The sequence below is a fragment of the Myroides sp. ZB35 genome (assembly GCF_001865835.1).
In the GTDB taxonomy this organism is placed as follows: Bacteria; Bacteroidota; Bacteroidia; order Flavobacteriales; family Flavobacteriaceae; genus Flavobacterium; species Flavobacterium odoratimimum.
The window spans coordinates 1288187-1749559 of sequence record NZ_CP017769.1 but is presented as its reverse complement, the minus strand read 5'-3'; the positions used below and the strand labels follow the sequence as shown (position 1 = coordinate 1749559).

Genomic DNA, 461373 nt, shown 5'->3' with positions numbered 1-461373 from the left:
ATTTTGTCAATGCGCATTGCCCTGCGGTGTACAACGGAGAGAAATGGATGACAGGAAAAGAACAAATGATTTCTAGACTGATGAAACAAGGCATCGCAATGCATGAAGGAGAGCAATATGTACAAATAGACAAGGTGCTACTCTCTATCGGAACTCTTGCTCCTGCTGTGATTAAGAAAATAAGTAGACTCAAAACTGGAAAGCTAAAAGTACAATGGGATAATCATCTGATCAATCCGCTAACGCTCGATACAGACGTACTAACAATCATGGCGTATCACGAAGAATTAGACCAATTCACAACCATCCCTACTATCGGGCAACGCAAAGATAGATATGCTCACTTCTCTTTACCTAAGGAATGGCAAGAAGGAAGAGTCTATCTGTGGAGTATGTGGAAAGCACAAGACGGTAGCGTACATAGTACAAGTTGTTTTCATGGGATCTTAGAAGCAGAAAACAGGGAACAGAAAACAGGGAACGAGGGAACTGGATTTGAGGAAACGGGAAACGAGGGAACGGGAAACGAGGGAACGGAGAGTATGGAAACTGGGAACCGTGGAACAAGTAACAAGGGAACAGAGAATGAGAAAAATGAGAACAGAGAAACTGGGAATAGGAGAACTGAAAACGAGAGAACACTTGTACCTACAGCAGATAATATAATTGAATCTTCACCTCCTAGCTCTCTTATGGAAGAAGAGTCCACAACTAAAAAAGAACTACCACCTGGGCTCATCCGTCAAGTCAGAAAGAAAATCATAAAAGAAATAAAGCCAAGAGAATATTCTTCGAGTAATAATACGCATGAAGGGGTTATTTATGGAGCGCGGTCTGTCTTAGAAGCACTGAAGGCTGAGGAGAGATAGAGGGAGTGATAAAATGAATATTCCTACCTACTTTACTACGATCCTATAAGTTGTAATCATCTTACAGTTAAATCATCATGCCTTTTACTCTTCTCTTTTAAAAGCAAGTTGATAGACATTACCATTGGTATCCATGCCTAAAAGACCTCCTTCCTGAGAGCGTTCTATCTCGATATAAAATCGAATACCTAGACTGTCACTCGCTATATACCCAGCACCGACATCTCCTTTTAGTTTTACTTCACCAGTATAATGCAAGCCTTCGCGATCCATCCCTTCCACAAGAAAGAATGATAATTCACTTTCTTTTTCATTTGGGGTATATTCCATTTTCTCTAACTTCTGGTAATCATCAATTCCTTTAGGATCCTCTTTTACTTTTTTGCAGCCTAATAAAAGAAAAAGCCCTAGTATAGATAAAACACACTTTTTATTATTTATAATCAACGACATAACATTTTTTTCTTAGCACGAAAATAGGCATACTAATACTCTTCACCCACCACAAATAAGTAAAGCATGGCTTTTTCTTAGTAAACCATTCATACTAATGGTTAAAACGATTTGAAAATCAGTAATGTTCCACCTATCTTTGCCTAAAACCAAAATAAATAATAGATAAATAGCACTAACTAAGTGTATCCTATCCTGCTTTTATCACCTCTAATATCACATTAGAACAATGATAATAAATAGTCATAGTTACACCTCTGCCTTTATTTACTATCTGTTTTGGGTTAAAAACATAACTTATGCGTAATATACTTTTCCTATTTATTTTTATCACACAACTATCTTGGGGACAAAAAACAGAATATCAAGAAGGTGACCTTATTTTTCAAAACATAGATTGTGGTCCCTTATGTGATGCTATTAATGAAGTAACTTTTGGTTATAATGATTTAAACTTTAATCATATGGGGATGGTTATAGAACACGAGGGTAGTCTACAAGTCATAGAAGCTACTTGGCCTGAAGTATGTATTACGCCGATGGAAGACTTCCTAAACAAAACAAAAGAACCTATGTACATAGGTCGTCTAAAAGGTAAACTGACTAAACTAATTCCTGCTGCAAAGGAATTTGCTATAAAACAAGTAGGTGTTCCTTATGATGTCAATTATCTATATGCTAATGGTAAATACTACTGTTCAGAACTTATCTATGAAGCCTTTAAAGCATCTAATAAGAATAAAAGTTTTTTCTATCTATACCCAATGACGTATAAGTCAAAGTACACTAAAGAAACATTCCCTGTATGGGCAACATACTTTGAAAAATTAGGACAGACTATACCTGAAGGAGCACCTGGATGTAATCCTGCTGGAATGTCATTAGACCCTAGGCTAAACATCATAGGCCCTATCATTAGATAGTTTTACACACTGTATTGATGACATTATATAATAGGCTATAGATAGCTTCTGTCATACTGAAATCAAACAAAAAACGCTCTTTCAAAAACTTGAAAGAGCGTTTTTTTAGTTATTATTCAAAAGAAGTCATTAACTCGATTACTTCTTTTTGTACTTCATGTCCTTTATCTTTCGTGTACCACTTCTGTAGTTCTACTTTACCAGCTTCGTCTACTACACCATGAGCAGCTTTATAATCTGTCACTACTTTTTGTCCTAAAGCAGGTCTTGGTCCCCAGTGTCCTAATACTTTTAAAGTATCTTGTTCTACAATGATCATCTTTGGGATAGCTCTACCTCCATTCGTTAAGAATGCATCCATCAGTTCTAGATTCTTATCTCTCAATACTAATCTCATCTCAATATTAGGAGTTACTTCAGCCATCTTATTAAGAATAGGTACGATCTGAGCGGCATCTCCACACCAACATTCCGTTATCACTATCCAAGTGTACTTTTTCTTTAAGCTAATTAACTTATTAGCTACTTCTTCTTCTACCTTCATGGTCTTGTCTAAACGGTGAAGTCTAGCCTCATTCAGCTCTGCATAAGCTAAATAATCGTCGCTTAGCTCTAGAGAAGCTTTATCATTAGTCAGTGCATCAGTAACAAATTGTCTAAATTCAGTATAACTAAAACTTTTGTCAATGTATTTTGAATCAATGTTTATCATTTTGTGTACTTTTATTGTTTGTTATTACCAAAGATAAACCTTTTACAGTAAATAAAATGATGACAAAAGTCAGAGAGGTAATTTGTCCAAGCAAATTTAACACCTAAGTGACATGTTTAGACCGTTAATAGCTTAGGGTAACGTATTTCTTAATAGAATAGATCATTTTAGACGTGCTTAATAATTTAAATTATGATACATAAAACCAAAATCGGATTAGTGTTATCAGGTGGTGGTTATAAAGGAATAGCCCATGCAGGAGTATTACAGTTTCTAGACGAACAACATATCAAACCAGACTATCTAGCAGGTACTAGTGCAGGCTCTATTGTCTCATCCTTATACGCAAGAGGCATAGAACCTAAAGAGATATTAATGTTCTTTAAATCTGTCAATATCTTCAACTGGCAACACTTCACTCTAAAGAAAGCAGGGTTAATGGATGTAAACGCATTTGATAAATACCTAAACAAAGTATTTGGAGACTTAACCATTGGTGAATTAGACATTCCTGTATACATTAACGCTACTGATATCGTCAATGGAAAATTGCACGTATTTAACAAGAAGACAAAGGTAGTGGATGCAATCCTTGCCTCTAGTGCCTTTCCAGGTATATTCTCACCTTATCAGATAGGTAATAAAATATATAGCGATGGAGGAATTATCAATAACTTCCCTATCGAGCTCCTAAAAAGCAAATGTGACTATATCATCGGAAGTAATGTGACACCTATTCAACAAGTAAGTGCTGATAGTCTAACGTCTATACGATCTGTAACCTTCAGAGCATATGAACTGATGACAACGATCAATAATGCTAAGTTAAGCAAACTATGTGACTGGCTTATAGAGCCCAAAGAGCTTACACTCTACTCTACCTTCGAACGCAGTAAAAAGAAAATGGATGAGATTTATGACTTAGGATATCAAACAGCGAAAGAGACATTCGAAGAGAATCAACATATTTTTAAAAAAGCTATTCCATAGAAGCATATAATCTTTATATTTGCAAAACTTTAAAAATATCTTTCAATGAAGTACAAAAGAATTCTACTAAAATTAAGTGGAGAAGCCTTAATGGGAGATCAACAATATGGTATTGATCCTAAGAAATTAGCAGAGTATGCTGCTGAAGTAAAAAAAGTTCACGATTTAGGTGTTGAAATTGCGATTGTAATAGGTGGAGGAAATATTTTTAGAGGCGTTGCTGGAGCAAATGTAGGAATGGACCGAGTACAAGGTGACTACATGGGAATGCTTGCTACCATTATCAATGGTATGGCATTACAAGGAGCATTAGAAGCTGCTGGAATGTTAACTAGATTACAAACTGCCTTAAAAATAGAGGCTGTAGCAGAACCTTATATCAAGAGAAGAGCTGTTCGTCACTTAGAAAAAGGAAGAATCGTAATCTTCGGTGCTGGTACAGGTAACCCTTACTTCACTACTGATACAGCTGCTGTATTAAGAGGAGTAGAGATTAACGCTGATGTAATCTTAAAAGGAACAAGAGTGGATGGTGTATATACTGCAGATCCAGAAAAAGATCCTACAGCAGTTAAATTTGAAAAAATCTCTTTCAGCGATTGTTTGACAAAAGGACTAAATGTAATGGATACTACAGCATTTACTCTAAGTAGAGAGAATGAATTGCCTATCGTAGTATTCGATATGAATAAACAAGATAATTTATTAAAAGTTTGCCAAGGAGAAGATTCAGTAGGAACTACTGTATCCGTAAACGTTAATTAATCTATAGTTATGACAGAAGAAATCAATTTAATAATCGACGCTGCCAAAGAGTCTATGGACAATACTGTAGCTCACTTAGAAAAAACATTATTAAACATCCGTGCTGGGAAAGCATCTCCACAGATGTTAGGAGCAGTATTCGTAGACTACTACGGATCACAGACTCCACTATCTCAAGTAGCGAATGTAAATGCAGCTGATGCACGTACATTAACAGTTACCCCATGGGAGAAAAACATGTTACAACCTATCGAAAAAGCGATTATGATCGCTAATCTAGGGTTAAATCCGATGAATAACGGAGACAACATTATCATCAATATCCCTGCATTAACAGAGGAGAGACGTAAAGACTTAGCTAAACAAGCTAAATCTGAAGCAGATGATGCTAAAGTAGGTATCAGAAATGCGCGTAAAGACGCAAATAACGATATCAAAAAAGAAGAGAAAAACGGAACATCTGAAGATATCTGTAAAGATGCTGAAGAAAGAGTTCAGAAATTAACTGATGGTTACGTAAAAAAAATAGATGATATTCTTGCAGTAAAAGAAGCAGAAATCATGAAAGTTTAAAAAAATCCGCAAGTATGCGGATTTTTTTTTGTCATATACTTTCTAATTAGAGAGTTGTTATTGCGATATCCTTATTTTTATTGGAAACAAAAGTTACCACACTCATAATCAACACATTTTACTTATCTTTATAGATAACTAACACCAAAATACATTGATTATGAATACAACAATCTATTCACCAGAAGAGCTCAAAAAGATAGCACCTGTATTTGGTCAACTATCCTTTGATAATCACGAGCAAATCATGTTCTGCCATGATAAAGATTCTGGTTTAAAAGCAATCATCGGTATACACAACACTACATTAGGTCCTGCACTAGGTGGAACTAGAATGTGGAACTATGCATCAGAGTGGGAAGCACTAAATGATGTGCTGCGCCTCTCTAGAGGAATGACTTATAAATCTGCTATCTCTGGACTAGACTTAGGAGGAGGAAAAGCTGTAATCATGGGAGATTCTAAAAAGGATAAAAGCCCAGAACTCATCAAAGCTTTTGCTCAATATGTCAACTCTCTTAGTGGTAGATATATCACAGCTGAAGACGTAGGGACTACTACTGCTGATATGGATCTAATCCATACCATTACACCTCATGTGACTGGTATATCAGAAAGTCTAGGAGGATCAGGCAACCCATCACCAGTGACTGCTTATGGCGTATTTATGGGATTAAAGGCTGCAGTACATTATCAGTTCGGATCAGATAACCTAGAAGGCAAAAAAGTGCTAGTACAAGGAATAGGTAATGTCGGCGAGACATTAGTAAAACACTTAACTGCTAGTGGAGCTATAGTTACAATCACAGATATCAATGAAGAGAGAGTAGCTGAAGTTGCTAAAAAATACAATACTAAGATATTTACAGGTACAGACCTATACTCAGAAGAAGTAGATATTTATTCTCCTTGTGCCTTAGGAGCAACTATCAATGATGATACTATCGAAAAAATCAAAGCAAAAGTAATAGCAGGAGCAGCTAATAATCAATTAGCAGTAGAAGCTATACACGGCAAAAGACTACAAGAACGAGGTATCGTCTATGCTCCGGACTTTTTAATCAATGCAGGAGGAATTATTAATGTTTTTGGTGAGATTGTTCATTATGGCTTAGATGAAGCTTTAAAACGCACTGAAAACATCTATAACACCACGTTAGAAGTTCTTAATTATGCTAAAGAGCACAATATTACTTCTCAACAAGCTGCTATGAAAAAAGCGGAAGACAGAATCAACAAAAAGAAAAACGCTAAATAATCGTTTAAAAAGCAGTCTATGGTTAGGCTGCTTTTCTTTTGCTTCTCCCTTCTAACACTCGTTCATTACATAGTTCTCTACTCTTCACTACGATTAGAGCACTTCTATTCCTTATCTATAATCGACGAATTCTTTATTCTCTCATAATTATTACCTCATTATGACAATTTCTTTATTCCATAATACACAATATTTTACTATTTTTGCAAGTATTTGAAATTGTCTAAATAAGACACTGATTATTAAAATTATAAATCACGATGAAACATACGAAAATTAACGATCTACTGGCAGGCAAAGGTCTACTCCATGAAGTTAAAGCAAAAGGATGGGTAAAAACGTTTAGAAATAACCAATTTATCGCCTTGAATGATGGATCTACGATTAACAATATTCAATGTGTTGTTGATTTAGATAAGTTCCCAGCAGAGTTGTTAAAAAAGATTCACACAGGAGCTGCAATCTCAGTTAGAGGAACATTAGTAGAGAGCCAAGGGGCTGGTCAAACTGTAGAAATACAAGTTGAAAATCTTAAAGTATACGGAGAAGCAAATCCAGAAGAGTATCCGATACAACCTAAGAAACACTCTCTAGAGTTCTTACGTGAGAATGCTCACTTGAGAATCCGTACAAATGTATTTGGAGCGATTATGAGAGTGCGTAGTGTTTTATCTTATGCTGTACATAAATATTTCCAAGAAAATGGATTCTTCTATTTCAATGCACCTATCATTACAGGATCTGATGCAGAAGGAGCAGGAGAAATGTTCAGAGTAACGAACTTAGACTTAAATAATCTACCTCGTACAGAAGAAGGAAAGATAGACTTCTCACAAGATTTCTTTGGAAAGACTACTAACTTAACTGTATCTGGACAATTAGAAGCTGAAACTTATGCTATGGCATTAGGTTCAGTATATACATTCGGACCTACTTTCCGTGCTGAGAACTCAAATACATCTCGTCACTTAGCAGAGTTCTGGATGATCGAACCAGAAGTTGCGTTTAATAACTTAGACGACAATATGGACTTAGCAGAAGACTTTATCAAATATGTAATCAACTACGTATTAGATAAATGTGCTGATGACTTAGCTTTCTTAGATAAGCGTTTACAAGATGAAGAAAAAACAAAACCTCAAGCTGAACGCAGTGAAATGAGTCTATTAGAAAAACTTCGCTTCGTAGTAGATAACAACTTTAAACGTGTTAGTTATACTGAGGCTGTAGATATCTTAAGAAACTGTAAGCCTAATAAGAACAAGAAGTTTAAATATATTATCGATGGATGGGGTGCAGACTTACAAAGTGAGCACGAGCGTTACTTAGTAGAAAAACACTTTAAGTGTCCAGTAATCTTATTTGACTACCCAGCTGAAATCAAAGCATTCTACATGAGAATGAATGAAGATGGTAAAACAGTAAGAGCAATGGATATCTTATTCCCTGGTATCGGAGAGATTGTAGGAGGTTCTCAAAGAGAAGAGCGCTACGATGTTCTTTTAGAGAAAATTGAAAAAATGGGCATTGACAAAGAAGAACTTTGGTGGTACCTAGATACAAGAAAATTCGGAACAGCTCCTCACAGTGGGTTTGGACTTGGTTTTGAACGTCTTGTATTATTTGCGACAGGAATGACGAATATTAGAGACGTAATTCCTTTCCCTAGAACACCGCAGAACGCAGAGTTCTAACATCATAATACCTTTATAAAAGTGTTTACTTTATCACATATTTTCATTAAATTTGAAAAAGATTATGTTTTAAAGTAAACATTTTTTTTATTTGTAATTAATATTCAAAAGAATGCTTAAACAAAGTTTACAACTCAAATTATCTCAAAAATTATCTCCTCAACAAATCCAGTTGATGAAGTTAATACAATTACCCACTTTAGCTTTTGAACAAAGGCTGAAGGAAGAGCTAATTGAGAATCCTGCGCTAGAGACTGGTAAAGAAAATGAGTCTACAGACGTAGATGAATTTGACAATGACTTTGAAGATTATGACAATGAACGCATAGAAGCAGAAGACATCAATATAGATGAATATCTAAGTGATGATGAAACTCCTGACTATAAATTACAAGCGAATAACTACAGTAAAGATGATGATGAGTACGAAATGCCTATCATCGCACATGAATCATTTCATCAAGATCTGTTAAATCAATTAAACACCTTCATGTTAAATGATAGCGACAGAAAGATTGCAGAGTTCTTAGTGGGAAGTATCGATGATATGGGATACTTAAGACGTGAAACTCAAGATCTAGTAGATGACTTAGCATTCACTCAAGGTATCTATACTGACGAAGAGACTGTAGAAAGAATATTACTAATCGTACAAGAACTAGACCCTGCTGGTGTAGGCGCTAGAGACTTACAAGAGTGTCTTCTGTTACAGTTAAAACACAAAACACAGTCAGATGCTGTAGATCTAGCTACGGAAATTATAGCAGATCAATTCGATGCTTTTACAAAAAAACATTACGATAAACTATTACAGAGATATGGTGTTTCTAAAGAAAAACTTAGAAACGCTATCGATGAAATAGAAAAACTAAATCCAAAACCAGGAGGAGCTTATATCGGTAATGAACGCACTATAGAACATGTAGTGCCCGACTTTACAATTAAGATTAATGAAGGTGAACTTGAGCTTTTATTAAATGGAAGAAACGCACCTGAACTTCACGTCTCTAAAGATTATCAAGAGATGCTACAGTCGTATAAGGAATCTGCAAAATCTTCTAGTGCACAGAAAGATGCTGTACAATTCATCAAACAAAAGCTAGATGGTGCTAAATGGTTTATCGACGCAATAAAACAGCGTCAAGAAACATTATTTGTAACCATGCACGCTATCGTTGAATACCAAGAAGAATACTTTCTGACAGGAGATGAGACCAAACTAAAGCCAATGATCTTAAAAGACATTGCTGATTTAGTAGGACTAGATATCTCTACCGTGTCAAGGGTAGCTAACAGTAAATATGTAGATACACCTTATGGTACTAAATTAATCAAGAACTTCTTCTCTGAAGCAATGGTTAATGATCAAGGTGAGGAAGTCTCTACATTAGAAATTAAAAAGATACTACAAAATATCATCGGTGAAGAGGACAAGAAAAAACCTTATCCTGATGACAAGCTAGCAGAGTTACTTAAAGACAAAGGATACCCTATCGCTAGACGTACAGTAGCTAAATATAGAGAACAATTAGACATTCCTGTAGCGAGAATGCGTAAACGTATTTAATACTGATTATTAAATGAAAAAAACAGCGAAATTATTCTCTTATATTTTTCATCCAATAACAGTCCCTTTCTTAACGACTTTATTGTATTTTTCATTGGCTCATTTCTACTTTTCTTCAGTAGAAATGTCTATTATATTAGGGCAAGTTCTAATTACAACCTGCCTATTGCCTATATGTATTTACTTTTTGTTGAGATCTCTTAAGCTTGTCAATACTTCTGTTATGGTCAGCTCAAGAAAAGAGCGTATCATCCCTTTTATCATCAACATTGTTTTACTGTTTATGCTAAAGGATTATATTCTATATAACAATAGTGCTTATACAATACGCTTATATATTTGGGGGTTAATGAATAGTTATCTCCTACTTCTATTATTTGGGTTACTAAAACAGAAGTCAAGTGTCCATATCACTACATTAGTTACTAGTTTTATGTTTTACATTTATGTACTAGTGGAACTACAACAACCTAATATTATTGGGGTAATTCTTTTCGTCTTTTTAATCGGGATAGTTGCTTGTTCTAGATTACTACTTAGAGCACATACATCTAAAGAAATTATTCAAGGTTTTTGTATTGGGATTATACCTTCACTAGTCTATATTTTTATCAACTATAAAATATAGAACATTACTCCTACATTTAGAAGTCTTAGTTTATTAGAATCCCACTTCAATACCTCATCTTTATATACATTATTCAATCCATAATACATATAAACATTCCATGTATTAAATCCTGCTGATAGATAAACTCCATACAACCATTTATTCACATTAGGATCCCCCTTAAATGTAGCAGAGTAATCACCTGTAGTCGTTTTCGTACGATCTCCGAAAACATAACTAGCCTTAAATCCTAAATAAACACGCCAAAACTTATGACTATATGGTGTTGAGTTTCTCCAACGAAGTTCAATAGGAAAATCAATAGCATGTAATGATAAACTACTTTTCTTATAAGAACCTAAAATAATATGTTCATTCTCTGCTGTAATTCCCAGATTACCTCTTAAGTTTAGATACGAGTATCCTACTCCAGGTGCTATAGCCACTGTTCTAGATTTATTAATAGGAAAATCTCTTAAAAAACCTCCATTCATTCCTATAGATACAGAACTTGGAGAAAAGCCAGCAGGTTTATCTTGCATTAAAGTATGTGTGATACCGAAGTAAAACTGATCTTCTCTATATTTAAAATCAACTGTTTTTAAAGAATCCTGAACAGCTTCATTTATATTTTCGTTTGACTCAATGTATTCTTGTCCATGAGCCATAAAACCGCTCAACAATATAATACCTATAACTAGTAATTTTCTCATAGCTTCTTAGAATTAAAACGCGTAAGTTAATCCTACTCCTAAAGTTTGTTTAAACTGCAGCTTAGGACCTTCCATAACCTGCACACCATCCCTCATCACTTTATTCTTTACATTATCATCATAAATCATATACGTTCCTACATTAGCACGTACATAATCATTAACCTTAAGGTCTAACTTCATTTCAAACATGACATTTACATTACCAAAGTTGTTTAGATAATCACTATACAAAGTTAGTTTATGTTGATAAAACATATTTTTAAATATCTCTCTCTTCCATTCACTACTCAATAAAAAACCTATTTCTGCTTTATGATTAGATCCACGTCTAATAATATTACCTAAGTCATCTTTCTCTGCTTTAGTCACACCGAATGCTCCTTGATCTGCTAATGTCTGATCTAAAACGAATGTTGCTTTATGCGTTAATGGTGAAATATAAAACTTCATCTCTGTCTTAGGATCTATATACTCCGCTCCGACCCCGACGAATAAGTATGCAGGCGCAAACCAAGCTGATACAGGATTATCAGTGTCAGGATAATTATATCCGTTGGTAAACTGCGTTTTAAAGTTTAGCTTCGCTACATAATACCAATCAGAAATTGCAGAAGACTTATACCCAAAAGCAGAGTTTAATTCTAATACATCATCTGTCTTACGAGATTCTCTTCCAGACTGCTTATTAAGCCCATATCTCACATTTAAAGTATTCTCCCACAATAAACGCCCCTTAATATACTTACGTCCAAATTCTCCTTTTAAAAGCCCTGAAATAGAGTTATCTCCCCCAGCACTCCAATTGACAAAAGCAATCTGATTAAAGTCTAACCCTAAGCGGTTTTCTTTTTCCCAATAGCCAATTATTTCATTGTTAATAGGTAAAAGGCTTAAATTTATATTAGGATTATAATTGGTCTTTATCTTATTCATTTTAGGTTTCTTTCTCTCTACATACACTGCAGGTTTTAAGAAAGGCTCTCCTCTATCATTCTTATCGTATATAATCGTCCCTCCACTATAATCTTTATATGGAATCACTCCCATCAATGGATTATATGGGTTCTCTTCTATACGCAAAGTATCTTTCTTTACATTTTGAACATTCTTATTTTCTGGTTGTTTACTTTCTGTCGTTTCTTGTCCATACGTCTGTAAACAACTCCCTAATACAACTAAACCAAGTAAACCTTTCTTAATCTTTCCCAAAACTTAATTCTTTATTATTGCAACTATACTTTCTATATCTATTCCACATAACTGTTGTTGTTCTAACACAGTTGCATGTTCTATAAATGTATCTTTTATTCCTAATATTTCTACCGCAATATGAGGATAATACTTGGTAACAAACTGGCTTACTATACTACCAAAACCTCCTATTACAGTTCCATCTTCTAATGTCACTATCCTTTCATGCTCCTGACAGATACGATGTAATACCTCCTCATTCAATGGTTTTACAAACATAAAATGATAATGTGACCACTCAGTACTATCACAAAACTCTATTGCTCTAACTACATTATTACCAATAGTTCCTGTAGAGATAAATGCAAATTTATTTCCTTTTTTGATTTGAGAAACACTTCCTACATTAATTTTCTCAAATGGCAATTTCCAAGAATATTCAATAACACCTTTTCCTCTAGGATAACGTATTGCTATCGGATGGTTTAGACCTAATTGAGCTGTGTACAATAAATTACGCAGTTCTAACTCATTTAAAGGTGCTGCAATAATCATATTAGGAATGCAATTTAAATAAGCAATATCATACACCCCCTGATGTGTAGCACCATCCTCACCCACTAATCCTGCCCTATCTAAACAAAATATAACAGGAAGATTTTGTAAAGCTACATCATGGATAACCTGATCATATGCACGTTGTAAAAAAGTAGAATATATAGCACAGAACGGTATTAGACCTTCTGTAGCCATACCTGCAGCTAATGTTACTGCATGCTGTTCTGCTATCCCAACATCTATTGCTCTATCTGGATAAGCGTCCATCATAAACTTTAATGAACTACCTGTAGGCATCGCAGGAGTAATACCTACTATCTTCTCATTAGCCTCTGCAAGCTCGACCAAAGTCAATCCAAAAACATCTTGAAACTTAGAAGGAAACTCACTTTCTTTTTTAGGTATTAACTCTCCTGTGTCTTTATTAAACTTACCAGGAGCGTGGTATTTCACCTGATCTTCTTCTGCTTGTTTTAGCCCTTTTCCTTTTGTTGTAATAACATGTAGAAACTTAGGCCCTTTTATATTCTTTAATCTTTCGAGTTCTTTTATCAATCTAGGTAAATCATGGCCATCTATTGGTCCGTGATAATCAAAGTTTAGAGACTTAATCATATTATTTGCCCGTGGATTACTTCCATCCTTTACTGCTGTCAAATAATCTTTTAATGCGCCTACACTAGGATCTATACCTATAGCATTATCATTAAGCACCACCAGCATATTAGTATCTGTCACACCAGCATGATTCAATCCTTCAAACGCCATTCCTGACGCAATAGACGCATCACCAACAACGGCAATATGACATCTATCTTCTTCCCCTTTTAACTTAGCTGCGATAGCCATACCTAAAATAGCAGAAATAGCAGTAGAAGAATGTCCTACTCCAAAAGCATCATAAACACTCTCCTCTCTTAAAGGGAATCCACTAATACCACCTTTTTGTCTATTGGTATGGAATGCTTGTTGTCTACCTGTTAGTAGTTTATGCCCATAGGCCTGATGCCCAACATCCCAAACTAAATTATCGACAGGAGTATCAAATACATAATGTAGTGCAATCGTTAATTCTACCACTCCTAAGCTCGCTCCTAGATGCCCTTCTTTACTAGCAACTATATCAATAATAAATTCTCTCAACTCCACAGCTAATCCTTTCAATTCTTCAATTGTAAGTTTCTTTAAGTCAGCCGGAGTATTAATATGTTCAAGTAAGTTTTTAGACATTCTAAATAAAATAAAAACAAAATTACAATTTTGTTTTTACTTTTGAGTTTGCATTTATGTTAACACAAAAGAATGGATACATTTTTCAATGATGAATATTTTATGCGCATTGCTTTAAGCGAAGCAAAAGAAGCGTATGATAAGGGAGAAATTCCAGTAGGAGCAATCGTAGTTGCCAATAACCAAATTATAGCTAAAAGTCATAATTTGACAGAGCTATTACACGATGTAACTGCTCATGCAGAGATACAAGCTATCTCTTCTGCTGCTAATTACTTAAACGCTAAATATTTGAAAAACTGCACTTTATTCGTAACTTTAGAACCTTGCCAGATGTGTGCAGGAGCCCTTTATTGGAGTCAAATAACCAAAATTGTTTATGGTGCATCTGATGATAAAAGAGGATATAAAGCCATAGGAGGACAACTTCACCCTAGAACAGAAGTAGTCTCAGGTGTTCTTGAACAGGAATGCACTGCTTTAATGAAATCGTTTTTTGAAAATAAAAGAAAATAAAAAACTGCTTATAACTATGAAATTCAGAAATCTACTTATCCTCATCTGTTGTGCATTTATAGCGCTCCAGTCTTGTAAAAAGAATGGGGATTTAAATGTCAACTTATCCAACCCTAAGCTTTTTAGTGAATATATACTTGCTTTTACAGCAGGTGTTATCTCTACTAAAGATCCTATCGATATCAGTATCCCAAAAAACTGGAAAAACTGGGCTCCTAATGAGGAGTTGGACAGCGACCTATTTACAATCACTCCAGCTGTAAAAGGAAAAGTAGTCTACTTACCTACAGACGTGATCCGTTTTATCCCATCTGAGCGATTAAAACAAGATCAGAGGTATAATATTACTTTTCATTTAGACAAAGTTACAGAGACAGAAGATGCACTAAAGAACTTCTCTTTTATGGTGATGACTGTACCTCAGACATTCCATACACAGTTATTAGACCTTCAGAGCGTATCAGATACAGAATATGTACTTAATGGCGTACTGACTACAAGTGATTGGTTAACTACTGCTGATGCTAAAAAAGTATTAACAGCAGTACAAGAAAAAAAGAACTTAGATCTAAAATTTGATAGTGATGATAAAACAGAAGCTAAAGAATTTAAGTTCACAATCAATAAGATTAAGAGAACCCCTTCAGAATCATCGATTGATATCGTTATCAATGGTAAACCTGTAAATAACGCGGCTAAAAGCACTGAAGTACACACGGTACCTCAACAGAATTACTTTGATCACTTTAAAGTTGAACCTGTAGCTGATGACGCACAAGCTTTTTGGATTAACTTTTCGAACCCTCTTAAGAAGAATCAAGACTTTAATGGTTTAATAGACTTAGAGAATAACGATGCAAAACTAACTTTCTCAACAGATGGAAACGTATTAAAGGTATTTGCAGACAAACCGTTACAAGACAAAATTAATATTAGAATCAGTTCAGGTATTGAAGATAACAAAGGAAATAAAACGCTGACTACAGAAGTAGTAGAGCTAAACTTCGGTATTCCTAAACCTGATGTACAACTAATCAACAGTGGTACAATATTACCTAGCTCAGAAAACTTAAAAATAAACTTTAGAGCTACTACACTAAAAGCTGTAGATGTAAAAGTTTACAAAATATACGAAAATAATATTCTTCAATTCTTACAAGAGAATAATATAGATGGGAAATACAGCCTTAACAGAGTGGCTGATCCTATCGCAAAAACTACGATTAAACTGACAAATGCGAATCCTAAAGCATTAATGCAGTACAATACTTATGCCTTAGACTTATCTACTCTTATTAGTCCTGATCCAGGAGCGATATACAGAGTGGAGTTCTCTTTTGATCGTTCGTATTCATTATATGGGTGTGCTGAGAGTCAAGACAGCGAGACTACAGATGAGGATATAGATGAAGATATAGATGAAGAACTAAATCAAGATGATGAGTATTATGATGATGATTACTACTATTACTATAACTGGAGTGAGAAAGATGACCCATGTTCTCAATCTTACTACTACTATCACGAGAAAGCAGCTACTAATGTATTAGCTACTGACTTAGGTGTAATCATTAAAGGTGGTAATAATAATATCTATACAACAATTGTTACGAATCTGATTACAACAGATCCTGTTGCGGCAGCTACAGTAGAATTCTATACGTATAGACAACAATTAATTACTTCTGCTAAGACTGATACTAACGGTATTCTTATTGTTAACCTAGAGAAAAAGAAACCTGCCTTTGCTATTATAAAAGATGATAGAAATACAACTTATGTAAAAATAGATGAGGCAAACTCTCTATCTATGAGTAACTATGATGTAGATGGTACTACGTTACAAAAAGGTATCAATGGATATATCTATACTGAAAGAGGAGTATGGAGACCAGGAGACAACATTTACCTAGATTTCATTCTTGATGATCTAGCTAATCCTCTACCTGCTAACCACCCGATCAAACTAACTTTCTCTGATCCTTACGGGAAAGTAGTAGATCAGATAGTACAGAAAAAGAATGCTAATAATCACTATGCTTATGTCTTAAAAACAAACCCTGAATCTCTTACAGGGAATTGGCAGGCAGTTGTAAGTGTAGGAGGTGCTAAATTTTACAAGCAAATTAAAATAGAAACGATAAAACCGAATCGTTTAAAGATTAAAAACACAATCGAAGGCAAAACTGTTTACAGCAATAGTAACAGTGCTAGAGTCGACTATAACGTACAGTGGTTACAAGGAAGTGTTGCTAAAAACTTAAAAGCTGAAGTAACCCTAAAGTTACTTCCTCAAACAACAACTTTCTCTAACTATAAAACATATTCGTTTAGTAACAGCTTGAGTTCTTATGGTTCTCAAGAGATAAATGCTTTCTCAGGATCAACAGACTTTGAAGGTGACTTTTCATTTTCTGTTAATCTAAATAATATACCAGAAAACACAGGAATGCTAAAAGCAATCTTTACTTCTAAGGTATACGAGAACGGAGGTGATGTATCTACTGATGTATCTACAGCTACGATCTCTCCATACAATACCTATGTAGGGATAAAGGCACCTGATGCTAATAAATACGGATATTATCAAACAGACGAACCACTTAAATTCTCTTTTGTTACTGTGAATGCACAAGGGGCTCCGAAGCCTCATGATATCAACGTAACTGTTTATAGAAAAAAAGGATATTGGTGGTGGAGCTCTAATAACAATGGAGCATCTAGTTATAGTAGTTCAGACTACTACTCTGTGTATAAAGATGCGGTAGATTATACTACATCTTCTAACGGTACAGCTACTATGTCTCTGACTATTCCAGAACAAGACTGGGGTACTTATGAGATTGTAGCGCGTGATAAATACGGTAAACATATTGCCTCTTCTGTGGTATATGTAGACTACCCTTATTGGTCTGGTAAAACAAAACATTCACAAGGAAAAGAAGCTACGGTATTAGCCCTAGCTACAGATAAAAAAGATTATAATACAGGAGAGAAGATAAAGCTATCTTTCCCTTCTAGTGAAGGTGGTAGAGCATTAATCTCTATAGAGAATGGATCTACTGTATTAGAGACACATTGGGTGAAAACTCAAAAAGGAGAAACGACATTCGAAATCGCTACTACAGAAACGATGTCGCCTAATGTATATATCAATGTATCTGCTATACAGCCACATGCTTCTACGTTAAATAACTCTCCTATACGTATGTATGGAGTAGCTCCTATCAATGTATACAATAAGAAGACTAAGCTAGAACCTGTTCTGACTATGCCTGACAAACTAAAGCCTGAACAAGAATTCACTGTTCAAGTAAAAGAAAAGGCAGGTCAAAAAATGACTTATACTATAGCGATAGTAGAGGACGGTCTACTAGATCTAACACGTTTTAAGACTCCTAATCCATGGGATAACTTCTATAGCAAAACTGCCTTAGGTGTGCGTACTTGGGATATCTATGACAACGTTATTGGAGCTTATGGTGGTGCTATTAATCAAGTATTCAGCATAGGGGGAGATGAAGACCTTGGAGCTGGTCAAGTGAAGAAAGCAAATAGGTTTAAACCGGTTGTTATCCACTTAGGTCCATTCGTTCTTGATGGAGGCAAAACTGGAACTCATAAAGTAAAATTACCTAAGTATATAGGATCAGTTCGTACAATGGTGGTTGCTTCTAATGTAGCTACTAAAGCATACGGAAGTGTAGAAAAAACGGTCAAAGTAAACAACCCTCTGATGATATTAGGTTCTCTTCCTAGAAGAGCTGTACCAGGAGAGAAAGTGACGCTACCGATCACGGTATTCGCTATGGAAAGTCATGTGAAAAATGTAACTGTGAAAGTAAAAACAGATGACAAGTTTAAGATTCAGAATAATGCTACACAGGAAATAACATTCAGTGAACCTGACGAAAAAGTAGTATACTGTGACCTAGAAGTACAGCAAAAAACAGGTATCTCTAAGATAGAAATAGAAGCTATCTCTGGTAAAGAGAGAGCTACTTATGTAGTAGAATTAGATGTACTAAACCCTAATCCTATCACTGTAAAGACAGAAGATATTGTATTAGAACCGAATAGTACAAATAAAATCGAATGGGAGAAGTTTGGGGTGACAGGTAGTAATAAAGCTACTCTAGAGCTATCTACTTTCCCTGGTATTAATCTAACATCTAGATTAAACTTCTTGATTAAATATCCTCACGGATGTAGTGAACAGGTGACTTCTGGAGTATTCCCTCAGATCTTCTTAGAAGACTTAGTTTATGTAAGTAAGAGCAAAAAAGAAAGTCTACAGCGCAATATCAACGAAGGGTTAAAGACATTAGCTCAACGTCAGATGGCAGATGGTAGCTTTAGATACTGGAGCAGTGATTCTTATTCTGATGACTGGACTACTTCATACATCTTACACTTCTTAATCGAAGCTGAGAAAAGAGGCTATGCATTACCTATTGGAAGTAAAGCTAATGCAATCGCTTATCAACAAAAAGCTGTAAGATCATGGTCATACAGCAGTCGTTATAATAATGATATTGCACAGGCTTATAGATTATACACACTAGCACTAGCTGGTAATGCTGATTTAGCTTCTATGAACAGACTAAGAGAGACTACAGGTATTTCTGCTGATACGAAATTACGTCTTGCAGCAGCCTATGCTTTAGCAGGTCAAAAAGAAGCTGCTAATAAACTAATAGCAAGCTCACCTATTATAGAGAATAATCAATCTCAGTATTACTATTATGGTTCTTATGAGAGAAGATTAGCAATGGCATTAGAGACACTTATTCTGACTAAATCGAATAATAAGTTAATGCATGAATACGCTAACACATTGGCAAAAAGATTAGGTTCTAATACGTGGATGAGTACACAGAGTACAGCATTCGGACTGAACGTGATCTCAGCTTATGTAAAGAATAATAAATCAAAAGAAGGTATCAATGTAGACTTCACAAATAATGGAACGACTACAAATGCTACGACAAAAAACAATATGTATGAGTATGACTTTAAAACGATATCTTCTACTAATGAAGTTAGTTTAGTCAATAAGAACACATCTACTGTTTATGCTCGTGTGGCTTATAGTGGTATCCTTCCAGTAGGAAAAGAATTGACAGACGAAAGTAATATCAGTATTCGCACCTCATTTAGAGATGCAAGTCAGCAAGTAATTAACCCTACTCAACTGAGCCAAGGAACAGAGTTCTCTGCTTATATTACGATTACGAATACCACTGTTAACAGCATTGACAATGTTGCATTGACACAAATTATCCCATCTGGATGGGAGATTGTAAACCTGAGATACACAGATGCTAGTGAGGTAAGTAATCCTGTACAACACACAGATATCAGAGATGACCGTTCTAACTTCTACTTCAGTCTTAACCCAAGAGAGACAAAGACATTAAGAGTAGTGTTAAATGCATCTTACTTAGGTAAATATTATATGCCAGGAGTCTATGCAGAAGCGATGTATGACAATTCATACAGATGCCGTACAGCAGGACAATGGATAGAAGTAGTAAAATAATAAATTGACAATCATTAAATAAATACAGGGAAACAAAATTCCCTGTATTTTTATTTTATATGAAACTGAAACCTAACTTAAACTGGAAAACATGGTCTTTAAAGAGAAAAGTGATGACGATCATCGCTTTTATTCTCTTAGTACTCTATTACTTTTCGCTACCTAGCGAATTGTTTACTAAGCCCTATTCCACCGTAATAGAAAGTAATGATAATAAACTTCTCGGTGCACAGATAGCGACAGATGGGCAATGGCGTTTTCCTGAAGTAGACTCTGTACCTCATAAGTTCAAGGAGTGTATTATTACCTTTGAAGACGACTATTTTTACTACCACTGGGGAGTTAACCCAGTTTCAATGATAAAAGCCTTTAGAGCTAATCTTCAGTCTGACAAGGTAGTCAGAGGAGGAAGTACACTTACGCAGCAGACTATTCGCTTATCTAGAGATGGTAAGAAAAGAAACTATTCAGAGAAACTTATTGAAGCGATACAAGCTACTCGTCTAGAGTTTAAGTATAGTAAAGATAGAATATTAAGCCTATACGCATCACATGCCCCTTTTGGAGGTAATGTGGTAGGTATAGAAGTAGCTGCTTGGCGTTATTTTGGGACAACACCAGAACAATTATCTTGGGCAGAGAGTGCTACATTAGCAGTGTTACCAAACGCTCCAAGCTTAATATACCCAGGAAAAAACCAAGAAAGATTACTTAAAAAAAGAAATGCTTTACTTAAAAAACTACTAGACAAAGGCACTTTTGATGAGAGCACCTATCTACTAGCATTAGAAGAGCCTCTACCTCAGAAGCCTCATGAGCTACCTCAGATAGCACCTCACCTATTACAGTATGTAGCTAAGACAAATAGTCAAGAGAGAAATCATACTACGATAGACTATAATATTCAACAACGTGTCAATGATATCGTGAAGGGGTATTATTTTAATTATAGTCAAACAGAAATCTATAATATGGCTGTTATCGTCATAGATGTAGAAACACGTGATATCATCAGCTATGTAGGAAATACCCCTACTACAGTACAACATAAAAAAGACGTAGACATCATCCATGCACAGCGCAGTACAGCTAGTATCATTAAACCCTTCTTGTACGCGAGTATGCTAGATGATGCAGAGCTCCTACCCAAAACATTAGCTGCTGATATACCTGTAGTGATATCGGGCTATAAACCTGAGAACTTTAATAGCTCTTATGAAGGAGCAGTACCAGCAGACGAAGCCTTATTTAGATCACTAAATATTCCTTTTGTATTAATGCTTCAGAAATATGGTATCTATAGATTCTATAATCAATTGCAAAACTTGGGCTTTAAATCTATTTCTAAACACCCTAATCACTATGGTCTATCCCTGATATTAGGAGGAGCGGAGAGCAATCTATGGGAGATAACGAAAGCATATACAGGACTAGCTTCTACCCTTAACTATTACAATAGAACAAAAGGTCAATATAGAAGTAACGAAATACAAGATCTAAACTGGAATAAGAACGTTCAACTTGACTTTGGACAGGATAGCAAAGAGAAAGCACATCTTGGTGCAGGAGCCATTTACAATACTTTTAAGGCACTTACACAAGTTAATCGACCAGAAGGAGATGAAGCATGGAGATACTATGACTCATCGCTTAAAATAGCTTGGAAGACAGGTACAAGCTTTGGAGGTAGAGATGCATGGGCAGTCGGTGTTAATAAAAAGTATGTAGTAGGCATCTGGGTAGGGAATGCCTCAGGAGAAGGTCGTCCATCTATCAGTGGAGTGCGTATGGCTGGTCCTATACTATTTGACGTATTTAATTTATTACCACGTACGAGCTGGTTTGAACAACCGTTAAACGACATGGAAGAGATAGAAGTATGTACCCAATCAGGATACCTAGCTGGCCCATACTGTGACAAGAGAACAGAACTAGTACCTTATCGTGCTAAAAAGACGGAGCTATGCCCTTATCACAAACTTGTTCACCTAGATCAGTCAATGAGCTATCAGGTCAACAGTATGTGTGAACCCATTGACAATATCATGAATCAGCCTTGGTTCATCTTGCCTCCGACTATGGCTCACTTCTATAAGCGACATCACAGTGATTATAAGGACTTACCTCCTTATAGACCTGACTGTATAGATTATAGCACACAGAATACGACAGAGTTTATCTATCCTAAGCACAATGATCTAATCTATCTAACTAAAGACTTCTATTCTAATGTGCAGCCCTTTATAGCTAAAGCAGCGACTAGCAATCCTGCCAAAACACTATACTGGTACCTAGATGAAGAATACTTAGGCGAGACTTCATTATTTCATGAGCAAGCTATACAGGCAGATCCAGGCATACACTATTTAACCATAGTAGATGCTGATGGAAATACTAAAACGATTCAAATCACATTAGAACTCAGTAGCCCTAAATAAAATAGAGGAGCTAAACATAGCTCCTCTACTCATCACTCGCACTCAAAACAGCTTCTCTTCTTCTTTTTCTATTTTATATCTGTATGCTTATTCAGGATGATAAAAATTTCTAAATCATACGAGTAAACGACAAACACTTATAGTAAAACCTTTTATATGACTAAATTACTTTTTTAAGAGTTTAAAAAATTATACAAAGCAAATCATAAGATAGAAAACACCACAAATAAACTACTAATAATAAACACAATAGCTAGAAAGCAAACATTCTTCTACACTCACTGACAAAAATTATTATTTAAAAAACTATACCTTATAAGTATAACGCTGGTATTAAAAAAGACAAAAAGTGACTTCGCACAGTTTTACACCACTTTTTTAAGAAAAGAATATTTGATTATTAAAAGGCTAGTGTCCCATAAAAAGGTTAGAAACAAAAAAACCACTAATCTCCGACTAGTGGTTTTTTTGTTATTCTGAAAGTTCATTTCCTTTATCATCTAAGAAATGGTATTCTAGATACGTGTAAGCGTCACGTGGAATTACTTTAACCCATTTTTTAAACTCTAAGTACCACTTAGCTCTAATAGATGGAATTCCTTTAGTTAAATAAGCAGCAACGAATGGATGCGTATTTAAGATAATTTTTTTCGACTTATCTTTCGAAATAATATTTTCTAGGTCAGCCTTTATTTTGTCAATAACAAGAATAGGAGCTTCGATTTCACCGTGTTCATTCGGATCTTCTTCTCTTGTTTCAATATTAACTTCAGGTCTAACACGTTGTCTAGTGATTTGAATTAATCCAAATTTACTAGGAGGCAAGATCTTGTGTTTTGCTTTATCATCACTCATTTCTTCTTTTAAGAAGTCGTATAGTGTCTTTCTATTCTCTGGGTTCCCCATGTCAATAAAATCCACTACGATAATCCCACCCATATCTCTTAATCTAAGCTGTCTAGCTATCTCAGCTGCAGCGATAAGGTTAACTTCAAGGGCAGTGTCTTCTTGAGACTGAGCTTTGTTTGAGCGATTTCCACTGTTTACATCTATGACGTGTAACGCCTCTGTATGTTCTATGATTAAATAAGCTCCCTTACTCATAGAAACAGTTCTACCAAAAGAAGTCTTGATCTGACGTTCGATATTATACTTTTCGAAAATCGGAACTTCTAATGATTGATAGTGCTTCACAATAGAAACTTTCGAAGGAGCTATCTCTTGCAAATAGTCTTTCGTTTGGTAATACATATCCTCATCATCAGTCATGATACCCGTGAAAGTATCATTAAACACATCCCTAAGAATAGATGATGCTTTATTAACCTCTCCTAATACTTTAGAAGGATGATGAGCTACGCTTAATTTTTTGCACATATTGTTCCAGCGAGTCATTAGGTTCTGCAGATCTTTTTCGATCTCAGCTACCTTCATTCCCTCTGCCACAGTACGTACTATTACTCCAAATCCCTTTGGTTTGATTGTTTGAAGAAGTTTCTTTAGACGTTCTTTTTCTTCTTTAGATTCTATCTTTTGAGAAATAGAGATTCTATTAGAGAAAGGAACTAAGACTACATAACGTCCTGCTATAGAAAGTTCAGAACTAATACGAGGTCCTTTAGTAGAAATAGGTTCTTTAACAATCTGAACTAATAAAGACTGATTAGCACTTAATACATCACTAACCACTCCATCTTTATCAATTTCTTCCTCAAAAGGAAAGTTCTTTAAGGAGTAATCTTTTAATTTACCTCCGCTTACAAGTTTAGTGAACTTCAGTAAAGTTCGAAGATTAGGACCTAGATCATGGTAATGCAAGAAAGCATCCTTCTCAAAGCCTACGTGAACGAATGCAGCATTAAGTCCTGCTACAGGTTTTCTAATCTTAGCGATAAAGATATCGCCAACTTGAAAACCATCATCTTCACTCTCTTCTCTCTCCCTGTGTAGTTCAATTAGTTTTCCATCTTTTAATAAGGCAAAATCTACTGTATCAGAATTCGACCTAACAATTAGCTCTTTATTCACACTGTACATTTTTATCCATACTCATCCATTACGATGTCTAAAAGACCAAATGAGTTTGTATAGATGGATTAAACATTAATACAGATATTTCTATCTGGAAAACTTACCTTTTGCAAGGCAAGTTTTTTCAGTATCTTTTTTCTACTAAAAGAAAAAAGTAGTTTTAAACTACTTTTTCTTTTTGTGACGGTTAGCTCTCGCTCTTTTTTTACGTTTGTGCGTCGCTACCTTATGTCTTTTTCTTTTTTTACCACTTGGCATAATGTGTGTAATTTAGAGATTAATAAATTATTTTACTTTTACTTCTGTGTTTGACTTTACGCCTTCTACAAACACCTTAGCTGGTTTGAATGCTGGGATATTGTGTGCAGGGATTCTGATAGTTGTGTTTTTAGAGATATTTCTTCCTGTTTTCTCAGCTCTAGTTTTAATAATAAAACTACCGAAACCTCTTAAATAAACATTTTCACCAGCTTCTAAAGATCCTTTTACTTCTTCCATAAAAGATTCTACTGTTGCCTGTACTTCACCTTTTTCAAGCCCTAATTTTTCTGAAATTTTAGCTACAATGTCTGCTTTCGTCATTTTAGATATAAATTATTTTGTTGTTGTCTGATATTTTTAGAGTGTGCAAATATATTAATTTATATCCCAATAATTCAACCTTAATTGATTAAAATTTAAATATATAAAGTTTTAAGTTTGCGTTCAATACTTTTTACAATGATTTTTTCTAATAAACTCATTACTTGGTACTTAGAAAACAAACGTTTTTTACCTTGGAGAGAAACTAAAAACCCTTACGCCATTTGGTTATCAGAAATAATACTGCAACAAACGCGAGTAGCGCAAGGTTTACCCTATTTTGAAGCCTTTTTAACCACTTATCCTACTGTAAAAGATCTAGCAGATGCACCCGAAGATGATGTAATGCGCTTATGGCAAGGACTTGGCTACTACAGTAGAGCTAGAAACCTTCATGCAACAGCAAAAAAGGTAGCCTATGAACTAAATGGAGTATTTCCTCCTAATTATAAAGAACTACTTACATTAAAAGGTGTAGGAGAATATACTGCTGCTGCCATAGCCTCTATCGCTTATGATGAAGTAGTACCTGTAGTAGACGGCAATGTATTCAGAGTATTATCACGTGTGTACGGTATCACTTCTGATATCTCTACCAATACTACTAAAAAAGAATTTCAAGCACTAGCGGCTACTCTAATTCCTCAGCATGATCCTGCGACCTTTAATCAAGCGATCATGGACTTCGGTGCGATACAATGCACCCCGAAGAGTCCTGACTGTCCATCATGCCCTTTTATTAAAGAGTGTGTAGCCTATCAGACTAATCAGGTGGCTGTACTCCCTATCAAACTAAGCAAGGTAAAGGTAAAAAAACGCTATTTAGACTTCATCATCTTCATTGATAAAGATGGTAATACACATATAGAACAACGCACAGCTAAAGATATCTGGCAACAACTATACCAATTTCCAGTATTTGACAGTTTCACTCATCATATAGAAGACATAGACTCTGCACTGAGAGAGCGATACGACACCTTATATATAAAGGAGATAAAAGAACTGACGACTGACGCTATCACACACCAGCTATCACATCAGAAGTTACACATCAAGTTCTGGTGCGTACAAATAGAAGCAACACCTTCTGTACAAACGAGTTGGGAGGATTTAAATAAATTTGGTTTTCCGATTGTAATTCATAACTTTATTACATCCTTAGATTTAAAAACACTAATATCCTAACACTATGAACGGTACCCTTAACAAAGTTACATTAATAGGTCACTTAGGTGATAACGTCAAGATGCATTACTTCGAAAATGGTAATTGTATAGGTCGTTTTCCGATTGCGACTAACGAAGTTTATGTCAATAAAACATCCGGAGAAAAATATACTTCTACAGAATGGCATAATCTAGTCGTCAAAAACAAAGCTGCTGAAGTGTGTGAGAAATATCTATCTAAGGGAGATCGCATCTATGTAGAAGGGAGAATACGCACCCGTCAATGGCAAGGAGAAGATGGCATGAATAGACAGACAGTAGAGATTATGGTAACAGAGTTTATGTTCTTAGATACCAAAAAAGAAAATGACTACAGACAAAAAACATCTTTTGAAGAAGAAAAAAAAGAGGCTGTAGACAATTTTAATATCCCTAAAGAGACTAATAATGACAATTTGCCGTTTTAAGTAGGTTACTACTTTGTAAACCTTAATCGAAATAAGAAAGATGAAATTCCAATATATAAGCACTTTACTATTATCTGTAGCCTTCTTCGCTGCCTGCAAAGAGGATACTACTCCTAAGCCAAATGCTTTCTTAGCTCTAGACTATCCTAATCAGGAATATAAGACTTATCAAAACGAAAACGGTTTTGAGTTTAGTCAAAATCAATGGTCTACTATTAAAGAGGCTAAAAAGAATTCACTAGAAATACATTATCCACAGATGAAGGCTACCATCTTCATCAACTATAAGCCTGTAGAAAACAACTTAAATCTACTGCTAAAAGACGCACAGAAGCTTACTTATGAGCACTTCGTGAAGGCTGATGAGATTATAGAACAACCTTATATCAACTCTGATGACAGAGTATATGGTATGCTATATGATGTACAGGGAAATGCTGCTACGAATGTACAGTTCTACGCTACAGATAGTATAAAAAACTTTATCGTAGCCTCTCTATACTTCTATGCTAAACCAAACTATGACTCTATCTTACCCGCTACAGAATATGTAAAGAAAGATATGAGAACACTACTAGAGACACTTAAATGGACTAGTAAACAGGATGCAAACACACCTATTATAAAATAGAATACATCTCGATTTTTATATTCCGATGGAGCTAGTCTGTATAGATTAGTTCCATTTTGTTTTTATAGGAGTCTTCTGCGTCATGCGAACTATATTTCTACATCATCAGTACATCATGACTCCGTTAAATCATCCAAAATAACGGACTCACTACGGACTCATAACGGACTCACAACGGACTCACTCGCATTAAAACCAATAAAAAAAGCGAGTATGTATCAACACACTCGCTTTAGATCAAATATTTAAACAGATGAGGAATGCCCCTACTCTTATATTGTTCTTATTATTTAGTAGCACTAACGCTCTCTACCTTATAAATCCCATTAGCGATCTTCTCTACAGTACCTACTAATGACTCTACACTCTGCTTAGATTCATCAAAGTCTATCTCTGCAGTCTTAGTATCAAAGTCCACTTTAGCTAACTTCACTCCGTCTAGCCCTGCTAACTTACCTTCTATAAGCTTGGCGCATCCTATCTCACACGTCATTCCATCGATCTTAAATGTAGTGTGCTCCACATTACCAGCTACTTCTGTAGATGCAGTAGATACTGACGCATCAGCCGTCTTCTCTTCATTCTTACACGATACTACTAATATAGCTCCTAACATCATGAAGCCTATTGACTTTACTATTTTCATCTTTGTGGTATTTTAAAATTACATTCTTGATGGTACAAAAATAAAAAAAGCAACCGATAAATCAGTTGCTTTTTCAATTCTATTATTTAGATAATCAATTATTTAAAATCCTCGTCAGTAACTCCTTCGTTGATTTTAACATCTGTAACGATATTAACAATCTCTATTCCTACATTTAATACTTGTTTAAAAGGTATTTTTACCCCTTTCACTTCTTTATAATCCTCATACTTAGTAGTCATATTCATTACTTGGCCACCTTGCTCTTGAGTCATTACAGCACCTACTTTAAGTCCAGTAGTCAAGTCATAATAGTAAACAGACTTACCAACTTTAACACCTACAGCATCTTTACCATTAAAAGACTCTACACCAGTAACAATAGCACTTTTATTAGCTTTCATTTTTAACTCAGGAAAAATTGTTGCTTCACTTTGTACTTCAGCTAATTTATCACCTGTAAGTTCCAGTTTTTGGCCTTGTTGCATTACATAACCAGCTTTTGGAGTCACTACTTGCTTAGATAAAGTATTCCCCATCATCTTCTGCTCTACTAAGATATATCCCTCTTTCATTTTAGATATAGATTCTAGTTTCATCCCTTGTACTTCAGCAGTACTAGTTATGGCAACAGATTTGATCTCTGCTACTTTCTTCTCTCCACCGATAGCGTTCAAATATTTATCTACTACAGAATTAACAGTTACTCCAGCAGGTACTGCTTTACTAAAGCCTGGCTTACTAGCTTCATCAGCCTCTTTAGTATAGTACTTAATAGGATAGCCTAATTTCTCTAATCCTGATAATACGTCGCTACCTTTACCTACGATAACGATACGCATATTATCCTTAAGGAAATACTTCTGAGCAGCTTTCTGTACATCTGCTATCGTTACAGCATTGATATTCTTAATGTAGTTCTCATAAAAATCTACTGGAAGCTTATACAGCTCTTTATTAAGAGCATATCTAGCTACAGTAGCAGGTTTCTGGATTTCCATCACGAAGTCCCCTACATATTTAGCTTTCGCTAACTTCAGTTCATCTTCTTTAACAGGAGTCGTACGGATAAGGTCTATCTCTTTTATAAACTCTGTTACAGCGCTATCTGTAACCACGTTACGCACTGCAGCTGTGGCTCTAAATTTACCAGGATACTTACGAGATGGACTTATAGAAGAGTACGCTCCATACGTCCAACCATGTGCTTCACGCAAGTTTAAGAAAAGACGACCTTCTCCTCCTCCTCCAAGAATTTGGTTAGCCAAAATAACAGCAAAATAATCTTTGTCAGTCATTTTTAATTCCACCTCATTCACTAGCGCTATTTCTGACTGAACAGCGTTAGGCATATCTACGAAGTTAATCTCTGTAGCGCCAACGTTCCCTTTATAAACAACATCTTTATACTGTGTATTCGATTTATTCCAAGCCTCAAAAAGCCCCTTAATAGACTTCTCTGTCTTTTTATAATCAATATCTCCTACCACTACTAAGTATGCGTTCTCAGGAGAGTAATACTTCTTAAAGTATGCTTGAACATCAGCAAAAGTTACATTACTTAATGTCTTCTCCGTTTCGAATTCTCCTACTGGAGTATTCTTCCCGTATAGCACAGCGTCTTCTACTCTACGAGCAATATTAGTCACACTGTTCTCACCAGCCTTTACTCCTTCAATAGCTTTTGCCTTTGCCTTGTCGAATTCTTCTTGTGTCAGCACAGAGTTGATTACTCCATCAGCTAGTAAGTTTAGAATAGTCTCATTGTGTTTAGACAACCCATTCGCTGAAGCACCACCTGTATGGAAATTAATTCTAGCTCCTAAGAAGTCTATTTCTTCTAAGAACTGATCTTTATTCATCTTCTTCGTCTCATTCCCCAACATTTCAGATAAGATAGAAGCTACTCCTGCTTTCTCCCCATCATAGATTAACGGATTATCAATACTCAATGTATAAGATACTCGAGGTAACTTCGTATTCTGAACAACCATCACCTTCATCCCATTCTTTAATACAAAAGAGGTAGGCTGTCCTACATGTACTACTGGCGCAGGCCCCGCTACAGGCTGTTTTCTATCTTGAGCTTGTACTTCTAAAGCTGCCAAAGCAAACACTACACTTGCAGCATAAATATATATTTTTTTCATTTCTAGTCTACAGTTAAAATTAGTTATTAGCTTTCTTTGTAGGGATATAATCCAAAATTAACCTTTGATTTTTATTCAGGTATTTTTTAGCTACATCGCGAATCTCTTCTCTAGTGATACTTCTATAGATATCTATATTCGTATTAATTAGATTAACATCACCGTACAATAGGTAATAAGAAGCAAGATTCTCAGCTAATCCTTCTACATTAGAGTTAGAATCAACATATTGCTTTTCGAAAACGTTCTGAAGTTTCTGGAAGTCACGCTCTGAAATCAACTCAGTCTGTAATTTCTCGATTTCTTCATCAATCTCTTTAATTAAATCAGCCGAAGCAAAACCTTGCATCGGAATACCGTAAATAAAGTAGATTCCATAATCTTCTTGACTTAAGTTAAATGAAGCCATTTCTAAAGCCATCTTCTTTTGGTCAACTACTTTTTTATACAATCTAGAACTTTTCCCTCCTGATAAAATAGACGAGATCATATCTAACACACGAGCATCACGAGTCTTCATAGATGGTGTACGATATGCTTCTACTAACATTGGAAGTTGAATATTCGGATCTTGAAACTCAGCGTGAATTTCTTTTGTTATAGGAGCTTCCTCAAATTTGTTTTTTACAACAGGACTTCCTTTAGCAATAGGTCCAAAATATTGTTTAATCCACGTTTTTGCTTGATCTTTCTCAAAATCACCAGCTACAACTAAAACAGCGTTATTTGGTAAATAAAACTTCTTGTTAAAAGCTAAGAACTCATCTAAAGTAGCAGCATCTAAATGTTCCATAGATCCAATAGGTGCCCAGCGATAAGGGTGCTTAACGAATAGATTTTTCTTCACCTCTGAGAATAATTGACCATAAGGCTGATTATCTACACGTAGTCTCTTTTCTTCTTTTACTACTTCATTCTGAGTAGTTACACCTATCTGATTAATGATAGGGTGCATCAGACGCTCAGACTCCATCCAAAGTCCAAGCTCTAAATTATTAGAAGGGAATACTTCATAATAATAAGTACGGTCATCAGAAGTATTAGCATTATTATTCCCCCCATTAGCAGTTACTATCTTAAACCACTCACCGCGCTCGATATTCTTCGTTCCTTCAAACAATAAGTGTTCAAAAAAGTGAGCAAATCCTGTTCTATCAGGGTTTTCATCTTTAGCCCCTACGTGATACATCACTGATGTCACTACTACAGGAGCCGATTTGTCTTGATGTAAGATAACGTGTAATCCGTTATCTAAAGTGTACTGCTCGAATTCCACTTTTTGAGCTAAGGCAGATATTCCGAAGAATAATGAGCCTAAAACCAATAAAGATTTTTTCATTCTACAATATTTTGAAATTAGGTTATAACCTAATAAGTAGCCATATTTTAAATTATGTTACACTATTTCTAAAATATTTTTATATTTTATTAAATAAACAGTCCAATACACCACCAAATTGACATTCATCGACAGTACTAAATAAACTTCATCAAACAGATAACACCGCCATCAAAGGCATAGATCTACTACTAATGATCTATCACACCTCGCCTTAAGCAAACTTTATAAGATAATGAAGTATAACAGAACTAACTCATTTACACCAAAATAGAAATAAAAAATATTCTAAATGGGAGGTGTAAAACTTTTGTAAATAAGAAATTAAATGTATATTTGCACCCTTAATAAACATTTTAATTTTTTGTTATGTACGCAATCGTAGAGATAGCAGGGCAACAATTCAAAGTTAGCAAAGACCAAAAAGTGTATGTACACCGTTTAGCAACTGAAGAAGGATCAAAAGTTACTTTTGACAAAGTTCTTTTAGTTGATGACAACAACAACATCACTCTAGGCGCCCCAGCTATAGAAGGTGCTTCTGTGGAAGCTAAAGTTTTACAACACCTACAAGGTGACAAAGTAATCGTTTTCAAAAAGAAAAGAAGAAAAGGTTACAAAAAGAAAAACGGACACAGACAAGCTTTAACTCAAATTGTTATTGAGGGAATCAATGCAGGAGGAGCTAAAAAGAAAGCAACTAAAAAAGAAACTGCTGAAGCAGCTGAGTAATTAACAAACTAAATTTAAAACGTCATGGCACACAAAAAAGGTGTAGGTAGTTCTAAGAATGGTAGAGAATCAGAATCGAAACGTTTAGGCGTTAAGATTTATGGTGGTCAAGCAGCTATCGCTGGAAATATCATCGTTAGACAAAGAGGTTCTAAGCACAATGCTGGTGAAAACGTTTACATGGGGAAAGATCATACTTTACATGCAAAAGTTGACGGTGTTGTTAAATTCCAAAAGAAAAAAGACAACAAGTCTTACGTTTCTATTTTACCATTTGAAGCTTAAGAATCAAACTTATTTATTTGTTTAAGACAAATAAATAGAAAACATAGAGAAGGCGCTATAATTAATTATAGCGCCTTTTTTTGTGCACTATAGTCTCGCATCTCACCTCCTTACTTTCTTTGCTCTTCAAAAAAACTAATAAAGCTCTTTAGATTATCTATTTTATTTAGATTCATTACAATAAACACCATCCACTAAAACAACATAACAAACTATAAATCAGTACTTAATATTAATTATTTAGACAAAATAAAAATAACTATTGTAGAATTAGATATTTTATTTACATTTGTTCTAAATAATTAAACAATCTAACTTATTAAAAATGAAGATTAAAAAAGTACTTTCGTTATTTGCAATCACTGCATTTTTGTTGACGAGTTGTTCTAGTGATGATAACGAAATCATCAGACCAGAACAAAAAGATCAAGTAGAGGTTGGTACATCATTACCTATCACTGGTTATTATGTATTCCCACATACACCAACAATGCCATTGCCATTTAAATTTGAATCAGATAAGATTACTATATTCTTTGCTGATAATGATCAGGCAACAAATGAAGTTTATAATGTAGTAAAAGTTTATAAAAACACTGCTAATGTTATCAAAGCTGTAACTACTCCTAAAGATGGTAAAGGATATAAAACATTCTTCTTTAGAGAACAAACAGAAAATGGTGTACAAATCCATATGGATTACACTTTTGATACTGAAAGTGAAGCAGTAAATACTGCATATCCAACTGATAAGAAAACTACAACTAGAAATGTTACAATTAAAGCTGACAATCCTCATGGAAGTATGAAGTTTGGTTGGTTACAATTAAACAAAGAGCAAGAGAAAGTACAGAACATGGATAAACTAAAAGGAGTTTATGGTTCTGAAGTTATCTTAGACAAAGACAACAAACCACAAGCTCAGTATGTATTCAAACTAAATGATAAAGATGAGGCTTTCCTTTTTAGAGCAAATATGGGGAATGGTTTCGGTGATTCAGCGTCATTTACACTTAAAAAAGTAGCTACAGACGAAACTAAAGGACAAATAATCTATGAAGTAACTGGTTCTACTGGTTATTATTCAGGAAGAACTGGACAATTCCTTACTGTATACGTAAAAGATATTACTACAGATGGTTCTAAAGCAACTTTTGCCATTGCTACTAAAGACGGAGGTAATTCTGTAGCTGGTAGTAAAGGTGATATCGTAGGTAAGACTATAGAAGAAGCTAAAGAAATCAAAGCTCCTGAAGCTGATAAAGTTTGGGAAAAAGATATGATGAAATACGCACATCTTTGGATACCTACTACAAGAGAGTAATTTAATTTCACTGATATTTTAAGCTAAAAAAAGAGGTAATAGTTAAATACTATTACCTCTTTTTGATTGTATTATAAAAGATATGATTTTATCTATCGTTTCCCTTGATCATATTATACAACTCTAAAGCTTTACCATCAGTCAGCATAGAGATAAAGTGACATATATTCATTAAGCGCACATACACACTATCATTCTCTATTCTATACTTATCTGGTAATAGAGACATAATCAATAGATCATACTGGCTCTCCTCTCCGTAATAGACGTTATTTACAGCTGATGTAAACGCTTCTAACAGAGCATTGATTACCTTATACCCTACTATCTCTTTCTCTATCACTTCACGGCTCTGGTATACTTTATTAATACTCACAGAAAGAATATCTTTCATCTGAGCGATATAACTACACTTCTCCGTTAAGGCATAAGGATACTCACCTGCTAATATCTTATCTTCATTCTCTAAGAACACTCTACACACATCCTGTATCAAGCTACCAATAGCTAAAGCCCTTAAATAACTTACTCTATCCTCCTTAGAAGCTAACTGAGCATAAGTCTGGGGGTTAATACTGTTCTGAACAATCTTGATTAAAAACTCTAGAGCGTGCTCTTCTGGTATCCATCCGAGATTAATACCGTCTTCGAAGTCTGTTATAGTATAACATATATCGTCTGCTGCTTCAACCAAGAAAGCCAATGGATGTCTAAAATATGCTGCTTCAGTACGATCGTCTTTAGATATAAGACCTAGTTCATTCGCTACATCAATAAATGCCTCTTTATCCTCTTGAAAGAAGCCATATTTCTTATCTGAGATATCTCTAGTCAATTTCTTAGGCAAACTCTCTTTAGGATACTTCATAAAGGCTCCAAGAGTAGCATAAGAGATTCTCAAACCACCTGCCATACCAGGACGACTCTTCGTCAGTATAGCAAAACCATTTGCATTACCTTCAAAGTCAATCAAGTCTTGCCATTCCTTATCTGTTACCTGATCTCTATACTTAGCTCCTAGTCCTCGTTTAAAGAAGTCCCCTATCGCACGTTCACCAGAGTGCCCAAATGGAGGATTACCAATATCGTGTGCTAATGAAGCCGCTGCTACTATAGCCCCGAAGTCATTTACTGTATATCCGTATTCTTCTGCTAAATAAGTATATTTATTTAAAAGACTAGAACCTACTATTCTACCTAAAGAACGTCCTACCACAGACACTTCTAAACTATGTGTCAATCTAGTGTGAACAAAGTTCGTCTTAGACAGAGGGATTACTTGTGTTTTATCTTGTAAACTTCTAAATGGTGATGAAAAGATGATTCTATCATAGTCCACCTCAAACCCTATACGAGTCTCTAGTTCATCTAATCTATTTCTAACAAAAGTGTCACCATACTTCTTTAGTGATAGTAACTTTTCCCATTTCATCATAAGCAAATGTTCAACTAGTTATTTTGATCAGCCTCTAATAATAATTGGCTATTTATAATATTATCTTTTACTGTTTTGAATACATGATTCTTTGTCTCTGCATAAGAAACGTCATATATTCTCGTTAATGTTCTATACTCTTCTGGATATTCCTTTAGCAACTTATCGTAATAGAAGTCAAGAGCCTCTTTATTCGGAGCTGTATATTCTAACTGTAACTCAAAGCGTCTAACTAAAGCTTCATCGATCATGTGTATCTGATTCGTAGCTGCCATAAGAATAGACTTCTGTGGTAGATTATCTATCAACTGTAAGATAGCATTCACTACACGTTTCATCTCACTGTTATCCTTATTGTCATAATCTCTAATCTGGCCTAATGAGTCAAACTCATCAAAGAATAGGACAGAACTCTCGTATTGAATTTCTTTAAATAAACTCTCAATATTCTTAGCCGTTTCTCCTAGCTTGGAAGAAACAATAGTAGCAAGATTAACAATGATAAGTTTCTTATCTAAATGTTTAGCAATAGCCTTAGCTGTCATGGTCTTACCACATCCTGTCTTACCATAAAGTAATATCTTATTACTAACAGGGAGATTATACTTCATCAGTATATCACGGTATTTATACTCTTTTAGAAATTGAGTAATCTCAGCTTTTACGTTGTCATTAAACATGACATCATCTAAAGAAATTTTAGTGCGATCTATATAATATAAAGAACTCATATTAAACAATAAATTTGTTGTGTGTTAAACCACAAATATACTGCTTATATTCCTCGATTAACTCCTCCAGAAAAGAGAAAAAAAGAACATTTTAGTATATTTACAACTAATCCCCTAAATAAAACCATTCCGCCTTGATTAGAAATAATGAGCGCGAATAGTAATCTGATAAAGCGTCATTCCGCCTTCTTTATTTCTATAGAAATCAAAGTGATTAGATCTCGTCTGCTTACCTTTAACTTCCTTTATATTTACACTAAACGCAGGAAACTCAGCACTTCTCCATTTGCCTTCGTCATCTAAATATAATTGTCTGTCTTGCTCAGATGTGATTTCTGTATCATCAGTTATCACTCCATCTTCTATATAATAATCTATGTGATAACGACTGCTATCTCCGTTTCTTATTAAGTCAAATGCTTGAGTTATTAGTTCCCTCTTATCTTCTAACAATTCCTTTTTATCGATAACTATATAATCACCTATATTATCATTATCTATTTCTAAGTTCACTTTCAGATTATCTGATAGATACTTCTCCCATTTACTTCCTTCTGTACTTGGTAAGAATACCTGTTCTGTGAAATACTGTAAATACTTCTCTAATTGAACGAAGTTATAATACTTACCATTCATCCCCTTTAAGCTAACATAATAACTATCTTCTAAAGGTTCATCAGTAATTTTTAAGCTAAACATATCCAAATCAATATGAGGTTCAAGCATATCTTCAATTAATACCTCCCCTTTAGTATTTAAAAGATAGGTATCTCCTCCTAGAAGTACATTATGTCTATCACCATTCCTCCCTATATTATCTTTTACAGCACCTTTTAGAGCATATAGCATACCATTATGTACTTTGGTTAATCCCGAATATATAGGTTCTATGACCACTTGTCCTTTATCATTATATAGACCAACTAACTCTCTGTCTTTATCTGTAAAACGAATGTAATTCTCACTAGAATAATCAGGAGCGACTACGTCATAATAATATACATGATCTATTCTTATATCTTCTCCATTATCTTGTTTGATTAGATAATATATATCTAATCCTATATCTTTCTCATCTATTATAGTGCGGATACGATTACTATTTTTTACAACTTTAGGTTTAGAAGGGTAGTTGTTCTCCTGATAATAATTCTGATACACAAAAACACCAATCCCCAATAATAACAATCCTCCTACAATAGAGAATATCTTTCTCATAGCTTATTTCTTTAACAGTAAATATAACGATTATCTTACAGAACATGAACAAAAAAAGGAGTGACTATTCATCACTCCTTACCTATTCTTATCTATAGTTCTGGTATAACTCCGTCTCTATAATCTTATTCTTCACCTGCTAAGAAGAACTTCATTGACTTCATTGGGTAGTCTTCTCTACTCATATTACTAGGGTTAGCAATAGCTTTCTTAATGCTAATCACATCACCTACTTTGAAGTTTGCTTCTGTATATTGGTAATCTAATAAATAAGGCCCACAGAAATAATTTCCTTTAGCATCTTTCTCTATCGCTCCTTTAAAAATACCTTTTTTAGTTTCTTTAGACATAGTATATAACTGTTAATGGTACAAAGATACAACAAAAAAGGTAGCTCAGAGAACTACCTTTTAATATCAATAAAGTATGTTCTTTAAGAACCACACATTTCACAATCTTCATCATTATTAGCAGCCATTCTAGCACGCTGTAACATCGCTTGATAGTCTTCTACAGACACCTGCTCTACTTCTTCTATAGCATTTGGATTAGCTTTCTTCTCATTATTTAAAGTAAACTTGATCGCATCTACAGCAGACTTCGTACGCAAGTAATACATTCCTGTCTTTAACCCTGACTTCCAAGCATAGAAATGCATAGAGGTTAACTTAGCATAGTTCGCTCCTTCCATAAACAAGTTTAGAGATTGAGACTGATCAATAAAATATCCACGTTGACGAGACATATCAATGATATCTTTCATACTAAGTTCCCATACCGTTTTATACAACTCTCTAATATCAGCAGGTATAAAGTCAATATGTTGAATAGAACCATTCGCACGCATGATCTCTTGTTTTAAATCTTCATTCCAAAGACCTAACTCTACAAGGTCTTTCAATAAATGTTTATTTACAACAATAAACTCTCCTGATAACACACGTCTAGTATAAATATTCGATGTATAAGGTTCGAATGCCTCATTATTTCCTAAGATTTGAGAAGTAGATGCAGTAGGCATAGGAGCTAATAATAAAGAGTTTCTCACTCCATTAGCCATTACTTCTTTTCTCAAAGAAGCCCAATCCCATCTTCCACTTAATTCTTCATCTTTCACACCCCACATATTGTATTGGAACTCTCCTTTAGAAATAGGTGATCCCTCAAACGTAGAATATGCTCCTTCCTCTTTAGCCATCTCCATAGAGGCAGTTAAAGCTGCGAAGTATATCGTTTCGAATATCTCTTGGTTTAATTGCTTTGCTTCTGGACTAGTGAACGGCATTCTCATCATGATAAATGCATCTGCTAATCCTTGTACTCCTAACCCTACAGGTCTATGACGCATATTAGAATTATACGCCTCTTCTACAGGATAGTAGTTTCTATCGATAACACGGTTTAAGTTACGTGTAATACGCTTCGTTACATCAAATAAAAACTGATGATTAAATTGACCATCTTCTACGAACATTGGCAATGAGATAGATGCCAAATTACATACCGCTACTTCATCAGGAGAAGTGTACTCCATAATCTCAGTACATAAATTAGATGATCTAATCACACCTAGATTCTTCTGATTTGACTTCGCATTAGCCGCATCTTTATAAAGCATATAAGGTGTTCCTGTCTCTATCTGAGCCTCTAGAACAGCTTCCCATAACTCACGTGCCTTGATTGTACGTCTACCTTTACCTTCATTCTCATACTTCAGATAAAGTTGCTCAAACTCCTCTCCATATACATCACAAAGACCAGGGCACTCATTAGGACACATTAGAGTCCATTTCTCATCAGCCTCTACACGTTGCATGAATAAGTCATTGATCCATAAAGCAAGGAACAAATCACGTGCACGCATTTCTTCTTTACCGTGGTTTTTTCTCAATTCGATAAAGTCAAATACATCTGCATGCCATGGCTCTAAGTAAATAGCAAAACTACCTTTGCGCTTACCACCACCTTGATCTACATATCTAGCCGTATCATTATACACACGTAGCATAGGCACGATACCATTAGAAGTACCATTCGTCCCTCTGATATAAGATCCTGTCGCACGTACATTGTGAATAGATAGACCTATACCTCCAGCCGATTGAGAAATCTTAGCAGTTTGTTTTAAGGTATCATATATTCCCTCAATACTATCATCTTTCATTGTTAATAAGAAACAAGATGACATCTGAGGCTTAGGTGTTCCAGAATTAAATAACGTTGGCGTAGCATGTGTAAAATACTTCTTAGACATCAATTCGTATGTTTCTATAACAGAATCAATATCATCTAAGTGTATCCCTACCGCTACACGCATAAGCATATGTTGAGGACGCTCTACTATCTTACCATTAAGCTTTAATAAATAAGAACGCTCTAGTGTCTTAAACCCAAAGTAATCATAGTTAAAATCACGTTGATAAATAATAGTTGAATCTAATCTCTCACTGTGCTTTTTAATCACCTCATACACATCGTCAGCGATAAGTGGAGCTTCCTGTCCTGTACGAGGGTTGACATATCTATATAAATCTTCTACTGTTTCTGAGAAGACTTTTTTAGTATTCTTATGTAAATTAGATACTGCTATTCTAGCTGCTAACAGCGCATAGTCAGGATGCGTCACAGTCATAGAAGCCGCAGTCTCTGCTGCCAGATTATCTAATTCAGAAGTAGCTACTCCATCGTATAATCCTTCGATAACTCTCATCGCTACCTTTACAGGATCTACGAACTCATTTAGCTCATAACACAGTATTCTAATTCGGTCTGTAATCTTGTCAAAACTTACAGGCTCTCTTCTTCCGTCTCTTTTTATTACGTACATCTACTCTTTTTCCTTTTTAAGTTAACAATTAAAAATCTGCGTCGAAGCTAATCTTATTACCTCCTTCTTCTTTAGAAATAACCCCAGCTTTTTGATATTCAGACACACGCTTTTCGAAGAAGTTTGTCTTACCTTGTAGAGAGATCATATCCATAAAGTCAAAAGGATTACCTACATTATATTCTTTCGCACATCCTAACTCCACTAATAATCTATCTGTCACAAACTCTAAATACTGAGTCATCAACGTAGAGTTCATACCAATCAAACTAACAGGTAAAGACTCTGTAATAAACTCTCTTTCTATATTTAAAGCATCCACTAATATTTCTCTAATGCGCTCTTTAGGAACTTTATTAATCAAGTGGTGATTATGTAAGTGTACAGCGAAGTCACAGTGTACTCCTTCATCTCTAGATATTAACTCATTTGAGAAGGTAAGTCCTGGCATAAGCCCTCTTTTCTTTAACCAGAAGATAGAACAGAACGCTCCTGAGAAGAAGATACCTTCTACAGCTGCAAAAGCAATTAAACGCTCTGCAAACGAATCAGACTCTATCCACTTCAGCGCCCATTCAGCTTTTTTCATAATAGCAGGGAATACCTCTATAGCTCTGAATAATCTATCTTTTTCTTCCTCATTCTTCACATATGTATCGATAAGCAGAGAATAAGTCTCACTGTGAATATTCTCCATCATAATCTGGAATCCATAGAAGAACTTTGCCTCAGCGTATTGTACCTCATTCACGAAGTTCTCTGCTAAGTTTTCATTCACTATACCATCAGATGCGGCGAAGAAAGCAAGAATATGTTTGATAAAATAACGTTCATCTTCATTTAGCTTATTGTTCCAATCAGATAAATCTTGATGTAAATCAATCTCTTCTGCTGTCCAAAAGCTAGCTTCCATCTTCTTATACCAATCCCAAATATCATGATGTTTGATAGGAAATATTACGAATCTATTTTTGTTTTCAGTTAAAATTGGTTCTTGAACAGCCATACTATATTGAATATAAAAGATTAAAATATCACGAGAGAATTCTCCCTCTCTTTTACAAATATGATGTTTTTTTTGCTCTATAAAAAATTAGTGTACAACCTAGTTATTCACAAACGGTACAAGTTATTAACAATAGCTAGCAATCAACAACTTACACAAATAACTAATTTACAACATCTTACAAAACAAAATATTACTACACTAAACAGTCTCACCCTACTACCATTAAGGGATAAGGGCCTAATCTACATAGTTAATTCATACATTACTTACTGTAAAATGTAAATCAAGTATTTTGTACAAAAAATCATACTATCTAAAAATATAATACAAAAAAAACGGCAACTATAAATAGTTGCCGTTTCATATATTTCAAAAGTTTCTAACTACTAAAGTTCGAAAGCTTTTTTAGGATTATTACCTAATAATAATTCAGTTGGGTTCTCTAAAGCTTCTTTAATAGCTACTAAGAAACCTACTGACTCACGTCCGTCGATGATTCTGTGGTCATAAGATAACGCCACATACATCATTGGGTGAATCTCAACTTTTCCATCTACAGCGATAGGACGCTCAATGATATTGTGCATACCTAAGATAGCAGACTGTGGAGGGTTGATAATTGGAGTAGATAACATAGATCCGAATACACCACCATTAGTAATAGTGAATGTACCACCTGTCATCTCATCTACAGTGATTTGTCCATCACGAGCTCTGATAGCTAAACGCTTGATTTCAGCCTCAACACCACGGAAAGATAATAACTCAGCATTTCTCACTACTGGCACCATTAGACCTTTAGGTCCTGATACAGCGATAGAGATATCAGCGAAGTCAAACTTGATTTGGTCTTGACCATCGATCATAGAGTTCACGTCTGGATATAATTCTAAAGCACGAGTAACCGCTTTAGTGAAGAAAGACATAAACCCTAATCCTACACCATGCTTAGCTTTGAAAGCGTCTTTATACTCAGCTCTTAATTTGTTTACGTTAGTTAAGTTAACTTCGTTGAAAGTAGTTAACATAGCAGTCGTGTTTTTAGCTTCCACTAGACGCTCAGCTACTTTACGACGTAACATAGACATTTTTTTGCGCTCTTCTCCTCTAGGTCCTCCAGTTGGTGTACCCATAGAAGCTTTTGCGTTTACTGCATCTTCTTTAGTGATTCTACCATCTTTACCAGTACCAGTTACAGTAGCTGGGTTGATGCTTTTCTCATCTAAAATTTTCTTAGCAGCTGGAGATGCACTTCCAGTAGCATAAGTAGTAGCTGCAGCTTGCACAGGTTCAGCTTTAGGAGCTTCTGCTTTAGGAGCCTCTTGAGCTGGTTTAGCTTCTGTAGAAGCACCTCCTGCAGGTTTTGCAGCACTCATATCGATTAAACAAACTACTTGCCCTACAGCAACAGCGTCACCTTCTTCTGCTTTTAAAGTGATAATACCACTTTCTTCAGCTGGTAATTCTAAAGTTGCTTTATCTGAATCTACTTCAGCAATAGCTTGGTCTTTTTCAACGTAATCTCCATCTTTTACTAACCATGTAGCGATTTCAACTTCAGTAATTGATTCACCTGGCGAAGGAACTTTCATTTCTAAGATGCTCATCTGTATATGCTTTAATTAAATATTGTTATGTAAAAATACGTTTTTTTCTATTATAAATTCTTGTCGAACACTTTTGCGATAGCTTCTGCATAACGTTTTTTAGAACGTACAGAACTTCCTGAAGCTGGTGCACTAAATGCTTGGTTACCTGCATAACGCAATGGTTTCAAGTCAAAGTTCATTAACATATGCCCATAAGCACCCATGTTACGTGGCTCTTCTTGACCCCATACGAAGTCGTCTGCATTAGTATACTTCGCTAATACCTCAGCAATTTGTTCGATTGGTAATGGGAATAATTGTTCGATACGAACAAATGCAATATCCTTTCTACCTAATTCTTCACGCTTAGCTACTAAGTCGTAGTAGAACTTACCACTACACAATACTACTGATTTTACATCTGCAGCATTTACATTAGCATCGTCTATCACGTATTGGAATTTACCATCTGTAAAGTCACTGATAGAAGATACCGCAGCTGGGTGTCTTAATAAACTCTTAGGAGACATATTGATTAATGGCTTTCTAAAGTCAGTGATCATTTGTCTTCTCATTAAGTGGAAGAAGTTCGCTGGAGTAGTTACATTCGTTACGAACATATTACTTTCAGCACATAACTGTAAGTAACGCTCTAATCTAGCAGAAGAGTGTTCAGCACCTTGATTCTCATATCCGTGAGGTAATAACATCACGATACCGTTCTGGTTGCTCCATTTATCTTCAGCAGCAGAGATATATTGATCCATCATAATCTGAGCTCCGTTAGAGAAATCCCCGAACTGTGCTTCCCAGATAGTTAATGTATTAGGATTAGTCAATGCATAACCATACTCAAAACCTAAAACAGCGTACTCAGCCAATAGAGAGTTGAATATTCTCATTTGACCGTTTTGCTCTTTTAATTGGTTTAATAAGATGATTGACTCTTCTGTATCTTCTGTTTTCACTACAGCATGTCTGTGAGAGAATGTACCACGCTCTACATCTTGACCTGACATACGCACATCGTATCCATCTGTCAATAATGTACCATACGCTAATAACTCACCCATAGCCCAATCTAAAGCATCTTTCTCGAAGAACATAGCTTTTCTATCTCCGATAAGTCTTGTCACCTTATTGATGAATTTTTTATCACCAGGCAATGCAGTAATTACTTCAGCAATTGCAGTTAATTTCTCTTTAGAAACTTTAGTGTCGTAGTCAGCTACCATTTTGTCACGACCTGCGATGTGGAATCCATCCCAGTTCTCTTCCATAAATGTTCTAACCTTAGCAAATTCTTTTTCACGAGAAGTGCTTAACTCTTGTTCTAAAGCATCTTTATATTGTTTCTCTAAAGATTTAACGAAAGCATCATCTACCACTTTATCCTCTAATAATCTAGCGTTATAGATATTACGAGAGTTAGGGTGTTTAGAGATTAACTTGTACAAGATTGGTTGAGTGAACTTTGGTTCATCTCCCTCGTTGTGTCCGTATTTACGGTATCCAACTAAGTCAATAAATACATCTGTACCAAAATGCATACGGTAATCTAAAGCGAATAAGAATGCTCTTACTGCAGCTTCAGTATCGTCAGCGTTAACGTGTAATACAGGAGATTGAGTTACTTTAGCAACATCTGTAGAATAAGTAGAAGAACGACCATCAGAATAGTTAGTTGTAAAACCAACTTGGTTGTTTAATACAATGTGAATTGTACCTTCTGTCTTATACCCTCTAAGTTTAGCCATCTGTACAATTTCATAAACAATTCCTTGTCCAGCGATTGCAGCATCTCCGTGAAGAGCGATAGGTAAAACTTTAGATGGTTCGTTTACAAAGATAGTATCTTGTTTCGCTCTAGCGATACCTTCGATAACTGCCCCTACAGTCTCTAAGTGAGAAGGGTTAGGAGTTAAGTTAACATGGATCTCTTTTCCAGAACGAGTCTTACGTGTAGATGTAAGACCTAAGTGATACTTAACGTCTCCGTCAAAACCTTCAACAGCATCATAATCTTTACCGTCAAATTCAGCAAAGATATCTTGTGCAGGTTTATGGAATACGTTAGCTAATACATTAAGACGTCCACGGTGTGCCATCCCTACTACGATCTCTTCTACTCCTTTTTCAGCAGCAGCGTCCATCATAAAGTCCATCGCTGGTATTGCAGCTTCTAGACCTTCTAGTGAGAAACGTTTTTGTCCAACGTATTTTGTGTTTAGGAAGTTCTCAAAAGAAACTGCTTCAATTAACTTGTGCAGAATTTCTTTCTTCTCTTCACTATCAAATTTTGCCTCTGTAGCCTCATAATGATTTTGAATCCATTGTACAGCAGCTTCATCAGTGATGTACTTGTACTCAATACCTAATGTAGTACAGTAAATTTTCTCTAATTGGGCAATGATTTGTCCCAATGTAGTAGTTGGTAGTTGTATTGTTTTTGCAGCCTCAAAATTAACATTCAAATCTGCTTGAGAAAGACCAAACTTCTCTAAACTCAAATCTGGATGCTCTACTTTTCTGTCTCTTAATGGGTTTGTTTTAGTCAATAAATGCCCATAAGTTCTGTAAGCGTCAATTAATTTTAATACAGCAAACTCCTTTTGAAGTTGCCCTAACTGCGCTGAACTATCTACACCAACACTATTACTTGACGTATAAGCTTGTGATAATTGCTCAACAGGCCCACCATTGTATTCATTTGCAAAGTCAAATCCCTGAAAGAAAGCTCTCCAGCTTGGCTCTACGCTATCTGGGCTTTCTAAATATTGATCATATAAATCTGCAAAAAATGCAGTGTGTGCCGCATTTAAAAAGGAATATCTATCCATAATTTCGTCTAAAGACCTTTTGTTTAAATATTATATCTACAAAAATACAACTCTTTATGACAAAACTATAAACTTTTGCTTATTTTTATCTTATAATTATTTTATAAAATTGAAATGAAAAGATTTAACATCAACTATTTACTGTTTTTTTTATCAATATCATTTTTTTTAGGTGGCTCTTTTTCCATTCTTGCACAAGATCAAGGAAATAGCTCCAAAAATTATGATTTTAATAAAAGGTGGAAATTTGGTGGAGGCCTTGGAGTTGGCTTCGGAAGTGGTTACACTGATGTGATGGTTGCTCCGAGTGCATTATACCAGGTTAACCCTTATTTTGCAGCAGGTGTAGGACTACAAGGAAGCTATATCAGCAGTAAAAACAGAAGCTACTACAACAGTAGTGTTAAAGAATACAACTCTTGGTTATACGGAGGTAGTATAATCGCACTGTCAAATCCTATACCTGAAATACAACTTTCGGCAGAATTAGAACAACTAAGAGTAAACAACACCTATAAGTATCACACAGGAGAAAAACTAGATGACAACTTCTGGAACACTGCTTTATTCTTAGGTATTGGATACAGTAACGGACCTGTTACAATCGGTGTTCGATACAATGTCCTATATAAAGAAAAAGACATGGTGTATGGAAGTGCCTATATGCCTTTCGTTAGATTTTACTTCTAACCATTATAGTATAAAACAGAAGAAGTACCCTTATGAGGTACTTCTTCTGTTTTATACTTACAGTGTACTTCGTATATACACCTTTTGATATTCTCGTTTTAGGATTAGAAAAGTCACTTGCTTTAAGTAATCCTCTATATCTACACTCTTAATAGCCTTGATATCTGCCTCAGCGATATCTATTCTATACAGTAGACTAGAGAACTTAGACACTGAAGTCTGTGTGACTATTTTATGCAACTGATTGTAAACTTCATAGACTAACTTAGAAGGGGTGTCTGCCACTATCTCTATAGAAGGATCCACAGTCATACGGAAGTCTTTCTCGACTTGCTTTACTAATTCTCCCAGTAGATTATACTCACCTACCTTCTGTTCTATATACAGTACAGCCTCTTCTATCATGACCTAGTCTGTTTATACTCTTCTATCCATTAGTTCATGACTAAATGTTCTCAATTGCTGTTTTTTATCTTCCGCAATATCCATTTGGTCTAAGATAGCTAATGCTTTAATCGTGTACTCCTCGATTAAGTTTTTAGAATCACTCGCAGACCCCGTCTCTATAAACAACTCTTTCACACGAGTTACTTTCTCCTCTGCATTCTGTTCTGTACTAGAGAAATAGTTTACTAGTTCCTCACGTTGTGATTCATTTGCATTCATTACTCCTTTTAGATATAAGAATGTCTTTTTGTTTTCTAAGATATCACCTCCCACTTGTTTACCAAATGTAGCTGCATCACCGAATGCGTCAAGATAATCATCTTGTAACTGGAACGCAACCCCTAAGTTAATACCAAAGTCATAGATATCCTCAGCATTCTTCTGGCTACTACGTGCTACGATAGCTCCCATCTTTAAGGCTGCTCCTACTAGTACTGCAGTTTTAAACTTAATCATCTGAATATACTCTGGAATACTCACATCATTTCTATTCTCGAAACAGATGTCCCATTGCTGTCCTTCACATACTTCAATAGCCGTTTTACTAAATAGTTTCGCTAAATCACGGAACGTATCGCTCTCATAGTTTTCAAAGTACTGATATGCTAATATCAACATCGCATCCCCTGACAAGATAGCCGTATTGGTATTCCACTTCTCATGTACCGTCTGATGCCCTCTTCTCAGTGGAGCATCATCCATGATATCATCATGCATTAAAGAGAAGTTGTGAAATAATTCGATAGCCGTAGCTGCGTGAATGGCTTTCTTAGGATCAATACCAAAAACATCAGCTGCCATTAAAGTCAATACTGGTCGAATTTGTTTTCCCCCTAATGATAATATATATGATATCGGTTCGTAAAGTTCCTTTGGAGTACCTGATAAAGAAATTGAATCTATAAATTCAGAAATCTGCTCTTTATACTTAACTATTGATTGCATTACTTAAATTATTTTGTGTAAAAATACGTGTTTTTTTCGAAGATAGTCATCTATATGCCTTTTTTAAACGGTTATCACTAATGCTTACGTATAAATATCATTCTGTCTACCTCCTTCTTATTTCACTATACAGGATGGCAATTGTATTCTTAATATATGTTGATTATGCTATTTAATCCTCTTATCTCCTCCTAGCAGTAGTACACCTATATACCTAACTTTAGTACAGAACGCCACGACTATATAGACTATTCCCTAGTTATCCGTCATCAGCCTTTCTTCCGTATCAGGCGCTATACGATGCTCAAAGCTAAAAGGGAGTGAGGTAACCTCAGCTCGTTTATACACCCTGATCATAAGCTTCTCTATCGGATGAGCAAATGCGATATACACCTGATCCCTCCCTTTATGAGGTATCCCTTTTTTTATATTTTTAGTTTCTCCAGTTCTAGAGATATCTCTTATGACCTTATTCTCTTCAGATATTCCATAGACTACCACATAATAATCGCTGTTATAAGGCAAATCTAGCGTCACTTCATTCTCATCTGCTTTCAGTAACTTTACTTCACCTATCTCTGTCTTTATTAATGGCTCCTTACCACTAATCTCATACGTATTGTGCTTTAGCATATCTATCGTACCATTATAGACAATAGAACGTATAGGCCTTTCTACGAGATACCCGAATACATTCACAGACTCATCATACACTTCCCATACTTTCAGTTCTAGTTGGGTTATTCTTTCTTTATCTAGATCTGTCAGTACATTATCTCTTTGGCGTTCTTCACTACTAATACGTTTTGTAGTTACATAGATTCCTGCCGCCTCACCAGAAGTACCATCGACATAATTAATTTTATGAGGAATCAATACTGGTAACAATTCAGGATTATCAAAAAAATAGCGCCTATCAGGCACACCTAGTACTTGATTTAAATCTATCATTTGTTTCTTAAATCTAGTAATCACACCTAATATACTATCTGTAATCACCTCCACCTCTTGTCCTGCGTAGAGTGCACTTAATCTAGCTTTCTTCTCTTCTGTAGTTAACTCTATTAACTCCCAACCAAAATTAGTCTCATCCATAGCCTCAATACTCTCCATCATCACCTCCTCTATAGAGGTATCAATAACCACCTGCTCTTCATCATCCTTACAGCTACTAAACAGCAGTACTAATGAGATCATGTTTATTAATAAAACTCTATACATATCTATATCCTATTCAATAATTTAGTAGCACCTCTACATTTATTTATATAACCCTAAAATACAACACTTTATTATATTTAATTAATATTTAAACAAATTAATCACTCCCTAATTAACAAAAAGCAATATCATTTTTATTCTATCTTATCTATTTAAGTGCAATTCTAAACTTTGGAGCTCTGTCATTTACAACCTGACATGACACTAAAAGACTTAGTTATTAATAACTAAGTCTTTTTAATTAAGCTTATTTTTCAAGTTTCAACCCTAACCCTAATCGAACCCTAATTTCTAAAATTCATCAGTAAAAAATAACTAATCAAGTTGTAAATACTTAACTCGCAAACTATAAATCTCCATAATAGTCTATTATGGTGATAATGCCTACTTATGGATGTATTGCCCTACTATGACTAGCACATATAATCACAACTCACTAATACTCAAAACACAACATATATTAACTCCCATACCCTTCGGATAGTGTTCGGTAATATGCAGTATTTACTAGGGGTAAAAGGTTATTTACCGAACTATATTCATCTCACACCCGAATCATCTCATACTAACCAACCAAACACCTCCTACTATATTATTTACCTTCCTATAGCGATGGTCATTTTAGTGTCCCTATTATCACAAATATTCCTTTCGCCCTACTCCAATCTCAAATGCCTTGTTACTATCGCAATCGTAGTTTGATAGCATAGTGATCGCATAAAAAACAGCCTTAATTATGTGACCACTATGCGATAAGTATCCGATAACTATGCGAACAGTGCCCAAAAATCAAACGCGACGCAGTACTAACAAAGGTTTCAGTAGTAGATAGCATTGCAGTACCTCTAAAGATGAGTATATCTTCTAAGCGAGACAATATTGTTCGTAAATATGATCGTTATAACCTATTCTTCACTTTGTTTAGAAACTTTTTTATATCAAAAAGTTTTCTCTAGAAAAGAACATTACACACTCATATACAATATTTTACAAAGTTTAAAAAACTAATACATACGTTAAAGTTTCCCTAATTAGCATGGAAACGAATTTATTATTAACGTTTCCAAACTATATTTGCCCTACAAATAATTAAGAACATGGAAACCCAAATATTAGAAAAAGCAACCCAAATGTTTCTTAGTCAAGGTTTTAAAACAGTGACTATGGATGATATCGCAGCAGAATTAAGTATCTCTAAAAAAACAATCTACCAACACTATGCTTCTAAACCAGAATTAATAGAAAAAGCACTAGCGAGTATAAATGCTAAGTTTCTAAACACAATAGAGCAGACGCTAAAAGAGGGTAAAGAAGCTATCCCAGAAATACTAGCTGCACATGATGACATCAATGAGACCTTCTTAATAGACTCTTCTGCTTGCTTCTATCAGCTGACGAAGTATTATCCTAAACTAGCGCAAAAGCAAAAGGTATTTCATGAGAAAAAATATGTACGCCTTATAGAACAGAACCTTGAAAAAGGGATCAAAGAAGGAGTATATCGCTCTGAGATAGACATAGACTATGTAGCTAGATTTCACATCGCATCCTTAGTGGCGATAGAAGACCTAGACTACTTCCCTGACTCGGGCTATAGTCATCTAGAGATACATGCACTACACCTAGAGTATCACATACGCAGTATCGCTACGGATAAAGGATTAAAAATATACAAAGAATTAACCCAGAAGAATAGATAATGAACAGCTTTAAAATAACGCTTATTACACTATTAGCGACTTTTATTGTAAATGCACAGGAGCCTTTAAGTCTTAAAGATGCACTGCACTATGCCTTACAGCACAAAGCTGAGGCTAAGCAAGCTAGCCTGGATATCGAGAACAGTCAGTATCAGATAGAAGAAGTCAGAGCGAATGCACTACCTCGTATAGATATAGAAGCGAACTTACTGAACAATGTGAAGATACAGGAGATGCCTCTAACGATGGGTGGACAGACACAGATGATTCCCTTTAATCTAAAGTGGAACTCTAGTATCACTGCTACAGCGTCACAAGTACTGTTTAACCAAGCTGTCTTCATGGGGCTTAAAGCGGCACGCACTGCTAAAGAATTTTACATTATCAATAAGGAGCTTACAGATGAGCAAATTATAGAGAAAGTAGCGAGTACATACTATCAGGTATATCAGACGAAAGCTATGCTGAAGACGATAGAGACTACGATAGAGAGTACTACGAAAATAAAAGATATTATAGAGAACCTACACAGCAATGGACTGGCTACACAGATAGACTTAGACCGTACTAAGGTGAGCCTTAGTAATATCAAAGCTACTAGACAGAAGATCGTCAATGCGATAGACTTACAAGAGAATGCACTAAAGTTCTTTATGGGAATGGATGTAAACACGCCTATCTCGATGCCAGACACGACTTTCACAGTAGATGACAGTGGTATACTAGCAGAGAATAGAATAGATGACAGAACAGAAATACACCTATTAGAGAAACAAAAAGACCTACTAGAGTACAAGAGAAAGTCTATCGTTGCGGACTATTATCCATCGTTAGCAGCCTTCGGAAACTTCGCTTATCAAGGGCTTGGAGACAAACTACCATGGGGAGGTTCTACAGCAGATAAAGTGTATTGGATGAATACCTCAGCAGTAGGATTACAACTAAAGATACCTGTGTTTAGTGGGTTCGCTACACGCTCTAAGGTGAGACAAGTAGAAATCGAACAAAAGAAAGTGGATGTACAAATACACGATGTGAAAGAGGCACTATCACTAGACTTTAGCAATGCGCAGAAGTCCCTAGAGAATGCTCTAATCACCATAGATATTCAGAAAGATAATGTAGGTTTAGCCAAAAGTATACTGTCTAATATTCAGAATAACTATAAGCACGGTCTGGCTTCACTAACAGACTTACTCAATGCTGAGAATGCCTATACGGAGGCAGAGAATAACTATACTACATCTATGCTAGACTATAAACTAGCACAGATCCAATTAATAAAAGCTCAAGGAGAGTTAAAGACATTATTAGATTAATCGTACAAAAAATCTAACATCACTATCATCATGAAAAAAATTATTATCGCCTTAGTACTAGTCGTTTTAGGAGGAGGTCTTGTCTATATATTATCAAGTAATAAAGCTAAGAATGACCGCGAAACAGCTATCGTGGCTGAGCGCAGTGCAGAGGTAACGGTGAGAGCAGAACAAGCTAAACTGCAGGTATTCGATGCTTCCTATAAAGCCAATGGAAACTTCATGCCAGAACAAGAAGTTACAATTTCCGCAGAAACACCTGGACGTATCCATAAACTATTAGTAGATGAAGGGTCTCGTGTACAGAAAGGTCAAGTATTAGCACTGGTAAATAGCGATCAGATCAATGTACAGATACAGAATGCCGAAGCAGCCTTAGCTACTGCTAAAGCTGACGCTACTCGATTTGAGAGTGCTTATAAGACTGGAGGAGTAACTCAACAACAGTTGGATCAAGTGCGTCTTATGCTAAAAAATGCAGAGGCTAACCTGAAGTCTGCTCGTATCACGGCAAGTGATGCTAATATTAAGGCTCCTATCAGTGGTATCATTAATAAGAAACACGTAGAGTTAGGATCTTTCGTAGCGCCAGGTGCTCCACTATTTGATCTAGTGAATGTAGCACAGCTTAAGTTAAGAGTGAATGTAGATGAGAGCCATGTGGCTAATCTAAAAGAAGGAGATATCATCCCGGTAAAAGCAAGTGTATTGCCTAATGACACCTTCCAAGGTAAAGTGACATTCATCGCTCCTAAAGCAGATGCTGCGCTTAACTATCCTGTAGATTTATTAATTGCTAACAACCAAGAAAACAAATTAAGAGCAGGTATGTATGGCTCAGCGCTATTCGATGGAGAGAAAGATGCTGGTACTCCTATCCTATTAGTACCACGTAATGCATTCGTAGGTAGTGTTAGTTCTAATCAGGTGTACACTATCGTACAAGGCAAAGCAGTATCTAAGAAAGTAATAGCAGGTCGCAACTTCGGAGACTTCGTAGAAGTACTAGAAGGTCTTAAAGAAGGTGAGACTGTTATCACATCAGGACAAATCAACCTAACAGAAGGTGCGCCTGTATCAATCATTAAATAACATCCTCTAAAATCAAAGGATCGACTTATGAAAATAGCCGAAATATCAATAAAACGTCCTAGTATCATTATCGTAATGTTCATCACATTACTACTAGGTGGTTTATTTAGTTATAAAAATCTGAGTTACGAATTAATTCCTAAGTTTGAAGTAAACGTAATTACAGTAGCCACAGTCTATCCAGGAGCTTCACCTGCTGAGATAGAAAACACAGTAACCAAAAAAATAGAAGATGCTGTAGCCTCGCTAGAGAACGTAAAGAAAGTAGAAGCCATGTCATTCGAGAGTTTGTCTACCGTGATGATATACTTAAACTCTACTGCTGACGTAGATCTATCTCTTAACGATGCGCAGCGCAAGATCAACGCTATCCTAAAGGACTTACCTAAGGACGTAGATCCTCCTTCTCTACAGAAGTACTCACTGAGTGACTTACCTATCCTTACACTAAGTATCACGAGTGACTTAACAGAGAAAGAGCTATATGACTTATTAGACAAAAAGATACAACCTATCTTCTCTCGTGTGAATGGAGTCGCTAAGGTAGAGCTTATCGGAGGTGAAGAAAGACAGATACAAGTATTACTAGATCCTAAAAAGCTAGAAGCCTATGGTCTGAGCGTACCTATGGTACAGCAGATCATCTTAGGGTCTAACCTAGACTTCCCTACAGGTAACGTAAAGTCGAATGACAAACAAACCATCATCCGCCTAGAAGGGAAATACAAGGATGTAGAGGAAATGAGAAAGCTAGTCATCGCTTCTCAGGGGGGTATAGATATTCGCTTAGGTGATGTAGCTGATGTACAGGACGGTATTAAAGAGATCGAAAAGATCGCCCGTCTAAATCAGCAATCTACTATCTTAATGCAAGTCATCAAACAGTCTGATGCCAATGCGGTGACTGTATCAGAGCTAACACATGAGACTATCACAGAAGTAGAACGCAACTACAGTGACCATAACGTTCAAATCAAAGTAGCCAATGACTCTTCAGAGTTCACTCTAGAGGCAGCGAATGCTGTAATGTTTGACTTATTCTTAGCGATAGTCTTAGTGGCATTCGTGATGTTGTTCTTCTTACACAGTTTGAGAAACGCAATCATCGTGATGGTGGCTATCCCACTATCTTTGATTGCAACATTTATTGGGATATACTTATTGGGGTACACGCTAAACTTACTGAGTTTACTAGCTCTATCCTTAGTAGTAGGTATACTAGTAGATGATGCCATCGTAGTGATAGAGAATATCCACCGACACATGGAGATGGGTAAAAACAAAGTACGCGCATCGTATGATGGAGCTAAAGAGATTGGGTTCACTGTTACTGCTATTACTTTAGTAATCGTAGTTGTATTCTTACCGATCGCGATGTCATCAGGTCTAGTACCGAATATCATTAAACAGTTCTGTGTGACTGTAATTATAGCTACTATGCTATCCTTATTAGTATCATTCACTATTGTACCTTGGTTATTCTCTAGATATGGACGTATAGAAGTGATTAAGCCCTCTACCTTCTTTGGTAAGATTATACATGGATTCGAAAAGGGGTTAAACTCATTCACACATGGGATTTCTAATTTACTAGTATGGTCGTTAAACTCTACTCGTAATACAATCATTGTTATTGTAATCGTAGCGATATCCTTCTTTGCATCGATCGCCTTATTACCGATGGGGTATATCGGAGCAGAGTTCTTCCCTAAGACGGATAAAGGAGAATTCTTAGTACAATTAGAACTAGATAAAGATGCGTCGTTACAACAGACAAATAAAGTGACTCAAAAGGTAGAAGACTTCTTAAGCACTAAACCTGAAATAGTAGATATGATCACTACCGTAGGTCAATCTTCTGAAGGATATGGTGGAGCACAAGCTACTAAATACAAGTCTGAGATACACGTAATCCTAACAGATAAGAAAGAGCGTAAAGAGAACTCATTCGTATATGCTGCACAGCTAAAGAATGAGCTAGCACCACTCATCGCTGAGGCAAAAGTAAAGACTGTACCCGTAGGACTAATCGGAGCTGAAGAAGCACCTCTAGCCTTAACAGTAACAGGATCTACCTTAGACGATGCGATGGACTTCGCCATACAAGCGAAAGAACTATTAGATAAAATACCGGGTACGATGGAGACAAAGCTGACTACGGAAACGGGTAGCCCTGAGATCAATGTACAGGTAAACCGTGATAAGATGGCTGCACTAGGTCTAGATATGTACACAGTAGGGATGACCATGCAAACAGCGTTCAACGGGAATACAGATGGTAAGTTTAGAGCTGGAGAATATGAGTACGACATCAATATCAGATTTCAGGAATATGCTAGAACGACGATAGATGATGTAAAAGAGATCAGCTTTAAGAATAATGTAGGGCAAGATATAAAGCTAGCTCAGTTCGCAGATATTAAGTATAGTTCTGGTCCCTCTATCCTAGAGCGTAGAGATAAGAGTCCGTCTGTGACTATTAAATCTCAAACGATAGGACGCGCTCCTGGTGCGATAGCAGAAGAGTGGGTACCACAGTTCGAACAGTTAACCATAAAACCTGGTGTTAAATACTTATGGACTGGAACGATGGAGGATCAAGAAGAAGGATTTGGTACACTAGGAGTAGCTTTATTAGCTGCTATTATATTAGTGTACTTAGTAATGGTAGCGCTATATGATAGTTTCTCTAAGCCATTCATCGTAATCTTCTCTGTACCGCTGTCATTCATTGGAGCATTATTAGCATTAGCGATAGCAAATATATCACTGAATATATTCACGATACTGGGTATCATTATGCTAATCGGTCTGGTGTGTAAGAATGCTATCTTACTAGTAGACTTTGCTAATCACAGAGTAGATGCTGGAGATAGTGTACACGATGCATTAATTGCCGCTAACCATGCGCGTCTACGCCCAATCTTAATGACGACTATCGCGATGGTGATCGGGATGGTGCCTATCGCATTAGCAAATGGTGCAGGTGCTGAGATGAATAACGGGCTAGCAGTAGTGATCATCGGAGGGCTACTATCCTCTCTACTACTGACCTTAGTCATCGTGCCTATCATCTACTCTATCTTCGACAAGATAGGAAGCCGATTCTCTAAAAAAGAAAAAGTAGATTATAATGAGCTAATGACTGCTGACTATGACTACAATGAAGGCTTTATCGATGAGTTCACAGCTAAACATATAGATAAAAAATAATAGAACATTCATAACAACAAGCAGAAACCTCTGGGAGATATCATATTCTCTCAGAGGTTTTGATTTTATAGCACTTATGTATAGCTGTTTTATAGATAGATAATAATCAAACTCTCTCATACGTTTATTAATCTATATTAACTTCTATCTACAATCTAATCACTAATTTTAGAAAATAATTAAAACTGTAGATTCATCGTGGATACTTCATATATACAAGTCTATTCTCTAAGCGATATAACGCATCGCTATAAGAATGTTCTAACGGACAAAAGATTAGCTATACTAGATATAGGCCCTAAGCACAAGCAGTATTTCGTTATTGATAAACCTTATCAGTTTACCACCTTTGGGTTAATCTTAGTGACAGGGGGTAGATGTGAGATTACGATTAATCTAGAACCTACTATCATTAAAAAGGATGACTTACTAGTAGTGCTACCTAATCAATTCTTTGAGATCAAAAGACTAACAGAAGACTTCTCTGTAAAGACGGTATTCATTGACCCAGACCTATTCTTAGAAGCGGGGTTTCACGTCAAATCTCATAGTTTGGTTTCTTTCTTATCTTCTGAATACCCTAAGATTATCACCTTGACTAGAGAGGTGTTTAGAGAGTTTAAAAACAATATCAAAAGGCTGACACAACTGTCTTATAACACAGATAATATCTATGCTAAACAACTCATCATACACCACTTCTCTATACTGATGTATGAACTAGGCAACTTCTACAGCAAAACTGTATTACAAAAAAGTAATACTAAACTGATGAGGAGAGAAGAGTTGGCAAAAAAATTCATTTACCTTGTTTCAACTCATTTCAAGAAAGAGAGAAGTGTACAGTTCTATGCAGAATCCATGTATATCAGTAGAAAGCACCTTACAAAAATCATAGTAGAGGTGTTCCAAAAAACGCCAAAACAAATCATATCTGAAACCATAATCTTAGAGGCTAAGGTACTCCTTAGAAATCCTAAATCATCTATCACAGATATCATTAATGAGTTGAACTTTACAGATTTATCCGTGTTTAGTAAGTTTTTTAAAACGCATGCAGGAGTATCTCCTACTGATTTTAAAAATAATCTATAAAGTTTATTTAGAAGCCTTTGGTATAAAAACGTCTTTTAGACAATTATTGCCGTTTAATTATCTATTATAAAACAAGTAATAATAACGATATTTGATGCATAAAATCTAAAGATAGCAAGAGTTAAGAAGATTTAACTCACTTGAAATAAAGACGCATAACAATATGATAAAAACAACTACTCACAAAACTATATACGCAAATATCACAGCGATCGGTGGGTATGTACCTGAGCAAAAAAGAACGAATGAGGACTTAGCTAAGGTAACAGACACGTCTGATGAATGGATTACAAAAAGAACAGGAATAAAAGAGAGAAGAATACTTGAGAAAGGACTAGCTACTTCTGATATGGCTGTAAGAGCCATAGAAAATCTAATCACTACCTATAACAAAAAACTAACAGATATAGACGCTATCATAGTAGCTACGTCTACACCTGATATGCCTATGCCTGCTACAGCAAATATTGTATGCGAAAAATTAGGGATAGAGAATGTATGGGGATTCGATGTCAATGCTGCCTGTTCGGGATTTTTATATGCATTAGACCTAGGAGCTTCTCTAGTAGAAAGCCAACGTTATAAAAACGTAGTAGTCATCGGGGCAGATAAGATCAGTGCGTACGTCAATATTCATGATCGCTCTACGAATATACTATTCGGTGATGGTGCAGGTGCAGTATGGTTAGAGCCTTCTACAGAGATAGGTGTTATGGATGCACTAATGCAGAGTAATGGCCAAGGAAAAGCATTCTTAAATATAGAGGGTGGTGGTTCATTATATCCTAATACTGATCTAGAAGAGGATGATGACAAAAAATATATCAAACAAGATGGTAAAGTAGTCTTCAAACAGGCTATACAGTCTATGAGTGATGCTTGTCTAAATGTTCTAGAAAGAAACAACCTTACAGTAGAAGATGTCAACTGGCTGGTACCTCATCAGGCAAACAAAAGAATCATCGATGCTGTAGGGAAGCAAATAGAAATACAAGAAGAGAAGACATTAGTCAATATCGCTAACTACGGTAATACTATTGCGGCAACTATCCCATTGTGTATTTGGGAAAATACAGATAAGATTAAAAAAGGAGACTTAGTGCTTCTAACAGCATTTGGAGCAGGGTTCTCATGGGGAGCTAGCTTATTGCGTTGGTCAATATAATCACCTTTGTAAATACATAAAAAGTCCTTCGAATAACACCATATTCGAAGGACTTTTTTTATATCTCTTATTTCGGTATAAACTCTCTTCTTAATGAAAGTTTGTTCATCTATTTCTTAGATATACTTAGCTGGGTATTCTATCCCTTTCGCATCTAAATAAGCTAAAAGCTCATTATGCTTATTCTCTATATTAGAGATACATTCACAAGAAATAGGACAAATAGCTGCTGGAGATATTTCTAAAATCTTAGCGATTTCATACAACACCTCATTCTTTAGCTTTGTTTTTCCACTCTCTATATCAGAATATGCCTTTTGCGAAATTCCTAATCTTTCAGCGACATACTCTTGTGAATAGCCTGAATTCTTTCTTATACTCTTGATTCTTTCAATATCCATAGCATTACTTTTAAAGACTGACTTCCCGTAAAACACTAATTTTACACTAATCTATGTAACAAAAGTACCACTTTTCTGCATATAAAGTAAAACATATCAAAAATATACTTAATTTTGTAGAACAAATTTTCATAAACAACAAGCCAGTCTAGCTCAAAATGATTAAAACTTCGATTTGAAATTCATTAATCATATAATCTAGCCTAAGAAAACTGCTTCCCCAAGCAGTTTTCTTTGTTTATAGACCTATCAATTCGTACAACTGTACAACTTTTTTTACTTCTACTGAACATTACTGACCTTTGGTGTTCAAAAAATGTTCATTTTCAGAAAAAAGCTGTTCGATAATGAACAGTACCTTATTTCAACACAAACTCAAATAACTAAATAACAACACCTTACAATATATTTAATTTATTGGCACACAAATAGAATTATACTTTACAAACAAGTAAACTATAAAACTCAATGAAAGCATTATTTATCTCAACTGCTTTATTCTTAACTGCATTAAGTGTAAATGCACAAAACACATTAAAAGGGTCTGTACAGAATACAGAAAAAGCTCCTGTGGACTTTGCAGAAATATACTTACTAGACACAAAAGGTAACTTAGTACAATCTGCCTTCACAAACGAACAAGGGACTTTCGAGATACACGATATAGAAAATAATACATACGCATTCCAAATCCACAGTTTCGGAGTAAAAGCCTATGACAAAAATATAGAAGTAAACCAATCTTTAGATTTAGGAACTATCACGATACAACAAGATACTAAACTAGACGAGATCGTAGTAGAGTCAACTAAGAAAGTATTCGAGCGCAAAGTAGACCGCACTGTATTTAATATCGAGAACTCTGTACACGCTACGAATAACGATGCTGTAGATTTATTAAAACTAACTCCTAGTCTTAAAGTAGATAACGAGAATATCTCTATCGTAGGTAAAAGTAATGTACGTGTAATGATTAATGATAAACTAGTACAGCTAACTGGTGAACAACTACTACAATACCTAAAAAGCATTCCGTCTGACAATATCAAAAAAATAGAAGTAATCACTACACCTCCTGCTAAATATGATGCTGAAGGAAATAGTGGATTAATCAATATAGTCTTAAAAGAAGCTCTTCCTGATGCGTGGAATAACCAAATCAGTGCAGGTTATAAACAATCGACTAAGAACTTATTCAGAATTAGTGATGTGTTTAGTTATAATAAAAATAAAGTATCGCTAAAAGCAGGAATTACTGGCAGCAAGGGAGGGTTTAATGTTGTAGAGAACTCAACAGTCTACTATCCAACTGAAACTTGGAATGGAAAAAGTACGCGCTACAACAATAATGACTACTTATCAGGTAACTTCCAGATAGATTATCAGATCACTGATAAAACATCAATAGGAGCTCAATACAATGGAGGAATGGGAGATCCTAAGTTTGATGATGGTGGTCTTATTACTGTTAATAACCTTGTTAATAACCCTGTGAAATACGTCAAAACTAACGCTAAAAATGACGGAGTTAATAACACTCACTCTGCTAATATAAATCTAGTACATAAGATTGATACTCTAGGAACTAAGTATTCAATAGACGTTGACTACTTCAACTATGTGAACAACAAAGAGAGACTTTTCAACACAAATACAACAACTGTTGATAACTCTGTTAACAATATGTTCATAGCAAACTCTACGGGTAATCAAAAAATAGAAAACTTCAGCGCTAAGATAGACTTCGAACAACCCTTAAAATGGGCTAAATTATCTTATGGAGCTAAGGCAAGTTTTGTTGTAACAAATAACAAAACAAACTTCTTTAATCTATCATCTGGTACACCAATAGAAGACTTGAAACAAAAAGACAACTTTGAATACAAAGAAAATACACAAGCTTTATACATTAATGCTAGTAAAGAATTTAATGATAAATGGACTGCTCAAGTAGGATTGAGATTGGAAACAACGCAGACTACTGGAACATCTGTGGTATATGACATCAAGAATAAAAAGAACTATGCGAAACTATTTCCTACTGTCTATATAGCTTATAAGGTAAATGATGATAATACAGTATCGATCAACTACAACAGACGTATCTCTAGACCTGCGTTCTGGGAGTTGAATCCTTTTAAATGGTATATCACGGAGTACAGTGTAGCTGAAGGAAACCCTAAACTACAACCAGCCTTTACAGACAAAGTAGAGTTTAATTATAACTATAAAGGTAAACTAGACTTTAGTATGTCTTATTCGAATACGAAAGACGAATACTCTCAGTATCCAATAGTAGATATAGCAACTAATAAAACACTTTATCTACGAGATAATATATTAGATTATACAAGATATAACGCTGGAGTGAGTTATACATTTAATACGTTCCCTTGGTTACAATCTCAAAATGGTTTCTATGCATTCTATGCTGAATCTAAGCTTAGTAAAGATGTAAAATTAGACATAAACAATGGAGGTGGTTATTACTTCACATCGAATAATACAGCTTATCTAAACTCATCTAAGACATGGACTGCTCAAGTAGACTTCTGGTACCAACCAAGTTTAAAAGTAGGTATCTGGGAAGTAACTGAGGTCTATGCATTAAACTTAGGAATGAAATATGCCATGCTTGACAAAAAGTTAAACCTATCAATCTATGCTAATGACATCTTTAAAACTGGTTCGCAGACAGCTTCTACCAATACAAACAATGTAAATCAAAAATACTATAACTACTACGACCAACGTTATTTCAATTTAGGTGTAAGTTACTCATTTGGAAATAGTAAGATCAAAGTAAGAGATCACCAAGGTGGTAACGCTGAAGAAAGAAACAGAAAATAATATAATACAACCTACTACAACTAACTAACGATGAAAAACTTATTCACATTACTTTTAACTATTCTATGTAGTCAATTCATACTAGCACAGTCTTCTATCAAGGGGACTGTGGTAGATCAAACGAATACCCCTGTAGATTATGCGGAGATACAACTATTTCGACCTAATGATACTTTTGTAAAACAGAGTTTCTCTGACGAAACAGGTCTATTCAGTATGGAGGATATTGCCAAAGGAGATTATGTACTTAAGATATTCCACTTAGGTCAATTAGTAAGTGAACAACAATTAGCAGTTCAGAGTGATGTCGATCTAAAAAATATCTCCGTAAAAAATGATCAACAACTAGATGAGATCGTTCTACATGCTGAAAAAAGATTAGTAGAACGAAAAGTAGATAGACTGGTGTACAATACAGCAAATAGTATCGCTTCTCAAGGAATGGACGCTTTAGAAGCACTAGCTACTACGCCAATGGTCAAAGTACAAAACGACAAAATCAGTATCAGTGGTAAAAACAATGTCCGTATCATGGTAGATGATAGAATGCTAGAACTACAAGGGGATGCACTAACAAATTATCTGCGTACACTGCGCTCTGATGATATCGAAAAAATAGAAGTAATAACAACTCCTTCTGCTAAATATGAAGCGAGTGGTAATGCAGGTATCATCAATATCATCTTAAAAAAGAATAAACGCATGGGAGTATATGGAACAGTGAGTTCTAACTATTCATATAACAACTATAATTCTGGTGGTGGTAATGGTAGCTTAAACTATCAAAATAAGAAATGGAGTGTAATGCTTAAAGGTAATATCAATAATAGTAACAATTCTAACACCAATGACAACACTTATCAAGATGACAAGAGATACTTAGGGAATAACTCTTTAAATGAATCTTCTTATAAAAATAGAGGTGCTAGTATTACTACTAACTATCAGCTGACAGACAATGCTGTTATAGGTGGTTCATACAATTATACTAAATTCTCTGGGGATCCTAGAGCATTTACAGCTTCTACTTATAAAAGTTATCCTTTTACAGCAACTGACTCTATTATTAATTCAGTAAACCGATCTTATACTAAAAACAACTATCATACAGCTAATCTATTCTTTGATCAGAAACTAGATACATTAGGGAGTAAAATAGCTATAGGTGCTAATTATTTCTCTAATTCACCAGACCAATCATTTGATATCAAAGAATTTGATAATAGCTCTGTACTTAGAAGATATAATACCTATACTAATACGCTTAAGTATAGTGTATATAGTCTAAATGCGGATTTAACTTATCACTTGCCTTGGGCAGAAGTAGAGTTTGGAGCAAAGTATACTACTTATGACAATAAAGCTCAAGTAACTTATTTTAATATCAAGAATGGCAATGCTACATTAGATCCTCTAAAGAGTAATCGATTTAACTACACTGAAGATAACTACGCTGCATACCTAAGTTTTACTAAACAGCTAACAGAGAAGTGGAGTGTAAAAGGTGGAATGCGCTATGAGCAAACAGAGGCAAAAGGTCATCAACTAGATAATAACGAGAAGTTCACGAAGTCTTATGGTAAGTGGTTCCCTACAGCGTATGTATCATTCACGCCTAATGAGACACACTCATTTAGTTTTAACTACTCTAAGCGTATTAATAGACCATACTCTAATGTCTTAAATCCGTTTAAGTATTATTCTAATAGCTATACATATCATCAAGGTAATCCAGAACTTAATCCTTCTTATACAAACAACTACGAACTAAGTTATGTATATAATGGGGCACTATCTGTGAATCTTAATTACTATCATATGACTGATCAGTTTGATTACATGAATAAATACATAGACGGTGTATTCATGAGTTCGACATACAATATGCTTAACAGTGACAACTATGGTGTGGATGTATCTTATAACAATGCGATAACAGCCTGGTGGGAAACAAATTCAGGATTAGAATACATAATATCTTCTCCATATTACAGAAATGAAGCAGCAACACAAGTAGGACTAAAAGGAAACTTATTTGATTACTATTCACAGAACACATTCTCTGTAAATAACGCAAAGACCTTAAAACTATTACTTAACTGGTATCACCAAATACCACATAAGGAAGATAATACAAGATACAGCTCATATAGCTCACTCTCATTTGGGGCTAAGCTAGCTTTATTAGACAAAAAACTGAATGTTAATATGACCATGCAGGACATCTTCAATACTGGTAAGAGCAATGGTACTTCTTATTACAAGGATAATGTACAGTCTTTCAAGAACTCTTGGAACTCTCGTAGATTCAGTATAAGTGCATCCTATACATTCGGTAACTCTAAGAACAAGAAAGCAATACAAGAAGCAAATTTCGAAGATAAAAACAGAAGTAATTAAATGAATTGAGTTAGTTAGAACAATTATTACTTAGAGGGGCTGTTTCATTATAGAATGAGACAGCCCCTTGTCTTACATAAAATCTCAAAAATAAATCAGTTATAGTTCAGCATTTCTACCTACTATCTCATTATTCGTTTTAAGTTGTTTTAGGTTATCTAATGTAATAAAGGCTATCTGAGTCAGTGCTTCATCTGTAAAGAAAGCCTGATGAGCAGTTACTAATACATTTGGGAACGAAGTCAATAATTGTAAACGTTCGTCCTCTAATATTGTACCTGATAAGTCTCTAAAAAACACCTTCTCTTCTTGCTCGTATACATCTATTCCCAAAGCTCCTATTTTCTTTGCTCTTAACCCTTGTATAATAGCGTGCGTATCGATCAGTTTACCTCTACTCGTATTAATCAGCATTACTCCATCTTTCATTTTACTAATCGTATCTTCATTAATCAGATGCATCGTATCTGGTGTAAGTGGACAGTGTAGCGAAATAATATCAGACTTCGTAAATAGTTCTTCCAACTCTACATAACGAATCCCTTCAGCTTCTAATTGTTCATTTTTATAAATATCATAAGCTAGCACTTCAGTACCTAAAGCTTTCATCATGCGACAAAAAACCGCGCCTATATTACCCGTACCTATAATTCCGACTGTCTTTTTATAGATATTCGTTCCTAACAATCCATTTAAAGAGAAGTTTTGTTCTCTAACGCGATTATACGCCTTGTGAATCTTTCTATTAATAGTAAATAGCATAGCTAGTGTATGCTCTGCTACTGCTTCTGGAGAATACGCAGGTACACGACAAACTCGTATATTATGTTGATGAGCAGCATCCAAATCTACGTTATTAAACCCTGCGCAACGAAGAGCAATATACTTAACATCCTTTTTAGCTAGATTACTAATCACCTCAGCGTCTACTTTATCATTTACGAATACACATACTACATCAGTACCTTCTGTAATCACATTCACTGTTTGTTCATCCAAACCTGTTTCAAAGTATTCTAATTCAAAGCCAAATTGTTTATTCTCCTTATCAAAGAATGTCACATCATAAGGTTGCGTAGAAAAAAAAGCAATCTTCATATCTTACTATTTTTAATATTATTATTTCTGTCTCTATGAGGCAAGGTGTTTGCCTTGTTTCACTTATTAAAGTTACTGATAAAAAACCATTAAACCACGTAATGCGACTTCTTTTCCCCAATAAACGTAGGGTTAAAAGCAATCCTTTGAATAACACTTTTATATATCTTCATTTATCTTCAAAATCTTATGAAGTAAACTAAGAAAAAAAGGACACTACAAAAACATAAAACTAAACAAATCAACTCATTACAAAAACAACTATTTATTCTAGTCTATAAATCCTCCTAACCCACTCCAATTAATAATATTTTCCCCTAAATACGTAGCACTTACAATAATTTTTCATTATTTTGTGAACTTTCTTGAACGTAAATAAACAAGCCTTTTTCACGAATAAAATGATTGCAAAAATTCAACTTAAATTAAATAATGACGTATTGCTTACAGTCATCAAAATGGTTAAGCATACAGATGACTATATTGTAGAGAATGTCACAGACGCATTACTAATAAGCATCAAAGAAGATTTAATCAATAAGTTAGAAGATAAAGCAAAGACCATACAGAAACAAGTTTCTATTCTTGATCATAATAAAAAGCATTCATTAGTATTGAAATACCATGAAGCGTATTCTATGTATAAGCTTTTAGAGGCTGTTCACGAAAAAGAATTATTCAATGATAACCTACATATCAAAAAGATAAAAAGACTTATCTCAGAGCTACATAATAAACTAGACATCTTCGCTAAAGAAGAAGATATCACTATCATAGATGAAGACTTAGTAGAAGATAACCCAATAGAGGTTACAGAGACTAAGCCTGAGAGAATCTTAGTATTAGAAGGTGTAGAAGACGCTCATACAGTAGATCCTAATCAAGTAGAGATCCCTATTCTATTTGATATGACAGATGCTTTTAGTGATCATGAAGAAGAAATAAATATGCCTAACGAGGAATTATCTCATGAAGTAGTATCTACTATGCCTAATACCTTAGAAGAGTTATTCACGCCTTCTGTAGAGGAAGAAATAATCCCTGATAACGAACTCCCTTTAGATCATAATTCTTATCTAGAGAAAGAAATGGATGTGACAGAAGAAACAATAGGTTCTACAGAGGAATCTAATACAACATCTGAAACATTCCCTACTCAAGAAACGATCTACAGTACAGAGGAAGACTTATTCATGACGAGTATACCAGAAAGTCAACCTAAATTAGATTGGGAGAGAATTACTACAGAAGACCCTTCACCATCTTCAGAGAAAAAGAATACAGTAGAACAAGTAACCTTTAGTGACCCTAAATACAACGAGTTATTTAATATTGCTAAAACTGGTATAAATGTAGATGAACAAGATCTTATCAATCACGAACCTATCATCTCGTCACAGCCAGAACAAGAAATGAATACCCTGCTTACTGAAGAAGAGGACATTCCATATAGTCAAGATGTTATGCAAATAGAAATATTTGATGTAGAAATGATCGAGGTTGAACCTAGTGAACAAAAAGAAAAGAAAGAGAAGAAAAAAGAAAAGAAAATAGTCAAAGCTGAACAAGACGGACAGATTAGCCTATTCTAACGATACAGCCACTCTCAAAAAGAGTGGCTTTTTTTGTATAAAAAAAGCAAGACCTCATATTCTGAAGTCTTGCTGTAAATATCTAAAGTCAATAAGCACGTTTAGTTTAATGCCTTATCTACTTCTTGTATAAAATTAGTATTGTGATTGCGTTGATCAAATCTGTTGGCATAATCATAAGCCGTATCCTTAAAGTAAGTATACAAATCAGATAGCTTATACACACCTGACTCTTGATAGTAAGGTAATAGTGGAGATAAACTTAATGTCACTTCTCCTTCCCCTTTCATCAACGGAGCCATTGCCTTAGCAAAATTATAGATATGTATATCTTCTGCTCCTAACTGCCACTCACAGATACGAGAGAAGAAGCTCCACATCTCAGGGTGCTTTGTCTTTGCCATATACGACACTAACTCTCCCATAGAGTATCCTACAGAACTATCGTATTGATCATGTGCGTGATATTCTTCTAATGCTTTATCGAAGTAGATAGAAGCTCTATCATCACCCGCATCGTACAACTTATTAGCGAAACTACAGAAAGTCTGGAATGGCATTGAATAACACGTCAACTTCTTATTGATCAAGTCTTGCGCCTTTACTAATGATTCATCTATATGACCTAGATCCAATAAAGTCTCTACTTTAGTATCTAACTCACAAGCAGGACAGTTCGCCATATCGTCTAAGATCTCTTCATCTGCCAAGCGAATATACTCTTGTGCTAACTTATAATCTCTTAGATGCAATGCATATCCAGTCATTACATTATAATATGCTCTATCACTATATCCGTTCTTTGTAAGACGTCTTCTTAGGTCATCCCCTATTTCTTTAATTTGCTCTAAAGAAATAGAAGCATTGCGGTAAGCAGAACAAAACATCCACTTATACTCCCATAAGAACTCTGACTCGTCAAAATAATCTTCGTTAGAATCACTTGCATTAAGTATCCAGGCAAAAGCAGGAAAACTCTCCTCACACTTAGAGGTATTTCTCTCTTTTTGAATTAAAGTCAATCTTAAATCAAACCCCCAGTCTAAATCATTGTGCTTATCTGCAAGGGCAATAGCCTCTTTTAATGCCTTTACTTTATCACTAAAACTAGGTAACTCTTCTACCTTTAATAAGATCTTCTGTATTTCTAAATTATAATTCATAATTATACTTTTATTCCATTCATCATTTTTAACTCTTTGTACTCCTTAGAACAAAAATCTGAGCCATTGCGCGAGTCAAACTGTAGTCCTAATCTAGTCGCTATATTGTCATAATACTCGTATAACTGTGTCAAATCATACTTGCCGTTAGGCTCATAATATGACAACCTTGGGGAAAGGTCTAACGCTATCACGCCTCCTTGAGCACATATTAAAGCTGCATGTCTACTCAACATAAACTGCAAGTCATCTTCTGCATCTATCTCCCAATCAGCAATACGCTCAAAAGTAGACCACATCACACTATCTTTTAGTAAATACATAGCATACATCAGACGTGTCATACTGTATAGCATAGAACTGTTTACTTCCCTTAATGTTTCAAAAGAAGCCTTTGCTTTTTCTAAATAAATAGACGCTCTTACATCCTCAACCTTCGCCATACAATAAGCCATCGCACAATAGGTCTCAAAAGGCAAAGCAAAATCACTTAACTTTTTTAACTCCACCTGCTCCATTAGCACAATAGCCTCATCAAACCTTCCCATTAAAACCAAATTCTCTATGCGATAATCATACTCCATTATCTCTATATTCTCATCGTCATAAGGTTCTTGCATCGCTAGTTTAATGTATTCTTCGCCTTTCGCATAATCACCTATATTCTGCACATACTCCGCCATAGTGAAGTAATATCCTCTTTTGCTGATATGGTTGCGCTCTAATCTTGCATACAGATCATCCGCTACTGCTAGAATCTGTTCTGTAGACAGTGAAGCATTACTATATGCAGAGCACAACATCCACTCATATTCTAACAAGAACTCTGACTCGTGAAAACGCTCAGGGTATCGATCACAGACATCTAGAATCCAAGCAAAAGCCAATACACTTTCTGTACATCCAGAAGTAGCGCGTTCTTCGTGTATTAAACTATAACGCAACTCTACGCCCCAGTCTAAATCATTGTGCTTATCTGCAATCTGAATACCTTGACGAATGAAACTTAAACACAGTTCTTGATCATCTAGGTTTTCATCAATAGCCAATAACAGCTTTTGTATTTCTAACCGATACATACTTAAAATTTAGGTAAGAAATTAGACATTCCTAAGATCATAAACTGATATAGAGCATCGTTGAAGGTATCCATTTCTCTTTTATTAATAGTATACCCTCCTAGCATAAGAGCCTGTACATAAAGCACATTAATTAAAGCTTCAAACAACTCATCATCATCGATAAGCATTACTTTCTCTACTAACTCACTCTGTTGATTAAAACACAGTGTCGGCATTACTTCCTCTTTCTTTTTAAAATGCTGTAACGTACTTGCAAAAGGATTAGACGTCTGAGACAGACTCTGAATGTTTTTAGAAGTCAGAGCATCCTCATTAGCGATATATATTGCTGTCGTATCTTTTGGTTCAAATCTCTTCACCTCTGCTCTACAGAAATGTCTCTTTAATATCTTATTCGCTTTATCTATAAAGTTCTCTATACGTTGACTATCTTCTATTGCATCTTCGAATTCTTCTAGAATATCATTAGGTGCGATACGTTCTAACTTTAACTCTGCATGAGAGCGTTTAAGCTTTTCTATTAGATCCGTTTCATAGCTATACGCTGCATTAATCACTAACTTATTCTGAGAACCTGCTATACGACGTATTTGTCTATAATCATCTAGAGAAGGTGTATAGTATATATTCTTATAAGTCTCTTTAATCTCTCCGAAAGCCATCATTCCCTGATTTGTCTCAAAAGGAAGGTAATCTTCGAACATAGTCATAATCTCGTTATCAGATGCCGCCAATGCCTTAATAAACATATGGTGAATACTAATAATCTTCTCTAGAATCTCAGGATTAGTAATAGAAAGAGTCTTTAAGTAATCTTTAAAACACTCACTTAACTCCTTTTTAGACTCTTGTAAGACCGCATTATTCATTAATGACTCTCTAGAAGCTGTAGGTTGTAACGCATTCGAATTAAAAATACAACGCACAAAAGAAGTCCACTCAGGCAACAGATTAGTAGCCTGGTCACATAGATACATCTTTTTCAGAAATATTTTATGTTCTTTAGTAGCTGTAGTATTCACCTTATTCGGGATAATATAAGCTACTCCTTGTATCTCACCTGCTTCAGAATATAGTCTAAACACGTCTAAAAACTTCGTTTTAAACACTTCCTTACCATACTCTAATAACTGTTCTTTTGAACTTTCATTATCTAACCAAACAGGATTACCATCTAAGCATTGTTCTACTTCTCCTTTTTCGATTAGGTTCACTTCTATAGGCAATGCGCTACCATAAAACAGCACATTCTGTTTCACCTCATCACGCTTAAACAGACTACGCCAAGCTTTCTTTGCATCTAAGATTACCTTAGTACCCACTTCATCTAATAGAGGGATCATTTCTACTTCATACGTACCGTCAGCTCTACCTGTCCATCTTACAGACTCGTCTTTATATAGCGAACGCGATTCTACGACAATAGCTTCACTCACTACTAAACATGATAACAACCCAATACCGAACTTACCAATTAAGTCTTTATCAGCTAGTTCTCCACGTTTAGAGCTTTGCCCGATAACAGATAAGAACTGATGCACATCATCTTGTGTAAGCCCTACTCCATTATCCTGAAAGATTAAACGATCTCCTTCAAAGGTGATATTGATCTTTCCCTTAAAGCTTTCATCGATGCCTTTTCGGACTGTCACCGCATCCATACCATTCTGTAGAAGTTCTCTGACGAATACTGTTGGAGAGCTATATATATGCTCTGACAACAGTTCTATCATTCCCTTCATATTCACTTGAAACTGAAATTGTTTCTGATTTTCCATTATCTTCTTCTTTTACGAGGACCTCCTACTATCTTCTGTGCATCTTCATTGCCATTCTCTGCAGCCTGTTGATACCATTCCATAGCAGAGTCATCACTCTGAGGAACCCCCTCTCCTTTTAAATAACAGTTAGCTAACTCGTATTGTGCCATATCAAAACCTGCTTCAGCAGCCTGAATCAAATAACTCACACCATATTCAGGATCTTTCTCTGCACCATCCCCTTTCACTAACATTAACCCTACATAACTAGCAGCATCCATATTACCTCTATCAGCTACTTGCTTTAAGTAATGGAATGCTTCTACTAGATCTCTCTCAGTACCATTACCATAGAAATAACATAATCCTAGACGGAAAATAGCAGAATCATACTGTCTATCAGCAGCCAATTTATAATAGTGGAATGCCTTAACCTCATCTACCTCTACTCCTAATCCGAATTGGTAACAAATACCAAGTCCTTCAGAAATATAGTTTCTCTCTTCTGCTGCGATATAGTATTCAAAGGCTTTATCATACTCCTTCTCTTCACCATACCCATATAGATAATAATCCCCTAATGACAACATCCCTAGAGGAGAACCACTCTCTACTGATTTTTCAAACCATTCTTTACCTAGTTCTACATTTGTTTCTGCTAAATATCCATAAGAGTAATAAACTCCTACTTTATACTGTGCATAGTTAAACCCTGCCTCTGCACCAACTATCATATATTCAAAAGCCTTTTCATAATCAGGCTCTCCACCGTTAATACCTTCTTCATAGAACAGAGCGATATCAACATTAGCATCTACAAAACCTAACTCTAATGCTTTAGAAAATAACTCAAATGATTTCTCTTGGTTCTCCTCACCTCCAGTACCATATCTATAACAGCGAGCTAAGTGATACACACCCTCAGCCATATCTTGTTCTGCAGCTAACTCGAAGTGAGCTCTTGCTTTAGCATAATCAGGTTCTCCTACACTACCTTCTTCATAGATAAACCCAAGACGAATAGCCGCATAAGTATACCCTTCATTCAGCGCATCTTCATATAAGCGAGCTGCCTCAGCGACATCCTGCTCTATACCTTCTCCTCTCTCTAATAGCATTGCTAACTCTACCTTACAGTAATTAGAGTTAAAGTATTCTATCCCTCTTTGGTAGTAGCTAACTGCTTTCTCTAGATTAGGTTCTCCAGCATACCCAAAACGGTGATAACGACCCGCTAATTCTAATCCTGATAAGTTATTTCGCTCAGCTGCTAACTCGAATAGATATAACGCCTTTTCATAATCTGCCTCTTCTTCAAAATCAGCATTCTGATACGCTAGTCCTAATCGATAAGGAGCATAATCATTACCTGCTGCCATAGCTTGCTCTAACATTGCTTTTCCTCCTTCTACATCGCGCTCTACCTCTTCGAAGTCTAATAAAACAAAACCTTTTTCAGACATTGCTCTATCGTATTTATACTCAACTCCTCTATCTAAGAACTCCATCCCTTTAGCAATATCTTTAAAATCTTCATTATACAAGTAGATAATAGCTAGCTCTAGTGTAGCCTCACTAGAATAGTAAGCAATAGCTTTCTTGAACATTTCAATACCCGCTTCTTGCTTAGCTTCTAGTCCTTCTGTTCTAGGATAGAAGTAAGAATACCCTAGTACATATCCTGCATGTGTGATACCATAGTCATAAGCATCTGCTAGTAACTCTCTACCTTGCTCTTCTGTATAACCTAATTCTTCAAAACGACCATTACAAGCCATCATTCCTAACAAGTACTTACAGTAAGCACTATTATTCGCAATACCATCTTTTAAAGCAGCTTCAGCACTAACGTTATCATCTTCTCTTAGATAATAATCAGCTAAGATATAAAGCCCTCTTTTCTTCACATTGATTAGTTCAGAGAACTTCTCTACCACAGCTTTACCTTCTTCTCCTGAAGTACATCCTCTAAACTCAATGTTTAACAAAAACAGATTAGCGATATTTGCTCTCTCTCCATCTACAGCCATTTTTAGAATTGTTACTGCTCCCTCTTCATCTTTCTCATACCCTTGTGTACCATAATACATAGCATATCCTACATAACATTTACACAAGTCATCTCCTAATTCCACACCTTTCTTTAGATAGCCTACAGCTCTTTCTTCATCTCTAAATCCGTATCTAGAGTTAATGAATAATTCATATTGATATGCATAAGCATGTTTATATCCTCTATCTATAAATATGTCATTCAATGCCTTCACATCTGTAAACCAGTCTGCATAATCCTCATCACTAAGACTCATACTACTATGAAGACAGTTAGAGTCCTCATTCAGCTGATCATACAGCTTCTCCAGCACCTCATTATTCTTACCTATTTGTTCAGCCAGCATACAGATTGCATGCGCTTTATACCACTCATGTGGATTGCTGTAATCATTCTTATTTAAAAACTCTTCAGCATGTGCTGTAATAGACACACTGTCATTTGCAAATTCTCTAACGTAATTTAAATATTCCATAGTAAACTGTTTCATAACTACCTTGTAAACAAGCTGATTTTTTTAGTTCTTTTTCATTTTATAGCAAATGTAGGAAAATGGCAATTAATACATGAAATAGTAAATTCCTAAATCACACACATACCACCCTCAAACAGTTAATTAAAATACTACCAATATTTCAAAAAAACATGCTTTTTACTTAAAAATAACAGAAAAAAAAGAAAAAAAGACTCTTTTAGAAAAACACTCACAAATAGTAGAAGAAGTTAGTTATAAAGTACACATACTGTAATTTAAAAACAGCTTACACTCACCCTATCAAAACATTAGCACCGTAATTAAGTCAATAAATAAGTAAAAAAATCAAATAAAGAATAGGCAAAAACCGTTCGACTAACTTTCGAACTAACAATTTCCTTCTAAAGAGGAAGGCAAATAAATTATAATTTTAAATAACTATTATTTACTCTTGACGAAGAAACAAGAGAGGCTAACAAACCTAGCACAATAATAGATACGAGTACAACGAAGATATTTACCCAGTTAAAAGCAACTGGATAAGCAAGTCCTTCTCGGATAGAAATAAACCCAAAAGCAACTTGTAACGAAACAACAATACCACCTAACACCAATCCTATCACACTCCCTAACACACAGATAATTAATCCTTGGAATAAAAATATCTTGCGCAGGTCGCTCACAGGTACACCTATTTGGTTCAGCGTTTTAATATTAGGCTGTTTTTCAAGAATGATCATAATCATAGACCCTACTAATGTAAACAGAGCCATAATCACCACCAATACGAATATCAGATAAACAACTAGATTCTCCATATTCAACATACGGTACAATCCATCGTTTAGCTGTGTTTTATTTTTTACGATATACTCTTCACCGAGTACCTCCTTAATCTTCTGAATAGCTTTACCTTCAGATACTCCTTCAGCAATAGCCAGCTCTAGATTAGTCACCTCAGTAGTAGGTATATTCAGTAGTGCACGTGCATTATCTATATCGACGAACACATACTTATTATCTAGATCATCATTACCTAGTACATATACTCCTGTAGGATTTAAATGTCTTTTAATAAAAGCATCCTCAGGATTTTCGATAGTTCCTTTACCAGGTTTTAACGCCAATGCTTCAAAGGCATTCTCTGTATCGAACAGTCCCATAGATAATAAGTGAGACATACCCACTCCCACTACTGCATCATCCGTATCAGGTTCTAGCCAACTACCATACTCTACCTTTTCGTCAAAGTCCGTCACATTAACGAAGTCTGAGTCAATCCCTTTAATCATAGAGACTGCCTGCTTATCCTTAAACGAAAACAACAAGCGATCCTCTACTACCTTAGCTACACCCTTAAAATAACCTGACTCTTCTAAATCCAGAATCTGTCTGTCTTCGACTACAAAGCTTTTACCCTTTGGGGTAAAAACTTTTAAATCTGGATCTAAATCATCAACGAAAGAAAGACTATACGCTTTTAACCCACTGAATACCGATAACACGATAAACATAGCCATAGCACTCACCACAATACCTACAGAAGATATTGTCGTAATAACATTAATTGCCTTGCTTTTACTTTTACTAAAGGCATAACGTTTCGCTATGTATAGGGAAAACTTCAATCTATTTTTTCTTTCTCTTTTCTAATAAGTCAGGATTAGCGATAGGGTTTTCATCACCCGTAAGCGCTTTGTCGATTTGATCGATATACTCTAAGCTATCATCCACGTAGAACAGTAAGTCTGGCACCTTTCTCATTTGGTGTTTTACTCGCTGTGCTAATTCGTGTTTAATTAACGGAGCATTAGATTTTATCCCTTTAAGTAGCTCTTCACCTTTATCGATAGGGAAGATACTTAAGTACACTCTCGCTACTGATAAATCACTTGTTATATTCACTTTAGAAACCGAAATAACTAAGTTAGTTATCCCGTTCTTACGCACCTCACCTTGCAAGATATCCACGATATCTTTTTGCAATAAGGCTCCCATCTTCTTTTGTCTATTAGTTTCCATGATGCAAAAATACAATTTTTTGAATAGCAAACTTTTTTATCTTTGTTTATATAACCCAAAACACTAAGAAATGCGAAAAATAGAACACATCGGAATAGCTGTAAAAGACTTAGAAGCGTCTAATGCCTTATTCGAAAAACTATTCGGTGCTCCAGCTTATAAGGAAGAAGCTGTAGAAAGCGAAGGAGTAAAAACTTCTTTCTTTATGAATGGCCCTAATAAGATAGAGCTATTAGAAGCAACTAACCCTGATAGCCCTATCGCCAAATTCTTAGAAAAAAAAGGAGAAGGCATCCATCATATCGCTTTTGATGTAGAAGATATAGAAGCTGAGATGAAAAGATTAGCAGCAGAAGGATTCACATTATTAAACGAAATTCCTAAAAAAGGAGCTGATAATAAATTAGTTGCCTTTTTACACCCAAAAACAACCAATGGGGTGCTTATAGAATTATGTCAAGAAATTAAATAATTTCTTTTAAAACTCTTGCATGAACCAATAAAAAACCATAATATTGCACCCGTTAAACACGTTTTAACTGGTCCTATAACTCAGCTGGTTAGAGTAGCTGACTCATAATCAGCAAGTCCCTGGTTCGAGCCCAGGTGGGACCACCACGAAATTTTTCGCTCAAAATGAGCGGTCCTATAACTCAGCTGGTTAGAGTAACTGACTCATAATCAGTAAGTCCCTGGTTCGAGCCCAGGTGGGACCACTAAAATTTCAGAGAAGCATCTATTGTAAAATAGGTGCTTTTTTTTTGCCCTTTTTTCACCTTTTTTTTCATCAGTACAACAAAAGTACAACAATTTGTTTTACCCTATAAAGATAGTAAAGTTTTCATTTTCTTGCAGTTAGTTATATTTTTAGTACTTTTATTACTAACCAACAACAAGACACTATGAATACTATTATTGAAACTCCGTTTTTTTTCTTTCACCAGAAGCTTGAAAAGCTAAAATCTGTAACTCTTTCCAAGAAGTTCACTTACATAATTGCCGCATTATTACCAATAATATCCCTAGTAACATCTACTTTTCAATTACCATATTTTTATAGTATATCTAAATGGTATATCCTTTTGCCTTTAACAGCATTGATTTGCTCTATATTATTATTAAGTGCTGCAATTAATTTTCACAAAGGGCAGAACATATTTTTAATCAGTCATCTAAGTTTGATATATAAAGAATCTTTTAAATCATTTAAAAATTCTAAAGAGTATCTACTAATATCTCCTTCTAAAAAAACAATTACAATTAATATCACTACTCCTTCTAAAAAGAAACAGGAGCAAAAGAAAGACAATGTATTTGTTTTTAGCACAGCACATCAGGCTATCATTAAAGAAACTTTGTATGAATTAAAGAAAGAAGTTATTAATGATGACACAACAATGGAAGATTTTAAAAGAGTTATAGAATCTTGTATTAGTAAAAAAACAGATAATCCTGATTCTTCTATTAAGTTAGAACTTCAGTCTCAACATTGTGCCATGTTCTTAGAAGCTTTCTTTATACCATTTGTACATTTATTTACTTTACACAAAACCACACTAAAAGAAAGTTGTCGCTACTTTAAATATGCAACTGTAGAAGATTATTCAGCTATAAACTATGATTCAATAAATAAAAAGGGCAGAAAGTTAATTACAAATGCTCATAAAGAAACTTATGCTAAAATCTTAGAAAATGTAAAAAGTCAGTTATCTAAAAAACTGTCCTAAGACTAAAATTAAATGTCAGTTAACTGACAAACAACCATTTCAAGTAGCTTCATTGCAATAGTTTAGCGTCATAATTCAAAAAACATTTATTATGACAACGCTAAAAATCATTCAAGAGCTTAACGAGATCAAGCTAATGATTACTAAAGGTAATCAGTTTCAAAAAGAAATCTTTACTATTAAAGATTTGATGGCTTATACTGGCTTTTCAGACAGTACTATTCATAAGTTAACTTCTAAAAACTTAATCCCTCATCACAAACCTACCAATGGCACCTTATTCTTTGACCGCCTTGAGATAGTTGAGTGGATTAAACAATATAGAGTCTTTACCGACCAAGAAGTTCTATCACAATTTTCAAAACAGTTAAAAAAATAAAAGCATTGATAGCCCTACTATCAATGCTTAAATAACTATTTCTATAACAAAAGAAAACAGTAGTAAATATAACTACTTCTTTCTGAAAATTTTTTGATATGAATACAACTGCAACAGAATATATTCGAATAGGAACAGAGTACTATGCGATAAGAAAGAAGAACGTCAACGGTAAAGAAATCATTGTTGAACGTAAACTGTGGAGAAAGTCTGAAATCATCACTGACTTTGGAAAGGATATCATCAAAGAGTTACCTAAATTCTTTGGTTATAAATGTGAACCTAATCACATTCATTACACTCATTTTATAGGAGATTACTTTAATTCCTACTCTCCTATTCTATATAACATTGACACTACTTCTGAACTTTCATTAAATTCACTTAAAGAACAGATACCTATTACTTATTATTTTCTACAACACATCTTTGGAAATCAATATCTACTTGCAATAGATTATTTTAAAATTCTATTATTCTATCCAGAACAAATATTGCCAATTATAGTGCTTGTATCTAGGAATCGTGAAACAGGAAAAACCACATTTTTAAATTGGATAAAAGAAATCTTTGATAAAAATGCTGTTTTTGTAAAGGCAAATGCATTTACAGAAAAATTCAATAGTGAGATGGATAGTAAACTTCTCTTATTAATAGAAGAAGTAAAATCTGAGAACAAAGATATTGTTGAAGCAATCAAATACATTTCAACGGCTATGTATCAATCAATTGAATACAAAGGCCAAGAAAAAGTTGAGCAGAAGTCTTTTCTTAAGATTATCATGACAAGTAATCACGAGCATAATTTTCTAAAGATAGATAAAGAAGAAACAAGGTTTTGGGTTATTAAAGTCCCTCCGATAAGAAAGAGATCTACTGAATTTTTCACCAAACTCATTCAGGAGATTCCTATTTTCTTAAACTATCTCTATAGAGTTCCTTTCACGACTGAAAAGAAAACCCGAATGTGGTTTACTCCAGAGACTCTACACACAGAAGCCTTACATAAACTAAAACACGATGTAGATCTTCAAAACAAAAACCTGGTGCTTGACATACTTGATATTATTTTCAATGAATTTGATATGGATCAAATAGACACCACTCCTTCTGATATTAATGCTCTTCTGAATTATTATAACAGAGGTCATAATATCACAATGAGAGAGATACAAACAATACTTGAAAACATAGCTTTAGTTAGATCAACTAACTCAAATAATTATGAACGAGTCAAGATAGAGGATAGTACTTTAAAACGGACTATTCACAAGGGTAAATATTACAGGATTTCAAAAGAAACACTTTTAAATCAGATGACAGATGAAATAAATAACTAATAAACTATTTACCAATAACTTAAGTATTAATAAATCATAAACTGATTGTCATCTACGATTCATCTGCGCTCATCTAAAGAAAGTAATTCACTATTAGTACAATTATGATCAGATGATCAGATGACAACTAAATGACATACAGATATTACTTTAAACACTATAAATCAATAACATACAATTAAACAACCCAAATTATGAATACTCAAGAAGCAAAAAACATATCGATTATTTCTATTTTAGATAGCCTTGGTATAAAACCAACTAAAATCAATGATAAACAAGCCTGGTACCATTCTCCTTTTAGAGCAGAAAACACCCCTTCGTTTAGTGTTAGTGTAACTAAAAATGTATTCTATGACTTTGGTGATAGTACATATAAAGGAAATGTAATTGACTTTGTAATGCTATATTACAAATGTGATATAAAAGAAGCTCTAAAAATCTTAGCAAACAATTCTTTTTCTGTTCACCAGCAACTTTTTAATCCACAGGTTAATCAAGATGAGAAAGATTATGAGATTACAGCCATTAAACCTCTGAGAAATAAATACCTTATATATTACATCAAGCAAAGAGGCTTATGCATTAAAACAACTCAAAGGTATTGTAAGGAAATACATTATATCCTTAAAGATAAAGCTTATTATGCAATAGGCTTTCAAAATGAACTTGATGGAGTAGAACTCAGAAACAAATATGTTCAAATGTGCTTTGGCTCCAAGTATCCTACCTATATAAATAATGATTCATCTACCGTATTTTTATTTGAAGCCTTTATCGACTTTTTATCCTTTATAACTCTTAAACCTAATTTAGAACATAGGTTTGATTACATCATTTTAAACTCCGTTAACACTTTAGAAAGTACCCTTATTCAATCCTCGAACAAGTTTTTATATAAAACCTTAGACGATTCAGAAACATTTGAATCTAAATATAAAACCATAGTTGCTTGTTTTGACAATGATACTGCTGGAGATAAAGCAACTGAGAAATTAATTGCAGCATTTCCATTAATTACAAAAGATGCAAGAGCTAAATATAAAGATTACAAGGATGTCAATGATTATTTACTGAGTATTAACCGCGATAAACTGACGTGAGAATCATCGAGATGTGTCTTTGTCCTTACAAATTGAAAATTTGAACCGGAACAAAGACCACTCGTTTTTCTCCCGAAGGTCGCAAAATTGCTAAGACAATGAAAAGAGAACACAAGATAGAATTTAGAGTTACCCTTACTGAATCTCTGCTTATAAAAAACAAAGCAAAGAAAATTGGTTGTAGCGTTTCTGAATATTTACGAAGTACTGCCCTGGGATATTCTGTAAGTTATAAACTAACTCAAGATGAAATTGAAACTTACAAACTACTAAACAAATTTGCTGATAACTTTAGAAGAATAGGTAACCTTTTTAAACTTGGAGATACCACTAAGGTAAAAGAATCCACCATTGAAACAGCAAACTTAATTAGAGCTCACCTTGAAAAACTAAAGTAATATGATAGCTAAAGCAAAAACATGTATTGGAGGAGCAGCACTTTTTAATTATGTAATTAATCCAAACAAAGGTTATGAACTTGCTAGAAACAATCTTTCGGGGGAAACTCCGAAAGATATGTATCAAACCATGCAGATTCTACAAAATCAAAACACTCGCTGTAAAAACAATACAATCTCCGTTGTTATATCTCCTACTATTGAAGATAGTAGAAAAATGACAGACCAAGATTTAGAAAATCTCGTAAAAGATTTTTTAGTTGGTTTAAAATTAAATCCCAAAGACGCGCAATACATCGCTTACTTACATACTGAAAAAGAGCACAAACACATTCACATTTTGATTAACCGTATTGATGAGAATGGAAAAGCACTAAAAGATAACTATATCGGATTTCAAGCACAGAGTATCGCTCACGAAATAGCCCTAAAATACAATTGGACTTCAATAAGACAAGAAAATATAAATAGAAAAGAGCTTTTAAAAACTAATCAGAAACAGACAGCTGAAATAATAAAAAAGGCTCATTATTTTGTTTTAAAAGAGCGTCCTAAAAACTTAGATCAGTACATCAATATGATGCTAGCACATCAAATAGAAGTAAAACCAACTGTAAACAAACAAGGTAATATTCAAGGCTATAGATTTATTCATTTACCAACCAACACGAACCTAAAAGCAAGTGAGGTTGATCGGAATTTAAAACTGAATGAACTCTTTGAAAATAACATACCAAAACCAAATAATGATTTATTTCATACTGTACTATATAAAGACCAAGACAAACAAATCTGTTTTGAAAATTGGAATACAAATACAGTAAGTCTATTTAGTTTTTTAAACGCTTATGGAAATTACTATGAGGATTATATGCCTGATATAACTAAAAAGAAAAAACGAAAACAAACACAAACATTAAATCTTTAACTATGGCAAAGAAACAACCTACACTCACAGAACTCACTGAGTTACTATTTCAGCAGGTAGTTCACTTGCAAGAAAAACTCAAGCAAAATATTACTCTGCAAACTCAGCTTTCAAACAGGATAAATAATATTGAAGTAAAAGTAAATGTGTCTGAATTACACAAAATTGAGTCAAATAATAGACAAAGATTACAAGATGATTTCACTGCATTTCAGTCCACACTTTATGATACTAAAGAAGACCTTTTAAAAATATATAGGGCTATTAGTCATAAGAAGATGTTCTACATCATAGCCCTTAATATTTTTCTTTTACTCACAAGTGGTTTATCAATTTACGTTGCGATTAAAAAATCAATTCATTACTCTGATTATAATCAGTTAATAGAAAATAATAAGAAATCGAATCTTGAATTAATGTATCTGAATCAGTTCTTTAAAGAGAATCCAAAGAACTTTGAGGTATATAAAAAGTGGAAAATCTCTTCTGAAAATAACACAAAAAAGCCTTTATAGTACATTGATTTTTAGTTTTATTTTTTATTAATAATTACACAAAGTTAGGCAATGCCTCGCGGTTCGCTAGCAAGAAAACCCCCATAAATGCTTGACTAAAGTCTTCGCTTTATTGCGCCCGTTTCTTGCGCTTGCTAAGCCATTACCAACTGTGGCTCCATAATTAATTTAAAAATTTAATATTATGGAAACTACAGTTTTAAACAAAGATTGGCTTATCGCTTCAGAAGTAGAATTAATTTACAAATCAAAAGTAAAGGCTTCAAAGAGACCTCAAATTACATCTTCTTATAGTGCATATCAAATAGCATTAAAGGCTTGGGATGGTAATAAGATTGAATTATTAGAACAGTTTAAAGTTCTTATGCTTTCTAACAACAATAAAGTACTTGGAGTATTAGAAGCTTCAACGGGAGGAATAACCGCAACAATAGTAGATTTAAGAATTATTTTCTCAGCTTTACTAAAGGCTAATGCTACAGCTTTTATAATTATTCACAATCATCCATCTGGAAAGTTAGATCCAAGTGATGCTGATAGACAAATTACAAGAAAAATAAAAGAAGCAAGTAAGATACTTGATATTACTCTTTTAGATCACTTAATTATAACCGAAGAGAGTTACTACTCCTTTGCAGACGAAGGCACCTTATAGGTGTCTTTGTTTTTTTATATATTCTTAATTACTCTAGTTTTCACTTTTGTATTTGACTCAAATGAATTTTACTTAGAAGCTAAAAATCCCCTTTATCAAATAACCATCAAATAAAAAAACAACTGATTTTAAGTAGTTTAACTTTTAAAACTAGGTTTGTATCAAATAACCATCAAATAAAAACTGTACCTCAAACCGAACAAGATACCTGCAAGATAAAGCAAATATAAAGAGGTATATAACCTTAGTGTATTACAAAAAAAGTTAAAAGAGCAAACAGTATATATATTTCTTTTTTAGGCCATTTAATTACACAATTTAAAAAAACGCCAAAAGTTCACTACTTTCATACAAATCAGTTTGATTACAAAAAGTAGCACTTTTATGTAAGCAAAAAATATTGATTACAATTTTTGAAGACTAACTACTTTGATTACAAAAAACAGCACTTTTATGTAAGCAAAAAATATTGATTACAATTTTTGAAGACTAACTACTTTGATTACAAAAAATAGCACTTTTATGTAAGCAAAAAATATTGATTACAATTTTTGAAGACTAACTACTTTGATTACAAAAAACAGCACTTTTATGTAAGCAAAAAATATTGATTACAATTTTTGAAGACTAACTACTTTGATTACAAAAAACAGCACTTTTATGTAAGCAAAAAATATTGATTACAATTTTTGAAGGCTAACTAGTTTGATTACAAAAAACAGTACTTTTATGTAAACAAAAAATATTGATTACAATTTTTATACTCTAACTAATTTCATTAAAGGTTCAAAAGAATACATCGCAGCTCTACGCCCTGATGATTCTTCTCTTAAAACTAAATAGCCATTATCAACTAATTTTTTAATCATTAGTACTGCTGTTGCATTCGGGATCTTTGTTGTACTAACAAATTTATTATTTCTAAATACTGGATAAGTAAATATAAAATCAAGTATCTCTATATTCCATTTTGAAGATAGTAACTCAGAGAATTCAGTTTTTGTAGTTTCGTACAAACTCTTTATACTCTCAGCTATTTCTAAATTTTTAATCGCTTGATTTTCTACTGCTTTTAAGAAAAAAAGAATCCATTCATTCCAATCCTTTGTTTTGGAAACATTACGCATTTGTTCTATATATTCATCTTTATTTTCTTCAAAATATCCACTAATATAAAAATGAGGTTCTGAAAGAATTTTTTCTCTCCATAAGTTCAGCGTAATTAACATTCTTCCAATTCTTCCATTTCCATCTTTAAAAGGATGCAATGCTTCAAACTCCAAATGCATAATAGCAGTTTTAATTAACGGAGGAAAATCACTATTTTCTAGAAACTTAAAAAGCTGCTCTAATCCATCAACTAGATTTTCAGGCCTAATAGGAATAAACTGAATTTCTCTTTTTAACCTATCTGCCAAATAATTTTGTTCTTTCTTAAATTCACCAGGAGATTTATTTGCTCCTCTACCTAAATATAACAACTGTTGATGCATTTGCTTAAGAAAGCTTAATGAAAAATCATAGCCACTTTCAAGTGCACTTTGAGCATTTTTCAAAGCACGTTGGTATAAGATAGTTTCTATTACATCGGTTTTAGCAGTAGTGATATCCTCACCTTCATGATCAGCCTCATATTGAAGTATCTCATCCATTGTGCTAATTGTACCTTCAATTCTAGAAGATATTACCGCCTCCTGATTTCTTAAAGGAGCTAATAAAATTTCAGTGTTATGTAGGTTTTTTAACATTTGATCAAAACGTGCCAATGCATCAGTAGCCCTCACTAATTCTTGAATAAAAAGAGTATAATCAATACTCTTTGGAGGAAAAACACCATAATGATAATCTACCGCTTTCTCTAAATTATAATCCATACATTTTTATTTTGATTACAAAAATACAAATAAAAACAAAAACAAAGATGTTTGATTACATAAATATAGATATTATTGTAATCAAAATATTTTTTATTAAATTATAATGTAAAACAGAAACAGATAAATCTCTATTAAAAATCAAATAAGCTTCCCTCTTTACAAAACACGTTTTATCAGTCCCCACAAACATAGTTAAAACAAATTCTCAAATGCCTGATCAAGCTCTTCTCTATTAAAATCCTCTACATAAGCTTCAGTAGTTTTAATAGATTGGTGCCCAAAGGCCTGTTTAAGCATATATAAGTTCACCCCTTTTTTTAATGATAGAGTAGCGAAAGTATGACGAGCTGTATAAAAGGTAATCTTTGTTTTAATCCCACATTCCTTTGCAATGATATTTAACTGCTTATTATAATAATCCCTAACACTACTTTTTCGTGCTCTTAGTTCTTCTTTAGTATATAGGCTTAGATCTTTATCCAGGATTGAAAAGATGTAATCTGTATCAAATGGCCTATAGATTCTGAAATAGTTTAAGATAGTATCCAAGTCTTTATTCTCTGGTATCTTTACATTAATAGCCACGCCTGTTTTATTTCGGATATAACTAAAACGATTAGAATTTATATCATCCCATTTTAATTCAGCGATATCAGTAAAGTTCATTCCTCGACAAAAGAAACTAAATAAATAAGTATACAACACCTTAGCTCCTTCAGTATTTTCTGAAAAGTCATAATCAAGTAGCAGCTGTAACTCTTCTTTTGTAAGCGCTTTTTTTATCTTGGTAGATTTCAACTTAGAAATCACATAGTCTCTAAATGGATAATTCTCCAAAGATGCTATTTTTGATTTAATAGCAGAATTATAAATAGCACGTATATTACGCATATATATACCTATTCCTCCATTTGTACAGCCTCTTGATCTTAAGTCTGCTTCAAAGGCTACTAAAAAAGAATAATCAATTTGTGAAAACTCATATTTGATCACCCCAGGCTTAAAACGTTTTAAAGCCTTTAATGAATCATTATATGAACTTGCTGAACTAACTTGACCTGCTTCTTTGAATTGCTCAATCCTATTTTGAAAAAAAGCAACAAATTTTACAATCTCAACCTTCTCTGGTCGAAGTAGAGAATCAAATACTTCAAGTGTAAATTCTTTTTCTTGTTCAATCATCAAATCCAATACTTTTGACGCATCTTGTTTGAGCGTACTTAATATTCTATTGGCTTGTAAAAAATTCGGGAACTTAGAGGTAAACTCCCCCACTTTTGCATTCCAAAATTTAGGTGCAGTACTGTAAGGTGTTTTATAGAATTTAGACCTCCTATTAATAGTAACTCTAAGATTAATTGGGTAAGTTCCATCACTTAATTTTGTCTTTTTTAATACAATTTTTAAACTCGTTTTCATCATAAATAATTTTAAAGTACAACATACGTACAACAAATCGGTACTTATCGTGCAAATAGATGAAACAAAAATATTTTAAAAATTTTACAACTAACTAAAAATCAGTTAGTTTGAAACAAAATGCAATTAAATACAACATTCATTTCTCCGGCTCATAATCAGCAAGTCCCTGGTTCGAGCCCAGGTGGGACCACAAAATAACCCCTCATTACCTTGGTAGTGAGGGGTTTATTTTTTTATGTCTATTCCTATCAACATATAGATATCATGTTTTACAGGTGTACCATTCACCCTAGTCGGAAGCCATGTAGCTAGAGACTGCACCATCTTGGTCAATTCCTGAGTACTGAGCTCTATCTCTTCCACTAAATTGGTAAGTATAATATTGCTCAACTCTCCTGACTCATCTATAGATATATCTAGTCTTAATGCATACTCTCTTCCTGCTACATAATACTTAGTCTTCATAAACGCCTCTCTAAAGAGCTGCTTAAAACTATCCGTACCACACTCTGCCATTGCATGGCTTATATATCCATACCCACTCTCATCCGCTAATTCACGCCATCTCATAGGCACCTCTGTCTTGCGCATTATAATCGGTAAAGTGAATCGACTGCGTACTTTATTATTATTCTGTATAGCAGGCTTCCACCTATTCACAGTACTCATCGTGCGCGCAGCCTCTGCCCCTAAGCCATAGCCAGGATCACGTACAACCATAATATCAGAGAAACTCCCATCTGCCTCTACCACAAACTGAAGAATACACTGAAATGCCCTCTGCCTATCTAGACCTTCTATCGCCTCCTGTGATATCATAAAACGATTTGTAAACTCATATTCAAAACTGCCCATACCCCTTACAGGTGAAGCTCTCACCTGTACAGCTACATAAACATAGTTCGGATCCTGTTGCGGATTATTAGGCACAGTATTAGACTTAGACACTTCCGGGATTATGACCTCTGTTGTTGTATTCTTTTGAGCATACCCCATACAACTAAGACATAAGACACTTATTATCCATATTATATTCCTCATAAGCAATATTTTTTATACAGAGAATTACAAATAGCATAAAACTCTTCACTAATCTACTTAAATACTTCTAAAATACCACATTGACATTAACATTTTACTCCTCTACAATTATATACCTACTAGGTATAAAACATTATGTTTCTACCCTATCCCTAAACAATACTCTCTACCTATTTAATTACGACTATCTATAGAAAAGCTCATCTTCAGTCCTAACTCATTAATTACTTTCAACAAAGTACCTATCTTCACATCTACAGTGTCACTTTCTATTCTCTTAACTTGTGCTTTAGACACTCCTGCTAGACGAGCAAGTTCTTTCTTGGTCAAGCCTTTTGCTTTGCGCAACTCACTTACCTTCATTCCAAGCCTCCCTATTTCTACTCGTACCTCAAAAAGATCGCGCTCTTTAGTACCCTTTTTACCTATATGCTCATCTATGATTTGATCTAATGGAAATGTTTTCATCTAGTTCAGAAATTAAATTTATATACTTTTATTACTCTATTTTTTAAGCTCAGCCAATACTGCCACTTTACCTAATACTGTATCTCCCCATTCCACATCATCTATATCCACTATGATGGTATTAAATCCATACTTCTCTCCTTCTCGTTGTACACCTGGAGAATCATCTACATGAATATCTATCTCAAACTCAGAAGGTAGCTTAGACACACTTTTGCTCTTACTTCCTAATATTTTTTCATGTAGCTGTTGATTGATGATATAGTCTATAGATATTCCATAGCACCAAAACATCAATCTTATTTTAAAGGCGCTCCTATAAGATGTAGTATAGACATAAATCTTATGTCCATTATTTCTCAGCTCTTTAAACAACGCTATAGTACCTAATCTTACCCTTTCCACACCGAGTATCTTTGCCCATATAGGTTCTACTTCTAAGGGGAACCTCATATTCGATATCATAGTATCGTCTAGATCAAATGATATTATCATTGGTTTTCTTTCTACATATTAATATTCTACCCATAACACATTATCGCAGTCGAATGACTAAAAGTCACCTCATAATACTTAACTACACCACTAGATACTACCTTCAGATATAGCTTCTTAAATACCATATTTTCAGCATGCATCCTACCAATGTTTAAGAACATCGGATCTCTGAAGTTATCATTATAATCCTTGAGTATAAACTCATCAAACTCTTTAATAGTAAGTGGTTGTATACTTTGTATAGCAGGTGATATAAGTACCTCTTTCACTATCGTAAATTCATAAACATCTATCTTATCACCTTGCTGACGTTTAAAGCTCCATACCTCAGCAGAATCCATCACTTAAAACTCTCCAAGCCCTTTCTCATTGATATCTATCACCATCGGTTGTTTTATAATAGACTTCGCTTGTACACTTACTACAGAAAGAATGAATATCAAAAAAAATATAAATCTTCTCATACTATATTAATTAGTAAGCAATTTAAGAAATTCTCTATTACAGCAATCTTTTAATTACTACATACCAAAAAATTAAAGCTTATAAACCAACACACCACTTTTGAATTCGATTATTATCAATACAATAAGAATGTTTCTCTTGCACTTTCTAGGGGTTTGCTAGGAGATTCCTTGGACTTTCCTTGCCCAAAAGGCGTTTTTGTCGAAGAAAGGTGCAAGAAACCCTCAAGCAATCCCCTAGCAAGTCTGAACAAAACTATTTTTAATACATCCATAAATATGGATAAGAAATAAAGTTACTACATGATTCTTTTTAAATACGGCATCCCTTATCTACACTAGAAAACTTATTTTCTATTTAAGTTTTGTTCGGGGATGGTTCGGGTCATGTTCGGTAATCCTTCGGTAAAAGGGGTGCTTTCCCGAACAAAATCAAAACAAACCAATGATTTAGAATTATAAAAAAAGCATCTGTAAGACTACAGATGCTCTTCAACAAAACACATTTACACTAACCTAATATATCATTAGACAACCCTATATCTACAGGTCATACTTACTCTTTCCATTGATCATACGAGAGACTATTCCGTTCTCTGAACTCAGCTCAGCGAATAGTACTCCGATAAAATGGATAACTAAATATGTCACGAAGTAATATATAGAGCCAAAATGAATACTCTTTATTTCATTATTATAAGCTGTCTCGATATCTAATGCTAAGACGACTCCAGATACTACAGAGATAACCACACAGACATAGAACACTAAGTATATAACTGCTCTAATACGTGTATTAAGTGTAATTCCTCTCTTAAACGGATCTAAGAACGGTACTCTACCCATCATCCCTAGTATGATTCTCACGAATACTAATCCCATCAAGGTATAACCCAAGTAGACATGCCACTCCCACATAGGAGCACGTAACCGCTTAGCGAGTACGATGGCTTTCTCTTTAGTCATATTAACCTCCTGAGAAGTGCTGTACTCCATAATGATCTCACTCATGCCTTCTTTATTCAGCCAAGTATAACGCAGCAGTATAGTGATAAGCATACCTAGCATCACGAATGCTATACTCCAATGCAAAACCCGAAATGCCAAGCTATAGCACTCTCCTCTCATTCTCATTTTAATATTTTTAATAAAATTAAATTACCAAATATGTTAATTTAAAATAATTATAATAATCAAATATAGAAATAACAATCAATAACTTCTAAACAAAAGTGAACATAATTTGAAAAAAGTAAAAAAATAAGTTTTCTATACAATATCAAATAATCCAAAACGTTATATAATCAGCTAATAGAATGCAGAAAAAATGGATTAACTCTATTATGTCTATTTTTTAAAGTATGTTTGTTAGTCTGCAATAATTTTTTGAAATAAAATATTAATATTTATCTTAAATTTGCAGAGTGAAAAACAAATTGTTATTGAATCAAAAATAAATTGGAATGAAAAAGATATTACTCTTGTTTGTAATACTAATGTCAATTAGTACTTCTTATGGTCAACGAAAATCTAAAAAACAGGAAGAACCTGTGAAGAAGATTGAGTACCTAGACATTGTTCAAATTCTATCAAATAAAGATGAGCTTAAATTAACTCAAAAACAGGTAGGAGCCTTGACAATCAAAAATGAATACATTAAGCGTGACTTACAGAATCTGAATTCTAAAACAAAGATGCAGGAGGTAGAAAAGAACATGCACCAACGTCAATTATTCGCTGGTTATGACAACTTCGTAAATAGAACACTGAATGAAGACCAATTAGAAAGTTGGAATGTAATTAAAAAAGAAATAGCTGCTAGTGAAGAAGAGAGCACGGATCTAAAAACGGAGATGGCTGCACTAGACTCAGCTTATAAAGCAGAACTAAAAGAAGTATACAGAAAGTACAGCAAAGATCGTAAACTGTACTACGCGAGTAGAAATGTAGTGAGAAAACAATACGATGCAGATAAACTTCGTATCTACAAAAAATACAACCAAGCTGTAGAAGAAGAAGGTGAAGAGGGAGATAAAGTATTAACATTAGAAGAAATCGCGAACTTATATAAAGAATACGACGATTACTACAATGAACCGACACAAGCGAATCCATTAGAATACTTAGATGTAAAAGAAGAATATTCTAATGAGACAGAAGAAATAACATCAGAAGAAGAAGGAGAGTATTAATCTCCTTCTTTTTTTTGTATTATTTAAATACATTAAAGTACTTTAACAGCCAAAATGTCCGAATACTACCAAAATACAAGTATATTAAGCGCAAAGCTTTCAGTTTTTTTAAGTTACTTTGCATAAAAAATAAATTATGTCTTATATCAGCAAAGTTATTAGTGGAAAATGCCCTAACTGTGGTAAAGAGCACATATTCCATGACAAAGGAAATCCGATTACATTTAAGATGCCGAAAATGACGAAAGAGTGTGGATCTTGTGGATATAACTTCCATAGAGAAACAGGATTTTATTTTGGGGCTATGTATATGAGTTATGCACTTACAGTTGCTGAAATGGTAACGGTGATGGTGCTTCGTCTTATCATCAATCACTTATTTGATTTGAATATCACGATGTTACACGCCTTTATTGCAATTGTCTTTGTAATCTTTATTCTGTGGACATTTAACTATCGCTTATCTCGAATCATGTGGTTAAATTTATTTTATAAAAAAGATGAGCAATAGTCTAGGTTTATTAAAATAAAAGTTATTATATTTGCGCCACCTAACAGAGAAACGGGTGTAGTTCAAGGGTAGAATAGCGGTCTCCAAAACCGTTGATGGGGGTTCGAATCCCTCCACCCGTGCAGCGTAAAAAAAGCTCCTTAATATTTACATTAAGGAGCTTTTTATTTTTATATCATTCTCTTATTTTACACATACTTTTTAAGGAACTCTTTCGGAGAGATACCAGTTCTCTTTTTAAACACCTTAGAGAAGTAAGAATAATCATCGTATCCTAGCATCATAGCGATCTCACTAAAGCTTTTGCCTGTATAGATAAGCATACGCTTAGCCTCTAAGACGATTCTGTCTATAATGATATCGGTAGTAGTCTTATCTAATAACGTCTTGCACACGCGATTTAAATGCTTTTGTGTCATATTCATCCATTCTGCATATACCGCAGCCGACTTCTCCGTGCGAAAGTTCTTTTCTAATAGGTTCTCGAAGTGATGTAGATGTTGATTATACTGCAAGTTTGGTACAGCACTAAAGGAGTTCCCTTCTAGTAGCTGTCTATTGCATTCTATATAGAAGAGTGAAGCTAGATTCACGAGAGAGAAGTTCTTCTTCCAGTTGGGCTGGCTTACCTCATCCGTCATTCTCTTCATTAGATTCTCCACTAATACGCTACTCTCTTCATTTAGTAAAAAACCGTTCGGGTAATACGCTGATCTAAATACAGGATACTCGCGTATCGTCTCTCGGACAAAGAATAAATCAAAATACTCTTGAGTGTGAAAAAAGATATAACCATCTATATCCTCTGATAAGATCCAACTATGCGTCTGCCCAGGTGCTAGCATGAATACCATACCAGGCTGTATCTCATAGCTCTGAAAGTCTATCTCGTGGGTACCACTCCCCTTGGTAAAAATCATACAAACATAGAAATCATGTCGATGTGGTTTTTCCACATGATCGTGATTTGTGATAAGGTGTTGTGGTATCGTATTGGCATAAAAATCAGCTCCTTTAACCTCCTCAGTCAAATCTCGCATTTGTAAAATAGTAATATCTTTCATCAATCTAATATATGGTCAAACAAAAATAGTATTTTTAGTTTACACTAAATAATTCTTATGCTAATGGCTTATGTCCTAGCTACTGTTCTACACTATCTATTTAAAAGACAAATAGTCTCTATAATACGCTAGTACACACTTGATCAAGAACTAAGCGTGAATATTATCCAAAAAGTCTACTGTACAACAAACAAAGTTTTGAGTAAACTTTACTATCTTTAGCACTCGTTAAAATAAATAATTGTTATGAAATATATTCTACCTATTCTTATGGTATTAGGGCTAGCCTCATGTGGAGGTGGCGAAACTAAAAAAACAGATCTTGAGACTATCGATAAACAATCTGCAAGAGAAGTAACGATCAAGTCTGTAGTAGCAGGAGATAGTATCCTACATATCACAAGTCAAAAAATATGGGCGAATAGTCAACTAGTAACACAAAAAACGGACACAATCAAAACAGCAAAAGAAGTAAGCGCATGGGGAGATACTAAACCTACTTCTCTAGTAAAAGTGCCGATTTATGTAACTGTAGAATAATAATATCATGAATAGAAAAAGTAGTAAAGCAGTGAGTCTAGTACTTATCACAGCAGCATTAGCTTCATGCTCTAAGACTCCTGATAAACAAGAAGAACAAGAACAAGCACAGAAAGTATATATGAGAGCAGATAGCTCTGCACCGTATACAGATGTGACTCAACAATATAACCAACAACGCCATCACAGTGGAGGTGGTATGGGGAGTGCGCTACTATGGTACATGGCCTTCAGACCACTAATGGGTGGAGGTATGGGATATGCTAGTAATGGACTCTCTCACCAAGCTAATGTAGGTACGAATACATCTAAATCTAATGCTGTAAAGACACATAAGTCTGCTAGAGGAGGTTTTGGTAATACTTCTAAATCATCTACTGTTAGTTCATAATCTATGAGAATAAAATACCTAACAGCTGATGCAAATTGGCAAAAAAGATTAGAAGACAACGGTTTTGGATTTCACACGGATGAGAATAATGTCCCTTATTGGATAGAGCACTACTATTACAGTATAGAGCCAGCATTCGCTGATGAGATATACAATGCCACTACTGAGCTATGGCAGATGTGCTTAGAGGCAGTAGATCACGTGATCACGCATAATCTATTTGATCAATTTCAGATTCCGATCTTCTTTCACGATCATATAAAGCAGTCATGGGAGAGCGATGCTCCAAGTATCTATGGTCGTTTTGACTTTGTCTTCGATGAGAAAAAACAACAACTGAAAGTATTAGAGTTTAATGCAGATACTCCTACTTCTCTGTATGAAACAGGAGTGACACAGTGGCAATGGATGCAACATTACTTCGGTGAACGCAAAGACCAGTTTAACTCTGTACACGATCAATTAATCGCTTCATGGCGTGATCTAAAGCCTTATCTTAAAGGGGACACACTACACTTCAGTTGTATGCGTGAGACCTTAGAGGATCTAACGAATATAGAATACCTAAGAGACACTGCTATACAAGCTGGTATCAACACAAAGCTAATCTTCATAGATGATATCGGATGGAATGGGGTTAACTTTACAGACCTAGAAGAAGAGACGATAACTGATATATTTAAGCTATATCCGTGGGAATGGTTGGTATATGAGCCATTTGCGCTACATATACCGAATGACGAAGCACAAGCGAACTGGATAGAACCGTCATGGAAGATGATCTTATCTAATAAGGCTATCATGGCTGTACTGTGGAAGCTGTATCCTAACCATCCACTACTACTAGAGACCTACTTCGATACACCTAATGGGATGCGTGACTATGTAAAGAAACCTTTACTCTCAAGAGAAGGCGCTAATGTAACGCTATACCAGCATGGAGCTATCGTAGAAGCTACTCCTGGAGATTATGGAGAAGAAGGCTATATCTGTCAAGAGTTAGCTCACTTACACCAAGAGTCAACAGGATATTCTATTATCGGAAGCTGGATCATAGGTCAAGAATCATGTGGGATTACATTCCGAGAAAGTAATAATCGAATCACAACAGACAAAAGCAGATTTATACCTCATATCATAGAAGAACCATAAGGATAAATCTTTATAATATTATATCTTGCTACCGTATATGGATAAGTTCTATATACGGTAGCTAACTTTTAACACCAGACAGATGACTCCTGAATTTATATACGACAAACAATACAGTAACACTGTATTTAACTATAACGATATCTCATTTAAAGAATTTGAGAATTGTAAGTTTGAAAACTGTGATCTGAGCGCTTGTTCATTCTTAGCTACTCTTTTTATAGACTGTGATTTTATCAACTGCAATTTTAAAGATGCAGAGGTGAACTATGTAGGACTGCGCAATGTCAACTTTACAGCTTGTAACTTTACGCGTGTAAACTTCGCCATGATAGACCAGACTATATTCGAATTTACCTTTACAGACTGCAATTTAGAATTAACTCAGTTCTATGGATTAAAGCTTAAAAAGCAACTGTTTTCTAACTGTAGTCTAATCAGTGCTGATTTCTCTGATACAGATCTGAGTATGGCACTATTTGACAACTGTAACTTACACCGTGCAGTATTTCACAAGGCCAATGCAGAGAAAGCGGACTTCTATACGAGTTATAACTATGATATCGACCCACAGTTCACTAAGATTAAAAAAGCGATATTCTCTATGGATGGATTAGCTGGTTTACTAACAAAGCATCAATTAGTCTTAAAGTAATTCATAATAATTACAAAAACATAAAGATAAATTAGTACTTTTAAGTATTAATTTATCTTTATTAAAAAATGAAATTATCAAAACGTGTCAAAATCCTTTTAATAGTTGGTGTCAGTCTACTAGGGCTATATCAGATAGGAAGGTATGCATTAAATCGTTTTATATATAAGCACTTACCAGAGATCATCGCAGAGAAGAATGATACTCCTTATGATCTAGCGTATGAGGACATCAGCTATTATCCTGCATTAAGAAGACTAACTGTCTCTGGAATCACAGTCACTCCTAAAGATACTACTACTCACCCTAGTCTTACTTATATCAGTGCAAGACTAGATAAAATAGTGATTCAAGGGGTAGCTATCAAAGAATTACTACAAAACAAGAATCTACGTGCAAACAAAATCAAACTAAGTCATCCTAGTATAGTGATGATTAAAGGAGATAGTGTCGTAAAGAAGCAAGCTAAAATAAACGTAAAAAATGATATAGATATAGAATCTATTATCGTAGAGCATGCTCATGTCTTAATAAAAGACAGAAAGAGTAATACAAGACTAAATGAGGTCTATAACTTCAATGCAACAATCAGAGGAGTACATTTCGGTGAAGAAGTCGTAGAGAAGGCAATACCTTTTAGTTATGACTCTTATGTGATGACTACAGACTCTATCTATAGTAAGTTGAATGAGTGGCATAAGTTCACCATCGGTAAGATTATCATAGAACCAACAGCGCTAGAGATGCACCAGCTATCTGTAAAGCCCTTCTCAGAGACTGTCGAGTCAAAAGAATTAACTAAGAACTTATTGTCTGTAGATATCCCACAGCTAAAGCTGACTGGGACAGACTGGGGGTATAAAAATGAGCAAGACTTCTACCTTGACATTGCTTCTATAGAGACGGACTCTACAGCGATCACTATCAAAAACAACAAACTCAAACAAGATATCAAAGTAGCAGAAAAACAACCTGCTAAAAAAACTAAAAAGCAGAAAAAGCAAGAGGTGGCAGTGGTATATGATACATTGCCTGCACTAGTCCCATTTGCTTTGAAGATAGGCGACATTAAGATTAACAAATTATCATTAGATGCATTAGACACTTGGAATACGTCTAAGACTAATATAGTCTTAACGGATATCAACAATAAGGTAGGAGAACAACTAAAAGTAGCTAAAATAGCGATAGACTCTCCTGTTATCACCTATACTCCTAATGATGTAAAGAGTAAACCTAAGACTACTGCTAAGTTATTGTCGGATTATATCACATTAGATTCATTAGTGCTGCGCAAGGCGGCTTTCCAAATACACGATAGAAAGACAAATAGCAACAGCTTAAAGGTGAATAATATCAATGCTGTGATAGCAGATATACGCATTGATAAAAACACTGGTGGAAATAAGATTCCTTTTACTTATGGCAAGACTACGCTATCCTCTGGAGCGATTACATACGATACGAAGAAATATTATGATATAAGTGTAGACTCTCTATCTATCGATAATAAAGAGCTAAAACTGGCTAACTTCAATATGAAGCCAAAGTACTCTAGAAAGAAGACTGTAAGCATGTTTAGATATGCAGATGATATCTTCACATTACAAGCAAAAGAGATAGCTTTAAAAAATTATAACTACGACTTCGATGCCAAGGGAACTCTACTGTTTAAAACAGAACAGATTAACATCAATCAACTTGATGCTAATATCTTTAGAGATAAGGCTCCTACATTCAATATGAGTATCAAACCCATGTTTAGTAAAAAGCTAAGAGATCTAAAATTCGGACTAGAAGTAAATAATGTAGCAATACGCAACTCTAAACTAGTCTATGAAGAGACTGACCCTAAAGCAGTAGCTCCTGGTAAGATTATGTTCCACAACTTCAATGCGACTATTAAGAATATATATAGTGGATATGGTGTGACTAAAGTACCTACTACTACGATAGCTGTCAATGCGAGGTTTATGAATGCAGCTCCACTACGTGTAGACTGGTCTTTCAATGTACTTAACAGAAGAGATAACTTCAATATACAAGGTAAGATTACGAACTTCCCAGCTAATTCTATGCGCCCGTTCTTACAGCCGTATGTCAAGGCTAATACAGAAGGTAGTATCAGTCTAGTCACTTTTAACTTCTCTGGTAATAATACTTCTGCTACAGGAACCTATGGTATGCAATATGAGGATCTAAAGGTAACTATCTATAAGAAAGATGGGCAACAAAAGAAAAAGTTCTTATCTGCTGTGGGGAATATGTTTATCCGAAAGAACACTAAGGATGAAGTCAAAACAGTTAATATTAAAAAAGTAGATAGAGTCCAAGAGAAGTCTTTTTTCAATTATCTTTGGTTATGCATAATGCAAGGTTTAAAACAAACCGTCTTATAGTACAACACCACAAAACAAAAAGATATGAAAACAGCATTCATTACAGGAGCAACATCAGGTATAGGAAAAGCAACAGCGCAAGCATTAGCTACTAATCACAGACTAATCTTGTGTGGGAGAAATAAAGAGAACTTAGCGGCCATAGAGCGTGAATTAGCAGAGCAGACAGAAGTGCTAACACTAACCTTCGATGTAAGTGATAAAGAAGCTACCTTTAAGGCAATAGCCTCTCTTCCGACTGCATGGCAAGATATAGATGTGCTAATCAATAACGCTGGGAATGCTCATGGATTAGCTACTTTCCAAGAAGCTTCTCTAGAGGACTTAGAAGCTATGATAGATATCAATGTAAAGGGAATAATCTATGTGACCAAAGCTATTGTTCCTCTTATGATCAAAAGACAATATGGACATATCGTCAATCTATCTTCTATCGCAGGGAAAGAGTCATACCAAAACGGTACAATCTACTGCGCTTCTAAGGCTGCTGTAGAGGCATTCTCTAAAGGACTGAGATATGATTTATTATCTGATGGAATTAAGGTAACTAATGTAGCTCCTGGGGCAGTAGAAACAGACTTCTCACTAATCCGATTTAAAGGAGATAGCGATAGAGCAGCAAAGGTATATGAAGGGTATACTCCATTAGTAGCAGAAGATATAGCGAATGCTATAGCTTATATCGTCAACCAACCTGAACATGTGCAAATAGCTGATATTACAGTATTTCCGAAGGCTCAAGCTGGTGCAACAACCATTCATAAAAAATTGTAAAAATTAACCTATTAATCATCCCAAAACTAATACATTTGCAGAGGAATTACAGTACGTTAATCTTCTATTAGAATGAAACAAATCTTAGCAATAAGTCTCTTATTAGGACTGAGTTGCACATCTAGTTGGGCTTATAAAAGTACCTACTCACACATCAATGTACAGTTAGAGGAAAGTGTAAAACTAGACACCGTCTATCTCGACTTAAAAAATGACCCAGACTTTAAGTTTCAAAACAACTTAAGATGGTATCAAGATAAGAAGTTAGAGTTGTTTGGAATCAAAACCAATAAGAATGAAATCTTCATTGAGCCTCTTTTCTATCAGATAGAATCTTTTATAGAAGGAATATCTATTGTGTCTATGGACAACTTCCAAGGCGCAATAAATGATAAAGGAGAAGTGATTATTCCTTTTGCTTATGAAGAACTACAGACGAGTAGTGAGTACAAAATAGCCTTCTTAGAAGGTGGCAAGTGGGGATTCTTCAACACAGAAGGTAAAAAGATTATCTCTGCTCAATATGATTATGTAGGAAGCTACTCTGATGGATTAGCATTAGCTTCTAAAGATCAATTGTTTGGTTATATCGATCACAAAGGAAGAGTAGTCATCCCTTTTCAATATGACTACGCTAGTAACTTCGAAGATGGACAAGCACAAGTAGAACTAAAGTTTGAATCATTTACGATTGATAAAAAAGGAACTAAGGTATCTTATTAAAATAAAAAACGGTAAGCTGTACAAGGCTTACCGTTTCTGTATACTAGAATTTCATAGCAAAAAAGCGTATTCTAAGTATTTGTAATAATTGATTCATACTATTGAAACTACCCCCCACGATAATCAAAACAGTACTTAGTCATCTGAAAACTCCAACTAACCAATTTATATATTAAAGTCCATTAAACTTCACTCCTAACATAAACCATCTACCAGGCATAGGTACTGCACCTGCCTCTATATAAGTAGTATCAAATATATTCTGAGCATCTAGATAGATACTATATTTCTTTAGATTATAGTTGATTCTTATATCTGTAATCCAGTAATTCTTATAACTAATACGCTCGTTAAAACGATTAGCTAGTGTAGCACTAAGCTTATTATAAGTATAATTAATAGTTCCTACTAACTGATGTCTTAAACTCTCTATCGCATACTTAGAGATCTTATCTTCTCCTTTATTCTCCACTTTTGGAGATAAATAAGTATATGATAATCCTAAGTCCCAATAAGACTTTTCTGATCCTAGTTTATACTTTAAAGCTGTATTAAATCCTTTAGTCTTATTCTTAGAAGCATTATATGGCTGATATGGCACTGTCGTATCTACTCTTATCCAATCAATAAAGTCATCAATATCTCTGTAAAAAGCAAAAGCCTCTGCTCTAAATCCTTTATTGACATACTTCCCTCCTAATTCTATCTGATACGCTTTCTCAGGTAATAAATATGGATTACCTATATTACCTGGTCGTTGATCTAAATACAAATCTGTAAAAGAAGGTATTCTACTTGCTGTACCAGCATTAAACATCGCTTTCCAATGTTCATTAAAGGTATAACTAGCGTCTATCCCTGGGAAAACTTCCCATCCATACTTCGTATTATAATTAACATAAGCCCCTAGATTTACATCTAATCGATCAAAGAACTCACGCTGTATCTCAGCGTACAATCCGTAGTTACTCTTACTGTGATCCCCAATATTAGTTGAGTTAATCTCTTCATACCTCATCTCTCCTCCAAAAGATATCTTACCAAAATCTGCTAAGTACTCTCCTCTAATATTACTAGTAATCGCATGTGAGTAATGACGGCTACGTGCCTTACTTAACTCATGTCTGAAGTAACGATAATCATCAAAGTTATATCTGTAAGCTACACTGGGCATTAATGTAAAACGGTCAGTTAAATAATGACGTGAACTCAGATTTAGCATTGATGTAGATACTACTTCTTTTGACTCTTTATCTCCAGGAGCTGCGTAGAATCCATTTGCTCCAAAAGAACTTCTAGCATGACCTGCAAGTACCATAATAGCATTATTCTCATTAGGGGTATAGTTCCCTTGATAGAAGATTTTATTGTTATTAAAAGCAGTGTTATAACGAGTACCATTACCTGAGTCATGGCTACCGAATAACATATGATTATCTTTTTTGCGTACAAGTGTACCTCCTAATTGAATACCTCGGTTATTAAATAACTCTCCATGATCGCCTTCTTTATCTTTCTTTAAGCTACTTCCGATATACGTATTAGCAAAAAGACCATCTTTTTTAGGGTTCTTCGTTACGATATTCACTACTCCTGTCAGGCTGTTCACACCATATAGACGAGCAGAAGGTCCGCGTACTATTTCTATACGTTCAATCGCTTCTAAAGGAATTGGTACATTAAGGCTATTATGGCCTGTCTGTGGATCCGAAATCTTCTGTCCGTTTAATAACAATACATTCTGCTCAAAGCTACCTCCGTCAATACTAAAGTCTGATTGAGTTCCAAATGGCCCTCTCTGACGAATATCAACACCAGTAGCATAAGTCAACAACTCATTAATAGACGACACAGGTAATTGTTTTATCTGTTCTTGATTAATAAATGTAATATTTCTATTCTTCAACGAACTTGGCAATTGTAATCGTTGATTATAGATTACTATTTCTTCTATTTTATCTTCAAGGGTATTTTCTGTCTTAGTTTGTCCTTGTGATTGCACTGTAAAAAGAGTACTTAACAAGGCTAAAATGACATAATTATTCTTCATTTCAGGTAGTTTATTTGTGCAAAACTATTCTTATTCCTCTCTTCTATACTAGTCCACTTTTAAAATAACAACTAGTCCGGCCTACAGTACTCCAAAACGAGGTTTATAGAACATTTTAAGAATAAACAATAAATTATTCACTATATTATATTAAATTCGCAGTATAATATATAAAAACATGAAACATTTAATCTTCAGTTTTTTGAGTATACTTGTCCTTACTTCTTGTAAAAAGGCAAATACTATGGCAGAAACTTTGATTCTCAATGATACCATCAAGGTAGACCCTATGGAGGATCAAATAAAGGTACACGTAGATAGTGCATCTATAGTTAGTCTTCCAAAGGATATCCAAAAGTTCTATGTAGAGAACCTATACCAAATCGGTTGGGGAAGAACAAGTAACCGAGAACAACTTCTAAAAGTACTTGACGAAGCATATTTAGATGGAATCAATAACTCAAAGTACAATACTGAAAAAGTTCATCAATTTCACAAAGATTATCAAAGGCTATCAAACCTAGATAAAATACAAGCAGATTTTCTGTTCACTAAAGCATTTTTTAATGCGAGTAAAGACTTGTATAATGGTGTACAAAATCCTAGAAGATTATACAATGACTGGGATATGTTTCCAAAAGAACTAAATACAGCTGCTACAATGCAACTCGCTTTAAGTAGAGGAACAATACAGACGACCTTTGATAGTTTAAGATCACCTCATAAAATATATGTCAATCTAAAAAATAAACTATCAAACCTATATCAACTGAATCAAGATACAATCAAAGCTGTGACAGCTAAGTATAAGTTAAATGATACAGTACCTGAGCTAGTGAATATTAAAAAACATTTAAACTTCTTGAGTTATTACCCTGATAGCCTATCAAAGGACTTTATCAATAACGAAGGAGTCGTAACTGCTTTAAAACAAGTTCAAAAAAATAGTAAACTAGTCGAGAACGGTGTTGCTGATAAGAAAACAATAGAGGCCATCCTAAAAGAAGAAGCTACTGTAAAAGAAAAGCTAGTAGTCAATCTAGAACGTTGGAGATGGTTCCCAAGAGATTTAGGTGATAACTATATCTTAATCAATATAGCTGATTATAGTTTAGTTGCGGTGAAGTCTGGTGATACTGTAAAACAACACAAGGTAATCGTAGGTACGACAGGTCGTAAAACGCCTATACTGAGCTCAGTTCTAAAGACAATTGTGATCAATCCAACATGGACAGTTCCTCCTACCATTCTAAAGAATGACTTAACACCTAAAGCTAGTGCTAACTTAAGTTACTTCTCTAATGCTAGATTTACAATCTACGATAAGAGCACAGGCAAAGTAGTAGCTCCAGAAAACTGGGATTCTAGCAAAGCTTCTTCTTATAGATATGTACAGAAAGCCGGTGTAGGTAACACATTAGGTCGTATTAAATTTATGTTTGATAACAATCACGCAGTGTACTTACATGACACTCCTAATAAAGCTAACTTTAATAGAGCTCAGAGAAGTTTAAGTTCTGGATGTATACGTGTAGAAGATCCTTTTGACTTAGCACAGTTTGTATTTGATATTCAACAGAACGAGATTACTCAAGAAGAGATAAAAAAGATTCTTGATTCTCAAAACACTAAAAATATCACAACTAGTAAAGAAGCTGTACACATCCATCAATTATACTGGACTATCCAAGTAGCTAACGATGGTAAGATAACTCAGTTTAGAGATGTCTATAAATTCGACAATGACTTATATACTAAGCTACAATAATAAAAAAACACCCATTAAGAATAAAATCTTAATGGGTGTTTTTCTTTATATAAAAGGTCTTACTAAACAAATTTTGACTTTAACTCATACTGATTACTTGGATAATAAATAAACAATAGAGATTTGTCTTTAATCATTTCTATTAAATCATCATTTACTTCTACAGGCACAGCTGGGCAACCATAACTACGTCCCAACTTCCCTTGAGCGCGTACTAAATCAGGTGAAGCATAATCCGCTCCATGGATTACAATCGCTCTTTCTCTAGCTTTATCATTAATCCCTGCTTCCAATCCATCTAATCTAAGAGAGAATCCATTTCTTCCGTTATACGTCTCTCCTGTAGTATAAAATCCTAAGCTACTCATATGTGAGTTCACACGATTAGAAAACGTAGTTGCGTATTCTTCTCCTGTCTTCTTGCCATGTGCTACAAGTGATTGTAACAGAACAGCATTCTCTTTCATATCTATCACCCATAGACGAGGCTTAGCTGACGATAAACTAAAGTCAACGATAGTCAACTTCTCATTCTTAATCTTACCTGTTTCTAGCATTTTATAATACCCTTTCAGTGCAGCAGTATATACTGCTCTAGCAGGAGCATTATAATGATTTAATTCTAAACTAGAATACAAACTCTTAGCCGTACTTTCAAAACTATATTCTTCAGAATCCACTGTGTTATCTACAGTTTTTTCAATCACATTTGTATATTCATTCGACGTTGGTAAAGTATTACTTCCTACTACATTCCCAAAAAATGCCATTGAGGCAAATAACCAATAAAAATTCTTTTGTTTCATATAACCTTCTCATTTATAGTCTTTAATTCTAATTTTAGAAACGTAAATTTAAAAAAAATATTATACGACCAAAGGAATTTTTAATAATAAAAGTATTTAATGCCATTATTTCAAGAATCAAACATTGCCTTTTTTGAATAAGTATGCGTAAATTTGTATAACACAACTAATAATATTTAAAGTTTCACTATTATGAATAAGAAAGTAATATTAATGATTCTAGATGGCTGGGGACAGACTCAAGATCCTAAAGTATCAGCTATCGAGCACGCAAATACGCCATTTATAGACAGTCTATATACTAAATATCCTAATACATTTGTACTTACTGATGGACTAAATGTAGGTCTTCCAAAAGGGCAAATGGGTAACTCTGAAGTAGGACACATGAATCTTGGGGCAGGTAGAATCGTCTATCAAGACCTTGTAAAAATAAATATGGCAGTAGAAGATAACACTATTGCTAAAGAGCCTGCATTACAAGCAGCATTCGAATACGCAAAGACAAACAATAAAAAAGTACACTTCTTAGGACTGCTATCTGATGGTGGAGTACACTCTCATGAGCAACATTTATATGGTCTAGTAGATGCAGCATCAGCTGCAGGAGTATCAGATATCTGTATTCACGCTTTTACAGATGGACGAGATGTAGATCCTAAATCGGGTGCAAATCACGTACAACAACTACAAGACAGACTGAGCTTATCTACTGCTAAACTAGCTTCTGTAATCGGAAGATACTATGCAATGGATAGAGACCAGCGTTGGGAAAGAGTAGCAAAGGCTTACCATCTGTTAGTAAACGGTACAGGTATTCACTCTACTGATGCAGTAAAAAGCATTGAAGCAAGTTATTTAAATAATGTGACTGACGAGTTTATTGAGCCTATTGTAATGGTTGATGAAAACAATCAGCCTGTAGGAAAGATTGAAAATGACGATGTAGTGATCTTCTTTAACTTTAGAACGGATAGAGGAAGAGAACTAACACGTGTATTATCTCAAGAAGATCATTCAGATCATGACATGAAGAAACTTGACTTGTACTTTGTAACGCTTACGAACTACGATGATACTTATAAGAATGTACATGTTGTCTATGACAAAGAGAACTTACACAACACATTGGGTGAAGTACTAGAAAAACATGGCAAGAAACAAATACGTATTGCAGAGACAGAAAAATATCCACACGTGACTTTCTTCTTCTCTGGAGGTAGAGAACTTCCATTCGATGGAGAACAGCGTATCTTATGTCCTTCTCCCAAAGTAGCTACTTATGACCTTAAGCCTGAGATGAGTGCTTATGACCTTAAAGACGCACTTATTCCTGAATTGAAAAAAGGAGAAGCTGACTTCGTATGTCTAAACTTTGCTAACGGAGATATGGTAGGACACACAGGTGTAATGGAAGCAGCAATCAAAGCATGCGAAGCAGTAGACCAATGTGTAAAAGAAGTAATCACAACTGCTCTTGATAATGGATACACTACGATAGTGTTAGCAGATCATGGTAACTGTGAGGTAATGATTAACCCTGATGGTACTCCCAACACAGCACATACTACTAATCCTGTACCGATCATTATCGTAGACAATGATATCAAAGAGGTAAAGGATGGAGTACTGGGAGACTTAGCTCCTACTATTCTTAAACTAATAGGCATACCTCAACCAGAAGAAATGACTAGACACTCTCTAGTATAATATACAAAAAAAGCCACTCGATGAGTGGCTTTTCTATTTTATATCATAGACATTTACTTTCCTGTAAGCATCTTTTTCTTCATTTTACTAAAAAACTCAGGAGTAACCCCTAAATAAGAAGCTATCTGCTTCTGTGGTAGACAATACTTAATCTCAGGGAAACGCTCTAAAAAGCGCGTATAACGCTCTTCTGCAGGTAGTGATAAGTTGTCCATCAGTCGTTGTTGTGTAGCCACTAGTGATCTCTCTATAAGAACTCTGAAATAACGTTCTATCTTAGGTACTCTATCAAACAAAGCTAACTGATGATCTCTACTCAAAGTCATTACTATCGCATCTTCTACTACTTCTAAATAAGAGTTACCAGGTTTTTGAGATAAATAACTATACATATCAGCTATCCACCATCCTGATGCTGCAAAGCTAACAGTATGTTCTACTGCTTGATCATCTAGACAATAGTTTCGTACGATACCCGAAACGACAAAAGTAGAATTAATACATACTTCTCCTGCACTTAACAGCTTTGTTTTAGCAGGGTAACGAGTTACAGTAAATGACTCTAATATAATCTGTTGTTCCTCTTTAGTCAGAGAAACATGTTTAGCAAAACTCTGTAATAATATATCCACGATAATGAACTTTTATAAAGTATAAAAATAAGAAATAATGCTCATGATAACTAAAAAAAGCCTTATTTCTAAGGCTTTTTTTAACTATTATAACTTACGCTAATGCTTCTTTAATTCTTTTGAATGCTTCGATCAACTGATCTTCACTAGTCGCATACGACATACGTATACAATCAGGATTCCCGAATGCCACTCCTGTTACAGTAGCTACGTGTGCTTTCTCTAACAGATACATAGATAGATCATCCGCATTATTAATCTTTACACCTTGAAGTGTCTTTCCAAAGAAAGAAGATATGTCTGGGAATACATAGAATGCTCCTTCAGGTACATTAATCTTAACTCCAGGAATCTCTTTTAATAACCCTACTACTAGATCTCTTCTATTCTTAAATGCCGCAACCATATCTTTTAATACACTAGGATCAGCCTCTACAGCAGTAATAGTAGCACGCTGTGCAATACTATTAGCACCAGACGTTACTTGTCCTTGCATCTTAGTACATGCCTTAGCAATAAACTCAGGAGCACCAATATATCCGATACGATATCCTGTCATCGCAAATGCCTTAGCAATACCATTTACAGTAATTGTACGGTCAATTAAATTACCAATAGTTCCGATACTGCAGTAATTACTTGTAAAATTGATATGCTCATATATCTCATCTGATAGGATAAAGATATTTGGATATTTCTCTAATACTTTAGCTATAGCTTCGAATTCCTCTTTGCTATATACAGAACCACTAGGATTACATGGTGAGCAGAACCATATCATCTTCGTCTTAGGAGTGATAGCGGCCTCTAATTGCTCAGGAGTAATTTTAAAATCACTCTCTATACTAGTAGGCACTTCTACAGGAGTACCCTCAGCCATCTTCACGATCTCAGCATAACTCACCCAGTATGGAGCAGGAATTACTACCTCATCACCAGGGTTGATCATGACATGAGCTACATTGTATAATGATTGTTTAGCACCAGTAGATACAACGATCTGACTCGGTGAATAATTTAAATTATTATCTCTCTTAAACTTATTGCTTATTGCCTCTCTTAGTTCTTTATATCCTTCTACAGGTGGATACTTACTATAGTTATCTTTTACAGCCTGAATAGCAGCTTCTTTGATAAACTCAGGAGCATTAAAATCTGGCTCACCTAGACTCAAACTAATTACGTCTACGCCTTGTTCTTTTAACTCTCTTGCTTTCGCAGCCATTGCTAAGGTCTGTGAAGTAGTCAAATTGTTTATTCTATTAGATAGAAGTTGGTTGCTCATCTTGTTGTGATTTTAATGAAACTTAATCCCAAAGGTAATTATTATATCTCTATTAATCTGTGTTATCTTTTATTTATTCACGATAAAAAGCCTACTTTTGTCAAAATTTACGACATGGAAGAAATCTTAAAATATTTCCCTAATTTAACTCCTGAACAGATTGCTCAATTTGAGAAATTGGAAGAAGTATATACGGATTGGAATGCTAAAATTAACGTTATTTCACGTAAGGATATACATGAGCTATATACGAAGCATGTATTACATTCATTAGGTATCGCTAAGGTTATGGAGTTCCTTCCTGGAGCTAATATACTAGATGTAGGTACTGGTGGAGGTTTCCCTGGTATTCCTTTAGCTATATTATATCCAGAAACTAACTTTTACCTAATCGACATTATCGCGAAGAAGATACGCGTAGTTAATGAAGTAGTAAAAGCGTTAGACTTAAAGAACGTTAAAGCAGAACAAAAACGTGCCGAAACTATAGACGAGAAGTTTGACTTCATCGTAAGTAGAGCTGTTACGAATATGCCTGACTTCGTAGAGTGGATTAGACACAAAACGAAGAAAGAAAACAAGCATGAGTTTGACAATGGTATATTATACCTAAAAGGAGGTGACTTAACAGAAGAGCTTAAGGACTTCCCTAAAGCTGTTCAGTTTGACCTGACTAATATCTTCTCAGATGAATTCTTTGAAACGAAAAAAGTGGTGTACTTACCCTTAAAATATAAAGGATAAAAAGAAAGGGCTGTCTTATAGACGGCCCTTCTTCTTTTATTTACTGTGCTTAACGAATAATAAGCAAGTATTCGTATTTCTGTGTAGTAAATGATTCGCCACACTACCTAAGAATATCTCTTTAAATCCTGTAGTACCCTTCACTCCCAGTATCAGCATATCCGCCTTTTTACTGCGCGCATAAGCGATCAAGGATGCTGATATATTGCGCTCTCCAGCAGGCACTATATCAATATCAGAATAAGTAGCGTACTTCTTATTCCATTTCTCTTGTTTTTCTTTGATATCATCCTTCGTTACTTTCTCTAATTCTCTATTCGTCATCGTAGGATAGAACCCCATATAAGACTTAGAGATATGTACTGCAGAATGCTCTATCTTTTGCCCCTTCGAATTATTCTTAAAACGATCTGCCCACATCATAATATCACTCGTATATCGAGAGAAGTCTATCGCATCAATTACTGTTGTGATTGGTACTTTAAACGTATCTGGTACTAATAATAATGCTGAAGGGAATATACGTACCAGCTTATCAGCCAGCGCACCAGTACCCTCTAGTTCCTGTTTATTACCTAATACCATCAGGTCATACGAAGATTTCTTAGCTATATTCATAAAAGCAATCTCTGTATAACTCTCTACCGATACCAAGATTTCGAAATCATAACTCACTCCTGCTTCTGTGAAATACTGAGTAAGCTTATTCTTTATCTTCTCCTTAATAACAACAATGCTCTCTGGTTTAAGTAATTCCTTAGGTAACTCACCTACTTTAAGGTTGTGCACATACGTTACCTTATTTATATCTAAAATCTGGTCTAGCACTTGCATATATTGCAACAGATATTGATCCATTGTAGACAAGTCTAAACCAACTATTATATCTAATTTTTTATTTTTATCCATCCTTATTTGCTTTGTGGTTCATCTAATAGTTCTGCTATAATCTCTTTATAGCTCTTTTCTTCTTTTGACTTAGCCTTCTTAGACGATTTAGCTAACTCTTCTTTTAACCCTTTTTGTAAACTATAACACATCACCAGTAATATCACTGCAAAAGGCAGTCCTGTAATAATAACCGCAGTCTGTAGCGCATCCAGTCCTCCTCCCCATAATAATACGATAGCAATAATCCCTTGTGCAAAAGACCAAAAGACTCTCTGCCACACAGGAGACTCTCCATTACTACCTGAGGTAATATTATCTACAACTAATGAACCTGAATCAGAAGAGGTAATAAAGAAAGAGAAAATCAGAATAATCGCCACAATAGAAAGGAACTTAGTAAAAGGGAAGTTCTCTAAGAAGACAAATAATGCTGTAGACACATCAGCTTTAACTGCTGCTATCATCGTCACATCACCTGATAAAATAGTGTGCAATGCACTACCTCCGAAGACATTCATCCATAATAAGGTAATCAACCCTGGTACAATCAATACCCCTAATACAAACTCTTTCACGGTACGTCCTTTAGAGATACGAGCAATAAAACTTCCTACAAAAGGAGACCATGCAATCCACCAAGCCCAATAGAATATAGTCCAGACATTCTGCCAGCCAGAACCTAAGTAAGTATCATTCCATGTACTTATATCAATAAAATTAGCTAAGTACGCTCCTGTATTCTCAACATACCCTTTCATGATAAATAGAGTCGGCCCAAGAATAAAGATTAGCAACATAAAACTGGCTGCGATATACATATTGGCATTACTAAGTATCTTAACTCCTTTATCTAATCCTGAAAAAACAGAAATAGTAGCGATACCAATCACAAACAGAATAATCCCTGCTTGCATCATAGGACTTATCTCCCAACCATATAAATACTCTAAACCAGCTGTAATCTGTATTACCCCTAATCCTAAAGATGTAGATAATCCAAACACTGTAGCTAAAGCCGATAATATATCGATTATGTGTCCCCACCAGCCATGTATTTTCTCTCCCCAGAATGGGTAAAAAAGAGATCTAAAGGTCATAGGTAACTTTCTATTAAATCCAAAAAAGGCTAAAGCTAATCCAACCATCGCATAAATACCCCAAGCGTGTAATCCCCAGTGCAAACTCGTAAATTGCATAGCTTGTACAGCAGCTTCTATGTCTGTATCTACTGGTCTAGGCGTATTAAAGAAATGAGATACAGGCTCAGCAATACTAAAGAACATAATACCGATCCCCATACCTGTACTAAACAGCATGGCAAACCAAGATGCCTTAGTAAACTCTGGTTCTGCATCATCCCCTCCTAACCGTATCTTACCGAACTTACTAAAAGCAAGGTAGATAGCAAATATTAAAATAACATTCACTGTCACGACAAAGAACCAACCAAAGTTAGAAGTTACCGCTAATTGGGCAGCAGGAAACCAAACCCCTACCTTTTCAGGAAAAAGGACACAGGTTAAGATTAAAGCTACTATTAATAATATTGAAGTGATAAAAACAGGTGGATTAATCACCAAGTTTTTGTTATCAAGTAATTTTTTAAACATGAGTTATACTATTTAAATTAATAATTATAACCCAGTACTTTAAAGATAAAAAAGGATCATTTTTCAGTAATCGAAAAATAATAAAAGCAAAAAGATAATAGTTTTTACTCAGTCGTTTTATAAGTGTTATTGGTAAATAGTGTTCTCTTAAAAACGATCCTAATAAAAAGGGACTTTTTTCTGTATTCGAAAAAAGATAAAAGCAAAATAGATAGTGTATTCTTACTTAGTAGTATATCCTGAATGACTCTTATCATGTCATTCTTCATCGGTTATACATTCCCAATAAAAAGCACTGAATTGTATTCTAGTGTAAATTAAAAAAGGCGGTCAACTCTTTTGCAACCGCCTTTTTATTATAATTTGATTATCCTAAGAAAGGATATTTATAATCAGTTGCAGGAACGAAAGTTTCTTTAATCGTTCTTGGTGATACCCAACGAAGTAGGTTAAGGATAGAACCCGCTTTATCATTAGTACCAGAAGCTCTAGCCCCACCGAATGGTTGTTGTCCTACTACAGCACCTGTTGGTTTATCATTGATATAGAAGTTACCAGCACAGTTTACTAATGCTTCTGTAGCCTCTACGATAGCATAACGACATCCAGAGAAGATAGCTCCTGTTAATGCATAGATAGAAGTCTCATCCACTAATTTTAATGTTTCAGACCATTTAGCATCTTCGTATACATAGATAGTTAATACAGGACCGAATAGTTCTGTTTCCATCGTTGCATACTTAGGATTAGTAGTTAAGATAACTGTTGGTTCGATAAAGTAACCAATAGATTTATCATATTTACCTCCTAAGATAACTTCTGCGTCAGCATCAGCTTTTGCTTGATCGATAGCTTTCGCTAATTTGTCAAATGAAGCTTCTGTAATCACAGACGAAACATAGTTACTTGGATCTTCTGGAGAACCCATTTTAATAGTAGCTAAATCAGCAGTCATATATTCTTTCACTTGATTCCATAATGAAGCTGGAACATAAGCTCTAGATGCTGCAGAACATTTTTGTCCTTGGTATTCAAAAGCACCTCTTGTAAGAGCTACTGCTACCTCTTTAGGACAAGCTGATGGATGAGCTACAACGAAGTCTTTACCACCTGTCTCTCCTACGATACGTGGGTAAGTTTTGTATTTATCGATGTTTTGACCGATTTGAGCCCACATACTGTTAAATACTCCTGTAGATCCTGTGAAGTGGATACCAGCGAAGTCAGGACTTGCTAATAACGTATCAGTGATCATTCCAGAGTTACCATATACTACGTTGATAACACCATCAGGTAAACCTGCAGCTTTAAACACCTCTACGATTACTCTAGCAGAGTAGATTTGAGTTGCAGCTGGTTTCCATACCACTACATTCCCCATCATAGCAGGAGCAGAAGGTAAGTTACCAGAGATAGCTGTAAAGTTAAAAGGAGTGATCGCATAGATAAATCCTTCTAATGGACGGTGCTCTAATCTGTTCCATACTCCATCTACAGAAGCTGGTTGTTCAGAATAGATCTGAGTCATATACTCTACGTTGAAACGTAAGAAGTCAATAAACTCACATGCAGAGTCAATCTCAGCTTGGTGTAATGTTTTTGCTTGAGCGATCATCGTAGCAGCATTGATCTTAGCACGGTAAGGACCAGCTAATAATTCAGCAGCTTTTAAGAAGATAGATGCTCTGTGTTCCCATGGCATTGCAGCCCATTTTTTTCTAGCTTCTAAAGCAGTAGCAATAGCTTTCTCTACTAACGCTTTATCAGCTTCGTGGTAAACACCTAATTTATGTTTGTGATCAAATGGAGGGAACAAATCTTTTGTATTTCCTGTTCTGATTTCTTCTCCACCAATGTATAATGGAATATCAACTGTTGTGTTGTATTGCTCTTTGAACGAGTTCAAAGTCAATTCTCTTTCTTTTGTTCCTGGTGCATAAGACTTAACTGGCTCATTGAACGCAGTTGGAACTTGATAGAATCCTTTTGACATATTACGCGTATTATTTATGTAGTTTCTAAATGAATAAGTACAAATATAACGAAAAAAATTGAAACCACTTTTCTCTAAAACAGTAAAAACATCTCCTTAACGATTTCAAAACATTGACTATCAATAGTCTTTTTACCTCACTACATTCTTCTAACTATCTGTTATACTTTACACTGAATACAAACCTAAGTGCGATTAATAATTAGTTTTTACAATCACGCCAGAAGTAAATCAAAATATTTTTATGTAAATGAATCACACCCCATTAATATTCTTTAGAAAAAATAAAAAGCAAGTACAAAATCTATTTCAATTCAGCATGTATTGATCCACCACAGATAGTTTTGTACTGATTTGCTAGGGGATTGCTTGAGGGTTTCTTGCACCTTTCTTCGAGAAAAACACCTTCTAGGCAAGGAAAGCCCAAGAAAACTCCTAGGAATCCCCTAAGAAGTGCAAGCAGAAGGTTATTATCTCATTCATAAATAGTAATCAAAATCAACACTCTCTTATCAGTTTAAAAATTTCAACAGCTACTTATGCTTTAGCCCATATATGCATATTGATATCGCGTTAAAATAATACCATTAGACACTTATAGAGTAAGATATTAAAACAACTAAATACCTCCTCTATCCTATTCACCATTTCTCACTATTACCTTACCACCTTTAACTTATAAAAAAACCACCTTTATGTAATTGCATAAAGGTGGTTGAAGCATTTTATTTTTAGTATACTAGCCACTCTATAAGAGTGCGTTCTTTATTATTTCTAATTCAATACGAAAGGGGCTACTAGCTTAAAGTTTGGGATTTCTACATTAAAATAAGTTTGGTTCGCTAGATTAAGTACCTCATAGAATCCCTGCATAGCTCCCATAGATGAATTTAAGACACATCCACTACTATATGTATATTTGGTACCAGGCTCTATGATAGGTTGCTCACCTACTACACCCTCTCCTTTTACTATCTGTACACTATTCAGCGCATCATATATCTCCCATAGTCGTCCTTTCACCTGGATATAATCAGTAGAGTTATTTTCAATTGTTATTTTATATGAAAAAGCATAGCATATCTTTTTTGATTTAAAAAAATTGCCTTCATATTCAGTATTTACAGATATTTTTATTCCCTTCGTCGTTTGTGAAATCATCTTTTCCATCTTAATAATTTACTATAAAAAACACATTGAATTCTTCGTTTTATCACAGTGTCTAATACACTATGTTCTCTGCACTTGCCTCACCTATACCAATTACTCTATCGTGTAAATCATTATTACCACGATAATAAACTAAAACTTGGTAGCGATTCGTTGTCATTGCATAGTTCCCATCTGGTGCAATGCTTGGATCAACAACACCATTTCGAACTGCTGTATAACTAAAATTAGTAAAACCTTGTTTCACTAAAATGATTTGTTCATAATATCCCTTCTCTTCGTTATACGTCATTTTGTTAGCAGGTACTAAGGCATAATCATTAAATAATCCTGTCACATAATAATCTATTCCTTTCTGTACATCCTCCTCTGGACGATAACTGAAATATACCCAACTATACTCCGCTTCTATATTCGGGTTTCTCCCATTGATATTTCTAGGATAGAAACTTCCATTAATATCAGGAAAATAGGTATATCCTTTACTTTTTCGGCTCTCGTTTGTATACAGATACGTGTTATAAATACCATTATCCGTAGTTACAGAACCGATCATATTATTCACTTGCTTAATATCACTATTGTCAAAGTTTAAGAACTGATTCCCTGCCCAGAATTGAGTCTCATTCTCGTACTTATAGATAAGGTCATTACCCATCGTGTACTGAGGCTTAATATTCGTCAGATAAGAGTCCCATCTCCCATTCTGAAAGATCGCTATCTTTATATTCTGAACTGGATTCTGGTATAACGCATCTCCTAATAACACACTAAACTCTACATTCTGTTTCGTCTCTATGACATCCAGGTTTCTAGTACGCTTAATCTGAATCGGTACATTGACCAAGCTCTCATATAAGACGAACTTCCTTCTAATTACTACTTCGTCGTCTTCATTATAAATTTCCAATACATAATTACCACTCTTCAATATTCTATAACGTTGAGCAGGAAGCGTCAATCGATAGTTCGTATAATTCTGCAAAGTATTAAACGAGTTTTCATACGTCATAATACGCTGTCTATCTAATCCATCTATATACTCGATCTGTTTTAATTTCGATGGAGTCCAGTCATAGTTATAAGCCTTAACTCGATAGAAATAATTACTATCATCTCCATATAAGTCATCAAAAGCAAGCGTAAACTGATCCCCTATTTGAAAGAACGGCGTTACAGCTCTATTATTACTCATAAACCCTACTGACTTAATATAATCAGCAGTATAGTTCTGTGGAGATTGTGCCAATACGCACCCTACCCAAAGAAAAAAAAGAATAATAGACCAAACCTTATTTCGCATAATGACCATTTTAAACTAAACCGTTACTTCGTGCAAAAAAGATACAATATTTTCGTTTAAAAATATCATACTTTTCAATTTAAAGTCAGCAATATCAAATCTTTCTTGTTCATACTGTAAATGATCAGGTATGGCTACCACAGTCATCCCTGCATTTTTACCAGCTGTAGCTCCTGTGAACGAGTCCTCTACTACTAGACACTCTCTAGGCTCACTCCCTAGGTTATGAGCTGCTCTTAAATACACATCTGGTGCAGGCTTACCGTGTTCTACATGATCTACAGAAACTATGGTTTGGAAGTAATCACGAATACCTAATCTCTTTAAAACAGTATTAATCAAAGATTCTGGAGAATTAGTAGCAAGACCTATCTTCACTTTTCTCTCTTTTAGAAAATTCAATGTCTGAATTACCCCTTCTTTTATTTCTCCTTCTGTACTAATTAATTCATCGACTCTATCAATCACCATTTGCTCCACCTCCTCAATACTCTTTCCTTCCCATGGAAACAGGCTATACCACAGCTCGGTCACTGCTCTAGTCGTTTTGCCTTGTGTTTGGATCGCAATCTCTTCATCCCAAGTAGCCCCCATAGAAGTAAACACCTCTTGTTCTGCTTGTTGCCAAAAGCCCTCTGAGTCTATTAAAACTCCATCCATATCAAAAAGTACAGTAGTAATCAATGTATTCTTCATAATCTTTCTAAATAAATACGAAGATACACAATAGGATATAGATAGGGTAGCCCTTATAAGGATACTTTAACTAATTCTCTAATCGAGCAATTAAATATTATGATTACTCTACTTAAAACAAACTGGGATAATCTCACCCTCTGCTAGACAGTATTTAGTTACTTCCTCTGAAGTAAGTTTATGAATAAAGTCTTCTTCTACTACAGTGAAGCCGATAGCTCTTAACTTATCAAAATAATCACGTCCGTATACACGTACATGATCGTATTGACCAAAGATAAGTGTGCGCTCTTTAGGATCTGTTATAGTATCATCCTGAAAAGTAGTTTCTCTAGACATATCTTGTGGGATTTGGAAGATTCCCATACCTCCAGGCTTAAGAATGCGATACAGTTCCTGCATGGCTTTCGTATCATCTGGAATATGTTCTAAGACATGATTACACAAAATCATATCAAAACTATTATCCTCAAAAGGTAAGTTACAAATATCCGCCTTCACATCTGCCAAAGGAGATTCTAGATCGGTAGTTATATAATCTAAATTAGGTTGTTTTTTAAAGCGTTTATAAAACGCCTGCTCAGGTGCGAAGTGCAATACTTTTTTAGGAGTACTAAAGAAGTCGGTCTCGCGCTGAAGATAAAGCCATAATAGGCGGTGTCTCTCTAGTGAAAGTGTACTAGGAGAAAGGACATTATTGCGTTGCTTCGCATATCCATAAGGCAAGAAAGTCTTGAAACTTTTACCATCAATAGGATCTGTATACACATCCCCTTTTAGGTACCATGCCATCATAGGTCGAACAACGTAACTCAACCGAATTAATATCGGTCGAGGCACAATGTTCAATATTGTTTTGAATAACTTCTTCATTAATAGAAATGAGTAATTACAGAACTAATGGTTTAGCTCTAAACTCATCTTCTTCATTGCTAGTGATACCTAATGCTTGATAGATATATTGGTAAGTAGATAACAATTCTGGTTTACCATTTACTAATGCTACATCGTGTTCGAAGTGAGCAGAAGGTTTTCCGTCACGAGTCACGATAGTCCATCCGTCATTCAGTTGTTTGATATTACGAGTACCTAAGTTAATCATAGGCTCGATAGCTACCACCATACCTTCTACGAACTTCTTACCTTTACCAGGCTTACCGTAGTTAGGCATTTCTGGAGATTCGTGCATCTTACGTCCTAGTCCATGACCTACTAGCTCACGTACTACCGTATACCCTTCTTTCTCACAGTAGCGTTGGATAGCACTACCTACATCTTCTACTCTATTTCCTAATTTGAATTCTCTAATACCTACGTAAAGAGATTCTTTTGTAATCTGTAATAACTTTTTAGTAGCTGGATCTACATCACCTATCTCGAATGTATAAGCGTGATCTCCATAAAATCCATTCATCACTGTTCCACAGTCCACAGATACAATATCTCCTTCTTCTAAAGGACGATCTGTAGGTAATCCGTGTACAATCTGATCATTCACACTTGTCAACAAGGTAGAAGGACAACCATAAAGGCCTTTAAATCCTGGTACTGCTCCGTGATCTCTAATAAATTCTTCAGCTTTTGCATCAAGCTCTAAAGTCGTTACTCCTGGTTTTAGCTCTGTAGCTATCATACCTAATGTTTTAGAAACAAGCAATGCGCTTTGTCTCATCAACTCGATTTCTTCAAGAGTTTTTGGAATTATCATACCTTAAAATTTTATATCCTACAAAATTACACTATTACAGTTAATGAAAAAAATGATTAGCCACACTTTTTACTTGCCTTATAAAGACTAATGCTTTACTTTTAAGGAAACATTTGTCTAAATACACAAAATTACACACAAAATGAATTACACAACAGCACAAGAAGCAGCTAAGCTGATCAAGTCAGGTGACAGAGTTTATGTACACGCAGTAGCTTGTACACCTAATCACATCATTGATGCTATTGTAGAAAGATCGTCCGAATTAAGAAATGTAGAGTTCTGTCACATACATACTTTAGGCAAAGCCCCTTATGCTGATCCAAAATATAGAGAAAGTTTCTTTGTGAATTCTTTCTTTACTGGTGGTAACGTTAGACACACTATACGAGAAGGTAATGGTACTTATACTCCCGTATTCCTAAGTGAGCTACCGATGCTGTTTGACAGTGGTCTTGTTCCCTTAGACGTGGCATTAATACAAGTTTCTCCTCCTGATGAGAACGGCTTTTGTACGTTAGGAACTTCTGTAGTTGCTGCACAAGCGGCTATTCGCACTGCCAAGATAGTTATAGCACAGGTCAATAAATTCATGCCTCGCACTTTTGGAGATGCGCTAGTACACATCTCTAAGATTAATACATTAGTACAGCATGATACACCACTTCTGACAGAATACAGTTCTGACTTTAGTGAGGTAGAAGATAAAATAGGACAATACATTGCTTCTATGATAGAAGATGGTAGTACCTTACAGATGGGGATTGGTTCTATACCTGATGCCGTTCTTCAAAAACTGAAAGGGCATAAGAACCTAGGATTACACACAGAAATGTTTGCAGATGGTGTTGTTGATTTAATTGAAGCAGGAGCCTTAAACTGTTCTCAACAAACTACTTCTAATGGCAAAGCTATCTCTACTTTCTTTATCGGAACGGAGAGGCTATATAACTATGTAGACAACAATCCATTCTTTGAACTTAGAGAATGTTCATATACGAACGATCCATTCGTGATCCGTCAGAATCCTAAGATGATAGCGATTAACTCTGCTGTAGAAATAGATGTTACAGGACAAATATGTGCAGATTCTATCGGAGCGAATATCTACTCTGGTGTAGGCGGACAAGTTGACTTTATGAGAGGTGCTACGCTAAGTAAAGGAGGAAAAGCTATCATAGCACTTTCTGCTACTACTAAAAAAGGAGGAAACAAAATAGTTCCATTCCTTAAACAAGGAGCAGGAGTGGTAACATCTCGTGCACATGCTCAATACATCGTTACAGAATATGGAGTAGCTGACCTAAGAGGTAAATCTATTATAGATAGAGTACACGCTCTTGCTAATATTGCTCATCCAGATTTTAGAGAAGATATTTTAAGAGAATACTTTGACAATACTAGAAACAAATAACTGACATTTATAGATGTACGCTATTCTTAACCTACATTAAGCAGTGGAAATCAGCCTATAACGTATCTTTGTAGTATTAAAATCATAAAGCTATGAACACAAAAATTATATACACAGCAGATAGTAGAGGATATGCTAACCACGGATGGCTAAAATCTCATCATACCTTTAGCTTTGCTAACTATCGAAACAACGAAAGAATACACTTCGGTGTGTTACGTGTACTTAACGATGATCACGTAGCTGCAGGTATGGGATTCGGTACGCATCCTCATGATAATATGGAGATTATATCTATTCCTTTATCAGGAAGTCTTTCACACAAAGATAGTATGGGTAATGGTACAATTATAAATGAAGGTGAAATACAAGTCATGAGTGCAGGGACAGGAGTTCAACACAGTGAGTTTAACCCTGATGAGCATAAAGAGAGTAAGTTCCTACAGATATGGATATTCCCTGATAAACTAAATGTAAAACCACGTTATGATCAACTAAAATTAAACAAAGAAGATCGCGTGAATCAATGGGATCAAATCCTTTCTCCTCATCCTGACGATAAAGGAGTATGGATTCATCAGAACGCATGGTTTCACATGGCTGATTTAGATCAAAATAAAGAGCTGTCTTATGAATTAAAAGATAAGTCTAATGGTATCTTCTTATTTGTTCTAGAAGGAGATATTACTTTAGGTGAAGATACGCTACATAGAAGAGATGCTATTGGTTTTGATGGAGAAGATACTTTCACGATCAAAGCAAATGAAAAAAGTCAAATATTAGTCATGGAGATACCTATGGAACTCCCTAGTTATCTTCAATAAATACCAATAAAAAAGCTCGCTATCATCTAGCGAGCTTTTTAAATATCTATATTAACCGTTTTTAAGGTTTCTTACTTCCTCATCCGTTAAATGTCTCCATTTACCTCTTGGTAGATTCCATTTTGTCAACTGACCATACATCACACGGTCAAGTTTAATAACATTATATCCTAAAGATTCGAATATAGCACGTACTAACTTCACATTAGATGCTTTTAGCTTAATACCGATCTCTGTCTTAGGCTGATCATCTACATAAGATACTTCTTCTACGAATACACGACGCTCATCGATATAAACTCCTTTTTTAATCTTTTCTAGATCTTCATATTTAAGGTTCTTATCTAATGATACATGATATAATTTAGAAGAACGTGAATCAGTAGAGTTTAACTTCTGTAATAAGTTCGTATCATTCGTGAATAACATTAGACCAATAGTAGTCTTATCCATACGACCGACAGGAGCTAAAGGATATTTAGAGGCTCCTTTTAATAAGCTTAATACATTCTCAGCTGATACGATTGGCTCATTAATAGTAGCAAATCCTTTCGGTTTATTTAATAATACGTAAGTCAATTTTTCTGGAGTCAATACTGTTCCATCAAAATTAACGATATCCGTTTTCTTTACTTTATAACCTAACTCAGTAACTACTACTCCATTTACAGTCACATTTCCAGACACGATATAGATATCTGCCTCACGACGTGAACACACTCCAGAGTTACCAATATATTTATTCAGACGTACTTCATCTGTTTCTTTAGGTGTATTTTTTACTCTTGGTTTACTATCAAATTTCTTTGCAGTATTAGCACCATACGTTTTATTTCCTTCTTTATTATTGTCAAATGATCTTTTCTTGCTATCATTTCCCCCATAAGTCTTTTTAGCTCCATCCTTAGAACCAAAAGACTTCTTTCCCGCTGCATTTCTATTTCCTGAGCGATTCGATTTATTATTTCCTGAATTCGACCTACCGTTATTCATATCTAAAGATTTTTGCAAAGATAGTTTTATTCTATGCATTTATTAATATAACTCTAAAAGTTTACACAACTTTTAATACTATAAAGTTTCTTCTAGCAGTACTTTGCCACTAATTACCACATCTGGGTCTATTAGCATAATCGAGAATACTCCTAATAAAATCAACAGTTTTAAACTAATATGTAAACTGTGATACTGTTCTATTTCCTTTGATGTCCATAATCTGTATAAGAACATGATTAATACAATAATACTTAGATAGAAGTAATATACCATGTACCCAAGGTTCTCTTTATTGACTAAAAAATAGATCGGTATCAGTGTCAATACTGTCACGACTGTGATTACCTCTTTCGCTACTCTATCTCCAAATCGAACAGGAATAGTCTGATAATCATTAGCGAAGTCTCCTTTAATATTCTCCATATCTTTTATCAACTCCCTGATCAGAATAACTAAATACAGAAAAGCTGCATGTATGAAGATAGAAGGATAATAAAACCTGAAATGCATCAAGATACTAAAGAAAGGTAATATCGCTAATAAAGAAGCAGTAAGGTTACCTATAATAGGATACTTCTTAAGCTTATGAGAATAAAACCACAACAGAAATATATAAGCAGAAAAGAATGCTGACACATGCCAAGACACAGGAAATACAATCCCCACAGCCAAAAAATTCAGCGCAAAATAGACACGTAATTTTGTAGCTTGACTCACTAGTCGATCTAACATAGACTTAATCGGCCTATTGATTAAATCTTTTTCTGCATCATAAAAATTATTAATGATATACCCTCCTGCGATAGCTAAGGAAGATCCAAAGATAATTAGAAAGAGTTTCCAATCTAAAATCACGTCTAACGCCCTAAGTTCAGGTGCGAATATAAAGATAGACGCTAAGTACTGTGCTAGTACTATAATAAAAATATTATAACCTCTCACAACAGAGAACAAGCTGAATATTTTAGCTAAGAGTAGTTTATTTTTCCTAGATAACATTATCTCTTGTTTCAATTTTATATCGCTACTGCGAAAGGTTATAATATCTATTTTTTCATATCTGAATTAGAATTGATATACAACTTCTAATTTATAATCTTTTAAAGACTCTTTTGCCTTTTCGATATCAGCAGTAAATCCTAAGATATAACCACCTCCACCAGAGCCACATAATTTTAAATAGTAATCGTTAGTCTCGATTCCTTTTTGCCATACACTGTGGAATTGCTCTGGAATCATTGGCTTAAAGTGATTAAACACTACATTAGACAATAACTTCGTATTACTAAATAGTGATTTCACGTCTCCTTTTAAGAAGTTCTCTACACAAGCATCAGTATATTTCACGAACTGATCTTTCAACATCTGACGGAAACCTTGATCTTTTAGGTTCTCCATAAAGATCGTAATCATCGGTGCAGTCTCTCCTACGATACCCGAATCTATTAAGAACACAGCTCCTTTTCCATCTACGCTTTGAGAAGGAATACCTGCTGGTTCGATATTATCTTTTGAATTGATTAGGATAGGCAGGCTTAGATAACTGTTTAGTGGATCTAACCCTGAACTCGTTCCGTGGAAGAATGCTTCCATTTTTCCGAAGATTCCTTTTAACACTAAAAGCTTATCCTTAGTCAAGTTCTCTAGAACAGTAACTTTATCATAAGCATACTGATCATAAATAGCAGCTACTAATGCCCCACTACTTCCTACTCCGTATCCTTGTGGAATACTAGAATCAAAGTACAATCCTTGCTCTATCTCAGCGTTTAAACGCTCTAGATCAAACTGTACTAAAGTAGGTTCTTGCTCTTGCAAATCATGTAGATATGCTGCAAAGTTTTTTAAACTCTGATTAGACTTTAAAGATACTCCTTCTAGATTCTCTTCCATCTTTAATGCTCCCTTATAGAAATTATAAGGAATAGACAATCCTTTAGAGTCTTTAATAATCCCATATTCCCCAAAAAGAAGAATTTTTGAATAAAATAATGGTCCTTTCATAGCTGTTATTGTAAATTCACGTTGCAAAAATACACATAATATTCTCACACCGTCTTTTTTACTACTTTATTTTTATAAATATCTGTTTTTAAAGCCATAAACACAATGTCTACACCCATTTTGGCAACACTGTCCTTTCATTAAATGATACAATTCTGTGAACACAAAATACTCATTTTCCATGTAATAATGCACTCCTTCTTCCATCTCACTTCTGCGCTTAGGAAAAGGCTTCCCTTTTGAAGAAATAACCATTTCATCAAACTTAGACAAGCAATTATTACATAAACATTTATGAAAAGAGCCTGCTAAAAAGACACGTGTATCATTAGATATATTCACCTGAGTACAGTCACATTGTTTGATATCATCTGTATTACAAATTATCTCTGTCTTACAATGCGTACACACTCTATTATTTCCCATACTTCTATTACTTCATTGTTGCAAAATTATAGAACTGCATTTTTCCAGTACCTTCTATTTCTACATTATGTTCCACACGTTGACCATTTGCTCTCTCTAGTGTCATCTTGATTTGATTCTGACCTAACTGTAATGGTATTCTAGCATAGTTAACCTGTGCAGGTAATGTCTGCCAGTTACGCGTATCCGCTTTTTCAGAGAATAGATTAAACAACTGTATTCCTAAGCCGATAGCTTCTAATGCTGCATTCGGATCTCCATTTTTACCATTAGACTTCGCGACAGCTTTTACAGAATATTCAGCAGCTTTCTTCACTGCTACTCTAGTCAATATTTGCCCTAATTCTTTACCTGCGCGTTCTTTTAGTGTTAGTACGGCAAGCGCGTCTATATCTTCTGCTTTTTCGAATCTAGTATTTGAAGCTCCATTAGCCTGAATCTGAGCACTTGTATAAGGTGGTGGTTGTACGATATACTTAGGATAAGCGATATTCACACTGTGTATATCATTTAGGTTAGTCTTACCTGCAATACCAAAATCTAATGGAATCACAAAACCTAACGCATTTGTAAACACTAGACTACCACTGTCTCCTTTAGCTAATGTAAAGAACATATTCTCAGCCTCCTTAATAGGTGCACGTCCATTTTCCCAAAAGATAACTAATTCTCCTCCTGGAGCTTTAGCTTCTCTTGTGTACTTTAGATTAAACTGCTTCTCGAACTTTGTTAAGTCCCCTCCGAAGCCATTTGCATCAGCCATACGCATCACATCGTACTGCAGATTCTTAGGCATTGCTACACCATAATATGTACCATCCTTAGAACTCTGGTATACTTCTACGGCATTTCTATATGCAATAAAAGCATCGTTATAATTACCACTATACTCATAGATCAGTCCTTGCAGATTCAGAGAGAAAGCATCCTTAGAATAACGTGTTGCTTTATCCTTATACTTATCACCCTGAGAGTAGTTCTGTAAAGAAATACGTCTAGCCTCTACTATCGCATCATCTATTCTTCCCAGATGCATATAGTTAAGTGCTTTGTAGTAATGAAGCATAAAGATCTCAAACTCTTCTCCTTTATAATTTTGAGACATTGAGTTAAGGAATAATCCTACAGCGATATCCCCTGTAGTTGACAATCCGTCTTCTACTAGTAAATCTGCTTGGTTAAAATATTTATTACTAGACTCATAGTCTCCTTTTAGGTGTGCTATCCTCCCTTTCTCCATATAAAACAGCAATAGATTTCGAGGCTTTTGTAATAAAGCATTTTTATCTAATGCCTTTTCAGCTAGATCATATTCTGAGGCACCTACCTTCTGATAATAGTCTGTTATACGATCGTGATAGGTAGCACATCCAAACACGAAAAACATCACTGCAAAGAACAATGATGTTTTTATAACAGAATATATGGCTCTACTTGAAACCATCTATTTTACTTTAAATTAGTTTTTTACGTACTTAGCGATTTTCTTTTCACCAATCCAAACCACTTCACTTGTTTGAATATTTGTCAACTCTAAGTTAACTTGGTAATAAACCACTTTTTTCTTTTTGTGAGAATCTACGATAGAATTGATAGAACCTTGTAACATAAAGTCAGCTCCTTGTTCTAAACCGAATTGTTTCATAGATGATGCTGATGCATTCGTTTGTTGATCTGCACGTTCACCACGTAATTCCTCACGTTTTTTACCACCTTGAACTAAACGTACTCTTTGAGAACGAATAAATGCTTGTTCCACATCTTTTACGAACGTCTCAGCTTCAATATGCTCATGACTCTTATTATAAACCATACCTACAATAACCACAGGCTTCTCTCCTTTATTCTCTTCACGGAAGTTAAAGATCCATGGCTCTTCTAATATCTGCTGAGTCATTTGGTCAGCTACTTCTCTAGAGTCAGAGTTATTCCATCTTCCACTAATGTCGATAGTTTCTTCTGTACTTACTCTAGTTACTTGACGTCCACATGATGTAATAGCCAGTCCTGAAACAGCTAATATTGCAGCTAATGCTATACGTTTAATTTGCATAATCCTATTATTTGTTTTTCTTTATGTTTTTTTCCTAATTCTTAAATAGAGAACCACCAGTTACCAGTTCTAAAACCAATATTAGGTCTCCATGTATTCCAGTTATTCCATCCAGAGTAATATCTATTATAGTTACCATAATACCCATTGTCATAGCTATAGTAACTTCTACCATATTTAGCACGAGCCATGCGTTCTTCATGTCTCCATTGCTTTTTCTGAGCTTTGCGCTCCATCTTAGCCTCGTACCAATCGTACGCTTTATAAGTATCCTGTACAGTAGTACTTAAAGTCGCAGTCAGAGAATCTTTCTGTGCCATATACTTTACCATACTTACTCTATAATTCGGGTTTTGATCTGGTGCTAACTCTTGTGCATAAGTTGCTTGACTAAATAGTAAGCTACCTAGTGCTAAACCAAAAATTGTCATTAACTTTCTCATATCTTCAATATTTATATTAGTATATGCAATTAGCATACCGTAGTATAAAGTTACAAAAAATTATTTAATTATTTCTGAACCGAATCCAACTTTATCATCTATATACTGTTCATTCTGACAGAACTGCGCCAATTCTTGTCTTATAAATGTCTGTACAAAGTCTTTGTCCCCTTCTGGGTATAGAACGTGTACATTTGCCCCAGCATCAAGTGTAAAGCACACATTGATTGATGTTTTTTCTCTAAATGCCCAAATTTTCTCGATGATCTGAAGCGTATTTGGCTTCATTAAGATAAAATAAGGCATAGAAGTCATCATCATTGCATGCAGAGTCAATGCTTCGCTTTCTACTAACGCTACAAACTCCGTTAAATTACCTTCTATTAATATTTTTTTCAATCGAGCTAGGTTCTCATGAGCTTGTTCAAAGCGTTGCGCTGCATAAGGATGATTGTGCATCAGATCATGTCCCACTGTGCTAGACACTTTTTTCTCTCCTTTATCCACTAACAAGATAGTATCACAATACCCCTTAAAGATAGGGTGTACGTCAAAAGGAAAATTCACTCCATATAAATCTGTACTTCCAGGTATATCGTGTTGTTCTCCCCATACTACTACACTACCTGCTATACTTCTACATGCACTACCTGATCCAAGACGAGCTAAGAAAGAAGCTTTCTGATCAAAATAGTCTTCCGTCATATCCACATTCAACTTTCTTTCTAATGACATAATATTCACTGCCATCGCTGCCATACCAGACGCAGAAGAAGCTATCCCTGAGCTATGAGGGAACGTATTTTTAGTATCTATCGTGAAGTGATAATACTCGATATAAGGACAGTATTTTAGAATTCTCTCAAAAAACTTCTGAATCTTCGGCTTAAACTCTTCTTTAGGCTGTCCTTCAAACAAAAGATCAAAACTGATCCCTCTATCCGCTTTCGCGCTATAGCTTAATGTCGTTTCTGTCTTACAATTGTTTAAAGTAAAACTCAAAGACGGGTTAGCAGGAATCTGATTCTCCTTTTTACCCCAATATTTAACTAAAGCGATATTACTAGGAGAGCTCCATGAGAATGTCCCCTCCTTTACTTGATTAACATCTATATCTTGGCTAAAAATAAAGTCTTCTATATTCATTGTTCATCGATTTCTAAACAACAAAAATAACATCTTTTATTAATAGCCCCTCTATTCTTTAAGAAACTTCTCATTTTTTAGAACAACACTAAAATAAAAGAGCTAATGATTTACACCTATATCATTAGCTCTTTACTTATACTTAACTTCCTTTATCTATAAATCAAATTCATAATCAAAATGACCACAACGGCTATCCAATGAAACAAGATCGTATACCAGAACTTCTTCTTGCTAGGGTTCGCCATTTCACGAATAGCCTGAATCACTCTATCTTTTATAATCTCACGGATATTTAACTTCGGATCGTTAAAAGGGATATCATCTACCTTCAGCTTTTTAAACCCATAAATCAACAATTTCTTCACCCATTTATTCTCACTCTGATTTTTAATATTATTGATAATCTGCATTTGTATTAAAGAGAAATCAAACCCTTTTTGCATCCAGTTTTGTTTATCAGACGCAGATGTATCACTAATAACTTTATCTAATGCTCTATCTATTAATGGATACAACAGACTTTCTCCTTTATCAGTCAATAACCTATTTGCAACCTTTTTAACAGCATGAGAACTAGCCATAGAAAAAACAAAGTAATTACTAATCGCTATAACAGTTAATAACACACTCTGGATAGGTGCAATCATAAAGACCACGAATATAGCCATTATACCTGCCGAACCACCCAAATTACCAGGTTGGTTATAAGGCCCATACATAAATAACAAAAGACCGATAGTAAAAGAAAACACTGCGCTTAATGATCCTACCGCATATACCTTAAAGAAACTACTCCCACCTATAAAAGATAGTTTAGCTGCATACTTTACTTTATCTAACATCGTAAAAATATCGTTATCTTAAAAATGAAATAATCAAGATAACTATCCAATGGTAAGCGACTATCATCCAAAAGAATTGCTTATCAGGTGTCGCAAAATCTTTAATCACTTCGATCACTCTATTCTTTATCTCTGAACGAACATTAAACTTCGGATCACCGAATGGAATATCATCTAACTTCAATTTAGAAAATCCTAATACAAGTAAATACCTCAACCATTTATTCGTAGTCTCTTGTTTAACAGTATTAATCGTTTGCAGCTTCAGCACTGAATAATCAACTCCTCTTTGTAGCATATTCTGTCTCTCTGTCTCTCCTATTTTTCCCATCGTCTTATCCATCACCTTATCCATAATAGGGTCTAATAGCACCTCCGCTTTATCATCTAAAATACGTCTAGCCACCTTTCTGAAAGCGTACTGTGTCGAAAAAGAAAACACAAAATAAATACTAATCAAGGTGATTAATAGTAACACTGATAGATAAGGATAGTCAATAATAAATGTTCTAAATGAACTATGACTAACTTCACCTAATTTGTTTGTATAACTGCCATTAGATAGCAAGACTATACCTATAATCAAACTCAACACCGCACTAAATACTCCAAACACAGCGATCTTTAAAAAACTAAACGCTCCATAACCAGAGATTTTTAGCCCATACTTTACATTATCTATCATATAATAGTTAATTAATTTACAAACAATAAAAATAAATAATTTTGTTAAATTAACGATTTAAAATTTTATTTTTAAACAATATAACCCTACAATAAATGCTCAAGTAATAATTAATCAGAAATAAAGATTATATCCTCCGAAAAACTTATTATCAAACAGTAAACACCTCATATTCTAAATTTGGAATACTCGTCTCTAGACTATTACCTCAAGTCTTTTACTTAAAAAGCTACTCTAAATAAACAACATATCAACTCCTCAATCACATAGAGTCATCACACTATAGTACTTTAATTTATTATCATACTCTCTATCACTATTCAAAGAGCATAAAAAAACTCCTCAGCAATTATGCTTAGGAGTTTTTCTAATTTTTATCTTCATATAAAATACATAACATTTTATAAAATATAATTAATTTTAAATACTCCAATAAATAAAGTCAATCACTAAATCAACGATATATACATTGAAGGTTTTAAAAATATCAAATCATAATGACGATTATCAATTGTACTTACAGTCATATATACTTCATCATGCTCCACATTAACAGCAACAATCATACTAATTATACCAAAATTACTTTCTAAGTTATCAAATTTAGAATTAGGACATAATCTAGATAATGCCTTACTCCAACTTTCAATAATTAGAATACATTTTCTATCTATCCCTTCATCTTTTTCTAAATCATAGAAACCATCGAAGCTTAATTCTATCTTTTTTTCATCTATAGCATAAACAAACTTACTTACAACTTCATCATCAAAAGTATATAGTAATTTATTATTTCTAATTAAATTCATATTCTTCTTAATTACTTAATCCTAATGCATGTATCAGCACTTCCTAAATTTACTGGTTACATCATTCATCAAATCTCCTAATACACCAGCCTGCACTAAGAACTGACTTCCTTTATCTAATAAAATTAATCATTATTCACTCAAAATAATAACATTATTCAAACACTATAAAAAAAGAAACCTCCTAAACAGTATTATTCAGGAGGTTGTATTGTATATGATAGGTTCTCATTAAAAAATTATCAATAATTACTTATAGGCACACTCTTAAATAGAATTTAAGAACGAGACTATTTTATATGCTATTTCCTTTCCATATTCAATTTCTACATCTTCGATATTTAGAATATACCATTCTTGATTCTGAGCATGTACAGAATAAACATTTATAAATATCTCTATTTCTCTTTGTTCCTCCACATTTCAATTAGATATACTTTCTTTCATTAATAGAAGCCTCTCACTCCATCTATCAAATTTATAATACTTTCCAGAAGTATTAATTTCAACATTTAATAAATTACAATGATCGCTAAAAGTCAAATCATGTAGTTCAGCATTGACAAATGAAACATTTTTCATCTCATTTTTCTTGGGAGTACCAAACTCTTTGTTATCTGATTTTAAAGGAAAACCTCCTCTAAACCATATGTCATTTAATTGACCTTCAAAATCACATTCCTCAAATGAAGAAGCATTAAAATCAAGACTTTTTATACGAGAGTTTTTAAAAAAAACATCCACAAACTCTGGTCGTATAAAAATTGCTTTTGTAAAATTGCATTGAATAAACTCACATTCTAAAAATTTAGTCCCATCATAACCTACAACTGCACCGTTAAATTTACAATTATTAAAGACACATTCTTTAAAAATATTCCCATGATCTGAAAAGCTAGAAAAGTCAACTTTTTCAAAGTAACATCTTTCAAACAAAGATTTTTCAACCCAACAATCGTTAAACATTGAGAAACTAAAATCAGCATCACAAACTTTTAACTTACAAATAGTTTTAGTTTTTAAATCTAATCCTCTTAAATCAAGTTTTCCTTCAACAAATTCAATAGAATTAATAATTGAAGACAACTCTCCTCCTTTTAACAACAACCGTTCTATTTCTTTCATAACAAACTGTAAGTATTTATGCTTAATTCTATTCTATTAGCAACAAAAAATTACTTGTATACACCCTAACTAAACTCCAACCGTTTCTTATTCCAAATTAATCAATAGTATCATCTACAGCCAACAATATATTTTATATAATATCATTCTGTTATAATCAGCTTACAATTAACTCCAATTCTCTCAGCTTCATTAAAAAACTCTTGTGCTAAGTCCATATCATCTACTTCTATAATTACCTTCTCTCCATCTAAAAGAGAATCAACATTGCCTTTAGCCTCTGACAATGACTTTCCAAGCATACTCATTTGAATTTTGCTTAAAGAAACTTTAGCTATACCTCTTTATTAAAAAAGAATTCCATACCCTGCCTTCGGATATAACAGGTAGTAAGAATCCTTCTTTCACTAATTCTTTTAGTTTTTCATTCAGTTTATCAACATCAATATCAACATGATAATAACTATCAATAAAATCCTTTAATTTTTTTGAAGTAAATTGATAGGTCAAATCATCAATATAGTGTGTAAAATTAAAGTCACATTCTATATTTCCTTTCTGGATGAAACACCCTCCCCCATGGTAATGGTATTCATATCCATCAATGTTACCATGTTTATAATTTTTAGTGCCATTTGAATTAATATTAATCTTATAAATCTCCTGATATATATCTTCTTCAACCAAATTCAAACTACTTCTTATCACTTTTTCAAATTCATGAATAAATCTAACATATTCATTCAAATATTTCTTTATATCATTCATAATTGATCTATTTTAAAAACATAATTAATGCTGAAATACTTCCTGACACCACCCACCAGCAATCATTACTACTTTTGTTTAACTATCACTAAGTATACCTTCAGTAACCACACCATTAACATCTGTCCCAGCTGATAATTTACCAACTATTAACACTATTTAAAGACTATAAAAAAACTCCAAAAGCATATCTTTAGGAGGTTAGGGTATTATGTCTTCCTATCAATAGTGTCTAATAAAACTATTGATTCTTTTTAATTCTTTCTTGCTCTTCTAAACATTTCAAACTTTGTAACTCACCTATTTTATGCTTAGCACGAAATACTGTTCTTAACGAATCTATATAGTTGACTAAATCATCACTATAATAAAAATCAAAAGTCTTTCTAAATGTCATATGCCCAATTAAATTGGGATTATCCATAGCTGTATATGGATAATATGTTTTCTCTACCCATTTACTTATTAAGTTTTCATAATTTTTATTTTCATACGATTGATGATTATCAGAATAAAAATCAACTACTAAACAATATTCATGATAAAGTTCTGATGCAGAAATATCTACTAAAAAATCTTCTATAACTACGCCTTTTTCTTTTCTAATTTTATCTAAAGATTTCCTATACAGATCAATAAAAGCATATTCTCTATGAATCAAAAGTAACTTTTCTATATTTTGTTCTTCTTTACTATCTTTCTCTGGTTTAAGAGATGTACAATTAACACTTAGTATTAATAGCATTACATATATAATCATTCTATTCATAATTAGTAAAATTTATTAGTTGAATCTAAGTTGTATATAATATTATTCTGTTATAATCAGCTTACAATTAACTCCAATTCTCTCAGCTTCATTAAAAAACTCTTGTGCTAAGTCCATATCATCTACTTCTATAATTACCTTTTCTCCATCTAAAAGAGAATCAACATTACCTTTAGCCTCTGACAATGACTTTCCAAGCATACTCATTTGAATTTTGCTTAAAGAAACTTTCTCTAATCCCTCTCTCCAACTACCTAAAACAATTTTGGGCATAATATTTCCTACTTTAATTATCATTGCAGAAATACGAATAACTTAAGTAATTCTAACGTTAACATCATTATATTAAACAACTATACTCATAAATCTTTATTTAAGGTACATAGCATTTTTTCCTTTCTGTTACAGAGGTCTAATTTCTTCTAATTCATTTGGATTAATCTTATAAATCTCCTGATATATATCCTCTTCTTTAAGGCTTAATTTATCTCTAAGCATTTCTTCAAAATCATGAATAAACCGAACATATTCTCTCAGATATTTCTTTATATCATTCATAACTAATTTATTGTATGTAGTCTCTTATCACTTTATCCATTCTTTATCCCCACTAACACTTTAACGATCGCCTCATTCTCAAGAACTCTATTCATTAATAACAAACTTTAGCTATACCTCTTTATTAAAAAGGAATTCCATACTCTACCTCCAAATATAACAGGTAGTAAAAATCCTTCTTTCACTAATTCTTTTAGTTTTTCATTCAGTTTATCATCATCAATATCAACATGATAATAACTATCAATAAAATCTTTAAGCGCAAATGACGTAAAATTATAGGTTAAATCATCAATATAGTGTACGAAGTCAAAGTCACATCTTACATCTCCCTTTTGAATAAAACATCCAGCTCCATGATAATGGTATTCATATCCATCAATGTTACCATGTTTATAATTTTTAGTACCATTTGAGTTAATATTAATCTTATAAATCTCCTGATATATATCCTCTTCTTTAAGGCTTAATTTATCTCTAAGCGTTTCTTCAAAATCATGAATAAACCGAACATACTCACTCAGATATTTCTTTATATCATTCATAATTAATTTATTATACATAACCTTTTATCTTTCTTGCCTAATGCTAAGCATTACTTCTCGTTGAATAATTATTACATTATCACTAATCAGTAGTTCACTTCACTACAGTATCGTCATGCTCACTAAATATTTTATCTACATTCTCTTTACTGTTCAAATCCCAATACCACCATTTATTAGGATTATTTCTCTCTAATAAAAAACGTCTTTGGTAAGCGACTTTAAACAACTCTAGAAAAAGAATAAAAACATTTACTAATTCATAATCTGGCAAATTAATTATATTCCTGAGGCTATACTCTTTTACATCTTTGCGAAGCATCACACATGGAGTACAAGTCTCTTTAAGCCCACTATTTTTAATCACAGCATCCACATCTGTAATTAAAGGTTTAGATTGTTGTATTAAAAAAACGAGGCTCTCTAAAAAAAGCCTCTTACTATCTTCTTTATTAAAGAGCTCTGTAACGACTTCTATCCCAATTATAGATTGTCCATACCTATTTACTATTACTTCCTTCTCTTTATTCATTATTTCTTCTAGCTTTTATTACTATACAACGTCGATTAATATCTCCTCCTTTCTCCGAAAACATCTATCTTTCTAAGAATTCTATCAGTTGCAATTTTTGCTCCTACAAAAAAGGATTCTTAACCTTACTAATCAACGGAAGTATTGTACACCTAGTTGAAAGTAAACTGTTTTTGTATTTAAAATTACTTGTACAGCGTAATAAAGTTAACTATTATTCTCTCAACTCTCTATCACTATTCAAACACCATAAAAAAACTCCTAAGCAATTATGCTTAGGAGTTAAATTTCACATCCCTAAATAAAAACCACACCACCTCCCTAGCCTTAATCACAACTTGACAGGATACTGCTCCCATAGTGATCGCATTAAAAACAGCCTTAATTATGTGAGCACTATCCCATAACTATGCGACCAGTATGCGATAAATCAAAAATAAACCAACGAAAAAGGCAGTAAAACCGAGGTTTTACTGCCTTCTCTGATATTTTTTATTTTTCTTTAAAACGATCGTTTCTATTTTCGATATTGTGCTATTGCCTTCTGTATTGCAGGCCTAAACTGTACGCTGATATAATCTTCACTAGTAGGGGCACTAAACATAAACATTGGATTCTCAGGAAATCCCTCTGTCGTTCTAAATAAGACGAAATAACTCTTACCTGCTTTACCCGCATTCATCCATTCGTCAAATTTATAATAATCAGCTACAGAGCGTCTCTCTCTCACCACGATCAGCACATCGTTTATCTCATTCCACTTGAGTTGCTTCTCTTTGAGTAGGCTTTTATACGTCACTCCTTCTACGTCTATACTTACTTTGATAAAAAAACATTTATAGACAAAAACGACGAATAGAAATAACATAACAGCACTAAGAGACTTGGCTAATCCATTGCCAACTTGTAGAAAGAAAATAGACATCCCTAAAAAAGGAAGTAAACAAAATACGAATAGCAATATCTTACTCGTCAAATTATAATAACTAAACCTCATCTTATTTATGTTCTATTTTAGTTGTTATTGCTAATGCAGCAAGGTATCCGTTCGTCCATGCATTCTGAAAATTAAACCCTCCTGTGATGGCATCTATATTTAAAATCTCCCCTGCAAAGTACAAATTATTGTGCAATTTACTTTCCATGGTTTTAAAGTTAACCTCTTTTAGGTCTACCCCTCCAGCAGTAACAAACTCGTCTTTAAACGTGCTTTTACCATTGACTTGATATTCTCCTTGAGTCAATTCCCCACATAGTATATCTAACTGCTTATTAGTCACATCTGCCCATTTGGTATCTTCTGCTATTCCTGATATCACGACCATGCGTTCCCATAGTCTATTAGGCAAATCTAATTCTATACGCTTAATCACATTCTTTTTTGCATGATCTTTACGGATGCGTTGCAATTCTTCTTTTAGAGACTCGAAGCTGTGCTGTGGCATCCAATTTACTGTGATATGAAACTGATATTTCTTGTCTGCTAATATTCTAGCACCCCAAGCAGAAAGACGCAATATACCAGGTCCACTCATCCCCCAGTGGGTAATTAATAAAGGCCCTGATGCTTCTAACTTAGTCCCCTTAACACTTACCTCAGCAGGTGTAGCTACTCCCATCAAATCTTTGATGCGTTTATCATTGATATTAAATGTAAATAATGAAGGTACTGGCTCTACTATCTTATGTCCTAATTCGGCTACTGTATTCCACATCTTAGGATTACTCCCCGTAGTCATGATTAGATAAGTCGCTTCGTAGTTACCTGTTGTGGTATCTAGCTTCCAACTGTTCTCTTTCTTAAAGATGCCCTGTACACTACTACTCGTGATGACTTCTATCTTCAGCTTCTGTACTGCCTTCATAAAACAGTCTATAATAGTCTGAGAAGAGTCTGTATCAGGGAACATTCTACCATCCTCTTCTATCTTTAATGTCACGCCATGTCTATCAAACCACTCAATAGTATCACCTGAACAAAACTGATGAAAAGGCCCTAATAGCTCTTTTGCACCACGAGGGTAGAACTGCGTTAATTCTTTCGGATCAAAACAAGCATGAGTCACATTACATCTTCCTCCTCCTGATATTCTTACTTTAGAAAGCACTTCTTTTCCTCTCTCGATAATCGCTATTTTTAGTCCTTTATTTTGTTCTGCAAGATTAATTGCAGTAAAAAAACCTGCTGCTCCACCTCCGACTAATATGACATCATAATTCATTGAAAAACCTATTTTAACGTTTAAGACTCTCTTCTAGAGTTTTTTTATTGAGTGTAAAAAATTATCTTTACGCCAACAAAGATACTTACTTACGATCGCACCACTATCATTGTTAAATTAAGAATATGAAAAAATTACCTTTCTTAGCTTTAATTGTCTTGTTCTCTATGTGTAAATCTGCTTCTCACGTAGCCACGAAACCGCCTAAAGAACTGACAGTAGATGAGCGTATCGAAAAAATCAAAGAGGAAGATAGACTTCCTGAAGAAGATGATGTAATGGATCTACCTGATTATGCTCAGGTGAGAGATGACTTTAGATCCGTTACTGACAAAACGAAAGCAAACTACCTTAGAGGAATGAATGCTTCTGCTGATAACTACTCTGTAGTCATCTTAACTAAAGGCTTTAAAGGAGAAAATATCTCTATCAAAGGAAATAGCAAGACCTACTACTACGCCATGACCATGAGTGATCTACGCTCTGGTATAGCGAAGTCTATCCGTGTAGACAACACGCAAAATATAGTATTAAAAGACAGTTATACAGGAGGCTCACTGACGATAGAAAGTGACCATGCTAAAATGTTTAAATTCATCTATGTGATGAAAAACAACGCAAATAAGGAAACTCCTTTTAAAGTGACATTTAGCAATACGCTACGTCCTGTTCGATAATCTTCAATAATGGAAAAAAGAGACCTTGTCCTTAGAATGATACAACAAACGGCTCAATTACTTAGAGCCGTTTTTAATTCGCTTCCTATCGATGACTTCGAGACCGAACAGCAAGTACAAGACTTCACCTCGTCTCTTAAGGAGAACTTACATCTAGATCTAGACAAATTTATCCTGCTTACAGATGAAGAAGTTCTGACTTACTTATTAACCATAGAGGGAATGGATATCGAAAATATAGAATCACTGGCTGACATCCTAAGACTACTAGCTCTCAAAACTCAAGATTCTTTAAACGAAAAAAGTGCTCTCCTAAATAGCAAAGCACTTCTGTTATTTCAATATGTATCAGATACATCTAAGACCTACGACTGGGGAAGAGAGAATAAAATTATCACCCTAAAAAGTCGTCTAACTTAGTTCTTAGAAGCTCTCTTTTCTTTAGCTCCGATCACTAAGGCAAACAACAATACTACTACTGCCGAAATAAGCAGAAATAGCCCTATCCCAAAGTTTTGCATTGCTATTAGACTTGTACCTATAGATATCATTAATAATCCTACTATTAATAACCCTTTACTTCTCTTCATTTATTTTTATTTTATTTAATATCCAATTACAATTGCACCTCCCAAAGCTTCACCACTCGATTCTAAATGGAAGTCAACATTATCTTTTGTTTTACCTACTCGTACCTTCACATCATTCATCCCAACAAAACTTGCAACTATTGTTAGTCGTTTATTATTATACTTTTCAGGAATAACTAATTCATATTCTCCTGCTAGATTACTCTGCGTACCTATATAAGTCCCTTTTATTATAATACTTACACCTGGTAATTCTAATCCACCCTCATAAGCCTTTCCTTTAATCACTCTTGTATTCTCATTCTTAGTTTCATTCTGAACTAACGTTGGTAAAGGAGTACTTGTCTTAGTATCTTGACATACAGATTCCACCTTAGGTTTCTCTTGAGCTACAGCTGTACTTATAGTTGTTAGTGCTAACAAATTTACCATTGTAGCCACCATACCATTCAGTCCAAAAGACTTTCTGATTTTCTCTTCTTCTAAGTCTGTACCTATATACTGACGTGGAATACGTCCGCATATTTTTCCCTCTTTCTTAATATAATTGATGATATCTCGCTTACTTGCTTTAGAGAAGTCAACGACTACCTTATCACATACAGCACAGTGTCTCCCTTTATCTTGAGGAGCCATTTTATCCCAATCTTCATGACAGGGTTCTGGTATTTCGATTCTGTATTTCATAGTTACTAATATAGCGAATGATAACACAAACATAAATAATAAAAAACGCATAGTGGTATCTATGCGTTTTTTATTATTTAAAACTATTAGCTATTTTCTTCCAGCCTTCTTCTACCGACTTAGAGAATACTTTCTTTGTCTTATCTGCCTTTTCTACCACAGGTTTATCTACTTTGCCCTCGCTAGGTATAAATGCTCCTTTGGCTAGAATATTCTCTTCACCATTAAACAACATGACTTTTAAATCATATTCTCCTTTCTCTCCATCATTACAGCTCGTCACATAAGACACGATTACTTCAGTCACTCCATCATTATCTAAATCAGTAACAACTGTCCCCATAGGTACATATCCTATATATGGTGCAGGGCTTCCTTCACCGCAGGGTACGACATCATACATCTTCATCGTCATCACATAGCCATTATCATCGTCTTTATTCGTGAACATATACATATAGATTTCACCTTTCGTTCCAGAAGAATACTGACCAAACCCTTTCTGAGACAAGTCTCTATAAGGGAAATACCCCGTAGTCGTTAGGATCAATATTTTCTCTCCTTCTTTATCTTTCCAACTAATAGATTCCATTACAGTTCCTCTAAAGTCAAAGGTCTTCGGAATATCGTTATACAATAGCGTCTTTGCCTTAACAGGAGACTCCTTGTCGTATATCTGCATCTTCCATTTAGGTTGTAAGGTACGCTCTAAGTTTCTTGTATTTTGTCCCATCACAACAGAAGAGATAAACAAAAAACTACAGCACAAAAAAAGTAATCTTGTCATTATATACATTATTAGAGTTTGATTTTTTCTTTATCCCATGATACCACTACAACACCTTTAGAATAATGTTGTGCAATCACATCAGCTTCTGTCAAGTGCAGATCGCCTATACTATAATCAAACTCCATTGTATCAAATTTTATTGTTCTAATAGGCCATTCTTTATGGTGTATCTGATATCGAAACAGCTCCTCATGTACATATACATACAGACAATAACGCTCTGTCAACCACAAATCTAATGTAGTCTTATCCTTAACTTTCTCCCCTTTTTGATATTCAAGTTTTAAAAAGAAGCGTTTCTTTTCATTCAAAGACAAATAAGCATTTTTCTCACGAATTATATCTGACTTCTCATAAGGCAACCCAGATATCGTACGAGATACAAATGCAGATAGGCTCTTTCCTACTTCTATATTGATAAAATAAACTCCAGGTTTTCCGTCTATCACAACATAAGTACGCACGTTGATCTCATCAAAATCAGATACCACACCCACTGCAGGTAGACGACGTGGACGAATATTCTCCATCGTGAACGGCACGATAGACACATAGTACTTCCCGTCTAGGCTATCCAGTTCTAAATCTTCTGGTACTAAGGGTCTCAGTACCTCTAGAGGCACTTCAAAATGTAAAAAGATAGCTCTATTCCACTCTTGATAGAACTTCCATGGTCCTTCAGGCAATGCCCAAGGGCGATGGGACACTGAACTTAACACATCATCTATTTGGCTCATATTGTATTTTTTTACTAAGCAATTTACATAAATAAACACAACCTTCTTACTATTTAAAGACAATTAATCTCAATCAAATATCCTCAAACCGTCAAAAGCTGAATAGAAGCTACCTTATCACTATATTCATTAATTCACTTCAGCTGTCCACTCAATCCCACTGATATCTATCAGTCGAAGAACAACACTCTGTTTAGGATGCTCAACACTTGGCTCAAAAGTAAGATCAGCCTTCGCTCCTAAAGGAATAATCAAACTGTGTTTGCCAGGAGCTATTTTAGCTACATAGCGATTACTGATTTGTTCTTTACTCAGTTTAGAGAGTGCTTCACCATCCCACTTCTGAATAACCTCTCCTTCTATTGTCTCTAATTGTACACCTATAAGGAATGATCCATATACATCTGCACCTTCTACACGATATACTTCAAACTTCAACTGTCCTTCTCTCCAAGTCACATCTGCCAACTCTAGCTTAGGCTTAACAGACTTATTGTGTAGAGTACCGAACACTCCTCCGTGGAAAACTTGATTCGTATATAACGTCAATAATAACACTGCAAAAGATCCTACGAATACTACAGGCTTAAGATTCTTAATAGGTAGTTCTCCTGAGCCTAAGAAACCAAACCACTTCTTAGTCGTAAATGCCTTGCCTTTCTTTGCAAAATAATAGTCTAGAGAACCGTATCCTCCTCCTGTCAAGAATAACATAAACCCTGTAGCTACACCTAGCACTCCTATCTGCCATTCGTCTAGACATGTAGTCCCTATCCAGCCAGAACCTAGTAAGATTCCCATCGCCAAAAAGAATACCCCTACAGACATCAGCCTAGTGAATAGACCTAACATAATAAACAATCCTACAATAGCCTCTACTATTGTAAAAATAACCATCGCCCACCATAGCATATCAGGATTACTCACTAGATATTCTATAAGCGGTTTTATACCTAAAGCATTTGGCAAAAAATGATTAAACTTCGCACCAATATATCCTGCTTCTTCTTCTATTAATTTGTTCTCTAATATTAACCTACGCCAAAAAGCAGAGAAATAAGTCCATCCAACTACTAAGCGAATTCCAAGTGTAAAAAATCCAGCCGTTGTATACGACTGCTTATTAAAAATTTGCATGATTTTAAATTAAAATAGTGTAATCAATTTGTTTTAACTCATTAAAATACAAACCCATATATCGTTATTCCTTCGTTCATTCTAGAGAATAACAAGGCTTAGGTACGTATATAAATCCTTACGCTATAGCTAATTTAAACTGCTGATATAATATATATTTAGGAGGGTCGGTTCCTGCTATATTAAGAATATAGTCTAATTGTACTCCCTTACTGTGGTGAAATAAAGCCAAGTCTACTCCCGTTGTATAAGCCAACGAACTCAACGATATTCCTTTTACTTTTTGTTTTAACTGCTTTGAAGAAACAGTTACAGATGAAGTCTCTACATCACAAGAAATCTGATTAACGCCTAATGCTTTATTTGCATTCAAGGAACGTTCTACCTGAAGTCCTGATACCTCAAAAAAAGCCTTCTTAGCAGAACACCCAACTGTAGTAAACATCAAGAGTGCTATCCATAGATAACACTGTATTTGTACCGCTACTTTCTTTTTTAAGGTTAACATTTAATATATACTCTCATCATTAAAGGCTCAAAAATAGCCCTTTAAGTTTAATTTTAACAATTACAATTGACAAAGTATTGTTAAACTAAACTTGTTAGATGTACAAGAAAGTTCTCTTCATCTACTCCTTCAACCTTAAAACGAGCTACTGTACCAGGACACATCTTCTCTCTAGACAATACAGACAGGCACTGATGATAATCTGCTAAGCCATAAAAAGAGCTTCCTAGATAGACCATAACACCTTGTGGATAAAAACAGACTATCTCTCCTTCTACCTGATCACCTAACTCCTTTTTAAATACAGCCCAATGCTCTTCATAAGGTACTTTACTCTGTGACCATTGATCGAGAAACTCCTCATGACTTATTTCATTTAGAAATTCTTTATCCTCTTCTTCTAACAACGCTTCAGGCAAAAAGAACTCTTGATCTCTTATCTCAATATAACTATTCGTCCAACAGCCATTATGATTAGTCACACTGCGCAGATAATAGCCCTCTTCAGACACCTCATAATAACTGATACAGCCTTCCACTCCCTCGAGTTCTAAATGGTCATAACTATAATATGCATTCATATTTATTATTATTAATGAGGTATAAACTCATAAGGCATACACAATACCCTTTCTAATCTTCGTATCAACTCTTCTTCTGTATCTGCATACGTAATATGATGTTCTAACATATTGTTCAAGTCCACATTGGTTGTTCCTTTAGAAACAGGGTGTTTAAGCTTAACCAACGATACTTTAAACTGATTATCTATCCAGATCACCTCTATAAACAGTTTATCATTACTAGCGAAGTATAGTAGTTCATTGGGTTGATAACTCTTCTTTCCTCTTATCAATTTATGAACGACAACATACCAATACCCATACTGAACAAACTGTAGCAAATCCTGATCTGTCTGATTCAATATCTTTTGTACAACTTCTTTCACACTTCCCAGATCATGACTTTGACAAAGGATTTCATACTTCCTAAACTCCCCTTCATAATCCCAACTACCGAGCACACGATTATACTCCATATATTCTACTTCATACCCTACCTTATCATTACTATACATCACATATATACCTCTACCATCCTTTATATTCTCAGCCGTAAATAATAAAGTATCTTCTAGATACCCCTCTCCTATTGGATTATTAATGCCTACAGACCAATGTTCAGACACTGCCAATGCCCATGACCACTGCGTGGACTTTTCTATTTTCTCTATAATTTCTTTCTGACGCTTATAAAGTTGAGCCAAGTACTTACTATCACTTCCTTTCTTCTCATCTCCTTCTATATACGATAACCAACCTTTTAAGAGATCAATAAATACCAACTTCCCTTCTGCTGTTAGATCATCTTCATATAGAACGACTTCACGATTCAGCATTCCATATTCATCAAAATTACTTGAAGAAACAAGACGCTTATTCTCAACAAAACTCAACAAGGTCACAATCCCTTCTTCGGGAACTTCCTTGTGATTTGCTAAGTACTCGTTTATATTGAATATGTCTCTTCTCATATTATTCTTTTTATTATGCTAAGCGATACTATCTCTTACCATTCTTATACGGTGTCAAAAGTACGAAAGACTATAATAATACTTTCTACCTATGACGATATTGCCTACTTATGCCTACTAATAAACACTTATGGTCACATAAAATGGGACACTATACAATAAAAAAAGAGGCTATCCTACAACAGATAACCTCTCCAGATTGTCATTCTCTCCAACTTGCTCATAAAGATTCAGACTTTCTTTACTTAAAACCTACATTAAGCATTAGTAAAACCTTATGGTCAACATCTCTATTTAATTAAATCAGTACTCAAAACATAGCACTTATGCTTCTTCTTTAATTAATGATAGTCTCTTTGCGATATCAACCTAAGCACCACTAATGAATCCAATAGATTTTGTTTTAAAAATACTATATTATGAAAGGATAAATATAAAGCATTAAAATCAAAAATAGTAGTTAAACTTCTAAAAAAGAATCATATTCTCAAAGTTTACTATTACTTCATATCCTTTAGAACTAAAATACTCCAAAGGGTCATTTTTAGAAGCGACCATCACAAAATCTCCTCCCCAGCCTCCTAGACTTTTGATTGATCCGTCGAAGTCCGCAAATAAACTTTGCTTCACAGTAGCGACTCCTAACACCTCACTCATAATCTGCTCATGCTCTTCCATTAGAGCACAGAACGCCTCTAATGTAGAGCTAACAGACATCGCCTTACTGATCTCTGATATACGCTCTACCTGATGGTGAATACCATGACGTTTCGCTTTAAAATTAGCAATAGCCTCTTTACTGCTCTTCTTCTGATTTAGATATACGAAATATAAATACTCTTTAAAAGACGGGTTAAAAGACACCTGCTCTACCTGCGGATGGTTTACATCCGTCAGGGTATAAAAGATTCCTTGATCATAACGCGCACAGGCAATATCATATCCACTACCACCGAATGATTCCTGTAATAGTTGATATGGATTAATATTAAACCACTGCGCTACATTATTAATCCAAGTAGAAGAAGTCCCTAATCCCCATAAGCGAGGAAAAGTTAACTCAGATACCACCTCATACCCTAGAGAATGTTCTAGGATAGAAGGATTCTGTCTATGTGCAGCACGCAGTACATCTACTAGCGTTTTATAATACTCTGATTGATGTTCGATTTCATGCGTACCTAGTACATCTTGAAGAGGCACTACCTCACTCATCCAGATACTACCGTCCACATCATAGCTCGTCCAATGAATACAGTCACCTTCCTTCTCCTTTACCTTCAGTGATTGTCCATACTTAGTAGGCAAGGCAAAAGCCTTAGCCCCTTCTAGCACGACATACTCTCCTGAGATAAGCAGTTTTCCGTTACTATAATATTCTTTCACCATTATTTGCGAAGGCTTTCTAGCAGTTCTACTACTGCACTATGGGATACTACATTCTTTTCGAAATGAGCTACTACTTTTACTCTTTCTGCATCTGTTGCCTTGAACTGGTTTAGGATATTCATTAAGTGCATCTTCATGTGTCCTTGTTGAATACCTGTCGTTGTCAATGATTTTACAGCAGCGAAGTTCTGTGCTAATCCAGCTACAGCTATGATTTGCATTAACTCAGTAGCAGAAGGACTCTGAAGCATCTTTAAAGCTACCTTTACCATAGGGTGTAATGAAGTTAATCCTCCTACAGTTCCAAGTGCTAGTGGCAAATCAATCCAGAATTTAAAGATACCATTCTCTATACTAGCATGAGATAAACTACTATACTGACCACTGCGAGCAGCATAAGCATGTACTCCTGCCTCGATAGCTCTGAAGTCATTCCCTGTAGCGAGTACCACAGCATCTACCCCATTCATCACTCCCTTATTATGTGTTACTGCTCTAAAAGGCTCTACCTCTGCGATACGCACAGCTTGTACAAATTTCTCTGCAAATAACTGCGGTTCTTTAATATCCTTCCCTTTCAAGTCTTCGATCGGACAGCTAACTTCAGCTCTTACCACACAGTTAGGTACATAGTTAGACAGAATGCTCATCACTACATCTACTGCTTTCTCCTCTTCTGTAAACGCTGTACAGTTCATCGCCTCCGCTTTTAGCGTTTTAGCGATTTGCTCTAGACAAGAGTTAATGAAGTTTGCCCCCATACTATCTTTTGTCTCGAATGTCACATGCAGCTGATAATAATTATCCACATCAGCAGTCTTATCTCTTAGCTCGATCGCTGAGATACCTCCACCGCGTTTCTGCATATTCTGTGTGATAGAGTTCGTATCTTCATAGAACTTGCTATCTATATCTTTAATAAACTGAACTAGTTTACTCTTATCTCCTTTGTATATAAAGTGTACTTGTCCTATCTTCTCTGTCCCTAGTATAGTAGTCTTAAATCCGCCTCGTTCTGACCAGAACTTAGCAGCCTTAGAAGCTGCAGCTACTACAGAACTCTCTTCTATCACCATCGGAATAGTGTACCATCTATCGTTAATTCTAAAGTTAGGAGCTACACCAAAAGGCAAATAGAAATTCGTAATCGTATTCTCTATAAACTCATCGTGAAGCTTCTGTAATTCCTCATCTGAATTCCAATATTGTTCTATCAATTCTACTGTATCAGCAGAATTAGAAAAATAGGTTTGTGCTATCCAATTGATTTTGTCTTGTTTACTCAACTTAGAGAATCCATTAATATTACCTTCCATCTTTATTTTTGTTTATGCCACAAAGATAACTCATTCTTACAAGGTTAAAAAAACTAAAAAAACAGCTATTAGTACTTTTTGTTTATGATATTATGATTTTTATTACCAAAATAGCTTCAACAGAATTAGACTTTTTTTGGTTTATTCGAAAAATAAATTGGTGTAAATCATATTTTTTCATTAAAATTGGAAGTTTTTTCGATTAAATAGATAATGAAACACCTTAACCTAACCCTACTATTTTGTATCATAGCTACCCAAATTGGGTTGGCTCAGAAACAAATTGCACAAGAAGAAATTTGGAACGGCACATTTAGAACGAAAGTAATGCAATCCGTTAATTCGATGGAAAAATCGAATCAATACTCACGCATTGAGCGCGTTGCTAAAGACCACCAAGAAATAAATCTTTATAACTTCGAAACACTAGAAAAAGCAAAAACAATCTTTTCTACTAGTGCGTTTAAAGATATTAAATCGATAGATACTTATATCTTCGATCATAAAGAAGAACAATTATTAATAGGAACGAACACCACTCCTATTTATCGTCGTTCTGCTTTAACTGATTTTTATTTGTTCAACCCAACTAAAAATTCACTAGTTAAAATAGCAGATCACAAAATATCTGAACCAACATTCTCTAATGATGGTTCTAAAATAGCTTATGCGTATCAGAATAACTTATATATCTATGATATCGCTTCTCAAAAGACACAACAGATAACACATGATGGTAAGAAAAATCATATCATCAATGGTATCTCTGATTGGGTATACGAAGAAGAGTTTGGTATTGTACGCATGTTTGATTGGAATAAAAATGGAGATAAGATAGCTTATATCAAATTTGATGAGACTGACGTTCCAGAATATTCAATGGATGTATATGGAACAGGACTTTATCCTACTCAAGATAAGTTTAAATATCCTAAAGCAGGAGAAAAGAACTCTCTAGTATCTATCCATATCTACGATGTGAAGTCTAACCAGACAAGTAAAGTAGACTTAAGCGAGTTCAACGATTTCTATATCCCTAGAATCAAATGGACAAATGACAATCAATACTTAAGTGCTCAAATCATCAATAGACATCAGAATGACTTAAAAGTATTCTTCATCGATGGAAATACATTAAGCAAAAAACTGATTCTAAATGAGACAGATAAGGCTTATGTAGATGTAGCTACGCTTAGCTTCTTAGACAACAACGATTTCGTATGGCTAAGTGAGAGAGATGGTCATAACCACTTATACTACTATAACAAAGAAGGTAAATTAGTAAACCAAATCACTAAAGGGAATTGGGAAGTAACGGATTACTACGGTATCGATACTAAATCTAAGAAACTTTATTTCCAGTCTGTAGAAGAAGGTTCTATCTATAGAGGAGTGTATTCTATAGACCTTAATGGAAAAAATAAAAAGAAACTATCTGAGAAACTAGGAACGAATAGAGCGATATTCAGCCCTAACTTCGAACAGTTTATCAATGTGTACTCTTCTAGTACAGTAGCTCCTACTTACACTTTACAACAGTCTAAAACAGGTAAAGTGGTAAAAGAAATTCTAAACAATAAAGAATTAGAGAGCAAATTAGTAGACTATAACTTACCTACTAAAGAATTCATACAGATTCCTACAGTTAACGGATTACAGCTTAACGCTTGGGTGATGAAACCTAAAGACTTTGATCCTGCTAAGAAATATCCTGTGTTTATGTATCAGTACAGTGGGCCTGGATCACAACAAGTAGCTGATAAATGGCTAGACTCTAACGACTATTGGCATGCTATGCTTACTCAGAAAGGGTATATCGTAGTGACTGTAGATGGTAGAGGAACAGGATTCAGAGGAGCTGAGTTTAAAAAAATGACACAAAACCAATTGGGTAGATATGAAGTAGATGACCAGATCATCGCTGCTAAATACCTAGGTCAACAATCTTATGTAGATGCTAGCAGAATAGGTATCTGGGGATGGAGCTACGGAGGGTTTATGTCTTCTAATGCTATCCTACAAGGAAACGACGTATTCAAACTAGCTATCGCTGTAGCACCAGTGATTAACTGGAGATACTATGACAGTATCTATACTGAGCGCTATATGACTACTCCACAGGAGAACCAAGCTGGATATGATGATAACTCACCTATCACACATGCTTCTAAACTAAAAGGTCGTTACCTACTAGTACACGGTACTGCTGACGACAACGTACACGTACAGAATGCTATGACTATGATAGAAGCGTTAGTACAAGAGAACAAAGACTTTGACTGGCTAATCTATCCAGATAAGAATCACGGTATCTCAGGAGGAAATACAAGATTACAATTATATACAAAGATGACTAATTTCATCTTAAACAATTTATAAGCCAAAATAACCTTACACCTAAAACCAACCAAAGTACTATATCACCAATAAGTACGAACTAAAACAAACTAATATTTACTTAAATGTCAGCAGAAACAGCTACAAACTCAAACCTGTTTAAATCTAATGTGCTTGGGCACCCAGCAGGGTTATTCGTTCTTTTCTTTACAGAGATGTGGGAGCGATTCTCTTTCTACGGAATGAGAGTATTGTTAATTCAATTCTTAACAGCTAAAGTTATCTTTGGCGATGCATTCTCAGGGTGGGGATGGTCAGCAGAACAAGCAGGTGCACTATACGGTACTTATGCCATGCTATTATACTTAACACCTATCTTGGGTGGAGTTATTGCAGATAAATATATCGGTTCTAGATGGGCTGTAATTATCGGAGCTATCATCATGACTTTAGGTCACGCATCGATGGCTGCAGAAGGAATTTCTAAACTATGGTTCTTCGTAGGACTTGCATGTCTTGTGATCGGTACAGGTTTCTTTAAACCAAATATGCCTTCTATCTTAGGAGAAATGTACAAATCATTACCAGACAAAAAAGATGCTGCGTATACCATCTTCTATATGGGTGTAAACTCAGGTGCTTTCTTCGGAATGATGCTATGTGGATACTTAGCAGAGACTAAAGGATGGCACTACGGATTCGGATTAGCAGGTATCTTCATGCTATTAGGTACAATCCAATTCTGGTTAGCTAAACCATTAATGGGAGACTTAGGTGAGCTTAAAAAAGTAGACACTACAGTAGAGAAAACACCAGAGCAAATCAAAGAAGATCAAGATACTAAAAACCCTTACACACTAGTAGATTATATCTTAATCGCTATCGTATCTGTAATCGGTTTATTATATGCTTTCAATGATCCATTATCTAAAAACGGAGTACTAGATCTATTTGCATTCTTAGATACAGAAGCATTAAGAGGACAGAACATCATGGCTATCCTAGCCCTTATCACGTTCTTATACTTAGTGATCTCACGTATCTTACGTTATGGAAAAGTGATTAGAGACAGAATGTTCGCTGTAATCTTATTAGCGTTCTTCTTAATGTTCTTCTTCATGAGTTTCGAACAAGGGGCTACATCGTTAGTACTTGTAGCGAGAGACTATGTAGACAGATCGTTAGAAGGAACTGCATTAATGGCTTTCAACATTATCAATACATGTCTTACAGTGATTCCATTGTTAATCATCTCATGGGTACTTATATTATTAGCAAAAGCTACTTGGTCAAAAATCGCGATGTCTAATATTATTTTATTCATCTGTTTTGCTGGTATCTGGGCTATGGCTATCTATATGTTGAACGCAGAGTTTAATAAAGAAGTATCTGAGATCACTGTATCTTGGTTCTCTATCTTGAACTCATTCTTCATTATTTCGTTAGCATCTACAGTGTCTAAACTGTGGGATTCTAAGTATAATCCATCGGCTGCATTTAAGTACGGTATCGGATTAATCTTCGTAGCTATCGGATTCTTAATCTTAGGTTTAGGATCTATGGGAGCTACTGACGGAGTAAAAATGTCGATTATATTCCTAATATTAACGTACTTATTCCATACCTTAGGGGAATTATTTATCTCACCTGTAGGACTGTCTTATGTTTCTAAACTAGTACCTGGCAAGATGCTTGCATTCATGTTCGGTATGTGGTATTTAGCCTTAGCTATTGCTCAGAAATTTGCAGCCATCTTAGGGGGACAAATCGAAAATATTAAAGAAGAGTACTCACTTAGTCACTTCTTCTTCCTATTCACATTAATACCTTTTGCAGCAGCAATCATGGTAATGCTAGTGAACCCATTATTGAAAAAACTAATGCACGGTGTTCGATAAGAACACAGTGCATTGCACAATAATAAATAACTAAAAAAAATGAGTCAACAACAGACATTAGAAGAGATTCAGAATTTCTCAGGTAAATACCCTAAGCAAATCTGGAGCTTATTCTTCTCAGAGATGTGGGAGCGTTTTAGCTTCTATGGAATGAGAGGAATGTTGGTTTTCTTTATGATCGACCAACTACACTTTGAAGAAGCACAAGCTAACTTACAGTATGGAGCTACACAAGCATTCGTTTACGCATTCACATTCTTAGGAGGTATTTTCGCTGATAAAATCTTAGGTTTCCGTAAATCTCTTTTCTGGGGAGGCTCGATGATGATCTTAGGTAGTATTATTCTAGCTATAGATCCACACGCTTACTTTTTCGTAGGTATTGCATTTACTGTAATTGGTACAGGTTTCTTTAAACCGAATATCTCTACTATGGTAGGATATTTATACAAAAAAGGGGACGAACGTACTGATGCTGGTTTCTCATTATTCTATGCAGGGATTAACTTAGGAGCACTTATCGGAGGATACTTATGTATCGCTATCGGTAAAGGACACTTATTCCAAGACTCTATCGCTGTAGAGAACCGTTGGAGTGTAGCTTTTGGTTTAGCTGCTTTCGTGATGTTAGTGAGTTTAATCAACTTCATCTTTACAAAACGTCATTTAGGACCTATCGGACTACAGCCTATGCAAGTAGCTAAAGATGGTAGTGAGACTAAAATGCCTTTATGGAAAGAAGTAGGGACATACATCCTTACGTTTGCGATGGTACCTGTTATCGTATTCATGATTGATAACACAGACTATACTGCATACTTTATGTACACAGTAGGACCATTAGCATTAATCTACTTATTCTATGAAATGACGAAGCTGACTAGTGCGGAGCGTAAAAAGATTATCGCTGCCCTAGTATTTATCTTCTTCTCTATTCTATTCTTCGGTATCTATGAGCAAGCAGGAGGATCATTAAGCATCTTCGCAGCGAAGAACTTAAACTCTGATTTACTAGGTATGCACTTAGATCCTAACGGAGTGAATAACTCAGGAGGAGCTTTCTTCATCATCTTCATCGCACCTATCTTAGGTCTATTATGGATCTGGATGGCTAAGAAGAAAATAGAGCCAAATACAGTAATGAAGTTCGGTTTAGGATTTATCCTATTAGGAGCTGGATACTATGCATTATTTGCTACACGTCTATTCGCTGACGCAGCAGGTATGACATCATTAGACTTCTTTACTTTTGCCTTATTGATTATTACTTTAGGGGAGCTGTGTTTATCACCGATTGGTCTATCAATCATGACTAAACTTTCTACAGCTAATCTACAAGGGATGATGATGGGTATGTGGTTCTTAGCTAGTGCTTACGGACAGTATGTAGCAGGTATCTTAGGAGCTGCTATGTCTAAGAGTCGTTCTGAAATAGCTACTGGTAACCATCCTAACTATGATGCTCTATTAGCGTATACTGATGGGTATAAAGATTTAGGATTATATGCAGTAATCGCAGGGGTAGTGTTAATCGCACTTTCTCCACTTATGAAAAAACTTATGCAAGAAGTTAGATAGTTCACTATCTATTCTAATCTAATATACAAAAGCGTCTTAGGCAACTAAGGCGCTTTTTTTATGCAATACTTTCAATAAACAAATAAAAACAATAAAACGAACCAGCTTTCCTTCCTTAGTTTTTAAGATTTAATTAATAATATTTACAATATCTGATCTATACACAACGTTCTAACAAGAACTAAAACTTAGATATGTATAAATCAACCTATTACTTATTTATTATTCTATTCTTATGTGTTATTGGATATGCCCAAGATACCAATTACGGCATCACTTATCTAAAGACAACAACTTCTGATGCTCATATCATCTCAGCAGAAGACAAACTATACATTAGCCCTAAAGAAGATAAAAGTCTATACATTAATGGCAAATACAAATTCACTAAAGAGCCTCCCAGAGAGCCAAATGAAATAGTGATTTACGATAAACAAGAATTTGAAGAGTTCTTCTACTTTGACTTTAAGAAGAACCTGCTCTATTCAAGAATAAAGCCTTGGGAAGCGCGATACTTTATCAAGGAAGATATTCCTCAAATGGATTGGCAACTACACGATGAGACCAAAACCAATGCAGAACAAATCGCACTTCACAAGGCTACATTAAGCTTTAGAGGGAGAAACTATACGGCATGGTACTCTACTGACTATCCTGTACAAGTAGGCCCTTGGAAGTTCAATAACTTACCTGGTTTAGTATTTGAGCTCTATGATGATGAACACAGATACCATTGGAGCATACAGAATATAGAAGTCAACAAATTCAAGATATTACCTTTTAGATATGACGTTAGTCGTGCCAACGAGTCTATCCAATCATTTCAAGAGAAATACTACAAAGAGCTTGATAGACTAGTCAATGGCCCTCATCGCAATCCTTTTGGCAATATACCTGGCGTAGAGATACTCGAGGTCATGACAGATCCTAATCAATTTGAACGTTTAAAAAACAGTGAACTCGAACGCAAATATGAGTGGGAAGAATAACATAACTTTTATATTACTTGTTCTGTTTACTTTAACTACGCAAGCACAGCATATCTCTACACGACTACTAGATAGTCAGGGTGTAGAGATAATCCGTGCAACAGTATTTCTACAAGATCAAAACAATAAAACCTTAGCGTATACCTCCTCTAACAATGAAGGACTAGTAGAGTTTAAGAATGTAGTGAACCACCCTACTGCCTCTCAACTTACGATACAAAAAATAGGAATAGAGAAAACGACTATTGCCCTAGATGCTACTAAGAACAACTATGGCCTAGACACATCCCTATACCTACTCTCTTCTGCGGAAGTACTCAACGAGATCACCATTAAGGCTACTTCACCCATCACAGTGAAGAAGGATACTGTAGTCTATAATGTCAAACAGTTCTCTAAAGGAGATGAACGCGTCATCGAAGACCTACTCAAGAACCTACCAGGGCTAGAGATTAGTACTGATGGGAAGATCAGTGTCAATAATCAAGAAGTAGAAAAGGTCATGGTAGATGGCACAGACCTCTTCGATAGAGGATACAGAGTGCTGACTAAGAATATGCCTGTCAATCCGGTAGAAGAAGTAGAACTATTACAAAATTATTCTGAGAACAAACACCTGACAGATCTAAACCCTGCTAAGAAAATAGCACTTAACCTTAAACTCAGTGAAAAGGCTAAGCGTGTATGGTTTGGCAATGTCGAGGCGGGAGCTGGTGTACGTGATAAAGAGGTACATGGTGTAAGATCAAACATCATGAACTTTGGCAAAAAGACGAAGTTCTACTCTATCTTACAGTCTAACAATATTAGCTATGATGCTACGGGCGACCTTAGCTCGTTTCTAAATAGTAATAAAGGGGAAATAGCAACTCCTACTGCCCTATCTAATCCTATCAATATTGACAATATCTCACTAAGCCTCAGAAACCATCGATATAAGGATAACAATAACCAGTTTGCTTCTATCAACACGGCTGTGACTCTATCTCCTAAAGTAGAAGTGAAGATATCAGGACTGTTTAATAAAGAGACTCTACTAGGCAAAAGGTCTATGGATCAGACTCTATATACTCCAGATCATTCCTATCACAATATAGAAATGATGAACAATAAGAACAGAAGTAACTTCTCGTTTCTAAAAGGAGATATGGTCTACGATATCAATAAAACCTCTACACTGAAATATGATCTAAAAGGCAATATCTCAAATAGTAAAATCAATAGTGATGTACGCTACAACGATATTTCGAATAATCAAGCTCTAGATAATCAGAACAAAAGAGTAGAACAGAACTTAGAGTACACCACTAAACTATCTGATAGAGAAGCTTTAGTGCTTAGCTATAAGAATATCTATGAGCAGAACACTCAGGATTATATCAATACACCTAATATCTATATACAGGATGCGACAGCCCCATTCTGTCAACTCGTTCAGAATAAAATGAACTATCACACTATACAGGCTAGTTATAAAGGAATGATGAAAGGTAACCACCTACTTCACATCACGCTAGGGAATACGAACACGAACACACATCTCTACAGTCTAAACAACTTAGCAGATGATGACACCTATACTAACAAGAATAACTCAACCTTAAAAGTAAACGAACTCTATGCAAAAGCATTGACGAAGATGACATGGGGTACGTGGAGTATGGGGACAAGTATCTCGGCTTCCTTATTTGACAATAGACTGAAATCAATAACTACGAATAACAGCCTTCAGAAGTTAGTCATAAGCCCACACTTCTCTATCGAGAAAAGAATTAATGACAAGAACAAAATAGACATCTATTATAAATACGGTTATACCAATATCAATGCTGCCAAAACCTATGATGGGTATATACAGACATCGTATAGAAGCTTCTTAAGAGGAGCTACGAACCTTGATCCTTTCACAAATAATGCAGTAGGTCTAACCTATACATTAGGGAACTACCATGATAGGTCATTCTCTACGGTGACGATATCGTATAATAAGTACAACGACTTTTATACACAGAATAACTATATCTATCCTAATCATACGAAGAGCCATATATCTACTATAAAGAACAATGAGAGCTACTTCATACTAGCCTCTACAGAATATTACTTCCAAAAGCTAAAACACAACCTAAAACTGAGTCTAAACACCAATCAAGCTGACTTCTATAACACACTAAATGATTCTGACACGAGACGGGTCAGAAGTACATCACTTACCTATGGAATAGAACTGAAGTCTAACCTTAGATCAAGGCTTAACTATGCCATAAGTACGAATTGGTTTACTACATATATGAACATCATTAGCACTGAGCGCTTTATAGACACAGAAACTAAACTGACTGCTAAATATAAACTGAAAGATACCTTCTTCTTAAACCTTATCAGTGAGTTATATTCTTTCGATAAGGTGGCACCTACACGTAAGTATTATACCTTTTTAGACTTTAATATTGCGTATATCCCTAATAAGTCGAAGTGGAACGCTCGTCTAGAGTTAACGAACCTCTTTAATACTAAGACGTATGCAAACTACGCCTTAACAGACTACAGCAGTACCTCTACGACCTATAAGCTATTAGGAAGACAACTACTACTCAGTGTAAATTATTCTTTTTAAACCAAAATTTGCACTAGACATATCAACGAAAAGTAATTATACAAAATAGGTCTGAATTAGCGAGACAAGCATACTATAGTATGGTTTTAGAGCTAATGAAAGAGCTATGAAGTAGAATGGCTTTGTAGTATTTGACTAATGTAGATTTTGGTTTAATATAATAAAAGCGCCTTAGTTGCCTAAAGCGCTTTTTCATTTCACTATATCAAAGAACGAATGAGAATAATCTCAGGACAAACTTATCACATCCTCCTACGTTGATTTTAAATACTGATTATTTTGACTCTTGATGACTACTATTGCCCTTATATGGTAGTAGAAAGTGGGACACTGTGCTAACTGTATACAGTTCCTTTACATTCCATATTTAACAGAGATACACTGTATTCTACCCCTAACCTATAACCTAAGACATGGACATAAATACAGCTCAAAACCACAGCCAAACAAAACACAAAAAAACATTGGCTAACTAAAATTTACCCTTTAACTTACACTCCTCAATTAAACTACCCTAACAATTATGTCTGAGAATAATAAATCATTCGTTCAAACACTACTGTCATTCAAAAAGAATTTCTGGATAGCCAGCTTTATGGAGTTGATGGAACGCTGGGCATGGTATGGGATATACACCCTATTAGGGTTATATCTAGTAGGTTCTACTGATACAGGAGGACTGGGCTTTGACCACGTACAGAAAGGAAATATCATGGGGAATATAGTAGGTATATTATACTTCCTACCGCTCCTATTCGGTGTGATAGCAGATCGTATAGGATATAAACTATCTCTAATGATCTCCTTCATCATCATGATCACTGGATACTATCTACTAGGAGAAGTAAGTAGCTACTGGAGTGTATACCTAGTATTCCTACTAGTAGCAGTAGGTGCAGCCTTCTTTAAGCCTGTAGCCTCAGCTATCATCGCTAGAGATACAGATAAGTCTACGGGTACACTAGGTTTCGGTATATTCTACATGATGGTTAATATCGGAGGGTTTATCGGACCTGCGATGTCATCAGGCTTACGTACTACATATGGATGGAGAATCATCTTTATCCAAGCTGCTATCGTGATCGCGATCAACCTAGTAATCCTATTACTATTCTATAAGGATCCTAAAGTAGAGAAGCCTAAAGATTCTATCGGTAAAGCGATTAAAGATTCTGTATTAGGGATCTTCGAAGCGCTAAAAGATGTACGTCTAGGAATACTATTATTATTAATGATTGGGTTCTGGACGATGTTTAACCAACTGTTCAACACACTGCCTAACTTCATCGAAGACTGGGTGAACTCATCATCTATCAGTGATTGGCTAAACGAAAACATTCCGTTCTTAGGTACTCTTATGACTCAAGATGGACAGGTAAAACCTGAGTGGTTCACTAATGTTGACTCATTCATGATTATCATTTGTCAGGTGACGATCTCATTCTTCGTGACGAAGATGCGCCATATCAACGCAGTAATCAGAGGTGCTATAATCGCGAGTATAGGAGTAGGACTTACGTTCTATACGCACAATCCACTGTTTACTATATTAGGTACGATGATCTTCTCTATCGGAGAGATGATGTCTAGTCCTACTGTATCATCATTCATCGCGTTAATTACTCCTAAAGGAAAAGACGGATTATATCAAGGGACTTACTTCTTACCTGTGGCAGCTAGTTACTTCGTGACAAGTTTTATCTCAGGAAGTCTATACCAATCATGGTCAGATAAACTATCACTACTAAAACGTGAGATGGCTACTAGAAGCATCGAAATGCCGGAAGTGGTAACACATGAACAATTTATAGAACAAGGATCAAAGACTCTAAATATGTCCCTATCTGCCTTCGAAAAACAGTTTAACCTTAAAGCGGACAGCGTAGATTGGTCACAAGTGGCTACCTCTTTTAAAGAATACGCTATCAATAAAGGTATTGACATTAGCCAAGTACACTTCCCATTCTCTAAGAATGAATACTTCGCTTTAGCAGAACAGAAGTTAAGCATGTCTCACTGGGAGATGGTAGATATGCTATGGAGCACTTATAATCCAAACAAGATATGGTATGTGGTATTCGGTATCGGGATGTTCTCTGTGGTCACACTAGTCATCTACGACAGACTAGTCATCAGACCTCTAGAACAGAAAAAAGCAAATCAATAAATACTCATATAAACGCCTTAGTAATCTAAGGCGTTTTTTTATGTTTATACATTATCTAGTTCTCTATACTAGCGTGTGCTAAAGAGGCTCCATATCAACTTCTATAAACACAACTAACAACAAATCGTCTACTAATGCCCTCATTTGGAGTTAATGACTCCATAATCTCTTATTGCCCTATTCTGAACGTTCAATAAAACATTAACAACCTCATATTCAACCACTATCATTAAACAAAATGAAGTAACTTCGGAAATCATTCGGTAATAACTAATAACTACAAGGGATAAAAGGTACTTTACCGAATGATACTCTATCTCTACCCGAATAATCTATATAGAAGTATATCATCATGATCTCAATATAGTTATATGCTGACGAAGTTAGGATCAACTCTTCATTACAGATTAGTATGCTAAATTTAGCATAACCGCAAATTACTTTATTTTACAACAATTACTATTTTATATAAAAACACTTAATCTGATTATACTTTATTCTATCATATCGCAATATGAACCAATAGAATTAAGAATAGTGAATAAAAACGAACTATAAATACTAATCTCTCACTAAAAACTATTTATATTTTTTAGTAAAACAATTAATCTTAAGTTTATTTTACTATTTTTAGCCTTTATGACATGAGATTATGTCTTAAACACAATCTTATAACTAACCACAAACTAGACTTTTAAAATTACATTATGGAAAACTCTACTACTGACCGGCCGAACTTCTTCGACAGTAAAGTTCTGGGACATCCTTCAGGATTATTCGTTCTCTTCTTTACAGAGATGTGGGAGCGATTCTCATTCTACGGAATGCGCGTATTATTGATTCAATTCTTAACCATGTCTGTCATAGGCCTCAACCCTGGATGGGAAATGAGTGTAGTAGATGCAGGAGCTATATTCGCTACTTATGCCATGTTATTATACATTACCCCTATCTTCGGAGGTATCCTAGCAGATAAATATCTAGGTTATAGATGGGCTGTAGTAATTGGTTCACTAATTATGACGCTAGGGCATGCCTCTATGACTTTTGAGACAGAGTTCTTTATGTATCTAGGATTAGTACTATTAGTAGTAGGTACAGGATTCTTTAAACCAAATATGACTTCTATCCTATCAGAGATGTATAAATCATTCCCTGAGAAAAAAGATGGAGCTTATACAATCTTCTACATGGGAGTTAATGCAGGAGCATTCTTTGGTATGATGCTATGTGGATATATCGGAGAGCGTATCGGATGGCACTATGGATTTGGTTTAGCAGGTATCTTCATGTTACTAGGTACACTACAATTTTGGTTTGCTAAACCTATCTTCGGAGCTATAGGTGATGTTCCTAATACATCTACAGAAATAAAAGAAGACACACCTGTAGATACGAAAGACTTAACACCTGCTCAACAGGATGAACTGAAACGCAATCCATTTACTACATTAGACTACATACTTATAGCTATTACTACTATCATTGGATTCTTATATGCATTTAGTGATGTATTCTATATCGTAGGTAAGATTAGATTATTCCCTGCTGAAATATTCGGTATGGATGGTCAGGCAGTAGTTGTTGTCACAGGACTATTAATATTGATGTGGTTAATTATATCACGAATAATGAGATATGCTAAAGTAGTTAGAGATCGTATGATAGCGGTTATCATCTTTGCTTTCTTTACGATATTCTTCTGGATGTCGTTTGAACAAGGAGCTACATCGCTAATCATCTTCGCACGTGATAATACACAGAGAATTCTATCTGGAGACAAAGCATTATTATTTAATATCTTCAACTCATTACTGACGATAGTGCCCTTACTAATTATCTCTTGGGTACTTATTTTATTAGCAAAACAGACAATTAAGAAAGCGTTACTATCTAACATTATATTAGCGATTACTTTTGTGGGAGTATGGGCATCAGCTATCTGGATGCTTAACAGAGACTGGTCATTACATGCATACGAAGTTACTTATGATGCAATCCAAGTTCAAAAAGTAGACAGAGAAGGTAAGCCTATTCTAGATAAGCACAATGAGCCTATCTATGACTATAAAGCGATACATGCTGCTAACCAACCTAAAGAAGGAGATAATGTGGTCAAACATACTGCTGTAGTATCACAGTTAGCAACATTAACGAAAGGGGATAAAGTAGAAATCTTTCAAGAGTTAGGTAACTTTAATATCCTTGATAGTAAACAAAAAGAACATCTAACTAAACAGTTTACTGAAGCAAATAAAGAAACTGAAATAGTACAAGCAGAGATAACAGAAATAAAAGATAATCAAGTAGAGATAACAGCTTCGTGGTTCTCTATCCTTAATTCATTCTTTATTATTGCATTAGCGTCTCTAGTATCTAAGTTATGGGATTCTAGATTTAACCCTCCTGCATCTATTAAGTATGGACTAGGATTAATTATTATGGCTATCGGATTCGGAGTATTAGCATATGGATCACATGGAATTACAGAAGGTACGAGAGTATCTATGATGTGGTTAGTTTTTGCTTACTTCTTCCATACATTAGGAGAATTATTCTCATCACCTGTAGGATTATCGTATGTTTCTAAATTAGTTCCTGCAAGAATGATTGCACTAATGTTCGGAATGTGGTATCTTGCAATCGCAATTGGAAACAATTTAGCTGCCACATTAGGTGGACAAATAGAAACTATTACAGAACAATACTCATTATCAGTATTCTTCTTAATCTTCACTATAGTGCCTATTGTAGCGGGATTGTTAGTTATTGCTCTTAACCCAGTGTTGAAGAAATTAATGCACGGGGTCAAATAATAACAATATTAAAAGAAATATGAAAAAACTGTTTTTATTACTTACCATTACTTTCTTAGGATTAACAGCTAATGCTCAAGAAATAAAATGGATGTCGTTTAACGAAGCTATCGCAGCACAAAAGAAAGAAGCTAAACCTATCTTTATGGATGCTTTTACTGACTGGTGTGGACCTTGTAAAATGCTGGACAAAAATACTTTTAGTGATGCTAAAGTAATCGAGTATATCAACAAGAATTACTATGCTGTGAAATTTGATGCAGAAGGTAATGAAGAAATAAACTACAAAGGAACAAAGTACACAAACCCTGGATACAACAGTGAAAGAAAAGGTAGAAATGCTACACATGACTTCACGATGTTCTTAAGAATACCTGGATACCCTTCTATGGTTATCTTCGGTACAAAAGGTGATGTGACTAAAGTAATCGTTGGGTACCAAACCCCTCAACAACTATTACAACAGATTTAAGATCATTATAATAAAGAAGACCAATATCCCTTTTCATACATATCATGGAAAGGGATATTCTTTTTTACACATATATCAATACACTTTCTCTTAAACCAAAAAGGGACTGAATTATGAAAGATCACTAATTTAGGTAACCTCACTTCTAGCATTCGCTCAAAGTTAATATTAGGTTGCCCAGAGAATAATACAACAGAAGCATCTAATACTCCATTATACGCTATCCTATCAGTATCTATAATTAGCAATTTGTCTTGAGTATTCGGTACGATCCCCTCTAATGGATGGTACATGACTTTATCTAAACCATACTCTTGTACATATTTATCTAAATCACGTAGATATCTCTGGTCAGTACTATCAATAAGATTCATTAATACATGTACAGTATCATAGTCTCTAATCCATATTGATCTATTATTCTTATTAGACATGAATGGAACCACAATTTCAGTATCCAAAGTATCTTCTTTACTCGATCCTAAAGTAGCACCTAGCTGTAAAGCACTACATAGTAATACCCCTACTACTATATATCTCAATTTCTTCTGATAATAAGTAAGTAATACTCCTCCTATAAGAATCAAGATTAAAGACATTTGTGTAAAGCCTATCTGTACATTCTGATAAGAGAAATAATCCAAACGATACACTAGTTCTATTAAGCGGTACATTAGATCCGTTAACACATTAAGGCAAAAACCAACTGCTATAGATATACTTTCAATCCACATCACAATCAAATAGACCATCCCTAAAATAATAAGTACTGTTATTAACGGTATGACAATTAGATTAGCTAATAAAAACAGAAAAGAAAACTGCTGAAAATAATATAACTGAATAGGTATCAAACCAATCTGTACACTTATGGAGATATAAATAATTCCTTGAATATACTGGATTATTTTATGCTTAGAATAATGCTTCTTAAATAGAGGGTGAATATAGACTATACTAATAACAGCTAAATAACTTAACTGAAAACCGAGATCATATACCCAATAAGGATATATACATAGACTACAGAATAAGGCTAAACCGATACTGTGCTCTAAATTCTGATTTCTTCTTAGGAGTTGACTAACAAGGTAAATCGTAAACATGAGGACCGCTCTAAATACTGAAGCTGAGAAACCTGATAAAAAGACAAAGAACCACAGCAATACAAGTATCACAATACTCCTTATCTTCTTAGGTAAAAAGAATAAACTTCGGGCAAGAACTAAGTAGATAAGTCCTACATGCAATCCTGAAATAGCTAATACATGCATAACACCTACTTCCTTAAACTGATTAATAATAGTAGAGTCTATATATGACTTTTCCCCTACTAACAGAGCCATTAATAGACCTTTAGTATTCTCGTTAAGAACAATAAAGTCGCTATATATCTTGTCTATTAAATACCTCCTTATCTTTAAAATTTCATATCGCCAATGTACTCCATGTCCTACTACAAAGTAATCTCCTACAAAACTTTGAATAAAGATTCCCTTACCTTGCATATACTTTCGATAATCAAACTGGCCAAAGTTCTTCGGTTGTTGTATACTCCCTACCCTGCCATAATAACTAATGACATCTCCTACTACAAGTGAATCTTGACGCTCATTAAAATAAAGAGCAACCTTATTACTGCACACTGTATCACCTACTCTAATCAATTCTCCTATAAATCGTTTGTTCGTTTTATTACTAAGAGTCTCTGTTATTTTTATATCTATTCTACTATTTTTAGGCTTATTTAGATATGTCTCTATTTTTAGTAACTCAGAATCATATTGATTCTTAACCAAACCTTTTAACCCAACACCTAAAAAGAAAAAGAGACTGACAAATAATACAATATCCTTACTCCCCGTAAACCAAGACGGAAAATGTACATATCTATTCATTAATGACATTGTCAATACAAATAGAAGAATACATAAAGTGGCTATCACCCAAAAAGTACTTATAGGTAAGTCTAAGTATATTCCCAAAAAAAGGAATAGAGAATAAAATAAAAAAGAGAATTTAATAGGCTTCATACTTACAATAAGTATCAAAACCCTTTCCAAAATAACTGATTCTTTGATTAGTATCAGCAATTCTAAAAATATAGTGAATACCATAAAAAAAGCCCTATCCTGATGGATAGAGCTTAATATTATTTTTTGAATTCTTGTAATCTTAATTCATACTTTCTAGAACAACACGGTTAATCTGTGCGAAAGTTCTACTATAGTAATTTTCTTTTGTTGAAGACACAATTACTCCTTTACTAGTTGAAGAATGAATGAACTTAATTTCGTCATCTAATACTTCAGTGATTATTCCTACATGACTAATTCTATTGCCACGAGTTTTAAAGAAGATCAGATCACCTGTCTGTGCTTCTGCTTTTCTCACACGTTCACCTACTTGAGCCATTTCACTTGAGGTACGTGGCAGATTCACACTAGTATCTCCGAAAGCAGTCATCACTAGACCAGAGCAGTCCATACCTTTTCTACTCATTCCACCATATCTATAACGCACACCTTCATAATCAAAAGCGGTATTCAACACTTGACTAGTCAAATTATCGAAGTACTCCCCCTTTGCTTCTTTTGCCTCCTCCATAAAGTCACCTAATAAAGCGTCTAATTCTGCTTGTATTTTATCATCTACATTTTTACTCTCAGCGATAACGGCTGTAGGTTTCTTTTTAACAGGGCTACTATAAACAGCTTTACTTGTTGTCTTCGCTTCTATTGTATGGAAACCAGAAAGGCCCAAAACACTGATTAATAATAATGTAAACTTTTTCATATTGGTTATTTTGTGGTGGTTAACTAACTTCTTTTTGTCATATGATTTTTTATTATTTCATCCGCAACATAATCACTCGCTCCTTGACCGCCTAAATTACGAATTAATTCTTTATATTTTAACAATATTTCATTTCTTTTTTCACCTTGTATGATTTTTGCGAATTCTTGCTCTATTCTCACAGCATTACAATCCCCTTGAATCAACTCTACAACCACATCGTCATCCATAATTAGGTTTACGAGAGAAATATACTTTAATTTTATAATTCGTTTAGCTATTTCATAAGATACTTGATTCCCTTTATATAAAACAACCTGTGGCACACTAAACAATGCTGTTTCTAACGTTGCTGTACCTGAAGTCACTAATGCGGCATGGGCAATATTCAATAAAGCATACGTTTCATTAAATACAAACGAAATATTTTGATCTTTTATAAAAGTCTCATAGAATGAAGCTTCTTGTCCTGGAGCACCAGCTATTACAAATTGATATTGTGGGTAATGATGTATTACAGAAAGCATTTCATTTAATAATCTACTGATCTCCTGCTTTCTACTACCAGGTAATAACGCAATCACTGGTCTATCATCTAAATTGTGCTTTTTTCTAAAGTCCTCATGCTCCTGTGCACGGTAATTTGCAATAGCATCAATTAATGGGTGTCCTACAAAGGTTACAGGGTAATTATGTTTCTTCTCATAAAAATCCTTTTCGAAAGGCAGAATTACATACATAAAATCAAAATCTCTTTTGATATCATTGATTCGATTCTCCTTCCAAGCCCATATTTGAGGTGAGATATAATAATGTGTTTCTATACCTATTTTCTTTGCCCATTTAGCTATTCGCATATTAAAGCCGGGGTAATCAATAAACACTAATACATCTGGATTAAAAGATGCGATATCTTTTTTACAGAACTTAATATTGCGCAATATTGTTCCTAGATTTTGTACCACTTCAACAAATCCCATAAAAGCAAGATCTTTATAATGCTTCACGAGCTTACCGCCTACCTGTTGCATTAAATCTCCTCCCCAAAAGCGTATCTCTGCCTCAGGGTCTTTCTTGTATATAGATCGCATAAGATTAGATCCATGTAGATCCCCTGATGCCTCTCCTGCTATTATATAATACTTCATCTACACTAACTGTGTTATTATGGTTAAAATAATTACGGCTAAAATACAACCTCTAGCCATAAAATCTAATCTGCGATTAATAAAAAACGTAAACAATAGCAAATTAAGTAAGCTCCCTATCGCTGTTATTCTTCCTACCAACCCTATGTTATTAATGAAACTAAAATCACTAAACAACTCATAGTTAGTAAACAACAACAAATAAAGCTCTATACCAACTACAGTAGCCACTACGCCTCCAACAAAACCGATTAGAATATGAACAATTCTATCTTTCATCTACAGATCCCATCTATTAATACGTTCTAATACTTGATGTGCTGTTAAGTCAAATTGCACTGGTACGATAGAGATATAGTCATTTCGCAATGCCCATTCATCTGTATCTTCTCCTTTATCCTGGTTAACGAATTCTCCTACTAACCAGTAGTACTCTTTTCCATGAGGGCTAACTCGTTTATCGAAGTTCTCCACCCATGTAGCCTTAGCTTGTCTACACACTTTTATTCCTTTAATATCTTCAGTAGCTAACTTTGGGAAGTTTACATTCAACACCACGTCTTTTGGAATCCCATGTTTAAGTGCCTCTGTTGTAATCTTTTTTATAAAAGGTTTTATTTGTTCAAAATCTGCACTCCAACTAAAATCTAATAAAGAGAAACCTATTGCAGGTATACCACTCATCCCTGCTTCTAGTGCAGCACTCATCGTTCCTGAATAAATAACATTGATAGAAGAGTTAGAACCGTGATTTACACCAGACACACACAGATCAGGTGTTCTTTCTAGTATTTGTCCTAGCGCTATCTTTACACAGTCAACTGGTGTACCTGAACAAGCGTATTCTAATTCTATCTCTGGGTCGATATTTACTTTTTCTAACGTAAGCGTATTATTGATCGTTACAGCATGCCCCATTCCAGATTGAGCACTATCTGGGGCAACTACCACTACTTCTCCTATCTCTTTCATCACACTTATCAAGGCTCTCATTCCTGGTGCTGTGATACCATCATCATTTGTAACAAGTATTAAAGGTCTTTGCATCATATATTTATTTTAATTACATTCGCTAATGTAAGGATTATATGTTATTTTGTTTGTGAAATTACTTAGTTTTAACCGAAAATACGTGATAGACATATAGACGAAAAGTAATTATACAAAATAGGTCAGAATTAGTGATACAAGCATACACTAGTATGGTTTTAGAGCTAATGAAGGAGCTATAAAGTAGAATTACTTTGCAGTATTTGACTGATGCGGATTTTGGGTTTAAGCATATAACAACTACGGATTTTTATACGATTATGTGTTTTAACAAATAATTATCGACCTTATCGTATAAATATTTACTTTTTTAACTACTTTAGTTCAAAACTAATTAATGAATACTTTTAAGCTATTTATGAAAAGAAATTATAAGGTTATACTTCTACTTATCGGAGTGTCTGCTCTTCTGTGGAGTTTTATGCCTAAACAGCAAAAAGATACGCCTGAAAAAGATCAGCTTCTTTTAGAATTAGTAACGTATATATTAGAAAACACACATTATAATCCAGCAAAGATTGATGATAAATTCTCTGCTACTGTATATAAAGAATATCTAAAAGCATTGGATCCAATGAAGAGATATTTCTTACAATCGGATATTGATGAGTTTTCTAAATATGAGTACTTAATCGACGACATGATTCAGTTAAAGGAACTTTCTTTCTTTGACCTGACTTATGAGCGTATTACTCAACGTATGAATGAAGCTAAAGGTATTTATACGGAAGTTCTTGAACAACCATTCGAATTCGAATCAGACGATGTATTAAATGCTGACTATGACAATATCGGCTACGCTAAAGATGCGGAAGAATTAAAAGAGCGTTGGAAAAAACTACTAAAACTTAATGTCTTATCTACCATTACTGACAATCTTAAAATACAAGAAGGTAAAGTAGAGGAAGAAGAAGAGTTTGACGAGTTCGGAGAGCCTATCATTAAAGAAGAAAAGAAAACAGATAAAAAAGCAAAAGACAAAAAGCCTGTTGAAAAGAAATCTTTTGAACAGCTTGAAAAAGAGGCTCGTGAAAGTGCTTTAAAATCGTATGATGAAGTTTTCGAATTCATTAAAGACCTTGAAAGAAAAGACTGGTTTGCTATCTACTTAAATTCTATTGTAGAGCGTTTTGACCCGCATACTTTCTATTTTGCTCCTGAAGACAAGGAGAAGTTCGATGCTAGCATGAGTGGTAGCTTCGAAGGGATTGGTGCTGTTTTACGCAAAAAATCAGAAGGTGTAGAGATTAATGAACTTGTACCAGGTGGACCTGCTTGGAGAGGTAAAGAAATCGAAACTGGAGATATTATCCTTAAAGTTGGTCAGACTAAAGATGAAGAGCCTATCGACATCGTAGGTATGCGTCTAGACAACGTTGTAAAACTGATCAAAGGGAAAAAGAACACTACAGTATTCTTAACGATTAAGAAAATAGACGGAACGATTAAGGTTATCCCTGTAATGCGTGAAGTTATCGAAATGGAAGAAACTTACGCTAAGTCAAGTGTTATCCAAGATGGTGATAAGAAATATGGGGTTATTCATTTACCTAAATTCTACATTGACTTTGAGAACAAAGACAGTCGTAACGCATTTACAGACGTTGAAAAAGAAATTAAAGAACTAAAACAACAGAACATAGACGGTATCATTATGGACCTTAGAAACAATGGTGGAGGTTCATTAGAGACAGTTATCAAAATGGTTGGGTTATTCTCTAAAGAAGGTCCTGTAGTACAGGTGAAATCTTCTAGAGGAAAACAAAAAGTACTAGATGATAAAGATACCCCTATCGTATGGGAAGGTCCATTAGTTGTATTAGTGAATAACTTCTCTGCTTCTGCTTCTGAAATCTTTGCAGCAGCTATCCAAGATTATAAGCGTGGAGTTATCATCGGTAGTAAACACACGTATGGTAAAGGAACTGTACAAAACTTAATAACACTTAATGACCTATTAAGAAAACAACCTTATGGCGATTTAGGTGCTTTAAAAGTAACACTACAGAAGTTCTACCGTATCAATGGTGGTTCTACTCAACGCGAAGGAGTACTGAGTGATATCGTATTGCCAGACAGATATTCTTATATCGACATGGGAGAAAGAGATATGGATAACGCAATGCCATGGGACAAGATAGAAAGAGCTACTTATACTCCGTATAACAATGATTTCTCTGCTGTTATCAAGTCAAGTAAAGAACGTATTGCCCTTAATGAGCAATTCAAATTGATTGACGAGAACGCGCAATGGATCAATGAAAGAAAAGATGAAAAAGAAGTTCCATTAAGCCTTGAGAAATATCGTGCAAAACAAAAAGAAGTAGAAGAGAAAGCTAAGAAATTCAAAGCTATTTCTAAGTATAAAAACGAATTGAAATTTACTTCTTTACCTAGCGAATTAGCTAGAATCAAGAACGATACAATACTTGAAAGCAAAAGAGATAGATGGCATGAGATGCTAAATGGCGATGTCTATATCGAAGAAGGTGTGAAAATCTTAAAAGACTTAGACACAAAGAAAATATATAAAGTAAGTGGTGATAAAAACAACGTAAGTTCTAAATTATAGAATGTCTCACACTAGCAAATCATATACACAGATTGCGCTCCAAAAATTCAAACAAGATTTTTGGGGCGTTTTGTGTTTTTGGATTATTGTAAGTATTGCTATCGTAGCAGCCTTTGCTTACTTCATTATCCCTGACAACTCTAAGAACGCTAACGCAGGAGACCTTGCCCTTCGTTCTCAGAGCCCAGGTTTTACAGTATCTACTATCACTATTCTTACAGACACGAATCGCACTTGGAGTGAGCTTTGGTTTGGAAGAGAAGAAGCTACTAGATTTATCCCTATTAGTGAATATCACATTACTAACGATACCCTATTCTATAAGGGGTATAGTAACCAACCACAACTAGAAGAAACTAAAAGCATAGCGCTGAGTTCTTTAAACAACGCTAAAGAATCCGAGATTATCAAACAAAAGAAATATTGGCTAGGTACAGATAACCAAGGAAGAGACTACCTAAGTAGACTAGTTATTGGCGCACGTGTATCTTTATCTATAGGCTTTGTAGCTGTACTAATCTCTCTAGTGATAGGGATCACATTAGGCGCTATAGCAGGTTACTTTGGAGGAAAGATAGATGCCTTTATTCTTTGGTTGATTAATGTGTTTTGGTCTATACCTACCCTACTGCTAGTGATTGCTATTACTTTAGCCTTAGGCAAAGGTTTTTGGCAAGTATTCATCGCTGTTGGACTAACGATGTGGGTAGAAGTAGCTCGTGTAGTTAGAGGACAAGTAATCAGTGTAAAAGAACAACAATACGTAACTGCTGCCCATGCTTTAGGCTATTCTAACTACAGAATCATTACTAAGCACATCTTGCCAAACTGTATGGCTCCAGTCATCGTAATTTCAGCTGCTAACTTTGCTTCTGCCATCCTAGTAGAGAGTGGACTAAGTTTCTTAGGATTAGGAACACAAGTACCTACACCTAGTTGGGGTGCCATGATTAAAGAAAACTATAACTATATCTTATTAGGCAAACCTTATTTAGCCTTATTACCAGGCTTTGCTATGTTTGTACTAGTGATAAGCTTTATGCTGATAGGCAATGCCTTAAGAGATGCCCTTGATGTTAGAAAATAACATCACATCCTTATTTTTCCCATATTATCCTGGAATAAGTGATAGACATATTAACGAAAAGAAAGTATACAAAATAGGTCTGAATTAGAGATAAAAGCATACTATAGTATGGTTTTAGAGCTAATGAAAGAGATATGAAGTAGAATTGCTTTGCAGTATTTGACTAATGCTTAATCTGGGTTTAACTAACGCTGATTCTAGGATTATACACAATGTCAAAGAACATACTATAAGTCATTACTTACAGTGTATCCAATCTAAATCAGATACAGCACAAAAGTAAATAACCTTATTTATGTTCTTTTCAATATTGCTTATAACGCCCTATTATGACGATAATGAGTGTATATGGTAGCAGAAAGTGGGACACTGTATACCCTATCTAGAAGATTAAACCCAAAATACGCGATAGACATATAAACGAAAAGTTATTATACAAAATAGGTCTGAATTAGTGACACAAGCATACATTAGTATGATTTTAGAACTAATAAAGGAGCTATGAAGTAGAATTGCTTTGCAGTATTTGACTAATGCGGATTTGGAATTAAAAGCACTTTAAGGCACGAGTAACTCTCGTATATCTGCCTTATTTCCATTATAGATATTTAAGTCCACCTTACCATCTATTCCATTGATAACACCTTTCTCTGTAAATTGCCAGAAATGCCAGTCAGGCTTTATTTCTTCAACAAAGAAATTGTAATTAGCGATCCATAACACATGATCAGGAAACCATTCCTTAAGATGATGTGTATAGTAATTCTCTCCCGAGTACAAGATCGGTTTTACTTTGTAATGCGCTTCCACTAGCTTGATCCAGTTCTGCAGTCCTTTTCTAAGGTTCTCCATAGACTGCTCTTTAGGCATATCCTCTATATCTAATACAGGAGGAAAGTCTCCTTCAGATATTTTCACTAGTTTGATAAAGTTTTCTGCTTGCTCTGTCGAATTTTCATCAGGACGATAATAGTGATATGCCCCTCTAATAAAGTGATTTGCTCTAGCACCTTTCCAGTTTAGATGAAAAGCCTTGTCCTTGCCATCTTTACCCATAGTCGCTCTAATAAACACAAAGTCAAGAGAAGCTTTACCAGCTACAGAATCCACCACCTTCCAATCGATCACCCCTTGATAATGGGACACATCGAAGCCGACTAGCATACTATCATGTCTATTCAACACCTCTACAGTACGCACATCATAGATAGACTTGCCTTCTGACTTGTCATCAGAGCTAAAGAAATAGCGTATTCCCTCTCTAAAATGTAACCCAAACCAAATACCTATTCCCACTAATACCACGATGATGACCACCCACTTCACAGTAGTCCATGTAGATGATTTAGTACTCTTCTTTCTAGAAGGTTTTCGTTTTGTTGGAGGTTTTCTCTTTGGTCTAGCCCCCACAGCAGACATAGGATTTGAATTAGTTTTATTAGAAGCCATCTCTCTTTAGAAAAAAGCAAAATTAATCCTTTTATTGATATTGAATACTTCTAGAAGCTATAACTTTTACACAGACTCAGCACCTTGTTTTAATTTGAGTACAGGCACAGGTAGTTCTATATTATTCGCCTTAAATTTCTTGTCTATCTCAAAGCGGATCTCACTACCGATGCGATCGTTATCAAAAGCGTTATCTATAAAATAATACAAGATAAAACGGATAGAAGATTCTCCGAACTCATCTATAAACACTATAGGTTTAGGTGTTTTTAGCACCTCATCATTATCCTCTACACATGATAATAGCACCGATTTGACTAACTCTACATCCGTCCCTATAAACGCACCTACATTAATCCTGGCACGTATCACAGGATCCTCATGCGTCCAGTTATTCATAATATCGTCTATCAGTTTTCTATTCGGAATCACGATATCTTTTCTATTACGTGTCTCAGCGATAGTACATCTAAGGTTAATGACCTTCACACGAGCCACCTCACCTCTGATCTCTACCACATCACCAACGTTCAATGTCTTGTCAAACAAGATGTAAATACCTGCTATCAAATCTCTAAAGATATCTTGTAGTGCAAATCCTAAACCAACAAATAGAGCGGCTGAAGTAGTCAAAAACATACTGATATTTATCCCTACTACATTCAGGATAAAGAAAATCATAATCAGGTAAATAAAGTAATTAATAAAATTAAAAACACTCCCTAGCCTAGCCGCTACATCAGGAGTAGCCATACGTATAAATGCTTTTTTCAACAGCCTCACCCCTACATTAGTAATCATAAGCGTGAATGCGATGAATAATAAGGTACCTATCGTAATACTGATAGACTTACTCGTATATAACTCAAACTCTAATACAGTTGCCAGCAAATTTTTTAATTCCATTCCTTTTTCCTTGATTAATCCTTAGACATTATAATTTAGACTCCACTTCACACAAAAGTCACACCATTCGTCTAAATTCAATATTTAAAGAATGAAATTTACAAAAAAAGATGATACATAATTTCTAATCAATGATAATATCAAGAAACATATTCTCTAAAAGCTAAAACGAATACGAGTAGGTCTATACAAAATAATTGTGTAAACTCTCACACTACCTATATAGTGTTTGATTATTGTATTGCCACAAAAAAATTAATTAAGCCACAACTTTACACCAATAAAAAAGCCTCTTCGTTTGAAGAGGCTTTTCTGTGCGGGTAAAAGGACTCGAACCTTCACACCTTGCGGCACCAGATCCTAAGTCTGGCGTGTCTACCAATTTCACCATACCCGCGAATCAGTGGAACATCCTGTTCCTTTAAGACGTGGCAAATATAATAGATTTTTTTGCTTAAAAACAAATCTTAAATAATAAAAAAATCATTTATTTTTAAAACTCTTATACAGAGACTTTTAAAAATAAATGATTCCTAAAATAATTCCATAAAAAAAGCCTCTTCAAATGAAGAGGCTTTTTGTGCGGGTAAAAGGACTCGAACCTTCACACCTTGCGGCACCAGATCCTAAGTCTGGCGTGTCTACCAATTTCACCATACCCGCGAAATCTAGCGGAACATCATGTTCCTTTAAGACGTTGCAAATATACAACAGGTTTTTTTATCTGCAAGAAAAAAATTGTATTTTTTTATTCTTAGCTTTGTGAGTAACAAAATCAATGTATCCTTTTATATTATGAAAGATTCAAAACAATTTGTTCAAGAAAACAAGCAACGTCTTTTAGATGAGCTAATTGAACTATTAAAAAAGCCGTCTATCAGTGCTGATAGCGCTTATTCTCAAGATGTAATCAACACTGCTGAAGCAGTAAAAGAAAGTTTAGAAAAAGCAGGATGTGATATAGTAGAATTATGCGAAACACCTGGTTATCCTATCGTTTATGGTGAGAAAATCATCGATCCAGCTCTTCCTACAGTATTAGTTTATGGACACTATGATGTGCAACCTGCTGATCCTATTGAGTTATGGACTTCTCCTCCATTCGAACCTGTAATCAAAACAACAGATCTACACCCAGAAGGAGCAATCTTCGCTCGTGGAGCTTGTGACGATAAAGGGCAAATGTATATGCACGTAAAAGCGTTCGAATACATGATTGCAAACGATGCATTACCATGTAACGTGAAGTTCATGATCGAAGGAGAAGAAGAAGTTGGTTCTGTAAGTTTAGGATGGTTCGTAAAAAGAAACCAAGAGAAACTTAAAAATGACGTTATCTTAATCTCTGATACAGGAATGATCTCTAATGAGCAACCTTCTATCACGACAGGATTAAGAGGATTGAGCTATGTAGAAGTAGAAGTAACTGGACCTAACAGAGACTTACACTCAGGATTATACGGAGGAGCTGTAGCGAACCCTATTAACGTATTGACGAAGATGATTGCTTCTCTTCACGATGAGAACAACCATATCACAGTACCAGGATTCTATGATAAAGTAGAAGAATTATCTCGTGAAGAAAGAGACGAAATGGCTAAACGTCCATTCTCTTTAGAAGACTACAAACAAAAACTTGATATTGACGATGTATACGGAGAAGCAGGTTATACGACGAATGAGCGTAACTCTATCCGTCCTACATTAGATGTGAATGGTATTTGGGGAGGTTATACAGGCGAAGGTGCTAAAACAGTTATCGCTAGTAAAGCTTTTGCTAAAATCTCTATGCGTCTTGTACCAAACCAAGACTGGGAAGAAATCACGGAACTATTCAAAAAACACTTCGAAAGCATCGCTCCTGCAGGAGTACGCGTAGAAGTAAAACCTCATCACGGAGGACAAGGATATGTGACTCCTATCGACTCTATTGGATACCAAGCTGCTTCTAAAGCATACACAGATACATTCGGAGTAACACCTATTCCAGTACGTTCAGGAGGAAGTATTCCTATCGTAGCGTTATTCGAAGAAGAATTAGGTTCTAAATCAGTAATGATGGGATTCGGATTAGACACTGATGCGATCCACTCTCCTAACGAACACTTCGGAGTATTCAACTACCTAAAAGGTATTGAGACTATTCCATTGTTCTACAAATACTATACTGAAATGATGAAGTAATCCATCATTAACTATAATACTAGAGCGAGTAAGAAATTACTCGCTTTTTTTATGCCTTTTTTCTTCCCCTTCATTCTACTAGTAGAGAAACAATAGAGTCACAATCGCATACTGATCGCATTAAAAACACCCTAAAATATGCGACCTCTATGTAATCACTATCCGATAACTATGCGATAAGGGCATAAAAAATACAATAACGAGTACCCTAACAACGTCTTCTGTGTTCCATTAGTTTATGTTATATTAATGTCTTTTTAGGGGAATTATATAAAACTACTAGGCGATACACCGAACTTCTTTTTAAACATCATAGAGAAGTGTGCATAGTTCTTATAGCCAACTGATCTAGCTACTTCCTCTATACTATAGGTCCCCTTAGAGAAAGACGTTAATAAACGATATGCCTCATTCATTCTCATCTCTAATACATACTCGTGAATAGTCATCCCAAAGCACTGCTTAAACCCTGCTTGCAGCTTCGTACGATTCATTCCTATGCGCATCGCTAATTCTTCTATGGTATGTTTTAGATGACTCTCTTGCTCTAAGAGCGTCTTTAGGTCATATAATCTACTTATATCTTGAGCATGTATGCGCTGAGCGTGTTTTTGGTTTACATCAGATTGCACCTGATTTAACTGTAATGCCAGAAGTAACATTACTTTACCCTCGATAAACAAATCTTTTACCATACCCGTATAAGGACACTTATTGATTTCATAAATGAGCTGTTTCATCTCAGTAGTAATTGTGAAACTATCGTCTCCTAATACGGCGATTTCACTGAGAGACATATTTTTTAAGAATTGATAACTCTCCTTAGACTCCTCTTTCAAGTTGTGGATTAACCAATTTTCTCCTATTTCGATCTCACAGCTTATAGCACTATCACATACAGGATCATATAGATAACCATCTAGTACAGGCAGATAAAATAAGGTACACTTCCCTACTTCTGTATAGATAGAAGACTTCTGTTGATATCGTGCCTTGTACTCCGTATATCCCTTATCCAGCTCATAATGGAGCTGTATATAAGGCTGTTCCTTATACACATACGTCTTACTCGCAGTCTGTTGAGTACTTTGATAAAAGTGTAGATCCAAGTCTTCTGTACACAATTGTCTATGCAGCTGTACATACCCTTCTCCACTTCTATAGTCATCAAATCCTAATCCTACTCTCATACACGATCTTATTATTGCAAAAAACGAACATCATACTGCAAAAACCAGATGTATACCTCTTTAGCTTTGCTTAGTTGTTTTTACTAATTCTAAATAACAAAGATAATACTTCTAAAATAGACTCAAATGAATAAAATAAACTTAGCTCAAGAATCAGATTCTTTAAAAGACTTTTGGCAACTAAAGAACTTAGGAAATATCAATGATCACACCATCAATTTAATTAAGCTACAAGGAGAGTTTGAATGGCATTCACATGACCATGAAGACAAACTATTTATGGTAGTAGATGGAATCCTAGAACTTCACTTTAGAGATAAAGTCATCACTCTTCATCCTAACGAATGCATTATTGTCCCAAAGGGAGTAGAAAATAAACCTGTGGGAAAAGAAGAAGTTACTCTGATGCTTTTTGAACCTAATAGAATGTAGTAGATAGCGAGTTGTTGTCGCGGATTTTTATAGTCCGTGGCACGCTATCTACTCGTTTTCTCTTGTATCCACATCCCAAAGAATTTACTACTCTGTACACTGTGATGTCTTAGTACTTCACTTATAAAATTGGCTCTACGCGTCTCTTTTAAATTGCTAAACATCGTATTGACAGTCCTATAAAATAAGTCTCCATAATACTTACTATCATAATTCGCCTTGATAAGCTTCACACCATATTCTTGCTTCTCTTTCCATAAAGATTCTGTTGTATAAAGCTCTACTGCTCTATCTACGAATTCTTCTACATCATCTGTGATAAAACCGTTCCATTCATATTCCCCACGCATTGCCTCTCCACCTACAGACGAAGACACAGAAGGTGTACCCACTCTCATAGCATCAATAAACTTCCCTTTAATACCTGCTCCAAATGGTATAGGAGCTAACATTACTCTAGCATCACTAATGACCTCTAGGGCATCATCTGCTCTACCGTGTACTAAGAACTTCTCGCGCTCATTGTGTAGTTGTATCACTTTAGGAGAAGGGTAAGCTCCATAAATATGCATTCTTGTCTGTGGTAACTTCTTGCGCAACAGCGGCCATATTACCGTCTTTAGCTTCAAAACAGTTTGCCAATTCGGCTCGTGAATAAAGTTCCCTATAAACACAAAGTCCTCTCTCTCCTCATATCGTTTCCAATTACCAATATCCTCTGATGTAACCTCTTCTTCCATAAAAGGGATAAACAACAGCGCATTCGGTAATATATGAAACTTCTCTACCAATAACTTATACTCATATTCTGAAATAATCAAAGTCAAATCACATCTCAGTATACTAGCCAGTTCACGTTTAGTACGTTCACTGTATAAATATTCTTCTATATCCTCTCCTCCTTTTTTCTGCATCTCCTGACGACCAAATCGAAGGAAGTGTAAGTCTTCCGTATCTAATATCGTCATCGCATCAGGACATTGTTCTGTCACACGCCATCCGAACTGCTCCTCTATCATAAAGCGGTCATACATCACTACATCAGGCATCAGATCAGCTAATACCTCATCTGTACGCGCATCATTTAACCACAGCTCTACTTCAGTCACCCCATAACAAGACAAATCATCACTCACCTCAGACTTTTTCGCTGTACTCCCGAAGTAGATCTGCATCCCCCAATCTTTAAAACATTGCAGCAGCTGAAGCATGCGCTTCCCCGCTGCAGAGGATTTAGACTCTGGCCATACAGGTCCTATAACTAATATTTTCTTTCCGGATAAATTGTGTTTCATAAACTATTGCTTAAGCCTTTCTATCTGTGTATGTATTGTAAGAAGATAATCTTTCTTTAAATCCTCTGATAAGAACGATTTATTGATAAGCTCCACTGCTTTTTTATTCCATTCTTCTATTCTAGAAAACACATTGTTTACCTGTTTTTTATTCAACTTCAATACTTCTGCAAAGCGTTCAAAGTATGCTCTATTTTGATTCTTCTTTTTACCTCCTAAGTTTAAAGCAAAGTCATCCTTATCTTTAGGCAGAACTATTTTAACATTTAGTAAATCATACGCAGGTGATAATCCCCACACATTATCTATACATAACATAGAAAAATTCTTTAAGTGCATATCATTGTTCCCTATAATAAAATTAAAAACAGCCAACTCAAAGAAACGCAGTTTATCTAATGCTGTATAAGATGACAACTCTCCTATCTCCTTACCCACTTGCTCCATTGTACCAAGATACTTATCTTCTAATTCTAGAATCTGCAAGAAATCTATCATGTGCATTTTTTTGCTATTTGTAGTTCTGTCAACTCTTTTTGTTATATAACACAACTCTCCTGATGCCATGCTAATTAAGCTAGAAGGCACTACGTTGATATCAAACAACTCTGCCAAACGCATAGACAGATGTTCATTCTCAGGCATCTGTATATAGTTTTCGTTCTGTGGTTTTAATATGTAGAGTCCCTCTAATGCATCCAAAATAGTCATTCTTCCTGACTGTCCATCACCTATGTTTTTTTCTACAACACCCATTGATAATTTTGGTTGTACACCAGGAACGGTCACAGATCGCTCTACAACATTTTTAGCTAATTGTGCTATTTCACTCATCTCGTAAGACAAAACAGGAGCTACTACAGTTCCAAAAAAGTGTTTAGCACAGGTATCGTGATATTCTTGTTGAGTTTCATCACTAAGTACTTCATAACAATATAAACATCTACTCATCTTCTTCATTTATTATAGGATGTACACTTACGGCACCAATACAATTTTGACAACATGCTAATAAAAGCCCCATACGATCATTACTCTGTATTTTCCAACTTTCAGTAGCAATGTTTAATAGCCATCCTTCAGGTATTAACCCATCAAAAAAAGGAAATAATCGATTACTTCTATAAACTTGTTTACGAACAGGCATCTGAAAGGTGATGAACTGCTGCCCATACTTCTCTATATACTCTGCTAGATATTCGAATACATATTCTCCCTGATCAGTCTCCGTTAATACTCCTGCATTAACAGAATCATACTTAACTAATGCCCTTCTCATAATTCCTTAGTATTTATAGGCCCTAGAGTATGTCCAAACATGATAAGTACTTCATTTACCTTAGCTAAGCTTAAATTATCTTTCCCTTGCTCTATCTTTCTAATAACAGTCAATGCAACTCCAGCCTTATCAGCTAACTGCTCTTGTGTTAAACCAACCCTTTTGCGGTGTTCTTTAACAAACTCTCCTAATGATGTGCTCATATACTCCAGAATTAAATACAATGAAAATCTTAACTCATATTATATGCAATAACATATAATTATACACAAATATACAAAACTATATGCAATTACATATAATATACCTCTAAAACATCATTTTATATGCAATAACATATAATATAGATAAAAGCAACTCTCTTATAGTGATAGGATAATCCAATAATACAGTATGTTACTATCTAATAATTGCTATTTTTGCATAAAACGAAAAGGAATTATGCTTGGATTAAAACTATTAACAGACCCTCGATGGGCAGATATCGCTGAGTCTAACTTAGAAGAGATATTAACAGATCACTGCTGGTGTGAACAAAAAGCGGCTACGAATGCCATCACACTGATTACGTATAACTCAGAGCACGAAGACTTAGTGACTGCGATGACGGAGATTGCTATCGAAGAGATGCAACACTTCCAGATGGTACACAACATCATTAAAGAACGTGGATACACACTAGGCAGAGAACGCAAAGATGACTATGTAGGTCAACTGTACAAATTCTCTAAGAAAGACGGTAGCCGTAATGAGTGCTTCATTGATAAACTATTATTCGCTGCGATGATAGAAGCGAGAAGTTGTGAACGTTTTAGAACACTATCTCAAAACATCAAAGATGAAGAACTAGCGAAGTTCTATCATGAACTGATGGTATCAGAGGCAAATCACTATACTACATTCTTAAAGTTCGCTAAGAAATACACAGAGAAAGTAGATGTAGACAAACGTTGGAAAGAATGGCTTGAGTTCGAAGGAGAACTAATCCAATCTTACGGAAACAAAGAACACATACACGGATAATAGTAAAGAGCTTCAGCTAATAAACTGAGGCTCTTTACTTTTACAATATCTAGAACCCCATTTTCAACTTTGGATATACACTATCATTCCCACTAAGGCGTATTTTGATATTCAGATTAAAGCCTTTTATTACAGGTATCCTATCCTCATTAAAGGGGATACCGTATCCCAGTCCTATATCCATCAGATTCAATAATGATATCCCTACTTGTGGCTGTACATGTTTGGTAGAGGCTTTTGCCCCGTAGAACAATAGTCCATTACTCTTTGTAACATCCACATACGGCAACCAATGCCATTCCTTGTGATAAGGAGTAGCCAATACACCACCACCTATGAAGAGCCATCTCTCATTAGAACTCAATACATCATACTCCACTCCTAGCTGAATCATGCTATGTGTCCCTTGATTATATCCTACATTAAATATAGGCTTATAATCAGAATAACTACGCTGCCCCCAGCCTACTACAGTCATAAGGCAAACTCCTAAAACAATACTTAATTTACTCAGCATAAGAATTCTATATTTTTAGAAAACATCAAATCAATTATACACTAATATAACGACTAAAATAGTATATTCCCTTTTGCACTAAATATTTTGAAATACAAAAAGAAAATTAATAATGACTAACGTTCTAAAAAGAACTCAAATATGAAAAGAACTATTTTCTTTTTATGAAAACACAGCATATATGCAAAGATAAAGAAAGCCTGAGTTATCCCCAGGCTCTTCTTTATTTATCCTCACACAGCCTACACTACACTTAAGAAAGCACTTGTACTGCTATACTTTTTAGCTTCATCTACTATGATTAGCCACACTGAGTTATTCTTAGCCCACTCAGCAGGGATATTAGCAGAGATAGTCCCTGCCTTACGATTAGCCTGATTCTCTATCACGTAAAACTGGTTAGCATCTTGATTATACACCACGAAGACCATATCATCTTTCTCCTTTGCCAATCCTATTCCCACATCAGACTTCCAATTCACAGTAAGTTTAGCATTCTCTATCTTCACATCGCTTACGATAGGCACAGGCAATACCCCTTTAGTGATCACTACCTTAGCGTAGTCTATTGCTAAGTCACCATCTTTCTCTATTACCGTTTCTAATAACTGATAAGACATCGCTAAGTTGGTTCTAGACTTAGCCCCTTGATACTCTCCGAAGTACTTCCCTGTCAATTGATTCAACGGAGATAAGAACTCTGCTACTAGTTTAAACTTTGCACGTTGTTTTAACTGTCCTTCCGTTGCAGGTTTACCACTCTTTTTTGGCAAGCTTCGGATAATGTTTTTACCTCTCCAGTTTACCCCTACTACAGTACCTACTTTTCCTTGTACTCCTCCTAAAATTCCTTTTTTAATTTCTGCCATGATTTCTAATTTTTTAAAATGGTTATTAATTATGATATCAGATTATTACTCAGTAGCTACTCTATCGCTTAATCTTCTGATACAAATCTATTTCATATCAAAAACTTTATTTTAAATCATGACTTTTTTAACCACACATGACCTATTCTAGTCACTTATGGTCGCATATAGTGGGACACTATACGCCACTTCTTACATCAGATCTACACCTAAACTAGTAGATACAGAAAAGCCTTACTAGTATAAAACAGTAAGGCTCTTCTTCCCTTTAAAAAAAATGTAAACAATTCTTCTTTCTATAACGTTACTCTCTTAGAATTTCTTAACAGCTTCTGTTGTAGTAAAATATCCATTAAATAATAACTTCATCTCCTTATCGCCGAAGGCTTTAAAATCAAATACCCCTTGACTCTCAACACCTTTCTTTCCAGCACCAACCCCATTATTTGGTATTACTAATCCTTTCGTTTTTAATGTAATATCAGTCAATCGATTTGCATTCACTTCATATGATTGGGCATCTTCCCCTTCTAACATCAAAAACACACTTCTTACGATCCATTCACTTGAATCACTTAAAGAAACACGTTGACCGAAATCAGTAATTTGATTCTTACTATTCACCTTAATCGTCGGGTTTGGAATCCAAACTGTAATACTCATGTTATTAGCAGCTTCTCCATTTATATTCCAAACATTGATTTCTACAGCATTCATCGTTTTTCCATTTAAGAGATACACTCTGTCTTTAACCCCAGATTTATACTTATACTGGCTTACGTCAAAGGTTAACTCATGAATCTCATAATTTTTACCCCCTATCCAGAAGTAACTCGTGTCAGCTAACACCTCTACAGTGACCTTATTACTCTCCTTATAGCCTTCGCCCCCACGTGCTACGAAAGTGTATACACCTATCTCTGTCGGAGTATATTCAGTTCCCTCTATCTCTGTTCCGCTCTCTACATGGTATATTTTAGCAGCTACGGTCTCTTTAGAATCATTTAATACGTCGAATACGATTTTGTTTCCTACGATTACCTTGCTCTCCTTTACCGATAGATTTATGTTTACATAAGCTTTCACTTTAATATCTACAGCCTTGCTAGAAGTATACCCCGCATTCTTCGCTACTACTTTAAAATCTCCTGGTTTCATAAACTCATATAGTGCATTCACCTGTGTCTCATTGATGAAGATTCTAGCACCTTTCACTTCTTCCCCTTTTTGGCTTTCTACCTTTATAGATACCTTATCACCTACATAGTAATTCTTCTGTTCAATTTTTACGACTAACTCACCCAATTTTTCATCATCTACCACAGCATTATCATCGCTACTACAGGAGGCTAATAATGATAGACCTAGAAATAAAAATAAAATTCTCTTCATAACTTTTTTAAATAAATAATCTTAATTACAAATTAACAAAATTCACTTTTTATTAACTAAAACAAATCAAATATGATACATACCAATTGCGTATTTTTTAAACAAACCTCTCTAATTGATAGAATTTTAACGAAAAGAAAAACTCTAGCAGAGAACAAATAATAACACTCATCACATATATCAGAACAATTAATTATACTATTCAAATATTTTACATACTACTTCTAACCGACAAGCAGTCAAATTCTTCTTTAAGAAAACATTTTAACTACTATTAATCAACTAATTAACAACTAAAAAAACTCTTTAAACCCTATTTTCAATCATTGTACTTATTATCATTACTTTCATTAGAAAATGATGAAGATAATTCCTATCTTCATCTAACGATAGAGCCAATAATTACTTACTTTTGTTATAATAAAACATTACTAATTCACCGATTATGAAGTTTATCCCTCTAGCAGAGATAAAGCACTTATTACCAGAGGACTGTTGGTATAAGCATGAGAATCTAGACTTGCCGATCTTATATTACGAAGGGCACCAGCAGTGGGAAGACCCGCTAAACCTAGATACCATCTCTGCCCAACATTATACTGATGATCTTATCCCGTTTATTCTTATAAATGGCAATCTTACTGTACCCCAAATTTTCAATGCTAATACAGAGATTTCTACAGGACTAGTGGTACTAGGTAGCCTTACTACTAATAATATAGCAGTAGGAGGACAAGGTATCTATGTCAAAAGAAATCTAAAGGTAGCAGAGGTATTCTGGGGAGATTATAATCATGGAGAACTTATCGTAGGAGGTACCATACGCGCTAGACTGTTTATCAATACAGACTATGGTGTAGACGACTATCGCTTCAGTATGAAAGATCGCATAGAGATAGACTTCTTGCTAAACCATGACTTAGAACGAGACGTAGCAGAGCCTACAGTCCTATTCCATTTGATCAAACCAGAATTCTTATATAAACGAGAAGAACTAGATGACACCATATATTCTTGGGCAAATTGGTTGCGTACTGATGCTATTTTACAATCATTCGCTCAGAACCAATCCATTCTACTAGAAACGCCTAATCCTGCCTATGCAGATGAGAAGTACCCATTTGCTTTTGCGAATAAGGAGGTGAACCTAGACAACCTAATGAAGCTAGCAGGTGGTAGCATCTTTAATCAAGATCATATCCCTACTGGAGAAGAGATCGTCATAGACTATGCAGAAGAAGATATGTATAAGCGTATCTCATTTACGAATGGGAACTCGTACACTACATCTGTGTACTTCCAGTACCAAGACTTATACGCAATGCTAGTTACCATAGAGAAGAAAAAGTCTCTACTTCCATTCTCTAAAGACTACACCTTACAGACCTTCTATAGATACCCTACAGAGCTAGATCAGACTTGGCAACCGATGGTGAATACCAGTATAGCCGAATCACTGACCATCGAATGGGAGAAACTATTAGTAGAATACAGTGATATGATCGGTATCTATAATAAGAAACAGAAGATCATCACCGTAGCCAACTTTAACGATATCATGAAGCGCCCTGTCGTACAGCGACTAGGTCAGCGATACTATGAGAAGGAAGACTCTACGATATACTACTGTGGACAGCAGTGGAGATTCAGACTAGAGGACAGAGCTGCAGGTCATGCTCCACGTATCACCATACAGAACTACCTCGGCAAAGGCAAAAATGGAGAGAACCAATACGAGTACTTCCACTATGAGCTAGAGCAAGACCCTGACCCAAAAGGCAAGCCGTACATACAGCTGTATTACCAACGTGAGATCAGCCCAGATGCAGATGTATTCTTCTTAGAAGTATCTACCCGCAGACGTATGCTAAAAGCGATTAACTACTTCGTCTATCTACAGAAGTACATCGAACGCGTATGGATAAAAGAAGAGGTCATCCTCACTGATGAAGAAATAAAACTACGCGAAGCTAAAGAGAAAGGTAACACCTATCTTAAAAGCATCCTAGGACACCGATAACAAAAAACGAGACCAGTGGTCTCGTTTTTTTGTTGTTATTCTTTTATACTAAAATCTTATTACCTACTGCTAGGTTATCTATCATATTCTTGTTTTCAACTTCTACAGCCACAGGAGTATAAATATCCACATCTACTTCAGGTGTTTCAATAGATATAATTAAAGAGTATCGCATACTATCGTCATATCTTTTTTTCTTTTTAAGGTTTTTCCACCATCCTGAAGCCTTTGGAAAAACAGTTAATTTATTACATCGAGCTATATCAGCAGCATTACCTTCTATAAAATTACTGTGAATAGACCCTTTAAAATTCGAGTCATAATACCATCGACCATCACTATACCAATACAACTTCTTGAACACACTTATGCTTGCCCTCCTTTTTTGGTAGTCCCCTTCATTTTACTCAGTCTATCTCCTTTTTTAGCTTGTTGTTCTAATTGGGAGATTGTCTTTAGATAAGCGGTCTCTACCCCGCTTAGTGTTTTTGCCTTATACTTTTTATATTCGGCAGTTGCTTTCTCTTTCGCTGTAGCACTTGATATCTTACCTGCATTATCCAATATTTTACGTCCTGTAGAACTCAAGATATTATCTAACTCACGGATGTAGTCTTCCATACGCATCTCGCGTTCTTCGATAGCATTTAACTCTGCCAAATCAAAATATGCTGCAACTAAGTTATTAAGCACTTTTAATTCCTTTTCTTCTAAAAAGTTTTTCGCCACTAGCGCTTCTGCCTGTATAGGCTCATCTCCTTTAAAGGTGGTTAACCCTGCATAAGGCTTATCACTATCTACACGCATATAGATTACCTCACTGGCTGTATGTCCATGAGCTGCATAGTGTAATTTGTTTTGCACAATCTTAAAGAAAGTAATACTATCCTTGCTATTAGGATCGTAGTCCATAGCAGTCGCATATAGATCCAACACCTGACGATACATCACTTTTTCACTTGAGCGAATATCGCGTATGCGATCTAACAGCTCCTTCCAGTAGTTGCTACCCCCTAAGCCTTTAAGACGATCATCGTCCATAGTGAATCCTTTAACAATATACTCCCTTAATCGGGTAGTAGCCCACTGGCGAAAGCGAGTTGCTACCTTAGAATTAATTCTATAGCCTAATGCTATAATCATCTCCAGATTATAATAGTCTATCTCACGTGATACCTCACGACTACCTTCTATTTGAACTGTTCGGATTTTCCGAACAGTTGCCTCTGGCAGTAATTCTTCATCTGCGTATATATTTTTAATATGCTCACTTACAGTTGACTTAGCAGCTTGATAGAGCTCTACCAATTGTTTCTGTGTTAACCATACCGTTTCATTCTCCAGTTGAACATTAATCTTTGTCTGTCCATCTTCTGTTGTATACAATACTATCTCACTCATACTTCTATCTTTTTATGACGCTAGTGATAGAATTTCTAAACACACTTATCTTCTCATTGTCTAGCGTAATAGCTACATAATCTATATTCTCTTTCTTGTCAAAGATGTCTATAATGTGCTCATCTTCTAACACAGTGTTATTCTTCATTTCCTTAAAAAATCTCACTGATAAAACGATAGCACAAGGTTCCTAATACAAAATTCTTAAAATCCCATCCACCAAACCAAGCACTTCATTAACGATCTTCCATATCTTATTTTGCAATTCGGTTCTTTGCGCTGTACTTATCATCTTACACCTATTAATTTAATTATCAATTATATTATTCACTTAATACTTGAAATTCTATAAGTGAACTTTATTAGAACGAAGTTACTTAATTATACGCAAACCTTCCTCTATCTTATTCCATAATTCAGTCCTCTTTTACAAAGAAACCTTCTTTTACTATAAGCAAAGTATATAGGCTCTCATAACTAAATTCATTGTGGTAGACGCAAAATATTGTGTCTCTACATACCTATAGGATGAAATAATAAATGCCGTAGGCACACACTCCTAATTCTTAATTTTAAATTCCTAATTATAATGTGAGACCTTTCCTATCGTCAAGGTGACATACGGTATGGATAAAGAAAGGTGTCAATACATTGCGGTAGACGCAAAATATTGCAAGGCGTATCAATGTGGAATAAACAATATCTGTCTATGGCATGTGTGCATACATTATGTGACACGGATGATAATCCGTCTCTACTTTGATATACAAGACGTACATTATTCCTCATTATTCAGTATCATTTGTCAATTGTTCATCACGTATAGCTTCACGGTCTATGGCATGTGGGCATACCTTATGTGACACGGATGATAATCCGTCTCTACTTTGATATACAAGACGTACATTATTCCTCATTATTCATTGTCAATTGTTCATCACATATAGCTTCACGGTCTATGACATGTGGGCATACATAATGTGACACGGATGATAATCCGTCTCTACTTTGATATACAAGACGTACATTATTCCTAATTATTCATTGTCAATTATTCATCACGTATAGCTTCACGGTCTATGACATGTGGGCATACATTATGTGACACGGATGATAATCCGTCTCTACCTTTATATACAAGACGTACATTATTCCTCATTATTCATTGTCATTTGTTCATCATGTATAGTTTCAGGGTCTAACGCATGTGGACATACATTATGTGACACGGATGATAATCCGTCTCTACCTTTATATACAAGACGTACATTATTCCTCATTAAAACTAATTTCCTTTCATCACGTATAGCTTCACGGTGTATTGCATGGGGATTTTCTTACCTTTTAGAGAGGCAGGTTCCCAGGCGTTCATGGTTACTTTATCGATTAGTTGGATAAGGTGGACTTCCATTACCTTGTCGAAGTCACTACGCACCACTTCTATATAAGACGCAGTACCGTCAGGCTCTATCATAAAGTCAAAGATAACTGAACGGTCATAGTCCACAGCATTAGTAGGAAATTTCTCCTTAAAGGCTTTGGTCAGATTGCGAGATAGCTGCTCGATACTGATGCGAGAGCGCACAGGAGTAGCCTCCTTACTATAGCTCTTGGTAGTCTGATCGCGGTTAGGAGGAGTATTATCCTTCTTCACTTGAGCAGTGATATCAGCAGTAGTAAGTAGTGCAAGTACAGTAGACACTAGTAGTATTTTCTTTTTCATAAACAATTTGTTACGTGCGATTTAGCACTGTATTTTTATTTCTTTTTACCAATACCTAATTAACTGTGATATCCCCTATTTATTATATCGCAATTGAACATTCTCAGTATGTCCTTATTAAATTAACAAGACAAACACATATTTATATTCGCGATATAGCCTATCTTTAGCTTTACATACATAATCAAACACAACTATGAACAAGCTTATCCTACTTATCGCTACACTATTCTGTACAATATCTTATAGCCAGAAAGTCAGTGACACACCTCTATCAGAGATCACGGCTACTTATCTAGAGGTAACCGTATCTGGAACTCCTCTATCAAGTAAGCACTATGCCAACATAGACTATGGACAAAAGGCGAATAATAAGCAACTCAAGAATGACGATGGTACACCTATGATTTTTAATTCTGTTATAGATGTGATGAACTATCTAGACAGTAAAGAATATGAGTTGATTCATATCAACAGTAATGTTGTTGATGGATTTACGAGAACCAACTACTTTTTTAGAAAGAAGAAGTCCTCTGCTTGTACATGTACCTCATCTACTCCTATGATGCCTGCATTGGGATAGCCTAATCCTACCTAATTCTCATCTCCTCTATCTCTAGGTGGAGCGATGCGCTATACCTATAAATAAACCGATATGGAGATAATGACTCTAAAATCCCTTTTTGCCTCAGTATGTCTGACTGAAACTAAAACAACACACTGATAATCAAACCACAGCAAGACTTCATTTTTATCTCGTTCGGAAACTATTCGGAGAGTAGCAGTGATTACTTGGATTAGAAGGTGTTTTACCGAACTATAGTAAATCTCTATCCGAACCATCTCCTTACTTCATCAATAGTTGATCTGAACCATCTACACCTCATCACACAAAAAAATAGCGATATAGGCTCTCTTCTACATCGCTATAGCCGTCTCTTAGTACCTACTGATCGCCTCTAGCACCTCTTGTTCATCTAGATTCGTATACTCACAGAACTCCGTGTAGCTGACATAAGCTTCCTTAGGTTTGCGGTAGACTGTCTTGATCTTTCGCAGCAGTCTTAGGGACGTCGAATAACTCTTACCCGTGATAAGCATAACATCTTTTGGGTAAATACAAAATCTCGTTGGTTTTCTTCTCATAACATTTTACTTTTTTGATGGGTTTATAATTAGGGCACAAGATAGCATAAGCGGTCAAAAAGAGCAGATGAGTCCAGCTCTAGTCCATTTATTGAACCACGTAACGAAACAAGAACAATGTTTCGAATACAAATGCACTTCTCTCGCTTTTGACAATATTTGAATAGTTACATTAATCCGTTTTTGAACGGTATTTATCCTTTTATTTCTTCTAGTAAAACAAGCCTTATAACTGATTAAATAAGGTATTGTAACCATTTATAAACTACCTAAAACCAAAACCCCTTGTAATCGAAACTTTGTTTATAAAGTATATTTTTAAATGGATTCTCTTTTTTAAATTTGATACTATTCTAAAGCTATTTATCAACTTAAAAAAGACAATATGAAAAACATCAATTACATCAAGCATCTCAACTTTTGGTTCGAATTACTAAAGGATAATCCTGCTGTAAAACCAACCCATGTTAGCTTATACATCGCCTTATTCCAGCAGTGGAACCTCAACCATTTTACAGAAACATTTATTATCAACCGTCCTGAACTAATGAGCTTGAGCAAAATAGGGAGCAAGACTACGTACAGTAAGTGCCTCCAAGAGATGGTGGACTGGGGATGGATAGTCTATACACCGTCTACGTCTAGCTATAGCAACTCTGTGATGAAGATCATCTATACTCTGGATATCATAGAGCGACACAAGAAAATAAAGAAGGCTAAGTCTGACACGTCTAGTCCAAAAAATGGTATAGTGCACCAGTCCACTACTTGTCCCGAAAGTGGGGCACTAGAGGAGGTCAGCACTTGTCCCGAAAGTGGGACAAGTCGTGGACTAGTAGTGGGACACATATATAAAACTATAAACAATAAACAAAAACATATAAATATAAATAATTCAACAATTTCAAAATATGATGAAGCGCTATAAAACTAATTTAGAAGACACATACGATTTGGTTGAGAGAACGAAGCAGTATGATTTTAATACCTGCTTATCTTATATCCTCGAAAGAGGAAAAAAGTTATATGGGGAAGAGTTTATCATTAATCCGTTTCACAAAGATGCACTGTACAAAGTGCTTATCTATGCCATAGAAGATCACGCTACACTAGAGAGATTAGATTTATCGCTAGATAAAGGATTGCTCATCATGGGGGCTCCTAGTAGTGGCAAGACTGCTGTGATGCAGTTGGTCAAACCTTTTTTCTCTAGAAAGAAACAGTATGATATCAAGACGTGTCGCTCACTCGCTCATGATTTTATGCAGAGAGGATTCGAGACGACTACGCGATACGAAAACATCAATGCGAAACCATTCTGTCTAGATAACCTTGGCAAAGAACAAGTGGCAAAACACTACGGGTACGCCTGTGAGGTAGTTACGAATATCATCGAGAGTCACTATGAGCAACGCTTTGATCAGACGTACCCTCGCATACATATCACTACCTCACTCTCTCCTACTGAGATAGAGGATAGATATGGACAACACTTTCGCAAGATGCTACAACAGCTCTTCAATGTTATCGTGATAAAGTGATGGGAAATAGGGAATGGATATTTGGGAACAGGGAACCGACAAACAGGGAACAGACAAACAGGGAACAGACAAACAGGGAACAGACAAACAGGGAACAGACAAACAGGAAACAGACAAACAGGGAACAGACAAACAGGGAACAGACAAACAGGAAACAGACAAACAGGAAACAGACAAACAGGAAACAGACAAACAGGGAACAGACAAACAGGAAACAGACAAACAGGAAACAGACAAACAGGGAACAGGGGAACTGATAAACTGGGAACACCCCATGGGTAGGTAAAAACAATACATTATGTCAACTACAATGTGTTGATATCAGCATTCCTTATCTATACAGGTTGCCTTCATGACGATAGTACAATTCATTTGTGGAGTTAGAGAGATAGTAAGTTTAAGTTGAATTCGTTAAGAAACAAAAAAGCCAAAAGGAGGTATCCTTTTGGCTTTTCAAATGTTCAAATAATTAATCTTATCACTTACACTTACTATATGAACATTAGATAACAAACTTACGATAATCAAACGAGTCTAAACTAATAGTACCTCTATCTTTCAGACAATGAAAGATTCTTTTTCACAGCAATAATAATTTTAAAAATGCTAATATAGACATATATTCAAATATATTTTAACATTTTAAACAAAAAATAATTATTTATTTAACATTATAAAATAATTAATTCAGTATGAGGTATTTATGTTTATAATCTGTGATACGTTGTGTGGCTATATATTGTCGGCTGTATGTAATACAGCCCTACGATGGGGTTGAATGGATGTGGTATGCTTACTGTGGTAGTAATTTCACTAAAAAAAGAAAGCGTGATATACTAAGTATATCACGCTCTTATCTATTATTAATACATTTATTTTTTCAGTACTAATGTTTCTTTCTTGCTTTCTTTATAATCTTTAAACTTCAAGTCATATTCTATATAAGGATCATATACTCCTTCTAGTTTAAAGCCGTACTTTCTAGAAGCCCCATAACGAGTATCTTCTATATCATTATTCTCAAATATTACTTTACCGTCTTTACTAAATACACGTACTCGTGTAATCTGAAACCAATTAGGATTATCATAAACAAAACCAGCATTAATACTATTATCTTTAATCTCTAGTGTAGCATGACCATGTGCTGCTCCATCTACATAATTTAGTCCTCTTACTGTAGTAGAAACTGTTATTTTATCAAAAGGAGCTATTACATTTAGCTTTGAGCTTGAATTTATACTTGGATCTTTTTTACTAGAAGCAGTGATAGTCACAGTTCCTTTTTTATTAGCAAAGGTAGTCACTACTCCTTTCTCATCTACGGTAGCAATAGAAGGATTACTAGAAGTAAACACTAACATACCTTCTTCTATTCTATTTGGAATAGTTAATACTTCTAATTCGAAAGTGGTACCATATATAATATCATATTCTTTCGGTAACATAGCAATATCTGTAATATCTGGTTCTATAACCTCAACCTCAATAGTTTGCTCTTTTCCATTAGGAGACTTCACACTTATTAAAACACCACTTCCTAATGCTAATGGCTCTGCTAGTCCTGTTGAACTAATCTTAACAATCTTCTCATTAGAACTACTCCATATTAATCCAGTAAGCTCTGCGTCTTGAGGATAGGCAACTGCTTTTAGTTGTTCTTTTTTATTCAATATTAATACTCCATCTAACCCTACAATTTGCAAATCGCTTATCTCAGCTGGTTTAACAACAACCTTAATAGTAGCTTTGACTTGTTTATTAGTTGCAGCCGCTGTAATGTTCACTTCCCCTTTAGCAAAACCTGTTACTACTCCATCTTTTATTTTAGCAAAGTCATTATTATCCAATGTCCAAGTCAGCTCATCTTTCGCCACATTCTCTAAGGTTAATAATTCGTTTAGATCAATAGTATTTCCTCTGTGAACTTCTACTTTCTCTTGCTTGAAAACGACCTTAACATCTGCGACTATCAGCTTTAGGGTAGCTTTCTTATCACTGTTCTTTACAGACGCAGTAAGTGTAGTCTCTCCTTTAGCTGTTGCTTTAATCGTAGTACCTGATAAGTTGACAATCTTATCATTATATCCAGTCCATTGAATAGTCTTAGTATCTGCATTCTCTAATATTAATTCATCTAATAAATTAAAACTTTCGTTGACTAAAAGTTGTTTCTCTTTTGTTTTGAATTCTATTTTACTTGGCTTAGTTGGTGTACCTCCGTTATCATCACTAGAAGAGCAATTAAACAGAAATAAAGAACAAGCTACAAATAGTATACTCTTTAATTTCATAATAATAGTGGTGTTTATATTAACTGTAAATTAACATAAAAAACTCAAGACTAAAAAAACATTTTTTAGACATTCATTTAATAAACCACACATTAATCTCCTCCGCCTCCGCAACCTCCACAGCTACTACCACATGAGCTACCTGAGTCGCTACTATAGGTGTTATGAGAGCTACTACTAGAGCTACTAGAGTCTGTACCCCAACTATTGCTAGAATCAAATACATTATTGTGCTTACTATTCGATAATATAACTGTGGTAGTTAGAGCTGCTCCTAGAGCCGCCATACCTCCCTCTACATAAGACCACTGCCAATTGTTCTCTTTTGCTTTCTTAGGGATAATTCTTGACTGATAATAGGCTAAAATACCTTTTTCGATTAAGCTAGATGATACTGCACTTATAGTAGAGATGGTAGTGATAATCATCACGATAGTCAGTATAGAAATAAGAAACACAGGCTTATCTCTACTAATACCAATAACTATACGCATAAAGGCTAAAAAAGACATTCCGCCTAATGTAACAAGTAGTTGAATAATCAATTGGTTAATTTTATTTGAGTTACGGATATAACTAAACAGTGCATCTATAACAATCTTGTTATTCATAAAGACGGGTTTAGTCTTCAGCATATTCACTAAATCCTCATAATCTCTTATATCTGTTTCTTCTATACCTTTTAGTACAGCAGCCTGTTCACGGTTTTTCACAATACGACTCTGTATCAATCTAATTCTGCCTTTAGGTTCTAGCTTTAAATTCTTCTGTTCTATCAATTCGTGAAATGTTCCTATCACACCTTCACTAACTCCTCTATTCTTTAGATACATCACTTCATACGGATGTAAATTAAAGATAAATGACTCGTAACTACTATCTGTAATAATCTCTTGAATCCTAGTCTTACAATGGCGAACCATAAATATATATAACCCAATAAAGATGATTATACAGAATGGTAAGAATACTTCACTACTAATCTCTCGATAAATAGCACGCAAGGGATAAAATAAAATAATAGAGAGTGCTATAACAAGTACTACTGATATCCCTAATAGTCCATTATCACTTAGCTTAGATTTCTTTAATCGAAGGCTGTCATACATCGTACGATACTCCCATATCTCTTTAGGTTGTTCTCCGAATGCTTTAGTATAGAGAGTGGTAGTCTGTTCTTTTGCTTCCCTGAATTTGTCTATCTCAGTACGGTTATGTGTAGAAGGGATATGCTGTATATCCTTTCCTAACAGCTTACAGAAGCGATTATAGCTCTGTGTGAAGATAAGGTGCTGATGCCATACGATATCGACAATATCTGATGGGGAGACCATCTGATTAGAAGTGGCAGCGAGATACATAAACTTCTTGTATTCTAGTATAGCTGATTCAGTAAAGTGCTTAGTCCATAAGTTCTCTTTCGCTAAGCGCAATACGAACCCGTACTCATCTGTCCATTTATCTAGTTGGAACGCTTCTATCTTTGCCCAAAGTTCTTTATTCATTCTCTTTTCGAGTTTAAGTAATATAGAGTTGGGGGCTTCTATATGTGTTATCAGAACTAAATGTAAGAAGAAAAAGTTAAACCCCTTTCTCTAATCACAACAATCTAACTCATATTCTAATAACCTTTGTTAAAAAACAGATAGACTAGCAAAAGAAAAGTGTTACTTTGCAGCTAGTAAAAAACAGACTCATTATGGCTAATAAACCACGTATAGCATTGTTTATCGGAATAATATGTATCTCTATATTCCCTGTGATTGTGAAGTTAAACTTGACTCCGAGTCTGGTATCTGCCTTCTATCGTATGGCTATAGCTGCAGTATTCGTAGTGCCTTATGCTATCTTTACGAAACAGATCAAGCTATACGATGCTAAAACAATGATCTTGATTGTGCTATGTGGAATATTCTTCGGGTCTGATATCGCTGTATGGAACTATGCGATACAAGGGTCTTCTGCGACACAGGCTACATTACTGACTAACCTCGCTCCTGTATGGGTAGGTATAGGTAGTTATTTATTCTTAAGTACTAAGCCTACGTCTAACTTCTGGATAGGAACAGTATTCGCTATTCTAGGGATGGTGGTTCTTATCGGATTAGAAGTGTTCATGGATTTCTCTTTTGACCTGCCTTTTGCCTTCGGGATATTGTCAGGGATATTGTATGCATGCTATATCTTGATGAGTAAAAAGGTGCTATCTACTGTAGGAGTTATCCCATTTATGACATATAGTTTACTGGTCTCATCTGTGTTCTTAGCGATAGTGAATCTAATAGCAGGTTCGCCTTTTACGGGATGGTCTACAGAGGGATGGGTGACACTAGTGATACAAGGTATTATCTGTCAATTGTTAGCTTGGTTATTAATCAGCTACTCTACTCAGCATATGCGAGCTACTCGTGTATCGCTAAGTCTTCTTAGTCAAGCACTGCTAGCGGCTATACTAGCTTGGGTATTCTTAGATGAGCAAATCACGATACAGATGATGATAGGAGGTGCTGTTATCTTATTAGGTATCGGAATTACTTTTATAGAAAAACCGTTATTAGGAAGTAAAAAATAAAAGACAGTCTATATTTAGAACGCTTATTTTTGTATATTTCAACTAGTTAACTATTAAAAAAAATATTATGAAAGTTGATTTATACACTAAAGCTATACTTACAGTAATAGCTGCATGCCTAGTAGTGATAGTATTTAAAGATATTTCTATCATCACTCCTGCACAAGCGAATACTCCTGCTAACTTCACTCCTAGCGCTAATACAAGCTATGGATTAATGCCTCTAAATGCAGATGGTAGTATGAATGTACGTGTCAATAACTTCGACGAGTACGCAAATGATGTAAATGTCCGTTTTAACGATGAGCTAAAAGTGCGTATCACTAATTCTGAAATCAAGACTCAAGTATCAAGTGCATGGAGAGAAACATTCAAAGTAAAAATAGAACAATAGTACTAAGTTCAAATACTTAGTAGTAGACGCAATGTGTTGCTATATACGTTTAGCGTGTCACCTTGACGGTAGGAAAGATCTCATACAAGAATTCTTATAGTATGGGATGCTTCCTTCGTCAGTATAACATTGCTTTTGGATAAATAATTGACCACTATCTTAGAACCACACTGAGGCGTTGTTCCAAATAATCTTTATCCCTAAACCTATAAAGATGATAGAGACTACTACTTTCATAAAAGTAGAAACTAAAAAGCCGATTAGTGAGCCTGTAGCTGCTCTTAATGCTCTTCCTTTTTCTTTGCTATTATAGATCAACTCTCCTACTAAAGCTCCGACAAATGGCCCTATGATAAACCCTAATGGAATAGGTGCAAATATCCCGACTACTAGTCCGATATTGGTTCCCCATACGCCGTACTTACTCCCTCCAAATTTCTTAGTGCCTTGTGCAGGAATGATATAATCTAAAATGGAAATCGCTATCATCACCACAAAGCTAACCCACAGAATAGGATGATCCATCTCTACTCCCTTAGTCAAATATAGACATAGAATGCCTACCCAACTCAAAGGTAATCCTGGGAGCGCAGGTAGCACACTTCCGATAAGTCCTCCTGCTAATAATAAGATACTGATTAATAATAGTACATATTCCATCTGTATTTTTTGTATTTTTGAGAATTAAAGATACAATAATCCAAGCTATGAAAAAATTACTCTTTTCAATTTTCTTATCGATAGTATTACTAGGTTGTCAGAATAAAGCGAATTATCAACTAGACGAAGAGGCTTTATTAAAAGAGGAATTAGAGAAGATAGACTGGAGTAAGGTAGATACTTATCCGTCTGTAGAATCATGTGATTCTCTAACAGATAACCAAGCTAAAAAGGATTGTTTCTTTTCATATGTTACCCAAAATCTACAGTTAAGATTAAATGCAGATACTATTCAAGGCAACTTCGATCAACTAGACACACTCAAAATACTGGTGACTGTACAAGCAAATTCTAAAATAGACTTTCAGCTATACGAGATTCCTGATAGCCTAAAAGGATTGACTAAAACAATAGATGATATCTTACACAAACAAAGTCAAGATTTCACTACAGTACATCCTGCTCTAAAAAGAGGTGTTCCTGTGAAGAGTCAATTCGTGGTTCCTGTTGTCTTGAGTAAGCAGTAATATGTACTGTATCTCTGCTGTTGTTATCTATTTTTTTACTTTAAATGTCAATACAAAGTAACTTCCGATACTGATCGGCAACACAATATTCAGTAACCATATCAAGGTAGCAACTAAAGCAACAACCCACTGATTAACATCTAAAGCAGTGAAGATAAACATGGCAATACTCCCTTTAACAGCAAACTCTAAAAACTGAAAGTTAGGCAATGAAGAGGCCATCAGATAAATAGCAGATACTGCACATAAGAGTTCAAAATAAGGTATATCTACACCAAATAGATAGTACAAAATCACATACTGATGGGTAAACGATGCATAGCGAAGTAGGGCTAAGAATAGATTCTTGCGGTGTTTATTCTTTGGTATCTCATTTAATAAATTGAGAATAGTCTGTATAGAATAGCCTTTTATAGCGAAGTTTCTGATAGAGAATAACAACGTAAATACAACTGCTATCACAGCGTATACAATGTACAGATACGTATTGGGGATAATCTCATGGAACTGATTCAGAATAGTCAACCCAATCAACCCAAAAACAATAGCGTAGATCACCTGCACCCCGTTACACACCATATTCAAGAATATAACACGAGGGGCATCTTTCTTCTCAAAATAAAGTGCCTTACCAGCGTACTCTCCTATTCCATTTGGGGTAAATATTCCAAGTGTCAAAGCACTCAATACTTGCTTAGCCGCTTGTCCTACTGAGACTGGTTTGATTAACGAAGATAGACTCTGCCACTTCAGAATCTCTACAAAGCGGTTAGAGAATGTCAAGAACATCAACGCAGCAATAGCAAGGTAATTCTTAGGATCACTCACTACTTCTCCTAAAATATGGAAGTCCAGTGTCTCATCATTTGACAGCTGATTATAGATGTAATAAAAAGCAGCGCTTACTACTAATATTTTAATTAGAAGTACGAGATATTGCTTAGTTTTGTCAGATAGTATCTTCATTGCTACAAAGTAAACGATATTTTTAGTGTGATAGTGTATCTAGTGCAAAAAAGTGACTACAGCTCTTATACAAAAGCTATGTTGCTAAGGTTTATAGCAAAACTGAACAGTTTTTTGGAGTAGTGTGGATTTCGTATCATCTTTGCATAGATATTAAAAACAAGAATAGATTGACAGTAGATAGAATCATATTAGGTATAGACCCTGGAACAACGATCATGGGATTCGGCGTAATCAAGGTGGTGAATAAAAAGATGGAATTCCTTCAACTGAATGAATTGCTATTAGCTAAGTATGAGGATAGATATACTCGTCTAAGATTGATATTTGATAGAACTATTGAATTAATTGAAACTTTTCACCCTGATGAGATTGCTATCGAAGCTCCGTTCTTAGGTAAGAACCCTCAATCTATGCTAAAGCTAGGACGTGCTCAAGGGGTAGCAATGGCTGCAGCACTGTCTCGCGATATCCCTGTGACAGAGTATGAACCTAAAAAAATAAAGATGGCAATCACAGGTAGTGGTAATGCAAGTAAAGAACAAGTGGCAAAGATGCTACAACAACTATTACCTGGACTAAAAGAACTACCTAATAATCTAGATAGTACGGATGGACTAGCAGCGGCTGTCTGTCACTTCTTTAACAGTGGGCGAACATTGGCTACTAAAAGTTATAGTGGCTGGGATGCATTCGTAAAACAAAACCAAGATAGAGTAAAGAAATAATGGCAGGTATCTATATACATATTCCGTTCTGTAAACAAGCGTGTCACTACTGTGACTTTCACTTCTCTACTTCATTAAAGAAGAAAGAGGAAATGCTAGCAGGTCTAAAACATGAGATGGCACTGCGCCAAACTGAACTAGATGGTGAAATCATTGAGACAATATATTTCGGTGGTGGTACGCCTAGTATTTTGGAGGTAGATGAGATTAATGACCTAATACAGACAGTCTATAATTTATTTGAGGTTAATGAGAATCCTGAAATCACATTAGAGGCGAATCCTGATGATCTAGATAAAGCGACCTTATACAAATTAGCAGAATCTAGAGTGAACCGATTAAGTATCGGTATTCAGTCTTTCTATGAAGATGATCTGAAGATGATGAATAGGGCTCATAATTCTACTGAAGCTATCGAATGTCTAGAGATAGCTACAAGTCTCTTTGACAATATCTCAATAGACCTAATATACGGTATTCCGAATATGAGCAATGAACGATGGTTATCTAATGTACAGCGTATCTTAGACCTTGGTATTCCACATATATCGTGCTATGCGCTAACTGTAGAGGAGCGTACAGCCTTAAATAAGCTAATCAAAAAAGGGGTTATCCCTAGTCCTGAAGAAGAAGTAGCTCATCAACATTTTATGCTGTTAATAGAGACTCTAAAATCGAATGGGTATATCCACTATGAACTGTCTAACTTCGCTAAACCGGGGTATTATTCTAAGAATAACTCAGCGTATTGGTTAGGTAAAAAATACTTGGGTATTGGTCCTTCAGCACATAGCTTTGACGGAGTACACAGAAGTTGGAATATAGCGAATAACAGCCTTTATATCAAAGATATTTCAGAAGATAAACTACCTAGAGAAATAGAAGAGCTCAACCTGACGGATCGATATAATGAGTATATCATGACAGGACTGAGAACGATATGGGGAGTAGATCTGACTCGTGTAGAAAGAGAGTTCGGTAAGACTTATCACGATTATCTAGTCAAACTTAGCACTCCTTTCTTAGAAGAGCAACTCATGCATAAAGAAGGTGATATCCTTACAATCACAAATAAGGGAAAATTCTTAAGTGATGGTATTGCATCTGATTTATTTTATTTAGATTTGAAATAAAACAATGAAAGCAACGATAACCTATTCAGATACAGACTATCAAATCGACTTCTCTAAGCCGATAGATATCTCTATCCCGCTTATCAATACTGACGATAACCCTATCGCATGGTATCTAGATAAGCCTGAGATATCTCCTGTAGTCGTAGAAGACTGGGTAGGAAAAGTAAGTGATGGGAAGTCTTCGACTAACTTTAATAATATTGCCTTCAACCCTCATGGGCATGGGACTCATACAGAATGTCTAGGACATATCACGTATGACTTCTACAATGTCAATGAGAGCTTAAAAGAATATTTCTTCTTTGCTCAACTTGTGACTATCTCTCCAGAAGTACAACAAGATGGAGACTGTGTAATCACATTAGCACAGGTAAAAAAGGTATGGACTGCTAATCATCAAAAAGCGATTATCATACGTACTACGCCTAATGAGCTAAACAAAAAACATAGAAAATACTCTCATACTAATCCTCCTTACTTATGTGCTGAGGCTGCTACCTTCTTAAGAGAACAAGGTATAGATCATCTACTTATAGATCTGCCAAGTGTAGACAGAGAAGAAGATGGCGGGCAACTACTCGCTCATAAGGCGTTCTGGAATGTAACAGATACTCGCCATCTGAACGATGATGCAAGACTAGAAGCTACCATTTCAGAAATGATATATGTGGATGATGAGGTAAAGGATGGGTTCTATTTTCTGAATATACAACTAGCTTCTTTTGTCAATGATGCTAGTCCTAGTAAACCTGTATTATATAAAATCATATAAACTATGGAACTAGATGAATTATACGACTATTGTTCTTCTAGACCTTACGCTACAAGTGGTTTTCCATTTGACGAAAACTTAATGACATTCCAAGTTGGTGGAAAGATATTTGCTATGATTGCCATGCACTTTTGGGAACAGGGTGATCGTAATATTATCCTCAAATGTGAACCTCAACTTGCAACTGAATTAAGGGAGGAATATGAAGATATTACTTATGGATATACCATGAACAAGAAACACTGGAATACGGTATATCTCAGAGGTAGATTTACACCTGATCAAATCAAAGAATGGATAGACCACTCTTATGATTTAGTCTACGATACTCTATCTCGCAAAGAACTTATACAACTCGGTAAAACACCACTATAACTATGGATGTACATATACTCTATGACTACTGCCTAAACAAAAAAGGGACAGTAGAGGACTTCCCTTTTGATGAAGAAACCCTGACATTCAAGGTGGGAGGTAAAATATACTTACTCCTAAACCTAACGAAATGGGAACAAGGGAACTGTTTTATCAATCTGAAGTGTGATCCTGAACGTGCAGAAGAATTACGTGCTGATTATAGTGAAATCACACCTGGGTACCACATGAGCAAAAAACACTGGAACAGTGTACACTTAGGAGGTTCTGTACAGTGGCCTCTATTAAAAGAATTAATAGATCATTCGTATGATTTAGTATTCAACAGCTTAACTAAAAAGGTACGTGAAGAGATTAACCTATAGTATTACTCTTCTACAAACAATAAAATAAATAAAACAATGAAGGTATTTATAGAAACAGATAGACTACTGATTCGTCAATACAAAGAAAGTGATCTAGCTGACTTTATAGCTATGAATCAGAATGATCAAGTAATGGAATTCTTCTTAGACAAGAAAACAGCTGAGGAATCTACACAGGCATATAACAATATGAAGAGTAAAATAGATACTCAAGGATATGCATTCTTCGCTGTAGAGGAAAAGAGCAGTGGAAGCTTTATTGGGTTTGTCGGGTTATTAGATATTACCTTTGATGTGGACTTCGCTCCAGGAGTAGAGATAGGATGGCGTATGCTACCACAGTTCTGGGGTAAAGGTTATGCTACAGAGGCTGCTAAAGCGTGTCTAGCCTTTGGTAAAGAAACTTTAGGGTTAGATAAGATCTATTCATTCACTACGACACAGAATAAGCGTTCGTATAATGTAATGGAGAAAATAGGAATGTCTTATGTAAAGAACTTTAATCACCCATTAGTTCCTAAAGACCATCCTCTAGTAGAGCATGTCTTATATGAGATCAACTTATAGAAATCTCAGCAAGGTAATCTTCTATTAAATGACTCTGTAGTAAGTCCATAAATTCGTATAAAAATAAAGGACTTACTACAGAGATATTATTACACCAATAAAAAATCAATAGGTTTACATTCTTCAGAGATATAGTTCTATACCAACAGATCGTTTACTCTTTATTTTTCTCTAATAACTTATTTAAATCTGCAGGAGTCATAATAAAGTCACTCTGCTTAATAACGAAAGGGATTGTTACTTGAGATTTGACATGCTTTCCTTCTTTTACCTCAGGATTCCAAGTTCCTACACTCATCGCAATCGTCTTCATTCTTTCCTTGACATTGCTATTATCTACACCAAGAACGATGACTTCATTCACCTCTCCTGTATCAGTCAATAACAAACTAAGAACAAACTTAAATTCTGCTCCATTAAATACAATCTTACCACTCTCCTTAAAGAATGCCCTTAAGAAGTCTTCTTTAAAATCTCCTTGATACGTAGCTATCGTATCTTGAGGTGTTGTAACAACTTCTGTTGTGTGTTTATTCTTTGACTTTTTATTTTTTCTCTGAGCTACACTATACTGAGTACCTAATACAAACAAGGTAAAAACAAACACTAGTCTTAAGATTCTATGTATCATTCTGTTTTCTTTTTTAGCAAGTTCAAGATAAACAAAAAAAGAGAGCGATATGCCCTCTTCTTTGATTTCGTTATACTTCTAATATGGATACATTATTGGTAAATGTAAAGTTCATTTTACTACGAATCGGTTTGCCATCATACATAGCTGGGAACCATTTGGTCATCTTTCCTACTATATTCATAAACTCCTCTGACACGTTCTGTTGATGTCTATCATTATCAACTCCTTTAACTTGAGGACTTGTCATTGTGCCATCCTTCTCGATAGTCACCGTAATTGTGTATTTCAGTCTATCCCCAACAAAATTAGCTTCTCCATTGGGCCCTCTTTTCTTATTATACTCTTTCCAAAAAGCGTCTATACCACCTGGATAAGTTGCCATCTGATATAAGCTATCCTCTTTCTTTGCATAATATACTGGCTTACTATTACCCGATTTAACATCTGATAAATTAATATAAAAAGGTACTGAATATCGTGATGCTATTGCTGTTTTACCCTCTATAGCAGGCTTCCACTTCTTTAGAGACTTCACTGTACGGACAACCTCCTCTGATATAGATGAGTCTGTAATACCCGGCACAGTAATATTATCTACTTGTCCTGACTCTGTTACTGTAAAGTTAATAGTAAAACTAAGCTCTGTCTCTTCTGTCTCTATCTCTTGGTTATTCTTGTAAAAGGCTTTTACAAAATCATTCATAAAATGACCTGGATACTTAGCGTGCTTTTTATCTGTCAGAACAGATACTTCATTCGATAGGTTATTTGCTACCACTTTATGCATCCCTCCTCCAAACCAAAATAAGGTAGTAGATACAAATATTAGTATTACTTTAGTTGTCGTTGTATTGAACATTATAATGTGCTTTTTATTAACAGCTAACTAAGATATCTCTTATAACTATAACAAAAAAGCCCCTACATCACATTGACACTAAATTTCATTAACATCTGCTAATAATATAATTGGTAACGTATACTGTGAAGTAATCTTCTCTCCTTTATAAGAAGCTGGAATCCACATATCTGCTGTTATCGTATAAATAATCTCTTTTAGCCTATCGTTCTCTTCTGATGTAAAGTTACTGCGCAACACACTGACACCATTAATAGAGCCGTCTTTCTCAATAGTTAATTCAAAAACAAGGCTAATATTATTACTCACCTTCTTATCAGGAAATGCTTGATAGAAGTGCTTAGAAAAGTTTATAGATAATTGCTCAGCACTCACACGAGAAGAAGCAGGTTTAAACTGCTTATTATGCGTAAATTCAACAGTATCTGTATTGGACCTAGCACATATCAAAGCAGACTTAGGGATATGCTCATGAATAACTACTCTATCTTGTGCAAACGAGTCCATAACTAAGGTAACGATATAAATAGTGAAGAGGTACTTAAAATAATTAGTTCTCATTTTTTGTTTTAAAAATACAAATTATTCAAGTGCTAGTATAAAAAAACCTGTCTTTTAACGACAGGTTGGATATAAATTTATTCTAATTACGAAGAAAGTACAAAAGGTAATACCTCCTTATTCAGATCATATTCATCTTCTAATAACTCTTTCAGTTTATCACTCTGAAGCATCTGTATAAAAAGAGCACCCTGAGCACGAAGCAATCTTTCTTCTTTATCAATACCAAGGTTTAACTTATAAATACCCCTTATTGAATCTATAAAGTAATTATACACATCATACTGTTCATTTCTAAGATTCTTCATAATGGCATTGAAAGCAAAAGCTTCTACAAAGGGCATACGTATAGCTTCAGTATTTTTAATACTATTTAGCCCTACACATATCCTCGCCGTGTACTCTCCCTTTGGGGTAATATTCTCTATACTAAAGAACTTAACTGCAACATTAAGTACTTCATCCATAGAGATCGTATCTTTTTTACTATTCTTTTTAATTACTTGAGCGTTATACTTCTTTACTAACGGACTAAAAATAGTATCCGACACCATCATAGATAGAACGCTATCTTGTGACAAAGTAATCTCTTTATTCGAAGCAAATGTATTCTTCTCTAAAGGCTCTGAAAAATTCACTACAAGGTAGTTCCAAAACAAACGATGCTTATTAATATACTCTGCTCCCTTCACAGTAGAGTCTACTTCTTTTATAGTTTTATGAAGACGTATCTCGCCTGACGAAAGCTCAACTTTCTCAAGTGCAAGAAAGTTACTGTAATCCTCTAATATCTCTTGTCCCATACTTGTTAGTACACCTCCTAATAAAGTCACTACGCAAGTAACATATAGCTTAAATGATAATAATACTGTTGTTATTGGTCTCATGGTGTTGCTCTTTTAAAAGTTATTGGTAAAGTAAACACTGTGCTTACTACTTCTCCATTCTTCTGTGCAGGAAGCCATTTTGGCATCGTCCTTAAGGTCTTTACGATCTCTTCTCCTACTCCTAGCGGATCTCTTAAAACCACTATATTCTCTAACGTCCCATCCGTTTCTACTGTAAACTGTATTACTACTTTAGCTTCACTCTCTTCTGAATAGGGATATGGATCTGTAAAATTTAGAAGAAAGTCATTAATAAACTTATTCATTCCTCCTGGATATTGAGCTCGCGTATCTGTCGCTTGGAACGGTCTACTACTTGTATCTGACGTCACTTTCTGATTAGTTGACTTGGCTTGAATAGCAAGTGTACCCACTAATAAAAAAAGAATACAAGACAAACTGATCCCTACTCTATTTCTCCATGGACTATTGTTTTTTGTAATCATGATGAATCGCTTCTTTGTCAAGTTAAAGTTGAAAGAGCTCGTTACTTGTAACTCATGCTGTTTATAAGTCTGAGCTAATAATAACTGTAAATATGCTCCTGCTTCTTCTTGAGAAGAAACGCTCGAGTCATCAGCTAAAAACTCATGATTTAAGGCAATACACGTCTTATAATAATAGAATATTGGGTGAAACCAAAAGAACACTTTTAACATCTCTATTAATAGAATATCTAAGCTATGTCGCTGCTGTACGTGTACTATCTCATGTTGCAATATTTTATTGTCTTCTGACACTTCTTCTGTTATAGGAAAGTACACCGTATTTCCAAACGAGAAGGCATTTGTGATTTGACTAGATAAAACTATAGCTACATCATTGAACTCTATACTTGTTCCTTCTTGTTTTAACCTTCTAATTTTGATAGTTTCGACTACTAACTTAGATAGTGAGAATAATATACCTATCAGATATAACACCCCTATTCCATAAGACCAATCTATAGTAGAATTAACCTTCACCTCCTGTTTAGGAGTTTCCATAATGACGTCGTTTAACTCTTCTAAAGTTTGATTCCATGATACCATCTCCACATCTGTAGAAACAGTAATAAATGGTAAGAACAGTCCTATAAGCAATGTCCCTAGTAGGTAATATCTCTTAAAGTGATGTGCTTTACTATTCTCTAATACCAGCTTATATATCACTATTGAAGCAATGAGAATAAGTGTGATTTTGGATAGGTATAATAACATAGCTATTTCGTTTTTAACTGTTCATCTACTATTTTTTTTAATTCTTCTAATTCATGTTTACTCATCTTACTTTTTCTAGTAAAAAAAGAAGCAAAACGCAAAGCAGAGTTATCAAAGAAGTTCTCTACCATGACGTTAAGATGTTTTTCAAAGTAATCGTCCTTCGCTATTAAAGGGTAGTACTCTCTAGAGTTACCATAAAGTTTATAATCAATAAACCCTTTGTCAACTAATCTTTTTAATAACGTTGCCACTGTTGTTTGAGCAGGTTTAGGCTCTGGATACTTTTCCATAATATCCTTTGTAAATGCCTTCTCCATATCCCAAATATATTCCATTAGTTGTTCTTCTGTTTGTGGTAGTTTTATCATTCTCGTACTGTTGTAATATGTTCTAATATTCCTTTTTTATAATGCTTTACTTGTATTAATCTCCCTTTTATATCATAGATAAACCAAGATCCTGTATAGTAATAATGCAAACCTTTATTAGTTTTGACCAATACCGTTTTACCGATTGCTTCTACCTTATGATTAGGGTGATAAAAAGTAGTGTGAGCTATAGAATCTCGTATCACTTCTTTTTTATACAGCTTTCCATCTCGCTTATACCTCCAGGTTCCTTTCTGAAAACCCTCATTGTCGTATTTTCCACGTTGTACTTCCTGCTTTCCCTCGACTGTACTTTTAAACACCCAACGTCCTACCTTCTCTCCTTCAACCTTCTGATTAATCTTACAAGAACTGAAAGATACAATTATTACAAGACTAAGAATGAATACACTATACTTCATAACACTGATATTTGTAGATGTTGTTCTACAAATATAGAACACTTGCTTAGAAAAACAAATATTCACATCATTATTTTAAAAATAAGTACATAAAAGATCTATTTCTTATTAGTGTTTATTTCTAAACTAATGATCGTTTTCATTTGATTTGCTAGGGGATTGCTTGAGGGTTCCTTGCACCTTTCTTCGACAAAAGTACCTTCTGGGCAAGAAAACCCCTAGGAATCTCCTAGGAATCCCCAAGAAAGTGCAAGCTGAGCGTACATATCTATTAGATAGATGCTAATGGTATCACGCTAAAAGAACACGATTAAGTTCTAATACACAAAGTCTTTTTAATCGAACTAGAGGTATAAATAAAAAATGAACCATCATAAGATGGTTCATTTCATTGTATATCAACATTTTTTAAAAAAAAGAATATCCCAAAATAAATGACATATTGCCATAAGATGAATCCCAGTATGAATAATCTTTCAATACATCTCTTTTTGTACTAACTCTATACTCTACACTAAATCTATCATACTTATAACCAATACCGAATACTGCATTATTAGCAGATTTAACATCCAGGCTTTTATATGCTTCTGTGTTAGCCTTACTAAACTTAATACTTGTACTAGAAGCAAAATTAAACTGATAAGAAGCATTAATAAATATTCTTGACTTATCATTAATAAAGAAATAATATCTAACTCCAAAAGGTAGTTCAAAAGAATTATAATTCATTTTAATCTCTACTTCACCCTTTTCCTTAAAATTCACATTCTTAAAGGTAGGTTCTACTATTAAGCTCCATTTTTTATTATTAAATGGAAGCGTATACTCTAATTCTACACCGACTCCAAAACCAACTTTACTTCCTAAATTATGACTTTCATTACTAACACTATTATCAAAATCAAAAGTAGAAATAGATACCTGTGGACGCAGACTTAAATGAAGATTATTGCCGTCTTTCTTTTTCTCAAACAATTGTCTTTCATCTCCTTCACAATTATTATATTCCTGAAAGTACTTCGTTAATGGTTTAATTTTATACTCTAAATATTTAATTCTCTTCTTTAAGTCAGTATTACAACTAACGTCCATCCATAACTGACGTTTATAACTATCATTAGTAGCAATATTTCCATTTTCTTTACTCACCTTACTATTTTCCTTAATATACTTCTTATATACTAATGGAATAATCTCTTTATCCTCTTTTTGATAAAAGAATTTACTCTGATTATTATAGTATGTATACAATTTTGCCTTACCATCTACTAATAATTTTAAGAAGACCATTTCTTCCTTGTAGATTGGTAAAGAATCACTAGTCATATTTTGAAGTTTATCACTTGAAATATCAACGTTAACTTTATGTCTTTCATATTTACTCTTATTGAGAATAGAGAACTCTTTAGCATCCGCTAAAAGAATGTTCTCACTTCTAGCATTCTCATCTGCTTTATATAGAAAACTAGTAGGATTATTCATCCAATCAATATTTTTGATCAATCCCTCTACCCGATTACCATTATTATCAACATAATAACCTGGCTCAAAATTAATCTGAGCAAACCCTACTAAAGAAGTAGCTAAAAACAGAAAAACAAATAGTTTACGCATAATTCACACACTTAATAGATTGTTAAACAAATCTAAAAGTAATCAAAAGAAAATAATTACTTATTAACATTTTCAAACAAAAACACAAACTTATTTATATTGTCAAATAATAACAGTAGTAATTTCCATAAGATTAGTAAGTTTACTCATTGTTTCTATTCATAAATTAAAAAAGTCGAGAGGATATCATATTAACTATAAGTGTAATCAAACAAAAGTATATCTTTAAGACTTACTAAACACTTACAAATTATGATTAGAAATATTACTTTTTTCACTTATTTATTAGTTGCAATAAGCATAAGTAGTTGCTCCTCAGACAATACAACTGAAAACAACAAAACAATCACTGTATTAGAATCTTACAAAAAAATTACAACAGAAAACAACAATATTTTAATCTCCGAAATAACTTTTGAATACAATAAAAATGGTAATGTAATAAAACATTATACTGTAGATTATTTTAAGAAGAAAGGATATGAAAAGTTATTCTATCTAAATAAGTCAGAAACAAACTATACTTATAATACCTCTAACAAGCTTCTTCACTTAATAGAAAAAGATTCATTAGGAAAAATCAAAGAAGATGATGCTTTAGTATACAATGACAAAGGAATCTTAACTAAAGTACTTTCGAATAAGTATAGCAACTCTAACTATGAATACAAAACGAACAGTAATAATCAAATTTACTATGTATATCCTATAGCTTCAGAAAATAAAAGTAATATAGAATACTTATATGATACAAAAGGCAATGTAACCAGTGTCAAATTAGAGGGTTCTACTCTACCAAGAGAAGAATTTACATATGATGAAGCATATAATCCCTTTAAGGATATGCCTTTAAACTTATCAGTATTAGAATATCGTACTGCATTTTCTCCTATTAGATATAACTATACCCCTTCTAACAATATAAAGACATATAAAGGTGTTTTCTATCCCATAGAGACCAAGGAATATCAATATAATAAAGATAATTATCCAACATATACTAAGAAAATAAATCACAATGAATATATAACTGAAGAGTTTTTTAACTATAAAGCACTTACAGTAGAAAAATAATATGAAATAAAAGAGTTTAAATTTTCTAATGCCAATCATTTATAAACATAATAAAACGATAGATAAATATCATTAAATGCTACCTCATTACTATATAGAACAACTAAATAAAATATTAGGAAACTGTATATCTACTAGTATCTCAGATATACAGTGGGGTATAGAGAAAAATGATTATAACGCTTGTACTTTTACTCTAAATGATAAGAAATTTATATATAGAGAAGCTAAAGTAACACCTAAAAAGGTAGGTTATTTCGTAGCCATTTGGCAACGTGATTATGAAGGGAAGACTATTCCTTATCATATTAAAGATGATTTTGACTATTTTATTATATCTACTCAACAAGGGTACTTTCTATACCCCAAAGAAGAATTAGCTAAACTTAATATCATCTCTACCGAACAAAAAGAAGGCAAAAGAGGAATGCGTGTCTATCCTAATCTAGAGGCTGAAATGAATAAGCAAGCTTTAAAGACTTATCAATCTCACTTGCCTTTTTGGAATAATTTTTAAAGATTCTATAATAAAATACCATTAACAGAATAAATACTTTCCATTAAGCTTTTTTTATATATTTGTAATCAGACTGGTTATCATTGTGATACGAAAAAGGGAATTAGGTGCAAATCCTAAACAGACCCGCTGCTGTAAGCTCATAAATAATAACGAATCTAGTTATCCACTGTCGCATAGATGGGAAGGATATTCGTTATGAGTAAGTCAGAATACCTGCCATTCTAAAATAAGTTTTGATGTTTTCGGGGGATGAAACATAAGGCGTTCTATGATATAGTCATTGGCAACAATGATTTTGACGCATTTATATCTACTCCAAATGTCAAAATCAACTAGCCAAAAACTAATATGACAAAAACAAAATTACTAGTACTAACCACTGTGTTATGTATGGCGAATACTGCTATATATGCGCAGACACCTAAAGACAGTATCACTGCTCTAAATGAGATCGTGATACAAAAAGAAGTCTTTCGAGATCTTATACCTGTACAGACACTAGACGGAGCTAAACTTCAACGCCTTAATAGTTATAGCGTAGCTGATGCTCTACGATACTTCGCAGGAGTGAAGATCAAAGATTATGGTGGTATGGGAGGGCTAAAGACTGTAGACGTTCGTAATATGGGTACTCATCACGTAGGGGTATTTTATAACGGGGTACAAGTAGGCAATGCGCAGAATGGAATCGTAGACTTAGGTAAGTTCTCTTTAGATAATATTGAGACTGTAAAACTATATAATGGTCAGCGCAGTGCCATCTTCCAATCTGCTAAAGAGTTTGCGTCTGCTTCTACTGTATATCTACAAACTAAAAAACCTATCTTCCAAGAAGGAAAAGACGTAAATATATCAGCTAAATACAAGGCGGGTTCTATCCAATTAGTCAATCCTTCTGTGCGTACAGACATCAAAGTAAATAACAATATTAGCACCTCTATCAGTGCTGAATATATCTATTCTAATGGTGATTATAAATTCAGACAAAAACGCCATAATATAGATGGTTCTGTAGCTTATGATACTATTGGTCATAGACAGAATAGTGATATAGAAGCCTATCGAATAGAGAATACATGGTTTGGCAAAACAGATAAAGATACTTGGCAAGCTAATTTATATTACTATCAGTCAGATAGAGGACTACCTGGTGCTGTTATTAAGAAAAGTGATGTTACTCTTGAAACAGAGAATATCAATGAACGTCAACAAGACAAAAACTTCATGGCACAAGGAGAATGGACTAGATTTGTTTCAGACAGATATCAATTCCAACTCAAAGGAAAATATGCTTATGATGAAATGCATTACTTATCGCGTAAGACGGTAGGTTTCGAAGGAGAAGAGGTAACTTATAATCCACAGTTTGACAATACTTATTTTCAACAAGAATATTATCTATCTGCAGCACACCTGTACAAGCTTACTGATATATGGGATGTATCTTTATCTACAGATTTACAATACAATAAGTTAAACGCAACACGTAAGGGTCAAGGAACTCCGTTCTCTTATCCAGAACGCTATACATTCTTGACTTCACTTGCTACTTCTGTAAATCTAGGTAAAGTAAAGGCTCAGGCTAATATACTAGGAACATTTACAAAAGAGAAAGTACGTTATAACTTTGAGGCACCTGATCGTCAGTTTTGGGCACCTTCTGTGTTCCTAAGCTATAAACCATGGGATAATGAGAACTTAGTCATTCATTCATTTTATAAGTATATTTATAGACTACCTACATTTAATGACCTTTATTATACCCAATTAGGTACAGCTAACTTAAAGCCTGAAGCATCTAGACAGGTTAACTTAGGTTTTACTTATAACAAACAGTTTCAACAGTCTCTTTTTGAAGAAGTACATCTGTCTGTTGAATCTTATTATGCTAATATTACAGATAAGATTATCGCTACTCCTACTTCTAGTATGATGAGATGGATGATGACTAACCTAGGAAAAGTAGAAAACTACGGAATAGAAACTAACTTAGGTACTACTCTAAAAATCATGGAGGACTTAAAGTTAGGAGTAAATCTAACTTATGAATATACGGTTGCCAAAGACAAAAGCAAGACACTATATGGGACGCCTTCTTATTACGGAGATCAGATACCTTATGCTCCTTGGCATTCAGGGTCATCTATTGTTAGTCTAGATTATAAAGATTGGGGGCTTAACTATAGCTTTATTTATGTAGGAGAACGCTATAATGGAAACAAAAACAATATCAAGCGAAATGAAATACAGCCTTGGTATACGCATGATATCTCCTTACTTAAAAGCTTTAAATGGCGACAATACCACTTTAAAGCAAGCATAGAGGCAAACAATATTGCTAATCAATATTATGAAGTTGTGAGTAACTTCCCAATGCCTGGACGTAACTTCCGTTTCACTTTAAGTTTTGACCTATGAAATTAAATAAAATAATATTCCTTGCTTTAGCATTACTAACATTAGTAAGTTGTCGCAAAGATGAGATGATATTCTTATCCGATAGTTCACAAGTATCTATTCCTGTTTCCACTAATAAATTCAGTGGTTTTTACCTGCTTAATGAAGGTAATATGGGAATGAACAGAGCGTCTATAGACTTATTTGAATATCACAACGGAACGTATACTAGAGATATCTTCTCAGAAAGAAATCCAAACATTACTAAAGAACTAGGTGATGTAGGTAATGATATCAAGATATATGGTACTAAAGCTTATGCTACTATTAACGTATCAAACTTCATAGAAGTATTTGATGTAGAAACAGGCAAACATATTAAGCAAATACATGTACCTAACTGTCGTTATTTAGCTTTTAAAGATGGTAAGGCGTACGTTAGCTCTTATGCAGGAAAAGTAGAGATTAATCCAAATGCAGAACGTGGTTTTGTAGCGGAGATAGATACCTTATCCTTAGAAGTAACTAGACGAGTAACGGTAGGTTATCAACCTGAAGAAATGGTCATTAAAGGAAATAAACTATATGTGGCTAACTCTGGAGGATACCGTGTTCCTAATTATGATACTACAGTATCAGTGATAGACATTCCTTCATTTACAGAAACCAAAAAGATAGATGTAGCCATCAACTTACATCGTATGCAAATTGATAAAGCTGGAGACATCTATGTTTCTTCACGAGGTGATTATTACAGTATAGAGCCTAACTTATACGTAATAGACTCTAACACTGATCAAGTGAAACAGAAGCTTGACATCCCTGTATCTAATATGACTATGGACGATGACAAGCTATACTACTACGCTACTTCTTATAAACATAACACAGGAGGTAATAATGTGTCGTATGGTATTCTTAATACATTGACTAAACAGGTTATTACTGATAACATCATCACTGATGGCACAGAAAAACAAATACAGATACCTTATGGAATAGCAGTCAATCCTGAAACCAAAGAAATCTTCATGACGGACGCACAGGATTATATAGGTACAGGATTTGTTTATTGTTTTTCTCCTGAAGGAAAACTTAAATGGAAGACAACTGGAGGTAATATACCAGCTCATATAGCATTCATTAAAAAATAAACCAATAACTAAATATGAAAACAAAAAGATTAAAACTAAGCCTAATAGCTACTCTATGCTTATCAGCTATTACTTTTTATAGCTGTTCGAGTGATGATAACACTCAAGAAGAAGAATTTGTTGACTCTATATCATATAACTATAGTGACGTAACTAAGGTATTAGACTTTCTTCCTGCTCCAGGTCAATTTGTAAATGACTTACCTAAATATGAAGTAGGTGATACTCAAGAAATAATGAATCAGAAAGCATTGAAAGCTATTTCTGGCGACAAACTATCTATGGTATCACTTGGAGGTTTTGGAGGATATATTGTAATGGGGTTTGACCATACCATACCTAATAAGGATGGCAGAAGAGACTTTGTTGTATTAGGTAATGCTTTTAAGAACAGTTCAGAGCCAGGTATTATCATGGTTGCTTTTGATAAAAATAAAAATGGTAAACCTGATGAAGATGAATGGTATGAAATAGCTGGTAGTGAATATAAGAACCCTAACACTATTCCACATTATGAAATAACATTTCACAAACCTTCTCCTGAGTTAGATGCTAAAAAAGGAGATTTTGACAAATACATTTACTTTGAAACTAATCAAGGTCAAAAAGGTTATAAACCTAAAAACCAATTCCATGACCAAAGTTACTATCCTCTTTGGATAACCGATAAAAAGATTACATTCAAAGGATCTAGACTACCAAATAATGCTTCTGACACTAGTGGAAAAGGTACTTACTGGGTTTTACCAGAATATGAATATGGTTACGTAGACAACCAAGTTAATAGCCATATAGATGCAGCCATCGATATTAATTGGGCTGTTGATAAAAAAGGTAGCAAAGTAAAGCTTCCTGGAGTAGATTTCATTAAAGTATACACTGCTATGGATCAAGAGGCTGGTTGGTTAGGCGAAACTTCTACAGAAGTAGCAGGAGTAATTGACTTACATAAAGCCAAACTAAACGTTCCTACTAGATAAAATAATTAACCATTACAAATTATGAAAAAACACTTTACTAAGTTAAGTTCTATACTATTTTTAGGACTAACTTTACTAACAGCATCTACATTTACGAGCTGTTCTAATGATGATAATGCTCCTTATGTAATACCTACGTTTAATGGAACAGTTGAATCTGTAACTTTCGATGAAGTTACCATAGATCCACAACTGAACATTGCTAATGCTGTCTACAGATGGAAAGACAACGCTTCAGGAACTATTCTATCCAATGAACAGGTATTAAAGTACACATACAATACACCTGGAACTAGAGATCTAGTTTTAATAGTAGAACAAGGAAATTCTCATCGTTATTATACCTATAAAGTTGATGTAGCTAAAAGTTATAATTATAACTATGTTACACTTGACCTTTCTACTTTCAATCTAGCTGATGGTCAAGCTACTACAGGAGGTAAAATCTGGAAAGACACTTATACAGAAGATGCTGAACTAAAAAGTGATATTTTCAATTTTAAACATATTGCATATACTGACTATAACACATGGATGGGGTTCACTGTGTCTAATAGTACAGATAATAGCAATCAATACAAAGGTGATGGTTGGTTAGATAATCAGTGGGGAACAATGCCTCAAGGAGGAAGCGCAGGTAAAGGCTCTCCTTTTTTGGTATCTTTTGCTGATCACAAACCCCACCCAACTCTTCTAGATCCAAATAAACCATTTGCTATTGATAGATTCTCATCTGTGATAACTATCGAAGATAACAACAATTCATACAGAGCTATAAGTGCTAACTTCGCAATAAGTCCTTGGCCATACTATGGAATTTTAGAAGGGGATGATTATGCTAATAAATTTAAAAAAGGAGACTACTTCGCTATTCATATTTATGGAGTTAGTAAAGATAAAAAACTTACTACTGCTAAACCTGTGACTCATTATTTCGTTGATTTTAGAGAAGGTATAAATGAAATAAATAAAAATTGGAATAAAGTAGACCTATCTTCATTAGGAGAAGTTAAGTACTTAGTATTTTTCTTAGAAACTACTGATGTAGGACAGTGGGGAGCTAATACGGCATTATATTTTACTATGGACAACCTAACAGTCGATAAAATAGACAAATAATTAACTAAAGAACAACTACTAGAATAGTTCTTTAAATCTTTAAATAAAAAACTATGAAAAAACATTTCTTAAGGTTAAGCACCTCTTTAATATTAGGGCTTACACTTCTTACTGCTACTACATTTACTAGTTGCTCTAGTGATGATAATAGCATACCATTAAGAGAAAGAGAATCATTAAATCTTTCTTCAGTTCCTTTAACGCTAGATACAAAAGATGGCAAAATATGGAGAGAAACATTTGAAAACACACCTCTAGTTGTTTCTCCTTATACATTCAGTCATAAAGTAAATGATTTTAGTGGTGTTAAATATTGGAATGGCTTTACTGTATCCAACAGTACAGATAAAGAGGATCATAATGACAACTTTCCTACTTACATGTATGGTACAATGGCTGATAACACTACACCATTCTTAGTTGCTAACACTTCAGGAGTTCCATCAGACCTAAAGAAAGGGGATATTATAGATACTGATAAAGCATTAACAGTAGTTACTCTTAAAGAGAGCTACTCTGTAGAATCAATAGAATTAGCATTAAGCCCATACACATATCACTCAACTCAAAGAGGAGATGCTTTTGCAAAGAAGTTTGTAAAAGGAGATTTCTTTAAAGTACTTGTTTATGGACTAGATAGTAATAAAGCTATTGCTACAGAACCAATAGAACACTTCCTGATTGATTATAGAAAAGAAGTTGACAAAGTAAATATGGACTGGCAAAAAGTAAATTTAGAAAAACTAACTAATATAAAATACCTGGTGTTTTATATAGATTCATCTGATAAAGGAGAATGGGGAGTTAACACACCTGCATACTTTACAGCTAAAAATCTTACAGTTTATAAAACCAATTAAACATCATTAAAAGGACTATGTACAATAGTCCTTTTTTATACCTTGTTCTATCCTTTAGATTAACACACCTAATAATGAACATCCAGATAATACAGTCACTAACTATGACTACAGATATAGAACAATTACTTACAGAATACAATAGAGCTATACAAGCAGATTTAAGGCCATTAGACAACTCCATCAGCATAAGTCCTAACTCAAGTACAGATAACGTCTCTAATGAAGCGTTACTATATATAGCTAAAGTGAATGGTACACTAGCAGGCTGTATCGCCATGCACAGACTTACTGATACGACATGTGAGATTACTAATCTATATATACGCCCACAGCATCAAGGGCTTGGTCTAGGAAATAAACTATGCCAGCAGATCATACAACATATAGAGGATCAACGTTAAAAGTTGGGGAGGAAAGTGTAAAATAATATCTTTGTGCTATGATGGATAGCCAAGAAATACTAAAACTAATCTTACCTACTTACTTAGTAGAACACTTCAATATTACTAAAGTAGAAGAATTAGAGACCAAACTACATATCTACTTTGAAGAGAAGAATGATTACGGAAATCAATGTGCTGAAAGACAGCTTATTTCTAAAGGTTTCCATAGTATGATTACTATTGAAGACTTCCCGTTACGAGGTAAATCAGTTAAACTACACGTACAACGTCGTCGTTGGACAGATAAACAAACAGGAGAAATTATATCACGTGATTGGAATATCATCGCAGAAGGAACACGAATGACTACAGAGTTTTCGGAGTTCTTAAAAAAAATTGGCCGATACTAAAGTACTTAGCTGTAAGGCTATTGGTGAATTATTTGGAGTTAAAGGTGAAAAGTTTCAACGCCAATACAAACATAAAACTAGTGGTTTCAAACAATGGAATCAACAAGAACATGCACAAGACTGGCTACTCTATCCAGAAAATATAACTGAACAACTGTCCATAGATGAAGTATGTTTATCTATGGGAGAATTGTACACTATACTGACTTCTAAAGCAGGTAAAGGTCAGAAAAAGACCATTGTAGCGATAGTTAAAGGAACAAAATCAGATACTGTAATAAAGCATCTATCTAAACTACCTAAAAAACTTAGAGATAAAGTTACCGAGATTACTTTAGATATGGCAGGGGCTATGAAACAGATAGCTAAGAAGTGCTTCCCTAAAGCTGTGCAAGTAATTGATCGTTTTCATGTACAAAAGCTTGTAAGTGAAGCTGTACAAGATATTAGAATAAAATATAGATGGGCTGAGCTTGACGCTGAGAACACTGCTGTTTTAAAGGCTAAGGAAGAAGGCATTATATATAATCCTGAAATACTTAGTAATGGAGATACTAAGAAGCAACTTTTAGTTCGCTCACGTTCTCTACTTTATAAAAACCAAATTAATTGGACATCTGACCAACAAGAAAGAGCTAAGATACTATTTGAATTATACCCAGAGATTAAACAAGCCTATCTACTTGCTAATAACCTTAGACAGATATATAATCTACAAATAGATAAAGAAATAGCTATGACTAAGCTTGCTCATTGGTTTAATGATATTGAAAAAGCTTCACTCAAACACTTTAGTACTGTTTTAAAGACGTTTAATGTACACTATAACGAAATCATCAATTACTTTATTAATAGAAGTACAAATGCTTCTGCGGAATCATTTAATGCCAAAATTAAATACTTCCGTATGATGTATAGAGGTGTTAGAGATAAGAAGTTTTTCCTTTTTAGATTAACTAGACTTTTTGCCTAGTCCCCAACTTTTGTCACTGATCCCATATAGAATCACTAAACTACAAGAGAATTTATGTAACTACTAGTAAAGCGCAACAGGGCCAGAACGCTATCTATAGAGAATATGGTTTTACCAAGTGTACACCTTATGTAACAGTGCCACATCCTAACGCCATCTATATGGATTATATATTTGTCAAAGATGATTATATCCAGAATAACCTTTTAAAGGTAGCCTTAAGAATTTTTAAATATCGTAATAGAGACCAATACAGATAAGGATATAATAACAAAAAAGCTCTCCCGCACTAGGAAAGCTTTTCATTGGTCTAACTACTAAACCTTTAGTGCTTTCGCACTTAACAACACAACTATTTTTAGCTCCTCTAATGTTAAACATTTAGAGGCCAAAAAAAACCTCCCAACTTCATGAGAGGCTCTTTTTTATTGGCGGTCTGGACGGGACTCGAACCCGCGACCCCATGCGTGACAGGCATGTATTCTAACCAACTGAACTACCAAACCAATATTCAATATTTTCTACGTGTTATTATCAAAAGTCAACAGTTGATTAAAAAAAGCTCTCCCGCACTAGGAAAGCTTTTCATTGGTCTAACTACTAAACCTTTAGTGCTTTCGCACTTAACAACACAACTAATCTTTAGCTCCCTAAAAAACTTTAGAGGGCAAAAAAAGCCGTCCCACGTTGTGAGAGGCTCCTTTTAACTGGCGGTCTGGACGGGACTCGAACCCGCGACCCCATGCGTGACAGGCATGTATTCTAACCAACTGAACTACCAAACCAGTGTTTTTTGTATTAAAGCTTAATTCTTTAACGGCGACAAAGGTAACTCTTTTTTTAAAACTTCCAAACTTTTTTTAAAGTTTTTATTTTTTAACGAAGAGTGGATAAAAAAGCATCTCTATATTTCAAGAGATGCTAGTCTCCCCTTTTGCGGTCTGGACGGGACTCGAACCCGCGACCCCATGCGTGACAGGCATGTATTCTAACCAACTGAACTACCAAACCTTCGTCGTTATTGCTTTAATGCGATGCAAATATACAACCATTTTCTACAGTACCAAATGTACTTTTAAAAAAATTCAAACTTTTCTCCTTATTAAATTTGATAAAACTGAGTATCAACAATATAAAACACAAACTTTTTTTCATTTTTTTTACTCCATATTCTCTGCTCTTTTCATAAACAACAAAAATCATACTAATTCCACGTACTATTTAGCATCAGCACCTCTTATAATCTCCTGTTTTTCTCTAAAAAAGTATTGTGATTATTTAAAAAAACAAGCCATCAAATCAAAAAACACAACAATCACCAACGATTTACAAACCAGAAAATACAATATCTCCTATCTGACAACTCGCTTTTCTACTCTTAAAACAAAAAACTGAGTAATCCTCTCCTCCATAAAAGAGCCATTCCTAACATTATTACTCTCTTATTAATACAATATGTCAAAGAACCTATGAACTATAATTCACTGACAAAACTACACGATCATACATTCTTTATCTTACATACTGCTTATTATAATCACTTCTGCATTATTTTGCCCTATTATGGTCGCAACTATTGTGACACTATACTCACTTCTCTAGAATAAAGTCAAAAAAAAAGACCCTCATTACTGAGAGTCTTCCTTAATACTATATATATCGAGGATTATAATAATCCTTCAATGAAATCTACATAAGTTTTCTTAGGTGCAACACCTACTTGACGTTGTACTACTTCACCATCTTTGAATACTAATACAGTAGGGATATTTCTAATACCGAATTTAGCAGCGAATTCTTGATTTGCATCAACATCTACTTTACCTACTACAGCTTTTCCTTCGTATTCTGAGCTGATCTCTTCGATTACTGGCCCTAACATTTTACAAGGTCCACACCATACTGCCCAAAAGTCAACCACTACGGGTTTGTCTGATTTTAATACTACTTCCTCGAAAGTAGCATCTGTTATTTCTAATGCCATTATTCTTTGCTTTTTATATTATACCAACAAACTTAATAAAATTATTATAGTAATCGACCTACATACAATTTTTTTTATCTATAAAACCATTATCAAATAATATTGCTTTTACTAGTTTAATTTAAAATCTACTTGTAAGGCTTCCAGTTCTTCTAGTAATTCTGCTGTGATATTCACTCTACTATTGCGACTGGTAAACTCTAATCTATTCACTACTCTAAACTCTGGTACATCCACCGCTATAGGCTCATCCATATCAAAGCTTTCACTAGCACCATCCTCTTCATCTCCTTCATTCATTCTTAGCTGTGGCACTGCTACAGGAGTAGCTTCTTTCTCTATTCGTTCTACCTCTAGTACCTCGAAGTTTACAAAGCTATCCCCTTGATATCTACTAAAAGCATCTTTGATTAACTCCGCTTGCCTAGAAGCCACATCTTTTACGTTCATCACTACAGTAAGTTTCTTAGCATAAGTAGGGATTACTTCATGTAATAACTTCATTTCCAAAAACTGAATACGAGGCTCGCTCTTCTCTCCTGTATCTTTATTTACCCAACCATCCTTAACTAATATCTTAATGTATACAAATGTATTGTTTAATAAGAAATGTCTAAACTTCAAGAACTCCTCATTGAACATTCTGAACTCAAAGCTCTCGTCATAACCTTCTATAGTAAACATAGCCCAATCTTTCCCTTTAGCAGAAGTACGGAACTGTACATCACTAATCATTCCTCCGAACATCAAATTGCGCCCTGTGAAAGGATTTAAGTCTGTCAACTCCTCTACCTTCACATTACAGAAATATCTCATCTCAAACTTAAAGTCATCTAAGGGATGTCCTGAGATATAAATCCCTACTACCTCTTTCTCCTTCGCCAACTTCTCCATCGTACTCCATTCCTCACAGATAGGTAATAAAGGCTCAGGTATTTGTACTTCACTACTCTCCCCAAATAGACTAAACTGAGAAGAATTATCGTTCTCCTGAGACTTAGCCCCATAGCGTATAGCTTTCTCTAAGAACACGATATTATCACTTGGGTCTGTGTGGAAGTACTGTGCTCTATGTGTGTTTTTAAAACAGTCAAAACCTCCTGCTAAAGCAAGATTCTCAAAAGCTTTCTTATTAGCAGATCTAAGGTCTATTCTCTTCGATAGATCGAATACTGAGGTGTATAACCCATCTTTTCTATTCTCTACGATAGTATTTACAGCCCCTTGTCCTACTCCTTTAATTGCTCCCATACCGAAGCGAATCTCATAGTTATCATTTACTGTAAACTTGTAGAATGACTCATTCACATCAGGTCCTAATACTTGTAGTCCCATGCGCTTACACTCTTCCATGAAGAAGGTAACCGACTTGATATCATTCATATTATTAGACAGTACAGCCGCCATATACTCCGCAGGATAGTGTGCCTTCAGATACGCTGTCTGATACGCTATCCATGCATAGCAGGTCGAGTGAGACTTGTTAAACGCATAAGAAGCAAAGGCTTCCCAGTCTTTCCATATCTTCTCTAGTGTAGTAGCATCATGTCCTTTAGCAGAAGCCTGCTCTACGAACTTTGGCTTCATCTTATCTAGTACATCCTTCTGTTTCTTACCCATCGCCTTACGCAGTACATCAGCCTCACCTTTAGTGAATCCAGCCAACTTCTGCGACAGAAGCATCACCTGCTCTTGATATACCGTAATACCGTACGTCTCCTGTAAGTATTCTTCACATGCATCTAAATCATATACGATAGGCTCTTCCCCATTCTTACGACGAATAAACGAAGGGATATACTCTAGTGGCCCTGGACGATACAGTGCATTCATCGCTATCAGATCGGCAAATACAGTAGGCTTCAGTTCACGCATATACTTCTGCATACCTGCAGACTCGTACTGAAACACCCCGATAGTCTCACCTCTCTGGAACAGCTCGTAGGTCTTCACATCATCGATAGGTATCTTATCTGGGTCTATATCTATACCTGTACGATACTTCACTAGTTTAATCGTGTCCTTAATAAGGGTTAATGTTTTTAACCCTAAGAAGTCCATCTTTAGTAGACCTGCACTCTCTGCTACCGAGTTGTCGAACTGCGTTACATATAAGTCTGAGTCTTTAGCTAGAGTTACTGGAACGAACTTCGTAATATCATCAGGAGTAATAATTACCCCACAGGCATGAATACCCGTATTACGCATTGACCCTTCTAGTATCTTAGCTTGCTGTATAGTTTCTGCAGCTAATGATCCCTCTTGAGCTAAGGCTATTAATTCTTTTACTTTATCAAATTCTTCTGATCGAAGCACTCCTTTTATAGCGTTCTCATCCTCTGTTAAGAATCGATTCAGATTCCACTTAGATGGCATCATACCTGGGATAAGCTTCGCGATTCTATCTGCCTCGAATAACGGTAAGTCTAACACCCTAGCCGTATCTCTAATCGCAGACTTAGTCGCCATCTTACCATACGTGATAATCTGTGCTACCTGATTAGCTCCATATTTATTGATTACATAATCCATTACACGACCACGACCTTCATCATCGAAGTCAATATCGATATCGGGCATCGATACACGGTCAGGGTTAAGGAAACGCTCAAAAAGCAAATCATACTCGATAGGATCTAGATTCGTAATTCCTAGACAGTATGCCACAGCCGAACCCGCAGCCGAACCACGACCAGGACCTACAGACACTCCCATCTCTCTCGCTGCTGCGATAAAGTCTTGTACAATCAAGAAATAACCAGGATACCCAGTTCTCTCGATAGTCGCTAGTTCGAAGTCTAGTCGCTCTCGGATCTCCTCTGTCACCTCAGGATATCTCGCCTCTGCCCCTTTATAAGTAAGGTGTCTTAAGAAGTTATTCTCTCCGCGTTTACCACTTCCATCTCCTTCTAAATCTCGCGCATCTTGAAATTCCTCTGGTATATCGAACTTAGGTAGTAATACATCGCGGTGCAGCACGAATGGCTCCACCTTATCCACTACCTCTTGTATATTATAGATAGCATCGGGCAAGTCTGAGAACAGCTCCTTCATCTCCTCAGTAGACTTAAAGTAGTACTCCTGATTAGGAAGACCATATCTATAGCCTCTACCTCTACCGATAGGAGTAGACTGCTTCTCACCATCCTTCACACACAATAGAATGTCGTGTGCATTCGCATCTTTTTTATCTAAATAATAAGCATTATTAGTCGCTATCAGTTTCACATCGTGTTTACGTGCTAGCTCTATCAATGCCTTGTTCACGCGATTCTCATCCTCTTGATTATGTCGCATCAACTCTACGTATAGATCCTCGCCGAACTGCTCTTTCCACCATAGTAGGGCTTCTTCAGCTTGGCGTTCACCTACGTTTAATATCTTACCAGGTACCTCCCCATATAAGTTACCCGTCAGTACCATCACATCTTCTTTATACTGCTCTACCACCTGCTTATCGATACGAGGTACATAGTAGAACCCGTCTGTATAAGCGATAGAAGCCATCTTCGCTAGATTGTGATACCCATTTTTATTTTTAGCAAGTAATACTACTTGATATCCATTGTCTTTTTTAGTCTTATCCGTATGATTCTCACAGATAAAGAACTCACATCCCACGATAGGTGTCAGTGTCTGTAATGGTTCCTCTCCATTCTCAGCGCGCTCTTTATTCTTAGCCTCTATCCCCTTATTATGGTTATTCACAGCCATCACGAAGTGGAATGCTCCCATCATATTACCGTGATCCGTCATCGCTACAGCAGACATATCACAGTCACCAGCCTTCTTCACTAGATTATTAATCGCTATCGTAGACTGTAAGATAGAGAACTGTGTATGCACGTGTAAGTGTGCGAAGTTCGCCTGATCTAATAATTCTTTCTCGTGATCAGACACTTCTTCAGATGCTCCTCCTTCTAGTTTTGCCAGTCGCTTGCGAATCTCTTCAGACGCCTTCTTTAAGTTAATATGTTTAAGACCAATCAGCTGAAATGGCTGAGGGTTAGCCTCGCGGTAACGCACGATATACTCCTCATCCTGCTGTAACTCTTGAGTAGAGAATGTTCCATGCTTGATTAACTCTAAGAAACATCGAGTAGTCGCCTCCACGTCAGCAGTAGCATTATGTGCCTCAGCGAACTTCTCACCAAATAAGAATGTATGCAGCTCTGTCAATGTAGGAAGCTTATATCTACCTCCTCTACCTCCAGGTAGCTTTAGCATCTCAGCCGTCACCTCTGTACACGTATCCAGTACAGGTAGCTCTGACATAATACTATTCACCCCCTTACGATAAAACTCACATCCCATAATATTCACGTCAAACCCAGCATTCTGACCGACGATAAACTTAGTCTTAGACAGTGCAATATTAAACTTCTCCAATGCTTCCATTAGAGAAATACCATCTTGCTCTGCTAATTCTGTTGAGATACCATGTATGCGCTCTGCATCATAAGGAATATTAAATCCTTCTGGCTTAATCAGATAATCTTGATGCTCTATCAGCTTACCATACTCATCGTGTAACTGCCAAGCGATCTGTATACATCGAGGCCAGTTATCAGTATCGGTAATGGGCGCCTGCCAACTTTTAGGAAGCCCTGTGGTTTCGGTATCAAAAATTAAATACATACTTGATTATAAGAGTTTTAACCTTAAATAAGGTAGAATAGTGTAAAAAACAAAGTTACAAAACTTTCACGAAGTGATGCTGTGATGTCGTTCTTTTGTGTTTTTGTGATGTCGTGATGTTGTATTTATGTTGTTCTGTACATTGTCATAGACTTGAATACATAAAGTATATAAAAAAGACCACTCATAAAGAGCAGTCTTATATATCTCACAATGCCGAAGGCAAAAATTCGTAATTCGTAATTAATAATTCGTAATTATTTACCTACGCTCACAGACATTTTATACACCACACCATCTTGGAAAGACTTCATATCCCTAAGTGTATTCTTATAGTACTCTTTCTGTTTCGTAGTTAATTTATAAAACCCTGGCATAGTATCTTTCTTCATATTCGCAAAGAACTCTGCAGTGACCATTCCAGGCACTTGACTATCCTTATCCGCAAACGTAAATTCACCAGTATTAGTGATATTATTCGCTGTTTTATAGATAGCGATAGGCACTTTAGTTACTTTATCATAAACGATATACTGTGCGAAAGCTGTCTTTAGGTCAGACACATCTACTGGCACTACATCCCCAAAAGCAAATGTTCTTTCTTCAGGTACGTCCGAGAAAGCATAAGGAACTCTTAAGGTAAACATCGTTGTATCCGTTTCTGCCTTTAGATACAGTATATTCTCATTAGCCACTCTTAAGTCAGTATACTGAGGTCTCCATGTTTCGAATTTCACTCCAGTTGTAAATTCTTCATTATTAACCATCGCAATAATACTCGGATCAGCAGTCTTCGTCTCATTCTCACATGCGATGAATCCTAACCCTAATACCATCAAAACTATCCCTATAACCTTTTTCATATTTTTAACTATCTTCTTTAATAACAGCAAATACAAAAATATAGTATTTTAACCACACAAAAAAGCTTTATTTTAATATAATATTAACTTTTGTATTCTCTCCGTAATTTACTAAAAGTAATTGCCTTTAAAGTTAGTTTACCCACCTAATTTCATTAATACTTCACTATAATATCCCTTCTTCATAACTATATTTATCTGCCCTCTTATGACACTAATGCCTCAATATTCCCTTTTTGCACAATAATGAAGACACACTCCTACCCTAACCACCTCACCATCAAACAACAAGGATAATTCTATACTAATTCCTTCGGATACCATTCGGAAATAACCAGTATTTACTTAGGGTAAAGAAAGGTTTACCGAAGCGTTCTAATTCTCTACCCGAATGATCTACAGACTAGCTCAGTTTAGAATAGTAGAAGAGAATTGATTTAATTACGTCATAGAACACACAGTGTGTCAGATAGATAGAAAATAAAAAAAATCAATATATTAACGAATCACTTCAAAATAAATATTATCTTTGCACCTCAATTTTGAACCGAGGTCGGGTACCTCAACTAATTAAATTAATTATGTCTGTAAAAATTAGATTACAAAGACACGGTAAAAAAGGAAAACCTTTTTACTGGGTAGTAGCTGCTGATGCACGCGCTAAAAGAGATGGTAAATTCTTAGAGAAAATCGGAACTTACAATCCTAATACTAACCCTGCAACTGTAGAATTAGATGTTGATGCTGCTGTTAAATGGTTATTCAACGGTGCTCAACCTACAGATACTGCTAGAACATTACTTTCTTACAAAGGAGCAATGTTAAAACACCACTTACAAGGTGGAGTTAAAAAAGGAGCTTTAACTCAAGAGCAAGCTGACGCGAAATTCGCTGCTTGGTTAGAAGAAAAAGCTGCTAAAATCAACGCTAAGAAAGAAGGATTATCTTCTTCTAAAGCTGCTGACAAAGCTGCTAGATTAGCTGCTGAGAAAGAAGTAAACGCTAAGCGTGCTGCTGCTGCTCAAGCTAAAGCTGCTGAAGCACAAGCTGCTCCTGCAGAAGAAACTGCTGAAGCAACTGAAGAAAGCAACGAAGAAACTCAAGCATAATTTACTAGCGATATGCGTAAAAAGGATTGTTTCTATTTAGGCAAAATCGCAAAGAAATTTAGCTTTAAAGGGGAGGTGCTTATTTATTTAGACACCGATGAACCTGAGTTATACGAAAACTTGGAATCAGTGTTCGTCGACTTCGACGGACAACTGGTTCCTTTTTTTATGGAACAAGCTTCATTACATAAAAGCGATTTTTTAAGAGTTAAATTCGAGGAGTCTAACTCTGAAGAAGATGCCGACCGATTAGTCGGATCAGAGATATACCTACCACTGACGATGCTTCCTAAACTAGAAGGAAACAAATTCTACTACCACGAAATCACTGGTTTCGATGTAATAGATACTAACGAAGGTGAAATAGGTCAACTAAAAAGAGTAAACGATAGTAATTATCAACCTCTATTCGAGATAGACTTTAACGGAACCGAAATATTAGTTCCGATGATAGATGAACTTATCCATAAAGTAGATCGTGAGAATAAGAAGTTATATCTTAATGTACCTGTTGGGTTATTAGATATTTATTTAGGTAGATAATACATCATACAATACAACCTCGAGACACTTGTTTCGAGGTTTTTTGTTTTTATATTTGTCGATTATGGTAGCACTACATGACTTAGGTAATCGCATCTGCATCATTGGACTTAGCTCCTCTGGAAAGTCTACTCTAGCACAAGCTTTAGGGAAGAAACTGAATCTAAATATCCTGCATTTAGATCAGATAGCACATATCCCTAATACAGACTGGACACCTCGTGACAAAGCGCTTATGACAGCTGATCATCAGGCATTCTTAACGGATCATACAGACTGGGTGATAGAAGGCAACTATAGCTTCTTAATGCCTGAGCGATTTAAAGAGGCTACCTGTATTATCTGGTTAGACTTCTCTCCTATCGGAGCACTGTATAGATATATAAAGCGCAGTATCACGCATAGAGATACTCGCCCTGGCAACTTAGATGGTGCCAAGAGTCAATTCAGTATGAAAATGGTCAAGTATATCTTATTCGAAGCTCCTAAGAAAAGCCCTAAGTATGTAGATCTGATTAATAATAGTTCCGCTACCTTCATCCATATCAGAAGTTTTAAAGAACTGATGAAGTGGTATAGAATGTGGGGATTGTAAATAATCTATTCTGATAGTTGTTAAATTGATTTAAAATTCATTTATACCCTTTATAATACCTATAACTTACTTTCCACATTATCTCTTTATTCTTTCCAAGGTTCTTTCAAGCCTCTACCTCCCCTTTTGGTTATTCCTTGACTATAAATTACGCTTAATCATTTTAAAAAATATATTCTAATTTTTTATCAACAGCACAAATAAAAGACCTCAAAACATAATTAATAATCTGTATATAAGTTAAATAAAAGAATTATATTAGATTCATAAAAACCACAATTATGAAAAAGTATCTATTTTTATTATTGATTATGACCTCTTCTTTTGCTCAGAATACCTCTGAAGTAGAAGTGATGAGATACAGTTATAAAACGAGTATTGCCAATGGGTCTAAAAAGCTTGTCCGTGATGGTAATGCTATACTTGATATAAAAGATAAAGAATCTAGATTTACAGATCTGATGAACTATAGTTTTGTAACCTCTCAAAAAACAGACAACCCTGAGAAGGGAAATCAAGCTACCTTTAAATGGACTGTATATGCTGATGGAACTAATACTTCGTTCTATGATAAGATAGGATTAGACCTGAGCTATTATGAGGAAGATAAGAATAGTATAAAGTGGACTATACTTCCTGAGGTTAAAGACTGGAATAACTATAAGGTACAAGAAGCAACTGCTACTTATGGTGGTAGAGCATGGACAGTGCTATTCATCCAAGATATACCTGTACAGAGTGGACCTTATAAATTCATTAATCTACCAGGCTTCGTAGTGAAGGCTTGGGATAGTGAGAATCACTTTGTTTTTGAACTACTTGACAGTCAGAAAGTATCTACTTCATGGGATATTGTCACTGATGATAAGTATGCAAAATATTCGAAAGACCAGACAAATAAAGCACGTAAAGTAGCGGCTAGTAAAACGTATGCACAACTATTAGAAGAAAAAGGTACTGTCCTGGACAAAGTTACTGCTGAATATTTCAATAGAAAAGTAGGTGACAGTGAGAACCCTATTGAACGTGATTTTTAACTTAAATCTTTTATTCTACCTTACACTTCTGTACAGCTATACATTAGGTCGCTAAACGTCCTTTTTGTACTTTTGCAAAAAGACTAAGCAAGATGTTTCAATTTAAACAGTTTACGATACAGCAGGATAAATGTGCGATGAAGGTAGGTACGGATGGAGTACTATTAGGAGCATGGACACCGATAGACAATAATCCTTACAATGTGTTAGACATAGGATCAGGCACAGGACTATTAGCCTTAATGATGGCGCAGCGTACAGGTGCAGAGCAGATAGATGGAGTAGAAATAGACGAAAACGCACATGAGCAAGCTGTAGAGAACTTTGAGAACAGCCCTTGGGGTGATAGACTATTCTGTTACCATGCCGATTTAGAGACCTTCGCTAATGAGATGGAAGAAGAATATGATCTAATTATCTCTAATCCTCCCTTCTATAGTGAAGATTATCACACGAATGATAAGCAGAGAGATACTGCTCGTTTTCAGGATGCGATGCCTTTTGATTTATTAATTGAGGCGGTAGAATATTTCTTGTCTGAGAAAGGTGTCTTTAGTGTAATTATTCCAGCCAAAGAAGAAGAGACACTGATGAGATTAGCAGCCGAGTTTGGTATCTATCCATTCAAGGTAACTCGCGTTCGAGGGAACGAACAAGCTGAAATCAAACGTAGCTTAATTGCTTTTTCACGTCAATTAGTGGAGAAAATCCCCTTAGATGAGCTAACTATCGAAGTAGAGAGACATCAGTACACTCCAGCATTTGAGGCACTTGTGAGAGATTTTTATTTAAAATTATAAAAAAAGTTACTTTTATTTTGTTTATTCCAAAATAAATTAATGATATTTGTACCAACGAAAACAAAGAAGAAAAAATGAATACAGTTTATACAATGATGATGACAATGATGATGTGGAGAAATCCGCAGGGCTTGTTATTTGCATAAACTTAAATTCTAAATAACATATATAAAGCCCTTGCAATAGCGAGGGCTTTATTTTTACACCAAACCAAACAGTATATAATTAGATAAATATAAATACCATGATTTTCAATACTAACACAATGATGATGGCAATGATGATGATGAACATGATGATGTTCACGACGCCCTATTGCCTAAAGTCAACGAGTTAGTTATAATCTAAACAAAGAGATTAAAATACTTGAAGTCCTTTTGGCAATGCCGAAAGGACTTTTTTTATGCCCTTTACTCAGCAGGGTTAAGTACTGAGAAAACAAAAAAAGTAACTAAAACATTAAAAAAATATAACCATGAGCAATCTAAATTTTTCAACACAAGCATTACACGCAGGACACAATGTACAATCTACAGCAGGAACAAGAGCAGTGCCTATCTATCAGACATCATCGTATGTATTCGAAAATGCTGATCATGCAGCAGGAGCTTTTAACCTGTCTATCCCAGCGTATATCTATACAAGATTAAACAACCCTACTAACGATATCTTAGAACAACGCTTAGCTGCACTTGAGGGAGGTATCGGAGCAGTAGTAACAGCATCAGGAGCATCTGCTATCTCTACAACGTTCTTAACATTATTAAAAGCAGGAGACCATATCGTATCATCTAATAGCTTATACGGAGGGACTTACAACTTATTTAATGTTACTCTTCCAAGGTTCGGTATCAACACCACTTTCGTAGATCCATCTGATGTAGAGAACTTCAGAATAAATATTCAAGAGAACACAAAAGCAATATTCGTAGAGAGTTTAGGTAATCCTAAGTTAGACATCATTAACCTAAAAGCAGTAGCGAAGATTGCACAGGAGTTTAAGATACCTTTCATCGTAGATAACACTGTTGCCTCTCCTGCTCTACTTAACCCTATCGAATATGGAGCTAATATCGTAGTACACTCGCTGACTAAGTATATCACAGGTAACGGGACTTCTCTAGGTGGAGCGATTATCGATGCAGGGACATTTGATTGGTCAAGTGGTAGATTCCCAGAGTTCACAGAACCATCACCAGGATACCACGGACTAATATATCACCAAGCATTAGGTAATGCCGCTTTCATTGCCAAAATCAGAGTAGAAGGATTAAGAGATTTAGGTGCAGCACTTAGCCCATTCAATGCTTTTCAAATCATCCAAGGATTAGAAACATTACCTATCCGTATCCAAAAGCACAGTGAGAATGCTCTTGCATTAGCAGAGTGGTTAGAGAAACAAGATGCTGTAGCATGGGTAAACTATCCAGGACTAAAATCAAGCCCTTACCACGACTTAGCAAAAGAGTACTTACCTAAAGGACAAAGTGGAGTGGTAACATTCGGATTGAAAAAAGGATTTGAAGCAGCGAAGACAGTAGCGAACGAGACAAAACTATTCTCACTACTTGCCAATATCGGAGATACTAAGTCCTTAATCATCCACCCTGCTTCTACTACACATCAACAATTAAGTGTGGCTGAACAGAAAGCAACTGGGGTAGCACCTGACTTAATCAGACTGTCAGTAGGAATAGAAAACATTGAAGATTTAAAAGCCGATTTAGCTAACGTATTTAAAACATTATAAGATGAGTACCCAAACAGATATACTAAAACATATTCCGATAGACCCACACACAGGAGCCATCGCCGTACCGATCTATCAGACTACGACATTCGCTCAAGAAGCACCAGGGGTAAACAAAGGATTTGACTACACACGTACCAACAATCCTACTCGTCAAGCCCTTGAAGAATTAGTTGCCTCTTTAGAGAACGGCGCAAAGGGGTTTGCCTTTGGAAGTGGACTTGCTGCAATAGATGCTGTATTTAAAACACTGAGTCAAGGAGATGAAGTAATCGCAGTAGCTAATATATACGGTGGCACCTATAGGCTATTGAATGAGGTGTATGCAAAGTTTGGAATCAAGACTCATTATGTAGATACAACAGTAGCCGCTAATGTAGAGAAAGCAATCAATGACAAAACAAAATTGATATGGATAGAAAGTCCTACTAACCCTACACTGCGTATATCAGATATACAAGTTATCACGAGTATCGCTAAACAACACAAAGTTTGGGTATGTGTAGATAACACCTTCGCTACCCCAATAGCACAAAAGCCGCTAGACTTAGGAGCTGATATCGTGGTACACAGTGCTACGAAGTATATAGCAGGACATTCTGATGTAGTAGCAGGATTAGTAATAACCAAAACAGAAGAAATAGGAAAGGTCATTAAGTTTCACCAAAACTCAACAGGAGCTATACTAAGTCCCTTCGATAGCTTCTTAACCATCAGAGGCATTGAAACACTCTTGTTGAGATATAAAGGTTACTCTGAGAATGCTATCCAGATTGCAGAATACCTCAGCACGCATCCAAAGATAGACAAGATATATTATCCTGGATTAAAAAGTCATGAAGGACATGAGCTTGCTAAGAAGCAACAAAAGTATTTTGGAGGAGTCATCAGCTTTGATCTAAAAGAGAATACGAGAGAAGCTGCCTTACAAGTCATACAGAGTTTAAAACTCTTTACCCTAACAGAAGGTTTAGGAGGTATAAAGAGCTTGAGCAATTATCCCTTTGAAATGTCTCATGGCTCAGTACCTAAAGAGACTAAAATACAAGCTGGGATAACAGAAAGTCTAATACGACTATCTATAGGATTAGAAGAAACAGAAGATTTAATAGAAGATATCAAACAAGCATTAGCACAATAAATAACAATAGAATACCATGAGTCGCTTACAAGAAATAACAATCACTAATCACACACTACCAAACGGAAGTACACATACTTTTCACTTCACCTATCAGGTGGTGGGACAACCTTTACACAGTGCTCCTATCGTATTGGTTAACCATGCTTTGACAGGGAATAGTCAAGTAGCTGGAGACAACGGCTGGTGGAATAGTTTAGTGGGTTATGACAAAGTAATAGACCTCAACAAATACACCGTTATCGCTTTTGACATTCCAGGGAATGGCTATAACCAACAAGAGACACACCTCATCCAAGATTATAAAGCACTAACGACTAAAGTTATCGCTGAAGTGTTTTGGAAAGCCTTAGACCGATTACACGTAAGTCACCTTTACGCGATCATCGGAGGAAGCTTAGGAGGAAGTATCGCATGGGAGTTAGCTTTTATAAGACCTACGGCAGTAGATCATTTAATCCCTATTGCGACAAGTTGTAAAGCATCAGATTGGTTAATAGGTAATGCCTTAGTACAAGACAGCATACTGAACAACTCATCAAAGCCGATAGAAGACGCTCGTATGCATGCTATGCTACTCTACCGCACTCCTGCATCGCTCCAGCAGAAGTTCGCCAATGGGTATAAAGAAAGTGAAAACCAATATGCGATAGAGAGTTGGCTTAAGTATCACGGGCAGACTTTAGAAGGTCGATTTAAGCTACAAGCTTACAAGCTAATGAATCACCTGCTAAAAACAATAGGTCAAGAACAGACACAAGATAGTCTAAAGGCTTTTGCTCAACTAACAAGTGCACAGATACACTGTATAGCAGTAGATACAGATTATATGTTCACAAACAAAGAACAAGAACAGACAGTCGCTTTATTAAAGGACTGTTGCAAACACATTACATACCAAGAGATTCAATCAATACACGGCCACGATGCCTTCTTAATTGAATACGAACAATTAAACAATTTATTAAAACCATTATTCTAAAATCAGCACATCATGAAAATAGTAAAGTTTGGAGGAAAGTCTCTTGCATCAGGGCAAGCTTTTGACAACGTAATCAATATCATTAAGAAAAAGGTAAACGAAGGACCTATTACCATAGTAGTTTCTGCTATCGGAGATACAACAGATACCTTAGAGAATATATTAGACTTAGCAAAGACTAAACAAGATTATACAACTGCTTTTGAAGCGTTCAAAAACAGAGCATATCACAATGAAGCAGATATACATACAGAAATAGAAGTATTGAGCAAATTATACGAAGGAGTTTCTTTAATTGAAGACTACGGGTTAAAAATTAAAGACCAAGTATTAGCACAAGGAGAATTAATATCAAGTAAGATATTAGCTGCTCAGTTAAATGCCAAAGGGATAAAAGCTATTGCTGTAGATAGCCGTCAATTCTTTATCACAGATAACAACTTCGGTAGTGCACAAGCATTAGATGAAGTATCGAAAAAGAAGACACAAGCTTACTTTGCTACCTTAGACAAAGGGACTATTGCAGTAGTAACAGGATTTATCGGTGCAACTGAAAAAGGGGAAACGACTACACTAGGTCGCAATGGTAGTAACTACTCAGCAGCTCTATTAGCTAATTTTATCCAAGCAGATGAATTGCAAAACTATACTCACGTAGACGGTATCTATACTGCTAATCCTGATTGGGTAAAGAACGCTCAAAAGATAGAAGAACTTCACTTCGATGAAGCAAATGAGTTAGCCAACTTCGGAGCTTCTATCTTACATGCTAAAACGATATTACCTCTAGTAGAAAACAATATACCTCTGCGTATCTTGAATACATTAAACCCAGATAACAAAGGAACATTAATCTCAAACAAGACTACTGCTAAAGGAATCAAATCTCTTTCTGTACAGTCTAATGTTGCCTTAATACAGTTTGAAGGACGTGGGTTATTAGGTATCGTAGGAGTTGATGCTCGTGTATTTACAGCATTAGCAAATGAAGGAATTAGTGTAGGTGTTATTTCTCAAGGTTCTTCAGAACGTGGATTAGGTTTTATCGTAGAAGAGAAAGATGCTGATAAAGCAGCAGAAGCTCTAAATAGAGAGTTCTCTAATGATTTCTATACTCGTGATGTGAACAGCATCTCTATCATTCGAGATATAGCAGTGATCTCTATCATCGGTCAAAACCTAAGCACATTTGACAAGCCTTATGCTGCATTGGTGAAGAATAAGATCGTTCCTATTCTATTCAACAATACGGTAACAGGAAAGAACGTAAGCTTAGTTGTTCGTAAAGAAGAAGCGAAGAAAGCATTAAATGTCATCCACGGACAGATATTCGGTATCGCGAAGAAGATAAACATCGCTGTATTTGGACACGGATTAGTAGGAGGAACTTTAATCGACCAGATCTTACACTCAGCTCAATCTATAGAAGGCAAAAAGAATATAGCTCTTAACATCTTCGCTATTGGTAACTCTAAAAAAGTATTGCTAAACGATGGAGGTATTAACTGTAACTGGAGAGAAGATCTAAAAGAAAAAAGTGTTGCTTATAATATCCAAGAAGTAATCGACTATGCGAATGCTAACCACTTAGAGAACTTAATAGCGATAGATAATACAGCTTCGGGCGAGTTTATCAAGAATTATATTCCGTTAGTAGAGAATGGTTTTGACCTTATCTCATCAAATAAGATAGCAAACACCATCTCTTATAGCTTCTACAAAGAGCTTCGTCAAACATTAAAGGCAAACCACAAAGAATATCTATACGAGACAAACGTAGGTGCAGGTTTACCATTGATTGATACGATTAAACTACTTCATTTATCAGGAGAAAATATCACAAAGATAAAAGGAGTGTTCTCAGGAAGTCTAAGCTACATCTTCAACAACTACTCTATCCAAGATAGACCATTCAGTGAAGTACTGAAAGAAGCGATAGAGAAAGGATATACAGAGCCAGATCCTCGTGAAGACTTATCAGGTAATGATGTTGGACGTAAGTTATTAATACTAGCTCGTGAGTTAGACCTACAGAATGAGTTCGAAGAGATTAATATCCAAAACTTAATTCCAACAGACTTACAAGCTGTGGATACACCAACGTTCTTAAACAGTTTAGAGAAGCTAAACCCTTATTTCGATAAGATAAAACAAGGCTTAGCACCAGATACAGTACTTCGCTATGTTGGAGAACTATCAGGTGACTTACAAGAAGACAAAGGAGTATTAGAAACGAAGCTAATCAAAGTACCTACTAGCTCAGCATTAGGACAGTTAAAAGGTTCAGACAGTATATTCGAAATATATACAGAGAGCTATGGTGACAACCCTATCATTATCCAAGGAGCTGGAGCTGGAGCATCTGTTACGGCACGCGGAGTGTTTGGAGATATCTTAAGATTAGCTGATAAATAAATTGGTTAACGGTGGACAGTTGACAGTGAACAGTTCTTGCCTTCGGCATTGTGTACACATAGTATATCAATGTAGAGACGGATTATCATCCGTGTCACCCAAGGTTCATCAAGTTTATTAAATCTATAAACAGAGTCGTTGTTGTGGATTTAGGGAACAGTAAACATTTTTTTGCCTTCGGCATTGAGTACACATAGTATACCAATGTAGAGGCGGATTATTATCCGTGTCACCCTAGGCTCTTCAAGTTTACTAAATCTGTAAACAAGGAAGTCATTGTCTTGAATTGATATTGTGGATTTGGTGGACAGTGAACAGTTCTTGCCTTCGGCATTGCGTACACATAGTATATAAATGTAGAGACGGATTATTATCCGTGTCACCCAAGGTTCATCAAGTCTATTAAATCTGCAAACAGAGTCGTTGTTGCGAATTTGGTGCGCAGTTTACTGTTTTTGCCTTCGACATTGTGTACACATAGTATATCAAGGTAGAGACGGATTATTATCCGTGTCACCCAACGTTCATCAAGTTTATTAAATCTGTGAACTGTAAACCAAAAACTGTGAACCGCTATAGTGTCCCACTTTATGCTACCATTTAATACTATAATAATCATATTAGATCATAATAGTCAAGTATGTAAAAAGACTTTATACAAGCGATTACTTTTGATTTGTATTTGATATATAACTATTACCCAAAAACTAAAGACTAACACCGTTAACTGTCCACTGTGAACCGTAAACTAAATAAAGATGAATACAAGAAACAATGAAGAAGGCTGTTGTTTTGAGACACAAGCCATAAGAACACAGACAGAGCGCTCCCAATACAATGAGCACTCTACACCACTATACCTAACCTCTAGCTTTGTCTTTGACGATGCAGAGAATATGCGTGCTGTATTTGCAGAAGAAATACAACAATACTCTTACTCTCGCTTTACTAACCCTAACCAAACAGAGCTGGTTGAGAAGATACGTATATTCGAAAAAGCAGAAGCAGGTTTTGCCTTTGCTACAGGTATGGCGGCTGTGTACTGTAGCTTGTTCCCATTATTAAAAACAGGTGACCACATTGTTTCTTGTTCTAATATTTTTGGTTCTACGAGAGGGTTATTCAGTAATACCTTTCCAGAGTGGGGAGTTGAGACGAGTTACTTTGACCTCAATCAAGTATATGATGTAGAGCGTTTAATCAAACCTAACACTAAGATACTATTTGCAGAGAGCCCGACTAACCCAGGAGTAGATGTATTAGACTTAGCTTACTTAGGAGAGATAGCAAAGAAGCACAACCTTATTTTTATCGTTGACAATACCTTCGCTACACCCTATCTACAGAACCCTATCACCTTAGGAGCTCATATCGTAGTACACTCTGCTACGAAGTTAATTGACGGGCAAGGTAGAGCATGTGGAGGAGTGACCGTAGGATATAAAGAATACATCCATAAGATATATCTGTTTGCCCGTACCATAGGCGCTAGTATCTCACCTTTTAATGCTTGGGTATTATCTAAGAGCTTAGAGACATTAGCCATACGAGTAGATAGACATTGTGAGAATGCCTTGACCATAGCCGAGTATTTAGAAAAACATCCAGCAGTGGAGTTTATCAAATACCCTTTCTTGCCAAGTCATCCACAATACGAAATTGCTAAAAAACAAATGAAACAAGGGGGCAACATCATTGCCTTTGGGATTAAAGGAGGACTGGATGCTGGTAGAACATTCTTAGATGCTTTACAGTTATGTAGTCGCACTGCTAATCTAGGAGATAGTAGAACTATCGTTACCCACCCTGCTTCTACCACACATAGTAAGGTTCCTGCAGAAGAAAAAATAGCCACAGGTATTACAGACAACCTGATACGTCTATCTGTCGGTTTAGAGAATACAAAAGATATTATCCGTGACTTAGAACAAGCTTTAACTGCTGCACAGTAAAACAAGTTCAAGACACTTCAAAAACATTGATTAAAAGAGAAAATTATGTCAACAACACTTATACATACTGATATCAGAAGCCTATTAAAACAAAGAACATTAGTACTCGATGGAGCAATGGGTACAATGCTTCAGGCTTACCGATTCTCAGAAGAAGACTTTAGAGGAGAGCGCTTTGCTGATTTTGCTCATCCTTTAAAAGGAAATAATGACTTGTTGTCTATCACTCAACCTGACGCTGTAAAAGAAGTACACAGACAATATCTTTTGGCAGGAGCTGATATTTTATCTACGAATACCTTCTCGGGTACTACCATTGCTATGGCAGATTATCACCTTGAAGATATAGTATACGAACTAAACTACCAATCGGCTAAGATAGCGCGAGAAGTAGCAGACGAAGTAGAGGCCTTAGACCCTAATAAACCTCGTTATGTAGCAGGAGCTATTGGTCCGACGAATAAGACAGCGAGTTTATCTCCTGATGTAAATAATCCAGAATACCGTGCCATTACTTTTGAAGAACTACGCATAGCGTATAAACAACAAGCAGAAGCATTATTAGACGGTGGATGTGACTTACTATTAGTCGAGACTATATTCGACACACTTAATGCTAAAGCAGCTTTATTCGCTATAGACGAGATACAAGCAGAACGAGGTATCGATATTCCGATTATGATTTCAGGTACGATAACTGATGCTTCGGGGCGTACCTTGTCAGGGCAGACTGTTGAGGCTTTTCTGATTTCTATAGCACATATCCCTTTGTTGAGTATAGGGTTTAACTGTGCTTTAGGAGCAGAACAATTAGAACCGTATGTAAAACAACTAAGTCAACACGCAGCAGTGAATATCTCTGCTCACCCGAATGCTGGTTTACCAAATGCCTTTGGAGAATATGACCAAACACCAACAGAGATGAAAGAACTAATCGATAGCTTCTTGAGTCAAAACTTGGTACAGATTATCGGAGGTTGTTGTGGTACTACACCAGAGCATATTAAGTTAATTGCTCAGGCAGTAGCAGAACACAGTAAAGATAGACAACCAAAGCAATTCAACCTAAAGCCCGTACTTGCCTTATCTGGATTAGAACCACTATATGTAACTGCCGAGGCTAACTTTATCAACATAGGAGAGCGTACCAATGTTACAGGTTCTCGTAAGTTCCTGCGTTTGATTAAAGAAGAGAAATTCGACGAAGCCTTAGCTGTTGCAAGAGAACAAGTAGAGGGTGGTGCTCAGGTTATAGACATTAATATGGATGAAGGGCTGTTAGACGGTGTACACTGTATGACTAACTTCCTTAATCTTATAGCCTCTGAACCAGATATTGCGAAAGTTCCTATTATGATTGATAGCTCTAAATGGGAGATTATCGAAGCAGGACTACGCGTAGTACAAGGTAAAGCGATTGTGAACTCTATCAGCCTAAAAGAGGGAGAAGAGTTATTTATCGAACACGCTAAATTAATCAAACGCTATGGAGCTGCCTCTGTAGTAATGGCATTCGACGAAAAAGGACAGGCAGATTCCTTAGAAAGACGTATAGAGATCTGTCAACGTTCTTATGATATATTAGTCAACCAGGTGAACTTCGCACCTCAGGACATCATCTTTGACCCTAACATATTTCCTGTTGCGACAGGAATGGAAGAGCACAACAACAATGCTTTGGACTTCTTTAATGCCACCAAATGGATTAGAGAGAACCTTCCTTACGCCAATGTAAGTGGTGGTGTAAGTAATGTTTCTTTCTCGTTTAGAGGGAATAATAAAGTACGTGAAGCGATGCATGCAGCCTTCTTATACCATGCAATACAGCACGGTATGAATATGGGTATAGTGAATCCTGAGATGTTAGAAGTGTACGATGAGGTAGACAAGGATCTAATGGAACACGTAGAAGACGTGTTGCTAAATAGACGTGATGATGCGACTGAACGCCTATTAGACTTTGCTGAAAGTATTAAAAATGAAAGTGCTATTCAATCAACCGAAATCAAAGTAGAAGAATGGCGTTCAGGTAGTATCCAAGACCGACTAACACATGCATTAGTAAAAGGAATAGAGACTTATGTCATAGAAGATACAGAAGAAGCTCGTCTAAGCGTACCTCAACCTATCCAAGTCATTGAACAATACCTAATGAATGGAATGAATGTAGTCGGTGACCTATTCGGAGCAGGTAAGATGTTCTTACCACAAGTAGTAAAGTCTGCACGTGTGATGAAGAAGGCTGTAGCCTATCTACTTCCGTTTATTGAAGAAAGTAAAAAACAGAATGCAGAAGCCTCTGTAGGTAATGCTGGTAAGATACTTATGGCTACTGTGAGAGGAGATGTACACGACATCGGTAAGAATATTGTAGCTGTGGTATTGGCTTGTAATAACTATGAGATTATAGACCTTGGGGTAATGGTTCCACCTGAGAAGATTATTGAAACAGCTATTAAAGAACAAGTGGATATCATTGGGCTAAGTGGTTTAATCACACCTTCTTTAGACGAGATGGTACACTTAGCTAAAGAATTAGACAAGGTCAATAGCAATATTCCAATCATGATTGGTGGAGCAACTACTTCACGTGTTCATACAGCCGTGAAGATAGCACCAGAGTACAAGAATTGTGTTGTACATGTACACGATGCCTCACGTTCAGTTACCATTGCTAATCAGTTATTACAAAAAGAAATTGAAGCAACATTTAAAGATAACATCAGAGAAGAATATGATCAGCTAAGACGCGATTACTTAGGTAGAGCAAGAGACAAAAGCTATATCACAATAGAACAAGCAAGAGCTAACAAAGTCAAGATAGAATGGGATGCTAAAGACATTGTTAAACCCAACTTTATCGGTACGAAAACCGTAACAGTAGAGTTAGACGAATTATTGCCATTTATAGATTGGGCACCGTTCTTCCGTTCTTGGCAGTTGTATGGTAAGTTCCCTCAGATATTAACAGATGAGGTAGTCGGGCAGACAGCTACACAAGTATATGATGATGCCTTGATTATGTTAGACAAGATTATTAATGAACGTTGGTTCGAAGCACGAGGTGTCTTAGGTATTTTCCCTGCAAATCAAGTTAATGATGATGATATCGAAGTGTACAATGAACAAGGAGAAACATTAGATAAGTTATTAACACTGCGTCAACAATCATTAAAGAATATCAAGGCTCCGAATATTGCCTTAGCGGACTTTGTTGCTCCAAAAGAAAGTGGATTAGAAGACTACATTGGTTTATTCGCAGTCTCAACAGGTTTTGGAGTAGATGAAATAGCAAAAGAATACGAAGACGACCTTGATGACTATAACGCTATTATGGTGAAGGCATTAGCAGATCGTTTAGTAGAAGCCTTTGCAGAATATCTACACCATCGTGTCCGCAAAGAAATATGGGGATATGCTTCTGCAGAACGCCTTAGTAATGAAGAACTGATAAAAGAAGCGTATCAAGGTATCAGACCTGCACCAGGATATCCTGCTTGTCCTGATCATTTAGAAAAAGGTACAATATGGAAACTCCTACAAGTCGAAGAACGAATAGGTGTTAGTCTAACAGAAAGTTATGCGATGTTCCCTGCTGCTGCAGTATCTGGTTACTACTTCGCCCACCCACAGAGTAGATACTTTGGGTTAGGTAAGATAGAACAAGATCAATTAGAAGATTATGCCAATAGAAGAAATATATCAATAGAAGAAGCTGAACGTTGGTTATCTCCCAACTTAGCACAAAATAATAAATTAACGACGAACGAATCATGAAAGTAACAGAACATATCCAAAAAGCAAACGGTAAAACACAATTCTCTTTTGAGATATTACCTCCCTTAAAAGGACAAAATATTCAAGGAATATTTGACTCTATCGAACCGCTAATGGAGTTTGATCCTCCTTTCATAGACGTAACGTATCATCGAGAAGAATATGAGTACAAAGAAGCTGGCAACGGACTGTGGGAAAAAAGAACAGTTAGAAAAAGGCCAGGAACTGTCGGCATTTGTTCGGCTATCCAAAATAGATTCAAGTTGGACGCCATACCGCACATCTTATGTGGAGGATTCACCAAAGAAGACACCGAAAACTTCCTCATAGACCTTGATTTCTTAGGTATTGATAATGTTGTAGCCCTTAGAGGTGATGCTGTGAAGAACGAAACTTACTTTAAGCCTGAACCTAAAGGAAATAAGTATGCCTCTGATTTAGTTACCCAAATAAGTGAACTTAACCAAGGTATCTATTTAGACCCAGAGCTTGAGAATACCAGTAAGACTGACTTCTGTGTTGGAGTAGCAGGTTACCCTGAGAAACACATGGAAGCACCTAACTTTGACACAGATCTTAAATACCTAAAGCAGAAGATAGACAACGGAGCAGAATACATCGTTACGCAAATGTTTTTTGACAACAGTAAGTTCTTCGCCTTCGTAGATAAATGTAGATCTATAGGTATTGATGTGCCGATTATCCCAGGACTAAAGCCTTTAGCTACCTTAAGCCAACTCAACCTATTACCTCAACGTTTTAAAGTTGACTTACCAGATGATTTGGTTGCTGAGGTACTCAAAGCAAAAGACAATACTGCCATCCGCGAGATCGGTATCGAATGGTGCGCACAGCAGTCAAGAGAGTTGATAGAAGCAGGAACCCCAATAGTACATTACTACTCTATGGGTAAATCTGACAATATCAAGAACATCATTAAGCTTGCAACAGTTTAGAGAACAGGGAGCGGTTGACCATTTGTAGACCGCAAACTAATAAGCTCGTTATTTATAATTTTTTGGTTGTGATAAACCTCTTGTCTTAAGGCAAGAGGTTTTATGTTTTTATACAAATCATAACTCCACAAAAAACAAACCATCTATATCATGCTGAAGAATGAACTTACGTATAAAGCTCCACAAGATACATAAGGTAGAGACGCAAAATCTTGCGTGTCAAACACAGTAACCACAATAAAATTTACACATACAACTCCACAACATACATAAAGTAGAGAAGCATATCTTGCGTGTCAAACACAGTAACCACAACAAACATCTACCATCAATGTTGCACAATAAAACTTACGCATACAACTCCACAACGTACATAAAGTAGAGACGCATATCTTGCGTGTCAAACACAGTAAACACAACAAACATCTACCACCAATGCAACACAATAAAAATTACGCATACAGCTCCACAACGTACATAAAGTAGAGACGCAAAATCTTGCGTATCTTGCGTATCGCACACAGTAACCACAATACATTCAAATGTAAACAACAAAACAATATTTCAAAGAACAGCCTCTAAGTGAACTTAAAAGGTAACTGATACACTATCAATCACCCTCCAAAAGTACTTCTCTTATCTATTGTTCTTTTTAATACTGACTATTCTGACTATGAATGATATCATTTAATCACTTTTAGTAGCAGAAAGTAGGACACTGTAGCTAATAGGACAATATAAAACATCCCTAATTGTCCATCCCCAATTAAACTCCTCCCTATAATCAGTGATTTAAAACAATATTTTCAACCTCTAATAGGTTATATATTAAACCATCTATTACATTTGTTAATGTAAAACAATAACTATGAAAAAGACACTCAAACTATTAACCCTAATGTTATTCATAACATTGGCCTCTTGCTCTAAATCAGCAGAATACGGAGAAGCCTCTGCTGTTGCTTTAGAAGATATCAGCACAACAGATGCTGCTGCAGAAACCACTACTGAAGCACCACAATCCACAGATTCTACTCAAGATATCACTGTACCTGAGCGTATGATAGTCAAAGAAGGGAATATACGTTTCGAAACTTCTAATGCACAAGAAACTCGAGCTAATATCGTAGCAAGTAGCAAAAAACTCAACGGATATCTATCACAAGACACATCAAATGTCTATGGCAATCGCACTGAACATACCATTGTGATTCGCGTACCAGCAAAGAACTTCGAAACCTTGTTAGAAGGAGTTACCCAGACTGCCACTAAAGTAGATAGCAAAAATATCAATGCCCTAGATGTAACCGAAGAGTTCATCGATATAGAAGCGAGAATCAAGACGAAAAAAGAAATAGAAGAACGCTATAAAGAACTACTTAAACGCGCCAATACAATAGATGATATTCTAAGAATAGAAAGAGAACTAGGGACTCTACGTGCAGATATTGAGTCATTCGAAGGACGACTAAAGTATCTAAAGAGTAGAATATCACTAAGTACCCTTACGGTAACTTTCTATGAAAAAGGAGAATCAACAACAGGCTTTGGATATGAAGTATCATCTGCCTTTGGTTCTGGATGGAGTAATCTTTTATCATTTGTGATAGGGCTATTCTATATCTGGCCATTTATCTTAATCTCAATTGGATTAATCTTGATCATCAGACGTATCAGAAAACGCAGAAAACAGAATAAAATAAACTAACATAAAGCAAAAGTCCTACTGTGACAGTAGGGCTTTTTATATTTCTTTAATTGTATAACTACCTGCTTTATGTGACACGCAAAATCTTGCGTCTCTACAGCAACACCCTACCTATACCTAATGCCACAGGCAAAAACCGTAAACTGTGAACCATTAACCGTAAACCAAACATTCCTAATTCTAAATTCCTAATTCCTCATTAGAAATCTCTTCCTTCATCTCTAACAGATTCAAATCTCCATCGTATAGAGCATGGAATACAAAAGGCTTATTCTCTAAGATGTATTTATAGATAAACCAATCTGTTTTCGGAGTAGGTACATTCAGCAAGTCCTCATACGCTATCCACTCTAAAGTTCCCTCGTTACAGTCAGGAGGAGTGACAACATCGATATCTGCTACATACACATAGCTTAGCCAATTATACTTCACAGGAGAAGTCTCTGTAAGTATTCCGCAGAACTTCACCTTATCTACTCTTATCCCTGTCTCTTCAAATGTCTCACGGATCACCCCCTCTTCAGGAGTTTCGTAAGGTTCTATCTTACCTCCCACAGGAGTATACGTATCTTTATTGGGTTCTTTTAAACGTTTTAGAAGCATAAAGTTATTCCCATTTCTCAACACACACAGTGTTGCTATTCTTTTTATTCCTAACGGAACAGCAGTTGTACTCATCCTATTGCTCGTTTAATAATTCTTGAAAGCGTTCTACGAATTGACTAACGTGATATCCATCCATCAGTGCATGGTGTCCATGTATAGATACTGCCATGCGCTTACGACCATTCTCCTCCATTACTTTTCCAAAAGAAACCTTAGGACAACTATCTGGGAAGTCAAAGTTACGTGCATGACTCATACTCGTAAAGTCTAGCCATGGCAAAGCTGAGATATGTAATACATTCTCACTATTCGACGCAGGTAATAATGAAGTTGACTGCTGTACACTCTCTATTTCACTTTTTGCCTCTGCGAAGAAAATCTGCTTATCAGCGTAATAATTCATATACGCAAACCCAAAAGTTCCATTAGGTCTATTGATGGTAGGTGATGCGTGCACCTCATCATACAGATATACCTCGTTATCCACTATTCTATATCTAAACACCTCTACCTCATTCGCTGCTCTAAGTGCATCGTGTAGATAAGTAAGGAAGAAAGAATCCTCATTCGCTTTAGCTCTATTATACACCGTAGTACAATCTACTTGCACTGTAATACCAAAGAAAGGTTCTGTAAACTGTTTAAAAAAAGCATACTGCTCCCCTCTCTCCCATTTAGTGGTATCAATCTTAGTTCTCATTTTGTTGTGTTGTTTTATTCACAGCGAAAATATATGTAATCTTCTTGATGGTAAAAGACTTTTGTCCTGTTGATATTTAATAGATAATCATTCTTAGATACGTCTATCTTAAAACTTCAAATAAAGACGCATTATAAAACAAAAAGCACGGGTATATTCCGTGCTTAGTATACTTAAATTACTCTATCTCTTCTAATATAATCGACTTAAGGTCTGCCTTAGATCCATTAACTTCTTTTATAAACTTCCCATCAGGGCTAAATAATAAATAAGATGGAGTACTCATATTTCGGTACATAGCCATCATAGGGTGAAGGTCTCCTTCTTTATTCCAAATTATGTTTCCTTTCTTTCCTTTTAACTTATAATACTCCTGTGCTTCTTTCAGATTATCACCTGTGTGATAAGTCACATACATTACTTTATCCTTTAGCTCTTCAGCTATCAAAGCAGTCTTAGGAGCCGCCATATAACAATATCCACAGTTAACATGTGAGAAATCAAGCAATACATACTTTTCTTTAAAGAAGTCACTAAACTTAACTACCTTACTTTTCAAATCTAATGCGGTAAAGTCATAATATATATCTCCTACTTCTAATTGTTTAGAATCACATAAAGTCTTTAAAAACTTAATCTCACTTCTATCCATATTTATAGGATCCACTAAGCTATACAAAGTCTTAAACTGTTCTTCTGTAAATTGATCTACATAAAACCTAATTAAATGTCTACCATAATCAGTATTAATATGTTTCTTAAGAAACTCATACTGACGCCCAGCATTTTCTTTTCTAATAGCATCTAATTCATCTTTGTACTTAGCGTATGCTACTTGAGGCTTAGCCCCCTCTCCGATTTCCTTTTCTATAATCTCGTTAATATCATTGCGCTTCTTATCAAGATCTTTACTTAATGAATAGTTCTCATATCTCAATCCATCATACTTCGAATTTTTAGCAACTACCTCATTAGGAAAATTATCAATAGAAGCATCGATAGTCACATCTTCATTGCCTAAGAAAAAAGAAGTATATTTTATAGTCTTATCATAAAACACTGTGATAAATACAGAAGTAGGTGCTTCTTTTAGATCAACCTCTACATCTATCACACCATCCTTTAGATAGAACTCCTTTTCTTTCTCTCCTCCTGAGATACTAAGTTTAGTCTTATTATCTATCCCTGTAATCTTACCTGTTACGTGTAGTTTATCTTGCGCCATTACTCCTATAGAGAAGAATAATGCGATTAACATCATTAGTTTATTCATCATAGCTTACTATTTAATCTCTACAAGATAGGTAATTCAACTTATACAGAACAATATTATTCAAAGAATAACCTTCTCCCTCTTTATGATTTCAAATAACCTCTGCCCCCTCATGGAGATAATGACCTCATTAGCTCTTTTTGCACAGATATGCACTTTCTTATTACACATAGATAACTGTGGTTCAATACATTAATGCTTTTGCATTTATTTTTATTCGGAAGCTATTCGGTAACACCCAGTATTTACTTGGGATAAGAGGTAGCTTACCGAACTGTATTCAGGTTGTACCCGAACCATCTACTATAGATTAAGATAGAAATAAAGCATTATTTGTATAAAAATGATACTTATTTGAATTTTTTTATTCTCTTTTAGAGGTAAAAATTGGTCAATTCGAAATAATGTCTATTTTTGTTATACAACCACAAAAAACGATATTGATATATGAGACCAGATTTGTTTCAGGCACCTGATTATTACTTATTAGATGACTTGTTAAGTGATGAACACAAGTTAATTAGAGATACAGCGAGAGCATGGGTGAAGAAAGAAGTTTCTCCTATTATAGAGGACTTCGCTCAACGTGCAGAATTTCCAAAACAATTAATACCAGGGTTAGCCGAGATAGGTGGATTCGGTCCTTATATCCCTACAGAATACGGAGGAGCAGGATTAGACCAAATTTCGTATGGACTAATCATGCAGGAGATCGAGAGAGGAGATTCTGGTATTCGTTCTACCTCATCAGTACAGTCTTCACTCGTGATGTACCCTATCTGGAAGTACGGTAATGAGGAGCAACGCATGAAGTACCTACCTAAGCTAGCGACAGGAGAGTATATCGGATGCTTCGGATTGACAGAGCCAGATCACGGTTCTAACCCTGGTGGGATGCTGACTAATTTTAAAGATATGGGAGACCACTACCTACTAAATGGGGCTAAAATGTGGATTTCTAATGCTCCATTCGCAGACATCGCTGTAGTATGGGCTAAGAATGAAGAAGGGCGTATACACGGGCTGATCGTAGAGCGTGGAATGGAAGGCTTCACTACTCCAGAGACACATAATAAGTGGTCACTGAGAGCTTCGGCTACAGGGGAGTTAATATTCGATAATGTCAAAGTACCTAAAGCTAACTTATTGCCAAACAAATCAGGGTTAGGAGCACCTCTAGGCTGTCTAGATTCTGCTAGATATGGTATCGCATGGGGAGCTATTGGAGCAGCTATGGACTGCTATGACACAGCACTTCGCTACTCGAAAGAGCGCATACAGTTCGACAAACCTATCGGTGCGACTCAGTTACAACAAAAGAAATTAGCAGAGATGATCACAGAGATCACTAAAGCACAGCTATTAACCTGGAGATTAGGCGTGCTGAGAGACGAAGGAAGAGCTACTTCTGCACAGATCTCTATGGCTAAACGAAACAATGTGGCTATGGCATTAGACATCGCACGTGATGCGCGTCAGATGTTGGGAGGTATGGGTATCACTGGAGAATACTCTATCATGCGCCACATGATGAACTTAGAATCTGTAGTGACCTATGAAGGGACACATGATATCCACTTGTTAATAACAGGTATGGATGTGACAGGATTCCCTGCATTTAAGTAATAAATATCTTTATAGATAAACTTTATACAAAGAGCTTCGCCTTTCGGTGAAGCTTTTTTACTTTTGTACTAAATTTTAGAAGATATGACTATTCAAGAAATCAATGCACAGATAGCTGAAGAAAGAAATGCGTTACTTCAACACCCTCTTTATAATAAAATAAAGACTATCCCTCACTTATGTACATTTATGGAAGGGCATGTATATGCGGTATGGGATTTTATGTCATTGCTTAAAGCGTTACAACAACAATTGACTTGTACTACGACTCCTTGGTTTGCCTCAGAGTTTCCACAGACACGCTATTTGATCAACGAGATTGTACTAGCAGAAGAGTCAGACCTAGCCTATGATGGACAGCGTCTGAGCCACTTCGAGATGTACTTAGATGCGATGATAACGGCTAAAGCAGATACTACTGCTATCGAAGCACTTATCCGCACTCTTAAGTCTGGTACACCTATCTTCGAAGCGATAGCACAGACAGACTTAGATGAAGGGGTAAAAGAGTTTTTAAACTTCACATTCAAGACTATCGAAGGAGGTAAAGCACATGAGATCGCAGCAGCCTTCACATTTGGTCGCGAAGATTTGATACCAGATATGTTTACTGAGATCTTAAAAGGTTTTCAACAAAACTTCCCTGAGACAGACTTGACAAAACTAGTGTATTACTTCGAACGTCATATCGAACTAGATGGAGATGAGCATGGTCCGATGGCGATGAAGATGATCTCTGAGCTATGTGGAGATGATCAACAGAAATGGCAAGATGTCATCGCAATCTCTAAACAAGCACTTATAAAACGTTATAACTTGTGGAATTCTATCGAAAAATTTATAAAAATCAAGTAAGTTTAACGTTTACAAAACACTAATTTCTCATTAATTTACATATATTTACACAAAAGCATTAAAAACATGAAATTGAAAGGTAAAAACGCAATTATCACCGGAGGTGGAAGAGGATTAGGTAAAGCTACTGCTATTGCTTTCGCTCAAGAAGGGATAAACGTTGCTATTACTGGTAGAAACGAGAAAACATTACAAGCAACTGTTACAGAGTTAGAAGCATTAGGAGTGAAAGCTACTTATGCGGTATTCGATGTGACTGATAAAGCAAAAGTAAAAGCTGAAATAGCTAAATTAATAGAAACATTAGGAGGAGTAGATATATTAGTGAACAATGCTGGTATATCAGAATTCGGAAAATTTACAGATATGTCTGCTGAGCGTTGGGAAGAGATCTTACTTACTAACGTGATGGGAGTCTATAATGTGACTAGAGAAGTACTACCTCACTTAATAGATCAGAATGAAGGAGATATCTTCAACGTAGCTTCTACAGCTGGTCTTAACGGAAATGCAACTACGTCTGCATACTCTGCGTCTAAATTTGCAGTGATCGGGATGTCTGAATCACTAATGAAGGAAGTGCGCAAAAACAACATTAGAGTATGTACACTAACGCCAAGTACTATCGCATCAGATATGTCTATAGAATTAGGGCTTACAGATGGTAACCCTGATCATATCTTACAGCCAGAGGACTTCGCAGAGCTTATCGTAGCTACATTGAGATTACCAAGAAGAGCAATGGTTAAAACAGCATCGCTGTGGACAACTAATCCTCAATAAAATAGAAGGAGAGGTTTGACTCCTATTCTTTCTTATTACTTATTATGATTACAACCTAAACTCGCTATTTTAGCGAGTTTTTTATTGTATTATTTTTTTATTTAGCAACCGTTTTTTTATTTACTTTTGCGCCGATTTATATTCATTCTTTCGTCATGATACGAAAAATAACACGCTTCTTTTTAAAGCTAGCACTTCTCTTTTTTGGACTGAGTATTTTCTCAGTACTAGTCTTTCGTTTTGTCCCTGTACCTTATACCCCACTGATGTTTATCAGACTGTATGAACAGGTCAAAGACGGCAAACCAATGACACTACAACATAAATGGGTACCTCTAGACGACATCAATGTCAATCTACAGAAGGCAGTGATCGCTAGTGAGGATGGACACTTCTTGACGCATAATGGTTTTGATTTTAAAGCCATAGAGAAAGCAATGAAGAACAATGAAAAAGGCAAAAAGATCAAAGGCGGTAGCACCATCTCACAACAGACTGCTAAGAATGTGTTCTTATGGCCAGGGCGTAGTTATATCCGCAAAGGCTTTGAAGCGTACTTCACTGTACTGATAGAGTTCTTATGGCCTAAGGAGAGAATCCTAGAAGTCTATCTAAATAGTATAGAGATGGGTGATGGTGTCTATGGAGCACAGGCTGCGGCAAAGCATTGGTATAATAAAGATGCTAAGAGCTTAACTGCTAATCAAGCAGCAGGTATTGCGGTCATCCTACCGAGTCCGAGACGATATAAAGCCAATAACTCTGGACCATATATCGCGAAAAGAAAGAATACAATCACACGTTATGTGAACAACTTCGGTCCTCTCGATTTTAATAAGAAAGGAGCTAATAAAACAGAGAATAAAAAGAAGTAATCCTATTTTAACTATTTAAATTACAGTATTAACATAGTTTTTTTATAACTTTGTTAGGAACTAAAATAAATTCCTATGAAAAAAGTATTGTTATCATTCGCAGTAGTTGGATTATTATTCGCTACTTCATGTAAGGACACAAAAGCTGAAGAAACAACTCCAGCTGTAGAAAACACAGAAGCTACAACAGAAGAATCAGCTGCTGTATCAGAATTTGAAAAAGCTAAAACTGAAGCTGAAACAAAATTAGCTGATGCTAAGAAAGCAGTAGAAGAAGCTGTTAAAAAAGGAGACAAAAAAGCACAAGAAGAAGCTAACAAAGCTTTGGAAGCTGCACAAAAAACTTGGGATGACGCTAAAGCTAAATTCGAAGAAGTAAGCAAAAAAGCTGGTGATGCAGTAGAAAACGCTAAAGATGCTACTGAAGAGAAAGCAGAAGAAGTAAAAGAAGCTACTGAGAAAAAAGTAGAAGAAGTAAAAGAAGCTACTGAAAAGAAAGCTGATGAAGTAAAAGGTGCGATGAAAGACGCAGCTGACAAACTAAAAAAATAGTATTTATAGAATACGGAAAGGAGCTCATGACGAGCTCCTTTTTTTGTTTAGTCTTATAAGGATACTATAAATTTTATAGATATTTTTAATATCTTCATAAATATAAACAATTACGTATCAATGGTATTACCTATTTAATTTTGTACATTTACATAGTAATAAAAAATCAGAAATACTATGAAAACAAATATCGGTCTTACAGACAACGCACGTCAATTCAATGCAGAAGTACTATCTAAATTATTAGCAGATGAGTTTATCCTTTACACTAAAGCGAGAAATGCTCATTATAACGTAACAGGGGTAGACTTCCATTCTAAACACGTATACTTCGAAGAACTATATACAGAACTAGCAGTGAATGTAGATGCTGTAGCAGAACGTATTAAAACACTAGGACACTATGCTCCTTCTTCTTTAAAAGATTACTTAAAACTAACTCACTTAACAGAAGAGAGAAAAACTACAGATACAGATAGTAAGTCTTGGATTGCAGAATTATTAATAGACTATGAGGTAATCGTATCATTCATCAGACAGAATATAGATGCTATCGAAGAGTCTAATGATAAGAGTACTGCTGACTTCTTAATCGGCTTAATGGAAGCGCATGAGAAAACAGCTTGGATGCTACGTTCTCACTTAGGATAATCAGTGAAACAACATTATATCAAGGTTTGCCTTTTTTGGGCAAACCTTTTTTGTTACTTTTACCTCAAACAACAATAACCAATATGAAAAAGCTATTTATGTTGGGAGCAGTATTATCCCTACTAGTATCGTGTTCTCAGCCTAAAACAGATATAGAAAGAGCAGAGGTATTCCAAAAAGAACTCAACAAAGAGTTTAGCGACTCTAAAACATCTCCATTACCTAAAGATGCGCTAAAGAAGTTTAAAGGACTTGATTTCTTCCCTATAACAGAAGATTATGTTGTAGAAGCTAAACTAGTTCGCACACCAGACGAAAAGCCTTTTACGATGCCTACAACGACTTCGAATAAGCTGAATTATGTCAAATACGGAGAACTACACTTTACATTAGACAAAAAAGAACATAAAGTAGATGTCTTTCAGGATCTAGATATTCTAAAAAAAGAAGACTATGCTAATCATCTATTCTTACCATTTACAGATCTTACTTCTGGAGTGACTACTTATGGTGGAGGTAGATATATAGATTTAGAAATACCAGAAGGAGACCTTATCACTCTAAACTTTAATCAGGCTTATAATCCATTCTGTGTGTATAACCCTAAGTACTCATGCCCTATACCACCTGAACAAAACTTCATAGAAGTAGAAATAAATGCTGGTGTAAAAAATTATAAATACGAATAAGCAGAGTAGCAAGAAACGGATTGTGAGTGAGTAAGAGTCAATATACTTTTGGGTTTCTAAATACAATAAAATGAAACTAAAAGGTAAAATAGCGCTTATCACTGGTGGAACTAGTGGTATCGGTAAAGCAACGGCACTCTTATTTATCCAACACGGTGCGCAGGTCATCATCACAGGTAGAAATAAACATACTGTAGACAGTACAGTAGCAGAACTAGGTCATCAGACTATAGGTATCGTCTCTGACGCTGGTAATATAGTAGATCTAATGCATCTAAGTGAACAGTTACGTCAATATACTACTCGTTTAGATATCGTATTTGTCAATGCTGGCTTTGGCAAATATGCTCCACTAGAGCTAATAGACGAGACGCACTATGAAGAGATGTTCAATACTATCGTTAAGGGGACTCTATTCACTGTACAGCAGGTCTTACCTCTTATGTCTAGTGATAGCGCTATTGTGCTAAACACTTCTATTGTCACAGAAGTAGGGATGCAAAACTCTAGTGTCTATTCTGCTGCTAAGGCAGCTGTACAATCGTTCACTAAGACCTTTGCATCAGAATTAATCAGTAGAGGAATACGCGTTAATGCTGTATCTCCTGGTCCTATCCAAACGAATTACTTCGACCGATCAAACTTATCCAAAGAACAGGTCGAATCTTTCACGACTTCCTTCGCACCACAAGTGCCTATACAGCGCTTCGGTCTAGCATCTGAAGTAGCAGAAGCAGTCATGTTCTTAGCTTCTGATGTAGCATCGTTTATTGTAGGTACAGAACTAAGTGTAGATGGAGGCTTTCCAAAGATAAAAACATCATAAAGAAAAAGGCGATAAATTAAAAAGGCGAGTCAAAATATTGACTCGCCTCTATTTTATTTAAAAACTGTTGTTTCCTATTTCTGTTTCTTGATACCCATATTGTATAATGTAAATGCTTGTAAGTCTCATTCACTTGTATTGAAAAAGTTGCATCAATTTGTCCAACTTTTTAAAGTCAGTCCAAAGACTTTTTTGCACTTTTATTTCTTTAAAGTGAAAGTACTTATATAGACTTTGTAAAAAACAAGAAAAAAATTAATGAGATAATTGAACAAAATAAGAACCTTCTTTCGAAGCTATTAATTTCTTTCCTTTAAATAACTCTAATTTTATATATGGTGATTTAACTTTGTTATCAGGATTATTGGAAACTAAAACCTTTATTTGTGTAGAGTGGTGTTTTCTTTGTTTAATTTCTATTTCACTATTACCTTCTATTTCATATCTATTATTACCTCCCACACCTTCATAAGTTAATATTAAATATGTCTCTTTAGGATTTGTTGTTACTTTTAATCTGTAAGTACTAATAGGGTTCAACTCTTCGTCTTTTGAACAAGAATTAAAACTCATAACACACATTAATACTATAAATATAGCTAATAATTTTTTCATGTTTTTGTTTATAATTTCCACAAACATACATTTTAAAAGTCTAAAATATATGTCAAGATATGTCTTGTTTGTTACAAATTGAGAATTTCTATTTCACTTTTAATCTTAAGAAAGCAAAATTGGTAAAGTGAGAGCAATATAAATTATAGGTATGCATCTGATATTGTGATACTAGTGACATCTATATTTTCTAGAATCATTATTAATCTAATAGAGAAACTGAATCAATAACATACTGGACTGAACTATAACTAAACGAATAAAAATAGGTCTCTTAAAAAAACAAAAGGCGAGTCAAAATATTGACTCGCCTTTATTGGATTTAAAAACTGTTGTTTCCTATTTCAGTTTCTTGATACCCATATTGTATAATGTAAATGCTTGTAAGTCTACGTGCTCTTGTATTTGTTGAGCAATAGATTTACCAGCACCATGTCCTGCATTCGTTTCAATACGAATTAACATAGGGTTATTACCTGTATTTTTAGCTTGTAACTCAGCTGCAAACTTAAAGCTGTGCGCTGGTACTACTCTATCATCATGGTCTCCAGTAGTTACCATTGTAGCAGGGTATGCTATAGCTTTCACATTGTGTAGAGGAGAATATCCTTTTAAGTACTCGAACATCTCTTTACTATCTTCTGAAGTACCATAGTCATACGCCCATCCTGCACCTGCTGTGAATGTGTGGTAACGCAACATATCTAATACTCCTACTGCTGGTAAAGCTACTTTCATAAGATCAGGACGTTGAGTCATAGTAGCTCCTACTAATAACCCTCCATTAGATCCACCTTTAATAGCTAAGAAATCAGATGAAGTATATTTATTGTCAATTAAGTACTGACCTGCAGCGATAAAGTCATCAAATACATTTTGTTTTTGTAATTGAGTACCTGCTACGTGCCATTCTTTACCATACTCTCCACCACCTCTAAGGTTTGGTACAGCATATACACCACCATTCTCTAACCAAATAGCATTAGCAATGCTAAATGAAGGAGTCAAGCTAATATTAAACCCTCCGTAAGCATATAGCATAGTAGGATTCTTACCATCTAACTTAAGACCTTTTTTATGTGTAATGATCATCGGTACTTTAGTTCCGTCTTTAGAAGTATAGAATACTTGTTTAGACTCATATTGAGAAGAGTCAAACTTCACTTTAGGTTGCTCATATACTTTAGACGTACCATCTACTGGATTGAAAGCATAGATACTTCCTGCAGTGATATAGTTCGTGAAAGAATAGTACAATGTAGTATCTGATTTTTTACCACCAAAACCACCAACAGTTCCAACTCCTGGTAATTCTACTACTCTCACTTTCTTACCTGTATAGTCATACTGCTCTACATACGCTACAGCATCTTTTAGGTAGTTAGCGAAGATATATCCAGCTCCTGTTGAAGGTGTCAATACATTCTTCGTTTCTGCGATAAAGTCAACCCAATTCGCTTGTCCTGGGTTCTTAGCATCTACAGTTACTACTCTTGTGTTAGGTGCTTTATAATCTGTTACGATATATAATTTACCATCTTTACTATCTAATACTCCATTACTACTGTCGAAGTTATTTACTACAGTAACAATAGGGCTATTCGCTACAGTAAGATCTTTCACATAAAGCTCATTTCCATAAGTAGAATTAGCAGCTGTAATAATTAAATATTTATTATCACTAGTCACTCCACCACCTACGTAACGTCTCTTCTGATCTTTTCCGAAGATTAGAGCATCCTCTTTCTGAGCCGTACCTAATTTGTGGTAATATAATTTATGTTGATCTGTCTTCGCAGATAATTCACTACCTGTTGGTTTATCATAACTAGAGTAATAGAACCCTTCATTACCAAACCAAGAAACGCCACTAAACTTCACATCTACTAATGTATCACCTATCACTTGTTTTGTTTCTGCATCTAGAACGATAATCTTTCTCCAGTCACTTCCACCTTCAGAGATAGCGTAAGCCACTTTAGAACCATCCTCAGAAAAATCAATACTTCCTAATGATGTAGTACCATCTTTAGAGAATGTATTAGGATCTAAGAATACTTCTTCTTTACCAGCTTCATCTTTGCGGTATAAAATAGACTGATTCTGTAACCCGTCATTTTTAAAGAAATAAGTGTATTTACCTTCTTTAAATGGAGCACCGATCTTCTCGTAGTTCCATGCCTCTTCCATTTGTTTCTTTAGGTCATCTCTAAAAGGAATCTGAGCTAAATAATCAAAAGTAACTTGGTTCTCTGCTTTTACCCAAGCAGCAGTTTCTTCTGATCTATCATCTTCTAACCATCTATATGGGTCAGCTACTTCTACACCGAAGTAAGTATCTACTACCTCACCTTTTTTCGTGTCTGGGTACTTTAGTTCTACATTTGCTTCTTCCGTAGCTCCTTGCTTACAAGAAACTATGATTGTAGCAACTAGTAAAGTCATAAGTGTTTTTCTCATAAATGTTTAAGTTAGTTATTGTTTTCTTAAATAATAAGTTAGTAAATATATCCATAAATATATAAAGAGCAAGGAGGAATCCTCCTTACTCTCTATATATTAACATTATTTCCTATTATTAATGTGCGTGATCGTGGTCGTGATCATGATCTCCCTCTCCTGGGTTTACAATATTCACAGTTCTAAATTCCATAGCTTGGTTACCCGCCTTATCTAATACTTTTACTACAAAGTGGTATTCACCTCTCTTTGCCTCTTTGTCTATTAGAATCTCGTGGTGATGTATATGTGCATTTCGCTGTCCATAGATATCATCCCAGCTATTTTTATATTTAAACGATTTGCGGTGTGCGTTCTCTTCATCATCGTGATCATGGTCATGATCGTGGTCAGCATGTCGTACAGATACACTGTGTGTATGCGTATGCCCCTCAGCTGAGTGAATGTCAATATCATAAGACCCTAAGGCGATATTATCTGATACATCCATATCAAAGTGGATAGTCTCTCCTGCTTCTAAATTAGCTCCTTCTTCTGGTGCGTTTAACACGATCACAGGTTTTTGAGTATCTACATCTGAATCACTCTTCAGACATGATGTAAATAATATACTACTTAATAAAGTTACGCTTGCTATATATTTTAATTGTTTCATTTTTTTAATGTTTAAAAATCCAGATTGTGACTTTATACTTAACCTAGCACAATCTGGAGAATGAGTTAAATGTCTTTGTTCTTACCTAGTGCAAAATGAGTTAACTCTTCTGCAGGTGGTCCTCTTAACCAATAAAAAGGAAACAGACACTCTTTATAGCTGACTACTACCTCGATTACTAATTCATCGTGTACTCTCTCGACCCATAACACTAGTGTGGAGACTATGTGTTCTATAGCATGTGAGAGCTTACATATATACTGCTCACAGTAGTGAATCGTATTACTATCTACATATTCTAATTTAGCTGACTTCTGCCCAAAGTGATGATCAATGATGACATAGTGAAGAGTATTGTTCAGTATAGGTACTAAGAATAAAGTACACCATAGCGAACATACTATAGCACGTATGTTCTTATCTGTCATATCAGAATGGTACTTGTATCATCAATTGTATTGAACGTCCTAACTCAGGTATACCTAATGGTCTGTAGAAGCTCGTATGATTTAATATCTTCGTATCGAACATATTTGAAATAGACAGTGTAGTACGCGCCTTAAACTTACCAAACTGTACTGTAGAAGACACTCCAGCACCGAAGCTCTGACTACTAGGTGTCACTTCTTCTCCCTGTGCAATACGTTCTTGCTCAGCATACCACTTCCCGTTAAAGTACACTTCTGACTCTTTAAACAGATCCGTATCTCTAAAGCTATATCTAACCTCTCCGAATACATTCATCGGAGGAGTGAATGGCAATGGATAAGCTCCGTTCTGCCCATTAGACACTTGCTGATTATAGATATACTCAAGTACTGCTGATATATTTAGACGATCAAAAAAACGTTTCTCTACTTTCCATTCAAAACCGCTAATGATAGCTTCTGACTGGGTATATTCATAAATCTGCCCACTATCTGGTAGTATAGAGAACTTACCTGATGGCTTTAGGTAGATATAATTAGAAAAATAATATAAATAAGGGCTAAACGTCGTATTAAACGTAGGAGTCTTAAACTCTGCTCTAAAGTCTAATGCAATCCCCTTCTCTGGATCAAGATCAGGATTCCCTTTCTCATGTCTAAAAGCTCCGTGGTGAACACCATTAGATGCTAACTCAATAGCAGTGGGGAATCTAAAGTTCGTACCCACGGTAGCTCCAAAATTAAAGTTGTCGTTTAGCGTATACTTTGCTCCTACCATTCCATTCACACTAGTGAAGTCTCTATCTGTAGTCGTACTTCTCTGTGCATATTTATTAGCTAGCTGATCTGCATATCCCTGTTCTTTTAAATAGTCAAATAAGAATTGATCATAAAACGGCTTAACATGTACACTTGCATAGTCAAAGCGTGCTCCTCCTTCTAAAGTCAATTTATCATTCACGAAATACTCATACATCCCGAATACACCTGTACTCTGTCTATTAAACTTGGGTAATAAGAATCCGTATCCGTCAATGGTATTGTTCTGAAAATTCTGTTGTACTCCTAATGTCAACTTATGGTTGTTATCAAATAGATGTTCATACTTCACAGAAGCATCTACTGTATTTAATACAAACTGTAACTCTAGATTAGGGTTAGAACTTGGTGGTGTTTGATCATCGAAGTGAGAGTGAAACAAACTGTGCTCTTGTCTTCTATTATTTTGATAAGCGACCATAAAAGTCCACTTGTCTTGTAATGAACTATCCCATGTAGTCGTATTCACTACCTTAAAGTGATTGACGTTCTGACGTGGGTATTCTATATTGCGGTGATTCCCGTCATCTGCTACAGATGCCACATTAGGCAATCCGTGAGATCCTGGAAAGAATCCACTCTTGTCATAAACATTACTAATGCTCAGGATATTTTTAAAGTTATTATCCACATATCCTATTTGTCCATATAGCGCAAAGTTCTTAGAAGCAGTATTCTTCATTCTATTGCCATAGATAGGAATCACAGTGTTTAAATAGTTTATCTCAGACACAGGTACACGATAGTCCCCTGCATCTTGACCTGTTGCTTTAAACTTATAGAAGAACTTCTCATCTCTTCCCTTTACCTGTACAGAAGCACCATACGAATCGTTAACTGTCTTGCCAAACATAGTGGCACTGCCACTAAACGAGTGTACCTCTGGTACCTTCTCATTATTAATCTTGATCACACCTCCGATTGCATCACTCCCATACTCAATAGTACCTACACCCTTTATCACTTCTACTTCTTCAGTACTGAAGGCATCTATCTCTAATCCATGGTCTGCTCCCCACTGTTGACCTTCTTGTTTGGCTCCATTCTCAGCGACAGCTACACGGTTAAATCCAAGTCCACGAATAATAGGTTTAGAAGCTCCTGCCCCTATCTCCATAGCATTAACCCCTGGTACTGATGTCAAGGTTTTAGCAAATGAGCCTGAAAAACTCTCTACTAGTTGCTTATTACTAACTACCTCAGTATTCGCAATCGTCTTTAGCCCATGTGTCGATACAACTACTTGGTCTAGCAGTGTATTGTCCTCCTTAAGGTGCAAATCTAAATACATATCAGACTTCACTGTAAGCAAGGTATCAACAGTCTTATAACCAAGATATTCAACTAATAAACGGTGTTGACCTGCAGATACAGGTGTAGATATAAATTGTCCTTTCAGGTCAGTTCCAGACTGTAATCCCGAAAAAGTTATATTACTCCCTACTAATGCTTCTCCATATATGTCTGATACCTTACCCTTTACAACATATTGTTGTGCGTAAGTACCAATAGAAGCCACTAGTGAAAGCATAAGAATAGATATTCTCATTTAATCGCTAATAATTTAATTGTACATAAATAATCTATCCCTTTGCAAAGATTGCAAAAGACTTAAACAATAATTTATGCTGATACAGGGGGTGCCCTAAGGGAAAAGAATACCTGAGAAAGAGGTATAATAGATAGTGATACAATATCCTGAACTGATCTGGCTACATCATAAGTAATGAACTCTACAGACAATACATCTGAAGTGATAGCAGGGTTAAGTATAGTATCACAGACAAAACACTTGTCTAGCTGACTATGTGCTTCCTTAAAAGTAAGTTGATCCGATAGATCTCCTCTACTTTCATTAAAATGAGCATGTGTACTGTGTTCTTTTTCATACTCTACTGAAGAAACAATATGCTCAAAACTATGCATAAACTGAAAAACGATGGTAAACATAATGGCTACCACCAACAATATTCTTGATATGTTTTTCTTTGCTTGCATACTGCAAATATAGACAAGAATGCTAGAAATAGACAATATGAATGATAATATTTAATAATTAGTTCATATTGAGAGTCACCCTCTTTCTAATTCTTATTCGATTAATCTCTTTTATAAACAAGGTATTTATTCATTTTCCTACTCTAAAACAATACTTCTTACAATTCTAGCTTTCTCAATACATAACATATTTTAAATCAGAATCATAAACTAAAATCAAATATTCTAACAACAATAAAACAACCTCCTTCCTAAAACACTGTAATCAATATTAAACCACTTCAGTCCTTCGATAGTATAATAAGGTAACACTAGTATACTGATTCCATAGTGATCGCATACTTTTAGCCCTTTTTTATGCGAGCAGTATCCGATAACTATGCGACCACTATGCGATAAGTCCAATTAGGGTTTGTCTCGTCCTACTATAGCTGTACAGTTATTGTTTACCCCATATCTCTAACTGTGTAAATGTGTTCAGCTTAAAGCAAAAATTATTGTTTGTGTTTTGTTACCTTTGTTTTTCATAAAAAATCATTAATAATGAATAGCAGACTATTAGGTAGTATATTAATTATAGCGGGTTCTTCTATCGGTGGAGGAATGTTAGCTATGCCTATCACATCAGCAGGAGTAGGCTTTATAGGGGCTACTTTACTGTTATTTATCATTTGGTTTGCGATGTGTTATACAGCATTGTTGATGGTTCGTATTTATGATTTTAATAGTCCTAAAGATGGCTTTGATACCTTGACTAGAAAGTATGCAGGATTCACTGTGAACAGAATAGCAGGGCTAAGTCTTATGTTCCTAATCTATGGGCTAACAGCTGCATATATGTCTGGCGGAGGGACAATCCTAAAGACGAATATAGACCTTCTCCTAGACACTAATCTAGACGACCGCTTAGCTGTGCTTATCTTCTCAGCTATATTCAGTACTATTGTGATTATTGGGACGAGATGGGTAGATTGGTTTACTCGTATTCTTTTTACAGGTAAGCTTATCTTCTTAGCACTATTAGTGATCGTTATGACTCCGCTGATAGAAGGAGCAAATCTACTTCACATGCCCTTATCACAAGGTCTAGTGATTATGTCTATCCCTGCGATATTCACCTCTTTTGGTTTTCATGGAAGTATCCCTAGTATCGTTGATTATCTAGAGGGGAATAAGAAACTATTAAAAAGAGCCTTTATACTAGGAAGCTTACTACCCTTAGTGATTTATTTAGTTTGGCAGATCGTTATATTAGGAACTTTAGATCAAACTGTCTTTATGCAGATATTGCAAGAACACTCTGAGGTAAAAGGGTTATTACTTAGTATACGAGAGTTGTCGCACTCTACGTATATAGAGACTTTATTTAGTTTCTTTGCAGCAGCAGCATTAGGTACCTCTTTCTTAGGAGTAAGTATTGGATTATTAGATTACTATAAAGATTTGTTTAAAAATAAGTCAAAAAAATTAATCAAGCCTCTAGCTGCTATCTGTACATTCATACCGCCACTACTATTTGCACTCTTCTATCCAGAAGGTTTTATCTTGGCATTAGGATATGCAGCGATAGCAGGTGTTATATTAGCATTAGTTATTCCTGTGGTGCTGTATTTAAAGGCAATGAGATTTCACAAAATCAAAATTTCGTTGTTACAATATTTCATTATCAGTTTTATATTAATACTTTCTTTAGTAATAGTATTTGCACAACTATTAGTCGTTAGCAAAAGCTAAAACCTAAATGTTTTATAAACTTTCTAAAAGTTAGTTAAGAAACGTTTTGTATCATTTTAATTTAGGACTTTACGAGATTCAAAGACCTAGAAATTGCGTAAATTTGCAAGCTTAAATTATTATATGATAAACAAATACTTACTAACAACAATATTCGTTATCACACTGATAACGAACACCGTATCTTTTGCACAACAAAGTGTAGAAGTCATCTCTAATGAAGAGCAACGGGATAGCACGGCAGCAAAACAGAAATTTTTTGAACGTGTAGTTTCTTATTTTGAAGAAGCTAAGAAAGATAAATCACAGAGCAAATTTGACCTTTCATTCATAGGTGGGCCGAGCTACTCTGTAGATACTAAACTAGGACTAGGGATAGTCGCTTCTGGACTATACAGAGTAGATAAAGAGAACCTAGACTTACCCCCATCTGATCTCGCTATTTATACTAACTTTACGACAAGTGGATTCTTCGCTATCGGAGTAGAGAACACGACGATATTTCCTAATGATGATTACCGATTTCACTACGATATGGCATTTAAATATATGCCTAGTAAATACTATGGTATAGGATATGAGGCAGGTAGCCAAGGAGACTATGTGAAGTACGATGAATATCACTTAGGCTTGAAATTTGATGTATTGAGAAAAGTGTTGCCGAATACGTATGTAGGATTAGTCTTTTCTGCTCAGAATATTCAGAGTAGAAACTTCAGAGATATGGAGGTGAGACCTGATACAGACTCTAAAGATACGGCTATCGGAGGAGGATTTATCGCGTCATACGATAGTAGAGACTTTATCCCTAACCCGAGTAAAGGAATCTTTATCCAATATGAACAGACTTTTTTCCCGAAAACACTGGGAAGTAATAAGCACTTCGGAAAGATTAACTTTACAGCACGTGCATACCAGCAGGTGTGGAAAGATGGTCTAATAGCCTTCGACCTAAACGGAGAGTTTAACAATGGTGAAGTGCCATGGACAATGCTTTCTAAGCTAGGAGGAGCTAGACAGATGAGAGGGTACTACAGTGGGCAATATCGAGATAGAAAACAGATCAATACACAGGTAGAGCTAAGACAAAAAATACATAACCGACATGGTGTAGCAGTATGGGGTGGTGCAGGTAATGTGTTCGAGAATATGGACAAGTTTGACTGGAGCCACACCTTACCAACCTATGGTATAGGATATAGATGGGAGTTTAAAAATAGAGTGAACGTACGTCTTGACTATGGTTTTGGTAAAGGACAGAGTGGATTCTATTTTAATATCTATGAATCGTTTTAAGGGATAAAATGACTGAACAATTAAATAAAAAAGGATTCTTTAGTAGAATCATAAATAACCCGATTGCCTTGTTTTGGTTCTATATTGCTGTCAATATGGTTCCGAGCATTTATTTTGTCTGTACACAACCCGTGAATCTAATTGGAAAAATCGTAGTCATACTGTTTCCTTTAGGGTTGTTCATGACAATATTCTCTTCGTTTAAAAATTCGGGAGCCTGGTTACTACTATGCTTTCCATTCCTGTTTTTGCACGCTTTCCAGATCGTGTTATTCTACCTATTCGGAGAAGATGTGATAGCCGCAGATATGTTTCTAAACGTAGCAACTACGAATACTTCAGAAATAAATGAACTACTAGGTAGTCTATTGCCTTCTATCGCCTTTGTGTGTTTCTTATACATTCCACCTATCGTATTCGCTATACTTCAGTGGAAGAGAAAGAACTTCTTAGACTGGAGCTTTAGAAGACAGACTCTATTACCTGCAGTACTGTTATTAATAGCATCACTAGTATTATCATTCTTCAGTGCGAATAAGAACACAGGTACATTTGCCTTTAACCAAGATGTGTATCCTATCAATGCGTTACACAACTTAGGGTTCGCAGTGAATAAATGGGATAAGGTCAATCGATACCCTGAGACCTCTAAAGACTTTACCTTTAAAGCTACTAGAGACAGCATCTCTACTGATAAAAGACAGATATATGTACTAATCATAGGTGAGACGAGTAGAGCTGATAACTGGTCTCTGTATGGATATGATCGCGAAACCAATCCGAAGCTAAAGAATGAAAAGAACTTGGTCGTGTTTAAAGATGCGTTAACGCAATCGAATACGACACATAAGAGTGTCTCGATCATCTTATCAGAAGCAGAGGCAGAAAACTATAATTCTATCTATGTCAAAAAAGGTATTGTACACGCGTTTAAAGAAGCTGGCTTTACCACGATATCGCTGTCTAATCAGGCAGAGAACTCTTCGTTTATAGAATACTTCACTAAAGAAGCAGATATCTATAAGACGATACGTACTACTGATAGCCATACCCGTATGACGGAGAATCACTATGACGAAGAGTTGGTAGACTTAATGCAAAAACACATACAGGAGACTACTGGAGATCTATTCATCTTATTACATACCTATGGGTCACACTTTAAGTATATGGAGCGCTACCCTGAGAACTTCAGACAGTTCACTCCTGATGAGATAGGTGGTGTAAAGAAGTCTGAGAAAGAACACCTAGTCAATGCGTATGACAACTCTATCTTATACACAGATCACTTCTTATCTAAAACGATAGAAGCCCTGAAACAGACGAATGAAGAGGTAGCTATGCTATATACTTCTGATCATGGAGAGGACTTATTCGACGATGATAGAAACAGGTTCTTACACGCTTCGCCAAGCCCAACCTACTATCAGCTAAGAATACCATTTTTAATGTGGTTCTCAGATGAGTATATTGATAACAATGAAAAGAGAATCACTGCGGTACAAGAGAATAAAAATAAGCCTATCTCTACGAATGCAGTATTCCATACGATGATTAATGCAGCACATATTCGTACTTCTTATCTAGAAAAGGACTTATCGTTAGTCAATAGAGCTTTTAATGCAGAAGCTCGTATGTACTTAAATGACCACGATATCGCTGTTCCTTATACTAAAATGAACTTGAAGAAAGAAGATTTCGAAATGCTGAAAAAGAATAATATTAAAGAATAAACAACAAAACAATGATACACAAAACTAAACTAAAGATACTAGCACTAGCCATGTGTGCTATGCCGCTGCTAGCTACGGCGCAAAGTGAGAAAGTAGAGTCTATAAAACTAGGTAATATGGATCACTGGATGGTACGCGAAGTTAAAGAATCGTTTATCATCGGAGGTAATACACAATACCTATACGAAATCACTGAAACAAAAGATACACTAAAGGACAATACGCCTTATAAGAATAAAAAGTCTCCATGGGCGACCTCATCTGTACTAGCTACTGTAAGCGGTATAACGAAAGGGAGTGTAACTGTATTTCCAGAAAAAAGAGATAATGGGTACGCTGCTCGTTTAGAGACTCGTATAGAGAAAGTGAAAGTACTAGGAGTAATTAATATCAATGTACTCGCTAGTGGAACAATCTTCTTAGGGGAAATGATAGAACCTATCACAGATACTAAAAACCCTCAAAGTAAACTAGTAACAGGTATTCCTTTTACTAAAAAGCCTAAAGCACTACAGTTCGACTATAAAGTAACTACTGGTGGTCCTTCTAAACGTGTGAATGGTATGGGAAGCGGAACTGATGCTAAGCGAAATGACAAGGCCGAGATACAGATTCTACTACAAAAGAGATGGGAAGACAAAGATGGTAATGTACATGCTAAACGTATAGGTACGGGATGGGAACTGATGGATAAGTCTGTAAAAACGTGGCAAAACAAACACCGTCTAACTGTAAACTATGGCGATATCACGAAGCAGAGTTACTATGGTGCACATATGGCACTTAGAACAGGTAGCAATGCATACTACACTAGAAATAGCAAAGGTAAGATGGTGCCGATCATAGAAGAAGGTTGGGGTACTGCAGATGACGAGGTAACTCACCTAATCGTACAATTCTCTTCTAGTAATGGTGGTGCGTATATCGGTAATACGGATAGTCGTTTATGGATAGATAACGTAGGATTGGTTTATTAAAAAATATCAATACAAAAAAAAGAGGTAGTTTAATCCAGATTAAACTACCTCTTTTTTTTATCTTATTACTTCACTCTAGTACTATCGTGGCTATGAGTTTCTATTCCTCCGTTCCACAAAGTCAGAATGTCTGTAGCTACAGCAGCTCCACTACCAGCAGCTATTGCTAACTGACTCCTATGTCCTGCTAATGTTCCTGCCACATAAACTCCTTCTGTTACTAAGTGATCCTCGTTTCTCAACTGGATTCTATTCTTAGCTGCTAGTGACTTCTTATGTGGTATTACATATTCCATTAATCCTTCTACTTCAAAAGTAGGGCTAGAATTAATAGCTACTACTACAAGTGAAGCATAGTATACTTCCTTATTCGTCTTGACTTCAAATACTCCATCTCTCTTCTGTACAGAAATAACCTTCTCACCTGTGATTTGGTCAATGTGGTTGTAGTAATTTAAGTCTTCTATAGACTGTTCTAATAGGTCTTTTCCTAAAGTCCCTTGTTTTATACCATAAGCATTATAGAAGATAGCATCTTGAAGCATTGAGCTCTTCTGATGCATAATAATACCTACTTTCTTATCTGTTACAAAAGATTTCTTTACAGCACTACCAATAACTTGCGCACAAGAAACTCCTGATACACCTCCCCCTATGATTAGTACATCGAATACTTCCATAGGTCTTATTTTGTTTTATCGTTTATCATTTTAGATGTACGGTAAATCAATAAGATGCATACTGCACAAAGCAATGCTACAATACCAATTAATGCGATTAGACTATCCCCTTGGAATAGGTTATTAAAATCTAACATTGTGATATTTAATACAATCAATGCCGCAACAAATGCTATAACTATGTAACTAAAAATTTTCATTTCGAATGATAAAGAATTTGATTTTACCATCCGAAAGTACAAAAAAACCACCACTCGGACAATCCTTTAACATTACCACTATATATTTTAACAACGAGATATAAAAGTCATAAAACGTGGTTTTTCACTATTTTTATCAAGAACTCATCACTATTCTTGAATCACACATCATAGATATAAGCGCTACAATGAAATAATCTAAAAAACATTAACATGTAAAATAATAGCGTAATTAACACTATTCTACTGATCTGGTACAACTATCTTATATTATGAACTTTATATTCATCCTAAATTACTTAGTGAAAAAGGTTAATCTAAAGGGTGTTACTCTTTATTACATAAAGATTTGTAATTTTGCAGCCAATTAATTATTATATTCAGATGTTTCAAATAGGAAAAACAATCGTATCAGAAGAAGTTCTAGAAAAAGAATTCGTATGTAACCTTTCGGCTTGTAAAGGGGAATGCTGTATAGACGGAGATGCAGGAGCGCCTGTAGAAGATGATGAAGTAGAGATACTTAGAGCTGTATATGATAAAGTAAAACCTTTCTTACGTCCTGAAGGTATTAAGGCAATAGAAGAACAAGGTACATCTGTATATGGTGATGATGATGAGTATGAAACTCCTCTAATAGAAGGGGGAGAATGTGCTTATGTAATCTACGAAAATGAAATGGCACTATGTGGAATAGAGAAAGCGTATAACGAAGGTCTAATCGACTGGAAAAAGCCAATCTCATGTCACTTATATCCTATACGTATCAAAGAGTTCTCTTCTTTCTCTGCTGTGAACTATCACAAATGGCATATCTGTAGTGATGCTTGTACCCTAGGTCAAGAGTTAAGCGTACCTGTATATAAGTTCTTAAAAGCCCCTCTAATCAGAAAATATGGTGAAGACTGGTATAAAGAATTAGAACTAGTAGCAGAAGAGTGGAGTAAATCAAGACAATAGATTTATTGTATATAGAGCACTTGCTCTTTATAATCAATAATTGCATTCCCTTGTAGTAATACATCTGAGCCAATAATCCCGTGTACAGTCTTTACTTTATACTCTATTAAGGCAACATTGACATGAGTTAAATCTATAATTACTAGGTTAAAATTCTTGTTATGCCAACGGCTCATTTGTAAATGATTATGATAGGCTACTTGGGTATGCATTCCATTAGCCCCTGCTCCTGAGGCTTTTGTAGACGAATTCTCAGGAATAATATTAAAATGGTCTATATGACTAAAATCAATACAGCTATTAGATGCTCCTGTGTCTAGGATAAAGTCCCCTAGTATTCCATTGATTTTAGCTTTGACAAAAAGGTGGTTCGTTTTAGATATTTTAAACTTAATTTTCTTATATCCTCCCTTTTTTAATATATCTTTCATGTTTTCCATCAATCAAATGTAGTTTAAATTCTTTTTAAAAGGTACTTTTGTAGCATTAATCTAACATTATAGAAAAATACAATATTAGAATGATATTTACTGACACGCATACACATTTATACTCAGATGCTTTTGCAGAAGATCGTAAAGAAACAATAAATCGTGCAATATCTAGTGGAGTTACGCGTTTTTTTATACCAGCGATAGATTCAAGCTATAGCAATGCAATGTTTGAACTAGAGCAAGAGTTCCCTAATAATGTATTTCTTATGATGGGACTACATCCTACTGATGTAAAACTAGAGACGTATAAAGAAGAGTTGGCTTATGTAGAGCGTGAACTCGAACGACGTACTTATTACGCTATAGGAGAGATAGGCATTGACCTGTATTGGGATAAAAGTACTTTAGCCATACAGCAAGAAGCTTTTCAATATCAAATTCAATTGGCAAAGAAATATAAATTGCCTATTAATATACACTGTCGAGATGCTTTTGACGAAGTGTTCGAAGTACTAGAACGAGAAAAAGGAGAAGGCCTTAGAGGGATATTCCACTGCTTCACAGGTACAGAAGAACAAGCGCTAAAAGCTATTTCTTATAACCTAAAGCTAGGTATAGGTGGGGTAGCAACGTTTAAAAATGGTAAAATAGATCAGTTTTTAAACAAAATACCACTGGAGCATATCGTATTAGAAACTGATTCTCCGTACCTTGCACCTGTTCCTTTTAGAGGAAAAAGAAATGAAAGTGCATATATCGTGAATATTGCAGAAAAATTAGCCGATATTTACGCGCTGTCTCTAGAAGAGATAGCAAAACAAACTACAGCAAATTCAATAGCTGTGTTTGGAATTTAAAACACGAAAACAACATAACTTGTTTATAATAATACATTACACTAATGTCTAAGTTTGATTCTATACGCCACTACCACGATCACGAGGTACACGAAGTCTTACAACAGATTTCTAAACACCCAATGATAAAAGCGTTAATGGGATATACTTTTCCTAATAAAACGGAAGAGGAATGGATGAATGCCTTAAAGGAAGTAAAGTCTATTCAACAATTTCAAGATGATTTTGCTTACCACTCTATTCAACGAATCCTAGAGAAAAGCTCTAATGGTTTGACCACTTCGGGGTTTGACAAATTAGATCAAGACACAGCTTATCTATACGTATCTAACCATAGAGATATCCTTATGGATACTTCTCTTCTCAACGTTGCTCTTAAAGACAATAAATTAGTTATGACAGCCTCTGCTATAGGGGATAACCTAGTGCAGAAATCATTTTTACTAGCGCTAGCTAAAGTAAATAGAAACTTCTTAGTTAAACGTGGATTACCTCCTAGAGAACTATTAGAAAGTTCTAAACTAATGTCTGAATATATACAACATCTTTTATTCGAAGAGAACAGATCTGTGTGGATAGCACAGAGAGAAGGACGTACTAAAGATGGAAATGATGCAACTCATCAGGGAGTGCTGAAGATGATAGGAATGGCTTCTGATGAGGCTAACTTAATGGACTACTTCAAAAAAGTGAAGATAGTACCTGTATCTATCTCGTATGAATATGATCCTACGGATGCACTTAAGATGCCTCAGCTATTGGCTAAAGCGAATGATGAAGTATATATCAAAGATAAGAATGAAGACTTTATCAACTTATATAGTGGAATCATCGGTCAAAAGCGTGGTATTCATATCCATGTAGGAGATGTTCTAGACCAAGAATTAGATAATATTAAAAACACTGTAGATAAGACTAATAAGCAAATGCAAGCTGTAGCTACAGAAATAGATAAGTCTATTATCGCTAACTATTTCTTATGGCCTACTAACTATATTGCTTATGATATCATGCATAACAGCAATAAGTTCGCGGATAAATACACAGAAAAGGAGAGGCAATTATTTGAAAGACGTCTTGAACTACGTGTAGATAAAGAGAACAAAATAATCGTAGATGGCTTCTTAGCTATGTATGCTAATCCTGTTATTAATAAACTAAAATTGAGTGATGAACAATAGTCCTGCTATTCTTTTAATCTATACTGGTGGAACTATCGGTATGGTAAAAGACTTTAAGACAGGTGCTTTACGTGCGTTCAATTTTGATCAGTTAGTAGAGCGTATACCTGAGTTACACATGTTAGAGTGTTCGATAGAGACCTATTCATTCGAAACACCGATAGACTCTTCTGATATGAGCCCTGCCTTATGGGTGAAGATGGCAAGTGTAGTAGAAGAGAACTATGATAAGTTTGACGGATTCGTTATTCTACACGGATCGGATACGATGTCATACTCAGCATCTGCACTGAGCTTTATGCTTGAGAACTTGCGCAAACCTGTTATATTAACAGGTTCTCAGCTTCCTATTGGAGACTTGCGTACAGATGCTAAAGAAAACCTTATCACAGCTATTCAGGTAGCTGCTGTACAAGAGAACAACACTCCTGTCATTCAGGAGGTATGTTTATACTTTGAATACAAATTATATAGAGGAAATAGAACTTCTAAAGTAAGTGCTGAATTATTTAATGCGTTTACCTCTCCTAATATTGCCCATTTAGCAGAATCAGGAGTAAACCTGCGTATCAATAAACCTCTACTCAACTATACACATACTCAAGAACCATTACTTGTACACAAAGAGATGTCTAGTAATGTAATGATTCTAAAGATATTCCCTGGCATACAGCAGAATGTCTTAGAGGCTATCCTAAACATTAAAGATCTAGAAGGAATCGTACTTGAGACTTATGGCGCTGGTAATGCACCTACGGAGGCATGGTTCTTAACAACATTAGGACAGGCTATTAAAAAAGGACTTAAAGTAATCAACGTTACTCAGTGTTCTAGCGGCAGTGTACATATGGGTAAATATGAGACAAGTACAGAGCTAAAAGAAATAGGTGTTATCTCTGGTAAAGATATTACGACAGAGGCTGCCATCACTAAGCTGATGTTCTTACTCAAACAAAAAGACTTAACAGACTTTAAAACTGCTTTCGAGACTCCTATCTGTGGAGAAATGGAAGAATAACAATACTAAAAGCTCTTGGAACTACTCTAAGAGCTTTTTTCATACAACTGATTATCTGTAACACATTTTATTACAAAAATAATCACATCACTTATCCAACTTACATAATATGAAGCAAATCATAGCACTACTAGTCTTAGTATGCACAACTATCTCAATGAACGCGCAAGAACAAGAACTTAGAGAAGAAATTGTCTTACAAGGATATCCTTTCAAAATATATACGCAAATCATCAAAACAGATACAACTGAAGAAACAGACTATATCATAGTAGGTGACATATCTAGAACTGCGCTACCTGCAGAAGTTCGCGATTTAACTACGAATACAACTACCACTAATGGTATCTACAGAAAGAACGATACTGAACTACATCATATCGAATATGATCTTATAAACAATAAACTACACCATAAGGTCTATACGCCTAATGATAAAGGGATATTAATGAAGGTAAAAGAAGTAAGAGATCTAACAGAACATCCTGCTGAATTACCTCCTAAGTTTAAAGACAACAAACCTATAGCTCCTGTATTCCCTGGAGGAGATAGAGCTCTAGTAGAATGGACTTATCACAATATCATCTCAATACTGAATGAAGAAAATATACAATTAGCTTCTGATGCAAAACTGACATTAAGTGTTAACCTAGATGGTACAGCAGAACCTATCAATATGTATTTACTAGAAGTTCCTTCAACTATCGAAGAAAAAATACTTCAACAGGTTAAGAATATGCCTCTATTTATCACTAAAGTACAAGGCTATAACGTATCAGGTATGGTTATCATCCCTATAGGTGCATTTATGCAAGATTAAAAACAAAAGCTCTTAGAGAATCTCTAAGAGCTTTTGTTTTATCATATTATTTTAGTCCAGGGATACTCTCTAGCATACGTAGGTAGAACATCGCATGGCCTTCTGTTAGATTTTTGTCATATTCATTAAACAACTTATCAACAACATACATCCCTTCTTTATCAATAGAAGTCTTCATCATAAAGCCAGTTGTTAAAAACACATCTGTATAACTATATATAATAACTCTATCAGATTTAAACTTTAAAGTTGCTTTTACTTGCTTATTTACATAATTACCTTGAACACCATCTTTAAAATCATCAGTTCTCAAAACAAATTCATCATTTAAATTTTGTTTCTGATATTCTTTCCAAGCCTCATTCAAGCCTTTCGTTTCTTTAAATACATTGTAAAAATCTCCATAAGTATAAATATTATTATCAAAATTATCTACAACCTTTTTTCCTCTGTTCTTCTGCAATTTTTAATAATGTAGGACTTAATATAGTTGTATAATCACTCCATACAGAAAATTCTTCTTGATTCTTCTTTTTAAACAATGTTTTTGGTATTCTAAGATAATTAATTACATATTCTAATTTCTTTTTATATGACTCATTACTATAAATAAAACCATCCTTCCCATGAAAAAGAACGTACTTCTTCTCCTTCTCTAAATACCTAAAGTAAAAACAATAAACATTGCCATCCAATACATAAATAAGACTATCAGTATCATAATAATAGATTATATCAACGAACTTTCTATAATATGCCAATACATCATTCATTTTCAAATAATCACCATCTTTATACTCAAAAAAAACCATACTAATAATTGGAGACATGGCTGTTTCGTCAGTCAAATTACTGCTGAATCTGTAATAGGGGTGTTCTCTGTCTTTAATAGAAATATCTCCTATGTCCCAAAAAGAGACATTATTTCCTAATTTAACTTCTTCATAATCATACAAAAAAGGTATTTGAACCTCCATTCCATCCATAAAAGCAGAATAAGTGGGGTAATTACTTGATAATAATTTAGATATATCTAATGAATCTAACTGCATTTGTTCTTTATACAATGCTGCCTCTGTTTTCTTTATACTATCCCATAAAACAGCTTCTTCTACTACATTACTTTTATCTTTCTTACAACTCATTAAAAAGAAAGTACTTCCAACCAACGTTAATACTACTTTCAATAATGACAATACAATTTTATTCATCTTATAGCTTTTGAAAAACAATATTTTGTTAAAAATAATCATTATATGCTAATTGGTGATCACTAAGAGTACTTACTTAAAACAAAAAAAGCAGCTTATCACATTGGACAAACTGCTTTTAAACTAAAATCGATAACTAAATAACTAACTTTTTATACAAAAAAAGCTGTACTATTATACATTACTAGTAGTCTATGGCTACTCTCTCTGTTACTACTGATTTAATAAAATCAACTACTTTTAGATGCTCAGGGTGTTTTGCATAAATATCTAAGTCTTGAAGGTTCTTAAATGTTGTATGTAAAATCACTTCAAAGTTTTTAGGGTCTGCTTGAGGATCATTAAATGATACAGCGATAGACTCTAGTACCTCTATCTTTCCTTTTAAATCTTCTAATAGTCGTTTTATTTCTAATTTATTGGCTTCCTTATTTTCATCTTTCAGCCTCCACATCACTATATGTGTAATCATAATCTCTATTTTTTATTGAACTAACAAGTTAATCAAAACTGCTTTATATCAAGCACTATCTACTTATTTTTTCAATTTATCCTTTATGCGATTAGCCTCAGCTATAAAACCAGTTAACCCCTTAGTATCACCTGCTTCTAAATATGTCTTGAACTGAGTTAACTTCTCTAGATATGTATCTAAAATCGGCAATACATGTTCTGCATTCTGTTCAAAGATAGGCAACCACATATCTACAGAACTCTTCGCTAATCTAACTGTAGAAGCAAATCCTCCTGCAGCTAAATTAAAGATAGCTGTGTCATCTTTCTCTTTGTCTAAGACCGCTACTGCTAGCGCATAAGATATCGCATGAGATAGATGAGACACATACCCCACATGTTCATCGTGCGAGTCAGCATCCATTAAGATCATGCGCATCTCTAAGTGATAATACAGTTCAGAGATTGCATTTAATGCCTTAGGATTAGACTTCTCTGGATTACAGATGATCGCTACCCTATCTTTAAACAATCCTTTAAACGCAGCTTCAGGTCCACTAAACTCTGTACCTGCCATCGGATGTGTAGCTACGAATTGTCCTCTTCTGTTATGTCCTTCTATCTCTTTATCTAATAAAGACTTCGTAGATCCCACGTCCATTACATACTGCCCATCTCCTATTCTGTCTAACACATATGACACCAGTTTTACACTCGCGTTCACAGGTGTCGCTATAATGATAATATCTGATTTCTCTATTAAAGTATCTAGTTCTACGATCTCATCTGCGATACGTAGTTCTAATGCCTTACTAGCATTGCGCTCAGATAAATCTGAAGCCAATACCTTCGTTACAAACCCTTTTTCTTTTAGATCTAAAACAATAGATCCTCCGATTAGTCCTACACCTACTAATCCTACTATTTTTGCCATATTACGTCTATTATGATAAACAAAGCTATAAATACCTACTTTGTTTCAGCATAATTTCTTCCCTTTTTTTAAACTTTTCTAACTTTTGTTCTCGTTTGTGTTTGATCAACACCTAAACTAACTAACCTTTATAACCGATATTGAGAACAATGTTACTACAGTTATAACATAGATGTAGGACACACAAAGTCTGTATGGTCTAGTGTACTCTCCTTACTTATTGCGTTGTATCCCCCTAACACATCCACTAGATTCGTAATTCCATACTTATATAATATCGATGCAGCCATCATACTTCTATACCCTCCAGCACAGTAGATGATATATTTCTTCTCTTTTGACATCACATCTATTTTATCTTCTAATTCATTCAGAGGAAGACTCACCGAATCTTCTAAATGCTCTGATCTAAACTCATTTATCTTACGTACGTCTAACAATACTCCTTTATCCTCTAGATACAGTCTATCCATCTCTTGAGGCGTTACACGAGTAATAGTATGAATAGGCTCACCTGCATTCTTCCAAGCTTCTATTCCGCCTTCCAGGTACCCTATCGTATTATCATACCCCACACGTGATAGACGAATCATACTCTCCTCTTCTTTCCCTGGCTCCGTGATTAAAACAATAGGTGCTTTTATATCTTTTATCAACTCACCTACCCAAACAGCGAACTGACCGTTTAATCCGATATTAATACTACTAGGTACAAAGCCCTCTGAGAACGCCTGTGGCATACGTGTATCTAACAGAATCACTTCTTTCTTCTTCATCTGTTCCTTCACAGCCTCTATACTCATCGGTGTTTTACCTCTATCTAAGATTGTATCTAGCTGCTCGTACCCTGTGATATTCATCAACACATTTTTCGGGAAATACTGAGGTGGTGTTGCTAATCCTGTTAATAACTCTACTACGAACTCATCTTCTGTCATATCAGCACGTAGCGCATAGTTAGTCTTCTTCTGATTACCTAAGGTATCTACAGTTTCCTTACTCATATTCTTACCACAGGCAGACCCTGCACCATGATTAGGATACACGATTACCTCATCTGGTAGTACCATGATTTTATTGCGAAGTGATTGGAATAAATGCCTAGCCAAAATTTCTTCTGTAATCTCAGATTTGACTAATTGCACTAGGTCAGGACGACCTACATCTCCGATGAATAGTGTATCTCCACTAATAATAGCGTGCTCTTTGCCCTCTTCATCTATAATAAGATAAGTACTACTCTCCATCGTATGCCCCGGAGTATGTAATACTTTTATCTGAATATCCCCTAGCTTAAACACTTGATTATCTTCTGCTATAACAGCCTCATAACTAGGAGCTGCAGTAGGTCCGAAGACAATCTTAGCTCCTGTCTTCTCCATAATATCAAGGTGTCCACTCACAAAGTCTGCATGAAAGTGTGTTTCGAATACATACTTAATTACTGCATCATCACTTTTAGCTCTTTCTAGATAAGGCTCTACATCTCGAAGAGGGTCAAATATAGCTGCCTCACCATTACTCTCTACATAATAAGCAGCATGTGCAATACAGCCTGTATATATCTGTTCTATTTTCATATCTTACTTTTTTTTTCGAGATTAAAAGTACTATTGATCACTTAGTAAAAAAATGACAAATATCATAGATCCAAATAATTACAGATAAAAATAAAAGAACGATACCCTTTAATAAACAAAAAGCACTCCATACAGAGTGCTTTTTTATTTCTTATACGAAACCTTCTTTTAGTACCAGTTGTATTAGATTAGCGGTATCTGACACTTCGAATACATGCTTCATCTTTGCTAATCTTTTTTTGATAGCAGGATTAGAGAGAGGAATATGATTTTCTAATTCTTGTAATTTATATCCTTTAGATAACAATACTAGAATCTCTCTATTGTAATCATCATACATTACTTCCTTTCTTACTATTTCATTTAAGCAGTGCTTCACGATATCACTCTGATAACGATCGCCTGTTAATACGCGTTTAACGATATCTAATAAGTTATCAGGTGTAATCTCATGCTTGCTTACTAACCCATCAGGCCTAATGTTTTTAACGATATTGTAAATCGTTATCACTTCTGTATGACCAGTCAAGATGATGGTCTTACAGTAAGGCATTTCTTTCTTTATATAGGCTACTATATCTCCTCCATCTCTTAGTAGTGCTCCTTCCTTACTTGGTAAAGAAAAGTCAACAATAGCAAGATCAAATAAATCACCTCGTTCAACGGCAGCATCTATAGTTTCTTTAGCAGTCAAACAGTCAAATGACTTTTCAAAGACAACCTCTCCGAGTCCTAATTTATCTTTAGAGAGAGCCAATACATATCCTTCTACGATAAGAGGATGGTCATCTACTAACAGTATTCTGCACATAATAATCGAGTTTTGAGAATCATACTACAAATTTAAACATTAAACTAGTATAAAAATACTTATTTGTGATAAGTTACAACTTTTTATACACAAAATATCAACAATCTACATAAAAGTACAAAATGATAAGATTCAATATACAAAAAAAGCACCAAGTAATACACTTGATGCTTTATATATCTTTATTTTAATAGATTATACAAGCTTATTAGCCACTAGGTACTCCGCAATCTGTACTGTATTTGTTGCAGCTCCTTTTCTAAGGTTATCTGCTACGATCCACATATTCACAGTGTTTTTTTGGCTCTCATCTCTTCTGATACGCCCTACGAACACATCGTCTTTCCCCTCTGCATATAGTGGCATTGGGTATGTATTTGTATCTGTATTATCTTGTACAGTGATACCAGGAGTCTGGTGAAGAATCTGTCTAATATCTCCTAAATCAAAGTCTTTTTCAAACTCTATATTCACAGTCTCACTATGGCCTCCCACTACAGGGATACGCACAGCTGTAGCCGTTACTAATACAGTATCATCTCTAAGAATCTTCTTCGTTTCTTTGACTAACTTCATCTCCTCTTTAGTGTATCCATTATCTTCGAACACATCACAGTGAGGGATAGCGTTACGGTGAATAGGATAATTATAAGCCATATCCCCTTTTACATCCTTATACTCATTCTCTAACTGTTTTACAGCTTTCACACCTGTACCAGTAATAGACTGATACGTTGATACTACCACTCTCTTAATCCCGTATTGTTTGTGTAAAGGAGATAATGCCATCACTAACTGAATAGTAGAACAGTTAGGGTTAGCAATAATTTTATCTTCTTTAGTCAAAGAATCAGCATTAATCTCTGGTACGATTAACTTCTTCGTTGGATCCATTCTCCATGCCGACGAATTATCTATAACTGTAGTACCTACCTCAGCGAACTTCGGTGCACACTCTAGAGAAATACTTCCTCCTGCTGAAAATAAAGCAATATCCGGCTTCATCATAACAGCTTCTTCCATGGACTTTATGGTATACTTCTTACCCTTAAATTCCACTTCCTTACCTACAGACTTCTCAGAAGCCACAGGAATTAATTCTGTTACAGGAAAATTTCTCTCCGCTAATACTTTTAGCATGATTTCACCTACCATACCGGTAGCGCCTACTACTGCGATTTTCATTTTTTATAAAATTAGGATTGATAAATAGTTTTAATCAAGGATAAAAATAACACTTTATTCAATTACCAAGACAACTGTAGGTCTTTTATTTGCAATTGAATAGTAGTTTTATTTCTCCAGTTGTTCTCCTCGATAGAATAAATGATGTCTACGTGCTGCTTATCCTTCACATTCTCATACTGAGCACCTAGGTTAAAACCTATTGCACTAAACTTATATCCAGGATTTCTTCTCTGCTTAAAGCTTACTTTTAGATGTTCTCCTCTTGCTCCTGCTAATTTTGCATATCCTGTATCGAAGACCTCTTTCGTCAAGAAACAAGGACTAGGATTACCAGGGCCAAAAGGTTCAAACTGCTTTAAAATACGCAGAAATTTATCTGTAATCTCTGAGAACTGAATCTTAGCATCTATTTCGATCTCAGGTATAAGGTCAGTCTCCTGAATCGTGTTAGACACTACTTCTTCAAACTTTTGTCTAAAAGCTTCTAGATTCTCTTTCTTTATTGTCAACCCAGCAGCATACATATGCCCCCCGAACTGAATAAGATGTTCAGAGCACTTCTCAAGAGCCTGATAGATATCAAAGTTCTTAACAGAGCGCGCTGATGCAGCTAGGTAATCCCCACTATCTGTAAATACAATAGTCGGTCTATAATACGTATCGATAAGACGAGAAGCCACGATACCGATCACCCCCTTATGCCAAGATGGGCTATACACTACGGTACTCTTTGAGTTAATTAATTTTTGATCGATGATCTGTTTAAGCGCTTCTTCCGTGATTCCTTGATCTAGCGACTTGCGCTCTTCATTGATATTTACGATTTTCTCGACAGTCATATTTGCTCCTTCTTCAGTAGCTTCTGTCAATAGATCTACAGTAAAGTTACCGTGTTCTATTCTTCCAGCCGCATTGATTTTAGGGGCTAACTTAAACACAATATCTGTCATCGTATATATAGCTAAGTCATATAACTTCATCAGTGCTTTTATACCAGGACGTGGGCTTTCATTAATCACCTTTAGTCCATAGTACGCCAATACTCTATTCTCTCCTGTGATCGGCACTACATCTGCTGCGATAGCAGTAGCTACTAGATCTAGATAGTGTTCTATAGAGGCGAAAGGAAGTCCCTGAATCGTATTTAATGCCTGAATCAACTTAAATCCTACACCACATCCACATAACTCCTTATAGGGATATAGGCAGTCTACGCGTTTAGGATCTAACACGGCTACTGCATCAGGAATAATCTCTCCAGGTAAGTGATGATCACATATTATAAAATCAACACCTTTCTCTTTAGCATACTGTATGTGCTCTATAGACTTTATACCACAGTCTAGAGCTATGATTAGATGGATACCTTGCGTTATAGCATAATCTATCCCTTGATACGATATACCATATCCTTCATTATATCGATCTGGAATATACGTATCTACCTGAGCACCTAGGCTCTTTAAATAGGAATACATTAAGGCGACAGACGTAGTTCCATCCACATCGTAATCACCGAAAACCAAGATAGATTCTCGATTCTTAATCGCGTTTAGAATGCGATGGACAGCCTCTGTCATATCTGCCATCAGAAAGGGGTCGTGCAAATCTTCTAAAGAAGGTCTAAAGAATTTCTTAGCAGCTTCGAAGGTCTCTATCCCACGCTGTGCTAATAACCTCCCTACTATAGGACTTACACCTAAAACTTCTTGTAAATGAGCAACTATTTTTTCATCTGGATCTTGTTTTAAATACCAGCGCATTAATTACTCTTTATGATAATGAATATTGGTTTTAACTTCTGCAAATTCTTTAAACATATCCATTACTCCACAATACTTCTCGATCGATAAATCAACTGCTTTTTTTAGCTTCGCCTCGTCTAGATTAGCTCCATAGAAGTGATAATCTACCATCACAGTATGATAAGTAGCGGGATCTGTCTCTGTAAGTAGTCCTTCTGTTTCTATTTTAAAATCAGCAACATCTAATCTCATTTTCTTAATCAGTGATGCTACGTCTAATCCTGAACATCCTGCTAGAGCAGATAGCATTAATACTTTAGGTCTTAGACCTTTATTATCTCCTCCATTTTCAGGGCCTGCATCTATTCTAATCGTTCCTCCACTTGGATTAGTTGATTCGAATTGCATGTTTTCTATCCAACTTGTAGTTACTTTATGTGACATAATGTTCTGTTTTTATCAAATGTATCAAAAAAAAATCAATGTTCACTAGTTAATGAAGACGCAAAAAGAGAATCTAATGCCCAACCTTCCTCTCACTATCTGATATAGCCTAACTATTTCTCCTTACAACAAAATTATTCGCTAAACAGATAAATTCTATACTACACTTCACTACATACAAGACAATATGTACATAACAAGATAAAGTACAACGCTATAAACAGTCCTTTATATGCATATCCCTTTTTTTAGTCTAAAACACTTTCTTTGACTAAATATCCTCTTTTATTACCTCAAAAGAAGCTATTTTGCTTAATAGAATGTCTTTTATGGGTAATTTTTAATCAAAAAACTGACTACAAAACCGTATCAAAGCAAAAAAACATAAAAAAAGGCTCACTTTTTTACACCTCATACTGTGAACAAAATCAAATATCAACCTAACAATCAATACATTAACAAATAATCAGATTATAAAACAATCTAACGTCTATTACTACTCAAGTCACTGAATACAAGCATTACTAGCATTCTCTTCAACACTTCTTCAACATTTCCCCAAGATTGCTCTAGTTAGAAGCCTCTTTCTTGAAGAACTGTTGAAGAAATCTTGTAGCGGTATTGAAGAGGTTGCTCTTTCTTATCAGAAACTAAACTATTAGACTAAGTTCACCACAAAAAACATCACTCGTTTTTAAACAAAAAAATTGCCCATAGCAATCTGCTACGGGCAATTCTCTATACTGTAATAACCTATCTGCTAAGGCAGGTGGTTATTTATTATTTACTTTTTCCAGCTACGATCACTACAATCTCTCCTTTAGGAGGCTTCGCTTCGAAGTGCGCTAACACTTCTACCACTGTACCTCTTACAGTCTCTTCGTGTAATTTAGACAATTCTCTAGAGACAGATACTTGTCTATCTTCACCGAAGTATTCTTTAAATTCTCCTAAGGTCTTTACTAACTTATGAGGAGATACATAAAGGATCATCGTTCTCGTTTCTTCTGCTAGAATTAGATATCTCGTCTGTCTTCCTTTCTTGTCAGGTAAAAACCCTTCAAAGACAAACTTATCATTCGGCAAACCACTATTCACTAATGCAGGTACGAATGCTGTAGCCCCTGGTAGACACTCTACTTCTACACCCTGCTCTACACACGCACGTGTCAATAAAAATCCTGGATCAGAGATAGCTGGTGTACCTGCATCTGATATCAGTGCAAAGGTCTCTCCTGCTTGCATTCTCTTTACTAATCCTTCTACAGTCTTATGCTCATTATGCATGTGATGACTAAACATCGGTGTAGAGATTTCAAAATGTTTTAATAGTTTTCCACTATTACGTGTGTCTTCTGCTAAGATATAATCTACTTCTTGCAATACTTTTATTGCGCGATACGTCATATCTTCTAAATTTCCAATTGGTGTAGGTACCAAGTAAAGTTTCCCCATAATTATATAAAACGTTTTTCTACTAACGTCATAAAGCGTTCTTCGTATTCTTCTTTTCCTTCCCAGTTATTGTATTCTGGTTTTACTAAATGGTCTATTAAGCTATTTGCCTCATCAAAAGAGCTCACTGTATTTAACTGTGATAATACTCTATTAAAATCTTCTGCACTTCCGTTAAACAAATGTCTTTCGAAAGCGATACGGTCATTCAAGCCTACTACGATAGTAGAGCTATAAATATCATTAATAGACTTTGGTTTATTGATCTTTGGTTCGCGTACAGAAGTGTGCTCTACATTAAATAATGTGTTCTGTGGCACAGGAGTTTCTACAGTTGGCTCGATGTGTTGTTCTACAGGAGCGATAGGTTCTGGTTGTGTAAAGCTAGCTTCTACAACAGGTTCTTTAGGTACAAACTCTGTATTGAACTTCTGTACCTCTTGTTTATCCACATCTTCTACTCTCACAAACTCTACATCACTGAAGTCGAATCCAAAGAAAGGATCATCCGTATTTGGTTTATTCTCTGTTACTGTTTTTACTTCTTCTTCTACCTTATAGGTAGAAGTAATCGTAGTTTCCTCTATTGTTTCTTCTAGTTTAGCAGGAGCGAACTGTTCGTTTATATTTACTAATGCCTCCTCAATGCTCTCCTCTTTAACAGCTTCTACAATAGATGGTATTGGTGTTTCTATCACTTCTTCCTTTACCACAACTTCTTCTTCATAGAAAGTAGTTACTTCGATATCATCATTTTCGTCTTCTTCCTCTTCTTTTACTTCTTGCTCTACTACAGGTATTTCAGCAGTGATATGCGCTACTACCTCTTCTTCTACCACAGGATTTTCTACTTCGATATTAGCGATTACCTCACGTTCATCTAGCTGTTTTAGCATAGCCTCATGTTGATCTAAATAATGGTGAAGTTGAGCATCATCCGCTTCATTAGCACTATCATCTATATACACCTCTGTAATAAATGGTTCGTCATAGACTACAGCTTTCTGAATAATAGAAGGTTCTTCTACCACTTCAGGTGCTATTTTATTCACTTTATCCGCAAGAAGGCTATCATCTATAGTATTAATTGCCTCTTTTTCAGTTTCTGCAACGATAGGGTATTCTTCTTCCACTAGATCTATAGGCATCTGGTGACGTACTACCTCATCTACAGTATTTGAATTCGAATCATTAATCGCCATGGCTTTTAGCGCATCGTCCAATTGCTCAGGAGAAACTTCTTTGATTAATCCTGCTTCAAAATGATCTTGATAGAATTTTAAGATGGTAAGCTTCTCATATAATTCTTTAGCTTCTCTATATAAACTATCTACTTCCTTGTCTTTCAATTGTAATACACGATGAGCCAGACTTAACAACTCTCCTTCTAAGACTTTCTTCATAACTTTTATTTTGCATTAGTAAATTGACGAGCTTTTTTTGATAAATTTGCTCCATACAAAAATAACAGAAAAAACCGCTGGTTTCAGCTTGAAATTTACAAAATGTTTCTCGAAAATCCCGTTAATAACAAAGAACAATTTGGTTGGATCGAAGTTATCTGTGGTTCTATGTTCTCTGGTAAGACTGAAGAACTGATTCGCAGACTGAAAAGAGCCAAATTTGCCAAACAAAAAGTCGAAATTTTTAAACCTGCTATCGATACAAGATATCACGATGAATTCGTCGTATCTCATGATTCTAATGAGATTAGGTCTACGCCTGTACCCTCTGCAGCACATATCAGATTATTAGCTGATGGATGTGATGTGGTAGGAATAGATGAAGCCCAATTCTTCGATGAAGAAATTGTCAGAGTATGTAATGACCTTGCGAACTCGGGTATCAGAGTGATCGTAGCGGGGCTAGATATGGACTTTAAAGGAAATCCCTTTGGACCAATGCCTTACTTAATGGCTACTGCAGAGTATGTAACTAAGGTACATGCTATCTGTACTAGATCAGGAAATCTAGCTAATTATAGTTTCAGAAAGGCAGCTAGTGAGGATATCGTCATGCTAGGAGAAACACAAGAATACGAGCCGCTGAGTAGAGCAGCTTTTTTCAATGCACTGAGAGGTGTAGATATATCAAAATCAGAAAAACAAAATACAATACCACCAGAACAAATAGAATAATACTTTAACGACTACCACACCTATGAAAAAAATAGCTCAAATCTATATCGACTCTTACAAAGGTCTATCATCAGCATCGTGGATGCTAGCAATTGTAATGTTAATCAATAGATCGGGGTCCATGGTATTACCATTCTTAGGTGTATATATGACGAAAGAACTTCACTTTAGTCAAGAACAGACGGGGTATGTATTAGCTTGTTTTGGGGTAGGTTCTATTATAGGAACTACAGTAGGCGGATGGGTAACTGATAAGATAGGTAACTATAAAGTACAGTACTTGAGCTTAATAGGTAGTATTCCAGTATTTATCATGTTACCACACTTCACGTCTGTAGTCAGTCTAGCACTGATGATGTTATTACAGAGTGCAGTCAGTGAAATGTTTAGACCGGCGAACTCTGTAGCCATCACCATGTATGCTAAACCTGAGAATATCACCCGTGCCTTCTCTCTAAATAGAATGGCAGTGAACTTAGGGTTCTCTATAGGGCCTGCTATGGGAGGTATTCTAGCTGCGATATCGTATGCGCTATTATTCTACGTGAATGCTACTGCGGCGTTTCTAGCAGCTGTCGTATTCATCTACTTCTTTAGAAATAGAAAGACGAACAAAGAATTATTATTAGAACAGGAAGATATCACTGAGCTGAATGAGATAGAAGATGTCTCTAATAAATCTCCATATAAGGATAAGATGTTCTTAATATACAGTGTATTCTGTACTTTATACTCTATTGCCTTCTTACAACTATTAAGTACACTACCTATATTCTATGAGAAAGCTGTAGGGCTGGATGAAGTAGAAATAGGGCTTATCTTAGGGTACAGTGGTCTACTTATCTTCTTAACAGAGATGTTATTAGTACATGTCGCAGAAAAATTCTTTACGATCAGACAGACTATCTTCTACGGGGTTATGATTAGTGCCTTAGGATACGGAATGTTAGCTTTTGACCACAGTTATATCTCTATCTATATATCTATGACGATCTTATGTGTCTCTGAGATGCTAGCAATGCCATTTACCTCTACGGTGACAGCGATGCGTGCTGGTAGTAAGAATAAAGGTGCTTATATGGGCGTGAATGGGTTGACCTTCGCTATCGGATTTATTATTTCACCTATCCTAGGGACAAAGGTAGCTTCTACACTAGGATATGATGTCTTATGGTTAGGTACAGCTGCATTAGTAATCATAGCTGCTCTAGGGCTAAACTATTCTGTCAAAAAAATGGCAGAAGAATAAACATTATAGTTTCTTCTCCATTTTTAAGAATGTATACAGCCCACCATTAGTATAATTCTCAAATTTACCTACGCTAGCGTATCCAAGGTTTTGATAGAAGTCAACTCCTAAAGTATTAAACTTCGCTACAGCAACAGTTATTTTCTCCACAGCTTTTCGCTTGTGTAGAGCTTCTTCTGCATACTGTATAATCTCCCTTCCATATCCTTTATGAAGGTGGATTGGGTTGATACCTAATATGACTTCTGCTGTATTATGATCTACTAAGTCATAATAGAAGTAGGCTATAATATCCTTCTCTCGTGGAGTACGTACACTGAAGGTATTCTGTCCTCTTACATTCTCGTCTAAAAAATCGTGTAAGTCCTCTAAATCTGAGGTCATATTATAAAAGCTCAATATTCCTTCATACTTCCAATTATAAGCTATTTCTACTGCCTCCTCTTGTGTTAAGACTTCAAAAAATAAAACTTTCTCTTTCATTATTCAAAATATGTTAAAAAACCTTTCTTATTTAACAACTGTTCTATAAAGTAATCTAGAAACAAATATATTTGTGACCAGATGAATCTTTATAACAGACATATAGCCTGGCTACTCATTATCATTTTTGCCTTATTCGGCGCAGAGAAGATAAACTTCGCTGTGGAGCAGACTTGTGACAAAAAATTAATGTACTGTCCTACTGCTAATATGTATGTGTACACTGTGTATAAAAACACATCACACTCATCTAATCCTGATACGAAGGATACTGATACACATAAAGTAACTACAATAGCCTGCGAAACTTTCTTTATTAATCAATTAGAATTAGCAGTCTATACAAAACAAAAAGTTACTTATCACTACAGTCCCTTCTATTATAAACATGTCATCCATTCAACACCATATATACCCTTAGTAGATCCTCCTCCTATAGTATAGTGTTCTTTATTCTTATATAACGACCACATTTCTATTATATACTATACAAAGATAAGCTTAGGCACATAGATTAAAAAGATACTTTTTCTTAACAATTTAGTATAATAATCAAATATTTAACATACAGTATCCTTTCTGATATTATTTGTTTTACTACATTATCGCATTCTTCTGTATTCTACAACAAAAAAAAGAGCCAAAACACAATGTCTTAGCTCTCTCTAACTACGGTAAGGTAATATAAAAAATCTCAACAATATTTCTATTCATTGAATTAGTTTATTTCTAAGTGGAGGTATCCCGTTTTCTTAATCATACTAGATCCTCTATCATCTTTATACTCATAAGAGACAATATAGAAATAGGTACCTGTCGGCAATAGTTCATTCTTCTTTATCGTCACTCGACCATCAGAATAGCCTCTAAACACGTTACCATTACTATTATAATTTGCAGTCTCGTATACCTTGCCCCCCCATCTATTAAATATTTCGACACGGTTATTTGGATATCGTTGGATATTGTCTATTCTGAAGTAATCATTATCTCCATCACCATTCGCACTGACGAAGTTATAGATCACTACATCTCCCTTCAGCATTTTATCAGTTCTCACTGTCCCTAGTGTAAAGAAGCCGTACTTCTCTAATGACGTAGGTGTAGTCACAGTCTTATTCTCTAAGTCTACTATCCCCCCTTCATCTACCCATAACTGCTCTATGGCATCCCATCTCAAAATATGCAAATTATCAGTTGCATGCTCATAAATCTCTTTAGGGGTGGTACGCTCATCCCAAGTCAGCGTAAGCACAATATTACTCGCTGTGGTCTGTGAATGTTCTATCAGCCAATACTCTCTCGTATTAATCTTATCAACTATCCCAGAACCTGCCTTACGGACTTTGAAGAACTGCTTATCGTCTAAGCTATATTTTCCCACGAAGATATCTTTCTGATGCTTAGGAGCAGATATTATTGCTTGTCTATAGAATCCTTTATCTCCTTTAGGATAGGTGAACTCCTCATTTCCTTCTTTCTCTACTTCTCCCTCGATATGAGAGGCATCACTGACATGAAGAACCTTAGATTTATTTAAGAAGGTAAAAGCTCCTTGAAGAGAATCTACCTTAGCAATACCCTGAGTGAACTCAACTGCACCCGCAATACTCACAGATGTCTTGATATCAAAAGCTCTTTCCTTTATAGGGTTATTTAGAATCAAAGTATTAAAATGAGTTCCTGCCTGTCCTTCTATAGTTTGTTTCGCAGTTCCGATAAGAAAGGTCTTCCCCTGAGGAATATTTCCTTTATAGTCAAATATTTTACCGTTATTAACAAGGTCACGATGTAAGTAAAGTTCACCGTTATTTCTAAAATCTCCTTCTCCTTGGTTCTCCAGCGTATAATATACAGAGACCATAGAACCCGGTTTAATATAAAACATACCTTTATTCACTGCCTGACTATAAATTATAGTCGGTAGCATCACCATACACAGTAATAATCTCAAATATATCTTCATTTCTTCTATCGCTAGTATTAGTCTTTCACTACGAATATGATATTCATAATCGTACAGTCTGTAGCTGCTGCCTTTACATCATAAGTCATCACACCTTCTTTAGATATTGACTTTATCGTAAACACATCTGTATCATAACTCGTCACATAATAGTATAAGTCTGTCGGCTTCTCAAAATAAGGGATACCTGTAGTAGGAGCTCCTTCACTGACAAAGTGATTACTGTTCTGTAAAGAGAATTGCTTCTTATATTCTTCAAATAAGTTTATCGTTTGTCCTATTCTGTCTTCTGAAGTATCAAATACAATAGAAGGCATATAGAAGAACTTCACTGCCTTATAATCTTTGGTTACCATTTGTTGCCATTTCGTTCCATCATTATAATAGAACCCCACGACTACATCATTAACTGCCTTCGTATTATACACTGTCATACCTGCTACGTGAGCACTTAAAGGATTCGCTAGTGTAGTGGATGTAAGCTCTACTCTAGGTAGTAATAACCCCTTATCAGCAGACTCTACTTCTAGCATGGCATCCTTATTTATATCTGGCGATGTACCAATCTTAGTTTGTGCAAAACTTAGAGCGCTGAATAGCACAGCAAGCATTGCGAAATATAATTGCTTCATCATTTATCTTTAAGTAATTGAAAAAAAAGTGCGAGTCTCAATACAAGACTCGCACAGTGTGGTGTGAGTTGTTTGATTATTGTTTGTTTGCTTGTCTATATTGTATATAACTATTCTGTAAACTCTACAATTACATTATAGTTCCCTTCTCCAATCATGATATACTGGTTACCAGATCCGATATTAAAGTTTAAGGTACTACCACTCACTTTAATATCCGTAGTAGCTGTAGTCTTCAACATTTCTCCTTGTAATACTTGGATGCTTACTACTGCCCCTACTGTAGCACCTGCAGGAATAGCCACACCTGATGTTCTAGCGGAGTTAGCTTTAGCGATATTAGTAGTCCCTATGAACTTATATACCTTCTTATTATTAATCGTATTCCCAGTGAAGATTACTTTACTATTATGAACATCGATATGATCACCTAAGATATTCTTGATCTTATCCACATTATTCGTAATATAGTTCGTGATAAAGTCAAAGCTGATTTCTTTCTTCGCTCCGTTATCTTCAATCGTATAGAACACTTCTTCTTTATCGTCTGCTATCTTTCCGTAGTACACATTCCCCCCTTTATTAATAAACTTAGAGATTAGATCCCCTACCTTATAAGTAACATCACCCTCTTTTACCTCTTGGTTTAGAATATCACTAAAGTTATTTACGATATCACCTACTACATTTACTTCTGTACCTCCTGTAGTATCTCCGGTAATATCAGCAACAGTCTTACCTTCATTACTAGCCAAGAATGCCTTTACAGCTTCTTCATTGAAATATTTATACCCTACAGTCTTTCCATTTTTCACTACTGGTACTACTACTGTAGTCGTCTCTGTATCTGCTACTAAATCTTTAAGGTTAATAGTCTCATACTTGCCATTGTTATAAAATTGGAACTCCCAATTAGCATTCGTACTATCTCCTGTATTCTTATAAATAACATTACCATCTACCTTCGTAGAGATATTCTTGATTAACTCTTCTATAGTATAGTGCTCGCTAGTACTTCCTTCTTTTAGGACAGTCGTTTTACTATTAAAAAAGTTCGATACATTAGAAGCGATCTCTCCTACTACATCTATTGTAACTACTCCATCTGCGTCATTAGGCACATCGATCTCAGTCTTTCCTTCATTTCCTTTCTGAGCTAACCAATTCTGAATCGTCGTCTCTGAGAAGAAAAGGAATTTCTTTGTCTTATCAGTATCAGATACTGCTACTTCACGGAAGAATGTTTTAGTCTCTTCTTTTAATACTAGATCTTCAAAGTCTACATTCGCTGTCTCATACTTATTATCAACTGTGTTATAAACCACATATTTAAACTCATTCTTCACTGGATCAAACACAATAGTAGAATGCCCTTCTTTAGCAGCATCTTTATTGTCAGGATTAGTAGGTACGATATAGTTGATTACATTCTGGATGTTCTTAACGTCACCTTCTAATTTTGTCACATTATTATCTAATCCATTGATAACTGTAGTTAGTTCCGCTTTGCTCACTATTCTATTCCACTGTCCTCCATCTTCTGTTGTCCAGTAATAGAATCCTTTTAATATCTCTTTAGAAGTATCTTCATTAAGGTTATAAATCAATAAACTCTCTACTTGAGTTCCATCTATCGGTGCAAAAACATTTAAGTCTGATAAACTTACACGTGGAATCAATACCCCTCTGTGGCTAGAAAGAATTTCAAGTTCAGCTGATGTTTCAGGATCTGGTGTACCAATACCTACCTGTGCTGATGCTGTATAAAACGTTCCTAAGAAAGCGGCTAAAATGATAATTTTCTTCATGATTATAAATTCTATTTAATATCTGTATTGTTTTGTTATTTTGTCTTTTTACTTGGTAACATCGGGTTAGAGAATATTCCTTCTCTAAATCCTCTAAGAAAAGTAAGATCATAGATTACAGATGTACTACACCCCGTCAAATTAGTTATGGTTAATCTCACTTTTCCTTTTTTATTGTGCCAGTTCTCTCCATTAACTTTGGCATCTTTAGGAAAGGCTATTATTAACACACCTGTTCCATGTTTGGTAATAAATACTCCTCCCTGCTGTTTAATAATAGGCCTATCGTTCTGATCAAATATTACCTTGTTATCCTTATCTCTTTCTAATATTGTTGATCTAACCTCTACTTCTGGATTATCTACAGTAGCGAAAGGAAACGCCTTCCACTCATTCTCTGTATCTAATAAATATTCCCAGTCATATCGCTGTATCTCTCCTGACACTATAGAGCTAAGTTGTAATGACTGCCCTCCTTTAATCATTACTTGATCTACTACCGTAGTCTGTTTTCCTTTGTGATCCTTAGCGATTACACGTTCTACAGAAGGCAGACTGTTTATCTTAATCTTAATCGGAGTTCTAGAGCCAATGGTACAGCCATTTCGAACAGCCTGTACATATACTGTAAACTCATCACCTGCTTTATAGTTCTTAGACAAGTCTATCGTAAACATATCTTCTAAAGCAGGTAGTCTAGTCGTTCCTTTCTCAGAAGTGTACACTTCATAACTCGTACAGTGACTATTCTGTGGTTGTATCCTCAACGGTTCTCCTTCACATAACTGAAGAACTTGTTCAAGTTCATAACCGTACTGATCAGTCTTTATCTCCATACCTACTTCTACTCTAGGGACTAGATCTACATTATAGATATGAGTAAAATCTCCTAATACTCCTACAACTGAGCCATACGATATCTTCACTCTATCAAAAGGTTCTGTAGAAGGAGCTACTATAATTCTGTATCTATCTCTACCTCCTATCCCTAATAATCTCAAGCGAAGTGCTCCATTAGATTCTGTAAGTGGTTCGCCCACTTTCTTATCTCCTAAATAGCGTTGAATCTTAAACCCTTTGACTAATTCTAAACTTAGCACTCCTGGGTTCTTATTTTCTGCTGTAATATGCAACTCATCTCCTGGTAAAGCAGTTTGTTTAAACACTACGGTTAGACTTGCCATATTCGCTACTGCTACCCCTCTTGCTATTACTGCATAACTGTTAGGATCATCATCCACTGCATTCCAAGGATGGCTAACAGAGGCTGTGGCACTCGCTACCCCTAGTCCTATATCTTCTACTCCATGGAGTACGTCTAGTACATTGGGATTAATATTAGGTAATACAGCTGCACAACTAGGGTTATCAACAGTCTTAGTCACATAAGCTCCATACACCTTAGCGTTCTGAGCTACACCTACTGTAGATCCTAAGACAACTTGTACTCCTCTATATTTCTGCGGCCCTTTCTTATTCGATGGTACGAATGTATACTCCAACACATTATCTGCTGCTAATAGATCTACTAGTCCTCCATCTACTCCTTGTAACGTTCCTATCTTTTTCCCATTTGCATCAAGTCCTACTACTGTAATACCGCCTAGGGCAACTAAACCACTGTATTCTTTACCTAACTTCACTGTCACAGGAGTTCCTGCGGCTTGGTCTTCTTTGAAGTAAATATTCTGCCATGTAGTACCTAATCCTAATAGTCCTAGTCCTACTGTGATTGTAGAATAAGTATCTGGTCGTCCATCAATAGCATTACTCTTATTAGATACTCCTCCTGTCAGAGCAGAATACCACGCTGTATAATCTGTTGCCCAGTATCTCTCGTAAGTCGGTGGACAGTCTTCGTTATTAAATACATTGACTTGAATATTCTTGATATCCGAACATCCATTAGCATTCTCAGCAACTACCGTATAGTTATATACTCCTGCTTGGTTAAATACCTTAGGACTCGTTCTATCTATAATCTCTTCTCCATTTGTGTCGTACCAAGTGATTACATCTCTAGCATTATCAGTTATCATAATTGGCAATACAAAAGAATCTCCTACATTCAAAGTATAGCTTAGAACATCAGAATTATTCTTCAGTTTTAGCTTAGGTATAGGATTTACATTAATCTTCACTATAGCAGATTCTTCTGAGCTCACACCATTGATAACATATACTACACTGTATTCTCCTGGCTCTGTAACTCTAATGCTCTCTATAGGCAATAACTCCTCGATTATTCTATCTTCTAAGTCATCTCCTACTTCGCGTACCTTAAATAAATTACCGTCTTTAAACCAGCGGTAAGACTCTACAGTACCAATAGTAGTCAATGGCTTTTTAGCAATTAATATCGCTTCGTCTCCTTCACATATTACGCTTACATCTGATGAGATAGAAGGCTTAGGATGTGGTTTGCCTACAATATTCGTATGTGCTATAGAACGAATCTTCGTAGGATCTACATACGGTAATTTTAGATTACTTACATCTAGATAAGCTTCATTAGATAACACTCCTAAACCAGGGTAGCCTATCACTGTTCCATTAATAATGACTCTAGATGAAGAGTGAGCGTCTAGGTTCACTTTCCAATTCTCAATACTCTTCGCACTATATATACTAGGAATATTAGAAGGAGGTGTCAAGGTGTTTTTATAATTACCTCTATTATCAAAGAAGATCTCATCTACTCTAAAGAATTCTTTTATCGTGGATAAATAATCATTTAGTTTGAAGTCTTTATACAAATCAGATGAATGGTTAGACATCTCTAGAGTGTAACTTAACTTATCTCCTTTCTTAGCTTCTAATAAATTGACAGATTTGTTAATCATTAATCCTTCAGGAGTTGTGACATTTAAATCTCTTATCTCATGAATATTAACAGCTGCCCCTGTAGAAGCTGCAAAACCAATCTTCAGTGTTTCGTAAGGCAACTCATCATATTTATAGTCTAATACTTCTACAAATCCCCCTTTATGTTCTGACTGTAAGCGTACTTTGATATGGAATTTCTTTTTAAGAGCGTAACTTCCATCGGGTTTCTTCTTGCTTCTATCTTCTTCTAAGATAGGTTTCATCTCGATCTGTACTCTTCTATAAAAGTTATAGTCATCAGGTCTAGAGTATATAAATTCAGAATTATCTATATTTTTACCTCCCGGTTTCTTTATATGTGTCAGATATCTAGCTGTTGTTCTGAGGTCATTTGTAACCTTTCCTCTTAATACAACACTTTGGGCAAACGAGCCATTCGTATTTGGTCTTCCAACAGCTTCATGAGTAAAATTACCATACTCATCAAGTCCTACAGCTATATATCCCCCCGTTACACCATATGTATTATTGCCAGACCCATACCCTAATGAACCTCCATAACTACCTAATCTAAATTTTCCCTTAGGAATACTCCCATCGTATAGAAATACAGAGATACCATCTGCTCCACCTTTTGTATTTCCGTCTCTTCTACGCCATGATTTATATTCAAAATCAATCAATACTCCTCTATCAGAAGGAAAACTCTCTTCTATAATAGCATACCCCTTCTGATTCATTCCATCAGAAGTAAGTCTTAGCCATCCTTCTCCAGAACGATCTAACCCTTGTGAAGCTGTTAGTATAGCATGATCCCCTAATACTACTTTGCTATTCACTGTTTGATGAGTAAAACTTTCTTGTATTGTAAACTGTGCATATAAAGGAGATAGCTGCCCTAATAAAACACATAGTACAAACGCTAAAACATATCTATACTTCTCTAACATATTACCAATAACAATCACATTTACAATAACATAATAAACAAAACACTATTTTTTTAGACAAAGATTCCCTTGCTGATATTCTACATGACATCAGATATTTAGAAAATAGAAGTCCACACCTTTTACAAAGTGTTTAAAATCCCATTAAACTTGATTGTGATTTACAACTGAGAAATAGTTGTTGTTTTTATGATACTATTATTCTTTTTCCTTTTCTACTCTTTTTATTTGAGAATATATTCTCAAATCAATTACTTAAATCTTAAATTAATAATATAAAAAACAAATATTACTAACCGTCACTATAGTTAAAAACAAATATTAAGCCATAATTGTTTTTTTGTGAAAAAAAATCACCTATTGTGATATATTACTTTCTTCAACAACCGATAACTATCTGTAATAATGCTTATTACAGATTATAAAAAACACTCTATTTTTGTGCAAATTTACTCAAAACAGTTCATCATCCTAACATTTAATACAACACAAAGCAGAATACAATTCCTTAAAAGCAAGTGAAAAATTACTATTTTTTGATAAAATATGATTTAATAATTAAATTATAAGAAAGTGAACAAGGTATCATTATCCATAAGCTCTTTTTACTGCTAAATTAAAACACCTAATATTCACATTATGTGACTGTTAAATTTATATCAAAGAAAGGAAACTCAGAAAAATAAGGCATTCTAATCTTTATTTACTATTTTTAAAATAAAATTATTAACCATGAACCAAGACCATAATACACCTTTTATAACAGAATCTATTCAAGATAAAGTAGCAACTATATCATTTTATAGTCCAGCTAGTAACTCATTTCCAAGTTCACAATTAGAAAAGCTAACTAGTATTATTACTAAACTTAGTAGCAATACTCATATTAATACAATCATTCTAAAAAGTGAAGGAACAGGAGCCTTCTGTGCAGGGGCGTCTTTTGATGAATTACTTTCTATTAAAGATACTACTACAGGACAGGCTTTCTTCTCAGGTTTTGCTAATGTTATCAATGCAATGCGCAAAAGTCCGAAGATATTTATCGGTCGTGTCCATGGCAAAACTGTAGGAGGAGGAGTAGGACTAGCAGCTGCATGTGATTACTGTTTTGCAACAACGAACGCTTCTATTAAACTATCAGAACTAGCCATCGGGATAGGGCCTTTTGTAATCGAGCCTGCGGTCTCACGCAAAATAGGTAAAACAGCCTTCACAGCAATGTCTCTTGCAGCACACGAATGGAAAACAGCTACTTGGGCACAGAATCACGGATTGTATAGCGAGGTATATGATACTGTAGACAGACTTGACTTAGAAGTAGAGACTTTCGCTACTAAGATAAGTTCATATAACCCAGAAGCGCTATGCGAAATGAAGAAAATATTCTGGGAAGGAACAGACCATTGGACAGAATTATTACATCAACGTGCTGAAATATCAGGTAGACTAGTATTATCAGAATTTACAATAAATGCGCTTAACCAATTTAAAGCTAAATAACATATCTCATCCTTCTAGAACAATATCTCTAGAAGGATTTTTTATATATAAACACCATTATTCTTAAAAACAAAACACAATACATCAAGATTAAATAAAAACATGTCAATATAAAATCTTTTTACTTACAATAATCATCTCTTTATCAATAATGTTAATTTTAATTAACTCATTGTACTATATTTGCTAAAAAATATAAAACTATGAAATCACTAAAGTACTTACTTCCAATACTTTTAATCGCTTGCAAAGCTGTTGCTTCAGAACCGCTAAAGCTAGATGATTACAGAGATAAAGGGAGGTACAGTACCTCACATTATGAAGGAGGTTTTCTAAGTCATTTAAATATTGCTGCCGGAGTTTCTACATTAGGATTTACCATAGAAGCAGCGACTCCTATTAATTCAAGTTTAAAACTTAGAGCAGGATTAGATTATTTTGAGTTCAATTCTAAGAAGTACGATGTAAACTTTGATGATCAAGAAGGAATACTACACGAAGCCTTTGGTTATACACCTACTTATGAAATGCATGGTAGTATAAAAGCTATTCATGGACACGCACTAGTAGATTATTACCCTTTTAGAAAAGGAATATTTCATCTTACTGCGGGTTTCTATTTAGGAAGTACTAAACTTGAAGCGGATGGACTATTAACAGATGGTAATGGTACCCCAGCTGAACTAAAACCTGGTCATGACTGGCCTATAATAGAGTTCGATGGCAAAGAACTAGCAGTAATAGATGGTAAGATAAACGCAGAGCTAACATTAGGTCAAGTAATCAAACCATATATAGGTATTGGATTAGGAAGAGCTGTTTCTAAAAAACGTTTAGGAGTTAAGTTTGAACTTGGAGTATTATACCAAGGAGACTATACTTTAAAACAAAACGGTAGAACAGTTGCTTCTACAAGCGACCTTAATGCTTCAATAGAAGATGCAGATAAAGTAACCAAATGGCTAAAACTATGGCCAATGGTAAACTTTCAAATTAATTACCGAATATTCTAAAATATCATGAAATTAAAGTATATCACAACAGTCATCTTATCTTGCTTATTTATCTACTCTACAAACTCTTACGCACAAGAAGAACCCACTGAGAGTACAGCAGTAAATACTGTAGAAGAAGTAAGTCAAGAGAAAACAACAGATCAACAACAACCTAAAGAAGACAAAAAGAAGAAAAAGAAGTCAGGACCTCCTACCTTACCTCCCAATAATTCTACAGCTTACTTACTACATGTAGGTGAAGACGAATTCGTGAGAGATAATATAGCGAAGCACTACTCTGACCAACGCTTCTATGAATGGACATTAAGTGCAGGAGTATCTACGATGGGGCTAACGCTTGAAGCATTGACTCCTATCAACAGCTATTTAAAACTTAGAGGAGGTATAAACTTATTCTTCTTTAACTCTAAGCACTATGACGTTGGTATTGATGATCCTCAAGGGGATTTAGTTCGTCTTTTTGGTTATAAACCAAATCTTGCTATCAAAGGTAAAAATCATATGATACATGCTCACACCTTAGTTGACTTTTATCCTGTACCTGATGGTCTATTCTTCCTTTCAGGTGGTTTCTACTTTGGTCAAAATAAAACAGCCTTAGATGGATATCTAATCAATCATCAAGGAGATAGAGCAAAACCTCTATATGGAGAATGGCCAGAATACTTAGATTTTCAAGGGAACCAAATCAAGTTAAATGAAGGGAATATGGAAGCTGATGTTACACTCGGTAGTATTATCAAGCCTTATCTAGGGATAGGAATAGGAAGAGTGGTAACGAATAAAAAGCTAGGCTTCTCATTCGAGCTTGGGATGATGTACCAAGGGGACTATGAACTAAAACAAGATGGAAGCAAAGTGCTTTTCAATCTCCAAGACAGTTTTGAATACAACGAAAAAGGAGAGAAATGGTTAAATCGAATTAAATGGTGGCCTAAAGTATCCTTCCAAGTTAGATATAGATTATTCTAAACGAAGTCATCTCTTTAAGGATAAAGAGAAAAGGCTACGCTAAATATAGGAGGTCAACTATATTTTTGTGTACCTTTGCCAAAATTTTTAGTTATGCCTAAGATTAGAATTACAAAACAATTCACATTTGAAACAGGACATGCCTTATATGGTTATGATGGTAAATGTCGTAACGTACACGGTCATAGTTATAAGCTAGCTGTTACAGTTATTGGTACTCCGATAGAGGATACTAATAATGTGAAGTATGGTATGGTTATAGATTTTGGAGACTTAAAAAAAATAGTGAAAGGAGATATCGTAGATGTATTCGATCACGCTACTGTTTTCAATAAAAATACCCCTCATATAGAATTAGCAAAAGAACTAGAAGAACGCGGACACCACGTTATTCTTGTCGATTATCAACCAACTAGCGAGAACATGGTTATTGACTTCGCTCAGAAGATAAAAAGCAAATTACCTGAAGGGATAGAACTATATTCATTAAGATTACAAGAAACAGAATCATCATACGCTGAATGGCATCAATCAGATAATTTATAGGACTTGAGTTTTACAATTAATACAGATAAGAGTATATACTTCGCTTCTGATCAGCACTTCGGAGCACCTAGTCGAGAGAAAAGCCTTCCTAGAGAAGAGTTATTCTTACAGTGGCTACGCGAGAAAGAAGATGATATGGGCGCCTTATTCATACTAGGAGATTTATTTGACTTCTGGTTTGAGTACAAGACTGTAGTACCTAAAGGTTTTGTAAGAATACTTGGTAAATTGGCTGAAATCAAAGATAGAGGCATTCCTGTTTTCTTCTTTGTAGGAAACCACGACTTATGGATGGATGACTATTTTCAGACAGAACTAGGAATACCAGTATATCACGAGCCTAAAGTATTTGACATTAATGGTAAGAAGTTCTTTATCGGACATGGAGATGGACTAGGACCTGGAGATATGGGCTATAAGAGAATGAAGAAAGTCTTTACTAATCCTTTCTCTAAATGGCTGTTCAGATGGTTACATCCAGACATCGGCGTTAGACTTGGTTCTTACCTATCTGTTAAGAATAAACTGATATCAGGAGATGAAGATATTAAATTCTTAGGCGAAGATAACGAATGGTTAATTCTATATGCTAAACGCAAATTAGAAACCACTCATTACGACTACTTCGTTTTTGGGCACCGTCATTTACCAATGATTATTGACTTAAATGACCAGTCTAAATACATCAACCTAGGAGATTGGATTAGCTACTTCACCTATGGTAAGTACGATACTAGTCTACATCTAATAGAATATAAGAAAGAGCTTGCTGAAGCTAAACAATAACAAAAAACGCATACTGATCAGTATGCGTTTTTTGTTATCTCTTTTATTCTAAAAAGGCTTCTCTAATATCCACTCACAGTGCGTAAAGTAATCCCAACCCACAGCTCCTAAGTCTACTTTAGGATCTACGAATTGACTTAAATCACGTTGATTAATGGATACATAACTTTCAGCATATACTGCCACGTCCTCTCCTTTTGCTTCATATTCTTTTTTGATATATTGTGCCATCTGCCAGATCATATCTGGAGAAGACAGGCGAGCCATCTGTTTATTAGTTAGCACATCTTCTATATCGTAATACTTTCTATCCCCTGTTTTTTTATTTTCTACTATATAATTCGTATAACCACTCCTTGATCTAAGCATCATACGCCAGCTAAGACGATGAGCTTCATCAGTCCATAACACATCTCCCTTGATAAAATAATGTCTTAGAGGAAGCACTAATTGTACAAACATAAATGCCAATAAGAAATACTTCACTTGAGGAGAGAAATGCCTTGCCACAGCTTGTTCTTCTTTTAAAGTATCCTCATCTAAAGGAGTTTTCTTCTTAAAGAACCAACTTCTTACTTGCTCTGGTTCATAGAAAAACACAGCAAAACTCAATGCAAAATAAGGGAATATACCGATATGTAAGGTGATAGAATTAAACAAGTGAAATACCAATGAGGCTATAACGGCTAAAGTACGCGTGCGTTTATACAACAATAAGAACACTACTAGTCCATCAAATATAATCCCTAAATAAGCAATAGAGACATAGAACCAATCCTGTGTAAATACTTGCTTAAACACATCAGGAATATTAGCTCCTTGATACATCAACTTTGTAAACGTACCATCTAACCAATCTGGATAGAACTTAGCCACAGTACCATAGACATAAAGCATGAATACCTGAAAGATAAATAGCCAAGAGATGTAATAAGGCATGGAGTGTTCTTCTGTTACCCTGTTGCTTTTTACATCAAGAGAAGCATATCGATTAGCAGGTACGAAACACATATACACACAGATCACTAATAACATATAGTAGTGATTATTATAAGATGTCTTCTGTATAAAATAAGCGCCTGCCCATAATATCGTTAGCAGTGGCATAGTCCACTTATATCGATACCCAAGCATAACAGCCACTGACACACAGCCCATCACAAAAAAGTAGACATACATCTGAGGACCTACTAGCACCTGTAGAAAGTCCATATAGATATGGGAGAATGTAATCTTTACATCGACTAGATTATCTCTTACCCAACCTGTAGCAATCGCGCCGAATGACTCACAAGCGAATAAGAAACCAAAGAATATTCGAAAGATAATTAACGGAGAATTATCTATCTGACGGTACAGTTTTTCCTTCATAACGACTGAAGAACTCTCGAGTCACACGTTCGTCATCTTTTAACTTCGCGATTAACTCATCAAGTCCACTAAATTTTAATTCATCTCTTATTCTGTCTAAGATACGAACTTTTAACTTTTGGTCGTATAAATCACCATCCCAATCTAAATAATTTACTTCTATCGTATAAGGATGGTCTGCAAAGGTAGGGTTAATACCTACACTCATCATTCCCATCACTTTCGCTCCATTTAACTCAGATTCTACCACATACACACCGTTCTCAGGAATCAATTTATAATCTTCGTCCACAACAATATTCGCTGTAGGAAAACCTAACTTACGGCCTAATTTCTTACCGTGTACTACTGTACCAGAGAAATAGTACTCATACCCTAAGAACTCATTCGCCAACATCATATTACCGTCTTCTTCTAGAGCAACGCGTATCTTAGTAGAACTAATAGAGACATGATCTATTTCTTGAGCAGAGATCTCCTCTACTTCAAAGCCATATTTCTCACCGAATGCCTTTAAATCATGAATATCAGCAGTTCTATTTTTTCCGAAGCGATGATCATAGCCTATAATTATTTTAGAGATATTAAATTTATCTACTAATACCAGCTTTACGAACTCTTCTGCTGATAACTGAGCGAACTCTAAGTCAAACTTTTGAATGACTAGATTATCTAATTCTAATCCTTTTAAAAGCTCTTTCTTCTCTTCTATAGTATTCAGTAATCGAATACTGTTATCCTGCTTTAAAACCATGCGAGGATGAGGAAAGAAGGTCAACACCAAACTCTCGCCACCATTAGCTTTAGCAGAATCAACAAGCTTTTTGATAATCATCTGATGTCCTACGTGTACTCCATCAAAAGTACCTAATGTAGCAACTACTTTTTTATCGCAATTAAAATCAGCTATAGAAGAAAATGTTTTCAATTTTTAAAGTTTATATCAGTTACATTACTATTTTTGTGCCCCTTTATTCCCAATGACTGGGTAGAGAACAAAACTGCGTAAAAATACGTCATTTTTATAAATGCCTCTTTATAAAATGACTATAATCTAACGCCTTTTAACAAAATTCAATATGCCTAACACTAGATTTTTAAAAGCCTTAACTTTATTTATTATCACTCTTATTGTTTCTTTTTCAGTTAATGCCCAAGTTAAAATAATGACTTGGAATTTACTTAACGTCGGAAAGAATAAATCACAAGAGAATATAGAATACATCGCCAAAACGATTAAACAAACAGACATCATAGCTATACAAGAGGTTGTTACTAACCCTACAGGCGCACAAACTATTGCTAAGATACACGAAGAACTAAACAGATCCTCAGGGGCCAAATGGGACTATGCGATAAGCGATCCTACTGTTAGTTCACCATATCGCTCAGAACGCTATGCTTACCTATGGAGAACTAGTAAAGTCAAGCTAAAAGGCAAACCTTTTCTTGAACCTACTTATCAAGAGGAAATAGAGAGAGAGCCTTATATGGCTACATTTATTTATAAAGGAAAAGAAATAACGATAAGTAGTTTACACGCACTACCAACTAAACATCAGCCTGAGAAAGAAATCAAGTACCTCAAATTCTTTCCCGAACACTATCCTGAACACAACCTTATCTTCTTAGGTGATTTTAACTTAAGTGAAAGCCACAGCGTATTTAATCCCTTAAAGAAACAAGGGTATCTACCTAGCTTCTCTACACAGAAGACGAGCCTTAGACAGAAATGCCTTAAAGGTGACTGTCTAGCATCAGAGTATGATAATATCTTTTATCACCCTGATAAGAATGAACTTATCAGTGCTAAGCCTATCTACTTCTTTGAAGACTTTGAAGAAATTAGCATAGCAAGAAAAGTATCTGATCACATCCCATTACTCATCACGTTGAATATATTATAACCCAAAAGACCTCTTTAGCAGAGGTCTTTTTTATTATCTTCTATTCATATAGATCATTACATAGTACAGTAGCGTACCTAGTGAACTTATCGCAGCCACTACATACGTACGAGCTGCCCATTTCAACGAATCTTTAGCTCCTGCATATTCTCCTTGAGTCACTATATTCTTCGCTTGTAACCACTTTAACGCACGATTACTCGCATCGTACTCTACAGGTAACGTTACAAAAGAGAATATCGTCGTCATCGCAAACAAAATAATCCCGATTAATAACAACTGCGGAAATGTATTAATCATTAACACACCTCCTAATAATACCCACGTCACTATATTAGACGAAAAGCTAACAATAGGAACTAACTTAGAGCGCATAGTCAGCCAGTGATATGCCTCAGCATGCTGTACAGCGTGTCCTACCTCATGGGCAGCAACAGCAGCCGCAGCAGCATTGCGCTCATTATACACAGCCTCACTTAAGTTGACTGTTTTATCCATTGGATTATAGTGGTCAGTCAGCCTACCTGGAGTAGAAATAACTCTTACGTCTCTGATCCCATGATCAAACAACATCTTCTGTGCTATCTCTGCACCACTCATCCCATTCTGAAGTTGTACTTTAGAATATTTCTCAAATTTACTTTTTAAGCGATAACCTACTAACCAACTAGCACCCATTATCGCAATCATAAAAATCCAAATCATACTTAGACGTTTTTCTTTTTTAATTAAATCTACAAATTATAAGCCAAACTAAAAATAAGACATTTTGACATAAAAAAAGGGTTACATCCCTGTAACCCTCTCTTATTAACTATATTTTATACTATTTAAGTTTCTTTTTAACCTCTACTTCTTGGAAAGCTTCGATTACGTCATACTCCTTAATGTCGTTGTAGTTTTTAATCTGAATACCACAATCATATCCTTTAGAAACTTCTTTAACGTCATCTTTGAAACGTTTAAGAGCAGTTAACTCTCCAGTGTAGATTACTACACCTTCACGGATTAAGCGGATTCTAGAGCTACGGAATATCTTACCATCTGTAACCATACATCCAGCGATAGTTCCCACTTTAGAAATTTTGAACAACTCACGGATCTCAGCAGTACCAGTAACCTCTTCTTTAAGCTCTGGAGATAACATACCTTCCATTGCATCTTTAAGGTCATCGATAGCAGCATAGATGATAGAGTAGTTACGGATATCGATCTCTTCTTTATCAGCTAATACTTTAGCAGATGCCATAGGACGAACGTTAAATCCGATAATGATCGCGTCAGAAGCAGATGCTAACAATACGTCAGATTCTGTAATCGCACCAACTCCTTTGTGGATAATGTTGATTTGAATTTCTTCTGTAGATAATTTAGAGAATGAATCAGATAATGCCTCAACAGAACCATCCACGTCCCCTTTTAAGATAATGTTCAACTCTTTGAAATCTCCTAATGCGATACGACGTCCAATCTCTGCTAACGTAATGTGACGTTGAGCACGTACAGATTGTTCGCGGATCAGCTGAGTACGTTTAGATGCAATTTGTTTTGCTTCTTTTTCTTCTTCGAATACGTTGAATTTATCACCTGCAGTTGGCGCACCATCAAGACCTAATACAGAGATTGGAGTTGAAGGACCAGCTACTTTAATAGACTTACCACGCTCATCGTGCATAGCACGTACTTTACCATGGTTACATCCTGCTAATAAATAATCTCCTACACGAAGAGTACCAGCTTGTACTAATACAGTAGATACATATCCTCTACCTTTATCTAAGAATGCCTCTACTACAGTACCTACTGCTAACTTATCTGGGTTAGCTTTCAGCTCTAACATTTCAGCTTCTAGCAATACTTTTTCAAGTAATTCAGTCATACCAATACCTTGTTTAGCAGAGATATCTTGAGATTGGTAAGTACCACCCCATTCTTCTACTAGCAAGTTCATTGATGCTAACTTTTCTTTAATCTTATCAGGGTTAGCCGTTGGCTTATCTACCTTATTGATCGCGAAGATAATAGGTACACCTGCCGCTTGAGCGTGGCTAATAGCCTCTTTCGTTTGTGGCATGATGTCATCATCCGCAGCGATTACGATAATAACGATATCCGTTACTTGCGCACCACGTGCACGCATCGCAGTAAACGCCTCGTGACCTGGTGTATCTAAGAAAGTAATCTTTTGACCATTTTCTAAAGTTACCCCATACGCACCGATGTGCTGCGTAATACCTCCTGACTCACCAGCGATAACGTTAGCTTTACGAACGTAGTCAAGTAACGATGTCTTACCGTGGTCAACGTGTCCCATTACAGTAACGATAGGAGCACGAGATTTTAAATCTTCTGGTCTATCTGGAGCCTCTTCGATAGCCTCTTCAATAGCTGCAGTAGTAAAGTCTACTTCGTATCCGAACTCATCAGCCACGATAGTCAATGTCTCAGCATCTAGACGTTGATTCATTGTTACCATGATACCTAATGACATACATGTACCGATAACTTTAGTAATAGGCACATCCATCATAGTAGCGATCTCACCTACAGTAACGAACTCAGTAACTTTTAATATTTTACTTCCAGCTTCTAATGCTTTTTGTTCGTCATCCGTTTTCTTACGGTGTACATCACGTTTATCACGACGGTATTTAGCAGATTTAGACTTATTACCTTTACCTTGAAGACGTTCTAGTGTCTCCTTGATTTGGTTTTTAACTTCTTCTTCTGTTGGCTCAGCCTTAACTACAGGAGCTTGTTGGTTACGTCTTTGGTTTCTATTACCAAATTTGTTTCCACCAGTATTGTTATTATTGTTGTTATTTCTTTGCCCGCCACCTTGGTTTCTGTTATTGTTGTTGTTATTACCACCATTAGCATTATTGCTATTGTTATTAGTAGTATTACCACCTTCAGCAGTACCTGGTTTAGCTATACGTTTTCTCTTATTCTTATTAGCGGCATTACCAGCACCTGGTTTCGCATTGTTACCAGCGTTGTTACCACCTTTTTTAGGCTCTTCTTTTTTCTTTTTAGGCTTATCGAATTGAGATAAATCGATAGTCTGTCCAGTAAAAGTAGTACCAGAAAGTTTTTGATAATTAGTTTTAATCATCTCCTCTCCTGCGTTTTCTTCTGTCTTAGCAGCCTCTTCCGCTTTGTTAGACTCTGCTTTTTTAGAATCCACTTTGTTAGATGAAGCATCCTTACTTCCTGCTACAGATTCTTTCTGTTTTGGTTTTTCCACCTCTTTTTTAGCTTCCACTTGTTTATTTGAGTTCGTTACTTTAGATGCTTCCTTATCAACTACAGGTTTAGCGACAGTCTCTTTCTTATCCTCTATAACCTCATTAGCTTGTTTTTGCTTACTCTCTTTAGCAGGAGCTTTGGCATCTTTTTCAAAAGATTTATTTTCTTTATTAGAATCGTCTGAAGAAGCTTTAGTTTTTTTAGGCTCAAGATCGATTTTACCCACAGTTTTGATAGCTGCAATTTCTTCAGCTTTAGCTCGGATAATTTCTTGTTCACGCTTAATACGTGCTTCCTCTTGTTTTTTCTTCTCCTCTAATTCTTTATCACGCTCAATTTTCAAGGCCTCTTTCTCTTTCTTTTTCTCTTCACTTACTTCAATAGATGCCTCTTTCTTACCTTTATCAGCAGAAAATTGTTTACACAAAACACTATATTCTTGATCAGAAATTTTAGCATTAGGTGTTGCGTCGATATCGAAACCTTTTCCTTTTAAAAAGTCAACGGCTCTATCGAGAGAAATATTCAATTCCCTTAAAACTTTATTAATTCTTATTGCTCTTTCTTCAGACATATTATCCTTTTAGTGTATTAAATGTGTTGTGTTGTTAACTTGTAATTAATCCTCGAATTCTTCTTTCAAGATTCTAAGTACATTCTCAATTGTTTCATCTTCAAGATCAGTACGTTTCATTAACTCTTCAACACTTAGGCTTAAAACGCTCTTAGCCGTATCTAAACCGATTCTTGCAAATTCTTCAATTACCCACTCATCGATTTCGTCTTTGAACTCTTTTAATTCTACGTCATCGTCTTCTGGGTTTAATTCACGCATAACATCAATATCATATCCAGTTAACATACCAGCTAATTTGATGTTTTGTCCACCACGTCCTATCGCACGTGATACCTCTTCTAGAGCTAAATAAACATTTGCTTTTTTAGTCTCTTCATTCAGAACTACTTTATTTACGTTAGCAGGTGCTAAGGCACGCTTAACGAATAATTCTGTATTATTAGTAAAATTAATTACGTCTATATTCTCATTTCCTAATTCGCGAACGATACCATGGATACGAGATCCTTTCATACCTACACACGCTCCTACTGGATCGATACGATCATCAAAAGTATCTACTGCCACTTTTGCTTTTTCTCCAGGGATACGTACTACTTTCTTAATAGTGATGTGTCCATCAGCGATCTCAGGGATTTCTTGCTCGAATAATCTTTCTAAGAACTCAGTAGCAGTTCTAGACATGATGATTTGAGGTTTAGATCCTTTTAATTCTACTGCTTCAATGATTCCTTTTACAGTATCACCTTTTCTAAAGAAGTCAGATGGAATCTGTTTATCTTTTGGTAAAACGATTTCATTTCCTTCCTCATCCATCAAAATTACAACTTTTGGACGGATGTGGTGCACTTCTGCTGAATAAACTTCTCCAATAATATCTTTGAACTGTTTGTATAAAGTAGTATTATCGTGCTCAGTCACTTTAGAGTTTAAGTTTTGGCGCAATGCTAAAATAGCACGTCTTCCTAACTCCTCTAATTTAACCTCTTCTGAAACTTCTTCTCCTACTTCAAAATCTGGTTCGATCTTGCGTGCTTGAGATAATGAAATTTCATAGTTATCATTCTCTACTTCCCCATCATTTACTACTACACGGTTTCTGAATATCTGGCAATCTCCTTTATCTGGGTTAACAATGATATCAAAGTTATCATCATTACCAAATCTTTTTTTCAATGCATTTCTAAATACATCTTCTAAGATGGCCATCAGCGTTACACGCTCAATATCTTTTTCGTCTTTAAATTCTGAGAATGAATCTACTAAATCTCTATTCTCCATGTGCTTTTTTTATTTTAAAATGAAATTATAACATTCGCTTCTTTAATATTCTCAAAAGGAATCACAGCTTCTTTCTCTACTGTCACCTTCCCTTTTCCTACAGGTTTAGGCTCTCTAGCCTTCCACTTTAGGACAATCTGATTATCGATCACATTATCTAGAGTAGCCTCGTATTTCTCTTGATCTAGCGTCACCACTTTTAGCTTTCTACCAATGTTCTTATGGTATTGACGAAGTAATTTTAAAGGTGCTGTTGCACCTGCTGATGCTACCTCTAGTGAGAAATCCTGCTCTTCTCTATCTAAATTATGCTCTATAGCTCTACTAAAATTTATACAATCTTGTAATGTCACACCTTCATCACCATCTATAGTTAGAGTGATTTTATTGTCAGCAGACACCGTAAAATCTATAATAAATATAGATGTATGCTCTTCTAAAGCCTTATCTATTAATTCTTGTACTTTACTTTTTAATGTCATATGCTATAAAAAGAGGGGACTACTTTGTCCCCTCATTATTTAACTTTTTTAATAAATAACTGTGCAAAGATATTAATTTTTTTATTACAAATAAAACTTTTGCCTATTGATAATTATATTCTTAACTTTAAATCATGTAATTAAATCAAAATAAAACAACAAATATCACTATGAAAAAAATACTAGTCCCAACAGATTTTTCTACACAAGCTTATAACGCTATCAAGGTAGCTGCTTGTATAGCTAAAAAAGGAGATGCAGAAATACTACTATTACACATCTTGGACTTGCCACAACAAGGAAATGATAGTATCAATAAAGGTACTCCTGCTCCTGAAGTAATGTTCTTCAAGAACGCTGCTGAAGAGAAACTTAGAGAATTAGCCCTATCTGACCTATTCGAAGGCATTAAGGTATCTACTAGTCTTATCCTAGACAGAACGGCTTATGGCGTGACTAAGACAGCAGAGACGAATAAAGCAGACCTTATCGTAATGGGATCTCATGGAGCGAGCGGAGCGAAAGAATACTTCGTAGGTTCTAATACTCAGAAAGTAGTAAGAACATCTGACGCACCTGTATTAGTAATTAAAGGAGAAGGGGATGACTTCAACGTGAATGATCTTGTATTCGCTTCTGACTTTACTGATAATATGAAAGAACCTTTTAAAAAGATTCTACGTCTACACCAGATGTTCGACACGAAATTACACCTACTGATGGTAAACACTCCTAATAGTTTTAAACCTACTCATGTAGCAGAACAGGTATTAGAAGACTTCTTAGAAGACATCACAGATACAGAATACGACTTATCTATCTATAATGATCTAACAGTAGAAAAGGGAATCCTTAACTTCTCAAAGAAAACGAATGCAGACCTAATCACGATCGCTACACACGGACGTACAGGGTTAGCTCATTTCTTCAACGGAAGTATCAGCGAAGATTTAGTAAATCACTCGCCTATCTCAGTATTGACGATCAAGATAGACTAAGCACTATCCCTATATAATACAAAAAGCTGATTGCTATTCGCAATCAGCTTTTTTATTTCTCCTATTTTATTCATTTACTCTCTTCTTTGCTTTTAGTTCCTAGCAGATTCCTTCGACTATCCTTGCACATTTCTTCGAGAAAACCCCTCTCTGGGCAAGCAAACTCGAAGAAAACCCCTAGAATACCCGAAGAACCCCAAGCCCAAACACAATATACCTCTATAAATCAATACTCTGTAAAAACTCAGTCCTTCATAATAAAACAAAAAGAGCAACCAAAGTCATAAACTCCATATCTAGTCAAAAAGAGCGGAAAGAAAATAAAAAAACAGCCTTATTCAACAACTGTAACCTTAGAGAACAACTCTTAATCCAAGATACTAATACTAAAAAAGGCGAATATCATGAGAACATTCGCCTTTTATTATATGCTAATAGCTACTGCTATATAAATAATCTATTTTATTATCTCGATATGACTTTCTGATACTTTAGCTATCGGTAGATAGTGTTTCTTCCCTTCTACTAACAGACATAGGTAGATATTATCTATAGAGATCACATATCCTTCTAGACCATCGATACGCACTAGCTGTCCTAACTCTAGATTCTTACGAGCGTAAAAAGAGAACAATAGTCTAGTCACAACATCTTTAGCCCCTAATCCTAATGATAAAGCTACAGTCAATAGGATAGCCCCTACGATAATAGAGATATTATTAGTAATAATATCTGTGTTTATACCCATCTGATTCAATGTAGTAATAAACACAAAAACCAAGATTAGATAGAATAAGATATTACCTATCATACGTGCTCCACTAAAGTCAACAGCCTTTAGCACTTCCACAATAGCTTTCTTTACCCATGTAGCAAAATACAATCCTCCTACGAAGATCAGTAGTGCAACAAACACTTTAGGAATATACAACATCAGGTTTCCAATCTCTCGAGAGACAATAGCTAGACCAAATAACTCAGCTCCTACTACTACCATTAAGAAGATTAAAAACACCTTTACAAAGAATATTAAGATATCAGACACACTGATCTTAATATTCACCTTATTCAAAAAGTCATTTTCGCTTAATAGATTTTGTATTTTCTCTAAGCGAATAACCTTAAACAGCTTCTTTAAGACATAAGAACATACCTTAATTATTAACCAAGAAATTAAAATATAGCCTACTAAAAAAACAAATCCTATCAATCCTTGTAATAACGAGCTCATTACAGAGTTAATCATTTGACTAGGATACTCAAAGTTATAACGTTCCATCATCCTTACTATTTTTAATTTTATTGATTATTTCATTTTCTTTTTTTACATCTTTTTCTCCTATCAGGCTACCTAATGCCTGAGGAACCTTAACAGTATAAAGTTCTGACACATCTAGTGATAACTTAATAAAGTTGAGATTATCTATTACCCTATCTTTTAAGTAATCTGGTAATTTTTCGTCCTGAAGAATTTTTTTAAACGGATTATCCATAATTACAACGAGTTATAAATTTCAACAATTTTTTTCTTAGCCCTGTGGAGTCGCATTTTCACCGCACTCTCTCCTAAATCCAACAGGGTGGAAATCTCCTTAATAGACTTGTCATCCTGATATTTCATCAACAAAACAATCTTGTCCTCCGGATCCAACCTTACTAATGACTCTTGTAACCTATCGACACTCAATGAGAATATCTCCTCATCCGAAATCTCGTCTTCTACAGATAATGCGTATTGATTCTCATCATCCAATGTTTCTTCATTTCTCTTCTTCTTAAGAACTAACCTGGAATAATTAACACAATGATTATACGCAAAAGAATACAACCACGTAGAAAATTTAGAATCACCTCTAAAGTTCTTTAGGTTTAAATACAACTTCACAAAAATATCTTGTGTAAGGTCTTCTGCTACATCCCTAGACTCAGCAAAACCAATACACTTCGCATAAACTTTCTGTGCGTACCGATCATAAAGTATCCCAAATAAGTTAGTATTGCTACTATGAACAATGAATTGTACTAACTCTTCATCCGTCATCGCAGCAAAATTACTATTTTGCGAATTAAACTTCATATACTTTTTTTTCAGGTGCAAAGTAAAGTCTTTTACACCAATAGTCCCATAAAAATACTAAATATTTACTACAAACTTCTCAATTGCACCAACTTAGCAACATACTTCCCAACAACATCAAACTCAAGATTAACCACGGTTCCGACTTGATAATGTTTAAAAATAGTATGCTCTAAAGTATATGGAATAATCGCAACTTTAAAAGTATTGATACCAGAGTCTACAACAGTCAGACTCGTGCCATCTATAGTAATAGACCCTTTCTCTATCGTCACATGCTGTGACGTCTTTTTATATTCAAACCCAAAATATGTACTACCTCCCACTTCTTCGATACTCACACAAGTAGCGATATGATCTACGTGTCCCTGTACGATATGCCCATCTAAGCGACCATTCATCAGCATAGCTCTTTCTAGATTTAGCTCCTGCCCTACTTGCCACTGTCCTATACTTGTCACATCTATCGTTTCTTTAATAGCAGTAACAGTATATTCACCATCTGCCAGTGCTACTACTGTCAAACAGATACCGTTATGTAAAACGCTCTGATCGATCTGTAACTCACTAGCAAATGCAGATTCTACTGTGATATGTAAGTTTTCTTGCTCTTTTTCTATTCTTTTGATATTTCCGATGTTTTCAACTATTCCTGTAAACATAACTCCATTTATTTTATTAAATTTGCTTTCAAAAGTAGGAATAATTTAGACGAAACTATGAGCCACAAAGAAGAAATTATAAAAGTAGGGATCTCTATCGGAGATCTAAATGGGATAGGTAGTGAAGTTATACTCAAATGTTTCGAAGACAGTAGAATGCTAGAAATCTGCACTCCTGTTATATTCGGAAATTCAAAGCCTCTATCATATATAAAAAAAACGATTGATAATAATACACCAATACAAGGAATAGACAATCTAAGTCAAATTGTCCCAAATAGATTAAACGTACTAAATCTATGGAAAGAAAACGTTAATATTTCATTTGGTAAAAATGACCCCATCGTTGGAAAATATGCTATCAAATCATTTGTTGCAGCAACTGAAGCTCTAAAAAATGGAGAAATAGATGTACTTATAACAGCTCCTATCAATAAATATAATAGCGTAGACGACGAGTTTAAGTACCCTGGACACACTGATTATTTAAATGAACAATTAGATGGACAGGCTCTTATGCTACTAGTAAGTGAAGATCTAAAAATAGGGTTATTAACAGATCATTTACCAATACAAGATGTAGCGAAAGCAATCACTCCTGAATTAATCGAACAAAAAGTAAAAACGATAAACGATACTTTAATTCAAGATTTCAATATATTTAAACCACGCATTGCTATCTTAGGATTAAACCCACACGCTGGTGACGGCGGTGTTATAGGTAATGAAGAATTAACAATCATAAAACCGACAGTAGAAAAACTTAATGATGAAGGTATTCTAATTTCAGGCCCATTTCCTGCAGATGGTTTTTTCGGATCAGGAACACACAAACACTTTGATGCAGTGATAGCGTGCTACCACGATCAAGGTTTAGCCCCTTTCAAAGCACTTTCTTTCGGTCATGGTGTGAACTATACTGCTGGTCTAGATAAGATTAGAACTTCTCCTGACCACGGAACTGCTTATGAAATAGCTGGAAAAGGCATTGCAGACGAAACTTCTTTTAAAGAAGCACTATATCTAGCTATTGATATTTATAACAATAGAAGTAGAAATATTGAAGCAGCAGCAAACCCTTTACAGCCTCAAGAAAAAGATTTTAGCACAAAAAAATTTGATAACTAGCTTGTAATTATAATAATTTTTTATCTTTGCACGCTCAAATCATGTATTCCATGAATATTGAAAAAGACTTTTTAATACCTTTTACAGGATTAAAAAACGGAAAGCATTCGTTTGATTTTAAGGTAGATGACCGTTTTTTCGAAAACTACAACTACAGTGATTTCAATCATATTAATGCTGACATAAACGTTCTTTTAGACAAGAAAATTAATCTATTTGAGTTACACTTCACTGCAAAAGGTATAGCAAATGTACCTTGTGATGTGACAAACCAAGATTTTGACATGCCAGTAGAGAGTGAAATTGATTTGGTAGTTAAATTTGGAGATTCATTTAATGATGATCACGATGAGATATTAATCATCCCATATACTGAACATCAAATAAATGTAGCTCAATATATATATGAAATGATCGTTCTAGCTATACCTCAAAAAAGGGTTCATCCTGGAGTAAAAGATGGGACATTAGATTCTGCAGCATTAGATTACTTAGGTTACGTTAATGAAGAAGATGAAGACGAATTTGACAGTCTATTCGATGATGAAGATGACGAAATCTTCGACTTAATAGACGACCTAGAAGATGATGATGTAGAAGAGGAAGAAGAAAATACAAATAAAGATATTGACCCTAGATGGGCAGAATTAAAGAAACTATTAACGGATAAATAATATAGTAAAATGGCACATCCTAAGAGAAAAACCTCGAAAACAAGAAGAGATAAGAGAAGAACTCATTACAAAGCTGTAGCTCCAACAATCGCTACATGTCCTGTAACAGGAGAAGCTCACTTATATCACAGAGCTTACTGGCATGAAGGAAAAATGTACTACAGAGGGCAAGTTGTAATCGACAAAACAGCTGAAGTAGAGGCATAACTTTAGACAAAGTACAAATTAACTCTCACAATGTGTGAGAGTTTTTTTTTGGTATATAGCCCAAAAAACGTACTTTACGCCTCCAAAGAACCGTTAATTCGTTTTTTTTTTGTAATTTTCGCTTCTTTTTGGAATGTTTTTATAAAGTAAAGCAACACCATATGACAAAAATACACGCAGCCATTACAGCGATCGGATGCTACCTACCAGAGACTAAGTTAACCAATACAGACTTAGAGACGATGGTAGATACAAACGACGAATGGATAACTAGCCGTACAGGAATTAAAGAAAGAAGAATTCTTAAAGAACCTGGTGAAGGAGCTTCTTATATGGCTATCAAAGCCGCAGAAGATTTATTACGCAAATCAGGCACAGATCCTAAAGATATCGATTGTATAATCTTATCAACAGCGACACCTGATATGCCTGTAGCTTCTACAGGAGTTTATGTTGCAACAAAAATTGGAGCAACGAATGCATTTTCATTTGATTTACAAGCAGCTTGTTCTAGCTTTTTATATGGTATGTCAGTAGCTTCTGCATATATCGAATCAGGTAGATATAAAAAAGTATTGTTGATCGGATCAGACAAGATGTCTTCAATCATCGATTATACAGATCGTGCAACTTGTATTATCTTCGGAGATGCTGCTGGAGCAGTATTATTCGAGCCTAACACAGAAGGCTATGGAGTACAAGATGAATACTTAAGAAGCGACGGTGTTGGCCGTGAGTTCTTAAAAATCGAAGCAGGTGGATCTATCTTACCTGCAAGTGCAGAAACTGTTGCAAACAAACAACACTATGTATTCCAAGATGGAAAAACAGTATTTAAATATGCTGTATCAAACATGGCTGATGTAAGTGAAAAAGTTATGCAACGAAACAATCTTTCTCATGAAGATGTGACTTGGTTAGCTGCACACCAAGCGAACAAACGAATCATTGATGCTACAGCTCACAGAATGGGCTTAGATGACTCAAAGGTATTAATGAATATCGAAAGATACGGAAATACAACGTCTGCCACTTTACCATTACTACTTTGCGATTATGAAAAACAACTTAAAAAGGGTGATAATATTATTTTTGCTACTTTTGGAGGTGGTTTCACGTGGGGTGCAATGTACTTAAAGTGGGCGTACACAGCGAAATAAAAACAACTAACCAATACATTAGGTATGGACATTAAAGAGATTCAAAACTTAATTAAATTTGTAGCAAAATCAGGAGCTACAGAAGTAAAATTAGAAATGGATGATTTTAAAATCACCATTAAAACAACTGAAACAGGTAATACTGAAACTACTTACATCCAACAAGTACCAGTAGCTTCTGCTTTATCTCAAACTCCTGTTGCTCAACAAGCTGCAACTCCAGCTGCACCAGCTGCTGCTGCAACTGAAACTGCAGCTAACGAAGATTCTAAATACATCACTGTAAAATCTCCAATCATTGGAACATTCTATAGAAAACCAGCTCCAGACAAAGAACCATTTGCTGAAGTAGGAAAAACTATTAAAGCAGGAGATGTAGTATGTGTAATCGAAGCAATGAAATTATTCAACGAAATCGAATCTGAAATTTCAGGTAAAATCGTTAAAGTATTAGTTGACGATGCTTCTCCAGTAGAATTTGATCAACCATTATTCTTAGTTGATCCATCTTAAGAAATTTATAACACACCAATTTTTACTTTCTAACGAAGTAAACTCACTAAAGTTAAATTAAAGTTTCAAGAGATGTTTAAAAAAATATTAATCGCTAATAGAGGTGAAATTGCCTTACGTGTTATCAGAACATGTAAAGAAATGGGCATTAAAACTGTAGCAGTTTACTCTACTGCGGATGCAGATAGTTTACACGTTCGTTTTGCGGATGAAGCTGTTTGTATTGGACCTGCTCCAAGTAACTTATCGTATTTAAAGATTTCAAACATAATAGCTGCTGCTGAAATTACAAACGCAGATGCTATACACCCTGGTTACGGTTTCTTATCAGAAAACGCTAAATTTTCTAAAATCTGTCAAGAGCACGGTGTGAAGTTCATCGGAGCTGGACCAGAGATGATTGAAAAAATGGGAGATAAAGCCACAGCTAAAGAAACAATGAAATTAGCTGGAGTACCTACTGTTCCTGGTTCTGATGGTTTATTAGAATCACTAGAACACGCCAAAAAAACAGCTAAAGCTATCGGTTACCCAGTAATGATGAAAGCTACTGCTGGTGGTGGTGGTAAAGGTATGCGTGAAATCTTCAAAGAAGAAGAGCTAGATAGAGCATGGGAAAGTGCACGTCAAGAAGCTTCTGCAGCTTTCGGTAACGATGGTATGTACATGGAGAAACTAATCCTTGACCCACGTCACATCGAGATCCAAGTAGTAGGAGACTCTTATGGTAAAGCATGTCACCTTTCTGAGCGTGACTGTTCTATCCAAAGACGTCACCAAAAACTAACAGAAGAAACACCTTCTCCATTCATGACAGATGAATTGAGACACAAAATGGGTGAAGCTGCTGTAAAAGCTGCTGAATTCATTAAATACGAAGGTGCTGGTACTATCGAATTCTTAGTAGACAGAGACAGAAACTTCTACTTCATGGAGATGAATACTCGTATCCAAGTAGAACACCCTATCACTGAACAAGTAATCGATTATGACTTAATCAGAGAGCAAATTTTAGTTGCAGCAGGCACACCAATTTCAGGTAAAAATTACTTGCCTAAAATGCACTCAATAGAATGTCGTATCAATGCAGAGGATCCATTCAATGACTTCCGCCCATCTCCAGGGAAGATTACAACTCTTCACACACCTGGTGGACACGGTGTACGTCTAGACACTCACGTGTACTCTGGATACTCTATTCCTCCGAACTATGACTCTATGATCGCTAAGTTAATTACAACTGCTCAAACAAGAGAAGAGGCAATTAACAAGATGAGAAGAGCATTAGACGAATTCGTAATTGAAGGAATCAAAACGACTATTCCATTCCATAGACAATTAATGGATGATCCAAACTATATCGCTGGTAACTATACAACCGCATTTATGGAAAGTTTCACAATGAAACCTTTAGAGGATTAATCTATATCAGATATCTCAAAGGGCTATTCTTAATCGAATAGCCCTTTTTGTTTTTAATAGCACTCTCCCCTACTACCACAAAAAGCAAATTGCGCTGGAAGTAACACAAACTATTCGAAATCTATTATAGAATTGAAAATAAAAATCTCCTCATCAATTAAATAAACATTAATTTTTAAAAAAAAATCAAAAAAAACTAAACTTAGTTCGAAACAAACATTATATTTGAACATAATTTTATTTATTTCAATACAATGCATACAGGCGTAATTAAGTTCTTCAATGAAGACAAAGGATTTGGCTTTATCACAAATGAAGCTACTAAACAAGACATTTTTGTTCACATCACAGGTTTAAAAACTAAAAGCATTAACCAAGGTGACCGCGTTTCTTATACTGAAGAAAAAGGTAAAAAAGGTTTAATCGCTGTAGATGTAGAAGTGATAGGAAATTAATTTTTTACAATATAAATTTTCAATTACGAAGAAGCTATTCATTTCAAAAATGGATAGCTTTTTTTATTACTTAGCATTCTATTTATAATTAATCCAAATACATATTAAGCCATTAGAGTCAAACTAGGCAACACCTAGAGTACCAAAGCTTTGTAAAACGAGAACTCAAATGTATATTTGTATGTTGTATTAATATAAATACTTTAGATATGCAGGCAAGTCAACTTGATTTCATCCCAATCTTAATGCAAATAGCACTAGCTGCTGGGTTTGTATCCATGACAATTTGGGTTTCTAGTAAATTAGGTCCCAAAAAATCTTCTAAAATTAAAGACAGTACATGGGAGTGTGGATTAGAGTCACTAGGTAGTGCACGTATCCCATTCAATGTAAAATACTTCCTTGTAGCAATACTATTCGTATTATTTGATGTAGAGGTAATCTTCTTATACCCTTGGGCAGTTAACTTCCAAGAGTTCGGTTGGGACGGTTTAATGAAAATGGGAATTTTCTTATTCCTAATCATTATCGGATTACTATATGAATTCAAGAAAAAAGGACTAGAGTGGGATTAATAAAATAGATAGAGATGAGCGATAAAAAATATAATACAGTAGAAGCTCCGGAAGGATATGTAGGAGAAGGATTCTTTGCTACTAAATTAAGTTCAGTAGTTGGATTAGCACGTGCTAATTCAATGTGGCCTCTACCTTTCGCAACTTCTTGTTGTGGAATTGAATTCATGGCAACAATGGCAGCTACGTATGACGTAGCTCGTTTTGGTTCTGAGCGTATGAGTTTCTCTCCTAGACAAGCAGATATGCTAATGGTTATGGGAACTATTTCTAAAAAAATGGCTCCTATCTTAAGACAAGTATATGAACAGATGGCTGAACCTAAATGGGTTATTGCTGTTGGAGCTTGTGCTTGTTCTGGCGGGATTTTTGATACTTACTCTGTACTACAGGGAATAGATAAAGTAATCCCAGTAGACGTTTATGTACCAGGGTGCCCTCCTAGACCAGAACAAATTCTAGATGGTGTACTTAGACTACAAGAAATTGTAAAATCTGAATCTGTTAATCGCAGAGGTACGAAAGAATATGATGAATTATTAAATTCTTACAACATAAACAAATAGTATGGCATTAGATAATACTACATTACAAAAAAGGCTAATTGAAACATTTGGTATGTCAGTTAGTGAATTTCATGAACAACATGGAATGTTGTCTTTTGAAGTTGCAACTAATGCTTCGCACGATGTTCTTAAGTTTTTAAAAGAAGATAGTGAGATGAACTTTAACTTCCTTACAGATGTTTGTGGAGTTCATTATGCTGACTTACCTTCGGAACGTCAATTAGCGGTGGTATACCACATGCACAACTGGACAGATAATATTAGAGTTCGTTTTAAAACCTTCTTAGATATCAAAAACCCAGTTGTAGAGTCTGCTACAGATTTGTTTAAAAGTGCAAACTGGCAAGAAAGAGAAACATATGATTTTTATGGGATTATCTTTAAAAATCATCCTCAATTGAAGAGAATATTAAATATGGACCAGATGGAATCTTTCCCATTAAGAAAAGAGTTCCCAATGGAAGACGCAGGTAGAACAGACAAAGATGATAGATTCTTTGGTAGAACGGTTCATAATTCTTAATACTTAAAGGAACGAGACTATGTCAGATTTATTATTACCTCCTGAGCAACGATATGCTAAACTTATTGAAGAGAAATTTCAAGAAGACGGGACAGAATTACAGATATTAAACTTAGGACCTACGCACCCTGCTACACACGGTATCTTTCAGAATATCATCTTACTAGATGGAGAGAAAGTACTAGATGGAGAAGGTACAGTAGGATATATACATAGAGCATTTGAGAAAATAGCTGAGAACAGACCTTTTTATCAAATCAACGTATTAACAGATCGTCTAAACTATTGTTCTTCACCAATCAACAATACTGCTTGGTGGTTAACTGTAGAAAAGGCATTAGGTATTGAAATCCCTAAAAGAGTTCAATATTTAAGAGTTATCGTAATGGAATTGGCTCGTATAGCTGACCACATTATCTGTAGCTCAGTAATGGGGGTAGATACAGGAGCTCTTACAGGGTTCTTATATGTATTCCAGTACAGAGAAAAAATATACGAAATATTCGAAGAAATTAGTGGTGCACGTTTAACTACTAATATGGGAAGAATCGGAGGATTTGAGAGAGAGTGGTCTCCAAAGGTATTCCAACTAATCGAAGAATTCTTAAGAGAATTCCCTGCAATCTGGTCTGAATTCGAAGGGTTACTTACGCGTAACAGAATCTTTATGGACAGAACAATAGGTGTAGGTGGAATCTCTGCTGAAGAAGCTATTAACTTCGGATTCACAGGTCCAAACTTAAGAGCGGCAGGAGTTGACTATGACGTACGTATTGCTTCACCATATTGCTCTTACGAAGACTTTGACTTTGATATTCCAGTTGGTACAAGTGGTGACTGTTACGACAGATTCTGCGTTCGTAATGCTGAAGTATGGGAAAGTTTAAAAATCATCAGACAGGCATTAGACAAAATGCCAGAAGGTCCATACCATGCTGATGTTCCAGATTATTACCTTCCTCCAAAAGAAGATGTTTATACTAATATGGAAGCACTTATCTACCACTTTAAAATAATCATGGGAGAAGTACCTGTACCAGTTACAGAACTATACAATCCTGTAGAAGGTGGTAATGGAGAATTAGGTTTCTACTTAATCACTGATGGTAGTAGAACTCCTTATCGTTTACACTTTAGAAGACCATGTTTTATCATCTACCAAGCATATAATGACATCGTAAGAGGTGGTATGTTATCAGATGCAATTATTACACTGTCAAGTTTAAATATTATCGCAGGAGAATTAGACGCTTAAGATTATGGAAGTTAAAAAATACAAACAAAACATAAATATCACACCAGAGTTGCAACAACGCATTGATGAGTTGATTAGCCACTACCCTGCTGATAAAAGAAAATCAGCGCTATTACCAGTCTTACATGAGGTACAAGATGCTCATGACAACTGGTTAAGTGCAGAACTAATGGACAAAGTCGCTGAAATGCTAAACATAACTCCTATCGAAGTATACGAGGTAGTTACATTCTATACAATGTACAACCAAAAACCGGTAGGTAAGTATATGTTCGAATTCTGCTTAACATCTTGTTGTGGAATTAGAGGTGCTGATGATATGATGGAATACGCTTGTGAAAAGCTAGGCATAAAACCAGGAGAAACAACTCCTGATGGAATGTTCTCTATAGCAGGTGTTCAATGTTTAGGTGCTTGTGGATATGCTCCAATGATGCAATTAGGAGATTTCTATAAAGAACACTTGACAAAAGAAAAAATAGATCAAATCATAGAAGATTGTAAAGCTGGTAAAGTAATTCTTCACGACAAATAGTAATATGGCAACAAAAATATTATTAGATAAAATCAATATCCCAGGGATTAAGTCTTATGAAGTATACCGTGAAAATGGTGGTTATGCTTCTGTAGAGAAAGCTATAAAATCTATGACTCCTGATGAAATCACGGAAGAAGTAAAAGCTTCTGGTTTAAGAGGTCGTGGAGGTGCTGGATTCCCAGTAGGATTAAAATGGAGTTTCATCGATAAAAAGTCAGGCAAACCAAGACACTTAGTTTGTAATGCGGATGAATCTGAACCAGGTACTTTTAAAGACCGTTACTTAATGGAACATATTCCTCACTTATTAATAGAAGGAATGATTACATCAAGTTTCGCTTTAGGGGCTAACCTATCTTACATCTATATTCGTGGAGAATATATGTGGGTTTTTAAAATACTAGAAAGAGCTATAAAAGAAGCTTATGCTGCTGGATGGCTTGGTAAAAATATCTTAGGGTCAGACTATTCATTAGATCTACATGTACACTGCGGTGCAGGTGCATACATCTGTGGAGAAGAAACTGCTCTTATCGAATCACTAGAAGGTAAAAGAGGTAATCCTCGTATCAAACCACCATTCCCTGCTGTAAGTGGACTATGGGGTAATCCTACAGTGGTAAACAACGTAGAGTCTATCGCTAACGTTCCATGGATTGTAAACAACTCTGGAGAAGCGTATTCTAAATTAGGATTAGGTAGATCAGCTGGTACAAAACTTATTTCTGCTTCAGGGCACATCAAAAAACCTGGAGTATACGAAATCGAAATGGGTATTACTGTTCACGAATTTATTAACTCAGAAGAATACTGTGGTGGTATGATAGATGATCGTCCTATCAAGGCATTAGTTCCTGGGGGATCTTCAGTACCAATCTTACCAGCGCATTTAATCTATAAAACAGCTAATGGTGAAGATCGTCTAATGACGTATGAATCGTTATCTGATGGAGGTTTCGAAACAGGATCTATGTTGGGTTCTGGAGGATTCATCGTTTATAATGATACAGCTTGTATCGTTAGAAACACCTGGAACTTCGCTCGTTTCTATGCTCATGAAAGTTGTGGACAATGTTCTCCATGTCGTGAAGGTACAGGATGGCTTGAAAAAGTATTACACCGTATAGAGACAGGTAACGGAACTATGGATGACATCGATTTATTATGGAGCATCCAGAGCAATATTGAAGGAAACACTATTTGTCCTTTAGGAGATGCTGCTGCATGGCCAGTAGCTGCAGCCATAAGACATTTTAGAGAAGAGTTTGAATATCACGTTTTATATCCAGAGAAAGTTAAAGATAGAAATCACTATGTGAATGAGCCTTTCTCAACAGTAAAACACTTGATCAATAAATAATATACGCTGACTAAATATTCAGCTTAAACAAAGCACAGTTTATGAAAGTTACTATAGACGGACATGAAATAGAAGTAGAACCAGGGACATCCATTCTACAAGCAGCAAGAATGATAGGAGGCGAATCAGTACCTCCTGCAATGTGCTATTATTCAAAACTAGAAGGTACAGGAGGAAAATGTAGAGCATGTTTAGTAGAGGTATCTAAAGGTAGTGAAGCAGATCCACGTCCTATGCCTAAGTTAATGGCTTCTTGTAAAACAGGAGTTATGGATGGTATGGAAGTAAAAAGTATCTCTTCTCCAAGAGTACTAGAAGCACGTAAAGCAGTTACTGAATTCTTATTAATCAACCACCCTCTAGACTGTCCTGTATGTGACCAAGCAGGTGAGTGTGATTTACAAAACCTAGCTTTCGACCATGGTAAAGGTCAGAAACGCTTCAAAGAAGAAAAAAGAACATTCGCTCCTGAAAATATAGGAGACAATATTCAACTTCACATGAATCGTTGTATCCTTTGCTATAGATGTGTAAAGACAGCAGAACAACTAACAGACGCAAGAGTACACGGTGTATGTGGACGTGGTGATCACGCACAAATATCAACTTATATATCAGCTGCAATTGATAATGAGTTCTCTGGAAATATGATAGATGTATGCCCTGTAGGAGCATTAACAGATAAAACATTCCGCTTTAAATCACGTGTTTGGTTTAACAAACCTTATAACGCACATAGAGATTGTCCTACATGTTCTGGTAAAGTAACAGTATGGATGTTCGGAGAAGAAATCCAAAGAGTAACAGCTCGTAAAGATGAATTCCACGAAGTAGAAGAGTTTATCTGTAACAGTTGTCGTTTTGACCACAAAGACACAAAAGACTGGGTTATTGAAGGGCCACGTAAGTTTGAGAAATTCTCTGTTATCAATCAAAACAACTACACTAAGAAATTAGATAAAGTAGTAATGAAAACAGAAAAACATATCTTAGAAGGACGTGACCAAGACCGCGTTAAAATTAGTATGAAGGAAATTCCTTTTACAGATAATGAATCTAAAGAATAAATCGGCATAAGTATGGATAAAACTATTATTATAGATAAGGCAGTTATCATTGTAGTTGTGTTTGCAGTTACGATGCTTATGGCGATGTATGCCACGTTAGCAGAACGTAAAATTGCTGCCTGGATACAAGACCGTCTAGGTCCTAACCGTGCTGGTAAAGGAGGTTTATTACAACCACTAGCAGATGGTTTAAAACTATTCGCTAAAGAAGAGACACAACCAAATACACCAAATAAGTTCTTATTTAAGTTTGGACCTTTCCTGGCGATGACATTAGCATTAATGACTAGTGCTGTTATTCCTTGGGGAGATAAGTTTCATTTATTTGGAAGAGATATTATATTACAAGCTGCTGACTTAAATGTTGGCTTACTATATATCATCGCAGTACTTTCTGTAGGAGTATACGGTATCATGATTGGAGCTTGGGCATCAAATAATAAATACTCTTTAATGAGTGGTATTCGTGCTGCTTCTCAAATGATTTCGTATGAAATCGCAATGGGACTTTCACTAATATCATTACTATTAATGACTCAGTCATTAAGCATGCGAGAAATAGCATTACAACAACAAGGAATGAACTGGAACGTATTCTACCAACCAGTTGGTTTTTTAATATTCTTGATTTGTTCATTTGCTGAAACTAATCGTGCACCTTTTGACTTAGCAGAATGTGAGCAAGAACTAATTGGAGGATTCCACACAGAATATTCTTCTATGAAGATGGGATTCTTCCTTTTCGCTGAATATGCAAACTTATTTATCTCATCAGCTATCATCTCTGTACTATACTTCGGAGCGTATAACTATCCAGGTATGTCATGGGCTGTAGAAAACTGGGGAGTGAATATTGCAAACGTAATAGGTATTTTCGCTCTATTCGTTAAAATATGTTTCTTCATATTTGTTTATATGTGGGTACGTTGGACTTTACCACGTTTCCGTTATGACCAATTGATGAACTTAGGATGGAAATCATTAATTCCATTAGCATTGTTGAATTTAGTGATTACAGCTATTGTAATCTTACTAGTAAAAAGTTAAGCATGTCGACAAATACTTATTCATTATCAGGAAGAAAAAAGGAGGTTTCTAATAAGAAGCTGACTTGGACAGAGAAGATCTACTTAGTAGCTATCTTCAAAGGAATGATGGTTACCTTAAAACACATGTTTAAGAAAAAAGTGACTATCGCTTATCCAGAACAACAACGACCTTTCAGTGATGTATATCGCGGAAGACATATGCTAATGCGTGATGACGAAGGTAGAGAGCGTTGTACAGCTTGTGGTTTATGTGCATTATCATGTCCTGCAGAAGCGATCTCAATGAAAGCGGCAGAACGCAAACCTGAAGAAGCACATCTTTATCGCGAGGAAAAATACGCTGAGATATACGAGATCAATATGCTTCGTTGTATATTTTGTGGTTTATGTGAAGAGGCTTGTCCAAAACAAGCAATTTACTTGACTACATCTAAACAAATTGCTAAAGCAGATGTTACTCGTGAGAACTTCATCTTTGGAAAAGACAAATTAGTTATGCCACTAGATGTAGCAATTGAAAATACTAAACAACAGAATCAAGCTTAATCATGGTAGAAATATTATTTTATATTCTTTCGACTATAACACTCGGAAGTGCAGTACTTACCCTATTGAGCAAAAACCCTATCCATAGTGCTCTGTGGTTAGTGGTTAGTTTCTTTTCAATAGCTGGTCACTACATTCTATTAAACTCTCAGTTCTTAGGAATGGTACATATTATGGTTTACTCTGGTGCTATCATGATTTTAATGCTATTTACAATCATGTTAATGAACTTAAATATAAGCCATGAAGTCTCTAAACCTTTTATCACTAAAGTTGTTGCTACAATAGCTTTCTGTTTAGTAGGTTTATTATTGCTTTCTATTACTATGCGTGGAGCTCAAACTTATGAATTGCAATACGCAACTCATGGACAAGACTTCCAATCAGTACAAGTACTAGGTAAAGTATTATTAAATGAATACGTAATGCCTTTCGAAATGGTAGCTGTTCTATTATTATTATCTATGATAGGTGCAGTACTAATCTCTAAAAAGGACAAAACCGATAAAGAAGCATAATTATGGAGAATGTAATTGAAATAATTGGTATAGACAGATACATTTACTTATCGATCATATTATTCTGCATCGGAGTATTTGGTATTCTATATAGACGTAACGCAATTGTAATGTTTATGTGTATCGAGATTATGTTGAACTCTGCTAATATGCTATTAGTAGCGTTTTCTACATATCATCAAGATGCACAAGGACAGGTATTCGTATTCTTTACTATGGCGGTAGCAGCAGCAGAGGTTGCGGTAGGACTAGCGATATTAGTAACGATATACAGAAATATTGGATCAATTGATATTGATAAATTAAAAAACTTAAAAGGATAATTCCGCATGGATACGAACGTAATTTTACTTTTATTACTGGCTCCTTTATTAGGGTCACTAGTTAATATTTTCTTCGGAAAGAAATTAGGTAATAGTGCTGGAATGATTGCTACCCTTGCAGTTTTAATTTCATTCATTATTACAGTAATAGCATTTGTACAAGTAAACGGTACAGGTGAACCAATACAAGTTGACTTATTTAATTGGATGTCAACAACGAGATTTGATATCTCTTTCGGATTCTTATTAGATCAACTTTCATTGTTATGGTTATTATTTGTTACAGGTATTGGTACACTGATACACTGGTACTCTACTAGCTATATGAAAGGTGATGAGAACTATGGAAAGTTCTTTGCTTACCTTAACTTATTTATCTTCTTCATGATTTTATTAGTTACAGGTAGCAACTTACTAATCACATTTATTGGTTGGGAAGGTGTAGGACTTTGTTCATACTTACTTATCGGATTCTGGCATAAGAACCAATCATATAACGACGCAGCTAAGAAAGCATTTATCATGAACCGTATAGGAGATTTAGGTTTCCTAGTAGGGGTATTCATTTTAGCATTCTTATTCCAGTCGTTAGATTATATGACAATTAAAGAAGCTATTCTAAGCGGAACTAACCACCAAGTAAATACTTGGATTGGATATGCTGCTTTAGCTCTTTTCATTGGAGCAGTTGGTAAGAGTGCACAGATACCTTTGTACACTTGGTTACCAGATGCGATGGCAGGACCAACTCCTGTATCAGCATTAATCCACGCTGCTACGATGGTAACTGCAGGTATATTCTTAATCACTAGATTAAACTTTGTATTTGATCTTGTACCTCATATTCAAAACATAATCGCTATCGTTGGAGCATTTACTGCTTTATTCGCAGCAACTATTGGTCTTGTACAAAACGATATCAAAAAAGTACTTGCTTACTCTACAGTATCTCAGTTAGGATTAATGTTTATGGCTATTGGTTTTGGAGCTTATGAGATTGCTGTATTCCACGTAATCACACACGCTTTCTTTAAAGCTTGTTTATTCCTTGGATCAGGATCAGTTATACACGCTATGGGCGGAGAACAAGATATGCGTAAAATGGGTGGTCTACAACCATTCATGAAAGTGACTTACTTAACGTTCTTAATCGCTACATTGGCTATCTCAGGATTCCCATTCTTCTCAGGTTTCTTCTCTAAAGATGAGATCTTATTAACAGCGTTTAAACACAATACTGTATTATACATTATTGGTTCATTAGCGTCTATTATGACAGCTTTCTATATGTTCCGTCTATTCTTCTTGACATTCAAAAAGAACTTTAGAGGAACTCAAGAACAAAAGAACCACTTACACGAAAGCCCTGCTGCTATGACTACACCATTAGTAGTATTAGCTGTACTTTCTATTGTTGGTGGACTTATCAGCTTACCTGGTAATGGAAACTCTTGGTTAAACGAATATCTTAAACCTGTTATCGTAAATACAGTGACTAAACACAGTCATGAACTAGGTACCTTAGAATATGTTTTAATGGGGGTTGCTACTATTGGTTTCTTAATCGGACTAGGTCTTGCTTACTCTAAGTACATTAGTAAAAATGAAGTACCTCAAGAAGACGAACAAATCGTTGGTTTCCATAAAGTACTTTACAACAAATACTACATTGATGAAATCTATCAAAAAGTAATTGTAAACCCTATCTACACACTAGCTACATTCTTAAGAGATGTAGTAGAAGTAGCTTTATCAGGAACTATATTTGGTTTAGGAAAGATAGCAGACGGATTATCTCTACAAGGTAAAAAAGCTCAAAACGGTAATATCGGATTGTACTTATTTGCTTTTGTATTCGGAATCTGTTTGATTTTATATTATTTATTCATTGCAAGATAACTTAGAGAGATGAACGTAACTATATTATTATTAACGTTATTAGTCGGAGCTATAGCGACCTACTTAGTAGGTAAACAATCAGCTGCTAAAGTAGCCTTGTTATTCGGACTAGTTGCTTTTGTAGAAACTTTAGTTCTAATCTGTTCACATAATTCTGGGGTTGACACAGGATATGTAACGCAATGGATGACTAACCCTAATATTCATTTAGCCTTTAAAGCAGATGGTTTAGGATTAGCTTTAGTTTTATTAACGACAGCATTAACTCCTGTGATTATATTATCATCATTAGGAGATCACATAGAGAAATCTAATGCATTCTATGCATTAGTAATGTTTATGTCATTCGCTATGACAGGAACATTCTTAGCATCTGATGGATTCTTGTATTACATCTTCTGGGAGTTATCATTACTACCTATTTACTTCATTGCTTTATTATGGGGTAATGACAGTTTCGAAGCACGTAAGAAAGCAATCTTTAAGTTCTTTATTTACACATTTGCAGGTTCATTATTCATGTTAGTTGGATTTATCTATCTATACCAACGTGCTGGTAGCTTTATGCTAATCGACCTGTATAATGCTAAACTATCAGCTACAGAACAGTACTGGATCTTCTTAGCATTCTTCATTGCTTATGCGATTAAGATTCCTGTATTCCCATTCCACACATGGCAGGCTTCTACTTATGAGAAAGCTCCTACAGTAGGAACAATGTTATTAGCTGGTATCATGCTTAAGATGGGGTTATACTCTATCATCCGTTGGCAATTACCAATCTCTCCAATAGCAGCAAAAGAAGTAATGCCTACTATCTTAGTACTTTGTATCATTGGTGTAGTATATGGTTCTATCGTAGCATTAAAACAGTCGAATATCAAAAGATTCTTTGCATATTCTTCATTAGCTCACGTAGGTCTTATTGCAGCAGGAGCATATTCATTGACATTAGACGGATTAAGAGGAGCTGTTTTACAAATGATAGCACACGGATTCGTTATCGTAGGTTTATTCTACGTAGCAGAGATTATTTACAAACGTTACCAGACTAGAATGATTGGTGAAATGGGAGGTATTAGACAACAAGCTCCTAAATTCGCTTCATTATTCATGATCTTAATGTTTGCTTCAATAGGATTACCAGGAACATTCAGTTTCATCGGAGAATTCAACCTGCTTTTAGGATTATCACAAGTGAATATATGGTATGCCATCATTGGGGGTACCTCTATTATCTTAGGTGCATTCTATATGCTTAGAATGTTCCAAAAGTCGATGTTAGGAGAAACTAATACTAAAGTATTCGCTGATGTAAATACTAAAGAAGTAGTGATCTTAGGCGTATTAGCAGTAGCTGTTATATTCTTCGGAATATTCCCACAGCCATTATCTGACTTGATCACACCTAGTTTGGTTGAAATAATGTCTTATATTAAGTAATAAATAGTAAGGAGTCAGTACATAACTGATGAATTTAATTCCAAAATAAAACAAATGAATACATTAATAGCAATTGGAGTATTAGCGGTTTTAGTACTTGTACTAGAAATCATCAATTTGCGCAAAGTAGTCATTCCTGCGACACTTTTAGGATTACTAGGTATCTTGGGATATACTGTATGCAATATTGATGTGGTGCAAGCATATTATAACAATATGTTTGTGAGCACTAAATTTTCTACCGCATTTTCATCTTTATTTATAGCCTTAACTATTTTCTTAGTAGCATTAAGTAAAGATTTTTATAAAACAGAATTCTCAAAGATATCAGACTATATCTCATTAAAACTTTTCCTTTTAATGGGAGCGATATGTATGGTAAGCTTTGGTAATATGGCTATGTTCTTCCTAGGACTTGAGATCCTTTCTATCACATTATACATCTTATGTGGTACAGATCGCAAGAACATTAAGAGTAACGAAGCTGCGATGAAGTATTTCCTTTTAGGATCATTCGCTTCAGGAGTAGTATTATTCGGTATTGCTTTAATCTATGGAGCTACAGGGTCTTTTGACGTAGTTAAAATAAAAGAAGTAGCACTAGCAGGATCATTACCGATATGGTATGCACTAGGAACTACGATGATTATCATAGGTATGTTATTTAAGATAGCAGCTGTTCCATTCCACTTCTGGGCACCAGACGTGTACCAAGGAGCACCAAGTCTTACGACAGCATTGATGAGTACATTAGTTAAAGTAGCTGCTGTAGCTACGCTATACAGACTAAGCATGTACTTATTAGTAGATATGCCAAGTCAATATATCAACGTAATCGTAGTAATCGCTATTCTAACGATGACGGTAGGTAATATCATGGCTATCCGTCAAGATAATATGAAGCGTCTATTAGCATACTCTGGTATATCACATGCTGGATTTATGATGATGGCACTTACAGCATTAGGTACAGCATCAGCTAACCTATTCTACTATGCATCAGCGTATGCTGTAGCAGGTATAGCAGCATTCACAGTATTAATCATCGTGACAAAGAATAAAGAAAACGAACAAATATCTAACTTCAATGGGTTAGCGAAGAAGAATCCTCTTCTTGCTATTATCCTTTCTGTAGCGTTATTATCTATGGGAGGTATACCTATTTTTGCAGGATTCTTTGGTAAGTTCTTCTTATTCTCACAGGCGATAAGTAATGGATTTATAGCATTAGTTATCTTCGGGGTGATTAACTCATTTATCAGTATCTATTACTATCTAAAAGTAATCATTGGTATGTACGCTTCTACAGAAGAAGATACAGAGCACATCCAAGTACCGTTAACTTATAAGATCGTTGGGGTTACAGCCATCGTTATTAACATCGTTATCGGTCTATGTCCATCGATACTTTTAAACCTATTCAATTAGAACAAAATAAATAACAACTCGATAGATTACCCTAAAGGTGGCGTTTTATTAATAAAACGCCACCTTTTTTTATAACCCACATCACAATCAGTGTGATACAACCGAAAACCTCTAAAATATAAGTGATCATTATTTTGTTTAATTTTCATTTAAAAGACATTTAATTTTAAAAAGCACATCTTTTTAAGACATTTCTATCTAATTCCGTATAACTTCAAAAAACTAAAAAAACTCGCATTTTATCACGTTTATTTTATTCTAAATCAGCACTTGTGACAATTATCTAGACTTAATAAAACTTATCACTAGCAATATCTAATTATAAGCATTAAAACAGTTAAAAAGCACAAAAAAAACAAATGCTAAATCCTTCATAAAACAAACATAAATACAAATAAACACATTGAAATACAACAATTTAACTCCTTTAGTTTAATAATTTCGTTTCCTAAGTATTCTTTATCTTTAGTGCTTAATTGTAATTACTTTTTATATGAAGAAGTTGAAAGTAAATGCGATAATACACACTCAATATCAAAACCTTAAAAAAGAACTAACGGAAATCATTGAAGCCTATGACGAAATAGATACTTATATCGCTAAAGGAACTAGAAATAGTATCAAGCTTGTAGAGCTATCTACTGGTCAGAAGGTTGCTATTAAATCCTTTAAGAAACCTAATCTTATCAATAGATATGTATACCGAAATATACGTAAGTCTAAAGGTCTGAGATCATTTGAAAACGCTGAAAGATTACACAATCTAGGAATCAATGCTCCACATTCGATTGCTTATTTTGAATACGTCTCTAAAGGCGCATTAAGAAACTCATACTACATATCAGAATTTATTGATACAGATATCACTTATAGGGATCTAGCACAAAACCAAGATTGTCCTAACAGGGAGAGAGTCCTTGAGGAGTTCGTTGAATTCTCTTTTAAATTACACGAGAATGGTATTAATTTCTTAGACCATTCACCAGGTAACACTTTGATAAAAGTAAGAGAAGATGGTTCGCATGAATTTTATCTAGTAGATATCAACAGAATGAAGTTTGATCAAGAAATGAGTTTCTCACATCGAATGAAAAACTTGTCACACTTGACTACAAACATTCAAGATATCGAGAAGATGGCTACCCATTATGCTGAGCTTATTGGTAAGAGCTCACGTGATGTGTTTATAAAACTTTGGTTAGAGACTATCAAGTTTCAATACAGGTTTTATAAAAAGAAATCCATAAAGAATAAAGTAAAAAAAATGTATTATCAATAGCGTTTAAAACACCTCAGTATCATCTAGAGGTGTTTTTTTATATCCCTTCTGCAGTTATTTGGCTCATAATGCCTCCTTATGCCCTTATTGATCTCCTTTGCTCTTTTTGCCTAAGATTGCACCATCTAAAAACACTTAAACAACTACTTATCAAATCATTAAAACAAACACAATCCAAATCCTTCGGAAGCCATTCGGTAACTATCAGTATTTACTTGGGATAAGCACCCTTTTACCAAACCGTACTAAATCTCTACCCGAACCATCTACTAACTAGAACCTCATCACTTAAAACTTCTAAAACCAACATTTCTTACCTAAACTAAAAAACCTTATCAATACGCATATACCAAATAGAATATAACTAACGTTATTTATCTTCAACAAAGATTTTTGTACCTTAGTAAAGTCTAATTATATATAAGATTTATCCTTTATGTCAGATAATGCAAAAGCACCTATAGTAGTTTGTTTTGGTGAAATACTTTGGGACATCTTCCCAACGTATAAGAAGATCGGCGGAGCGCCCTTAAATGTAGCTTATCACCTACATAAGATGGGAATAGACTCACACATTATTACCAAATTAGGTACAGATGACGCAGGTCAAAAGATTATTTCTAGACTAAAAGAAGTAGGTGCATGCACATCCTACATACAGACAGATACTACCAAAAAGACAGGTACAGTATTCGCTACATTCGATGATCACAATGAAGCGAGTTATGAATTTTTAAAGAATAGCGCTTGGGACTTTATCGACTTTAAGCAAGAAGATTTTGACCTAGTAGCTAAGTCAGATGCCTTTGTATTCGGTACCTTAGCGAGTAGAACTCCTCATACTAGAGAAACATTACATAAACTGCTAGATGTAGCGAAGTATAAAGTCTATGATGTCAATCTTAGACCTCCTCATTATGAATTAGAGTTCGTAGTAGAACTCATGCATAAAGCAGATCTACTAAAGATGAATAAGTTCGAACTAAAAGAGATTCTTGAGTATCTAGAAGAACCCTATACATCAGAAGAAGATGCTATTAAGTTTGTTCAAAAACACTTTGACTGTGATGAGATTATCATCTCTAAAGGAGATAAGGGAGGACTTTATTTAAATAAAGAGATGCTTTATAGCTATCCTGCAGTTGATATCGTGATCAGAGATACGGTAGGTAGTGGAGACTCTTACCTTGCAGGTTTCTTAGCAGCTAAGTTGAACGGACATGATCCTATTCAGATTATTAAAACAGCAGCATCACTAGGTGCTTTTGTTACATCACATACAGGTGCTAATCCGGAGTACGAAAGAGAAGATTTTGACATTTTCTACTATGAAACGATCTTTAAAGATGAATTAATTACGAGTAAAAACATCTTAGAAGAGCCGAAAACACCTGAAAAATAAGAGAAAAACAGCTTTTTTGAAAAAAAAACACTTTGATATTAAAAAAAAGTATAATTTAGCACCTATAACAAAAGACGAAAATGAATACACAATTTTTAAATACTAATTGGTGGTGGCTAGCTAAATCCTATCAGGGTTCGGTTGGTCGTACTATGTATTTAAGTTGTGATTAGTTATAGATAGAATTATATACACATATTATATAGATAAAGCCTGCTAGGAACCCCTAGCAGGCTTTTTTTTGCTTTAAACTCAAATATTTACAAGAAATGAAACTTCACATCAATCACAAAAAGATACTTGGAGACCTATACACTCCTATCGAAATATACCTCAAACTAAGAGATAAGTTCTCTAATAGCTTCTTATTAGAAAACTCTAGTAACCACTCGAGAGAGAACAGTTGTTCTTACATCTGTTTTGAACCGATGATGTCTTATATCGTTACTACAGATACGACTACAGTACAGACCTTAGAGAACACCACGACATATCCTACAGCAGATATCAATGTTCTAGATCAACTACAACTGTTCATCAAAGAAATCAACGTAGAAAATGCAAATCAATATGATTACTTAAAGGCAGGTGTCTATGGATATACGAGTTATGACAGCATCCCACTAGTACACGATATACAGTTTAAACCAAGTGATAACAGCCTTCCATTAATGCAGTACCACTTCTTTAAGTACATCATAGTATATGATCACTATAAGAATGAAATGCACTTAGTAGAATACACGCTTACAGGAGAAGAAAGCCAATTAAATAAAATACATGCCTATCTAAACACCAATAGCATTACTCCTTACCCTTTCAAAATGGTAGATGCTCCAAAGACACCTTACACAGATGAAGAGTTTCTAGAGATTATAAAAAAAGGAAAAGAACACTGCTACAGAGGAGATGTATTCCAGCTGGTACTCTCACGTAAGTATAAGCAACAGTTTACCGGAGATGAGTTTAATGTATATAGAGCTCTTCGTTCTATTAACCCTTCTCCTTACCTATTCTACTTTGACTATGGAGCATTTAAGATATTCGGTTCATCTCCAGAAGCACAAGTAGTCGTTAAGGAGAATAAAGCGTATGTCAATCCAATAGCAGGCACATTTAGAAAAACAGAAGACAAGGCTCAGAACGAGATACTAACACAGCAGTTACTTAATGACCCTAAAGAGAATGCAGAACATATCATGCTAGTAGACTTGGCTAGAAATGACCTAAGTATCACAGGAACAGAGGTCACAGTAGAAGAGTATAAAACGGTAGAACAATACTCTCATGTCATCCATCTAGTGTCTAAAGTCAGTGCTACCATAGATATGCAGAAAGATAGCCTTAATGTATTCGCCAATACCTTCCCTGCAGGGACACTATCAGGAGCGCCTAAGCACAGAGCGATGGAACTAATCAATCAGTATGAACCAGAGAGCAGAGGGTTCTATGGAGGTACGATAGGTTTTATCACCTTAGACGGAGAGATTAACCATGCAATCTTTATCAGATCTGCTCTAAGTTATCAGAACGAGTTACACTATCAGGCAGGATGTGGTATCGTGACCAAGTCAGATGACTTGTCAGAATTAAAAGAAATAGAAAACAAACTAAGTGCTATCACACTAGCTATCCGTGAAGCCCAAAACATATAAGTTATGAAAGTATTAGTAATCGACAACTATGATTCCTTTATCTACAATGTGATACATATCCTGAAAGAACTAGGGATAGAAACAATAGATATCATTAAGAATGACAAGATAGCACTAGAACAAATAGATCAGTATGATAAGATTATCCTTTCGCCAGGGCCGGGTATACCATCAGAAGCAGGCAAACTAATGGAAGTGATAGCCTATGCTGCTAATCATAAAGACATATTAGGTATCTGTCTAGGGCATCAGGCTATAGGTGAGTACTATGGACATTCGTTAAAGAGATTAGAAACACCCTTACACGGCATATCATCACCTATACAGCTAGCTGCACCTGATGAACTGTTCCAGTCTATGCCTGACCACTCGCCTATCGCACACTATCACTCGTGGGTAATAGAAGACAAGAACAGTGAGCTGACAGTCACAGCCTATGACGAACAACAGAATATCATGGCTGTGAAGCATCGAACACTTAATGTCAGAGGAGTACAGTTTCACCCAGAGTCGATATTGACCACGTATGGAAAAGAGATTATTAAAAATTGGATTAAAAACTAACGCTATGAAAGAGATATTAAATCACTTAATACAACATAAGACACTTACTACAGAACAAGCAAAAGAGATAGTCATCAATATGGCTAATGACAAGTATACAGATGCACAGATGGCATCTATACTGACTACATTCATCATGAGACCTATCACATTAGAGGAGTTAAGAGGGTTCCGAGAAGGAATGTTACAGCTAGCTAATAAAGTAGATCTATCCGACTATAACCCTATGGACTTATGTGGTACGGGAGGAGATGGAAAAGACACTTTTAATATATCTACACTGTCATCCTTTGTGACAGCAGGAGCAGGAGTACCTGTGGCTAAACATGGTAACTACGGAGTGTCTTCTATCTCAGGATCATCAAGTGTCATGGAGAACTTAGGTATTCATTTTAAAAGCACAGAAGCAGAGCTAAAAGAACAATTAACAGAAGCAAATATCTGTTTTCTACATGCTCCTTTATTTCACCCAGCCATGAAGAGAATCGCCCCTGTGAGAAAAGCACTTGGAGTGAAGACGTTCTTTAATATGCTTGGTCCACTGACTAATCCTGCTCAGCCTAAGGTACAACTAGTAGGTCTGTTTAACCTTGAGCTGTTGAGAATGTATAAATACTTCTTGCAGGCAGAGAATACACAGTACAGCATTATACATGCCTTAGACGGCTATGATGAATGTAGCTTGACTAAATCGGCTAAGCTAATCAATAACAAAGAAGAGAAACTAATAGACGCTTCTTACTTTAATAGTCCTGTCATCCGTGAAGAAGATATCAAAGGAGGAAAAACAGTAGAAGAGTCAGCTTATATCTTCTGGCAAATACTTAAAGGTAAAGGTACCTCTGCTCAGAATAATGTAGTCCTTGCTAATAGCGCTTTAGCTATTAATACCTACTATCCTGAACTAAGCATCTTAGAGGCAAAAGCAAGAGCAGAAGAATCTCTACTAGGAGGAAAAGCAAAAGAGAAGTTTGAAATACTAAAAGAATTGAGATGAAGATATTAGAACAAATAAAGGCACATAAACAAATAGAAGTAGCACAACGCAAAACTATAAAGAGTATTGCTGACCTAAGAAATGCTCCATTATACAACAGAATACCGCTTGATTTTAAGTCTGCTATACTTGCTAAGAACAACAGAGCGATCATCGCAGAGTTTAAGAGACAGTCTCCTTCTAAAGGAATCATCCATCCCAACGCGAATATCACTGAGATAGTAAAAGGATATGAAGCGAATGGAGCTGCGGCTTTATCAATTCTAAACGACAGTCAATTCTTCGGTGCTCTACCCACTGACTTTGCTAACGCACGTGCTTCAGTAGACTTGCCTCTATTACAGAAAGACTTTATCCTAGACGAGTACCAGATAGAAGAAGCTAAAGCGATAGGTGCAGACGCCATTCTATTGATCGCTAAAATGCTTCCTATCGAACGTGTCAAAGTATTGACTGATTATGCACATCAGCTTGGTTTACAAGTATTATTAGAGACACATACTGAACAAGAAATACGAGACCATTTACATACTGAGTTTGACCTCATCGGGATAAACAATAGAGATCTGAACACCTTTGAAGTAAATATTCAGCACAGTATCGCTCTAGCTAATCTATTACCTCAGCAGGCAGTGAAGATAGCAGAAAGTGGTATACAGAATGCCGCTACGTTATTAGAATTAGCTGACAATGGATTCTCAGGGTTCTTAATGGGAGAATACTTTATGAAAATGGCTAATCCTACTGAACAATTAAGGCTATTACAACAAGAGATTAAATTGTAAACAGCGATGAAGAAGATAAAGATCTGTGGGATGTTTGATATAGACAATATTAATTCTGTTGGGCAAGAGCACATTGACATGATGGGATTTATCTTTTATCCGAAGTCAAAGCGATATGTAAGTACAGATATTAACAAGGCTGTTGATAACCTACCTCATCATATTCAGAAAGTAGGTGTATTCGTCAATGCTACAAGACAAGAAATAGCACAACGCATAAAGCAGTATAAACTAGACTATATACAACTTCACGGTAACGAAAGCCCAGAAGATTGTGCTTACCATAAAGAGCAAGGAATAAAGGTAATCAAGGCTTTCTCTATAGGAGTAAAGGAGGATTTCAGTCAAATAGAACAATACGAAGCATACTGTGACTTATTTGTATTCGACACCCCTACTCCAGAGTATGGAGGTAGTGGATTATCATTTGATTGGGATGTATTACAGCATTATCAAGGTAGTACCCCTTATCTACTAAGTGGAGGATTAGGATTACACAACATACAGTCCGCTTTGCTATTACGAGATGATAGATTAGCAGGCTTTGACCTCAACAGTAAATTAGAAAACGATCAACATCATAAAGACATAACACTAGTGAGAAAACTAGTAAAAGAAATAAGAGACTATGAAAGAATTTAACCCAAACGAACAAGGATATTACGGAGAGTACGGAGGTTCATTTATCCCTGAGATGCTGTATAAGAACGTATCAGACTTACAAGAGAGCTACCTAGATATCATACAGACAGAAGATTTTCAACAAGAACTAAATAAGCTACTTAAAGATTATGTAGGAAGACCTACTCCTCTATTCTATTCTGCTAACTTGTCTGCTAAATATAAAGCAAAGATTTATCTGAAAAGAGAAGATCTAAATCACACAGGAGCCCATAAAATCAACAATACGATAGGACAAGTACTCTTAGCCAAACGTCTAGGCAAAAAGAGAATTATAGCTGAGACAGGTGCAGGACAGCACGGGGTAGCTACTGCTACTACTTGCGCACTATTAAATCTAGAGTGTACTGTATTTATGGGAGCACATGATATCGAACGTCAGAAACCTAATGTAGAACGCATGCGTATGCTAGGGGCAAAAGTAGTAGCTGCTGAGAGTGGGAGCAAGACTTTAAAAGACGCTACAAATGAAGCCATACGCGAATGGATCAATAATCCACAAGAGACCTATTATGTGATTGGTTCTGTAGTAGGTCCTCATCCTTATCCTGATATGGTAGCGAAGTTTCAATCTATCATCAGTAAAGAAATAAAAGCACAGCTCATAGAGCAAGAGAATACTCCTAATCCAGACTATGTAGTAGCATGTGTAGGTGGAGGAAGTAATGCGATGGGCGCCTTCTATCACTTTATAGATAATGGTCATACAAAGTTAATTGCAGTAGAAGCGGCAGGTCTAGGAGTAGAAACAAGACAGACTGCAGCTACTATCGCCTTAGGAAAACAAGGTATTATCCACGGTAGTAAGACTTACCTTATACAGACTGAGGATGGACAGATTATAGAGCCTTATTCTATCTCAGCCGGATTAGATTATCCTGGTATAGGACCTGCACATGCCTATCTGAGTGATACAGGTAAGATCACTGTAGGTAGTATCACAGATGATGAAGCGATCAAAGCTGCTTTTGAATTAACGCGTATAGATGGGATTATACCTGCACTAGAATCAGCACACGCCTTGGCTTACCTAAATAAGATGGAGCTAAAAGAAAGCGATATCGTAGTGGTAAACTTATCAGGACGAGGCGATAAAGACATGATTACTTACTCTAAATACTTTAACCATGAATAACAGAATCAACACACTCTTCACCGAGAAGAAATCCAATATACTTTCTATATACTTCACAGCTGGTTATCCTGCTATAGAAGACACCATGACCATCTTAAAGAATCTAGATAACGCTGGTGTAGATTTAGTAGAAATAGGCATGCCTTTCTCAGATCCACTAGCAGACGGGCCAGTTATACAGCACAGTAGTGAGCAGGCTTTACTAAACGGTATTACAGTCTCTAAGCTATTCGAACAATTAAAAGAAATGAGACAGCACATTACTATACCTGTTGTCTTAATGGGGTATCTAAATCCAGTACTAAGATATGGTGTAGAGGCATTCATAGCGAAATGCGCAGAAGTAGGTGTAGATGGTATTATCCTTCCAGACTTACCTATAGACTACTACTTATCACATTTCAAGACACACTGTGATAAACACAACGTCAGTAATATCATGTTAATAAGTAATGATACTTCGATAGAACGCGTGCGCCATATAGATGAGCAGACAGATGGTTTTATCTATTTAGTTTCTTCTAATGGAACTACAGGCTCTAACAAGTCTTTAGAAGAACAACAAACATACTATAAACACATTCAAGATTTAAAGCTTAAAAACCTAGCACTTATTGGCTTTGGGGTAAGAGATAAACACACCTATGACCTCACGAATCAATATAGCTCAGGGGCGATTATAGGAACAGCCTTTATGAAGCATATTAATGAACATGGTATTAGTGAGGATAGCATTCTTAACTTCGTCAAGAGCATTAGGTAAGTATAGCCCTAATTATGGCGAATTCGCCACATTTAAGATTTAACGATATATACTAAACAAAATAGGCAACTCGCCTGAGTTGCCTATTTTGTTATTTTAAAGAATGGTGATTAAGAACATCCGCAGCTACCTCCGCCACAAGAACCTTTCTTATTCGTTTTATTCTTCCAAAAGCCTTTTTTAATGATGTACCCCAATGCAATAATTACAATTGCATAGGCAATTATTTCTTGGTAACCCATAATTACTTTATTTTAAAAGTTGATATGCTATTAAAGCTGCGACATACGCAAAAACAGTCATAAACACTAATTGGTAGATAGTCCATTTCCAAGACTTAGTCTCTCTTTTCACGATTGCTACTGTAGCTGTACACTGCATCGCAAAAGCATAAAAGAACATTAGTGACACCCCACTGGCTAGCGTGAAGACTGGTTGTCCTGTATCAGGCCATATCTCAGCTGCCATTTTTTGTTTAATACGTCCATCTTCATCATTCTCATCCCCAGATCCTACATTATAAATAGTTCCAAGTACTCCTACAAAGATTTCACGTCCTACGAAAGAAGACAATACTGCGATACCTACTTTCCAGTCATACCCTAGAGGTTTAATTACAGGTTCTATTGTTTTACCTAGAATACCAATATAAGAATTCTCTAATTTATAACTAGCGATATGCTCACTTAATTCTTCTTCGCTTACCTCTTTATCTTGATATACTTCTGTAATATGTTTCTCAGCATTCTCAAAGCGTTCTCCAGGTCCATGAGCACCTAAGAACCAAATGATGATCGATAATACGAATATAATCTTACCTGCACCTACTACGAATGCTTTAGTCTTCTCATACATATTCACCACTACGTTCTTAATAATAGGAGTACGGTAGTTTGGCATCTCGATTACGAAGTATGACTTGCGCTCGCTCTTAATGTATTTACTCAATGCCCAAGAAGACAATAAAGCTGCTAAGAATCCTACTAGATAGAATAACGTCAATGTCAATCCTTGTATACTTAAGAACCCAAATACACGTGTATCAGGGATTACTAAAGCAATAATGATAATATATACTGGAATACGAGCAGAACACGTAGTAAACGGTGTTACAAGTATTGTAATCAATCTTTCTTTAGGGTTCTCAATATTACGAGCAGACATAATCGCCGGAATAGCACATGCATTACCAGAGATAAGAGGCACTACTGATTTACCACTTAATCCGAATGGACGCATTAATCTATCCATTAAGAACACCACTCTACTCATATACCCTGTCTCTTCTAAGATAGAAATAAACATAAATAGAATAGCAATCTGAGGGATGAAAGGCATTACCCCTCCAATACCTGGTACGATACCATCCGCTATCAAATCTGTAAGTTTACCTGGCTCCATCGTATCATGTACCCAAGAACTAAGATTAGCAAACTGCTCATCTATCCAATCCATCGGAATACTTGACCACTCAAAGATAGCCTGGAAGACCAACATCATAATCGCAAAGAAGATTAGATATCCATACACTTTATGGGTAAGTATTCTATCTACTTTAGAGCGAAGATCTGTAGCTTTATTGACATCACGTGAGTACGTTTCTTTTAAAACGTCGTTGATAAACTGATATCTCTTGATTGTCTTTTTATGTTGAAGCTTTTTGATTTCACTTTCTGACAACTGAACTCCTTTAGCCTCTATCTCTTTCTTCCCTATATTCCCGATCTTGATGTCTTGTGAATAGATCATCCACAATTTGAATACAGAAAGGTTAGGGAATGTCAAAGCAAGTTTACTAAAGAACTCTGTGTCTACAGCTGTAGCATTCACACATGGTTCTATAGAATACGTTCTATAATTTAATATTGCTTGTTTTAACTCTTGAATACCAAGTTTTTTCTTCGCACTGATTAAAACAATCTTTGTATTTAATTTCTTTTCTAACTCAGCTATCTTCAGACTAATCCCCTTCTCGTCCATATGATCAGCCATATTAACAGCTAATATCGTAGGAACACCAAGTTCTTTAACCTGAGTAAATAGTAATAAGTTACGCTTTAGATTTTCTATATCAGCTACTACAACAGTAACATCTGGAAAGTCATCATTAGTAGGATCAAATAATAAGTCTAATACAATGCGTTCATCTTCAGAACTCGCATTAATACTATATGTTCCTGGTAAGTCGATAATAGTAGCATTTACTTTATCATCTAACTTCGCTACTCCAGATTTTTTATCTACAGTAATACCAGGATAATTTCCTATCTTATGGTTAAGACCCGTCAGGGCATTGAATACAGAGGTTTTCCCTACATTAGGATTACCTATTAGGGCAACTTTTATATCTTTTTTCATCAACTATATGTAATATCTTAATCTAATTAGCCAATTAATTCTACTTGTATCTCCTTAGCTAATTCTTTTCGAATAGATAAATGCGTATCATTAATACACAGATATATTGGGTCACCTAGAGGAGCTACCTCTAGAAGTTCCACAGCATTACCTGGTAGACATCCCATCTCTAATAGTTTTAAAGGAACCTTGTGCATATCGAAGTCTGCTATCACTCCTTTTTCATTTCTTTTTAATAAGTCTAAAGTTGTACTCACCTTATTTAGATTTAATTCATATTGCAAATTTAGTCAATAAAAAAGATTATAGAACTATATTCCTAATAATTATCAGTATTAATACTACTATAATTACCGCACAACCTTTTCATTATTAGCTTATTTTGATTCATAACTTAGAAACAGAAATATTCATATATAAGAAATCCCTCTACATCAACTAATAAATGTAGAGGGATTATACTGTATAATAACTTGACTATTTAGTCTTATTTTGCTCATGTTCATACAGCCATTGGATATCTTCCCATAACTGTTGCATATTCTTAGTTTCTTTATCAGGTGTATCTAGATTAGTACCATCATAGAACCCTCTAATACGGCCATTACCATCTACTAATACAAAGTTTTCGGTGTGTACCATATCGTACATCTCTTCTGGAGATCCTGTCTTCACTGCTAAGTAAGAGTTACGAGCGATATAATAGATATCTCTTTTATCCCCTGTTACTAAATTCCATATCTTATCATCAGCACCTTTGTGTAATGCATATTCTTTTAGCACAGGTACACTATCGATATCAGGAGTTACTGAGTGTGATAATAATTTAACGCCTGGCAGAGTCTTAATCTTATCTTGAAGCCAAACCATATTATCACTCATGATAGGACAGATCGTAGTACATGTTGTAAAGAAGAAATCAGCTACATAGATATGTCCTTCATAATCTTTATTCGTAATTGTATCACCATTCTGGTTTAAGAACTTAAATGCAGCTATCTTGTGCTTCTGTTTATTGGCCTCATGTTGGATTAAACTATCTACCATTTCAGGGTTCACCATAGCTGGTGTATATACTGGTAGTGATTTTCTATACTTCAGTGCATTGTAGAACATCACCATGATTCCTGCACATAAAAGGAAGAAGAAAATAAAAAAGTATTTATATTTCTTGAAAAAGTGTAACATTTTGAATAGAGTTTCGACAAACTTACAAAATCCCTTTTAACCTGAAGGTTAAAGACATGATAAATACAAGATGTCTTATTTAAAGTAGAGAAAAATACGATTATAAAAGATATTTTCTATTTTTGTTAGAATATCAATAGGAACAAAATTAATTATATACTATGAACAAAAGAGTTTTATTAACCTCTGCCTTCGCTGTAGTATCATTAGTAGCTTGTAAAGATGCTAAGAATACTACAGAGCAAGAAGATCAAGTAGCTCATGGAATCAACCTAGAATACATGGATAAAAATGTAAAGCCTGGTGATGACTTTTTCCGTTATGTAAACGGTGCTTGGTATGACAAAACAGAAATTCCAAATGACAGAACACGTTGGGGAAGTTTTGATGAATTAAGACAAAACACTGATAAGGATGCCCTTGCTATCCTTAGAGAGGCTGCTGAAGACTCTAAACTTGATCCTAAATCTGATCAAGCTAAAGCTGTAGCTGTATTCCAAACTTACTTAGATGAAGCTAAGAGAAATGAGTTAGGAGTAGCTCCTCTTAAACCTTACTTAGATAAAATCAATGCAATCAAAACTCCAGAAGATGCGACTAAACTAATCAACGAATTAGTAGCTGAAGGAGGATTAGGATTATATTCTATCTACGTATATGCAGATGCAAAAAGCTCTCAAGAAAATACAGTATACATCAGTTTAGGTTCTTTAGGTTTACCTGATCGTGACTATTATGTATTAAAAGATAAAGACATCACTGAAAAACGTGACCAATACGTAGCACACGTAGCGCGTATGTTAGAATTAGCTGGTGAGCCTAAAGAAGAGGCTACTACAGATTCTAAACGTGTATTAGCGATCGAAACTAAAATGGCAGAACCTCGTCTTACTAGAGTAGAGCGTAGAGATAGCCGTCTTACTTATAACCCTATGACAGTAGCTGAGCTTCAAAAATTAACACCTGCTGTTGATTGGAATGCTTATATCGCTGCTACAGGATTAAAGAACGTTGAAAAGCTAATTGTATCTCAACCGAAATACATGAAAGCACTTAACGAAATCCTTTCTGCTAAAAATATCGAAGATATCAAAGCATATATGAAATGGACTTTAGTGAACAAAAACGCTAGTTACTTATCTACTGAGATGGAGAAAGCGAACTGGGAGTTCTACTCTAAAACATTAGAAGGTGCTAAAGAACAAAGACCTGTTGACGAAAGAGCATTAGCTGTAGTTAACGGTACTGTAGGAGAAGCTTTAGGACAATTATACGTTGCTAAAAAATTCCCTGCTGAAGCGAAAGCAAAAGCTCAAGCAATGATTAAAAACGTACTTACAGCTTTCGGTGATCGTATCAAAGCATTACCATGGATGGCTGAAGAAACTAAAAAAGGTGCTTTAGAAAAATTAGCAACTACAACAGTGAAAATCGGTTACCCTGACAAATGGGAAGATTACTCTGCTATGGATATTAAAGCTCCTAAAGACGGTGGTAATCACTTCGAAAACATGAAGAATGCTACTAAATGGGATTTTGCTAAAAACATGGAAGACTTCGGTAAACCTGTAGATAAATCTCGTTGGGGAATGGCTCCACAGACAGTGAACGCTTACTTCAACCCTATCTATAACGAAATCGTATTCCCTGCTGCTATCTTACAACCTCCATTCTATGATTATAAAGCTGACGAAGCGATTAACTATGGTGGTATCGGAGCTGTAATCGGACACGAGATCTCTCACAGTTTTGATGACTCAGGAGCTCGTTATGATAAAAACGGAAACTTAAACAACTGGTGGACTGACGCTGACTTAGCTAGTTTTACTAAATTAGGTGATGCTTTAGCTGCTCAGTACAGCGCATTAGAGCCTCTACCAGGTGTATTCGTAGACGGTAAATTCACTTTAGGTGAGAATATCGGAGACTTAGGTGGTGTTAATGCTGCTTATGACGGATTACAAATCTATTTAAAAGAAAACGGTGATCCAGGTCTAATCGACGGATTCACACCTGAGCAACGTTTCTTTATCTCTTGGGGAACTATCTGGAGAACTAAAGCTCGTGATGAGGCAATTAAAAACCAAGTGAAAACTGACCCTCACGCTCCTGGACACTACAGAGCGTATGTACCTCTTCAAAACGTAGATGCTTTCTACAAAGCATTTGATATTAAAGAAGGTGATAAATTATACATCAAACCTGAGGAAAGAGTTAAAATCTGGTAATCAGAACACAATAAATAACGATAAAGGAGTCTCAATGAGGCTCCTTTATTTTTTTATCCATACGACAAGGCTAAGCCTACACAAAACCCAAACAACAACCTCAACTTCAATACCATACATTCAAAAACAGCGCTTCGCTATATCAAACCTAATTGGACTTATCGCATAGTGGTCGCATAGTTATGGGATACTGCTCGCATAAAAAAGGGCTAAAAGTATGCGACCACAATGCTATCGTTATCCTTTGACTGTTCTATCATAGACTACAAGAAATAAACAAGTAACACTATATCCCACAAAAAAAGCATTGTGATAATCACAATGCTTTACTATTAGTATTTTGAGTTCTTCCTAACTATAAGGTTTTCTCGTCTATCTTTTTAATCATAGGATCTACTTCTAACATCCATAGATAGTAATCCTCACTAGTGTATAATTGACTTAAAAACTCTCCGACTAAGAATCGCTTCACAATCTGTTTTCGCTTATCTAATTTGAAGAATAGTTTATTGCCTTCTAGATGTTTAATATAAGCTTTAAATACTTTATCAGAAGACATCACATAGTCTATCACCTCTTCTTTAGACATATTAGTAAACTTCGCTCTTTCTTTATCGATCTCTTGGAATACAAAGAAACTCACAATACCCGATTTCATCAGAAGTACCACAGTGTCATCTCCATGCTTATTCCCTATCGGAACAAAGATATCCGGTACTATACCACCACCTCCATAGACTACACGTCCTTTTAAGGTTTTGTACTGTAGGCTATCGGCTACTTTTATACTATCAGCAGCATATAACTCTCCATGTGCATATCTCGTTCTAAAATCGTTATTATACTCTTCTACCCCCATCGTATAAGGCTTCTGTATAGATCGTCCAGAAGGAGTGAAGTAACGAGCTGTAGTCAATCTAATAGCAGAACCATCCCCGAGCATCAATTCTCGTTGTACAAGTCCTTTACCGAAGCTTCTACGCCCTACGATAGTACCTCTATCATTATCCTGTATCGCTCCAGCTATAATTTCACTAGCAGAAGCAGAATTCTCATTAATCAATACATAAAGAGGCTTATCTGTAAAGAGACCACTTCCTTTAGACTTTGTGACTCTCTCTTGACCACCTTTATTTACAGTCTTTACGATTACCTGATCTTTCTTTAATAAATCATTTAGCATATTCACTGCTTGATCCATATACCCTCCTCCATTATCTCTCAAATCTAGGACTAGGCTAGAAATATCTTGCGTAATCAGATCCTCTAACGCCTTTTTAAACTCCTCGTAAGTTGTACTAGAGAATCTATTGAGCTTAATATATCCTCTACCGTCTGATAACTTAAATGCAGCATCTACACTCTTGATAGGAATAGGCTGTCTATTGACCACAATGTCTAGCTTCTTACCTACAGTCTTACGATAGACTTCTAATTTTACATCAGTATCCCTTTCCCCTCTTAAGTATTTAGCGATACTATCAGAGGTCATCTCCTTTCCATACAGATGCTGTCCGTCAGCACTTATGATACGGTCACCCGGCTGTATACCAGATTTAAAAGCGGGGCCATCTACGATATCTTTGATTACAGCGACACTATCTTTATAGTAATAGTAGTTCACCCCTATCCCTACGAAACTACCTTGCATAGACTCTGTCACAGACTGTAGCTCACTCTTGCCGATATAGATAGAGTGTGGATCTAGTTGTTCTAGAATAGTAGTCACCGTTCTATCGACGATAGAGTCAGTATCTACATTATCTACATACTCCTTCTCTATAAAATCAATTAGCCGATTTAATTTAAGCTTATTGTGATTGGTATAAAAACCTGTTTTTCCACGATAAGAAGCAGATACAAGAAAGCCTCCTAGTAAAATACCTAAGGATAAAGAAATCGATATAATCAGAGGCCAAAAAAACTTTTTCATCTACAGTGGATATTAATCAAGGTCAGGAAGAAATACGACATCCACCCCTGCTTTTTCTAAAAAGTCTACCCCTTCTGTATCACGGTAACCTTCACTGTACACCACTCTAGTAATCCCTGCCTGATGGATAAGTTTACTACAGTCTCTACATGGAGACATCGTGATATAAAGTGTAGCCCCTTGACAACTCTGTGTAGAACTAGCTACCTTCAAGATAGCGTTAGCCTCAGCATGTAGCACATACCAGTGCGTAGTATCGTTTTCGTCTTCACAACAATTCTCAAAACCAGTAGGTGTCCCATTGTATCCGTCAGAAATAATCATTCTATCTTTTACAATAATAGCGCCTACCTTTTTTCGTTTGCAATACGATAGTTGTCCCCATTCGCGAGCCATACGCAAATAAGCCTTATCATATTTAGTTATTTTTGATTCATTCATATCAGAAATATTTACAAAGTTCTCTATCCCTTTGATCTAACAAAAATACACAAACCTTTTTGTTAATACACCAATCTTAGAATAGGAACTTACTTCGTTTATCTAATTTACTATCCAAACGAACAATCTATTATAAACTCACTACTAAAAACACACTTCATTATGATAAGCATAAAAATATCATAAAAAAACTATAGACTCCATAATTTATCATTATATTAGATATAATAAACTGAACCAATTTACTAACCAAAAAACAAACAAAAATGTCATACTCAGAATTATTTGATTTAGGATTTAGAGAGAGAAACAAAGGCCACTTTGCTTCGATAGTACGTGTGGCGTTAGCGAATGGACATTGTAGTACAGAGGAAAAAGCTTTTTTAGATGAACTAGCTATTCGACTAGAAATCAGCGACGAGGACTATGCGAATATATTAAAGAACCCAGAGAGCTATCCTGTCAACCCTCCCTATCTAGAGACCAATCGTATCGAAAGATTATACGATTTGGCAAGAATGGTATATGTAAATCACGTATTAGGACCAAAACAAAAAGAGATATTAAAGAAATTTGCTGTTGCCTTAGGTTTCACTAACAATATAGATTTCTTAGTAGATAAATCTCTATCATTATTAGTCTTAAATGTGGATATAGATACCTTCATAGAAGAAATTCACAACCTTAAAAAATAAAAAAAGTGAGCTAATCCTAAAGATTAGCTCACTTGTTATTTTATAGAAATACTTCTTATTTCTTCATAAACTCTTCAGCCTTTTCTACCATGTTTTTACTACCACAGAAGAAAGGAACACGTTGGTGTAACTCCGTTGGCTCTATCTCCATGATACGAGTATAACCATCAGATGCTCTACCACCAGCTTGCTCAATGATGAATGCAATAGGATTACACTCATATAACAATCTTAGTTTACCTTTAGGAGCTTTAGTACTAGTAGGGTAAATGTAGATACCTCCTTTTAGAATATTACGGTGAATATCAGATACTAAACTACCGATGTATCTAGAAGTATATGGTCTATCATTCTCTTCTGCTTGACAGTACTTTAAGTAATCTTTTACCCCTTGTGGGAAGTGTACATAGTTCCCCTCATTGATAGAGTAGATATGCCCATCCTCATTAATCTTCATATTCGGGTGAGACAAGAAGAATGTACCGATCGCTGGATTTAATGTAAACCCGTGTACTCCATTACCTGTAGTATAAACTAACATCGTAGAAGAACCGTATACAATATATCCTGCTGCTACTTGATTCTCTCCTTTTTGTAAGAAGTCTTCTTTTGTTACAGGAGTTCCGATAGGAGTCACACGTCTATAAATAGAGAAAATAGTACCTACTGATACATTCACATCGATATTAGACGAACCGTCTAGTGGATCCATTAGCACTACATACTTGTTCTCGTTGCTGTTATCTCTACCGTGGATAGAAATAAAATCATCCTCTTCTTCAGAAGCGATACCACATACGATTTCTCTATTGATAAGTGTTTTAATGAATACTTCGTTTGCAAAAACATCAAGTTTCTGCTGTTGCTCACCTTGTACATTTTGTTTTCCAAAAGCACCTACGATGTCAACTAAACCTGCTTGGTTAACTTGGTGACTTACTACTTTAGCAGCTAGTCTAAGAGAGTTAATTAATCTTGATAACTCACCAGAAGAGTATTTAAAGTCTTCTTGTTTTTCAATGATAAACTCTCCTAAAGTTTGAGATCTTTCTGTTGTCATTTTCAAAAATGATTCTTAAGTTGTGTATTTTACAGTGCAAATATCGTTAATTTTGTTGTCTAACCGAAGACATTAACCATTAAATCAATAACTAAAATGAATATTAGATCTGCAACCCCTCAAGATATGCCTAATGTATTAGCATTAATACAAGAACTAGCAACTTTCGAAAAAGAACCTGATGCTGTCGTAGTTACCGCTGAAGACCTAATCAGAGATGGTTTTGGAGCAAATCCTTTATTTAATGTTATTGTTGCTGAGCTAGACACTAAAATCATCGGCATGGCTTTATTCTACAATAGATATTCTACCTGGAAGGGTAAGACGATTCACTTAGAAGATCTTATCGTCACAGAAGCTGCTAGAGGTACAGGAGCGGGATATGCACTGTATGCAGAAATAATGAATATCGCAAAGAAAGAAGGTGTACGAAGAGTAGAATGGGTAGTTCTGAACTGGAATGAACCGGCTATTAACTTTTATAAAAAATCCGGAGCGACAGTATTAGAAGATTGGTATACTGTACAAATGGATCAAAACGGAATAGAACAATTTAGTCAATCTAAGTAAATGAGAGTATTCAAATTTGGAGGAGCCTCAGTAAGAGACGCAGAAAATGTAAGAAACGTTTGTAACGTATTAAAAACAGTGGGCTATGAAGATAGCCTAATCATTGCTTCTGCAATGGGTAAAACGACGAATGCCTTAGAAGTAGTCGTACACAACTATTTTCAGAATAGATTTGACTTAGCAGAGTCTGTTGATGTAGTTAAAGATTATCACTACACGATCGTTAGAGAATTATTCCCTAATGAAGATCACGATATCTATGCATCGCTAAAAGAGCTATTTGATTCTATTACTTACTTCTTACTGAACAATAAATCTCCTAATTACAATTTCGTTTATGATCAAATCGTAAGCTATGGAGAGATTATCTCTACGACTATCTTACACTATTACCTACTAGAATCAGGTATAGATAATACTTGGCTAGACTCAAGAAACTTAATCAAAACAGATACAGTCTATAGAGATGCTGATGTAAACTGGGATATCACGATAGAGAATATCAAAAAAGAGATTTGTACAAAACAATTATTCATTGTACAAGGATTTATTGGCTCTGACTACAACGGTTTCTCTACTACATTAGGCAGAGAGGGGTCTGACTACTCAGCCGCTATATTTGCTTATGCCTTAGACGCTGAGAGTGTAACGATATGGAAAGATGTACCAGGGGTACTGAATGCTGATCCACGTTATTTTGAAGATACGACTCTACTACAACATATTTCTTATCAAGAAGCAATAGAACTAGCATTCTACGGTGCGTCAGTCATCCATCCGAAGACCTTACAACCATTGCGTCAAAAAGAAATACCCTTATATGTAAAGTCATTCTTAAATCCATTATTACCAGGAACGAATGTATCTAAAGGAGCACCATTGACTCCTCATGTTCCATGTTTTATTGTGAAGAAGAACCAATTATTAATATCACTATCTTCTAAGGATTTCTCTTTTATCATGGAGCAGAATATCAGCGATATTTTTAAATTATTCGGAGAGTATAATATTAAAGTGAATGTCATACAGAACTCTGCTATTAGCTTCTCTGTATGTGTAGAAGATAAGTTTAATCACTTCGAAGATGTAAGACTATTGCTTACAGATAAATTTAAGGTGAGCTATAATGAGAATGTGTCTCTATATACCATAAGACACTTCGATGATCACTCTGCACAGAAGATACTTGGTGATAAAACATTATTATTAAAACAAGTGAATAGAGAGACAATGCAGATTGTCACTAAAGAATAATATCACAAAGGCTGTCTCACGAAGACGGCCTTTTTAATATACTATACTAAATAACCATACATTGACCATAGTTATAAGACTCATTGTCTAATCTTCTTTTTACCTAATCTACAGGTGTGTAAAAAGAACTTAGCCACTGCATATATCAGGATATAGATTCCCCATAATAGCAACCCGTGTATATAGACTATACCCATTAAGACTTTCTTCATAAGCTATTCATTAAAACCAAATATTAGCTATAAAGCAAGATAAAACAGCACCCACTCAAAGGCTAATGCGATGATAAAGCTACCTATAAAAGCAATGATATACTGCACTTTAGTCACTTCTTTCTTTTTAATATCCTGTATTACTTTATACAATATAGCACCGAAGACACCTATCACAATACTCGATAGTATCCATACCATATAAAATCTACTTTCATAATCTAAGTCCATATCTACACTTGCTTTTAATAATCACGTTCTATAAAGATACGCAACTTTAACGAATAGTTTTTCTCTAATGAAATAAATAGCACTTTAAAAAACAGTATTTTTAACTCCTAAACATCAAGCTATGCCGACCATCACAAGAACCGACTCTGACAATAAAGACTTTCTAAACCTCATCATAGAACTAGACAAATACCTCAAAACAACTGATGGTGATGAACATGACTTCTTTGATCAATACAATAAAGTAGATCATATCAACCATGTTATTGTTATCTATGAAGATAATCATGCTATAGCCTGTGGAGCTATCAAAGAATATGACTCACATACTATGGAAGTTAAGCGTATGTACACTGCTCCTATCGCTAGAGGTAAGGGTGTCGCTTCTATTGTACTAGCTGAACTAGAAAAGTGGAGTCTGGAGCTAGGTTATACACGCTGTATCTTAGAGATGGGTAAGCTACAGACACAAGCAGAGATATTATACAGAAAGAATAACTATACTGTTATCCCTAACTACGGTCAGTACGAAGGTGTGGAGAGTAGCCTGTGTTTTGAAAAGATGTTGTAGATCTATTTATTTGATAATTATACTTATTCCTATATTCTCTTTTAAAATTAATAACTCTATATAGCACAAAAAACATAACTTAGTAGAAAACAAATAATTATGAATAAAAAGATATATTACTTTTTATGGGTTTTGCTAGTTATTAACCTACTTTGGTCTTTGCTAATTGACAGAAAAGACTTTATTAGTTCTTTGTTGTATAGTCTATTTATGTTCTTGATATTAGGTATATACTATATTTTTGAATCTAAAAGAAATAAAAAACCGTCTTAGTATTTCCTAAGACGGGTTTATATCATTCAACTAATTTGGTTTCCATGCTATTATCTTCTGAATAATACCATTCTCAGACATAACAGTTTTTAATACACCATATATTCCCGCGATCATAAGCAAAATAACGAAGATTAATACTAATGACATTCCTGCTGATACAGCATTACTATACAATAGTGTATAGATAAAAGCAAACATTAAAGACAACATACTTATAGGAATGACAAACAGAAACAGAAGATAAGTTCCTACCTTTTTATACTTCATCATAGGGGCACCAATCGCAAAACTAAACATTGTCACAAATACAAAAGCGATAAGAATAAATACTATACTAAATCCAGTAATCACAATCACATCACTTGTATTTAACGTTGTTATCTTTTCTGTCTTAGGATTATAATAGATTACATAGCCTTGTCCTTTAATAGGCATATCCCCTACAGAAGAATCAAGGGTATGAGTTATACTCACTTTATCCTTAGTTGTAAATGTAACTATTGGTTTATAATTGATACTTCCACTTCGACTCCCTCTTTTACTTCGACTCCCCTCAGTCTTATATGTTGTATAAGACACTACCTTAGCCATGTACTTATCACCATTACTAATAATATTAACTTTATTAGACACTACATTGTACAATAATGAGCCAGTACTATAAGTAACCCACATAATACCCAACAATATAAAATAAGTCCCCTTACCTAGGTCCTTTAACATAGGAAGTGAGTTATATCTCTGACATCGTCTATTAATTAATTTACCTAATATTATACTAATGACTATCCCTATTATCACAGGTAATAAAAACATTAATTCTCTCTTAATTATATCCATACTTCCCGTATTTATCCCCTTCTCGTTGTATTCCCAAACCTAGTGTTATCTACTCTTCTTATTCCCTTTCTATTCATCCCCATATTCTTTAGACCATCTCCATAGATATTTTTGAGATAACCCCAAATAGCCAATGTCAGTACCAAACTAAAAAACACTAAGATGATATTAACCCAAAGCGGTTTATCCTTACCATCAAATAATGCCCATATCATAGCTCCATCAAACAAAATCATAATCAAAGGCAATACTATAGCTAGTCCTAAGAATGCTCCTATCTCTTTATATCTATCCATAGACCAATTCATCGCATATATCACCATACCGACAAAAAGATATACGAGTATAACGATCATCACCCCAAAAGCGAGTATCAACGCTACTGTCCCTATCCCAAAGGTAGTTACACGCTCATTAGCCTCATCATAATATACCGTGTGCTGATCGCCTACGGTAGGCATACCACTACTAGAATAGTCAAGCTCATATTCTACCACTTCACCTCCTCTGGTAGTGAAGTGTACTGTAGGTGTATACATCGTGGTATAGCCATTATCATCAGAGTTACGACTCTCATAGCTAGTATAGGATACCACACGCGCCTCATATTTATCCCCGTTATATACAGTCTGTGTCTTCGTAATGATCATCATCGTCAAGGCTACAGTCCCACCTATCGCAAATGAAGAAATAGACGCCACGATAAGATAGATATACCCTATCCCTAGACATCCTGTTTTGGTTCCATTATGAGAAGAACGCTTTATTATTTTATAAGTCAGCCATATTGTATACAATATCCCTAACCCAAATGCCAACTGATTAATTCTGATTTCGTCCATTACTATCTTTTTTTACGTCTATTACTTCTGCGCTTCCACTCGTCATTATGAGGATTAGGCTTATTCGTGCGCTGTGTACTTCTATTGCTTTCTTGTCTAGAGTGATTAGCAGTCTGAGACCTTGTCACAGATTTATCTTGTGTTATTCCTTTTGTCTTATTCTCCTTACTTTTACTAGCGTTCTTTTCTTTTTCTATTAAGTCTGTTATCTCTTCCCTGATAATCTTCACATACAGTATAATCCCGATTAACAAGATCAAGATAAATACCATTAATAATACAGAAAGGGGAATATTGTATATATTAATAACAAGTGCGTAGATCAAAGCCCCTTCGAATACAAGCATAATCAAAGGAACTAATACTCCTAGTCCTAATAATCTAGCCAATCTATTATATCGGCGCATATCTCTTCCCATACCATAGAGCATAACACCTATAAATGCGAATACTAGCACCGCTACCATCGTCCCATAACAAATCAACTCTGCAAACAACTCAATACTGAATACTAGAGTTCCGTTAATTAAGCTAGATAGTGTACGAATAAACATACTTCCAAAAGCAACACTCCCGAAAACAGTCAATCCAAACAAACCTCCGATAATTAAGAATACGCGTATTACATCTACACAACCCGCTTTTTCTTTTCGCCCTTTCGTAGTACGTTTCACTATTCTAGACGTTAACCAGCCTGTATATAATAATCCTAGTATTATAGACCACTGATTATAAATCACATCTTCTATCATAACTATTTTTCTGTTATCTAGATATTAATCACCTCAACTTAAACTCTTCTATTCTCTGTTTTATAGTTGACCTTAATGCTCTTATTGTCAAATATGTTGATATAATCAGATACACTACAATCATCACCCAAGAATAACGATATCCACTAAAAAAAATCAAACATATACACAACTGTATAATACTAAAGAATACTATAGTAAGAACCGCATAAGCTAACTCAACTCCTACCCACTTATACTTTATATGATTAGGCAATACACTATATGCAAGTAACCCTATAAGAAAGTATACAGCACCTATTAAAATTATGGCTATCAAAACTATACTAATCATCATCTGTACATCTATTACATAAGCTACTTTATCTACTTGATTATAATAGATTCTAAAATGACTTCCTTCAATAGGTTTCCCCATTGATGAATTTTTGGCTTTATATTCAATACTATCACCTGACTTAGTCACAAATTTATAAACAGGAATATATGCTATAGTTTTCATCTTACCACTCCCTTCTGTCACTGTATTATATCCAGTAAGTACAGCAGTATATCTATCCATACTTTTAAACTCTTCACTTTTTATTTGCCACTGTTTAGTAGCATAATTAATCATTCCAAATGCTACAACGGTGATAGACAAAATAAACAGACGTGTCCCACTGGCGCCTTCTTTAACATATACTCCTTTGTTTTTATGTATAGTTGGTACTCTATACATTAACCATCCTATTATCACAATACCTATCAGTACTAACATTTCTATCAACTTAACTTCTAAACTTAAACTCCTTCAATACCAAAAAATAGTATCAAGACTGCACCTGTTAAAAACAAATAACGCAAGACTATACTCATATTCTTTTTCTAAATCCTCAAACTACTTTACTAAACCTACTGCAATTGCAACTTTACTTTCTACTCCCTCTAAACAACGTTAAATATTAATGAAAATTTTAACAAATATAGTTTTCTTAAAAGTAATAAAGCACTGATATAAAATATTTTATCAACTCTATTTTTCTATCTACTTTATTATCCGTAACTTAATATATAATTTCAAAAACAACACAATCATGAAATACGTAAAAGAATTTTCAGCCTTAGATTTTGACAATGACATACTAGTTGTTGACTTTAAAGACCACCAAATAGAGAATCCTATTGTACAGGTATCTGAGATTATAGATGAATTTGTCTACCAAGTAAAACCTTGCAAGATATTTATCTCTAAAGCTCATAATATAGATATAGCGACTGATGTTCCATTTAGAGGAAGAGTGGTTATACGATAATTAGAGTGTTATTTATACTTCTATAAAGCAAGGAGGCCTATCGAGAGAAGGTCTCCTTATTTTATTAGATATATCCTACTTTCTCCATACAATCCTTCATTATAGATCCTTCGGATACAGTCTGAATCTCGTTCGCAAAGCAACCTCTAATCCCTAGTAAACACAGGTTATTTCCGAATAGCTTCCGAACAAAATCACATCAAAAAAATACAATAAATTAAATCACAATTACTTACAATCAAAAAGACACTCCATATTAAATCAAAAAGACCATACCCGATCAATATCTCCAGATAGAGGCAGAATAAGGCAATATGAGTAGTGAAATAACACAGTATTCATAACATAAAAAGAGATAAATACGCTTGATATTGTTTATTTTTACTCTTTTAAACTTATGCTATGATTTCTAAATACTCCCTTTGTTTTCAACCTGATGAAACTACACTCGAACTAGTAAAGCAAATGAAGCTACAGCTAGCCGATGAGATAGGATGGTATAACAGTAAGAATTCCTTAGCACATATCACTATTTCTAAGTTTAAAACTGACCTGAATGGTATCAAAAAAATAGCCGAATTAGTCAGAACACAATGTAGTACATTCACTCCTGTACAAGTACTATTTAACGACTATGGTCAATATCCTAACGGAGCGTTCTTCTTAGCAGTAGACGAGTTCTCTAAGCCTATTCTTCAAGAATATGCAAAAAAGGTAATGCGCAAAGTCGTTTTGCCCGAAATCTATAAGAGTAACGAACCTCATATGTCTATCGCGCGCAAGCTAGACCCTGAGCGATTAGAGCGTGCATTAGTTTATTTTCAGAAACCTGCTATCTCTTGTCTGTGTAATCATATCGCCTTACGCCAGTTTAATCCTGACAGAAGACAATACGATATCATCGCTACCTTCCCTTTCTTAGGCTTGCCGTCTAATGAACCAGAGCAGTTGTCGTTGTTTTAAAGCTATTCCTGTTAAAAGCAAATGAGCTCATCGTTTTTATTTTATTTTCCCTATTTTTGGAATTAATCACAAACCTAAAACATGGAAAATAACAACAATACATTGACTTGGGATGAGTTTTCTAAAGTAGAAATGAGAGTAGGTACTATCGTTGAAGCAGAAGTATTCGCTGAAGTGAGAAACCCTGCTTATAAATTAGTAGTGGACTTCGGAGAAGAAATCGGAAAGAGAAAATCTTCTGCTCAGATTACTAAACTATATACGCCTGAAGAGCTGATCGGTAAACAAGTAGTAGCTGTAGTAAACTTCCCTCCTAAACAGATAGCTACTCTAATGAGTGAATGCCTAGTAATGGGAGCTGTAGAAGGAAAAGAGGTTACGTTAATGACTATGGATAAGCCTACTAAAAATGGCTTAAGAATAGGGTGATTTAGTTAACGGTTGACCGTTTACAGTTTACAGTATTTGCATACAATACATTGATGGCAAATAGTTGACAGTTTATGGTTAACGATTAGCAGTTGACAGTATTTGCCTACAGTACATTGATGAGAAATAGTTGACAGTTTATGGTTAACGATTAGCTGTTGACAGTGTTTGCCTATGATATATCATATATTGAATATGGGCAGTTGGCGGTTTTTCAGAGATATCAATGTTTTGCATCCCTCAGTCCTATAACAATAAAAAAATTACGGTTTACAGTCTGTGAACTGTAAACCGTAAACTATTAACTAAATCCCTAATTTCTTTAAAAAGGCTTCTTCTGCTTGATTAAAAGCGTACATAGCTGAGTGAGTAGAGGTAAAGTTATCCGTCAGCTTTGATCTAAAAGCGCTATACTGTGTCTTACCATCTTCTTTAAAAAAATCAACTATAGCCGTATATTCTCCTGTATCTATATTATGTAGAATACGTGCTTGATAGTTACTCGTCTTATCTTTTCTACCGAGTTCTCTATACTTCTGATCATTATACATATATACATTAAAGAAGTAATCACTTACATATCCACCATCTATACGCTCTGAGGCCATCCCATTACTCCCTATTAACTCTATAAATAGTCTATTAAAGCGCTCTGCTACAGTATCACTGAAGTCTTTATAGACAGAGAATACACTCTCTTTTAGTAACGTTTTGCCCATGCGCATCGCTTCTATGATGTCATCGTCATCCGGAAAGTATTCACCCCAAGTATGCTCTTCTTTTATCTCGTCTATAAACACATCTCGTGTACGGTGTGTAGTCGGATATATATTAAGCATAAAGAAGGGTAGTCCGTCTTCGCCCTTTACTTGATCTAGAGCATGTACAGAGTTGTCTGAAATAATACTAGTAATTCGAATCTTATTAATATAACATGGCATATCTATAGAGACAATACATCTCACATCTAAAGTTCCCTTCACATGCAGTTCACCATGGTTATACTTAGCATATACTACCTCACCATAGACACTACCTCCTATATAATGTGTGTTCCCACAGAAATAAGCGTTCTTCACAACCAAATCTCCCATCACAATCAACATCGGAGAAAAGTCTAGTTCCTGACAAAACAAAGAATCTGTTACCTTTAGATCGCCTAAGAATATATATCCCTGTATGTCTATCTCATAGTCTTCTATGAAGTTAAGCACTTCTAGTTCTTCTAGTTCTGCATCATTATCCACTACTAAGAAGAAAGAGTTCTCATCACTTAAGTCGTACACTAAATTATCTAGTGTAAATAACTCTTCGTTCTGATCATTTACTCCTTTTAGCCCTTTAAGTAGATCTAGTCCAGTGCGTATACTGACTACGCGATACATAATCCCATTGTAGAATATGGAGTCTATCTCTGGCTCTTGATTAATAGCCTCTATGCTAAACATCTGTGCGTGCTCCACCATATTAGCAATCTTGTCATCGAACTCAAAAAAGTGATTAACAGAATACAATAGATCACATACACTACTAAACCAATCTACTGCTCTACTCTTATGCATCTCATCTTTAGGAGTAAGCAATGATAACTGATCATTATAAGCATTGTGCTCTTGGTAGAATACAAGTACATCACTTACATCCATCCCTACTCTGCGTATAAAGTAGTGATACATCTCTGCATCCTTTTCTCCTTCCCCATTAATATAATCTCGAGAGATAACGATACGAGTATTGAACTCATCTTCTTGAAAATATATAGCAAACTGATTACTCGTTTCCTTATCCTTACCTATCACATCAAAAGCTTCTAAGAAATCTTCTACATTCTCATCATCTCTTAATAAAAGCCATCTATTATAATATAAACTCTGTACAATAGATAAGCTGAATATATTCCTTACTGCCTCTACAGATAGGTCTCTATCCTTATCCTCGATGCTAAACATTTCTCTTAATGTCATACTACTTCTATTGTGTTTTCTTATTTATCTACTATTAAGGTTACTGGTGTATTAATGTGTACAAGGCAAAAGTACCTAACCAGTGACTACCCATATAATCGTCTCCTGTAATATTGCCAAACGAATTATTAAAGTGTTGAACTGACAACGCATTCAGATTAGGCGCTAACTCTGGTAATGCCTTCCCTATTTCTTTAAAACAAGTAGCTCTACTAAAGTTCAATCCATCTAAATGTACTAAATGTCCGTCTGATCGATCAGATACCTTAGCTACTTCTATGGTAAAGTTCTGATCAAATAACTGTGGTAAGAATGCCTTAGTCCAAGTGCGATACTCATCTTGATTCATTACTTGACTCATCAGACGAGCTTCCTCTAAACATGGTGATAAAAAGTCATGTCCACTAGGTTCGAAGGCAATATTACACCCCTTATCCTCACCATACAGGCGTTTAGCATTCGTTACTATTAATTGCTCAAATGCTTTATTACCCATCTGACGTGCATAATCTAGTGATAGTGATAGCCCGAAAGCAGTATTGTCATGTGTACCTGTGCGTATTGGGTATAATAGCTTAGGTAAGTACTCCGCATAACGCTCTTCCATAATCTTCGCTAATGGCTCTATCGTCTTCGCCCAGCGTTGCGCATCAGCATCTTGCCATTGGGTTAAAGCTCCATGAAGCTGAAACAACCATGCCCAACCATACGTACGTTCAAAGTTCTTATTATTAGGGTCATGGAAAAAAGCTAACTCCACTGCTACATTCTCATCTGTAATCAGATTATTTAGTCTAGTGCGTATCTGTCCATCTGCGTCTAACTCCGGAAACTTCTGTAATAAAGTAACAATAGACCAAAAGCCGTGTACTGAAGAATGCCAGTCAAAACATCCATAAAATATAGGACGCAATGCCTTAGGATTCTTTAGGTCATCATTACTGCCTAGTGTTTGTCCCAGTCGATTAGGATATTCTAATTCTATACAATGTAAAGGCAACTCTATAATCTTCTTCGCCTCAGCTACTGTAAGTGTTAATGCTGGTTGGTCTTCTGTATTGATTGGATTATTTGATGACTGTTGTTTCTCTGTACACGAAAACAACAATACACTCGCAAATAACAAACTTCCTATTTTTCTCATATTACTCTATTCTTTATTCCTCTAAAATAGTAAAATACTCCTATTTATAGGTGTTCTTTAAAAAAAGAAAACAAAAAGTCTTTGTTCGCATGGATGAAGCCTTATTTTTGTAGATAACATAAAAAACAAATAAACTACTATGACTAAAAAAATTTTGACTCGCTCACTAGTTTTTTCGCTTCTGGCATTAACCTTTGCTTGTAGCTCTGACGATAATAATCAAAATGAAGATGGTTTTAGAATCATCCCGCCTTCTGCACCTACTCCTCTGATACAACCTAGTGGTTTCTATATCGCTAATGAAGACTGGTTTGGAACAGATAAGGGAAGTGTGAATTTCTTAGACTATGGTTTAAATAGAAAATATAGAATATATAGAGAGGCTAATAATGGTAATACTTTAGGAGCAACAACTACAATGGGGGTAGCGTTCGGTGAGAATTATTACATTATCTCTAAACAAGAAAATAAATTAGTAATCACAGATAAGGACTTTAAGGAAGTAAAAACTATAAAAGAGATACCTGGTGCTCAGGCGAACTCTTTCGTAGGAATTTCAGATCATAAAGCATACATCGCTACGACTAACGGAATCGTTATTCTAAATACCAATGACAAGGTGGTTAGTGGTAATGTAGCAGGTGTTACCTCAATGACAGGTAATATGGTCTATGTAGATGGTAAAGTATATGCGGTAGTACAAGGTAAAGGCTTAACAATCATCAATACGGATACAGATACTATAATCGATACAAAGGCAGGTGGATATACACAAGTAACTCTAGACAAAAACGGTATCGTATGGGCAGGTAAAGGCAGTGAAATAGAACGTATCAACCCTAAAGACACACAAGACATTAAAACTTATAATATTGCAGTTGCTCCAATCCAAGGTAAATGGGGTGCATGGAATCCTGGTTCTATGTCTCCAAGTATGAAAGAAGATGCTATCTATTGGATAGCAAATGACGGGGCTTGGAACGGTGGAAACAAGGTAGCTAAATTCGATACCAAAACAGGCGAGTTAAACAGTGAATTCTATGAACTAGGTCAAGATGATATGGGGAATAATCTAGAGTTCTATGCTGCTGGACTTAGAGTAGATCCTATCAAAGATGATTTAGTATTATTAATAAAAAGACCAGGATGGGGGAGTAATGGAAGTTATAACTGGACTAGAATAGTATCTAATACAGGTGCTCTAAAAGGTCAAGCCTTCATGGAAGGTGGAAATCAAGAATCTTCTTCTTATAATGACGTTAATGGTTATTTTTGGTTCCCTTCTGTACCTTTCTTCCAAGATAATAATGCTCCTGAAATCTTAGTGAACCAAATAGTATTAAAACCAAACAAAGAATTCAGAGTAGCGCTTAAAGATATCGTAGTAGATCAAGATAGCCCATATAACTTAATCGAAAAGTCTGTAAAGAACTTAGAAAATGAGTTTGGTTATGCTACTATAGAAGGAGATGAATTAGTCATCAAAACAAATGAAAAAACAGGAAAAACATCAATGAATATGAAGGTTAGTTCTAATGGAAAGAAACTTCAAAAAGATGTTGAAATCTGGGTAAGAAACTAAATATTACTTAAGCATAAATAAACTAGAGGTCGCTGTATAGCGACCTCTTTCATTATACATAAACACCTAATATTCAAACGACAAACATTTTTAAAATAGTTATCCATATAATCTCTTTTTTTGTACTTTTGGTTAAAATTTAAGCTATGAAAACAAGAACAATGCTTACTACATTATCACTATTTTTAGTGGTATTATTGAGTAGTTGTAACAATAAGGATATTACTTCTTCTAAAGCTCTTGATACTATAGAAGCTCACTTAGAAGACAAACCTGAATTTGAGAGTACAACAATTCAACTAGGAACTAAGAAATTTAGAAAGAAAAAAGACAGCCTTCAGATCAATCAATACAAAATATTGGAAAAAGAAGGTTATATAGAATTTGAGAATGAGTCTGCTAAGAAAAAATGGTTGTCTAAAGACTCTATCTGGAATGTAACGGTAAAGCTAGCTGAGAAAGCACACCCTTATGTAATCAATCAAAAAAGTGATAAGATAACTGTCAAAACAATAGAATATACATTAGATAAAAGCAATAATCTACAACTGAATAACAGAAGTAAGAAATCTGCTACTGCCTCTGTCATGCTATCTAAACAGTATACTCCTTTTATCGTTTTCTCTAAAGATAAAAACCCGAATACCAAGTTTATTACTAAGAAGTACAAACTTCGCTATAGTGAAGAAAACGGATGGTCTATTAACTAGAAATAATGGGAAAGAATATTACTATTTTAGTATTTATACAGCTTAGTCTAGCGATAATATCTGCTGTACTTATCTCTAAGATGTCTTTCTTAGGAAGAGTAGGTATTTCGCTAATGTATAAACAGTACACTGTATTTAAGACGCCTTGGAAGACTGCATTAATTATATTTGGTATTCAGGTAGCGCTAATTATTATCTTAGCTCTATTTAAGTATTTCTCTTCAAGACCGATTGCTAATATCGTTACAGTAGTTTTACTTATCATAGGAGTTATAGGCGCTTACTATACGTATATCGACTTTACTAGAACTTCGCACAAGCATATGAAGTTTTACTTCCATCTAGGAGGTTATATGTTTTGGTTTAACTGCATCTTCAGTTGTCTATTCTTCTTTTGTTTAAAAGGTAAAAGAAAAGCTTTACCTTTATCAACAGCTGAATTAGATCAATCTGACATTCAACCCAAAATAGATTAGATTATATAAAAACAACAATACTACTCACACCATGAATAAACACATTATACTAATGGCTGCTATGGCAATCATGACTGTAGGCTGCAAAGAAAACAAAGCCACTACTCCTGCCGAATCAACATCAATAAAGTCTTCTACTACGAAAACAAATGATGACAATGGTACAATGGCTATACCTATGCACGGTACTGGAGAGAATAGTTCTTCTGCTACTAATGGAAGTTTCAAAATGGATGAGAGTATGAAAAAAAATATTCAAGAACAGAAAGCTCAGGAGTAAAAAGCTTTCTTCATTTGATAAATTAGTAAGGCCTTAGAATTATTTGACTAGTTCTAAGGTCTTTTTAATTTAAATTCAACAATAGATAACCTATCGCGAATTAAGCTCAAAAATAAATAGTCGTAATCCGTTACTATTGTTTATTTTTGCATTCTTATTAAATTCGTTTGATATTAACAGTAATTGATATATGATACAAGAACCTAAAAGATATACTATTACAGCAGCATTGCCTTATACGAATGGACCTATCCATATCGGGCACTTAGCTGGTGTATATGTACCTGCTGATATTTATGCAAGATTCTTGCGTTTGCAAGGAAAGGACGTAGCGTTTATATGTGGAAGTGATGAGCACGGAGTAGCTATTTCTATGAAAGCTAAAAAAGAGGGAATTACTCCTCAACAAGTAATTGATAAATACAATGGTATTATCAAGCAATCTTTTATGGATTTCGGTATCTCTTTAGACAATTACTCTCGTACTTCATCTTCTATTCACCACCAAACAGCTTCTGAATTCTTCAAGAAGTTATACAACGAAGGTAAATTCATAGAAGAAGTTACAGAACAATTATACGATGAGAAAGCTGATCAGTTCTTAGCTGACCGCTTTGTGACTGGTACTTGTCCTAAATGTGGTAATGAAGAGGCTTATGGAGATCAATGTGAAAAATGTGGTACTTCATTAAATGCAACAGATTTAATCAATCCTAAGTCTACTATCACTGGGACTAAACCAATCTTAAAGTCAACTAAACACTGGTTTTTACCATTAGACCAATACGATACATTCTTACGTGAGTGGATCCTAGAAGGTCATAAAAATGACTGGAAACCTAATGTATACGGACAAGTTAAGTCTTGGCTAGAGGATGGGTTAAAGCCTCGTGCTGTAACGCGTGACTTAGACTGGGGTATCCCTGTACCTGTAGAAGGTGCTGAAGGGAAAGTTCTTTATGTATGGTTTGATGCTCCTATCGGATACATCTCATCTACTAAAGAATGGGCTCAGAGAGAAGGTAAAGACTGGGAACCATACTGGAAGTCTGATGATACGAAGTTAGTACACTTCATCGGTAAGGATAATATTGTATTCCACTGTGTAATATTCCCTGCGATGTTGAAAGCAGAAGGAAGCTATATCTTACCTGATAACGTACCTGCTAATGAGTTCTTGAACTTAGAAGGAAACAAACTATCTACGTCTAAAAACTGGGCAGTATGGTTACACGAGTACTTAGAAGATTTCCCTGGAAAACAAGATGTATTGCGTTATGCCTTGACTTCTAACGCTCCTGAGACAAAAGACAACGACTTTACTTGGAAAGACTTCCAAGCTAGAAATAACAATGAATTAGTAGCTATCTTCGGTAACTTTATTAACCGTGTGGTAGTATTGACTAATAAATATTACGAAGGTGTAGTGCCTCAACCTAATGAATTCTCTGATGTTGATATCGCTACATTAACTGAGTTAAGAGCTTATCCTAGTGTAATCGAAAGTTCAGTAGAACGCTATAGATTCAGAGAAGCATTGTCAGAGATGATGAATGTAGCTCGTCTAGGTAATAAATACTTAGCTGATGAGGAACCTTGGAAACTAATCAAGGAGAACCCTGAAAGAGTAAAAACACAGATGTATGTAGCCTTACAAATAGCTGCTGCGTTAAGTACTTTAGCTGAACCATTCTTACCATTCACTGCTAACAAACTGAAATCTATTCTAAAAATAGATACTCCTATCCAATGGAGTACTATCGCAGAAGACAAAGTATTATTACCTACAGGACACACTATCGGACAAGCTGAGCTATTATTCGCTAAGATAGAAGATGAAGAGGTGCAAAAACAATTGGATCGCCTAGAAGCTTCTAAAAAAGCAAATGCCGCTGCTGCAAAAGTAGTAGAGCCACAAAAAGACACTGCTACTTATGAAGACTTCGCTAAGTTAGACTTACGTGTAGGGACTATCGTAGAAGCTGAGAAAATGCCAAAAGCAAATAAGCTATTGGTATTAAAAGTAGATACTGGTATGGATGTGCGTACTATCGTATCAGGTATTGCTGAACACTTCAAACCTGAGGATATCATCGGTAAGAGAGTGACTGTATTAGCGAACCTGGCTCCTCGTGCGCTAAGAGGGGTGGAGAGTCAAGGTATGATCCTAATGACTGAAGACCAAGATGGTAAGTTAGTATTCGTGAATCCAGACGACCAAAATGTAAAAAACGGAGCTACGATTAATTAATCAGAGCTTTTACAATAACAAAAAGGCAGACTTTTAAAGGTCTGCCTTTTTATTTATTTTGAATTTCCTGTCTATTAATATTCACTCTCTTTATCTAATAGAGCTATCTCTTCTACTGATAACTTTATCTCTGTAGAACGGATCAAACTTTTTAACTGAGAGCTCGATGTAGCACTAACGATAGGAGTACTAATAGAAGGTTTGTGTACTTGCCATGCTATAGCAATCTCTGCAATAGTGGCATTGTGTTGTTTTGCTAATATCTCTAGTTGATCTATAATACGCATTCCCCTCTCATTAATATACCCTTTCACCATATCCTTTCTAGAACTACCTTCTATATCATCTAAGTTTCTATACTTTCCACTTAAGAAACCACTTGCTAATGCAAAATAGCTCATTACAGCAAGTTTCTCTTCTTCTACTAAAGGCAAGTATTCATGCTCATACTTCTCTCTATCATAAAGGTTATAAAGGGGCTGTATAGCGATATACTCTGCCCATCCCTTTTCTCGTGCAATAGCATTACTTGAATCAATGCGTTCAACCTCGAGATTAGACGCTCCTAAATATCTTACTTTACCAGCCTTAACTAAACTATTAAAAGTCTCCATCGTTTCTTCTTGTGAAGTCTCTAAGTCATCATAGTGAGAGAAGTATAAATCAATATAATCTGTATTCAATCTCTTCAATGAAGCGTCCACACATCCTTCAATGTACGCTTTCTTAAGTCCTTTTGTTCCATCTCCCATAGTACCACCTACCTTAGTAGAAAGAACGATATCGTGACGCTTCTTACTCTCTTTAAACCACTTTCCTATTATTGCTTCAGATTCACCACCTACATTACCTGGCGCCCAATGAGAATAGTTATTAGCTGTATCTATAAAAGTTAGTCCATTGTCATATAACTCATCTAACATCTTAAATGATTCTTTCTCATCTAAAGTCCATCCAAACACATTACCTCCGAAAGACAAAGCTGGAACATATAACTCCGACTTTCCAAATTTATATTTTGCCATAATTTCAAATTTCTATTACAACCCTAAATTTAAGCAATAAAAAAAGGAGACCATAAATGATCTCCTTTTTTGTATATATTTTGTGATAACTTATTAGAAGTTATAACGTAATGTAAAGTTCCAAGTTCTACCTGCACCTAACATAACTTCATTTCTCTCACTAACACCTTTCCAAGTAGCTTCTCCAGGGATAGCCTCATAATTAGTTCTAGCTGAAGAAATATAAGTTGTATCAAATACGTTATTTACGTTAAGACGCATAGTAACTGAATTTGTTTTCTCTTTTCCAACAGGTAATCTGTAAGAAAGACCCGCATCAAATAAATTGAAAGCTGGAAGTTTCATTGAACCATTTTTACCAGCTTTATCTGCTGTATCAATTGCCAATGATCCATAAAAGTTATCATTATATCTATAGTTAGCATCTACTTTAAGACCTTTAACAATTTCATAATTAGCCCCTAAGTTAATAATAAATTGAGGAGCTCCTCCTACTTTTGCTCCATCTATATACAACGTCTTCGTTTGAAATCCTGAAGCAGGATTTCCTGGTTCAACATAAATAGGCTCATTATTATCTTCATTATAGAACGAACCTGTTACATTTGAAGCATATTTCCAATCACCCCATGAGAATGACCCAGTAATATTTAACTTGTCAATTGGATTATATAAGAAATCCATTTCAACTCCAGTATGAATTTGCTCTACCCCAACTAAAGTAGCATAACCATTAATCTGAACAGGTTTACCATTTGATCCTATTTCACCACTGTCAAATCTACCTGTTGCTCTAGTTACTCTATCTTTCCAAGAAGTTCTGTATACGTTAACATTTGCTCTAACTTTTTCACTTCTGAAACCATAACCAGCTTCTAAACCAAATACTTTTTCATTAGTAAGATCAGGATTAAGTTTATTAGTGTTGTTTAAATAAACTCCATTATTCATAAATGGTTGACGTGAAAAATAACCAGCGTTAACAAAAACATTATGATTCTCGTTAATATTATAGTTAGCTCCCCCTTTAATACTACCTCCTAAGATACTTTCCCAAGATGTTTTTTGGTCTCCTGATTCTGCTTTATAATTAAAGTAATCAACTCTTTGCATCCATTGATTAGAAATAGCTCCTTGAACGAATACCGAAAGATTATCTTTTGAATATTCAACTTGTCCAAATCCTCCTAACCATTTAACATTACCATCATTGTGATATCCAACTTTCTCTCTACCATTCCAATCAACCCAAGGGTTCATAGTAGCTTTAGCGGCATACGTTTGATTTACAATATATGGTTTCTCAAAGTTCTTATTATTACTAACTTGGAATCCATCTGCCCCCATTAAATTATCCAATAATTGATAGTGATATCCTTTATAAATACGAGCATCTAAACCAAAATCAACATTCCAGTTCTGATTTATCTTAGCATTCATATTCATTACAGTTCCATACCAGTCATGTGAATTAATACTAGATCTTCTAGCCCATCCACCATCACCAGCATTTTTATAATTTGTATCTACATAATAGTTACCATCTGCGTTAGCGATATTACTTGAATTGTTCCAGTCAGCAATTTTTTCTCCTCTATTCCATGCAGCAATATCATCGAAACGCATATGTCCATTAATATCTCTTACTTCTGTACCAAAGTCTCTGTAACCATTAGGTCCTCCTCCAATTGTTCCAGTTCCTCCTCCACGTCCCCAAGAAGCATAAACTACAGCTCCAAAAGTCCATGTTTCATTAATATTGAAATCATAGTTTACTGACATAACTGGTTTATTATAATAGTTAGATCTAAAGTTAAATCTATCTCCATTATAAAATCCTGTATCTGGATTATACCTTTTGTTTAACTCACCATTATTAAACTTCTTAATGTTCGCAATTGACATTGAAGTACTACGTTGATCGTGATCTTGTTTTGCTCCAGTAAATGTAAACTGTACATTATGGCGGCTATCTTTAGATTTATACCCTAAACCTAAATAGTAGTTCACCCCTTCGAACCCTGTTCCTTCAACATAACCATTACCTCTAGTATAACCTAATAAGATAGATGCAGAAAGTCCATTTTCTAAAACACCTGTATTATAAGATGCTAATCCCTTAAAGTAATCATTATTACCAACACCTGCAGAAATAGATCCGCCTTCTCTAGCATCAGAAGTACGAGTTAAAACATTAATAGTTCCTCCTACTGAAGAAATAGCAATTTTAGATGATCCTAATCCACGTTGAACCTGCATAGCTGAAGTAACATCTGCTAAACCAGCCCAGTTAGACCAATACACAGCGCCACCTTCCATATCATTAACAGGCATACCATTAATTAATACAGCAACGTTTCTTTGATCAAATCCACGAATATTAATATTAGAATCTCCATAACCTCCACCTCCTTTAGAAGCATACACAGATGGAGTTGTGTTTAAAATTTCAGGAAACTCTTGAGAACCAAGTTTCTCTTGAATTTCAGCAGCTTTAATTGTAGAAACAGCCACTGGAGTTTTACGATCTTTTGCTACGTCTGCAACACCCATAATAACGATGTCATCTAACATATTTTGATCAGCAGCAAGTACTACAGACCCAAGATCTACTTTCTTATCAGCGCCAACTTTGAAAGCTACAGTCTTAGACTGATATCCAATAAAAGAGATAACAACTTCTCCTTTATCCTCAGAAACATTCAGTTCGAACTTACCATCCATGTCAGATGATGCGCCGTTCAGAGTTCCTTTTACTATGATTGCCGCTCCAGGTAATCCCGATTGGAATTCACCATCTATAACAACACCAGTAATTTTGTTTTGTGAAAGTGCAGATACTGAGGTAAATACCATTACCATCATCAGCATCCAGTTCTTCAAGTTTTTCATTTTGTAAGTGTAAGTGATAAAATTATTTTCGCAACAAATGTACAAAAACATCTATACTCAATGTTACCAAAACATTAAAATTAACGTTTTATCACTATTTAGACTTATTCTACAACTCTATTTTTCACAAAATAACGCAATAAAAAAGCAGTTGAACTATCATGTTCACATATATTTTTAGATTTAATTTCATTTTGTATATTCTTTGCCAAAATCTTTCCGTACTCTACACCGAACTGATCGAAGCTATAAATATTCCAAATTACCCCTTGAACAAACGTCTTATGTTCATATAGTGCGATTAACTCACCTAAACTTTTAGGGGTTAATTTGTCAATTAAAATTGTATTTGATGGTTTATTACCACAAAACTCTCTAAAGTTACTTAAAAAAGGTCCTCCATCACTTTCATACTCTTCCCCTATCTTTCCGTTTAGCAAAGCTTCGCTTTGACCAAAGAAGTTAGACATCAATATATCATGATTAGTGCTCTCCTTGAAATGAGGGTTTACAAAACCAATAAAGTCAATAGGAATTACCTTAGTTCCTTGGTGAAATAACTGAAAGAAAGCATGCTGAGCAGAAACTCCTACTTCTCCCCATATTAGTGTACCTGTTTGATAATTGACTGGTGCTCCACTTCTATCCTTATTTTTACCGTTACTCTCCATAATCATCTGCTGTAAGTGAGCAGGTAACTTACCAAGTAACTGACTATAAGGAACGACAGCTTCTGTCTCATATCCATAGAAGTTATTATACCACACACTTAGAAGAGCCATTACCACAGGTAAGTTATCTTTAAAATCAGCTTCTTTAAAGTGTGTATCCATAGCATACGCTCCTTCTAGAAGTTCTTCAAAGTGATCATATCCCACAGCCAAAGCAATAGAAATTCCAACAGCACTCCACAGAGAAAATCGTCCTCCAACAAAATCCCACATAGGATAAATGTTCTCTCGTTTTACTCCAAAGCTCATCGCCTCTTCTATCGCTACAGAAACACCTACATAATGAGCACTCAAATCAATAGTTCCAAGATGACCTTCTAACCAAGATTTAATCTTCTTTGCATTCTCTATTGTCTCTTGAGTAGTAAATGTCTTAGAAACAATAAGAACTAAAGTAGTCTCAGGATTAAGTTTATTTAATACTGATTGTAAATAATCATCATCAACATTAGAAATATAATGCATTCCTAATTCAGTACGATAGTTAGCTAATGCATGTACTACCATTTTAGGACCTAAGTCTGACCCCCCTATACCTACATTAATAACATCGGTAAATTTCTTACCTGAATGAGAAGTATAAGAACCATTTAATACCTTAGCAGTAAATTCTTTAATTCGTTTGCGAGTATCTTGTATCTCTGTTAGAACGTTCTCTCCATGAACAAGAACAGAAGAATTAGGAGACAAATCTCTTAAGGCCGTATGCAATACAGCTCTTTTCTCAGTTGCATTAATAATATCTCCTTTATACATTGCTTGAATTGCTTCTTTTAGATTCAATTCATTAGCAAGCTCTAACAATATATTTATTGTTTCCTCTGTAATCTTATTTTTTGAATAATCTAGCAAGAAATCTTCCCACTGAATATTCATTTTATTAGCTCTTTCAGGATCCTCAGCAAACAATTTTTGCATCTGAACAAACTCCATTTGACCGTAATGCTCCCTAAGCTTCTTCCAAGCTAAAGTTCCAGAAGGATTTATACTCTCTAACATCTCTACAACTAACTAACTTTTATTCTCCTTTAAATTTTTCGTTTAATGCTTTATCTAATTCAGCTTTAAGTGGTGTAATATACTCTTTGAATGCTGGCAAATCTCTCTTTTCCATTGGCACAGAGTTAGGTAAAGATTGACTCAATGGATCTACCTGTACCCCGTTTTTCCAAAAACGGTAACATACGTGTGGTCCAGTCGCTAGACCTGTACTTCCTACAAGTCCTATTGTCTGTCCTTGATCTACTCTCTGTCCTACTTTTACAAGTATTTTAGACATATGTAAATATTGAGTAGAATATGTACCATTGTGTTTTACTTTTACAAAGTTACCATTTCCTGCTGTATATCCAGCTCTTTCTACTACACCAGATGCAGTAGTCATGATTGGCGTTCCTGTAGGAGCTGCATAATCTGTTCCATTATGAGACTTCCATTTCTTCTGTACAGGGTGAAAACGATTTTTTGAATATTTTGAAGTAATTCTAAAGAACTTCAAAGGAGCCTTTAAGAACATACTCTTCATTGGTCGTCCCTCTTTATCAAAATATTCAGTAGCTTTAGAATCTTGTCTTTTATAAGGAAAAGAATACAAATCCTTCCCACGATATCTAAAGTAAGCAGCATCTATCTTAGACACTCCTAAATAAATAGTATCATTAATATACTTTTCCTCTATTGTAAAAGCAAATCTGTCTTCTGGTTGTAATTTAAAGAAGTCAATAGACCATGCAAAGATCTGTGACATTTTAGTCGCTAGAGATTGATCTACACCTTCTTTACTTAAACTTAATGAAAGCGATCCTTCTATTTCTGAAGCAACTGTTCTACGCTTAATAGTTACTGGATAAGTAATTGTGTAAGCACTAATCGAGTCACGCAAATCGATAACCTGATATCCAGATATATTAGGATGATAGATAAATGCAGCTAACTTCTCTTGATCCTTTCTATACTTAACCAAAGCATAAGGTTGACCAACGCGAATATTACGTACATTGAATGTATCTTTTACTTGCGTAACTATATTATGAACTTCAGTAGAACCAATATTATTATTCCCGAAGATCTTCCCAATATTATCTCCACTTCGAATAGTATCTTCTACTAAAACGTAATCTTTTAAATCAAAACCATATAATTCTCCTACAATCTCTTCTACATGCTCTTTTTCTGGTTGGGCTTCTATAGTAACCTCTTCCGTTTTTTTACATGAGATAAGTGCTGTAGCGATTAGTACACTATAAATAAATTGCTTCAAAACTCTAAAATATCTTTATTTTCAACTTCTTCTCCTTTACTATTTCCCCCAATTCGCTTTTTCTTCCTCACTCCATAACTCTGGAAAGAATATGCGCTTCTGATATTGTGGCAACATATACTTTTTCCAATCACTTCCTCCAGTAGCTTCTTTTGTTTCTCCTGGATGACTTTCAAGATACTTAAGTGCAGCTTCATAATGCCCCATTACCCATACAACATTAACTGTTTTATCAAAATGGCGCATCGCTTCTATCAACCCCTTATCTGATTTGGCTTCTAGGGGTAATTTCACAAATTTCTGCCATAAATTTGTTTTTTCATAATCTTTCATGGCTTTAACAAAAGTTTCACAATATCTGTTTTCAAACTCTTTCAATAGATATGACTTCTCTCCTGTCTTATAGTCTTTACCTGCTGCCTGCCAATACATATATTCTAACGCCTCTTTTTCAGAAATATTTTGTGGTAAATCATTTACAAATCTCTTATCGATTAAATTAATCCAATCTGTACAACCAAACTCAATTAATCGATACTGACTACTCTGAAATCCACTTGCAGGAGCTAAAGTATTCCTAAATTTCAAATACTGTTCTACCTCCATTCCATCTTTCATAATCGTAAACGAAGACGTAAGCATATCAAAATAACGACTTATTCTAGCTAGCCGTTCTTTAAAGAACTCTACTGTTAGGCTCTCATCATTACACTCACTTACCTGATTCAGCTCCCACAATATCATTTTAAATAATAGCTCATTCACTTGATGATACATAATAAACACCATCTCATCGGGCAAGACGGTTCTCTGAGTCTGGAGATTTAGCAATGCATCAGTTTGGATATAATCCCAATACGTAATAGGTTTAGCATACAACATGCCTTCTATTTGAGTTTCTGCCTTAATTCCTAAATCATTAAAGCGATCCACTACCTCAGAGAATTTTTTATCGATCATACTTTTATTAACTAATTATTTTACGAACTCTAGCTTCGTCACTAAATTCTTATACTCCTCTAAATCAGCTTTTAGAGAACCTACTGCAAGGCTGGCTTTGATACGTACTGGCACTTTATTAGCATCAGCACTTACCCAAACTGTCAAACTTTCCTTCTCTTTAAACACACGGCCTGCCATCACATAAGGACGAAACTTTAAAGTTTTCAATTTACCAAAATTTGTCTTTAAAACTTCCTCTCCTAGATATTTTAATTTAAATTTAAATATTTCTCCATCGAAGAACATATCTATCTCTACAGACTCACCTACTTTAAGATCATTTAACCCAGGATATTTACGCAAATAGTAAAAGGAAGATACGATATCTTGCACGCTTTTAGTAACTGTATATTGCTTCTCTGTCTTCTTCTCATAATCCTTTACAGTGACTTTCATATTCTTGTAGTTAAACCACCCTTCCTGGTCCTTTGTATAGCCACCTTCATCTATTTTTCGAATAAAACGATGAGGAATTACCTCTTTCTTTTCAAAATAACTCTCGTAGTTATCATATACTTTAAAAAACATCTTAGGCACACCTGTAGTATAACCAATTCCTTTAGCATGGTAAACAGGGACGCCATTCTGGACAGTATCTGTCAAACGCAAAGTAGCTATACCAGCATTTAATAACCCATAACTAATTCTAAATTTCAGGAATTCACCTTTATCAAAAGCCTTCACAGAAGATTGTGAGTACAGAATACTTGTGGTAAACACACACACAAGTAATATTAGAAGATTCTTTTTCATATTGGTTGTTTTTTATTCAAAAATAGCAAACAAAAAAACCCAGCCAAAGAAATGACTGAGTTTTTATGCTATTAACCAACCAAAAAACTATAAATTATGAAAAATTTATTACACTCAAATAAAGCTTATGACGACCTTATTTTTGCGAGTGCAAATGTATAGCTTTTTACGGACTATTACCACCCTAATTGGTTTTTAACTTTTATTTAACCAAACAAGTCTCCAAAAGACCTGTTTTAATATTTAATTAACTGAATCTTAAAGTGTTCCTCTTTTCTCTTGTTCACGCTCTATTGACTCAAATAAGGCTTTAAAGTTACCTGCACCAAATCCTCTTGCTCCCATTCTCTGAATAATTTCGAAGAATAAAGTCGGTCTATCCTCTACAGGCTTCGTAAATATCTGTAATAAATATCCTTCTTCATCGGCGTCAATCATGATACCGAGCTTCTGAAGTTCTTTAATATCCTCCTTCATCATATCCATATGTACCCCTAGTCGAGCAGGTATCATATCATAATATGCTTGTGGTGGAGCAGATAAAAACTCAACTCCTCTATCTTTCATAGCAGCTACAGTCTTAATGATATCATCGGTAGCTACAGCGATATGTTGTACTCCAGGACCATTATAGAAGTCTAAATACTCTTCTACTTGTGATCTTTTCGCACCTTCTGCAGGCTCATTAATAGGGAATTTAATACGCCCATTGCCATTAGACATTACCTTACTCATTAAGGCAGAATACTCCGTATTGATTTGTTTATCATCGAAAGATAAGAAGTTTACGAATCCCATCACATCCTCATACCACTTTACCCAAGTATTCATCTCATTCCATCCCACATTACCTACCATGTGATCTACGTATTTTAATCCAACCGGAGTAGGGTTATAATCACTCTCCCATTTTTTAAATCCTGGTAAGAATGTACCTGTATAATTCTTGCGTTCTACGAACATATGTACCGTCTCACCATACGTATAGATACCTGCACGCACTACTTCACCGAACTCATCTTTCTCTACAGTAGGTGCCATAAATGACTTTGCACCACGACTAGTTGTTTCTTCATACGCTTTGCGAGCATCTTCCACCCATAATGCCACCACTTTTACACCATCACCATGTTGTACGATATGGTTATTTAATTCTGACTCTGCCGTTAAAGGTGTAGTCAATACTATTCTGATTTTATCCTGTACCAACACGTAAGACGCTCTATCTCTTACTCCTGTCTCTAATCCGGCATACGCCAAAGATTGAAAACCAAAAGCTGTTTTATAAAAATGAGCCGCCTGCTTAGCATTTCCTACAATAAATTCTACGTAATCTGTTCCTAATAGAGGCAAGAAATCTTGCGCTCCTTCAAATATTTTTTCTAAGCCAAATTCAACTGACTTTACTTCTTTACTCATAATATATAGTTTTTAGGTTGTTGTTTGATTCTTATTTCTCAGGTTCTAACCACGATTGGTAATATTGTTCATCTGCTATCTTCATCGCCTCTTCAGTTACCATAAGAGGTTTAAAAGTATCTACCATCACTGCCAATTCTTGTGTTTCAGTCTTACCTATCGAACGCTCTGCTGCACCAGGATGTGGTCCATGAGGTATACCTGCAGGATGCAGAGAGATATGCCCTGGAGCGATATCATTACGACTCATAAAGTCTCCATCTACATAATACAACACCTCATCACTATCAATATTACTGTGGTTATAAGGCGCTGGAATAGAATCTGGATGATAGTCATATAGACGTGGTACAAAAGAACACACTACGAATGCATCTGTCTCAAATGTCTGATGCACTGGTGGTGGTTGGTGAATCCTCCCAGTTATCGGTTCGAAGTCATGAATAGAGAATGCATATGGATAATTATACCCATCATATCCCACAACATCAAAAGGATGTGTAGCATAGACCATCTCAAATATCTCATCTTGCTTTCTTACTTTAATAAGAAAATCTCCTGTCTCATTAAAAGTTTCTAATACATCCGGGCGCCTGATATCACGCTCACAGAATGGAGAGTGCTCTAATAACTGTCCAAACCAATTGCGATAGCGCTTAGGAGTATAGATAGGACGTCTAGACTCTACGATAAATAGTCTATTATCTTCCGTATCAAAATCGATCTGATAAATAATTCCTCGAGGTATCAGCAGGTAGTCACCATACTTAAAAGTAAGGTTACCTAACATCGTACGCAATGTACCTGTCCCCTTATGAATAAAAATTAATTCATCAGAATCCGTGTTTTTATAAAAGTAATCTCTTAATGATTGTTTAGGTGCCGCTAATACAATGGTACAGTCACTATTGGTCAAAACTGCTTTTCGGCTTTCTAAATAATCATTCTCAGGAGCTACCTGAAAACCACGTAAACGATAAGATTGAATGTGATTAGACTTTGCTATTTTAGGCGCAATACTATACTGTCCTAAAATCTTCTTTACCTGAGTAGGTCGGTGCTCGTGATACATATTGGTATACATACCATCGAAGCCAATTGTACCAAACAATTGCTCATAATATAAGTCCCCATTTTCCTTTCGGAATACGGTGTGACGTTTAGGGGGAATACTCCCTAAGTGATGATATAAAGGCATAATTACTTAATATTTTTGGTTGGTGATTCAGATTCCTGATTAAACATAAAAGAATAGACAACGTCAAGCATACAAGGCAATGCATCTAAAGATATCTTGTGAAGTCAACCTCAACAGAGCTGCCAGGTCAAAATGTATAGAAAGGTGTAGCTATAAAAGTCATAATAAGCTACTACACTACATACACTAGGGTACATTACAACATTTGGCTAATGTTTAATTAGGAATAATATAAAAAGTAAAAGTACTCATTCAGGCTTGCGCTTGATGAGAAACTTTAAATAAGCCAATAAACCGTCCCATTGTGTTTTCATAATAACACAAATATCGAAATAAAAATGAATTATACAATTTTTTGTCCAAATATATTTTACATATCAACAACAAAATACAAATTATATACACATATCAACAAACAACGTCTTCACATTCTGAGACAATAAAAAAACGGGTATAGTAAAACTATTCGTTTTACTATACCCGTTTTTAATCTAATCTTACTCACCTAGAACCAGAATCCTACTGAGAATATAGTATAAGTACTACCTGTCTCTGGAGAATACGTAAACTTAGCCTCTATAGGTCCTATCATACTCTGCATTCCATATCCTACTGCATACCCAGAATACTTCGCCTTAGTGAACCAGTCTGAACTTGAAAAAATCTTCTCTCCTGCATTCGCATAATTAGCAGTAAAATTAATATGGTGCTTCTTGAATATTTCATAATCAAAAGTAATACCTCCCATAATGAAAGAATCTCCTCCGATACCTAATAATTCATATCCGAAGAAAGGAATAACGTTATCTCGATCTGCAAATCCATATCCCCCTAAAGCATATCCAAATCCAAGACTTGGAGTAGTTCCTATCACAGTTCCTAACCTTGATTTGATATCTACTGCTAACTTATCTGTGATACGCGTAGCATATCCTATTTGTCCAGTTAGTGTCGAAAAGTTATCAAATTCATGTGGAACATAATTCTCATGTTCTGTTGAATAAAAATAGTTTTTATACTCTCCCTTAAATAAGAATCCTTTGCGTGGAAAATACTTATTGTCATAAGTATCCATCGTTACATTCGCAAACCCACCTAAATAGTGATTCCTATCAAACTTTGAGTTAGGTAAATTTAAAGTCTTACTTCTAATATCTAAGAATCTGTGTTCAAAACCTATATTCAACAAATACTTCTGCTGATAAAAAGTCTGGAAATATAACTTATTTTCTAAATCTGCATAATCTACCCCAAACATAGCAGGCGCATTCTCTATATTCATCTCTCCTCCACTAGTCCCAACTAACATGGTATAAGGCAGATCTCGACTAAACTGATTATATTTAGAAGAAACTCCTACACTCCAGTAGAATCCATTATCGACAAAATAATTGAAGTTATAACGAACATTATCTCCTAATGCTAAATCTAATGAAGCAACATCACTTTTCGTAAAAAGATTCTTCTGAGTAACATTCACTAAAGCTGCTGCTTTATATAATCCATCATAGTGTACACCGAGTTTTAGATAACGATTAACAGGATTCTCCACTAATTCCATTTTCATCTTATCCTTATCTCCATCTTCTTCAAACTTGTAGGTCATACTACTAAAGTTCTCAGTACCATTTAGCTGTGTGATACCATTTGCTAGTTGATCAAAAGAAATCTTACTATTAGGTTTAAACCCTAATTTACCATGTATATATCTACGAGTATACTTGTTTAACCCTTTAATATCAATACTAGTAATTGCTATTGAATCTGACTCTTTCGGAACATAATGATCTTTCACTACGTTCTTATCTCCTCCTAATAATTTTAAGTCTACAATAACCTTATTCGCCGCATTAACTCCTCTCTCAATAATAGGTTCTCCCTTATCAAATGACACCACAGTATAACCAACAATATCAGGCTTAATGTACACATCTGTTTTAGGAAGTTTATTCTTCATCTGATTAATCGTAGAGTAATTCGATATCTGTAATAACAAATCTGGAGCTCCTTCTATTTCTTCTATTGTTTTAAGGTCGTCTTGTACATCAACACCTATTACAATATCAGCCCCCATTTCTCGTAACTGATCGATAGGATAGTTATTCACAACTCCTCCATCTATTAAGTATTTTCCATCTATCTTCACTGGAGCAAATAATGAAGGGAACGCTCCACTAGCTAAAATAACCTGTGGTAAATATCCCTCTTTTAAAACAACTCCTTCTCCTGTCTCTAAATCAGTTGCAATACATAAAAACGGAATCTGTAACTCACTAAAATCTCTAACATGACGAACGTGAGCTAATAGCTTATTCATCAGGTTATAGTTATACATCCCTCTAGACAACGCTTTTGGAAATCCTATTCTAAACTTATCAAAGGGTAAAGTCAACGCATAAATCTCATCATTCTTTTTTTCATAAAACGATTTAGAGATACGAGGAATATAATCCTTTATCAAGGCCGATACATCAATACTATTAAAAATAGAGTCTAACTCTTTTGCAGTATATCCAGAAGCATATAATCCTCCTACGATGGCTCCCATACTAGTACCAGCGATATAATCTACTTTTACTCCCTCTTCTTCAAGTACCTTTAGCACTCCGATATGAGCTAATCCTTTAGCACCACCTCCACTCAGTACTAAACCTACTTTTGGCCTATCTTTCTCTCCCTCTGAAGCATAACTATTTGATGCTAAAAGGATAGAGCAAAATACTAGTAATATTATTCTATGCATCACTATGTTAATTTTTCCTCTAATTTACTTGAAAAAAATCAAATACAAGCTTCCCTTTTGACTTTCCTATTACTTTTTCTAAGTCTTCTAAGCTAGCTTCTTTGATTCTCTTTGTTGATTTAAAATGATTCATCAGTGTTGTTTTAGTTTTCTCCCCTACACCACTGATTCCATCGAGCTCACTTGTTATTGCGTTCTTACTGCGTTGGTTTCTATGAAATGTCAAACCAAATCGGTGTGCTTCATCTCTAAGATGTATGATCACCTTCATCGTCTCAGATCGCTTATCTAAATACAGAGGAACACTATCTCCTGGATAGAAGATTTCTTCTAATCGCTCTGCTAAACTGATAATAGCCACCTTTCCTCTGATGCCTAATCGCTCAAGACAATTAACCGCAACACCTAACTGTCCCTTACCTCCATCTATCACGATAAGATCAGGTAATGGTTGTCCTTCCTCTATCACGCGCTTATAACGTCTATACACGATCTCCTCCATCGTATCATAGTCATTAGGCCCATCTACAGTCTTCACATTGAAGTGGCGATAGTCTTTCTTACTAGGTTTTCCGTCTTTAAAGACAACACAAGCAGACACAGGATTAGTCCCTTGTATATTCGAGTTATCAAAACACTCTATATGACGTGGCTCTACATGCATACGCAAGTCCTTCTTCATCTGTGTCATGATACGGTTCACATGACGCTCAGGATCCACTATCTTAATCTGTTTAAGCTGATCTATTCTATAATACTTAGCATTGCGCTCTGATAAGTCTAGTAATTTCTTCTTGTCCCCAAGCTTAGGTACAGTCACATGTATCCCTTCTTGTACCTCAACATCGAAAGGAACGATAATCTCTTTTGAATTCAAGTGAAAGCGCTCTCTTAATTCCGTAATCGCAAGCTCTAATAACTCTTCATCTGTCTCGTCTAATTTCTTCTTCAACTCCATCGTATGCGAACGAATGATCGCACCATAAGACACTTGTAAGAAATTCACATAAGCAGCTCCTTCATCCGAGATGATAGAGAACACATCTACATTGCTAATCTTAGAGCTAACAATAGTAGACTTAGACTGATAATTCTCTAACAGATCTATTTTATCCTTGACCTTTTGTGCTTCCTCAAACTCCATATTAGAAGCCAACTCCATCATATAATCCTTAAACTCCTTTAAACTCTCTTTAAAATTCCCTTTCAAGATATCTCGGATAGCTCTGATCTTATTGTCGTATTGCTTATCACTCTCGCGCTCTTCACATGGCCCACCACAGTTACCGATATGATACTCTAAGCATACCTTATACTTCCCACTGCGCACATTACTAGTCGTCAAATCTAGATTACACGTACGCAACGGATACAATTCTTTAATCAAATCAATCAGCGTATGTACAGTCTTGATACTCGTATAAGGCCCGAAGTACTCTGATCCATCCTTCACCATACGACGTGTAGTAAACACTCTCGGAAAGGGTTCTTTCTTAATACATATCCACGGATAACTCTTATCGTCCTTTAGCAATACATTATAACGTGGCTGTAACTGCTTGATCAAGTTATTTTCTAGCAGTAATGCATCTGTCTCAGTAGGCACAACGATATGCTTTATCGTCACAATCTTCTTCACCAACACATTGGTCTTGGCGTTATCATGTATTTTATTAAAGTACGAACTAACCCGTTTCTTTAAGTTTTTAGCCTTACCTACATACAGTATCTTATCATCCTTATCATAGTATTGATATACTCCTGGCTGATCTGGTAATGTCTGTATCTGTACTGCTAAAGAAGGTGAAACCTGCATAAGTAAATATTATACTCACAAAAATACTAAAACTATTTCCTTTGCTAAAAAAACTGTTCAGTTTATACAAGACGCTACGCTTAATTAGGAGTTAATAATCAGTGCCTACGGCATAATGAAATATAGAATATGTATTCTCATATAGCATCACACACGATATTCCACCAGACATATAAGGTACAGATGCAATTAAACCAACATGCCTCCTCTCACATTCACTAAAAACATCTACTAGACATTTTTTGAATACTCTATCCTATGTCACACAGCGCGCCAAACCATAACAACAATCTATGTCATGCTGACGAAGGAAGCATCTCACAAGTAACTCAAAGTGAAGATATTATTTTTCGCATATTTAAACTCCGCACGAACTGTATATGAAAGAAAGACTATACACAAAACGTTACTCGGTATCTCACTAAGCTTTATTACTTCATTACATTCACACTTCAACTTAGACATACTATATCATTTTTTAGTTAATAAAAGTCTAAACACAACCACATCGCCTCCTTCTTAAAGGTAATCTCATACTGTTGACCATCAGTAGTACAAACAACCATATTAACACTATCTTCAACTACACTGATGGACAATATATTACTTATGACAGCGAGATTAGCGCTTAGCCCCTCATTCTTTATAGAACAATCTAATTTATTTTTCACTTCATCCCATTCGTCTATAATTAATAAACATGAACTATTAATCTCTTTCCCTTTTACAGAATCATAATAACCATCAAAGCTTAACTCCATACGTTTCTTTTTATTATCATATACAAACTTTGTCACCTCCTTATCTTGAAAGGCACGCAACAGTTTATCGTTCTCGATTAAGTCAATCTTTTGCTCTTTTAACCAATCAGCATAGTCATCAACAAAACCTTCAAAATACTCTTGTTCAAAATTGATATCTGCATTCATCTGTACTAGGAGACTCATAAATTCTTTATCCATATAATAAGATGGTATAATCCCATAGTTTATATCCGCTATTACATCTAACTCCATCATTAAATCATTCTCTTGAATATACTTACTGATAATATCCACTTTCGTCCCAAAGCTTTCTTTGAACAAATCTACTAATGGTGCTAAGTCTCTTGTTATTAAATTATCAAACTCATATTGCCAACAAGTCTTCTTACGTCCTAAACTGTATGGATATTGTGTTGTATCATCACCCTTCAACCAAAAATTAGTAGGACTAATACCCACTAATTCTGAAAAACGTGCACTATCTAGCTTATCCCCTGTAACAGTAACAACAAGCTTTAAACAAGTCGGATACTCTTCTTGGTTCAGTGTCAAGAAATAATTAAGTTTTGCACAATAACTTCCTTTTTCTATTGCTTGCTTAAAATAATCTCTTGCTCTAGTGATATTATTCTTAACACCATCATGACTACTAATGAGAGTACCTATTCCATTGTACCCATCTGCATATCCCAATTGCCCCGCTCTAAAATAAAAGTATAAACTTCGAAAACTATACTTATTTGGTTCTTTATCATTAGCTTCATCATAATATAATGCAAGATCATAATACTCCTCACCTGTATTAGCTCTAAATGCTTTTTCGCGTTTTTCTAATTCTTCTTCCTTATTCATACTGTTCTAATTTATTATACAACATTCCATACCTACCACTACTATCAAAATAAACCTCATCATCTATATCGTCATCACCATTATCCATACGACAGATATAAGATTCAAATGAATATCTCTCCTTAACAAGATCTAACCTACACTTTAGAATATCTAATCTCTCTTTATCTGTCCTTCCTTCAATATCTCCTAAAGCGAAAAACATCAATAACTCTATCTTATCTTCATCTTTAGTAATATCTACAAATAAATTGGGAATACAGTACCCATCAAAGACAACCTCTTCTACACCAAAACCAAAATTCAGATAAGTAGCCCGATTCAACATATCTATATCAAAGTACATTGCTTCTATCTCAACGTTGTCATATATCACACAACTAAAATTACGAGACTTTTCTAATAACAATGACACGAGCTCTAACTGTCTCTCTCGAAACGTCCCATAAAATACTACATCAATTAATTCTGCTGACTGCATACTAACTCTTTTAAGTTTAGCCCTACGACAACCCGCAGACCCCATTTTTACATATTTTAATCTGGAACATTAAAAACTAATCAAACACCGAGTCTAACACTCCATAAACCTCTTCACTACACTTAAATACTAGAGTACGACTACCTTGTATCTGTATAGATACCCTCCCCTTATGATAAACAAAGTTCACCTCCTTTAGATCAATACTCCCTTTTCCGAAATAGCGTCCTCTTCCGATATGATAAGTCATGCGTCTACTGCTCTTTGAGATAAAAAGAGTACCACATTCTTCACCACCTTTCAGGATAAGAAAAGAGACTGCTTCATCATTCACACTAGAATGGATTAATTCATAACTACCGAATAAGTGACCGAGACCAAACACCATTATTATCTAATTTAAAACACATTAAATGTACTCATTTATCTCTTCACAAAACTCAATTATTCAAACATATAGCTCACGTTTTCACAGTAATCCGTGACACATCTCTCCCTATCATCCCGATATGCTCCCTAGTTGATAGGCTAGTGATAGGCTTATTTATAGCACTTATTAGCCGAGCACATGCCTATCATATACCGACCACAAGCCGACCACCCCTAAAAAAGCACTAAAAACACCACTAGTAACGATTTGTCTCTTTCGATTAAAACACGAATGCGAAACTTTTAATATCTTCACAGTTCCAAAATTGTTATAAAGATGACTATACTAGATGAAACAATACATCCTGGTGAAACCAAGACTTTAAACCTTGAAATCGCAAGATTACACACAGCTACTAAACTTAAAATACCTGTTATCGTATCTAGAGCTAGACTAGACGGTCCTACCGTATTACTCTCTGCTGGACTACATGGTGATGAGTTGAATGGGGTGGATATCGTACGTCAGATAGTACATCGTGGGATGAATGTTCCTAAGCGAGGTACGATTATTTGTATCCCTGTGATTAATATATTTGGTTTTATTAACCAATCTAGAGAGTTCCCAGATGGGAGAGATATGAACAGGGTATTCCCTGGTAGTAAGACTGGTTCACTAGCAGGGCGCTTTGCCCATTATCTCGTGAACTATATCTTGCCTCATGTAGACTATGCTATCGACTTTCACGCAGGAGGTGCAAGTAGATTTAACGCTCCTCAAATCAGAATCGCTCCAGAAAACCTAGAGTTAGAAGAGTTAGCGACTATCTTTCACCCACCCTTCTTGTTGTACTCAGCACAGATAGCAGGTTCTTTTAGAAATGCGTGTGCTAAGAAAGGTATCAAAATGCTATTATTCGAAGGAGGAAAGTCCTTAGATATTAACTCTGATGTATCTGAAATGGGAGTAGAAGGTACCAAGCGATTCTTACACTCTTTTGATATGCTGAAAGATGAGTTTAGCATCTGTCCTCCTAAAGAGGATATGACCATCATCACCAACTCTATTTGGGTACGTGCTAAGCGTTCTGGATTATTACACGATCAGGTAAAAATAGGTTCGTATGTAGAAAAAGGAGCTGTGCTAGCAGAGGTATCTGACCCGTATGGAAAAGAAAACACAACAATCAAAGCACCGAATGCAGGCTATGTAATCAATGTAAATGATGCTCCTATAGTCTATCAAGGAGATGCAGTATTTCACATCTCAAAAACATTAAAAAAATGAATAAAGAAGAATTAAGATTAAAATATAAAGCTCTTCGCGATAACTTAGACTTAGATAGAATAGATGACCTCAGTTTAGAAATCGCAAATCAAGCACTACAGTTACCGATCTGGGATAAGGTGAACTACCACCTGTTTCTAAGTATTCGAAATAAAAAGGAAATAGATACAGAATACCTACTTCAGATACTAGCGGGTAAGGATAAGAATACTATCTTATCTAAATCTGACTTTAAGGAGGGAACATTATCACATTACCTCTTGACGGATAACACTACGATTAAAGTCAATAGTTATGGTATTCCTGAACCTATAGACGGCATTCAAGTAAGCGAAAAACAACTTGATGTAGTCTTCATTCCCTTATTAGCTTATGACAAACAAGGGAACAGAATAGGCTATGGCAAGGGGTTCTACGATAGATTCTTAGCAGAATGCAAGCCCGATGTAGTTAAAGTAGGGCTGAGTTTTTTCCCACCAGAAGACCATATCAGTGATGTGAGAGAAGGAGATATTCCTCTTGACTATTGCATCACACCCACAGAAGTATATCGATTTTAATACATATAGTACGAGGCAATATTGAGGTATTGTCTCGTTCTTTTTATAGGTCTATTTGAAGACACACTCCTTGCTATTAGGCTTCTGTCAACAGTTAAAACTAAATTAGGATTAGTGAGTTAGGGAAAATATTTTTATGTTTATTAAAAATATTAACCAATGATCAAAAACACTATCACCTTACTTACACTTTCTCTTGTAAGTTTAGCATGGGGACAGCAATCACCTAAATTTGCTTCTACCCCATCACTAAGCCCTGATGGAAAGACTACTTACTTTAGCTATAATGGCGATATATGGCAAGCTCCCACAGCAGGTGGAGAAGCTCTAAGAGTAACTGCCTTAGAGGGCAACGAGACTAACCCTCGTGTATCTCCTGATGGAAAATGGCTTGCATTCTCTTCTGACCAATACGGCAACAGAGACGTATTCTTAATGCCTCTAACAGGGGGACAAATCACACAACTTACTTACCACCAAGCTTCTGAAGATGTAGAGAGTTGGAGTTGGGATAGTAAGACGATTTACTTCACTTCTAACGCAAATAATAACTTTGGTTCTTATACTATAGATATCAATGGTGGCACTCCTAAACCACTGTTTACAAACTATTTTAATAATACAAATGGATTAGTTGTTACTCCTGCTGGTGAATACCTATTCACTAGTTCTATGGAGAGTGCTAGTCAGACTACTCGTAAACGTTATAAAGGAGAGAACAACCCAGATATACTAGGTTATAATCCTACGACTAAGGCATTCAAATCTTATACAGATTATGAAGGAAAGGATTTTAACCCTACAGTAGATAAAAATGGGAAGATATACTTCATCTCAGACGAGAACAATGGTAACTATAACTTATACACCTTCGAGAATGGAAAGAAAGTAGCCTTGACGAACTTCGATACTTCTATCAAGAAACCTTATGTGTCAGCTGATGGTAGCAAAGTCGTTTTTGAGAAAGATTATATGATTTATGTACTTGATACAGCTACTAAGTCTATAACACCTCTAGCTACTTCTGTTAACACAAATAAAGCTATCGAGAAAGATCAGTCTTATGCTGTAGAAGAGAATATGGAATACTTCGATGTATCTCCTGATGCCAAGAAGATTGCATTCGTTAGTCGTGGAATATTATTCGTATCGGATATCGAAGGAAAATTCGTACAAGCAGTATCGGATGGTAAAGAACGTGTAATGGAAGTAAAATGGTTAAAGGACAACAAGACGCTACTATACAGTCAGACTTATAAAGGATACCAAAATTGGTTTAAAAGATCTGCTGATGGCAAGGGAACAGTTACTCAATTAACTTCTGATAATCGCAACAACAGAGACATTACTTTAAATAAAGAAATGACTAAAGCTGTATACCTAAGTGGTAGAGATGAAGTGAGATTATTAGACTTGACGACTTATACTTCTAAAGTAATAGTAAAAGACGAAATATGGGCATTCCAAAACTCTACACCTTCTTTCTCTCCTAATGGGGAGTATGTGTTATTCACTGCTAAGCGCAATTTCGAAGAGGACATCTTTGTACATCATATCGCGAAGAATGAGACAATTAACTTAACGAATACAGGTGTAGCAGAGTCTAGTCCTTACTGGTCTCCTAGTGGTAAGTATATCTACTTTATGAGTGATAGACTTAATCCTTCTTATCCTCTAGGAATGCAAAATCCTAGTATCTACCGATTCTCTGTAGATTGGCAGACAGATGCATTTAAGTCTGATCAGTTTGACAAACTATTCGTAGAAAAGAAAGAAGAGGATACAAAAGATACTAAGAAAAAGGACAAAAAGAAAAAACAAGACGATACCCCAAAAGTGAAATCTATTAAGATAAACACAGAGGGACTACTTGACCGTATAGAACAGGTAAGTGACCGTTTTGGTAACCAATATAATCCTATCGTATTCGCTGATGATAAGAAAGAGGTAGTGTTCTATAACACGAATCAAGAAAACGGAAAGGGCAATTTGTACAAAACAGTTTACGAAGACTTCGAAGATAATAAAAGTGAGAAAGTATTCGATAAACGCGCGAATCAGTTACTTCAACGTGACAAAAAAGTATATGCACTAATCAGTGGTAATATCTATAGCTTTGAGTTAAGTAAAGGAAAGCCTGAGCAGATTAAAATCAAACACAGCTTTACTAAAAACTTGGCAGATGAGTTCAACCAAATGTATTATGAGACATGGGCTGGTGTAGAGGAGAATTTCTATGACGAAACTTTCCACGGTATTGATTGGAATAATATGAAAGAGCAATTCGCTCAATATCTACCAGATGTTAATAGCAGAAATGACCTGCGTATCTTACTGAATGATATGTTAGGAGAATTAGGTTCTTCTCATTTAGGGTTTAATTCGTCTGGAAGTGAAGAAAAGACAAAACTAAGCTACAGATCTTATGAGACTGGTATCGTATTCAATACAGATAAGCCTTATCAAGTAGAGCGTATCGTACGTAAATCTCCTGCTTATGCTACAGACATAGATATTAAACCGGGGGATGTATTAACCAAAGTGAATGGGCATAAAGTAGATGAAAAGGCAAATAGAGATACTTATTTCACCTTCGCTAATAGTCAAGAAGAAATAAGCTTAACATTCAATAGAGGAGGAAAAGAGATTAATACAAAGCTACACCCTATCTCATTTGGAGACATGAAGTCACTACTGTATGACGAATGGATTTATACGAATAAACAACGTGTGAACAAGCTAAGTGATAATCGTATCGCATATACGTATATGAAGAATATGACATCACCTGAGTTAGACAGATTCTTACTAGATATGGTAGAACAAGAGGCTAATAAAGAAGGTGTAATCTTAGACTTGCGTTATAATACAGGAGGGAATGTACATGACAAGGTACTGAACTTCTTATCTCAAAGACCCTATCTACAATGGAAGTATAGAGAAGGTAAACTAACAGTACAGAGTAACTTCACCCCTAGTGGTAAGCCAATAGTATTGCTTATCAATGAATCGTCTCTGAGTGATGCCGAGATGACTGCTGCAGGGTTTAAAGCCTTAAAACTAGGTAAAATCATCGGTCAAGAAACGTATAGATGGATTATCTTCACTTCTGGTAAGAGCTTAGTAGACGGCTCATCGTATAGATTACCATCATGGGGTACTTATACATTGGATGGGCAGAACCTAGAGAAAACAGGTGTTGCACCTGATATCTATGTTAAAAACACATTCGTAGATAGATTAAATGACAATGATCCTCAATTAGAGAGAGCTATTCAAGAAATCTTGAAAGACATTAAATAATACAGTAAAGGCTTCCCTCAGGAAGCCTTTATACTTTTATAACTTAGTCTATAGTGAACACTCCTACTCTACAATGTGCTTAAAGATTGATTTAAGCAACGAATGATCTACATCTAACCCAATCCTCTACATATAAAAAAAGGCTCCCTAAAAGAGAGCCATATTGTTAGTTTTTAAAAACTTTTTTACTAAATACGATTAAGATACCTACTCCTACTGATATAGCTACATCCGCAATATTAAAAATAGCATTGAAGAAAGTAAAGTAGTTTCCTCCCCAGATAGGTAACCACTCAGGTAGATATCCTTTCCAGATAGGGAAATAGAACATATCTACTACCTTACCGTGAAACCAACTACCATAAGGCTGATCTGAGAACATCGTTGCTATCTGCCCAGGTGTACTCTCATTAAAGATAACTCCGTAGAATATCGAGTCAATAATATTACCTAATGCTCCTGCCATAATTAAAGCAATAGCGACAATAAGATAATTAGAAGCTTTCTTCTTGAAAGAATCATTTAACCACCATGCAATACCACATACAGCCACTATTCTGAATAATGTCAAAGCAAGTTTACCATAATCTCCTGGTAACTCTACCCCCCAGGCCATACCCTCATTCTCTATAAAATGAATGCGAAACCAATCAAAAACGACTATCTCATCATTTAATAAAAAATTAGTTTTAATATATATCTTCAATAGCTGATCTAGTATCAATACTATCAAAACAAGTAGGTAAGCTCTCTTTAACGACATTTTTCTTTATTTACAAGGAACAAATGTAGTTATTTTATCACATAAAAAAAACGCTCCATTAGGAGCGTTTTTAAATTTATTAAAGATTAACGTTGCAGATTCTTTGCCTCGATACTCATAGTAGCATGTGGAACTAATTTCAATCTTTCTTTATCGATTAGTTTCCCTGTTACTTTACATATACCGTAAGTCTTGTTTTCAATACGGATTAATGCATTTTTTAAATCACGAATAAACTTCTCTTGACGTATTGCTAACTGAGCATTCGCTTCTTTAGACATTGTTTCGCTTCCTTCTTCAAACGCTTTGAATGTAGGTGATGTATCATCTGTACCATTATTCAAATCATTCATATAGGCGCTTTTAATTAATTCTAAATCTGCTTGAGCTTTCTCAATCTTAGCCGATATTAACACCTTAAATTCAGCTAAATCTGCATCAGAATAACGTACAATTTCACCTACTTCTTTCATAATTTTAATTATTTTAAAATTAACACTCGCGTTTTTAGCTCATCAAACTCTACATCTACACCCTCGCTCAACTCAATCACGAATTCTAATGTGTGTGTTAGTGTTTCAGACTTGATATAGTCCTCATTCGCTAAAACAGCCTCTTTTATTTCTTTTTCTTCTAGTATTTTTACTACAATCTTATCAGTAACTTCAAATCCAGAGTCTTTTCTGATGTTCTGAATTCTATTTACTAACTCTCTTGAGATACCTTCTTTTCTCAATTCAGGACTGATAGTTATGTCTAATGCCACTGTTAGTCCAGCTTCGTTAGCAACTAGCCACCCTTCAATATCTTGAGAAGTAATCTCTACATCTGCTACTGTTAAAGTAACACTTTTTTCTGATAGTTCTAATGTAATCTCACCATTTCTTTCAAGTAATGCGATTTCTTCCTGCCCAAAACCTTGTATCTTATTCGCAATCAGCCCCATATCCTTACCAAATCGTGGCCCTAATGTTTTAAAGTTAGGTTTGATCTGTTTTACTAAGATACCTGAAGCATCATCTAGTAATTCGATTTCTTTCACATTAACCTCAGCTTTGATTAGATCAGCGATAGCTAATATCTCATTTCTTTGGTTATCATCTAATACAGGAATCATTACTCTCTGTAGTGGTTGACGTACCTTAATCATTTCTTTCTTACGAAGTGATAACACTAATGAAGAAATGATTTGAGCTTTTTGCATTCTGCTTTCTAATGCTTTATCAACGAATTCTTCCTTGAATTCAGGGAAGTTAGCCAAATGTACAGATTCGAAACTTTCTCCATGTGTCGCTAAAGTTAAGTCTCTGTAAAGTTTATCCATGAAGAATGGAGCAATAGGAGAACCTAATTTAGCTACAGTTAATAAACATGTATACAATGTTTGGTAAGCTGCTATTTTATCTTGTGCATATTCACCTTTCCAGAATCTTCTTCTACATAAGCGAACATACCAGTTACTCAAGTTCTCTGTAACAAAATCAGTAATCGCGCGGGCTGCTTTCGTTGGCTCATACTCTGCATAGAACTCATCTACACGTTGTACTAAAGTATTTAACTCAGATAAGATCCATCTATCTATCTCAGGTCTTTCTGCTAATGGAATGTCTTGCTCTTCATACTTAAATCCATCGATATTAGCATATAACGCAAAGAAGTTATAAGTATTATATAATGTCCCGAAGAACTTTCTTCTTACTTCTGTAATACCATCAAGGTCAAACTTCAAGTTATCCCATGGATTCGCATTCGAAATCATATACCAACGCGTAGCATCAGGTCCGTGCTCAGCTAATGTATCGAATGGATCAACAGTATTACCTAAACTCTTAGACATCTTCAATCCGTTCTTATCTAACACTAATCCGTTAGATACTACATTCTTATATGCTTTAGTATCGAATACTAATGTAGCAATAGCGTGTAATGTATAGAACCATCCACGTGTCTGGTCAACTCCCTCAGCGATAAAGTCTGCAGGATATGATTTATTATTGTCTATTAAATCTTTATTCTCAAATGGATAGTGCCATTGTGCATAAGGCATAGATCCAGAATCAAACCAAACGTCAATTAAGTCTGCCTCACGACGCATAGTTTTACCAGAAGGAGATACTAATACGATATTATCCACTACATTTTTATGTAAATCAACTTTATCATAGTTCTCTTCACTCATATCTCCTACTACGAATCCTTCAAAAGGATTAGCTGTTTGGATACCAGCAGCCATAGATTTATTAATCTCATTCATTAACTCTTCTACAGATCCTACTACAAGCTCTTCTGTCTTATCTTCAGATCTCCAGATAGGTAATGGAATACCCCAGAAACGAGAACGAGATAAGTTCCAATCATTTGCATTCTTAATCCAGTTACCAAAACGTCCTTCTCCAGTCGCTTTAGGCTTCCAGTTCACTTCTTCGTTTAATTCGAACATACGCTCTTTTACCTCAGTGATCTTGATAAACCAAGAGTCTAATGGGTAATATAATACAGGTTTGTTCGTTCTCCAACAATGTGGGTAACTGTGAACATACTTCTCTACTTTGAAAGCTTTGTTTTCTTCTTTTAAACGAATAGCTATTTCTACGTCTACAGAGCGCTCAGGTGCTTGTCCTTCATCATAGTATTCATTCTTCACATACTTACCTCCTAAGTCACCAAGCTCTTTAACAAAACGACCTTGTAAGTCTACTAATGGAACTGGGTTCTCATCAGCGTCAAGGATAAGCATAGGTGGTACTTCTGGTGTAGCTTCTTTAGCTACCTTAGCATCATCTGCACCAAAAGTAGGAGCTGTATGTACGATACCTGTACCATCTTCTGTAGTAACGAAGTCTCCAGAAATTACTCTGAATGCGTTCTCAGGGTTTTGGTATGGTAATACATAAGGCAATAACTGCTCATACTTAGCTCCCACTAAGTCAGCACCTTTAAATTCCTTAACTACTAAGTAAGGAATCTTTTTATCACCTTCTTTATATGCGTTTAATTCTTCTTCTGTTTCTACAGCTGCAAACTTACCAGCGAACTGCTTACCAACTAATGGTTTACCTAATACTACATTAATCGCCTCACCCGTATATTGGTTAAACGACTTCACTAATACATAGTCAATCTTAGGTCCTACAGTCAATGCTGTATTCGATGGTAATGTCCATGGAGTAGTCGTCCAAGCTAAGAAATGAATAGTACCGAATCCTTTTAAGAACTCAGGTAATGTCTCATCAATAGCTTTAAACTGTGCTACGATAGTTGTATCTGTGATATCTTTATATGCTCCAGGTTGGTTAATCTCATGTGATGATAGACCTGTACCTGCTTTAGGAGAATATGGTTGGATAGTATATCCTTTGTATAACAAGTCTTTATCATAGATTTGTTTTAACAACCACCATACTGATTCCATATATTTAGACTTGTATGTCACGTAAGGATCGTTCATATCTACCCAATACCCCATCTTCTCAGTAAGGTCATTCCATAGATCTGTATAACGCATTACAGTACGTTTACACGCTTGGTTGTATTCTTCTACTGTAATTTTAGTTCCGATATCTTCTTTCGTGATTCCAAGTTCTTTCTCTGTACCTAACTCTACAGGTAGTCCATGCGTATCCCATCCAGCTTTACGCTTTACTTGGAACCCCTTTTGAGTTTTATAACGACAAAAAATATCCTTAATAGCACGAGCCATCACGTGGTGAATTCCTGGTTTACCATTTGCTGAAGGTGGGCCTTCGAAAAACACGAAAGGTTTATTATCCTCTCTAGTACTAATACTTTTTTCGAATATTGATTGTTCTTTCCAAAACTCTAGCATCTCCGATGCTACCCCTGACATGTCAAGATTCTTATATTCTGTAAATTTAGTGCTCATCGTTATTATTATAATATTTTTTAATCAATTTTGCGAATTTAAACAAATTACTTCAATATCTCCCTAATTAATTGGTAGGAAAAACATTAAAATATTTAGTTAGAGAAGACTTCTTTTAAAACTTCTAAAGAATTAGGCTTTCTGAAGTCATTTAGGTGCTGTTCATAATAACTAATTATCATGGTTAACAGTCTCTTCCGATCCTTATTATTAAAGACTTTCTGGTCACTAGAGAAGCCTAATTCAATCAATTTTCTAAACAAAAAGGTCGGTTCTTCATCAAAACAACAGGGAGAAAAGTGATCAGTAAACACTCCTTCTTCCCAGTTAAAATAAAGCTTACTTTTTCCTTCCGATGCAGGGTAAAACCCAAAGTACTTCGTCAATTCTACCATCAAAATCAAGTGGAAATTAGCTACCTCATCATGGGTATCAAACCACAGTAAAGCCGCTTCTAGAAAAGTAAAGAAATCCTTATCTACAACAGGCTCTCTAAATACTGAGTGCAATACTTCTCCGATAAAGATAGCGATACAATTCTTGTTGTAATTATAATAGATATCTTGATATACATGAGCTGTTTTAACCTCCTTAAAATACTCTAGCCCTCCTTTATTCTTATAAACAAAGTCAATATCTAATATCGTCAAAGGTTGAAAATAAGCTATTTTCTGTGCAGACTTCCCTTTGGCAAAAGCATTGCGAACAAAGAAACTCACCATACCTGCCTCTTCTGTAAAGCACTTTACGATTAAGCTCTTCTCTTGATATTTTAAAGCACTAAGTACAATTGCTTTAGTCTTTATCTGCATCTATTCTCTTTTAATAATCTAAAATACGTCTTCTTCATCTAATTGTGTGCAAAAGTACTAAAATAAAACAGACCTAACATATAAAGGCACTGCTTCAACTGGCTCAAAATATCTCCCCTAAAGCATTATAATACAGTGCAAATACATCCTAAAAAAGAGACTAGCGAAATCTTACAATATGAGACTATAATCATAACAATTTTCATAGCTTTGCACATACCTATGAAAAAAAGCATGAAAAAAATCTTACTAATTCTATTCCTTTCAATAGCTGTAACCAGCTGTATGAAAGAGAAGAGTTTCTCTTTTGAGGAAAAAGTGTACCAGAAGATACTACTAGACACTTGTGTTGAGGAGGACTGTACTGAGATTAAGATTACAACAGCAGAGATAGTCGATCCTCAAAATGAAATAGCAGACAGAATCAACAAGGATAACCTCTCTATCATTAATGAGATTCTCTCTTTTGAAAATGAGAAGAAACAGGCTACTAACTATGACAGTATTGTAATCTCGTTTACGAATGCTTATACCAATATGGTTAAGAAATTTCCTAAAGCGACAATACCTTGGCAAGCGAAAGCGAATAATATCGTAACCTTCTACGGGGACAACTTAGTCAGCTTTGCCTTAGATTACTATATTTTCACAGGAGGAGCTAACGGATTTCAAGGAGAGAAAACGATGCACTATAACCCTGCTACAGGAGAACAATACAGTAAGGAGCAGTTGTTTAAAAACTATGGGGACTTCAAAAAACTAGTGATCAACAAGTTAAAAGAATTAAATGATAACGGTAAAGAGAAGGCTACTAATATAAGCGAACTATCACTAGAAGAAGATTCTCTAGAGATGCCAGAGAACATCTTTATCTATGAAGATAGTGTAGTACTTAACTTTACTACTGCAGATGTAAGCACAGTTGCAAGCAAGGTAATCACCATCTCATTCACACAAGAAGAAATAGTCCCTTACCTAAGCTTTGAACTAAAACCTAAGCCAAACACAAATAAATAATACCCGCTAAACAAAGAGTTGTGAGCATTTATAAAAAGATATTTAAACAAACGGCTATCTACGGATTAGCAGCAGTATTCCCTAAAGTAATTGGGTTCTTCCTAGTTCCTTTTCACACAGACTTGATGCAAAATAACGACTATGGTCAGTATAGTGTTATTTTCTCTATTATGATGTTTCTAAATGTGATACTTTCATTTGGGATGGAGACCGCCTTCTTTAGATTTTATAATAAACAAGAGGATAAGAAAGAGGTTATTAATAACAGTTTATTATTCCTTGGATGCACCACTTTACTATTCGCCATAATTAGCGTATTGACCTTAGATTTTTGGGCTTCTATCCTTAGTGTATCAAATGAACTATTATACTATGTACTCTTTATTTTAGTACTAGACGCCTTAGTTATAGTTCCTTTTGCTAAGCTTAGAGCAGATCAGAGACCTCTATACTACAGCGCCATCAGGATAGCGAATGTATGTATATACACTGCTCTTAATATATTCTTCTTATACTACCTACCTAAGCTAAATAACGCTTATCCAGATAGTATATTCAACACTATTTATAAAGAGGGAAATCAAGTAGTCTATATATTCATTGCTAACCTTGTTGCTAGTTTATTCACTTTTTTAGTCTTTTATAAGGACTACTTCAGAATCAAGTTTAAATTTAATAAAGAACTGAATAAACAGATGCTTACCTACAGTTTTCCTATCATGGTAGGAGGACTTGCATTTGCTGTTAATGAAGGTTTTGACAAGATATTATTAGAACGACTATTACCAGCTGATATCGCACTATCAGAAGTAGGAAAATATGCTGCATGTTATAAGTTAGGATTGTTTATGGTCTTGTTCAGACAAGCTTATACGCTAGGTATCGAACCATTCTTCTTTAACTATGCTAAGAATGACGACGCACCTACTAAGTATGCTACCATTACTAAGTACTTCACTATTTTTGGTAGTATGATTATGTTAGGCGTTATCGTATTTGCAGATATATTGAAAGTCTTGTTCATTAGAAATGAGTCTTATTGGGATGCGATGATTGTTGTTCCACTTATCATCTTAGCCAACTTATGTATGGGAATCTATACCAACCTATCTGTATGGTATAAACTAAGGGACAAAACTGCTATAGGAGCGTATATCTCTATTATGGGAGCTGTATTCACTCTTATATTTAACTACCTACTTATCCCTATATGGGGCTATATGGGATCAGCGATAGCTACTCTGATAGCTTATGCATCTATGATGCTAGTCTCTTATGTGATGGGACAGAAACAGTACCCTATCCCTTATGACAAAAAAGCTATAGGAGGATACCTAGGAATATCTATACTCCTAAGCTTTGTATACTTCTACTGTTTTAGAGAAAACTATTTCGTTGGAATAGCCTTTATACTCGTATTCTTAGGTGTTATATACAAATTTGAAAATACCGTTATCAAAAAAATGATCAAACGATAAATATAGAATCCATTACTAGTTAGTAATGGATTTTTTTTAACATGTATTTAATTGTCTTATATTTAATACTCTAAAAAACTCGCTATGACTAACGAAATCTTTTTGAGTATTACTAAAGACAACAGTTCTATTACACTCTTTGAAGAGAGGCTATTTTTACCTTTCTTCTGGATTTGCCTACTAGACCATGAGATGATAAGTAGTAGAATACCTCACTGGGAACAAGCTTATAGATTCGTAGATTTCGATCTGGAATATGAGAGAGATGATGAGAGTATAGATAATACCGCATGTACAATCACTATCTCTAAAGAAAAATTTCATACCAATTCCGCAATAGCTAGAGAAAAGATAGAGAAACAACTCAATCAAGCATTACCTCTATACGATGATTTTATAGCTTGTATAGAGAGTCACCTCTCTCAAGGAGGTGTGATTAATTTAGAGATACTATACTATATTCGCTGTTGTGACTCACCACAGGACTTCATTAAGGGTATAAACAGAGAGATAACATCCATAAAAAAACAGGAACTTTATCCTATACGGTACTTCGACCCAATAGACTTAATAGGTACTGGAACAGGTATAGCCTCGATAGACAACAAGGAATTTAAAGAATTAGCCCCCTATAAGCACGCTGATGATAACAGATACAATGATAAACCTGACCATGATCCTAATTTGAGGCAAAAGAATATTCGTAAACTAATCTACTTCTTCATCTCCCTTATAATCATAGTTGTTTTATTCATTATAAACCAATAACTCCTTCTTAGATAATGACAACACATCTCTCTTGTCACTAAGGGAACATAGTATTATCTAAGCTATGAATACACCATGAGTACAAGACCCCTTAATAAGATAACCACACAAATGAGAATACTAGCACTATGCCAAATAGCGCTAGTGGGCTTATTTATCTATCACATTAGTCTTAAGAATACGTACAGCAGCCTTATATTCGTAGATGCACTTATATTTATCTTACTAGGTGCTTATATAAAACATCTCCTTATCGTAAAAAAACCTAATCAAAAGAAAAAGAGGAAAAAAAAGAAAAGATCAAGATAACCGTATATCAATGCTCTCTCTTAGCTATTCTCAATCTCCAGACAACATGAATTATTCTACTGATTAGCACTTAATTCTAAGCAACAGATCTTCATCGCCATTTACTTAAACATTTCACATCAAGCGCTACAAACTGTATTGCTATAATCAAATGCTACCCTATCCATCTATTTCTTAAAATAGCATAGAACCTCTGCCCTTTCTTTCCCCATTCTTTCTTCTTGGGTAATACATGATCAATACTAAAAGCATTCTTCGACTACTATTTCTCTAGTCCACTATTTACGACCTATTCTCCACTAACTGTCGAGCAAATTAAGATGAAGATAGATATACTCTAGGATAGTGATAAATACACCTAGAAGAGAAAAAACACAAGAAAAACACAAACAACTAAATAACAACAACTTACAATAATTACCTATTAAAAAAAATATATCCTTTTTTTTAGAATAGCCCTTCATTAGTACCCCTAAAACAGCATTTTTTAAAAAAAGTGAAGTATGTTTTTTAATACATATATGAAAGCTAGTATAAGTATTTCATCAAAATAGGCTTAGACACTTATACATAGAAACAAAAAAAAGCCACTTCTATACAGAAATGGCTCTTTATATTGATGTTTAAACGACTATTTCTTAACGTCTTTTTTGATTTTATCTTCGATGCGTTTTACACGCTTCTCACTATCAGGGTGAGTAGAGAATATTTTAGCTTTAGTAGATTTATCAGCTCCATATTCTTTCTCCATATCAGCAAACTTTTGGAATCCATCTGCTAACGCTTGAGGATTCTTACCATTCGCTACTAAGAATTTATAAGAGTAATCATCTGAATCAGTCTCTTGTCCTTGAGAGAACTGAGCTCCAATAAGTTTCTCTGTTAGAGCCCCTAGGTCTCCTTTCATTAAGTCACCTACTGTACCTTGAGTTGTACCAGCAAATTGTACAGCTGCTTCTGCTAACAATACTTTTCTATACCCGTTTAAAGAGTGCTTTAATTTTACGTGTCCGATCTCGTGACCGATGATACCTAATAGCTCATCATCACTCATAATATCCATCAATGAAGAGAATACACGTACACTTCCATCAGGACAAGCAAAAGCATTCACGTCTGTAACGTAATATACTTTATAGTTTAGATCTAGACCATCATAGTTCTTATATGGCCCGAAGATACGCTCTAAACGCTCTGCATATGCTTTCTTCTTAGGATCTTTATCCTTCACTGTACACACAGGGTTATTCTCATCCATCCACTTAACAGCAGCGGCAGCAGACTGAGCTACTTCTTCATCACTTACTGTAAATGCCTTAGCTGCTTTTAGACCAGCTTCGATCTTCTTTGGGTTTAATTTACCAAACTGTGCATTAGCTGTTCCTATTGCAAAACACACTAAACATGCAGATAATAAAACTTTTTTCATAATGTTAATATTTTTTTACAAGAACAAATGTACTCTTTTATTTTAAATTCACTAATCGAACCTTAAACATTCATAATCAACCTATAACAACGCTATTAGATTCTCAAAAAGACCTAAAAACATTCGTATTTCTCCATTAAACCATTCAAAATAAAACGCCCAATATCCAACTACTTAGACGTATTACCCAACTAAAAAAGAGCTCCTAAGAGCTCCCTAAATAATATGAAATACAACAACTTATTATATCACAACTGTTTTTTTAGTTTGTACTGTATAATTACTATTAAATACAGTGTCTACAAATCTCCACTCTGCCTTAGCACCAGATGTAGTGTAATCAATATATAAATATCCTCTATCTGTTAGATTCACATAGTCTAGTTCATCTATTAATAATGGCATTACTTGTTCTAATTGTCTAGCCTGACTCGGATCATTTGATATTCCTAAATACGTCTCCATACCAGGTGAACTAACCGAGCTAGTTGCTAGCTCATATCCTACCACCTCTCCTGTCTGTGTCTTCATCTGACTATACCATGCATTATGAGTATCTCCTGCTAGTGTCATTACCTTTTTTCCCTTGCATAAGCTATACAGCATCTCTCGCTCCACCGCATACCCATCCCATGCATCTAGATTATATGGCAATACAGTAGTCACTCTAGCTTTCTCCTGTGCTGTAAGTGTAGGATCTCCTTGCAGTAAGCGAGTTTTAATCACTACTAATTCTCCTACAGCCTTTTGTAAAGCAAGCATTGAGTTAGCAGAAGCACTTCCTCCTGCCTCTATCTCTGCCATGATCTGATTAACAATCATTAAAAACTCAGCAGGAACAAGCATCTTCGCCATTAAGATCTGTTGTCCTAACACCTGCCATGTAGCCCCACTAGAGTTCATCTGACCAGCTAACCACCCCAACTGTTCTTTCCCTAATAATTGACGATTAGGGTTCATATAATCTTGCATAAACTTAGCTTGATCAAAGCCGCTAGCCGTCATATAATTGCCATAACTCAACTGTTTATCTCTAGCAATAACACGAGTATCTAACATATGTAATGAAAGAATATTACCGAAGTCAAAACTTCTATAGATACGAGCGTCTTTACCAGTCTTTAGTGGTATAAACTCACTATATGCCTGTAATGCTGCTCTTTTTCTTGTTTCAAAACTACCTTCTGTTTCTGGCTGATGATTCTCTGCACCATCCTTATACGTATCATTAGCTATCTCATGATCATCCCACACACAGATGAAGGGCTTCTTCTGATGTGCCAACTGAAGGTTAGCATCACTTCTATACTGTCTATATCGCTCTCTATAATCCTCTAAAGTAACGATCTCTTTATTCGGTTTATGAGCTCTGTTAAAGGCTAACGTACTTGCATTAGTACCATATTGTCCAGGAGCATACTCATAGATATAATCCCCTAAGTGGATAATGACATCTGCATCTGACTTAGCCATCTCACCATAGACATGAAATAGACCCGCAGGATAATTAGAACACGATGCTATGGCTAACTTCACATTACTCACCTGATCTGATGTAGCAGGTAGTGTGATGGTCTCCCCGATCACAGAAGTATCTTTGGTAGAAGTATTATAGAACCTATAATAGAACTTACTATTAGAAGGTAGGTCTTGTATTTCTATAGCGATTGTATTATCTGAAAGAGAGGCAACAGTCACTTTGCCTTGACGAACAATATCTTTAAAATGAAGGTCTTTTGCTATTTCCCATACTATTTCAGTATTAGCATTGGCATAGCGAGTCCAGATGATTACACTAGTAGCAGTTGGGTCAAAACTAGCTACACCATAGTCAAAGTTTTTGATCTGAAACTGTCCATCTACACCATCTGTGTTAGGATTACTTGAATCGTCATTAGAACAACTAATAATTATAGGAGCTAAAAATAAACTTCCTGATGCTAATAAAGAAGTACGCAAGAACTTCCTTCTATTGAATTGTGAATTATCCATACTTTAAAAACTTTGTCACAAAACAACTCTTCTTGCATTATCAGAGAATTAAAACCAGGTTAACAATCCGTAACCATTAAGCGCTATATGTTAATTTATAGTGCTTAGACTGTTTGGTGTTTTCCCTTGCGCTTATGAAAAGTCTCTTTATACTACCCCTCATTATCTTTAGCGATAATACTGATGCTTCCGTTGATTTCTAATGTTGCTAATTTCACTTGTTTGAAGTACTCTACACCATGTTCATGCATAGCCTCAGTCAGCTCTTCTGAGGTAATGCCTAGCTGTGTAGCTTTAGCGAAATCAACCACACCGTGCTGGATAATGACTTCAGGCTTCTGCTGGAGTAATCGATTGACAAGTTTGTTGTGAGCGATCAGTCGTTTCATTCCGTAGTTTAAAGAGAATAAAACAAAAGCAGCTAATATTCCTCCTTCTAAGCTCGTATTAGAGCCAACCATAGCATTCTGTACTGAATTGCTAATTAAGAGCATTAAAACAACGTCAAATGTGTTTAACTGAGACAACTGCTTCTTGCCAAACACGCGCATCGCTATAATCATAAATAAATATACAGCCACACTTCTCCATACGATATCTAAATACTCCATAAATACTTGCTTTTACTTCAAATTTAAACAAAAGCTAAATACAAAAACACAACTTCTAGACTATCTCATCCTCCTATACCATGAAATAGAAGGGCAACCTCAAAGAGAATCTTATTAGTTCTATTCAACAATAACACTTACCTTAGATGTTATCAAAAGCAACTAGACTAATGTTTGATTATTTATTCAACGAAGGAGAAACTCCTAAATATCCAATGTTATTGGCATTACTAGCCATGACGATATTTGGTGTAGGTATGTACTTCCAAAGCAGTGAAAATATGTATACTCTCAATGATAAAGAATTAGAAGAAAACCTAAAGAGAGAGTTTAATGCTTCTGTAATCTATAAAGGCATTGAAAAAAATAATAGAAATATGGAGTACTATCAGCTAGATAACAATATGAAGTTCTATACATATCACCCTATCTTTAACTTAATAGATGTAGGGGATAACCTGATCACTAAGAAAGATTCTTCTACATTAGAAATCAGAAAACAAGATACTATTATCTATATAGACTATAAAACAGATATCTGGGCAAGATTACCTAGAGGATCTAACTTTTATAAATAACAGCTTACTATCACTACTCTACACTTCTATGAAAAACAATTGGTTTAAAGATGGTCTTGACTTCGAAAACATAAGTATAAACCCATTTATACCTATGCTAGCTGTATTATGTCTTATCGTCTTAGTCGCTTATAAATGCGGAGGAGAAAATGCCTACACAGAGAATGATAGACAACAAAAAAAAAAATACACTTAAAGAGTTTAAGGCTGTTGTCATCAGTCAAGAAGCTAATAAAGGATCTAGAGCAGGATCTTATTACATACTAGACAATGATATGCGATTCTATGAGAGAGAATACCTCTATAAGGTAATAGAGATAGGAGATACGCTAATCACTAAACAAAATTCTACAAGACTAGAAATTATCAAGAAAGACACTGTTCTGACGATAGATTATTTAGAAGATATATGGACAGCTAAAGACCGTTCACTGAGATATAGGCATTAGAATAGCCTTATAAAAAAAGCAGGAGTGATAGAATATATCACTCCTGCTTTTTTATTCACTTGCTATAATCTTATAAGTTTAAATTTTGATTCTTATCATATCTCACTTGGTATCCAAAGCGAAGTGATTTACTATCATTTCCTTTCAGTCTAAGGTCCCACTTCACAAGCCCTTTCTCTTCATTAAGCTTTCCTGATGAAGTCTCTGTTAATTCTACTTCTATATCTTTATTAGAGCTAATAGGATACTGATCTTCTACTTGTATATCTATCTGCTCAGCTTTGTTATTGCGAATCGTAATATCGTATACGAAGTTTTGAGACTTTTTAGAAGATAACATCTTAGTACCTGATTTATCTTTTAATAAAATACGAGTAACTGCTACTTTAGGGTCTTTACCCATATTTAGTTTCATTTCCTCTTCTGTGTTTGCAGGGTTCAACATAGTCTTACCAACATATACTCCATCAAAGATTACGTTTGCCTCTCCTGCTAATAAGTTATAATTACCATAGTCCTTAATCGTTGCTACTAAATAAGCATTTAGGTCAAGCTTAGGAGCTACATAATACTTATACTCTGCAGGAATAGAAAAGTCGTTAAGTGATACACTATGTGACTTATTATTAGACATCACCGTGTACGGAATATTTATATCAAATGATACGTTTAGTTGTGATTCATTGACTTGAGTAAAGCTACTCATTGTACTTTCCTCATAGACTATTGATTTTTCAGCTGTAGAATAAGAAGCATTAGCTGTAGACATTTCAAGAGCAGCACTAGCATTGACTTTCTTCATACCTATTCCCACTCCAGGCTTTCCACCACCATATCCTGATGACATAGCCCCCCTATAATCAAGAAACCACGTTCTCCAAGTAGGAATAACATTACTCTGATTAGCTACACCACTTGTCAAACTTAGATTCACACCTCTCCAATCGATACCAGAACTCTGTTTCACATCCGCTTTATAAACTACTTTTACAGGAGAGTTAATTTTCTCTACTCTTAGGTCATAAAAAGGCTTCCATGACGCAGCATTCGTTAAATACTTAATCTGAAAAGGCACTTCACCCTCTCTGTCATTCATTACTTGTATAATCAGTTTACCCTTACTAGACTTTTCACTTTTGCCTTCATTAAAAGCAAGCTTATCTTGTAAGTTCGTTAACCGAGTATTAAGGTCATCCTTCTTCTCGTTTAACTTATCTAACTCTGTACTCAGCTGTAGTCTCTTCGTTTTATAGTAGTCTACCATCTTCATCACTTCTGCTGTAGTTGTTCCTTGTTCTCCACCTACTTTCTGATTAGAGTCTAATAAAGCAATTGTTCTACTTTCTACATCAATAGCATTATTCACCTTCTTTAATTCAGTTTGAACTAATTTAATACTATCTCTTACAGGCTTCAACAATGGAGAGTCTACTGCACTATCATATTCTTCTACATAGCGATTACTATATTGTATAGCCATTACTGTAACCTCAGATATAGATCCGATCTGTATAGTAGATTCGTTTAGGTAATCAGCTACATTGGTGATCACCACCTCTGAAGTTCCCTTAGGCAACTTCACTTTGGCCTTATGCGTTAATTCAGCACTGTTAAAGTACACTCGGGCACTCTCTAGCTTAGCAGGTATAAACACAGGCTTCTGTGCCCATGTCATAACCGTAGTCAAAGCTAATGCAACAATCGTTAGATTCTTTTTCATAGTATTCAATTTTAAGTTATCCGAAGAGGTATTCTACTACATCTTCAATCTTAGTCACTAGAACAACCTTAATTCCTCTACCAGTATGACTAATCTTATTATATTTTGAAACAAAAATAGTAGAGAAACCAAGCTTCTCTGCTTCTTGTATACGTTGGTCTACTCTATTTACAGGTCTAATCTCACCAGATAGCCCTACCTCTCCAGCGAATGTAAAGTCTTTGCCAATAGACATATCTTGATCTGAAGATAGAATAGCAGCAACCACCCCTAAGTCAATGGCAGGATCATCTACTGTAATACCTCCTGTGATATTTAAGAATACGTCTTTTTGTCCTAATCTAAATCCAGCTCTTTTTTCTAATACAGCTAAGATCATATTCAGTCGTTTCAGGTTATATCCTGTTGCACTACGTTGTGGAGTACCATATACAGCTGTACTCACAAGGGCTTGTACCTCTACCATCAGTGGGCGCATCCCTTCTAAAGTAGCAGCGATGGCTGTTCCTGATAATTCTTCTTCTTTATGTGATATTAATATTTCAGAAGGATTAGACACCTCTCTAAGACCACTTCCTTGCATCTCATAAATACCAAGCTCTGCTGTAGAACCAAAACGGTTCTTATTCGCTCTTAGTATTCGATATACGTGATTTCTATCACCTTCAAACTGTAATACAGTATCCACCATGTGTTCTAACATTTTAGGTCCTGCTATACTTCCATCCTTTGTTATATGTCCAATAATCAATACTGGAGTTCCAGTTTCTTTAGCGAATTTAGTTAGCTCAGCTGTACACTCTTTAATCTGAGAAACAGTCCCTGCAGAAGATTCAATATATTCTGTATGCAAAGTTTGAATAGAGTCAATGATTAATACATCAGGCTGTATCTCCTCTATTTGACGAAAGATGTTCTGTGTATTGGTCTCCGTAAGAATATAACAGTTATCATTAGCAGGGTTAATACGCTCTGCCCTCATCTTTATCTGTTTCTGACTTTCCTCTCCTGATACATAGAGAGTCTTGAAAGGCAAACGCAGAGATATCTGTAATAATAATGTACTTTTTCCTATCCCAGGCTCACCACCTAAAAGCACCATAGAGCCAGGTACCAGTCCACCTCCTAAAACACGATTAAGCTCACCATCCATAGTATTCATACGTATCTCCTCTGTACTGTCTATCTCTCGTACCTTTAGAGGCTTCGCTACCTTCTTCATGGTATTAGGAGAACTACTTACTGCTTTCCACGCTGTCTTTTCTTCTTTTTGGATTACCTCTTCTACAAGTGTATTCCACTCTTTACAAGCATTACATTGTCCTTGCCATTTAGCGTATTGTGTACCACAACTCTGACAGAAAAAAGCCGTCTTTACCTTTGCCATTACTTTCTATTTAAAATCTTCTTACGAAGATACGATGTTATCATTAGACAATAATAACTTGATAAAAACTAATTACTCCACAAGAAATAAATTATATTCTATAATAACATTTATATTTACTACAATAAAACACACTATTAACACATGAGAAAACTAATTTACACAGCTTTAATAGCTACACTAACCTTAAGCTTTAATGCTGTGCATGCACAAGAACAAAAACTAGAGAAACGCTTTGAAGCAGGAATACACCTACTTGGAGTTGGAGTTAACTATGAATACCCAATAGTAGATCAGTTAACTGTACTAGGGAAAGTACAATACAACGTAGGTTTTTTTGGCAACTCTGATTATGTAGATTACATCGCTTCTTTGTCCTTAGGAGTAGAATCTAGATATTACTATAACTTTAATAAAAGAGTTCGAAAAGGTAAAAACACAAAGAATAACTCAGCTAACTTTCTTTCTTTAGGCTTTGATTATATGCCAGATGCTCTTACAAGTACGGATTCAAAAGACAACATTAAGGTAGAAAAATCATCTCATCTATCTCCTATGTGGAATATAAGACGAAATATAGGTCAATCTAATTTTTCTTACGAAGCTGGTATTGGTATTGATTTTTATAGAATACATTATGATTATAGACCAACTGAAAAAGAAACAGGTTTAGCACTAAGATTAAGTATCGGCTACACCTTCTAAATATAGAACAAAAAAAAGACCTACTCAATGAGTAGGTCTTTTTATATTTCTAATCAACTAATTAGTTAGCTAATATAATAATCTTATTATCGCTTAATTCGATAGTTCCAAGACTGATAGGTAAATGATAAGTATCATTACTTACTTTCTCGAATTTAGAACTAAACTCTGGTGCAATAGAAATGTTTTGCCCTGTGAACTTTACACTTCCTTTTGTTAGGATAGAAACAATAGGAGCGTGATTATTTAACATCTGAAACTCTCCATTTGCTCCTGGAACTGAAACTGAAGTAACTTCTCCAGAAAATAAAGTAGCCTCAGGTGATACAATTTCTAATCTCATGTCGATCTCTTTAAATATTAATTAGATTATATTTCTGCAAGCATTTTCTCTCCAGCTGCAATCGCTTCTTCGATTGAACCTTTTAAGTTGAAAGCTGCCTCTGGTAAGTGGTCTAACTCACCATCGATAATCATATTAAATCCTTTGATAGTATCTTTAATATCAACTAATACACCTGGGATACCAGTAAACTGCTCAGCTACGTGGAATGGTTGAGATAAGAAACGTTGAACACGACGAGCTCTGTATACAGCTTGTTTATCTTCTTCAGATAATTCTTCCATACCTAAGATCGCGATGATATCTTGTAATTGTTTATATTTCTGTAAAATCTCTTTTACTCTTTGAGCACAAGCATAGTGGTCTTTTCCTAAGATCTCTGGAGTCAAAATACGAGAAGAAGACTCTAGTGGATCAACTGCTGGATAAATACCTAACTCTGCAATCTTACGAGATAATACTGTTGTAGCATCTAAGTGAGCAAACGTTGTTGCTGGTGCAGGGTCAGTTAAGTCATCCGCAGGAACGTAAACCGCCTGTACAGAAGTAATAGATCCTTTTTTAGTCGAAGTAATACGCTCTTGCATAGCTCCCATCTCAGTAGCTAATGTTGGTTGGTATCCTACTGCAGAAGGCATACGACCTAATAATGCAGATACCTCAGAACCAGCTTGAGTAAAACGGAAGATATTATCTACGAAGAATAATACGTCTTTTCCTTGGTCATCACCAGCTCCATCACGGAAGAACTCAGCAATAGTTAATCCTGATAATGCAACACGTGCACGTGCTCCTGGTGGCTCATTCATCTGACCGAATACGAATGTAGCTTTAGATTCTTTCATACCTGGTTTATCTACTTTAGATAAATCCCATCCTCCATTTTCCATAGAGTGCATGAAGTCATCTCCATATTTAATAATACCTGACTCTAACATCTCACGTAGTAAGTCATTACCCTCACGAGTACGCTCTCCAACTCCAGCGAATACTGAAAGTCCACCGTGTCCTTTAGCGATATTATTAATTAATTCCTGAATCAATACTGTTTTTCCTACTCCAGCACCTCCGAATAAACCAATTTTACCCCCTTTTGCGTAAGGCTCAATTAAGTCGATTACTTTGATACCTGTGAATAATACTTCAGTTGAAGTAGATAAATCCTCAAATTTTGGAGCAGAACGGTGAATTGGTAAACCATTAGAACCTTCTTTTGGTAAGTTTCCAAGACCATCAATAGCGTCTCCTACAACATTAAACAATCTACCAAATACATCTTTACCAATTGGTACTTGGATTGGAGATCCTGTAGATGCTACTTCATATCCTCTACTTAAACCGTCTGTAGAGTCCATTGAAATTGTTCTTACTGTATCTTCTCCAATATGAGATTGTACCTCTAGGATTAATTTAGTACCATCTGGTTTTGTGATTTCTAATGAATCATAAATCTTTGGAAGCTCGGCATTTGCAGTGTTGAATACTACGTCAACTACTGGCCCGATAACTTGCGCAACTTTTCCTGTAACTTTAGACATTGCTTATGTATTTATTTAACAGCTATTTACGTTTATCGAAAAATTCTACTTTTTCAGAGTGCAAAGATAGTTTTTTTCTCTGAATATTAAAACTTTGAAATTTTATTTTAAATAAAAAAAAAGCGAGTCTTAAAAAGACTCACTTTTCTACTATTATTCAACCGTCACTGACTTAGCCAAGTTTCTCGGTTGGTCAACATTACACTCTCTTAAAACAGCGATGTGATAAGATAACAGTTGTAATGGAATTGTCGTTAATATTGGAGTTAAAGCCTCAGAAATACCAGGTACTTCGATAACGTGATCAGCTAGTTCTCTTACTTGCTTATCTCCTTTTGTTACCACAGCAATGATTTTTCCATTTCTTGCTTTAATCTCTTGGATATTACTCACTACTTTATCATAGTGATCTTGATTAGGTGCAATTACAATAACTGGCATATGCTCGTCAATTAAAGCGATTGGACCGTGTTTCATCTCAGCAGCAGGATATCCTTCTGCATGTATATAAGAGATTTCTTTCAGTTTTAACGCCCCTTCTAATGCCACAGGATAGTTATATCCTCTACCTAAGTATAAGCAGTTAGTTGAGTCTTTATAAACCTGAGAGATTTTTAATATTTCTTCATTTTGAGTTAACGCTTCTTCTACACGCTCAGGTACTAGCTCTAATTCATGTAAATATTTTAAATATTCAGAATTAGGTAAAGTTCCTTTTGCTTTTGCTAAACGAAGAGCAATTAAAGTCAATACTGTAATCTGAGTTGTAAATGCTTTTGTAGAAGCAACACCGATCTCAGGTCCAGCATGTGTATAAGCTCCAGCATGTGTCTCTCTAGAAATAGAAGATCCTACCACATTACAAACTCCGAATACGAATGCTCCTTTTTCTTTCGCTAATTTAATAGCGGCAAGAGTATCTGCTGTCTCTCCAGATTGAGAAATAGCAATCAGAACATCACTAGAGTCAATAATTGGGTTTCTATATCTAAATTCAGAAGCATACTCTACTTCTACTGGTATTCTTGCAAACTCTTCGATTACATACTCAGCTACTAAAGCAGCATGCCAAGATGTACCACAAGCAGCGATAATAATTCTCTTTGCATTTAAGAATTTATCGATATTATCTTCGATACCTGCCATTCTGATCAAACCTTGATCAGCTAATAAACGACCTCTAAAAGTATCTTTAATTACCTCTGGTTGCTCGTATATTTCTTTTAGCATAAAATGGTCATAACCATTTTTCTCGATTTGCTCTAAGTTTAATTGTAACTCTTGAACGTAGTGCGTAACTAATGAGTCATCTTTAATCTTGCGAATGCGCAATGGTTTGTGCAGTCTAATAATAGCCATTTCTTCATCTTCTAAATAAATAGCATTATTAGTATACTCGATAAAAGGTGATGCATCAGATGTAATGAAGTACTCATTCTCACCGATTCCGATAGCTAGTGGACTACCAAGTCTAGCAGCTATTATTTCGTCTGGTTTTTTGATATCCATTACAGCGATAGCATACGCTCCCACTACTTGATTTAAAGCGATCTGAACAGCTTTTCCTAACTTAACACCTTGAGTCTTTTGTACATCCTCGATTAAGTTAATTAATACCTCAGTATCTGTTTCAGACTTAAATGTATAACCTCTTTTAATTAATTCTTGTTTAAGAGAATCATAGTTCTCTATAATACCATTGTGAATTAAAACTAACTCACCCGAATTAGAAAAGTGAGGGTGTGAGTTCACATCATTCGGAACACCGTGTGTAGCCCATCTAGTATGTCCTATACCTACAGTTCCTTTTTTTATTGTATCTGTACTTTTTTCTTCTAAATCAACAACTTTACCTTTCGTTTTACAAAGATTGATTGTCTCTCCATCGAATATAGCAAGACCAGCAGAGTCATATCCTCTGTACTCTAATCTTGTTAAACCTTTAATAATAACAGGGAACGCATCGCGATGACCTATATATCCAACTATTCCACACATACTTGTTTACTTTTTAGCTTTAGTATAAAAAATCTCTAACTTCATCTTCTTATTGTCCAGCGTAGTATTCGCTCCATGAAGTACAACTCCGATTGGGCAGCTAACAGCATAAGCTGGAACAACATTCACGTTAGTAGGTTCGTTGTTTATTTCGTTTTTCAATTTCTGATTAACATACCCTCCTACTGCAAAGTTATTCGCAACAGTCAAGGCTAATTTAGGGCTCACGTCATTCTTACTTTTCAGAAGACCTCTTATGTGGTCAGTGATTTTAAACTTATAATAATACCCTTCTTTTTTATTCTCTTTATCTTCTTTTACGAAGATACCGTTATATCCTTGTTTGATATACTGAGATGTACTCACCGCATCATTAGCAAAGTCTGACAACGCAATACTGTTGTCATAATCGTATAAGAACAGACGCTCAGGGATAGGTTGCCCTTGCATACGCTCCTTGTCCACATAGATCGTTAAGTAAGCTTCGTTCAGCAATACGTCCTCTTTCTTAAGTGCTTTTAACTCTTCAAGGTTATTAGACTTCAGTAGATCGATAACTGCTAAGCTACCTTGTCCACCTTTTATGTAAAGGCTTTCATCACCTTGCACTTTATTTGCATTAGCCACCTCTGATTGGTAAGTTCCGTCTAGAAGTGTACTAAACATATTCACACTAAATTTCTTAGTTCCTACCGTATTACCACTTAAGCTAAGTGTAACTTCTTTTCTTTCGCGTGTAATCACTTCCTTACCATCTTCTCCTTTTGTCTTTTTATCAACATGGAATATAACTACGATTTTACCTTTAGCAATATCTAATAATCCTGTAGTTCCTTTACTTCCGTTTCCTTCTGCTCTTAGATATAATCCCTTAAACAACTCACTGAATCCATTCGTTTCTGACAACTTCGCTTTGTTTTCAGTAATAAATTTCTCAAAGTAATTTTTATCTAAGTCTAACCACATTCCAGGGATAAGACGTTCTTTAATCTGATTATCTCCTGTATTTGGATCTTTAATAGGATTACCATCCTTATCTGTCTTATAAGTAATGATTTCTCTATTTGTAAAAGTAAAATTAGTATTCTGAGACGACTGTCCCGAAGTATTTAACTGTGTATTAATCTTATTTTTATCGATTAAAGCACCTGTTTGATCAGTATAGTATTTAGATGCAGAACCATCTGTTAAGTCTACATCCATCAAGTGATAGTTATTCTGATAAACTTTTAAGTCTATAGAACCTTCACCATATACATTTTTAAGTTTGTAGTAATTAACTTTATTATCTACTTTGTCAAATTGAGAAAAGTAAGGCACATACACATATACAGAGTCTACCTTTACATTCTCACCAATATCTCCAGCAACTGATGTTGAGTTAGCTAACTGAACAACCAAATCACTGCTAGTAGCACCAAATAATCCATTGTCTAGATACCCAAAAGGGACTTCTCCTAATCTACTTCCATCTACTGCTCCATAAGCTTGATTATAAGCTTTTATATCCTTTACGTTATACGATTCGATATCGAAGTTTCCTCCTCCTATTATATCGCTTCCCGTTTCTGTAAAATCACTCTCACAAGCTTGTAAGGCCATAAAGCCTAATACAAGAGATATTCCTTTTAATATATTCTTTTGGTTCATCTAGTCAATCCAATCTATTTGGGTTATTACTATTCTATTCTGATATAGCTATTAAAAAAACTTCTGATAAAATTCAGTATAAGCTTTAGCAAACTCATCTTTAGCTACGAAAGGTAAAAAAGGTTTTTCAGAAGACTCTATAAATTTTGTTAAATTTGAACTTACCTCTTCTGAAGCAACGATAACACCATCCGAATTTTTGATAGCATTCATCATGATACTTTCATAAGTAGGGTTCTCGAAGTCATTCACTACGTCTTCTGGGAAGCCATCGAATGCTATTTTTTCTTTCATAGTAGCATCTAAGACACCGCTAAATCCTTCGCTAAAAATAGAAGTAACTACTTTCGTATCAGAGAAAATAGCTTCATCTTTATAATAATGTTTTAAATAAGCTGGCAGCAATGAAGCCATCCAACCCTGTACATGTATCACATCAGGAACCCAGTTAAGTTTCTTAACCGTTTCGATTACACCTTTTGTAAAGAAAATAGCTCTTTCATCATTATCAGGATACAATGTTCCATCCTCATCTGAGAAAGTAGATTTTCTTTTAAAATACTCGTCATTATCTATAAAGTAAACTTGAATACGCTCTTTCGGGATAGAAGCTACCTTAATGATTAGTGGCATATCCATATCATTTACGACTAGATTCATACCTGACAATCTAATAACTTCGTGTAATTGATGTCTTCTCTCATTTATGCTACCATATCTAGGCATAAAAATTCTTATCTGTCCTCCTTGATCATTAATCATTTTAGGAGCATCATAAGACATTAATGAAACTTCATTTTCTGCTAAATAAGGTACCACTTCAGATGATACATATAATATCCTCTTTTCTTTCATCTTCAATTATAATTTCTGTGTTTGAAACAAATAAACATTGCAAATTTACAAAAATTTATGCAGTTATTTTCTAAATAACTAATTTTGCCATTATTTTAAACACGAAGCTAATGTTTCTTTTTAGTACAAAAGCCGAATTACAAGCGTATTTAAAACCATTTCGCGACGCTAATAAGGCAATTGGTCTTGTACCAACAATGGGGGCCATTCACAATGGGCACCTTTCATTAATGGAACAATCATTAAATGAAAATGAATGTACTGTAGTAAGTATTTTCGTTAATCCTACGCAATTTAACAATGCAGAAGATTTAGAAAAATACCCTCGTACTTTAGAAAGAGATCAGGAGATCATTAAGTCTCTTTCTGAACAAATTGTAATATTTGCACCGTCTGTTGATGAGATTTACGGTGGAAATACTGTAGCCCAATCATTTGATTTTGATGGACTAGAAAACGAAATGGAAGGTGCTTCGCGCCCTGGCCATTTTGATGGAGTAGGAACTATCGTGAGTAAACTTTTTGAGCTTGTTACGCCTAACAAAGCTTATTTTGGAGAAAAAGACTTCCAACAATTGCAAATCATCCGCAAGATGGTAGATAAGCTTCATATACCTGTACAGGTTATCGGAGTGCCTATCTTCAGAGCTACGGACGGCTTAGCGATGAGTTCTCGTAACGAACGAGTATCTACTGAAGGATTAAAAAAATCGACTTTCTTATATCAAGTATTGTTGAAAGCCAAGGATTTATTCAAAAGTGAAAGTATTTCTAAAGTTAACGCTTTTGTTGAGAATGAATTTAAAAATAATCCTAACTTTGAACTCGAATACTTCACTATAGCAGAAGAAGATACTCTAAAAACAGCTACATCTAAAGATGAAGCTCACAGATACAGAGGATTCTTAGTTGCTCATATCGAAGGCATTCGACTAATTGACAATATATCTTTTAACTAAAACTCACGCGAAATGCAAGTTGAAGTAGTAAAATCAAAAATTCACCGTGTAACTGTAACTGGAGCAGACCTACACTACATCGGAAGTATTACGATTGACGAAGTTTTAATGGAAGCTTCTAACATCATAGAAGGAGAAAAAGTTTCGATTGTTAATATTAACAATGGAGAACGCTTTGAAACTTATGCTATCCCTGGACCTCGTAACAGTGGAGAAATCTGCTTAAATGGTCCTGCAGCACGTAAAGTACACAAAGGGGATATCATTATCATTATTACTTATGGAATTATGGATTTCGAAGAAGCGAAGACATTCAAGCCTTCTATCGTATTCCCTAATGAAGAGACCAACACCTTAACATAGCCTCTTATTGAAAAAAAATATCAGTAAATTATTGAATATATTACTCCCACTTTTGTTGGGAGTTTTTTTGGTTTATTACGCCTATAATCAGTTTACTGAAGACCAGATAGAGGAGATGAAATCTCAGTTTAGAGATGCTAATTATAACTATATTATCATCTCCTCTTTCTTTTCTATTTTAAGTCTGTGGGCACGCGCCTATAGATGGAAGTACGCCTTGCGCTATATGGGCTATCCCGTATCCACATTCACTAACTTTATGGCTATCTCTATTGGTTATCTTCTTAACCTGACAGTACCTAGATCAGGAGAAGTATCTAGAGCGATCGTCTTGCAGAAATATGAGAAAGTCCCTTTTGACAAAGGCTTTGGATCTATCGTTTCAGAACGAATTATTGACCTTATCTGTTTATTGCTTTGCGTATTTTTAGCCTTAATTTTACAGTATGAAGTACTAAAAGACTTCTTATTAGCCAAGGTCCCAGTAGAGAAACTAAGTATATTAGCTATCATCGCATTCGTAGGCTTATTAGCCACTATTGCCTTATTTTATTATAGCAAATGGAAAGTGATTCTATTTATTAAAAATAAAATCAAAGGACTTACAGAAGGAGTCAGCAGCATCTTTAAGATGCCTTATAAAGTTGGTTTCTTATTCCACACTTTTCTTATTTGGTTTGGCTATATCGCTACATTTTACTTCGGTACACACGCCATAGAAGCCACTAGTACACTAAGCATTCCTATCGTTATGTCTGCCTTTGTAGCAGGTAGCTTTGCTGTATCATTTACTAATGGAGGTTTTGGAGCATTCCCGCTAATCATCGCAGAATTATTGTCTATCTACAGCATCTCTGCTGTCGCAGGTACAGCCTTTGGGTGGATATTATGGACCACACAAACCGCTATCGTAGTCATATTAGGAGCACTACCCTTCTTAATCTTACCCCTGTATTATAATCAAAAGAAAAACTAATCACGCACTACCTCATCATAAAAAAAGCACCTATCTAAAATATTAGACAGGCACTCTTTAATAGTACAAACCAGTAAATTGGTATAATGATGGTATAAACAGCGCTATCAGTTATCAATCATTATTTCTTTATAGGTTACTTTGTGGGGATAATTGTTGTTGTTTTAATATTGTGCTATTAAATAATTGATCATATCTGTAGTTGTCACTATTCCTTGTAGTACATTATCCTTATCTACTACCGGAAGTGAGTGAAACTGCTGTTTAGAGAAGATCTCAGCTACATCTTTGATATTAGTATCATCCATCACCACGATTGGGTTCTTCGTCATTACATCTTCTAACTTATAAGCGTCATAAATAGCGTCTAATGCACTTTGGTCTAAATCATTTGCTCCATATCCTATCTTTAAGATATCGTTGCTACTGATGATCCCCACTACATTCTCTGCTTCTATAACAGGGATATGTCTAATATTATATTCTACTAATAATTGGTTTACTTCACTTAACTTTTTATTAGTTGGCACAGCTATAAGTGCTTTAGACATAATTTGAGATACTGGTACTCTTTGTTTCATAGTGCTATAGTGTTTTATTGTTCTAGTACAAAGATTGCACTTACATACCTCATAATACATGATAAAAAGCAGGTTTTACTAAATAATAATGTCGTAATTTATATAGCAATGTTGTATTTATAGAACACATTATTCACCATAAGTGAATATACCACAATCTCAAAACTCTCCAATCCCTTGCCAATACTCGAAAAATAAAAATTGTGACAATTTATCTCAAAACAGTTTATCCAAAAGCCTGTTTTTTACCTAAATTGCTTCATAATTAACTACTTAAAAAATTATATCTATGGCAACAACGAACACTTATCTAACCTTCAATGGCAATTGTGAAGAGGCATTTAATTTTTATAAATCTGTATTTGGAGGAGAATTCACTTACCTCGTTAGATTCGACAGCATTCCAGATAGCCCAGAATTCGTAGTATCCCAAGAGGACAAGAACAAAATCATGCACGTCTCACTTCCTATCGGTAAATCTGTCTTAATGGGTAGTGATACTTCATGTGGCGATCCAACACCTATTGTACAAGGGAACAATTTCTCGATATCAGTATCCACAGATAGCCAAGCAGAGGCAGATGATCTATTCGCTAAGATAGCGGTAGGTGGTACTGTGATCATGCCGATCGAAGACATGTTTTGGGGTGACTATTTTGGAATGGTATTAGACCAATTTGGCATCCAATGGATGATCAACTTCAGTAGAGACGGACAGTACTAATAAGACCTTACCCCCTGATCATCCCATCCCAATAGTAGCCTTCTGTTGGGATTTTTTTTCTAATTACATCACTTTATAAAAGACTAACTTTAAATAGAACTAACTAATATTATCCAACACTGCTGTTGTAGACACTATATAATTATCAATCCCCTAATAAGAGATCTTATTAGGGGATTTTCTTTTTATACCTCCTAGACATCTTCTATTATCGTCCTCTACACAAATGAGACAATGTTTTCACTTGCCTTCGTATGCTCCCTATTTGATAGCATAGTGATAGGGAGGTGATAGGCTTATTTATAGTACTTTTTAGCCGACCAAATGCCCATCACTAGCCGACCACATGCCGACCACTCCTAATATTAATGTAAAAAAGATAACAGAATACGCTAGTTCTAGCACCTATTAATCGTTCTAAAAAATGGAATGCAAGCGAATATTAACTTGATATCGATAGAATTAAAAATGAAGAAAAGCTTATGCTCTAGTAGATGAACAGGTAATAAAATGAAGATAATCAACCCCCTTAAAGACAAGAATGGAATAGATATCAAATAAAAAAGCCAGTCATAAGACTGGCTTTTGTTTTGCTCCCCCTCTTGGGCTCGAACCAAGGACCCTCTGATTAACAGTCAGATGCTCTAACCAACTGAGCTAAGGAGGAAGGTTATATTCTACCTTTATTGCATTGCAAATATATACATTTTTAATCAAATACCTCACTGTTTATAGGCTTTTTGAGCATTTTGTGTCAAAAAAAATGAAGCTTGAATTAAAACTATCTGATTATGAGATAGAAGAAAAATAAATATTTTTTATTTTTTTTTAATCACAAACAGAAAAAGGTTCTATTCAACCTGCTTAACGATTATTCATTAACGAGGTTACTTGATATTATTATTAAAAATAGCCTCTACACTTCTATCTAACTACTGTAAATAAATGATAGGGTAACTACCTAAAAAGTATAAACAACAAATATACTAAGAGTAGTTCTTTAGATATTCACTAAAAAAATAGTAAAACAAAATAAAAAGATAGCTCTTAAAAACACAGACTAATAATATACTACAAACAATAATATATCTGCTATAATTAAATCATACTGATAGATAATAACACGCTACCTATCCATAATTTCGTACATTTATACTAAACTTAAACCCTTTAAGCTATGATAGTTATTAGTCCAACTGATTTACAAAATGAACAGAAAAAATACTTAGAGTTAGCAGAGACTGAAAAAGTAGTTGTTAAACGCGGAGATAAGTTCATACATCTAGTTGTATCTGATAGAGCATTCCTTGATGATGCTGCAGAACAAGGGGTCATAGGAGATGAGTTAAAAAAACGTGTCTTTAAACACATTGATACACTTTTTGAAAAATAGAAGACTAGTAACTACTGACCCCTATGATAAGAATAGTTTATGATTCAGAGATAGAAAATTACTTAAACAAACTCGTTACTATCTTATACGAAAATAAATATCTTAGTTCGAAATCGACAGCATACGATTATGTTAGCTAGATCATCGACACAATAGAAAAAGAAATAAGTGTAAAACCATATAAACCCGCTCCTCCTCATTTTGATCAATACGGAAAAGATTTAGTTTATGTTGTTTTTAAAAGGAATAACAATACTCAATGGTATGTCTTTTTCAAGCCTATAGATGATATATTCTATATCCGATATATAGGAAACAATCATACCTGCGCACAGTATATCACAGAAGACAATATATAAAGAGAGTATGTACTACAGTAATAACGATAGAGAAGTGATGTCAATAGTACACCAAATAAAAAAGCCAGTCATAAGACTGGCTTTTGTTTTGCTCCCCCTCTTGGGCTCGAACCAAGGACCCTCTGATTAACAGTCAGATGCTCTAACCAACTGAGCTAAGGAGGAAGGTTATATTTTACCTTTATTGCGGTGCAAATATATAACGATTTTTAGTATCTGCAAATATTTAATTTAAAAAATTAAAACTTTTTTATTCTTCACTTTTTAAGGTCGGAAGCCCCAGTTTATAACGATTTGCTATCAAGCGAATTACAAAAACGGAAGCCGCACAGAATATTTGTGTAAAAATTATACCTACACTGAAATAATCAAGTAGATAGTATATCATCACACCGAATATACAGGTCAGCGCATACCACTCCTGTTTAAAAATAGCAGGAATCTCGTTAATCATTATATCCCTAACGATACCTCCTACTATCCCAGTGATAGTCGCCATGATCACTACTACCCAAAATGGGTAGCCTAGAGACATGGTCTTCTCTGTACCTACCACAACAAATAAACCTAAACCTATACTGTCAAACCATAAGAAGGTACTGTTTAGATGCACTAATTGTTTTCTAAAGAGTACCACGAAGAATAATGCTATTACCGTACACCACACATACACACTATTTAACATCCAGAAAGGCGTAACTCCTAATAGTAAGTCACGCAGAGTCCCCCCTCCTGTAGCAGTGACAAATCCTACTACTAATGCACCGAACCAATCAAGGCTCTTCGCTGAGGCCATGCGGATACCCGAAATAGCAAATGCACAAGTCCCAAAGAACTCAATAATGTCTACAAAGTGTATTGTAGTCCAAAAATCAATAAATTTATCTAGCATAACACGACAATATATGTATAAAAACCGCCTTATTTAATTACCACTGACTTCTTATTTACGAATGATAATAATCCTTCTTCTGCCATTTCTCTTCCTATTCCAGAGAACTTATTCCCTCCGAATGGTACTCTAGGATCAGAGATTACCATCTCGTTTATAAATACAGCTCCTTCGTCGAACTCGTGAACCTTAGATTTTAAGAATTCGACATCTTTACTAAACATCGCCACACCTAATCCGAAGCGAGAATCGTTGCTCATCTCTATCGCTTCATCGAATGTATCATAGCCAACGATAACCGCTAGCGGGCCAAAAGTCTCTAGCTTAAATGCAGGCATATCTGGTGTGACATCTGTGATCACAGTTGGCTCGAACTTCGCTCCATCGCGTTTACCTCCCACTGCGATCTTCGCTCCCATCTGTACAGAATCATTCATAATCGTCTCTAGTTCTATCGCTAAATCTTCTCTAGCCATCAACCCGATACCTGTATTATGATCCATTAAGTCACCGAATCTGATCTCTCTGACTGCGGCTACAAACTTATCTGTAAATTCTTTAATAATAGCATTGTGGATTAAAAATCGCTTTCCTGCTATACAGCTCTGCCCAGTATTCTGAAATCTAGCATTGATAGCTGTGGGGATAAGAGCGTCTATATCCACATCTTCTCTTACGATAAAGGCATTACTCCCTCCTAGTTCTAACACTGTAGGCTTAATCAATTCTCCTGCTTTCTTCCCTACAGAGCTACCTGCTGCCTCACTCCCTGTAAGAGATACTCCCTTGATGATAGGAGACTCGATGATCGCATCTACTTCTCTACCTGCTACAGTTACATTAAAGTACACTTGCTCATACCCCTCTACTCTAAAGCAGTCTTCTAATGCCTTCGCACTAAGAGGTACATTACTCGCATGCTTCACTACTACCGTATTACCTGCTAATAAAGTCGGGATAGCAAATCTAAACACTTGCCAGAAAGGGAAGTTCCACGGCATCACTCCTAGAATGACACCTAAAGGATCATTCACCGTATACGTCTCTGTCCAATCTGTCTGTATAGTTCTCCCTTTTAGAATCTCTTCTCCATGCTCTATATAATAATCTATTAACCTCGCACTCTTCTCTGCTTCAGCTACAGCTTGCTTAATAGGCTTATGCATATCCAATGTCATACATTTTCCATACTCCTCTACATTAGTAAGTAAGTTCTGCTTAACTTTCTGAAGATAAGCTACTCTATCACTCACTTTAAGTTTCTTCCAATTTAGAAATGCACTATTGGCATTATCTAAAATATCTGTTACTACTTTGTCCATAGTTTGAATGTTTACATTTTCTCTAAAATTAATAATTGTTTTACAAACCTCCTTAAGCAACGAGATAAAATTTGACAACTCAGTTAAAATAGCTAAATTAGTATCATCCTAAAATGAAATGACTATGAGTAGAAATCAACTAATTTTTCTAATCGGCATCGCATTATTTGCCCTGTCATTTATCTTATTTTACTTAAATGTAATAGGCGCGCAGTTAGCTTACTTTGTGCTTCTGATATCTTTTGTTATGATTGTTAGCCCATTAGTGATCTATCTATTTAATAAGTTAAACTAAAGTTTTACTTTTGTCAAAAAAAACAAAGATGGATAAAAATGTAAAGTTATTGCTCTTAGGGGCTTTCCTTTTTATAATCACTATAGTACTTCGTTCTATGACAGCTATCAGTAGTAGCGTTATCCTAGCATTAGCTATAATATCGCTAGTCATCGTAGTAGTACCACTGTATAAACTAGTCTTTAAAAAACTACGCAAATAAAAAAGCCAGCTTATAGCTGGCTTACTTTTTTATCTCTATTCCCTACTAACAGATAGGCTATAGCGCCTAATACTGGAGCGAATATAATGATGAGGCACCATATCACCTTATAATTATATTCTAACGTTGATCTTCCTACTTTATACAAGCTATAAATTATTAGCCCAATAAGTGAAAGTAAGAAAAACTGCCAAACATAAAGAATCATTTTATTATTATGTAGTTTAGTTATATATCACAAAGAACTTTTCTTTCTATACTAAAAGCTAAAGTACAAAAAAAACCAGCTATAAGCTGGCTCTTCAGAATATTTAAAGTTCTATTTCTTTAATTCTCTTGTCAAGTTTTCTAACATTACTTCTGTCATAGAAGATAAGTCATACTTATGATTCCATCCCCAGTCTTGCTGTGCAGAAGTATCATCTATACTAGCTGGCCAGCTGTCAGCGATAGCCTGTCTAAAGTCTGGATTATACTCTATCGTAAAGTCAGGGATATGCTTCGTGATCTCAGCTGCTATCTCTTCTGGCGTGAATGAGATACCACCTAAGTTATAAGAAGAGCGAATCTTCACATCTTCTTTCTTCGCTTGCATAATACCTACAGTCGCATTCAGAGCGTCTTCCATATACATCATTGGAAGTGCTGACCCCTCAGATAAGAAACAGTCATAGTGCTTATCCTCGATAGCCTTATAGAAAATATCTACTGCGTAATCTGTAGTACCACCACCTGGAGGTGTAGTCCAAGAGATTAACCCAGGGTAACGGATACTGCGTACGTCTACTCCAAATTTGTTATAGTAGTACTCACACCAGCGCTCTCCTGTCTGCTTAGAAATACCATATACTGTACTTGGCTCCATCACAGTGTACTGAGGTGTCTTATGTCTAGGTGTAGTAGGTCCAAAAACAGCTATTGATGATGGCCAGAATATCTTTTTAATTTTACCTTCTTTAGCAAGGTTTAATACGTGGAACAACGAGTTCATATTTAAGTCCCAAGCAAAAGCAGGGTTTTTCTCTGCAGTCGCTGATAACAATGCAGCCATTAAATATACTTCCTCTACTTGGTGTTTTTCTATAACTGCCGCAACAGCGTCAAACTCCATAGCATTTAATGTCTCGAAAGGTCCCGAACTCATAAGAGCTTCATTTCCTTCTCTAATATCAGAAGCGATCACATTCTCACTTCCATAAACATCTCTTAATTTAAGCGTTAGCTCAGAACCTATCTGTCCGCAAGCTCCGATTATAAGAATTTTGGTTCCCATTGTTTGTGTATTTAAAAAGTACACAAATATAGTTTAAGTCCTATTACAAATCAATTTTCACCATCAAGATTCCTATAACTTTATAACTTATATAACAATCTGACAATCTATGTGGTATAAAATAGCACAGAACTTTGTAAATTTGACCTCTAAATCATAAGAACAATGAAAAGCAATTTATATATACTTCTACCTCTTTTATTCTTCGTATCTATCGTATCATTCTCGTGTAAAGACGAAGAGAAGTTCGCAAAAGAACAAGAATTAAAAATAGCACAACACAATGACAGTGTGTATGACTATCTAACGAAGAACTGGAATCTACGTGTTCCGGCTGCTTCAGCAGAGTTAGACGTTATCCTAAAAGATTGGAAACCTTGGCAAGAGTTTGCACAAGAGGTAAAGTTAAAACCTGTGTCTACTATAGGGGCTTTTCAGAAGAGTGCTAATAGAATAACAGAATTACTACAAAGCCTTACTTACCAACAATATCCTAAGGAGCTAGACTTGCCAGACATCAAAGCTAGAATGGCACTTCTACAAACTTCTCTAAACAACTTAAATATGTTCTTAGAAGTGACTCCGATAAGTATAGAAAAGTTAGATCAAAATCTAAAGCATACCAACACTGCGCTAAGACTACTTCTAGCTCAGATGGATGAAAATATTGTCAAAGCAAAATTACCACAAGAAGAAGGTGAAGCTGAGATGCTAGAGGCTATTAACGAAGAAAGAAGGGCTAACCCAACACCAGAAAACGAATAGAGCATGGATATTAAACAACGCTTTCAAGAGTCTTCAAAAACAAAACAACTCCTCCAAGACCTACAATCTAGAGGTAATAAAATATATCTAAAAGGATTAATAGGCTCGGCTATCTCATTTCAGATAGAAGCCTTATTCCGAGAAGCTGATGCTCCTTTTTTATTAATATTCAATGATAAAGAAGAGGCTGCTTATTACCTAAATGATTTAGAAACACTAGTCAATAAAACCGATGTTCTCTTCTACCCAGGTTCTTATAGAAGACCGTATCAGATAGAAGAGACAGATAATGCTAATGTACTACTACGTGCAGAGGTATTGAATAGAATTAGTTCTCGTAAAAAGCCTGCTATCATTGTTTCGTATACAGAGGCTATCTTCGAAAAAGTGGTTACTAAAAAGGTATTAGAAAAGAATACACTTAAAGTACATCAAGGAGATAAACTCTCTATAGACTACATCAATGAGGTATTGTTTGAATACAATTTTAAACGAGTTGATTTCGTAGCTGAGCCGGGAGAGTTCTCTGTAAGAGGAGGGATTATAGACGTATTCTCTTTCTCTAATGACAATCCATACCGTATAGAGTTCTTCGGAGACGAAATAGATAGTATCCGTACCTTCGACGTAGAAACGCAGTTATCTGTAGATAAACAAAAGAAAATCACTATCATCCCAAACGTAGAGAACAAGTTCTCTGCAGAGGTAAGAGAGAGCTTCTTAGATTATATCTCTGAGAAGACTGTTATACTAACGCAGCATACTGCTATGACAGTAGAACAGCTAGACCGTCAGTTCGATAGAGCTGTAGATACCTTCTCTAAACTTAATAAAGATTTAAAGCACAAGGAACCAAAAGATATGTTCTTAGACGGACAATCTTTCTTACATAAGCTAGAGCTATTTACGCTACTGGAGCTGAATGATACCAAACTGATGGATGTCAATAAGACCGTTGAGTTTCACATCAAACCTCAGCCTTCGTTTAACAAACAGTTTGACTTACTGGCTCGTAACCTGAATGACAATACAGACAATGGGTTCTATAACTACCTATTCTGTTCTAATGAGAATCAGGCTAAGCGCTTCAAAGATATATTTGAGTCTCTTAAAGAAGATGATAATCACAAAGTAGTACAATCATTCAAGACAATCGTGATGCCGATCTTCGAAGGATTTATCGATGAGGAAAAGCAAATCGTCTGCTATACTGACCACCAAATCTTCGAACGCTATCACAAGTTTAGTATCAAGAATGGGTATACTAAAAAGCAAACGATCACACTAAAAGAGCTAAACTCTCTTTCGGTAGGTGATTATGTAACGCATATAGATCATGGTATCGGTAAGTTCGGAGGGTTACAAAAAATACAAGTAGAAGGAAAAACACAAGAGGCTATCAAGCTAGTATATGCTGATAATGATATCGTCTATGTAAGTATTCACTCTCTACACAAAATATCAAAATACAATGGTAAAGACGGGGCTGTACCTAAGATCCATAAATTAGGTTCGGCTGCATGGAAAACCTTGAAGAATAAAACAAAGGCTCGTGTTAAGCACATTGCCTTTAACCTTATTCAACTATATGCAAAACGCCGTTTGCAGAAAGGATTCCAATGTGCTCCTGATAGCTATTTACAGCATGAGCTAGAGAGTTCGTTTATCTATGAAGACACTCCAGATCAGCTAAAAGCGACACAAGAGGTAAAGGCGGATATGGAACAAGAAAGACCAATGGATCGCTTGGTATGTGGGGATGTAGGTTTTGGAAAAACTGAAGTAGCTATTAGAGCTGCCTTTAAAATGGTTGATAATGGCAAACAAGTCGCAATACTAGTCCCTACGACTATCCTAGCCTTTCAACATTATCAGACATTCACAGAGCGTCTGAAGGATATGCCTGTACGTGTGTCTTATATCAATAGATTTAGAACTGCTAAACAAAAAGCAGAAATACTAAAAGACCTAGAAGCTGGTAAAATAGACATCCTTATCGGTACACATCAGTTAGTGAATAAAGGCATTGTGTTTAAAGATCTAGGATTATTAATTATAGATGAAGAACAAAAGTTCGGAGTAGCTGTAAAAGATAAGTTGAAAACGATATCAGAGAATGTAGATACACTTACACTTACTGCTACACCTATTCCACGTACACTACAGTTCTCTCTGATGGCTGCACGTGACTTATCTGTGATAAGTACTCCTCCACCGAATAGATATCCTATCGAAACAAATGTAGTAGGATTTAATGAAGAGGTGATTAGAGATGCTGTGTCTTATGAAATAGAAAGAGGTGGTCAAGTGTACTTCATCAATAATCGTATAGAGAATATTAGAGAAGTAGCGGGTATGATACAACGTCTCGTACCTGATGCTAAAGTAGGTATCGGCCATGGTCAGATGGATGGTAAAAAGTTAGAAGAACTAATGCTCGCGTTTATGAATGGGGAGTTCGATGTACTCGTTGCTACTACCATTATCGAGAGTGGACTAGATGTACCTAATGCCAATACGATATTGATTAATAATGCTAATAACTTCGGGCTATCTGACTTACATCAGATGAGAGGTCGTGTAGGACGAAGTAATAAAAAAGCGTTCTGTTACTTCATCTGTCCTCCTTATTCTGTTATGACAGAAGAGGCGAGAAAGAGAATACAGGCACTAGAGCAGTTTAGTGATCTGGGTAGTGGTCTAAACATCGCTATGAAAGACTTAGAGATCAGAGGAGCTGGTGATATCTTAGGAGGCGAACAGAGTGGTTTCATCAATGAAATAGGATTTGAGACGTATCAAAAGATCATGCAGGAAGCTATCGAAGAGCTTAAGGCTAACGAGTTTAAAGACCTATACGAAGAAGAGAATAAAGAAGAAAACAAGGTATTCGTAAAAGATACTCAGATAGATACTGACTTCGAGATATTGTTCCCTGATGAGTATATCAATAATATCACAGAGCGACTAAACCTGTATAACGAACTGAGCTTAATAACGAATGAAGAAGTCTTGCAGCAGTATGAACAGCGATTAATAGACCGATTCGGTGCACTGCCACGTCAGGCTATTGCTTTATTAAATAGCTTGCGAATCAAATGGCATGCTGCTAATATGGGAATAGAAAAGATCGTGATGAAACAAGGAAAGATGATTTGTTACTTCTTAGGGGATCAACAGTCAGACTTCTATCAATCTGCCAAATTTAGAAAGGTATTAATCTTCATACAACACCGTTCTAATATCTGTGAGATGAAAGAGAAGCAGACAAAGAATGGACTGAGATTATTGCTAACATTCAAAAATATAAAGTCTATCAAACAAGGGTTAGAATACATTGAACTTTTAGATTCAGCTGAAGCTTAACATAAACTTATAACGCCTGATATTGTATTAATATCAGGCGTTTCTATATAGTCTATCATCAAAACTTAAATAGAGACATTTACAGCCATTAATCTTATTCTGATATAATAAGTTACTATACATAGCTAATTCTCTCTATAATAAAAGAAAAAGGAGCTTTGCACTATATGCAAAGCTCCTTTAGTATATAATTTAAAACTTACTATTAATAACCGAATAAGTCTTCTAGGCTAAGTTCTTTTACTTTACCCATTTTCTTCACAGCTTCCCAGTCTAAGTTCTCTTTCTTACCTAATAATCCTACGTTGAAAGTTTTTCCTTTTACGTATTTATCGAAGTAGTTAACTAGATCAGTCATCTGCATATTCTGTACTTGAGAGTAGATATCTTTATTAATATCATAGTCAATACCTTTCTCTTTTAAGCTTAACCAGTAAGAGAATATCTGTGCTTTAGTATAACGCTGTGTAGCGATATTCTTAAGAACAGTATTTTTAGCATTTTGGAATTGGCTTTCTCCTTGAGGCATAGCATTCATTAATTCCATCATTGCTTCTACTGCTTGTGGTAATTTATTCGCTTGTGTACCTACATAAGCCATTACATAGTTATGTTTGTCAGCTTTTGCAGCATTCATATAGTATGCATAAGCTGAATATGCTAATGATTTAGACTCACGAATTTCTTGGAATACCACTGAAGCCATTCCTCCTCCAAAGTAGTTATTAAATACAGAGCTAGTCGCTAATAAGTCTTTATTAAACTTACCTTCTCTTGCTCTATACGTAATCTCTGCCTGAACCATATCATAAGGAGCAAAGTACAATGTTCCGTCAGTAGCTGGTTCTGGATATACTTTAGCAACAGGTATTTTTTTACCTTTTCCTAAGTTATGATGCTCTACGATTGCTTTCTTCGCTGTTTCCTTATCATTACCATAGTAGAAAACATCATTATTGTAATCGAAGAAGTTATGAATTAATCCAACTAATTCTGTTGGTTTAATAGTCTTTAATTCATTCTCACTTAAGATATCTTTAAAACGGCTTAACTCTCCATTAGAAACGATATAGCTATTCAATGCTCTTTGGATTCCTCCTTTACTTGATTTAGCATCTAAACGTCCTTTTAAGATCTGATCAACCATATTAGCATAAGCAGTATCATCAGCCTTAGCATCTGTTACTAAATGCTCTAATAATTTGATACCTGCAGGGATGTTTTCTTTCAATCCTTTTACAGTGATATAAGTCTTATCTGTACCTGTACTAATACCATAAGAAATACCTAACTTATAGAACTCTTTCTTAATATCAGCAGCAGAATACTTACTAGTACCTAAATAATCTAAGTACCCAATAGCTAATGATAACTTATTATCATTATCAGAACCTACTTCTGTAATATAAGTTACAGTTGCTAGATCATTTGTAGTATTCTTAATAGAATATAATTGACTATTCGTTTTACCAATCTTCTCTTTTTGAATAGCGCTATTGAAATCAACAAACACAGGAGCTATTTCTTTAACTTCTATTCCTTTTAGACGTTTATAGAATTCTGATTCACTATCTCTATTGATATCAATAGGTGTAATACCTGGGTTTTCTACACGTACTAAGTCTTTATTCTCTCCTTGACGTTTATAGATAACAACATAGTTGTCTTTATAATTTGCGTTCACGAAGTCGATTAACTCTTGTTTAGTCACCTTAGACATACGCTCTAAATCAGAAACAGCTTGTTCCCACGTACGCCCATGAATAAATGCTTGGTACATTTCTGTAGCCATTGCATCATTACTTTCTAAAGCCTCCATAGAGTTCTTACGGAATTCATTGACAACTGCGTTTAACAACCACTCATCAAACTCTCCTTTTTTAAGTTTCTCTATTTGAGCTAATAATAGATCCTTAACTTCTTCTACAGTCTGTCCTTCATTAGGCATACCTGTCAATTGGTGTACAGAGTAGTCCTTCATTACCATAGGTGAACTAGACGCATACAATGCTTTTTGTTGCTGATTTACATCTAAATCTATAATACCTGCCTGACCATTGCTTAACAACATATCGATCAAGTTAAGATAAATAGCATCTTTCGTCTTAACTCCTCCTAAACGGAAACCTATTTCTACACGCTCTGCTTGTGGGCTATAGATGTCCTTAACTTGTATCTTAGTTAAAGGCGCCTCTTGAGCGATATATTCTTTAGGTTGATTTGCTTTTTTCATTGAACCAAAGTAAGCGTTAACTAACTTAATTGTAGGTTCAAACTCTAAATCACCAACTAATACAACAGCTATATTATTTGGTACATAGTATTCATTAAAGTAATTATTAATAGCTACCATAGAAGGGTTCTTCAAGTGATCTGAAGTACCTATCGTAGTCTGAGTTCCGTAGTGTGTAGTTGGGAATAATAACTTCATCATTGCTTCATGTGAAGCCCAATAATCATTATCCTGTCCTCTATTAAACTCTTCATATACTGCTTCTAACTCTGTGTGGAATAGACGCAATACTAGTTCTGAGAAACGCTCACTCTCTATCAATAAGAATTTCTCTAACTCATTAGAAGGAATTACGTTCTTATAAACTGTCTCATCAAACCAAGTATGCGCATTAGTTCCTGTAGCTCCGATAGAAGCCACAGCTTTATCATACTCATTTGCAACAGCGTACTGAGATGCAATTTTAGAGATTTCATCTATTTTTTTATAAATAGCTTTCTTTTTCTCTACGTCTTTTTCGGCTTTATGTTGCTCATATAAATCAGAGATTTGTTTAATTAACTCTTGTTCTTTAGCCCAGTTTACAGTACCTAATTTAGAAGTTCCTTTAAACACCATATGCTCTAAATAGTGAGCTAGTCCTGTACTATCTTCTGGATCGTTATTAGATCCTGTACGAACAGGAATATACGTCTGTATACGTGGTTCATCATGGTTCTGAGCTAAATATACTTTTAGTCCATTTCCTAAAGTATACACTCTTGCTTTAGCTGGGTCATTCTCTACGTATTCGTAAGTAAATCCATTAGCGTCTTTTGTAGTAACAGTTTTATACTGTGCATGCATTGAAGCACTTACAGAGAAAATAAAACCGAACAGTAAATACCTTTTTTTCATTTGTCGGTGTTTTTGTGTCTATCTTCCAAAGCTATAAAATAAATTTCACACTCTTTTATTAAAATTCAATCTAAATTACAAACACAAAAAAAGGTCAGTTGTAATATTACAACTGACCTTTATATTTACTCTAATAATATGCTTATTTTACATCTACTGCTTCATGAATAGGTGTACCTATATTTCCATTAGGAGCTTCTATTTTTAAGATCTCTGCAATAGTTGGTGCTATATCTGTCATATGAGTCTCACGGATAGTCTTACCAGGCTTAACCCCCCATCCCATAAAGACAGCTGGTATATGAGCATCATAAGATCCCCAAGTTCCATGAGTTGTTCCTTTAGCATCTTTTCTTCCACTATACCATTGTGGTTCTAATATATACTGAATCACTCCACTTCTCTTGATATTATATCCATTAACTATACGCTCACGTATCTTAGCAGGAATAGCTGCTGTAGCCGCTTTATCCATATCAGTTACAAAAGCAATGCCTTCTATTTTCTTTAGCTCCTTAACGATAAACTCGCGAATATCATCTTCTTCTAAGTCTTTCTCTTGTACCAAAACATTGTTTAAATGAACTTGGTAGTTAGTTAAGCTCTTGATGATTTCTTTCTCACCGAACTTTTTCTCTAACTTTTCGTTCAATACTTTTTTTGCTTCAGCTGTATTAAAATAACCTGAGTTACCTTTTTGATCAGCAAAATACTTAGGATTATGTGCTGCTCCGTGGTCTGCTGTTAAAAAGAAAGTATAATTTCCTTTACCAACTTTCTTATCTAAATAAGTTAAGAACTCAGCTAAATCAGCATCTAGTCTTAAATATGTATCCTCTACTTCAATCGAATTAATAGCAAATTGATGTCCTACATAATCCGTAGACGATAAACTTACAGCTAAGAAATCTGTAACTCCAGCAGGATTAGCTCCTAATGCTTCACTATCAATTGCTACTTTAGCAAAGTCAAGAGTTAGAGAATTTCCAAATGGTGTAGCTTTAATTAAGTCATACCCATTGTCTTTTTTTAGCTTAACTAAATCACGTGGAAATACAGGTTTATCTTCACCTTTAAAAGGTTCTTCATATACATTATCATCAGCAGTACTTAGTACATACGTATCTATAGGATACAAAGTATTCCATCCTTTCTTAAAGTATTTATCTGCTAACTTCTCTTTATTAAATGACTTTACCCATTTAGGTAAATCATTCATATAAAAAGAACTTGTAATCCAATCACCAGAAGCTCCATCTAACCAATAAGCAGCATTAGCAAAATGACCTGCAGGCAATATTCCTCCTCTGTCTTTTATAGCAATACCTACTACTTTTGATTGGAAATTAGTAGCTAGTTTTAACTGATCTGTCACAGTAGACACTAATAAATTCTTAGGTGATTGTTTTCCTACTTTACCTACACCTCCTACTGCTTCTACACTATCATCTTGAGTACAGTACATACTCTCACCTGTTGCTTGAATGATAAAATCATTACCCGCTATTCCATGTACAGCAGGTACACTACCTGTATAAATAGTACTATGCCCAATAGCAGTATAAGTTGGGATATAATCTATTAGTGTGTTTTCACTTGAAAAACCTTCGTTTAATAAGCGTTTAAATCCATTATCTGAATAGCGATCATAGTATTTATAAAGGTAATCCCATCTCATCTGGTCTACCACTACTCCTACTACTAACTTTGGTTTCGGTAATGTTTCACCAGCTAAGGCAGAAAGTGAAAACATACAGCCTACTGCTGCAAATAAGGTTGTTTTAAATTTCATTTATTTAAGATTAGTTTTGTTTAATAAGGTCTCTGTCTACAAAACTATTAAACTCAGAGACTTTACAAACATATAATAGACAAAAAACTTCAATATTAACATTTAAAGTTATCTAGTTCAAAAGTAAACTTACTCCTTAATTCCAAGATTAAGAGAGTGTTATTATTTTGAATTCTTGAAAATAATAAAGGCTGTTCATTACTGAACAGCCTTTAAGCTAACTAATTCTTTAATATTTGTAAGCTAATTATATGTTTGGATTAAAATCTGATTCTTTTTTAGGTATTCGCCATGTCCATTTGTTATTCATTTCCGGAGTAAATTCCTTTGCAAATGTTGGACTTGCATTTCCTCCGTCAGATCCTAACTTTCTACTAATAGTTCTATTCCAACGTTTGTAATCAAACCAATCAAATCCTTCTCCCCATAACTCAATACCTCTGTACTTAACTATCTCCTCAAATAACTCTTTACCAGACTTAGAACAAGTATAGTTTGCATCTCTACCAGAACTTCTAGTTAATTCTTCTAATAACTTTGCAGCTTCAGAATCACGTCCTAAGAAATGCAATGCTTCAGCTTCTATTAAATACATCTCTGAAGAACGGAAATGATTTATATGTCCTACCCCTGGATTAGCGTTATTCTTTATTTTCACTTGCATATAAGCAGCTGTTCTAGCATCAGAGGCTATATCTGGAAACTTAGAACGAATATCCAAGTCTAATGAACTCTTAGTTACAGTTAATCCACTATCAACACTAAAATCTTTATCTGAATATCCAGTAGGATCCATAAATAACCCTTTACGAATATCTGATGCTGGAATAGTTTCATAAAGCTCTTTACTAATACGACTTGGAGAGTTTCGTACTGCACTAGCGTTTGAATTATATCCTATATAAGCTCCGTAAGAAAAATAATGTAACTGCTCATCAGTCGCACCATAACTACTCCATATCCACTCTTTATTAGGGTTTGAAAAACCACCTTTATAATCTGCTACAGACATTAAAGGATACCCTTTCTTTGCAAGTCCTGCTTCTCTTAATGCAACAGTATAATCCTGTTTATTTAGTGCTGCTCTAGCATAAATAGCATGAACTACGTTAACATCTATCATAAAATTATTAGCTCCACCTCTCTTATAACCACTTTCTTCAAACAATTGAATAGCTAAATCTAAATCCTTATAAATCTGAGCGTACACCTCTTTTAAAGGCGACAATGGCATTTCTTTAGGATCATCAAGAGTTAATCTTAAAATAACGGATTTAGTTTCTCCCTTATTTGAATCAACCCATCGATTTCCATAAAGTTGAACTAGCATTGTATAAGCATATGAACGATAAGCTAAAGCTTGTGCTTTTAAATATTTTTTTTCGTTAGCAGGTCCTTCTGCACCATCTACTTTGTCAACTATTGCGTTAGCATTAGTAATTAACATATAGTAATAATGCCAAGGGTAAGAATTATGTGCATGGCTTGTATTCTCTAAATACTCAAAATTAGCTACCGCAGATAATATATCTTTTCTTGAATTATTTCCAGGTATTTCACCATAATGTAATTTTATTGTTCCTTCGCCATTATACCCTTGTGCATTATGCTGGGCTGTCATAATTTTTGCTAATCCATTCACAGCCATAGCAACAGTCTCCGTAGTTTTAAATACATTTTCAGGAGCTGTTTGATTAGTTGGAAGAGTGTCTAAATAATCTTTACTACATGAGCCTAAAGCTAATACTGTAGAGAATAAAGCATATTTTATATATTTAATTTTCATCTTAATCTAGTTTTAATATTAAAATCCTAAGTTAACCCCAAAAATAAATGTTCTTGCAGTTACCCATGCATCTTGGCTATAACCACCAAATGATTGTTGTGGGCTCATTCCTTTTAATTTAGTAAAAGTAGCTAAATTGTCTACTCCTAAATTCAAGCTCATTTGACTGATTCCCATTTTTGTCAAAACAGCCTTAGGCATATCATAATTCAATGATATATTCTTTACAACTAAATAATCTCCACTCTTAACAAATCTATTTGATAGAGCATTACTTTGTGATCCCACAGTACCAAATTGAACTATTGGTAATCCATTAGGATCAATTCTATCAGGTGATGTTGCTGTCATTCCTTCTGGTGCCTCTTTCCATGATCCTAAAATATCTTTGTGAATTGCACTAGGAGTTGAACCAACTGTCATTAAACTTAAATACGAATAATCAACCATCTTCCCTCCTAAAGCATAAGTAAATAATGCTGATAAAGAGAAATTCTTATATGAAAATGACGTTGTAAAACTTCCCTCCATTTTTGGCAAAGCATTACCAGCAAACTCTCTCTTACCATACGCTGAAGCATTAGTAGTATAAGTTACCCCATTTATAGTTACTAAGTTAACAGCATCAATCTCTTCTTTCCCTGGCGCCGAACCATTTACATTAAAGCTCTCATTATCTACAACGTATAATGATCTACCAGTTAACTGATCAACTCCAACAAATACTGGTAACCAAAATTCATATATACTTTTACCCTCTTTTCTTAAAAATGGTGCAGAAGGAATTCCAAATTCTCTATTCTCTGCAGGAAGAGTAACTAACTTATTCTTCATCCATGTGGCATTAACTCCAAAATTCCATTTAAAATCTTTATTACGGATAATATCTACATCAAATGAAAGTTCTAATCCATTGTTAGAAATTGTTCCTACATTACTAGTGACACTAGAAGTCTGAGATCCTGTACTAGTTGATCCATTTGATAATGGCATACTTAAATCAAACAATAAATTTTGAGAGCGTTTATCAAAATATTCAACTGTAAAGTTAGCACGGTTAAATAATCGCCCATCAATACCAACATTCACAGATGAAGAAGTTTCCCACTGTAAATCAACATTACCATTTTGATTTTTATACATTGCAGGTTTACCAGCATTTTTAACGATTGCATATAACGATTGATAAGCGTAAGTATCAGCTCCTCCATCATTTCCAACTTCTCCATAAGATGCTCTTAATTTTAAATAATCAATTTGTTTCACTTTAAAGAAATCTTCTGCACTAATAATCCAGCTACCTCCTATAGACCAGAAGTTACCCCATCTGTTATCTTTATGGAACTTTGAAGATCCATCTCTACGAAATGATGCTTCAGCGAAATATTTATTAGCATAATTATATTTCACTCTAGATAAATACCCTTCAGTTCTATACTTAACTGTATAGTCAGTTAAACTTGTAACATCGCTGAAGTTAACCCACTCAGGAATACCAGGGAATGTTTGACCTGCTTTTAATCCATATAAATAACTATAATCAGTATTATAGTTCTCATGACCTAATAACACTTCTAAAGAGTGGTCTCCAAAACTCTTATTCCAATTTAATAATTGCTGTGCAGAGTATGTCTTATATCTATAAACATCTCTTCTAGAACGTCCACTATTTCCTTTTCCATCACCAATAATAGCATTGTCATACTTTCTATTCTCGCTATTGCGTAAACTTAAATCTCCTTTAATTGTAAACGTAAAGTCTTGCAAGAATTTAAAATCTGCATAAAACTGTCCATTAATTGTATTACGGATAGATTCATTACTATTTAATTCATTCTCCCAAATTACGTGACGTCCATTAAACTGCTTACGAGAAGAGTCTCCTGTATCAAACATCTTATTCCCATCACCATCATATAAATAATCTCCTGTTTTTTGATCATGTACATGCACAGGGTAAATAGGAGCAATGTTACGAGCATACATAAATGGATTTGTATAAAGCCCTGTGTCACTAGTTGTCGCACTTAATCCATTTGACATTTGATGAGAAGCAGCAATATTAGCACCTACCTTAATTGCATCATTTACTTTATAATCAGCATTTACCCTTCCTGTAAACCTCTTAAAATCACTTCCTTTAAAGTATCCCTCATTATTTAAGAATCCTCCAGAAAAATAAGCTCCTCCCTTATCATTAGCTACACGCCCACTCATATTAATATCCTGATACATACCAGTTCTTTCTATTGGCTTATACCAATCTAAATCATCAGAATATCCTGCTAATATTTTAGCATTTGGATTCAATTTACCATTTTCTACAAATAATTGATCACCAGGCAGGTTGTAAATATTAGTCCACAAGATATCACTTACTAATTTCTGATTAGCCATTAAACTAGCTTGTTCGTAATTAACCTTGTTACTAATTAAGCTGTTTCTATATCCAGTCCACATTGTTTCCATAAACTCATCTGGTCCTAATCTATCGTAATCTTTCATACCACGAGTAAATAAACCTTGCTTCATATTAACCCCAAAAAAACCTTTTCCTTTAGAAGCTTTCTTAGTTGTAATTAAAACTACCCCATTAGAAGCTCTATTTCCATATAAAGTCGAAGCAGATGCGTCTTTAAGAACAGACATATTCTCAATATCATTTGGATTGATATCAGAAATATTTCCTCCAAAAGGAACTCCATCAACTACAAGTAAAGGTGCATTATCTCTCAATGAAGAAAACCCACGAATACGAATACTTGGCTCTGCACCTGGCTGACCAGAAGCATTATTCACACGAATACCTGGAGCTGCCCCTTCTAATGCACCAAGAGCATTTGTTGCTGGTCTTTTGGCAATATCATCACTGCCTACTACAGCGATAGCACCTGTTACAGATTCTTTAGTAGCAGTACCATAAGCTACTACTACTACATCCTCTAACACCTGACCATCTTCTTTTAATTTTATGTCATAATGTGTTTTTGATGTTAATCTAATTCTTTGTGTTTCATAGAACACATAAGAAACAACTAACACATCGCCTTCGCCTGCATTAATTGTAAATATCCCATGATCATCTGCACTTGTTCCGAAGTCAGTTCCCTCTAGAACAATAGTTGCACCAATCAACGGTAAACCGTCAGTGTCTTTTACACTTCCAGTTATTGTCTTTTTTGCTTGTGCAAAAACCACACTTGTTAACACAAGCATAGAAAACGTTAAGTAAAGTTTTAATTTCATAAACATCTTTTTAAGATTATTTTAGCATTGTCAAAAATATAAAAAAAATAACATGAAAAAACAAATTACATACTTAATCAATAAATAAACACAAAATTACTTAAAAAAATACACCAAAATCAAATATATATCTAATCATTTTAACATAAAACAAAGTATTTTACAAAGAAATAATTCACATATTATGAATAAATACAAAGCAAAAACATCTATTTATTAAAATAAAGTTAATACAACCTTAACATATAAAAATTACAACACATTTTATACTTTAGTACACTCTCAGCACCTAATTTCATCCCTTTATCCCTTACCTTTACATAACTAAAACTAAACAACATGACAAAACCATTTAAAGTTGTTGCTTTCGATGCGGATGATACCCTATGGGTGAATGAACCTTTCTTTAATGAAGCTGAGAAAGCATTCTGTATCTTAATGGAAGATTACCTAACACATCAAAGCATCTCACAGATATTATTCAAAACACAAATAGACAACCTACCTCTATACGGATATGGAATAAAAGGCTTTACCCTATCCATGGTAGAAGCGGCTAACATAATCTCAAAGGGGACTGTAAGCCCAAAAGTAATCAGTAGAGTCATTGCTATAGGAAAGGATTTATTAACCAAGCCTGTGGAACTATTAGATGACGTAGAACAAGTACTAAAAGAGCTTCAAGGAAAGTATAAACTAGTAGTCGCAACCAAAGGTGACTTAAAAGACCAACACCGCAAACTGCACAAGTCCGGTTTAGGAGCATACTTCCATCATATAGAAGTCATGACAGATAAAGAAGAAATAGACTATCAGAAGTTATTAGGTCGTTTAGATATCAAGCCTGAAGAGTTTATTATGATAGGTAATTCTCTAAGATCTGATGTACTTCCTGTATTAGAATTAGGAGGTCACGCAGTACACGTCCCTTTCCATACTACATGGTTACACGAGCATGTCGATCACGAAATAATACATCCGAACTTTACTTCTATAAAAAAACTATCAGAGATTAAAGAGATACTACTATAAATAAAAAGAGGCTAGTTGATGATCAACTAGCCTCTCACTTACACCTATAAACAATGTATTCTTTGATTAGAATCTATATCCTACGAATACATTAAAACTCTGATTATATATCTTTAGATCCTTCACACCAGGATTTTCTTCTAACCCAAATGTATTCGAGTTATCGAAGATACTGGCAAACCCTCTACTGTAGTTAGCTCCTACTAAGAACCCACAGTTAAACTGGTACTCAGCACCTACTACGATACCGTAGTCCATCTTCTGTAGATACTGTCCATCTTCTTGATCATCTTCTATACTACCGAAGATACCGTGATCTTTATATGTATTCCCCTCTTCGTCTACTGCTGTGATAGAAGAGTATAATAACATATTCACATAAGGTCCAGCGTATACTTGTAGCCCTCCCACTTTAAACACAGCACTGATTGGATTAAGGCGTAGACTGTGCATTTGCAATTTAGCATCTAGTGTTACCCCATCTTCAGTCTCTCTATCGAAGCGACCACCATACTGTTGATAAAACAACTCGTGTTTCAGCCCAAAATATTTTCCTAAACTATTATCCACACTTACTCCCACGAAGAAGTTATTGCGATTACTCACTTTACCATCTATAGCTAAATACTCTAGATCATCTCCTTTAAGCGTAGACTGTATCCAACCTCCTTTTACACTAAAAGTAGTATTCCCTTTTAAATCGTGATTTACATCTTGTGCTATAGCTGTACCTGATACTGCTAACACAGAGCATACACTTAGTAATAAGTTTTTCATACCTCTCATTCTTAAAAATCAATATCCCAAATACCCACTGCGTTCTCTAACTCCACTAGAGCAGATGCATAGCCAAATAGCGTCTCTGCATAAGCCTGTTGTGTTTCGTTATAAGTACGTTGTGCATCCAACACTTCTAATAGGCTACTCGCCCCTCTTTGATAGCTATACTTGATCCCTTCGTATACCTGTTTAGCCTCTTCTAACATTCCTTTTTCAAACCTATTGATCTGCTTTTGTTTCGTTAGATAGTTACGATATGCTTGAGTAATCTCTTTCTCTAACTCTAGCTCTATAAAGTCATATTCTAGATGAGCTTGACGTTCCTCGTATAATGCAGTTTTTAATCCTGATTCTTTTCTATTAGAGAACTTCAGCGGAATAGAAAAACCTGCTTTAACCACCGTATTACCAGGTGTAGGAGCAATAGCATTCTTCACAAAAGAGTTGTTCTCTACCCCGAAGTTAAGTCCTAAATCTATCGCACGTTCTGCTTTAGCTAAAGAGACTTGCTTACTCGCTACCACCTTATTCTGTCTAGCGACAAGGAAGTCAGCTCTATTGTTCTGAGCAGTCACAATCAAGTCATCTAAAGAGAATAATCTATCAAACTTGTTGAAATCTCCCTGAGGCAAATAGATTGTATCGTTTCTCTGTTTACTGATCACGTTTCTGATCTCTATCAAGCTATTCTCCCAAGCGTCATCTGCATCTTGTAACTCATTATACATCCCTTTAGCTTCTAAGTTACTTTGGATAGCATCCACTTTACTGATCTGCCCTAATGTATAACGAATACTATCAGACTTAGCTACTTGCTTCATAGACTCATAAGAGTCGCGTTGTATATCGAACAACATCTTATTCTGCAAGGCTTCTAAATATAAGATAGTAGACTCTGCACGCATAGTCTGGAAGAACTCTTGTAACTCTAATTCTGCTAATGTCTTCTGATCTGCAGCTAAATTCTTTCTTGCCTTGCGCTTACCACCTAATTCTAAATCCCATGATAACTCTGCTTCAAAGCCATATCCCATCTGCATACGCTTCTGTTGATTATCAAACCAACCAAAGCTCAGCTCAGGGTCTGGAAACATCTTAGCTGCTTGTACCTCAGCTTCTGCAATATCTATATTATACTTCGCTGCTGCATATCCTAAGTTGTTCATTGACATCTTATGAAGATACTCCTTATATGTCAATGCTGTCTTATCACTTACATTGTCTGTATGAAGTTGTGCTACCACAACTTCATTACAGAACAATGCTAATAATCCTACTAGTATATATTTTCTAATAACATTCATACCTAATACTAATTTTCGTCTGTTTCACTTTTTACGAAGTCGCTATCACTACCCCATTTGCGTTCTACCATATAATACAAGGCAGGTAATACAAACAGTGTAAGAACAGTAGCGAATAATAGACCATAAACGATCACAGTAGCTAGAGGTCTCTGTACATCCGAACCGATACCTGTAGCTAACGAAGCAGGGAATAACCCTAATACCGCCACTGTAGCCGTCATCAACACAGGTCTGAAACGCTCTTCTGCACCTGTCAGTACCGCTTCTTTTAATGCTATACCTCTTCTTCGGAGATCGTTGATATGGGAGATCATAATCACCCCATTCTGTATCGCGACTCCAAACAACGCAATAAATCCTACTGCTGAAGATACGTTCAATGACATACCTCTAATGTTTAAGGCTAACATACCTCCAAATAAAGCTAACGGTACAACGATCATCAGCAATCCAGCTTGTCTAAACTGTCCAAAAGCTCCGTATAGTAATACAAACATTAAACACAAAGTCAAAGGAACAATTACTGCCAGACGGCTATACGCTCTATTCTGATTCTCGAACTGTCCACCCCATTCGATATGGAACTTTTCGTGATCATACGTGATATTGCTTTCTATCTTTTGTTGCGCTTCTTTTAATAGTGACGCTAAGTCTCTATTACGCACGTTTAGTTTTACAGTTAAGTGACGTCTATTCATCTCACGAGTGATCGTACTCTCTCCTGTACTCGTCTTAACATCTGCTACCTGAGACAGCGGAATCTTAGCACCTGTACTAGATGTCAACATTAAGTTAGCGATCTTCTCTGGTGTATTTCTACTCTCTTCAGTATATCTAGCACTGATATCATATACCTTATTTCCGATGAATATCTGTGATATAGCCTTACCCCCTATAGCTACCTCAATAAGTTCTGCAACATCAGATACGTTTAATCCATATTGAGCTATCTTATCTCTATTTGCATGGATCTGTAGCTGTGGTAATGGTGGCTCTTGATCTATCGCTAAATCTACCGCTCCATCTACCGTACGCAGTGTACCTAACACCTCATTCGCTATACGTCTAGTCTCGTGAAAATCTTCTCCATATACCTTCACTACCAATTCACTATGCGCTCCAGATATCTTATCCATTACCCCATCGATCATCGGCTGAGCGAACCCAACTGTAAATCCAGGTAATGACTCATACTCTGCTGCCAGCTCTTCGATTAAGTCATCTTTAGTCTTACCACGAGGCCATTCTTTATAAGGCTTGATACCTACCGAACATTCGAAATGTGATGGAGTAAATGGGTCTGTTCCATCATCATTACGCCCAGACTGTACCATGATATACGTTACCTCATCATACTTCATTGTTCTAGCACGTAGTGTATCACTCATCTCTTTTGATTTCTCTAGTGAGATACCAGGAGGTAAGGTTACTTGAAGCCAGATAGAACCTTCATCTAATGGAGGTAAGAAATCTTTACCTACCTTCATTGACAATCCTATTGTAATCGCTAAAACAACTAATAACGGTACGAATACTTGCTTTGGCTTATTTACAATCTTGATAATTCTATTGTGATATACATTCGTTAGTTTCTCTAACCACTTATTGTGATAGATCTTTCTCGGTTTTCTATACACCGCATACGCAAGACCTGGAATCAAAATCAAGGCTACTAATAACGCACCTATCAAGGCATATCCTACTGTAAACGCCATCGGTGTAAACAACTTCTTCTCTACACGTTCAAAAGCGAATAATGGTAAGTATGCTGTGATAATAATGATTGTTGCGAAGAAGATAGGCTTAGCCACCTCTTTAGTACGCTGTGCTATAGACTTCTCTTTTAGTTCTTCTTCCGGATTGTCCTCCCTCTTCTTCAGTATGGACTCCATCATCACGATGGCACCATCCACTATAATACCGAAGTCTATTGCTCCTAACGAAAGTAAGTTAGCAGGTATATCTGTGAAGTGCATCATGATAAATGCAAACAACAGAGATACAGGGATTGTAATCGCTACTAATAGCGCTCCTCTCCAACTTCCTAAGAATACAATCAATACAATCACTACTAAACTAATTCCTTCGATTAGCGTAGTAGACACAGTATGTAATGTCGTATCTACTAAATCTGTACGATCTAAGAAAGTATGTATTCTAACACCTTCTGGCAGTAAACCATTGTTCAGTTCATCTACATATTGGTGTATCTTATCTAATACTACAGATGGGTTTTCGTGTTTTAATAACAGTACAATCCCCTCGATACTATCAGAATAATCTCTTTCTCTATCTGTAAAACCAAGAATACCTTTGCGCTCTACATTTCCATATTTTAAGCGGCCTAAATCGTTTAAGAATACAGGTATACCATCTTCTGCCTTAACAACGATTTTACCTAAATCCTCTAAATCTTTAATCAACCCGATACCTCTCACCACATACCCAAGGTCTCCTCTCGTTAGAACACTTCCTCCTGCATTGACGTTATTCTCTTCTATCGTCTCTGTCACATCGCTTAGCGATAGACCATATTGTTCTAATTTATGTGGATCTAATTCGATTTGAAACTGAGTAGTGATTCCACCGAAGTTAGTTACCTCAGCTACACCAGGCACTTGATTAAGCTTAGGGATAATCACGAAGTTTTGTAAATCCGTTAATTCTCTAAGACTATATCCATCTCCCTCTATAATATATCTATATACCTCACCGATAGGCGATGTCAGCGGATCTAACTCAGGAGTCGCATCATAAGGCAACTCTACATCGTTTAATCGCTCTTGGATTCGTTGACGAGCGAAGTAGTCATCTACTCCATCAGCGAATACTATCGTGATCATAGACAGTCCGAATGTACTGTTACTACGCATCACGTGCATTCCAGGCATACCATTAAGAGCGCGCTCTATCGGAATGGTAATCTGTAATTCTATCTCTTCTGCTGCCAGCCCTGGCACTTGTGTTACTACCTGAGAAGTAGTATCTGCTATATCTGGATAAGCTTCTATTGATAATTGTTTCCAAGAATAATATCCAAATATACACAGCAAAGCAAACAACGCTGCTACAAGCCATCTTTTGTGAATAGCTGTATCTATTATACCTTTCTTCATTGTATTATTGTTTATTATTAAATAGCTTGTGGCAAGTAGATTCCTCCTTCACTTACTACCTCATCTTGTTTGTCTAATCCTGATAGGATAACGGTCTTATCTCCAGACACTCCTCCGATCACGATGCTCTTCTTAGCATACTTATTCTCTCCTACCTTCACGAATACGAATGAGTTATCTTCACCTTGTAAGACTGCTCTAGAAGGCACTAAGATTACTGGTTCTGGTTGATCGATAAAACGAACACTCACATACATACCCGGTTTTAGAATTCTCTTCTCATTATCCACTTCTATCAGTACATCTATACTTCTAGTCTCCTCATCCACGATCTCATTGATATGATAGATAGTACCCGATAGTGGAGCATCAGGATATGCTGCAAGTTCCACTTGTACTTTGTTTAGTTTAGCTAAGTGATTGATATCTTTTTCTTTCACTTTACCTACTATCCATATTTTACCTAGTGAAGCGATCTTCACTACTGGGTCAGCCTCATCGTTAATGAACTGTCCTATCACTAGGTTGTTCTCTAAGACCTCTCCAGCTATAGGAGAGCGCACTGTCAATGCCTGTCCTAGTACTAGTGAGCTAGCATCTACACTATATATCTTTAATGCTGCACGAGCGTTATCATAAGCCGCCTTAGCGATAGAGTATTCTGTCTCTGCCTCTTCGAACTCCTGTCTTACCCCAACACCGTTGTTCAGTAAGTCTTCTTGTCTTTTAAGGTTTAGAGCTGCTTGTTTAAACTCTTGTTTTGAATCGAAGTAATCCTTTTGAGCCTCAAAATAGTCAGGTGAAGACACTTCAAATAAAGGAGTATTCTCACTCACTTTTTGCCCAAGTTTGATAAATGATTTGACTATTCTCCCTGAGAAAGGAGATGCTATTTCTGCATAATGGTTGGGAATAGCTTTCACTACCCCAGCAGTAACTAGATCGAAAGTAAAGTCTTCTTCTGATACCTTACTTGTTTTTATTCTGTCTTTTAGATTTGAAGTTTCAGTTAGAGTGATAATCTTATTTTCTACTGTAAACTGAGCACTATCTGCTGCCTGCTCCTTCTTCTCAGAACAATAGCTCAATAATATGCTAACTCCTAAAATACCTGCTAGTTTTAATGTTTTAGCCATTATGTTTATTTTTAATTAATACCTTATTTATTATTTTACTAAGTTTTTATCTTAAAAACACTTTAAAGTTACTTCATAATACGGAGATTCCATATTAAATAACGAAGCATTTTATGAATTTTTATTATCCTTCTGCTGACAGATCGCATCGAGAGCGTAATTTTTGCATTCCTTTTTATATAATTTATGTTAAGTATATTCTACAATAATCATGCTACTTTAGGTTAAAAAAATGAGCTGCTATACTGAAGTAAATCAGTAACCCCGATATATCTACGATCGTAGTGATAGCTGGGCTAGCTGCTACTGCAGGGTCTCCATTAAACCTGCGAACCAACATCGGTAACAAAGCTCCTATTATCGTAGAGGTAATCACCTGTAGCGACAGGGCTAACGCGATCACTCCTCCTATGGACGCTAGGGTATAACCTGTCGGAATCTCTGTCCCCCAGTTTAGAAACACTACGATACCAAAAGCGACTAAACCAAGAAAACAAGATAACATCAGTGCTATCCTTAGCTCTTTCCACAATACCTTTAGCCATGACTTTACTGTAATCTGCCCTAGTGCCAGTGATCTGATCACTACTGTCGCAGATTGACTCCCTGCATTACCTCCTGTAGAGGCTATCATCGGCATGTATAAGGCTAGAATCATCAGCTGCATTAATGTCGCTTCATAACTGTAGATGATCATCCCTGCTCCTATCCCGATTACTGCTAGTGTCACTAGCCAAAACACTCTCTTCTTAAAATGATTGAATATACTCGTCTGATTATAATCAAACTCCTCATTCGTACCAATGATTCCCATGAAGCGTTCCATATCTTCTGTATGTTCTGCTTGTATCACATCTAGTGCCTCATCATGTGTCACTATTCCTACTAGCTGTTTCTTATCGTTTAGTATCGGCAAGGCTACTAGCTGATACTTATCTATTTTCTTCGCTACTGACTCACTGCTATCACTTAAAAAACCAAATACAAACTCTGTATGTAATTCGTCCTTAACTAATACATCAGGCTCAGCTATGATCAAATCTTTTAAAGTAATAAAGCCTACTAAAGTCTTATCCTCATTCACTACATATACATAGTATATCGTCTTTTTAGAAGGAGAGTCTTTGCGCACTTGTTGTATCGCTTCGAAGCACGTCATGTCTTTAGACACTGTAGCGAAATCTGTAATCATAATTCCACCCGCTGTATGCGCAGGATACGAACTAAGTGCTAGCACATTCTCACGTATATTCTTCGTCAGATAAGGCAGTAAGTCTACCTGCTCCTGCTGTGTCATCAGCTGAAACAGATCTGCTCTAGCGTCTGATGGCATCTCTTCGAATATCCTAGCGAATAGCTTCTTACTCACTCTCTGAAAGAATCCTAACTGCTTCACCAACGGAAACTCTGCAAAAATCTCCCCTTGCTCTGCTATTGTAAACTCATTAAACACAAGAACCAAATCATCATTAGCCACTCTACTCAGTAGCTCGCTGATGTCGATAATAGGCATCTTCTTGATCACAGGCAGCATCATCGTTATCTTCTCCATACTGTTCATATCAGTTGCTATCTTCTGTAGATTTTTTAAATCTCTGTTATGCATTCTCATAATACCTCAGTTTTTAATAGATTAATACGCTGTCAATTCCCATGTCACTTCTGATACTCCATATTCTAAAGACACTTTACTCGTGATCTGCTCTAGAATATCATCTTTCTTACCGATACATAGTATCTCAAACTTCAGGTAAGAAAAAGCAGGATTGCCATTATCTGTACTTTTTAATGAACGTAGCTGAAGGTCTTTCTGAGCACGTAGATTCTCTAACACCATTACTCTGATATGATTCTCTACTTGCTCTTTACATCCTACGATAATCTCGTAATGAACCTCAGCCGAATCTGTCTCACTCTCAAAAGAGAGTTTATTAATCATATTACCAATAGGTCTAAGCGAAATATGTGCTAATAAAATCAATACTGTCATCGCTATCGCTTCCATCCATAAGCCTACTGCACACATAGACCCTACTGAAGCCGAACACCAGATCGTAGCAGCAGTGTTCAGTCCACGGATACTGAATCCGTCTTTCATAATCACTCCAGCTCCTAAGAATCCGATACCACTTACTACATAAGAGGCTACTCTACCCACAGCCATATCTCCGATGGTATACGCCATCAACACAAAGCCTGCTGCACCGATACTCACTAGCGTATTGGTTCTTAGACCCGCACTTTTTTGTCTCACTTGTCTCTCTGCCCCGATAAGAGCTCCTAAAATAAAAGCAAGAGCTAATCTTCCTATAAATACTGTAATTAACATGATAACTATTTTTTTGCTCTTTCTGAGCTACATTGTTATCATGCATATTCAGAAAGAAGATTTAACATTTCCGTTTAACTAATGTGGATTCTGTTTCCATCTCTTATTTTTTTTGACTTGGCAAAAGTAGGTATTACCCCACCTAGAGGCTATTAGAAAGCTTTTAGAAAAAAATTAGAATCCTATTAGAATACCCACATATAGTGTTCCAAAAGCGATTAAATCATCACCCTGCTTGACATTATTTCGTTTTAAGTTCACTTGCTCCCCTAGTGATAAAAGTATGATAGGCTAGTGATAGGCTATTTTTGGTACTTATAAGCCGACCAAATGCCCATCACTAGCCGACCACATGCCGACCACCCCTATCGAAAAAGCACAAAAAAGACATTCAACAAGATCAGAACAACCTCTAATAGCTAATCATAAGAAGAAACAACACCACAAAAAAAAGCACCCCTACTAGGAGTGCTTTCTACTATTATATGGTTGTACTATAAGGTTATCGTAAACTCTGTACCTTTATTTATCTCTGAAGTGACTGTAATAGTACCTTTATGTAAGTCAATAACTTTCTTGGTCAATGAGAGTCCGATACCATTTCCGTCTAGGTGTTTTCCGTTCTCACCTCTAAAGAATGGCTTAAAGATCCCGTCTAGATCCTCAGCACTCATCCCTAATCCTTCATCTGCTATCTTGATCACTACAGCATTATTCAGATTAGAAATACTCACCCTACCGTGATGATTATCGGAGTACTTACACGCATTCTCGAGCAAGTTAATAATCGCTACTTCTAGTAAGTAAGGGTTTGCTCGTACTGTCACTAGCTCTTCGCTGTCTATCTCTTCGTCTATCATAAAGCTGAAGGTATATCCAGCATTTCCCCTCTGTATCTTCTGACAGGCATCTAATATTACCTCATCTATTCTAGTAGGCTTGAATACAATCTCGGTAGGATCATAACTCGCCTTCGCAAAGTCTAGTAAACTATTTGATAATCGTACCAATTTCTTCGCATCTGATAAAGCGTTCTCTATTGTTCTGATATAGCTAGCGGTGTCTTGTTCTTTAGAAAGTGATAACTCTAACTCTGCTATCACTGCTGCTAATGGAGTGCGTAGCTCATGTGAGATATTCGACACGAACTGCTTCTGCGAATCAAAAGACTGTTCTAGTCGGTCTAGCATCGTATTAAATGTATTTCCTAATCGACTCAGCTCATCCTGATTAGCCTCAGTACTCACTCGCAAATCTAGATTAGTAGCCGTGATATTATTAATCTCTTCATTCATTAGCTTCAATGGACGTAGAACACGCTCTGCAAAGAAGCTTCCCACAAAGAAAATAACAATCAAGGACACAATGCTCAACACGAGTATCGTCAGAAAAAGATTGTGCAGCTTCGTATATCCGTACTGATCTAGAGCGATGGCTGTGATTACATAGTCCTGACCTCCACTGTTATACACTATACCAATCACCTGCCAGTCATCTTGGAATAGGTGTACACGTCCTTGTGAAGCGATCTGATCGATCATCTCTTTAGTCTCCTTGACACTATCGATTTCTTCTGCATCGTGGTATAATAGATTAAAGTCAAAGTCATATACAGCTACCTGTACCTCATTGATGACTTCATTATTATATCTGTATATCTTATGTAGTGTAGATGACTTTACCTCTGTCTCTAGATATAGCTTAGCCTTAGTGATGGCTTCCTTCTCTAACTCTTCAAAGAACTCCACTTCCCTATTCTTAGACGATGACCAATACACTACTACAGCAAATACTAATAATATAGATGCCACTAATAAGGTAAACAATAAGGTAAGTCTAGTCTTAATTCTCATTACTCTTTAGTATAAATCCCATACCAGATTTGGTATGAATCACTTTCTTAGAAGGGTCTATTTCTATCTTTTTGCGCAGATAGTTGATATACACATCGATAAAGTTAGTTCCTGTATCGAAGTGTGTATCCCATACTTTCTCAGAAATCTCTGTTCTAGATAGTACACGCTCAGGATTCTCCATCATATACTGCAGTAGGTTAAACTCTTTAGGAGTCAGATGTATCTCTTGTCCGTTTCTCTTAAATACCTTTTCGTTTAGGTCTAATTCTAAATCTGCATATTTTAAAAGATGAGCGTCAGTAGACTGTATATGTTCGAAGCGCTTAAGCAATGCACGTATACGTACGTAAAGTTCTCTTAGCTCAAATGGCTTGACTAAATAGTCATCTGCCCCTGCATCGAATCCCTCTACCTTATCATCTGTAGTTCCTAGTGCTGTAAGCATAATGATAGGGATATGAGGTAAGGTAGCCTTTATCTCCTTACACAGATCGATACCATTGATCTTTGGTAAGATTACGTCTGTTATGATTAGTGCATACGGTTTCTGCAAGGCAAGTTTCTTCCCTAAGTATCCGTCATAAGCTACATCTACTTCAAAGTTTTGTTCCTCTAGACTGCGCTGAAGTAATTCTGCTACGCGAATATCATCTTCGATAACTAATATTTTATCCACTGTATTACTACTTAAATTATACTGTAGCAAGGTAAGGCTTTTTTAAAAAATGAGATGTAAGACTTTAATTATAAAGTTAAATAACACTGTACTAAATAGTTGCTAAATCCCACTCTACATATTGTCTACAAAGGATTAACACCAAAAAAAGTCGCTCAAAGTTCTTGCGAATATTGAGCGACAACAGAAATAATAAAACTTTACTTACTGCCTAGAAAAACTAATTCTGAAACAGCAATTTCGGTAACATAGCGCTGATTACCATCTTTATCTTCAAAGCTACGATTAACTAACTTACCTTCGACAGCAATTTCTTTTCCTTTATTAACAAACTTTTCAACAATGTCGGCTAGCTTCCCCCAGACCGTAATATTATGCCAATTACAAGATTCTACTCGCTCTCCTGCATCGTTATAATACACATCGTTTATCGCAAGTGAGAAGGTAGCACGCTTTTTATTCGATTCATACATTTTCACTTCTGGGTCTTGTCCAACCCTGCCAATTAATTGCACTTTGTTTTTTATTGAACTCATAACTGTTTTTTTTAATGGTTAATATTTTATTACATATAGCTTTGTTCAATAGAAACAATATCAAAAAAAGCCCCGTTTTTTAACACTTATTTGAATATTTAACCAAACTTCTCATTTACTTTGTTTTCTTTTATTCGTAAATTGCAAACAAAAAAATTCATTATGGAGACTACTATCAATAAAGTAGAATTAAGAAATTTATTAATTGACGATTATTTAGAGCTAAAAAAATCAATGCTCGAATCATACCAAGGGCTAGAAGATTCGTACTGGAACAAAGATGAAATCGAACAATTATTAGAAGTCTTTCCAGAAGGACAGCTTGTCGTTTTAGTAGATGGTGTTGTAGTAGGGTCAGCTTTGTCACTTATTATTGATGAAAAACAGGCAATGGCTGCTCATACCTATGAGCAGATTACAGGGTATTCTACCTTTAGCACGCATAATCCGGAAGGAAATGTACTATATGGAATAGACGTATTCATCCATCCTAAGTATAGAGGACTAAGATTAGGAAGAAGGTTATATGATGCACGTAAAGAAATGTGTGAACAGTTAAATCTGAAGTCTATCGTATTCGCAGGCCGTATCCCTAAATATTCTAAATATGCTGATGAGCTAACACCTAAGCAATATCTAGAAAAAGTAAAAACAAAAGAAATACACGATCCTGTGATGTCATTCCAGATGGCTAACGACTTCCACATGGTACGCCTAATGCGCAATTACTTAGAGGGAGACACGAGTTCTAAGGAATATGCAGTACTTCTAGAGTGGAATAATATCTACTATGAGAAAGATGTACAGCTGATCAATGCTAAAAAAAGTGTGATCAGACTAGGACTAATACAGTGGCAGATGAGACCGCTAAACGATCTACAAGAGTTCTTCGATCAGGCAGAATTCTTTATCAATGCGGTATCTGATTATGAGAGTGACTTCGCTATGTTCCCAGAGTTGTTTACAGCGCCACTTATGGCTGACTATAACCACTTATCAGAAGCAGATGCAATACGTGAATTAGCGAGATATACTGACTCTATACGCAAGAAGTTTCAGGAGTTCGCTATCTCTTATAATATCAATATCATCACAGGAAGTATGCCGTACTTAGTAGATGGTATCTTATATAACGTAGGATTCTTATGTAAGCGAGATGGTACATACGAGATGTATTCTAAGATCCATATCACTCCTAACGAAGTACACTACTGGGGTATGAGAGGAGGATCTAAGATACAGACCTTCGATACAGACTGTGGTAAGATCGGTATCATGATATGCTATGATGTGGAATTCCCAGAATTGTCTAGATTACTAGCAGATCAAGGGATGGATATCTTATTCGTTCCATTCCTTACAGATACGCAGAATGGATATACTCGTGTGAGAAACTGTGCTGCTGCTAGAGCGATCGAGAACGAATGTTATGTAGCAATAGCTGGATGTGTGGGTAACCTACCAAAGGTGAATAATATGGATATTCAGTTCGCTCAGGCAGCTGTACTTACTCCATCTGACTTTGCCTTCCCTACAAATGGGGTGAAAGCAGAAGCAACACCTAATACAGAGATGACACTTATCGTAGATGTGGATGTAGACTTACTGAAAGAACTACACGAGCACGGTAGTGTACGTATCAAAAAAGATAGACGCACGGATCTATATCAAACTAGAGCTCTGAAATAATACAATCCAATATATACTAACTAAGGGATGATCTGAATGGTCATCCCTTTTTTTATTATGCAAAAACCTAATAATCATCACATTAAAACAGGTATAAATACTAACTAAAAAATCATCTTTTAGATAAAAAATCAGAACAATATTTTTATTTTTATCTCGATTATGACGGAGGATATAGGGTATCTAAATGAAGAAGACATCATACTAAAACTAACTGTGGCAAGAATATTGTTATCCCAATAAAAAAGACTTATATGAAACAATACATTAAAGCTTTGCTCCTATTAACTCCATTAATCATCTCTTCTTGTATAAAAGACGAGGAATTAGATACGAATGCAGATATACTGGAGGCTTATATTCCTACTGAGTATCTAAAGACAGATCCTATCATCACGAATACGTCAGTAGAGTTTAGGGTAAAAGCGAATGTTGATTTAGAAAAACAAACTCCTTTCTTTATCATCTCGCCTAATGCTACTATGGATCCTCCTAATGGAACAACAAGGGACTTCAGAAATAGTCAGGAAGTCATCGTAACAGCACAAGGTCAAAGTTGGAAAAAGAAGTATATCATTAGCTTCACGAGTGATGAGCTAAGTACATTATACACCTTTAACAATGCAGAACTTACAAATAAAAACAGATACTATAGATTCTACGAAATAGGCTCTAATGGGGATAAAATATACGACTGGGATAGTGGTAATGAGGGATACTCTACTGTAGCAGGAAACACTCCTCCAGAAGGATACCCTACTACGATAGCACCTGGTAGAAGAGGTGGGCTAGCTGTAAAGATGCAGACGGTCTATACTTCTAAAACGGGACAGATAGCAGGTAACCCTATAGCTGCAGGTAACTTATTCCTAGGTACTTTTAAACTCAACCCTCTGTTTCCTATTAAATCTACCAAGTTTGGACTACCCTACACAGGTGAGCTACCTAGTAGTCTAAGAGGTTCGTTTAAATACACTGCTGGTAAGATTGTGACAGACAGCAACTATAATGAGATACCTGGTGCCAAAGACACTTTTGATATCTATGCAATCTTATTTGAGACACAAAAGAAAAATAACTTCCTAGCAGGTGATCACGCTTTTAAAGATCCTAGAAATGTAGCTATCGCTAGAATAGAAGCTAAAGATAGAATAGAGACAAACTTGTGGACGGAGTTTAATGTCCCGTTTGTGCTAGTACCTGGTAAGACCTATGATCCACAGAAAGATTATATACTCGCTATCGTGATGACATCTAGTATAGATGGAGCGGACTTTAAGGGCGCAGTAGGCAGTACACTGCTAGTAGACGAGATAGAGTTAGTTTATGAAAAAGATAATAAGGAATAAGATGGGATTACTACAGAGATATAGTATTTGTTTAATCCTATTGATAGGAATAAACACAGTGTCTTTCGCTCAAACTAAAGACACAACAGGATTTAAAGCTTTCTTTAAAGAAAATATAGAATATCAACTAAGAGGACAATTCAGCATAGGAGGAAGTACTCCACTTGGTATGCCTGCTGAGATACGAGAGATCAATAGCTATAACCCTACGCTGCAATTAGGACTAGAGTTAAACGTCACTAAATGGTTTAGCAATGACCACAAATGGGGAATCCGTACAGGGCTGCGCATGGAAGGTAGAGGTATGAAAACAGATGCTCGTGTAAAGAACTATTATACTCAGATAGATGGTGGTGATGGAAAACAAACCAAAGGGTACTTCACAGGAAACGTAAAGACTACGATGAAAAACTCTTATATAACCTTTCCTGTATTAGTAGCCTATAATGCATCTGAGAATTGGAATGCCTATGGAGGACTGTATCTATCAGGCTTAATAGACAAGGACTTTACAGGATATGTGTATGATGGAGTGTTAAGAGAAGGTACACCTATCGGTACACCTGTAGAATTCGAAGGAGATGCTAAAGGCGACTATGACTTCTCTGAGGATCTAAACAGATTTCAATATGGAGTACAAGTAGGAGGTGAATACAAGCTAAATACACATTTCCGCATATTCTCAGATCTAAACTGGGGACTGAATGGTGTCTTCAAAAAAGACTTTGATGCTATCTCTTTTAAAATGTATAATATTTACTTAAATCTCGGTTTTGGATATACGTTCTAACGTTAAAAAAACATTAAACTATGAAGGTCAATCGTATAGATTGACCTTTATTATTTAAAAACCATTTGAAACATTCTCACAGTGTTTTTCATTTTCTCAATGAATAGGCAAACTTTAAGAGTACAAAAAACCGAATCACTTACAATAATATCAAAACAAGAAGTTGTCCTCATATCTTTAACGTATTTAAAGGAAACGACTATTAGAGTGATAATCCTTATCTTTGTATGTTCGTTTGTTATTTGACAGTTAATTAAACATTAAGTTATCATTAAATAGCAAGCAATAATTTTATATAACATAAATAATACAATACTTATGAGAATAAACTACTTATTATTCGCCCTATTAACAACCATAGGGATCACGTTCTCTTCTTGTATAAAAGATGAGGCAGACACAATGGAATCAGACATTACTTCTGCAACAATTGAAGATGCAAATAAGTTCTTACTTACTACTCCAACAATTACTAATAATAATGTGTTCTTTAGACTTCTTCCTGACGTAGACGAAAGAGAGTTTGCACCGCTATTTAAATTATCGGACGGAGCAACTATCACTCCTGAAAATGGGTCAAAACAAAACTTCTCTAAAGGTCCAGTACAGTACGTTATTACATCACAAGATGGTAAATGGAAAAAAGCATACAATGTAAGTTTCTTGACAAATACGTTTATTACACATTATGATTTTGAGAATGTACACACAGAAGTGACTGAAGGGCCAGAAGGACAATACCACGAATTCTTCGAGGTACTTCCTGATGGTATGACAAAATACGACTGGGCTAGTGGTAACCAAGGCTATAATATGCTAGCAGAAACATTACTAGAAGACGATCAAGAGCTATCGCCAGCAGTATACCCGACTTTCTCTATTAATGATGGATACAAAGGTAAAGGAGTAAAAATGGTAACTAGAAGTACTGGACCTCTTGGTAGTATGATGGGGTCTCCTATCGCAGCAGGGAACTTATACTTAGGTACTTTTAATTTTACATTCCCAGCTATTAAATCTACAAGATTTGGTATTCCTTATAGTACAGGAATTAATATGCCTAAAACATTAAAAGGATACTATAAATATAAAGCTGGAAAAGACTTTACAATCACAAGCAAAGAAGGATCTGCACTAACTAAAGATGCATGGGATGCATATGCTATTATCTTTGAAAAAGGAGATAATCCTAAAAAAGAATTCTTAGCAGGTGACCACAAATTCTTAGATCCTAGGATGGTTGCTATCGCAAGATTAGACGATAAGAACAGAGTTGAAACTGATGAATGGACAAAATTTGAAATCCCATTCCAAATGGTAGAGGGGAAAACTTTTGATCCGAAGGCTAACTATATGATTGCTATCGTATTCTCTGCAAGTGTGGAAGGAGATATCTTCAATGGAGCTGTTGGTAGTACTCTACAAATTGATGAAGTTGAATTAGACTTCGATAAGTAATATTAGTACAATACATAATTAAGAGACAATGAAAAAAATAATATATACGTTAATATTCTCATTAGGAATACTGACTACTACTTCTGCACAAAATCAAGAAGAATCAAAAGCATCAGACAAAAATTCTTTTGAAAAGTTCTTTACAGAAAATATGGATTACCAGATAAGAGCACATTTTAGTATCGGTGGTTCTTCTCCTCTAGGTCTTCCAAGAGAAATACGAAAAATCAATAGTTACAACCCAGGATTACAGTTAGGATTAGAAGCTAATGCTACGAAATGGTTAACTGATGACAAACAGTGGGGAGTTCGTTTAGGTCTGCGCTTTGAAGGAAAAGGAATGACAACGAAGGCAAATGTAAAAGGTTACTTAACAGAGATTATACAAGACAACTCTAAAGTAAGAGGTTACTTCACTGGAGATGTAAAAACGAAGGTGAGAAACACTTATCTAACCGTACCTGTAAATGTGGTGTATTCTATCAATGATAACTGGAATATCTATGGAGGGCTATATTTCTCAGCTTTAATAGACAAAACATTTGATGGATATGTATCGAATGGTCATCTAAGACAAACTGACCCTAATGGTATTAAATTAACTTTCGAGGATGATAGCAGTGCTCCTTATGACTTCTCTGATGAAGTACGTAAATTCCAATGGGGTACTCAAGTAGGTGCTGAATGGAAGATGAATAATCACTTCTTTTTACTAGGAGAGTTATCTTATGGATTTAATGGAGTATTAAATAGCGATTTTGACGCTATATCATTCTCTATGCACAATATATACTTAAACTTAGGGTTTGGATACCAATTCTAATTGAAGTGTCTTAAAACACAAATAAAAAGGCTTGTAGAGTTTTCTACAAGCCTTTTCTTATTTCAATAGAATAGATTATTCTGACTATTTTACTAATACTTCTTTAGCTACTTTATCTGTACCGTCTATTTCTTCTGTAATCTCTAAACCTAATATCTTAGCGATAACAGGATATACATCGATGTTCTCAAATGTTCCTATTGTCTTCCCTGATTGAAACTGTGGACCTTTAGCTAAGAAAATAGCATGCATCTCCTTAACAGAGTTTGGGTCAAAACCATGACTTCCTGCTAATTTTCTGTTAGTGAAATAGTATGGAGCTTCCGCTGTTACCACGATATCCCCTATTCTACCAAAGCGATCATGCTCTTTGCTAAAATGAAACTCTTTAGGTAGATCTTCTGTTTTATACACTTTCATGTGTTTAGGGTTACTCGCTTTTTTAATCTTCTTATAGTACTTGTCTATCTGAGTCTTATCATTGATAAAAGCACTTATATAAGTACCATTACTCGCTAGTTTCATCTCATCTCCTTTTAACTTTAAAGGAAAGCTCAATAGCGTTTCTTGGTCAAGTGCTAGCATTCCGTGATCAGAGACAATCACATAGTTCACAGGTAAGTTTAACTTATCTACTGCTGCTACAAGTTTCTCTATAGATTGGTCAGCATAGTGAACTGCTTCTTTTGTCTCTTCTGCATCTGGTCCGAATCCATGACCTGCATGATCTACTTCTGGTAAATAGAAGGTAATGAAGTGAGGTCTTTTCTCTTCTGGTAATGTCAACCAATTCACTACTTCATTAATACGTCCATCCATATCAAACTTCTCAGAGTAAGCATAGTAATATGATGGTAAAGTCCCTTTAATAGGTGCTTCAGATCCAGGCCAATAGTAACATGCACTCAACATTCCTTGTTGCTCTGCTAATACCCATAATGGTGTACCTCCATACCAAGCAGGGTCGTGTACAGCTTTAGCATTTCTAAGAGAATATCTCTCCTCTATCTTTGGATCATACATATTATTACCAACTAAACCATGGTGTGAAGGATATAGTCCTGTCGCTATCGTATAATGGTTAGGGAAAGTAACTGATGGATAAGATGGTTGCATAGACTCTGCTCTCACACCTTCTTTTCCAAACTTCTCTAAAAACTTCGTTCCAAACTTCTCGATATAATCGTAACGGAAACCATCAATAGAGATCAAGATAACATAAGGTTTATCTACTTGTTTACTATCGTTAACTCGATTTTCTACTACGATTTGTTTTTGTACTTCTTGAGCAGAAACAGTGCTAGACATTGTCAAACACAACCCGAAAGTTAATAAGGGGAATAGTATTTTCTTCATGTTGTTTTGTTTTTCTTGACCAAATATCCGTAGATAAATTTATCCTTACAAAGTAAATTCCTATTTTTATAACTATTTTAAAAATTACACCACTTAATATGAAACATATAAGCATACTCGGTAGTGGATGGTTAGGCACACCATTGGCCGAAAATTTAATAGAAAAAGGATATCACGTCAAGGGCTCGACTACTACTCTAGCTAAAATGAATATCTTAGAGGAACATCAGATCAAACCTTACCACATTAATCTATATGAAGATAATGTTCAGTTTTTAGATTCATTCATTGGCAATGCTGAACTTCTTATCATTACTATCCCTCCTATTAGAGATGAGCCTCAACCAACGTATGCTGAGAACTTTAAAAAGTTACTTCCTTATATTCGTAAACACAATATCAAGAATGTTATCATGATGAGTTCTGTATCTGTATATGCTCCACAAAACGAAGAGATCACAGAAGACAATCAACTATTCTCAAATGAACCTACAGCAGTACAGATTAGAGAAGCTGAAGATGTACTATTAAATGAAGATGGAATCAACACTTGTATCTTACGCTTAGGTGGATTATTCAGTGAAGAAAGAAGACCAGTAGACTACATCGTTCGAAGAAATATATTAGAGAACCCTGAGTTGCCTATTAATATGATTCATCTTAATGATATTATCACGCTATCTACTGCCATTATAGAAAAAGGATTCACAGGTAACCATATCTACAATATCGTATCGCCTAAGTATAAAAACAGGTTAGATTATTACACACAAGAGGCGACTAAACACAGTCTAACTTTACCTCCTATAGGAGAGAATAATAGCGCTTTTTACAAGAAAATCAGTGGAAATAAAATCGCTATGGCTACTGATTTATCGTATAAATTTTAGATAAAAAAAAAGCAATTATTCAAATATATGTTCTAGATTTTTCTAGTTAATCAATAGAAATGTATCATTAATTCTATTGTTATAAAAATAATTTACCATCATTTTTTTTAGTATCTTGTATGCTACAAGAAAGTCTTCTATTATGAAAAAGATATTATTTCCAACTGATTATTCAGAGACTGCAAACAATGCTTTTAAATATGCACTGCAGTTAGCTAACTATAGAGAGGCTGAGCTCTATGTATTACATGTCTATGATCCTCCTATTATATCGGGTGGTATCAGTCCACATCTAGTGGAAAATGTTATTAAGAAAAACGATTTTGAGAAACTGGAACAATTACATGCGAATAGCCCTGCACTTATCGAAACAAGACGTGAGCTAAACTTAGAACATGTACCTGTATTCTTTAAAGTAAAAGAGGGATTACTAATCCCTGAAATACTGAATGCTATTGAAGAAAATCACATTGACTTTCTAGTAATGGGTACTGATGGAGCGAATGCTAGTTTTCACAAAAAACTATTAGGATCTAATACTATCAATACAATTACAAAGGTAGATATACCTGTATTAAGTATTCCTAAAGAAGCTCATTTTAGAGATCTAAATAATATCATCTTTACTTCTCGCTTTGAACAAGAAGAGGAAGCTACGCTTGATGACCTTATTAAAGGTGTTGAAGCCAATAAAGCACATTTAAAAATAGTTCATGTTAAATCAAAAGGGTGTGTCTCATGCGAAGAGATATATAATAAATGGAAAGAGAAGTATAAAGATGCTCCTGTCAGCTTCCATATATTCAATGCAGAAAATATAGAGAAGACACTACTTGACTTTATAGAACATGAACCTGTAGATCTAGTAGCAACGATTAAAAGAAACAAAACTTTTATAGAGAATATCTTATCTAAGAGCGTTACACAGCACTTAGCTAAACGCTTAAAAGTTCCTTTCTTTGTGTATAAATCTAAGAAGTAAATCGCTTTAAAAGTAAAGAGGTTAGCCAATGGCTAACCTCTTTACTTTTATACTTACTCTTTATTTTCTTCTTCTATGTTTATCTTTTCGGGATAAGTCTCTTCTCCTAATAAATACCCCCAAGGTCTTAAACTATCTACGCGATCACATATAATCTTCATTATTGCTAAAGTAGGTATGGCTAATAACATACCTGATATTCCCCATGCCATCTCTCCTAAAATAAGTCCTACTATCACGGCCAAAGAATTGACTTTAACTTTAGAACCAACTATTTTAGGCATCACAATATTACCATCAATAGCATGGATAACAACAAAGACTATTAACACAAATAACACCTTGGCTCCAGAAGCTGACGCAAATGTCACTAAAATAGTAATAACTAAAGCGATTAGAATACCGATATAAGGTAATACATTCAATACTCCCGTAATCAATGCTAGCATAAACGAATACTTAATATCTAGTATTAAAAACGCTATAAATGCTAATGTAGTAACGATCATCATCTGTAACATCAACCCTACTAAATACTTCTTCACCATATTCTGAATCGCATGTATCGTATCTAACACTTTATCCTTGTGATCACTGTGAAATAACATTAATACAAAGCGTACCAAATGTCCCCTATAGATCAATAGGAATACTGAATATAAGAACGTGAATACAAGAAACATTAATAAAGTAGACAAAGAACTCATAGCGGCTCCTAATATATCTGTACCTGTCTTTAGTGAATTAGATGCAGCTGATTCTAAGTAATTCATTTGATTCTCCTTCGCAATACCAAACTTACTATACACCCATTCTTGGATATTAGAGACTCCTTCTAACAACTGCTGTTGGAATGCTGGCCAATCATCTTGTAAGTGTGTTAATTGCATTCCTATCAGCAATAGAACACTACTCAAAATAAGCAAAGCTAAGACTACAACTACTATAGAAGCAATACCACGAGAAAATCTAAATTTCTTCTCTAAAAACTCACTAAAAGGAACTAATAAAGAAGCTACCAATACACCTAAAAACATAGGTACAAATATGTTCTCAAGTAAAATAGCGATATAACTAAATACAACCAAGCTAAGTAAAACACAGGTTATCTTTAGATACAAAGGGAATTGGACAAACTTATTCATGTACATTTTTTATATAAAAATAAACAATTACAGACTTAATCAACATATATACATTCAGAAATAAAGAAGCTTAAATAAAAAAAGAGCTCTTAGAGCTCTTCTATTTAATTTTTATATTGTCATTTCAGGAATATCTCCCTCAATGATTAAAGTAACCTCAGTAGCCTTTATAATGTCTTCTACAGATACTCCTGGTGCTCTTTCTAATAGCTTAATACCTTGATCTGTTACTTCCATAACAGCTAACTCTGTAACTATCTTTTTAACACACTTCACACCTGTTAAGGGTAATGTACATTCTTTTAATATCTTAGACTCTCCAGCCTTATTCACATGCATCATCGCCACAATGATATTCTCTGCAGAAGCTACTAAATCCATAGCTCCTCCCATACCTTTTACCATCTTCCCAGGAATCTTCCAGTTCGCAATGTCTCCTTGCTCTGATACTTCCATAGCTCCTAGAATAGTTAAATCTACATGTTGTCCACGTATCATCCCAAAGCTAGTTGCCGAATCAAAAAAAGACGCCCCTGGTAAACTCGTAATCGTTTGTTTACCTGCATTAATTAAATCCGGGTCCTCCTCACCTTCATATGGAAAAGGCCCCATACCTAATATACCGTTCTCACTCTGAAACTCAACATTCATACCTTCAGGCACATAGTTTGCCACTAATGTTGGTATACCTATTCCTAAATTTACATAGAAGCCATCTTTAACTTCTTTTGCTATACGTTTTGCAATTCCTACTTTATCTAACATAACTTAAGTTTAAAAGGTGATTAATTCTTTGAACGAACTGTGCGTTGCTCAATTCTCTTCTCATACTGTTCTCCTTGAAAAATACGCTTAACGAATATCCCAGGTACATGTATTTCATTCGGATCTAATTGTCCTGCAGGAACTAATTCTTCCACTTCTGCTACAGTTATCTTAGCAGCTCCAGCCATACAAGCATTAAAATTACGCGCTGTTCCTTTAAAAACTAAATTACCTGCCTCATCACCTTTCCATGCTTTTACGATGGCAAAATCAGCGTCAAAGGCTAATTCTAATATATGTGGTTTACCTTTAAACTCTCTTACCTCTTTACCCTCTGCTACCTCAGTACCATACCCTGCTGGAGTATAAAAACCAGGGATCCCCATCTGAGCAGCTCTACACTTCTCTGCTAAGGTACCCTGTGGAGTAAGCTCTACTTCTAACTCTCCAGATAACATCTGGCGTTCAAACTCAGCATTCTCTCCTACATAAGAAGAGATCATCTTCTTTATCTGACGCTTCTGTAATAACAATCCTAAGCCGAAATTATCTACACCTGCATTATTAGAAATGCACGTTAGACCACTTACGTTCTTCTTTACCAATTCGGCTATGCTATTCTCAGGAATACCACAAAGGCCAAATCCTCCTAACATGATAGTCATGTCATTCTGTATATCTGCTAAAGCTTCTTGAACATTAGCTACCTTTTTATTGATCATAATATTTGGTTTAGTAATATGTTCCTAAAATACAAAAAAAAACGCCTTTAAAAAAAGGCGTTTCTATTATTAAAAATCAAATTCTTCTGTATCTAAAGCTCCTTCAGAAACATCATCCGTTTCTGGTTGAACAATTTTCGTACAATCTACTCGTATAGATAGGTGTTCTGGTACAGGGAAGCCTGACTTAGCTACCTCTAAACTCTTATCAGCATAACACTTATTCATGAATATACCCCAAATAGGTAATGCTAATGTTGCTCCTTGTCCATAAGTCATCGTTCTAAAGTGAGCTGCTCTATCATCGTTACCAACCCATACTCCTGTTGCTAAATTTGGTACCATACCGATAAACCAACCATCACTATTGTTCTGACTCGTTCCTGTTTTACCTGCAATAGGGTTAGTAAACTTATAAGGGTGACCTGTTACACGTTTATAACCTGCACCTTGCCAAGTAGTACGTAATCTTACCCCTGATCCTGACTCAGTAACCCCTTCTAACAACTTAATGATAGCATAAGCTACATCCTTACTCACTACATCCTTTGTCTCAGGTATAGCATTGAATAAAATAACTCCATTCTTATCAGCTATGCGTGTAATAAAAATAGGCTTCACATAGATACCTTGATTCGCAAATGTACTATAAGCTGCCACCATATCACTAACAGTAATATCAACAGCTCCTAATGCAATCGCTGGACTTTGTGGAATATCTCCTGAGATACCTAAATCTCTACACATATTCACAACAGCCTTAGGCCCTACTTTATCCATCAACTTAGCTGTTATAGTATTTACCGACCCAGCTAAAGCTTGTTTCAAGGTCATAATACCTCTATATGAACGGTTTGAGTTCTGAGGACTCCAGTCTCTAGAGATACCATATCTACCTTTAGGCATAGTGAATGGTGAATCTATAATAGAGTCACATGGAGAATAATGCAATTGCTCTATAGCAGTAGCATATACAAATGGTTTAAAT

418 protein-coding genes, 10 tRNA genes and 1 riboswitch (2 of these 429 only partly in view) are annotated in these 461373 nt (G+C 35.3%); of the genes, 202 read left to right on the top strand and 226 right to left on the bottom strand.

Annotated elements, in window-relative coordinates:
• A protein-coding gene (locus BK054_RS07945; protein ID WP_058699263.1) for a DUF6266 family protein crosses the window boundary here: on the top strand, window positions 1–869 show its 3' portion. It extends 190 nt beyond the left edge of the window; the window shows 869 of its 1059 coding nt (coding positions 191–1059); its start codon lies beyond the left edge, outside the window; the stop codon is at window positions 867–869.
• Window positions 870–953: 84 nt separating this feature from the next.
• Here BK054_RS07945 and BK054_RS07940 read toward each other — a convergent pair whose 3' ends face one another.
• Window positions 954–1322 carry a hypothetical protein gene (locus BK054_RS07940; protein ID WP_006257381.1) on the bottom strand — a complete coding sequence of 123 codons (369 nt, stop codon included), beginning with the start codon at window positions 1320–1322 and terminating at the stop codon, window positions 954–956.
• A 299-nt stretch (window positions 1323–1621) separates the two neighbouring features.
• On the opposite strand from BK054_RS07940, the gene BK054_RS07935 reads away from it, so the two are divergent.
• Window positions 1622–2245, top strand: coding sequence for a YiiX/YebB-like N1pC/P60 family cysteine hydrolase (locus BK054_RS07935; protein ID WP_025125397.1), 624 nt, complete (start codon window positions 1622–1624; stop codon window positions 2243–2245).
• Window positions 2246–2357: 112 nt separating this feature from the next.
• Here the strand turns inward: BK054_RS07935 and BK054_RS07930 are convergent, their stop codons facing one another.
• Window positions 2358–2957, bottom strand: a complete 600-nt coding sequence (locus BK054_RS07930) for a thioredoxin family protein (RefSeq protein ID WP_006262793.1) — start codon at window positions 2955–2957, stop codon at window positions 2358–2360.
• 192 nt (window positions 2958–3149) lie between these two features.
• Here BK054_RS07930 and BK054_RS07925 point away from each other — a divergent pair, with 192 nt between their 5' ends.
• The 7 genes from BK054_RS07925 to BK054_RS07895 all read left to right on the top strand — a co-directional run bounded on the left by BK054_RS07925 (window position 3150) and on the right by BK054_RS07895 (window position 10432).
• The gene (locus BK054_RS07925; protein ID WP_006266290.1) at window positions 3150–3947 is read left to right on the top strand and encodes a patatin-like phospholipase family protein; all 798 of its coding nucleotides are present in this window, start codon (window positions 3150–3152) and stop codon (window positions 3945–3947) included.
• Between the two features lie 45 nt (window positions 3948–3992).
• Entirely contained in the window at window positions 3993–4712 is a 720-nt protein-coding gene (gene pyrH / locus BK054_RS07920; RefSeq protein WP_006262791.1) for a UMP kinase, read from the top strand.
• A gap of 9 nt (window positions 4713–4721) precedes the next feature.
• On the top strand, window positions 4722–5285 hold the full coding sequence (gene frr / locus BK054_RS07915) for a ribosome recycling factor (RefSeq protein WP_006262790.1): 564 nt from the start codon (window positions 4722–4724) through the stop codon (window positions 5283–5285).
• Window positions 5286–5445: 160 nt separating this feature from the next.
• Window positions 5446–6543 (top strand): Glu/Leu/Phe/Val dehydrogenase dimerization domain-containing protein, encoded by a 1098-nt coding sequence (locus tag BK054_RS07910; protein WP_006262789.1) that lies wholly within the window; start codon window positions 5446–5448, stop codon window positions 6541–6543.
• A gap of 260 nt (window positions 6544–6803) precedes the next feature.
• Entirely contained in the window at window positions 6804–8237 is a 1434-nt protein-coding gene (asnS, locus tag BK054_RS07905) for an asparagine--tRNA ligase (RefSeq protein WP_006257388.1), read from the top strand.
• 112 nt (window positions 8238–8349) lie between these two features.
• Complete coding sequence (gene rpoN, locus BK054_RS07900) at window positions 8350–9804, top strand: RNA polymerase factor sigma-54 (protein WP_006257389.1); 1455 nt, start codon at window positions 8350–8352, stop codon at window positions 9802–9804.
• Between the two features lie 223 nt (window positions 9805–10027).
• Window positions 10028–10432: a phosphatase PAP2 family protein gene (locus tag BK054_RS07895; protein WP_225581563.1), complete on the top strand. Its 405-nt coding sequence runs from the start codon at window positions 10028–10030 to the stop codon at window positions 10430–10432.
• Here the strand turns inward: BK054_RS07895 and BK054_RS07890 are convergent.
• Genes BK054_RS07890 through BK054_RS07880 form a run of 3 tightly spaced genes read right to left on the bottom strand, consistent with a single transcriptional unit; the run spans window position 10420 to window position 14109 of the window.
• Window positions 10420–11127 (bottom strand): porin family protein, encoded by a 708-nt coding sequence (locus BK054_RS07890; protein ID WP_025125403.1) that lies wholly within the window; start codon window positions 11125–11127, stop codon window positions 10420–10422. The genes BK054_RS07895 and BK054_RS07890 overlap by 13 nt on opposite strands.
• A 12-nt stretch (window positions 11128–11139) precedes the next feature.
• Window positions 11140–12339, bottom strand: coding sequence for a DUF3078 domain-containing protein (locus tag BK054_RS07885; protein ID WP_025125404.1), 1200 nt, complete (start codon window positions 12337–12339; stop codon window positions 11140–11142).
• A 3-nt stretch (window positions 12340–12342) separates the two neighbouring features.
• The gene (locus BK054_RS07880; RefSeq protein ID WP_058699261.1) at window positions 12343–14109 is read right to left on the bottom strand and encodes a 1-deoxy-D-xylulose-5-phosphate synthase; all 1767 of its coding nucleotides are present in this window, start codon (window positions 14107–14109) and stop codon (window positions 12343–12345) included.
• Window positions 14110–14181: 72 nt separating this feature from the next.
• Between BK054_RS07880 and BK054_RS07875 the strand changes: the two genes are divergently transcribed.
• Genes BK054_RS07875 through pbpC form a run of 3 tightly spaced genes read left to right on the top strand, consistent with a single transcriptional unit; the run spans window position 14182 to window position 22605 of the window.
• Window positions 14182–14625 carry a nucleoside deaminase gene (locus tag BK054_RS07875; protein ID WP_006257394.1) on the top strand — a complete coding sequence of 148 codons (444 nt, stop codon included), beginning with the start codon at window positions 14182–14184 and terminating at the stop codon, window positions 14623–14625.
• A gap of 16 nt (window positions 14626–14641) precedes the next feature.
• Entirely contained in the window at window positions 14642–20167 is a 5526-nt protein-coding gene (locus BK054_RS07870; protein ID WP_058700021.1) for an alpha-2-macroglobulin family protein, read from the top strand.
• 59 nt (window positions 20168–20226) lie between these two features.
• Window positions 20227–22605 carry a penicillin-binding protein 1C gene (pbpC, locus tag BK054_RS07865; RefSeq protein WP_058699260.1) on the top strand — a complete coding sequence of 793 codons (2379 nt, stop codon included), beginning with the start codon at window positions 20227–20229 and terminating at the stop codon, window positions 22603–22605.
• Window positions 22606–23076: 471 nt separating this feature from the next.
• On the opposite strand, the gene BK054_RS07860 is transcribed toward pbpC, so the two are convergent.
• A complete protein-coding gene (locus BK054_RS07860; protein WP_006257397.1) occupies window positions 23077–24633 on the bottom strand; it encodes a ribonuclease E/G in 1557 nt (518 codons plus the stop codon).
• 288 nt (window positions 24634–24921) lie between these two features.
• Complete coding sequence (locus BK054_RS07855) at window positions 24922–25218, bottom strand: HU family DNA-binding protein (protein WP_006257401.1); 297 nt, start codon at window positions 25216–25218, stop codon at window positions 24922–24924.
• Window positions 25219–25335: 117 nt separating this feature from the next.
• Here BK054_RS07855 and mutY point away from each other — a divergent pair, with 117 nt between their 5' ends.
• From mutY to gldD, 3 genes are read left to right on the top strand one after another with little or no spacing between them, the layout of a single operon-like run.
• Window positions 25336–26406: an A/G-specific adenine glycosylase gene (gene mutY / locus BK054_RS07850; RefSeq protein WP_081048722.1), complete on the top strand. Its 1071-nt coding sequence runs from the start codon at window positions 25336–25338 to the stop codon at window positions 26404–26406.
• Window positions 26407–26410: 4 nt separating this feature from the next.
• On the top strand, window positions 26411–26854 hold the full coding sequence (locus BK054_RS07845) for a single-stranded DNA-binding protein (RefSeq protein ID WP_006260551.1): 444 nt from the start codon (window positions 26411–26413) through the stop codon (window positions 26852–26854).
• Window positions 26855–26894: 40 nt separating this feature from the next.
• Window positions 26895–27485 (top strand): gliding motility lipoprotein GldD, encoded by a 591-nt coding sequence (gldD, locus tag BK054_RS07840; RefSeq protein WP_058699258.1) that lies wholly within the window; start codon window positions 26895–26897, stop codon window positions 27483–27485.
• Window positions 27486–27771: 286 nt separating this feature from the next.
• Here gldD and BK054_RS07835 read toward each other — a convergent pair whose 3' ends face one another.
• From BK054_RS07835 to BK054_RS07825, 3 genes are all read right to left on the bottom strand, one after another.
• Window positions 27772–28131, bottom strand: coding sequence for a heavy-metal-associated domain-containing protein (locus BK054_RS07835; RefSeq protein WP_006262778.1), 360 nt, complete (start codon window positions 28129–28131; stop codon window positions 27772–27774).
• Window positions 28132–28229: 98 nt separating this feature from the next.
• The gene (locus tag BK054_RS07830; protein WP_058699257.1) at window positions 28230–30281 is read right to left on the bottom strand and encodes a M16 family metallopeptidase; all 2052 of its coding nucleotides are present in this window, start codon (window positions 30279–30281) and stop codon (window positions 28230–28232) included.
• Between the two features lie 19 nt (window positions 30282–30300).
• Window positions 30301–31620, bottom strand: a complete 1320-nt coding sequence (locus tag BK054_RS07825) for a M16 family metallopeptidase (RefSeq protein WP_006257407.1) — start codon at window positions 31618–31620, stop codon at window positions 30301–30303.
• A 369-nt stretch (window positions 31621–31989) separates the two neighbouring features.
• Here BK054_RS07825 and rplU point away from each other — a divergent pair, with 369 nt between their 5' ends.
• The 3 genes from rplU (at window position 31990) to BK054_RS07810 (ending at window position 33961) form a co-directional block, all read left to right on the top strand.
• Window positions 31990–32352, top strand: a complete 363-nt coding sequence (rplU, locus tag BK054_RS07820; protein ID WP_006257408.1) for a 50S ribosomal protein L21 — start codon at window positions 31990–31992, stop codon at window positions 32350–32352.
• A gap of 24 nt (window positions 32353–32376) precedes the next feature.
• Window positions 32377–32637, top strand: a complete 261-nt coding sequence (gene rpmA / locus BK054_RS07815) for a 50S ribosomal protein L27 (RefSeq protein ID WP_006257409.1) — start codon at window positions 32377–32379, stop codon at window positions 32635–32637.
• Window positions 32638–32962: 325 nt separating this feature from the next.
• Entirely contained in the window at window positions 32963–33961 is a 999-nt protein-coding gene (locus BK054_RS07810; protein ID WP_006266284.1) for a hypothetical protein, read from the top strand.
• Window positions 33962–34049: 88 nt separating this feature from the next.
• On the opposite strand, the gene dgt is transcribed toward BK054_RS07810, so the two are convergent.
• The 8 genes from dgt to BK054_RS07770 form a co-directional block, all read right to left on the bottom strand.
• Window positions 34050–35396 (bottom strand): dGTP triphosphohydrolase, encoded by a 1347-nt coding sequence (dgt, locus tag BK054_RS07805; RefSeq protein WP_036474401.1) that lies wholly within the window; start codon window positions 35394–35396, stop codon window positions 34050–34052.
• A 14-nt stretch (window positions 35397–35410) separates the two neighbouring features.
• Window positions 35411–36127, bottom strand: coding sequence for an AAA family ATPase (locus BK054_RS07800; RefSeq protein ID WP_071307201.1), 717 nt, complete (start codon window positions 36125–36127; stop codon window positions 35411–35413).
• A 138-nt stretch (window positions 36128–36265) separates the two neighbouring features.
• Window positions 36266–37345, bottom strand: a complete 1080-nt coding sequence (locus tag BK054_RS07795) for a hypothetical protein (RefSeq protein ID WP_006266281.1) — start codon at window positions 37343–37345, stop codon at window positions 36266–36268.
• Between the two features lie 125 nt (window positions 37346–37470).
• The gene (locus BK054_RS07790; RefSeq protein ID WP_006257415.1) at window positions 37471–37695 is read right to left on the bottom strand and encodes a hypothetical protein; all 225 of its coding nucleotides are present in this window, start codon (window positions 37693–37695) and stop codon (window positions 37471–37473) included.
• 83 nt (window positions 37696–37778) lie between these two features.
• A complete protein-coding gene (locus BK054_RS07785; protein WP_071307200.1) occupies window positions 37779–40172 on the bottom strand; it encodes a ribonucleoside-diphosphate reductase subunit alpha in 2394 nt (797 codons plus the stop codon).
• Window positions 40173–40200: 28 nt separating this feature from the next.
• Complete coding sequence (locus BK054_RS07780; protein ID WP_006257417.1) at window positions 40201–41178, bottom strand: ribonucleotide-diphosphate reductase subunit beta; 978 nt, start codon at window positions 41176–41178, stop codon at window positions 40201–40203.
• 389 nt (window positions 41179–41567) lie between these two features.
• Window positions 41568–42788, bottom strand: a complete 1221-nt coding sequence (gene odhB, locus BK054_RS07775) for a 2-oxoglutarate dehydrogenase complex dihydrolipoyllysine-residue succinyltransferase (RefSeq protein ID WP_006257418.1) — start codon at window positions 42786–42788, stop codon at window positions 41568–41570.
• Between the two features lie 50 nt (window positions 42789–42838).
• Entirely contained in the window at window positions 42839–45610 is a 2772-nt protein-coding gene (locus tag BK054_RS07770; RefSeq protein ID WP_006257419.1) for a 2-oxoglutarate dehydrogenase E1 component, read from the bottom strand.
• A gap of 114 nt (window positions 45611–45724) precedes the next feature.
• Between BK054_RS07770 and BK054_RS07765 the strand changes: the two genes are divergently transcribed.
• Window positions 45725–46300, top strand: coding sequence for a hypothetical protein (locus BK054_RS07765; protein WP_006257420.1), 576 nt, complete (start codon window positions 45725–45727; stop codon window positions 46298–46300).
• A 57-nt stretch (window positions 46301–46357) separates the two neighbouring features.
• Here the strand turns inward: BK054_RS07765 and BK054_RS07760 are convergent, their stop codons facing one another.
• The 3 genes from BK054_RS07760 to BK054_RS07750 form a co-directional block, all read right to left on the bottom strand.
• A complete protein-coding gene (locus tag BK054_RS07760; protein WP_006257421.1) occupies window positions 46358–46705 on the bottom strand; it encodes a hypothetical protein in 348 nt (115 codons plus the stop codon).
• Between the two features lie 12 nt (window positions 46706–46717).
• Window positions 46718–47692, bottom strand: coding sequence for a polyprenyl synthetase family protein (locus tag BK054_RS07755; RefSeq protein WP_006262773.1), 975 nt, complete (start codon window positions 47690–47692; stop codon window positions 46718–46720).
• Window positions 47693–47947: 255 nt separating this feature from the next.
• The gene (locus BK054_RS07750) at window positions 47948–48889 is read right to left on the bottom strand and encodes a hypothetical protein (RefSeq protein WP_058699255.1); all 942 of its coding nucleotides are present in this window, start codon (window positions 48887–48889) and stop codon (window positions 47948–47950) included.
• 1121 nt (window positions 48890–50010) lie between these two features.
• Here BK054_RS07750 and BK054_RS07745 point away from each other — a divergent pair.
• From BK054_RS07745 to BK054_RS07720, 6 genes are all read left to right on the top strand, one after another.
• The gene (locus BK054_RS07745) at window positions 50011–50613 is read left to right on the top strand and encodes a TetR/AcrR family transcriptional regulator (RefSeq protein ID WP_006257424.1); all 603 of its coding nucleotides are present in this window, start codon (window positions 50011–50013) and stop codon (window positions 50611–50613) included.
• The gene (locus BK054_RS07740; protein WP_058699254.1) at window positions 50613–51932 is read left to right on the top strand and encodes a TolC family protein; all 1320 of its coding nucleotides are present in this window, start codon (window positions 50613–50615) and stop codon (window positions 51930–51932) included. The genes BK054_RS07745 and BK054_RS07740 overlap by 1 nt, the downstream gene beginning before the upstream one ends.
• A gap of 30 nt (window positions 51933–51962) precedes the next feature.
• Entirely contained in the window at window positions 51963–53024 is a 1062-nt protein-coding gene (locus BK054_RS07735; protein ID WP_058699253.1) for an efflux RND transporter periplasmic adaptor subunit, read from the top strand.
• Window positions 53025–53051: 27 nt separating this feature from the next.
• On the top strand, window positions 53052–56237 hold the full coding sequence (locus BK054_RS07730; protein ID WP_071307199.1) for an efflux RND transporter permease subunit: 3186 nt from the start codon (window positions 53052–53054) through the stop codon (window positions 56235–56237).
• Between the two features lie 198 nt (window positions 56238–56435).
• Complete coding sequence (locus BK054_RS07725) at window positions 56436–57332, top strand: helix-turn-helix domain-containing protein (protein ID WP_006262767.1); 897 nt, start codon at window positions 56436–56438, stop codon at window positions 57330–57332.
• 163 nt (window positions 57333–57495) lie between these two features.
• Window positions 57496–58497, top strand: a complete 1002-nt coding sequence (locus BK054_RS07720; protein WP_006262766.1) for a beta-ketoacyl-ACP synthase III — start codon at window positions 57496–57498, stop codon at window positions 58495–58497.
• A gap of 116 nt (window positions 58498–58613) precedes the next feature.
• Here the strand turns inward: BK054_RS07720 and BK054_RS07715 are convergent, their stop codons facing one another.
• Window positions 58614–58898 (bottom strand): helix-turn-helix domain-containing protein, encoded by a 285-nt coding sequence (locus tag BK054_RS07715; RefSeq protein WP_006262765.1) that lies wholly within the window; start codon window positions 58896–58898, stop codon window positions 58614–58616.
• A gap of 468 nt (window positions 58899–59366) precedes the next feature.
• On the opposite strand from BK054_RS07715, the gene BK054_RS07710 reads away from it, so the two are divergent.
• Both BK054_RS07710 and BK054_RS07705 read left to right on the top strand, forming a co-directional pair.
• Entirely contained in the window at window positions 59367–61748 is a 2382-nt protein-coding gene (locus BK054_RS07710) for an outer membrane beta-barrel family protein (RefSeq protein ID WP_058699251.1), read from the top strand.
• Window positions 61749–61778: 30 nt separating this feature from the next.
• Complete coding sequence (locus tag BK054_RS07705; RefSeq protein WP_058699250.1) at window positions 61779–64148, top strand: TonB-dependent receptor domain-containing protein; 2370 nt, start codon at window positions 61779–61781, stop codon at window positions 64146–64148.
• Window positions 64149–64247: 99 nt separating this feature from the next.
• Here BK054_RS07705 and BK054_RS07700 read toward each other — a convergent pair whose 3' ends face one another.
• Window positions 64248–65246: a 2-hydroxyacid dehydrogenase gene (locus BK054_RS07700; RefSeq protein ID WP_058699249.1), complete on the bottom strand. Its 999-nt coding sequence runs from the start codon at window positions 65244–65246 to the stop codon at window positions 64248–64250.
• Window positions 65247–65647: 401 nt separating this feature from the next.
• On the opposite strand from BK054_RS07700, the gene BK054_RS07695 reads away from it, so the two are divergent.
• Window positions 65648–66838, top strand: coding sequence for a hypothetical protein (locus tag BK054_RS07695; RefSeq protein ID WP_058700020.1), 1191 nt, complete (start codon window positions 65648–65650; stop codon window positions 66836–66838).
• 101 nt (window positions 66839–66939) lie between these two features.
• Here the strand turns inward: BK054_RS07695 and BK054_RS07690 are convergent, their stop codons facing one another.
• The 6 genes from BK054_RS07690 to rbfA all read right to left on the bottom strand — a co-directional run bounded on the left by BK054_RS07690 (window position 66940) and on the right by rbfA (window position 75393).
• Window positions 66940–68001, bottom strand: a complete 1062-nt coding sequence (locus tag BK054_RS07690; protein WP_006257436.1) for a hypothetical protein — start codon at window positions 67999–68001, stop codon at window positions 66940–66942.
• A 2-nt stretch (window positions 68002–68003) separates the two neighbouring features.
• Entirely contained in the window at window positions 68004–69080 is a 1077-nt protein-coding gene (locus BK054_RS07685) for a hypothetical protein (RefSeq protein ID WP_058699248.1), read from the bottom strand.
• Window positions 69081–69082: 2 nt separating this feature from the next.
• Window positions 69083–70861, bottom strand: a complete 1779-nt coding sequence (locus BK054_RS07680; protein WP_058699247.1) for an HSP90 family protein — start codon at window positions 70859–70861, stop codon at window positions 69083–69085.
• Window positions 70861–73386, bottom strand: a complete 2526-nt coding sequence (locus BK054_RS07675) for a tetratricopeptide repeat protein (RefSeq protein WP_232234351.1) — start codon at window positions 73384–73386, stop codon at window positions 70861–70863. The genes BK054_RS07680 and BK054_RS07675 overlap by 1 nt, the downstream gene beginning before the upstream one ends.
• A 407-nt stretch (window positions 73387–73793) precedes the next feature.
• Window positions 73794–74999, bottom strand: a complete 1206-nt coding sequence (locus BK054_RS07670) for an ABC transporter permease (RefSeq protein ID WP_006257440.1) — start codon at window positions 74997–74999, stop codon at window positions 73794–73796.
• A gap of 1 nt (window position 75000) precedes the next feature.
• The gene (rbfA, locus tag BK054_RS07665) at window positions 75001–75393 is read right to left on the bottom strand and encodes a 30S ribosome-binding factor RbfA (RefSeq protein WP_006257441.1); all 393 of its coding nucleotides are present in this window, start codon (window positions 75391–75393) and stop codon (window positions 75001–75003) included.
• A 70-nt stretch (window positions 75394–75463) separates the two neighbouring features.
• Between rbfA and mce the strand changes: the two genes are divergently transcribed.
• From mce to BK054_RS07610, 11 genes are all read left to right on the top strand, one after another.
• Complete coding sequence (gene mce / locus BK054_RS07660; protein WP_006257444.1) at window positions 75464–75865, top strand: methylmalonyl-CoA epimerase; 402 nt, start codon at window positions 75464–75466, stop codon at window positions 75863–75865.
• A gap of 69 nt (window positions 75866–75934) precedes the next feature.
• Window positions 75935–76011: transfer RNA gene (locus tag BK054_RS07655), tRNA-Ile, on the top strand.
• 24 nt (window positions 76012–76035) lie between these two features.
• Window positions 76036–76109 (top strand) — tRNA-Ile (locus BK054_RS07650).
• Between the two features lie 186 nt (window positions 76110–76295).
• Window positions 76296–77120, top strand: coding sequence for a hypothetical protein (locus tag BK054_RS07645; RefSeq protein ID WP_039328812.1), 825 nt, complete (start codon window positions 76296–76298; stop codon window positions 77118–77120).
• Between the two features lie 91 nt (window positions 77121–77211).
• Window positions 77212–77499, top strand: a complete 288-nt coding sequence (locus BK054_RS07640; protein WP_006260546.1) for a helix-turn-helix transcriptional regulator — start codon at window positions 77212–77214, stop codon at window positions 77497–77499.
• Window positions 77500–77597: 98 nt separating this feature from the next.
• The gene (locus tag BK054_RS07635; RefSeq protein ID WP_006260545.1) at window positions 77598–78839 is read left to right on the top strand and encodes a primase-helicase family protein; all 1242 of its coding nucleotides are present in this window, start codon (window positions 77598–77600) and stop codon (window positions 78837–78839) included.
• A gap of 194 nt (window positions 78840–79033) precedes the next feature.
• A complete protein-coding gene (locus BK054_RS07630; protein ID WP_039328805.1) occupies window positions 79034–79942 on the top strand; it encodes a toprim domain-containing protein in 909 nt (302 codons plus the stop codon).
• Window positions 79943–80040: 98 nt separating this feature from the next.
• Complete coding sequence (locus BK054_RS07625; protein WP_006257449.1) at window positions 80041–80340, top strand: plasmid mobilization protein; 300 nt, start codon at window positions 80041–80043, stop codon at window positions 80338–80340.
• Between the two features lies 1 nt (window position 80341).
• On the top strand, window positions 80342–81268 hold the full coding sequence (locus tag BK054_RS07620) for a relaxase/mobilization nuclease domain-containing protein (protein ID WP_039328804.1): 927 nt from the start codon (window positions 80342–80344) through the stop codon (window positions 81266–81268).
• Window positions 81269–81270: 2 nt separating this feature from the next.
• Window positions 81271–81783, top strand: coding sequence for a hypothetical protein (locus tag BK054_RS07615; protein WP_039328803.1), 513 nt, complete (start codon window positions 81271–81273; stop codon window positions 81781–81783).
• Between the two features lie 184 nt (window positions 81784–81967).
• Window positions 81968–82438 carry a RadC family protein gene (locus BK054_RS07610; RefSeq protein ID WP_039328801.1) on the top strand — a complete coding sequence of 157 codons (471 nt, stop codon included), beginning with the start codon at window positions 81968–81970 and terminating at the stop codon, window positions 82436–82438.
• Window positions 82439–83196: 758 nt separating this feature from the next.
• On the opposite strand, the gene BK054_RS07605 is transcribed toward BK054_RS07610, so the two are convergent.
• The 7 genes from BK054_RS07605 to BK054_RS07575 all read right to left on the bottom strand — a co-directional run bounded on the left by BK054_RS07605 (window position 83197) and on the right by BK054_RS07575 (window position 89342).
• The gene (locus BK054_RS07605) at window positions 83197–84312 is read right to left on the bottom strand and encodes a Fic family protein (RefSeq protein WP_039328800.1); all 1116 of its coding nucleotides are present in this window, start codon (window positions 84310–84312) and stop codon (window positions 83197–83199) included.
• Window positions 84313–84507: 195 nt separating this feature from the next.
• Window positions 84508–85737 carry a site-specific integrase gene (locus BK054_RS07600; RefSeq protein WP_006260538.1) on the bottom strand — a complete coding sequence of 410 codons (1230 nt, stop codon included), beginning with the start codon at window positions 85735–85737 and terminating at the stop codon, window positions 84508–84510.
• A gap of 225 nt (window positions 85738–85962) precedes the next feature.
• A complete protein-coding gene (locus tag BK054_RS07595) occupies window positions 85963–86778 on the bottom strand; it encodes an energy transducer TonB (protein ID WP_016650128.1) in 816 nt (271 codons plus the stop codon).
• Window positions 86779–86952: 174 nt separating this feature from the next.
• Window positions 86953–87246: a helix-turn-helix domain-containing protein gene (locus BK054_RS07590; protein ID WP_006262743.1), complete on the bottom strand. Its 294-nt coding sequence runs from the start codon at window positions 87244–87246 to the stop codon at window positions 86953–86955.
• A gap of 36 nt (window positions 87247–87282) precedes the next feature.
• A complete protein-coding gene (locus BK054_RS07585; RefSeq protein WP_006262742.1) occupies window positions 87283–87741 on the bottom strand; it encodes a hypothetical protein in 459 nt (152 codons plus the stop codon).
• Window positions 87742–87767: 26 nt separating this feature from the next.
• Window positions 87768–88085, bottom strand: a complete 318-nt coding sequence (locus tag BK054_RS07580) for a hypothetical protein (protein WP_006262741.1) — start codon at window positions 88083–88085, stop codon at window positions 87768–87770.
• 666 nt (window positions 88086–88751) lie between these two features.
• Window positions 88752–89342: a cytochrome b/b6 domain-containing protein gene (locus BK054_RS07575; protein WP_016650126.1), complete on the bottom strand. Its 591-nt coding sequence runs from the start codon at window positions 89340–89342 to the stop codon at window positions 88752–88754.
• 329 nt (window positions 89343–89671) lie between these two features.
• On the opposite strand from BK054_RS07575, the gene BK054_RS07570 reads away from it, so the two are divergent.
• The 3 genes from BK054_RS07570 (at window position 89672) to BK054_RS07560 (ending at window position 91033) form a co-directional block, all read left to right on the top strand.
• Complete coding sequence (locus BK054_RS07570; protein WP_006257458.1) at window positions 89672–90400, top strand: hypothetical protein; 729 nt, start codon at window positions 89672–89674, stop codon at window positions 90398–90400.
• Between the two features lie 136 nt (window positions 90401–90536).
• A complete protein-coding gene (locus tag BK054_RS07565) occupies window positions 90537–90911 on the top strand; it encodes a DUF983 domain-containing protein (RefSeq protein WP_006257459.1) in 375 nt (124 codons plus the stop codon).
• 51 nt (window positions 90912–90962) lie between these two features.
• Window positions 90963–91033, top strand: a tRNA-Trp gene (locus BK054_RS07560).
• A gap of 66 nt (window positions 91034–91099) precedes the next feature.
• On the opposite strand, the gene BK054_RS07555 is transcribed toward BK054_RS07560, so the two are convergent.
• A complete protein-coding gene (locus tag BK054_RS07555) occupies window positions 91100–91975 on the bottom strand; it encodes an AraC family transcriptional regulator (RefSeq protein ID WP_006262739.1) in 876 nt (291 codons plus the stop codon).
• Between the two features lie 246 nt (window positions 91976–92221).
• Between BK054_RS07555 and BK054_RS07550 the strand changes: the two genes are divergently transcribed.
• The 7 genes from BK054_RS07550 to BK054_RS07520 all read left to right on the top strand — a co-directional run bounded on the left by BK054_RS07550 (window position 92222) and on the right by BK054_RS07520 (window position 98609).
• Entirely contained in the window at window positions 92222–92515 is a 294-nt protein-coding gene (locus BK054_RS07550) for a hypothetical protein (RefSeq protein WP_071307198.1), read from the top strand.
• A 7-nt stretch (window positions 92516–92522) separates the two neighbouring features.
• Window positions 92523–92906, top strand: a complete 384-nt coding sequence (locus BK054_RS07545; protein WP_006257462.1) for a hypothetical protein — start codon at window positions 92523–92525, stop codon at window positions 92904–92906.
• 3 nt (window positions 92907–92909) lie between these two features.
• Window positions 92910–94058, top strand: coding sequence for a glutathionylspermidine synthase family protein (locus BK054_RS07540; protein WP_058699235.1), 1149 nt, complete (start codon window positions 92910–92912; stop codon window positions 94056–94058).
• A gap of 82 nt (window positions 94059–94140) precedes the next feature.
• Window positions 94141–94713, top strand: a complete 573-nt coding sequence (locus BK054_RS07535) for a pentapeptide repeat-containing protein (protein WP_006262737.1) — start codon at window positions 94141–94143, stop codon at window positions 94711–94713.
• Between the two features lie 68 nt (window positions 94714–94781).
• The gene (locus tag BK054_RS07530) at window positions 94782–97112 is read left to right on the top strand and encodes a hypothetical protein (RefSeq protein WP_058699234.1); all 2331 of its coding nucleotides are present in this window, start codon (window positions 94782–94784) and stop codon (window positions 97110–97112) included.
• Between the two features lie 24 nt (window positions 97113–97136).
• Entirely contained in the window at window positions 97137–97886 is a 750-nt protein-coding gene (locus tag BK054_RS07525; protein WP_058699233.1) for an SDR family NAD(P)-dependent oxidoreductase, read from the top strand.
• Between the two features lie 72 nt (window positions 97887–97958).
• Window positions 97959–98609, top strand: coding sequence for a WG repeat-containing protein (locus BK054_RS07520; protein ID WP_006257467.1), 651 nt, complete (start codon window positions 97959–97961; stop codon window positions 98607–98609).
• A 172-nt stretch (window positions 98610–98781) separates the two neighbouring features.
• Here BK054_RS07520 and BK054_RS07515 read toward each other — a convergent pair whose 3' ends face one another.
• Window positions 98782–100659: a TonB-dependent receptor plug domain-containing protein gene (locus tag BK054_RS07515; protein WP_058699232.1), complete on the bottom strand. Its 1878-nt coding sequence runs from the start codon at window positions 100657–100659 to the stop codon at window positions 98782–98784.
• A 244-nt stretch (window positions 100660–100903) separates the two neighbouring features.
• Between BK054_RS07515 and BK054_RS07510 the strand changes: the two genes are divergently transcribed.
• Complete coding sequence (locus BK054_RS07510; RefSeq protein ID WP_071307197.1) at window positions 100904–102427, top strand: murein L,D-transpeptidase; 1524 nt, start codon at window positions 100904–100906, stop codon at window positions 102425–102427.
• 62 nt (window positions 102428–102489) lie between these two features.
• Here BK054_RS07510 and BK054_RS07505 read toward each other — a convergent pair whose 3' ends face one another.
• Window positions 102490–103233 (bottom strand): murein L,D-transpeptidase catalytic domain family protein, encoded by a 744-nt coding sequence (locus BK054_RS07505; RefSeq protein ID WP_006257472.1) that lies wholly within the window; start codon window positions 103231–103233, stop codon window positions 102490–102492.
• Between the two features lie 192 nt (window positions 103234–103425).
• On the opposite strand from BK054_RS07505, the gene gpmI reads away from it, so the two are divergent.
• Window positions 103426–104943: a 2,3-bisphosphoglycerate-independent phosphoglycerate mutase gene (gene gpmI / locus BK054_RS07500; RefSeq protein WP_016650120.1), complete on the top strand. Its 1518-nt coding sequence runs from the start codon at window positions 103426–103428 to the stop codon at window positions 104941–104943.
• 53 nt (window positions 104944–104996) lie between these two features.
• Here the strand turns inward: gpmI and BK054_RS07495 are convergent, their stop codons facing one another.
• Entirely contained in the window at window positions 104997–105575 is a 579-nt protein-coding gene (locus BK054_RS07495; RefSeq protein ID WP_006257474.1) for a Crp/Fnr family transcriptional regulator, read from the bottom strand.
• 94 nt (window positions 105576–105669) lie between these two features.
• Window positions 105670–106860, bottom strand: coding sequence for a pyridoxal phosphate-dependent aminotransferase (locus BK054_RS07490; protein WP_071307196.1), 1191 nt, complete (start codon window positions 106858–106860; stop codon window positions 105670–105672).
• 114 nt (window positions 106861–106974) lie between these two features.
• On the opposite strand from BK054_RS07490, the gene rsmG reads away from it, so the two are divergent.
• Window positions 106975–107604: a 16S rRNA (guanine(527)-N(7))-methyltransferase RsmG gene (gene rsmG, locus BK054_RS07485; RefSeq protein WP_006257476.1), complete on the top strand. Its 630-nt coding sequence runs from the start codon at window positions 106975–106977 to the stop codon at window positions 107602–107604.
• 36 nt (window positions 107605–107640) lie between these two features.
• On the opposite strand, the gene BK054_RS07480 is transcribed toward rsmG, so the two are convergent.
• The 8 genes from BK054_RS07480 to map all read right to left on the bottom strand — a co-directional run bounded on the left by BK054_RS07480 (window position 107641) and on the right by map (window position 116975).
• The gene (locus BK054_RS07480) at window positions 107641–108513 is read right to left on the bottom strand and encodes a universal stress protein (protein WP_006257477.1); all 873 of its coding nucleotides are present in this window, start codon (window positions 108511–108513) and stop codon (window positions 107641–107643) included.
• Window positions 108514–108515: 2 nt separating this feature from the next.
• Complete coding sequence (locus tag BK054_RS07475) at window positions 108516–110105, bottom strand: BCCT family transporter (protein ID WP_006262729.1); 1590 nt, start codon at window positions 110103–110105, stop codon at window positions 108516–108518.
• A 367-nt stretch (window positions 110106–110472) separates the two neighbouring features.
• On the bottom strand, window positions 110473–112098 hold the full coding sequence (gene pruA / locus BK054_RS07470; RefSeq protein ID WP_006257480.1) for an L-glutamate gamma-semialdehyde dehydrogenase: 1626 nt from the start codon (window positions 112096–112098) through the stop codon (window positions 110473–110475).
• A 774-nt stretch (window positions 112099–112872) separates the two neighbouring features.
• Complete coding sequence (gene apaG / locus BK054_RS07465) at window positions 112873–113268, bottom strand: Co2+/Mg2+ efflux protein ApaG (RefSeq protein ID WP_006262728.1); 396 nt, start codon at window positions 113266–113268, stop codon at window positions 112873–112875.
• A 52-nt stretch (window positions 113269–113320) separates the two neighbouring features.
• Entirely contained in the window at window positions 113321–114571 is a 1251-nt protein-coding gene (locus BK054_RS07460; RefSeq protein WP_006266255.1) for a DUF5103 domain-containing protein, read from the bottom strand.
• Window positions 114572–114586: 15 nt separating this feature from the next.
• Window positions 114587–115267 carry a hexitol phosphatase HxpB gene (hxpB, locus tag BK054_RS07455; protein WP_016650118.1) on the bottom strand — a complete coding sequence of 227 codons (681 nt, stop codon included), beginning with the start codon at window positions 115265–115267 and terminating at the stop codon, window positions 114587–114589.
• A 108-nt stretch (window positions 115268–115375) separates the two neighbouring features.
• Window positions 115376–116140 carry a class I SAM-dependent methyltransferase gene (locus BK054_RS07450; protein WP_006257484.1) on the bottom strand — a complete coding sequence of 255 codons (765 nt, stop codon included), beginning with the start codon at window positions 116138–116140 and terminating at the stop codon, window positions 115376–115378.
• A 16-nt stretch (window positions 116141–116156) separates the two neighbouring features.
• Window positions 116157–116975, bottom strand: coding sequence for a type I methionyl aminopeptidase (map, locus tag BK054_RS07445; protein WP_006257485.1), 819 nt, complete (start codon window positions 116973–116975; stop codon window positions 116157–116159).
• A gap of 142 nt (window positions 116976–117117) precedes the next feature.
• On the opposite strand from map, the gene BK054_RS07440 reads away from it, so the two are divergent.
• Window positions 117118–118389, top strand: coding sequence for an acetyl-CoA hydrolase/transferase family protein (locus BK054_RS07440; protein ID WP_006262726.1), 1272 nt, complete (start codon window positions 117118–117120; stop codon window positions 118387–118389).
• Between the two features lie 92 nt (window positions 118390–118481).
• On the top strand, window positions 118482–119213 hold the full coding sequence (locus BK054_RS07435; RefSeq protein WP_071307195.1) for a pirin family protein: 732 nt from the start codon (window positions 118482–118484) through the stop codon (window positions 119211–119213).
• Window positions 119214–119264: 51 nt separating this feature from the next.
• Here the strand turns inward: BK054_RS07435 and BK054_RS07430 are convergent, their stop codons facing one another.
• The 22 genes from BK054_RS07430 to BK054_RS07340 all read right to left on the bottom strand — a co-directional run bounded on the left by BK054_RS07430 (window position 119265) and on the right by BK054_RS07340 (window position 135139).
• Entirely contained in the window at window positions 119265–120206 is a 942-nt protein-coding gene (locus BK054_RS07430) for a pseudouridine synthase (RefSeq protein ID WP_006266251.1), read from the bottom strand.
• Window positions 120207–120284: 78 nt separating this feature from the next.
• The gene (locus BK054_RS07425) at window positions 120285–121208 is read right to left on the bottom strand and encodes a geranylgeranylglycerol-phosphate geranylgeranyltransferase (RefSeq protein ID WP_006257489.1); all 924 of its coding nucleotides are present in this window, start codon (window positions 121206–121208) and stop codon (window positions 120285–120287) included.
• Window positions 121209–121274: 66 nt separating this feature from the next.
• Entirely contained in the window at window positions 121275–122213 is a 939-nt protein-coding gene (locus BK054_RS07420) for a mevalonate kinase (RefSeq protein ID WP_025125731.1), read from the bottom strand.
• 72 nt (window positions 122214–122285) lie between these two features.
• On the bottom strand, window positions 122286–122639 hold the full coding sequence (locus BK054_RS07415; RefSeq protein ID WP_025125730.1) for a cysteine-rich CWC family protein: 354 nt from the start codon (window positions 122637–122639) through the stop codon (window positions 122286–122288).
• A 7-nt stretch (window positions 122640–122646) separates the two neighbouring features.
• Window positions 122647–124083 carry a COG3014 family protein gene (locus BK054_RS07410; RefSeq protein ID WP_071307194.1) on the bottom strand — a complete coding sequence of 479 codons (1437 nt, stop codon included), beginning with the start codon at window positions 124081–124083 and terminating at the stop codon, window positions 122647–122649.
• Window positions 124084–124098: 15 nt separating this feature from the next.
• Window positions 124099–124692 carry a penicillin-binding protein activator LpoB gene (locus tag BK054_RS07405; protein WP_006257495.1) on the bottom strand — a complete coding sequence of 198 codons (594 nt, stop codon included), beginning with the start codon at window positions 124690–124692 and terminating at the stop codon, window positions 124099–124101.
• A 41-nt stretch (window positions 124693–124733) separates the two neighbouring features.
• Complete coding sequence (locus BK054_RS07400) at window positions 124734–125135, bottom strand: hypothetical protein (protein WP_225581570.1); 402 nt, start codon at window positions 125133–125135, stop codon at window positions 124734–124736.
• Window positions 125136–125195: 60 nt separating this feature from the next.
• Complete coding sequence (locus BK054_RS07395; RefSeq protein WP_071307193.1) at window positions 125196–126281, bottom strand: diphosphomevalonate/mevalonate 3,5-bisphosphate decarboxylase family protein; 1086 nt, start codon at window positions 126279–126281, stop codon at window positions 125196–125198.
• Window positions 126282–126433: 152 nt separating this feature from the next.
• Window positions 126434–127126 (bottom strand): hypothetical protein, encoded by a 693-nt coding sequence (locus tag BK054_RS07390; RefSeq protein ID WP_071307192.1) that lies wholly within the window; start codon window positions 127124–127126, stop codon window positions 126434–126436.
• 13 nt (window positions 127127–127139) lie between these two features.
• Complete coding sequence (locus tag BK054_RS07385) at window positions 127140–127811, bottom strand: hypothetical protein (protein ID WP_071307191.1); 672 nt, start codon at window positions 127809–127811, stop codon at window positions 127140–127142.
• 449 nt (window positions 127812–128260) lie between these two features.
• A complete protein-coding gene (locus BK054_RS07380) occupies window positions 128261–128620 on the bottom strand; it encodes a hypothetical protein (RefSeq protein WP_071307190.1) in 360 nt (119 codons plus the stop codon).
• Window positions 128621–128887: 267 nt separating this feature from the next.
• A complete protein-coding gene (locus BK054_RS18285) occupies window positions 128888–129040 on the bottom strand; it encodes a hypothetical protein (protein ID WP_156860091.1) in 153 nt (50 codons plus the stop codon).
• 3 nt (window positions 129041–129043) lie between these two features.
• Window positions 129044–129745, bottom strand: a complete 702-nt coding sequence (locus BK054_RS07375; RefSeq protein WP_071307189.1) for a pentapeptide repeat-containing protein — start codon at window positions 129743–129745, stop codon at window positions 129044–129046.
• Window positions 129746–129888: 143 nt separating this feature from the next.
• Window positions 129889–130053 (bottom strand): hypothetical protein, encoded by a 165-nt coding sequence (locus tag BK054_RS18280; protein ID WP_156860090.1) that lies wholly within the window; start codon window positions 130051–130053, stop codon window positions 129889–129891.
• Window positions 130054–130075: 22 nt separating this feature from the next.
• Window positions 130076–130513, bottom strand: a complete 438-nt coding sequence (locus BK054_RS07370; protein WP_071307188.1) for a DUF6896 domain-containing protein — start codon at window positions 130511–130513, stop codon at window positions 130076–130078.
• 241 nt (window positions 130514–130754) lie between these two features.
• Window positions 130755–131282, bottom strand: coding sequence for a hypothetical protein (locus BK054_RS07365; protein ID WP_156860089.1), 528 nt, complete (start codon window positions 131280–131282; stop codon window positions 130755–130757).
• A 42-nt stretch (window positions 131283–131324) separates the two neighbouring features.
• Window positions 131325–131555 carry a hypothetical protein gene (locus BK054_RS07360; RefSeq protein WP_156860088.1) on the bottom strand — a complete coding sequence of 77 codons (231 nt, stop codon included), beginning with the start codon at window positions 131553–131555 and terminating at the stop codon, window positions 131325–131327.
• Window positions 131556–131684: 129 nt separating this feature from the next.
• Window positions 131685–131840, bottom strand: a complete 156-nt coding sequence (locus BK054_RS18275) for a hypothetical protein (protein ID WP_156860087.1) — start codon at window positions 131838–131840, stop codon at window positions 131685–131687.
• A gap of 107 nt (window positions 131841–131947) precedes the next feature.
• Complete coding sequence (locus BK054_RS07355; RefSeq protein WP_172461563.1) at window positions 131948–132385, bottom strand: DUF6896 domain-containing protein; 438 nt, start codon at window positions 132383–132385, stop codon at window positions 131948–131950.
• 94 nt (window positions 132386–132479) lie between these two features.
• On the bottom strand, window positions 132480–132917 hold the full coding sequence (locus BK054_RS07350) for a DUF5958 family protein (RefSeq protein WP_006257508.1): 438 nt from the start codon (window positions 132915–132917) through the stop codon (window positions 132480–132482).
• Between the two features lie 517 nt (window positions 132918–133434).
• Window positions 133435–133914, bottom strand: a complete 480-nt coding sequence (locus BK054_RS07345) for a hypothetical protein (RefSeq protein WP_006257509.1) — start codon at window positions 133912–133914, stop codon at window positions 133435–133437.
• Between the two features lies 1 nt (window position 133915).
• Complete coding sequence (locus BK054_RS07340) at window positions 133916–135139, bottom strand: NAD(P)/FAD-dependent oxidoreductase (RefSeq protein WP_006257510.1); 1224 nt, start codon at window positions 135137–135139, stop codon at window positions 133916–133918.
• 125 nt (window positions 135140–135264) lie between these two features.
• On the opposite strand from BK054_RS07340, the gene BK054_RS07335 reads away from it, so the two are divergent.
• Together BK054_RS07335 and BK054_RS07330 are read left to right on the top strand one after the other, a co-directional pair.
• A complete protein-coding gene (locus BK054_RS07335) occupies window positions 135265–135816 on the top strand; it encodes a hypothetical protein (RefSeq protein ID WP_006257511.1) in 552 nt (183 codons plus the stop codon).
• 9 nt (window positions 135817–135825) lie between these two features.
• Window positions 135826–136236 carry a hypothetical protein gene (locus BK054_RS07330; protein WP_006257512.1) on the top strand — a complete coding sequence of 137 codons (411 nt, stop codon included), beginning with the start codon at window positions 135826–135828 and terminating at the stop codon, window positions 136234–136236.
• On the opposite strand, the gene BK054_RS18435 is transcribed toward BK054_RS07330, so the two are convergent.
• From BK054_RS18435 to BK054_RS07285, 10 genes are all read right to left on the bottom strand, one after another.
• Window positions 136233–136406, bottom strand: a complete 174-nt coding sequence (locus BK054_RS18435) for a hypothetical protein (protein ID WP_167363341.1) — start codon at window positions 136404–136406, stop codon at window positions 136233–136235. The two genes, BK054_RS07330 and BK054_RS18435, sit on opposite strands and share 4 nt — an antisense overlap.
• Window positions 136407–136421: 15 nt before the next feature.
• The gene (locus tag BK054_RS07325) at window positions 136422–137144 is read right to left on the bottom strand and encodes a carboxypeptidase-like regulatory domain-containing protein (RefSeq protein ID WP_071307185.1); all 723 of its coding nucleotides are present in this window, start codon (window positions 137142–137144) and stop codon (window positions 136422–136424) included.
• 22 nt (window positions 137145–137166) lie between these two features.
• Window positions 137167–137880 carry a M949_RS01915 family surface polysaccharide biosynthesis protein gene (locus BK054_RS07320; protein ID WP_006266234.1) on the bottom strand — a complete coding sequence of 238 codons (714 nt, stop codon included), beginning with the start codon at window positions 137878–137880 and terminating at the stop codon, window positions 137167–137169.
• A gap of 11 nt (window positions 137881–137891) precedes the next feature.
• A complete protein-coding gene (locus tag BK054_RS07315; RefSeq protein WP_071307184.1) occupies window positions 137892–138620 on the bottom strand; it encodes a YqjF family protein in 729 nt (242 codons plus the stop codon).
• A gap of 129 nt (window positions 138621–138749) precedes the next feature.
• A complete protein-coding gene (locus tag BK054_RS07310) occupies window positions 138750–139757 on the bottom strand; it encodes a TQO small subunit DoxD (protein WP_025125723.1) in 1008 nt (335 codons plus the stop codon).
• 118 nt (window positions 139758–139875) lie between these two features.
• Window positions 139876–140265, bottom strand: a complete 390-nt coding sequence (locus BK054_RS07305) for a hypothetical protein (RefSeq protein ID WP_006257518.1) — start codon at window positions 140263–140265, stop codon at window positions 139876–139878.
• An 80-nt stretch (window positions 140266–140345) separates the two neighbouring features.
• The gene (locus BK054_RS07300) at window positions 140346–140846 is read right to left on the bottom strand and encodes a hypothetical protein (RefSeq protein WP_071307183.1); all 501 of its coding nucleotides are present in this window, start codon (window positions 140844–140846) and stop codon (window positions 140346–140348) included.
• 11 nt (window positions 140847–140857) lie between these two features.
• Window positions 140858–141799, bottom strand: a complete 942-nt coding sequence (locus BK054_RS07295; RefSeq protein WP_071307182.1) for a hypothetical protein — start codon at window positions 141797–141799, stop codon at window positions 140858–140860.
• A 468-nt stretch (window positions 141800–142267) separates the two neighbouring features.
• Complete coding sequence (locus BK054_RS07290; RefSeq protein WP_071307181.1) at window positions 142268–143188, bottom strand: GYDIA family GHMP kinase; 921 nt, start codon at window positions 143186–143188, stop codon at window positions 142268–142270.
• Window positions 143188–144504, bottom strand: coding sequence for a hydroxymethylglutaryl-CoA reductase, degradative (locus tag BK054_RS07285; RefSeq protein WP_071307180.1), 1317 nt, complete (start codon window positions 144502–144504; stop codon window positions 143188–143190). Before BK054_RS07285 ends, BK054_RS07290 begins: the two co-directional genes overlap by 1 nt.
• Before the next feature lie 213 nt (window positions 144505–144717).
• Between BK054_RS07285 and BK054_RS07280 the strand changes: the two genes are divergently transcribed.
• From BK054_RS07280 to BK054_RS07245, 8 genes are all read left to right on the top strand, one after another.
• On the top strand, window positions 144718–146883 hold the full coding sequence (locus tag BK054_RS07280; protein WP_071307179.1) for a S9 family peptidase: 2166 nt from the start codon (window positions 144718–144720) through the stop codon (window positions 146881–146883).
• Between the two features lie 83 nt (window positions 146884–146966).
• Window positions 146967–148739, top strand: coding sequence for a peptide MFS transporter (locus BK054_RS07275; RefSeq protein WP_006257524.1), 1773 nt, complete (start codon window positions 146967–146969; stop codon window positions 148737–148739).
• Between the two features lie 39 nt (window positions 148740–148778).
• A complete protein-coding gene (locus BK054_RS07270; protein ID WP_071307178.1) occupies window positions 148779–150317 on the top strand; it encodes a peptide MFS transporter in 1539 nt (512 codons plus the stop codon).
• Window positions 150318–150511: 194 nt separating this feature from the next.
• Window positions 150512–151306 (top strand): GLPGLI family protein, encoded by a 795-nt coding sequence (locus BK054_RS07265; RefSeq protein ID WP_006260528.1) that lies wholly within the window; start codon window positions 150512–150514, stop codon window positions 151304–151306.
• Window positions 151272–153923 carry a hypothetical protein gene (locus BK054_RS07260; protein WP_232234350.1) on the top strand — a complete coding sequence of 884 codons (2652 nt, stop codon included), beginning with the start codon at window positions 151272–151274 and terminating at the stop codon, window positions 153921–153923. The genes BK054_RS07265 and BK054_RS07260 overlap by 35 nt, the downstream gene beginning before the upstream one ends.
• 523 nt (window positions 153924–154446) lie before the next feature.
• The gene (locus tag BK054_RS07255) at window positions 154447–156090 is read left to right on the top strand and encodes an MFS transporter (RefSeq protein WP_006266225.1); all 1644 of its coding nucleotides are present in this window, start codon (window positions 154447–154449) and stop codon (window positions 156088–156090) included.
• 707 nt (window positions 156091–156797) lie between these two features.
• Entirely contained in the window at window positions 156798–158906 is a 2109-nt protein-coding gene (locus BK054_RS07250) for a peptide MFS transporter (RefSeq protein WP_006260525.1), read from the top strand.
• A 19-nt stretch (window positions 158907–158925) separates the two neighbouring features.
• On the top strand, window positions 158926–159378 hold the full coding sequence (locus tag BK054_RS07245; RefSeq protein ID WP_006257530.1) for a thioredoxin family protein: 453 nt from the start codon (window positions 158926–158928) through the stop codon (window positions 159376–159378).
• A gap of 5 nt (window positions 159379–159383) precedes the next feature.
• On the opposite strand, the gene BK054_RS07240 is transcribed toward BK054_RS07245, so the two are convergent.
• The 5 genes from BK054_RS07240 to surE all read right to left on the bottom strand — a co-directional run bounded on the left by BK054_RS07240 (window position 159384) and on the right by surE (window position 164369).
• Window positions 159384–161411, bottom strand: coding sequence for a ComEC/Rec2 family competence protein (locus tag BK054_RS07240; RefSeq protein ID WP_071307176.1), 2028 nt, complete (start codon window positions 161409–161411; stop codon window positions 159384–159386).
• 142 nt (window positions 161412–161553) lie between these two features.
• Window positions 161554–162174, bottom strand: a complete 621-nt coding sequence (locus BK054_RS07235; protein ID WP_006260523.1) for a C40 family peptidase — start codon at window positions 162172–162174, stop codon at window positions 161554–161556.
• Window positions 162175–162197: 23 nt separating this feature from the next.
• Window positions 162198–163322: a lipid-A-disaccharide synthase gene (lpxB, locus tag BK054_RS07230; RefSeq protein ID WP_016650100.1), complete on the bottom strand. Its 1125-nt coding sequence runs from the start codon at window positions 163320–163322 to the stop codon at window positions 162198–162200.
• Window positions 163323–163601 (bottom strand): hypothetical protein, encoded by a 279-nt coding sequence (locus BK054_RS07225; protein ID WP_071307175.1) that lies wholly within the window; start codon window positions 163599–163601, stop codon window positions 163323–163325.
• The gene (gene surE / locus BK054_RS07220; protein ID WP_006257535.1) at window positions 163602–164369 is read right to left on the bottom strand and encodes a 5'/3'-nucleotidase SurE; all 768 of its coding nucleotides are present in this window, start codon (window positions 164367–164369) and stop codon (window positions 163602–163604) included.
• A 340-nt stretch (window positions 164370–164709) separates the two neighbouring features.
• Between surE and BK054_RS07215 the strand changes: the two genes are divergently transcribed.
• Both BK054_RS07215 and BK054_RS07210 read left to right on the top strand, forming a co-directional pair.
• The gene (locus tag BK054_RS07215; protein WP_071307174.1) at window positions 164710–166944 is read left to right on the top strand and encodes a carboxy terminal-processing peptidase; all 2235 of its coding nucleotides are present in this window, start codon (window positions 164710–164712) and stop codon (window positions 166942–166944) included.
• Window position 166945: 1 nt separating this feature from the next.
• On the top strand, window positions 166946–168031 hold the full coding sequence (locus BK054_RS07210; protein WP_071307173.1) for an ABC transporter permease: 1086 nt from the start codon (window positions 166946–166948) through the stop codon (window positions 168029–168031).
• Window positions 168032–168589: 558 nt separating this feature from the next.
• Here BK054_RS07210 and BK054_RS07205 read toward each other — a convergent pair.
• From BK054_RS07205 to BK054_RS07190, 4 genes are all read right to left on the bottom strand, one after another.
• Window positions 168590–169480: a glycoside hydrolase family 25 protein gene (locus tag BK054_RS07205; protein ID WP_006257538.1), complete on the bottom strand. Its 891-nt coding sequence runs from the start codon at window positions 169478–169480 to the stop codon at window positions 168590–168592.
• A gap of 66 nt (window positions 169481–169546) precedes the next feature.
• Window positions 169547–170386 carry a mechanosensitive ion channel family protein gene (locus BK054_RS07200; protein ID WP_006257539.1) on the bottom strand — a complete coding sequence of 280 codons (840 nt, stop codon included), beginning with the start codon at window positions 170384–170386 and terminating at the stop codon, window positions 169547–169549.
• 315 nt (window positions 170387–170701) lie between these two features.
• Window positions 170702–170783, bottom strand: a tRNA-Leu gene (locus BK054_RS07195).
• A gap of 184 nt (window positions 170784–170967) precedes the next feature.
• Window positions 170968–171049 (bottom strand) — tRNA-Leu (locus BK054_RS07190).
• Window positions 171050–171181: 132 nt separating this feature from the next.
• Here BK054_RS07190 and BK054_RS07185 point away from each other — a divergent pair.
• Window positions 171182–172570, top strand: coding sequence for a dipeptidase (locus tag BK054_RS07185; RefSeq protein ID WP_071307172.1), 1389 nt, complete (start codon window positions 171182–171184; stop codon window positions 172568–172570).
• A 266-nt stretch (window positions 172571–172836) separates the two neighbouring features.
• On the opposite strand, the gene BK054_RS07180 is transcribed toward BK054_RS07185, so the two are convergent.
• Window positions 172837–173760, bottom strand: a complete 924-nt coding sequence (locus BK054_RS07180; RefSeq protein ID WP_071307171.1) for a helix-turn-helix domain-containing protein — start codon at window positions 173758–173760, stop codon at window positions 172837–172839.
• 126 nt (window positions 173761–173886) lie between these two features.
• Here BK054_RS07180 and BK054_RS07175 point away from each other — a divergent pair, with 126 nt between their 5' ends.
• A complete protein-coding gene (locus BK054_RS07175; protein ID WP_006257542.1) occupies window positions 173887–174192 on the top strand; it encodes a cupin domain-containing protein in 306 nt (101 codons plus the stop codon).
• Between the two features lie 44 nt (window positions 174193–174236).
• Here BK054_RS07175 and BK054_RS07170 read toward each other — a convergent pair whose 3' ends face one another.
• From BK054_RS07170 to BK054_RS07155, 4 genes are read right to left on the bottom strand one after another with little or no spacing between them, the layout of a single operon-like run.
• Window positions 174237–175487, bottom strand: coding sequence for a glycosyltransferase (locus BK054_RS07170; RefSeq protein ID WP_071307170.1), 1251 nt, complete (start codon window positions 175485–175487; stop codon window positions 174237–174239).
• Window positions 175488–175490: 3 nt separating this feature from the next.
• Window positions 175491–176438 carry a HipA domain-containing protein gene (locus tag BK054_RS07165; RefSeq protein ID WP_232234348.1) on the bottom strand — a complete coding sequence of 316 codons (948 nt, stop codon included), beginning with the start codon at window positions 176436–176438 and terminating at the stop codon, window positions 175491–175493.
• Window positions 176431–176766, bottom strand: a complete 336-nt coding sequence (locus tag BK054_RS07160) for a HipA N-terminal domain-containing protein (RefSeq protein WP_025125596.1) — start codon at window positions 176764–176766, stop codon at window positions 176431–176433. The genes BK054_RS07165 and BK054_RS07160 overlap by 8 nt, the downstream gene beginning before the upstream one ends.
• Complete coding sequence (locus BK054_RS07155) at window positions 176763–176969, bottom strand: type II toxin-antitoxin system Y4mF family antitoxin (RefSeq protein ID WP_006257546.1); 207 nt, start codon at window positions 176967–176969, stop codon at window positions 176763–176765. The genes BK054_RS07160 and BK054_RS07155 overlap by 4 nt, the downstream gene beginning before the upstream one ends.
• Window positions 176970–177207: 238 nt before the next feature.
• On the opposite strand from BK054_RS07155, the gene BK054_RS07150 reads away from it, so the two are divergent.
• Window positions 177208–177789: a tRNA-(ms[2]io[6]A)-hydroxylase gene (locus BK054_RS07150; protein WP_006257547.1), complete on the top strand. Its 582-nt coding sequence runs from the start codon at window positions 177208–177210 to the stop codon at window positions 177787–177789.
• A gap of 49 nt (window positions 177790–177838) precedes the next feature.
• Here BK054_RS07150 and BK054_RS07145 read toward each other — a convergent pair whose 3' ends face one another.
• The 3 genes from BK054_RS07145 to BK054_RS07135 form a co-directional block, all read right to left on the bottom strand.
• The gene (locus BK054_RS07145; RefSeq protein WP_071307169.1) at window positions 177839–178306 is read right to left on the bottom strand and encodes a hypothetical protein; all 468 of its coding nucleotides are present in this window, start codon (window positions 178304–178306) and stop codon (window positions 177839–177841) included.
• A gap of 242 nt (window positions 178307–178548) precedes the next feature.
• Window positions 178549–179175: a DUF6266 family protein gene (locus tag BK054_RS07140; protein WP_006257549.1), complete on the bottom strand. Its 627-nt coding sequence runs from the start codon at window positions 179173–179175 to the stop codon at window positions 178549–178551.
• A gap of 312 nt (window positions 179176–179487) precedes the next feature.
• On the bottom strand, window positions 179488–180567 hold the full coding sequence (locus BK054_RS07135; protein ID WP_071307168.1) for a hypothetical protein: 1080 nt from the start codon (window positions 180565–180567) through the stop codon (window positions 179488–179490).
• A gap of 445 nt (window positions 180568–181012) precedes the next feature.
• On the opposite strand from BK054_RS07135, the gene BK054_RS07130 reads away from it, so the two are divergent.
• Window positions 181013–182587, top strand: a complete 1575-nt coding sequence (locus tag BK054_RS07130) for a hypothetical protein (protein WP_071307167.1) — start codon at window positions 181013–181015, stop codon at window positions 182585–182587.
• A 43-nt stretch (window positions 182588–182630) separates the two neighbouring features.
• Here the strand turns inward: BK054_RS07130 and BK054_RS07125 are convergent, their stop codons facing one another.
• From BK054_RS07125 to BK054_RS07115, 6 genes are all read right to left on the bottom strand, one after another.
• Window positions 182631–182951, bottom strand: coding sequence for a hypothetical protein (locus BK054_RS07125; protein ID WP_051130911.1), 321 nt, complete (start codon window positions 182949–182951; stop codon window positions 182631–182633).
• A gap of 2 nt (window positions 182952–182953) precedes the next feature.
• Complete coding sequence (locus tag BK054_RS07120) at window positions 182954–183988, bottom strand: virulence RhuM family protein (RefSeq protein ID WP_016650085.1); 1035 nt, start codon at window positions 183986–183988, stop codon at window positions 182954–182956.
• Between the two features lie 4 nt (window positions 183989–183992).
• The gene (locus BK054_RS18260) at window positions 183993–184136 is read right to left on the bottom strand and encodes a hypothetical protein (RefSeq protein WP_155242159.1); all 144 of its coding nucleotides are present in this window, start codon (window positions 184134–184136) and stop codon (window positions 183993–183995) included.
• 640 nt (window positions 184137–184776) lie between these two features.
• On the bottom strand, window positions 184777–184905 hold the full coding sequence (locus BK054_RS18745) for a hypothetical protein (protein ID WP_255404265.1): 129 nt from the start codon (window positions 184903–184905) through the stop codon (window positions 184777–184779).
• 231 nt (window positions 184906–185136) lie between these two features.
• Window positions 185137–185268 carry a hypothetical protein gene (locus tag BK054_RS18740; protein ID WP_255404263.1) on the bottom strand — a complete coding sequence of 44 codons (132 nt, stop codon included), beginning with the start codon at window positions 185266–185268 and terminating at the stop codon, window positions 185137–185139.
• Window positions 185269–185273: 5 nt separating this feature from the next.
• Entirely contained in the window at window positions 185274–185711 is a 438-nt protein-coding gene (locus BK054_RS07115; RefSeq protein ID WP_071307166.1) for a hypothetical protein, read from the bottom strand.
• A gap of 196 nt (window positions 185712–185907) precedes the next feature.
• Between BK054_RS07115 and BK054_RS07110 the strand changes: the two genes are divergently transcribed.
• From BK054_RS07110 to BK054_RS07095, 4 genes are all read left to right on the top strand, one after another.
• On the top strand, window positions 185908–186294 hold the full coding sequence (locus BK054_RS07110) for a hypothetical protein (RefSeq protein ID WP_071307165.1): 387 nt from the start codon (window positions 185908–185910) through the stop codon (window positions 186292–186294).
• Between the two features lie 948 nt (window positions 186295–187242).
• A complete protein-coding gene (locus BK054_RS07105; RefSeq protein ID WP_071307164.1) occupies window positions 187243–187785 on the top strand; it encodes a hypothetical protein in 543 nt (180 codons plus the stop codon).
• Window positions 187769–188398, top strand: coding sequence for a hypothetical protein (locus tag BK054_RS07100; protein WP_083387843.1), 630 nt, complete (start codon window positions 187769–187771; stop codon window positions 188396–188398). The genes BK054_RS07105 and BK054_RS07100 overlap by 17 nt, the downstream gene beginning before the upstream one ends.
• Before the next feature lie 13 nt (window positions 188399–188411).
• Window positions 188412–188684, top strand: coding sequence for a hypothetical protein (locus BK054_RS07095; protein ID WP_071307162.1), 273 nt, complete (start codon window positions 188412–188414; stop codon window positions 188682–188684).
• A 586-nt stretch (window positions 188685–189270) separates the two neighbouring features.
• On the opposite strand, the gene BK054_RS07090 is transcribed toward BK054_RS07095, so the two are convergent.
• Both BK054_RS07090 and BK054_RS07085 read right to left on the bottom strand, forming a co-directional pair.
• Window positions 189271–190692, bottom strand: coding sequence for an Ig-like domain-containing protein (locus BK054_RS07090; RefSeq protein WP_006266213.1), 1422 nt, complete (start codon window positions 190690–190692; stop codon window positions 189271–189273).
• A gap of 92 nt (window positions 190693–190784) precedes the next feature.
• On the bottom strand, window positions 190785–192197 hold the full coding sequence (locus BK054_RS07085) for a glycine-rich domain-containing protein (RefSeq protein ID WP_071307161.1): 1413 nt from the start codon (window positions 192195–192197) through the stop codon (window positions 190785–190787).
• Between the two features lie 194 nt (window positions 192198–192391).
• Here BK054_RS07085 and BK054_RS07080 point away from each other — a divergent pair, with 194 nt between their 5' ends.
• Window positions 192392–193264, top strand: coding sequence for a DMT family transporter (locus BK054_RS07080; RefSeq protein WP_071307160.1), 873 nt, complete (start codon window positions 192392–192394; stop codon window positions 193262–193264).
• 67 nt (window positions 193265–193331) lie between these two features.
• Complete coding sequence (locus tag BK054_RS07075) at window positions 193332–193658, top strand: hypothetical protein (RefSeq protein WP_071307159.1); 327 nt, start codon at window positions 193332–193334, stop codon at window positions 193656–193658.
• Window positions 193659–193817: 159 nt separating this feature from the next.
• Here BK054_RS07075 and BK054_RS07070 read toward each other — a convergent pair whose 3' ends face one another.
• A complete protein-coding gene (locus BK054_RS07070; protein WP_006257566.1) occupies window positions 193818–194318 on the bottom strand; it encodes a DUF456 domain-containing protein in 501 nt (166 codons plus the stop codon).
• A gap of 47 nt (window positions 194319–194365) precedes the next feature.
• Between BK054_RS07070 and BK054_RS07065 the strand changes: the two genes are divergently transcribed.
• A complete protein-coding gene (locus BK054_RS07065) occupies window positions 194366–194845 on the top strand; it encodes a hypothetical protein (RefSeq protein WP_006257567.1) in 480 nt (159 codons plus the stop codon).
• 27 nt (window positions 194846–194872) lie between these two features.
• Here the strand turns inward: BK054_RS07065 and BK054_RS07060 are convergent, their stop codons facing one another.
• On the bottom strand, window positions 194873–195811 hold the full coding sequence (locus BK054_RS07060) for a lysylphosphatidylglycerol synthase domain-containing protein (protein WP_006257568.1): 939 nt from the start codon (window positions 195809–195811) through the stop codon (window positions 194873–194875).
• Window positions 195812–195981: 170 nt separating this feature from the next.
• Here BK054_RS07060 and ruvC point away from each other — a divergent pair, with 170 nt between their 5' ends.
• From ruvC to BK054_RS07030, 6 genes are read left to right on the top strand one after another with little or no spacing between them, the layout of a single operon-like run.
• Complete coding sequence (gene ruvC / locus BK054_RS07055; RefSeq protein ID WP_006257569.1) at window positions 195982–196539, top strand: crossover junction endodeoxyribonuclease RuvC; 558 nt, start codon at window positions 195982–195984, stop codon at window positions 196537–196539.
• Window positions 196539–197672 carry a radical SAM family heme chaperone HemW gene (hemW, locus tag BK054_RS07050; RefSeq protein ID WP_071307158.1) on the top strand — a complete coding sequence of 378 codons (1134 nt, stop codon included), beginning with the start codon at window positions 196539–196541 and terminating at the stop codon, window positions 197670–197672. The genes ruvC and hemW overlap by 1 nt, the downstream gene beginning before the upstream one ends.
• 4 nt (window positions 197673–197676) lie before the next feature.
• Window positions 197677–198447, top strand: coding sequence for a cyclase family protein (locus BK054_RS07045; RefSeq protein ID WP_071307157.1), 771 nt, complete (start codon window positions 197677–197679; stop codon window positions 198445–198447).
• A gap of 3 nt (window positions 198448–198450) precedes the next feature.
• A complete protein-coding gene (locus BK054_RS07040) occupies window positions 198451–198822 on the top strand; it encodes an MmcQ/YjbR family DNA-binding protein (RefSeq protein ID WP_006266206.1) in 372 nt (123 codons plus the stop codon).
• 2 nt (window positions 198823–198824) lie between these two features.
• On the top strand, window positions 198825–199187 hold the full coding sequence (locus tag BK054_RS07035) for an MmcQ/YjbR family DNA-binding protein (RefSeq protein ID WP_006266205.1): 363 nt from the start codon (window positions 198825–198827) through the stop codon (window positions 199185–199187).
• A gap of 36 nt (window positions 199188–199223) precedes the next feature.
• Entirely contained in the window at window positions 199224–199754 is a 531-nt protein-coding gene (locus tag BK054_RS07030; protein WP_006266204.1) for a GNAT family N-acetyltransferase, read from the top strand.
• 154 nt (window positions 199755–199908) lie between these two features.
• On the opposite strand, the gene BK054_RS07025 is transcribed toward BK054_RS07030, so the two are convergent.
• The 8 genes from BK054_RS07025 to BK054_RS06990 form a co-directional block, all read right to left on the bottom strand.
• The gene (locus BK054_RS07025; RefSeq protein ID WP_006266203.1) at window positions 199909–200385 is read right to left on the bottom strand and encodes a hypothetical protein; all 477 of its coding nucleotides are present in this window, start codon (window positions 200383–200385) and stop codon (window positions 199909–199911) included.
• Between the two features lie 70 nt (window positions 200386–200455).
• The gene (locus tag BK054_RS07020) at window positions 200456–201247 is read right to left on the bottom strand and encodes an energy transducer TonB (RefSeq protein ID WP_071307156.1); all 792 of its coding nucleotides are present in this window, start codon (window positions 201245–201247) and stop codon (window positions 200456–200458) included.
• A 78-nt stretch (window positions 201248–201325) separates the two neighbouring features.
• The gene (locus BK054_RS07015; RefSeq protein WP_071307155.1) at window positions 201326–201808 is read right to left on the bottom strand and encodes a hypothetical protein; all 483 of its coding nucleotides are present in this window, start codon (window positions 201806–201808) and stop codon (window positions 201326–201328) included.
• Window positions 201809–201894: 86 nt separating this feature from the next.
• Window positions 201895–202695, bottom strand: a complete 801-nt coding sequence (locus BK054_RS07010; RefSeq protein ID WP_016650071.1) for a hypothetical protein — start codon at window positions 202693–202695, stop codon at window positions 201895–201897.
• Window positions 202692–203894, bottom strand: a complete 1203-nt coding sequence (locus tag BK054_RS07005) for a M56 family metallopeptidase (RefSeq protein WP_071307154.1) — start codon at window positions 203892–203894, stop codon at window positions 202692–202694. Before BK054_RS07005 ends, BK054_RS07010 begins: the two co-directional genes overlap by 4 nt.
• A gap of 2 nt (window positions 203895–203896) precedes the next feature.
• Window positions 203897–204265, bottom strand: a complete 369-nt coding sequence (locus tag BK054_RS07000; protein WP_006257580.1) for a BlaI/MecI/CopY family transcriptional regulator — start codon at window positions 204263–204265, stop codon at window positions 203897–203899.
• Window positions 204262–204687, bottom strand: a complete 426-nt coding sequence (locus BK054_RS06995) for a hypothetical protein (protein ID WP_071307153.1) — start codon at window positions 204685–204687, stop codon at window positions 204262–204264. The genes BK054_RS07000 and BK054_RS06995 overlap by 4 nt, the downstream gene beginning before the upstream one ends.
• A 408-nt stretch (window positions 204688–205095) precedes the next feature.
• A complete protein-coding gene (locus BK054_RS06990; RefSeq protein WP_071307152.1) occupies window positions 205096–206304 on the bottom strand; it encodes an outer membrane beta-barrel protein in 1209 nt (402 codons plus the stop codon).
• A gap of 252 nt (window positions 206305–206556) precedes the next feature.
• On the opposite strand from BK054_RS06990, the gene BK054_RS06985 reads away from it, so the two are divergent.
• From BK054_RS06985 to BK054_RS06940, 10 genes are all read left to right on the top strand, one after another.
• Window positions 206557–207378: a hypothetical protein gene (locus BK054_RS06985; protein ID WP_006257583.1), complete on the top strand. Its 822-nt coding sequence runs from the start codon at window positions 206557–206559 to the stop codon at window positions 207376–207378.
• Between the two features lie 76 nt (window positions 207379–207454).
• The gene (locus BK054_RS06980) at window positions 207455–207895 is read left to right on the top strand and encodes a MepB family protein (RefSeq protein ID WP_006257584.1); all 441 of its coding nucleotides are present in this window, start codon (window positions 207455–207457) and stop codon (window positions 207893–207895) included.
• A 57-nt stretch (window positions 207896–207952) separates the two neighbouring features.
• Window positions 207953–208134, top strand: a riboswitch (cobalamin riboswitch).
• Window positions 208135–208246: 112 nt separating this feature from the next.
• A complete protein-coding gene (locus BK054_RS06975; RefSeq protein WP_071307151.1) occupies window positions 208247–210316 on the top strand; it encodes a TonB-dependent receptor in 2070 nt (689 codons plus the stop codon).
• The gene (locus tag BK054_RS06970) at window positions 210313–211449 is read left to right on the top strand and encodes a YncE family protein (protein ID WP_006266194.1); all 1137 of its coding nucleotides are present in this window, start codon (window positions 210313–210315) and stop codon (window positions 211447–211449) included. The genes BK054_RS06975 and BK054_RS06970 overlap by 4 nt, the downstream gene beginning before the upstream one ends.
• A gap of 14 nt (window positions 211450–211463) precedes the next feature.
• The gene (locus BK054_RS06965) at window positions 211464–212429 is read left to right on the top strand and encodes a PKD domain-containing protein (protein WP_071307150.1); all 966 of its coding nucleotides are present in this window, start codon (window positions 211464–211466) and stop codon (window positions 212427–212429) included.
• 21 nt (window positions 212430–212450) lie between these two features.
• A complete protein-coding gene (locus BK054_RS06960; RefSeq protein WP_016650063.1) occupies window positions 212451–213548 on the top strand; it encodes a DUF4465 domain-containing protein in 1098 nt (365 codons plus the stop codon).
• Window positions 213549–213601: 53 nt separating this feature from the next.
• Window positions 213602–214408: a DUF4465 domain-containing protein gene (locus BK054_RS06955; protein WP_071307149.1), complete on the top strand. Its 807-nt coding sequence runs from the start codon at window positions 213602–213604 to the stop codon at window positions 214406–214408.
• A gap of 74 nt (window positions 214409–214482) precedes the next feature.
• The gene (locus BK054_RS06950; protein WP_232234347.1) at window positions 214483–214812 is read left to right on the top strand and encodes a GNAT family N-acetyltransferase; all 330 of its coding nucleotides are present in this window, start codon (window positions 214483–214485) and stop codon (window positions 214810–214812) included.
• A 38-nt stretch (window positions 214813–214850) separates the two neighbouring features.
• Window positions 214851–215204: a hypothetical protein gene (locus BK054_RS06945; RefSeq protein WP_006260368.1), complete on the top strand. Its 354-nt coding sequence runs from the start codon at window positions 214851–214853 to the stop codon at window positions 215202–215204.
• The gene (locus BK054_RS06940) at window positions 215191–216177 is read left to right on the top strand and encodes a transposase (RefSeq protein WP_071307148.1); all 987 of its coding nucleotides are present in this window, start codon (window positions 215191–215193) and stop codon (window positions 216175–216177) included. The genes BK054_RS06945 and BK054_RS06940 overlap by 14 nt, the downstream gene beginning before the upstream one ends.
• A 429-nt stretch (window positions 216178–216606) precedes the next feature.
• Here BK054_RS06940 and BK054_RS06935 read toward each other — a convergent pair.
• From BK054_RS06935 to BK054_RS06910, 6 genes are all read right to left on the bottom strand, one after another.
• Window positions 216607–216683 (bottom strand) — tRNA-Asp (locus BK054_RS06935).
• Between the two features lie 202 nt (window positions 216684–216885).
• Window positions 216886–216962 (bottom strand) — tRNA-Asp (locus BK054_RS06930).
• Between the two features lie 152 nt (window positions 216963–217114).
• A tRNA-Asp gene (locus BK054_RS06925) sits at window positions 217115–217188 on the bottom strand.
• Between the two features lie 655 nt (window positions 217189–217843).
• The gene (gene trxA / locus BK054_RS06920; protein WP_006257591.1) at window positions 217844–218161 is read right to left on the bottom strand and encodes a thioredoxin; all 318 of its coding nucleotides are present in this window, start codon (window positions 218159–218161) and stop codon (window positions 217844–217846) included.
• Between the two features lie 111 nt (window positions 218162–218272).
• A complete protein-coding gene (dnaE, locus tag BK054_RS06915; RefSeq protein WP_071307147.1) occupies window positions 218273–222799 on the bottom strand; it encodes a DNA polymerase III subunit alpha in 4527 nt (1508 codons plus the stop codon).
• Window positions 222800–223056: 257 nt separating this feature from the next.
• Window positions 223057–223662: a hypothetical protein gene (locus BK054_RS06910; protein ID WP_071307146.1), complete on the bottom strand. Its 606-nt coding sequence runs from the start codon at window positions 223660–223662 to the stop codon at window positions 223057–223059.
• A 581-nt stretch (window positions 223663–224243) separates the two neighbouring features.
• Between BK054_RS06910 and BK054_RS06905 the strand changes: the two genes are divergently transcribed.
• From BK054_RS06905 to BK054_RS06840, 13 genes are all read left to right on the top strand, one after another.
• Window positions 224244–224771, top strand: coding sequence for a 30S ribosomal protein S16 (locus tag BK054_RS06905; protein WP_006257596.1), 528 nt, complete (start codon window positions 224244–224246; stop codon window positions 224769–224771).
• 12 nt (window positions 224772–224783) lie between these two features.
• Window positions 224784–225314: a ribosome maturation factor RimM gene (gene rimM / locus BK054_RS06900; protein ID WP_006257597.1), complete on the top strand. Its 531-nt coding sequence runs from the start codon at window positions 224784–224786 to the stop codon at window positions 225312–225314.
• Between the two features lie 64 nt (window positions 225315–225378).
• The gene (locus tag BK054_RS06895) at window positions 225379–225909 is read left to right on the top strand and encodes an adenylate kinase (protein ID WP_071307145.1); all 531 of its coding nucleotides are present in this window, start codon (window positions 225379–225381) and stop codon (window positions 225907–225909) included.
• Window positions 225910–226190: 281 nt separating this feature from the next.
• Entirely contained in the window at window positions 226191–226946 is a 756-nt protein-coding gene (locus BK054_RS06890; protein WP_071307144.1) for a GLPGLI family protein, read from the top strand.
• Between the two features lie 92 nt (window positions 226947–227038).
• Window positions 227039–227746, top strand: coding sequence for a tRNA1(Val) (adenine(37)-N6)-methyltransferase (locus BK054_RS06885; protein WP_006266183.1), 708 nt, complete (start codon window positions 227039–227041; stop codon window positions 227744–227746).
• A gap of 475 nt (window positions 227747–228221) precedes the next feature.
• Window positions 228222–229496 (top strand): O-acetylhomoserine aminocarboxypropyltransferase/cysteine synthase family protein, encoded by a 1275-nt coding sequence (locus BK054_RS06880; RefSeq protein WP_071307143.1) that lies wholly within the window; start codon window positions 228222–228224, stop codon window positions 229494–229496.
• A gap of 1 nt (window position 229497) precedes the next feature.
• Window positions 229498–230637 carry a trans-sulfuration enzyme family protein gene (locus tag BK054_RS06875; RefSeq protein ID WP_071307142.1) on the top strand — a complete coding sequence of 380 codons (1140 nt, stop codon included), beginning with the start codon at window positions 229498–229500 and terminating at the stop codon, window positions 230635–230637.
• Between the two features lie 16 nt (window positions 230638–230653).
• The gene (locus BK054_RS18570) at window positions 230654–231619 is read left to right on the top strand and encodes an alpha/beta fold hydrolase (RefSeq protein WP_071307141.1); all 966 of its coding nucleotides are present in this window, start codon (window positions 230654–230656) and stop codon (window positions 231617–231619) included.
• Between the two features lie 12 nt (window positions 231620–231631).
• Window positions 231632–234034, top strand: a complete 2403-nt coding sequence (gene thrA / locus BK054_RS06865) for a bifunctional aspartate kinase/homoserine dehydrogenase I (RefSeq protein ID WP_071307140.1) — start codon at window positions 231632–231634, stop codon at window positions 234032–234034.
• Between the two features lie 758 nt (window positions 234035–234792).
• Window positions 234793–235986 carry a trans-sulfuration enzyme family protein gene (locus BK054_RS06855; protein ID WP_006257607.1) on the top strand — a complete coding sequence of 398 codons (1194 nt, stop codon included), beginning with the start codon at window positions 234793–234795 and terminating at the stop codon, window positions 235984–235986.
• Window positions 235987–236031: 45 nt separating this feature from the next.
• Window positions 236032–239763: a methionine synthase gene (metH, locus tag BK054_RS06850; RefSeq protein WP_071307138.1), complete on the top strand. Its 3732-nt coding sequence runs from the start codon at window positions 236032–236034 to the stop codon at window positions 239761–239763.
• The gene (metF, locus tag BK054_RS06845; RefSeq protein ID WP_006266178.1) at window positions 239760–240719 is read left to right on the top strand and encodes a methylenetetrahydrofolate reductase [NAD(P)H]; all 960 of its coding nucleotides are present in this window, start codon (window positions 239760–239762) and stop codon (window positions 240717–240719) included. Before metH ends, metF begins: the two co-directional genes overlap by 4 nt.
• A gap of 868 nt (window positions 240720–241587) precedes the next feature.
• Complete coding sequence (locus tag BK054_RS06840) at window positions 241588–242427, top strand: DUF4349 domain-containing protein (RefSeq protein ID WP_006266177.1); 840 nt, start codon at window positions 241588–241590, stop codon at window positions 242425–242427.
• Between the two features lie 180 nt (window positions 242428–242607).
• Here the strand turns inward: BK054_RS06840 and BK054_RS06835 are convergent, their stop codons facing one another.
• The 3 genes from BK054_RS06835 to BK054_RS06825 all read right to left on the bottom strand — a co-directional run bounded on the left by BK054_RS06835 (window position 242608) and on the right by BK054_RS06825 (window position 245009).
• Window positions 242608–243105, bottom strand: coding sequence for an NUDIX hydrolase (locus BK054_RS06835; protein WP_071307137.1), 498 nt, complete (start codon window positions 243103–243105; stop codon window positions 242608–242610).
• A gap of 1 nt (window position 243106) precedes the next feature.
• A complete protein-coding gene (locus tag BK054_RS06830; RefSeq protein WP_071307136.1) occupies window positions 243107–243733 on the bottom strand; it encodes a chloramphenicol acetyltransferase in 627 nt (208 codons plus the stop codon).
• A gap of 178 nt (window positions 243734–243911) precedes the next feature.
• Window positions 243912–245009, bottom strand: a complete 1098-nt coding sequence (locus tag BK054_RS06825; protein WP_071307135.1) for a TlpA family protein disulfide reductase — start codon at window positions 245007–245009, stop codon at window positions 243912–243914.
• A gap of 444 nt (window positions 245010–245453) precedes the next feature.
• Here BK054_RS06825 and BK054_RS06820 point away from each other — a divergent pair, with 444 nt between their 5' ends.
• The 8 genes from BK054_RS06820 to BK054_RS06785 all read left to right on the top strand — a co-directional run bounded on the left by BK054_RS06820 (window position 245454) and on the right by BK054_RS06785 (window position 251863).
• Window positions 245454–246632 (top strand): acyl-CoA dehydrogenase family protein, encoded by a 1179-nt coding sequence (locus tag BK054_RS06820; protein ID WP_006262638.1) that lies wholly within the window; start codon window positions 245454–245456, stop codon window positions 246630–246632.
• Between the two features lie 84 nt (window positions 246633–246716).
• Window positions 246717–247487: a DUF3050 domain-containing protein gene (locus tag BK054_RS06815; RefSeq protein WP_006266172.1), complete on the top strand. Its 771-nt coding sequence runs from the start codon at window positions 246717–246719 to the stop codon at window positions 247485–247487.
• 66 nt (window positions 247488–247553) lie between these two features.
• Entirely contained in the window at window positions 247554–248270 is a 717-nt protein-coding gene (locus BK054_RS06810) for a 3-ketoacyl-ACP reductase (RefSeq protein WP_006257619.1), read from the top strand.
• 155 nt (window positions 248271–248425) lie between these two features.
• Window positions 248426–249145, top strand: a complete 720-nt coding sequence (gene mtgA, locus BK054_RS06805; RefSeq protein ID WP_006262636.1) for a monofunctional biosynthetic peptidoglycan transglycosylase — start codon at window positions 248426–248428, stop codon at window positions 249143–249145.
• A gap of 75 nt (window positions 249146–249220) precedes the next feature.
• On the top strand, window positions 249221–249697 hold the full coding sequence (locus BK054_RS06800; RefSeq protein ID WP_006266170.1) for a hypothetical protein: 477 nt from the start codon (window positions 249221–249223) through the stop codon (window positions 249695–249697).
• 177 nt (window positions 249698–249874) lie between these two features.
• On the top strand, window positions 249875–250348 hold the full coding sequence (locus BK054_RS06795) for a Dps family protein (protein ID WP_006257622.1): 474 nt from the start codon (window positions 249875–249877) through the stop codon (window positions 250346–250348).
• Window positions 250349–250446: 98 nt separating this feature from the next.
• Window positions 250447–251037 (top strand): DUF1684 domain-containing protein, encoded by a 591-nt coding sequence (locus BK054_RS06790; RefSeq protein WP_006257623.1) that lies wholly within the window; start codon window positions 250447–250449, stop codon window positions 251035–251037.
• Between the two features lie 70 nt (window positions 251038–251107).
• Window positions 251108–251863 carry an SDR family oxidoreductase gene (locus BK054_RS06785; RefSeq protein ID WP_071307134.1) on the top strand — a complete coding sequence of 252 codons (756 nt, stop codon included), beginning with the start codon at window positions 251108–251110 and terminating at the stop codon, window positions 251861–251863.
• Between the two features lie 255 nt (window positions 251864–252118).
• On the opposite strand, the gene BK054_RS06780 is transcribed toward BK054_RS06785, so the two are convergent.
• From BK054_RS06780 to BK054_RS06755, 6 genes are all read right to left on the bottom strand, one after another.
• Window positions 252119–252478 (bottom strand): hypothetical protein, encoded by a 360-nt coding sequence (locus BK054_RS06780; protein WP_225581463.1) that lies wholly within the window; start codon window positions 252476–252478, stop codon window positions 252119–252121.
• A 339-nt stretch (window positions 252479–252817) separates the two neighbouring features.
• Window positions 252818–254923: a prolyl oligopeptidase family serine peptidase gene (locus BK054_RS06775; RefSeq protein ID WP_071307637.1), complete on the bottom strand. Its 2106-nt coding sequence runs from the start codon at window positions 254921–254923 to the stop codon at window positions 252818–252820.
• A gap of 133 nt (window positions 254924–255056) precedes the next feature.
• Window positions 255057–255593 (bottom strand): DUF4625 domain-containing protein, encoded by a 537-nt coding sequence (locus BK054_RS06770; protein ID WP_071307133.1) that lies wholly within the window; start codon window positions 255591–255593, stop codon window positions 255057–255059.
• A 65-nt stretch (window positions 255594–255658) separates the two neighbouring features.
• The gene (locus BK054_RS06765) at window positions 255659–256021 is read right to left on the bottom strand and encodes a hypothetical protein (protein WP_071307132.1); all 363 of its coding nucleotides are present in this window, start codon (window positions 256019–256021) and stop codon (window positions 255659–255661) included.
• Window position 256022: 1 nt separating this feature from the next.
• A complete protein-coding gene (locus BK054_RS06760; protein WP_071307131.1) occupies window positions 256023–258389 on the bottom strand; it encodes a TonB-dependent receptor in 2367 nt (788 codons plus the stop codon).
• Window positions 258390–258463: 74 nt separating this feature from the next.
• Window positions 258464–258838, bottom strand: coding sequence for a hypothetical protein (locus BK054_RS06755; RefSeq protein WP_071307130.1), 375 nt, complete (start codon window positions 258836–258838; stop codon window positions 258464–258466).
• Window positions 258839–259381: 543 nt separating this feature from the next.
• On the opposite strand from BK054_RS06755, the gene BK054_RS06750 reads away from it, so the two are divergent.
• The 4 genes from BK054_RS06750 to BK054_RS06735 all read left to right on the top strand — a co-directional run bounded on the left by BK054_RS06750 (window position 259382) and on the right by BK054_RS06735 (window position 264578).
• Window positions 259382–260572 (top strand): aromatic amino acid transporter, encoded by a 1191-nt coding sequence (locus BK054_RS06750; RefSeq protein WP_006257631.1) that lies wholly within the window; start codon window positions 259382–259384, stop codon window positions 260570–260572.
• A 123-nt stretch (window positions 260573–260695) separates the two neighbouring features.
• On the top strand, window positions 260696–261868 hold the full coding sequence (locus BK054_RS06745) for a BamA/TamA family outer membrane protein (RefSeq protein ID WP_071307129.1): 1173 nt from the start codon (window positions 260696–260698) through the stop codon (window positions 261866–261868).
• 8 nt (window positions 261869–261876) lie between these two features.
• A complete protein-coding gene (locus tag BK054_RS06740) occupies window positions 261877–263601 on the top strand; it encodes a phosphoethanolamine transferase (protein ID WP_071307128.1) in 1725 nt (574 codons plus the stop codon).
• A gap of 11 nt (window positions 263602–263612) precedes the next feature.
• Window positions 263613–264578, top strand: coding sequence for a PCMD domain-containing protein (locus BK054_RS06735; RefSeq protein ID WP_025125708.1), 966 nt, complete (start codon window positions 263613–263615; stop codon window positions 264576–264578).
• 65 nt (window positions 264579–264643) lie between these two features.
• Here BK054_RS06735 and BK054_RS06730 read toward each other — a convergent pair whose 3' ends face one another.
• On the bottom strand, window positions 264644–265258 hold the full coding sequence (locus tag BK054_RS06730; protein WP_071307127.1) for an FAD-dependent oxidoreductase: 615 nt from the start codon (window positions 265256–265258) through the stop codon (window positions 264644–264646).
• A gap of 5 nt (window positions 265259–265263) precedes the next feature.
• Window positions 265264–265458, bottom strand: a complete 195-nt coding sequence (locus BK054_RS18565; RefSeq protein ID WP_006260500.1) for a hypothetical protein — start codon at window positions 265456–265458, stop codon at window positions 265264–265266.
• A gap of 384 nt (window positions 265459–265842) precedes the next feature.
• Between BK054_RS18565 and BK054_RS06720 the strand changes: the two genes are divergently transcribed.
• Window positions 265843–266418: a DUF3109 family protein gene (locus tag BK054_RS06720; protein ID WP_036471107.1), complete on the top strand. Its 576-nt coding sequence runs from the start codon at window positions 265843–265845 to the stop codon at window positions 266416–266418.
• A 2-nt stretch (window positions 266419–266420) separates the two neighbouring features.
• On the opposite strand, the gene BK054_RS06715 is transcribed toward BK054_RS06720, so the two are convergent.
• Window positions 266421–266858: a retropepsin-like aspartic protease gene (locus BK054_RS06715; protein ID WP_006262622.1), complete on the bottom strand. Its 438-nt coding sequence runs from the start codon at window positions 266856–266858 to the stop codon at window positions 266421–266423.
• 80 nt (window positions 266859–266938) lie between these two features.
• Between BK054_RS06715 and BK054_RS06710 the strand changes: the two genes are divergently transcribed.
• From BK054_RS06710 to BK054_RS06695, 4 genes are all read left to right on the top strand, one after another.
• A complete protein-coding gene (locus tag BK054_RS06710) occupies window positions 266939–267709 on the top strand; it encodes a TatD family hydrolase (RefSeq protein ID WP_071307126.1) in 771 nt (256 codons plus the stop codon).
• A 44-nt stretch (window positions 267710–267753) separates the two neighbouring features.
• On the top strand, window positions 267754–268890 hold the full coding sequence (locus BK054_RS06705) for a 1-acyl-sn-glycerol-3-phosphate acyltransferase (protein ID WP_071307125.1): 1137 nt from the start codon (window positions 267754–267756) through the stop codon (window positions 268888–268890).
• Complete coding sequence (locus tag BK054_RS06700) at window positions 268880–269908, top strand: asparaginase (RefSeq protein WP_025124465.1); 1029 nt, start codon at window positions 268880–268882, stop codon at window positions 269906–269908. Before BK054_RS06705 ends, BK054_RS06700 begins: the two co-directional genes overlap by 11 nt.
• 109 nt (window positions 269909–270017) lie before the next feature.
• Complete coding sequence (locus BK054_RS06695) at window positions 270018–270728, top strand: hypothetical protein (protein ID WP_156860086.1); 711 nt, start codon at window positions 270018–270020, stop codon at window positions 270726–270728.
• 46 nt (window positions 270729–270774) lie between these two features.
• Here the strand turns inward: BK054_RS06695 and BK054_RS06690 are convergent, their stop codons facing one another.
• From BK054_RS06690 to BK054_RS06640, 11 genes are all read right to left on the bottom strand, one after another.
• A complete protein-coding gene (locus BK054_RS06690) occupies window positions 270775–271191 on the bottom strand; it encodes a hypothetical protein (protein WP_071307123.1) in 417 nt (138 codons plus the stop codon).
• Window positions 271157–271939: a hypothetical protein gene (locus tag BK054_RS06685; RefSeq protein WP_156860085.1), complete on the bottom strand. Its 783-nt coding sequence runs from the start codon at window positions 271937–271939 to the stop codon at window positions 271157–271159. Before BK054_RS06685 ends, BK054_RS06690 begins: the two co-directional genes overlap by 35 nt.
• Window positions 271940–272123: 184 nt before the next feature.
• Window positions 272124–272411 carry a Dabb family protein gene (locus tag BK054_RS06680; RefSeq protein WP_071307121.1) on the bottom strand — a complete coding sequence of 96 codons (288 nt, stop codon included), beginning with the start codon at window positions 272409–272411 and terminating at the stop codon, window positions 272124–272126.
• A 63-nt stretch (window positions 272412–272474) separates the two neighbouring features.
• Complete coding sequence (locus BK054_RS06675) at window positions 272475–273326, bottom strand: prephenate dehydrogenase (RefSeq protein WP_071307120.1); 852 nt, start codon at window positions 273324–273326, stop codon at window positions 272475–272477.
• Between the two features lie 161 nt (window positions 273327–273487).
• The gene (locus BK054_RS06670) at window positions 273488–274906 is read right to left on the bottom strand and encodes an MBL fold metallo-hydrolase (protein WP_071307119.1); all 1419 of its coding nucleotides are present in this window, start codon (window positions 274904–274906) and stop codon (window positions 273488–273490) included.
• 151 nt (window positions 274907–275057) lie between these two features.
• The gene (locus tag BK054_RS06665) at window positions 275058–275717 is read right to left on the bottom strand and encodes a response regulator (protein ID WP_006262614.1); all 660 of its coding nucleotides are present in this window, start codon (window positions 275715–275717) and stop codon (window positions 275058–275060) included.
• A gap of 195 nt (window positions 275718–275912) precedes the next feature.
• Entirely contained in the window at window positions 275913–276902 is a 990-nt protein-coding gene (locus tag BK054_RS06660) for an aspartate-semialdehyde dehydrogenase (RefSeq protein ID WP_006257647.1), read from the bottom strand.
• 62 nt (window positions 276903–276964) lie between these two features.
• On the bottom strand, window positions 276965–278668 hold the full coding sequence (gene recJ, locus BK054_RS06655; RefSeq protein WP_071307118.1) for a single-stranded-DNA-specific exonuclease RecJ: 1704 nt from the start codon (window positions 278666–278668) through the stop codon (window positions 276965–276967).
• A 3-nt stretch (window positions 278669–278671) separates the two neighbouring features.
• Window positions 278672–279094, bottom strand: a complete 423-nt coding sequence (locus tag BK054_RS06650) for an OsmC family protein (RefSeq protein WP_071307117.1) — start codon at window positions 279092–279094, stop codon at window positions 278672–278674.
• Between the two features lie 780 nt (window positions 279095–279874).
• Window positions 279875–280549 (bottom strand): 16S rRNA (cytidine(1402)-2'-O)-methyltransferase, encoded by a 675-nt coding sequence (rsmI, locus tag BK054_RS06645; protein ID WP_006262611.1) that lies wholly within the window; start codon window positions 280547–280549, stop codon window positions 279875–279877.
• 2 nt (window positions 280550–280551) lie between these two features.
• Window positions 280552–281952, bottom strand: a complete 1401-nt coding sequence (locus tag BK054_RS06640; RefSeq protein WP_071307116.1) for a hypothetical protein — start codon at window positions 281950–281952, stop codon at window positions 280552–280554.
• A 102-nt stretch (window positions 281953–282054) separates the two neighbouring features.
• Here BK054_RS06640 and BK054_RS06635 point away from each other — a divergent pair, with 102 nt between their 5' ends.
• Both BK054_RS06635 and BK054_RS06630 read left to right on the top strand, forming a co-directional pair.
• The gene (locus tag BK054_RS06635; protein ID WP_006257652.1) at window positions 282055–282687 is read left to right on the top strand and encodes a thymidine kinase; all 633 of its coding nucleotides are present in this window, start codon (window positions 282055–282057) and stop codon (window positions 282685–282687) included.
• Between the two features lie 22 nt (window positions 282688–282709).
• Window positions 282710–283936, top strand: a complete 1227-nt coding sequence (locus tag BK054_RS06630; RefSeq protein ID WP_006262609.1) for an MDR family MFS transporter — start codon at window positions 282710–282712, stop codon at window positions 283934–283936.
• A 3-nt stretch (window positions 283937–283939) separates the two neighbouring features.
• Here the strand turns inward: BK054_RS06630 and BK054_RS06625 are convergent, their stop codons facing one another.
• Window positions 283940–284419: a GNAT family N-acetyltransferase gene (locus BK054_RS06625; protein ID WP_006257655.1), complete on the bottom strand. Its 480-nt coding sequence runs from the start codon at window positions 284417–284419 to the stop codon at window positions 283940–283942.
• An 81-nt stretch (window positions 284420–284500) separates the two neighbouring features.
• Here BK054_RS06625 and BK054_RS06620 point away from each other — a divergent pair, with 81 nt between their 5' ends.
• Window positions 284501–284863, top strand: a complete 363-nt coding sequence (locus BK054_RS06620) for a hypothetical protein (RefSeq protein WP_006257656.1) — start codon at window positions 284501–284503, stop codon at window positions 284861–284863.
• Window positions 284864–285137: 274 nt separating this feature from the next.
• On the opposite strand, the gene BK054_RS06615 is transcribed toward BK054_RS06620, so the two are convergent.
• The 4 genes from BK054_RS06615 to BK054_RS06600 form a co-directional block, all read right to left on the bottom strand.
• Window positions 285138–286385 carry a gliding motility-associated C-terminal domain-containing protein gene (locus BK054_RS06615; RefSeq protein WP_071307115.1) on the bottom strand — a complete coding sequence of 416 codons (1248 nt, stop codon included), beginning with the start codon at window positions 286383–286385 and terminating at the stop codon, window positions 285138–285140.
• 17 nt (window positions 286386–286402) lie between these two features.
• Window positions 286403–287020 (bottom strand): hypothetical protein, encoded by a 618-nt coding sequence (locus BK054_RS06610; protein WP_083387839.1) that lies wholly within the window; start codon window positions 287018–287020, stop codon window positions 286403–286405.
• 107 nt (window positions 287021–287127) lie between these two features.
• Window positions 287128–288825 (bottom strand): hypothetical protein, encoded by a 1698-nt coding sequence (locus BK054_RS06605; protein WP_071307114.1) that lies wholly within the window; start codon window positions 288823–288825, stop codon window positions 287128–287130.
• A 35-nt stretch (window positions 288826–288860) separates the two neighbouring features.
• The gene (locus tag BK054_RS06600) at window positions 288861–292601 is read right to left on the bottom strand and encodes a lectin-like domain-containing protein (protein ID WP_071307635.1); all 3741 of its coding nucleotides are present in this window, start codon (window positions 292599–292601) and stop codon (window positions 288861–288863) included.
• 732 nt (window positions 292602–293333) lie between these two features.
• Between BK054_RS06600 and BK054_RS06595 the strand changes: the two genes are divergently transcribed.
• The 5 genes from BK054_RS06595 to BK054_RS06575 all read left to right on the top strand — a co-directional run bounded on the left by BK054_RS06595 (window position 293334) and on the right by BK054_RS06575 (window position 297424).
• Window positions 293334–294104: an enoyl-CoA hydratase/isomerase family protein gene (locus tag BK054_RS06595; RefSeq protein WP_071307113.1), complete on the top strand. Its 771-nt coding sequence runs from the start codon at window positions 293334–293336 to the stop codon at window positions 294102–294104.
• A 203-nt stretch (window positions 294105–294307) separates the two neighbouring features.
• The gene (locus BK054_RS06590) at window positions 294308–295117 is read left to right on the top strand and encodes a hypothetical protein (RefSeq protein WP_071307112.1); all 810 of its coding nucleotides are present in this window, start codon (window positions 294308–294310) and stop codon (window positions 295115–295117) included.
• 6 nt (window positions 295118–295123) lie between these two features.
• Window positions 295124–296092, top strand: coding sequence for a hypothetical protein (locus BK054_RS06585; RefSeq protein ID WP_071307111.1), 969 nt, complete (start codon window positions 295124–295126; stop codon window positions 296090–296092).
• A gap of 93 nt (window positions 296093–296185) precedes the next feature.
• Entirely contained in the window at window positions 296186–296638 is a 453-nt protein-coding gene (locus BK054_RS06580) for a 6-pyruvoyl trahydropterin synthase family protein (protein ID WP_006257664.1), read from the top strand.
• Between the two features lie 3 nt (window positions 296639–296641).
• On the top strand, window positions 296642–297424 hold the full coding sequence (locus BK054_RS06575; protein WP_071307110.1) for a UDP-2,3-diacylglucosamine diphosphatase: 783 nt from the start codon (window positions 296642–296644) through the stop codon (window positions 297422–297424).
• Window positions 297425–297472: 48 nt separating this feature from the next.
• On the opposite strand, the gene BK054_RS06570 is transcribed toward BK054_RS06575, so the two are convergent.
• Together BK054_RS06570 and BK054_RS06565 are read right to left on the bottom strand one after the other, a co-directional pair.
• Entirely contained in the window at window positions 297473–298795 is a 1323-nt protein-coding gene (locus BK054_RS06570) for an HTTM domain-containing protein (RefSeq protein ID WP_071307109.1), read from the bottom strand.
• Window positions 298764–299723 carry a bifunctional riboflavin kinase/FAD synthetase gene (locus BK054_RS06565; RefSeq protein ID WP_006257667.1) on the bottom strand — a complete coding sequence of 320 codons (960 nt, stop codon included), beginning with the start codon at window positions 299721–299723 and terminating at the stop codon, window positions 298764–298766. Before BK054_RS06565 ends, BK054_RS06570 begins: the two co-directional genes overlap by 32 nt.
• Before the next feature lie 151 nt (window positions 299724–299874).
• On the opposite strand from BK054_RS06565, the gene BK054_RS06560 reads away from it, so the two are divergent.
• Complete coding sequence (locus tag BK054_RS06560) at window positions 299875–300702, top strand: endonuclease/exonuclease/phosphatase family protein (RefSeq protein ID WP_071307108.1); 828 nt, start codon at window positions 299875–299877, stop codon at window positions 300700–300702.
• Window positions 300703–300735: 33 nt separating this feature from the next.
• Here BK054_RS06560 and BK054_RS06555 read toward each other — a convergent pair whose 3' ends face one another.
• The 4 genes from BK054_RS06555 to rimP form a co-directional block, all read right to left on the bottom strand.
• Entirely contained in the window at window positions 300736–301407 is a 672-nt protein-coding gene (locus BK054_RS06555; protein ID WP_006257669.1) for a zinc metallopeptidase, read from the bottom strand.
• A 121-nt stretch (window positions 301408–301528) separates the two neighbouring features.
• Entirely contained in the window at window positions 301529–304525 is a 2997-nt protein-coding gene (gene infB, locus BK054_RS06550; protein ID WP_016650027.1) for a translation initiation factor IF-2, read from the bottom strand.
• Window positions 304526–304570: 45 nt separating this feature from the next.
• The gene (gene nusA, locus BK054_RS06545; RefSeq protein ID WP_006257671.1) at window positions 304571–305809 is read right to left on the bottom strand and encodes a transcription termination factor NusA; all 1239 of its coding nucleotides are present in this window, start codon (window positions 305807–305809) and stop codon (window positions 304571–304573) included.
• A 14-nt stretch (window positions 305810–305823) separates the two neighbouring features.
• Entirely contained in the window at window positions 305824–306291 is a 468-nt protein-coding gene (gene rimP, locus BK054_RS06540) for a ribosome assembly cofactor RimP (protein ID WP_006257673.1), read from the bottom strand.
• A 170-nt stretch (window positions 306292–306461) separates the two neighbouring features.
• On the opposite strand from rimP, the gene BK054_RS06535 reads away from it, so the two are divergent.
• Window positions 306462–307289 (top strand): universal stress protein, encoded by an 828-nt coding sequence (locus BK054_RS06535; protein WP_006257674.1) that lies wholly within the window; start codon window positions 306462–306464, stop codon window positions 307287–307289.
• A gap of 457 nt (window positions 307290–307746) precedes the next feature.
• Here BK054_RS06535 and BK054_RS06530 read toward each other — a convergent pair whose 3' ends face one another.
• The 4 genes from BK054_RS06530 to BK054_RS06515 all read right to left on the bottom strand — a co-directional run bounded on the left by BK054_RS06530 (window position 307747) and on the right by BK054_RS06515 (window position 310028).
• Window positions 307747–308571, bottom strand: a complete 825-nt coding sequence (locus BK054_RS06530) for a mechanosensitive ion channel family protein (RefSeq protein ID WP_006260495.1) — start codon at window positions 308569–308571, stop codon at window positions 307747–307749.
• Window positions 308555–308782: a hypothetical protein gene (locus BK054_RS06525; protein WP_006257677.1), complete on the bottom strand. Its 228-nt coding sequence runs from the start codon at window positions 308780–308782 to the stop codon at window positions 308555–308557. The genes BK054_RS06530 and BK054_RS06525 overlap by 17 nt, the downstream gene beginning before the upstream one ends.
• Before the next feature lie 2 nt (window positions 308783–308784).
• Window positions 308785–309366, bottom strand: coding sequence for an RNA polymerase sigma factor (locus BK054_RS06520; protein WP_006257678.1), 582 nt, complete (start codon window positions 309364–309366; stop codon window positions 308785–308787).
• 68 nt (window positions 309367–309434) lie between these two features.
• On the bottom strand, window positions 309435–310028 hold the full coding sequence (locus BK054_RS06515) for a riboflavin synthase (protein WP_006262593.1): 594 nt from the start codon (window positions 310026–310028) through the stop codon (window positions 309435–309437).
• Window positions 310029–310085: 57 nt separating this feature from the next.
• On the opposite strand from BK054_RS06515, the gene pdxA reads away from it, so the two are divergent.
• The 30 genes from pdxA (at window position 310086) to trpA (ending at window position 337938) form a co-directional block, all read left to right on the top strand.
• Entirely contained in the window at window positions 310086–311156 is a 1071-nt protein-coding gene (gene pdxA, locus BK054_RS06510) for a 4-hydroxythreonine-4-phosphate dehydrogenase PdxA (RefSeq protein WP_006262592.1), read from the top strand.
• 50 nt (window positions 311157–311206) lie between these two features.
• A complete protein-coding gene (locus tag BK054_RS06505; protein WP_016650026.1) occupies window positions 311207–311830 on the top strand; it encodes a YceD family protein in 624 nt (207 codons plus the stop codon).
• A 9-nt stretch (window positions 311831–311839) separates the two neighbouring features.
• On the top strand, window positions 311840–312037 hold the full coding sequence (rpmF, locus tag BK054_RS06500) for a 50S ribosomal protein L32 (RefSeq protein WP_006257684.1): 198 nt from the start codon (window positions 311840–311842) through the stop codon (window positions 312035–312037).
• Window positions 312038–312198: 161 nt separating this feature from the next.
• Window positions 312199–313197: a beta-ketoacyl-ACP synthase III gene (locus tag BK054_RS06495; protein WP_006257685.1), complete on the top strand. Its 999-nt coding sequence runs from the start codon at window positions 312199–312201 to the stop codon at window positions 313195–313197.
• A 24-nt stretch (window positions 313198–313221) separates the two neighbouring features.
• A complete protein-coding gene (gene accB, locus BK054_RS06490; protein WP_006257686.1) occupies window positions 313222–313710 on the top strand; it encodes an acetyl-CoA carboxylase biotin carboxyl carrier protein in 489 nt (162 codons plus the stop codon).
• Window positions 313711–313782: 72 nt separating this feature from the next.
• On the top strand, window positions 313783–315132 hold the full coding sequence (gene accC / locus BK054_RS06485) for an acetyl-CoA carboxylase biotin carboxylase subunit (protein WP_006257687.1): 1350 nt from the start codon (window positions 313783–313785) through the stop codon (window positions 315130–315132).
• A 254-nt stretch (window positions 315133–315386) separates the two neighbouring features.
• Entirely contained in the window at window positions 315387–315587 is a 201-nt protein-coding gene (locus BK054_RS06480; RefSeq protein ID WP_006257689.1) for a cold-shock protein, read from the top strand.
• A 209-nt stretch (window positions 315588–315796) separates the two neighbouring features.
• A complete protein-coding gene (locus BK054_RS06475) occupies window positions 315797–316162 on the top strand; it encodes an NADH-quinone oxidoreductase subunit A (RefSeq protein WP_006257690.1) in 366 nt (121 codons plus the stop codon).
• Between the two features lie 14 nt (window positions 316163–316176).
• The gene (locus BK054_RS06470) at window positions 316177–316728 is read left to right on the top strand and encodes an NADH-quinone oxidoreductase subunit B (RefSeq protein WP_006257691.1); all 552 of its coding nucleotides are present in this window, start codon (window positions 316177–316179) and stop codon (window positions 316726–316728) included.
• Between the two features lies 1 nt (window position 316729).
• The gene (locus BK054_RS06465; protein WP_006262590.1) at window positions 316730–317251 is read left to right on the top strand and encodes an NADH-quinone oxidoreductase subunit C; all 522 of its coding nucleotides are present in this window, start codon (window positions 316730–316732) and stop codon (window positions 317249–317251) included.
• Between the two features lie 19 nt (window positions 317252–317270).
• Window positions 317271–318506 (top strand): NADH-quinone oxidoreductase subunit D, encoded by a 1236-nt coding sequence (locus BK054_RS06460; RefSeq protein WP_006257693.1) that lies wholly within the window; start codon window positions 317271–317273, stop codon window positions 318504–318506.
• A gap of 4 nt (window positions 318507–318510) precedes the next feature.
• Entirely contained in the window at window positions 318511–319041 is a 531-nt protein-coding gene (gene nuoE / locus BK054_RS06455) for a complex I 24 kDa subunit family protein (RefSeq protein ID WP_006257694.1), read from the top strand.
• 4 nt (window positions 319042–319045) lie between these two features.
• Window positions 319046–320404, top strand: coding sequence for an NADH-quinone oxidoreductase subunit NuoF (gene nuoF, locus BK054_RS06450; protein WP_071307107.1), 1359 nt, complete (start codon window positions 319046–319048; stop codon window positions 320402–320404).
• Window positions 320405–320445: 41 nt separating this feature from the next.
• Window positions 320446–321471, top strand: a complete 1026-nt coding sequence (locus BK054_RS06445) for a 2Fe-2S iron-sulfur cluster-binding protein (RefSeq protein WP_006257696.1) — start codon at window positions 320446–320448, stop codon at window positions 321469–321471.
• A gap of 12 nt (window positions 321472–321483) precedes the next feature.
• Window positions 321484–322518 carry an NADH-quinone oxidoreductase subunit NuoH gene (nuoH, locus tag BK054_RS06440; protein WP_006262589.1) on the top strand — a complete coding sequence of 345 codons (1035 nt, stop codon included), beginning with the start codon at window positions 321484–321486 and terminating at the stop codon, window positions 322516–322518.
• Between the two features lie 2 nt (window positions 322519–322520).
• Window positions 322521–323066 carry a NuoI/complex I 23 kDa subunit family protein gene (locus tag BK054_RS06435; protein WP_006257699.1) on the top strand — a complete coding sequence of 182 codons (546 nt, stop codon included), beginning with the start codon at window positions 322521–322523 and terminating at the stop codon, window positions 323064–323066.
• 2 nt (window positions 323067–323068) lie between these two features.
• Window positions 323069–323584: an NADH-quinone oxidoreductase subunit J gene (locus BK054_RS06430; RefSeq protein WP_006257700.1), complete on the top strand. Its 516-nt coding sequence runs from the start codon at window positions 323069–323071 to the stop codon at window positions 323582–323584.
• 2 nt (window positions 323585–323586) lie between these two features.
• Entirely contained in the window at window positions 323587–323907 is a 321-nt protein-coding gene (gene nuoK, locus BK054_RS06425; RefSeq protein ID WP_006257701.1) for an NADH-quinone oxidoreductase subunit NuoK, read from the top strand.
• A 6-nt stretch (window positions 323908–323913) separates the two neighbouring features.
• Window positions 323914–325806, top strand: coding sequence for an NADH-quinone oxidoreductase subunit L (gene nuoL / locus BK054_RS06420; RefSeq protein ID WP_016650020.1), 1893 nt, complete (start codon window positions 323914–323916; stop codon window positions 325804–325806).
• Window positions 325807–325815: 9 nt separating this feature from the next.
• Complete coding sequence (locus BK054_RS06415; RefSeq protein WP_016650019.1) at window positions 325816–327249, top strand: NuoM family protein; 1434 nt, start codon at window positions 325816–325818, stop codon at window positions 327247–327249.
• Between the two features lie 54 nt (window positions 327250–327303).
• A complete protein-coding gene (locus BK054_RS06410) occupies window positions 327304–328677 on the top strand; it encodes an NADH-quinone oxidoreductase subunit N (protein WP_006266141.1) in 1374 nt (457 codons plus the stop codon).
• A 493-nt stretch (window positions 328678–329170) separates the two neighbouring features.
• Window positions 329171–329956: a lipopolysaccharide kinase InaA family protein gene (locus BK054_RS06405; RefSeq protein ID WP_006262586.1), complete on the top strand. Its 786-nt coding sequence runs from the start codon at window positions 329171–329173 to the stop codon at window positions 329954–329956.
• A 436-nt stretch (window positions 329957–330392) separates the two neighbouring features.
• Window positions 330393–331358 (top strand): carbohydrate kinase family protein, encoded by a 966-nt coding sequence (locus BK054_RS06400; protein ID WP_006262585.1) that lies wholly within the window; start codon window positions 330393–330395, stop codon window positions 331356–331358.
• Between the two features lie 269 nt (window positions 331359–331627).
• On the top strand, window positions 331628–333013 hold the full coding sequence (locus BK054_RS06395; protein ID WP_006262584.1) for an anthranilate synthase component I family protein: 1386 nt from the start codon (window positions 331628–331630) through the stop codon (window positions 333011–333013).
• A 3-nt stretch (window positions 333014–333016) separates the two neighbouring features.
• On the top strand, window positions 333017–333577 hold the full coding sequence (locus BK054_RS06390) for an anthranilate synthase component II (protein WP_006262583.1): 561 nt from the start codon (window positions 333017–333019) through the stop codon (window positions 333575–333577).
• Between the two features lie 4 nt (window positions 333578–333581).
• A complete protein-coding gene (trpD, locus tag BK054_RS06385; RefSeq protein ID WP_071307634.1) occupies window positions 333582–334574 on the top strand; it encodes an anthranilate phosphoribosyltransferase in 993 nt (330 codons plus the stop codon).
• Entirely contained in the window at window positions 334571–335359 is a 789-nt protein-coding gene (gene trpC / locus BK054_RS06380; RefSeq protein ID WP_071307106.1) for an indole-3-glycerol phosphate synthase TrpC, read from the top strand. Before trpD ends, trpC begins: the two co-directional genes overlap by 4 nt.
• 6 nt (window positions 335360–335365) lie before the next feature.
• Window positions 335366–336001 carry a phosphoribosylanthranilate isomerase gene (locus tag BK054_RS06375; protein WP_071307105.1) on the top strand — a complete coding sequence of 212 codons (636 nt, stop codon included), beginning with the start codon at window positions 335366–335368 and terminating at the stop codon, window positions 335999–336001.
• On the top strand, window positions 335988–337175 hold the full coding sequence (gene trpB, locus BK054_RS06370) for a tryptophan synthase subunit beta (RefSeq protein WP_006262579.1): 1188 nt from the start codon (window positions 335988–335990) through the stop codon (window positions 337173–337175). Before BK054_RS06375 ends, trpB begins: the two co-directional genes overlap by 14 nt.
• Window positions 337168–337938, top strand: coding sequence for a tryptophan synthase subunit alpha (gene trpA / locus BK054_RS06365; protein ID WP_071307104.1), 771 nt, complete (start codon window positions 337168–337170; stop codon window positions 337936–337938). Before trpB ends, trpA begins: the two co-directional genes overlap by 8 nt.
• A gap of 110 nt (window positions 337939–338048) precedes the next feature.
• On the opposite strand, the gene BK054_RS18095 is transcribed toward trpA, so the two are convergent.
• The 4 genes from BK054_RS18095 to BK054_RS06350 all read right to left on the bottom strand — a co-directional run bounded on the left by BK054_RS18095 (window position 338049) and on the right by BK054_RS06350 (window position 341484).
• Window positions 338049–338180, bottom strand: a complete 132-nt coding sequence (locus BK054_RS18095; RefSeq protein ID WP_006257716.1) for a FeoB-associated Cys-rich membrane protein — start codon at window positions 338178–338180, stop codon at window positions 338049–338051.
• A gap of 7 nt (window positions 338181–338187) precedes the next feature.
• Complete coding sequence (feoB, locus tag BK054_RS06360) at window positions 338188–340296, bottom strand: ferrous iron transport protein B (RefSeq protein ID WP_071307103.1); 2109 nt, start codon at window positions 340294–340296, stop codon at window positions 338188–338190.
• A gap of 26 nt (window positions 340297–340322) precedes the next feature.
• Window positions 340323–340553: a ferrous iron transport protein A gene (locus BK054_RS06355; RefSeq protein WP_006260493.1), complete on the bottom strand. Its 231-nt coding sequence runs from the start codon at window positions 340551–340553 to the stop codon at window positions 340323–340325.
• 220 nt (window positions 340554–340773) lie between these two features.
• On the bottom strand, window positions 340774–341484 hold the full coding sequence (locus tag BK054_RS06350; RefSeq protein ID WP_016650010.1) for an SCO family protein: 711 nt from the start codon (window positions 341482–341484) through the stop codon (window positions 340774–340776).
• Between the two features lie 161 nt (window positions 341485–341645).
• Here BK054_RS06350 and BK054_RS06345 point away from each other — a divergent pair, with 161 nt between their 5' ends.
• Window positions 341646–343712, top strand: a complete 2067-nt coding sequence (locus tag BK054_RS06345; RefSeq protein ID WP_006266129.1) for a M13 family metallopeptidase — start codon at window positions 341646–341648, stop codon at window positions 343710–343712.
• A 355-nt stretch (window positions 343713–344067) separates the two neighbouring features.
• Here BK054_RS06345 and BK054_RS06340 read toward each other — a convergent pair whose 3' ends face one another.
• Both BK054_RS06340 and BK054_RS06335 read right to left on the bottom strand, forming a co-directional pair.
• Window positions 344068–345645, bottom strand: a complete 1578-nt coding sequence (locus BK054_RS06340; RefSeq protein WP_006257721.1) for a S41 family peptidase — start codon at window positions 345643–345645, stop codon at window positions 344068–344070.
• A 12-nt stretch (window positions 345646–345657) separates the two neighbouring features.
• Window positions 345658–346086 carry a deoxycytidylate deaminase gene (locus BK054_RS06335; RefSeq protein ID WP_006257722.1) on the bottom strand — a complete coding sequence of 143 codons (429 nt, stop codon included), beginning with the start codon at window positions 346084–346086 and terminating at the stop codon, window positions 345658–345660.
• 266 nt (window positions 346087–346352) lie between these two features.
• Here BK054_RS06335 and BK054_RS06330 point away from each other — a divergent pair, with 266 nt between their 5' ends.
• Complete coding sequence (locus BK054_RS06330) at window positions 346353–346781, top strand: fructose 1,6-bisphosphatase (protein ID WP_006257724.1); 429 nt, start codon at window positions 346353–346355, stop codon at window positions 346779–346781.
• A gap of 55 nt (window positions 346782–346836) precedes the next feature.
• Here BK054_RS06330 and fbp read toward each other — a convergent pair whose 3' ends face one another.
• Window positions 346837–347841, bottom strand: coding sequence for a class 1 fructose-bisphosphatase (gene fbp / locus BK054_RS06325; protein ID WP_006257725.1), 1005 nt, complete (start codon window positions 347839–347841; stop codon window positions 346837–346839).
• Window positions 347842–347937: 96 nt separating this feature from the next.
• On the opposite strand from fbp, the gene BK054_RS06320 reads away from it, so the two are divergent.
• Together BK054_RS06320 and BK054_RS06315 are read left to right on the top strand one after the other, a co-directional pair.
• Window positions 347938–348411 (top strand): GNAT family N-acetyltransferase, encoded by a 474-nt coding sequence (locus BK054_RS06320; RefSeq protein ID WP_006262576.1) that lies wholly within the window; start codon window positions 347938–347940, stop codon window positions 348409–348411.
• Entirely contained in the window at window positions 348412–349665 is a 1254-nt protein-coding gene (locus BK054_RS06315; RefSeq protein WP_006257727.1) for an aspartate kinase, read from the top strand.
• 239 nt (window positions 349666–349904) lie between these two features.
• Here the strand turns inward: BK054_RS06315 and BK054_RS06310 are convergent, their stop codons facing one another.
• The gene (locus tag BK054_RS06310; protein ID WP_006257728.1) at window positions 349905–350108 is read right to left on the bottom strand and encodes a hypothetical protein; all 204 of its coding nucleotides are present in this window, start codon (window positions 350106–350108) and stop codon (window positions 349905–349907) included.
• Window positions 350109–350229: 121 nt separating this feature from the next.
• Between BK054_RS06310 and BK054_RS06305 the strand changes: the two genes are divergently transcribed.
• Complete coding sequence (locus BK054_RS06305) at window positions 350230–350679, top strand: GNAT family N-acetyltransferase (protein WP_071307102.1); 450 nt, start codon at window positions 350230–350232, stop codon at window positions 350677–350679.
• Between the two features lie 303 nt (window positions 350680–350982).
• Here BK054_RS06305 and BK054_RS06300 read toward each other — a convergent pair whose 3' ends face one another.
• The 4 genes from BK054_RS06300 to BK054_RS06285 are packed head-to-tail and all read right to left on the bottom strand — an operon-like array spanning window position 350983 to window position 354149.
• On the bottom strand, window positions 350983–351795 hold the full coding sequence (locus BK054_RS06300; RefSeq protein ID WP_006262574.1) for a DUF3592 domain-containing protein: 813 nt from the start codon (window positions 351793–351795) through the stop codon (window positions 350983–350985).
• An 11-nt stretch (window positions 351796–351806) separates the two neighbouring features.
• A complete protein-coding gene (locus tag BK054_RS06295) occupies window positions 351807–352637 on the bottom strand; it encodes a DUF3592 domain-containing protein (protein WP_071307101.1) in 831 nt (276 codons plus the stop codon).
• A gap of 2 nt (window positions 352638–352639) precedes the next feature.
• Complete coding sequence (locus BK054_RS06290; protein ID WP_071307100.1) at window positions 352640–353389, bottom strand: hypothetical protein; 750 nt, start codon at window positions 353387–353389, stop codon at window positions 352640–352642.
• A 28-nt stretch (window positions 353390–353417) separates the two neighbouring features.
• Window positions 353418–354149 carry a hypothetical protein gene (locus tag BK054_RS06285; protein WP_071307099.1) on the bottom strand — a complete coding sequence of 244 codons (732 nt, stop codon included), beginning with the start codon at window positions 354147–354149 and terminating at the stop codon, window positions 353418–353420.
• Between the two features lie 316 nt (window positions 354150–354465).
• Here BK054_RS06285 and BK054_RS06280 point away from each other — a divergent pair, with 316 nt between their 5' ends.
• The 3 genes from BK054_RS06280 to BK054_RS06270 all read left to right on the top strand — a co-directional run bounded on the left by BK054_RS06280 (window position 354466) and on the right by BK054_RS06270 (window position 356076).
• On the top strand, window positions 354466–354684 hold the full coding sequence (locus tag BK054_RS06280) for a hypothetical protein (protein WP_006257734.1): 219 nt from the start codon (window positions 354466–354468) through the stop codon (window positions 354682–354684).
• A gap of 402 nt (window positions 354685–355086) precedes the next feature.
• Complete coding sequence (locus BK054_RS06275) at window positions 355087–355647, top strand: 2'-5' RNA ligase family protein (RefSeq protein WP_071307098.1); 561 nt, start codon at window positions 355087–355089, stop codon at window positions 355645–355647.
• Window positions 355648–355728: 81 nt separating this feature from the next.
• On the top strand, window positions 355729–356076 hold the full coding sequence (locus tag BK054_RS06270) for a tRNA-binding protein (RefSeq protein ID WP_006257736.1): 348 nt from the start codon (window positions 355729–355731) through the stop codon (window positions 356074–356076).
• A 305-nt stretch (window positions 356077–356381) separates the two neighbouring features.
• Here BK054_RS06270 and BK054_RS06265 read toward each other — a convergent pair whose 3' ends face one another.
• Window positions 356382–358040: a hypothetical protein gene (locus BK054_RS06265; RefSeq protein ID WP_071307097.1), complete on the bottom strand. Its 1659-nt coding sequence runs from the start codon at window positions 358038–358040 to the stop codon at window positions 356382–356384.
• Between the two features lie 40 nt (window positions 358041–358080).
• The gene (locus BK054_RS06260; RefSeq protein ID WP_071307096.1) at window positions 358081–359184 is read right to left on the bottom strand and encodes a DUF2891 domain-containing protein; all 1104 of its coding nucleotides are present in this window, start codon (window positions 359182–359184) and stop codon (window positions 358081–358083) included.
• Window positions 359185–359323: 139 nt separating this feature from the next.
• Here BK054_RS06260 and BK054_RS06255 point away from each other — a divergent pair, with 139 nt between their 5' ends.
• From BK054_RS06255 to metG, 5 genes are all read left to right on the top strand, one after another.
• On the top strand, window positions 359324–360766 hold the full coding sequence (locus BK054_RS06255; RefSeq protein ID WP_071307095.1) for a DUF5074 domain-containing protein: 1443 nt from the start codon (window positions 359324–359326) through the stop codon (window positions 360764–360766).
• A gap of 146 nt (window positions 360767–360912) precedes the next feature.
• Entirely contained in the window at window positions 360913–361476 is a 564-nt protein-coding gene (locus BK054_RS06250; protein WP_071307094.1) for a hypothetical protein, read from the top strand.
• A gap of 5 nt (window positions 361477–361481) precedes the next feature.
• Complete coding sequence (locus BK054_RS06245) at window positions 361482–361952, top strand: cytochrome d ubiquinol oxidase subunit II (protein WP_071307093.1); 471 nt, start codon at window positions 361482–361484, stop codon at window positions 361950–361952.
• Between the two features lie 31 nt (window positions 361953–361983).
• Window positions 361984–362232 (top strand): hypothetical protein, encoded by a 249-nt coding sequence (locus tag BK054_RS06240; RefSeq protein WP_006257743.1) that lies wholly within the window; start codon window positions 361984–361986, stop codon window positions 362230–362232.
• A 190-nt stretch (window positions 362233–362422) separates the two neighbouring features.
• Window positions 362423–364483, top strand: a complete 2061-nt coding sequence (metG, locus tag BK054_RS06235) for a methionine--tRNA ligase (protein WP_071307092.1) — start codon at window positions 362423–362425, stop codon at window positions 364481–364483.
• Between the two features lie 74 nt (window positions 364484–364557).
• On the opposite strand, the gene BK054_RS06230 is transcribed toward metG, so the two are convergent.
• The 13 genes from BK054_RS06230 to BK054_RS06170 form a co-directional block, all read right to left on the bottom strand.
• Window positions 364558–365508 carry an aldo/keto reductase gene (locus BK054_RS06230; RefSeq protein ID WP_071307091.1) on the bottom strand — a complete coding sequence of 317 codons (951 nt, stop codon included), beginning with the start codon at window positions 365506–365508 and terminating at the stop codon, window positions 364558–364560.
• Window positions 365509–365601: 93 nt separating this feature from the next.
• Window positions 365602–368451: a TonB-dependent receptor gene (locus BK054_RS06225; protein ID WP_016649998.1), complete on the bottom strand. Its 2850-nt coding sequence runs from the start codon at window positions 368449–368451 to the stop codon at window positions 365602–365604.
• Window positions 368452–368504: 53 nt separating this feature from the next.
• Window positions 368505–370130: a glucose-6-phosphate isomerase gene (pgi, locus tag BK054_RS06220; RefSeq protein WP_071307090.1), complete on the bottom strand. Its 1626-nt coding sequence runs from the start codon at window positions 370128–370130 to the stop codon at window positions 368505–368507.
• Window positions 370131–370149: 19 nt separating this feature from the next.
• Complete coding sequence (locus BK054_RS06215; protein ID WP_071307089.1) at window positions 370150–371391, bottom strand: M23 family metallopeptidase; 1242 nt, start codon at window positions 371389–371391, stop codon at window positions 370150–370152.
• A 39-nt stretch (window positions 371392–371430) separates the two neighbouring features.
• Window positions 371431–372351, bottom strand: a complete 921-nt coding sequence (locus tag BK054_RS06210; RefSeq protein ID WP_006262562.1) for a tryptophan 2,3-dioxygenase family protein — start codon at window positions 372349–372351, stop codon at window positions 371431–371433.
• A 15-nt stretch (window positions 372352–372366) separates the two neighbouring features.
• On the bottom strand, window positions 372367–373146 hold the full coding sequence (locus BK054_RS06205; protein ID WP_006257752.1) for a DUF3108 domain-containing protein: 780 nt from the start codon (window positions 373144–373146) through the stop codon (window positions 372367–372369).
• Window positions 373147–373404: 258 nt separating this feature from the next.
• A complete protein-coding gene (hppD, locus tag BK054_RS06200; protein WP_006266112.1) occupies window positions 373405–374565 on the bottom strand; it encodes a 4-hydroxyphenylpyruvate dioxygenase in 1161 nt (386 codons plus the stop codon).
• 31 nt (window positions 374566–374596) lie between these two features.
• Window positions 374597–375763, bottom strand: coding sequence for a homogentisate 1,2-dioxygenase (locus BK054_RS06195; RefSeq protein WP_006266111.1), 1167 nt, complete (start codon window positions 375761–375763; stop codon window positions 374597–374599).
• Between the two features lie 505 nt (window positions 375764–376268).
• Window positions 376269–378506 carry a patatin-like phospholipase family protein gene (locus BK054_RS06190; protein ID WP_071307088.1) on the bottom strand — a complete coding sequence of 746 codons (2238 nt, stop codon included), beginning with the start codon at window positions 378504–378506 and terminating at the stop codon, window positions 376269–376271.
• 19 nt (window positions 378507–378525) lie between these two features.
• Window positions 378526–380322 (bottom strand): excinuclease ABC subunit UvrC, encoded by a 1797-nt coding sequence (gene uvrC, locus BK054_RS06185; protein ID WP_071307087.1) that lies wholly within the window; start codon window positions 380320–380322, stop codon window positions 378526–378528.
• A gap of 482 nt (window positions 380323–380804) precedes the next feature.
• Window positions 380805–381938, bottom strand: coding sequence for a DUF4279 domain-containing protein (locus BK054_RS06180; protein WP_071307086.1), 1134 nt, complete (start codon window positions 381936–381938; stop codon window positions 380805–380807).
• Window positions 381931–382419, bottom strand: coding sequence for a hypothetical protein (locus BK054_RS06175; RefSeq protein ID WP_230493126.1), 489 nt, complete (start codon window positions 382417–382419; stop codon window positions 381931–381933). Before BK054_RS06175 ends, BK054_RS06180 begins: the two co-directional genes overlap by 8 nt.
• Window positions 382420–382495: 76 nt before the next feature.
• Window positions 382496–382807: a hypothetical protein gene (locus BK054_RS06170; protein ID WP_071307085.1), complete on the bottom strand. Its 312-nt coding sequence runs from the start codon at window positions 382805–382807 to the stop codon at window positions 382496–382498.
• A gap of 318 nt (window positions 382808–383125) precedes the next feature.
• On the opposite strand from BK054_RS06170, the gene BK054_RS06165 reads away from it, so the two are divergent.
• From BK054_RS06165 to BK054_RS06155, 3 genes are all read left to right on the top strand, one after another.
• Window positions 383126–384076, top strand: a complete 951-nt coding sequence (locus tag BK054_RS06165; protein WP_006257760.1) for a succinylglutamate desuccinylase/aspartoacylase family protein — start codon at window positions 383126–383128, stop codon at window positions 384074–384076.
• Window positions 384073–384636, top strand: coding sequence for a 5-formyltetrahydrofolate cyclo-ligase (locus tag BK054_RS06160; protein ID WP_071307084.1), 564 nt, complete (start codon window positions 384073–384075; stop codon window positions 384634–384636). The genes BK054_RS06165 and BK054_RS06160 overlap by 4 nt, the downstream gene beginning before the upstream one ends.
• A 159-nt stretch (window positions 384637–384795) precedes the next feature.
• A complete protein-coding gene (locus BK054_RS06155; RefSeq protein ID WP_071307083.1) occupies window positions 384796–387939 on the top strand; it encodes a S41 family peptidase in 3144 nt (1047 codons plus the stop codon).
• Between the two features lie 166 nt (window positions 387940–388105).
• Here the strand turns inward: BK054_RS06155 and BK054_RS06150 are convergent, their stop codons facing one another.
• From BK054_RS06150 to recO, 4 genes are all read right to left on the bottom strand, one after another.
• Window positions 388106–388702, bottom strand: a complete 597-nt coding sequence (locus tag BK054_RS06150; protein WP_006257764.1) for a lipoprotein signal peptidase — start codon at window positions 388700–388702, stop codon at window positions 388106–388108.
• 86 nt (window positions 388703–388788) lie between these two features.
• A complete protein-coding gene (locus tag BK054_RS06145; RefSeq protein WP_006257765.1) occupies window positions 388789–389175 on the bottom strand; it encodes a TraR/DksA family transcriptional regulator in 387 nt (128 codons plus the stop codon).
• Between the two features lie 8 nt (window positions 389176–389183).
• The gene (gene ileS, locus BK054_RS06140) at window positions 389184–392585 is read right to left on the bottom strand and encodes an isoleucine--tRNA ligase (RefSeq protein ID WP_071307082.1); all 3402 of its coding nucleotides are present in this window, start codon (window positions 392583–392585) and stop codon (window positions 389184–389186) included.
• 95 nt (window positions 392586–392680) lie between these two features.
• Window positions 392681–393397: a DNA repair protein RecO gene (recO, locus tag BK054_RS06135; protein ID WP_006257767.1), complete on the bottom strand. Its 717-nt coding sequence runs from the start codon at window positions 393395–393397 to the stop codon at window positions 392681–392683.
• Window positions 393398–393631: 234 nt separating this feature from the next.
• On the opposite strand from recO, the gene BK054_RS06130 reads away from it, so the two are divergent.
• From BK054_RS06130 to BK054_RS06120, 3 genes are all read left to right on the top strand, one after another.
• Entirely contained in the window at window positions 393632–394414 is a 783-nt protein-coding gene (locus BK054_RS06130; protein WP_071307081.1) for a PdaC/SigV domain-containing protein, read from the top strand.
• Window positions 394415–394434: 20 nt separating this feature from the next.
• Entirely contained in the window at window positions 394435–395892 is a 1458-nt protein-coding gene (locus BK054_RS06125) for an oligosaccharide flippase family protein (RefSeq protein ID WP_071307080.1), read from the top strand.
• Between the two features lie 84 nt (window positions 395893–395976).
• Window positions 395977–396660 carry a hypothetical protein gene (locus BK054_RS06120; protein ID WP_071307079.1) on the top strand — a complete coding sequence of 228 codons (684 nt, stop codon included), beginning with the start codon at window positions 395977–395979 and terminating at the stop codon, window positions 396658–396660.
• A 940-nt stretch (window positions 396661–397600) separates the two neighbouring features.
• On the opposite strand, the gene BK054_RS06115 is transcribed toward BK054_RS06120, so the two are convergent.
• The 3 genes from BK054_RS06115 to BK054_RS06105 all read right to left on the bottom strand — a co-directional run bounded on the left by BK054_RS06115 (window position 397601) and on the right by BK054_RS06105 (window position 401001).
• Window positions 397601–398398, bottom strand: a complete 798-nt coding sequence (locus tag BK054_RS06115) for a M48 family metallopeptidase (protein WP_071307078.1) — start codon at window positions 398396–398398, stop codon at window positions 397601–397603.
• Window positions 398399–398641: 243 nt separating this feature from the next.
• Complete coding sequence (locus BK054_RS06110; protein WP_071307077.1) at window positions 398642–400390, bottom strand: alkaline phosphatase D family protein; 1749 nt, start codon at window positions 400388–400390, stop codon at window positions 398642–398644.
• Window positions 400391–400542: 152 nt separating this feature from the next.
• On the bottom strand, window positions 400543–401001 hold the full coding sequence (locus BK054_RS06105; RefSeq protein WP_071307076.1) for a DUF421 domain-containing protein: 459 nt from the start codon (window positions 400999–401001) through the stop codon (window positions 400543–400545).
• A 146-nt stretch (window positions 401002–401147) separates the two neighbouring features.
• Between BK054_RS06105 and BK054_RS06100 the strand changes: the two genes are divergently transcribed.
• The 3 genes from BK054_RS06100 to BK054_RS06095 are packed head-to-tail and all read left to right on the top strand — an operon-like array spanning window position 401148 to window position 402028.
• Window positions 401148–401579: a hypothetical protein gene (locus BK054_RS06100; RefSeq protein WP_071307075.1), complete on the top strand. Its 432-nt coding sequence runs from the start codon at window positions 401148–401150 to the stop codon at window positions 401577–401579.
• A 28-nt stretch (window positions 401580–401607) separates the two neighbouring features.
• Window positions 401608–401775, top strand: coding sequence for a hypothetical protein (locus BK054_RS18560; protein WP_232234346.1), 168 nt, complete (start codon window positions 401608–401610; stop codon window positions 401773–401775).
• Complete coding sequence (locus BK054_RS06095; protein WP_232234345.1) at window positions 401744–402028, top strand: hypothetical protein; 285 nt, start codon at window positions 401744–401746, stop codon at window positions 402026–402028. The genes BK054_RS18560 and BK054_RS06095 overlap by 32 nt, the downstream gene beginning before the upstream one ends.
• Window positions 402029–402098: 70 nt before the next feature.
• On the opposite strand, the gene BK054_RS06090 is transcribed toward BK054_RS06095, so the two are convergent.
• Together BK054_RS06090 and radA are read right to left on the bottom strand one after the other, a co-directional pair.
• A complete protein-coding gene (locus BK054_RS06090; protein ID WP_071307074.1) occupies window positions 402099–403748 on the bottom strand; it encodes a DUF4139 domain-containing protein in 1650 nt (549 codons plus the stop codon).
• A 16-nt stretch (window positions 403749–403764) separates the two neighbouring features.
• The gene (radA, locus tag BK054_RS06085) at window positions 403765–405135 is read right to left on the bottom strand and encodes a DNA repair protein RadA (RefSeq protein ID WP_006257778.1); all 1371 of its coding nucleotides are present in this window, start codon (window positions 405133–405135) and stop codon (window positions 403765–403767) included.
• 144 nt (window positions 405136–405279) lie between these two features.
• Between radA and BK054_RS06080 the strand changes: the two genes are divergently transcribed.
• Window positions 405280–405840, top strand: a complete 561-nt coding sequence (locus BK054_RS06080; protein WP_071307073.1) for a hypothetical protein — start codon at window positions 405280–405282, stop codon at window positions 405838–405840.
• Window positions 405841–405901: 61 nt separating this feature from the next.
• On the opposite strand, the gene BK054_RS06075 is transcribed toward BK054_RS06080, so the two are convergent.
• From BK054_RS06075 to BK054_RS06055, 5 genes are all read right to left on the bottom strand, one after another.
• A complete protein-coding gene (locus BK054_RS06075) occupies window positions 405902–406183 on the bottom strand; it encodes a F0F1 ATP synthase subunit epsilon (RefSeq protein ID WP_006257780.1) in 282 nt (93 codons plus the stop codon).
• Window positions 406184–406209: 26 nt separating this feature from the next.
• Entirely contained in the window at window positions 406210–407721 is a 1512-nt protein-coding gene (gene atpD / locus BK054_RS06070; RefSeq protein ID WP_006257781.1) for a F0F1 ATP synthase subunit beta, read from the bottom strand.
• A 153-nt stretch (window positions 407722–407874) separates the two neighbouring features.
• Window positions 407875–409719, bottom strand: coding sequence for a glutamine--fructose-6-phosphate transaminase (isomerizing) (gene glmS, locus BK054_RS06065; RefSeq protein ID WP_006266096.1), 1845 nt, complete (start codon window positions 409717–409719; stop codon window positions 407875–407877).
• Between the two features lie 6 nt (window positions 409720–409725).
• The gene (locus BK054_RS06060) at window positions 409726–411369 is read right to left on the bottom strand and encodes a DUF4270 domain-containing protein (protein WP_006262537.1); all 1644 of its coding nucleotides are present in this window, start codon (window positions 411367–411369) and stop codon (window positions 409726–409728) included.
• A gap of 51 nt (window positions 411370–411420) precedes the next feature.
• Window positions 411421–412224: a glycogen/starch synthase gene (locus BK054_RS06055; RefSeq protein WP_006257786.1), complete on the bottom strand. Its 804-nt coding sequence runs from the start codon at window positions 412222–412224 to the stop codon at window positions 411421–411423.
• A 110-nt stretch (window positions 412225–412334) separates the two neighbouring features.
• Here BK054_RS06055 and panC point away from each other — a divergent pair, with 110 nt between their 5' ends.
• From panC to BK054_RS06040, 3 genes are read left to right on the top strand one after another with little or no spacing between them, the layout of a single operon-like run.
• Window positions 412335–413183, top strand: coding sequence for a pantoate--beta-alanine ligase (gene panC, locus BK054_RS06050; RefSeq protein WP_041888355.1), 849 nt, complete (start codon window positions 412335–412337; stop codon window positions 413181–413183).
• 12 nt (window positions 413184–413195) lie between these two features.
• Window positions 413196–413546, top strand: coding sequence for an aspartate 1-decarboxylase (gene panD, locus BK054_RS06045; RefSeq protein WP_006257788.1), 351 nt, complete (start codon window positions 413196–413198; stop codon window positions 413544–413546).
• 7 nt (window positions 413547–413553) lie between these two features.
• A complete protein-coding gene (locus BK054_RS06040; RefSeq protein ID WP_071307072.1) occupies window positions 413554–414522 on the top strand; it encodes a YbhN family protein in 969 nt (322 codons plus the stop codon).
• A 164-nt stretch (window positions 414523–414686) separates the two neighbouring features.
• Here BK054_RS06040 and BK054_RS06035 read toward each other — a convergent pair whose 3' ends face one another.
• On the bottom strand, window positions 414687–415103 hold the full coding sequence (locus tag BK054_RS06035; protein ID WP_006257790.1) for an HPP family protein: 417 nt from the start codon (window positions 415101–415103) through the stop codon (window positions 414687–414689).
• Between the two features lie 289 nt (window positions 415104–415392).
• Here BK054_RS06035 and BK054_RS06030 point away from each other — a divergent pair, with 289 nt between their 5' ends.
• Window positions 415393–415827, top strand: coding sequence for a VOC family protein (locus BK054_RS06030; protein ID WP_006257791.1), 435 nt, complete (start codon window positions 415393–415395; stop codon window positions 415825–415827).
• Window positions 415828–416420: 593 nt separating this feature from the next.
• Here BK054_RS06030 and BK054_RS06025 read toward each other — a convergent pair.
• Window positions 416421–416494, bottom strand: a tRNA-Asn gene (locus tag BK054_RS06025).
• 510 nt (window positions 416495–417004) lie between these two features.
• On the opposite strand from BK054_RS06025, the gene BK054_RS06020 reads away from it, so the two are divergent.
• Window positions 417005–417220 (top strand): hypothetical protein, encoded by a 216-nt coding sequence (locus BK054_RS06020; RefSeq protein WP_071307071.1) that lies wholly within the window; start codon window positions 417005–417007, stop codon window positions 417218–417220.
• A gap of 450 nt (window positions 417221–417670) precedes the next feature.
• Here the strand turns inward: BK054_RS06020 and BK054_RS06015 are convergent.
• The 3 genes from BK054_RS06015 to BK054_RS06005 form a co-directional block, all read right to left on the bottom strand.
• Window positions 417671–417744: transfer RNA gene (locus BK054_RS06015), tRNA-Asn, on the bottom strand.
• An 85-nt stretch (window positions 417745–417829) separates the two neighbouring features.
• Complete coding sequence (locus BK054_RS06010; RefSeq protein ID WP_006257792.1) at window positions 417830–418471, bottom strand: trimeric intracellular cation channel family protein; 642 nt, start codon at window positions 418469–418471, stop codon at window positions 417830–417832.
• Window positions 418472–418500: 29 nt separating this feature from the next.
• Window positions 418501–419793 (bottom strand): aldehyde dehydrogenase family protein, encoded by a 1293-nt coding sequence (locus BK054_RS06005; RefSeq protein WP_041895081.1) that lies wholly within the window; start codon window positions 419791–419793, stop codon window positions 418501–418503.
• 323 nt (window positions 419794–420116) lie between these two features.
• Here BK054_RS06005 and BK054_RS18430 point away from each other — a divergent pair, with 323 nt between their 5' ends.
• The gene (locus BK054_RS18430) at window positions 420117–420290 is read left to right on the top strand and encodes a hypothetical protein (protein WP_006257795.1); all 174 of its coding nucleotides are present in this window, start codon (window positions 420117–420119) and stop codon (window positions 420288–420290) included.
• A gap of 10 nt (window positions 420291–420300) precedes the next feature.
• Here BK054_RS18430 and BK054_RS06000 read toward each other — a convergent pair whose 3' ends face one another.
• Both BK054_RS06000 and BK054_RS05995 read right to left on the bottom strand, forming a co-directional pair.
• On the bottom strand, window positions 420301–420498 hold the full coding sequence (locus tag BK054_RS06000) for a PLDc N-terminal domain-containing protein (protein WP_006257796.1): 198 nt from the start codon (window positions 420496–420498) through the stop codon (window positions 420301–420303).
• 111 nt (window positions 420499–420609) lie between these two features.
• Window positions 420610–421563, bottom strand: a complete 954-nt coding sequence (locus BK054_RS05995) for an NAD-dependent epimerase/dehydratase family protein (protein ID WP_071307070.1) — start codon at window positions 421561–421563, stop codon at window positions 420610–420612.
• A 165-nt stretch (window positions 421564–421728) separates the two neighbouring features.
• Here BK054_RS05995 and BK054_RS05990 point away from each other — a divergent pair, with 165 nt between their 5' ends.
• Window positions 421729–422328, top strand: coding sequence for a hypothetical protein (locus BK054_RS05990; RefSeq protein ID WP_071307069.1), 600 nt, complete (start codon window positions 421729–421731; stop codon window positions 422326–422328).
• Between the two features lie 3 nt (window positions 422329–422331).
• The gene (mfd, locus tag BK054_RS05985) at window positions 422332–425694 is read left to right on the top strand and encodes a transcription-repair coupling factor (protein WP_071307068.1); all 3363 of its coding nucleotides are present in this window, start codon (window positions 422332–422334) and stop codon (window positions 425692–425694) included.
• A 205-nt stretch (window positions 425695–425899) separates the two neighbouring features.
• Here the strand turns inward: mfd and BK054_RS05980 are convergent, their stop codons facing one another.
• From BK054_RS05980 to BK054_RS05965, 4 genes are all read right to left on the bottom strand, one after another.
• Window positions 425900–428824 carry a M16 family metallopeptidase gene (locus BK054_RS05980; RefSeq protein WP_071307067.1) on the bottom strand — a complete coding sequence of 975 codons (2925 nt, stop codon included), beginning with the start codon at window positions 428822–428824 and terminating at the stop codon, window positions 425900–425902.
• 142 nt (window positions 428825–428966) lie between these two features.
• Complete coding sequence (gene pafA / locus BK054_RS05975) at window positions 428967–430616, bottom strand: alkaline phosphatase PafA (protein WP_071307066.1); 1650 nt, start codon at window positions 430614–430616, stop codon at window positions 428967–428969.
• A 247-nt stretch (window positions 430617–430863) separates the two neighbouring features.
• The gene (locus BK054_RS05970; RefSeq protein ID WP_006262528.1) at window positions 430864–432402 is read right to left on the bottom strand and encodes a RagB/SusD family nutrient uptake outer membrane protein; all 1539 of its coding nucleotides are present in this window, start codon (window positions 432400–432402) and stop codon (window positions 430864–430866) included.
• Between the two features lie 18 nt (window positions 432403–432420).
• Window positions 432421–435648 carry a SusC/RagA family TonB-linked outer membrane protein gene (locus BK054_RS05965; protein WP_006262527.1) on the bottom strand — a complete coding sequence of 1076 codons (3228 nt, stop codon included), beginning with the start codon at window positions 435646–435648 and terminating at the stop codon, window positions 432421–432423.
• Window positions 435649–435987: 339 nt separating this feature from the next.
• On the opposite strand from BK054_RS05965, the gene BK054_RS05960 reads away from it, so the two are divergent.
• The gene (locus BK054_RS05960; RefSeq protein ID WP_071307065.1) at window positions 435988–436680 is read left to right on the top strand and encodes an HAD family hydrolase; all 693 of its coding nucleotides are present in this window, start codon (window positions 435988–435990) and stop codon (window positions 436678–436680) included.
• Between the two features lie 66 nt (window positions 436681–436746).
• Here the strand turns inward: BK054_RS05960 and BK054_RS05955 are convergent, their stop codons facing one another.
• From BK054_RS05955 to BK054_RS05915, 9 genes are all read right to left on the bottom strand, one after another.
• Window positions 436747–437457 (bottom strand): outer membrane beta-barrel protein, encoded by a 711-nt coding sequence (locus BK054_RS05955; RefSeq protein ID WP_006262525.1) that lies wholly within the window; start codon window positions 437455–437457, stop codon window positions 436747–436749.
• 11 nt (window positions 437458–437468) lie between these two features.
• Complete coding sequence (locus BK054_RS05950; RefSeq protein ID WP_006257806.1) at window positions 437469–438764, bottom strand: TolC family protein; 1296 nt, start codon at window positions 438762–438764, stop codon at window positions 437469–437471.
• 8 nt (window positions 438765–438772) lie between these two features.
• Window positions 438773–441883, bottom strand: coding sequence for an efflux RND transporter permease subunit (locus tag BK054_RS05945; protein WP_006257807.1), 3111 nt, complete (start codon window positions 441881–441883; stop codon window positions 438773–438775).
• 17 nt (window positions 441884–441900) lie between these two features.
• Complete coding sequence (locus BK054_RS05940) at window positions 441901–443019, bottom strand: efflux RND transporter periplasmic adaptor subunit (RefSeq protein ID WP_006257808.1); 1119 nt, start codon at window positions 443017–443019, stop codon at window positions 441901–441903.
• A gap of 214 nt (window positions 443020–443233) precedes the next feature.
• Window positions 443234–444631 carry a magnesium transporter gene (gene mgtE, locus BK054_RS05935; protein WP_071307064.1) on the bottom strand — a complete coding sequence of 466 codons (1398 nt, stop codon included), beginning with the start codon at window positions 444629–444631 and terminating at the stop codon, window positions 443234–443236.
• A 21-nt stretch (window positions 444632–444652) separates the two neighbouring features.
• Window positions 444653–445348: an MgtC/SapB family protein gene (locus BK054_RS05930; RefSeq protein ID WP_006257810.1), complete on the bottom strand. Its 696-nt coding sequence runs from the start codon at window positions 445346–445348 to the stop codon at window positions 444653–444655.
• A gap of 494 nt (window positions 445349–445842) precedes the next feature.
• Window positions 445843–447201, bottom strand: coding sequence for a sensor histidine kinase (locus BK054_RS05925; RefSeq protein ID WP_071307063.1), 1359 nt, complete (start codon window positions 447199–447201; stop codon window positions 445843–445845).
• Window positions 447191–447910 carry a response regulator transcription factor gene (locus tag BK054_RS05920; RefSeq protein ID WP_071307062.1) on the bottom strand — a complete coding sequence of 240 codons (720 nt, stop codon included), beginning with the start codon at window positions 447908–447910 and terminating at the stop codon, window positions 447191–447193. Before BK054_RS05920 ends, BK054_RS05925 begins: the two co-directional genes overlap by 11 nt.
• A gap of 170 nt (window positions 447911–448080) precedes the next feature.
• Window positions 448081–448416, bottom strand: a complete 336-nt coding sequence (locus tag BK054_RS05915) for a single-stranded DNA-binding protein (RefSeq protein ID WP_006262518.1) — start codon at window positions 448414–448416, stop codon at window positions 448081–448083.
• Between the two features lie 162 nt (window positions 448417–448578).
• On the opposite strand from BK054_RS05915, the gene BK054_RS05910 reads away from it, so the two are divergent.
• The 5 genes from BK054_RS05910 (at window position 448579) to BK054_RS05890 (ending at window position 454525) form a co-directional block, all read left to right on the top strand.
• Window positions 448579–450105 (top strand): bifunctional GNAT family N-acetyltransferase/carbon-nitrogen hydrolase family protein, encoded by a 1527-nt coding sequence (locus BK054_RS05910; RefSeq protein ID WP_071307061.1) that lies wholly within the window; start codon window positions 448579–448581, stop codon window positions 450103–450105.
• Between the two features lie 254 nt (window positions 450106–450359).
• Window positions 450360–451454, top strand: coding sequence for a PCMD domain-containing protein (locus BK054_RS05905; protein WP_071307060.1), 1095 nt, complete (start codon window positions 450360–450362; stop codon window positions 451452–451454).
• Window position 451455: 1 nt separating this feature from the next.
• Window positions 451456–452244 (top strand): porin family protein, encoded by a 789-nt coding sequence (locus tag BK054_RS05900; protein ID WP_071307059.1) that lies wholly within the window; start codon window positions 451456–451458, stop codon window positions 452242–452244.
• A gap of 318 nt (window positions 452245–452562) precedes the next feature.
• Complete coding sequence (locus tag BK054_RS05895) at window positions 452563–453702, top strand: PCMD domain-containing protein (RefSeq protein ID WP_006257817.1); 1140 nt, start codon at window positions 452563–452565, stop codon at window positions 453700–453702.
• Window positions 453703–453730: 28 nt separating this feature from the next.
• The gene (locus BK054_RS05890; RefSeq protein WP_006257818.1) at window positions 453731–454525 is read left to right on the top strand and encodes a porin family protein; all 795 of its coding nucleotides are present in this window, start codon (window positions 453731–453733) and stop codon (window positions 454523–454525) included.
• An 84-nt stretch (window positions 454526–454609) separates the two neighbouring features.
• On the opposite strand, the gene BK054_RS05885 is transcribed toward BK054_RS05890, so the two are convergent.
• A complete protein-coding gene (locus BK054_RS05885) occupies window positions 454610–455881 on the bottom strand; it encodes an ectonucleotide pyrophosphatase/phosphodiesterase (protein WP_006257819.1) in 1272 nt (423 codons plus the stop codon).
• Between the two features lie 98 nt (window positions 455882–455979).
• On the opposite strand from BK054_RS05885, the gene BK054_RS05880 reads away from it, so the two are divergent.
• Together BK054_RS05880 and BK054_RS05875 are read left to right on the top strand one after the other, a co-directional pair.
• Window positions 455980–456771 carry an NAD-dependent epimerase/dehydratase family protein gene (locus BK054_RS05880; protein ID WP_006266070.1) on the top strand — a complete coding sequence of 264 codons (792 nt, stop codon included), beginning with the start codon at window positions 455980–455982 and terminating at the stop codon, window positions 456769–456771.
• Window positions 456772–456913: 142 nt separating this feature from the next.
• Window positions 456914–457753 (top strand): universal stress protein, encoded by an 840-nt coding sequence (locus BK054_RS05875; protein ID WP_006257821.1) that lies wholly within the window; start codon window positions 456914–456916, stop codon window positions 457751–457753.
• Between the two features lie 53 nt (window positions 457754–457806).
• Here BK054_RS05875 and BK054_RS05870 read toward each other — a convergent pair whose 3' ends face one another.
• The 4 genes from BK054_RS05870 to BK054_RS05855 all read right to left on the bottom strand — a co-directional run.
• Complete coding sequence (locus BK054_RS05870; RefSeq protein WP_071307058.1) at window positions 457807–458898, bottom strand: AI-2E family transporter; 1092 nt, start codon at window positions 458896–458898, stop codon at window positions 457807–457809.
• 111 nt (window positions 458899–459009) lie between these two features.
• Window positions 459010–459663, bottom strand: a complete 654-nt coding sequence (locus BK054_RS05865; protein WP_006257823.1) for a CoA transferase subunit B — start codon at window positions 459661–459663, stop codon at window positions 459010–459012.
• Between the two features lie 20 nt (window positions 459664–459683).
• Complete coding sequence (locus BK054_RS05860) at window positions 459684–460385, bottom strand: CoA transferase subunit A (protein ID WP_006257824.1); 702 nt, start codon at window positions 460383–460385, stop codon at window positions 459684–459686.
• A 69-nt stretch (window positions 460386–460454) separates the two neighbouring features.
• Window positions 460455–461373: the end of a transglycosylase domain-containing protein gene (locus BK054_RS05855; RefSeq protein ID WP_006257825.1), read on the bottom strand. It continues 1397 nt past the right edge of the window; only the last 919 of its 2316 coding nucleotides appear in the window; its start codon lies off the right edge, out of view; it ends in the stop codon at window positions 460455–460457.

What these genes read in the sequence shown, in the direction of transcription:
- BK054_RS07940 (WP_006257381.1), bottom strand. Translation starts at nt 1,322, where the DNA reads ATGTCGTTGATTATAAATAATAAAAAGTGTGTTTTATCTATACTAGGG.
- BK054_RS07935 (WP_025125397.1), top strand. Translation starts at nt 1,622, where the DNA reads ATGCGTAATATACTTTTCCTATTTATTTTTATCACACAACTATCTTGG.
- BK054_RS07930 (WP_006262793.1), bottom strand. Translation starts at nt 2,957, where the DNA reads ATGATAAACATTGATTCAAAATACATTGACAAAAGTTTTAGTTATACT.
- BK054_RS07925 (WP_006266290.1), top strand. Translation starts at nt 3,150, where the DNA reads ATGATACATAAAACCAAAATCGGATTAGTGTTATCAGGTGGTGGTTAT.
- pyrH (WP_006262791.1), top strand. Translation starts at nt 3,993, where the DNA reads ATGAAGTACAAAAGAATTCTACTAAAATTAAGTGGAGAAGCCTTAATG.
- frr (WP_006262790.1), top strand. Translation starts at nt 4,722, where the DNA reads ATGACAGAAGAAATCAATTTAATAATCGACGCTGCCAAAGAGTCTATG.
- BK054_RS07910 (WP_006262789.1), top strand. Translation starts at nt 5,446, where the DNA reads ATGAATACAACAATCTATTCACCAGAAGAGCTCAAAAAGATAGCACCT.
- asnS (WP_006257388.1), top strand. Translation starts at nt 6,804, where the DNA reads ATGAAACATACGAAAATTAACGATCTACTGGCAGGCAAAGGTCTACTC.
- rpoN (WP_006257389.1), top strand. Translation starts at nt 8,350, where the DNA reads ATGCTTAAACAAAGTTTACAACTCAAATTATCTCAAAAATTATCTCCT.
- BK054_RS07895 (WP_225581563.1), top strand. Translation starts at nt 10,028, where the DNA reads ATGGTCAGCTCAAGAAAAGAGCGTATCATCCCTTTTATCATCAACATT.
- BK054_RS07890 (WP_025125403.1), bottom strand. Translation starts at nt 11,127, where the DNA reads ATGAGAAAATTACTAGTTATAGGTATTATATTGTTGAGCGGTTTTATG.
- BK054_RS07880 (WP_058699261.1), bottom strand. Translation starts at nt 14,109, where the DNA reads ATGTCTAAAAACTTACTTGAACATATTAATACTCCGGCTGACTTAAAG.
- BK054_RS07875 (WP_006257394.1), top strand. Translation starts at nt 14,182, where the DNA reads ATGGATACATTTTTCAATGATGAATATTTTATGCGCATTGCTTTAAGC.
- BK054_RS07870 (WP_058700021.1), top strand. Translation starts at nt 14,642, where the DNA reads ATGAAATTCAGAAATCTACTTATCCTCATCTGTTGTGCATTTATAGCG.
- pbpC (WP_058699260.1), top strand. Translation starts at nt 20,227, where the DNA reads ATGAAACTGAAACCTAACTTAAACTGGAAAACATGGTCTTTAAAGAGA.
- BK054_RS07855 (WP_006257401.1), bottom strand. Translation starts at nt 25,218, where the DNA reads ATGACGAAAGCAGACATTGTAGCTAAAATTTCAGAAAAATTAGGGCTT.
- BK054_RS07845 (WP_006260551.1), top strand. Translation starts at nt 26,411, where the DNA reads ATGAACGGTACCCTTAACAAAGTTACATTAATAGGTCACTTAGGTGAT.
- gldD (WP_058699258.1), top strand. Translation starts at nt 26,895, where the DNA reads ATGAAATTCCAATATATAAGCACTTTACTATTATCTGTAGCCTTCTTC.
- BK054_RS07835 (WP_006262778.1), bottom strand. Translation starts at nt 28,131, where the DNA reads ATGAAAATAGTAAAGTCAATAGGCTTCATGATGTTAGGAGCTATATTA.
- BK054_RS07830 (WP_058699257.1), bottom strand. Translation starts at nt 30,281, where the DNA reads ATGAAAAAAATATATATTTATGCTGCAAGTGTAGTGTTTGCTTTGGCA.
- BK054_RS07825 (WP_006257407.1), bottom strand. Translation starts at nt 31,620, where the DNA reads ATGAAAAAATCTTTATTGGTTTTAGGCTCATTATTCTTCGGAATATCT.
- rplU (WP_006257408.1), top strand. Translation starts at nt 31,990, where the DNA reads ATGTACGCAATCGTAGAGATAGCAGGGCAACAATTCAAAGTTAGCAAA.
- rpmA (WP_006257409.1), top strand. Translation starts at nt 32,377, where the DNA reads ATGGCACACAAAAAAGGTGTAGGTAGTTCTAAGAATGGTAGAGAATCA.
- BK054_RS07810 (WP_006266284.1), top strand. Translation starts at nt 32,963, where the DNA reads ATGAAGATTAAAAAAGTACTTTCGTTATTTGCAATCACTGCATTTTTG.
- dgt (WP_036474401.1), bottom strand. Translation starts at nt 35,396, where the DNA reads ATGATGAAATGGGAAAAGTTACTATCACTAAAGAAGTATGGTGACACT.
- BK054_RS07800 (WP_071307201.1), bottom strand. Translation starts at nt 36,127, where the DNA reads ATGAGTTCTTTATATTATATAGATCGCACTAAAATTTCTTTAGATGAT.
- BK054_RS07795 (WP_006266281.1), bottom strand. Translation starts at nt 37,345, where the DNA reads ATGAGAAAGATATTCTCTATTGTAGGAGGATTGTTATTATTGGGGATT.
- BK054_RS07790 (WP_006257415.1), bottom strand. Translation starts at nt 37,695, where the DNA reads ATGTCTAAAGAAACTAAAAAAGGTATTTTTAAAGGAGCGATAGAGAAA.
- BK054_RS07785 (WP_071307200.1), bottom strand. Translation starts at nt 40,172, where the DNA reads ATGTACGTAATAAAAAGAGACGGAAGAAGAGAGCCTGTAAGTTTTGAC.
- BK054_RS07780 (WP_006257417.1), bottom strand. Translation starts at nt 41,178, where the DNA reads ATGGCTGTTCAAGAACCAATTTTAACTGAAAACAAAAATAGATTCGTA.
- odhB (WP_006257418.1), bottom strand. Translation starts at nt 42,788, where the DNA reads ATGAGCATCTTAGAAATGAAAGTTCCTTCGCCAGGTGAATCAATTACT.
- BK054_RS07770 (WP_006257419.1), bottom strand. Translation starts at nt 45,610, where the DNA reads ATGGATAGATATTCCTTTTTAAATGCGGCACACACTGCATTTTTTGCA.
- BK054_RS07765 (WP_006257420.1), top strand. Translation starts at nt 45,725, where the DNA reads ATGAAAAGATTTAACATCAACTATTTACTGTTTTTTTTATCAATATCA.
- BK054_RS07760 (WP_006257421.1), bottom strand. Translation starts at nt 46,705, where the DNA reads ATGATAGAAGAGGCTGTACTGTATATAGAACAGAAGGTAGGTGAGTAT.
- BK054_RS07755 (WP_006262773.1), bottom strand. Translation starts at nt 47,692, where the DNA reads ATGCAATCAATAGTTAAGTATAAAGAGCAGATTTCTGAATTTATAGAT.
- BK054_RS07750 (WP_058699255.1), bottom strand. Translation starts at nt 48,889, where the DNA reads ATGATCTCATTAGTACTGCTGTTTAGTAGCTGTAAGGATGATGAAGAG.
- BK054_RS07745 (WP_006257424.1), top strand. Translation starts at nt 50,011, where the DNA reads ATGGAAACCCAAATATTAGAAAAAGCAACCCAAATGTTTCTTAGTCAA.
- BK054_RS07740 (WP_058699254.1), top strand. Translation starts at nt 50,613, where the DNA reads ATGAACAGCTTTAAAATAACGCTTATTACACTATTAGCGACTTTTATT.
- BK054_RS07735 (WP_058699253.1), top strand. Translation starts at nt 51,963, where the DNA reads ATGAAAAAAATTATTATCGCCTTAGTACTAGTCGTTTTAGGAGGAGGT.
- BK054_RS07730 (WP_071307199.1), top strand. Translation starts at nt 53,052, where the DNA reads ATGAAAATAGCCGAAATATCAATAAAACGTCCTAGTATCATTATCGTA.
- BK054_RS07720 (WP_006262766.1), top strand. Translation starts at nt 57,496, where the DNA reads ATGATAAAAACAACTACTCACAAAACTATATACGCAAATATCACAGCG.
- BK054_RS07715 (WP_006262765.1), bottom strand. Translation starts at nt 58,898, where the DNA reads ATGGATATTGAAAGAATCAAGAGTATAAGAAAGAATTCAGGCTATTCA.
- BK054_RS07710 (WP_058699251.1), top strand. Translation starts at nt 59,367, where the DNA reads ATGAAAGCATTATTTATCTCAACTGCTTTATTCTTAACTGCATTAAGT.
- BK054_RS07705 (WP_058699250.1), top strand. Translation starts at nt 61,779, where the DNA reads ATGAAAAACTTATTCACATTACTTTTAACTATTCTATGTAGTCAATTC.
- BK054_RS07700 (WP_058699249.1), bottom strand. Translation starts at nt 65,246, where the DNA reads ATGAAGATTGCTTTTTTTTCTACGCAACCTTATGATGTGACATTCTTT.
- BK054_RS07695 (WP_058700020.1), top strand. Translation starts at nt 65,648, where the DNA reads ATGATTGCAAAAATTCAACTTAAATTAAATAATGACGTATTGCTTACA.
- BK054_RS07690 (WP_006257436.1), bottom strand. Translation starts at nt 68,001, where the DNA reads ATGAATTATAATTTAGAAATACAGAAGATCTTATTAAAGGTAGAAGAG.
- BK054_RS07685 (WP_058699248.1), bottom strand. Translation starts at nt 69,080, where the DNA reads ATGTATCGGTTAGAAATACAAAAGCTGTTATTGGCTATTGATGAAAAC.
- BK054_RS07680 (WP_058699247.1), bottom strand. Translation starts at nt 70,861, where the DNA reads ATGGAAAATCAGAAACAATTTCAGTTTCAAGTGAATATGAAGGGAATG.
- BK054_RS07675 (WP_232234351.1), bottom strand. Translation starts at nt 73,386, where the DNA reads ATGAAACAGTTTACTATGGAATATTTAAATTACGTTAGAGAATTTGCA.
- rbfA (WP_006257441.1), bottom strand. Translation starts at nt 75,393, where the DNA reads ATGGAAACTAATAGACAAAAGAAGATGGGAGCCTTATTGCAAAAAGAT.
- mce (WP_006257444.1), top strand. Translation starts at nt 75,464, where the DNA reads ATGCGAAAAATAGAACACATCGGAATAGCTGTAAAAGACTTAGAAGCG.
- BK054_RS07645 (WP_039328812.1), top strand. Translation starts at nt 76,296, where the DNA reads ATGAATACTATTATTGAAACTCCGTTTTTTTTCTTTCACCAGAAGCTT.
- BK054_RS07640 (WP_006260546.1), top strand. Translation starts at nt 77,212, where the DNA reads ATGACAACGCTAAAAATCATTCAAGAGCTTAACGAGATCAAGCTAATG.
- BK054_RS07635 (WP_006260545.1), top strand. Translation starts at nt 77,598, where the DNA reads ATGAATACAACTGCAACAGAATATATTCGAATAGGAACAGAGTACTAT.
- BK054_RS07630 (WP_039328805.1), top strand. Translation starts at nt 79,034, where the DNA reads ATGAATACTCAAGAAGCAAAAAACATATCGATTATTTCTATTTTAGAT.
- BK054_RS07625 (WP_006257449.1), top strand. Translation starts at nt 80,041, where the DNA reads ATGAAAAGAGAACACAAGATAGAATTTAGAGTTACCCTTACTGAATCT.
- BK054_RS07620 (WP_039328804.1), top strand. Translation starts at nt 80,342, where the DNA reads ATGATAGCTAAAGCAAAAACATGTATTGGAGGAGCAGCACTTTTTAAT.
- BK054_RS07615 (WP_039328803.1), top strand. Translation starts at nt 81,271, where the DNA reads ATGGCAAAGAAACAACCTACACTCACAGAACTCACTGAGTTACTATTT.
- BK054_RS07610 (WP_039328801.1), top strand. Translation starts at nt 81,968, where the DNA reads ATGGAAACTACAGTTTTAAACAAAGATTGGCTTATCGCTTCAGAAGTA.
- BK054_RS07605 (WP_039328800.1), bottom strand. Translation starts at nt 84,312, where the DNA reads ATGGATTATAATTTAGAGAAAGCGGTAGATTATCATTATGGTGTTTTT.
- BK054_RS07600 (WP_006260538.1), bottom strand. Translation starts at nt 85,737, where the DNA reads ATGATGAAAACGAGTTTAAAAATTGTATTAAAAAAGACAAAATTAAGT.
- BK054_RS07595 (WP_016650128.1), bottom strand. Translation starts at nt 86,778, where the DNA reads ATGAGGAATATAATATGGATAATAAGTGTCTTATGTCTTAGTTGTATG.
- BK054_RS07590 (WP_006262743.1), bottom strand. Translation starts at nt 87,246, where the DNA reads ATGAAAACATTTCCATTAGATCAAATCATAGATGAGCATATAGGTAAA.
- BK054_RS07585 (WP_006262742.1), bottom strand. Translation starts at nt 87,741, where the DNA reads ATGATAATATCATTTGATCTAGACGATACTATGATATCGAATATGAGG.
- BK054_RS07580 (WP_006262741.1), bottom strand. Translation starts at nt 88,085, where the DNA reads ATGGATTCTGCTGAGGTATGGAGCTTTAAACGTCAGCAAGGTGATAAG.
- BK054_RS07575 (WP_016650126.1), bottom strand. Translation starts at nt 89,342, where the DNA reads ATGAGAATGAGAGGAGAGTGCTATAGCTTGGCATTTCGGGTTTTGCAT.
- BK054_RS07570 (WP_006257458.1), top strand. Translation starts at nt 89,672, where the DNA reads ATGAAAAAGATATTACTCTTGTTTGTAATACTAATGTCAATTAGTACT.
- BK054_RS07565 (WP_006257459.1), top strand. Translation starts at nt 90,537, where the DNA reads ATGTCTTATATCAGCAAAGTTATTAGTGGAAAATGCCCTAACTGTGGT.
- BK054_RS07555 (WP_006262739.1), bottom strand. Translation starts at nt 91,975, where the DNA reads ATGAAAGATATTACTATTTTACAAATGCGAGATTTGACTGAGGAGGTT.
- BK054_RS07550 (WP_071307198.1), top strand. Translation starts at nt 92,222, where the DNA reads ATGAAATATATTCTACCTATTCTTATGGTATTAGGGCTAGCCTCATGT.
- BK054_RS07545 (WP_006257462.1), top strand. Translation starts at nt 92,523, where the DNA reads ATGAATAGAAAAAGTAGTAAAGCAGTGAGTCTAGTACTTATCACAGCA.
- BK054_RS07540 (WP_058699235.1), top strand. Translation starts at nt 92,910, where the DNA reads ATGAGAATAAAATACCTAACAGCTGATGCAAATTGGCAAAAAAGATTA.
- BK054_RS07535 (WP_006262737.1), top strand. Translation starts at nt 94,141, where the DNA reads ATGACTCCTGAATTTATATACGACAAACAATACAGTAACACTGTATTT.
- BK054_RS07530 (WP_058699234.1), top strand. Translation starts at nt 94,782, where the DNA reads ATGAAATTATCAAAACGTGTCAAAATCCTTTTAATAGTTGGTGTCAGT.
- BK054_RS07525 (WP_058699233.1), top strand. Translation starts at nt 97,137, where the DNA reads ATGAAAACAGCATTCATTACAGGAGCAACATCAGGTATAGGAAAAGCA.
- BK054_RS07520 (WP_006257467.1), top strand. Translation starts at nt 97,959, where the DNA reads ATGAAACAAATCTTAGCAATAAGTCTCTTATTAGGACTGAGTTGCACA.
- BK054_RS07515 (WP_058699232.1), bottom strand. Translation starts at nt 100,659, where the DNA reads ATGAAGAATAATTATGTCATTTTAGCCTTGTTAAGTACTCTTTTTACA.
- BK054_RS07510 (WP_071307197.1), top strand. Translation starts at nt 100,904, where the DNA reads ATGGCAGAAACTTTGATTCTCAATGATACCATCAAGGTAGACCCTATG.
- BK054_RS07505 (WP_006257472.1), bottom strand. Translation starts at nt 103,233, where the DNA reads ATGAAACAAAAGAATTTTTATTGGTTATTTGCCTCAATGGCATTTTTT.
- gpmI (WP_016650120.1), top strand. Translation starts at nt 103,426, where the DNA reads ATGAATAAGAAAGTAATATTAATGATTCTAGATGGCTGGGGACAGACT.
- BK054_RS07490 (WP_071307196.1), bottom strand. Translation starts at nt 106,860, where the DNA reads ATGAGCAACCAACTTCTATCTAATAGAATAAACAATTTGACTACTTCA.
- rsmG (WP_006257476.1), top strand. Translation starts at nt 106,975, where the DNA reads ATGGAAGAAATCTTAAAATATTTCCCTAATTTAACTCCTGAACAGATT.
- BK054_RS07480 (WP_006257477.1), bottom strand. Translation starts at nt 108,513, where the DNA reads ATGGATAAAAATAAAAAATTAGATATAATAGTTGGTTTAGACTTGTCT.
- BK054_RS07475 (WP_006262729.1), bottom strand. Translation starts at nt 110,105, where the DNA reads ATGTTTAAAAAATTACTTGATAACAAAAACTTGGTGATTAATCCACCT.
- pruA (WP_006257480.1), bottom strand. Translation starts at nt 112,098, where the DNA reads ATGTCAAAAGGATTCTATCAAGTTCCAACTGCGTTCAATGAGCCAGTT.
- apaG (WP_006262728.1), bottom strand. Translation starts at nt 113,268, where the DNA reads ATGGAAAAGATGATTTCACAAACGACGAAGGGAATAAAAATATCTGTA.
- BK054_RS07460 (WP_006266255.1), bottom strand. Translation starts at nt 114,571, where the DNA reads ATGCGAAATAAGGTTTGGTCTATTATTCTTTTTTTTCTTTGGGTAGGG.
- hxpB (WP_016650118.1), bottom strand. Translation starts at nt 115,267, where the DNA reads ATGAAGAATACATTGATTACTACTGTACTTTTTGATATGGATGGAGTT.
- BK054_RS07450 (WP_006257484.1), bottom strand. Translation starts at nt 116,140, where the DNA reads ATGAAGAAGTTATTCAAAACAATATTGAACATTGTGCCTCGACCGATA.
- map (WP_006257485.1), bottom strand. Translation starts at nt 116,975, where the DNA reads ATGATAATTCCAAAAACTCTTGAAGAAATCGAGTTGATGAGACAAAGC.
- BK054_RS07440 (WP_006262726.1), top strand. Translation starts at nt 117,118, where the DNA reads ATGAATTACACAACAGCACAAGAAGCAGCTAAGCTGATCAAGTCAGGT.
- BK054_RS07435 (WP_071307195.1), top strand. Translation starts at nt 118,482, where the DNA reads ATGAACACAAAAATTATATACACAGCAGATAGTAGAGGATATGCTAAC.
- BK054_RS07430 (WP_006266251.1), bottom strand. Translation starts at nt 120,206, where the DNA reads ATGAATAACGGTAGGTCGAATTCAGGAAATAATAAATCGAATCGCTCA.
- BK054_RS07425 (WP_006257489.1), bottom strand. Translation starts at nt 121,208, where the DNA reads ATGTTATCTAGGAAAAATAAACTACTCTTAGCTAAAATATTCAGCTTG.
- BK054_RS07420 (WP_025125731.1), bottom strand. Translation starts at nt 122,213, where the DNA reads ATGAAAGGACCATTATTTTATTCAAAAATTCTTCTTTTTGGGGAATAT.
- BK054_RS07415 (WP_025125730.1), bottom strand. Translation starts at nt 122,639, where the DNA reads ATGGGAAATAATAGAGTGTGTACGCATTGTAAGACAGAGATAATTTGT.
- BK054_RS07410 (WP_071307194.1), bottom strand. Translation starts at nt 124,083, where the DNA reads ATGGTTTCAAGTAGAGCCATATATTCTGTTATAAAAACATCATTGTTC.
- BK054_RS07405 (WP_006257495.1), bottom strand. Translation starts at nt 124,692, where the DNA reads ATGCAAATTAAACGTATAGCATTAGCTGCAATATTAGCTGTTTCAGGA.
- BK054_RS07400 (WP_225581570.1), bottom strand. Translation starts at nt 125,135, where the DNA reads ATGAGAAAGTTAATGACAATTTTTGGTTTAGCACTAGGTAGCTTACTA.
- BK054_RS07395 (WP_071307193.1), bottom strand. Translation starts at nt 126,281, where the DNA reads ATGAATATAGAAGACTTTATTTTTAGCCAAGATATAGATGTTAATCAA.
- BK054_RS07390 (WP_071307192.1), bottom strand. Translation starts at nt 127,126, where the DNA reads ATGTTAGATAAAGTAAAGTATGCAGCTAAACTATCTTTTATAGGTGGG.
- BK054_RS07385 (WP_071307191.1), bottom strand. Translation starts at nt 127,811, where the DNA reads ATGATAGATAATGTAAAGTATGGGCTAAAAATCTCTGGTTATGGAGCG.
- BK054_RS07380 (WP_071307190.1), bottom strand. Translation starts at nt 128,620, where the DNA reads ATGAATTTAATTAGAAATAATAAATTACTATATACTTTTGATGATGAA.
- BK054_RS07375 (WP_071307189.1), bottom strand. Translation starts at nt 129,745, where the DNA reads ATGAAAGAAATAGAACGGTTGTTGTTAAAAGGAGGAGAGTTGTCTTCA.
- BK054_RS18280 (WP_156860090.1), bottom strand. Translation starts at nt 130,053, where the DNA reads ATGAGTATGCTTGGAAAGTCATTGTCAGAGGCTAAAGGCAATGTTGAT.
- BK054_RS07370 (WP_071307188.1), bottom strand. Translation starts at nt 130,513, where the DNA reads ATGAATGATATAAAGAAATATTTGAATGAATATGTTAGATTTATTCAT.
- BK054_RS07365 (WP_156860089.1), bottom strand. Translation starts at nt 131,282, where the DNA reads ATGAATAGAATGATTATATATGTAATGCTATTAATACTAAGTGTTAAT.
- BK054_RS07360 (WP_156860088.1), bottom strand. Translation starts at nt 131,555, where the DNA reads ATGCCCAAAATTGTTTTAGGTAGTTGGAGAGAGGGATTAGAGAAAGTT.
- BK054_RS18275 (WP_156860087.1), bottom strand. Translation starts at nt 131,840, where the DNA reads ATGAATGATATAAAGAAATATCTGAGAGAATATGTTCGGTTTATTCAT.
- BK054_RS07355 (WP_172461563.1), bottom strand. Translation starts at nt 132,385, where the DNA reads ATGAATGATATAAAGAAATATCTGAGTGAGTATGTTCGGTTTATTCAT.
- BK054_RS07350 (WP_006257508.1), bottom strand. Translation starts at nt 132,917, where the DNA reads ATGAATAAAGAGAAGGAAGTAATAGTAAATAGGTATGGACAATCTATA.
- BK054_RS07345 (WP_006257509.1), bottom strand. Translation starts at nt 133,914, where the DNA reads ATGAGGTTTAGTTATTATAATTTGACGAGTAAGATATTGCTATTCGTA.
- BK054_RS07340 (WP_006257510.1), bottom strand. Translation starts at nt 135,139, where the DNA reads ATGAATTATGATGTCATATTAGTCGGAGGTGGAGCAGCAGGTTTTTTT.
- BK054_RS07335 (WP_006257511.1), top strand. Translation starts at nt 135,265, where the DNA reads ATGAAAAAATTACCTTTCTTAGCTTTAATTGTCTTGTTCTCTATGTGT.
- BK054_RS07330 (WP_006257512.1), top strand. Translation starts at nt 135,826, where the DNA reads ATGGAAAAAAGAGACCTTGTCCTTAGAATGATACAACAAACGGCTCAA.
- BK054_RS18435 (WP_167363341.1), bottom strand. Translation starts at nt 136,406, where the DNA reads ATGAAGAGAAGTAAAGGGTTATTAATAGTAGGATTATTAATGATATCT.
- BK054_RS07325 (WP_071307185.1), bottom strand. Translation starts at nt 137,144, where the DNA reads ATGCGTTTTTTATTATTTATGTTTGTGTTATCATTCGCTATATTAGTA.
- BK054_RS07320 (WP_006266234.1), bottom strand. Translation starts at nt 137,880, where the DNA reads ATGACAAGATTACTTTTTTTGTGCTGTAGTTTTTTGTTTATCTCTTCT.
- BK054_RS07315 (WP_071307184.1), bottom strand. Translation starts at nt 138,620, where the DNA reads ATGAGCCAAATAGATGATGTGTTAAGTTCAGTGTCCCATCGCCCTTGG.
- BK054_RS07310 (WP_025125723.1), bottom strand. Translation starts at nt 139,757, where the DNA reads ATGCAAATTTTTAATAAGCAGTCGTATACAACGGCTGGATTTTTTACA.
- BK054_RS07305 (WP_006257518.1), bottom strand. Translation starts at nt 140,265, where the DNA reads ATGTTAACCTTAAAAAAGAAAGTAGCGGTACAAATACAGTGTTATCTA.
- BK054_RS07300 (WP_071307183.1), bottom strand. Translation starts at nt 140,846, where the DNA reads ATGAATGCATATTATAGTTATGACCATTTAGAACTCGAGGGAGTGGAA.
- BK054_RS07295 (WP_071307182.1), bottom strand. Translation starts at nt 141,799, where the DNA reads ATGAGAAGAGACATATTCAATATAAACGAGTACTTAGCAAATCACAAG.
- BK054_RS07290 (WP_071307181.1), bottom strand. Translation starts at nt 143,188, where the DNA reads ATGGTGAAAGAATATTATAGTAACGGAAAACTGCTTATCTCAGGAGAG.
- BK054_RS07285 (WP_071307180.1), bottom strand. Translation starts at nt 144,504, where the DNA reads ATGGAAGGTAATATTAATGGATTCTCTAAGTTGAGTAAACAAGACAAA.
- BK054_RS07280 (WP_071307179.1), top strand. Translation starts at nt 144,718, where the DNA reads ATGAAACACCTTAACCTAACCCTACTATTTTGTATCATAGCTACCCAA.
- BK054_RS07275 (WP_006257524.1), top strand. Translation starts at nt 146,967, where the DNA reads ATGTCAGCAGAAACAGCTACAAACTCAAACCTGTTTAAATCTAATGTG.
- BK054_RS07270 (WP_071307178.1), top strand. Translation starts at nt 148,779, where the DNA reads ATGAGTCAACAACAGACATTAGAAGAGATTCAGAATTTCTCAGGTAAA.
- BK054_RS07265 (WP_006260528.1), top strand. Translation starts at nt 150,512, where the DNA reads ATGTATAAATCAACCTATTACTTATTTATTATTCTATTCTTATGTGTT.
- BK054_RS07255 (WP_006266225.1), top strand. Translation starts at nt 154,447, where the DNA reads ATGTCTGAGAATAATAAATCATTCGTTCAAACACTACTGTCATTCAAA.
- BK054_RS07250 (WP_006260525.1), top strand. Translation starts at nt 156,798, where the DNA reads ATGGAAAACTCTACTACTGACCGGCCGAACTTCTTCGACAGTAAAGTT.
- BK054_RS07245 (WP_006257530.1), top strand. Translation starts at nt 158,926, where the DNA reads ATGAAAAAACTGTTTTTATTACTTACCATTACTTTCTTAGGATTAACA.
- BK054_RS07240 (WP_071307176.1), bottom strand. Translation starts at nt 161,411, where the DNA reads ATGAAGCCTATTAAATTCTCTTTTTTATTTTATTCTCTATTCCTTTTT.
- BK054_RS07235 (WP_006260523.1), bottom strand. Translation starts at nt 162,174, where the DNA reads ATGAAAAAGTTTACATTATTATTAATCAGTGTTTTGGGCCTTTCTGGT.
- lpxB (WP_016650100.1), bottom strand. Translation starts at nt 163,322, where the DNA reads ATGAAGTATTATATAATAGCAGGAGAGGCATCAGGGGATCTACATGGA.
- BK054_RS07225 (WP_071307175.1), bottom strand. Translation starts at nt 163,601, where the DNA reads ATGAAAGATAGAATTGTTCATATTCTAATCGGTTTTGTTGGAGGCGTA.
- surE (WP_006257535.1), bottom strand. Translation starts at nt 164,369, where the DNA reads ATGCAAAGACCTTTAATACTTGTTACAAATGATGATGGTATCACAGCA.
- BK054_RS07215 (WP_071307174.1), top strand. Translation starts at nt 164,710, where the DNA reads ATGAATACTTTTAAGCTATTTATGAAAAGAAATTATAAGGTTATACTT.
- BK054_RS07210 (WP_071307173.1), top strand. Translation starts at nt 166,946, where the DNA reads ATGTCTCACACTAGCAAATCATATACACAGATTGCGCTCCAAAAATTC.
- BK054_RS07205 (WP_006257538.1), bottom strand. Translation starts at nt 169,480, where the DNA reads ATGGCTTCTAATAAAACTAATTCAAATCCTATGTCTGCTGTGGGGGCT.
- BK054_RS07200 (WP_006257539.1), bottom strand. Translation starts at nt 170,386, where the DNA reads ATGGAATTAAAAAATTTGCTGGCAACTGTATTAGAGTTTGAGTTATAT.
- BK054_RS07185 (WP_071307172.1), top strand. Translation starts at nt 171,182, where the DNA reads ATGAAAGATTCAAAACAATTTGTTCAAGAAAACAAGCAACGTCTTTTA.
- BK054_RS07180 (WP_071307171.1), bottom strand. Translation starts at nt 173,760, where the DNA reads ATGAGAGTAGGATTAGGATTTGATGACTATAGAAGTGGAGAAGGGTAT.
- BK054_RS07175 (WP_006257542.1), top strand. Translation starts at nt 173,887, where the DNA reads ATGAATAAAATAAACTTAGCTCAAGAATCAGATTCTTTAAAAGACTTT.
- BK054_RS07170 (WP_071307170.1), bottom strand. Translation starts at nt 175,487, where the DNA reads ATGAAACACAATTTATCCGGAAAGAAAATATTAGTTATAGGACCTGTA.
- BK054_RS07165 (WP_232234348.1), bottom strand. Translation starts at nt 176,438, where the DNA reads ATGAGTAGATGTTTATATTGTTATGAAGTACTTAGTGATGAAACTCAA.
- BK054_RS07160 (WP_025125596.1), bottom strand. Translation starts at nt 176,766, where the DNA reads ATGAGAAGGGCATTAGTTAAGTATGATTCTGTTAATGCAGGAGTATTA.
- BK054_RS07155 (WP_006257546.1), bottom strand. Translation starts at nt 176,969, where the DNA reads ATGAGCACATCATTAGGAGAGTTTGTTAAAGAACACCGCAAAAGGGTT.
- BK054_RS07150 (WP_006257547.1), top strand. Translation starts at nt 177,208, where the DNA reads ATGCTTGGATTAAAACTATTAACAGACCCTCGATGGGCAGATATCGCT.
- BK054_RS07145 (WP_071307169.1), bottom strand. Translation starts at nt 178,306, where the DNA reads ATGCTGAGTAAATTAAGTATTGTTTTAGGAGTTTGCCTTATGACTGTA.
- BK054_RS07140 (WP_006257549.1), bottom strand. Translation starts at nt 179,175, where the DNA reads ATGGCAGAAATTAAAAAAGGAATTTTAGGAGGAGTACAAGGAAAAGTA.
- BK054_RS07135 (WP_071307168.1), bottom strand. Translation starts at nt 180,567, where the DNA reads ATGAAGAGAATTTTATTTTTATTTCTAGGTCTATCATTATTAGCCTCC.
- BK054_RS07130 (WP_071307167.1), top strand. Translation starts at nt 181,013, where the DNA reads ATGAAGTTTATCCCTCTAGCAGAGATAAAGCACTTATTACCAGAGGAC.
- BK054_RS07120 (WP_016650085.1), bottom strand. Translation starts at nt 183,988, where the DNA reads ATGAGTGAGATAGTATTGTATACAACAGAAGATGGACAGACAAAGATT.
- BK054_RS18260 (WP_155242159.1), bottom strand. Translation starts at nt 184,136, where the DNA reads ATGAAGAATAACACTGTGTTAGAAGATGAGCACATTATAGACATCTTT.
- BK054_RS18745 (WP_255404265.1), bottom strand. Translation starts at nt 184,905, where the DNA reads ATGAGGAATAATGTACGTCTTGTATATCAAAGTAGAGACGGATTATCA.
- BK054_RS18740 (WP_255404263.1), bottom strand. Translation starts at nt 185,268, where the DNA reads ATGAGGAATAATGTACGTCTTGTATATAAAGGTAGAGACGGATTATCA.
- BK054_RS07115 (WP_071307166.1), bottom strand. Translation starts at nt 185,711, where the DNA reads ATGAAAAAGAAAATACTACTAGTGTCTACTGTACTTGCACTACTTACT.
- BK054_RS07110 (WP_071307165.1), top strand. Translation starts at nt 185,908, where the DNA reads ATGAACAAGCTTATCCTACTTATCGCTACACTATTCTGTACAATATCT.
- BK054_RS07105 (WP_071307164.1), top strand. Translation starts at nt 187,243, where the DNA reads ATGAAAAACATCAATTACATCAAGCATCTCAACTTTTGGTTCGAATTA.
- BK054_RS07100 (WP_083387843.1), top strand. Translation starts at nt 187,769, where the DNA reads ATGATGAAGCGCTATAAAACTAATTTAGAAGACACATACGATTTGGTT.
- BK054_RS07095 (WP_071307162.1), top strand. Translation starts at nt 188,412, where the DNA reads ATGGATATTTGGGAACAGGGAACCGACAAACAGGGAACAGACAAACAG.
- BK054_RS07090 (WP_006266213.1), bottom strand. Translation starts at nt 190,692, where the DNA reads ATGAAATTAAAGAGTATACTATTTGTAGCTTGTTCTTTATTTCTGTTT.
- BK054_RS07085 (WP_071307161.1), bottom strand. Translation starts at nt 192,197, where the DNA reads ATGAATAAAGAACTTTGGGCAAAGATAGAAGCGTTCCAACTAGATAAA.
- BK054_RS07080 (WP_071307160.1), top strand. Translation starts at nt 192,392, where the DNA reads ATGGCTAATAAACCACGTATAGCATTGTTTATCGGAATAATATGTATC.
- BK054_RS07075 (WP_071307159.1), top strand. Translation starts at nt 193,332, where the DNA reads ATGAAAGTTGATTTATACACTAAAGCTATACTTACAGTAATAGCTGCA.
- BK054_RS07070 (WP_006257566.1), bottom strand. Translation starts at nt 194,318, where the DNA reads ATGGAATATGTACTATTATTAATCAGTATCTTATTATTAGCAGGAGGA.
- BK054_RS07065 (WP_006257567.1), top strand. Translation starts at nt 194,366, where the DNA reads ATGAAAAAATTACTCTTTTCAATTTTCTTATCGATAGTATTACTAGGT.
- BK054_RS07060 (WP_006257568.1), bottom strand. Translation starts at nt 195,811, where the DNA reads ATGAAGATACTATCTGACAAAACTAAGCAATATCTCGTACTTCTAATT.
- hemW (WP_071307158.1), top strand. Translation starts at nt 196,539, where the DNA reads ATGGCAGGTATCTATATACATATTCCGTTCTGTAAACAAGCGTGTCAC.
- BK054_RS07045 (WP_071307157.1), top strand. Translation starts at nt 197,677, where the DNA reads ATGAAAGCAACGATAACCTATTCAGATACAGACTATCAAATCGACTTC.
- BK054_RS07040 (WP_006266206.1), top strand. Translation starts at nt 198,451, where the DNA reads ATGGAACTAGATGAATTATACGACTATTGTTCTTCTAGACCTTACGCT.
- BK054_RS07035 (WP_006266205.1), top strand. Translation starts at nt 198,825, where the DNA reads ATGGATGTACATATACTCTATGACTACTGCCTAAACAAAAAAGGGACA.
- BK054_RS07030 (WP_006266204.1), top strand. Translation starts at nt 199,224, where the DNA reads ATGAAGGTATTTATAGAAACAGATAGACTACTGATTCGTCAATACAAA.
- BK054_RS07025 (WP_006266203.1), bottom strand. Translation starts at nt 200,385, where the DNA reads ATGATACATAGAATCTTAAGACTAGTGTTTGTTTTTACCTTGTTTGTA.
- BK054_RS07020 (WP_071307156.1), bottom strand. Translation starts at nt 201,247, where the DNA reads ATGTTCAATACAACGACAACTAAAGTAATACTAATATTTGTATCTACT.
- BK054_RS07015 (WP_071307155.1), bottom strand. Translation starts at nt 201,808, where the DNA reads ATGAGAACTAATTATTTTAAGTACCTCTTCACTATTTATATCGTTACC.
- BK054_RS07010 (WP_016650071.1), bottom strand. Translation starts at nt 202,695, where the DNA reads ATGAGACCAATAACAACAGTATTATTATCATTTAAGCTATATGTTACT.
- BK054_RS07005 (WP_071307154.1), bottom strand. Translation starts at nt 203,894, where the DNA reads ATGTTATTATACCTATCCAAAATCACACTTATTCTCATTGCTTCAATA.
- BK054_RS07000 (WP_006257580.1), bottom strand. Translation starts at nt 204,265, where the DNA reads ATGATAAAACTACCACAAACAGAAGAACAACTAATGGAATATATTTGG.
- BK054_RS06995 (WP_071307153.1), bottom strand. Translation starts at nt 204,687, where the DNA reads ATGAAGTATAGTGTATTCATTCTTAGTCTTGTAATAATTGTATCTTTC.
- BK054_RS06990 (WP_071307152.1), bottom strand. Translation starts at nt 206,304, where the DNA reads ATGCGTAAACTATTTGTTTTTCTGTTTTTAGCTACTTCTTTAGTAGGG.
- BK054_RS06985 (WP_006257583.1), top strand. Translation starts at nt 206,557, where the DNA reads ATGATTAGAAATATTACTTTTTTCACTTATTTATTAGTTGCAATAAGC.
- BK054_RS06980 (WP_006257584.1), top strand. Translation starts at nt 207,455, where the DNA reads ATGCTACCTCATTACTATATAGAACAACTAAATAAAATATTAGGAAAC.
- BK054_RS06975 (WP_071307151.1), top strand. Translation starts at nt 208,247, where the DNA reads ATGACAAAAACAAAATTACTAGTACTAACCACTGTGTTATGTATGGCG.
- BK054_RS06970 (WP_006266194.1), top strand. Translation starts at nt 210,313, where the DNA reads ATGAAATTAAATAAAATAATATTCCTTGCTTTAGCATTACTAACATTA.
- BK054_RS06965 (WP_071307150.1), top strand. Translation starts at nt 211,464, where the DNA reads ATGAAAACAAAAAGATTAAAACTAAGCCTAATAGCTACTCTATGCTTA.
- BK054_RS06960 (WP_016650063.1), top strand. Translation starts at nt 212,451, where the DNA reads ATGAAAAAACACTTTACTAAGTTAAGTTCTATACTATTTTTAGGACTA.
- BK054_RS06955 (WP_071307149.1), top strand. Translation starts at nt 213,602, where the DNA reads ATGAAAAAACATTTCTTAAGGTTAAGCACCTCTTTAATATTAGGGCTT.
- BK054_RS06950 (WP_232234347.1), top strand. Translation starts at nt 214,483, where the DNA reads ATGAACATCCAGATAATACAGTCACTAACTATGACTACAGATATAGAA.
- BK054_RS06945 (WP_006260368.1), top strand. Translation starts at nt 214,851, where the DNA reads ATGATGGATAGCCAAGAAATACTAAAACTAATCTTACCTACTTACTTA.
- trxA (WP_006257591.1), bottom strand. Translation starts at nt 218,161, where the DNA reads ATGGCATTAGAAATAACAGATGCTACTTTCGAGGAAGTAGTATTAAAA.
- dnaE (WP_071307147.1), bottom strand. Translation starts at nt 222,799, where the DNA reads ATGTATTTAATTTTTGATACCGAAACCACAGGGCTTCCTAAAAGTTGG.
- BK054_RS06910 (WP_071307146.1), bottom strand. Translation starts at nt 223,662, where the DNA reads ATGAAAAAGGTTATAGGGATAGTTTTGATGGTATTAGGGTTAGGATTC.
- BK054_RS06905 (WP_006257596.1), top strand. Translation starts at nt 224,244, where the DNA reads ATGTCTGTAAAAATTAGATTACAAAGACACGGTAAAAAAGGAAAACCT.
- rimM (WP_006257597.1), top strand. Translation starts at nt 224,784, where the DNA reads ATGCGTAAAAAGGATTGTTTCTATTTAGGCAAAATCGCAAAGAAATTT.
- BK054_RS06895 (WP_071307145.1), top strand. Translation starts at nt 225,379, where the DNA reads ATGGTAGCACTACATGACTTAGGTAATCGCATCTGCATCATTGGACTT.
- BK054_RS06890 (WP_071307144.1), top strand. Translation starts at nt 226,191, where the DNA reads ATGAAAAAGTATCTATTTTTATTATTGATTATGACCTCTTCTTTTGCT.
- BK054_RS06885 (WP_006266183.1), top strand. Translation starts at nt 227,039, where the DNA reads ATGTTTCAATTTAAACAGTTTACGATACAGCAGGATAAATGTGCGATG.
- BK054_RS06880 (WP_071307143.1), top strand. Translation starts at nt 228,222, where the DNA reads ATGAGCAATCTAAATTTTTCAACACAAGCATTACACGCAGGACACAAT.
- BK054_RS06875 (WP_071307142.1), top strand. Translation starts at nt 229,498, where the DNA reads ATGAGTACCCAAACAGATATACTAAAACATATTCCGATAGACCCACAC.
- BK054_RS18570 (WP_071307141.1), top strand. Translation starts at nt 230,654, where the DNA reads ATGAGTCGCTTACAAGAAATAACAATCACTAATCACACACTACCAAAC.
- thrA (WP_071307140.1), top strand. Translation starts at nt 231,632, where the DNA reads ATGAAAATAGTAAAGTTTGGAGGAAAGTCTCTTGCATCAGGGCAAGCT.
- BK054_RS06855 (WP_006257607.1), top strand. Translation starts at nt 234,793, where the DNA reads ATGAATACAAGAAACAATGAAGAAGGCTGTTGTTTTGAGACACAAGCC.
- metH (WP_071307138.1), top strand. Translation starts at nt 236,032, where the DNA reads ATGTCAACAACACTTATACATACTGATATCAGAAGCCTATTAAAACAA.
- metF (WP_006266178.1), top strand. Translation starts at nt 239,760, where the DNA reads ATGAAAGTAACAGAACATATCCAAAAAGCAAACGGTAAAACACAATTC.
- BK054_RS06840 (WP_006266177.1), top strand. Translation starts at nt 241,588, where the DNA reads ATGAAAAAGACACTCAAACTATTAACCCTAATGTTATTCATAACATTG.
- BK054_RS06835 (WP_071307137.1), bottom strand. Translation starts at nt 243,105, where the DNA reads ATGAGTACAACTGCTGTTCCGTTAGGAATAAAAAGAATAGCAACACTG.
- BK054_RS06830 (WP_071307136.1), bottom strand. Translation starts at nt 243,733, where the DNA reads ATGAGAACTAAGATTGATACCACTAAATGGGAGAGAGGGGAGCAGTAT.
- BK054_RS06825 (WP_071307135.1), bottom strand. Translation starts at nt 245,009, where the DNA reads ATGATGAATAAACTAATGATGTTAATCGCATTATTCTTCTCTATAGGA.
- BK054_RS06820 (WP_006262638.1), top strand. Translation starts at nt 245,454, where the DNA reads ATGAGACCAGATTTGTTTCAGGCACCTGATTATTACTTATTAGATGAC.
- BK054_RS06815 (WP_006266172.1), top strand. Translation starts at nt 246,717, where the DNA reads ATGACTATTCAAGAAATCAATGCACAGATAGCTGAAGAAAGAAATGCG.
- BK054_RS06810 (WP_006257619.1), top strand. Translation starts at nt 247,554, where the DNA reads ATGAAATTGAAAGGTAAAAACGCAATTATCACCGGAGGTGGAAGAGGA.
- mtgA (WP_006262636.1), top strand. Translation starts at nt 248,426, where the DNA reads ATGATACGAAAAATAACACGCTTCTTTTTAAAGCTAGCACTTCTCTTT.
- BK054_RS06800 (WP_006266170.1), top strand. Translation starts at nt 249,221, where the DNA reads ATGAAAAAAGTATTGTTATCATTCGCAGTAGTTGGATTATTATTCGCT.
- BK054_RS06795 (WP_006257622.1), top strand. Translation starts at nt 249,875, where the DNA reads ATGAAAACAAATATCGGTCTTACAGACAACGCACGTCAATTCAATGCA.
- BK054_RS06790 (WP_006257623.1), top strand. Translation starts at nt 250,447, where the DNA reads ATGTTGGGAGCAGTATTATCCCTACTAGTATCGTGTTCTCAGCCTAAA.
- BK054_RS06785 (WP_071307134.1), top strand. Translation starts at nt 251,108, where the DNA reads ATGAAACTAAAAGGTAAAATAGCGCTTATCACTGGTGGAACTAGTGGT.
- BK054_RS06780 (WP_225581463.1), bottom strand. Translation starts at nt 252,478, where the DNA reads ATGAAAAAATTATTAGCTATATTTATAGTATTAATGTGTGTTATGAGT.
- BK054_RS06775 (WP_071307637.1), bottom strand. Translation starts at nt 254,923, where the DNA reads ATGACTTTACTAGTTGCTACAATCATAGTTTCTTGTAAGCAAGGAGCT.
- BK054_RS06770 (WP_071307133.1), bottom strand. Translation starts at nt 255,593, where the DNA reads ATGAAACAATTAAAATATATAGCAAGCGTAACTTTATTAAGTAGTATA.
- BK054_RS06765 (WP_071307132.1), bottom strand. Translation starts at nt 256,021, where the DNA reads ATGACAGATAAGAACATACGTGCTATAGTATGTTCGCTATGGTGTACT.
- BK054_RS06760 (WP_071307131.1), bottom strand. Translation starts at nt 258,389, where the DNA reads ATGAGAATATCTATTCTTATGCTTTCACTAGTGGCTTCTATTGGTACT.
- BK054_RS06755 (WP_071307130.1), bottom strand. Translation starts at nt 258,838, where the DNA reads ATGCAAGCAAAGAAAAACATATCAAGAATATTGTTGGTGGTAGCCATT.
- BK054_RS06750 (WP_006257631.1), top strand. Translation starts at nt 259,382, where the DNA reads ATGAATAGCAGACTATTAGGTAGTATATTAATTATAGCGGGTTCTTCT.
- BK054_RS06745 (WP_071307129.1), top strand. Translation starts at nt 260,696, where the DNA reads ATGATAAACAAATACTTACTAACAACAATATTCGTTATCACACTGATA.
- BK054_RS06740 (WP_071307128.1), top strand. Translation starts at nt 261,877, where the DNA reads ATGACTGAACAATTAAATAAAAAAGGATTCTTTAGTAGAATCATAAAT.
- BK054_RS06735 (WP_025125708.1), top strand. Translation starts at nt 263,613, where the DNA reads ATGATACACAAAACTAAACTAAAGATACTAGCACTAGCCATGTGTGCT.
- BK054_RS06730 (WP_071307127.1), bottom strand. Translation starts at nt 265,258, where the DNA reads ATGGAAGTATTCGATGTACTAATCATAGGGGGAGGTGTATCAGGAGTT.
- BK054_RS18565 (WP_006260500.1), bottom strand. Translation starts at nt 265,458, where the DNA reads ATGAAAATTTTTAGTTACATAGTTATAGCATTTGTTGCGGCATTGATT.
- BK054_RS06720 (WP_036471107.1), top strand. Translation starts at nt 265,843, where the DNA reads ATGTTTCAAATAGGAAAAACAATCGTATCAGAAGAAGTTCTAGAAAAA.
- BK054_RS06715 (WP_006262622.1), bottom strand. Translation starts at nt 266,858, where the DNA reads ATGGAAAACATGAAAGATATATTAAAAAAGGGAGGATATAAGAAAATT.
- BK054_RS06710 (WP_071307126.1), top strand. Translation starts at nt 266,939, where the DNA reads ATGATATTTACTGACACGCATACACATTTATACTCAGATGCTTTTGCA.
- BK054_RS06705 (WP_071307125.1), top strand. Translation starts at nt 267,754, where the DNA reads ATGTCTAAGTTTGATTCTATACGCCACTACCACGATCACGAGGTACAC.
- BK054_RS06700 (WP_025124465.1), top strand. Translation starts at nt 268,880, where the DNA reads ATGAACAATAGTCCTGCTATTCTTTTAATCTATACTGGTGGAACTATC.
- BK054_RS06695 (WP_156860086.1), top strand. Translation starts at nt 270,018, where the DNA reads ATGAAGCAAATCATAGCACTACTAGTCTTAGTATGCACAACTATCTCA.
- BK054_RS06685 (WP_156860085.1), bottom strand. Translation starts at nt 271,939, where the DNA reads ATGAATAAAATTGTATTGTCATTATTGAAAGTAGTATTAACGTTGGTT.
- BK054_RS06680 (WP_071307121.1), bottom strand. Translation starts at nt 272,411, where the DNA reads ATGATTACACATATAGTGATGTGGAGGCTGAAAGATGAAAATAAGGAA.
- BK054_RS06675 (WP_071307120.1), bottom strand. Translation starts at nt 273,326, where the DNA reads ATGGCAAAAATAGTAGGATTAGTAGGTGTAGGACTAATCGGAGGATCT.
- BK054_RS06670 (WP_071307119.1), bottom strand. Translation starts at nt 274,906, where the DNA reads ATGAAAATAGAACAGATATATACAGGCTGTATTGCACATGCTGCTTAT.
- BK054_RS06665 (WP_006262614.1), bottom strand. Translation starts at nt 275,717, where the DNA reads ATGTGCAGAATACTGTTAGTAGATGACCATCCTCTTATCGTAGAAGGA.
- BK054_RS06660 (WP_006257647.1), bottom strand. Translation starts at nt 276,902, where the DNA reads ATGAAAATCGCAGTAGTAGGCGCTACCGGTATGGTAGGTGAAATCATG.
- recJ (WP_071307118.1), bottom strand. Translation starts at nt 278,668, where the DNA reads ATGCGCTGGTATTTAAAACAAGATCCAGATGAAAAAATAGTTGCTCAT.
- BK054_RS06650 (WP_071307117.1), bottom strand. Translation starts at nt 279,094, where the DNA reads ATGTCACATAAAGTAACTACAAGTTGGATAGAAAACATGCAATTCGAA.
- rsmI (WP_006262611.1), bottom strand. Translation starts at nt 280,549, where the DNA reads ATGGGGAAACTTTACTTGGTACCTACACCAATTGGAAATTTAGAAGAT.
- BK054_RS06640 (WP_071307116.1), bottom strand. Translation starts at nt 281,952, where the DNA reads ATGAAGAAAGTCTTAGAAGGAGAGTTGTTAAGTCTGGCTCATCGTGTA.
- BK054_RS06635 (WP_006257652.1), top strand. Translation starts at nt 282,055, where the DNA reads ATGTTTCTCGAAAATCCCGTTAATAACAAAGAACAATTTGGTTGGATC.
- BK054_RS06630 (WP_006262609.1), top strand. Translation starts at nt 282,710, where the DNA reads ATGAAAAAAATAGCTCAAATCTATATCGACTCTTACAAAGGTCTATCA.
- BK054_RS06625 (WP_006257655.1), bottom strand. Translation starts at nt 284,419, where the DNA reads ATGAAAGAGAAAGTTTTATTTTTTGAAGTCTTAACACAAGAGGAGGCA.
- BK054_RS06620 (WP_006257656.1), top strand. Translation starts at nt 284,501, where the DNA reads ATGAATCTTTATAACAGACATATAGCCTGGCTACTCATTATCATTTTT.
- BK054_RS06615 (WP_071307115.1), bottom strand. Translation starts at nt 286,385, where the DNA reads ATGAAGATATATTTGAGATTATTACTGTGTATGGTGATGCTACCGACT.
- BK054_RS06610 (WP_083387839.1), bottom strand. Translation starts at nt 287,020, where the DNA reads ATGATGAAGCAATTATATTTCGCAATGCTTGCTGTGCTATTCAGCGCT.
- BK054_RS06605 (WP_071307114.1), bottom strand. Translation starts at nt 288,825, where the DNA reads ATGAAGAAAATTATCATTTTAGCCGCTTTCTTAGGAACGTTTTATACA.
- BK054_RS06600 (WP_071307635.1), bottom strand. Translation starts at nt 292,601, where the DNA reads ATGTTAGAGAAGTATAGATATGTTTTAGCGTTTGTACTATGTGTTTTA.
- BK054_RS06595 (WP_071307113.1), top strand. Translation starts at nt 293,334, where the DNA reads ATGAACCAAGACCATAATACACCTTTTATAACAGAATCTATTCAAGAT.
- BK054_RS06590 (WP_071307112.1), top strand. Translation starts at nt 294,308, where the DNA reads ATGAAATCACTAAAGTACTTACTTCCAATACTTTTAATCGCTTGCAAA.
- BK054_RS06585 (WP_071307111.1), top strand. Translation starts at nt 295,124, where the DNA reads ATGAAATTAAAGTATATCACAACAGTCATCTTATCTTGCTTATTTATC.
- BK054_RS06580 (WP_006257664.1), top strand. Translation starts at nt 296,186, where the DNA reads ATGCCTAAGATTAGAATTACAAAACAATTCACATTTGAAACAGGACAT.
- BK054_RS06570 (WP_071307109.1), bottom strand. Translation starts at nt 298,795, where the DNA reads ATGAAGGAAAAACTGTACCGTCAGATAGATAATTCTCCGTTAATTATC.
- BK054_RS06560 (WP_071307108.1), top strand. Translation starts at nt 299,875, where the DNA reads ATGCCTAACACTAGATTTTTAAAAGCCTTAACTTTATTTATTATCACT.
- BK054_RS06555 (WP_006257669.1), bottom strand. Translation starts at nt 301,407, where the DNA reads ATGATTTGGATTTTTATGATTGCGATAATGGGTGCTAGTTGGTTAGTA.
- infB (WP_016650027.1), bottom strand. Translation starts at nt 304,525, where the DNA reads ATGTCTGAAGAAAGAGCAATAAGAATTAATAAAGTTTTAAGGGAATTG.
- nusA (WP_006257671.1), bottom strand. Translation starts at nt 305,809, where the DNA reads ATGGAGAATAGAGATTTAGTAGATTCATTCTCAGAATTTAAAGACGAA.
- rimP (WP_006257673.1), bottom strand. Translation starts at nt 306,291, where the DNA reads ATGACATTAAAAAGTAAAGTACAAGAATTAATAGATAAGGCTTTAGAA.
- BK054_RS06535 (WP_006257674.1), top strand. Translation starts at nt 306,462, where the DNA reads ATGAAAAAAATACTAGTCCCAACAGATTTTTCTACACAAGCTTATAAC.
- BK054_RS06530 (WP_006260495.1), bottom strand. Translation starts at nt 308,571, where the DNA reads ATGATGGAACGTTATAACTTTGAGTATCCTAGTCAAATGATTAACTCT.
- BK054_RS06525 (WP_006257677.1), bottom strand. Translation starts at nt 308,782, where the DNA reads ATGGATAATCCGTTTAAAAAAATTCTTCAGGACGAAAAATTACCAGAT.
- BK054_RS06520 (WP_006257678.1), bottom strand. Translation starts at nt 309,366, where the DNA reads ATGAAGTTTAATTCGCAAAATAGTAATTTTGCTGCGATGACGGATGAA.
- BK054_RS06515 (WP_006262593.1), bottom strand. Translation starts at nt 310,028, where the DNA reads ATGTTTACAGGAATAGTTGAAAACATCGGAAATATCAAAAGAATAGAA.
- pdxA (WP_006262592.1), top strand. Translation starts at nt 310,086, where the DNA reads ATGAGCCACAAAGAAGAAATTATAAAAGTAGGGATCTCTATCGGAGAT.
- BK054_RS06505 (WP_016650026.1), top strand. Translation starts at nt 311,207, where the DNA reads ATGAATATTGAAAAAGACTTTTTAATACCTTTTACAGGATTAAAAAAC.
- rpmF (WP_006257684.1), top strand. Translation starts at nt 311,840, where the DNA reads ATGGCACATCCTAAGAGAAAAACCTCGAAAACAAGAAGAGATAAGAGA.
- BK054_RS06495 (WP_006257685.1), top strand. Translation starts at nt 312,199, where the DNA reads ATGACAAAAATACACGCAGCCATTACAGCGATCGGATGCTACCTACCA.
- accB (WP_006257686.1), top strand. Translation starts at nt 313,222, where the DNA reads ATGGACATTAAAGAGATTCAAAACTTAATTAAATTTGTAGCAAAATCA.
- accC (WP_006257687.1), top strand. Translation starts at nt 313,783, where the DNA reads ATGTTTAAAAAAATATTAATCGCTAATAGAGGTGAAATTGCCTTACGT.
- BK054_RS06480 (WP_006257689.1), top strand. Translation starts at nt 315,387, where the DNA reads ATGCATACAGGCGTAATTAAGTTCTTCAATGAAGACAAAGGATTTGGC.
- BK054_RS06475 (WP_006257690.1), top strand. Translation starts at nt 315,797, where the DNA reads ATGCAGGCAAGTCAACTTGATTTCATCCCAATCTTAATGCAAATAGCA.
- BK054_RS06470 (WP_006257691.1), top strand. Translation starts at nt 316,177, where the DNA reads ATGAGCGATAAAAAATATAATACAGTAGAAGCTCCGGAAGGATATGTA.
- BK054_RS06465 (WP_006262590.1), top strand. Translation starts at nt 316,730, where the DNA reads ATGGCATTAGATAATACTACATTACAAAAAAGGCTAATTGAAACATTT.
- BK054_RS06460 (WP_006257693.1), top strand. Translation starts at nt 317,271, where the DNA reads ATGTCAGATTTATTATTACCTCCTGAGCAACGATATGCTAAACTTATT.
- nuoE (WP_006257694.1), top strand. Translation starts at nt 318,511, where the DNA reads ATGGAAGTTAAAAAATACAAACAAAACATAAATATCACACCAGAGTTG.
- nuoF (WP_071307107.1), top strand. Translation starts at nt 319,046, where the DNA reads ATGGCAACAAAAATATTATTAGATAAAATCAATATCCCAGGGATTAAG.
- BK054_RS06445 (WP_006257696.1), top strand. Translation starts at nt 320,446, where the DNA reads ATGAAAGTTACTATAGACGGACATGAAATAGAAGTAGAACCAGGGACA.
- nuoH (WP_006262589.1), top strand. Translation starts at nt 321,484, where the DNA reads ATGGATAAAACTATTATTATAGATAAGGCAGTTATCATTGTAGTTGTG.
- BK054_RS06435 (WP_006257699.1), top strand. Translation starts at nt 322,521, where the DNA reads ATGTCGACAAATACTTATTCATTATCAGGAAGAAAAAAGGAGGTTTCT.
- BK054_RS06430 (WP_006257700.1), top strand. Translation starts at nt 323,069, where the DNA reads ATGGTAGAAATATTATTTTATATTCTTTCGACTATAACACTCGGAAGT.
- nuoK (WP_006257701.1), top strand. Translation starts at nt 323,587, where the DNA reads ATGGAGAATGTAATTGAAATAATTGGTATAGACAGATACATTTACTTA.
- nuoL (WP_016650020.1), top strand. Translation starts at nt 323,914, where the DNA reads ATGGATACGAACGTAATTTTACTTTTATTACTGGCTCCTTTATTAGGG.
- BK054_RS06415 (WP_016650019.1), top strand. Translation starts at nt 325,816, where the DNA reads ATGAACGTAACTATATTATTATTAACGTTATTAGTCGGAGCTATAGCG.
- BK054_RS06410 (WP_006266141.1), top strand. Translation starts at nt 327,304, where the DNA reads ATGAATACATTAATAGCAATTGGAGTATTAGCGGTTTTAGTACTTGTA.
- BK054_RS06405 (WP_006262586.1), top strand. Translation starts at nt 329,171, where the DNA reads ATGAAGAAGTTGAAAGTAAATGCGATAATACACACTCAATATCAAAAC.
- BK054_RS06400 (WP_006262585.1), top strand. Translation starts at nt 330,393, where the DNA reads ATGTCAGATAATGCAAAAGCACCTATAGTAGTTTGTTTTGGTGAAATA.
- BK054_RS06395 (WP_006262584.1), top strand. Translation starts at nt 331,628, where the DNA reads ATGAAACTTCACATCAATCACAAAAAGATACTTGGAGACCTATACACT.
- BK054_RS06390 (WP_006262583.1), top strand. Translation starts at nt 333,017, where the DNA reads ATGAAAGTATTAGTAATCGACAACTATGATTCCTTTATCTACAATGTG.
- trpD (WP_071307634.1), top strand. Translation starts at nt 333,582, where the DNA reads ATGAAAGAGATATTAAATCACTTAATACAACATAAGACACTTACTACA.
- trpC (WP_071307106.1), top strand. Translation starts at nt 334,571, where the DNA reads ATGAAGATATTAGAACAAATAAAGGCACATAAACAAATAGAAGTAGCA.
- BK054_RS06375 (WP_071307105.1), top strand. Translation starts at nt 335,366, where the DNA reads ATGAAGAAGATAAAGATCTGTGGGATGTTTGATATAGACAATATTAAT.
- trpB (WP_006262579.1), top strand. Translation starts at nt 335,988, where the DNA reads ATGAAAGAATTTAACCCAAACGAACAAGGATATTACGGAGAGTACGGA.
- trpA (WP_071307104.1), top strand. Translation starts at nt 337,168, where the DNA reads ATGAATAACAGAATCAACACACTCTTCACCGAGAAGAAATCCAATATA.
- BK054_RS18095 (WP_006257716.1), bottom strand. Translation starts at nt 338,180, where the DNA reads ATGGGTTACCAAGAAATAATTGCCTATGCAATTGTAATTATTGCATTG.
- feoB (WP_071307103.1), bottom strand. Translation starts at nt 340,296, where the DNA reads ATGAAAAAAGATATAAAAGTTGCCCTAATAGGTAATCCTAATGTAGGG.
- BK054_RS06350 (WP_016650010.1), bottom strand. Translation starts at nt 341,484, where the DNA reads ATGTTACACTTTTTCAAGAAATATAAATACTTTTTTATTTTCTTCTTC.
- BK054_RS06345 (WP_006266129.1), top strand. Translation starts at nt 341,646, where the DNA reads ATGAACAAAAGAGTTTTATTAACCTCTGCCTTCGCTGTAGTATCATTA.
- BK054_RS06340 (WP_006257721.1), bottom strand. Translation starts at nt 345,645, where the DNA reads ATGAAAAAGTTTTTTTGGCCTCTGATTATATCGATTTCTTTATCCTTA.
- BK054_RS06335 (WP_006257722.1), bottom strand. Translation starts at nt 346,086, where the DNA reads ATGAATGAATCAAAAATAACTAAATATGATAAGGCTTATTTGCGTATG.
- BK054_RS06330 (WP_006257724.1), top strand. Translation starts at nt 346,353, where the DNA reads ATGTCATACTCAGAATTATTTGATTTAGGATTTAGAGAGAGAAACAAA.
- fbp (WP_006257725.1), bottom strand. Translation starts at nt 347,841, where the DNA reads ATGACAACAGAAAGATCTCAAACTTTAGGAGAGTTTATCATTGAAAAA.
- BK054_RS06320 (WP_006262576.1), top strand. Translation starts at nt 347,938, where the DNA reads ATGAATATTAGATCTGCAACCCCTCAAGATATGCCTAATGTATTAGCA.
- BK054_RS06315 (WP_006257727.1), top strand. Translation starts at nt 348,412, where the DNA reads ATGAGAGTATTCAAATTTGGAGGAGCCTCAGTAAGAGACGCAGAAAAT.
- BK054_RS06310 (WP_006257728.1), bottom strand. Translation starts at nt 350,108, where the DNA reads ATGGACTTAGATTATGAAAGTAGATTTTATATGGTATGGATACTATCG.
- BK054_RS06305 (WP_071307102.1), top strand. Translation starts at nt 350,230, where the DNA reads ATGCCGACCATCACAAGAACCGACTCTGACAATAAAGACTTTCTAAAC.
- BK054_RS06300 (WP_006262574.1), bottom strand. Translation starts at nt 351,795, where the DNA reads ATGGATATAATTAAGAGAGAATTAATGTTTTTATTACCTGTGATAATA.
- BK054_RS06295 (WP_071307101.1), bottom strand. Translation starts at nt 352,637, where the DNA reads ATGGACGAAATCAGAATTAATCAGTTGGCATTTGGGTTAGGGATATTG.
- BK054_RS06290 (WP_071307100.1), bottom strand. Translation starts at nt 353,389, where the DNA reads ATGATAGAAGATGTGATTTATAATCAGTGGTCTATAATACTAGGATTA.
- BK054_RS06285 (WP_071307099.1), bottom strand. Translation starts at nt 354,149, where the DNA reads ATGTTAGTACTGATAGGTATTGTGATAATAGGATGGTTAATGTATAGA.
- BK054_RS06280 (WP_006257734.1), top strand. Translation starts at nt 354,466, where the DNA reads ATGAAATACGTAAAAGAATTTTCAGCCTTAGATTTTGACAATGACATA.
- BK054_RS06275 (WP_071307098.1), top strand. Translation starts at nt 355,087, where the DNA reads ATGATTTCTAAATACTCCCTTTGTTTTCAACCTGATGAAACTACACTC.
- BK054_RS06270 (WP_006257736.1), top strand. Translation starts at nt 355,729, where the DNA reads ATGGAAAATAACAACAATACATTGACTTGGGATGAGTTTTCTAAAGTA.
- BK054_RS06265 (WP_071307097.1), bottom strand. Translation starts at nt 358,040, where the DNA reads ATGACATTAAGAGAAATGTTTAGCATCGAGGATAAGGATAGAGACCTA.
- BK054_RS06260 (WP_071307096.1), bottom strand. Translation starts at nt 359,184, where the DNA reads ATGAGAAAAATAGGAAGTTTGTTATTTGCGAGTGTATTGTTGTTTTCG.
- BK054_RS06255 (WP_071307095.1), top strand. Translation starts at nt 359,324, where the DNA reads ATGACTAAAAAAATTTTGACTCGCTCACTAGTTTTTTCGCTTCTGGCA.
- BK054_RS06250 (WP_071307094.1), top strand. Translation starts at nt 360,913, where the DNA reads ATGAAAACAAGAACAATGCTTACTACATTATCACTATTTTTAGTGGTA.
- BK054_RS06245 (WP_071307093.1), top strand. Translation starts at nt 361,482, where the DNA reads ATGGGAAAGAATATTACTATTTTAGTATTTATACAGCTTAGTCTAGCG.
- BK054_RS06240 (WP_006257743.1), top strand. Translation starts at nt 361,984, where the DNA reads ATGAATAAACACATTATACTAATGGCTGCTATGGCAATCATGACTGTA.
- metG (WP_071307092.1), top strand. Translation starts at nt 362,423, where the DNA reads ATGATACAAGAACCTAAAAGATATACTATTACAGCAGCATTGCCTTAT.
- BK054_RS06230 (WP_071307091.1), bottom strand. Translation starts at nt 365,508, where the DNA reads ATGGCAAAATATAAATTTGGAAAGTCGGAGTTATATGTTCCAGCTTTG.
- BK054_RS06225 (WP_016649998.1), bottom strand. Translation starts at nt 368,451, where the DNA reads ATGTTTTTGTACATTTGTTGCGAAAATAATTTTATCACTTACACTTAC.
- pgi (WP_071307090.1), bottom strand. Translation starts at nt 370,130, where the DNA reads ATGTTAGAGAGTATAAATCCTTCTGGAACTTTAGCTTGGAAGAAGCTT.
- BK054_RS06210 (WP_006262562.1), bottom strand. Translation starts at nt 372,351, where the DNA reads ATGATCGATAAAAAATTCTCTGAGGTAGTGGATCGCTTTAATGATTTA.
- BK054_RS06205 (WP_006257752.1), bottom strand. Translation starts at nt 373,146, where the DNA reads ATGAAAAAGAATCTTCTAATATTACTTGTGTGTGTGTTTACCACAAGT.
- hppD (WP_006266112.1), bottom strand. Translation starts at nt 374,565, where the DNA reads ATGAGTAAAGAAGTAAAGTCAGTTGAATTTGGCTTAGAAAAAATATTT.
- BK054_RS06195 (WP_006266111.1), bottom strand. Translation starts at nt 375,763, where the DNA reads ATGCCTTTATATCATCACTTAGGGAGTATTCCCCCTAAACGTCACACC.
- BK054_RS06190 (WP_071307088.1), bottom strand. Translation starts at nt 378,506, where the DNA reads ATGCATAGAATAATATTACTAGTATTTTGCTCTATCCTTTTAGCATCA.
- uvrC (WP_071307087.1), bottom strand. Translation starts at nt 380,322, where the DNA reads ATGCAGGTTTCACCTTCTTTAGCAGTACAGATACAGACATTACCAGAT.
- BK054_RS06180 (WP_071307086.1), bottom strand. Translation starts at nt 381,938, where the DNA reads ATGAATAAGGAAGAAGAATTAGAAAAACGCGAAAAAGCATTTAGAGCT.
- BK054_RS06175 (WP_230493126.1), bottom strand. Translation starts at nt 382,419, where the DNA reads ATGCAGTCAGCAGAATTAATTGATGTAGTATTTTATGGGACGTTTCGA.
- BK054_RS06170 (WP_071307085.1), bottom strand. Translation starts at nt 382,807, where the DNA reads ATGGTGTTTGGTCTCGGTCACTTATTCGGTAGTTATGAATTAATCCAT.
- BK054_RS06165 (WP_006257760.1), top strand. Translation starts at nt 383,126, where the DNA reads ATGACTATACTAGATGAAACAATACATCCTGGTGAAACCAAGACTTTA.
- BK054_RS06160 (WP_071307084.1), top strand. Translation starts at nt 384,073, where the DNA reads ATGAATAAAGAAGAATTAAGATTAAAATATAAAGCTCTTCGCGATAAC.
- BK054_RS06155 (WP_071307083.1), top strand. Translation starts at nt 384,796, where the DNA reads ATGATCAAAAACACTATCACCTTACTTACACTTTCTCTTGTAAGTTTA.
- BK054_RS06150 (WP_006257764.1), bottom strand. Translation starts at nt 388,702, where the DNA reads ATGTCGTTAAAGAGAGCTTACCTACTTGTTTTGATAGTATTGATACTA.
- BK054_RS06145 (WP_006257765.1), bottom strand. Translation starts at nt 389,175, where the DNA reads ATGAAAGAAGTAGGTGAAATTGTACGTTATTCTGATGCAGATTTAGCT.
- ileS (WP_071307082.1), bottom strand. Translation starts at nt 392,585, where the DNA reads ATGAGCACTAAATTTACAGAATATAAGAATCTTGACATGTCAGGGGTA.
- recO (WP_006257767.1), bottom strand. Translation starts at nt 393,397, where the DNA reads ATGCAGATAAAGACTAAAGCAATTGTACTTAGTGCTTTAAAATATCAA.
- BK054_RS06130 (WP_071307081.1), top strand. Translation starts at nt 393,632, where the DNA reads ATGAAAAAAATCTTACTAATTCTATTCCTTTCAATAGCTGTAACCAGC.
- BK054_RS06120 (WP_071307079.1), top strand. Translation starts at nt 395,977, where the DNA reads ATGACTAACGAAATCTTTTTGAGTATTACTAAAGACAACAGTTCTATT.
- BK054_RS06115 (WP_071307078.1), bottom strand. Translation starts at nt 398,398, where the DNA reads ATGAAAAAAGTTTTATTATCTGCATGTTTAGTGTGTTTTGCAATAGGA.
- BK054_RS06110 (WP_071307077.1), bottom strand. Translation starts at nt 400,390, where the DNA reads ATGGATAATTCACAATTCAATAGAAGGAAGTTCTTGCGTACTTCTTTA.
- BK054_RS06105 (WP_071307076.1), bottom strand. Translation starts at nt 401,001, where the DNA reads ATGGAGTATTTAGATATCGTATGGAGAAGTGTGGCTGTATATTTATTT.
- BK054_RS06100 (WP_071307075.1), top strand. Translation starts at nt 401,148, where the DNA reads ATGTTATCAAAAGCAACTAGACTAATGTTTGATTATTTATTCAACGAA.
- BK054_RS18560 (WP_232234346.1), top strand. Translation starts at nt 401,608, where the DNA reads ATGAAAAACAATTGGTTTAAAGATGGTCTTGACTTCGAAAACATAAGT.
- BK054_RS06095 (WP_232234345.1), top strand. Translation starts at nt 401,744, where the DNA reads ATGATAGACAACAAAAAAAAAAATACACTTAAAGAGTTTAAGGCTGTT.
- BK054_RS06090 (WP_071307074.1), bottom strand. Translation starts at nt 403,748, where the DNA reads ATGAAAAAGAATCTAACGATTGTTGCATTAGCTTTGACTACGGTTATG.
- radA (WP_006257778.1), bottom strand. Translation starts at nt 405,135, where the DNA reads ATGGCAAAGGTAAAGACGGCTTTTTTCTGTCAGAGTTGTGGTACACAA.
- BK054_RS06080 (WP_071307073.1), top strand. Translation starts at nt 405,280, where the DNA reads ATGAGAAAACTAATTTACACAGCTTTAATAGCTACACTAACCTTAAGC.
- BK054_RS06075 (WP_006257780.1), bottom strand. Translation starts at nt 406,183, where the DNA reads ATGAGATTAGAAATTGTATCACCTGAGGCTACTTTATTTTCTGGAGAA.
- atpD (WP_006257781.1), bottom strand. Translation starts at nt 407,721, where the DNA reads ATGTCTAAAGTTACAGGAAAAGTTGCGCAAGTTATCGGGCCAGTAGTT.
- glmS (WP_006266096.1), bottom strand. Translation starts at nt 409,719, where the DNA reads ATGTGTGGAATAGTTGGATATATAGGTCATCGCGATGCGTTCCCTGTT.
- BK054_RS06060 (WP_006262537.1), bottom strand. Translation starts at nt 411,369, where the DNA reads ATGAACCAAAAGAATATATTAAAAGGAATATCTCTTGTATTAGGCTTT.
- BK054_RS06055 (WP_006257786.1), bottom strand. Translation starts at nt 412,224, where the DNA reads ATGAAAGAAAAGAGGATATTATATGTATCATCTGAAGTGGTACCTTAT.
- panC (WP_041888355.1), top strand. Translation starts at nt 412,335, where the DNA reads ATGTTTCTTTTTAGTACAAAAGCCGAATTACAAGCGTATTTAAAACCA.
- panD (WP_006257788.1), top strand. Translation starts at nt 413,196, where the DNA reads ATGCAAGTTGAAGTAGTAAAATCAAAAATTCACCGTGTAACTGTAACT.
- BK054_RS06035 (WP_006257790.1), bottom strand. Translation starts at nt 415,103, where the DNA reads ATGAAACAAAGAGTACCAGTATCTCAAATTATGTCTAAAGCACTTATA.
- BK054_RS06030 (WP_006257791.1), top strand. Translation starts at nt 415,393, where the DNA reads ATGGCAACAACGAACACTTATCTAACCTTCAATGGCAATTGTGAAGAG.
- BK054_RS06020 (WP_071307071.1), top strand. Translation starts at nt 417,005, where the DNA reads ATGATAGTTATTAGTCCAACTGATTTACAAAATGAACAGAAAAAATAC.
- BK054_RS06010 (WP_006257792.1), bottom strand. Translation starts at nt 418,471, where the DNA reads ATGCTAGATAAATTTATTGATTTTTGGACTACAATACACTTTGTAGAC.
- BK054_RS06005 (WP_041895081.1), bottom strand. Translation starts at nt 419,793, where the DNA reads ATGGACAAAGTAGTAACAGATATTTTAGATAATGCCAATAGTGCATTT.
- BK054_RS18430 (WP_006257795.1), top strand. Translation starts at nt 420,117, where the DNA reads ATGGATAAAAATGTAAAGTTATTGCTCTTAGGGGCTTTCCTTTTTATA.
- BK054_RS06000 (WP_006257796.1), bottom strand. Translation starts at nt 420,498, where the DNA reads ATGATTCTTTATGTTTGGCAGTTTTTCTTACTTTCACTTATTGGGCTA.
- BK054_RS05995 (WP_071307070.1), bottom strand. Translation starts at nt 421,563, where the DNA reads ATGGGAACCAAAATTCTTATAATCGGAGCTTGCGGACAGATAGGTTCT.
- BK054_RS05990 (WP_071307069.1), top strand. Translation starts at nt 421,729, where the DNA reads ATGAAAAGCAATTTATATATACTTCTACCTCTTTTATTCTTCGTATCT.
- mfd (WP_071307068.1), top strand. Translation starts at nt 422,332, where the DNA reads ATGGATATTAAACAACGCTTTCAAGAGTCTTCAAAAACAAAACAACTC.
- BK054_RS05980 (WP_071307067.1), bottom strand. Translation starts at nt 428,824, where the DNA reads ATGAAAAAAAGGTATTTACTGTTCGGTTTTATTTTCTCTGTAAGTGCT.
- pafA (WP_071307066.1), bottom strand. Translation starts at nt 430,616, where the DNA reads ATGAAATTTAAAACAACCTTATTTGCAGCAGTAGGCTGTATGTTTTCA.
- BK054_RS05970 (WP_006262528.1), bottom strand. Translation starts at nt 432,402, where the DNA reads ATGAAAATTAAATATATAAAATATGCTTTATTCTCTACAGTATTAGCT.
- BK054_RS05965 (WP_006262527.1), bottom strand. Translation starts at nt 435,648, where the DNA reads ATGAAATTAAAACTTTACTTAACGTTTTCTATGCTTGTGTTAACAAGT.
- BK054_RS05960 (WP_071307065.1), top strand. Translation starts at nt 435,988, where the DNA reads ATGACAAAACCATTTAAAGTTGTTGCTTTCGATGCGGATGATACCCTA.
- BK054_RS05955 (WP_006262525.1), bottom strand. Translation starts at nt 437,457, where the DNA reads ATGAAAAACTTATTACTAAGTGTATGCTCTGTGTTAGCAGTATCAGGT.
- BK054_RS05950 (WP_006257806.1), bottom strand. Translation starts at nt 438,764, where the DNA reads ATGAATGTTATTAGAAAATATATACTAGTAGGATTATTAGCATTGTTC.
- BK054_RS05945 (WP_006257807.1), bottom strand. Translation starts at nt 441,883, where the DNA reads ATGAAGAAAGGTATAATAGATACAGCTATTCACAAAAGATGGCTTGTA.
- BK054_RS05940 (WP_006257808.1), bottom strand. Translation starts at nt 443,019, where the DNA reads ATGGCTAAAACATTAAAACTAGCAGGTATTTTAGGAGTTAGCATATTA.
- mgtE (WP_071307064.1), bottom strand. Translation starts at nt 444,631, where the DNA reads ATGAGAATGCATAACAGAGATTTAAAAAATCTACAGAAGATAGCAACT.
- BK054_RS05930 (WP_006257810.1), bottom strand. Translation starts at nt 445,348, where the DNA reads ATGTTAATTACAGTATTTATAGGAAGATTAGCTCTTGCTTTTATTTTA.
- BK054_RS05925 (WP_071307063.1), bottom strand. Translation starts at nt 447,201, where the DNA reads ATGAGAATTAAGACTAGACTTACCTTATTGTTTACCTTATTAGTGGCA.
- BK054_RS05915 (WP_006262518.1), bottom strand. Translation starts at nt 448,416, where the DNA reads ATGAGTTCAATAAAAAACAAAGTGCAATTAATTGGCAGGGTTGGACAA.
- BK054_RS05910 (WP_071307061.1), top strand. Translation starts at nt 448,579, where the DNA reads ATGGAGACTACTATCAATAAAGTAGAATTAAGAAATTTATTAATTGAC.
- BK054_RS05905 (WP_071307060.1), top strand. Translation starts at nt 450,360, where the DNA reads ATGAAACAATACATTAAAGCTTTGCTCCTATTAACTCCATTAATCATC.
- BK054_RS05900 (WP_071307059.1), top strand. Translation starts at nt 451,456, where the DNA reads ATGGGATTACTACAGAGATATAGTATTTGTTTAATCCTATTGATAGGA.
- BK054_RS05895 (WP_006257817.1), top strand. Translation starts at nt 452,563, where the DNA reads ATGAGAATAAACTACTTATTATTCGCCCTATTAACAACCATAGGGATC.
- BK054_RS05890 (WP_006257818.1), top strand. Translation starts at nt 453,731, where the DNA reads ATGAAAAAAATAATATATACGTTAATATTCTCATTAGGAATACTGACT.
- BK054_RS05885 (WP_006257819.1), bottom strand. Translation starts at nt 455,881, where the DNA reads ATGAAGAAAATACTATTCCCCTTATTAACTTTCGGGTTGTGTTTGACA.
- BK054_RS05880 (WP_006266070.1), top strand. Translation starts at nt 455,980, where the DNA reads ATGAAACATATAAGCATACTCGGTAGTGGATGGTTAGGCACACCATTG.
- BK054_RS05875 (WP_006257821.1), top strand. Translation starts at nt 456,914, where the DNA reads ATGAAAAAGATATTATTTCCAACTGATTATTCAGAGACTGCAAACAAT.
- BK054_RS05870 (WP_071307058.1), bottom strand. Translation starts at nt 458,898, where the DNA reads ATGAATAAGTTTGTCCAATTCCCTTTGTATCTAAAGATAACCTGTGTT.
- BK054_RS05865 (WP_006257823.1), bottom strand. Translation starts at nt 459,663, where the DNA reads ATGTTAGATAAAGTAGGAATTGCAAAACGTATAGCAAAAGAAGTTAAA.
- BK054_RS05860 (WP_006257824.1), bottom strand. Translation starts at nt 460,385, where the DNA reads ATGATCAATAAAAAGGTAGCTAATGTTCAAGAAGCTTTAGCAGATATA.